This is a genomic window from Pseudomonas sp. PS1(2021), assembly GCF_020405165.1.
Taxonomy (GTDB): Bacteria; Pseudomonadota; Gammaproteobacteria; order Pseudomonadales; family Pseudomonadaceae; genus Pseudomonas; species Pseudomonas aeruginosa.
The window spans coordinates 3,152,599-3,599,520 of record NZ_CP084484.1 but is presented as its reverse complement, the minus strand read 5'-3'; the positions used below and the strand labels follow the sequence as shown (position 1 = coordinate 3,599,520).

General features: G+C 66.4%; 425 protein-coding genes, 2 tRNA genes, 13 pseudogenes and 1 riboswitch (2 of these 441 cut by a window edge). Of the genes and pseudogenes, 262 read left to right on the top strand and 178 right to left on the bottom strand.

The window, feature by feature from the left end:
- The 8 genes and pseudogenes from dnaB to LE197_RS17190 all read right to left on the bottom strand — a co-directional run.
- A pseudogene (dnaB, locus tag LE197_RS17220) lies at positions 1 to 770 on the bottom strand (replicative DNA helicase); it reaches 573 nt to the left of the window's first position.
- A complete protein-coding gene (locus LE197_RS36895; RefSeq protein WP_003117026.1) occupies positions 767 to 892 on the bottom strand; it encodes a hypothetical protein in 126 nt (41 codons plus the stop codon). Before LE197_RS36895 ends, dnaB begins: the two are co-directional and overlap by 4 nt.
- Positions 889 to 1,590 carry a DUF2786 domain-containing protein gene (locus LE197_RS17215; protein ID WP_003117025.1) on the bottom strand — a complete coding sequence of 234 codons (702 nt, stop codon included), beginning with the start codon at positions 1,588 to 1,590 and terminating at the stop codon, positions 889 to 891. Before LE197_RS17215 ends, LE197_RS36895 begins: the two co-directional genes overlap by 4 nt.
- On the bottom strand, positions 1,590 to 2,273 hold the full coding sequence (locus tag LE197_RS17210; RefSeq protein WP_016852970.1) for a hypothetical protein: 684 nt from the start codon (positions 2,271 to 2,273) through the stop codon (positions 1,590 to 1,592). Before LE197_RS17210 ends, LE197_RS17215 begins: the two co-directional genes overlap by 1 nt.
- Positions 2,270 to 2,932, bottom strand: a complete 663-nt coding sequence (locus LE197_RS17205) for a hypothetical protein (protein WP_023082646.1) — start codon at positions 2,930 to 2,932, stop codon at positions 2,270 to 2,272. The genes LE197_RS17210 and LE197_RS17205 overlap by 4 nt, the downstream gene beginning before the upstream one ends.
- On the bottom strand, positions 2,929 to 3,420 hold the full coding sequence (locus LE197_RS17200) for a hypothetical protein (RefSeq protein WP_016852972.1): 492 nt from the start codon (positions 3,418 to 3,420) through the stop codon (positions 2,929 to 2,931). The genes LE197_RS17205 and LE197_RS17200 overlap by 4 nt, the downstream gene beginning before the upstream one ends.
- Positions 3,417 to 4,154 (bottom strand): hypothetical protein, encoded by a 738-nt coding sequence (locus LE197_RS17195; RefSeq protein WP_016852973.1) that lies wholly within the window; start codon positions 4,152 to 4,154, stop codon positions 3,417 to 3,419. Before LE197_RS17195 ends, LE197_RS17200 begins: the two co-directional genes overlap by 4 nt.
- Position 4,155: 1 nt before the next feature.
- Positions 4,156 to 5,022 (bottom strand): ParA family protein, encoded by an 867-nt coding sequence (locus LE197_RS17190; RefSeq protein ID WP_003120956.1) that lies wholly within the window; start codon positions 5,020 to 5,022, stop codon positions 4,156 to 4,158.
- 19 nt (positions 5,023 to 5,041) lie between these two features.
- Here LE197_RS17190 and LE197_RS17185 point away from each other — a divergent pair.
- Positions 5,042 to 5,158, top strand: a tRNA-Lys gene (locus tag LE197_RS17185).
- 387 nt (positions 5,159 to 5,545) lie between these two features.
- Positions 5,546 to 5,950: an acyl-CoA thioesterase gene (locus LE197_RS17180; RefSeq protein WP_003112559.1), complete on the top strand. Its 405-nt coding sequence runs from the start codon at positions 5,546 to 5,548 to the stop codon at positions 5,948 to 5,950.
- A gap of 120 nt (positions 5,951 to 6,070) precedes the next feature.
- On the opposite strand, the gene LE197_RS17175 is transcribed toward LE197_RS17180, so the two are convergent.
- Both LE197_RS17175 and LE197_RS17170 read right to left on the bottom strand, forming a co-directional pair.
- Positions 6,071 to 6,631, bottom strand: coding sequence for a hypothetical protein (locus tag LE197_RS17175; RefSeq protein WP_226034085.1), 561 nt, complete (start codon positions 6,629 to 6,631; stop codon positions 6,071 to 6,073).
- 384 nt (positions 6,632 to 7,015) lie between these two features.
- Positions 7,016 to 7,654: an NUDIX hydrolase gene (locus LE197_RS17170; protein WP_003120654.1), complete on the bottom strand. Its 639-nt coding sequence runs from the start codon at positions 7,652 to 7,654 to the stop codon at positions 7,016 to 7,018.
- A 583-nt stretch (positions 7,655 to 8,237) separates the two neighbouring features.
- On the opposite strand from LE197_RS17170, the gene LE197_RS17165 reads away from it, so the two are divergent.
- Entirely contained in the window at positions 8,238 to 8,615 is a 378-nt protein-coding gene (locus LE197_RS17165; protein WP_003117019.1) for an Hpt domain-containing protein, read from the top strand.
- Between the two features lie 442 nt (positions 8,616 to 9,057).
- A pseudogene (locus LE197_RS17160) lies at positions 9,058 to 9,666 on the top strand (fimbrial protein); the annotation flags it as partial.
- A 58-nt stretch (positions 9,667 to 9,724) separates the two neighbouring features.
- Here the strand turns inward: LE197_RS17160 and LE197_RS17155 are convergent.
- Positions 9,725 to 11,002 carry an ISL3 family transposase gene (locus tag LE197_RS17155; RefSeq protein ID WP_000610830.1) on the bottom strand — a complete coding sequence of 426 codons (1,278 nt, stop codon included), beginning with the start codon at positions 11,000 to 11,002 and terminating at the stop codon, positions 9,725 to 9,727.
- A gap of 12 nt (positions 11,003 to 11,014) precedes the next feature.
- A complete protein-coding gene (locus LE197_RS17150; RefSeq protein ID WP_000098298.1) occupies positions 11,015 to 12,049 on the bottom strand; it encodes a permease in 1,035 nt (344 codons plus the stop codon).
- 111 nt (positions 12,050 to 12,160) lie between these two features.
- Between LE197_RS17150 and LE197_RS17145 the strand changes: the two genes are divergently transcribed.
- The 3 genes from LE197_RS17145 to LE197_RS17135 all read left to right on the top strand — a co-directional run bounded on the left by LE197_RS17145 (position 12,161) and on the right by LE197_RS17135 (position 16,053).
- Positions 12,161 to 12,475 (top strand): ArsR/SmtB family transcription factor, encoded by a 315-nt coding sequence (locus LE197_RS17145; protein WP_008294929.1) that lies wholly within the window; start codon positions 12,161 to 12,163, stop codon positions 12,473 to 12,475.
- Positions 12,476 to 12,719: 244 nt separating this feature from the next.
- On the top strand, positions 12,720 to 13,433 hold the full coding sequence (locus LE197_RS17140) for a molecular chaperone (protein ID WP_003120653.1): 714 nt from the start codon (positions 12,720 to 12,722) through the stop codon (positions 13,431 to 13,433).
- Positions 13,434 to 13,533: 100 nt separating this feature from the next.
- Positions 13,534 to 16,053, top strand: a complete 2,520-nt coding sequence (locus LE197_RS17135) for a fimbria/pilus outer membrane usher protein (RefSeq protein ID WP_012614420.1) — start codon at positions 13,534 to 13,536, stop codon at positions 16,051 to 16,053.
- Between the two features lie 79 nt (positions 16,054 to 16,132).
- On the opposite strand, the gene LE197_RS17130 is transcribed toward LE197_RS17135, so the two are convergent.
- Entirely contained in the window at positions 16,133 to 16,654 is a 522-nt protein-coding gene (locus tag LE197_RS17130; protein ID WP_003086236.1) for a methylated-DNA--[protein]-cysteine S-methyltransferase, read from the bottom strand.
- A 557-nt stretch (positions 16,655 to 17,211) separates the two neighbouring features.
- On the opposite strand from LE197_RS17130, the gene pqsA reads away from it, so the two are divergent.
- The 7 genes from pqsA to phnB all read left to right on the top strand — a co-directional run bounded on the left by pqsA (position 17,212) and on the right by phnB (position 24,894).
- Positions 17,212 to 18,765: an anthranilate--CoA ligase gene (gene pqsA / locus LE197_RS17125; protein WP_003108610.1), complete on the top strand. Its 1,554-nt coding sequence runs from the start codon at positions 17,212 to 17,214 to the stop codon at positions 18,763 to 18,765.
- Positions 18,759 to 19,610, top strand: a complete 852-nt coding sequence (gene pqsB, locus LE197_RS17120; RefSeq protein ID WP_003108611.1) for a 2-heptyl-4(1H)-quinolone synthase subunit PqsB — start codon at positions 18,759 to 18,761, stop codon at positions 19,608 to 19,610. The genes pqsA and pqsB overlap by 7 nt, the downstream gene beginning before the upstream one ends.
- Complete coding sequence (pqsC, locus tag LE197_RS17115) at positions 19,603 to 20,649, top strand: 2-heptyl-4(1H)-quinolone synthase subunit PqsC (RefSeq protein ID WP_003108612.1); 1,047 nt, start codon at positions 19,603 to 19,605, stop codon at positions 20,647 to 20,649. The genes pqsB and pqsC overlap by 8 nt, the downstream gene beginning before the upstream one ends.
- Before the next feature lie 42 nt (positions 20,650 to 20,691).
- On the top strand, positions 20,692 to 21,705 hold the full coding sequence (gene pqsD / locus LE197_RS17110; protein WP_003117014.1) for an anthraniloyl-CoA anthraniloyltransferase: 1,014 nt from the start codon (positions 20,692 to 20,694) through the stop codon (positions 21,703 to 21,705).
- Positions 21,699 to 22,604, top strand: coding sequence for a 2-aminobenzoylacetyl-CoA thioesterase PqsE (gene pqsE, locus LE197_RS17105; protein WP_003086247.1), 906 nt, complete (start codon positions 21,699 to 21,701; stop codon positions 22,602 to 22,604). The genes pqsD and pqsE overlap by 7 nt, the downstream gene beginning before the upstream one ends.
- A 117-nt stretch (positions 22,605 to 22,721) precedes the next feature.
- Positions 22,722 to 24,314 carry an anthranilate synthase component 1 gene (locus tag LE197_RS17100; protein WP_003123211.1) on the top strand — a complete coding sequence of 531 codons (1,593 nt, stop codon included), beginning with the start codon at positions 22,722 to 22,724 and terminating at the stop codon, positions 24,312 to 24,314.
- Complete coding sequence (gene phnB / locus LE197_RS17095) at positions 24,292 to 24,894, top strand: anthranilate synthase component II (RefSeq protein WP_023109093.1); 603 nt, start codon at positions 24,292 to 24,294, stop codon at positions 24,892 to 24,894. Before LE197_RS17100 ends, phnB begins: the two co-directional genes overlap by 23 nt.
- Here the strand turns inward: phnB and mvfR are convergent.
- Entirely contained in the window at positions 24,847 to 25,845 is a 999-nt protein-coding gene (mvfR, locus tag LE197_RS17090; protein ID WP_023109092.1) for a multiple virulence factor transcriptional regulator MvfR, read from the bottom strand. The two genes, phnB and mvfR, sit on opposite strands and share 48 nt — an antisense overlap.
- Positions 25,846 to 26,592: 747 nt before the next feature.
- Here mvfR and nadA point away from each other — a divergent pair.
- Positions 26,593 to 27,651 carry a quinolinate synthase NadA gene (nadA, locus tag LE197_RS17085; RefSeq protein ID WP_003112547.1) on the top strand — a complete coding sequence of 353 codons (1,059 nt, stop codon included), beginning with the start codon at positions 26,593 to 26,595 and terminating at the stop codon, positions 27,649 to 27,651.
- A gap of 108 nt (positions 27,652 to 27,759) precedes the next feature.
- Here the strand turns inward: nadA and LE197_RS17080 are convergent, their stop codons facing one another.
- Positions 27,760 to 29,193, bottom strand: a complete 1,434-nt coding sequence (locus LE197_RS17080; RefSeq protein WP_003112546.1) for a tetratricopeptide repeat protein — start codon at positions 29,191 to 29,193, stop codon at positions 27,760 to 27,762.
- Between the two features lie 162 nt (positions 29,194 to 29,355).
- Here LE197_RS17080 and LE197_RS17075 point away from each other — a divergent pair, with 162 nt between their 5' ends.
- Both LE197_RS17075 and LE197_RS17070 read left to right on the top strand, forming a co-directional pair.
- On the top strand, positions 29,356 to 29,607 hold the full coding sequence (locus tag LE197_RS17075) for a sulfurtransferase TusA family protein (RefSeq protein ID WP_003086258.1): 252 nt from the start codon (positions 29,356 to 29,358) through the stop codon (positions 29,605 to 29,607).
- A gap of 33 nt (positions 29,608 to 29,640) precedes the next feature.
- Positions 29,641 to 30,714 carry an AI-2E family transporter gene (locus tag LE197_RS17070; protein ID WP_003108615.1) on the top strand — a complete coding sequence of 358 codons (1,074 nt, stop codon included), beginning with the start codon at positions 29,641 to 29,643 and terminating at the stop codon, positions 30,712 to 30,714.
- A gap of 59 nt (positions 30,715 to 30,773) precedes the next feature.
- Here LE197_RS17070 and LE197_RS17065 read toward each other — a convergent pair whose 3' ends face one another.
- Together LE197_RS17065 and LE197_RS17060 are read right to left on the bottom strand one after the other, a co-directional pair.
- On the bottom strand, positions 30,774 to 31,247 hold the full coding sequence (locus LE197_RS17065) for a peroxiredoxin (RefSeq protein ID WP_003086262.1): 474 nt from the start codon (positions 31,245 to 31,247) through the stop codon (positions 30,774 to 30,776).
- 11 nt (positions 31,248 to 31,258) lie between these two features.
- Positions 31,259 to 31,816: a glycine cleavage system protein R gene (locus LE197_RS17060; protein ID WP_003086267.1), complete on the bottom strand. Its 558-nt coding sequence runs from the start codon at positions 31,814 to 31,816 to the stop codon at positions 31,259 to 31,261.
- A gap of 183 nt (positions 31,817 to 31,999) precedes the next feature.
- Here LE197_RS17060 and dapA point away from each other — a divergent pair, with 183 nt between their 5' ends.
- The 9 genes and pseudogenes from dapA to wapB (LE197_RS17015) all read left to right on the top strand — a co-directional run.
- A complete protein-coding gene (gene dapA, locus LE197_RS17055; protein WP_003086270.1) occupies positions 32,000 to 32,878 on the top strand; it encodes a 4-hydroxy-tetrahydrodipicolinate synthase in 879 nt (292 codons plus the stop codon).
- A gap of 17 nt (positions 32,879 to 32,895) precedes the next feature.
- Entirely contained in the window at positions 32,896 to 34,086 is a 1,191-nt protein-coding gene (gene bamC / locus LE197_RS17050; RefSeq protein ID WP_003086271.1) for an outer membrane protein assembly factor BamC, read from the top strand.
- On the top strand, positions 34,025 to 34,783 hold the full coding sequence (locus LE197_RS17045; protein WP_012614416.1) for an MBL fold metallo-hydrolase: 759 nt from the start codon (positions 34,025 to 34,027) through the stop codon (positions 34,781 to 34,783). Before bamC ends, LE197_RS17045 begins: the two co-directional genes overlap by 62 nt.
- Positions 34,784 to 34,811: 28 nt before the next feature.
- Positions 34,812 to 35,522 carry a phosphoribosylaminoimidazolesuccinocarboxamide synthase gene (purC, locus tag LE197_RS17040; RefSeq protein ID WP_023109091.1) on the top strand — a complete coding sequence of 237 codons (711 nt, stop codon included), beginning with the start codon at positions 34,812 to 34,814 and terminating at the stop codon, positions 35,520 to 35,522.
- Between the two features lie 93 nt (positions 35,523 to 35,615).
- Positions 35,616 to 35,705 (top strand) — tRNA-Ser (locus LE197_RS17035).
- 350 nt (positions 35,706 to 36,055) lie between these two features.
- Positions 36,056 to 36,640: pseudogene (gene wapB, locus LE197_RS17030) on the top strand (1,2-glucosyltransferase WapB); the annotation flags it as partial.
- A 226-nt stretch (positions 36,641 to 36,866) separates the two neighbouring features.
- Positions 36,867 to 38,417 (top strand): annotated as a pseudogene (istA, locus tag LE197_RS17025) (IS21 family transposase); the annotation flags it as partial.
- Between the two features lie 21 nt (positions 38,418 to 38,438).
- The gene (gene istB / locus LE197_RS17020; protein WP_126621874.1) at positions 38,439 to 39,188 is read left to right on the top strand and encodes an IS21-like element IS1474 family helper ATPase IstB; all 750 of its coding nucleotides are present in this window, start codon (positions 38,439 to 38,441) and stop codon (positions 39,186 to 39,188) included.
- Between the two features lie 89 nt (positions 39,189 to 39,277).
- Positions 39,278 to 39,694, top strand: a pseudogene (wapB, locus tag LE197_RS17015) (1,2-glucosyltransferase WapB); the annotation flags it as partial.
- 39 nt (positions 39,695 to 39,733) lie between these two features.
- On the opposite strand, the gene LE197_RS17010 reads toward wapB (LE197_RS17015), so the two are convergent.
- Positions 39,734 to 40,534, bottom strand: a complete 801-nt coding sequence (locus LE197_RS17010) for an IclR family transcriptional regulator (protein WP_003120643.1) — start codon at positions 40,532 to 40,534, stop codon at positions 39,734 to 39,736.
- A gap of 157 nt (positions 40,535 to 40,691) precedes the next feature.
- Here LE197_RS17010 and LE197_RS17005 point away from each other — a divergent pair, with 157 nt between their 5' ends.
- The 13 genes from LE197_RS17005 to LE197_RS16945 all read left to right on the top strand — a co-directional run bounded on the left by LE197_RS17005 (position 40,692) and on the right by LE197_RS16945 (position 53,977).
- Positions 40,692 to 41,078, top strand: a complete 387-nt coding sequence (locus LE197_RS17005) for a Zn-ribbon domain-containing OB-fold protein (protein ID WP_003086280.1) — start codon at positions 40,692 to 40,694, stop codon at positions 41,076 to 41,078.
- Positions 41,075 to 42,226, top strand: coding sequence for a thiolase (locus LE197_RS17000; RefSeq protein ID WP_023109090.1), 1,152 nt, complete (start codon positions 41,075 to 41,077; stop codon positions 42,224 to 42,226). Before LE197_RS17005 ends, LE197_RS17000 begins: the two co-directional genes overlap by 4 nt.
- 109 nt (positions 42,227 to 42,335) lie before the next feature.
- A complete protein-coding gene (locus LE197_RS16995; protein WP_012614414.1) occupies positions 42,336 to 44,483 on the top strand; it encodes an acetate--CoA ligase family protein in 2,148 nt (715 codons plus the stop codon).
- Entirely contained in the window at positions 44,467 to 45,333 is an 867-nt protein-coding gene (locus LE197_RS16990) for a MaoC/PaaZ C-terminal domain-containing protein (protein ID WP_012614413.1), read from the top strand. Before LE197_RS16995 ends, LE197_RS16990 begins: the two co-directional genes overlap by 17 nt.
- A gap of 81 nt (positions 45,334 to 45,414) precedes the next feature.
- Positions 45,415 to 46,770, top strand: coding sequence for an MFS transporter (locus LE197_RS16985; protein ID WP_003108631.1), 1,356 nt, complete (start codon positions 45,415 to 45,417; stop codon positions 46,768 to 46,770).
- A 23-nt stretch (positions 46,771 to 46,793) separates the two neighbouring features.
- Positions 46,794 to 47,201 carry a PaaI family thioesterase gene (locus tag LE197_RS16980; RefSeq protein WP_003158192.1) on the top strand — a complete coding sequence of 136 codons (408 nt, stop codon included), beginning with the start codon at positions 46,794 to 46,796 and terminating at the stop codon, positions 47,199 to 47,201.
- Positions 47,202 to 47,341: 140 nt separating this feature from the next.
- Positions 47,342 to 48,406: an acyl-CoA dehydrogenase family protein gene (locus tag LE197_RS16975; RefSeq protein WP_023109089.1), complete on the top strand. Its 1,065-nt coding sequence runs from the start codon at positions 47,342 to 47,344 to the stop codon at positions 48,404 to 48,406.
- Complete coding sequence (locus LE197_RS16970) at positions 48,406 to 49,167, top strand: enoyl-CoA hydratase/isomerase family protein (protein ID WP_003086299.1); 762 nt, start codon at positions 48,406 to 48,408, stop codon at positions 49,165 to 49,167. The genes LE197_RS16975 and LE197_RS16970 overlap by 1 nt, the downstream gene beginning before the upstream one ends.
- 1 nt (position 49,168) lies before the next feature.
- A complete protein-coding gene (locus LE197_RS16965) occupies positions 49,169 to 50,314 on the top strand; it encodes an acyl-CoA dehydrogenase family protein (RefSeq protein WP_003158194.1) in 1,146 nt (381 codons plus the stop codon).
- A gap of 40 nt (positions 50,315 to 50,354) precedes the next feature.
- On the top strand, positions 50,355 to 51,272 hold the full coding sequence (locus tag LE197_RS16960) for an SDR family NAD(P)-dependent oxidoreductase (protein WP_003123194.1): 918 nt from the start codon (positions 50,355 to 50,357) through the stop codon (positions 51,270 to 51,272).
- 15 nt (positions 51,273 to 51,287) lie between these two features.
- The gene (locus LE197_RS16955) at positions 51,288 to 52,274 is read left to right on the top strand and encodes an NADH:ubiquinone reductase (RefSeq protein WP_012614410.1); all 987 of its coding nucleotides are present in this window, start codon (positions 51,288 to 51,290) and stop codon (positions 52,272 to 52,274) included.
- Positions 52,275 to 52,352: 78 nt separating this feature from the next.
- Positions 52,353 to 53,603: an OprD family porin gene (locus tag LE197_RS16950; RefSeq protein WP_012614409.1), complete on the top strand. Its 1,251-nt coding sequence runs from the start codon at positions 52,353 to 52,355 to the stop codon at positions 53,601 to 53,603.
- A gap of 98 nt (positions 53,604 to 53,701) precedes the next feature.
- Positions 53,702 to 53,977 carry a zinc ribbon domain-containing protein gene (locus tag LE197_RS16945; RefSeq protein WP_169057979.1) on the top strand — a complete coding sequence of 92 codons (276 nt, stop codon included), beginning with the start codon at positions 53,702 to 53,704 and terminating at the stop codon, positions 53,975 to 53,977.
- A 2-nt stretch (positions 53,978 to 53,979) separates the two neighbouring features.
- Here the strand turns inward: LE197_RS16945 and LE197_RS16940 are convergent, their stop codons facing one another.
- Positions 53,980 to 54,456 (bottom strand): hypothetical protein, encoded by a 477-nt coding sequence (locus LE197_RS16940; RefSeq protein ID WP_023109088.1) that lies wholly within the window; start codon positions 54,454 to 54,456, stop codon positions 53,980 to 53,982.
- Between the two features lie 174 nt (positions 54,457 to 54,630).
- Here LE197_RS16940 and LE197_RS16935 point away from each other — a divergent pair, with 174 nt between their 5' ends.
- From LE197_RS16935 to rmuC, 5 genes are all read left to right on the top strand, one after another.
- Complete coding sequence (locus LE197_RS16935) at positions 54,631 to 56,124, top strand: aldehyde dehydrogenase family protein (RefSeq protein ID WP_003086325.1); 1,494 nt, start codon at positions 54,631 to 54,633, stop codon at positions 56,122 to 56,124.
- A gap of 55 nt (positions 56,125 to 56,179) precedes the next feature.
- Positions 56,180 to 57,466: an NAD(P)/FAD-dependent oxidoreductase gene (locus LE197_RS16930; RefSeq protein ID WP_003163134.1), complete on the top strand. Its 1,287-nt coding sequence runs from the start codon at positions 56,180 to 56,182 to the stop codon at positions 57,464 to 57,466.
- 72 nt (positions 57,467 to 57,538) lie between these two features.
- Positions 57,539 to 57,907, top strand: coding sequence for an antitoxin Xre/MbcA/ParS toxin-binding domain-containing protein (locus LE197_RS16925; protein WP_003086329.1), 369 nt, complete (start codon positions 57,539 to 57,541; stop codon positions 57,905 to 57,907).
- A gap of 134 nt (positions 57,908 to 58,041) precedes the next feature.
- Positions 58,042 to 58,797 (top strand): RES family NAD+ phosphorylase, encoded by a 756-nt coding sequence (locus LE197_RS16920; protein ID WP_023109087.1) that lies wholly within the window; start codon positions 58,042 to 58,044, stop codon positions 58,795 to 58,797.
- A 768-nt stretch (positions 58,798 to 59,565) separates the two neighbouring features.
- Entirely contained in the window at positions 59,566 to 60,927 is a 1,362-nt protein-coding gene (gene rmuC, locus LE197_RS16915) for a DNA recombination protein RmuC (protein WP_003081943.1), read from the top strand.
- 154 nt (positions 60,928 to 61,081) lie between these two features.
- Here rmuC and quiP read toward each other — a convergent pair whose 3' ends face one another.
- From quiP to LE197_RS16895, 4 genes are all read right to left on the bottom strand, one after another.
- Complete coding sequence (quiP, locus tag LE197_RS16910; RefSeq protein WP_003123188.1) at positions 61,082 to 63,625, bottom strand: acyl-homoserine-lactone acylase QuiP; 2,544 nt, start codon at positions 63,623 to 63,625, stop codon at positions 61,082 to 61,084.
- A gap of 122 nt (positions 63,626 to 63,747) precedes the next feature.
- The gene (locus LE197_RS16905; RefSeq protein ID WP_003112525.1) at positions 63,748 to 64,389 is read right to left on the bottom strand and encodes a glutathione binding-like protein; all 642 of its coding nucleotides are present in this window, start codon (positions 64,387 to 64,389) and stop codon (positions 63,748 to 63,750) included.
- 166 nt (positions 64,390 to 64,555) lie between these two features.
- Positions 64,556 to 64,756, bottom strand: coding sequence for an SEC-C metal-binding domain-containing protein (locus tag LE197_RS16900; RefSeq protein WP_003081984.1), 201 nt, complete (start codon positions 64,754 to 64,756; stop codon positions 64,556 to 64,558).
- A gap of 7 nt (positions 64,757 to 64,763) precedes the next feature.
- Positions 64,764 to 65,258, bottom strand: coding sequence for an LEA type 2 family protein (locus LE197_RS16895; protein ID WP_003081986.1), 495 nt, complete (start codon positions 65,256 to 65,258; stop codon positions 64,764 to 64,766).
- A 314-nt stretch (positions 65,259 to 65,572) separates the two neighbouring features.
- Between LE197_RS16895 and LE197_RS16890 the strand changes: the two genes are divergently transcribed.
- The gene (locus LE197_RS16890; protein ID WP_226034084.1) at positions 65,573 to 66,133 is read left to right on the top strand and encodes a hypothetical protein; all 561 of its coding nucleotides are present in this window, start codon (positions 65,573 to 65,575) and stop codon (positions 66,131 to 66,133) included.
- Between the two features lie 119 nt (positions 66,134 to 66,252).
- On the opposite strand, the gene LE197_RS16885 is transcribed toward LE197_RS16890, so the two are convergent.
- The 4 genes from LE197_RS16885 to LE197_RS16870 all read right to left on the bottom strand — a co-directional run bounded on the left by LE197_RS16885 (position 66,253) and on the right by LE197_RS16870 (position 68,246).
- Positions 66,253 to 66,873 (bottom strand): trimeric intracellular cation channel family protein, encoded by a 621-nt coding sequence (locus LE197_RS16885; protein WP_003081997.1) that lies wholly within the window; start codon positions 66,871 to 66,873, stop codon positions 66,253 to 66,255.
- Between the two features lie 82 nt (positions 66,874 to 66,955).
- Complete coding sequence (locus LE197_RS16880; protein ID WP_003086341.1) at positions 66,956 to 67,273, bottom strand: hypothetical protein; 318 nt, start codon at positions 67,271 to 67,273, stop codon at positions 66,956 to 66,958.
- A complete protein-coding gene (locus LE197_RS16875) occupies positions 67,273 to 67,746 on the bottom strand; it encodes a YchJ family protein (protein WP_003082003.1) in 474 nt (157 codons plus the stop codon). The genes LE197_RS16880 and LE197_RS16875 overlap by 1 nt, the downstream gene beginning before the upstream one ends.
- Positions 67,747 to 67,748: 2 nt before the next feature.
- Positions 67,749 to 68,246, bottom strand: coding sequence for a DUF6231 family protein (locus LE197_RS16870; protein WP_003086343.1), 498 nt, complete (start codon positions 68,244 to 68,246; stop codon positions 67,749 to 67,751).
- Between the two features lie 130 nt (positions 68,247 to 68,376).
- On the opposite strand from LE197_RS16870, the gene LE197_RS16865 reads away from it, so the two are divergent.
- From LE197_RS16865 to LE197_RS16855, 3 genes are all read left to right on the top strand, one after another.
- A complete protein-coding gene (locus tag LE197_RS16865; protein WP_003082015.1) occupies positions 68,377 to 69,009 on the top strand; it encodes an OmpA family protein in 633 nt (210 codons plus the stop codon).
- A gap of 115 nt (positions 69,010 to 69,124) precedes the next feature.
- Positions 69,125 to 69,424, top strand: a complete 300-nt coding sequence (locus LE197_RS16860) for a DUF1145 domain-containing protein (protein WP_003082018.1) — start codon at positions 69,125 to 69,127, stop codon at positions 69,422 to 69,424.
- Complete coding sequence (locus LE197_RS16855; RefSeq protein WP_003082021.1) at positions 69,417 to 70,226, top strand: hypothetical protein; 810 nt, start codon at positions 69,417 to 69,419, stop codon at positions 70,224 to 70,226. Before LE197_RS16860 ends, LE197_RS16855 begins: the two co-directional genes overlap by 8 nt.
- 38 nt (positions 70,227 to 70,264) lie before the next feature.
- Here the strand turns inward: LE197_RS16855 and LE197_RS16850 are convergent, their stop codons facing one another.
- The gene (locus tag LE197_RS16850; protein ID WP_004348547.1) at positions 70,265 to 70,729 is read right to left on the bottom strand and encodes a CopD family protein; all 465 of its coding nucleotides are present in this window, start codon (positions 70,727 to 70,729) and stop codon (positions 70,265 to 70,267) included.
- A 129-nt stretch (positions 70,730 to 70,858) separates the two neighbouring features.
- On the opposite strand from LE197_RS16850, the gene dinG reads away from it, so the two are divergent.
- The 8 genes from dinG to LE197_RS16810 all read left to right on the top strand — a co-directional run bounded on the left by dinG (position 70,859) and on the right by LE197_RS16810 (position 82,268).
- The gene (gene dinG, locus LE197_RS16845) at positions 70,859 to 73,003 is read left to right on the top strand and encodes an ATP-dependent DNA helicase DinG (RefSeq protein WP_003449010.1); all 2,145 of its coding nucleotides are present in this window, start codon (positions 70,859 to 70,861) and stop codon (positions 73,001 to 73,003) included.
- A gap of 78 nt (positions 73,004 to 73,081) precedes the next feature.
- Positions 73,082 to 75,355, top strand: a complete 2,274-nt coding sequence (locus LE197_RS16840; protein WP_073666633.1) for a beta-agarase — start codon at positions 73,082 to 73,084, stop codon at positions 75,353 to 75,355.
- Positions 75,356 to 75,464: 109 nt separating this feature from the next.
- Positions 75,465 to 76,610 (top strand): EstA family serine hydrolase, encoded by a 1,146-nt coding sequence (locus LE197_RS16835; RefSeq protein WP_003159740.1) that lies wholly within the window; start codon positions 75,465 to 75,467, stop codon positions 76,608 to 76,610.
- Between the two features lie 205 nt (positions 76,611 to 76,815).
- A complete protein-coding gene (locus LE197_RS16830; protein ID WP_003082037.1) occupies positions 76,816 to 77,697 on the top strand; it encodes an OmpA family protein in 882 nt (293 codons plus the stop codon).
- Between the two features lie 98 nt (positions 77,698 to 77,795).
- Positions 77,796 to 78,443, top strand: a complete 648-nt coding sequence (pdxH, locus tag LE197_RS16825; protein WP_003086357.1) for a pyridoxamine 5'-phosphate oxidase — start codon at positions 77,796 to 77,798, stop codon at positions 78,441 to 78,443.
- Between the two features lie 7 nt (positions 78,444 to 78,450).
- The gene (locus LE197_RS16820; RefSeq protein WP_003123179.1) at positions 78,451 to 79,563 is read left to right on the top strand and encodes a CdaR family transcriptional regulator; all 1,113 of its coding nucleotides are present in this window, start codon (positions 78,451 to 78,453) and stop codon (positions 79,561 to 79,563) included.
- A gap of 159 nt (positions 79,564 to 79,722) precedes the next feature.
- Positions 79,723 to 81,081 (top strand): GntP family permease, encoded by a 1,359-nt coding sequence (locus LE197_RS16815; RefSeq protein WP_003086363.1) that lies wholly within the window; start codon positions 79,723 to 79,725, stop codon positions 81,079 to 81,081.
- Positions 81,082 to 81,122: 41 nt separating this feature from the next.
- Complete coding sequence (locus tag LE197_RS16810) at positions 81,123 to 82,268, top strand: glycerate kinase (protein ID WP_003082051.1); 1,146 nt, start codon at positions 81,123 to 81,125, stop codon at positions 82,266 to 82,268.
- Here LE197_RS16810 and LE197_RS16805 read toward each other — a convergent pair.
- Entirely contained in the window at positions 82,247 to 82,489 is a 243-nt protein-coding gene (locus tag LE197_RS16805; protein ID WP_003082053.1) for a hypothetical protein, read from the bottom strand. The two genes, LE197_RS16810 and LE197_RS16805, sit on opposite strands and share 22 nt — an antisense overlap.
- A gap of 187 nt (positions 82,490 to 82,676) precedes the next feature.
- Between LE197_RS16805 and LE197_RS16800 the strand changes: the two genes are divergently transcribed.
- From LE197_RS16800 to LE197_RS16750, 11 genes are all read left to right on the top strand, one after another.
- Entirely contained in the window at positions 82,677 to 83,141 is a 465-nt protein-coding gene (locus LE197_RS16800; protein WP_003082056.1) for a glycine zipper 2TM domain-containing protein, read from the top strand.
- Positions 83,142 to 83,469: 328 nt separating this feature from the next.
- Positions 83,470 to 86,271 (top strand): monovalent cation/H+ antiporter subunit A, encoded by a 2,802-nt coding sequence (locus tag LE197_RS16795; protein WP_003082059.1) that lies wholly within the window; start codon positions 83,470 to 83,472, stop codon positions 86,269 to 86,271.
- Positions 86,271 to 86,609, top strand: a complete 339-nt coding sequence (locus LE197_RS16790; RefSeq protein WP_003082068.1) for a Na+/H+ antiporter subunit C — start codon at positions 86,271 to 86,273, stop codon at positions 86,607 to 86,609. Before LE197_RS16795 ends, LE197_RS16790 begins: the two co-directional genes overlap by 1 nt.
- Positions 86,606 to 88,105, top strand: coding sequence for a monovalent cation/H+ antiporter subunit D (locus LE197_RS16785; protein ID WP_023109084.1), 1,500 nt, complete (start codon positions 86,606 to 86,608; stop codon positions 88,103 to 88,105). The genes LE197_RS16790 and LE197_RS16785 overlap by 4 nt, the downstream gene beginning before the upstream one ends.
- Entirely contained in the window at positions 88,102 to 88,626 is a 525-nt protein-coding gene (locus LE197_RS16780) for a Na+/H+ antiporter subunit E (RefSeq protein WP_003082074.1), read from the top strand. The genes LE197_RS16785 and LE197_RS16780 overlap by 4 nt, the downstream gene beginning before the upstream one ends.
- The gene (locus LE197_RS16775; protein ID WP_003082079.1) at positions 88,611 to 88,880 is read left to right on the top strand and encodes a K+/H+ antiporter subunit F; all 270 of its coding nucleotides are present in this window, start codon (positions 88,611 to 88,613) and stop codon (positions 88,878 to 88,880) included. Before LE197_RS16780 ends, LE197_RS16775 begins: the two co-directional genes overlap by 16 nt.
- Positions 88,877 to 89,224, top strand: a complete 348-nt coding sequence (locus tag LE197_RS16770) for a Na+/H+ antiporter subunit G (RefSeq protein WP_003082083.1) — start codon at positions 88,877 to 88,879, stop codon at positions 89,222 to 89,224. Before LE197_RS16775 ends, LE197_RS16770 begins: the two co-directional genes overlap by 4 nt.
- Positions 89,225 to 89,336: 112 nt before the next feature.
- Complete coding sequence (locus LE197_RS16765) at positions 89,337 to 90,242, top strand: DMT family transporter (protein WP_003082086.1); 906 nt, start codon at positions 89,337 to 89,339, stop codon at positions 90,240 to 90,242.
- Positions 90,243 to 90,252: 10 nt separating this feature from the next.
- Entirely contained in the window at positions 90,253 to 91,350 is a 1,098-nt protein-coding gene (locus LE197_RS16760) for a PLP-dependent cysteine synthase family protein (RefSeq protein ID WP_023109083.1), read from the top strand.
- Positions 91,351 to 91,360: 10 nt separating this feature from the next.
- A complete protein-coding gene (locus tag LE197_RS16755) occupies positions 91,361 to 91,882 on the top strand; it encodes a GNAT family N-acetyltransferase (RefSeq protein ID WP_003082093.1) in 522 nt (173 codons plus the stop codon).
- Entirely contained in the window at positions 91,879 to 92,130 is a 252-nt protein-coding gene (locus LE197_RS16750) for a hypothetical protein (RefSeq protein ID WP_003082096.1), read from the top strand. The genes LE197_RS16755 and LE197_RS16750 overlap by 4 nt, the downstream gene beginning before the upstream one ends.
- Positions 92,131 to 92,160: 30 nt before the next feature.
- Here LE197_RS16750 and LE197_RS16745 read toward each other — a convergent pair whose 3' ends face one another.
- Positions 92,161 to 92,826 (bottom strand): COG3650 family protein, encoded by a 666-nt coding sequence (locus LE197_RS16745; RefSeq protein WP_003082099.1) that lies wholly within the window; start codon positions 92,824 to 92,826, stop codon positions 92,161 to 92,163.
- 94 nt (positions 92,827 to 92,920) lie between these two features.
- On the opposite strand from LE197_RS16745, the gene LE197_RS16740 reads away from it, so the two are divergent.
- The gene (locus LE197_RS16740) at positions 92,921 to 93,319 is read left to right on the top strand and encodes a DUF488 domain-containing protein (RefSeq protein WP_003116310.1); all 399 of its coding nucleotides are present in this window, start codon (positions 92,921 to 92,923) and stop codon (positions 93,317 to 93,319) included.
- A 10-nt stretch (positions 93,320 to 93,329) separates the two neighbouring features.
- On the opposite strand, the gene LE197_RS16735 is transcribed toward LE197_RS16740, so the two are convergent.
- On the bottom strand, positions 93,330 to 93,929 hold the full coding sequence (locus LE197_RS16735; RefSeq protein ID WP_010792069.1) for a short chain dehydrogenase: 600 nt from the start codon (positions 93,927 to 93,929) through the stop codon (positions 93,330 to 93,332).
- Between the two features lie 105 nt (positions 93,930 to 94,034).
- On the opposite strand from LE197_RS16735, the gene LE197_RS16730 reads away from it, so the two are divergent.
- The 3 genes from LE197_RS16730 to LE197_RS16720 all read left to right on the top strand — a co-directional run bounded on the left by LE197_RS16730 (position 94,035) and on the right by LE197_RS16720 (position 99,289).
- A complete protein-coding gene (locus LE197_RS16730; protein ID WP_003082110.1) occupies positions 94,035 to 94,949 on the top strand; it encodes a LysR family transcriptional regulator in 915 nt (304 codons plus the stop codon).
- A gap of 98 nt (positions 94,950 to 95,047) precedes the next feature.
- Positions 95,048 to 96,958 carry an ATP-binding protein gene (locus LE197_RS16725; protein WP_073666631.1) on the top strand — a complete coding sequence of 637 codons (1,911 nt, stop codon included), beginning with the start codon at positions 95,048 to 95,050 and terminating at the stop codon, positions 96,956 to 96,958.
- A 36-nt stretch (positions 96,959 to 96,994) separates the two neighbouring features.
- Positions 96,995 to 99,289: a hypothetical protein gene (locus LE197_RS16720; protein ID WP_023109081.1), complete on the top strand. Its 2,295-nt coding sequence runs from the start codon at positions 96,995 to 96,997 to the stop codon at positions 99,287 to 99,289.
- Positions 99,290 to 99,365: 76 nt separating this feature from the next.
- Here LE197_RS16720 and LE197_RS16715 read toward each other — a convergent pair whose 3' ends face one another.
- The 5 genes from LE197_RS16715 to LE197_RS16695 all read right to left on the bottom strand — a co-directional run bounded on the left by LE197_RS16715 (position 99,366) and on the right by LE197_RS16695 (position 104,389).
- Positions 99,366 to 100,067 carry an ABC transporter ATP-binding protein gene (locus LE197_RS16715; protein ID WP_003086389.1) on the bottom strand — a complete coding sequence of 234 codons (702 nt, stop codon included), beginning with the start codon at positions 100,065 to 100,067 and terminating at the stop codon, positions 99,366 to 99,368.
- 2 nt (positions 100,068 to 100,069) lie between these two features.
- Complete coding sequence (gene livG, locus LE197_RS16710; protein ID WP_003082125.1) at positions 100,070 to 100,837, bottom strand: high-affinity branched-chain amino acid ABC transporter ATP-binding protein LivG; 768 nt, start codon at positions 100,835 to 100,837, stop codon at positions 100,070 to 100,072.
- Positions 100,834 to 102,087: a high-affinity branched-chain amino acid ABC transporter permease LivM gene (locus LE197_RS16705; protein ID WP_003082131.1), complete on the bottom strand. Its 1,254-nt coding sequence runs from the start codon at positions 102,085 to 102,087 to the stop codon at positions 100,834 to 100,836. The genes livG and LE197_RS16705 overlap by 4 nt, the downstream gene beginning before the upstream one ends.
- Positions 102,084 to 103,007: a high-affinity branched-chain amino acid ABC transporter permease LivH gene (gene livH / locus LE197_RS16700; RefSeq protein WP_003086391.1), complete on the bottom strand. Its 924-nt coding sequence runs from the start codon at positions 103,005 to 103,007 to the stop codon at positions 102,084 to 102,086. The genes LE197_RS16705 and livH overlap by 4 nt, the downstream gene beginning before the upstream one ends.
- A gap of 260 nt (positions 103,008 to 103,267) precedes the next feature.
- The gene (locus tag LE197_RS16695) at positions 103,268 to 104,389 is read right to left on the bottom strand and encodes a branched-chain amino acid ABC transporter substrate-binding protein (RefSeq protein WP_003082136.1); all 1,122 of its coding nucleotides are present in this window, start codon (positions 104,387 to 104,389) and stop codon (positions 103,268 to 103,270) included.
- Positions 104,390 to 104,687: 298 nt separating this feature from the next.
- Here LE197_RS16695 and LE197_RS16690 point away from each other — a divergent pair, with 298 nt between their 5' ends.
- From LE197_RS16690 to fliJ, 42 genes and pseudogenes are all read left to right on the top strand, one after another.
- Positions 104,688 to 105,005, top strand: coding sequence for a DUF2288 domain-containing protein (locus LE197_RS16690; protein ID WP_003086400.1), 318 nt, complete (start codon positions 104,688 to 104,690; stop codon positions 105,003 to 105,005).
- Positions 105,006 to 105,071: 66 nt separating this feature from the next.
- Positions 105,072 to 105,434, top strand: a complete 363-nt coding sequence (locus LE197_RS16685; protein ID WP_003082140.1) for a DUF5064 family protein — start codon at positions 105,072 to 105,074, stop codon at positions 105,432 to 105,434.
- A gap of 252 nt (positions 105,435 to 105,686) precedes the next feature.
- Positions 105,687 to 106,094: a flagellar basal body rod protein FlgB gene (gene flgB / locus LE197_RS16680; RefSeq protein ID WP_003082144.1), complete on the top strand. Its 408-nt coding sequence runs from the start codon at positions 105,687 to 105,689 to the stop codon at positions 106,092 to 106,094.
- 5 nt (positions 106,095 to 106,099) lie between these two features.
- Positions 106,100 to 106,540, top strand: a complete 441-nt coding sequence (gene flgC, locus LE197_RS16675) for a flagellar basal body rod protein FlgC (protein ID WP_003082150.1) — start codon at positions 106,100 to 106,102, stop codon at positions 106,538 to 106,540.
- Between the two features lie 12 nt (positions 106,541 to 106,552).
- Entirely contained in the window at positions 106,553 to 107,266 is a 714-nt protein-coding gene (flgD, locus tag LE197_RS16670) for a flagellar hook assembly protein FlgD (RefSeq protein ID WP_003082153.1), read from the top strand.
- Between the two features lie 27 nt (positions 107,267 to 107,293).
- A complete protein-coding gene (gene flgE, locus LE197_RS16665) occupies positions 107,294 to 108,682 on the top strand; it encodes a flagellar hook protein FlgE (protein WP_023109080.1) in 1,389 nt (462 codons plus the stop codon).
- Between the two features lie 217 nt (positions 108,683 to 108,899).
- Complete coding sequence (flgF, locus tag LE197_RS16660; RefSeq protein WP_003082159.1) at positions 108,900 to 109,649, top strand: flagellar basal-body rod protein FlgF; 750 nt, start codon at positions 108,900 to 108,902, stop codon at positions 109,647 to 109,649.
- Positions 109,650 to 109,695: 46 nt separating this feature from the next.
- Positions 109,696 to 110,481 (top strand): flagellar basal-body rod protein FlgG, encoded by a 786-nt coding sequence (gene flgG, locus LE197_RS16655; protein ID WP_003082164.1) that lies wholly within the window; start codon positions 109,696 to 109,698, stop codon positions 110,479 to 110,481.
- Between the two features lie 45 nt (positions 110,482 to 110,526).
- Positions 110,527 to 111,222 (top strand): flagellar basal body L-ring protein FlgH, encoded by a 696-nt coding sequence (gene flgH / locus LE197_RS16650; RefSeq protein WP_003082166.1) that lies wholly within the window; start codon positions 110,527 to 110,529, stop codon positions 111,220 to 111,222.
- 11 nt (positions 111,223 to 111,233) lie between these two features.
- Positions 111,234 to 112,343 (top strand): flagellar basal body P-ring protein FlgI, encoded by a 1,110-nt coding sequence (locus tag LE197_RS16645; protein WP_003082169.1) that lies wholly within the window; start codon positions 111,234 to 111,236, stop codon positions 112,341 to 112,343.
- 10 nt (positions 112,344 to 112,353) lie between these two features.
- Positions 112,354 to 113,556, top strand: coding sequence for a flagellar assembly peptidoglycan hydrolase FlgJ (flgJ, locus tag LE197_RS16640; protein WP_003116316.1), 1,203 nt, complete (start codon positions 112,354 to 112,356; stop codon positions 113,554 to 113,556).
- An 18-nt stretch (positions 113,557 to 113,574) separates the two neighbouring features.
- Positions 113,575 to 115,623, top strand: a complete 2,049-nt coding sequence (gene flgK / locus LE197_RS16635) for a flagellar hook-associated protein FlgK (protein ID WP_003449030.1) — start codon at positions 113,575 to 113,577, stop codon at positions 115,621 to 115,623.
- A gap of 38 nt (positions 115,624 to 115,661) precedes the next feature.
- A complete protein-coding gene (flgL, locus tag LE197_RS16630) occupies positions 115,662 to 116,963 on the top strand; it encodes a flagellar hook-associated protein FlgL (RefSeq protein WP_003086414.1) in 1,302 nt (433 codons plus the stop codon).
- 288 nt (positions 116,964 to 117,251) lie between these two features.
- Positions 117,252 to 118,388, top strand: a pseudogene (locus LE197_RS16625) (DegT/DnrJ/EryC1/StrS family aminotransferase).
- Positions 118,389 to 118,442: 54 nt separating this feature from the next.
- Positions 118,443 to 118,667 carry an acyl carrier protein gene (locus tag LE197_RS16620; RefSeq protein ID WP_003086419.1) on the top strand — a complete coding sequence of 75 codons (225 nt, stop codon included), beginning with the start codon at positions 118,443 to 118,445 and terminating at the stop codon, positions 118,665 to 118,667.
- 2 nt (positions 118,668 to 118,669) lie between these two features.
- Complete coding sequence (locus LE197_RS16615) at positions 118,670 to 119,710, top strand: ketoacyl-ACP synthase III (RefSeq protein WP_003086420.1); 1,041 nt, start codon at positions 118,670 to 118,672, stop codon at positions 119,708 to 119,710.
- Between the two features lie 25 nt (positions 119,711 to 119,735).
- Positions 119,736 to 120,503, top strand: a complete 768-nt coding sequence (locus LE197_RS16610; protein WP_021205055.1) for an SDR family NAD(P)-dependent oxidoreductase — start codon at positions 119,736 to 119,738, stop codon at positions 120,501 to 120,503.
- A 10-nt stretch (positions 120,504 to 120,513) separates the two neighbouring features.
- Positions 120,514 to 121,146: an acetyltransferase gene (locus tag LE197_RS16605; protein WP_003120609.1), complete on the top strand. Its 633-nt coding sequence runs from the start codon at positions 120,514 to 120,516 to the stop codon at positions 121,144 to 121,146.
- A gap of 17 nt (positions 121,147 to 121,163) precedes the next feature.
- Entirely contained in the window at positions 121,164 to 122,294 is a 1,131-nt protein-coding gene (locus LE197_RS16600) for an aromatic ring-hydroxylating oxygenase subunit alpha (protein WP_003158206.1), read from the top strand.
- Entirely contained in the window at positions 122,291 to 122,911 is a 621-nt protein-coding gene (locus LE197_RS16595; protein ID WP_003125042.1) for an acetyltransferase, read from the top strand. The genes LE197_RS16600 and LE197_RS16595 overlap by 4 nt, the downstream gene beginning before the upstream one ends.
- Before the next feature lie 76 nt (positions 122,912 to 122,987).
- Positions 122,988 to 124,061, top strand: a complete 1,074-nt coding sequence (locus LE197_RS16590) for an FkbM family methyltransferase (protein ID WP_014603180.1) — start codon at positions 122,988 to 122,990, stop codon at positions 124,059 to 124,061.
- 127 nt (positions 124,062 to 124,188) lie between these two features.
- Complete coding sequence (locus LE197_RS16585) at positions 124,189 to 125,463, top strand: hypothetical protein (RefSeq protein WP_003120605.1); 1,275 nt, start codon at positions 124,189 to 124,191, stop codon at positions 125,461 to 125,463.
- A gap of 44 nt (positions 125,464 to 125,507) precedes the next feature.
- Positions 125,508 to 126,275 (top strand): 3-deoxy-manno-octulosonate cytidylyltransferase, encoded by a 768-nt coding sequence (locus tag LE197_RS16580; RefSeq protein ID WP_003120604.1) that lies wholly within the window; start codon positions 125,508 to 125,510, stop codon positions 126,273 to 126,275.
- Positions 126,265 to 126,765 (top strand): hypothetical protein, encoded by a 501-nt coding sequence (locus tag LE197_RS16575; protein WP_004348583.1) that lies wholly within the window; start codon positions 126,265 to 126,267, stop codon positions 126,763 to 126,765. The genes LE197_RS16580 and LE197_RS16575 overlap by 11 nt, the downstream gene beginning before the upstream one ends.
- Entirely contained in the window at positions 126,762 to 127,865 is a 1,104-nt protein-coding gene (locus tag LE197_RS16570) for a class I SAM-dependent methyltransferase (protein WP_004348584.1), read from the top strand. The genes LE197_RS16575 and LE197_RS16570 overlap by 4 nt, the downstream gene beginning before the upstream one ends.
- Before the next feature lie 3 nt (positions 127,866 to 127,868).
- Positions 127,869 to 129,485 (top strand): aldolase catalytic domain-containing protein, encoded by a 1,617-nt coding sequence (locus LE197_RS16565; protein ID WP_003120602.1) that lies wholly within the window; start codon positions 127,869 to 127,871, stop codon positions 129,483 to 129,485.
- Positions 129,486 to 129,599: 114 nt separating this feature from the next.
- Positions 129,600 to 133,106, top strand: coding sequence for a glycosyltransferase (locus LE197_RS16560; protein ID WP_031638063.1), 3,507 nt, complete (start codon positions 129,600 to 129,602; stop codon positions 133,104 to 133,106).
- Between the two features lie 226 nt (positions 133,107 to 133,332).
- Positions 133,333 to 134,496 (top strand): flagellin, encoded by a 1,164-nt coding sequence (locus LE197_RS16555; RefSeq protein ID WP_003123162.1) that lies wholly within the window; start codon positions 133,333 to 133,335, stop codon positions 134,494 to 134,496.
- A 79-nt stretch (positions 134,497 to 134,575) separates the two neighbouring features.
- Positions 134,576 to 134,962, top strand: a complete 387-nt coding sequence (locus LE197_RS16550) for a flagellar protein FlaG (protein ID WP_003086436.1) — start codon at positions 134,576 to 134,578, stop codon at positions 134,960 to 134,962.
- 77 nt (positions 134,963 to 135,039) lie between these two features.
- Positions 135,040 to 136,476, top strand: a complete 1,437-nt coding sequence (gene fliD, locus LE197_RS16545) for a flagellar filament capping protein FliD (RefSeq protein WP_003123161.1) — start codon at positions 135,040 to 135,042, stop codon at positions 136,474 to 136,476.
- Complete coding sequence (gene fliS / locus LE197_RS16540) at positions 136,476 to 136,874, top strand: flagellar export chaperone FliS (protein ID WP_003086441.1); 399 nt, start codon at positions 136,476 to 136,478, stop codon at positions 136,872 to 136,874. Before fliD ends, fliS (LE197_RS16540) begins: the two co-directional genes overlap by 1 nt.
- Before the next feature lie 58 nt (positions 136,875 to 136,932).
- Positions 136,933 to 137,313: a flagellar export chaperone FliS gene (gene fliS, locus LE197_RS16535; protein ID WP_003158217.1), complete on the top strand. Its 381-nt coding sequence runs from the start codon at positions 136,933 to 136,935 to the stop codon at positions 137,311 to 137,313.
- Between the two features lie 25 nt (positions 137,314 to 137,338).
- The gene (locus tag LE197_RS16530; protein WP_003086445.1) at positions 137,339 to 137,632 is read left to right on the top strand and encodes a flagellar protein FliT; all 294 of its coding nucleotides are present in this window, start codon (positions 137,339 to 137,341) and stop codon (positions 137,630 to 137,632) included.
- A 281-nt stretch (positions 137,633 to 137,913) separates the two neighbouring features.
- Positions 137,914 to 139,386 (top strand): transcriptional regulator FleQ, encoded by a 1,473-nt coding sequence (gene fleQ / locus LE197_RS16525; RefSeq protein WP_003086448.1) that lies wholly within the window; start codon positions 137,914 to 137,916, stop codon positions 139,384 to 139,386.
- Between the two features lie 112 nt (positions 139,387 to 139,498).
- Positions 139,499 to 140,707: a sensor histidine kinase FleS gene (fleS, locus tag LE197_RS16520; RefSeq protein ID WP_003109120.1), complete on the top strand. Its 1,209-nt coding sequence runs from the start codon at positions 139,499 to 139,501 to the stop codon at positions 140,705 to 140,707.
- 4 nt (positions 140,708 to 140,711) lie between these two features.
- On the top strand, positions 140,712 to 142,133 hold the full coding sequence (gene fleR / locus LE197_RS16515; RefSeq protein ID WP_023109076.1) for a sigma-54-dependent response regulator transcription factor FleR: 1,422 nt from the start codon (positions 140,712 to 140,714) through the stop codon (positions 142,131 to 142,133).
- A 246-nt stretch (positions 142,134 to 142,379) separates the two neighbouring features.
- Positions 142,380 to 142,709: a flagellar hook-basal body complex protein FliE gene (fliE, locus tag LE197_RS16510; RefSeq protein WP_003082207.1), complete on the top strand. Its 330-nt coding sequence runs from the start codon at positions 142,380 to 142,382 to the stop codon at positions 142,707 to 142,709.
- Positions 142,710 to 142,731: 22 nt separating this feature from the next.
- Positions 142,732 to 144,528 (top strand): flagellar basal-body MS-ring/collar protein FliF, encoded by a 1,797-nt coding sequence (gene fliF, locus LE197_RS16505; RefSeq protein WP_003109118.1) that lies wholly within the window; start codon positions 142,732 to 142,734, stop codon positions 144,526 to 144,528.
- Between the two features lie 5 nt (positions 144,529 to 144,533).
- Positions 144,534 to 145,550 carry a flagellar motor switch protein FliG gene (fliG, locus tag LE197_RS16500; RefSeq protein ID WP_003082212.1) on the top strand — a complete coding sequence of 339 codons (1,017 nt, stop codon included), beginning with the start codon at positions 144,534 to 144,536 and terminating at the stop codon, positions 145,548 to 145,550.
- A 1-nt stretch (position 145,551) separates the two neighbouring features.
- Positions 145,552 to 146,358: a flagellar assembly protein FliH gene (gene fliH, locus LE197_RS16495; protein ID WP_003082217.1), complete on the top strand. Its 807-nt coding sequence runs from the start codon at positions 145,552 to 145,554 to the stop codon at positions 146,356 to 146,358.
- Entirely contained in the window at positions 146,348 to 147,703 is a 1,356-nt protein-coding gene (gene fliI, locus LE197_RS16490) for a flagellar protein export ATPase FliI (protein ID WP_003086458.1), read from the top strand. The genes fliH and fliI overlap by 11 nt, the downstream gene beginning before the upstream one ends.
- A gap of 13 nt (positions 147,704 to 147,716) precedes the next feature.
- Positions 147,717 to 148,160, top strand: coding sequence for a flagellar export protein FliJ (gene fliJ, locus LE197_RS16485; RefSeq protein ID WP_023109075.1), 444 nt, complete (start codon positions 147,717 to 147,719; stop codon positions 148,158 to 148,160).
- A gap of 4 nt (positions 148,161 to 148,164) precedes the next feature.
- Here fliJ and LE197_RS16480 read toward each other — a convergent pair whose 3' ends face one another.
- The 3 genes from LE197_RS16480 to LE197_RS16470 form a co-directional block, all read right to left on the bottom strand.
- Positions 148,165 to 148,878: a TorF family putative porin gene (locus tag LE197_RS16480; protein WP_003086461.1), complete on the bottom strand. Its 714-nt coding sequence runs from the start codon at positions 148,876 to 148,878 to the stop codon at positions 148,165 to 148,167.
- A gap of 198 nt (positions 148,879 to 149,076) precedes the next feature.
- Positions 149,077 to 150,273: a diguanylate cyclase RoeA gene (gene roeA, locus LE197_RS16475; RefSeq protein WP_003082226.1), complete on the bottom strand. Its 1,197-nt coding sequence runs from the start codon at positions 150,271 to 150,273 to the stop codon at positions 149,077 to 149,079.
- A gap of 116 nt (positions 150,274 to 150,389) precedes the next feature.
- Positions 150,390 to 151,547 (bottom strand): multidrug effflux MFS transporter, encoded by a 1,158-nt coding sequence (locus LE197_RS16470; protein WP_003082230.1) that lies wholly within the window; start codon positions 151,545 to 151,547, stop codon positions 150,390 to 150,392.
- A gap of 89 nt (positions 151,548 to 151,636) precedes the next feature.
- Between LE197_RS16470 and LE197_RS16465 the strand changes: the two genes are divergently transcribed.
- A complete protein-coding gene (locus tag LE197_RS16465; protein ID WP_003082235.1) occupies positions 151,637 to 152,416 on the top strand; it encodes an AraC family transcriptional regulator in 780 nt (259 codons plus the stop codon).
- A gap of 4 nt (positions 152,417 to 152,420) precedes the next feature.
- On the opposite strand, the gene LE197_RS16460 is transcribed toward LE197_RS16465, so the two are convergent.
- The gene (locus LE197_RS16460) at positions 152,421 to 153,134 is read right to left on the bottom strand and encodes an rRNA pseudouridine synthase (RefSeq protein WP_226034083.1); all 714 of its coding nucleotides are present in this window, start codon (positions 153,132 to 153,134) and stop codon (positions 152,421 to 152,423) included.
- A gap of 112 nt (positions 153,135 to 153,246) precedes the next feature.
- Here LE197_RS16460 and hcuA point away from each other — a divergent pair, with 112 nt between their 5' ends.
- On the top strand, positions 153,247 to 153,870 hold the full coding sequence (gene hcuA, locus LE197_RS16455; RefSeq protein ID WP_023109073.1) for a hydrophobic compound transporter HcuA: 624 nt from the start codon (positions 153,247 to 153,249) through the stop codon (positions 153,868 to 153,870).
- A 92-nt stretch (positions 153,871 to 153,962) separates the two neighbouring features.
- A complete protein-coding gene (gene hcuB / locus LE197_RS16450; RefSeq protein ID WP_003159764.1) occupies positions 153,963 to 155,111 on the top strand; it encodes a hydrophobic compound transporter HcuB in 1,149 nt (382 codons plus the stop codon).
- A gap of 3 nt (positions 155,112 to 155,114) precedes the next feature.
- Here hcuB and LE197_RS16445 read toward each other — a convergent pair whose 3' ends face one another.
- Positions 155,115 to 155,336, bottom strand: coding sequence for a VF530 family DNA-binding protein (locus LE197_RS16445; protein WP_003082243.1), 222 nt, complete (start codon positions 155,334 to 155,336; stop codon positions 155,115 to 155,117).
- Between the two features lie 100 nt (positions 155,337 to 155,436).
- Complete coding sequence (locus tag LE197_RS16440) at positions 155,437 to 155,628, bottom strand: hypothetical protein (protein WP_003109112.1); 192 nt, start codon at positions 155,626 to 155,628, stop codon at positions 155,437 to 155,439.
- Positions 155,629 to 156,100: 472 nt separating this feature from the next.
- On the opposite strand from LE197_RS16440, the gene hcuC reads away from it, so the two are divergent.
- Positions 156,101 to 157,867 (top strand): hydrophobic compound transporter HcuC, encoded by a 1,767-nt coding sequence (hcuC, locus tag LE197_RS16435; RefSeq protein WP_023109072.1) that lies wholly within the window; start codon positions 156,101 to 156,103, stop codon positions 157,865 to 157,867.
- A gap of 2 nt (positions 157,868 to 157,869) precedes the next feature.
- Here hcuC and LE197_RS16430 read toward each other — a convergent pair whose 3' ends face one another.
- Positions 157,870 to 158,205: a lysozyme inhibitor LprI family protein gene (locus LE197_RS16430; RefSeq protein WP_003082246.1), complete on the bottom strand. Its 336-nt coding sequence runs from the start codon at positions 158,203 to 158,205 to the stop codon at positions 157,870 to 157,872.
- 103 nt (positions 158,206 to 158,308) lie between these two features.
- Positions 158,309 to 160,633 carry an LTA synthase family protein gene (locus LE197_RS16425; RefSeq protein ID WP_023109071.1) on the bottom strand — a complete coding sequence of 775 codons (2,325 nt, stop codon included), beginning with the start codon at positions 160,631 to 160,633 and terminating at the stop codon, positions 158,309 to 158,311.
- Between the two features lie 254 nt (positions 160,634 to 160,887).
- Here LE197_RS16425 and LE197_RS16420 point away from each other — a divergent pair, with 254 nt between their 5' ends.
- Positions 160,888 to 161,727 (top strand): S1 RNA-binding domain-containing protein, encoded by an 840-nt coding sequence (locus tag LE197_RS16420; RefSeq protein WP_003082250.1) that lies wholly within the window; start codon positions 160,888 to 160,890, stop codon positions 161,725 to 161,727.
- A gap of 9 nt (positions 161,728 to 161,736) precedes the next feature.
- On the opposite strand, the gene LE197_RS16415 is transcribed toward LE197_RS16420, so the two are convergent.
- The 5 genes from LE197_RS16415 to yfiR all read right to left on the bottom strand — a co-directional run bounded on the left by LE197_RS16415 (position 161,737) and on the right by yfiR (position 165,404).
- Positions 161,737 to 162,111 (bottom strand): hypothetical protein, encoded by a 375-nt coding sequence (locus LE197_RS16415; RefSeq protein ID WP_003082252.1) that lies wholly within the window; start codon positions 162,109 to 162,111, stop codon positions 161,737 to 161,739.
- A gap of 106 nt (positions 162,112 to 162,217) precedes the next feature.
- Positions 162,218 to 162,772, bottom strand: a complete 555-nt coding sequence (locus tag LE197_RS16410; protein WP_003112496.1) for a magnesium transporter — start codon at positions 162,770 to 162,772, stop codon at positions 162,218 to 162,220.
- Between the two features lie 274 nt (positions 162,773 to 163,046).
- Positions 163,047 to 163,553 (bottom strand): OmpA family protein, encoded by a 507-nt coding sequence (locus LE197_RS16405; protein WP_003082254.1) that lies wholly within the window; start codon positions 163,551 to 163,553, stop codon positions 163,047 to 163,049.
- On the bottom strand, positions 163,525 to 164,832 hold the full coding sequence (gene tpbB / locus LE197_RS16400; protein WP_226034082.1) for a diguanylate cyclase TpbB: 1,308 nt from the start codon (positions 164,830 to 164,832) through the stop codon (positions 163,525 to 163,527). Before tpbB ends, LE197_RS16405 begins: the two co-directional genes overlap by 29 nt.
- Positions 164,832 to 165,404 (bottom strand): diguanylate cyclase inhibitor YfiR, encoded by a 573-nt coding sequence (gene yfiR, locus LE197_RS16395; protein WP_003082257.1) that lies wholly within the window; start codon positions 165,402 to 165,404, stop codon positions 164,832 to 164,834. Before yfiR ends, tpbB begins: the two co-directional genes overlap by 1 nt.
- 209 nt (positions 165,405 to 165,613) lie before the next feature.
- Between yfiR and def the strand changes: the two genes are divergently transcribed.
- Positions 165,614 to 166,153 carry a peptide deformylase gene (def, locus tag LE197_RS16390; protein WP_003082260.1) on the top strand — a complete coding sequence of 180 codons (540 nt, stop codon included), beginning with the start codon at positions 165,614 to 165,616 and terminating at the stop codon, positions 166,151 to 166,153.
- A 33-nt stretch (positions 166,154 to 166,186) separates the two neighbouring features.
- On the opposite strand, the gene LE197_RS36890 is transcribed toward def, so the two are convergent.
- Together LE197_RS36890 and LE197_RS16385 are read right to left on the bottom strand one after the other, a co-directional pair.
- Entirely contained in the window at positions 166,187 to 166,318 is a 132-nt protein-coding gene (locus LE197_RS36890) for a hypothetical protein (RefSeq protein WP_003086493.1), read from the bottom strand.
- A gap of 132 nt (positions 166,319 to 166,450) precedes the next feature.
- Positions 166,451 to 166,771, bottom strand: coding sequence for a DUF2025 family protein (locus LE197_RS16385; RefSeq protein WP_003082265.1), 321 nt, complete (start codon positions 166,769 to 166,771; stop codon positions 166,451 to 166,453).
- Positions 166,772 to 167,001: 230 nt separating this feature from the next.
- Here LE197_RS16385 and dgt point away from each other — a divergent pair, with 230 nt between their 5' ends.
- Positions 167,002 to 168,498, top strand: a complete 1,497-nt coding sequence (gene dgt, locus LE197_RS16380) for a dGTPase (protein WP_003109104.1) — start codon at positions 167,002 to 167,004, stop codon at positions 168,496 to 168,498.
- 13 nt (positions 168,499 to 168,511) lie between these two features.
- Positions 168,512 to 169,264, top strand: a complete 753-nt coding sequence (locus tag LE197_RS16375) for an SIR2 family NAD-dependent protein deacylase (protein ID WP_003086499.1) — start codon at positions 168,512 to 168,514, stop codon at positions 169,262 to 169,264.
- 6 nt (positions 169,265 to 169,270) lie between these two features.
- Here LE197_RS16375 and LE197_RS16370 read toward each other — a convergent pair whose 3' ends face one another.
- Both LE197_RS16370 and LE197_RS16365 read right to left on the bottom strand, forming a co-directional pair.
- Positions 169,271 to 169,858: a DUF4234 domain-containing protein gene (locus LE197_RS16370; RefSeq protein ID WP_010793913.1), complete on the bottom strand. Its 588-nt coding sequence runs from the start codon at positions 169,856 to 169,858 to the stop codon at positions 169,271 to 169,273.
- Between the two features lie 94 nt (positions 169,859 to 169,952).
- Positions 169,953 to 170,942 (bottom strand): aldo/keto reductase, encoded by a 990-nt coding sequence (locus LE197_RS16365; protein ID WP_003082273.1) that lies wholly within the window; start codon positions 170,940 to 170,942, stop codon positions 169,953 to 169,955.
- 134 nt (positions 170,943 to 171,076) lie between these two features.
- Here LE197_RS16365 and LE197_RS16360 point away from each other — a divergent pair, with 134 nt between their 5' ends.
- Entirely contained in the window at positions 171,077 to 171,988 is a 912-nt protein-coding gene (locus LE197_RS16360; RefSeq protein WP_019725950.1) for a LysR family transcriptional regulator, read from the top strand.
- Between the two features lie 35 nt (positions 171,989 to 172,023).
- Positions 172,024 to 172,431, top strand: coding sequence for a FosA family fosfomycin resistance glutathione transferase (locus tag LE197_RS16355; RefSeq protein ID WP_003082280.1), 408 nt, complete (start codon positions 172,024 to 172,026; stop codon positions 172,429 to 172,431).
- Here LE197_RS16355 and LE197_RS16350 read toward each other — a convergent pair.
- Together LE197_RS16350 and LE197_RS16345 are read right to left on the bottom strand one after the other, a co-directional pair.
- A complete protein-coding gene (locus LE197_RS16350; protein ID WP_019725951.1) occupies positions 172,428 to 173,405 on the bottom strand; it encodes a rhamnosyltransferase in 978 nt (325 codons plus the stop codon). The two genes, LE197_RS16355 and LE197_RS16350, sit on opposite strands and share 4 nt — an antisense overlap.
- A complete protein-coding gene (locus tag LE197_RS16345; protein ID WP_003082286.1) occupies positions 173,393 to 174,661 on the bottom strand; it encodes an MFS transporter in 1,269 nt (422 codons plus the stop codon). Before LE197_RS16345 ends, LE197_RS16350 begins: the two co-directional genes overlap by 13 nt.
- A 312-nt stretch (positions 174,662 to 174,973) precedes the next feature.
- Between LE197_RS16345 and LE197_RS16340 the strand changes: the two genes are divergently transcribed.
- Entirely contained in the window at positions 174,974 to 175,663 is a 690-nt protein-coding gene (locus tag LE197_RS16340; protein WP_003120584.1) for a hypothetical protein, read from the top strand.
- Positions 175,664 to 175,672: 9 nt separating this feature from the next.
- Here the strand turns inward: LE197_RS16340 and LE197_RS16335 are convergent, their stop codons facing one another.
- From LE197_RS16335 to hchA, 3 genes are all read right to left on the bottom strand, one after another.
- Positions 175,673 to 176,023, bottom strand: coding sequence for a hypothetical protein (locus LE197_RS16335; protein ID WP_003082290.1), 351 nt, complete (start codon positions 176,021 to 176,023; stop codon positions 175,673 to 175,675).
- Positions 176,024 to 176,089: 66 nt separating this feature from the next.
- A complete protein-coding gene (locus LE197_RS16330; RefSeq protein ID WP_003116330.1) occupies positions 176,090 to 176,503 on the bottom strand; it encodes a thiol-disulfide oxidoreductase DCC family protein in 414 nt (137 codons plus the stop codon).
- 255 nt (positions 176,504 to 176,758) lie between these two features.
- On the bottom strand, positions 176,759 to 177,634 hold the full coding sequence (hchA, locus tag LE197_RS16325; RefSeq protein WP_003082292.1) for a glyoxalase III HchA: 876 nt from the start codon (positions 177,632 to 177,634) through the stop codon (positions 176,759 to 176,761).
- 171 nt (positions 177,635 to 177,805) lie between these two features.
- On the opposite strand from hchA, the gene LE197_RS16320 reads away from it, so the two are divergent.
- On the top strand, positions 177,806 to 178,537 hold the full coding sequence (locus LE197_RS16320) for a PA1136 family autoinducer-binding transcriptional regulator (RefSeq protein ID WP_003112485.1): 732 nt from the start codon (positions 177,806 to 177,808) through the stop codon (positions 178,535 to 178,537).
- Positions 178,538 to 178,543: 6 nt separating this feature from the next.
- Here LE197_RS16320 and LE197_RS16315 read toward each other — a convergent pair whose 3' ends face one another.
- Complete coding sequence (locus tag LE197_RS16315; RefSeq protein ID WP_003112484.1) at positions 178,544 to 179,530, bottom strand: NAD(P)H-quinone oxidoreductase; 987 nt, start codon at positions 179,528 to 179,530, stop codon at positions 178,544 to 178,546.
- Between the two features lie 145 nt (positions 179,531 to 179,675).
- On the opposite strand from LE197_RS16315, the gene LE197_RS16310 reads away from it, so the two are divergent.
- Together LE197_RS16310 and LE197_RS16305 are read left to right on the top strand one after the other, a co-directional pair.
- Positions 179,676 to 180,551 (top strand): LysR family transcriptional regulator, encoded by an 876-nt coding sequence (locus LE197_RS16310; RefSeq protein WP_003082301.1) that lies wholly within the window; start codon positions 179,676 to 179,678, stop codon positions 180,549 to 180,551.
- 90 nt (positions 180,552 to 180,641) lie between these two features.
- Positions 180,642 to 181,490, top strand: coding sequence for a CAP domain-containing protein (locus tag LE197_RS16305; protein ID WP_023109070.1), 849 nt, complete (start codon positions 180,642 to 180,644; stop codon positions 181,488 to 181,490).
- A 97-nt stretch (positions 181,491 to 181,587) separates the two neighbouring features.
- Here LE197_RS16305 and LE197_RS16300 read toward each other — a convergent pair whose 3' ends face one another.
- The 5 genes from LE197_RS16300 to LE197_RS16280 all read right to left on the bottom strand — a co-directional run bounded on the left by LE197_RS16300 (position 181,588) and on the right by LE197_RS16280 (position 186,483).
- Positions 181,588 to 182,424: a bifunctional allantoicase/(S)-ureidoglycine aminohydrolase gene (locus LE197_RS16300; RefSeq protein WP_003086528.1), complete on the bottom strand. Its 837-nt coding sequence runs from the start codon at positions 182,422 to 182,424 to the stop codon at positions 181,588 to 181,590.
- A 136-nt stretch (positions 182,425 to 182,560) separates the two neighbouring features.
- The gene (locus tag LE197_RS16295) at positions 182,561 to 183,463 is read right to left on the bottom strand and encodes a LysR family transcriptional regulator (RefSeq protein WP_003112482.1); all 903 of its coding nucleotides are present in this window, start codon (positions 183,461 to 183,463) and stop codon (positions 182,561 to 182,563) included.
- A gap of 165 nt (positions 183,464 to 183,628) precedes the next feature.
- Entirely contained in the window at positions 183,629 to 184,345 is a 717-nt protein-coding gene (locus tag LE197_RS16290; protein WP_003082314.1) for a UTRA domain-containing protein, read from the bottom strand.
- 82 nt (positions 184,346 to 184,427) lie between these two features.
- On the bottom strand, positions 184,428 to 185,081 hold the full coding sequence (locus LE197_RS16285) for an HAD family hydrolase (protein WP_003082318.1): 654 nt from the start codon (positions 185,079 to 185,081) through the stop codon (positions 184,428 to 184,430).
- A gap of 67 nt (positions 185,082 to 185,148) precedes the next feature.
- Complete coding sequence (locus LE197_RS16280; protein WP_004348658.1) at positions 185,149 to 186,483, bottom strand: MFS transporter; 1,335 nt, start codon at positions 186,481 to 186,483, stop codon at positions 185,149 to 185,151.
- A 493-nt stretch (positions 186,484 to 186,976) separates the two neighbouring features.
- On the opposite strand from LE197_RS16280, the gene LE197_RS16275 reads away from it, so the two are divergent.
- Complete coding sequence (locus tag LE197_RS16275) at positions 186,977 to 187,879, top strand: LysR family transcriptional regulator (RefSeq protein WP_003086538.1); 903 nt, start codon at positions 186,977 to 186,979, stop codon at positions 187,877 to 187,879.
- A 4-nt stretch (positions 187,880 to 187,883) separates the two neighbouring features.
- On the opposite strand, the gene LE197_RS16270 is transcribed toward LE197_RS16275, so the two are convergent.
- The 5 genes from LE197_RS16270 to LE197_RS16250 all read right to left on the bottom strand — a co-directional run bounded on the left by LE197_RS16270 (position 187,884) and on the right by LE197_RS16250 (position 194,320).
- Positions 187,884 to 189,065: an iron-containing alcohol dehydrogenase gene (locus LE197_RS16270; protein ID WP_003145457.1), complete on the bottom strand. Its 1,182-nt coding sequence runs from the start codon at positions 189,063 to 189,065 to the stop codon at positions 187,884 to 187,886.
- 101 nt (positions 189,066 to 189,166) lie between these two features.
- Positions 189,167 to 190,657 (bottom strand): APC family permease, encoded by a 1,491-nt coding sequence (locus tag LE197_RS16265; protein ID WP_023109069.1) that lies wholly within the window; start codon positions 190,655 to 190,657, stop codon positions 189,167 to 189,169.
- Between the two features lie 259 nt (positions 190,658 to 190,916).
- Entirely contained in the window at positions 190,917 to 192,833 is a 1,917-nt protein-coding gene (toxA, locus tag LE197_RS16260) for an exotoxin A (RefSeq protein WP_023109068.1), read from the bottom strand.
- A 311-nt stretch (positions 192,834 to 193,144) separates the two neighbouring features.
- A complete protein-coding gene (locus LE197_RS16255; RefSeq protein ID WP_003101828.1) occupies positions 193,145 to 193,924 on the bottom strand; it encodes an ATP-grasp domain-containing protein in 780 nt (259 codons plus the stop codon).
- Positions 193,925 to 193,951: 27 nt separating this feature from the next.
- Positions 193,952 to 194,320, bottom strand: coding sequence for a DUF2195 family protein (locus LE197_RS16250; protein WP_003082340.1), 369 nt, complete (start codon positions 194,318 to 194,320; stop codon positions 193,952 to 193,954).
- Between the two features lie 233 nt (positions 194,321 to 194,553).
- On the opposite strand from LE197_RS16250, the gene LE197_RS37315 reads away from it, so the two are divergent.
- The 7 genes and pseudogenes from LE197_RS37315 (at position 194,554) to LE197_RS16220 (ending at position 196,749) form a co-directional block, all read left to right on the top strand.
- Positions 194,554 to 194,688, top strand: a complete 135-nt coding sequence (locus LE197_RS37315; protein WP_323300530.1) for a hypothetical protein — start codon at positions 194,554 to 194,556, stop codon at positions 194,686 to 194,688.
- A gap of 1 nt (position 194,689) precedes the next feature.
- A complete protein-coding gene (locus tag LE197_RS16245) occupies positions 194,690 to 194,950 on the top strand; it encodes a bacteriocin immunity protein (protein WP_003082343.1) in 261 nt (86 codons plus the stop codon).
- 167 nt (positions 194,951 to 195,117) lie between these two features.
- A pseudogene (locus LE197_RS16240) lies at positions 195,118 to 195,308 on the top strand (hypothetical protein); the annotation flags it as partial.
- Positions 195,305 to 195,660 (top strand): annotated as a pseudogene (locus LE197_RS37145) (hypothetical protein); the annotation flags it as partial. The pseudogenes LE197_RS16240 and LE197_RS37145, both read left to right, overlap by 4 nt.
- A gap of 166 nt (positions 195,661 to 195,826) precedes the next feature.
- The gene (locus tag LE197_RS16230) at positions 195,827 to 196,099 is read left to right on the top strand and encodes a colicin immunity domain-containing protein (RefSeq protein WP_031638247.1); all 273 of its coding nucleotides are present in this window, start codon (positions 195,827 to 195,829) and stop codon (positions 196,097 to 196,099) included.
- A 166-nt stretch (positions 196,100 to 196,265) separates the two neighbouring features.
- A pseudogene (locus tag LE197_RS37310) lies at positions 196,266 to 196,519 on the top strand (colicin E3/pyocin S6 family cytotoxin).
- Positions 196,516 to 196,749, top strand: a complete 234-nt coding sequence (locus tag LE197_RS16220) for a pyocin S6 family toxin immunity protein (protein ID WP_071533957.1) — start codon at positions 196,516 to 196,518, stop codon at positions 196,747 to 196,749. The pseudogene LE197_RS37310 and the gene LE197_RS16220 overlap by 4 nt, the downstream one beginning before the upstream one ends.
- 191 nt (positions 196,750 to 196,940) lie before the next feature.
- Here the strand turns inward: LE197_RS16220 and LE197_RS16215 are convergent, their stop codons facing one another.
- Complete coding sequence (locus LE197_RS16215; RefSeq protein ID WP_023090737.1) at positions 196,941 to 197,495, bottom strand: Bro-N domain-containing protein; 555 nt, start codon at positions 197,493 to 197,495, stop codon at positions 196,941 to 196,943.
- A gap of 179 nt (positions 197,496 to 197,674) precedes the next feature.
- Between LE197_RS16215 and tnpA the strand changes: the two genes are divergently transcribed.
- From tnpA to LE197_RS16195, 4 genes are read left to right on the top strand one after another with little or no spacing between them, the layout of a single operon-like run.
- Positions 197,675 to 197,965: an IS66 family insertion sequence element accessory protein TnpA gene (tnpA, locus tag LE197_RS16210; RefSeq protein ID WP_004423344.1), complete on the top strand. Its 291-nt coding sequence runs from the start codon at positions 197,675 to 197,677 to the stop codon at positions 197,963 to 197,965.
- Positions 197,962 to 198,306 (top strand): IS66 family insertion sequence element accessory protein TnpB, encoded by a 345-nt coding sequence (tnpB, locus tag LE197_RS16205; protein ID WP_004423345.1) that lies wholly within the window; start codon positions 197,962 to 197,964, stop codon positions 198,304 to 198,306. Before tnpA ends, tnpB begins: the two co-directional genes overlap by 4 nt.
- A gap of 28 nt (positions 198,307 to 198,334) precedes the next feature.
- Positions 198,335 to 199,966, top strand: a complete 1,632-nt coding sequence (gene tnpC / locus LE197_RS16200) for an IS66 family transposase (protein WP_004423346.1) — start codon at positions 198,335 to 198,337, stop codon at positions 199,964 to 199,966.
- Positions 199,956 to 200,225 carry a hypothetical protein gene (locus LE197_RS16195; protein WP_003458515.1) on the top strand — a complete coding sequence of 90 codons (270 nt, stop codon included), beginning with the start codon at positions 199,956 to 199,958 and terminating at the stop codon, positions 200,223 to 200,225. Before tnpC ends, LE197_RS16195 begins: the two co-directional genes overlap by 11 nt.
- A gap of 767 nt (positions 200,226 to 200,992) precedes the next feature.
- Here LE197_RS16195 and LE197_RS16190 read toward each other — a convergent pair.
- The 3 genes from LE197_RS16190 to LE197_RS16180 all read right to left on the bottom strand — a co-directional run bounded on the left by LE197_RS16190 (position 200,993) and on the right by LE197_RS16180 (position 206,446).
- Positions 200,993 to 201,931, bottom strand: a complete 939-nt coding sequence (locus LE197_RS16190) for a 5'-nucleotidase (protein ID WP_023090736.1) — start codon at positions 201,929 to 201,931, stop codon at positions 200,993 to 200,995.
- Between the two features lie 112 nt (positions 201,932 to 202,043).
- Positions 202,044 to 203,291 (bottom strand): ribonucleotide-diphosphate reductase subunit beta, encoded by a 1,248-nt coding sequence (locus LE197_RS16185; protein ID WP_003086547.1) that lies wholly within the window; start codon positions 203,289 to 203,291, stop codon positions 202,044 to 202,046.
- 263 nt (positions 203,292 to 203,554) lie between these two features.
- Positions 203,555 to 206,446, bottom strand: coding sequence for a ribonucleoside-diphosphate reductase subunit alpha (locus LE197_RS16180; RefSeq protein ID WP_003082358.1), 2,892 nt, complete (start codon positions 206,444 to 206,446; stop codon positions 203,555 to 203,557).
- A gap of 732 nt (positions 206,447 to 207,178) precedes the next feature.
- Between LE197_RS16180 and LE197_RS16175 the strand changes: the two genes are divergently transcribed.
- The 3 genes from LE197_RS16175 (at position 207,179) to LE197_RS16165 (ending at position 210,118) form a co-directional block, all read left to right on the top strand.
- A complete protein-coding gene (locus tag LE197_RS16175) occupies positions 207,179 to 207,889 on the top strand; it encodes a winged helix-turn-helix domain-containing protein (RefSeq protein ID WP_003082360.1) in 711 nt (236 codons plus the stop codon).
- 83 nt (positions 207,890 to 207,972) lie between these two features.
- A complete protein-coding gene (locus LE197_RS16170; RefSeq protein WP_003086549.1) occupies positions 207,973 to 209,589 on the top strand; it encodes an ATP-binding protein in 1,617 nt (538 codons plus the stop codon).
- 319 nt (positions 209,590 to 209,908) lie between these two features.
- Positions 209,909 to 210,118, top strand: a complete 210-nt coding sequence (locus LE197_RS16165) for a cold-shock protein (RefSeq protein ID WP_003082372.1) — start codon at positions 209,909 to 209,911, stop codon at positions 210,116 to 210,118.
- A 105-nt stretch (positions 210,119 to 210,223) separates the two neighbouring features.
- On the opposite strand, the gene LE197_RS16160 is transcribed toward LE197_RS16165, so the two are convergent.
- The 4 genes from LE197_RS16160 to ndvB all read right to left on the bottom strand — a co-directional run bounded on the left by LE197_RS16160 (position 210,224) and on the right by ndvB (position 215,303).
- Positions 210,224 to 210,607 (bottom strand): hypothetical protein, encoded by a 384-nt coding sequence (locus tag LE197_RS16160; protein WP_003082373.1) that lies wholly within the window; start codon positions 210,605 to 210,607, stop codon positions 210,224 to 210,226.
- A gap of 17 nt (positions 210,608 to 210,624) precedes the next feature.
- Positions 210,625 to 211,428, bottom strand: coding sequence for a putative RNA methyltransferase (locus tag LE197_RS16155; RefSeq protein WP_003101808.1), 804 nt, complete (start codon positions 211,426 to 211,428; stop codon positions 210,625 to 210,627).
- Positions 211,428 to 212,579, bottom strand: coding sequence for a succinyl-diaminopimelate desuccinylase (gene dapE / locus LE197_RS16150; RefSeq protein WP_003082377.1), 1,152 nt, complete (start codon positions 212,577 to 212,579; stop codon positions 211,428 to 211,430). The genes LE197_RS16155 and dapE overlap by 1 nt, the downstream gene beginning before the upstream one ends.
- A 114-nt stretch (positions 212,580 to 212,693) precedes the next feature.
- Positions 212,694 to 215,303 carry a glycosyltransferase NdvB gene (ndvB, locus tag LE197_RS16145; protein WP_023109067.1) on the bottom strand — a complete coding sequence of 870 codons (2,610 nt, stop codon included), beginning with the start codon at positions 215,301 to 215,303 and terminating at the stop codon, positions 212,694 to 212,696.
- 211 nt (positions 215,304 to 215,514) lie between these two features.
- Here ndvB and tcdA point away from each other — a divergent pair, with 211 nt between their 5' ends.
- Positions 215,515 to 216,327 (top strand): tRNA cyclic N6-threonylcarbamoyladenosine(37) synthase TcdA, encoded by an 813-nt coding sequence (gene tcdA, locus LE197_RS16140; RefSeq protein ID WP_003086553.1) that lies wholly within the window; start codon positions 215,515 to 215,517, stop codon positions 216,325 to 216,327.
- Here tcdA and LE197_RS16135 read toward each other — a convergent pair whose 3' ends face one another.
- Both LE197_RS16135 and LE197_RS16130 read right to left on the bottom strand, forming a co-directional pair.
- A complete protein-coding gene (locus LE197_RS16135) occupies positions 216,328 to 217,056 on the bottom strand; it encodes a 4'-phosphopantetheinyl transferase family protein (protein ID WP_003082383.1) in 729 nt (242 codons plus the stop codon).
- Between the two features lie 227 nt (positions 217,057 to 217,283).
- Complete coding sequence (locus LE197_RS16130; protein ID WP_015648384.1) at positions 217,284 to 218,072, bottom strand: dienelactone hydrolase family protein; 789 nt, start codon at positions 218,070 to 218,072, stop codon at positions 217,284 to 217,286.
- A 175-nt stretch (positions 218,073 to 218,247) separates the two neighbouring features.
- On the opposite strand from LE197_RS16130, the gene LE197_RS16125 reads away from it, so the two are divergent.
- The 3 genes from LE197_RS16125 to LE197_RS16115 all read left to right on the top strand — a co-directional run bounded on the left by LE197_RS16125 (position 218,248) and on the right by LE197_RS16115 (position 221,874).
- Positions 218,248 to 218,919 carry a polysaccharide lyase family 7 protein gene (locus tag LE197_RS16125; protein ID WP_003082396.1) on the top strand — a complete coding sequence of 224 codons (672 nt, stop codon included), beginning with the start codon at positions 218,248 to 218,250 and terminating at the stop codon, positions 218,917 to 218,919.
- A 499-nt stretch (positions 218,920 to 219,418) separates the two neighbouring features.
- Positions 219,419 to 219,739 carry a hypothetical protein gene (locus LE197_RS16120; protein ID WP_003082401.1) on the top strand — a complete coding sequence of 107 codons (321 nt, stop codon included), beginning with the start codon at positions 219,419 to 219,421 and terminating at the stop codon, positions 219,737 to 219,739.
- Between the two features lie 77 nt (positions 219,740 to 219,816).
- Positions 219,817 to 221,874 carry a lipoxygenase family protein gene (locus LE197_RS16115; RefSeq protein WP_003123135.1) on the top strand — a complete coding sequence of 686 codons (2,058 nt, stop codon included), beginning with the start codon at positions 219,817 to 219,819 and terminating at the stop codon, positions 221,872 to 221,874.
- Between the two features lie 43 nt (positions 221,875 to 221,917).
- On the opposite strand, the gene LE197_RS16110 is transcribed toward LE197_RS16115, so the two are convergent.
- Positions 221,918 to 222,652: a TerC family protein gene (locus LE197_RS16110; RefSeq protein ID WP_003106697.1), complete on the bottom strand. Its 735-nt coding sequence runs from the start codon at positions 222,650 to 222,652 to the stop codon at positions 221,918 to 221,920.
- A gap of 456 nt (positions 222,653 to 223,108) precedes the next feature.
- Here LE197_RS16110 and LE197_RS16105 point away from each other — a divergent pair, with 456 nt between their 5' ends.
- On the top strand, positions 223,109 to 224,305 hold the full coding sequence (locus tag LE197_RS16105; protein WP_003082409.1) for a lytic murein transglycosylase: 1,197 nt from the start codon (positions 223,109 to 223,111) through the stop codon (positions 224,303 to 224,305).
- 31 nt (positions 224,306 to 224,336) lie between these two features.
- Here LE197_RS16105 and LE197_RS16100 read toward each other — a convergent pair whose 3' ends face one another.
- Genes LE197_RS16100 through napE form a run of 6 tightly spaced genes read right to left on the bottom strand, consistent with a single transcriptional unit; the run spans position 224,337 to position 228,920 of the window.
- Complete coding sequence (locus LE197_RS16100; protein WP_003082412.1) at positions 224,337 to 224,933, bottom strand: cytochrome c3 family protein; 597 nt, start codon at positions 224,931 to 224,933, stop codon at positions 224,337 to 224,339.
- 10 nt (positions 224,934 to 224,943) lie between these two features.
- Positions 224,944 to 225,435 carry a nitrate reductase cytochrome c-type subunit gene (locus LE197_RS16095; protein WP_003082414.1) on the bottom strand — a complete coding sequence of 164 codons (492 nt, stop codon included), beginning with the start codon at positions 225,433 to 225,435 and terminating at the stop codon, positions 224,944 to 224,946.
- A 10-nt stretch (positions 225,436 to 225,445) separates the two neighbouring features.
- Positions 225,446 to 227,950 carry a nitrate reductase catalytic subunit NapA gene (gene napA / locus LE197_RS16090; protein ID WP_023109066.1) on the bottom strand — a complete coding sequence of 835 codons (2,505 nt, stop codon included), beginning with the start codon at positions 227,948 to 227,950 and terminating at the stop codon, positions 225,446 to 225,448.
- Complete coding sequence (locus LE197_RS16085; protein WP_003082422.1) at positions 227,931 to 228,260, bottom strand: chaperone NapD; 330 nt, start codon at positions 228,258 to 228,260, stop codon at positions 227,931 to 227,933. The genes napA and LE197_RS16085 overlap by 20 nt, the downstream gene beginning before the upstream one ends.
- Positions 228,253 to 228,744: a ferredoxin-type protein NapF gene (gene napF, locus LE197_RS16080; protein WP_023109065.1), complete on the bottom strand. Its 492-nt coding sequence runs from the start codon at positions 228,742 to 228,744 to the stop codon at positions 228,253 to 228,255. Before napF ends, LE197_RS16085 begins: the two co-directional genes overlap by 8 nt.
- 8 nt (positions 228,745 to 228,752) lie before the next feature.
- Positions 228,753 to 228,920 (bottom strand): periplasmic nitrate reductase, NapE protein, encoded by a 168-nt coding sequence (gene napE / locus LE197_RS16075; protein WP_003082429.1) that lies wholly within the window; start codon positions 228,918 to 228,920, stop codon positions 228,753 to 228,755.
- A 221-nt stretch (positions 228,921 to 229,141) separates the two neighbouring features.
- Here napE and LE197_RS16070 point away from each other — a divergent pair, with 221 nt between their 5' ends.
- From LE197_RS16070 to LE197_RS16055, 4 genes are all read left to right on the top strand, one after another.
- Positions 229,142 to 229,744: an outer membrane protein gene (locus tag LE197_RS16070; RefSeq protein WP_003082431.1), complete on the top strand. Its 603-nt coding sequence runs from the start codon at positions 229,142 to 229,144 to the stop codon at positions 229,742 to 229,744.
- 79 nt (positions 229,745 to 229,823) lie between these two features.
- Positions 229,824 to 230,501 carry a two-component system response regulator PhoP gene (gene phoP, locus LE197_RS16065; protein WP_003082436.1) on the top strand — a complete coding sequence of 226 codons (678 nt, stop codon included), beginning with the start codon at positions 229,824 to 229,826 and terminating at the stop codon, positions 230,499 to 230,501.
- Positions 230,498 to 231,844: a two-component system sensor histidine kinase PhoQ gene (gene phoQ, locus LE197_RS16060; protein ID WP_003082438.1), complete on the top strand. Its 1,347-nt coding sequence runs from the start codon at positions 230,498 to 230,500 to the stop codon at positions 231,842 to 231,844. Before phoP ends, phoQ begins: the two co-directional genes overlap by 4 nt.
- Before the next feature lie 101 nt (positions 231,845 to 231,945).
- Entirely contained in the window at positions 231,946 to 235,308 is a 3,363-nt protein-coding gene (locus tag LE197_RS16055) for a diguanylate cyclase (protein ID WP_003086577.1), read from the top strand.
- Positions 235,309 to 235,311: 3 nt separating this feature from the next.
- On the opposite strand, the gene LE197_RS16050 is transcribed toward LE197_RS16055, so the two are convergent.
- Positions 235,312 to 236,313 carry an AraC family transcriptional regulator gene (locus LE197_RS16050; protein ID WP_003106595.1) on the bottom strand — a complete coding sequence of 334 codons (1,002 nt, stop codon included), beginning with the start codon at positions 236,311 to 236,313 and terminating at the stop codon, positions 235,312 to 235,314.
- A gap of 335 nt (positions 236,314 to 236,648) precedes the next feature.
- Between LE197_RS16050 and dctA the strand changes: the two genes are divergently transcribed.
- Positions 236,649 to 237,959: a C4-dicarboxylate transporter DctC gene (gene dctA, locus LE197_RS16045; protein ID WP_003082442.1), complete on the top strand. Its 1,311-nt coding sequence runs from the start codon at positions 236,649 to 236,651 to the stop codon at positions 237,957 to 237,959.
- Between the two features lie 74 nt (positions 237,960 to 238,033).
- Here the strand turns inward: dctA and LE197_RS16040 are convergent, their stop codons facing one another.
- On the bottom strand, positions 238,034 to 238,924 hold the full coding sequence (locus tag LE197_RS16040) for a LysR substrate-binding domain-containing protein (protein ID WP_023109064.1): 891 nt from the start codon (positions 238,922 to 238,924) through the stop codon (positions 238,034 to 238,036).
- Between the two features lie 201 nt (positions 238,925 to 239,125).
- Between LE197_RS16040 and LE197_RS16035 the strand changes: the two genes are divergently transcribed.
- From LE197_RS16035 to LE197_RS16020, 4 genes are all read left to right on the top strand, one after another.
- Entirely contained in the window at positions 239,126 to 239,755 is a 630-nt protein-coding gene (locus tag LE197_RS16035) for a glutathione S-transferase family protein (RefSeq protein ID WP_003112463.1), read from the top strand.
- The gene (locus tag LE197_RS16030) at positions 239,752 to 240,771 is read left to right on the top strand and encodes an LLM class oxidoreductase (protein WP_003120555.1); all 1,020 of its coding nucleotides are present in this window, start codon (positions 239,752 to 239,754) and stop codon (positions 240,769 to 240,771) included. The genes LE197_RS16035 and LE197_RS16030 overlap by 4 nt, the downstream gene beginning before the upstream one ends.
- 101 nt (positions 240,772 to 240,872) lie before the next feature.
- Entirely contained in the window at positions 240,873 to 242,012 is a 1,140-nt protein-coding gene (locus LE197_RS16025) for an acyl-CoA dehydrogenase family protein (RefSeq protein ID WP_003082447.1), read from the top strand.
- 88 nt (positions 242,013 to 242,100) lie between these two features.
- On the top strand, positions 242,101 to 243,282 hold the full coding sequence (locus tag LE197_RS16020) for a CaiB/BaiF CoA transferase family protein (RefSeq protein ID WP_003082450.1): 1,182 nt from the start codon (positions 242,101 to 242,103) through the stop codon (positions 243,280 to 243,282).
- Between the two features lies 1 nt (position 243,283).
- Here LE197_RS16020 and LE197_RS16015 read toward each other — a convergent pair whose 3' ends face one another.
- From LE197_RS16015 to LE197_RS16005, 3 genes are all read right to left on the bottom strand, one after another.
- On the bottom strand, positions 243,284 to 243,781 hold the full coding sequence (locus LE197_RS16015; RefSeq protein ID WP_003116346.1) for a SprT family zinc-dependent metalloprotease: 498 nt from the start codon (positions 243,779 to 243,781) through the stop codon (positions 243,284 to 243,286).
- A 167-nt stretch (positions 243,782 to 243,948) separates the two neighbouring features.
- Positions 243,949 to 244,548 carry a Yip1 family protein gene (locus LE197_RS16010; RefSeq protein ID WP_003082455.1) on the bottom strand — a complete coding sequence of 200 codons (600 nt, stop codon included), beginning with the start codon at positions 244,546 to 244,548 and terminating at the stop codon, positions 243,949 to 243,951.
- 158 nt (positions 244,549 to 244,706) lie between these two features.
- Complete coding sequence (locus LE197_RS16005; protein WP_003082458.1) at positions 244,707 to 245,300, bottom strand: DNA-J related domain-containing protein; 594 nt, start codon at positions 245,298 to 245,300, stop codon at positions 244,707 to 244,709.
- A gap of 102 nt (positions 245,301 to 245,402) precedes the next feature.
- Here LE197_RS16005 and ttcA point away from each other — a divergent pair, with 102 nt between their 5' ends.
- Positions 245,403 to 246,227, top strand: coding sequence for a tRNA 2-thiocytidine(32) synthetase TtcA (gene ttcA, locus LE197_RS16000; RefSeq protein ID WP_003082462.1), 825 nt, complete (start codon positions 245,403 to 245,405; stop codon positions 246,225 to 246,227).
- Between the two features lie 46 nt (positions 246,228 to 246,273).
- A complete protein-coding gene (locus tag LE197_RS15995) occupies positions 246,274 to 246,945 on the top strand; it encodes a DNA-3-methyladenine glycosylase I (RefSeq protein WP_003086605.1) in 672 nt (223 codons plus the stop codon).
- A gap of 1 nt (position 246,946) precedes the next feature.
- On the opposite strand, the gene LE197_RS15990 is transcribed toward LE197_RS15995, so the two are convergent.
- Together LE197_RS15990 and ddaH are read right to left on the bottom strand one after the other, a co-directional pair.
- A complete protein-coding gene (locus LE197_RS15990) occupies positions 246,947 to 248,365 on the bottom strand; it encodes a basic amino acid/polyamine antiporter (RefSeq protein WP_023109063.1) in 1,419 nt (472 codons plus the stop codon).
- A gap of 104 nt (positions 248,366 to 248,469) precedes the next feature.
- Positions 248,470 to 249,234, bottom strand: a complete 765-nt coding sequence (gene ddaH / locus LE197_RS15985; RefSeq protein ID WP_003086612.1) for a dimethylargininase — start codon at positions 249,232 to 249,234, stop codon at positions 248,470 to 248,472.
- A gap of 210 nt (positions 249,235 to 249,444) precedes the next feature.
- Between ddaH and ddaR the strand changes: the two genes are divergently transcribed.
- The 5 genes from ddaR (at position 249,445) to LE197_RS15960 (ending at position 253,612) form a co-directional block, all read left to right on the top strand.
- On the top strand, positions 249,445 to 250,845 hold the full coding sequence (gene ddaR / locus LE197_RS15980; RefSeq protein ID WP_023109062.1) for a transcriptional regulator DdaR: 1,401 nt from the start codon (positions 249,445 to 249,447) through the stop codon (positions 250,843 to 250,845).
- A gap of 12 nt (positions 250,846 to 250,857) precedes the next feature.
- Positions 250,858 to 251,628: an NAD-dependent deacylase gene (locus LE197_RS15975; protein WP_003112457.1), complete on the top strand. Its 771-nt coding sequence runs from the start codon at positions 250,858 to 250,860 to the stop codon at positions 251,626 to 251,628.
- A gap of 65 nt (positions 251,629 to 251,693) precedes the next feature.
- Positions 251,694 to 252,311, top strand: coding sequence for a C40 family peptidase (locus tag LE197_RS15970; RefSeq protein ID WP_003082470.1), 618 nt, complete (start codon positions 251,694 to 251,696; stop codon positions 252,309 to 252,311).
- Between the two features lie 82 nt (positions 252,312 to 252,393).
- Positions 252,394 to 252,927 carry a C40 family peptidase gene (locus LE197_RS15965; protein ID WP_003082473.1) on the top strand — a complete coding sequence of 178 codons (534 nt, stop codon included), beginning with the start codon at positions 252,394 to 252,396 and terminating at the stop codon, positions 252,925 to 252,927.
- Positions 252,928 to 252,949: 22 nt separating this feature from the next.
- A complete protein-coding gene (locus LE197_RS15960) occupies positions 252,950 to 253,612 on the top strand; it encodes an O-methyltransferase (RefSeq protein ID WP_003086626.1) in 663 nt (220 codons plus the stop codon).
- 7 nt (positions 253,613 to 253,619) lie between these two features.
- Here LE197_RS15960 and LE197_RS15955 read toward each other — a convergent pair whose 3' ends face one another.
- Positions 253,620 to 254,534: a LysR family transcriptional regulator gene (locus LE197_RS15955; RefSeq protein ID WP_003082475.1), complete on the bottom strand. Its 915-nt coding sequence runs from the start codon at positions 254,532 to 254,534 to the stop codon at positions 253,620 to 253,622.
- 300 nt (positions 254,535 to 254,834) lie between these two features.
- Here LE197_RS15955 and ycaC point away from each other — a divergent pair, with 300 nt between their 5' ends.
- From ycaC to LE197_RS15920, 7 genes are all read left to right on the top strand, one after another.
- The gene (ycaC, locus tag LE197_RS15950; RefSeq protein ID WP_003082476.1) at positions 254,835 to 255,452 is read left to right on the top strand and encodes an isochorismate family cysteine hydrolase YcaC; all 618 of its coding nucleotides are present in this window, start codon (positions 254,835 to 254,837) and stop codon (positions 255,450 to 255,452) included.
- Between the two features lie 142 nt (positions 255,453 to 255,594).
- Positions 255,595 to 256,002 carry an OsmC family protein gene (locus tag LE197_RS15945; protein WP_003082478.1) on the top strand — a complete coding sequence of 136 codons (408 nt, stop codon included), beginning with the start codon at positions 255,595 to 255,597 and terminating at the stop codon, positions 256,000 to 256,002.
- A gap of 27 nt (positions 256,003 to 256,029) precedes the next feature.
- Entirely contained in the window at positions 256,030 to 256,587 is a 558-nt protein-coding gene (locus LE197_RS15940) for an NAD(P)H-dependent FMN reductase (protein WP_003082483.1), read from the top strand.
- Between the two features lie 26 nt (positions 256,588 to 256,613).
- Complete coding sequence (locus LE197_RS15935) at positions 256,614 to 257,561, top strand: pirin family protein (RefSeq protein ID WP_003145400.1); 948 nt, start codon at positions 256,614 to 256,616, stop codon at positions 257,559 to 257,561.
- Between the two features lie 159 nt (positions 257,562 to 257,720).
- Positions 257,721 to 258,194 carry an SRPBCC family protein gene (locus LE197_RS15930; protein ID WP_003082488.1) on the top strand — a complete coding sequence of 158 codons (474 nt, stop codon included), beginning with the start codon at positions 257,721 to 257,723 and terminating at the stop codon, positions 258,192 to 258,194.
- Positions 258,195 to 258,196: 2 nt separating this feature from the next.
- The gene (gene kefB / locus LE197_RS15925; RefSeq protein ID WP_003112454.1) at positions 258,197 to 260,038 is read left to right on the top strand and encodes a glutathione-regulated potassium-efflux system protein KefB; all 1,842 of its coding nucleotides are present in this window, start codon (positions 258,197 to 258,199) and stop codon (positions 260,036 to 260,038) included.
- Positions 260,039 to 260,204: 166 nt separating this feature from the next.
- Positions 260,205 to 261,704, top strand: coding sequence for a flavin-containing monooxygenase (locus tag LE197_RS15920; protein ID WP_003082495.1), 1,500 nt, complete (start codon positions 260,205 to 260,207; stop codon positions 261,702 to 261,704).
- Positions 261,705 to 261,720: 16 nt separating this feature from the next.
- On the opposite strand, the gene LE197_RS15915 is transcribed toward LE197_RS15920, so the two are convergent.
- The 16 genes and pseudogenes from LE197_RS15915 to LE197_RS15845 form a co-directional block, all read right to left on the bottom strand.
- Positions 261,721 to 262,656: a DedA family protein/thiosulfate sulfurtransferase GlpE gene (locus tag LE197_RS15915; RefSeq protein ID WP_003112452.1), complete on the bottom strand. Its 936-nt coding sequence runs from the start codon at positions 262,654 to 262,656 to the stop codon at positions 261,721 to 261,723.
- A 169-nt stretch (positions 262,657 to 262,825) separates the two neighbouring features.
- Positions 262,826 to 263,524 carry a pirin family protein gene (locus tag LE197_RS15910; RefSeq protein WP_003086661.1) on the bottom strand — a complete coding sequence of 233 codons (699 nt, stop codon included), beginning with the start codon at positions 263,522 to 263,524 and terminating at the stop codon, positions 262,826 to 262,828.
- Positions 263,525 to 263,641: 117 nt separating this feature from the next.
- Positions 263,642 to 264,277 (bottom strand): alpha/beta fold hydrolase, encoded by a 636-nt coding sequence (locus LE197_RS15905; protein ID WP_003120549.1) that lies wholly within the window; start codon positions 264,275 to 264,277, stop codon positions 263,642 to 263,644.
- The gene (locus tag LE197_RS15900) at positions 264,274 to 265,503 is read right to left on the bottom strand and encodes an MDR family MFS transporter (RefSeq protein WP_003082502.1); all 1,230 of its coding nucleotides are present in this window, start codon (positions 265,501 to 265,503) and stop codon (positions 264,274 to 264,276) included. The genes LE197_RS15905 and LE197_RS15900 overlap by 4 nt, the downstream gene beginning before the upstream one ends.
- On the bottom strand, positions 265,500 to 266,459 hold the full coding sequence (locus LE197_RS15895) for a clavaminate synthase family protein (RefSeq protein ID WP_003082503.1): 960 nt from the start codon (positions 266,457 to 266,459) through the stop codon (positions 265,500 to 265,502). Before LE197_RS15895 ends, LE197_RS15900 begins: the two co-directional genes overlap by 4 nt.
- The gene (locus LE197_RS36885; protein WP_264086483.1) at positions 266,456 to 267,094 is read right to left on the bottom strand and encodes an asparagine synthase C-terminal domain-containing protein; all 639 of its coding nucleotides are present in this window, start codon (positions 267,092 to 267,094) and stop codon (positions 266,456 to 266,458) included. The genes LE197_RS15895 and LE197_RS36885 overlap by 4 nt, the downstream gene beginning before the upstream one ends.
- 587 nt (positions 267,095 to 267,681) lie before the next feature.
- A pseudogene (locus tag LE197_RS37305) lies at positions 267,682 to 267,762 on the bottom strand (hypothetical protein); the annotation flags it as partial.
- A gap of 293 nt (positions 267,763 to 268,055) precedes the next feature.
- Positions 268,056 to 269,534: an ANL family adenylate-forming protein gene (locus LE197_RS15885; protein WP_023109060.1), complete on the bottom strand. Its 1,479-nt coding sequence runs from the start codon at positions 269,532 to 269,534 to the stop codon at positions 268,056 to 268,058.
- 9 nt (positions 269,535 to 269,543) lie between these two features.
- Entirely contained in the window at positions 269,544 to 270,290 is a 747-nt protein-coding gene (locus tag LE197_RS15880) for a class I SAM-dependent methyltransferase (protein WP_003112447.1), read from the bottom strand.
- Positions 270,287 to 271,654 (bottom strand): 2-isopropylmalate synthase, encoded by a 1,368-nt coding sequence (locus LE197_RS15875; protein WP_003082506.1) that lies wholly within the window; start codon positions 271,652 to 271,654, stop codon positions 270,287 to 270,289. Before LE197_RS15875 ends, LE197_RS15880 begins: the two co-directional genes overlap by 4 nt.
- A complete protein-coding gene (locus LE197_RS15870) occupies positions 271,651 to 272,529 on the bottom strand; it encodes a phytanoyl-CoA dioxygenase family protein (RefSeq protein ID WP_003082507.1) in 879 nt (292 codons plus the stop codon). Before LE197_RS15870 ends, LE197_RS15875 begins: the two co-directional genes overlap by 4 nt.
- Positions 272,526 to 273,140 (bottom strand): alpha/beta fold hydrolase, encoded by a 615-nt coding sequence (locus LE197_RS15865; RefSeq protein WP_003109228.1) that lies wholly within the window; start codon positions 273,138 to 273,140, stop codon positions 272,526 to 272,528. The genes LE197_RS15870 and LE197_RS15865 overlap by 4 nt, the downstream gene beginning before the upstream one ends.
- Entirely contained in the window at positions 273,134 to 274,396 is a 1,263-nt protein-coding gene (locus tag LE197_RS15860) for a hypothetical protein (protein WP_014603160.1), read from the bottom strand. Before LE197_RS15860 ends, LE197_RS15865 begins: the two co-directional genes overlap by 7 nt.
- Entirely contained in the window at positions 274,393 to 276,213 is a 1,821-nt protein-coding gene (locus LE197_RS15855) for a non-ribosomal peptide synthetase (RefSeq protein ID WP_023109059.1), read from the bottom strand. The genes LE197_RS15860 and LE197_RS15855 overlap by 4 nt, the downstream gene beginning before the upstream one ends.
- Before the next feature lie 719 nt (positions 276,214 to 276,932).
- Positions 276,933 to 278,090: a murein transglycosylase A gene (locus LE197_RS15850; RefSeq protein WP_003082509.1), complete on the bottom strand. Its 1,158-nt coding sequence runs from the start codon at positions 278,088 to 278,090 to the stop codon at positions 276,933 to 276,935.
- A gap of 95 nt (positions 278,091 to 278,185) precedes the next feature.
- Complete coding sequence (locus LE197_RS15845; protein ID WP_003116363.1) at positions 278,186 to 279,079, bottom strand: LysR family transcriptional regulator; 894 nt, start codon at positions 279,077 to 279,079, stop codon at positions 278,186 to 278,188.
- A gap of 84 nt (positions 279,080 to 279,163) precedes the next feature.
- Here LE197_RS15845 and LE197_RS15840 point away from each other — a divergent pair, with 84 nt between their 5' ends.
- Entirely contained in the window at positions 279,164 to 279,943 is a 780-nt protein-coding gene (locus LE197_RS15840) for an NAD(P)H-dependent oxidoreductase (protein ID WP_003112444.1), read from the top strand.
- Between the two features lie 7 nt (positions 279,944 to 279,950).
- Here LE197_RS15840 and LE197_RS15835 read toward each other — a convergent pair whose 3' ends face one another.
- Complete coding sequence (locus tag LE197_RS15835) at positions 279,951 to 280,577, bottom strand: NAD(P)H-dependent oxidoreductase (RefSeq protein ID WP_023109058.1); 627 nt, start codon at positions 280,575 to 280,577, stop codon at positions 279,951 to 279,953.
- Positions 280,578 to 280,682: 105 nt separating this feature from the next.
- Between LE197_RS15835 and LE197_RS15830 the strand changes: the two genes are divergently transcribed.
- Entirely contained in the window at positions 280,683 to 281,291 is a 609-nt protein-coding gene (locus LE197_RS15830) for a TetR/AcrR family transcriptional regulator (RefSeq protein ID WP_023090730.1), read from the top strand.
- Positions 281,292 to 281,329: 38 nt separating this feature from the next.
- The gene (locus LE197_RS15825) at positions 281,330 to 282,178 is read left to right on the top strand and encodes an aminoglycoside phosphotransferase family protein (RefSeq protein ID WP_073647858.1); all 849 of its coding nucleotides are present in this window, start codon (positions 281,330 to 281,332) and stop codon (positions 282,176 to 282,178) included.
- Positions 282,179 to 282,254: 76 nt separating this feature from the next.
- On the opposite strand, the gene LE197_RS15820 is transcribed toward LE197_RS15825, so the two are convergent.
- Together LE197_RS15820 and LE197_RS15815 are read right to left on the bottom strand one after the other, a co-directional pair.
- Positions 282,255 to 282,605 carry a hypothetical protein gene (locus LE197_RS15820; protein ID WP_023109057.1) on the bottom strand — a complete coding sequence of 117 codons (351 nt, stop codon included), beginning with the start codon at positions 282,603 to 282,605 and terminating at the stop codon, positions 282,255 to 282,257.
- Positions 282,606 to 282,714: 109 nt separating this feature from the next.
- Entirely contained in the window at positions 282,715 to 283,521 is an 807-nt protein-coding gene (locus LE197_RS15815; RefSeq protein ID WP_003082516.1) for an AraC family transcriptional regulator, read from the bottom strand.
- Between the two features lie 133 nt (positions 283,522 to 283,654).
- Between LE197_RS15815 and LE197_RS15810 the strand changes: the two genes are divergently transcribed.
- From LE197_RS15810 to LE197_RS15795, 4 genes and pseudogenes are all read left to right on the top strand, one after another.
- A complete protein-coding gene (locus tag LE197_RS15810; RefSeq protein WP_003082517.1) occupies positions 283,655 to 283,852 on the top strand; it encodes a DUF1656 domain-containing protein in 198 nt (65 codons plus the stop codon).
- Between the two features lie 12 nt (positions 283,853 to 283,864).
- Positions 283,865 to 284,773 carry an HlyD family secretion protein gene (locus LE197_RS15805; protein WP_023109056.1) on the top strand — a complete coding sequence of 303 codons (909 nt, stop codon included), beginning with the start codon at positions 283,865 to 283,867 and terminating at the stop codon, positions 284,771 to 284,773.
- A pseudogene (locus LE197_RS15800) lies at positions 284,773 to 286,812 on the top strand (FUSC family protein). Before LE197_RS15805 ends, LE197_RS15800 begins: the two are co-directional and overlap by 1 nt.
- Complete coding sequence (locus LE197_RS15795; protein ID WP_003107483.1) at positions 286,809 to 287,066, top strand: DUF2790 domain-containing protein; 258 nt, start codon at positions 286,809 to 286,811, stop codon at positions 287,064 to 287,066. Before LE197_RS15800 ends, LE197_RS15795 begins: the two are co-directional and overlap by 4 nt.
- A 21-nt stretch (positions 287,067 to 287,087) precedes the next feature.
- Here the strand turns inward: LE197_RS15795 and LE197_RS15790 are convergent, their stop codons facing one another.
- The gene (locus tag LE197_RS15790; RefSeq protein WP_003086710.1) at positions 287,088 to 287,591 is read right to left on the bottom strand and encodes a thioredoxin family protein; all 504 of its coding nucleotides are present in this window, start codon (positions 287,589 to 287,591) and stop codon (positions 287,088 to 287,090) included.
- 191 nt (positions 287,592 to 287,782) lie between these two features.
- On the opposite strand from LE197_RS15790, the gene LE197_RS15785 reads away from it, so the two are divergent.
- The gene (locus LE197_RS15785; protein ID WP_003082522.1) at positions 287,783 to 288,565 is read left to right on the top strand and encodes an AraC family transcriptional regulator; all 783 of its coding nucleotides are present in this window, start codon (positions 287,783 to 287,785) and stop codon (positions 288,563 to 288,565) included.
- Between the two features lie 2 nt (positions 288,566 to 288,567).
- Here LE197_RS15785 and LE197_RS15780 read toward each other — a convergent pair whose 3' ends face one another.
- The 3 genes from LE197_RS15780 to LE197_RS15770 are packed head-to-tail and all read right to left on the bottom strand — an operon-like array spanning position 288,568 to position 292,665.
- Positions 288,568 to 290,079, bottom strand: coding sequence for an MDR family MFS transporter (locus tag LE197_RS15780; RefSeq protein WP_016253699.1), 1,512 nt, complete (start codon positions 290,077 to 290,079; stop codon positions 288,568 to 288,570).
- Positions 290,069 to 291,220, bottom strand: coding sequence for an HlyD family secretion protein (locus LE197_RS15775; RefSeq protein ID WP_023109053.1), 1,152 nt, complete (start codon positions 291,218 to 291,220; stop codon positions 290,069 to 290,071). Before LE197_RS15775 ends, LE197_RS15780 begins: the two co-directional genes overlap by 11 nt.
- Complete coding sequence (locus tag LE197_RS15770) at positions 291,217 to 292,665, bottom strand: efflux transporter outer membrane subunit (RefSeq protein WP_012614365.1); 1,449 nt, start codon at positions 292,663 to 292,665, stop codon at positions 291,217 to 291,219. The genes LE197_RS15775 and LE197_RS15770 overlap by 4 nt, the downstream gene beginning before the upstream one ends.
- A gap of 338 nt (positions 292,666 to 293,003) precedes the next feature.
- On the opposite strand from LE197_RS15770, the gene LE197_RS15765 reads away from it, so the two are divergent.
- Entirely contained in the window at positions 293,004 to 294,776 is a 1,773-nt protein-coding gene (locus LE197_RS15765; RefSeq protein ID WP_003082530.1) for a S8/S53 family peptidase, read from the top strand.
- Positions 294,777 to 294,798: 22 nt separating this feature from the next.
- On the opposite strand, the gene LE197_RS15760 is transcribed toward LE197_RS15765, so the two are convergent.
- Positions 294,799 to 297,375, bottom strand: coding sequence for a PAS domain-containing protein (locus LE197_RS15760; RefSeq protein ID WP_023109052.1), 2,577 nt, complete (start codon positions 297,373 to 297,375; stop codon positions 294,799 to 294,801).
- 235 nt (positions 297,376 to 297,610) lie between these two features.
- The gene (locus LE197_RS15755) at positions 297,611 to 297,925 is read right to left on the bottom strand and encodes a LasR-specific antiactivator QslA (RefSeq protein WP_023109051.1); all 315 of its coding nucleotides are present in this window, start codon (positions 297,923 to 297,925) and stop codon (positions 297,611 to 297,613) included.
- A gap of 1,040 nt (positions 297,926 to 298,965) precedes the next feature.
- Here LE197_RS15755 and aprX point away from each other — a divergent pair.
- The 6 genes from aprX to aprI all read left to right on the top strand — a co-directional run bounded on the left by aprX (position 298,966) and on the right by aprI (position 307,263).
- A complete protein-coding gene (aprX, locus tag LE197_RS15750; RefSeq protein ID WP_003122213.1) occupies positions 298,966 to 300,210 on the top strand; it encodes a type I secretion system-dependent protein AprX in 1,245 nt (414 codons plus the stop codon).
- Positions 300,211 to 300,296: 86 nt separating this feature from the next.
- Positions 300,297 to 302,078, top strand: coding sequence for an alkaline protease secretion ATP-binding protein AprD (gene aprD, locus LE197_RS15745; protein ID WP_003082539.1), 1,782 nt, complete (start codon positions 300,297 to 300,299; stop codon positions 302,076 to 302,078).
- Positions 302,075 to 303,373 carry an alkaline protease secretion protein AprE gene (gene aprE, locus LE197_RS15740; RefSeq protein ID WP_003082540.1) on the top strand — a complete coding sequence of 433 codons (1,299 nt, stop codon included), beginning with the start codon at positions 302,075 to 302,077 and terminating at the stop codon, positions 303,371 to 303,373. Before aprD ends, aprE begins: the two co-directional genes overlap by 4 nt.
- A 3-nt stretch (positions 303,374 to 303,376) precedes the next feature.
- A complete protein-coding gene (gene aprF / locus LE197_RS15735; protein WP_023109050.1) occupies positions 303,377 to 304,822 on the top strand; it encodes an alkaline protease secretion protein AprF in 1,446 nt (481 codons plus the stop codon).
- Positions 304,823 to 305,181: 359 nt separating this feature from the next.
- Positions 305,182 to 306,621, top strand: coding sequence for a serralysin family metalloprotease AprA (gene aprA / locus LE197_RS15730; protein ID WP_003082542.1), 1,440 nt, complete (start codon positions 305,182 to 305,184; stop codon positions 306,619 to 306,621).
- A 246-nt stretch (positions 306,622 to 306,867) separates the two neighbouring features.
- A complete protein-coding gene (gene aprI / locus LE197_RS15725) occupies positions 306,868 to 307,263 on the top strand; it encodes an alkaline proteinase inhibitor AprI (RefSeq protein ID WP_003082543.1) in 396 nt (131 codons plus the stop codon).
- A 12-nt stretch (positions 307,264 to 307,275) separates the two neighbouring features.
- On the opposite strand, the gene LE197_RS15720 is transcribed toward aprI, so the two are convergent.
- Entirely contained in the window at positions 307,276 to 308,901 is a 1,626-nt protein-coding gene (locus LE197_RS15720) for a methyl-accepting chemotaxis protein (RefSeq protein WP_023109049.1), read from the bottom strand.
- Between the two features lie 239 nt (positions 308,902 to 309,140).
- Here LE197_RS15720 and lhpD point away from each other — a divergent pair, with 239 nt between their 5' ends.
- Positions 309,141 to 310,145, top strand: a complete 1,005-nt coding sequence (gene lhpD, locus LE197_RS15715; RefSeq protein WP_003082545.1) for a bifunctional delta(1)-pyrroline-2-carboxylate/delta(1)-piperideine-2-carboxylate reductase — start codon at positions 309,141 to 309,143, stop codon at positions 310,143 to 310,145.
- Positions 310,146 to 310,248: 103 nt separating this feature from the next.
- Here lhpD and LE197_RS15710 read toward each other — a convergent pair whose 3' ends face one another.
- From LE197_RS15710 to LE197_RS15665, 10 genes are all read right to left on the bottom strand, one after another.
- Positions 310,249 to 311,829, bottom strand: a complete 1,581-nt coding sequence (locus LE197_RS15710; RefSeq protein WP_003105054.1) for an aldehyde dehydrogenase (NADP(+)) — start codon at positions 311,827 to 311,829, stop codon at positions 310,249 to 310,251.
- Between the two features lie 92 nt (positions 311,830 to 311,921).
- Complete coding sequence (locus LE197_RS15705) at positions 311,922 to 312,839, bottom strand: dihydrodipicolinate synthase family protein (protein WP_003105052.1); 918 nt, start codon at positions 312,837 to 312,839, stop codon at positions 311,922 to 311,924.
- Between the two features lie 150 nt (positions 312,840 to 312,989).
- Positions 312,990 to 314,024, bottom strand: a complete 1,035-nt coding sequence (locus LE197_RS15700) for a trans-3-hydroxy-L-proline dehydratase (protein WP_023109048.1) — start codon at positions 314,022 to 314,024, stop codon at positions 312,990 to 312,992.
- A gap of 25 nt (positions 314,025 to 314,049) precedes the next feature.
- Positions 314,050 to 314,772, bottom strand: coding sequence for an amino acid ABC transporter ATP-binding protein (locus LE197_RS15695; protein ID WP_021205235.1), 723 nt, complete (start codon positions 314,770 to 314,772; stop codon positions 314,050 to 314,052).
- The gene (locus LE197_RS15690; protein WP_003082557.1) at positions 314,769 to 315,413 is read right to left on the bottom strand and encodes an amino acid ABC transporter permease; all 645 of its coding nucleotides are present in this window, start codon (positions 315,411 to 315,413) and stop codon (positions 314,769 to 314,771) included. Before LE197_RS15690 ends, LE197_RS15695 begins: the two co-directional genes overlap by 4 nt.
- 10 nt (positions 315,414 to 315,423) lie before the next feature.
- Positions 315,424 to 316,089: an amino acid ABC transporter permease gene (locus LE197_RS15685; RefSeq protein ID WP_023109047.1), complete on the bottom strand. Its 666-nt coding sequence runs from the start codon at positions 316,087 to 316,089 to the stop codon at positions 315,424 to 315,426.
- Complete coding sequence (locus LE197_RS15680) at positions 316,089 to 317,831, bottom strand: aconitase family protein (RefSeq protein WP_023109046.1); 1,743 nt, start codon at positions 317,829 to 317,831, stop codon at positions 316,089 to 316,091. Before LE197_RS15680 ends, LE197_RS15685 begins: the two co-directional genes overlap by 1 nt.
- Before the next feature lie 58 nt (positions 317,832 to 317,889).
- On the bottom strand, positions 317,890 to 318,711 hold the full coding sequence (locus tag LE197_RS15675) for a transporter substrate-binding domain-containing protein (protein WP_003082561.1): 822 nt from the start codon (positions 318,709 to 318,711) through the stop codon (positions 317,890 to 317,892).
- 257 nt (positions 318,712 to 318,968) lie between these two features.
- Positions 318,969 to 319,766 carry an AraC family transcriptional regulator gene (locus LE197_RS15670; RefSeq protein WP_003110834.1) on the bottom strand — a complete coding sequence of 266 codons (798 nt, stop codon included), beginning with the start codon at positions 319,764 to 319,766 and terminating at the stop codon, positions 318,969 to 318,971.
- A 41-nt stretch (positions 319,767 to 319,807) separates the two neighbouring features.
- The gene (locus tag LE197_RS15665; RefSeq protein WP_226034081.1) at positions 319,808 to 321,247 is read right to left on the bottom strand and encodes an MFS transporter; all 1,440 of its coding nucleotides are present in this window, start codon (positions 321,245 to 321,247) and stop codon (positions 319,808 to 319,810) included.
- A gap of 38 nt (positions 321,248 to 321,285) precedes the next feature.
- Between LE197_RS15665 and LE197_RS15660 the strand changes: the two genes are divergently transcribed.
- Positions 321,286 to 322,230: a helix-turn-helix transcriptional regulator gene (locus LE197_RS15660; RefSeq protein ID WP_003133531.1), complete on the top strand. Its 945-nt coding sequence runs from the start codon at positions 321,286 to 321,288 to the stop codon at positions 322,228 to 322,230.
- A gap of 296 nt (positions 322,231 to 322,526) precedes the next feature.
- Here LE197_RS15660 and LE197_RS15650 read toward each other — a convergent pair whose 3' ends face one another.
- A complete protein-coding gene (locus LE197_RS15650; protein WP_023109045.1) occupies positions 322,527 to 323,393 on the bottom strand; it encodes a LysR family transcriptional regulator in 867 nt (288 codons plus the stop codon).
- A 99-nt stretch (positions 323,394 to 323,492) separates the two neighbouring features.
- Here LE197_RS15650 and LE197_RS15645 point away from each other — a divergent pair, with 99 nt between their 5' ends.
- Positions 323,493 to 324,395, top strand: a complete 903-nt coding sequence (locus tag LE197_RS15645; RefSeq protein ID WP_003114958.1) for a DMT family transporter — start codon at positions 323,493 to 323,495, stop codon at positions 324,393 to 324,395.
- On the opposite strand, the gene LE197_RS15640 is transcribed toward LE197_RS15645, so the two are convergent.
- The 5 genes from LE197_RS15640 to LE197_RS15620 form a co-directional block, all read right to left on the bottom strand.
- On the bottom strand, positions 324,392 to 325,645 hold the full coding sequence (locus tag LE197_RS15640; RefSeq protein WP_023109044.1) for an FAD/NAD(P)-binding oxidoreductase: 1,254 nt from the start codon (positions 325,643 to 325,645) through the stop codon (positions 324,392 to 324,394). The two genes, LE197_RS15645 and LE197_RS15640, sit on opposite strands and share 4 nt — an antisense overlap.
- A complete protein-coding gene (locus LE197_RS15635; RefSeq protein WP_003114956.1) occupies positions 325,642 to 325,878 on the bottom strand; it encodes a (2Fe-2S)-binding protein in 237 nt (78 codons plus the stop codon). Before LE197_RS15635 ends, LE197_RS15640 begins: the two co-directional genes overlap by 4 nt.
- Positions 325,875 to 326,990: a D-hydroxyproline dehydrogenase subunit beta LhpB gene (gene lhpB / locus LE197_RS15630; RefSeq protein ID WP_023109043.1), complete on the bottom strand. Its 1,116-nt coding sequence runs from the start codon at positions 326,988 to 326,990 to the stop codon at positions 325,875 to 325,877. Before lhpB ends, LE197_RS15635 begins: the two co-directional genes overlap by 4 nt.
- Entirely contained in the window at positions 326,987 to 327,931 is a 945-nt protein-coding gene (locus tag LE197_RS15625) for a 4-hydroxyproline epimerase (RefSeq protein ID WP_003161795.1), read from the bottom strand. Before LE197_RS15625 ends, lhpB begins: the two co-directional genes overlap by 4 nt.
- Before the next feature lie 116 nt (positions 327,932 to 328,047).
- Positions 328,048 to 328,716, bottom strand: a complete 669-nt coding sequence (locus tag LE197_RS15620) for a GntR family transcriptional regulator (protein WP_023109042.1) — start codon at positions 328,714 to 328,716, stop codon at positions 328,048 to 328,050.
- A gap of 244 nt (positions 328,717 to 328,960) precedes the next feature.
- Between LE197_RS15620 and LE197_RS15615 the strand changes: the two genes are divergently transcribed.
- From LE197_RS15615 to LE197_RS15560, 12 genes are all read left to right on the top strand, one after another.
- Positions 328,961 to 331,000 carry an FUSC family protein gene (locus LE197_RS15615; RefSeq protein ID WP_004348771.1) on the top strand — a complete coding sequence of 680 codons (2,040 nt, stop codon included), beginning with the start codon at positions 328,961 to 328,963 and terminating at the stop codon, positions 330,998 to 331,000.
- Between the two features lie 47 nt (positions 331,001 to 331,047).
- A riboswitch (cobalamin riboswitch) is annotated at positions 331,048 to 331,256 on the top strand.
- A gap of 95 nt (positions 331,257 to 331,351) precedes the next feature.
- The gene (btuB, locus tag LE197_RS15610) at positions 331,352 to 333,190 is read left to right on the top strand and encodes a TonB-dependent vitamin B12 receptor (protein WP_003107028.1); all 1,839 of its coding nucleotides are present in this window, start codon (positions 331,352 to 331,354) and stop codon (positions 333,188 to 333,190) included.
- 63 nt (positions 333,191 to 333,253) lie between these two features.
- The gene (cobO, locus tag LE197_RS15605) at positions 333,254 to 333,865 is read left to right on the top strand and encodes a cob(I)yrinic acid a,c-diamide adenosyltransferase (RefSeq protein ID WP_003082589.1); all 612 of its coding nucleotides are present in this window, start codon (positions 333,254 to 333,256) and stop codon (positions 333,863 to 333,865) included.
- Between the two features lie 31 nt (positions 333,866 to 333,896).
- The gene (locus tag LE197_RS15600) at positions 333,897 to 335,204 is read left to right on the top strand and encodes a cobyrinate a,c-diamide synthase (protein ID WP_003082590.1); all 1,308 of its coding nucleotides are present in this window, start codon (positions 333,897 to 333,899) and stop codon (positions 335,202 to 335,204) included.
- Between the two features lies 1 nt (position 335,205).
- Positions 335,206 to 335,862 carry a 5,6-dimethylbenzimidazole synthase gene (bluB, locus tag LE197_RS15595; protein ID WP_003082592.1) on the top strand — a complete coding sequence of 219 codons (657 nt, stop codon included), beginning with the start codon at positions 335,206 to 335,208 and terminating at the stop codon, positions 335,860 to 335,862.
- Positions 335,859 to 336,797 carry an adenosylcobinamide-phosphate synthase CbiB gene (gene cbiB, locus LE197_RS15590; protein WP_003145326.1) on the top strand — a complete coding sequence of 313 codons (939 nt, stop codon included), beginning with the start codon at positions 335,859 to 335,861 and terminating at the stop codon, positions 336,795 to 336,797. Before bluB ends, cbiB begins: the two co-directional genes overlap by 4 nt.
- Positions 336,790 to 337,785: a threonine-phosphate decarboxylase CobD gene (cobD, locus tag LE197_RS15585; protein WP_003112352.1), complete on the top strand. Its 996-nt coding sequence runs from the start codon at positions 336,790 to 336,792 to the stop codon at positions 337,783 to 337,785. The genes cbiB and cobD overlap by 8 nt, the downstream gene beginning before the upstream one ends.
- Complete coding sequence (locus tag LE197_RS15580; RefSeq protein ID WP_003123097.1) at positions 337,778 to 339,250, top strand: cobyric acid synthase; 1,473 nt, start codon at positions 337,778 to 337,780, stop codon at positions 339,248 to 339,250. Before cobD ends, LE197_RS15580 begins: the two co-directional genes overlap by 8 nt.
- Entirely contained in the window at positions 339,243 to 339,764 is a 522-nt protein-coding gene (gene cobU / locus LE197_RS15575; protein ID WP_003082599.1) for a bifunctional adenosylcobinamide kinase/adenosylcobinamide-phosphate guanylyltransferase, read from the top strand. The genes LE197_RS15580 and cobU overlap by 8 nt, the downstream gene beginning before the upstream one ends.
- The gene (gene cobT, locus LE197_RS15570; RefSeq protein WP_023085026.1) at positions 339,761 to 340,816 is read left to right on the top strand and encodes a nicotinate-nucleotide--dimethylbenzimidazole phosphoribosyltransferase; all 1,056 of its coding nucleotides are present in this window, start codon (positions 339,761 to 339,763) and stop codon (positions 340,814 to 340,816) included. The genes cobU and cobT overlap by 4 nt, the downstream gene beginning before the upstream one ends.
- The gene (cobC, locus tag LE197_RS15565) at positions 340,813 to 341,397 is read left to right on the top strand and encodes an alpha-ribazole phosphatase family protein (RefSeq protein ID WP_003112355.1); all 585 of its coding nucleotides are present in this window, start codon (positions 340,813 to 340,815) and stop codon (positions 341,395 to 341,397) included. Before cobT ends, cobC begins: the two co-directional genes overlap by 4 nt.
- Before the next feature lie 2 nt (positions 341,398 to 341,399).
- Positions 341,400 to 342,137, top strand: coding sequence for an adenosylcobinamide-GDP ribazoletransferase (locus LE197_RS15560; protein ID WP_023085027.1), 738 nt, complete (start codon positions 341,400 to 341,402; stop codon positions 342,135 to 342,137).
- On the opposite strand, the gene LE197_RS15555 is transcribed toward LE197_RS15560, so the two are convergent.
- Positions 342,100 to 343,605: an MFS transporter gene (locus LE197_RS15555; RefSeq protein ID WP_003109280.1), complete on the bottom strand. Its 1,506-nt coding sequence runs from the start codon at positions 343,603 to 343,605 to the stop codon at positions 342,100 to 342,102. The two genes, LE197_RS15560 and LE197_RS15555, sit on opposite strands and share 38 nt — an antisense overlap.
- Positions 343,606 to 343,723: 118 nt before the next feature.
- Here LE197_RS15555 and LE197_RS15550 point away from each other — a divergent pair, with 118 nt between their 5' ends.
- Positions 343,724 to 344,284, top strand: coding sequence for a TetR/AcrR family transcriptional regulator (locus tag LE197_RS15550; RefSeq protein WP_023109041.1), 561 nt, complete (start codon positions 343,724 to 343,726; stop codon positions 344,282 to 344,284).
- Positions 344,285 to 344,316: 32 nt separating this feature from the next.
- Here the strand turns inward: LE197_RS15550 and LE197_RS15545 are convergent, their stop codons facing one another.
- Positions 344,317 to 346,137, bottom strand: coding sequence for an acyl-CoA dehydrogenase C-terminal domain-containing protein (locus LE197_RS15545; RefSeq protein WP_003109278.1), 1,821 nt, complete (start codon positions 346,135 to 346,137; stop codon positions 344,317 to 344,319).
- A 130-nt stretch (positions 346,138 to 346,267) separates the two neighbouring features.
- On the opposite strand from LE197_RS15545, the gene LE197_RS15540 reads away from it, so the two are divergent.
- The 3 genes from LE197_RS15540 to LE197_RS15530 all read left to right on the top strand — a co-directional run bounded on the left by LE197_RS15540 (position 346,268) and on the right by LE197_RS15530 (position 348,709).
- Positions 346,268 to 346,717 carry a MarR family winged helix-turn-helix transcriptional regulator gene (locus tag LE197_RS15540; protein WP_003123092.1) on the top strand — a complete coding sequence of 150 codons (450 nt, stop codon included), beginning with the start codon at positions 346,268 to 346,270 and terminating at the stop codon, positions 346,715 to 346,717.
- A 73-nt stretch (positions 346,718 to 346,790) separates the two neighbouring features.
- On the top strand, positions 346,791 to 347,990 hold the full coding sequence (locus tag LE197_RS15535) for an MFS transporter (RefSeq protein ID WP_003449467.1): 1,200 nt from the start codon (positions 346,791 to 346,793) through the stop codon (positions 347,988 to 347,990).
- 164 nt (positions 347,991 to 348,154) lie between these two features.
- Positions 348,155 to 348,709, top strand: a complete 555-nt coding sequence (locus LE197_RS15530; RefSeq protein ID WP_003086801.1) for a glutathione peroxidase — start codon at positions 348,155 to 348,157, stop codon at positions 348,707 to 348,709.
- Positions 348,710 to 348,767: 58 nt separating this feature from the next.
- Here LE197_RS15530 and LE197_RS15525 read toward each other — a convergent pair whose 3' ends face one another.
- The 3 genes from LE197_RS15525 to LE197_RS15515 form a co-directional block, all read right to left on the bottom strand.
- A complete protein-coding gene (locus tag LE197_RS15525; RefSeq protein WP_003082638.1) occupies positions 348,768 to 350,042 on the bottom strand; it encodes an outer membrane protein transport protein in 1,275 nt (424 codons plus the stop codon).
- A 205-nt stretch (positions 350,043 to 350,247) separates the two neighbouring features.
- Positions 350,248 to 350,727, bottom strand: coding sequence for a hypothetical protein (locus LE197_RS15520; RefSeq protein WP_003082640.1), 480 nt, complete (start codon positions 350,725 to 350,727; stop codon positions 350,248 to 350,250).
- Between the two features lie 221 nt (positions 350,728 to 350,948).
- On the bottom strand, positions 350,949 to 351,542 hold the full coding sequence (locus LE197_RS15515) for a TetR family transcriptional regulator (protein WP_023109039.1): 594 nt from the start codon (positions 351,540 to 351,542) through the stop codon (positions 350,949 to 350,951).
- Positions 351,543 to 351,653: 111 nt separating this feature from the next.
- Between LE197_RS15515 and LE197_RS15510 the strand changes: the two genes are divergently transcribed.
- Entirely contained in the window at positions 351,654 to 352,493 is an 840-nt protein-coding gene (locus tag LE197_RS15510; RefSeq protein ID WP_003158261.1) for an alpha/beta fold hydrolase, read from the top strand.
- Positions 352,494 to 352,517: 24 nt separating this feature from the next.
- On the opposite strand, the gene LE197_RS15505 is transcribed toward LE197_RS15510, so the two are convergent.
- A complete protein-coding gene (locus LE197_RS15505; RefSeq protein WP_003109274.1) occupies positions 352,518 to 353,372 on the bottom strand; it encodes a sulfurtransferase in 855 nt (284 codons plus the stop codon).
- A 300-nt stretch (positions 353,373 to 353,672) separates the two neighbouring features.
- Positions 353,673 to 354,734, bottom strand: coding sequence for an SMP-30/gluconolactonase/LRE family protein (locus LE197_RS15500; protein ID WP_003082649.1), 1,062 nt, complete (start codon positions 354,732 to 354,734; stop codon positions 353,673 to 353,675).
- Positions 354,735 to 354,874: 140 nt separating this feature from the next.
- Between LE197_RS15500 and rnd the strand changes: the two genes are divergently transcribed.
- From rnd to LE197_RS15485, 3 genes are all read left to right on the top strand, one after another.
- Entirely contained in the window at positions 354,875 to 355,999 is a 1,125-nt protein-coding gene (gene rnd, locus LE197_RS15495; protein WP_003145300.1) for a ribonuclease D, read from the top strand.
- On the top strand, positions 355,996 to 356,289 hold the full coding sequence (locus LE197_RS15490) for a YcgL domain-containing protein (protein WP_003082651.1): 294 nt from the start codon (positions 355,996 to 355,998) through the stop codon (positions 356,287 to 356,289). The genes rnd and LE197_RS15490 overlap by 4 nt, the downstream gene beginning before the upstream one ends.
- A gap of 254 nt (positions 356,290 to 356,543) precedes the next feature.
- Complete coding sequence (locus LE197_RS15485) at positions 356,544 to 357,476, top strand: D-2-hydroxyacid dehydrogenase (RefSeq protein WP_003082652.1); 933 nt, start codon at positions 356,544 to 356,546, stop codon at positions 357,474 to 357,476.
- Positions 357,477 to 357,487: 11 nt separating this feature from the next.
- Here the strand turns inward: LE197_RS15485 and aitP are convergent, their stop codons facing one another.
- The gene (gene aitP, locus LE197_RS15480) at positions 357,488 to 358,459 is read right to left on the bottom strand and encodes a CDF family iron/cobalt efflux transporter AitP (RefSeq protein WP_003082653.1); all 972 of its coding nucleotides are present in this window, start codon (positions 358,457 to 358,459) and stop codon (positions 357,488 to 357,490) included.
- A gap of 67 nt (positions 358,460 to 358,526) precedes the next feature.
- Between aitP and LE197_RS15475 the strand changes: the two genes are divergently transcribed.
- From LE197_RS15475 to hxuC, 5 genes are all read left to right on the top strand, one after another.
- Positions 358,527 to 358,802, top strand: a complete 276-nt coding sequence (locus tag LE197_RS15475) for a metal/formaldehyde-sensitive transcriptional repressor (RefSeq protein ID WP_003082658.1) — start codon at positions 358,527 to 358,529, stop codon at positions 358,800 to 358,802.
- A gap of 76 nt (positions 358,803 to 358,878) precedes the next feature.
- On the top strand, positions 358,879 to 359,328 hold the full coding sequence (locus tag LE197_RS15470) for a YcgN family cysteine cluster protein (RefSeq protein WP_003082662.1): 450 nt from the start codon (positions 358,879 to 358,881) through the stop codon (positions 359,326 to 359,328).
- Positions 359,329 to 359,476: 148 nt separating this feature from the next.
- Positions 359,477 to 360,004, top strand: coding sequence for an RNA polymerase sigma factor (locus LE197_RS15465; protein ID WP_003082669.1), 528 nt, complete (start codon positions 359,477 to 359,479; stop codon positions 360,002 to 360,004).
- The gene (locus LE197_RS15460) at positions 360,001 to 360,984 is read left to right on the top strand and encodes a FecR family protein (protein ID WP_003082671.1); all 984 of its coding nucleotides are present in this window, start codon (positions 360,001 to 360,003) and stop codon (positions 360,982 to 360,984) included. Before LE197_RS15465 ends, LE197_RS15460 begins: the two co-directional genes overlap by 4 nt.
- Positions 360,985 to 361,112: 128 nt before the next feature.
- Positions 361,113 to 363,668, top strand: coding sequence for a heme receptor HxuC (hxuC, locus tag LE197_RS15455; protein WP_003112363.1), 2,556 nt, complete (start codon positions 361,113 to 361,115; stop codon positions 363,666 to 363,668).
- A 6-nt stretch (positions 363,669 to 363,674) separates the two neighbouring features.
- On the opposite strand, the gene lepB is transcribed toward hxuC, so the two are convergent.
- Positions 363,675 to 364,214 carry a signal peptidase I gene (gene lepB, locus LE197_RS15450; RefSeq protein ID WP_003112364.1) on the bottom strand — a complete coding sequence of 180 codons (540 nt, stop codon included), beginning with the start codon at positions 364,212 to 364,214 and terminating at the stop codon, positions 363,675 to 363,677.
- Between the two features lie 76 nt (positions 364,215 to 364,290).
- Entirely contained in the window at positions 364,291 to 366,342 is a 2,052-nt protein-coding gene (locus LE197_RS15445; protein WP_003112365.1) for a S9 family peptidase, read from the bottom strand.
- 148 nt (positions 366,343 to 366,490) lie between these two features.
- On the opposite strand from LE197_RS15445, the gene LE197_RS15440 reads away from it, so the two are divergent.
- From LE197_RS15440 to LE197_RS15425, 4 genes are all read left to right on the top strand, one after another.
- On the top strand, positions 366,491 to 366,964 hold the full coding sequence (locus LE197_RS15440) for a hypothetical protein (protein WP_003086834.1): 474 nt from the start codon (positions 366,491 to 366,493) through the stop codon (positions 366,962 to 366,964).
- 63 nt (positions 366,965 to 367,027) lie between these two features.
- A complete protein-coding gene (locus LE197_RS15435; protein ID WP_003163458.1) occupies positions 367,028 to 367,489 on the top strand; it encodes an HIT family protein in 462 nt (153 codons plus the stop codon).
- 3 nt (positions 367,490 to 367,492) lie between these two features.
- Positions 367,493 to 368,266: a class II glutamine amidotransferase gene (locus tag LE197_RS15430; RefSeq protein WP_003082680.1), complete on the top strand. Its 774-nt coding sequence runs from the start codon at positions 367,493 to 367,495 to the stop codon at positions 368,264 to 368,266.
- 26 nt (positions 368,267 to 368,292) lie between these two features.
- The gene (locus tag LE197_RS15425) at positions 368,293 to 368,817 is read left to right on the top strand and encodes a DUF2937 family protein (protein WP_003082681.1); all 525 of its coding nucleotides are present in this window, start codon (positions 368,293 to 368,295) and stop codon (positions 368,815 to 368,817) included.
- Between the two features lie 8 nt (positions 368,818 to 368,825).
- Here the strand turns inward: LE197_RS15425 and LE197_RS15420 are convergent, their stop codons facing one another.
- Positions 368,826 to 369,686, bottom strand: coding sequence for a LysR substrate-binding domain-containing protein (locus tag LE197_RS15420; protein WP_023109038.1), 861 nt, complete (start codon positions 369,684 to 369,686; stop codon positions 368,826 to 368,828).
- A gap of 167 nt (positions 369,687 to 369,853) precedes the next feature.
- On the opposite strand from LE197_RS15420, the gene phnW reads away from it, so the two are divergent.
- Together phnW and phnX are read left to right on the top strand one after the other, a co-directional pair.
- On the top strand, positions 369,854 to 370,969 hold the full coding sequence (gene phnW / locus LE197_RS15415) for a 2-aminoethylphosphonate--pyruvate transaminase (RefSeq protein WP_015503246.1): 1,116 nt from the start codon (positions 369,854 to 369,856) through the stop codon (positions 370,967 to 370,969).
- 35 nt (positions 370,970 to 371,004) lie between these two features.
- Entirely contained in the window at positions 371,005 to 371,832 is an 828-nt protein-coding gene (phnX, locus tag LE197_RS15410) for a phosphonoacetaldehyde hydrolase (protein WP_016263745.1), read from the top strand.
- A 50-nt stretch (positions 371,833 to 371,882) separates the two neighbouring features.
- On the opposite strand, the gene LE197_RS15405 is transcribed toward phnX, so the two are convergent.
- Complete coding sequence (locus LE197_RS15405) at positions 371,883 to 372,794, bottom strand: LysR family transcriptional regulator (RefSeq protein ID WP_003082689.1); 912 nt, start codon at positions 372,792 to 372,794, stop codon at positions 371,883 to 371,885.
- A 107-nt stretch (positions 372,795 to 372,901) separates the two neighbouring features.
- Between LE197_RS15405 and LE197_RS15400 the strand changes: the two genes are divergently transcribed.
- On the top strand, positions 372,902 to 374,260 hold the full coding sequence (locus tag LE197_RS15400; protein ID WP_016263744.1) for an MDR family MFS transporter: 1,359 nt from the start codon (positions 372,902 to 372,904) through the stop codon (positions 374,258 to 374,260).
- A 13-nt stretch (positions 374,261 to 374,273) separates the two neighbouring features.
- The gene (locus tag LE197_RS15395; protein WP_003082694.1) at positions 374,274 to 374,660 is read left to right on the top strand and encodes a DUF4440 domain-containing protein; all 387 of its coding nucleotides are present in this window, start codon (positions 374,274 to 374,276) and stop codon (positions 374,658 to 374,660) included.
- A gap of 7 nt (positions 374,661 to 374,667) precedes the next feature.
- Here LE197_RS15395 and LE197_RS15390 read toward each other — a convergent pair whose 3' ends face one another.
- Positions 374,668 to 375,282: a TetR/AcrR family transcriptional regulator gene (locus LE197_RS15390; RefSeq protein WP_003082696.1), complete on the bottom strand. Its 615-nt coding sequence runs from the start codon at positions 375,280 to 375,282 to the stop codon at positions 374,668 to 374,670.
- Positions 375,283 to 375,439: 157 nt separating this feature from the next.
- Between LE197_RS15390 and LE197_RS15385 the strand changes: the two genes are divergently transcribed.
- The 12 genes from LE197_RS15385 (at position 375,440) to LE197_RS15330 (ending at position 390,162) form a co-directional block, all read left to right on the top strand.
- Positions 375,440 to 376,981, top strand: a complete 1,542-nt coding sequence (locus tag LE197_RS15385; RefSeq protein ID WP_003082699.1) for an MFS transporter — start codon at positions 375,440 to 375,442, stop codon at positions 376,979 to 376,981.
- Positions 376,982 to 377,607: 626 nt separating this feature from the next.
- The gene (gene cyoA / locus LE197_RS15380; RefSeq protein WP_003082702.1) at positions 377,608 to 378,603 is read left to right on the top strand and encodes a ubiquinol oxidase subunit II; all 996 of its coding nucleotides are present in this window, start codon (positions 377,608 to 377,610) and stop codon (positions 378,601 to 378,603) included.
- Positions 378,604 to 378,609: 6 nt separating this feature from the next.
- Complete coding sequence (gene cyoB, locus LE197_RS15375) at positions 378,610 to 380,586, top strand: cytochrome o ubiquinol oxidase subunit I (protein ID WP_003082705.1); 1,977 nt, start codon at positions 378,610 to 378,612, stop codon at positions 380,584 to 380,586.
- 3 nt (positions 380,587 to 380,589) lie between these two features.
- Complete coding sequence (gene cyoC / locus LE197_RS15370) at positions 380,590 to 381,219, top strand: cytochrome o ubiquinol oxidase subunit III (protein WP_003086858.1); 630 nt, start codon at positions 380,590 to 380,592, stop codon at positions 381,217 to 381,219.
- On the top strand, positions 381,219 to 381,554 hold the full coding sequence (cyoD, locus tag LE197_RS15365; protein WP_003109258.1) for a cytochrome o ubiquinol oxidase subunit IV: 336 nt from the start codon (positions 381,219 to 381,221) through the stop codon (positions 381,552 to 381,554). Before cyoC ends, cyoD begins: the two co-directional genes overlap by 1 nt.
- Positions 381,555 to 381,564: 10 nt before the next feature.
- Complete coding sequence (gene cyoE / locus LE197_RS15360) at positions 381,565 to 382,455, top strand: heme o synthase (RefSeq protein WP_003082726.1); 891 nt, start codon at positions 381,565 to 381,567, stop codon at positions 382,453 to 382,455.
- Positions 382,456 to 382,693: 238 nt separating this feature from the next.
- Positions 382,694 to 384,892 carry a TonB-dependent receptor gene (locus LE197_RS15355; RefSeq protein WP_003145267.1) on the top strand — a complete coding sequence of 733 codons (2,199 nt, stop codon included), beginning with the start codon at positions 382,694 to 382,696 and terminating at the stop codon, positions 384,890 to 384,892.
- 128 nt (positions 384,893 to 385,020) lie between these two features.
- Positions 385,021 to 385,353, top strand: a complete 333-nt coding sequence (locus tag LE197_RS15350) for a DUF883 family protein (protein ID WP_023109037.1) — start codon at positions 385,021 to 385,023, stop codon at positions 385,351 to 385,353.
- Positions 385,354 to 385,412: 59 nt separating this feature from the next.
- A complete protein-coding gene (locus LE197_RS15345; RefSeq protein WP_003082734.1) occupies positions 385,413 to 385,925 on the top strand; it encodes a prealbumin-like fold domain-containing protein in 513 nt (170 codons plus the stop codon).
- A 265-nt stretch (positions 385,926 to 386,190) separates the two neighbouring features.
- Positions 386,191 to 386,598 carry a YybH family protein gene (locus tag LE197_RS15340; protein WP_003082737.1) on the top strand — a complete coding sequence of 136 codons (408 nt, stop codon included), beginning with the start codon at positions 386,191 to 386,193 and terminating at the stop codon, positions 386,596 to 386,598.
- Positions 386,595 to 388,142, top strand: coding sequence for a threonine ammonia-lyase, biosynthetic (ilvA, locus tag LE197_RS15335; protein WP_023085061.1), 1,548 nt, complete (start codon positions 386,595 to 386,597; stop codon positions 388,140 to 388,142). Before LE197_RS15340 ends, ilvA begins: the two co-directional genes overlap by 4 nt.
- Positions 388,143 to 388,233: 91 nt before the next feature.
- Entirely contained in the window at positions 388,234 to 390,162 is a 1,929-nt protein-coding gene (locus LE197_RS15330; RefSeq protein ID WP_009314862.1) for a DNA/RNA non-specific endonuclease, read from the top strand.
- Between the two features lie 3 nt (positions 390,163 to 390,165).
- Here LE197_RS15330 and LE197_RS15325 read toward each other — a convergent pair whose 3' ends face one another.
- Positions 390,166 to 391,074, bottom strand: a complete 909-nt coding sequence (locus LE197_RS15325; RefSeq protein ID WP_009876130.1) for a LysR family transcriptional regulator — start codon at positions 391,072 to 391,074, stop codon at positions 390,166 to 390,168.
- An 84-nt stretch (positions 391,075 to 391,158) separates the two neighbouring features.
- Here LE197_RS15325 and LE197_RS15320 point away from each other — a divergent pair, with 84 nt between their 5' ends.
- Both LE197_RS15320 and LE197_RS15315 read left to right on the top strand, forming a co-directional pair.
- Positions 391,159 to 391,590, top strand: a complete 432-nt coding sequence (locus LE197_RS15320; RefSeq protein WP_003082743.1) for a GlcG/HbpS family heme-binding protein — start codon at positions 391,159 to 391,161, stop codon at positions 391,588 to 391,590.
- A 5-nt stretch (positions 391,591 to 391,595) separates the two neighbouring features.
- Positions 391,596 to 392,375, top strand: a complete 780-nt coding sequence (locus LE197_RS15315; RefSeq protein WP_003145264.1) for an SDR family oxidoreductase — start codon at positions 391,596 to 391,598, stop codon at positions 392,373 to 392,375.
- A gap of 55 nt (positions 392,376 to 392,430) precedes the next feature.
- Here the strand turns inward: LE197_RS15315 and LE197_RS15310 are convergent, their stop codons facing one another.
- Positions 392,431 to 393,978: a TerC family protein gene (locus LE197_RS15310; protein WP_016263740.1), complete on the bottom strand. Its 1,548-nt coding sequence runs from the start codon at positions 393,976 to 393,978 to the stop codon at positions 392,431 to 392,433.
- A gap of 325 nt (positions 393,979 to 394,303) precedes the next feature.
- On the opposite strand from LE197_RS15310, the gene LE197_RS15305 reads away from it, so the two are divergent.
- A complete protein-coding gene (locus LE197_RS15305) occupies positions 394,304 to 394,927 on the top strand; it encodes a class I SAM-dependent DNA methyltransferase (RefSeq protein WP_003086873.1) in 624 nt (207 codons plus the stop codon).
- A 5-nt stretch (positions 394,928 to 394,932) separates the two neighbouring features.
- Here LE197_RS15305 and LE197_RS15300 read toward each other — a convergent pair whose 3' ends face one another.
- The 10 genes from LE197_RS15300 to LE197_RS15255 all read right to left on the bottom strand — a co-directional run bounded on the left by LE197_RS15300 (position 394,933) and on the right by LE197_RS15255 (position 406,249).
- Entirely contained in the window at positions 394,933 to 395,139 is a 207-nt protein-coding gene (locus LE197_RS15300; protein ID WP_003082754.1) for a hypothetical protein, read from the bottom strand.
- A gap of 194 nt (positions 395,140 to 395,333) precedes the next feature.
- Positions 395,334 to 396,443, bottom strand: a complete 1,110-nt coding sequence (locus LE197_RS15295; protein WP_023109036.1) for an alkene reductase — start codon at positions 396,441 to 396,443, stop codon at positions 395,334 to 395,336.
- A 308-nt stretch (positions 396,444 to 396,751) separates the two neighbouring features.
- Positions 396,752 to 398,029, bottom strand: a complete 1,278-nt coding sequence (locus LE197_RS15290) for a sigma-54-dependent transcriptional regulator (RefSeq protein WP_003082756.1) — start codon at positions 398,027 to 398,029, stop codon at positions 396,752 to 396,754.
- A 44-nt stretch (positions 398,030 to 398,073) separates the two neighbouring features.
- Positions 398,074 to 399,975 (bottom strand): sensor histidine kinase, encoded by a 1,902-nt coding sequence (locus LE197_RS15285; RefSeq protein WP_003115580.1) that lies wholly within the window; start codon positions 399,973 to 399,975, stop codon positions 398,074 to 398,076.
- A gap of 95 nt (positions 399,976 to 400,070) precedes the next feature.
- Entirely contained in the window at positions 400,071 to 401,159 is a 1,089-nt protein-coding gene (locus LE197_RS15280) for an asparaginase (protein ID WP_003104093.1), read from the bottom strand.
- Positions 401,160 to 401,244: 85 nt separating this feature from the next.
- Positions 401,245 to 402,918, bottom strand: coding sequence for a gamma-glutamyltransferase (gene ggt / locus LE197_RS15275; protein ID WP_003082758.1), 1,674 nt, complete (start codon positions 402,916 to 402,918; stop codon positions 401,245 to 401,247).
- Positions 402,919 to 402,995: 77 nt separating this feature from the next.
- The gene (locus LE197_RS15270; RefSeq protein ID WP_003082761.1) at positions 402,996 to 403,730 is read right to left on the bottom strand and encodes an amino acid ABC transporter ATP-binding protein; all 735 of its coding nucleotides are present in this window, start codon (positions 403,728 to 403,730) and stop codon (positions 402,996 to 402,998) included.
- Entirely contained in the window at positions 403,727 to 404,395 is a 669-nt protein-coding gene (locus LE197_RS15265; protein WP_003082765.1) for an amino acid ABC transporter permease, read from the bottom strand. Before LE197_RS15265 ends, LE197_RS15270 begins: the two co-directional genes overlap by 4 nt.
- Positions 404,392 to 405,138, bottom strand: coding sequence for an amino acid ABC transporter permease (locus LE197_RS15260; RefSeq protein WP_003082767.1), 747 nt, complete (start codon positions 405,136 to 405,138; stop codon positions 404,392 to 404,394). Before LE197_RS15260 ends, LE197_RS15265 begins: the two co-directional genes overlap by 4 nt.
- Positions 405,139 to 405,340: 202 nt before the next feature.
- Positions 405,341 to 406,249, bottom strand: a complete 909-nt coding sequence (locus LE197_RS15255) for a glutamate/aspartate ABC transporter substrate-binding protein (RefSeq protein ID WP_003124984.1) — start codon at positions 406,247 to 406,249, stop codon at positions 405,341 to 405,343.
- 451 nt (positions 406,250 to 406,700) lie between these two features.
- On the opposite strand from LE197_RS15255, the gene pagP reads away from it, so the two are divergent.
- The 3 genes from pagP to LE197_RS15240 all read left to right on the top strand — a co-directional run bounded on the left by pagP (position 406,701) and on the right by LE197_RS15240 (position 409,822).
- The gene (gene pagP, locus LE197_RS15250) at positions 406,701 to 407,159 is read left to right on the top strand and encodes a palmitoyltransferase PagP (RefSeq protein WP_003082771.1); all 459 of its coding nucleotides are present in this window, start codon (positions 406,701 to 406,703) and stop codon (positions 407,157 to 407,159) included.
- A gap of 95 nt (positions 407,160 to 407,254) precedes the next feature.
- A complete protein-coding gene (locus tag LE197_RS15245; protein ID WP_023109035.1) occupies positions 407,255 to 408,049 on the top strand; it encodes an SDR family NAD(P)-dependent oxidoreductase in 795 nt (264 codons plus the stop codon).
- Positions 408,050 to 408,232: 183 nt separating this feature from the next.
- A complete protein-coding gene (locus LE197_RS15240; RefSeq protein ID WP_016263738.1) occupies positions 408,233 to 409,822 on the top strand; it encodes a RimK family protein in 1,590 nt (529 codons plus the stop codon).
- 10 nt (positions 409,823 to 409,832) lie between these two features.
- Here LE197_RS15240 and LE197_RS15235 read toward each other — a convergent pair whose 3' ends face one another.
- Positions 409,833 to 411,398, bottom strand: a complete 1,566-nt coding sequence (locus tag LE197_RS15235) for an Orn/Lys/Arg decarboxylase N-terminal domain-containing protein (protein ID WP_010792047.1) — start codon at positions 411,396 to 411,398, stop codon at positions 409,833 to 409,835.
- 65 nt (positions 411,399 to 411,463) lie between these two features.
- Positions 411,464 to 412,156, bottom strand: a complete 693-nt coding sequence (locus tag LE197_RS15230; protein WP_003082787.1) for a helix-turn-helix transcriptional regulator — start codon at positions 412,154 to 412,156, stop codon at positions 411,464 to 411,466.
- A gap of 434 nt (positions 412,157 to 412,590) precedes the next feature.
- On the opposite strand from LE197_RS15230, the gene LE197_RS15225 reads away from it, so the two are divergent.
- From LE197_RS15225 to LE197_RS15210, 4 genes are all read left to right on the top strand, one after another.
- The gene (locus LE197_RS15225; RefSeq protein WP_003112384.1) at positions 412,591 to 412,929 is read left to right on the top strand and encodes a hypothetical protein; all 339 of its coding nucleotides are present in this window, start codon (positions 412,591 to 412,593) and stop codon (positions 412,927 to 412,929) included.
- Between the two features lie 182 nt (positions 412,930 to 413,111).
- Positions 413,112 to 413,462, top strand: a complete 351-nt coding sequence (locus LE197_RS15220; RefSeq protein ID WP_003082795.1) for a YciI family protein — start codon at positions 413,112 to 413,114, stop codon at positions 413,460 to 413,462.
- Between the two features lie 174 nt (positions 413,463 to 413,636).
- Positions 413,637 to 414,386 carry a DUF899 domain-containing protein gene (locus tag LE197_RS15215; RefSeq protein ID WP_016263737.1) on the top strand — a complete coding sequence of 250 codons (750 nt, stop codon included), beginning with the start codon at positions 413,637 to 413,639 and terminating at the stop codon, positions 414,384 to 414,386.
- Positions 414,387 to 414,403: 17 nt separating this feature from the next.
- Positions 414,404 to 415,627: an RNA polymerase sigma factor gene (locus LE197_RS15210; RefSeq protein ID WP_031638047.1), complete on the top strand. Its 1,224-nt coding sequence runs from the start codon at positions 414,404 to 414,406 to the stop codon at positions 415,625 to 415,627.
- 7 nt (positions 415,628 to 415,634) lie between these two features.
- Here LE197_RS15210 and LE197_RS15205 read toward each other — a convergent pair whose 3' ends face one another.
- The 3 genes from LE197_RS15205 to LE197_RS15195 all read right to left on the bottom strand — a co-directional run bounded on the left by LE197_RS15205 (position 415,635) and on the right by LE197_RS15195 (position 417,882).
- Positions 415,635 to 416,837: an MFS transporter gene (locus LE197_RS15205; RefSeq protein ID WP_023109034.1), complete on the bottom strand. Its 1,203-nt coding sequence runs from the start codon at positions 416,835 to 416,837 to the stop codon at positions 415,635 to 415,637.
- Positions 416,838 to 417,006: 169 nt separating this feature from the next.
- Positions 417,007 to 417,420, bottom strand: a complete 414-nt coding sequence (locus LE197_RS15200) for a VOC family protein (protein ID WP_003082839.1) — start codon at positions 417,418 to 417,420, stop codon at positions 417,007 to 417,009.
- Positions 417,421 to 417,456: 36 nt separating this feature from the next.
- Positions 417,457 to 417,882, bottom strand: a complete 426-nt coding sequence (locus LE197_RS15195; RefSeq protein WP_003086910.1) for a YciI family protein — start codon at positions 417,880 to 417,882, stop codon at positions 417,457 to 417,459.
- 257 nt (positions 417,883 to 418,139) lie between these two features.
- Here LE197_RS15195 and LE197_RS15190 point away from each other — a divergent pair, with 257 nt between their 5' ends.
- The 3 genes from LE197_RS15190 to LE197_RS15180 all read left to right on the top strand — a co-directional run bounded on the left by LE197_RS15190 (position 418,140) and on the right by LE197_RS15180 (position 420,081).
- On the top strand, positions 418,140 to 418,409 hold the full coding sequence (locus tag LE197_RS15190; protein ID WP_003086912.1) for a MoaD/ThiS family protein: 270 nt from the start codon (positions 418,140 to 418,142) through the stop codon (positions 418,407 to 418,409).
- 20 nt (positions 418,410 to 418,429) lie between these two features.
- Positions 418,430 to 419,536 (top strand): WD40/YVTN/BNR-like repeat-containing protein, encoded by a 1,107-nt coding sequence (locus tag LE197_RS15185; protein ID WP_016263735.1) that lies wholly within the window; start codon positions 418,430 to 418,432, stop codon positions 419,534 to 419,536.
- Positions 419,537 to 419,604: 68 nt separating this feature from the next.
- Positions 419,605 to 420,081 carry a YbaK/EbsC family protein gene (locus LE197_RS15180; RefSeq protein WP_016263734.1) on the top strand — a complete coding sequence of 159 codons (477 nt, stop codon included), beginning with the start codon at positions 419,605 to 419,607 and terminating at the stop codon, positions 420,079 to 420,081.
- 15 nt (positions 420,082 to 420,096) lie between these two features.
- Here the strand turns inward: LE197_RS15180 and LE197_RS15175 are convergent, their stop codons facing one another.
- On the bottom strand, positions 420,097 to 420,495 hold the full coding sequence (locus LE197_RS15175) for a VOC family protein (protein WP_003106807.1): 399 nt from the start codon (positions 420,493 to 420,495) through the stop codon (positions 420,097 to 420,099).
- A gap of 37 nt (positions 420,496 to 420,532) precedes the next feature.
- Positions 420,533 to 421,183, bottom strand: coding sequence for a helix-turn-helix domain-containing protein (locus tag LE197_RS15170; protein ID WP_003082844.1), 651 nt, complete (start codon positions 421,181 to 421,183; stop codon positions 420,533 to 420,535).
- Between LE197_RS15170 and rhtA the strand changes: the two genes are divergently transcribed.
- On the top strand, positions 421,182 to 422,075 hold the full coding sequence (gene rhtA / locus LE197_RS15165) for a threonine/homoserine exporter RhtA (RefSeq protein WP_016263733.1): 894 nt from the start codon (positions 421,182 to 421,184) through the stop codon (positions 422,073 to 422,075). The genes LE197_RS15170 and rhtA overlap by 2 nt on opposite strands.
- On the opposite strand, the gene pmpM is transcribed toward rhtA, so the two are convergent.
- Complete coding sequence (pmpM, locus tag LE197_RS15160) at positions 422,058 to 423,491, bottom strand: proton-coupled multidrug efflux MATE transporter PmpM (RefSeq protein ID WP_023109033.1); 1,434 nt, start codon at positions 423,489 to 423,491, stop codon at positions 422,058 to 422,060. The two genes, rhtA and pmpM, sit on opposite strands and share 18 nt — an antisense overlap.
- A 412-nt stretch (positions 423,492 to 423,903) precedes the next feature.
- Between pmpM and LE197_RS15155 the strand changes: the two genes are divergently transcribed.
- The 4 genes from LE197_RS15155 (at position 423,904) to LE197_RS15140 (ending at position 428,338) form a co-directional block, all read left to right on the top strand.
- On the top strand, positions 423,904 to 424,227 hold the full coding sequence (locus LE197_RS15155) for a hypothetical protein (RefSeq protein ID WP_023109032.1): 324 nt from the start codon (positions 423,904 to 423,906) through the stop codon (positions 424,225 to 424,227).
- A 228-nt stretch (positions 424,228 to 424,455) separates the two neighbouring features.
- Entirely contained in the window at positions 424,456 to 424,980 is a 525-nt protein-coding gene (locus tag LE197_RS15150) for an RNA polymerase sigma factor (protein ID WP_003086922.1), read from the top strand.
- Positions 424,977 to 425,819, top strand: coding sequence for a FecR family protein (locus LE197_RS15145; protein WP_003118651.1), 843 nt, complete (start codon positions 424,977 to 424,979; stop codon positions 425,817 to 425,819). The genes LE197_RS15150 and LE197_RS15145 overlap by 4 nt, the downstream gene beginning before the upstream one ends.
- Positions 425,820 to 425,896: 77 nt before the next feature.
- Positions 425,897 to 428,338: a TonB-dependent siderophore receptor gene (locus tag LE197_RS15140; protein WP_023109031.1), complete on the top strand. Its 2,442-nt coding sequence runs from the start codon at positions 425,897 to 425,899 to the stop codon at positions 428,336 to 428,338.
- A 161-nt stretch (positions 428,339 to 428,499) separates the two neighbouring features.
- On the opposite strand, the gene LE197_RS15135 is transcribed toward LE197_RS15140, so the two are convergent.
- From LE197_RS15135 to LE197_RS15115, 5 genes and pseudogenes are all read right to left on the bottom strand, one after another.
- Positions 428,500 to 429,336: a PhzF family phenazine biosynthesis protein gene (locus LE197_RS15135; protein ID WP_003109588.1), complete on the bottom strand. Its 837-nt coding sequence runs from the start codon at positions 429,334 to 429,336 to the stop codon at positions 428,500 to 428,502.
- Between the two features lie 270 nt (positions 429,337 to 429,606).
- Positions 429,607 to 431,036, bottom strand: a pseudogene (locus tag LE197_RS15130) (IS1182-like element ISPmo1 family transposase).
- A 154-nt stretch (positions 431,037 to 431,190) separates the two neighbouring features.
- Entirely contained in the window at positions 431,191 to 431,868 is a 678-nt protein-coding gene (locus LE197_RS15125; RefSeq protein WP_264086482.1) for an ImmA/IrrE family metallo-endopeptidase, read from the bottom strand.
- Positions 431,869 to 432,211: 343 nt separating this feature from the next.
- Positions 432,212 to 433,192: an IS5-like element ISPpu21 family transposase gene (locus tag LE197_RS15120; RefSeq protein ID WP_019437692.1), complete on the bottom strand. Its 981-nt coding sequence runs from the start codon at positions 433,190 to 433,192 to the stop codon at positions 432,212 to 432,214.
- Between the two features lie 185 nt (positions 433,193 to 433,377).
- Positions 433,378 to 433,542 carry a helix-turn-helix domain-containing protein gene (locus LE197_RS15115; RefSeq protein ID WP_264086481.1) on the bottom strand — a complete coding sequence of 55 codons (165 nt, stop codon included), beginning with the start codon at positions 433,540 to 433,542 and terminating at the stop codon, positions 433,378 to 433,380.
- Between the two features lie 196 nt (positions 433,543 to 433,738).
- On the opposite strand from LE197_RS15115, the gene LE197_RS15110 reads away from it, so the two are divergent.
- Genes LE197_RS15110 through LE197_RS15095 form a run of 4 tightly spaced genes read left to right on the top strand, consistent with a single transcriptional unit; the run spans position 433,739 to position 437,081 of the window.
- Complete coding sequence (locus tag LE197_RS15110; protein ID WP_015648459.1) at positions 433,739 to 434,842, top strand: multiubiquitin domain-containing protein; 1,104 nt, start codon at positions 433,739 to 433,741, stop codon at positions 434,840 to 434,842.
- A complete protein-coding gene (locus tag LE197_RS15105) occupies positions 434,839 to 436,239 on the top strand; it encodes a ThiF family adenylyltransferase (RefSeq protein WP_023095891.1) in 1,401 nt (466 codons plus the stop codon). Before LE197_RS15110 ends, LE197_RS15105 begins: the two co-directional genes overlap by 4 nt.
- Positions 436,236 to 436,592: a DUF6527 family protein gene (locus tag LE197_RS37300; RefSeq protein ID WP_071533907.1), complete on the top strand. Its 357-nt coding sequence runs from the start codon at positions 436,236 to 436,238 to the stop codon at positions 436,590 to 436,592. Before LE197_RS15105 ends, LE197_RS37300 begins: the two co-directional genes overlap by 4 nt.
- A 15-nt stretch (positions 436,593 to 436,607) precedes the next feature.
- Positions 436,608 to 437,081 (top strand): hypothetical protein, encoded by a 474-nt coding sequence (locus LE197_RS15095; protein ID WP_015648461.1) that lies wholly within the window; start codon positions 436,608 to 436,610, stop codon positions 437,079 to 437,081.
- Positions 437,082 to 437,325: 244 nt separating this feature from the next.
- Here LE197_RS15095 and fabF read toward each other — a convergent pair.
- A pseudogene (fabF, locus tag LE197_RS15090) lies at positions 437,326 to 438,593 on the bottom strand (beta-ketoacyl-ACP synthase II).
- Between the two features lie 108 nt (positions 438,594 to 438,701).
- On the opposite strand from fabF, the gene LE197_RS15085 reads away from it, so the two are divergent.
- Both LE197_RS15085 and pdxB read left to right on the top strand, forming a co-directional pair.
- A complete protein-coding gene (locus LE197_RS15085) occupies positions 438,702 to 439,208 on the top strand; it encodes a winged helix-turn-helix transcriptional regulator (protein WP_003086962.1) in 507 nt (168 codons plus the stop codon).
- Between the two features lie 213 nt (positions 439,209 to 439,421).
- Entirely contained in the window at positions 439,422 to 440,564 is a 1,143-nt protein-coding gene (gene pdxB / locus LE197_RS15080) for a 4-phosphoerythronate dehydrogenase PdxB (RefSeq protein WP_023095889.1), read from the top strand.
- Positions 440,565 to 440,598: 34 nt separating this feature from the next.
- Here the strand turns inward: pdxB and aceK are convergent, their stop codons facing one another.
- A complete protein-coding gene (aceK, locus tag LE197_RS15075) occupies positions 440,599 to 442,332 on the bottom strand; it encodes a bifunctional isocitrate dehydrogenase kinase/phosphatase (protein ID WP_226034079.1) in 1,734 nt (577 codons plus the stop codon).
- A 135-nt stretch (positions 442,333 to 442,467) separates the two neighbouring features.
- Here aceK and LE197_RS15070 point away from each other — a divergent pair, with 135 nt between their 5' ends.
- Both LE197_RS15070 and LE197_RS15065 read left to right on the top strand, forming a co-directional pair.
- The gene (locus LE197_RS15070; RefSeq protein ID WP_003082887.1) at positions 442,468 to 443,001 is read left to right on the top strand and encodes a GNAT family N-acetyltransferase; all 534 of its coding nucleotides are present in this window, start codon (positions 442,468 to 442,470) and stop codon (positions 442,999 to 443,001) included.
- A 144-nt stretch (positions 443,002 to 443,145) separates the two neighbouring features.
- Complete coding sequence (locus LE197_RS15065) at positions 443,146 to 443,508, top strand: hypothetical protein (protein WP_003082890.1); 363 nt, start codon at positions 443,146 to 443,148, stop codon at positions 443,506 to 443,508.
- An 89-nt stretch (positions 443,509 to 443,597) separates the two neighbouring features.
- On the opposite strand, the gene LE197_RS15060 is transcribed toward LE197_RS15065, so the two are convergent.
- Positions 443,598 to 444,431 carry an oxidoreductase gene (locus tag LE197_RS15060; protein ID WP_023109028.1) on the bottom strand — a complete coding sequence of 278 codons (834 nt, stop codon included), beginning with the start codon at positions 444,429 to 444,431 and terminating at the stop codon, positions 443,598 to 443,600.
- 92 nt (positions 444,432 to 444,523) lie between these two features.
- Between LE197_RS15060 and LE197_RS15055 the strand changes: the two genes are divergently transcribed.
- The 3 genes from LE197_RS15055 to LE197_RS15045 all read left to right on the top strand — a co-directional run bounded on the left by LE197_RS15055 (position 444,524) and on the right by LE197_RS15045 (position 446,519).
- Positions 444,524 to 445,489: an AraC family transcriptional regulator gene (locus tag LE197_RS15055; protein WP_031638044.1), complete on the top strand. Its 966-nt coding sequence runs from the start codon at positions 444,524 to 444,526 to the stop codon at positions 445,487 to 445,489.
- 343 nt (positions 445,490 to 445,832) lie between these two features.
- Positions 445,833 to 446,087 carry a hypothetical protein gene (locus LE197_RS15050; RefSeq protein ID WP_023109026.1) on the top strand — a complete coding sequence of 85 codons (255 nt, stop codon included), beginning with the start codon at positions 445,833 to 445,835 and terminating at the stop codon, positions 446,085 to 446,087.
- 15 nt (positions 446,088 to 446,102) lie between these two features.
- Positions 446,103 to 446,519: a hypothetical protein gene (locus tag LE197_RS15045; RefSeq protein ID WP_003082897.1), complete on the top strand. Its 417-nt coding sequence runs from the start codon at positions 446,103 to 446,105 to the stop codon at positions 446,517 to 446,519.
- A 26-nt stretch (positions 446,520 to 446,545) separates the two neighbouring features.
- On the opposite strand, the gene LE197_RS15040 is transcribed toward LE197_RS15045, so the two are convergent.
- On the bottom strand, positions 446,546 to 446,922 hold the 3' portion of the coding sequence (locus tag LE197_RS15040) for a two-component system sensor histidine kinase (protein WP_003124950.1). 1,246 nt of this gene lie beyond the right edge of the window; the window shows 377 of its 1,623 coding nt (coding positions 1,247-1,623); the start codon falls outside the window, past its right edge — the gene reads right to left on this strand; its stop codon occupies positions 446,546 to 446,548.

The window sequence follows — 446,922 nt, the reverse complement described above, 5'->3', positions numbered from 1 at the left end:
GCCAAGGTCCAGGTGGCCGAGCAGGGCAGCAAGCCTGAACAGCAGCTGCTCTGCTGGCATTTCCATGCTGTAAACCTGGACAGACTTCTGTTGGTCGCTCTGCAGCGCGGCGTCGATCAAGTTGAGGGCAAACGACGTTTTGCCCATCGAGGACGGGCACCGACGATGATGAGATCCGACTTCTGTAGTCCGCCGGAGAGCTCGTCGAGATCCTTCAGGCCTGTCGGGACCCCCGTTACCGTCACGTTGTTGTTGAAGCGGTAATCGATGGTGTCGACGATCTTCGCGAGGCCCTTGTTGATATCGACAAAGTCGGACTTGTGCTGATCTTGGCCGAGGGCGAACAGCTTCTGCTCGATCTCCTCCTGAACCTCACAGGGATTCGCCTGGTGGTTCGAGGCGGTTCTGGTGCAGTGATGCCCGAGAGACATCAACTGCCGCAGGTGCGCCCGATCGCGAACGATCTGCGCGTAAGCCTCGATATTGGCCACGGAGGGCGTGTTGTCAGCGAGCTGGCCGAGGTAGGCCAGCCCGCCGGCTTCTGGAAGGTCTTCGATCGCTTCCGACACCGTCACGACGTCAAACGGGGCGTCCTTCGCGGCCAACTCGCTGATGGCGGTGAAGATCAGCCGATGTTCATGCCGGAAGAAGTCCTCCTTCTGCAGGTGATCGCCGACAATGTCCCATGCCGCGTTGTCCAGCATCAGGCCACCGAGTACCCCTTGCTCCGCCTCGACGGAGTGCGGCGGCGTGAGTTCCAGAACACTCACTTCGAGTCCTCCCGGCCGATCTGCATGAACGTGCTTCCGCCCGGGGCGCCGATGATCTCCAGCGCTTTCACCTCCACCTTGGCGGACTCGATGGCGATGTTCGAGAGAGCAGAGCGAGTCATCGGGAACCTCCCTGCTCGAGCGCGCCCTGAACTCGCCGGCTGACGCCGCGGTGCAGGCGAGTGTTTTTGCCGTGCTCCCAGCCTGCGTGCAGCGAAGCCTGGTCATAGGCCAGGGGCTTCGTCGGCGCTGCCGGCTGCAGGAGTTTCAGCTCCGGATGGTGTAGTTCGAGGTAGGCCTTGATGGCTGCTTGAGTCGACTCGTCCGGCCTGCCGGCAAAGTCACGTACCAACGAACGCACTGCGAGAAGCCAGCCTTCGACGAAGAGCTTGCTGCGACGGCGCTTGGTCGACAGCTTGCAGCGCTTCTGTTGGGCGACATGACCCGAGCGCGCCGCCACCAGTTGGTGGTGGAGCGTAGAGTAGGCGTGAGCGGCCAGCTCAGGGCCGATTCCTCGGCCCATGAACTTGAACGTCCAGCCCGCTGGCATCGCGTATGCCGCCAGGTAGTCGCAGCCGAAGGAACTGGCGCAGATCCCGGCCAGTTCATGCAGCCATGGGGCAGGAGAGCGCCTGGTTCGAGTGGGAACGCACGCGGTTTCCACCGTGTGGGCCGAGATCTCCGCATCGCTGAGGTCGAACTGGCGCTTCAGGATCGCGGCCTGGCGCAATGCGGTTTCCGCCTCGTTCGGTGTGGCCCCCTTGGCATTCGCCAGGGCCATCAGCTTCTCGACCTTGGCGAGGACTTTTTGCTTGTCCATTACGCGTCCCCCTTGCAGCAGGTTGAGCCCTGCACGGGCGCGGTGCGGTCCAGGCGCTCGATCTCAGCCAGCGCCAGGGCGCAGGCCTTGACCATATCTCGTCGCACCGTGGTTGGCTTCCACCACTGCTCATCCCAAGGCCATGCCAGCGACACCAGCAGGGCGGCGGTTCCATCGTTCGGAGCGCTGGAGCCGGCCAGGGCGTAGCAGGCGGCGGCTCGGGCCATCTGGCCGTGGCTGTGCTCGTCGTCGTGCTCTGGCGTCCAGCCTTCGGCCTCGATCTGCCGGCGGCGCTCGGCTTGGACATCGAGCCATGCTTGGGGAACAGGGGATAGGCTCGAGGTGGGGTAAATTCGGTCTGCGACCTGCCTTACCCGGTCGACAATAGCCAGGGCTGCTACGTCGCCCAGTGCGACCTCCAGGGCGGCGAGCAGGTTGGCCATCAAGAACTGCTCACGCTCGTCCGCGTGGCTTTTTGCGTTTGGGCGCCTGTTCCAGTCGACCTGTGCTGAATACCTCGCTGTTACCGGGTCTGGCTCGCAGTAGGACGGCCCGATGTGAACCTGGCAGTCCTGGCATTCAATGGCAGAGTTCCAGGCATCGGTGTCGAGCAGCTCGGGTTCCAGCATTCGAATGTTCGTGCTGCCGCAGAGCGGGCAGGGCTTGAGCTTGGGGTCACTCATGGCCTGCCTCCCTGCCCGTCGTCGGTGCTGGGCTTAGCTTGGGAAGGGGCGGCGGCGAGCATGGCACGTGCTTTATCAATCCCGTGCAGGACGGTTGTCGGCCAAGAACCGTGTTCTGCAGCGTCAACGATCACCTTTAGAGCGCGATGCAACCCCGCAACCCTGGCTTGGACGGCCTCCAGATCTGCGGCGAGTTTCGCGTGCACCTCGTTCATGGCCGCGATGGTGAGCTTGTTGCGCTTGATTTCGGCCAGGGCGGCGTCGCGCTGATTCAAGGCCTTGGCACAAGCCTCGCTGAGCAGGCGCTCATGCTGTTCTGCTGCCGCATCGAGATCGATTGGACTCAGGTGTTCTCCGAGCGGTCGCACGTACTGGCACACCGGGCCGTTATCGGTATCGTGGATCGACAGCACGAACCAACCGGCGCCTTCGGGCCGCGTTGGGATCCACTCGCTGTATCGTTGGTCCGAACGGGCAGAGTCGTAGAGGCGAGGCGCATCCGACTCCATGAAGACGGTCTGCAACTCAAGGCCAAGCCGACGCAGCGTTTCCTGCGCTTCGTTGGAAGAGCAGTTGTCGGCCAGATCCGGATAGTTCGGATGGGTCCAGAAGCCGAACTGGTCGCGCTCGACCAGGTGGGCTTGAATCATAGGCTTCATGCCAGGCCCCCCTCGCTAATGCCAAGCACCGCACTTGCCTCTGCGGCCAGTTGCTGACCTTCCGGGCTACTGCCGACGAAGAGCATCAGCCGCTCGATGACCTTCACAGTGTCCTGGGAGGGTTGGGCGAACTCGGCCAGGTGATCGATGGCAGTCGCGATATTCCAGATAGCCCTGTTCATGTCCCGCTGGATCACGTGGATCGAGCTGGCATTGGCCGCGATGGCCAGTTGCGACTTCGTCTGCAACAGTAGGTCGTGGGCGATTTGGAGCAGGGCGTTCTGCAGGGGCTGTCCACAGGCACGCTGCTGAGCGCGAACCGGAGCGACAAGGCCCTGCAGCATCGCAGCACCTTCAGCCTCGACCAGCAGATTGTCGGAAGCACCGGCGGCGGCGCCTGCTTTGGCCATGTAGCCTTGCACGTAGGCGTCGAACTGGGTCTCGGCGATCAAGCTCAGGATGAGGTTGTTGCGGTTCTGGAGGTTCATATGAGGCCCTCCGGAGCCGATTGCAGAGCGTCTTTCCAGAGCCGAAGGGTTTCCTGCTCCTCGCTGGTCAGAGCGATCTGTGCGGTGCAGTCAGCGACCGTCTGCTTGATGACGCGCAGGCGCTCCTCGACTTCACTGCCATCGTCGTAGGCGATTTCGTTAGTCAGGTGGCTAATGAAGTCACATCGCAGGCTCCCCACCTGACTAGCGAAATACTCGGCTTCACTGCGCCACCCGATGAGCTGCTTGGGACGCTCCAGCCAGCGTTTGAGTTTTGAGTGGAGCTGGTGCGTGGAGTACAGGGGATCGAACACCTTGGCCCGGTTGTAGATCAACGCGATCTGCAGGATTTCCAGCCGCTCTTCGAGCGTATTTCCCGGAAGCGGGTAGTTCGAGGCGACCAGTTGCTTGGCCAGGCGCCCGCGCAGCTCACGCCGCTTCTTGGCCTGTTTCTCGTCGCGATCACGCTTTTCCTTCGCATGCTCGACCTGCTGGTTCACCGAGTCGAGCAAGCGCGCAGCGTCTTGTAGGAGCTGCTTTTGCTCGAAGCTCAAGTAGCAACCCAGCTTCCCGAACAGGTCAGTACCGCCACCAGTCAGCTTGCGTATTTCTCGCGCAGCGCCGGTCAACTTGGCCTGTTGGCTCCGAAGGTCGGCGGCGCTGCCGAACTTGTTCAGTTGCAGCACAAGTTCTGCGTCGACGTCGCGGGCTTGGGTGATTGGAGGCTTCGCCATGTCAGCGCCCTCCCTTGACCAGTGCTGCTACCGCCTCCGGCGTCAGCGCGAGGAAGCGGTCAGTCCACTCGGGAAAGACCTCGATGGCCAGGTTACGGATGATTTCCAGCGCGGGCGCGGATGTGCGATTCGAGGGTTGCCGCGTTTCGAGGCGGTGCGCTGGTAGCCCGCGCGATGCTGCGTTGCGAAACACGACGGCATCCGGGACAGTCGTTTCGAGCACAGAAATGTCCTGATGCTCATCGAAGATGGCACGCACATTCTCGTGAATCGCCCGGGAGTCATTGGTCTGGTCCAGGCAGTTGATGACGATCTGAACATTGGGGATCCGCATGCCGAGGCGCTCGTAGGGACGTAGTCCATCGAGCATTTGCATTGTGCCGCGGTTGAACTCGCGGGCAGTGAGCATGTTGGGCTGCAGGGGGGAAACAACCAGATCCGATGCGAGCACGACCATTTCGAGTAAAGCGGAGCGCGCACCTTGGGTGTCGATCAGCACCAGGTCGTAGCCCTGCTTCAGGGACGGCATGAGGTTTGCCAGCCGAAGCCGGCCATCGGGCGCCTGGAGCAGTAGGTTGTTGAGCTGGTTGTTCTGGTCGTTGGAAATCACGACGTCCAGGTTGGGGATAATCGTCCTGGAGATGATCCTCGCTGGGTCAGTTATGTTGGCGGCGAGCAGGTCGTAGATGCCGCCCTGGGCGACTTCAGGAAGCTCGTAGTACGAGGATAGGGAGGGCTGGACGGGGTCCAGGTCGATGAGGAGGGTTTTCAGGCCAGCATCGGCGCAAAATGCACCGAGGTTGGCGGCGGTGGTGGATTTCCCTACACCACCCTTGGTGGATACAACCGAAGTCGCTTTCGCATTCATGTCTACAGCCTCTAATGTGGGGTCATTAGAGGCTGCTGGTGTGAAAGGTGGCTGGGTAGAAACCCTTCCTAGAGAAACCTAGGCCAATTGTCTTTTAACCAATTGGTCGTAGGTTCGAATCCTACACGACCCACCATATTAGAAAGGAGTTTCTGTAGCTCTCCGTAGAGCTCGCAAATTTAGCTTCGGAGCTGCAGTATGCCTTGGCCAGGAAACTGGCCAGAATCGACCGAGTCGATATGAAAAGCCCGCCCAACAAGGCGGGCTTTTCTGTTTCCGCAGTCCGGATATCTCATCCCCAGCGCACCGCAACTCTTATCCTTATCGACATCGGGAAGAAGGCCGGTTTCGCGCTTCCGCCAGTCATATCGGTACTGGCAGCCGCTTTCCCGTTCGTTCTGGCGTGTTCCTGTCAGACCCCGCGCAGCCTGGTGAACTGGTGCACGGCTATCCGAGGATTTGTCAGCGGACCGGGACTCCCATAGAGTGAGGTTCCTTTCCTGGCGACCGGATGAGTGACCCGATGCCGACCCCGGTTTTCATAAAGAGAACGGTACTGTTTGGCGACTGTGATCCCGAAGGGATCGTCTATACGCCACGTTTTTCATACTTTGTGCTGGAAGCGGTGCAGGAGGCGCTCGGGGTCTGGCTGGGCGGCCCGGGGCTCAGAACCCTCCTGGGGTTCAGGATTCTTCCCCCGGCGAGAGCGTTCTCCCTGGAATTCCTGCATCCGGTCACCTGGGACGACGAGCTCACGATGCAGGTGGGCGTGTCGAACGTGGGGACGCATTCTTTCTCGTTTTCAGTCGAAGGACGTCTTTCGCCGGACGTGGTGGCGTTCACTGCGAGCCTGACGCAGGTCTGTGTCTCCCCGGATACCCGCGAAGTCATGGAGGTCCCCGCGCAGCTCCGCGCGCTCCTCGCATAGAGAAACATTCTGGCTATTCGTCGCGGCGCTGGCTACGGCCGGCAGGACGCTGCGAGCGGCATGCCGCTGACCTGCTCCGTGGGGCTCCGGAGGAGGGCGGCAAGCCGCCTTCCTTCATTTCTACTCGTTGCCGAGCATCGCATCCAGATCGCGCATGGTCTGTTTCTTGGCCTGGACGCCCTGCAGTTCGACGAACATTGCCTGGACGGTCTGCACCATGCGTGCAATGGGCATCTTGCCCAGCGGCAACATCTGGTTGTTGTCGCGGATGGCCGGGGCGCAGACGAAAGCGAACGAGCGTTGCAGCCAGTAATCGTATTTCCCCGGGTCGATCCAGCCGTCGACGGTTTTCACGTTGGTGATGACGTTGTCGATGCGGCGCATGGCGCGTGCGTTGTCGAAGCGGACCCTGCGCTCCTTGCACTTGAACTGGACCTCGTAGGCCGTCAGCGTCGGCATCGACCGGTCTTCGAATAGCTGGATGATCTGCGCCGACTGGATACCTTTGGGTTGCTGCAAGATGCCGGTGGCGTTGGCGACGAATACCTCGTTGTTGTAGCGTTCGCCCTTGCCGTAGACGATCCAGTAGTCGCCGGTGCTTTCGGCGACCGCAGTCGTTGCCGTGCAGATGAAGGTGAGCGGCAGCAGCCAGCGCCGAGCGTGACGGAATGGTTTGCCCATGAGTTCGTCCTTGAATGTCTTGTTCCCGACCGCGGAGGGTCATCCAAGGGACGAATCATAGGTGCAGCCCAAGGTGAGGGTCGACTAGCACAGATGAGCTATGGACGAAGCGGGGGAACTCGCTCGGAGTTCGCTCCATCGGCACGTTCGGGATGGTCGATGGCTGGCGCCTCGGGTGCGCTCCGCCACGCATTCGAACGAGAACGACGGGCCGGCTTTACTGCTCGGAAGGCACGCTGCGCCGCTGTTGGCGGCATCAAGCTGCCGGCGATGGGGGAGGGCGGCAGGCGCTCGTCGACTGGCCGGTCGATCTGCCGGGTACGCCTGCTGGACGTCGTTAGGGTCAGGCCGTCTGCCGCGCGATGACTCCATGAGGTCGGGGGGCTAGTCGAAAAGCGCCTCTGGCGTTTCCGCGTGGATTCGCTGCCATAACGTCTGGATCTGCGAGGCCAGTACCCGGTGCTCGGAAAGCGGCGGCAAGGCGTCCACCGGGAAGTACTCGGCCGCCGACGTTTCGTCCGTTTGTTGTTGAAGACTGCCTCCGGTGACGTGGCAGAAGAAGAAGGCTTTCAACGCATGCGGCAGTTGGGGAGGGTGGGGATGCTTGTGCTTGTCCAGCAATGCCAACAGGCGTATCGCTCGAACTTCCAGTCCGCTTTCTTCCTGGGTTTCGCGAACTACCGCATCTGCCGGCGACTCGTTTACGTCGCACCAGCCGCCTGGTAGGGTCCAGCGACTATCCGAGGCCTCCCGAACCAGCAGAACCCGCTGTTGCGAGTCGAGGATCAACGCACGGACGTCCAGTTTCGGGGTCGGGTAGTGGCTGTCCAGAGCGATCCAGTTCTCGACCCGTTCGTACGCTACCCCCTGGTCGCTGGCGATGAATTCGGCGACGGCATGCTGGAGCGCGCGAAAGCGTCCGATGTCGAAGCGGTCCTTGGAGAAGGCGAGACCGGCCTGGGCGGTGGACAGTATCAATTCCAGAAGACGGGCAAGCGCCCTGGGATCGCTGACCGATGGCATCCTTCCTTCCGTTTTTTCGGCCTTCGCGTGGTCCGCGTCGTGCAAGCCGTCCAATGGATTTGCCATAGATAGAACCCTCGCCGCTCGATGATCTGTAGAGCTGGTTTTCAACCAGGTGTTCCCTGCGTCTTCCTCGTATGCCTGTGTGCGCCAATAGTGGCTTATGCCGCTGTTTCATCGCGACCTGCGCGTAACCCAGACTCGCCTGTCGCAGCGATGGCTCCTCCGCCAGGTTCGCTTCGAACCGTCAGGCGGTCGCAACCGATGACGCCTCTTCGCACAGACTTACCGTAGGAGTTTCCCTCCCCGAAACGAGCGGTCGGGCCGGCTGCGGTCGGCTGGCAAAGGTAGACTCCGTGCCGGCCATGAGCGTTTCCAGGGCCGTTTGGGTCCGTTCGAGGAGACGCAACAAGCGATGCTCCCCTGTTTGGACGGCAGAGGCGGAGGCAATTCCCTTATGCTGCTTGCGGATAACTGGCCCGGACGGCATGTACGGCCTTGTCGTTCTACGGATGCCTGGAGTCCGCAGGCGGGATAGCGCAACGCGCAGTGACCTTCCTTTAAGCATATCGATGGAGTCTGTATGAAAGAGCTTGGTTCGGAATCGCCGATGGAAAGTCTTTTCGACATTCGTTCGCTGGAGGCCATTACCGGCGGCGAGCCGGCTGCATTGCAGCGGTTGCTGGAAACTTTATTGGCCAGCAGTCGGGATGATCGTACTCGGTTGGCGGAATTGCTTGAACTCGCAGACCTGCAAGGAGTGGCCGAACTTGCGCACAGGATAAAAGGGGCTGCGAGGGTGGTGGGCAGCAGCCTATTGGTCGAGTCTTGTTCCTGCCTTGAAAAGGCTTGCCAGAACCCATCGGAGTCTTCCGAGCGGATAGCCAATCTGGCCTCTTCATTGGAAGGCAAACTAAGTGCGTTCGAAATCAGTATCTCAACCGAATTGGCAAAGCTCTAGAGATCGGACCAGATAGAGGTTTCAGAAGCTGTTCAGGTTTCTCCATAACCTGAATCGCATCTATTCACCAGCATGGATTTCCCGTTCCCGTAAGCTCCGCGCCTGCTGCTGGGTAATGGGATAATTGGGAGCCTGCTGGGTTTGCTTTGGTTTGTCTTGGTTTTTCATTTTTCTATATAAGAGGCGCTATCGAAGCTGATGCGCTTCTTTCGGATCGTTCATTTTGTTTGGCTATTAGTGGTAGCGGGCTTATGGTGTCGGAGGGTTTTTAACTACGAGGTTTTTTCCGCTTGTAGGAAACTTCATACAAGCACTGGGGAGATTTCACACGATTGCCTGGGAAGTGCTTCGTTGTCGTTCTATTCGGCTTTTCGGAGAATGTTGCTGGCTCTTATAGAGTTCAAAAATCGCAACACTTTCACTGTCAAAAGGAAGCTCAATCGTGTCCATTTCCATGAAAAGCATTTTGGCTGCCGCAGTAGCCAGCCTGGTCGTCGGCAATGCCATGGCGGCAGACGGCACCATCAATTTCAAAGGTGAAATCACCGCGGCCGCTTGCAGCATCACTGGTGGTGCCGGCACCACCGTTGGCGGTGCTGCGGGCAACCAGACCATCGACGTAAACCTTGGCAAGATCAGCATCGACTCGCTGGGCGGCACCGCGGGCGGCAGCATCGCTGGTGGTACCAGCCTGAACCTGAACCTGGACTGTGGCAAGACCGGTACCGGCCTGACCACCGTCAAGCTGAAGTTCAACCCGATGTCTGGGAGCACTATTGACCCGAACAATGAGAGCCTTCTGAAAACCGTCGGCACCGCCACCGGTGTCGGCATCGGTATCTATGGATCCGATGGCAAGCTGCTGAACCTGTCGGCGAACGAGACCATCGATGCGCCCCTGGATTCCAAGGTACAAAAAGATGGCGAAGGCAATGACATCACTGTCTACAGTGCCAAGCTGAATCTGCGTGCCGCTTATGTCAAATCCGGCTCCGTAGCTCCTACGGCTGGTAGTGCCGACGGCTCCCTGCCGTTCACCCTGGAATACAACGGGTATACGGATTTAATGGTTGATGGGGCACCTTTACCCCACCAACCTGATACCATTATCAGATGGTTGATAGATCGACTCCGTAGTTGAGTTCCTCTGCGAAGTCCGGCAGTCCGTAACCGATGGTTTTCTTGTAGAAAGGAGAGACCTTCGCAGTCGGTGCCTTCTTCTTGTGCTTCGTGGTGTAGAGCATTCGTGCCCGCATCACCTCGAAGGAGTAACCGCGCCCTTCACGGTTCTTGTCCTTGGCCAGTCGGTTGATGGACTCCGTGTAAGCGTTGGTGACGGGCATGTCCGTCTCGAAGTAGGTCATGGTCTCTTCGCGCCAGTTTCCCACTGCCCTGACCAGATCGCTCCAGACTTCCTTTTGGCCCTTCGGGATGGTGGCTATCCACTCGTCCAGGGCGGCTTCTGCCTGGAGCCGTGTGGTGGCGTCCCAGATGCCGTAGAAGCGCTCCTTGTGCTCGTAGGCGGCCAGCAGTTGCGGGAACGCGCCTGTCCAGGTCTCCATGATGAGGCGCTCCCGGTCTGAGACTTCGTGAGCGCGTTTCAGCAGGATTTTCCGGTCTCCCTTGAGAGTCCGGCTCTGGGACGGTTTCAGCTCCTTTCTGAGGCCCTTGCGCACTCTCTCTAGGGCATCGTTGGCCATGCGCACCACATGGAACTTATCGACCACGATACGGGCCTGGGGCAGCACAGCCTTGACCGCTGCCCGGTAGGGGTTCCACATGTCCATGCTGACGATCTCGACCTTCTGCCGGTCTTTCAGCTTCATCAGGTAGTTGGTCACCACGTCCTGGCGGCGGGTGGCCAGCAGGTCGAGCAGGGTTCGCTCCTCAATGTTGGTCAGAATGCAGCGGTAGCGCTTGTTCAGGTATAGCTCGTCAATGCCCAGGATGCGGGGCGTCTCGAAGCGGTGCCAGCGCCCCAGGAACTCGGCGCGGGCGTTGAAGATGTCGCGCACCGTCTTCTCGTCCAGGCCGGTCTGTGCCGCCACAAAGGTGTAGGGGTGGTTGAAGGATTCCTTCTCCACGTACTCATGCAGCCGCAGTGTCATACGGAATCCGTCCACCATCTCCGGTAGCTGGGGCCTGAATGTTGTCTTGCAGGCCCGGCAGGTGTATCGGCGGCGGACCACCCAGAGAGTGACCCGCTTGCCGTGGATGGGCAGATCACGATAGGGAACGTCACGCTTGCCGAACCGCACGAACTCACCCTGCACGCCGCACCCCTCGCAGGCTACTGGTGTAGGTGCTTCAAGCCGAAAATGTATGTCTTCATTCTGCTCATCAGAATCCACCAACTGGTACCCAGGAAGGCTTAACGAATTAATCATCTCCCGCCTTGATCAGAAAAACAGGTAGGTGGCGTAACCGGCAATCATCGCCATAGCAAAAATGACTGCTAAAAACGCCGCTAAAAGCTTCAGCGTGAACAAAGAGCGCAACAGAATGAGCTCAGTCAGGCTGGCTCCGGCACTGCCGATGATCAACGCTAGCACCGTCCCGGCACCCACGCCTTTGGCCATCAGAGCCGCTGCCAGAGGTATGACGGCTTCAGCGCGAATATACAACGGCACGCCGATGACAGCGGCAACTGGAATGGCAAAGGGATTATCTGGGCCTGCATACTGCTCCAATAAGTCAGTGGGCATGAAACCATAGATCACGCTGCCAATCGCAATACCGATGAGCAGGTAAGGCAACACATCGATAAAGTCCGACCAAGCTTCCCGCCACACACCACTGTACTTCCCTTCTTTCTTAACCGTGACAGTGGGTTGACTGTCACAGCATTCGCTAGACGTAGAGACTGTTGTCTTCCTATCAGCCCCGCAAGAAGCCGTCTTCGGAGTGGTGTCGCAGCTGTTGGTGCCGCAACTCGATGCGGTCGATGTAGCACTGCACGGGCTTGCTGATGAACTACATCCACTGCTCTCTTGTGTCGCCGTCCGGCGCACATAACGCTCGAAGCCAAGCGTGTGAAGCAGCCATCCGGCACCTACCGCGACCACCAAAGCGGCGAGCACATAGATAGCAGTAAGTGTCCATCCAAACGTGGCAACCAGCAGGCCGACGACGATAGGATTCAGCAACGGAGATGAGAAAAGAAACACCATCATCGGCCCAAAACCGGCCCGTGCCCGAATCAACCCTTTCAACATGGGGATAGTCGAGCAACTACAGAAGGGCGTTATAGCTCCTAAACCAGCAGCAAGAAAATAGCCTCGCTTCCCACTGGAAGTCAGTAACGCTTCCACCTTGGATGGTGGGATGTGACGTTGAAGAACTCCGACCAGCAAGCTAATGCCAATGAATAAAACCGATAGCTCGATAGCGAGAAAGGCGAACATGCCTAGAGCGTCTTGGAGTTGAGATGACATTCAATATTACTCCTATATTTCTAGTATTGTCGAAATGATGTACGCAGCCTACTTGCGTTTATCCGACCTGTCAACTATAATTCTAGAAACATCGAATTATTGGGGCGTGCTATGGATCACGAAAAGGTTGCAGCCAGCTTAGCTGAGCTAGGGAATAGTCACCGACTGTCCGTGTTCCGCTTTCTGGTCAAAGCTGGCCATGATGGGGCTTCGGTCGGAGATATCCAGAAGGGGCTGGGTATTCCTGCTTCGACGCTATCACATCACCTTGCGCGCATGGCCAAGGTAGGGCTGATCCGGCAGGAGAAACATAGCCGCACGATTGTCTGTATATCCGAGTATGGGCACCTAGAGAATTTGATCGGTTTCTTACAAGAGGAATGTTGTGCAGGTGTCCGGATTGCGCATGAACCAGAACCGCTTTGACGCTTGCCCAGCTCTCGCTGTCCTCCCTAGTCAGCATCGCTATGAAGACTCAGGCGAAGGTGGAAACAGAAAATTGGCAGTAGAGTAGGCTGAAGAGGATCAATCAGATAATCCGCTGAGAAAGATTTTCTTCTTTACATCTTTGGCATTTTATCAACCAGAAATTCCGGATACCCAATACAACTAAGTTCTGCTACGTGGGCGGGGTATGTATATACCCCGTTCCATGAGGTGCGAGTTCATCATGAAATATCCATTTTCTTCCAGAGTTATCTGGGGTGGCATCCTTTTGCTTTTTTCCACCCTGGCCAATGCGGGAATCACACTGGGAGGAACCCGGGTCGTTCTGCAGGCGCCTGCCAAGGAGGCTGCGATCCTGGTCAGGAACCAGGCTTCCAAGGACGTGATGATTCAATCCTGGGTAGAGGCTGATAATGGGGCAGATAAACGTGAGGTTCCGTTTGTCATCACGCCTGCCCTCAGTCGTTTGGGAGGCAACAAGCAGCAAACCCTGCGTATCCTGTTTCAAGGGGAAGGCTTGCCGAGCGACAGGGAATCCGTATTCCGCCTGAACGTCCAGGAAATTCCGCAAAAATCTGCCTCGGCTAATACGTTGCAGATAGCTTTGCGCCAGCGTATCAAGGTCTTCTACCGCCCCGATAACTTGTCGGGAACTTCCGCCGAAGCGCCTGGAAAGTTGAACTGGCGTCTTGTCCGTCAGGGTGGAAAGTCGGTTGTCGAAGTTTCCAACGATACTGCGTTTCATGTCTCTTTGGCCAGCGTGAAATTAAAAGCTGGCAATGCCTACTATGTTGTTGATGCCGACATGGTCGCGCCGAAGTCGAGTCGCCGATTCGAAATCAAGGGAACTCCATCCGGCGTTTCTGGAAATGTCGAGTTCCAGAGCGTAAATGACTATGGCGGACTCGATAAACATTCCAGCTCCTTATCCGACTGAAGCTCAGAAGAGCAGAGTAGAAGAGCAGAAGAACTGCTCTTAACTTCCCCTATGGATGGGTGTTTCCGTTTTGTCGGAAATTAGTCCAAGGAATATTCGCGTGGCCATATTTAGGAAAAAGTTCGACTTCGAGTTGTCCGTCTATTCCAGGTCTTCCTGTCTCATGGCCTTGGGATTGGCTTTGCCTGCCGTAACTTTCGCGGTGGAATTCAACGCCGAGTTCCTGAACAACGAGGGCGGGGCGCCTGTTGAACTGAAGTATTTCGAGAACGGCAACTCGGTGTCGCCCGGCACTTACAGCGTCGACATTCATTTGAACCAGATCATGATCCGGCGCGAAGATGTCGTGTTCAGTGCCGATCCCGAAACCGGAAGCGTTCGTCCGGTCGTCCGGATAGGGCTGCTCAAGGAGATCGGGGTCGATATCGCCCGGCTGACGCGAGACAAACTCATTCCGGATAATCTGGAAAACAATACGCCCCTGAATGTCGCCGAACTCATCCCCGGTGCATCCATCGAGTTCGACGTCAACAGCCTTTCCCTGCTGGTCAGCATTCCACAGCTGTATGTACAGCGGCACTCGCGTGGCTATGTGGATCCCTCTCTTTGGGATGACGGTGTCACCGCGTTGTTTTCCAACTACCAGGCCAACTTCACGCGCAACACCAACTTTGGCCAGAACAGCGATTATCGCTACCTGGGCCTGCGCAACGGCTTCAACCTGTTTGGCTGGCGTCTGCGCAACGACTCCTCCCTGAGCGGAGGTACCGGCATGCGCAACAAGTTCAGTAGCAACCGTACCTATGTGGAACGTGACATTCGTGCCCTGAAGGGGACCTTGTCCCTCGGCGAGTTGTATACCTCCGCTCAGGGGGATGCTTTCGAGAGCGTGCGTATGCGCGGCGTGCAACTGCAATCCGATATCGGCATGCTGCCCGACAACGAGATCAGCTATACCCCGGTGGTGCGCGGTATCGCTGAAACCAATGCGACGGTCGAGGTGAGCCAGAATGGCTTCGTGATCTATTCCACCAACGTACCGCCCGGTGCGTTCGAGATCACCGACATCTATCCCAGCGGCTCCAATGGCGACCTGGAGGTCAAGATCATCGAGGCGGACGGACGCCAGCGGTCCTTCAAGCAGTCCTATTCCTACCTGCCGGTCATGACCCGCAAGGGGAACCTGCGCTATGGCCTGGCCGCCGGTGAGTACCATAATGATGGCCAGCCGTCGGTCAACCTGCTCCAGGGGTCGGCTGTGTATGGCTTGTCCGACAGGGTTACCGGCTTTGGCGGCCTGCTCGCTGCGGAGAAGTACAATGCCACCAACCTGGGCCTCGGCTTCAACACGCCCCTGGGCGGTTTTTCTGCGGACGTGACCCATAGCCAGTCCCGCACGCGGCGGGGTGGGCGCAACCAGGGACAGAGTCTGCGGCTTCTCTATTCCAAGACCATCAACGCCACCGAAACCAGCTTTACCGTGGTGGGCTATCGCTATTCCACGGAAGGCTACCGTACTCTCAGCCAGCATATCGACGACATGTCCGAAGAGAGCTACCTCTATGGCTCAAGTTCCAGTCGGCAGAAGAGCCGCATAGACCTGACGGTGAACCAGACGCTGTTCCGACGCAGTTCGCTCTATCTCACGGCGGGCGAAACCACATATTGGAATCGCCCCGGCAGCAGCCGTCGCGTGCAGTTCGGCTTCAGTAGCGGCATCAAGCGCGCGAGCTATAGCCTGGCGGTTTCCCGTACCCAGGAGACGGGTTCGTTCGGGCGCTCCGATACCCAGTTCACGGCCTCCGTCAGCATCCCCTTGGGCGGTAGCGCACGCTCCAGTCAGGTATATGCCAATGCCGTGAGTTCACAGCATGGTGATTCGAGTCTGAACACCGGTATCTCCGGATACCTGGATGAAGCCAATGCGTTCAACTACAGCGCACAGGCCAACTACAGCAAGGACGGCGGCAACTCCGGCAGCGTCGGCCTGGGTTGGGACACGTCCAAGGCCAAGTTGTCCGCCAATTACAGCCAGGGGCGCGACAACAAGCAGATCAACCTGGGAGCAAGCGGTTCGGTAGTGGTGCATTCGGGGGGAGTGACCTTCGGCCAGCCGGTGGGGGAAACGTTCGGCCTGGTGGAGGTTCCGGAGGTCGGCGGCGTCGGCCTCGACGGCTACTCTTCGGTTCGCACCGACGGCCGTGGCTATGCCGTGCTCCCCTACATGCAACCCTATCGTTACAACTGGGTGAACCTGGATACCAATACCCTTGGAAGCGATACCGAGATCAGCGACAGCACGCAAATGGCCGTGCCGACCCGGGGCGCCGTGATCGCCAAGCGTTTCTCCGCGGAGTCCGGTCGGCGGGTGCAGTTCGACCTGAGCATGGACTCTGGAGGAAAGATTCCCTTCGGTGCACAGGCATACGACAAGGAAGAGCGGGTCGTGGGAATGGTCGACAACCTGTCCCGTTTGCTGGTGTTCGGTATCGAGGACCAGGGGCGCCTGTCCATTCGCTGGAGCGATGGCTCCTGTTCCGTCGACTATCAGTTGCCGCCCAGGAACAAGGACCTGACTTACGAACGAGTTGCGCTCAGTTGCCGTCGGTCCTCGATCTGAAATGTCACCGCTGCAGTCGGGTCAAGTCAAAAGGCGAGGATTTTTCCGGTGAACACCGGGCGCGAGGGCAAGCGGCAGCTCACTCGTCCTCGATCATGCTCAACAGGTCTGGTGTCCTGCCTCGGGTTTCCAAACGCAGCAACCACTGCTTGGCGGCCAACCCACCGGCGAAACCGGTGAGGCCGCCAGAGGCTCCGATCACCCTATGGCAAGGTGCAACAATGGACAGTGGGTTCCGTCCGTTGGCGGCTCCAACCGCCCGTACTGCGTTGGGGCTGCCGATCTGCACGGCTATTTCCGTATAGCTGCGGGTCTCGCCGAATGGAATGGTGAGCAGGGCGGACCACACCTTTTTCTGAAATTCGGTACCTTGGAAGTCGAGCGGGAGTTCGAACCGGGAACGTTTGCCGGAAAAATATTCCCGCAACTGGCGTTCGGTTTCCGCCAGGAGGGAGCTGTCCTCGGAGAGTCGCATCTCGTCCAGCGGTACTCGGTTGGGACGCTCATGCTGCCAAAGAATCGCGACCAGAAAGGCATCGTCCCTGGCTACCAGGGTCAGTGTCCCGACCGGCGATTCCATTTTCCTGTAGCTATGGGGCATGTAGGTGTCCTCTTCGGCAGGCTCGCCCAGTGTACTACGCAATGGGATTTCAACAGGGAAGCCTGCAAATGGCAGGCGAGGCGGGGCGGAGCGCTATCGGCCCGATGGATGGCCGCCTGCTTCCAGGCATGCCGTCGCCCCCTTGGAGCCCAGGCCGAGCGCCTCGAACTGTGAGATCTGGGAGGCGATTTGCCGAGCAAAGTGGGTTGTCATTGGTTTGCCATCTCATGGGTTCGGACGAGGCCTCGAGCAAGGGTTGTAACGGTTTTTGTCTGGCCAATGGGCTCCTGCGTAAAAAGGCTGCCGCCCTTCTTGCTTGGTTGCCGTTCTCGGATCCCGCGCAGCCCGGTGGGTGTGCCAAATTTCTCGCGGTTTGGATCGCGCCGATTGCCGCGGCCTACGAAGCCCGTGGTTCTTCTCCCCGAAACTTTTTCGTTCGGACTCCGAATATCGCGCTTCGCCCAGCGCCGCTAGTTTCCCGTTCCTGACAAAGCAAGCGCTCTGGCTCAGGTATCTCCTGATCCGGATGCATATCGCTGAAGAGGGAACGTTCTGTCATGTCCACATTGGCCAACCTGACCGAGGTTCTGTTCCGCCTCGATTTCGATCCCGATACCGCCGTTTATCACTATCGGGGCCAGACTCTCAGCCGGCTGCAATGCCGGACCTACATTCTCTCCCAGGCCAGCCAACTGGCCCGCCTGCTCAAGCCCGGCGATCGCGTGGTGCTGGCGTTGAACGACTCGCCTTCGCTGGCCTGCCTGTTCCTGGCCTGCATCGCGGTCGGCGCCATTCCCGCCGTGATCAATCCCAAGTCCCGCGAGCAGGCCCTGGCCGATATCGCTGCCGACTGCCAGGCCAGCCTGGTGGTGCGTGAAGCCGATGCACCGTCGCTGAGCGGTCCTTTGGCGCCGTTGACCCTGCGTGCGGCCGCCGGACGCCCTTTGCTCGACGATTTCTCGCTGGACGCGCTGGTCGGTCCTGCGGACCTCGATTGGAGTGCCTTCCATCGCCAGGACCCGGCGGCAGCCTGTTTCCTGCAATACACCTCGGGTTCCACCGGGGCGCCCAAGGGGGTGATGCACAGCCTGCGCAACACGCTCGGATTCTGTCGGGCGTTCGCTACGGAGTTGCTGGCATTGCAGGCGGGAGACCGGCTGTATTCGATTCCCAAGATGTTCTTTGGCTATGGCATGGGCAACAGCCTGTTCTTTCCCTGGTTCAGCGGAGCCTCGGCGCTGCTCGACGATACCTGGCCGAGCCCGGAGCGGGTCCTGGAGAACCTGGTCGCCTTCCGCCCCCGGGTCCTGTTTGGGGTGCCAGCCATCTATGCCTCGCTGCGTGCGCAGGCCAGGGCGCTGTTGAGCAGCGTGCGCCTGGCGTTTTCCGCCGGCTCGCCGCTGCCGCGCGGCGAGTTCGAATTCTGGGCCGCGCACGGGCTGGAGATCTGCGACGGCATCGGGGCTACCGAGGTCGGCCATGTGTTCCTCGCCAACCGCCCGGGGCAGGCGCGTGCCGACAGCACCGGGCTGCCGTTGCCTGGCTATGAGTGCCGGCTGGTGGACCGCGAAGGACACACTATCGAGGAAGCGGGCCAGCAAGGCGTGCTATTGGTGCGTGGCCCTGGGCTGAGTCCGGGTTACTGGCGGGCCAGCGAAGAGCAGCAGGCGCGCTTCGCAGGTGGCTGGTATCGCACCGGCGACCTGTTCGAGCGCGACGAGTCGGGTGCCTACCGCCACTGTGGGCGGGAAGACGATCTGTTCAAGGTGAATGGCCGCTGGGTGGTGCCGACCCAGGTCGAGCAGGCGATCTGCCGTCATCTGCCGGAAGTGAGCGAGGCGGTTCTGGTTCCTACCTGCCGGCTGCACGACGGCTTGCGTCCGACCCTGTTCGTCACCCTGGCCACTCCGCTGGACGACAACCAGATCCTGCTGGCGCAGCGCATCGACCAGCATCTCGCCGAACAGATTCCCTCACACATGCTGCCTAGCCAATTGCATGTGCTGCCGGCTTTGCCGCGCAACGACAACGGCAAGTTGGCGCGCGCCGAGCTGCGCCACCTGGCCGACACCCTTTATCACGACAACCTTCCGGAGGAACGGGCATGTTGATTCAGGCTGTGGGGGTGAACCTGCCCCCATCCTATGTGTGTCTGGAGGGGCCGCTGGGAGGCGAACGCCCTCGCGCCCAGGGCGACGAGATGCTGATGCAGCGCTTGCTGCCGGCGGTTCGCGAAGCCCTGGACGAGGCGGCGGTCAAGCCCGAGGAGATCGACCTGATCGTCGGCCTCGCCCTGTCTCCCGACCATCTGATCGAGAACCGCGACATCATGGCGCCGAAGATCGGCCATCCGTTGCAGAAGGTCCTCGGCGCGAATCGCGCGCATGTCTTCGACCTCACCGACTCGAGCCTGGCCCGCGCCCTCTACGTGGTCGATACCCTCGCCAGCGACCAGGGCTATCGCAACGTCCTGGTCGTGCGCGGCGAATCCAGCCAGGGATTGGAAGTGGACAGCGAGTCCGGCTTCGCCCTTGCCGACGGCGCCCTGGCGCTGCTCTGCCGGCCGACCGGCAAGGCCGCGTTCCGTCGCGGTGCGCTGGGCGGTGATCCGGCGCAGGAATGGCTGCCGCTGAGCATTCCGCTGAATACCGATATTCGCCAGGTAGGCGACGTCAAGGGACACCTCAACCTGCCGGCCCAACCTGGATTGCCCGAAGCGGTACGCGCCGGATTCACCCGTCTGGCCGGGGACTTCCCGCAACTGAACTGGGTGCGCGAGGAATGGTTCGGCCAGGGACGGCCCGATGGTCGTTGCCTGGGGCCGTTCGAACTGGCGTCGCAACTGCGCGCGGCACAGCGCGACCGTCTGGATGAACTGCTGCTGATCAGCTTCGATCCGTTCGGCATGGTGGTGGAGGGCGTGACCCTGGAACTGGCGGGAGAAGCTCATGCATAAGGTCAAACTGGCAGCGATCACCTGTGAACTTCCGGCTCGCAGCTACGAAAACGACGATCCGGTGTTCGCTGCGGTACCGGACCTCAGCGAGTCCTGGTGGCAATTCTGGGGCGTCAATCGGCGGGGCTATTTCGACCCGCGGAACGGCGAGAACGAGTTCAGCCTGGTGGTCCGGGCCGCCGAGCGCCTGCTGCGCAGCAGCGATACCGCGCCGGATAGCGTGGACATGCTGATCTGTTCGGCTTCCTCGCCGATCATGACCGACGCCGGCGATGTCCTGCCGGACCTGCGCGGACGTCTCTACCCGCGCATGGCCAACGTGCTGTCCAAGCAGCTCGGCCTGAGTCGGGCGCTGCCATTGGATTCGCAGATGGAGTGCGCCAGCTTCCTGCTCAACCTGCGCCTGGCAGCGAGCATGATCCGCCAGGGTAAGGCCGAGAAAGTGCTGGTGGTGTGCAGCGAGTACATCTCCAACCTGCTCGACTTCACCTCGCGTACCTCGACCCTGTTCGCCGATGGCTGCGCGGTGGCCCTGCTGACCCGCGGCGACGATGACAGCTGCGACCTGCTGGCTTCGGCCGAACACAGCGACGCTACGTTCTATGAAGTGGCCACCGGTCGCTGGCGCCTGCCGGAAAACCCGACCGGCGAGGCCAAGCCGCGACTGTATTTCTCGTTGTTCAGCGACGGCCAGAACAAGATGGCCAGCTTCGTCCCGACCAACGTGCCGATCGCGATGCGCCGGGCGTTGGAAAAGGCCGGCCTGGGCAGCGATGACATCGATTATTTCGTCTTCCACCAGCCAGCGCCGTTCCTGGTCAAGGCCTGGGCCGAGGGCATCGGTGCCCGTCCTGAGCAGTACCAACTGACGATGGGCGATACCGGCGTGATGATCTCCGTTTCCATCCCGTACACCCTGATGACCGGCCTGCGCGAGGGCAAGATCCGCCCCGGCGATCGTATCGTCATGGCCGGCGCAGCCACTGGCTGGGGGTTCGCCGCCCAGGTCTGGCAATTGGGCGAGGTGCTGGTGTGCTGAGGCATCGCCATGTTGAACCACGGTGTCCGAGGAGGGCTGCACATGGGTAATCCGATCCTGGCCGGGCTGGGTTTCAGCCTGCCGAAACGCCAGGTCAGCAATCATGACCTGGTAGGGCGCATCAATACGTCGGACGAGTTCATCGTCGAACGTACCGGCGTGCGCACCCGCTATCACGTCGAGCCGGAACAGGCGGTCAGCGCGCTGATGGTGCCGGCGGCGCGCCAGGCCATCGAGGCTGCCGGGCTGCTGCCGGAGGACATCGACCTGTTGCTGGTGAACACCCTGTCGCCGGACCACCACGACCCGTCCCAGGCCTGCCTGATCCAGCCGCTGCTGGGCCTGCGGCACATCCCGGTGCTGGATATCCGGGCACAGTGCAGCGGGTTGCTGTACGGCTTGCAGATGGCTCGCGGGCAGATCCTCGCCGGGCTGGCACGGCATGTCCTGGTGGTCTGCGGCGAGGTGCTGTCCAAGCGGATGGACTGTTCGGACCGCGGCCGCAACCTGTCGATCCTGCTCGGCGACGGTGCCGGCGCAGTGGTGGTCAGCGCCGGCGAGAGCCTCGACGACGGCCTGCTGGACTTGCGCCTGGGCGCCGACGGCAACTACTTCGACCTGCTGATGACTGCGGCGCCGGGCAGTGCCTCGCCGACCTTCCTCGACGAGAATGTCCTGCGCGAGGGCGGGGGCGAGTTCCTCATGCGCGGCCGGCCGATGTTCGAGCATGCCAGCCAGACCCTGGTACGGATCGCCGGCGAAATGCTCGCGGCCCATGAGCTGACCCTGGACGACATCGACCATGTGATCTGCCATCAACCGAACCTGCGCATCCTCGATGCGGTGCAGGAGCAACTGGGCATTCCCCAGCACAAGTTCGCGGTGACCGTGGATCGTCTGGGCAACATGGCTTCGGCCTCGACCCCGGTCACGCTGGCGATGTTCTGGCCGGACATCCAGCCGGGACAGCGAGTGCTGGTCCTGACCTACGGCTCCGGCGCGACCTGGGGCGCGGCGCTGTACCGCAAACCTGAGGAGGTGAACCGGCCATGTTGAGGCTTTCGGCTCCCGGTCAACTGGATGATGACCTGTGCCTGTTGGGGGACGTCCAGGTGCCGGTGTTCCTGCTGCGTCTCGGTGAGGCGAGCTGGGCGCTGGTTGAAGGAGGGATCAGCCGGGATGCCGAATTGGTTTGGGCGGACCTGTGCCGCTGGGTCGCCGACCCGTCCCAGGTGCACTACTGGCTGATCACCCACAAGCACTACGACCACTGCGGCCTGCTGCCCTACCTGTGTCCGCGGCTGCCGAACGTACAGGTCCTGGCGTCCGAGCGGACCTGCCAGGCCTGGAAGTCGGAAAGCGCGGTGCGGGTGGTCGAGCGCTTGAACCGGCAACTGTTGCGTGCGGAGCAGCGGTTGCCCGAGGCCTGTGCCTGGGACGCTCTGCCGGTTCGCGCGGTGGCCGACGGCGAGTGGCTGGAGCTGGGACCGCGGCATCGCCTGCAGGTCATAGAGGCCCACGGCCACAGCGACGATCACGTGGTTTTCTACGACGTGCGACGCCGACGCCTGTTCTGCGGCGATGCCCTGGGCGAGTTCGACGAGGCAGAGGGGGTGTGGCGGCCGCTGGTGTTCGACGACATGGAGGCTTACCTGGAGTCCCTGGAACGTCTGCAGCGTCTGCCGACCCTGCTGCAACTGATCCCGGGACACGGCGGCCTGCTGCGGGGGCGGCTGGCCGCGGATGGGGCCGAGTCGGCCTATACCGAGTGTCTGCGCCTGTGCCGGCGGTTGCTCTGGCGCCAGTCCATGGGCGAATCCCTCGACGAACTGAGCGAGGAGCTGCACCGCGCCTGGGGTGGGCAGAGCGTCGACTTCCTGCCCGGCGAACTGCACCTGGGGAGCATGCGCCGGATGCTGGAGATTCTCTCCCGCCAGGCGCTGCCTCTGGACTGAGACGGGACATCCATTGCGGCGATCGCCGCCGACGGCAGCGGTCGCAATTGGGGGAAAAGGGGGGTTACCGATGATGAACATGCCGTTGCGCGCTAGCGTCGCGCAGGCCAGTCGCCCATGGGCGCGAGGAGGTGGCTCGTGAGCGGGGTTGGCTATCGACTGGAAGAAAGTCTGGAGTACCGCACGCTGGTGCCGGAGGCGCTGTCGATCTGGCGCATGGCCGGCGCCAACCGGATGCTGTTCGACTGCTTCGACGTGGACAGCAAGGCTGCGCGGCGTAGCGTGGCGATCCTTTCCAGCTGCCTGCGCATCGAGTGCTGGGGGCGCGATGTGGTGCTGCGGGCGTTGAACTCCAACGGACGCGCCTTGCTGGCGCCGTTGAGCGAGGCCTGTCCGGCCCAGGTCACCTGCTTGCGTGACGGCGACACCCTGCACTGGCGCTTCCCCCAGGAAGAGTCGCATGCGGACGAGTGGCGACGCCTGCATGGCCTGTCCAGCCTGGAGGCGCTGCGCCGCGTGCTCGGAACGCTGGGCGACGCGGAGGGGCCCGCGCTGCTGGGCGGCCTGTTCAGCTTCGACCTGGCCGAGCAGTTCGAACCCTTGCCGGCGCCGGCCGAACCTGCGCGGCATTGCCCGGACTACCTGTTCCTGGTGCCGGAGTTGCTGCTGGATATCGATCACCTGGCGCGCCGGACTTCGCTGCAGGCGTTCGTCCACGATCCGGCCGGGCACGACCGGTTGGCCGCCAGCCTGCGCCAGTGTGCCGACGAATTCCATGGCGCCGTGGAGGAGGCTTCCGAGTCGCCGGTGGCAGGCGTACGGGCCGGCAACTACCAGGTCGACCTGGACGATGCGAGCTTTGCCCGCCAGGTAGAGCGCCTGCAGGCCCACGTGAGGGCCGGCGACGTGTTCCAGATCGTACCGTCGCGCAGCTTCAGCATGCCGTGTGCGGACCCCTGGCGGGCCTATCGCCAGTTGTGCCTGCGCAACCCCAGCCCGTACCGCTTCTTCCTCGATGCGGGGGACTTCTGCCTGTTCGGCGCTTCGCCGGAGTCGGCATTGAAGTACGACGCGGAGAGTCGCGAGGTGGAACTCTATCCCATCGCCGGCACCCGCCCGCGCGGACGCGATGCCCGGGGCGCCATCGATGCGGAACTGGACAATCGCCTGGAAGCGGAGTTGCGCCTGGACGCCAAGGAGATCGCCGAGCACATGATGCTGGTCGACCTGGCGCGCAACGATCTGGCGCGGGTCTGCCGCAGCGGTACGCGGCAGGTGCGCGACATGCTCAAGGTCGATCGCTACAGCCACGTGATGCACCTGGTCTCGCGCGTGGCTGGCGAACTGCATGGCGAACTGGATGCGCTGCATGCCTACCGTGCCTGCCTGAACATGGGCACCCTGGTCGGTGCGCCGAAGGTCCGTGCCATGCAGTTGCTGCGGCAGTACGAGGATGGCTATCGCGGCAGCTACGGTGGCGCGATCGGCATTCTCGACAGCGCCGGCAACCTCGATACCAGCATCGTCATCCGCTCCGCCGAGGTCCGCGAAGGTATCGCCCGGGTCCGGGCAGGCGCCGGCGTGGTGCTGGATTCGGATCCACGGCTGGAGGCCGAGGAAACCCGCAACAAGGCGCTGGCGGTGCTGACCGCCGTGGCCGCTGCCGAACGCGAAAGGGGAGAGCGCGATGCGCATCACGCTGTTGGATAACTTCGATTCCTTCACCTACAACCTGGTCGAGCAGTTCTGCCTGCTCGGCGCGGAGGTCCGGGTGATGCGCAACGATACGCCGTTGCCGACGATCCAGGCGGCATTGCTGGCCGACGGTTGCGAACTGCTGGTGCTGTCGCCGGGGCCCGGTCGGCCAGAAGACGCCGGCTGCATGCTGGAATTGCTCGCCTGGGCCCGCGGGCGCTTGCCGGTGCTCGGCGTCTGCCTCGGCCACCAGGCGCTGGCGCTGGCCGCCGGTGGCGCGGTGGGCGAGGCGGGGAAGCCGCTGCACGGCAAGAGCACGTCCCTGCGTTTCGATCAGCGTCACCCGCTGTTCGACGGCATCGCTGACCTGCGCGTCGCGCGCTACCACTCGCTGGTGGTCAGTCGCCTGCCGGAAGGTTTCGACTGCCTGGCCGATGCCGATGGCGAGATCATGGCGATGGCCGATCCGCGCAATCGACAGCTGGGCTTGCAGTTCCATCCCGAGTCGATTCTCACCACCCACGGCCAGCGTCTGCTGGAGAACGCTCTACTCTGGTGCGGCGCGCTGGCGGTACGCGAGCGCCTTCGGGCCTGAGCGGCGCTGCGCCGTTTCGACGATGCTCGGTTGCCAGGCCGGCGCATCGTCGAAACGCTGGCGGCCGAGTTCGCGCAGGCGCTGGCGGGCGCTTTCGAGAAAGCGCAGGAAGCTGCGCTCGGATTCCAGCGCGGTGTTGTAGTAGCAATACACCTTGGTGTCGATGCCGCCCGGTTCGTAGAGTTCGCTGAGGACTGCCAGGGTACCGTTGCGCAGGCGTTCCTCGACGAAATAATGCGGCGCGATGCCCCATCCGACGCCGGCTTCCACCAGACGCAGCATGTCGTCGAAGTTTTCCACGAAGAGCACCTTGTCGCTGACCGGCCGCAGCAGGTTCGAATGCTGCCCGGAGCGGCTGCCGAGGCTGATCTGCCGGTAATTGGCCAGGCTCGCGATGCTGTGCAGGGAGGCATTGCACAAGGGGTGCTGCGGATGGGCGACGACGAACGCCTTGGTGTAGCCGAGCACGCACTGGTTGAAGCGGGAGATCTTCAGTTCCTCGTCGATGGTGATGGCGATATCGATTTCCGCGTTGTCCTGCTTGATCGTCGCCAGGCTATCGGCGGGCGAGGTGCGTATCAGGCTGACCATGTTGAAATCGTCGAGCAGTACGCTGCTCACCGTATCGCAGAACGACGGCGGGATGGCGGTGTCCAGCAACACCCGGAGATTGCGCGGACCCTTGTTGAGATTGAAGGCGATGTCGCCGATCAGCTGCTGGTAGTTCAGCAGGCTGCGCATGTAAGGGATCAGGCGAAGCGCCTGCTCGGTGAGTTCGACCTTGTAGCCGTCCCGACGGACCAGCTCCACGCACAGGTCGATTTCCAGGTTGCTGACCGCCGAGCTGACCGCGGTGTGCGACTTGCGCAGGATCCGCGCAGCGGAGGAAATCGAACCGGAGGCGATGACCTGGAGGAACATGTTCACGTGATTCAGGTTATGAATAGGCATCCCTTATTCCTTTTATTGGGTGGCGCGTGCCGCTTCCCTTGATCGGGTCAGGTTGCCGCTACTGTGGAAGAAGCGTCGAGGACTCGATAGATAGCGCCCGAGTGTTTCAACTTGTCTTCTGGATGACGTTTTCATCGGGGAAACCTCCCGTCGGTCAGTGAAGCGCAAGGGCTGGCGTGCGAGGGTGGAATCGGCCGCCGGCTCGCTTCTGCGCGGCGGGCGCACGGCACGGGGAGTCGTCGTTTTGGAGGTGAGGGATGACGGCTCTGTTTCAGGATATTTTTATAATTATGTGAAAGAAGAGCTTATTTCAACGAAATATGTTTCATATTGCTCGTAAATTCGACGAAAAGAAAATCCGGATATTTACCGGTTATTTAACGTTAATACCAAGGGCCTAATACCAAAGTATTAACGCTGGCATGCCGGCATGTCGTGTTCGGTCGTGGAGCGAGCCGAGTCAGGGACGGTTCTAAGAAACGAAAAAATTATGTCGCGTAGGTCTAACGACCGAAACCTATGTCTTTTGTTAGCGGAGCCACCGGCCAGGCCGGTACGGATGCCGGGATGGCCCTGGCGCGACCTATGCGGTTAGAATCCGCGGCCTTGCAGGCGGATCCCCGGGGTTTGCTCAAGGGGGACACGGGTGCCGTGCCCGAAACCTGCAATCGTCAGTTCCCTGCGGTCCAGCCTGCCGCCGGGTATAAAATCGAGAGACGCGCTGTTGCGCCTTCAGGTGTAGCGACTATGACGCACATTTCCGAACGACTCCTGGTACAGGCCCACCTGGCCGCCAAGCAACCCCGTGTGTTGAGCGAGCAGGAGAGCGCCGAGCATCGCGCGGCGATCGCGGCCGAACTGAAGGCGCAAAATGCTGTACTGGTGGCGCATTACTACTGCGACCCGGTGATCCAGGCGTTGGCCGAGGAGACCGGCGGTTGCGTATCCGATTCGCTGGAGATGGCCCGTTTCGGCAACCAGCATCCGGCGCAGACGGTGGTCGTGGCCGGGGTGCGCTTCATGGGCGAGACGGCGAAGATCCTCAACCCTGAGAAGCGTGTGCTGATGCCGACCCTCGAAGCGACCTGCTCGCTCGACCTGGGCTGCCCGGTGGATGAATTCTCGGCATTCTGCGACCAGCACCCGGAACGGACCGTGGTGGTCTATGCGAACACCTCCGCGGCGGTGAAGGCACGCGCCGACTGGGTCGTGACCTCCAGTTGCGCGGTGGAGATCGTCGAACACCTGATGGACAACGGCGAGCCCATCCTCTGGGCGCCGGACCAGCACCTGGGACGCTACATCCAGCGCGAGACGGGGGCCGACATGCTGCTCTGGGATGGCGCCTGCATCGTCCACGAGGAGTTCAAGGCCAAGCAGCTGGAAGACATGAAGGCGCTCTACCCGGACGCCGCCATCCTGGTCCACCCCGAATCGCCGGAAAGCGTGGTCGCGCTGGCCGATGCCGTGGGCTCGACCAGCCAGTTGATCAAGGCCGCGCAGACCCTGCCGAACAAGACCTTCATCGTCGCCACCGATCGCGGCATCTTCTACAAGATGCAGCAGTTGTGCCCGGACAAGGATTTCATCGAGGCCCCCACTGCCGGCAACGGCGCCGCCTGCCGCAGCTGCGCGCACTGCCCGTGGATGGCGATGAACACGCTCGAGCGGACCCTGGCCTGCCTGCGCGAGGGCAGCGGGGAAATCTTCGTCGACCCGGCGTTGATCCCGAGGGCGGTCCGTCCGCTGAAGCGCATGCTCGACTTCACCCAGGCCGCGCGCCTGCGCCAGGCCGGGAACGCCTGATCCTGGCGAGGGCGTGCCGCTGCGTAGGGCGAGTAAGCGCGGTGCGGTTGTTCGCCCAACCCCCTGTTTCGATGAGCTTCGCCGGGTGTTTTTCCTCGGATATGCCGCTCAGCGGAACATTTCCTTGACCATCTTTTCCTGCTGGCGAATTTCCTGCTGACGAGCGTCGAGTCGCGCAGCCAGTTGGAAGTTGCCGCCAGCGCGGCGCTTGGCGAAATCGAGCTGCTCGATGGCGGCCTGGTAGTCGCCGGTCAGAGACAGGTACTCGGCACGGGCCTGGTGCACGCCGATGGCGTTGTTGGTCAGGCTGCGCACCTCGGCCAGACGGTTCCAGACATCCGGGTCCAGCGGCCGCGCCTTGCTCAGGTCGTCGAGGATCTTCTCCGATTCCTGCGGCTTGCCCATCTTCAGCATCAGGTCGGCGCGCACCTGTTTCAGCGGGTAGCTGCTGGGGAACTGGGCGAGCATCTTCTTCAACCGCTGATCGGCATCCGGAAGGCGGTTGGCGGTGATGTCCAGCTCGACCTGGGCCAGGTTGTAGGCCACGTCGTTGGGTGCCTTCGCCAGCAATTGCCTGAGGTTGTCACGGGCATCGTTGAGCTGGCCGATGCGCGTCTGCGAGATGGCCAGTCCGTAGCGCGCGGCATCCAGCTTGGGATTGTCGTTGAGCATGGCGCGGAAGCGCTTGCCGGCCATCCCCGGGGTTTCCTCGAAGAGCAACTGGGTGCGCGCGCGCATCTGCTGGTAGCGCAGGCTGTCTTCCTTGCCGCCCTGGGGATACTGTTCGGCGCGGTTGCGGGTGTCGGCGATACGCGATTCGGTGACCGGGTGGGTGAGGAGGAACTCCGGCGGCTTGCCGTCGTAGCGGTACTGCCGCGCCAGGCGCTCGAACATGTTCGGCATCGAGCGCGGATCGTAACCGGCGCGAACCATGTTGGTGACGCCGACGCGGTCGGCTTCCTGCTCGTTCTGCCGGGAAAAGCGCAACTGGTTCTGGATCGCCGCCGCCTGGGTCCCGGCGATCGCCGCGATACCCGCATCCCCTGCGCCGGCGGCCGCGGCGACGATGCCGGCGAGCATCGCTGCCATCACCGGCAGTTGCATGCGCTGCTGTGCCTCGATGCCGCGGGCGAAGTGGCGCTGGATCAGGTGGCCGAGTTCGTGGGCCAGCACCGCGGCATACTCGCCTTCGGTCTGGGCGTTGAGCAGTAGCCCGCCGTTGACCCCGATCACGCCGCCGGGCGCGGCGAAGGCGTTGATCTGTGCGTCGCGGATGAGGATGAAGGCCAGCCGGTGGTCCTGCAGGTCGCTGGTTTCGGCCAGCCGGTAGACACTGCTTTCGACGAAGTCCTTGAGCTGCGGGTCGGAGATCGCATCGACCTGGTTGCGCAGCATGCTCAGCCAGGCGCGGCCCAGCTGGAACTCCTGCTCCGGCGAAACGATCGAGGAAGATGCGTCGCCCAGGGAGGGCAGATCGTCCGACATGACCGGCGAAGCGAGCATGCAGGCGAGCGTCAACAGGGCAGGGCGCAGTACATTCATGCAGGAGGCTCAGGTTGGCAAAGGCCTTACTTTAGCCGTTGGTTATCGGCACTGCCTAGGTATCTGCCCGAGACCCGAAGCTGTTGGACTTCGAGCGCCGTTTCAACTGGCCAGCGGCGGATAGGCTTGGGTATGCTTGTCGGCCCTTCGGGAGAGGCTGTCATGACGGATAACGATTCATCCCCCCTGGTATGTGACGCGGAGCTGGATGCCAGTGGTCTCAATTGTCCGCTGCCCCTGCTAAAGGCCAAGCTGGAGCTGAACCGCCTGCCCAGCGGCGGGGTGCTCAAGGTGATCGCCACCGATGCCGGGTCGCAGCGAGACTTCCGGGCCTTCGCCCAGCTCGCCGGCCATGAACTGCTGCGCGAAGAGGCCGCCGAAGGCGTCTATCGATACTGGCTGCGCAAGCGTTAGCGGAGCCTTCGCCGTTCCGATTCAGGATTTCCGATGATCAAGGTGTTACGCGACTGGATGCAGCGCTACTTCTCCGACGAGGAGGCAGTGGTGCTGGCGATCATGCTGGTGCTCGGCTTCAGCGTCATCCTCGCCTTCGGCGGGATGCTCGCGCCGGTACTGGCGGCGATGGTGATCGCCTTCCTGATCCAGGGCGTGGTCGGCATGCTGGAACGCTTCCGGGTGCCGCACCTGTTCGCCGTGTGGCTGGTCTACAGCCTGTTCCTCGGCTTGCTGGCGCTGTTCCTGGTGGTCCTGCTGCCGCTGCTCTGGCAGCAATTGTTCACCCTGTTCAACGAACTGCCGCGGATGCTCGGCGAATGGCAGAGCGTGCTGCTGATGCTGCCCGAGCGCTATCCCAGCCTGATCAGCGAGGAGCAGGTGCTCAAGGCCATCGAGACCGCGCGCGGCGAATTCGGCCAGATCGGCCAGTGGGCGCTGACCTCGTCGCTGGCCAGCCTGCCGGTGGTGGTGAACGTCATGATCTACCTGGTGCTGGTGCCGATCCTGGTGTTCTTCTTCCTCAAGGACAAGAAGCGCTTCCATACCTGGTTCCACCGCTACCTGCCGCGCGAGCGCGGGCTGATGAAACAGGTCTGGGCCGAGATGAACCAGCAGATCGCCAATTACATTCGCGGCAAGGTCATCGAGATCGTCATTACCGGCGCGGTGACCTACATCGCCTTCGCCTACCTGGGGCTCAACTACGCAGCGCTGCTGGCCCTGCTGGTCGGCCTGTCGGTGGTGGTGCCGTACATCGGCGCGGTGGTGGTGAGCGTACCGGTGGCGATGATCGCCTTCTTCCAGTGGGGCTGGAGCGACCAGTTCATCTACCTGATGGTGGCCCACGCGATCATCCAGGCGCTGGATGGCAACGTGCTGGTGCCGCTGCTGTTCTCCGAGGCGGTGAACCTGCACCCGGTGGCGATCATCTGCGCGGTGTTGCTGTTCGGCGGGCTCTGGGGCTTCTGGGGCGTGTTCTTCGCGATCCCCCTGGCGACCCTGGTGAAAGCGGTGCTGGATGCCTGGCCCAAGGACCTTCCCGAGACTCCGGCAGCCACGCGATAGCATCGGCCGCATGAAAAATGCAAAAGGCCGCGGATGCGGCCTTTTTTTCGGGGCGGGGCTCAGGCGCCGTTGAGCGCTTGGGCGGCGGCGAGAACCGCGTCGACATGCCCGGGCACCTTCACGCCGCGCCACTCCTGGCGCAGTACGCCGTCCCTGTCGATCAGGAAGGTGCTGCGGTCGACGCCCATGTATTCCTTGCCGTAGAGCTTCTTCAGCTTGATCACGTCGAACAGCTGGCAGACCGCTTCATCCTTGTCGCTGATCAGCTCGAAGGGGAATTCCTGTTTGCACTTGAAGTTCTCGTGGGACTTCAGGCCGTCGCGGGAGATGCCGAAGACCTCGGTATTGGCCTTCTGGAACGCCGCGTACTGGTCGCGGAAGCCCTGGCCCTCGGTGGTGCAACCGGGGGTGCTGTCCTTCGGGTAGAAATACAGGACGACCTGCTTGCCCTTCAGCGCGGACAGGGTCACCTCCTTGCCGCTGGTTGCGGGGGCGGTGAAGTCGGGTACGGGTTTGTCGATTGCGACCGGCATGGCTCGGCTCCTCAGGGGTGTTGGGGGCGCCAGGGTTCGATCAGGGCATCCAGGTTCAGGGCGTCGGCGAAGTCCAGGAACTGGTCGCGCAGCCAACTGATCTGGGTGCCGGCGGGCAGCGTCACGGTAATCGTGGCGTTGAGCATGGTGGTGTTGGTGTGCGGCGCCTGATAGGTGTCGCAGGTCAGGTTCTCCAGCTCGATGTTGTGGTCGATGAAGAACTGGCAGAGTTCGTTGAGGATGTCCGGGCGATACACCGCGCTGACATAGGCCACGTAAGGCAACGCCTGGGCGCGGGTCACGTGGGCGTTGCTGCGGGTCATGCTGAGGGTGATGTCGCCGCGCTTGGTGAGGGCCGGCAGGCTGCCCTCGAGGCGGGCGAGGGCATCCCAGCTTCCGGAGATCTGCAGCACCAGGGCGCTGAACTCTCCGTGGCGGGTCAGGCGGCTGCTGACCACGGCGCAGCGGCTCTCGACGCAGGCGCGGCAGAGCAGGGTGGTCAGCTCCATCGGATTGGGGCCGAGGGCGCTGATCAGAAGGAATTGTTCGCGGGGTTGGCTGGTGGACATTCAACTTTCCTGGAATACGCTGGCGGCACGGGCCGTACCTAAAGCGGGAAGGGTAGCGAAAAGCGCCGCCGAGGGAAACGTCTGCCGCCTGTCAGCGGCTTCCGACGAGGTGGCGCTCGTCTTGTGCAAGGCCTGCCGCCGACAGTACCATTACCGCTTTAATTTCGCGGCAGGAGCGGTTGCATGATTGCGGGCAGTATGGTGGCACTGGTCACCCCCTTCGATGCTCAGGGTCGACTGGACTGGGACAGCCTCGCCAAGCTGGTGGACTTCCACTTGCAGGAAGGCACCAACGCCATCGTCGCCGTCGGCACCACCGGTGAATCGGCCACGCTGGACGTGGAAGAGCACATCCAGGTGATCCGTCGCGTGGTCGACCAGGTCAAGGGCCGCATCCCGGTGATCGCCGGCACCGGCGCCAACTCCACCCGCGAGGCGGTGGCGCTGACCGAGGCCGCGAAAAGCGGCGGCGCCGACGCCTGCCTGCTGGTGACGCCGTACTACAACAAGCCGACCCAGGAAGGCATGTACCAGCACTTCCGCCATATCGCCGAAGCCGTTGCGATCCCGCAGATCCTCTACAACGTACCGGGCCGCACCTCCTGCGACATGCTTCCGGAGACCGTCGAGCGCCTGTCCAAGGTGCCGAACATCATCGGCATCAAGGAGGCCACCGGCGACCTGCAACGCGCCAAGGAAGTCATCGAGCGCGTCGGCAAGGACTTCCTCGTCTATTCCGGCGACGACGCCACGGCCGTCGAGCTGATGCTGCTGGGTGGCAAGGGCAACATCTCCGTGACCGCCAACGTCGCGCCGCGCGCCATGAGCGACCTGTGCGCCGCCGCCATGCGCGGCGACGCCGCAGCCGCGCGCGCCATCAACGATCGCCTGATGCCGCTGCACAAGGCGCTGTTCATCGAATCCAACCCCATTCCGGTGAAGTGGGCCCTGCATGAGATGGGTCTGATCCCCGAGGGCATCCGCCTGCCCCTGACCTGGCTCAGCCCGCGTTGCCACGAGCCGCTGCGTCAGGCCATGCGCCAGACCGGCGTATTGGCTTGATCAAGGAGCTCCACGCAATGAAGCGACTGGCTGGACTGACCGCCCTCGCCCTGGTTATCGGCAACACTTCCGGCTGCGGCTGGCTGTGGGGGCCGGAGGGCTATTTCCGCGACCGCGGTGACGACTACCTCGGCGCCCGCGAAACGCCTCCCATGCAATTGCCCGAAGGGGTGCACAGCAAGCCGCTCGATCCGCTGCTGCCGATTCCGCTGAACGTCGCCACCACCCACGAAAAAGAGGGTGAGTACGAGGTTCCGCGTCCGCAGCCGCTGGCCAACGCCGGCGACATCAGCGACTACAGCCTGCAGCGCAGCGGTGATAGCCGCTGGGTCGTGGCCCAGCGTCCGCCGGCGGAAGTCTGGCCGGTGGCCCGGCAGTTCTTCGAGGAGAACGGTTTCCGCATCGCCGACGAGCGCCCGCAGACCGGCGAGTTCAGTTCCGACTGGCAATCGCTGTCGCAGCTTTCCGCGCCGCTGGCACGCCGCCTTAGCAGCCGCGTGAGCGGTGTCGAGCCGGACGGCCAGGCACGGGTTCGGGTGCGTATCGAGCCCGGCGTGCAAAGCAATACCAGCGAGGTCTACGTGCTCAGCCAGACCCGCGCCGCCGGTGACACCAGCAGCCCGAGCTGGCCGAGCAAGTCGGTGGCGCCGAGCCTCGACGCGGCGCTGCTCGACGAGATGGTCGCGAGCATGGCGCGCAGCGCCGAGCAGGGCGGCTCGGTCTCGCTGCTGGCAGCCAACTCGATCTACGACACGCCCGGCACCTTCGAGTTGAGCAAGGACGGCAGCGGCAACCCGGTGCTGACCTTGCAATCCGACTTCGACCGCTCCTGGGTCAGTGTCGGGCGTGCCCTGGATAACGCCGATATCCGCGTCGACGACCTCAACCGCAGCCTTGGCGTGTACTACGTGAACATCGCCGAAGGGGCGAAGAAGCCCGACGAAGACAAGCCCGGGTTCTTCAGTCGCCTGTTCGGCGGCGGCGAGAAGACCAAGGAAGAGGAAGACGCCAAGGCGCAGCGCTACCAGGTCCGCCTGACCACCGTCAGCGACGCCGTGCAGGTCACCGTCGACAAGGACATCAACACCTCTGCGCCGGCCGATGTCGCGCAAAACGTACTGGAAAAACTCCAGGAGAGCATGCGCAATGCGGTTCGCGGTTCTGGGCAGCGGAAGCCGGGGCAATTCGGCCTTGGTGAGCAGTTCTGACACCCGGATACTGATCGATTGCGGCTTCCCGCTGCGTGAAATCATCAAGCGTCTGGCGCGCCTGGGGCTGAGCCCCGCGCAGCTGGACGCGATCCTGGTCACGCACGAACACGCCGATCACATCCATGGCGTCGAACTGCTGGCGCGGCATTACCAAATCCCGGTCTATCTCAGTGCGGGTACCTTGAGCGGCATGCGCCGCCCGGTGCACCCCGCCGAGCTGTTGAGGGCCGGCCAGCGCCTGGCGATCCGCGGGCTGGAAGTACAGGTGGTTGGCGTCTCGCACGACGCCCGCGAGCCTACCCAGTTCGTGCTGTCCGATGGGCAGCGGCGCTTCGGCATGCTCACCGATCTGGGAATGGCCACGGCCGAGGTGCTGGAGTGCTATCGTGCGGTGGATGCTCTGGTGGTCGAGGCCAACCACGACAGCACGATGCTTGCCGGTGGCCCGTATCCCTATTTTCTCAAGGCCCGCGTAGGCGGTTCGCGAGGGCACTTGAACAACCATCAGTCCGCAGAACTGGTGAAGCAGCTGGATTGGGGCGGCATGCAGCACCTGGTGCTGGCCCATCTCAGCGAAAAGAACAACTCGCCGCAGCTGGCCCGGCAAACCTTCGTCGACACTCTCGGGTGCGATCCGGACTGGCTGCAGGTGGCCGATCAGCATTCAGGCCTGGATTGGCGCGAGATCGCCTAGGCCCTATTACCCGTAAGCGGAGCCCATCATGGAAAAACGCGAAGAACTCTACCGCGGCAAAGCCAAGTCGGTTTACCAGACCGACGATGCCGATCGTCTCATCCTGCTGTTCCGCAACGACACCTCCGCCTTCGACGGCAAGCGCATCGAACAGCTCGATCGCAAGGGCGCGGTGAACAACAAGTTCAACGCCTTCATCATGCAGAAGCTGGAAGCTGCCGGCATTCCGACCCAGTTCGACAAGCTGCTGTCGGATACCGAGTGCCTGGTGAAGAAGCTCGACATGATCCCGGTCGAGTGCGTGGTGCGCAATTTCGCCGCCGGCAGCCTGGTGCGTCGCCTCGGCGTGGAAGAGGGCATCGCCCTGACTCCTCCCACCTTCGAGTTGTTCCTGAAGAACGACGCCCTGGGCGATCCGTTCATCAACGAATCCCACGTCCAGGCCTTCGGCTGGGCCGCTCCCGAGCAACTGGCGCAGATGAAGACCTATTCCTTCAAGGTCAATGAAGTGCTGAACAAGCTGTTCGACGACGCCGGCCTGCTGCTGGTGGACTTCAAGCTGGAGTTCGGCCTGTTCCATGGCCAGATCGTCCTCGGCGACGAGTTCAGCCCGGACGGCTGCCGTCTGTGGGACAAGGAAACCCGCAAGAAGATGGACAAGGACCGCTTCCGCCAGGGCCTCGGCGATGTGATCGAAGCCTACGAAGAGGTAGCCAAGCGCCTGGGCGTGCCGCTTTAACCTCAAAATGCGCGCAACCATCTGAAAGAACGCGAAAAAATCTTCAAGAAAGCTTCGCGTTCTTCGTACAAGCTGGTATCATGCGCGCCGCACGGAGAGATGCCGGAGTGGTCGAACGGGACGGATTCGAAATCCGTTGAGTCAGCAATGGCTCCTAGGGTTCAAATCCCTATCTCTCCGCCATTACATATGAGCAAAGCCCCTGGAATGCCTGGCGTTCCAGGGGCTTTGTCTTTTCTGGCGAGCGTTCGGGCGTCCCCTCTGCGGGGCGGGCGAGAAAGCCGTGCCATGGTTTCGGGTATTGGCCAGGTCGTGCAGTTCTCCTAGGAATGCTGCGGGCCCTTCCTTCGTTCTGTCCTTCCTTCTCCTCTGGGCGGTCGTCCCGCTCTGTCTGGGTTTCGTGGGTGCGCTGAGCGCGCATTTCTCCATTGCTTCCGATTTTCTGTCCTTCGAGCGCCGGGTCGGGCGACCTGCCGGTTTCGATGGTCGGGGCGGTTCTTCTTAGTATCCCGGCGCTTGAAGGCGCCGCGGATGTGTGGCCGAGCTGCATGGCACGGTTTCCTTCCAGCGGACAGCCAGGTTATCGGTTTGTGCCGAGTCCCGGAGCCGGGGCTGGGGAGGAAGAAATGCGACCGCTCGTTTCCGTCGTTTGCGCCTGTTTCAATATCTCGAAGTATCTGGACGAGGCGATTGCCAGCATCTACGCGCAGGGCTATCCCAATCTCGAGTTGATCGTGGTGGATGACGGATCCACGGACGACACCTATGAGCGTCTCGCCATGCTCCGCGAGCGTCACGGTTTCCAGCTCTACCGCCAGGCTAACCGAGGGGTGAGCGATGCGCTCAATCACGGTTTGCGTCATGCGCGGGGGGAGTTCGTGATGACTCCCGACCTCGACGACATTGTCCTGCCTGGAGCGCTCGACACGCGCGTCGACTACTTGCTTGCGCACCCCGAGGTCGGGTGCGTGGGCGGTTTCAATATCTGTATCGACAGTGCCGGTAACGAAGTGGCGCGAGACGGTTTCAGCGAGGGTTGTGTGGAGCGTTGGGGGTTCGATGCAGCATTGGCCGAGACCCTGGTGGTCATGCCGCTTACGGCGCTCTACCGCATGGACGTGCGGATTTCGGAGCATCGTGACCGGCCGTTTCGGTAGATCGTGACCGGTCATTTCGCTAACGCGTGACCGCTCATTTCGGTAGCAACGTGACCGATTTTCCGCCCGTTCCGAAACCGGCGGTCACGGCTTACCGAAATCGCCGGTCACGGCTTAGCGAAAGCCTTCCCTCTCGTTGCGCATGACCTGATGCGCCGTCACCCTCGCCCGATTTCGGGAGGGGAAGATGGCGGCGCCGCGAGTAGCCATGCGAAACATCAAAGAATGTCTGCGCCTCAAGTTCGAGGCCGGTTTGTCCCACGAGAAGATCGCCCGCGCCTTGCAGTTGTCCAAAGGCGTGGTCAGCAAATACGTCACGGCGGCGCGCGTGGCCGGACTGGACTGGCCGGCGCTGGCGGCCATGGACGAGGCCGCACTGGCGGCCGCCTTGTTTGCGTCGGCGCCGACAAACAAGCCGCGCGGTGAGCGGGTGCCACCCGACGTGCTGAGCATCCACCGCGAGCTGCGGCGCAAGGGCGTGACCTTGCAGCTGCTGTGGGAGGAATATCTCGCCGCGCATGCGGGCCAGCCGACCTACCGCTACACCCAGTTCGTCGAGCACTACCGGCGCTACGCCCAGACGCTCAAACGTTCGATGCGCCAGGTGCACCGCGCGGGCGAGAAGCTGTTCATCGACTATGCAGGGCCGACGCTGCCGGTGGTCGACCCGGCCACCGGCGAAGTCCGCCGGGCGCATATCTTCGTCGCCGCCCTGGGCGCCTCGAATTACACCTATGCCTGCGCGACGCCGGGCGAAACCCAGGTGGACTGGCTGACTTCGCTGGGCCAGGCACTGACCTACTTTGGCGGTGTGCCGGAGATGGTTGTGCCGGACAATCCGCGCGCCCTGGTCGCCCAGCCAGATCGCTACGAGCCGGGTCTGAACCGGGCAACGCTGGAGTGTGCGCGGCATTACCAGACGGTGATCCTGCCGGCCCGGCCACGCAAACCCCAGGACAAGGCCAAGGCCGAGGTGGCGGTGCAGGTGGTCGAGCGCTGGATCATGGCGCGACTGCGCCACCGGCAGTTCTTCAGCCTGCATGCGCTTAACCAGGCCATCGCCGAGCTGCTGGAGGAGCTGAATCGACGCCCGTTCAAGCGCCTCGATGGCTGCCGGCGCGACTGGTTCGAGCGCCTGGATCGCCCGGCCTTGCGAGCGCTGCCGGTACATCCCTACGAGGTCGCCAGCTTCAAGCGCTGCAAGGTCAACATCGACTACCACATCGAGGTCAATGGCAGCTTCTACAGCGTGCCCTCCGCCCTGGCCCGGCAGAGCGTCGAGGTGCGGCTGACAGCGCACACCCTGGAAGTGCTGCATGGCAACCGGCGCGTGGCCAGCCATGTGCTGCTGGGCCGTCGCGGCGCCTACAGCACCCAGCGCGAACACATGCCCGCCGCACACCAGGCCCATCGCGAATGGACGCCGCAACGCCTGCTCGACTGGGGCGCGCGGATCGGCCCCTACACGCGCCAACTGATCGATCACCAGCTGACCCACAAGCCGCATCCGGAGATGGGCTACCGCGCCTGTCTCGGCCTGCTCTCGCTGGCTCGTCGCTACGGCAATGCACGCTTGGAAGCCGCCGCCGAACGGGCCGTCCAGCTGCGCGCCTTCACCGGGCGCAGCGTGCGCAACCTGCTCCAGCAAGGCCTGGATCAGCAGCCGCTGCCCACGCGCACCGCCGAAACGAGCTTACCCAGCGACCACGAGAACGTCCGTGGCGCCGACTACTACCACCCCCGCAACAGGAGCTGTTCGATGATGCTGCAACACACCCTGAATCAACTGCACCAGCTACGCCTGGACGGCATGGCCCGCGCCCTGGAAGAGCAATGGACGCTGCCGGCCAGCCACAGCCTGAGCTTCGATGAGCGCCTCGGCCTGCTGCTCGACCGCGAACTGGCCTGGCGTGACAACCAGCGCCTGGTACGGCTGCGCAAGAAGGCCAAGCTCAAATATGCCAACGCCTGCCTGGAAGACCTCGACCGCCGCCCTGGCCGCGGCCTGGATGAGCGCCTGATCGCCAGCCTGGCAGGCGGCGACTGGATCCGCCAGCAGCACAACCTGCTGCTGACCGGCGCGACCGGCGCCGGCAAGACCTGGCTGGCCTGCGCCCTGGGCAACCAGGCCTGCCGCCAGGGCTACAGCACTCTGTACCTGCGCACCCCGCGCCTGTTGGAGCAACTGCGCATCGCTCATGGCGACGGCAGCTTCGGCCGTACCCTGCAACAGCTGGCCAAGGTCGATGTCTTGGTGCTGGACGATTGGGCGCTGGCCCCGCTGGAAGAAGGTGCCCGGCACGACCTGCTGGAAGTGATCGACGACCGTGCCGGCAACCGCTCCACCATCCTGGCCAGCCAGTTACCAATCGAACACTGGCATGGCTGGATCAACGACCCGACCCTGGCCGACGCCATCCTTGACCGCCTGGTGCACAGCGCTTACCGACTGACGTTGAAGGGCGAGTCACTGCGCCGGAAAAAAGCTGAGGAGCAAACCGCATCGTGACCGATGCGATTACAATCCACAACCCGCGCAACCGGGGCGGAAGCACCGGTCACGTATTAGCGAAACGCTCGGTCACGTTCACCGAAATCCGCATGGACGCGATGAAGCGGGCGGATTTCTTCGACCCGTCGATTCGCGTGCAGGATTTCCAGATCACCCTCAGGATCGCGGCGCAGGGCTATGAAATTCATCGACTACCGGCCTACATGGGGCGTTATCGTCGGCATGGAAGCGGTCTGTCCGGCAGGTACAAGCTCAATTACGAGGCGGATATGCAAGCCATCGAGCCTTATCGGGCTCACCCGAATTATCGCCGGGCCCGGCAACTGATCCTGAACAAGGCGCTGAAGAAGGCTGTTGTCCAGGATGGGCGATATGCCTGGCAGCTGTTCCGCTCGGTGCCGCTGCGGGCGTGGGACCGGGTGACGCTGAAGCGATTCTGGCGCTTCCTCCGTTATCTGCCGGTCCTCGGGTTGAAAGGTGGTACCGACGTCGCGGGTCGATAACGGCGGGCCGGCTAATCGTTCAGTGGGTTGAATGTCATTTCAGGATTTCCCCTTCAGTGCCTCGCCCTGGGGAAATAGCGCGCGGCTCACGAAGCGCGCGGTATCCCGCAGGCTGGTGCCGATCCGTTCCAGGTCGTCGGGCTGGTGCTGGGCGCTGATGCCGATCGCGGAGATGGCGAAGCGCGGTTGTCCGTCGCGGTCGGTGATGGCGCTGGCGACCATGCTCACGCCGCGGTAAAGGTGTTCCTGGTCGATAGCCCAGCCGCGCTCGACGGCCTCGGTCGCTTCGGCCTGGTAGCGCTCGAAGCTCGGCGGATTTTCCCAGCGCACGCGGGTCAGTCGGCGGCGCAGTTCGTCCTCCGGCAGTTCGCGCAGGCCGGCAATGCAACGCCCGGCGGCGCCGACCAGTTCCGGCAGGCGCGTGCCGACGGCGACGTTGACGTGGGCGACGGGCGGCGCGGCAAGGGCGATGACGCGGATGTGCGCATCGTCGGTGACTTGCCACAGGGCGATGAGGATGTGGTGGGCAAGGCTTAGTCGCTCCAGCTCTGGCTGGATCAGGTCGGCATAGCTGCGTCCGACGAATCCTACGGCTAGTTCCGACAGGCCAAGGCCCAGTTGGTAGGTCTTGCCCGCATCGTCGAAGGAGGTCAGTCGTTCGTTGCTCAGGGTGCGCAGGATATTGAAGGCGCTGCTCGGGCTGATACCGGTGGCGCGAGCGATGGCGGCCACGCCTTGCGGTCCGTCGGCGTGGGCCAGGTGGCGAAGTATCTGAATGGCGTTCACTACCGCGCCGACATCTTTGCTGCTGGTGCCTTTGGTTGTGGCGTCCTTGGTCATTTTTCCTCTTTTCATTCAGTAGTGTGATTGACATTCACGATAGTGAATATATTCTGGCCTTCCGGAACGTACAACCGGGGGCGGAAGCAGTATCCGGTTCGGCGTCCAGCGCGATGCACTTTGCAGCAAAGGTCGACAAGAACAAAGGAGAAACCTCGTGGCAGATCTTCCCGATGGCAGTACTCCGGGACCTGAGGCGCAGTACCTTGCGTTTCTCGCCCAGGGCCGTTTCATGTTGCAGCGCAGCCGTTCCAGCGGTCGCCATGTGTTCTACCCGCGACAGTTGGTGCCGGGTAGCGGCGAGACTGATCTCGAGTGGGTTCCCGCCAGCGGCCTGGGTACGCTCTACGCGATCACTGTCAATCGCTCCCGCGGCGGCAATCACAATGTCGCGCTGGTCGACCTGGACGAGGGCGTGCGCATGATGTCGCGGATCGACGGGCACCAGAGCCTGCCGATCGGCACCCGTGTGCAGGCGCGCATCGTCGAGCAGGATGGTGCCAATGTCGTGGTGTTCGTTCCCCACCAGGAGGGACGACCATGAGCGCGGCCATCCGTGGCAAGACCGCCATCGTCGGCATCGGTAGCGCCGGCGTCGGCGAGGCGCCGGGCTACAGCGCCATCGAACTGCTCGGCCAGGCGTCGCTCAAGGCCATTGCCGATGCCGGCCTGAAGCTTTCCGACATCGACGCGATCTTCGCCGCCACCAGCTCCCATGCCTTTCCCACCTTGTCGGTCGCCGAATACCTCGGCATCCGCTCAAAATTCGTGGATGGCACCAATATTGGCGGCTCCAGTTTCGAGCTGCACCTGCTGCAGGCCACTTTGGCACTGGAGGCCGGTCTCTGCGACGCTGCGCTGATCTGCTACGGCTCCAACCAGCGAACCGCCGGCGGCCGCCTGGTATCGATGAGCGAGCCACAATGGCACGAGACGCCCTACAAGCCGCGCCACCCGATCACCGCCTATGCCCTGGCGGCCAGCCGGCACATGCACCAGTACGGCACCACACGCGAGCAGCTCGCCGAGGTGGCGGTCTCTGCCCGGCAATGGGCCAACCTGAATCCCGAGGCGTTCGCCCGCGGACCGTTGAGCGTCGATGACGTCCTTGCCGCGCGGATGGTCAGCGACCCGCTGAGCGCCGCCGACTGCTGCCTGGTCACCGACGGCGGCGGCGCCTGCGTGGTAGTGCGCGCCGAGCGCGCCCGCGACTTGCCCAATGCGCCGGTGTACTTCCTTGGCGCGGCCGGAGCGCAGTGGCATCGCTCGATCGTGTCGATGCCCGACCTCACCGTGACGGCGGCCTCGGAAAGCGCTCCGCGAGCCATGCAGATGGCCGGTGTGCGGCACGCCGACATCGACCTGGTGATGCTCTACGACGCCTTTACCATCAACACCCTGCTGTTCCTCGAGGACCTGGGATTCTGCGCCAAGGGCGAGGGCGGCCCATTCGTCCAGGGCGGACGCATCGCGCCCGGCGGCGAGTTGGCGGTGAACACCAACGGTGGCGGGCTGTCCTGCGTGCATCCGGGGATGTACGGGATGTTCCTGATCATCGAGGCGGTGACCCAGCTCCGCCGCCAGGCCGGCGAGCGGCAGTTGGCCAAGGCCGACGTGGCGTTGCTGCACGGCAACGGCGGCACGCTGTCCAGCCAGGTAACCGCGTTGCTCGGTACCGGCGACACGCTCTAGACCCCTGGCCGACAGGCCTTCCGGGCGCTGCCGTGGCGGCGTCCCGCGGGCGCGCTCGCCCGCGAGAAGGTTGTCGTGCCGGCCACAGACAAACGGATCAGGTGAACCCATGTCAGCGAACCACTCGCAACAGCTCATCGACGCTCCCCGTTTCGCCAGTCTTACTCCATTGATCGAACCACGCTCGGTCGCGGTGATCGGCGCTTCCAGCGACCCGACCCGCATCGGTGGCCGACCCATCGCCTACATGCTGCGCCATGGCTATGCCGGGCAAATCCTCCCGGTCAATCCGAACCGTGCTGAAATCCAGGGGCTACCGGCCTTCGCCAGCGTCGCGGAGCTGCCGCAGGCACCGGACGCGGCCATTGTCGCGGTGCCTGCGCCTCAGGTGCTGGAGACCGTCCGGGCACTGGGCCGCCAGGGGGCGCGCAGTGCCATCGTGTTCTCTTCCGGATTCAGCGAGGTCGGCGAGGCCGGCGCGGCGATGCAGGATGCGGTGGTAGCCGCTGCCCGCGAGTACGGTATGCGTCTGCTCGGTCCGAATGCGCTGGGCGCGTTCAACAGTAACCTCGGTTACTACGCGTTCTTCTCCACCAGCCTGGAACGTGGCGTACCGCTGCCCGGCCGGGTAGGCATCGCCACCCAGTCCGGCGCCTACGGCGCGCACCTGCTCGGCATGGCGCGCCAGTGCCGCCTGGGAACCCCTATCTGCGTGGCCACCGGTAACGAGGCCGACGTCACCCTGGGCGACAGCATCGGCTGGCTGGTGGAGTCGCCGGAGATCGACGTGGTGATGGCCTACGCCGAATCCATCCGCAACGTCGACAGCTTCCTCGCCGCCCTGGAGGCCGCGCATCGCGCCGGCAAGCCGGTGATCCTGCACAAGGTCGGGCGCAGCGCCCTGGGTAGCCGCGCGGCGCTGTCCCACACCGCTTCGCTGGCCGGCGACGACAAGGTGCTGGACGCCGTGCTGGGCGACTATGCGGTGATCCGCGCCAGGACCACCGAGGAACTGATGGACATCGCCTACCTCGCCACCCGGCGTATCTATCCGGTGGGCAACAGCCTCGGCATGATCACCGTCAGCGGCGGCGCCGGGATCATCGTCAGCGATGTCGCCGAGGAAGTCGGCCTGCCGATGCCGCCGATGCCGGACATGGCCCAGGAGCGGCTGAAGGCACGGCTGTCCTTCGCTTCGCCGATCAACCCGGTGGACTGCACCGCGCAGGCCCTGAACGACCTGACGCTGGTGCGCGACTTTACCGAGTCGATGGTGGTCGACGGTGGCTACCGTTCGCTGCTCGCCTTCTTCACCCAGGCCGGCACCGCCGCCTCCATCGGCGCGCGTCTGGCCGAGCAGTTCCGGCGGATCAAGGAGGCTCATCCCGAGCGTCTGTTCGTGGTCTCGGTGATGGGCGAGGGGGAGGAGCTGGCACCCTACGAGGAGGCCGGCTTCGCACTGTTCGAAGACCCCACCCGGGCGGTAGTGGCGATCCAGGCCATGGGGCGGCTCGGCGAAGCCTTCGCCCGGCCGTTGCGCCTGCGCCGGCCTGCCGGCGGGCTACAGTTGCCCGCCTCCACGCCCGGCGAAGCCGAGGCCAAGCGCCTGCTGGCGCGCGCCGGTATCGAGTCCGCCGCCGAGGCGGTGCTGGGCAGTGCCGAAGAGGCGGTTGCCTTCGCCGAGGGCATCGGATACCCGGTGGTGCTGAAGCTCGCCTCGGCGGACATCCAGCACAAGTCGGAAATCGGCGGCGTGCTGCTTGGCGTAAGCGATGCGGACGCGGTACGCGCCGGTTTCCAACTGCTCCTGCGCCGGGCCGCCGAGAAGGCGCCGCAGGCGCGTCTCGATGGCGTCCTGGTGGCGCGCCAACTGCAGGGCGGGGTGGAGTGCTTCATGGGGATCCAGCGCGATCCGCTGTTCGGCCCGGTGGCGTTGTTCGGCCTGGGCGGGATCTTCGTCGAAGTGCTGCAGGACGTGGTGTTCCGCCGCTGCCCGTTCGAGGTCGACGAAGCCGAGGCGATGATCCGTAGCATCAGAGGCGCGCCGCTCCTGTTCGGCGCGCGTGGCCGGCCGCGGGCCGACGTCGCGGCGCTGGCACGGCTGCTGTCGAATCTCTCGCGGTTCGCCTGGGAGGCGGGAGAGCGCTTGCGCTCGGTGGACCTCAACCCGGTCATCGCCTTGCCGGAGGGCCAGGGCGCCTGGGCGGTGGATGCGGTGTTGGAAGTCGAGGAGGTGGCCGATGGCGCTCGATCCTGAGGTACTCCTGAACTACCCGATCCCCGAAGTACGCCAGCGCTACAGCCGGCGCGACAGCGCCTTCTACGCATTGACCCTCGGTCTGGGCGGCGACCCGCTGGACGAGCGCCAACTGGTCTACGTCGATCCGTGCCGCGATCTCCAGGCATTGCCGTGCATGGCCCTGGTGCTCGGTCATCCGGGCTTCTGGCTGGGCAATCCGGCGACTGGCGTGGACGCGCTGCGCCTGGTTCACGGCGAGCAGCGCCTGGAGTGGCGGCGGCCGTTGCCGGCGGAAGGCGAGGTGATCGGTCGGACCCGGGTCACCGGTCTGGTAGACAAGGGCGCCGACAAGGGCGCGCTGCTCTACAGCGAGAAGGTGCTCAGCGACGCGCTCAGCGGCGAGGTGCTGGCTGTCGCCCGCAGCACCACCTTCCTTCGTGGCGACGGCGGCTTCGGTGGTTCCCGGCAGGTGCCGGAAATGCCGCATCGCTTGCCTGAACGGACGCCCGACCTGCGACTCGACCTGCAGACCCGTCCGGAGCAGGCCCTGTACTACCGCCTCAACGGCGACGACAACCCGCTCCACGCGGAGCCCGCGGCAGCGCTGCGGGCCGGCTTCCCGCGGCCGATCCTGCATGGCCTGTGCACCCTCGGCGTGGCATTCCACGCGGTGTTGCGCGGGCTCGCCGACTACCGCGCGGAGCAACTGGGACATCTGCAGGTGCGTTTCTCGGCTCCGGTGTTTCCCGGCGAGACCTTGCGTACCGAGATGTGGAGCGACGGCTCGTTCCGCACTCGCGTCGTCGAGCGCGATGTGGTGGTGCTGGACAACGGCCGGGTAGGTCCGCCGCCAGAGCGGCCGGACTGAAGCGAAGGGCGGTGGCGCGAGGGAACGACCGTCGGGCTGCCGTGAAGATCAACCGAAATCCTGCTTGCGAGAACAAGAATAATGAATGCAACCGCGCTTTCCCCGAACCCGGCGCCGGCCATCTCCCGGCGCACCATGCTGATCGCCTTCGTCTTCTGCTTCCTCGGCCTGCTCGCCGACGGCGTCGACCTGATGTTCCTGGCCTACAGCCTCAACAGCCTGAAGGCCGAATTCGGCCTGAGCAACTTCGAAGCCGGCTCCCTCGGCAGCCTGACTCTCGCCGGCATGGCCGTCGGCGGTATCTATGGCGGCTGGTGCTGCGACCGCTTCGGCCGGGTGCGAGTGGTGACCTGGACCATCGTGCTGTTCTCCATCGGTACCGCGTTGCTGGGGCTGACCCAGAACTACTGGCAGTTCGCGCTGATCCGCTTCGTCGCCTCGCTCGGCCTCGGCTCGCTGTTCGTCGCCTGCAACATCCTGATGTCCGAGTGCGTCGGAACCAAGTACCGCACCACCATCCTCGCCGCCATGCAGGCCGGCTGGACCGTGGGCTACCTGGTGGCGACCCTGCTGGCGGGGCAGATCATCCCCGAGTTCGGCTGGCGCACCTTGTTCTTCACCGCCGTGGCGCCGGCGCTGGTCTGCCTGGCCCTGCGGCCCTGGGTGCCGGAGTCGCCGTCCTGGCTCGCGGCCCAGGCCGGGCGCCAGCGTCCCGGCGCGGCTCCGCAGAGCCACGCCGAGGCTGGCGGCGCCGGCCCGCTGGGACGGATGCTGGGCGATCCGGAAACGCGCGGCATGTTCCTGCTCTGGAGCCTCACCTCCTGCTTCCTGCTGTTCGGCTACTACGGCACCAACAACTGGATGCCGTCCTACCTGGAGAGCGAGTTGGGGATGAACTTCAAGTCGATGACCGGCTACATGGTCGGCACCTACAGTGCGATGATCCTCGGCAAGGTCGCCGCCGGCGTCTGCGCCGATCTCTTCGGTCGGCGCCTGACCTTCGCCGCCGGGGCCATCGGCAGTGCCGCTTTCATGCCGTTGATCGTGTTCTACCACTCGCCCTCCAACATCCTCTGGATCCTCATCACCTTCGGCTTCATCTACGGCGTTCCGGTCGGGGTGCTGGCCACCTACATGACCGAGAGCTTCTCCACCCGCGTCCGCGGCTCGGCAGTGGGCACCGCCTACAACCTGGGGCGTATCGGCGCGGCGGTGGCGCCCGCCGGCATCGGCCTGCTGGCCACCCACGTGTCGATCGGCGCGGGTTTCCTGGTGATGGGCATCACCTACGTGCTCACCGGACTGATCCCGGCGCTGTTCATTGCGGACCGGCTCTACGACCCGAACCGCGAGTCCCGCGATGCCGAGAGCGCTTCCCGACGGCAAGCGCCGGGCAGTGCCGTGGATACCGCCGAGCGGCGCGCGGCCAAGGCCTGATCCTGCGGAAGGAGTGCACATCCATGAGTTCTTTTCCACGACAGCCAGCGGCGGAGCAGCGGCCCGCCAGCTTCCAGGAGTTCATCGGCCTCGAGCGCTGGACCGATGCCGACGGGGTGGCGCGGGTGCGCCTGGGGCATCGCCCGGAACTGATGAACTACCTGCAACAGTTCCACGGCGGGGTGTTGATGTCGGTGCTGGACGCCGCCATGGCCCAGGCGATCCGTGCCTGCCTGCCGGACTGCTCGATGGTGACCATCGACATGGCTACCCACTTCATGGGTAGCGCCCGCGGCGAGCTTCGTGCGGTTGGCAGGGTGGTGCGACGGACCCGCACGATCTGCTTCTGCACGGCGGAAATCTGCAACGAGGACGGCGAGGTCATCGCCATGGCCTCGGGCAGCTTCAGGTACCGCGCGGCTAAGCCGTAGCGGAGTTCCGGCGGCGCGGCAGCGGAGCCATCCGTCGCGCGTCCGGACCACGGCCTGCGCGGTCGCTCCGCGCGGACAAGCCGGCGCCTCCCGTGCAGATGACGGACGGGCGGACGGCGTATCGACAGGAGGGCGAACAGATGAGTGAGCAAGACGAGTGGGCCGGCGAGCGCGAGCAGCGTCTGCGGATGATCCGCGACAGCGCGGCTTCGCTGGTGCCGCGCGACGGCGACCTGAGCCGCGTGCGCCGCGGTCGTTTCACCGGTAGCGGGGTGGACCGCCAGGCCTGGCGCGAGGTCTGCGCCATGGGCTGGCCGGCGCTGCGCCTGGATGAAGCGTTGGGCGGCAGCGGCCTGGGCATGAGCGAATACGCGGCGTTGCTGGAGGCGCTGGGGCGCGGCCTGCTGCCCGAGCCGCTGATCGAGGCCGGGCTGGTGGCGCCGTTGCTGCCGGAAGACGAGCGCGTTGCGTTGCTGGCCGCTGAGCGGCTGGTCCTGCCGGCGGGCATCGCCTACCGCGATGGGCGGCGGCGCCCTCGTATGCAGGAAGGGCGGCTGCACGGCGAAGTCGCTCACGTACATCTGGCTGGCGCCGCCGATGCCTGGCTGGTGGCCTGCGAGCAGGGCCTGGCGCTGGTCGAGCGCGATGCCGGTGGCGTGGAACTGCTCTGCGAGGCGACCCAGGATGGCGCTCACCTGGCGCGCCTGCGTTTCCGCGATGCGCCGGCACGGTGGTTGTCCGGCGAGGTGGCGGAACAGGTTCTGGACGAGGCAGCGCTGGCCTGCGCGGCCTATCTGGTCGGACTGATGGATGGCGCCTTCGAGCGAACCCTGGAGTACCTCAAGGTACGTCGCCAGTTCGGCCGCGAGATCGGCAGTTTCCAGGCGCTGCAGCACCGCATGGTCGACCTGAGGATCCAGATCGAACTGTCGCGCGCCATGGTCGAGCAGGCCGCCGCCGCGATCGATGCCGGGGCGTCGGAAAGCGAGCGCCAGCGGCAGGTTTCCAGCGCACGGGTACGGGCCTCGGAAGCGGCTCTGCTGGTGACCCGCCAGGCCATCCAGTTGCACGGCGGCATCGGCTACACCGACGAGGCGGACATCGGCCTGTTCCTGCGCCGCGCCATGGTACTGCTCAATGCCCACGGCTCGCTGGCGTTCCACAAGGCGCGCTACGCCGCGCTGCTACAGCGGGAGGTGGCCTGATGAGCGGTTTGTTGCAGGAAACGCGCGGCACGGTGCGCCTGCTGCGCTTCGACAACCCGGCCCGGCGCAACGCACTGTCGCCGGCGCTGCGCATGGAATTGCTGCGTGCCCTGGAGGCGGCCGAATGCGACCCATCGATCCGCAGCGTGCTGCTGACCGGTGGCGAAGAGGTGTTCTGCGCCGGCGGCGACCTGGGCGACATGCGGGTGACCGAGTTGGCCGCCGGCAGGGCGCGAATGCAGGACAACGCGCGGCTGGTGCGGCAGATGGTGCGCATGGGCAAGCCGCTGATCGCCGCGGTCGAGGGCTGGGCGGTGGGAGCCGGGCTGTCCGTGGCGCTGGCCTGCGACAGCATCGTTTGCGGCGCCGGCGCCCGCTTCGCCGCCGGCTTCGGCAAGGTCGGGCTGCTCGCCGACCTTGGCCAGTTGCATACCTTGCCGGCGCGCATCGGTTGGGGGCGGGCACGGCAGATCCTGATGTTCGGCCAGGTGGTAGAGGCCGAGGAGGCACTGCGCATCGGCCTGGCCGACCGCCTCTGCGCCGCTGGCGGCGCCTTGGCGATGGCGCTGGAACTGGCCGGGCGGGTGGAGCAGCAGGCGCCGTTGCCCCTGGCGATGACCAAGGCGTTGCTCGCCGAGGGCCTTGACCTATTGCTGGAGCGGGAGGGCGAGTTGCAGAGCCAGTTGTTCCTCAGCGCCGACCACGCCGAGGGCAAGGCGGCCTTTCTCGCCAAGCGTCCCCCCGTATTCAGAGGAAACTGAGATGACCGACTACGACAGTCTCGACGACAACGCCTTTCGCCTGATGGTCCGTGAGTGGATCGCCGCCAACTATCCGCAGCGCATCCGCAATCCGCCCCGTCGCCTGGGGCGCGAGGAAACCCGCGAGTGGTACCTGCTGTTGTCGCGCCAGGGCTGGCTGTGTCCCGGCTGGCCCAGGGAGTACGGCGGCATGGGGCTGAGCGCCGGCAAGCAACTGATCATGATGGAGGAAATGGAGGAGTACGGCTGCGCGCGCCTGCCCGACAGCGGCGTGACCATGCTCGGCCCATTGTTGATCCGCTATGGCGACGAGGCGCAACGGGCGCGCTTCCTGCCGCGCATTCTCAGCGGCGAAGACATCTGGTGCCAGGGCTACAGCGAGCCCAACGCCGGCTCCGACCTGGCCAGCCTGCGCACCGAGGCGCGCCTGGAAAACGGCGAGTGGGTGATCAACGGACAGAAGACCTGGACCACCATGGGCTCGGAGGCCAACTGGATCTTCCTGCTGGTCCGCACCGAGCGCAGCGCCAAGGCGCAGCACGGCATCAGCTTCCTGCTGGTGCCGATGGACAGCCCGGGCATCGAGGTGCGGCCGATCCTCAACCTGGAGCTGCACGGCGAGTTCTGCGAAGTGTTTTTCAACGACGTGCGGGTGCCCTACGACAGCCTGGTCGGCGGAATCAACCAGGGTTGGAGCATGGCCAAGGCGCTGCTCGGTTTCGAGCGGATCTTCCTCGGTTCGCCCAAGCAGTCCACCTTCGCTCTCCAGCGCCTGGAGCGCCTGGCCCGGCACCTGGGACTGTGGCACGACCCTCTGTTCGTGCGCCGCTTCGCCGCGCTGAGCATGGACCTGGACAGCCACAAGGCGCTCTACGAGCGTTTCGCCGAACGCCTGCGGCGTGGGGAGAGCCTCGGCCCGGAGGTATCCATGCTGAAGATCTTCCAGTCCGAACTGTTCCAGCGCATCAGCGAGCTGGGCCTGGAGGTCGCCGGGGAGGATTCGGCCCTGCTGCAGCCCTTCGCCGAAGACCCCGAGTTGCATCCGGCGGGGATCTTCATCCAGTCGCGGCCGACCACCATCTACGGCGGCAGCAACGAAATCCAGCGCAACATCCTGGCCAAGAGCGTCCTCGGCCTGCCGGGCTGAGCGCAACCGAACGACATCCACGGGACGAAGAGGATTACCCATGAGCAGCAGACTCAATGAAGGCAAGGTCGCGATCGTTACCGGCGCGGGCGGCGGCATCGGCCGCGAGATCGCCCTGGCCCTGGCCGATTCCGGGGCACGGGTGGTGATCAACGATATCGGCGTATCGCTACAGGGCGAGGGCGGGTCGGCCTCGCCGGCCGAAGAGACCCTTGGCCTGATCCGCCAGCGAGGCGGCGAAGGTCTGATCAACACCGACAGCGTCGCCGACTGGGACAGCGCGCGGCGTATCGTCGAATGCGCCATGGACGGTTTCGGGCGTCTGGATATCGTGGTGAACAACGCTGGCATCCTGCGCGATGCGATCTTCCACAAGATGAGCGCCGACGACTGGCTGTCGGTGATCAATGTCCATCTCAACGGCAGCTTCTTCGTCAGCCGGGCCGCCGCCGAACGCTTCCGTACCCAGCAGGCCGGCGCCTTCGTACACATGACCAGCACTTCCGGGCTGATCGGCAACTTCGGCCAGGCCAATTATTCCGCGGCCAAGCTGGGCATCGTCGCCTTGAGCAAATCCATCGCCCTCGATATGCAGCGCTACAACGTGCGTTCGAATTGCATCGCGCCGTTCGCCTGGAGCCGGATGACCGACTCGATCCCGGCCGCAACCCCGGAGCAGAAGGCCCGCGTCGACAAGCTGCAGCGCATGACCCCCGAGAAGAACGCGCCGCTGGCCGTCTACCTGGCGTCCGACGCCGCCCGCGAGGTCACCGGCCAGGTGTTCGCCGCGCGTCACCACGAACTCTTCCTGATGAGCCAGAGCCGGCCGCTGCGCAGTGTGCATAGCGAGCACGGCTGGACCCCGCAGAGCATCGCCGAGCACGGCATGCCGGCGTTGCGCGGCAGCTTCATGGACCTGGCGCGCAGCCCGGACGTGTTCTCCTGGGACCCGATCTGACCGAGGAGGCAATCCATGGGCGTGTTCAGGACCCGTTTCACCGAGACCTTCGGCGTCGAACACCCGATCATGCAGGGCGGCATGCAGTGGGTCGGCCGTGCCGAGATGGCTGCGGCGGTGGCCAACGCCGGTGGCCTGGCGACGCTGTCGGCGTTGACCCAGCCGAGCCCGGAGGCACTGGCTGCGGAGATTGCCCGCTGCCGCGAGCTGACCGATCGGCCGTTCGGGGTCAACCTGACCTTGCTGCCGACGCAGAAGCCGGTGCCCTATGCCGAATATCGCGCAGCCATCATCGAGACGAGAATCCCCGTCGTCGAAACCGCCGGCAACGACCCCGGCGAGCACATCGCCGAATTCCGTCGACACGGCGTCAAGGTGATCCACAAGTGCACCGCCGTGCGCCATGCGCTCAAGGCCGAGCGACTGGGCGTGGACGCCGTCTCCATCGACGGCTTCGAGTGTGCCGGCCACCCGGGCGAGGACGACATCCCCGGCCTGGTGTTGCTGCCGGCCGCGGCCAACCGGCTACGCGTGCCGATCATCGCCTCCGGCGGTTTCGCCGATGGACGTGGCCTGGTCGCGGCGCTGGCGCTGGGCGCCGACGCGATCAACATGGGCACGCGCTTCCTGGCCACTCGCGAATGTCCGATACACCCTGCGGTGAAGGCGGCGATCCGTGCGGCCGACGAGCGTTCCACCGACCTGATCATGCGTTCCCTGCGCAATACCGCGCGGGTGGCGCGCAACGCGATCAGCCAGGAAGTACTGGCGATCGAGGCACGCGGCGGCGCCGGCTACGCCGATATCGCCGCGCTGGTCAGCGGCCAGCGCGGTCGCCAGGTGTACCAGCAGGGCGATGCCGACCTGGGGATCTGGTCGGCCGGCATGGTCCAGGGCCTGATCGACGACGAACCGGCCTGCGCCGAGTTGCTCAGGGACATCGTCGAGCAGGCGCGCCAACTGGTGCGTCAACGCCTGGAGGGCATGCTCGCCGGGGTCTGATCCGCTCCGCCACGGCGGTCGCGGCAGGGAGTGGTCGCGGCGCCGTGTCTATCCACTGACGACGAAGAGACAACAACAATGAAAATTCTTCCCGTTCCGATGCTGGCCGCGGGGCTGGCGTTGCTGCCGTCGTTCGCCCAGGCGGAGTTTTTCGCCGACGGCAAGGCCGGCCTCGAACTGCGCAATTTCTATTTCAATCGCGACTATCGCCAGCCCGGCGCCAGCCAGTCCTATTCGGAGGAGTGGGCGCAGGGTTTCCTGTTGCGCTACGAGTCCGGCTACACCGAGGGGCTCTTCGGCCTGGGCGTCGATGCGCTGGGCCTGCTGGGCGTCAGGCTGGACTCCTCGCCAGAGCGATCCGGTAGTGGTCTGTTGCCGTATTCGACGAGCGACCGGCGCGCCGCCCACGACTATTCCAGCCTGGGCCTGACCGCCAAGCTACGGGTCTCGCACAGTACGCTGAAGATCGGCAGCCTGATGCCCAGGCTGCCGGTGGTGCAGTTCAACGACACGCGCCTGCACCCGCAAACCTTCCAGGGTGGACTGCTGGAAGTGAACGAGATCGACGGGCTGGCGCTGCAGTTCGGCCAGTTGCGCCAGGTCAAGCAGCGCGACTCGACCACCGCCGAAGACCTCGGCATCACCCGCGGCAACAAGCGCAACGTACTGGCGGGCCGGCACCCCGGCAGCGACCGCTTCGACTTCGCCGGCGGTACCTACCGCTGGAGCGAGCGCTTGAGCAGCAGCTACCACTACGCCAACCTGGAGGATTTCTACCGTCAGCATTATCTCGGCGTGCAGCACCTCTTGCCGCTCGCCGATGACCAGTCGCTGAAGTCCGACATCCGCTGGGCGCGTTCCACCGACGAGGGCGGCAGCCGCGTCGACAATCGCGCGCTGAATGCGCTGTTCACCTATCGCCTGGGTGGCCACGCCTTCGGCCTCGGCTACCAGCGCATGTCCGGCGACAGCGGCTTCGCCTACCTGGCCGGGACCGATCCGTATCTGGTCAACTTCGTGCAGATCGGCGATTTCGCCAACAAGGACGAGCGCTCCTGGCAGTTGCGCTACGACTACGACTTCGCCGCCATCGGCCTGCCCGGCCTGACATTCATGAGCCGCTACCTGCGTGGCGAACACATCGACCTTCTGGACGGCGGTGGGCGCGGCAAGGAATGGGAGCGGGACACCGATATCGCCTACCTGGTGCAATCGGGGCCGCTGAAGAACCTGGGGATCAAGTTGCGCAACGGCACCTTCCGCAGCGATTTCGGCAACGACATCGACGAGACCCGGCTGATCGTCAGCTACGCGTTGCCGCTGTGGTGACGCGGACTTGAGTTTCCCGATGTTTCCGCGCCATTGACCCTGTAGTGGCTACAGCCTTTTCACTGGGAGCCGTCAGATCCAGACGAGAGGGTTGTGCCATGGGGTTCTTCGAACGGTTGTTGATGGGTGGGCGTCATCATGGACAGGGCGGTGGTCATCACGGCGGCGGTCATCACCGCGGTCAGGGCGGCTATCCGCCGGCGCCAGTCGCGGCGGGAATGGCCTGTCCCGCCTGCCGCACCGCGAATGCGGCGACGGCACGATTCTGCCAGGGCTGCGGCGGCGCCCTGGCGCCGCTGCGCTGTATCGCCTGCAGCGCCGATCTCGCGGCGGGCGCGAAGTTCTGCGGCGCCTGCGGTGCGCCGCAGCAGTAGCCTCAGTCGACGGCGAGGATTTCCACCGCAAGGGGGGAGTCCTTCGCCCCGGTCTCGTCGCCCGGGTGCCTGCCGATCAGGCTCTGGCCCAGTGGCGAGCGAGGCGTGATGACCAACACCTCGCGACCTTCGCAATCGATCTTCAGCCCGGCCGCCTCGGGGCCGAGGAACACTGTTCGCCGGCTGCCGTCGGCGTTCAGCAGGGTGACCAGCGCGGTGAGCTGGATGCCCTGTTCCTCGTCGAAATCGCGCAGCACCAGGTTGCGGTACAGGCCCAGCGCCTGGCGGATCTCCTCGACCCGGCGCGACTGCCCGGCGGCCAGGTAGGCCGCTTCCAGGCCGAGGGTGTCGTACTTGTTCTCGGCGACGTTCTCTTCGTGGGTTGCCGTCTCATGGGCGGTCTGCGCGGCGCAGACGGCGACTTCCAGGTCCGCGGCGAGCTTTTCCGTGATCAGGCGCAACAGCTTTTTCTTGTCCATGTCGGGTAGGCGGGGGCTGGCCGGCGAAGGCGTGCATGGTACGGGAAACACGGCGGATCGCGACAGCTCGGAGCCAGTATGAAAACTCGGAATGACGTGGCGAATAAAGGTCGTTTGTTGCTACCGGGCAAACCGACTAAAACGAGCGGAAACGAACAGCCAGGAGAACCTCACATGATCGACGGATTGCTGCGCAGTCTCGGCCTCGACCCCAATGCCTTTCGCGATGGCGAGCTTGCCGTGCATACCCCCATCGACGGCAGTCGCCTGGCTGCGGTGCGACTGGAGGGGCGCGCCGCCGTTGCCGCCAAGGTCGAGCGCGCCGAACAGGCGTTCCGCGCCTGGCGCCAGGTGCCGGCGCCGCGCCGTGGTGAACTGGTGCGGCTGTTCGGCGAGGAATTGCGTCGGCACAAGGCCGAACTCGGCGAACTGGTGTCCTGGGAGGCGGGCAAGATCACCCAGGAAGGCCTCGGCGAAGTCCAGGAAATGATCGATATCTGCGACTTCGCGGTGGGCCTCTCGCGCCAGTTGTACGGTCTTACCATCGCATCCGAGCGTCCCGGCCACCACATGCGCGAGACCTGGCACCCGCTGGGCGTGGTAGGCGTGATCAGCGCGTTCAACTTCCCAGTCGCGGTGTGGTCGTGGAATACCGCGCTGGCGCTGGTCTGCGGTAATTCCGTGGTCTGGAAGCCTTCGGAGAAGACCCCCCTCACCGCACTGGCCTGCCAGGCACTGTTCGAGCGTGCCGCGCGGGCCTTCGGCGGCGATGCGCCGGCGCACCTGAGCCAATTGCTGATCGGCGACCGCGAGGCCGGCGAAGCGCTGGTGGACGACCGTCGCGTCGCCCTGGTCAGCGCCACCGGCAGCACTCGCATGGGGCGCGAAGTGGCGCCGCGGGTGGCGGCGCGTTTCGCTCGCTGCATCCTCGAACTGGGCGGCAACAACGCGATGATCCTGGCGCCAAGCGCCGACCTCGACCTGGCGGTGCGCGGCATCCTGTTCGGCGCGGTGGGCACCGCCGGGCAGCGCTGCACCACCTTGCGCCGGTTGATTGCCCATGAGTCGGTGAAGGACGAGATAGTCGAGCGCCTCAAGGCAGCCTATTCCAGGGTCCGTATCGGTCATCCGCTGGAGGGCAACCTGGTCGGGCCGCTGATCGACGAACGCAGCTACCTGGCCATGCAGGACGCCCTGGCGCGAGCCCGCGAGCAGGGGGGGCGGGTGTTCGGCGGCGAGCGGCAATTGCAGGAGCGCTATCCGGATGCCTACTACGTGTCGCCGGCCATCGTCGAGATGCCGGGACAGACCGAAGTGGTGCGCACGGAGACCTTCGCACCGATCCTGTACGTGGTCGGCTACCGCGATTTCGACGAGGCCCTGCGCCTGAACAACGAGGTTCCCCAGGGACTGTCGTCGTGCATCTTCACCACCGACCTGCGCGAGGCGGAACTGTTCCAGGGCGCGGCGGGCAGTGACTGCGGGATCGCCAACGTCAACATCGGCACCAGCGGGGCGGAAATCGGCGGGGCGTTCGGCGGCGAGAAAGAGACCGGCGGCGGCCGCGAGTCCGGCTCGGACGCCTGGAAGGCCTACATGCGACGGCAGACCAACACCGTCAACTATTCCCGCGAGCTGCCGCTGGCACAGGGCATCACCTTCGATTGAACGGGGCGCGGCGGGCTCCCGCCGCATGGCAATGAGGCTGGCAGCGGAGTCGCGCATGGGCGGTTTGCAGCAACGGTGTCTGTGGGAAGTGGTTACGCCTCGCCTGTCCGGAGCGGCGAGCCTGAACGGCGAGCAGCGCGCCGACGTATGTGTGATCGGCGCCGGTTTCACCGGGCTTTCGGCGGCGCTCCACCTGCTGGAGGCCGGCCGTTCGGTGTGCGTGCTGGAAGCGTACGAGGTCGGCCACGGCGGGTCGGGACGTAATGTCGGATTGATCAACGCCGGCACCTGGATTCCCCCGGACGAGGTGGTCGCCACCCTCGGCGCCGAGCAGGGAGAAAAGCTCAACGCCGTGCTGGGGCGGGCGCCGGCGCTGGTGATGGAGACCATCGAACGCCTCGGCATCGATTGCCAGTTGCGCCGCGAGGGCACCCTGCACATGTCGCACAACGCCAGCGGCGTGGCCGATCTGCAACGCCGTCACGCGCAGTGGACGCGCCGCGGCGCTCCGCTGGAGTTGCTGACCGGCGCGGCTTGCCACGAGGCCTGCGGCACCCGGCGAATCAGCGCGGCGTTGCTCGACCGACGCGCCGGCACTCTCAATCCCATGGCCTATTCGCGTGGACTGGCTACCGCCGTCGTACAGCGGGGTGGGCAACTGTACCAGCGCTCGCCGGTGCTCGCCCTGGAGCGGCAGGGCGCGCTGTGGGCGGTGCGCAGCGCCGCGGGGGCAGTACTGGCGGAACAGGTGGTGATCGCCTCCAACGCCTATACCGAGGGCGAGTGGACCAACCTGAGGCGGCACTTCTTTCCCGGCTACTACTACCAGGTGGCTTCGGCGCCGCTGCACGGCGCCGCGGCCGAGCGCATCCTGCCTCACGGCCAGGGTTCCTGGGATACCAGGACGGTGCTCAGCAGCATTCGTCGCGATGCCCAGGGTCGCCTGTTGCTGGGAAGCCTCGGCAATGGCGCGAACAAGCCCGCCTGGTTCCTGCGGCAATGGGCCGATCGAATCCAGAGCCATTACTTTCCCGACCTGGGCCAGGTCAACTGGGAGTACAGCTGGACGGGTTGCATCGCCTTCACCCCCGATCATCTGATGCGCCTGTTCGAGCCTGCGGAAGGCTTGCTGGCGGTGACCGGCTACAACGGACGCGGCGTGACCACCGGTACGGTAGTGGGCAAGGCGTTCGCCGACTACTTGCTGAGCGGCGAGCGAGCGACATTGCCGTTGCCGTTCAGTGACATGAAGCCCGTCCCCGCGGCCAGGCTGCGCAGTTGCGCCTACGAGATGGGTTTTTCTCTCTATCACGCCGGTCAATGCTTGCGCGTGGTTCTCTAGGCTCGACCGAATCAAGGTGTGTTTTCAGCAAAATAATGATAGTTTGTTGTAAACACACATGAGGAGGTCGTCATGAGCGCTCTCATCAAGGAACGTCCCAGCGCCGATGCCGTCCTGGCCAAGGCCGTCCTGGCCGCGCGCGAGCAATTGGGGCTGACGCAGCTCGAACTGGCCGGCATCGTCGGCGTCGATCGCAGCGCCATCAGCCGCTGGAAGACCCAGGGCCTGCGGGTGGACAGCAAGACCGGCGAGCTGGCTCTGCTGCTGGTGCGAGTCTATCGCGCACTGTATGCCCTGTTCGGCGGGCAGCAGGAGGACATGCGCCACTTCCTGCGCACTCCCAACCATCACCTGGCGGGCGAGCCGCTGGCACTGATGGGACAGGTGCAGGGCCTGGTTCATGTGCTGGAATACCTCGATGCGATCCGCGGCAAGGTCTGATACCCGGCGCGCCTGTACGGGGGCCTACGCCTGTCACGGAAAAGGCTGGCAGCCAGAGGCGACAAGCCTGGCTGAATGGAGACTGCGGTGCCGCTACGCTGGCATCCGACACCACAGGAAGCGAGGGGCGGAAGGTGAGCGAGATCTGGCGACAGTGCAAGGGTGAGCGGCATATCCGACCGCTCCAGGGGCGCCTGGTGCGGTTGGTGGAGAGCCAGGAGCAGGTGGCGACCCTGCAATTGGTCGACACCCTGGAAGAACAGGCGTTGCTCGAGGAACTGCTCGAGTCGAGCAAGCCGCCGGTGCCGGCGGATGCCGAGCCATTGCATTACCTGTTGAAGACCCCGTTCCGTTATCCGCCCTTGCGCTGGGGGTCGCGGTTTGGCCGTCGCCACGAGCCAAGCCTGTTCTACGCCGCGTTGAAGCTGGAAACGGCCATGGCCGAAAGCGCGTATTACCGTTGCGTCCTGTGGAGTGGCATGGCGGTGCCGCCACCGAGCGGGAGGATTCTGTCCGAGCACGCTTCGTTCGAGGCGGGCTGGAAGGTGGAGCGGGGAATCCGTCTGCAGGCGCCGCCTTTCTCCGATCACGAGGCTGCGCTGACCGACATCGCCGACTACCGCGCTCCCCAGGAACTGGGAACTGCCATGCGCAGCGCCGGGGTGCAGGCATTCGAATACCGTTCGGCGCGTTGCCCGGAGCGCGGCTGCAATGTCGCCCTGTTCACGCCCGCGGCCTTCACCGAAAAGCGTCCTCGCAACCTGACGCCCTGGCTGTGCGAAACCACGGCCGGTTACGTGGCCTTCAAGCCGGCGCATGTGCCGGGGTCGCCGAAAATCTTCTCCTGGGAGCTGTTCCTGGTGGACGGAAAGTTGCCGCATCCGGCGTGAGTGGAGGGGGGCACGGTTGCCAGCGATCCGGGGGCGCCGTCTGAAGGCCGCCACCTGCCGGTTGGGCAGGGCTGGCCTGCATGCGCCGAGGGAAAGAGTGGCTGAGGATTTCGAACGGCATTGCCCTGCAATGGGGCGGCAAGAGGCTTCGGCGAAAATTTGTGCACAAATGGAAAGCAGCTTGTCAAGGGTTGAGAGCGTTAGGCTCTAAACGCTTGATTTTTCATGTTTGAAACGTAACTTATTGAAAAATAACGATAAAAATAGTTGGTGAAAAAATCGTCAATCTGTCCCATAGCCCCACTCCATCGGGGGTTCGGCAGTTTTTTAGGGGCTTTTCCACTGGGTTATCCACAGGATCTGTGGATTTCCCAAGCACTTGCTCGACAGCACATCGCACGCTCCAAGGCAAGCCCTGTAGCCGCGACAAAAATGCCGTGGAAGCAGAAATGTCCCGGCGGCGAAGGGCGCAGGGCGATGGCTTCCGTTATGGAAGTATCTGAAATGTCCTGCGCATGGGGTACGCACAGCTCGGAAGCGGAGTGCTCGTTCGGCGCGGCGCTATTCGCTCGACGGTCTTTTCCCAAGAACCTAGAATCCGCTGCACGCGCGCCTGCCAGGCGGGTGTTGCGTCGTTTTCCGCTGGAGTGCCCCATGCCCGTCGATCTACCGAACCTGTTGCTTGGCCTGCTGGCTGCCGCGATTCCCCTGGCCGGCCTGGCATGGCAGCTACAGAGAAGGGCCAGCCTGGCGGAGCGCGAGATGGCGTTGCTCGGCGAGCGACTGGCGACCGCGCAACTGGCCCAGGACGGGCTGAATGCGCAGTTGGAGACCAGTAGGGAGGCTTACCAGCAACTCGGCGAGCGCCATGCCAGGCTCTCCGGCGAGGTCGCCGCGCTGCGTCGGGAAGCCGAGTTGATGGGGGAGGAGCGGCAACGGGCGTCCCAGGCGGAGGCACGTTGGGCCAGCGAGCGCCAGGGCCGGGAAGAGGAAGTGCGTCGCCTGGCTTCCGAACGGGCTGCGCTGGCTGCGGAACTTCGCGAGCAGCAGGAAAGCCACCAGCAGCGCCTGACCGACCTGCAGTCGGCCCGCGACGAGTTGCGGGCACAGTTCGCCGAACTGGCGGGAAAGATCTTCGACGAGCGCGAACAGCGTTTCGCCGAGACCAGCCAGCAGCGCCTGGGGCAGATGCTCGATCCACTGAAGGAGCGCATCCAGGCGTTCGAGAAGCGGGTGGAGGAAAGCTACCAGCAGGAAGCGCGCGAGCGTTTCTCCCTGAGCAAGGAACTGGAGCGTCTGCAGCAGCTCAACCTGCGCCTGGGCGAGGAAGCGACCAACCTGACCCGCGCGCTCAAGGGCCAGAAGACCCAGGGCAACTGGGGCGAACTGGTGCTGGAGCGGGTGCTCGAGCATGCAGGCCTGGAAAAAGGTCGGGAATACGAGACCCAGGTCAGCCTGAAGGGTGCCGAGGGCGAACGCTTCCAGCCGGACGTGCTGATCCGCCTGCCCGGCGACAAGCAGGTGGTGGTGGATGCCAAGGTCAGTCTCACGGCCTACCAGCAGTACATCGCCGCTGACGACGATCTGCTGCGCCAGCAGGCGCTGAAGCAGCACGTAACGTCGTTGCGCAACCATGTGAAAGGCCTCTCCGGCAAGGACTATCGACGCCTGGAAGGGTTGCACAGCCTCGACTTCGTCCTGCTGTTCATGCCGATCGAGGCGGCTTTCTCGACGGCCCTGCAGGCCGAGCCGAACCTGTTCCAGGACGCCTTCGCGCAGAATATCGTGATCGTCAGCCCGACCACCCTGCTGGCCACCCTGCGGGTAATCGACAGCCTCTGGCGCCAGGAGCGGCAGAACCAGAATGCGCGGGAAATCGCCGAACGTGCCGGTTCGCTGTATGACAAGTTCGTGCTCTTCGTCCAGGACCTCGATGAGGTTGGTTCGCGCCTGCAGCAACTGGACAAGGCTTATGCCGCGGCGCGCAACAAGCTCACCGAGGGACGTGGCAACCTGATCAGTCGCAGCGAGCAACTCAAGCTGCTCGGTGCCCGCGCCAGCAAGAGCCTGCCGACGGACTGGCTGGACCGGGCGCTGGTGGCGCCCGTGGAAGAGGCCGGAGAGGAGTGAGATCGGTTCGATCCCGTGCCCGGGCTTTCGAGAAAACGGAGGCTTTCCGGGAGGGGGATAAAAGAAGGGCGTCCGGAAGGACGCCCTGAAGATGATCATGGAGTAAGTCGGCTGTTCAGAGCCACGGCGCGGAGGAAAGTTCCGCGCCGTCCGTTCAGCGAGCGGGAGTGAGCGTCAGCCGCTTGTTGCCGTAAACGCGATCGAGGTTCTGTGGCTGGAACGGGAAGCTGACGTAGCGCCCCTTGAGCCAGGCGTCGATACCGTCGGCGTAGTGCGGGCTGGCCGGATTGCCGGATTGGCCGCTGCTGTTCACGCCGATCATCGGTTCGCTCTGGCCGAAGTCGACGATCAGCCGCATCGCCGGGATCAGCCAAGTGTCGAAGTCCTGGCCCCAGCCGTAGGCCGATACGTCCAGCGTGGTGTGGTCGCCGCCGGCCGGATAGGGTCCGCGATCGAGATAGCCCTTGATCGCGCCGAGTCCGGCGCGCTCGCCGGCGCCCAGGTAGGGGGCCATTTTCGAGCTGTCGCTCTGCCATTCGTAGGTGTGCAGCTTGCCCCATTGCCAGGCCTTGCGCTCGCTCCCCAGTCGCTGTTCGCAGAACTCCACGGCGGCGGCGAGGCTGCGCGCGAGGATTGCCGGCTTGTCCTCCTTCTGCGGAGTGCGGGTATCGTCCCAGAACGGACTGTCGTCGCGCCCGAGCAGGTGGTCGGCTTGCGCCGAGTAGGAGAGGTTGGCGGTCTCGACGAAGGCTTTCCAGGCAGGGCCGTCCTCCGGTCCTAGCTCGTCGAGGAATATCTGCCTGGCGCTCTCGTGGAGGAAGGCGCCGTACAGCGCGGCGTCGCTGGAGCTGGCTGTCAGCTTGCCGTCGAATGCCATCAGCCGGTCGTAGGCCTCCCGCGCCCGGCTGCGTTGCGCCTCCGGCAAGGCGTCGATGGCCTGGCGCAGCGGCAGCGCCATGCCGGGATTGTCGAACATGGCTTGCAGCTTGGCGACGAACAGCGAGGTCTGGTCGTACTGCATGCGGATCATGCTCTGGGTGTCGTGGCTCTTGCTGGCACCGGCGAGCTGGGCGATGCGCTCGGCGCGCTCCGGGTAGTACCAGGAATTGGACAACTGGGCGCCGTAGCCGGGCTGCACGGTGCGGTGGTTGGCGGTACCCAGCCAGCCCTGCTGCGGGTCCTGGTCGGACGGGTGGAGGATCGGGTCGGCATAGCCATCCCAGTCGTAGCGGCTGTCCCAGCCAGGGGAGGGCAGCAGGCCACGACCTTCCTTGCGGTTCGGATAGCGTCCGGTGACCTGCCAGCCGATGTGCTTTTCGTCGGCGAACACGATGTTCAGCGGCATCGCGCGAATCTCGCGGGTGGCGTCGAAGGCCTGCTCGATGGTCTTGGCCCGCGACAGGTCGAAGAAGCCGTCCAGGGTCTTGTCGGCTTCCTGCTGGATGCTCCGGTAGGCCAGTCCGTAGCCGCTCTTCAGCGGCAGCGGCTGGAGGATGTTCTTGCGCTCGCCCAGGGCGCTGTTGAGCAGCGGGCCATGGCGGGTTTCGTGGATGACCTCGCGGATCGGCCGCTGGCCCTTGATGAAGAAGGTTTCCTGGCGTTCGCGGGTTGGCTGCCACTTGCCGTCGGCCAGGTAATAGAGCCGGTTGCCCTGGCGTCGCAGCTGTTCCAGGTAGAGATCCTGGTTGTCGCCCAGGACCATGGTCATGCCCCAGGCCAGCTTGCCGTTGAAGCCCGCCACCACGCCCGGCAGACCGGCGATGGAAACGCCCGCGGCCTGGTACTTGGGCGAGCGGATCTGCACGTAGTTCCACACCGACGGCATGCTCAGCGGCAGGTGGGTGTCGTTGGCCATCAGGCTCTTGCCGCTGCGGCTGCGTTGCGGCGCGATAGCCCAGTTGTTCGAGGCGGCGACCCCGAGCATGCTCAGCGCTGCGACCTGCCGCGCCGCGCCCTCGACGCCCGCGAGGCCGGGAACCTGCCCGTCCAGGCGCAGGCCCTTGAGCTTTTCCGCCTCGTCGAACGGCAGGTTTTCGTCGGGATAGGTCGGCGTCAGCCAGGCCAGCTTGTCGCTGCCGACCTTCTGCGCGAGCGTCAGCGAGGCGATTTCTTCCTGCAGGTTCACCGCCAGGCCGAAGTTGAGCAGGGCGAAGACCAGCGCCGAGTCCTCGGGCTTCCAGTATTCCGGACGGTAGCCGGACTGGGCCAGGTCCATCGGCAGCTTGTCGCGATAGCGATACAGGTAGGCGTTGACCCCGCGCGCGTAGACCTCGAAGAAGCGTTGCAGGCGCGGCGAGGCGTTCCTGTACTGGATCTCCGCAGCCTGGCGCAGGTTCACGGTACGCATGAAACGGTCGATCTCCAGCGCGCCGGGGCCGACCATCTCGGCCAGCCGTCCCTGGGCCAGCAGGCGCAGGCTGACCATCTGGCTCAGGCGGTCGGAGGCGTGTACGTAGCCCAGGGCGAACAGCGCGTCATGGAAGGTGCCGGTTTCGATCAGTGGCATGCCCAGCGCGTTGCGCCGGATCGATACGTTTTGCGCCAGGCCCTTGATCGGTTGTACGCCGGAGGTCGGCGGCAGGCTGTCGGCGTAGCGATCGTCGAGCCAGGACTGGCAACCGGCCAGGCCCAGGAGGGTGCCGAAGGCCGCGGCGGCGCCGCAACGGGGAAGAAAACGCATGAAGGCTGGCGAGGCCATGGGGTGGGGGCTCCTGCGGGAGTGGTCGCGTCGAGAGGCGCTACGTTAGTGAGGAGCGCAGGGCTGCGCAAGCTCCGCCTGCGGTCGTCCGCGAGGACGTCCGCAGGCCGGCTCGGGACTCGCTACTTCGGCGGATTGATGCGCTCCACCAAAGCATAGGCGCGTTGCGTCGCCGGACGCTGGCGAATGCTCTCGAACCAGCGCTGCAGGTGCGGGAAGTCGGCGAGATCCTGCTCCTGCCACTGGTGCGGGACGATCCACGGATAGATGGCCATGTCGGCGATGCTGTAGTCGTCGCCGGCGACGAAGGCGCGGTCCGCCAGGCGCTGGTCGAGAACGCCGTACAGGCGCGCGGTTTCCTTGACGTACCGGTCGATGGCGTAGGGAATCTTCTCCGGGGCGAAGCGGTTGAAATGGTGGTTCTGCCCGGCCATCGGCCCCAGCCCGCCCATCTGCCAGAACAGCCACTGCAGGGTTTCCTGGCGCGCGCGCAGGTCCTTGGCGAGAAAGCGTCCGGTCTTTTCCGCGAGATAGAGCAGGATGGCGCCGGACTCGAACAGCGACAGGGGAGCGCCGCCGTCGGCTGGTTGGCGATCGACGATGGCGGGAATCTTGTTGTTCGGCGACACCTTCAGGAAATCCGCCTGGAACTGGTCGCCCTGGCTGATGTTGATCGGATGGATGGCGTAGGGCAGGCCGGTTTCTTCCAGGAAAAGAGTAATCTTGTGGCCGTTCGGGGTGGTCCAGTAGTACAGGTCGATCATCGGTGCGTCTCCGGCTCGTCGATGGGCTACGAACGGAAGACTCTACGCCAGGAACCTAGGTTCGATGCAAACCGCTGTCGCGCATGACGCCCCGGCGGGGCTGGTGGCGCGCCAACGAAAAGGCCCGCTGCTCAGCGGGCCTTCGGATGCCGGCGCGTGCGAAGGGTCAGGCGCCGTGGCACTTCTTGAATTTCTTCTCGCTGCCGCAGGGGCAGGGATCGTTGCGGCCTACGGCCTTGAGCGGATTGCGCACCGGCTCGTGGCTGTGGTTGCAGTGCGGACCATGGACATGACCATGGCCATGATCGTGATGATGATCGTGGTCGTGGTTGCAGTTCGGGCCGTGTACGTGGGGTTCCTGACTCATGGTGGACCTATTCTGGGATGAAATCGCCGGGAATTATCTCGCCATTTCGTCTCAGGTGCACGCTGCGGCCGAACATCAGTCCGGTCTTCACTTCGCCTTGCAGGCGGTAGCGGATCGGCTCCTCGGGACGCTCGAGGAGCTTGACGATGTATTTCATGTGGCGCCAGAGATTGGTTCGCACCGGCACGTCGAATACCTCGTGGCCGTGGGCGGGAACCGTGAACCACTGGCCGGACTCGCCTTCTGCGAGCTGGATGTCGTTCAGTTGCACGGCGTACTGCAGGCCGCGTACCGGCAGGCTGAAATCGTTGGGGTTGTCGATGCGGAAGCGCATCACGAACTCCTGTTCCAGCAAGCGTGCCTTGACCACTTCCACCTTCAGCAGCTTGACGTCGGGGTCTTCGAAGCTGCCGGTCATCCAGCTGCAGCCCGAGAGATGGGAGAGAACTCCCCACGCCATTATTAGGCTGATAATTCTTATCATTTGCGCCTGGTAATTCATGCTATTCCCCCCGAGACGCCCCAGTTTAACAAGCAGTGATTGTGCTGCAACTTATTGTTGTATAGAGGAAAGATGTTTCAGGTACAGGCCTGTGTCCATATGTTTCCCATAGCGCAGTCGGGGGAGCATGGAGAAGCGCGTACGCCCGTGCAAGTCTTCCCGTCGGCTGGCGTGACCGGCTCGGCTAACCTGAACGGACCCGCCGGCCGATTTGCCGGACCCAGTCACTCCACGCGTGGCTGTCGATGGGTACAATCGCTCGACGAAACGCCAGGGCCGCCATGCCGAGCGGCCCTTCACTCGGAGAGATGCCAATGAGCCGCTTTGAAATCGCCTTTTCCGGCCAGTTGGTCGCCGGCGCCCGTCCCGAGGTGGTCAAGGCCAACCTGGCCAAGCTGTTCCAGGCCGACGCGCAGCGTATCGAACTGCTGTTCTCCGGCCGCCGGGTGGTGATCAAGAACAACCTCGATGCCGCCTCCGCGGAAAAATACCGCAGCGTGCTGGAGCGAGCGGGAGCGATCGCCGTGGTCGCCGAGCTGGAGGTCGAGGAGGTGGTCATGGCGCCGCCGCCTGCGCAGACGACTCCCGTGGAGGCCCCGCAGACCCGCGCCGCTACTGGTACCAGCGCGCCCGCCGGACGCTTGCAGGTAGCGCCGCGGGACGGCTACATGGCGGCGTTCGCCGAGGTCGATGCGCCGGATTTCGGCCTGGCTCCGGTAGGCGCCGACCTACAGGACGCCAAGGCCGAAGCCGAGGCGCCGAAACTCGACCTGAGCCGCTTCAGCGTCGCCCCGGTCGGTAGCGACATGGGCCAGGCACGCTCCGAGCCAGCGGCTCCGGCTCCGGACACCAGCCACCTGCGCCTGCAGGACTGAGGCGGGCAGTGGCCTGCGACAAGCCAGGGCGTGGGGCGGATAACCGCGTCGCGAGGCCGTGGCATCGGGGACTGGCGAGGGGTTGGAGGAACGCGTCGGCCAGGGGGCAGGCGCTTGCTTCAGTGGTCGAAATCGTCCTGGTAGACGAACTTGGGCATTTCCCAGTGGAAGCGGATGGCCAGCAGGCGGAACAGGAAGCCGCTGAACAGGGTGATCAGCATCGCCTGCTCGGAAGGCAGTTCCAGCTCCACGCAGATCAGGTAGCACCAGGCGCTGGCGAAGGACACGCTGGCATAGAGTTCGCGGCGGAATATCAAGGGTACGTCGTTGCACAGGATGTCGCGGAGAATGCCGCCGAACACCCCGGTGATCACCCCGCTGATCGCCGCGATCAGCAGGCTGTGGCCCATTTCCAGGCTGACCTGGCAGCCGATCAGGGTGAAGGCCACCAGGCCAACCGCGTCGAGTACCAGGAACAGCGAGCGCAGGTGGCGCATCAGCGGCGCGATGAACACTGTCACCAGCGCGGCGACTGCGGTCAGCGCCAGGTATTCCGGGTGACGGACCCAGGTCAGCGGGTAATGGCCCAGCAGCATGTCGCGTACCGAGCCGCCGCCCAGGGCGGTGACGCAGGCGATCAGCACCACGCCGAACAGGTCCATGCTGCGCCGGCCGGCCGACAGCGCACCGGTCATGGCTTCGGCGGTGATGGCGATGATGTAGAGCACGGTCAGCAGCATGGGGATGGGGCCCGGATGAAAAGGCTGCGCATTCTACCCGAGCGCTCGTCAACGCCCAAACCGCGCAGCCTGGCGCAGCATCTCAGGCGTGCATGCGCAACCAGAAGCGTTCCTGGCAGGCGTTGACGAAGTGCTTGTAGCGTGGGCTGATTTCCCGCCCGGCGGAATCCAGCACTTCGTAGCCGATCCAGCATTCCTCGCAGGCCCCGCTGCTCGGCAGGAGGTCGCGCTCGCAGTGTTGGCGCAGGCGCACGCCGTTGTCGAAACGGTAGAGCGCTTCGCAGCTGTGGATCTCGACGCCGTCCTCGCAGCGCTGTTGCTCTTCGACCTGCGCATCGCTTATCGAGACCGGCGAGGGCAGGGCATGGATGGCGCGGATATAGCTGGCGAGCGAATGCATCAGGTGATCCACGGACCGCAGCATTTCTTCAGCTTGCCGCCGGCGCCGCAGGGGCAGGGATCGTTGCGGCCGAGTTTCAGGGCCACGGTCGGATCGAGGAAGTACCAGCGACCGTTGCGCTGGACGAAGCCGGAACATTCGCGATGGGCATGTTCCCCGTCGGCGTCGTGCCAGCGCGCGACGAAGGTGACTCGCGCATGCTCCGGCTGGCCGCCGAGCACCTCGTGGTTTTCCACCTCCAGACCGAGCCAGGTGCTGCCGTGGCTCCAGGCGCGGATGCCGTCGAGATCGAGGCCGGCCTGTTGCGCCGGCAGCGTGGTGTCGCGCAGATAGTCCACCAGTCCGAGGGCGTAGGCGCTGTAGCGCGAGCGCATCAGGGCTTCCGCGGTAGGCGCGGGATGTCCCTGGTGATAGCGGCCGCAGCAATCGTCGAGCGGGTCGCCGCTGCCGCAGGGGCAGGAGGGTTGGGTCATGGTTACCACCAGTACTTGCCGAAGTTTTCCGGGTTGGCCCAGAACTTGGCGTTCAGCCAATCGGGGACCTGCTTGTATTCGTACAGGTCGTAGGTGTACAGGGTCAGCGTCTGGCCTTCGCGCTGGAAGCGTTCGCTGTTCTGCATGGCGAGGGCGAAGAAGTCGGTTTCCTGCCAGTCGCTGGCCTCGAGGTCGACCAGTACGGCGACCCGGCTGGCGTTCAGGTTGCGCACGCCCGCGAGCAACTGCAGACCGGTGCGCTGCGGCAGGTGTTCCAGGCAATCGACGAACAGCGCCAGGTCGAAGCGCTGGCCGGCCAGTTCGGCGGGCAATGCCGCCGCCGGGCTGTGCGCCAGTTGGCACTGGGGATGGTTGTGGATGAAGGCCTCCACCGCCGGCAGCCGGCTGGCGCCGACCAGCAGCAAGCGCTTCGGCGCGTAGCGGGCGAGCAACGCGGCCAGGGCCTGCTGCGGGGTGCGGGGAGAAATCGGTTCGCTCATGGGAAAACACTCTCCTGGGATTCGCCAAGACTAGCCTGAAGCGCCTGCATGGCCTAGTGCTGGCGCTTTTTTCGGCTGGGGTCTTTACTCCCTATTTGTCGGTTACAACCGATCCACGAGGAGAGTTCCAATGAGCATCACGAGGACCGCTTTACCCCTGATTCTGGTCAGCGGCTTGCTGACCGGTTGCGCAGGGTTGCAGAAAAGCGACTGGCCGACCTGTGCGGCGGTCGGTGGTGTTACCGGCGCCGGCCTGGGCGCGATCGAAAGCAGCAGCTGGGCCGGCTGGGGCGCCCTGATCGGCGGTGGCGTCGGTGCCGCCTATTGCTGGGTGCACGGTGCCGGCGAACAGGTCGCGCCGCCGCCTCCGCAGCCGGTCGAGGAAGTCGCGCCGCCGCCTCCCGTCGTCAAGGAAGAAACCATTGTCGTGCGCGACCTGCACTTCGCCTTCGATTCGTCGAAGGTGGACGCCGCCGACAGCGAGAAGCTCAACGGCATCGCCGAACGCCTGAAAGGCGAGGCGGCCAGTACGCGCCTGAGTATCACCGGGCATACCGACAGCGTCGGTTCCGATGCCTACAACCAGAAGCTGTCGGAACGGCGCGCGAATGCCGTTGCGAACTATCTGATTGATGCCGGGGTGCCTTCGAGCATCATCGTCGGCGTGCAGGGATTGGGCGAAAGCCAGCCGGTCGCCGACAACAAGACTCGCGAAGGGCGGGCCGAGAATCGCCGGGTGGAAATCCTCATCAAGCGCGAATGACGCAGGCGGCGCGGAGCAGAACGGGGGCGTCGAAGCCCCCGTTTTCGTTCATGGCTGGCGCCGCGGCGGGCTGGCGAGTATGTTCCCCCGCACACGATGTCTTGGGGGGAGTTCCATGAAAGCGTTTCTCGGGCTGGGCAAGCTCGTGACCCTGGTGTTCTGGGGCGCGGTGCTGGTCAATCTGCTGCATCCGTTCGCCTATCCGCTGAACTGGCTGTTGTCGATAGCCGGCGGCCTGATCCTGTTGATCCACCTGATCGAGATTCTCGTCCTCGGAGGACGCCTGAAAGCGCGCGCGCATCCCTGGCTGGATCGTCTCCAGGTCTTGCTGTTCGGGGTCTTCCACATGCTTGCGTTGCCGGCGTTGAGCCCGGCCAGCGAGTTACCGCAGGACAAGGAGGACGATCATGCGTAAGGCCATGCTCGGATTGTTCCTGGTCGTTCCCCTGGCCTGGGCTGGCGCCGCGTTTTCGGCCGAGGCGCCGCCGGCACGCCAGCAGGGTATCGGCGGAACCGTGAAGGTGCAGGCGAACTCGGTGATGCGCCTGCCCAAGCGGGCCCAGGAGCTGCGCCTGCGCAGAGTGGAGATCGGCGAGGATGCCGCCCTGCTGATTCCGCTGGAGGTCAGCGTCCTGCGCATCGAGGAACTGCACATGGCGAAGAACGCCCGGATCGGCGTGGCGCCAGGCGAGGAGCGAATCAGCATCGAAGTCGTCAGCGGCCGCCTGGCCGATGGCAGCATCATTTCCGCGCCCGGCGCGACCGGCACCTTCCGGCAAAGCGCCGGTAACGGCCGCGACCTGACCTTGCGCCTGCAGGCGGTGGAGGTGGAAAGCCTGCTGCTGGACGCCCGCGGTGGCGTCGGCGCTCCAGGCTACGATGGCCTGGACGGGGCTTCCGGCAAGGCCTCCGGCTGCCTCTGGGGCAGCGCGCTGAAAGGTGGCGACGGCCAATCCGGAAGCGACGGCGGTCCGGGCGGGGCGGGCGGTCGGATTCGTCTGGAAGTGCCGGGCGATTTTCCTCTGGAGCGCTTGCAAACCCGTCTGCAAGGCGGCGTCGGCGGCGCTGGAGGCAAGGCCGGCAAACCGGGTGCGGCGGATAACGCCACCGGTTGCTGGATCTACTCGGTGGATGCCGGTCGTGCGGGGCGCAGCGGAGAGGACGGCGCGAACGGCACCAACGGCAGCGACGGCAGCCTGGACGTCGTGCGCTTCTGAGGAGAGGCCGGCAGCACGGCTTCCGGCGCATCGCCGGTTCAGAGGCTCGGGCGTGCCGCTACCAGGGCTATCAGCAACAGGCCGAGGAGCAGGTTGAAGCCGACGGTGCGGCGGATCTTCCCCAGCGCCTGCCCGCCTGCCGGCCAGTCCTGGGCCTGCACCGCGCGGCGCAGTTCCGGCACTTGCAGCGCCTGCACCCGCAGGAACAGTGCCAGCATGGCGACGTAGAGCCCCATCATTACCTGTACGTAGCGCGGCGCGCCGGCGAAACCGTTGAAGCTCAGGTGCAGCATGCCGACGCCGCTGATCGGCAGCAGGATCACCGCAGCCCAGACCCAATGGAAGAAACGGCGGAACACCTCCAGCCACAGGCCCAGGCGGGCTGGGGCCTCCAGCGCGGCGACGGCCGCCGGACGAAGAATCGTCCAGGCGAAGAACATGCCTCCGACCCAGACCAGGGCGGCCAGGACATGCAGGGCGTAGACGAGGGCGTAGGGGGGCATTCGGCGATCTCCGCTGGCGGTTGTGACGAAGCGCGTTATCATAGCCGCCCTGTCGAACCACTGAAAATTTATCCAGCTATGGCGCGCCGGCGGATTCGTCTTCCGCTGCGCGCCGGGCCCAGGAATTCCATGCTCAGCGCCGAACTCAAGTCCCAGATCCAGGGTGCCTACACCCGCTTTCTCGAAGCCAAGGAGCTGAAGCCTCGCTATGGCCAGCGCCTGATGATCGCCGAAGTGGCCAAGGCCCTCGGCGCGATCAAGGAGGACGAGGAGGGGCACCGCGAGGGCGAGCCGGCGGTGGTCGCGGTGGAGGCCGGAACCGGTACCGGCAAGACCGTGGCCTACAGCCTGGCGGCGATCGCCTGCGCCAAGGCCAGTGGCAAGCGCCTTGTGATAGCCACCGCGACCGTCGCCCTGCAGGAGCAGATCGTCCACAAGGATCTTCCCGACCTGCTGCGCAACAGCGGGCTGGCCTTCAGCTTCGCCCTGGCCAAGGGCCGCGGGCGCTACCTGTGCCTGTCCAAGCTCGACGTGCTGCTGCAGGAAGGCCAGGCGCAGAGCGCGACGGCGCAACTGTTCGCCGACGACGGTTTCAACATCGATGTCGACGAGACCAGCAGCAAGCTGTTCAACCAGATGATCGAACGCCTGGCCGGCAACCGCTGGGACGGCGACCGCGACAGCTGGCCGGAGGCGATCGACGACGCGCATTGGGCGCAGCTCACCACCGATCACAGCCAGTGCACCAACCGACATTGCCCGAACTTCCAGCAGTGCGCCTTCTACAAGGCGCGCGAAGGGATGACCAAGGTCGACGTGATCGTCACCAACCACGACCTGGTCCTGGCTGACCTGGCCCTGGGCGGCGGCGCCATCCTGCCCGATCCGCGCGAGACCCTCTACGTGTTCGACGAGGGCCATCACCTGCCGGACAAGGCGATTGGCCATTTCGCCCATTTCACCCGCCTGCGCGCTACCGCCGACTGGCTGGAGCAGGTCGCCAAGAACCTCACCAAGCTGCTCGCCCAGCACCCGCTGCCGGGCGACCTCGGCCGCCTGATCGAACAGGTGCCGGAGCTGGCCCGGGAGATCAAGACCCAGCAGCAGTTCATGTTCACCGCCTGCGAAGAGATCGGCGATTTCCGCGCCGGCGAGGACATGGAAGGTCGCGAGCGGCCGCGTCACCGTTTCGTCGGCGGGGTGGTCCCCGAGCATATCCGCGAGATGGGCATCGAGCTGAAGAAAGGCTTCTCCAAGCTGACCGACCTGTTCACCCGCCTCACCGATATCCTCAAGGAGGCGATGGACGGCGAAGGCGCCGGCGGCATCGCCAGCCACCAGGCGGAGGAGTGGTACCCGCTGTTCGGTAGTCTTTTGGCGCGCGCCCAGGGCAACTGGGAACTGTGGACCGCCTTCACCTGCGAGGACCCGCAGGACAGCCCGCCGATGGCGCGCTGGCTGACCCTCGCCGAGAGCGGCAGCTTCTACGACATCGAAGCCAACGCCAGCCCGATCCTCGCCGCCGAGACCCTGCGCCGCAACCTGTGGAACGTCGCCTATGGCGTGCTGGTGACCTCGGCGACCCTGACCGCGTTGGGCACCTTCGACCGCTACCGCATGCGCGCGGGCCTGCCGCGCAACGCGGTCACCGCGGTGGTGCCGAGCCCCTTCCACCATGCCGAGGCCGGGGTATTGCGGGTCCCCGACCTCAAGGCGGATCCGCGCAACGCCGCCGAGCACACCGCGGCGATCATTCGCGAGCTGCCGGAACTGGTGAAGGGCGCGCGCGGCAGCCTGGTGCTGTTCTCCTCGCGCAAGCAGATGCAGGAAGTCTTCGACGGTCTCGACCGCGACTGGCGCAAGCGGGTGTTCATCCAGGGCAACCTGTCCAAGCAGGAAACCCTGAACAAGCACAAGTCGCGAGTCGACGACGGCGAGGACAGCGTGCTCTTCGGCCTCGCCAGTTTCGCCGAAGGCGTGGACCTGCCGGGGGCCTATTGCGAACACGTGGTGATCGCCAAGATTCCCTTCGCGGTACCCGACGACCCGGTGGAGGCGGCGCTGGCCGAGTGGATCGAGGCGCGCGGCGGCAATCCGTTCATGGAGATCGCCGTGCCAGACGCCTCGCTGCGGTTGGTCCAGGCCTGCGGGCGGCTGCTGCGCACCGAGCAGGACCGCGGCACCATCACCCTGCTGGACCGCCGCGTGGTCACCCAGCGCTACGGCAAGGCTATCCTCAATGCATTGCCGCCGTTCCGCCGGGAAATCGCCTGACGCGCTGGCCTGCGCGGGAGGGCGCCAGCCTTCACGTCCGAGCCGCATCAGGAATTCCCGGCATTTGCCCAGGCCGGGATGGAGTTAAGGAAAACAGGCTTCATGATCCGTTCGCGTTGGCATCTTCCCCTGCTTCTCGGCCTGCTCGCGGTGGCCACGCCGCTGGCGGCGAGCGACATCCAGCAGGTACTGTTCAACTTCGTCAAGCCAATGGCCGTGGTCGGCATCACCCTTGAGGATGCCGACCTGCCCAGCGCGACGGCGGAGGCCACCCCGGAGGGCGACATTCTCCGTCGCGTCACCTTCAGCCCGGCGCAACGGCCCACCTTGCGCATGAGTCCGGCGCTGGGCCGTTGGGACTGGTCCGCAGCGGACTACGTGAGCCTGCGCATCCAGAACGCGATGAGCTGGGACATGACCCTGGAGGTCGCGATCGAGGGCGAGCAGGGCGCGCCGGGGCTGCAGGCATCCATCGAGCTACCGGCAGGCCCGCCGCAGACCCTGCTGGTGCCGTTGCGGGCGGTTTCGCCAGAGGCTCTGGGCATGCGTGCGGGGCCGCCGATGCCACAGATGGTCGAAGGCCAGCGGGTGCTGCTGGCGCCACGCGTGGAGGGCTCGCTGGACCGCGCCAGGGTCGGAGCGCTGAGCCTGTCCCTGCGCTCGCCGCAAGCTCCCCAGAGTATCCTGCTCGGACGTTTCGGCATACGCACAGGGAGGGCGGTGGAGCGGAGCATCCTGACCGGCCTGATCGATTGCTATGGCCAGTACAGCCGCGCCGACTGGCCGGAAAAGATTCGTTCCGACGAACAGTTGCGCAGCGCCTATGCGGCCGAGGCCGCACAGCTCCGCGACTGGGAACGGCAGACACCGGCGCGCGACCGTTTCGGCGGCCTGCTGGGTGGGCCGGTGTTCGAAGCCAGCGGTTTCTTCCGCACGGAAAAACGTGGCGGGCGCTGGTGGCTGGTTACTCCGGAAGGACATCCGTTCTGGTCGCTGGGCGTTAATGCGGTGACCGCCGACGGCAGCCGGACCTACGTCGAAGGACGCGAGCCGATGTTCGCCGAACTGCCGGCGGAGGGTGAGCCGCTGGCCGCATTCTTCGGTGAGGGCGACGACCGCCGCGGCGTCGCCGCGCAGGCCGGGCGGCGCTTCGGGCATGGTCGCTGGTTCGATTTCCTCGGTGCCAATCGCCAGCGCATCGCTCCCCAGGCGAGTGCTGACCAGCTCGCCGGCGAATGGCGCCAGCGCACCCTGGAGCGCCTCTCGGCATGGGGTTTCAACAGCCTCGGCAACTGGAGCGATCCGGCGCTCGCCGCACAGACGCGGATGCCCTACAGCCTGCCGCTGTCGATCGCCGGCGACTACGCCACGGTCAGCAGCGGTTTCGACTGGTGGGGAGCCATGCCCGATCCCTTCGACCCGCGCTTCGCCATGGCCGCCGAGCGCGTCATCGCCATCGCTGCTCGCGACCACCGCGACGATCCCTGGCTGCTCGGCTACTACGCCGACAACGAACTGGCCTGGGCCGGGCGCGACGGCTCGGCCCAGGCGCGCTACGGCCTCGCTTTCGGAGCCTTGACGCTGTCCATGGACAGTCCGGCGAAGCGCGCCTTCGTCAAGCAATTGAAAGCCAAGTACCTGGGCCATGAGGCATTGGCCGAGGCCTGGGGCATCGAGCTGGCCGCCTGGGAGGCCCTGGAGGCGCCGGGCTACGCGGCTCCGCTGCCGGGCGAGGGGCATCCGGCCATCGCCGAGGACTACAGCGCCTTCCTCCGGCTGTATGCCGACGCTTACTTCAAGACCCTGCGCGACGCCCTGCAATGGCACGCACCGAACCACCTCCTGCTCGGCGGCCGCTTCGCCGTCAGCACTCCCGAGGCGATCACCTCCTGCGCCCGGTATTGCGACCTCCTCAGTTTCAACCTCTATACGCCGTTGCCCGGGCAGGGCCTGGACGACTCCCTGCTGGCGCGGCTGGACAAGCCGGTGCTGATCAGCGAGTTCCACTTCGGCTCGCGGGATCGCGGTCCGTTCTGGGGTGGTGTCAGCGAGGCGGCCAATGAGCGGGCGCGCGGCGACTCCTACCGAACGTTCCTGGAGGCGGCGCTGAAGAGTCCGTATATCGTCGGCGCCCACTGGTTCCAGTACCTCGACCAACCGGCCAGCGGGCGTCTGCTGGACGGCGAGAACGGCCATATAGGCCTGGTCGGGATCACGGGCTTGCCGTTCGCCGGCTTCGTCGACACGGTGCGCCGAAGCAACCTTGCCGCCCTGTCGCGACTGTCGGCGATGGCCAGGTCCATGCCTGCCGTCGAGCCTCTGCCGCCGCGCGAGGATTCAGCCGGTTCATGAGCGCGCATTCACCGCCGCCCGCTTGCGGCGAACCCCTCTTATGTCAGGGTTCACAAGGCCGCCGAGGGCTGGAAGAATGCCCCGACCACTTTCCCACCGGAACTTGCCCATGACGCCCCAAGGCCACTGTGACAGCCGTTTCGCCCCGCTTGCCGAGGCCTTCGCCCGGCTTTTCGACAATCCGCAGGAGCGCGGCGCGGCGTTGTGCCTGGAGGTCGGTGGCGAGACGGTGGTCGACCTCTGGGGCGGCGTCGCGGACAAGGACGGCGAGCAGCCCTGGCAGCGCGACACCATCCTCAATCTGTTCTCCTGCACCAAGACCTTCACCGCCGTTGCCGTGCTGCAACTGGTGGCCGAGGGCAAGCTCGAACTGGACGCGCCGGTGGCACGCTACTGGCCCGAGTTCGCCGCGGCCGGCAAGGCAGCGATCAGCGTGCGCCAGTTGCTCTGCCATCGCGCCGGCCTGCCGGCGCTGCGCGAGCAGATGCCGGCCGAGGCACTCTACGACTGGCAGGCGATGACCACGGCACTGGCCGCCGAGGAGCCCTGGTGGACGCCTGGTGAAGCGCACGGCTATGCACCGATTACCTATGGCTGGCTGCTCGGCGAGGTGATCCGCCGGGTCGACGGCCGCGAGCCGGGCGAGGCCATCGTGGCGCGCACCGCGGCACCGCTGGGCCTGGATTTCCATGTCGGCCTGGACGACAGCCAGTTCGGCCGCGTCGCCCACATGGCACGGAGCAAGGGCAGCCTCGGCGACGCTGCCGCCCAGCGCATGCTGAAGACCATGATGAGCGAGCCATTGGCGCTGACCACCCGTGCCTTCACCAATCCGCCGTCGATCCTCACCAGCACCAACAAGCCGGAATGGCGACGCATGCAGCAGCCGGCCGCCAATGGCCATGGCAACGCGCGCGCGCTCGCCGGCTTCTATAGCGGCCTGTTGCGGGGACGTTTGCTGGAAGATGAACTGCTGGGCCAGTTGGCCCACGAACACGCGGTAGGCGAGGATCGGACCTTGCTGACCCGGACCCGCTTCGGCCTCGGCACCATGCTCGACCAACCGGGCGTGGCCAATGCGACCTACGGACTCGGCTCCAAGGCCTTCGGCCACCCTGGGGCGGGTGGCTCGATCGGCTTCGCCGATCCCGAGCGCGACCTGGCTTTTTCCTTTGTCAGCAACGCCTTGGGGCCGTATGTGCTGATGGATCCGCGGGCGCAGCAGCTGGCGCGTGTCGCGGGGGAGTGTCTGTAATCCGTTGGTTAACTTTTAACCGCTTGTCGGCTCGACGCTAAATTTCATTGCCAAATAATGGCTTAGCGACACAATCTAAAGCGTCGTATGAGATAGGGCGTTGCCGGGGCAGTGGATCGACTCCGGCATCGCTGCGATGTGACCGGCGGTTGAGCCGAATGTTCCATCGGGCTCGCCTTCTTTCACTTCCAACGGACCCCGACGTATGAAACTGCTTAAGACCTCGACGCTTCTTCTCTGCATGACCGCCTCCGGCTGCAGCTATTTCCAGACCCAGGACGCTTCCTCGCAGCCAGCCAAGGCTCCGGCCGAGCAGGCTTCCAGCCATTCATGGTGGCCGTTCGGCAAGGACGACGGACAGACCGTCGCCAAGCAGGCCACGGAACAGAAGGCCGAAGCCGAGCATGTCGGCTCCAGCCACTGGTGGTGGCCGTTCGGCAAGGACGAAGGCGGTCGGGACGTAGCCGCCAAGGCTGCGGAGCAGAAGGCCGAGATCGCCGCGGCGAAGAAAGAAGTCGCCGCCGCAGCCGAGCCGAAGGCCGCCAACCCCTGGTGGTGGCCGTTCGGCGCCAGCTCGGCGAGCAAGGCGTCGGGCAAGCCGGCACTGGTCCAGCAGAAGGTCACCAAGGAGTGGCTGGATGCCCATGAGAAAGCCCTGCGCGAAGCGATCGCCGGTAGCGAGTTCACCCTCGAACGCCGCGACAACGCATTGATCGTCATCGCCCCCGCCGACTACTCGTTCAATCCCAAGCGCCATACCATGCTGATGCCGATCACCCTCAACCCGCTGGGCAAGGTCGCCAAGATGGCCCAGGCCGATCCGCAGAGCGGTATTCTGGTACTCGGCCATACCGACAGCACCGGCAGCAAGGCGGTCAACGACAAGCTGAGCTTCGAGCGTGCCCAGTCGGTGGCGGCGATCTTCCGCCTCAGCGGCCTGAAAGGCGACCAGCTGCGCCTGAAGGGGGTCGGTTCCGACATGCCCCGCGCGGACAATGCCAGCGCCGCCGGCCGTGCCCAGAACCGTCGCGTCGAAGTGCTCTATACCCAGCGCGCCAGCCTGCTGTCCCTGGCCCAGGGCAACTGAGCCGAACCGGGGCAGGGCGCTTGGCGCCATTGTCCCGGATCAAGCGCGAGGCGGAGTCTGCGGTTAAGCTATGGCGCATTTCCCCCTGGAGATGCGCCATGACCCAGTCCCTGGCCGATATGCGCCGCGAGTACACCCGCGATGGCCTCAGCGAGGCCAACGCCCCTAGCGATCCCTTCAGCCTGTTCCGCCAGTGGTTCGACGACGCGGTGAAGACCGAGCGCCTGCCGGTCGAACCCAACGCCATGACCCTGGCCACCGTCGACGCCGACGGCTATCCGCATTGCCGTATCCTCCTGCTCAAGGGCCTCGACGAGCGCGGCTTCACCTTCTTCACCAACTACGAAAGCGCCAAGGGCCGGCAACTGGCGGCCAATCCGCGGGCGGCCATGACCTTCTTCTGGCCGGCGCTGGAGCGTCAGGTGCGCATCGAAGGCAGCGTCGAGAAGGTCACTCCCGAGGAATCCGACGCCTACTACCAGGTGCGTCCGCTGGGCAGTCGCCTGGGCGCCTGGGCCTCGCCGCAGAGCCGGGTCATCGCCGATCGCGCCGAGCTGGAACGGCTGCTCGCGGACACCGAGCGGCGTTTCGCCGACCAGCCGCCGAGCTGTCCCGAGCACTGGGGCGGCTACCGTCTCCTGCCGCAGCGCATCGAGTTCTGGCAGGGGCGGCCGAGCCGCCTGCACGACCGTCTCGACTATCGACGCCAGGACGGCGGCTGGTCGCGCGAACGCCTGGCGCCCTGAGTCCTCCATGTTCGAACTGGATTCGACGCTGGCGCAGCACATCGTCGATCGGGCGATGGCGATCCTGCCGCACAACATCAATGTGATGGATGCCCAGGGCATGATCATCGGCAGCGGCGATCCATCGCGCCTGCATACCCGCCACGAAGGGGCGCAACTGGTGCTGGCCAACCGGCGGGTGGTGGAAATCGACGAGCAGGCCGCCGCCTGCCTGCGCGGGGTGCGGCCAGGGGTGAACCTGCCGTTGCTGCACGCCGAGCGGCTGGTCGGCGTGCTCGGCATCACCGGCGCGCCGGAGGTGGTCCGGCCCTATGCCGAGCTGGTGCGGATGGCAGCGGAAATGCTCATGGAACAGCGCCAGATGCAGGACGAGCGACACTGGCAACGCCAGCGTCACGAAGCCTGGCTGCGCCAGTTGCTCGATCCCGGCCACGGCCTCGGGGCGCTGGCGGCCGATGCCGAACACCTGGGGCTGGCCATGCACTGGCCGCGCCAGGCGGTCTTCCTGGAGCTGCCCGAGCATGCCGATCCGCTGCCTTGCCAGGCTCGCCTGCTGGCGGCACTCGGCGGCCGGGCGGAGCACTGGAGCGCGGCGCTGGGCGAGCGCCTGGTGTTCTGGTGCCGGCCGGTAGCCCATGCAGATGCGCTCGAGCACTGGCTGGAGCGCGCCGACGCGCGCGGCTGGGGCGTGGCGCGCCTGTGTGCCGGCGACCCGGCGCACGACCTGGCCGAGCTGCGCGCCTCGGCCTGCGCCGCACGCGACCTGCTGGACTATGCGCGCAGCCGGTTGCCCGGTCGGCGGGTCGTGACCCTGGACGGACACCGCCTCGCCAGCCTGCTGTTCAGCCAGCGCGACAGTTGGCAGGTGCGGCAGCTGCTGGCGCCCTTGCAGCGGTTGCTCGACCACGATCCGCAAGGTTCGCTGGCCGCTACCCTGGAGTCCTGGTGCGCCCATGACGGGCACGCCCAGGCCTGTGCCCAGGCGCTGGGAATCCATCGCAACAGCCTGCGCTACCGACTGGAGCGCATCGCTTCGATCAGCGGGCTCGATCTCGCTCGCCTGGAGCACCGCCAGCAATTGTTGCTGGGGCTGCAATTGCTCGTTCCGCGCCGCGGGTAACGGGCGGATCAATCGATTCACTGTGCAGTCGCACAAAATGTTCCCCTTCCAGCGCCGTCTTCCTCTGGCCGTTGCACAAGGCGTGTCCGGTCCCGACGGAGCGAAAATGACCCGCCCCTGGGCGCCCATCCCACACCCATAACAACAAGGAGGCGGCTCATGACCCTGGTCCTGATCCTGCTGGCGTTGATCGCCTTTATCGTCCTGTCCACCACGCGACTCAAGCTGCACCCGTTCCTCGCCCTGCTGGCGGCCGCGCTGATCGCCGGCTTCGCCTACCAGGTACCCACGGCGGAAATCGTCAAGACCGTTACCGGCGGCTTCGGCAGCATCCTCGGCTACATCGGCATCGTCATCGTGCTCGGCACCATCATCGGGGTGATCCTCGAGCGCAGCGGTGCGGCGATCACCATGGCGGAAAGCGTGATCCGCCTGCTCGGCGAACGCTTCCCGACCCTGACCATGTCGATCATCGGCTACCTGGTGTCGATCCCGGTGTTCTGCGATTCCGGCTTCGTCATCCTCAACTCGCTGAAGAACGCCCTGGCGGCGCGGATGAAGATATCCACCATCGCCATGAGCGTGGCCCTGGCCACCGGTCTCTACGCCACCCACACCTTCGTGCCGCCGACCCCGGGACCGATCGCCGCGGCCGGCAACCTCGGCCTGGACGCCAGCCTTGGCCTGGTGATCGTGGTCGGCCTGGTGGTCGCCTTCGTCACCGCGATGGCCGGCATGTGGTGGGCCAATCGCTTCGTCGGCAAGGACATTCCCCTGGTCGACGACGGCCAGGTCGTCCAGACCGAAGAGGATTTCAGCGAGCTGCGTGCCCGCTACGGCAAGCTGCCCAGCGCGACCCAGGCGTTCGCGCCGATCTTCGTACCGATCCTGTTGATCTGCCTTGGCTCGGTCGCGGTATTCCCGAGCAAGCCGCTGGGCGAGGGCGTACTGTTCGCCTGCCTGAACTTCCTCGGTCAACCGGTGATCGCCCTGCTGGTCGGCCTGGCGCTGGCCTGCACCCTGCTCAAGGGCCAGAGCAAGCGCGAGGAATTCCATGAGCGCGTGGTGGAAGGCATCCAGTCGGCCGCGCCGATCCTGCTGATCACCGGCGCCGGCGGCGCCTTCGGTGCGATGCTGAAGATCACTCCGCTCGGCGACTACCTGGGCAGCACCCTGTCCGCGTTGGGCATCGGCCTGTTCATGCCGTTCGTGGTGGCGGCCGCGCTGAAGACCGCACAGGGCTCGACCACCGTGGCGCTGGTCACCACCTCGGCGCTGGTCGCTCCGCTGCTGCCGCAGCTCGGCCTGGACAGCGAGATGGGCCGGGTGCTGACGGTCATGGCGATCGGTGCCGGAGCGATGACGGTGTCCCACGCCAATGACAGCTTCTTCTGGGTGGTCACACAGTTCAGCCGCATGACCGTATCCACTGCCTATCGCGCCCAGACCCTGGCGACCCTGGTCCAGGGTATCGCCGGTATGCTCGCGGTATGGCTGCTCAGCCTTGTGCTGCTCTGATTGAAGCGGGGCCGGGGACTCCCGGCCCTGCGAGGTGACTGATGAAAATCGTGATTGCTCCTGATTCGTTCAAGGAAAGCCTGTCCGCGCCCGACGTCGCCGAGGCTATCGCCCGCGGCTGGCGGCGAGTCTTCCCGCAGGCCGAGGTGTTGCTGCGGCCACTGGCGGACGGCGGCGAAGGCACGGTCGATGCGGTACTCGCCGCCACCGCCGGCGAACGTCGCGAATGCCGTGTCGAAGGCCCGCTCGGTGAGCCGACCCTGGCGCACTGGGGCTGGCTGGACGACGCCACCGCAGTGATCGAAATGGCTTCCGCCAGCGGCTTGCACCTGGTCCCGCGCGACCGCCGCGACGCCACGCGCAGCAGCAGCCGTGGCACTGGCGAGCTGATCCGTGCGGCGCTGGACGCCGGGGCGCGGAAGATTATCCTCGGCCTCGGCGGCAGCGCTACCAACGATGCCGGCGCCGGCCTGCTGGGCGCGCTCGGCGTGCGTTTCCTGGCTGCCGACGGCGAGGAACTGGCGCCCGGCGGCGCCGCGCTGGCTGGCCTGCACAGTCTCGACCTGGGCGGGCTGGATCCGCGCCTGGTGGATGTCGCGGTGGAAGTCGCCGCAGACGTCGACAACCCGCTATGCGGGCCGCGCGGCGCGTCGGCGGTGTTCGGTCCGCAGAAGGGCGCCAGCGCCGAACAGGTGGCGCAACTGGATGCCGCCCTGGCGCACTTCGCCAAGGTGGTCGCGGCGACCCTTGGCGAGGACTTCAGCCGGGTGCCGGGCGTCGGCGCCGCCGGCGGCCTGGGTTTCGCCGCGAGGGCATTCCTCCGCGCGCGTTTCCGCCCAGGCATCGAACTGGTGGCGGAGCTGGCCGGGCTGGCCGATGCGCTGGTCGGTGCCGACCTGGTGCTGACCGGCGAGGGCCGCCTGGATGCGCAGAGCCTGCACGGCAAGACCCCGGTGGGCGTGGCGCGGATCGCGCGCCAGGCCGGCGTTCCCGTGGTAGCCCTGGCCGGCAGCCTGGGCGACGGCTACCAGCGCCTGCACGACGCCGGCATCGATGCGGCGTTCAGCCTGGCGCCGGGACCGATCAGCCTGGAGCAGGCCTGTGCCGGAGCGGCGGCGGAACTGGAGGCGCGCGCCGAGCAGATCGCCCGGCTCTGGCGCCTGGCTCAGGCTTCGCGGGAAGGGTAGTCGGCGGCGGCGCGCTCCAGCCAGGCCGGCAGGTCGCGCCGCTTCACCTTGCTGGCCTTGGCCTCGGCCAGTCGCTGTAACAGATAGTCACGCTTTTGCGGGTCGTCGCCGGCGAATGACAGCGCCAGGTCGCGGTCCATCCAGCGGCGGATGCGCCAGTAGATCCACCAGTGGAAATACAGGCCGGCGGCGGTGGTGACGACGATGATGAAATAGTCCATGGCTGTTCCTTCTGCGGGCGCTCACCCTAGCCGATCGGTCCCGCCGATGAAAGCGGGAGGGTTCGGTCGAAACTGAACGAACCTGTACCATTGCTGAATCGATTCGATTATCTCGCGCCGGCCAGGTGACAGGAGCGGCTGCGGGAGAGTCTAATATTCGTCAGTTATCCCTTTCGGAGATGCCGTTATGCGCAAGTCTGCCTTGATCGTTGCTTCCTTCACCGCCATGGCCCTGGCTCTTGGCGGCTGCCAATCCAGCCTCACCGGCGATACCTACAGCCGTGAGGAAGCCCGTACCGTGCAGACTGTACGCATGGGCACCATCCAGGCCTTGCGCCCGGTCAAGATCGAAGGCACCAAGACCCCGATCGGTTCCATCGCCGGTGCCGGCGTCGGCGGTGTCGCCGGCAGCGCGGTGGGCGGCGGCAAGGGCAGCTACGTCGCGGCCATCATCGGCGCGGTCGCTGGCGGCCTGCTGGGCGCGGCTACCGAAGAAGGCCTGACGCGCACCCAGGGCGTCGAGATCACCGTGCGCGAAGACGACGGCAGCACCCGCGCCTATGTCCAGCAGGTCGACCAGGGCCAGATCTTCCGCGTCGGCGAGCGCGTGCGCATCCTGACCGTCAACGGCACCAGCCGCGTCGCCCACTGATTCTTCCCACGTTATCCCGCGGCCGGCATTTCGCCGGCCGTTTTCGTTGTAGCGCCGAACCACTGCCGGCGTTGTCTTGCTAAGCTTCAAGTCGTTGCCGTTGCAGAGTTTTTTTCGGCTTTCCGGCAGTCGGAACGCCTGAATTTTGTAATAATTCAATCCATGACGTTCGTTCGATAGATTGCGATAATCGTAGTTCCGTCGCGCCGCGCCTGCCGGTGGCCGATGGGGCTTCGAGCTGCTGGCGATCCGGCCGCGCACCGACAACCGCGGGGAAGCACCGCCGGCCAGGCATGCCGGGGGCTCCGCCATCGAAGAGGAGTAGCCCATGATTCTGGCGCTGATCATCGCGCTGCCGTTCATGGGGGCGTTGTTGCCCCTGCTTGCCGAGCGTGGCGGCCGCACCTTGTGCGCGGCGTCCGCCGGCGTGGCGCCGCTGATCGGCCTGATCCTGTTGCTCGGACAGCGCGGCACGGTGTTCGCCGGGCAGACCCTGACCGCCAGCTATTCCTGGCTGCCGGAAATCGGCATCAACCTCAGCCTGCGCCTGGACGGCCTCGGTTTCCTCTTCGCCCTGCTGATCCTCGGCATCGGCCTGCTGGTGATCCTCTACGCCCGCTACTACCTCTCCGAACAGGAGCCGATGGGGCGTTTCTTCGCTTTCCTGCTGCTGTTCATGGGCTCCATGCTCGGCGTGGTGCTCGCGGAAAATCTCTTGCTGATGATGCTCTTCTGGGAGCTGACCAGCCTGTCCTCGTTCCTGCTCATCGGCTTCTGGGGCAGCCGTTCCGACGCCCGCAAGGGTGCGAGGATGGCCCTGACCGTTACCGGAGGGGGCGGCCTGGCGTTGCTGGCCGGGGTGCTGCTGCTCGGCCACATCGCCGGCAGCTTCGAACTCACCGAGGTCCTCGCGGCTGGCGAGCTGATCCGCGCCCACGCTCTGTATCCGCTGGTGCTGATACTGATCCTGCTCGGCGTGTTCACCAAGTCGGCGCAGTTTCCCTTCCATTTCTGGCTGCCCCACGCGATGGCGGCGCCGACCCCGGTTTCCGCGTACCTGCACTCGGCGACCATGGTCAAGGCCGGCGTATTCCTGCTGGCCCGGCTGTATCCGGCGCTGGCCGGCACCGAGTGGTTCTTCTACCTGGTCAGCCTGAGCGGCCTGGTGACGCTGTTGCTGGGGGCCGGCATGGCACTGTTCCAGCATGACCTGAAGGGGCTGCTGGCCTACTCGACGATCAGCCACCTGGGCCTGATCACCCTGCTGTTCGGCCTCGACTCCCCGCTGTCGAACGTCGCCGCGGTGTTCCACATCATCAACCACGCGACCTTCAAGGCCTCGCTGTTCATGGCCGCCGGGATCATCGACCACGAGACCGGCAGCCGCGACATGCGCCTGATCAACGGGATGTGGAAGTACCTGCCGCATACCGCGGTGCTGGCCATCGTCGCCTCCCTGGCGATGGCCGGGGTGCCGCTGCTGAACGGCTTCCTCAGCAAGGAGATGTTCTTCGGCGAAACCCTCAGCCAGAACCTGCTGGGCAGCTTCAACTGGCTGGTGCCGGCGGTGGCGACCCTGGCCGGCGTGTTCTCGGTGGCCTATTCGCTGCGTTTCATCCACGACGTGTTCTTCAACGGCGAGCCGGCCCGGTTGCCGAAGTTCCCGCCCCACGAGCCGCCGCGCTACATGAAGGTACCGGTGGAGATCCTGGTGTTCCTCTGCCTGTTGGTCGGCATGCTGCCGGCCTACACCGTGGCGCCGCTGCTGGCCGCCGCCGCCAGTGCCAGCCTTGGCGGGCAACTGCCGGAATACAGCCTGGCGATCTGGCACGGTTTCAACCTGCCATTGCTGATGAGCGTGGTGGCGCTGGTTGGCGGTGTGCTGGTCTATGTCCTGCGCAAGCCGCTGTTCAACTGGTACGCCGGGTTACCGGAGGTGGACGCCAAGCTGGTCTTCGAGCAGCAGGTGCAACGTGTGGTGGCCCTGGCCGCGCGCCTGACCGCCTGGCTGGAGAACGGGTCACTGCAGCGCTACCTGGCCTGGCTGCTGGGCGCGGCGCTGGTCGTGGTGGCGGTCGAGCTGGCACCGCTGGCGAGGCTGACCGGCTCGCGCGGCCTGACCCCGCTGGACGGTATCACCGCCCTGGGCATGCTGGTGCTGGCCTTCAGCGGCCTGGCCACGGCGCTGTTCCATCGCATGCGCCTGGTCGCGCTATTGATCCTCAGCGTCGCCGGCCTGCTGGTGGCCCTGGCCTTCGCTCGCTTCTCGGCCCCGGACCTGGCGCTGACCCAGTTGTCGGTGGAAGTGGTGACCATGGTCCTGCTGATGCTGGCGCTGTATTTCCTGCCCTCGCGCACTCCGGCGGAGTCCTCCAGCCTGCGCGGCTTGCGCGACGTGGCGCTGGCCGGCGGGGTCGGCATGCTGGTGGCGCTGCTGGCCTACGCGGTGCTGACCCGGCCCTACGAGAGCATCGCCGGATTCTTCGTCGAGAACAGCGTCTCCGGGGGCGGCGGCTACAACGTGGTCAACGTCATCCTGGTGGACTTCCGTGGTTTCGATACCCTCGGCGAGATCAGCGTGCTGGCGATCGCCGGCGTCGGCATCTACGCGATGCTCGCCGGTTTCGCCCTGCACAAGCCGACCTGCGACCCGCAGGGTCGCAACTGGGCCCACGCCAAGCACCCGCTGATCCTGGAAACCCTGTCGCGGGTGCTGCTGCCGCTGGCGTTGCTGATCTCGGTGTTCATCTTCCTGCGCGGCCACAACCTGCCGGGCGGAGGTTTCATCGCCGGCCTGGTGACTGCCATCGCCCTGGTGCTGCAGTACATCGCCAGCGGCTCGCAGTGGGTCGAGCAGCGCCTGCCGCTGAACTATGCGGCCATGGCTGGCGCCGGAGTGCTGATCGCCGGGCTCACCGGGCTCGGCAGCTGGCTGTTCGGCTATCCGTTCCTGACTTCCGCGTTCGGCCACTTCGAGTTGCCGCTGATCGGCGAGATCGAGCTGGCCACGGCGATGCTGTTCGACCTCGGCGTGTACCTCACCGTGGTCGGTGCCGCGCTGCTGATCCTGTCCTACCTCGGCAAGCTCAGCCTGATGCCTGAACCCGTCGCACAAGAGGAGGCGCTCTGATGGAAGCCCTGTTCGCCATCACCCTCGGCCTGCTCACCGCCAGCGGCGTCTACCTGCTGCTGCGGGCGAGGACTTTCCCGGTGGTGCTCGGTCTCACGCTGATCTCCTACGCGGTCAACCTGTTCCTGTTCGCCATGGGCCGGCTCGGCGGCAGCGTCGCGGTGATCGGCACTCCCGGGGAGTATGGTGATCCGTTGCCGCAGGCGCTGGTGCTGACCGCCATCGTCATCGGCTTCGCCATGACCGCCTTTGTCGTGGTCCTGGCCCTGCGTGGCCTCGGTGACCTCGGCAGCGACCACGTAGATGGACGCCCGGACGAGGAGGAGCCGCGCCCATGAGCCATTGGCTGATCCTGCCGATCCTGCTCCCCCTGTTTGCCGGCAGCCTGCTGCTGTTGCCGCTGGCCGAGCGCTGGCAGCGCGGCCTGTCGTTGCTCGCGGCGCTGGCACTGATCCCCCTGAGCCTGCTGCTGATACGTACGGCCGCCAGCGGCGACCTGAGCGTCTATGCCCTGGGCAACTGGGCCGCGCCGTTCGGCATCGTGCTCATGCTCGATCGTCTCGCCGCCCTGATGCTGCTGGCCACCGCGGTGCTCGGCAGCGCCGCGCTGATCTACGCGCTGCGTGGCGACGACCGCCTGGGCAAGCATTTCCACGCATTGTTCCAGTTCCAGCTGCTCGGTATCAACGGCGCCTTCCTGACCGGCGACCTGTTCAACCTGTTCGTGTTCTTCGAGATACTCCTGATCGCCTCCTACGCGTTGCTCCTGCATGGCGGCGGCGCGGAGCGGGTGCGCTCGGGCTTGCACTACGTGATCCTAAACCTGGTCGGCTCGGCGTTCTTCCTGATCGCCGTGGGTACCCTGTATGGCCTCACCGGCACCCTGAACATGGCCGACATGGCGCAGAAGATCGCCATGGCAGATGCCGAGCGCGCGCCGCTGCTGGCGGCAGCCGGGCTCCTGCTGCTGGTGGTGTTCGCCCTGAAGGCGGCGCTGTTGCCGCTGTACTTCTGGCTGCCGCGCGCCTATGCCGCGGCCAGCGCGCCGGTGGCGGCGCTGTTCGCGATCATGACCAAGGTCGGCATCTACTCGATCCTGCGGGTCTACACGCTGGTCTTCGGCGATGCCGCCGGCGAGCTGGCCAACCTGGCGCAGGCCTGGCTCTGGCCGCTGGCCCTGGCGACCCTCGGCCTGGGCGCGATCGGTGCCTTGGCGGCGCGGACCCTGCAAGGCCTGCTGGCCTACCTGGTGGTGGTCTCCGCCGGAACCCTCCTGGCTGGCGTGGCGTTGGGCAGCGAGCGGGCGCTGGCGGCGTCGCTGTACTACCTGCTGCACAGTACCTGGATCGCCGGTGGCCTGTTCCTGCTCGCCGACCTGGTCGCCCGCCAGCGCGGCGACAAGGCCGGCGACCTGGTCCAGGGCCCGGCGTTGCAGAATCCTCGGTTGCTCGGCGGGGCTTTCTTCATCGGCGCCATCGCCGTTGCCGGTCTGCCGCCATTGTCGGGGTTCTTCGGCAAGGTCATGCTTTTGCAGTCGGTCGCTCCCGGCAGCCAGGCGCTGGCCCTATGGAGCGTGGTACTGGGCAGCGGCCTGGTGGCGCTGGTGGCGTTGAGCCGGGCCGGCAGCACGCTGTTCTGGCGCACCGGGCATACCGTGCTCGGTAGCGCCGAACTGGACCACGGCCGCTTGTTCGCCTGCATCCTGTTGCTCTCCGCCGGCCCGTTGCTGGTGTTCGCCGCGAAGCCGCTGCTGGCCTACGTCCATGCCACCGCGGCGCAGTTGCACGACCTCGACCTGTATCGCCAGATCATCACCCGCGGAGGTGCCGCATGATCAGCCGCTCGTTGCCGCGTCCGCTTCTTCGCGTACTGCCTCATCCCGTGCTTAGTGTCCTGCTGTTGCTGGTCTGGTTGCTGCTGGTGGATTCCTTCGCCATTGGCCACTGGCTGCTCGGCGCCTTCCTCGGCGTGTGCATTCCGCTGCTGACCAACCGCCTGCTGGTCGGGCGCAGCCAGGAGTGGCATCCGTTGCTGCTGCTGAAGCTGCTGGCGCTGGTGATGTGGGACATCCTCGTCGCCAACATCCAGGTCGCCCGCCTGACCCTCGGACCGATCGAGCGCTTGCGTCCGGCCTTCGTCGAGGTGCCGATCGAGCTGGAGAACGACCTCGCCATCAGCGTGCTGGTGAGCATCGTCTCGCTGACCCCGGGGTCGGTGTCGTCGGACCTCAGCGACGACCGCAAGACCTTGCTGGTGCACGGCCTCGACGTGCCGGACAAGGCGGCGCTGATCGCCGAGATCAAGCAACGCTACGAAGCGCCGCTGAAGGAGATCTTCCCATGCTCGCTTACGTGATCCCGCTGTGCCTGGCGCTGCTCGGCCTGGCCCTGTTGCTGACCCTGGCGCGCCTGGTCAAGGGGCCGTGCCTGCCGGACCGGGCGCTGGCGCTGGACACCCTCTACGTGAACGCCATCGCCCTGCTGGTGCTGTACGGCATCTGGCGCGACAGCGACCTGTTCTTCGAGGCGGCGCTGCTGATCGCGGTGCTCGGCTTCGTCGGTACGGTGGCGGTGGCCAAATACATGCTGCGCGGAGACATCATCGAATGACTGGCGAACCCCTGAGCCTGTGGCTGGAAATCATCGTCTCGGCGTTCCTCCTGCTGGGCAGCGCCTTCGTCCTGATCGGCGCGATCGGCCTGTACCGCCTGCCGGACTTCTTCATGCGCCTGCACGGGCCGACCAAGGCCACCACCCTCGGGGTCGGCGGGGTGATCGTCGCCTCGCTGATCTATTTCTCCAACCGCCAGGCGGGCATCAGCCTGCACGAATTGCTGATCAGCCTGTTCCTCTTCATCAGCGCCCCGGTCAGCGCCTACATGCTGGCCAAGGCCGCGGTGCTGCAGCAGTTGCCGCTGGAGAAGAAGACTCGCGGCAAGCCCTGGGAGCAGTGAGGCCCGGCGCAACAGTTTTGCCCGCTTTCTGTGCCTGTCGGCGCAGCTAGCCGGCCGCCTATACTGGGAGTCCTTTTTCCGGCGCCGCGCGGCGCCCGTGGTGGAGATTCCCTTGACTCGGACGCGCTGGTTCGCCCTGGCCTGCCTGATCCTGGCGATGGCGCTGTGGGGCAGTTCGTACGTGGTGCTGAAGGTCGCTTTCCGCGAACTGCCGCCGCTCTGGGTGATCTTCGGCCGCATGGCCCTCGGTAGCCTGGTGTTCCTCGTTGCCTGGCGCTGGCGCGGACGCATCGACTACCGCCCGGGCGACTGGAAGTACCTGCTCGGCCTGGCCGTCTGCGAACCCTGCCTGTACTTCCTCTGCGAATCCTTCGCCCTGCAATACACCAGCGCGGCCCAGGCCGGGATGATCACCGCGCTGCTGCCGTTGCTGGTGGCGGTGGGGGCCTGGTTGCTGCTGCACGAACGGATCGGCCGGATGACCTGGATCGGCTTTGGCCTGGCGGTGCTCGGTTCGATCTGGCTGAGCCTCGCCGGCGAGCCCGACCTGCACGCGCCGCAGCCGCTGCTGGGCAACTTCTTCGAACTTCTCGCGATGCTCTGCGCCACCGGCTATACCCTGTTGCTGAAGCACCTTTCGGCGCGCTACTCGGCATTCGCCCTGACCGCCATGCAGGCCTTCGTCGGCACGCTGTTCTTCCTGCCGCTGGCGCTGGCCAGCGCCGACCTGCCGAGCCAGCCCAGCGCGCTGGGGATCCAGGCGGTGGTGTATCTCGGCGTGGTGGTCACGGTGGGCGCCTACGGCCTGTACAACTTCGGCGTCGGTCGACTGCCGGCCAGCCAGGCCTCGGGCTTCATCAACCTGATCCCGGTCTTCACCCTGGTATTCGCCGCGCTGTTCCTCGGCGAAACCCTCAACGGCCCGCAGATGCTCGCTGCCGGCCTGGTCTTCATCGGCGTCGCCATCAGCCAGTGGCGCAGCGCTCCGCCGCCGCCTCCGGCCGGCGTCCTGAACTGAAGGAGTTTCCATGACCGTCGACCACCGCCAATGGGCCCGCGAGGCGATCCGCATCATCGAAGCGGATTTCCAGCGCAGCGCCGATACCCATTTGATCCCCCTGGAGACTCCCGGCCTGCCTGGCGTCGAACTGTACTTCAAGGACGAGTCCAGCCACCCCACCGGCAGCCTCAAGCATCGCCTGGCGCGCTCGCTGTTCCTCTATGCGCTGTGCAACGGCTGGCTCAGGCCGGCCGCGCCGGTGATCGAGGCATCGAGCGGTTCCACGGCGATTTCCGAAGCCTATTTCGCACGCCTGCTGGGCCTGCCCTTCATCGCCGTGATGCCGGCCAGCACCTCGAAGGAAAAGATCGCCCAGATCGCCTTCTACGGCGGCCAGAGCCACCTGGTGGAGGACCCCACCCAGATCTACGCCGAGTCCGAACGCCTGGCGCGGGAGAGCGGTGGCCATTTCATGGACCAGTTCACCTATGCCGAGCGCGCCACCGACTGGCGGGCGAACAACAACATCGCCGAATCGATCTTCCAGCAGATGCGCCACGAGCCGTACCCGACCCCGACCTGGCTGATCTCCAGCCCCGGTACCGGCGGCACCCTGGCGACCCTCGGCCGCTACGTGCGCTATCGCCAGCACTGCACCCGGGTACTCTGCGCCGACGCCGAGCGTTCGGTGTTCTTCGACGCCTATGTCAGCGGCGACCGTGGCCTAACCCTGGATTGCGGTTCGCGGATCGAGGGCATCGGCCGGCCGCGGGTCGAGGCGTCCTTCCTGCCGGAAGTGATCGACGCGATGGTCAAGGTGCCGGACGCCTGGTCGCTGGCGGCCATGCATTACCTGGCCCGACGCCTGGGGCGGCGGGTCGGCGGCTCCAGCGGAACCAACCTGATCGGCGCCCTGGTGGCCGCACGGCAAATGGTCGCGGCCGGCGAGAAGGGTTCGCTGGTGGCGATTCTCTGCGACGGCGGCGAACGCTATGCGACCACCTATTACGATCCGGTCTGGCTGGCCAGGCAGGGCTATGCGCTGGAACCCCTGGTCGAGGCGCTGGCTGCCTGCATCGAGCGGAGCGTGGCGTTGCCCGACGGGCTGCTGGTGGCTGGACTTTGAAGGAGTGGATATGCACCGTTTGCGAGCTGCCGAAACCGGCGATATCGAGGCCATGACCGACCTGTTGCTGCGCCACGGGCCGAATCCCTGGAACCATTTGCCGGAGGAGGGGGTGCGTGCGCATCTGCGAGCCATCGCCGACGGCGAGGTACGTGCCGTCCTGGCCGAGCGCGACGATCGGCTGCTGGGGTTCGCCAGCTTCCGTCGCACCGAGGATTTCGCCCATTACCAGCCGCAGCGTGCCGATGCGCCGCGGGCCTACATCTGCGAGGCGGTAGTGCATCCGGCGGCGGCCGGCCAGGGGCTCGGCAGCGCGTTGCTGGAGGCGGTGCTGGCCCAACTGGCCGACGAAGGCATCGAGGACGTCTATATCGATCGTCACGAAGAGAACCTGGCGTCGGCGGGAATGATGCGCAAGGCCGGCTTCGTCGAGCTGGAAACCTACGCCGATCCGGCGCGGCGACCGAACGGCTCGGGGCGCTCGACAGTGTGCCATCGCAATCTTTCCCTCCAGCGCAGAGCCGTGCGATGAGTTTCATCCGCCTCAAGGTGCGCGCCGCCTTCATGGTCCACGGCTACGACGCGGACAACCGGGAAATCGTCGAGCAGATCGGCGAGGAACGCTTCGTCGAGAAACTGCTGCGCATCGAACGGATCCAGTCGATCAGCGAGAAATACCTGCTGGTCAGCGCCTCCCACGGGCGCGTCGCCTACTGGGAATACGAGGGCGGCCTGACGGCGCTGCGGCGGCGCCTGGAGCAGGCCGGACTGCTCTTGTAGGGAAGGGCCGCCGCTGCGCGGCCCCTCGCTTCACTTGCCCAGTGCGCCCGGATAGGCGCAGCCGCGCAGCGTCTCGCCATCGATGCGCAGTTCGGCGGAGTAGCTGCTGAAGGCGCCGCTCATGCTGTCGGTGCAGGACGACGGGGCGATCCACAATTCGACCTTCTTGCCGTTCGCCTCGCTGGAATAGCTGGTGCTGCCGTTCGGCAGTTCCTCGGCGACGTAAGGCAAGGCCAGGGTCTCGTGTTCGGGGCGGTCCAGGCGCAGGCCCTGATTGTTCACCCTGGCGCTCCAGAAGGGTTCGTTGCCGTTGGCGGCGAAGGTCAGCAGCTTGAAGTTCGGGTCGTCGCAGCCGGGGCCCTCGTTCTGCACGCGGTACAGTCGGCTGACCTCCAGCTTGCCGTCGGTACCGCGGACCTTGGCCGGTCCCATGGTGCCGCGCAGGTCGACGAACAGGCCCTGGGCGCCGTCGTCGAACAGGCTGTCGGCTTCGCGGCGCAGGCCGGTATTGGCCACGTCCTCGATGCTGAACAGGCGCTTCTCGGTACAGGGGCGGAATTGCAGCGCGCCGTTGATCTTCACCAGTTCGCCCTGGAAGCGGGTGTCTACACTGGTGCTCGGCGATTCGGGCTTCCACACCTGGCAGGCGGCGAACAAGGGGAGCAGGCTGTAGACCAGCAGACGGGCAGGGCGCATAGGGAAGACTCCATCGAAAATGCGCCCACGTTACCGAGCGTCCGGGCCTAGCTCAAGTCCGGATCGGACTTCATCGCAACCAGGGAGTCGATCGATGATCCAATGCAAGCGTGTATACGAACCGGCGTCGCCCGCCGATGGCCGGCGCGTACTGGTGGACCGGCTGTGGCCGCGCGGCATCCGCAAGGAAGCCCTGGCCATGGACGACTGGCTGAAGGACGTGGCGCCCTCCAACGAGGTGCGCAAGCAGTTCTGCCACGATCCGGCACTCTTCGACAGCTTCCGCGAACACTACCGCGCCGAGTTGCAGGCGCACCCGGAACATTGGTGGGGCCTGCTCGACAGCGCTCGGGAGGGCACCCTGACGCTGCTCTACGGCGCCCACGACCAGCAGCACAACAATGCCGTGGTGCTGGCCGAGTTCCTCGAGGAGGAGCTGGACCGCCAGCAGCCGGGCAGTTCGCCGACCTGCTACGCCGACCGCCTCTCCTGAGAAATATCGCTTACCAGATGCGGTACACCTGGCCGGTCTGCGCGCCTTCCACGCTGCGTGCGTAACCCAGCGCGGCGTCCGCCGCCGGAACCGGCTTGAAGCCACGGAAGTAGGGCGCGTAGCCGGGCAGCGCCTCGCTGACCACGGTCGGGCTGACGGCGTTGATGCGCAGGCCGCGCGGCAACTCCAGGGCTGCGCCGCGGACGAAGCCCTCGACGGCGCAGTTGACCATGCTCGCCGAACTGCCGAAGCGGATCGGCTGCTCGGCGAGCACGCCGCTGGTGAGGGTGAAGGAGCCCCCGTCGTTGGCGTACTCGCGGCCGAGCAGTACCAGGTTGACCTGGCCCATCAGCTTGTCGCGCAGGCCGAGCTGGTATTGCGCCTCGCCCATTTCCTCCAGGGCGCCGAAGTGCACCTTGCCGACCGCGGCGACCAGCGCGTCGAAGCGACCGGTTTTCTCGAACAGGGCGCGAATGGAGTCTGAGTCGCTGATGTCGACCTGGAAATCGCCGCTGCTGTTGCCTACCCGGACGATCTCGTGGCGCTCGCAGAGTTCTTTGTCGATACCCTTGCCAAGGGTGCCGCTGGCGCCGATCAGGATGATTTTCATACAGGCCTCTCGTTGAGTGAAGGTGAGTGGTTTCCAGTGTAGAGTCGCTTTTGCCATGGATAATCCTGTCAATCGACAACCTACCGTTTTCATAGGGAAACAATCGTGAAGGACCTGGACGATCTCGCCGCCTTCGCCGTACTCCACGACCTGGGCAGTTTCACCCGCGCCGCCGAGCGTCTCGGTTGCAGCAAGGGCCAACTGTCGAAGCGCATTGGCGTCCTCGAGCAGAAGCTCGGCGTGACCCTCTTGCACCGCACCACCCGCCGTCTTTCGCTGACCGCCGCCGGCGCCGCGCTGCTGCCCGAGGCGCAGGCCTTGCTGGTGCAGGCCGAGCGCGCGCGGCAGGCGGTGGCGCGCTTGCAGGAGCGAGCGGAAGGACGGGTGCGGGTGACCCTCCCGGTCTCGCTGGGCGAGACCCTGTTCGATGCACTGCTGGAGGACTTCCAGGAACGCCATCCGCTGCTGCGCGTCGAGCTGGACCTGTACAACGGCCTGCGCGACCTGGTTGGTGAGGGCTTCGACCTGGCGATTCGCTCTGGGGTCGAGCAGGACGCCCGGCTGGTGGCGCGGCCGCTGTTCGTCCTGCAGGAAATCACCTGCGCCAGTCCTGCCTACCTGGCGCGACACGGCGAGCCGCAACGCCCGGCCGAGCTGGCCGAGCGCGAGTGCCTGCTGAACTCGCACTACAGCGGCCACGAGGAGTGGCTCTATCACCGCCACCATCGGCTGGAGCGGGTACGGGTTGCCGGCTTTCTCGCCAGCAACCACTACAGCCTGTTGAAGAAAGCCGCGCTGGCCGGCACCGGCATCGCCCGGCTGCCGTCATACATGGTCCACGACGAACTGGGCGACGGCCGCCTGGCCTGGTTGCTGCGCGACTACCAGACGCGCAGCACGCCGATGTTCCTCGTCCATCCGTTCCAGGGCGGCCTGCCGCGGCGCACCCAGGTACTCGCCGATTACCTGCTCGACTGGTTCGAGCGCAGCCGGCGACAATTGATCGGCCTGGAGGGTTGAACATTTCGCCGCGACGCGGCTCTATTGCACTCCGGGCCGCTTCCATGCGGCCTGAAGCTCATCGCGGGCACGTCGTTGCACAAGGAACGTGACGGAACGTGGCAGAATCCCGCACCGGACCGCTCGCGTGCGAGCGGACGCCATTCATCGAACGCTTGGATAGGGACATGCAAAGCAGCTTTCCGCAATCGAACACTCCCCAGATCCGTCGCGCCGGAGTCGACCTCAACGGCGTGATGTCGGTGCTCAGCAAGCACCTCTATTCCACGCCCACCGTGGCGTTGCGCGAGCTGGTGCAGAACGCCCACGACTCGATCCTCCGTCGCCGCCTGGAGCAGCCCGACTGGCAAGGGCCGTCGCGAATCGAGGTGATCGGCGACAGTGCCAGCAACACCGTGCGCATCGTCGACACCGGCGCCGGGCTCACCGAGCACGAAATCCACGCCTACCTGGCCACCGTCGGCGTCGGCTACACCCGTGGACTGCGCCAGTCCGGCCACGAGGACAGCGGGCTGATCGGCATGTTCGGCCTGGGCTTCCTCTCCGCTTTCGTCCTGGCCCGCCGGGTCAGCGTGCGGACCACGTCCTACCAGCAGCCGGAACTGGGCTTCTGCTACGTCTCCAGCAACGCCGAGCAATACAGCGTGACGCCGATGCCGGCGCGCCTGGTGGGTACCGAGATCACCCTCGAACTGCAGGACGAATACAGTGCGCTGACCCAGGCCGCGCGCCTGCGCGAGATCCTCGAACGCTACTGCGTGCTGCTGCGCGAGCCGATCCACGTCGGCGGCGACGCCCAGTCGATCAACCCGGAGCCGCCGCCGTGGCGGCTGGCCGCCGACGCCGCGCTGCACCCGCTGCAACGGCAGCGCCGCGACCTGGAGTTCGCCGCGCGTTTCGAACATGACTTCGAACCGATCTGCTGCCTGCCGGTGCGCCCGGACGAGCGGGTCGACGTGCAGGGCCTGCTGTGGATCCAGGACGGCGGCACCTATGGCACCAGCGACAACCGCAATCTCTCGGTATTCCTTCGCGGCATGCTGCTCGACGATGACGCCCGCGACCTGCTGCCGTCCTGGGCCGGGTTCGTCGGCGGGGTGATCGAGTCGAACCGCCTGACGCCCACCGCCAGCCGCGAGGACCTGCAGCGTGACGACCATTACGCGGCGATCCAGCATGCGCTGGCCGAGGCGCTGATCGCCGGGCTCGGCGAGGTGGCGCGGCAGCAGCCGGAGGCCTGGCGGCGGGTCCTGCTGCGGCACAACGAGGCCCTGCTGGGAGCGGCGTTGTGCGACGAGCGTCTGTTCGCGCTGATGATGGACAGCCTGCGCGTACCCACCTCCCAGGGCGACCTCCCGGCTTCCGAACTCCTTTCGCGCGGAGCGGTGCATGTGCTGCTGGACAACGACAGCGGCTTCGAGGAAATGCTGTTCCGTGCCATGGGCGTACCGGTGGCCCATGGCAATCGCTATGCGGTAGTACCCTTCCTCCGTCGCTGGGCGCAGGCCAAGGGGATGCGCTTGGTGGAGCTGGGCACCGAGCAGGGCAACCGCCAGTTGTTCCGCCTCGACCGACTGCCCGAGCGCGAGACCGGCTGGCTGGCCGAACACCTGGGCGGCGCCGAGGAGCAACTGGTGATCGCCCGCTTCAGCCCCGAGGAATTGCCGCTTGTGGTGGTGCCCGACCGCGACGCCGAACTCAAGCGGCGACTGGAGGACGACGAGGCCGACAAGCGTATTTCCACCGCGGCGTTGCGCCTGGCTCGGCAGTTCACCCGCAAGCTCGACAATCGCCAGCCGAGCCGGCTCTACGTCAACCTCGACAATCCGGCGGTGCAGGCGCTGCTCGCGGCCGTCGGCGAGGAACGCGACGAAGCGGCCCATGCGGCGTTGCTGCTGCGCTCGTTCAAAGTGATCATCGCCGGACAGGGACGCGGCCAGCCCGCGACCTCGCTGAACCAGGCCCTGGCCGGACTCGCCGATTCGGTGAAGCGCCTGCTGGGGCAATAAGAAAATTCGCAACACGCCTGATGGAGACTGAAGCATATGGATATCTGGAACTGGGTGGAGAAGCTCCGCGCCGACCTGCGTGAGGCCGGCCAGGAGCAGAGTGCGCGGCTGATCGACGAACTCACCGCGTACGTCTGCGACCTCGAGGTGGAGCGCGCCGAGGCGCTGTTGCCGGAGGTCAAGGCGCTGAGCCGGACGTTGAACAACCCGTGGCTGGAAATCTTCGTCCGCCACTGGGAAATGCGTAACCGGGTCGGCAACCAACTGGAGGGTGAGACCGCCCTGGCCGACGCCGTTTCCCTGTTCGAACTGGCCAACCGCGACGACACCCAGGCCTGCCCGCAGTCGGTCTGCGTGACCCAGGACCTGGCGTCGTGCTACGCCAACGTCGACGGCCCGGGCTGGGTGGAGGAACGCATCGAGGTGTGCGACGAGACCCTGGCGCGGATCGACCCGACCTGGGCCTGCTTCCACTGTCTGAGCAACGAGAAGGCCGAGGCGCTGCTCGACGACGGGCGCGGCGAAGATGCCCTGGCCTTCCTGGCCGAACAGGAGAAGAAGATCCTCGCCGCCGGCGAGGAGGTATTCGACAGCCTCCTGGAGATGCGCGTGGCGATCCTGCTGAACCTGGGGCGCGCGGAACAGGCGCTGGCCCTGATCGGCGAGATGGAGGAGAAGGTCGAGGGCGCGGAGTGGAACAACATCAGCCAGCCGCGGCGTCTGTACAAGGCCCACGGCCTGGCGTTGCTGGGGCGCGACGAGGAGGCCCTGGAGGTGCTGCTGCCGTTCTCCGAGATTGCCCCGCGCTATCGTACGATCTGGCTGCGCGCCGTCTACCTGCTGCTGCAACGGACCCCTGAGCGCAACACCTGGGACTTCGGCGGGCGCCTGCAGCAGATGCTCGAACACTACTCGCAGAAGGGCGCGCACCGGGTGGTCATCGATGTTGCCAGCCAGGCCATCCGCCTCGCGTTGCAACGCGGTTCGGTATGGAGCGCCAGGCGCCACCTGGCGCTGGCCGAACAGCATGCTCAACAGTTGCAGCGCGATCGGGGCGCCAGCCAGTTGCTAGCCGGGTTGAGGGAGGAGATCGATGCCGCGCCGCAGCAGCAGGAGCTGCCGGTGCCGGCTGCGGAGTTGCTCGACTGGCTGGCTGCGCAGGGCAGCGAAGACGCGCCGCGCAACCCGGAGAAAGAAGTGCAGTGGCTGCTCCAGGCGCTGGCCGAGCGGCCCGACGACACCGCCTTGCGCGAAGTGGCCGCCTCGGCGCTACAGGCCTGCTCCGCCGACGACGAGGCCATCGACCTGCTCTGGGAGTACGTCGAGCGCCACACCGACGAGGAGCAGCAACTGGCCTACTACCTGCTCAATGCCTTGCTGGCCCGCGGCGAGTACGACCAGGTCAAGCGCCTCGGCCGGCTCTACGCCGACAGCGTGCCGCTGATCGCGCTGTGGAGCGAAGTCAAGCTGGCCGAGAAACTCAACGACTGGCCGGAGCTGGAGCGCGCCTGCCAATCGGTGCTGGAAATTTCTCCCGGCTCGCTGGGAGCCCACAGCCTGCTGGGTAAGGCGCTGATGGAGCAGGATCGCTTCGCCGAGGCGGCGCTGGCCTACCAGCGTCTGGCCGGCAAGCTGGAGGAGCCGCAGTCGGTGCAGTGGGACCAGATGACCGCCGCCAGCGCCGCGCGCGACTGGACGATGCTGCGCGAGGTCGCTGCCGGCATGGGCATGGAGTTCGCCGCCGGCGACGGACCGATCGAGGAAGACTGGGGCTGGGTGATCGTCCGCTACATCGAGGATGGCGAAGCGCTCGACTACTACGCCCGGCGCACCGGCCCGGTGACCGCGCGGGTCCTCGAGAACGCGCCGGGCAATCGCAGCCAGCGGGTCGGTGACTGGGTGGTGTTCGACGCCGGCCTGATCTATCCGGCTCCGGAAGACGAGGAGGAGCGCAAGCGTTTCGTTCCCACCTATGCGGTGGTGCACGTCCTCGAGAGCGGTGGTTACTCGCCGAGCTGGCTGGTGGACGGCGTCTATCCGGGCGACGAGGCCTTCGACGCCTTCCGCGAAACGCTCGACGCGCGCGGCTGGAAGGTCTGGGTGCACAGCAACCGCGACTACCAGGTCACCGATGCCAGCAGCGGCGAGGAACTGCGGGCGATCTACTTCACCGTCGCGACACCCGCGCAGCAGGCGCCGCGCGACCTGCACCAGGCGTTGCAGGAGGCCACCGGGCAATGGCCGCACCGCATGTGCTGGCTGCGCCTGGCGGAAGCGGCGGAGGTCGACACCCAGCCGCACCTGGACGCTATCGAGCGCTACGGCCTGTAGCCGGTACGCCTCGGCATAAAAAAACGGCCCGTGAGGGCCGTTTTCGTATGCGCTGAAGTCTCCGGCGGGACGGTGCTCAGCCGCCGAGGTAGGCGTCGCGCACCTTCGGGTTGGTCAGCAGGGCGGCGCCGGTGTCGTGCATGACGATCCGGCCGTTCTCCAGCACGTAGGCGCGATCGGCGAGCTTCAACGCCTGGTTGGCGTTCTGCTCGACGAGGAACACGGTGACGCCTTCGCGACGCAACTGCTCGATGATCTCGAAGATCTGCTGGATGATGATCGGCGCCAGGCCGAGCGAAGGTTCGTCCAACAGCAACAGCTTTGGCTTGCTCATCAGCGCGCGGCCGATGGCGAGCATCTGCTGTTCGCCGCCGGACATGGTCCCGGCGCGCTGTTCGTAGCGTTCCTTCAGGCGCGGGAAGAGTTCCAGCACCTTGTCCATCTGCACCTGGTAGTCGTCCTTGTCGGTGAAGAAGCCGCCCATCGCCAGGTTTTCTTCCACCGTCAGGCGGGAGAAGACCCGGCGGCCTTCCGGGACCACCGCGATGCTCTTGCGCATGATGGTGGAGGAGGGCAGGCCGACCAGTTCCTCGCCTTCGTAGCGGATGCTGCCGCTGGCCGCCTGCGGCGAGCCGCAGAGCGTCATCAGCAGGGTCGACTTGCCGGCGCCGTTGGCGCCGATCAGGGTGACGATCTCGCCCTTCTTCACTTCCACGCTGACGTCGTGCAGCGCCTGGATCTTGCCGTAGTAGGTGGAAACCTTGTCGAAACTCAGCATGCTCACGCTTCCCCCAGATAAGCCTTGATCACGTCCGGGTTGTCGCGGATCTGCTCCGGCGTCCCGTCGGCCAGGGGGGCGCCCTGGTTGATCACCACGATATGGTCGGAAATGCTCATCACCAGCTTCATGTCGTGCTCGATCAGCAATACCGTCACGTTGTGCTCGCTGCGCAGCTTGGCGATCAGCGCCTTGAGGTCGTCGGTCTCCTTCGGGTTGAGGCCGGCGGCCGGCTCGTCGAGCATGAGGATCCGCGGGCGGGTCATCATGCAGCGGGCGATCTCCAGGCGTCGCTGCTGGCCATAGGCGAGGGTGCCGGCGCTGCGGTTGGCGAACTCGGTAAGGTTGACTTCCTCCAGCCAGTGCGCGGCGTACTCCATGGCCTCGCGCTCGCTGCGGCGGAATGCCGGGGTCTTGAACAGGCCGGCGAGGAAGTTGGTGTTGAGGTGGCGGTGCTGGGCGACCAGCAGGTTCTCCACCGCGGTCATTTCCTTGAACAGGCGGACGTTCTGGAAGGTCCGCACCACGCCCTTGCGAGCGATCTTGTGACCGGGCAGGCCCTGGATCTCCTCGCCGTCGAGGCGGATCAGGCCGCCGGTGGGCTGGTAGAAGCCGGTCAGGCAGTTGAACACGGTGGTCTTGCCGGCGCCGTTCGGGCCGATCATCGAGACCACCTGCTTTTCCTCGACCTTCAGGTTGACGCCGTTGACGGCCAGCAGGCCGCCGAAGCGCATGGTCAGGCCGCTCACTTCGAGAATCGGTCGGCTCATGGCTTCAGCTCCAGGTGCGGGCGTTGCATCGGCAGCAGTCCCTGGGGACGCCAGATCATCATCACGATCATGGTCAGGCCGAAGATCAGCATGCGGTATTCGTTGAACCCGCGCATTTCCTGGAGCAGCACCATCACCACCGCGGCGAGTATCACGCCGAGCTGCGAACCCATGCCGCCGAGCACGACGATCGCAAGGATCATCGCCGACTCGATGAAGGTGAAGGACTCAGGCGTCACCAGGCCCTGGCGGGCGGCGAAGAAGCTGCCGGCGAAACCGGCGAAGCTGGCGCCGATGGTGAAGGCGGAGAGCTTGACGATGGTCGGGTTGAGACCGAGAGCGCGGCAGGCCACTTCGTCCTCGCGCAGCGCTTCCCAGGCGCGACCGATCGGCATGCGCATCAGCCGGTTGATCACGAACAGGGCCAGCAGCACCAGCAGCAGGGCCACCACGTAGAGCAGGATGACCTTGTAGTTGGTGTTGTAGGCGATGCCGAAGAACTCGTGGAAGGTCTGCATGCCTTCCGGCGCGCGGCGTTCGAAGGTCAGGCCGAACAGGGTCGGCTTGGGGATCGAGCCGATGCCGTTGGGGCCGCCGGTGATCTCGGTCATGTTGCGCAGCAGGATGCGGATGATCTCGCCGAAGCCGAGGGTCACGATCGCCAGGTAGTCGCCGCGCAGGCGCAGCACCGGGAAGCCGAGGAGGAAGCCGAACAGCGCGGCCATCATCCCGGCGATCGGCAGGGCGGTCCAGAAGCCGAACCCGGCGTACTCGGCGAGCAGCGCGTAGGTGTAGGCACCTACCGCGTAGAAGCCGACGTAGCCGAGATCGAGCAGGCCGGCCAGGCCGACCACGATGTTCAGGCCGATGCCGAGCATCACGTAGATCAGGATCAGGGTGGCGATGTCCACCGCCCCGCGCGAGGCGAAGAACGGCCAGACGAAAGCCACCACGACCAGGGCGAGGACCGCCCAGCGCTGGGTCGATGGCAGGCTGAGGAAGTTCTTCAGGCCGCTGCCGTTGACCTTGTAGCCGACGCCGCGACCCAGCTTGAGCGGGATGCGGTCGCGGAACAGCTGCCAGACGAACATGGCCAGGGCGGCCGCGGCGATGGTCCAGAGGGTCTGCGCATCGGCGCCGAGGACCTCGAGCTTGATGCCGACGGTGCGCAGCTTCAGGCCGAGGATCGGATAGGACACCAGGATCACGAGGAGGGCGCTGAACAGCGCGCGCTTGAGGGACTGGCTCATACTTTTTCCACCTCCGGACGACCGAGGATGCCGGTAGGTCGGAACAGCAGCACCAGGATCAGCAGGCCGAAGGCCACCACGTCCTTGTACTGGTCGCCGAACACGTCGGCGCCGAAGGCTTCGGCGACGCCCAGCAGCAGGCCGCCGAGCATGGCGCCGGGGATGCTGCCGATGCCGCCGAGCACCGCGGCGGTGAACGCCTTGATCCCGGCGAGGAAGCCGATCCCGGGGTTGATCACGCCGTACTGCATGCCCAGCAGCACCGCGGCGACGGCGGCCAGGGCGGCGCCGATGACGAAGGTGAGGGCGATGATGTTGTTGCTGTTGATACCCAGCAGGTTGGTCATCTTCAGGTCCTCGGCGCAGGCGCGGCAGGCGCGGCCCAGGCGGGAGCGGGAGATGAACAGGGTGAGGCCGAACATCACCAGGAAGGTGACGACGAAGATCAGGATCTGCATATAGGAGATCACCACGCCGTTCATGCTGCTTTCGCCGAACACGAAGTTGCCGGGCAGCAGGGTCGGGATGGCCTTTTCCTTGGAGTCCTGCGAGAGCATCACGGCGTTCTGCAGGAAGATCGACATGCCGATCGCGGAGATCAGCGGGATCAGGCGGTTGCCGCCGCGCAACGGGCGGTAGGCGACCCGCTCGATGCTGTAGCCGAAAGCACTGGTGACGATGATGCTGGCGGCGAATGCGGCGAGCATCATCAGCGGAACGCTGTCCAGCCCCATCATCGCCAGCAGGGTGATAGCGATGAAGGCGATGTACGAGCCGATCATGTACACCTCGCCGTGGGCGAAGTTGATCATGCCGATGATGCCGTAGACCATGGTGTAGCCGATCGCGATCAGCGCATAGGTGCTGCCGACGGTCAGGCCGTTAACCAATTGTTGTAGGTAATGATAAATCTCGGGCATGGGACTCTCTCGCTAAACGCCCGCCGTTGTACGGCAGGTAGACGTTCGGCTCGCGGGTGTGGGGCCGGAACGCTGCTGAGACCCGTCACGATCCGGCGCGCGGCGGGCCGGCGGGAGGCAGGGGAAAGCCGCGCTCCCGTCCACCAGGAGTGAACGCTGCCGGTCTTCGCCTGCCCTTGCCGGGCCGCCGCTCGCGGAATCATGCGGGTACTAAAACAAAGCCCACGGTGGGTGACGTGGGCTCCGTACTGCAACGATGCTTACTTGACCTCGGTCCGGGTGGCGTCCTTGTGCCACTCGTAGACGGTGAAGTCGAAGTTCTTCAGGTCGCCCTTCTCGTCGAACCCGAGGTTCCCGGTGGGAGTCTCGAAGGTGTTGGCGCGCAGGGCCTCGGCGACCTTCTCCGGATCGGCCTCGCCGGCTTTCTCGATGCCCTTGGCGATCACGGTGACCGCGGAGTAGGCGGGCAGGACGAAGATGCCGCTCGGATCCTGGTTCTTCGCCTTGAAGGCGTCGATCAGGGCCTTGTTCTTCGGATCCTGCTCGAAGGCGCGCGGCAGGGTCGCCAGCATGCCTTCCGAAGCGTCGCCGGCGATCGCGGTGATTTCGCTGTTGCCGACCCCTTCCGGGCCCATGAAGCGCGCGTCCAGCCCGGCCTGCTTGGCCTGGCGCAGCAGCAGGCCCATTTCCGGGTGGTAGCCGCCGAAGTAGACGAACTGCACGCCGGCTTTCTTCAGCTTGCTGATCAGCGCGTTGAAGTCCTTGTCGCCGGCGTTCAGGCCTTCGAAGACGGCAACCTTGATGCCGGCGTCTTCCACGGTCTTCTTCACCTCGGTGGCGATGCCTTCGCCGTACTGCTGCTTGTCGTGCAGTACCGCGATGGTCTTGTCCTTGTAGCGTTCGGCGATGAACTTGCCGGCCACCGGGCCCTGCATGTTGTCCAGGCCGATCGTGCGGAAGATCAGCTTGTAGCCGCGCGAGGTGATTTCCGGGGCGGTGGCCGACGGGGTGATCATCAGCACGCCTTCGTCTTCGTAGATGTCGGTGGCGGGTTGGGTGGAGCTGGAGCAGACATGGCCGACCACGAACTTGACGCCGTCGTTGACCACCTTGTTGGCGACCGCCACGGCCTGCTTGGGATCGCAGGCGTCGTCGTAGATCACGCCTTCGAGTTGCGCGCCGTTCACGCCGCCTGCCTTGTTGATCTGTTCGATTGCCATCAGCGCACCGGCGCGCTGCATGTCGCCGTACTGGGCTACCGGACCGGTGACCGGGCCAGCCAGGGCGATCTTGATGGTGTCGGCGGCCATGGAGTAGCTGGCGAACCCGGCAATGGCCATCGCGGCGAACAGGCGGGATAGACGCTGAGTACCCTTCTTCATAGTGCTCCACTCTTCTTGTGTGTTGTCATTGTTGTAGTCTCGCGGCCGCGGGGGCCGGAGGAGACCGGGTGATCGTCATGGACGGACCCCGGGAACTGTACCGGTACAGTGTAGAGCGGCGCTTCGTCGCTTGAAAAGCACGGCACGGCGAGCTCCCGTGAGTCGTGTCGCCTGGTTGACATAAACGTATAGAAAAACGGCGCGGACCTGCCTCACCTCCTTGGGCCCGGTTTCCCTTCGGCTGTCGTGGGCTACCGGCGGGCGTTATCATGGCGCCCATGCAATCCAGGTAGATCCCATGACAGAACAAACTAGCACCCTCTATGCCAAGCTGCTCGGCGAGACCGCGGTCATTTCCTGGGCCGAGCTGCAACCGTTTTTCGCCCGTGGCGCCTTGCTCCAGGTCGATGCCGCGCTGGACCTGGTGGAAGTCGCCGAGGCCCTGGCCGGGGACGACCGCGAGAAGGTCGCCGCCTGGCTTTCCGGCGGCGGCCTGAGCAAGGTCGGGGAGGATGCGGCCAAGGACTTCCTCGAACGCGACCCGACCCTCTGGGCGGTGGTGGTGGCGCCCTGGGTGGTCATTCAGGAACGCGCGGAAAAAGCGACGTTGCACTGATCCAGGGCGGTTTTCTTTCGCTCGACCCTGGCTAGACTGATTCCGATTCCCACCAGGAGATTCGTCATGTTCGAACCAGGCCACCTCCATCTGGTCAGCCTGCCCGGCCTCGACCAGCAGGACATCAATATCCATATCCGCTACGAGGTGCGGCAGAACGCCGAATCCGGCGCCTATGTGCACTTCGACATGGACGGCGAGATCGACGGCAAGCCGTTCAGCGACTCCTTCGAGCTGCCGCGCGATACCGCCTTCAACTTCGCCAGCGATGCCACGCGGGTCGCCCAGAAGCACGGCCTGCACCCGAAGTTCGGCGCGATCACCCGGGTGCACAAGGAATACGATGCGATGTTCGAGGACATTCGCGCCAAGCTGCATGCCCATCCCGGCGAACCGGTGGATCTCGAGCGGATCATTCGCCACGAGTGAGCCGTGTTCCCGGCGGCCGGAAGCATGGGAAAGGCCCGATATCGACGATATCGGGCCTTTTTTCGTTTGCCGGAGAAGCCGTTCCAGGGGCTTGCCACCCTTGCCGGCAAGCGGAAGCGGCTTGCCGCTTGCCGCTTCCGGGTTACCCTTAAATAAACTTAAGTTATTGAATATAAAGGTTTTTAATAATTTGGCATGGGCCTTGCTGAAGTGTTGGCGACGAAAGCCACACCGGCAAACAGGTTCGCAGCCATGAGCATCAGTTTCGACAGAGCACTCGGTATCCACCAGCAGGCCCTCAGCTTCCGCGCCCAGCGCGCCGAAGTGCTGGCCAACAACCTGGCCAACGCCGATACCCCGAACTACAAGGCTCGCGACCTGGACTTCGCCGCGGTTCTCGCCGAGCAGAAGGACAAGGCCGCCAAGGGTACCTTCGCCACCCGCACCACCAACGAGCGGCATATCGCCGCCGAAGGTTTCGGCATGGGCGAGGGCAGCCTGCAGTACCGCATCCCGGTCCAGCCGTCGATCGACCAGAACACTGTCGACGCCCAGATCGAGCAGGCCAACTACGCCGAGAACGCCATGCACTTCCAGGCGTCCTTCACCTTCCTCAACAGCAAATTCAAAGGGCTGGTCAGCGCCCTGCGTGGAGAGTAACCGCCATGTCCCTCGCCAGTGTCTTCAACATTGCCGGTAGCGGCATGAGCGCCCAGAGCACCCGCCTGAACACCGTGGCCAGCAACATCGCCAACGCCGAGACGGTTTCCTCCAGCGTCGACAAGACCTACCGCGCCCGCCATCCGGTGTTCTCCACCATGTTCCAGCAGGCCCAGGGCGACAGCGGCTCGCTGTTCGCCGACCAGGACAGCTCCGGCGCCGGCGTGCAGGTGCTGGGCATCGTCGAGGACCAGAGTTCGCTGATGCCGCGCTACGAGCCGAACCATCCGGCCGCGGATGCCAACGGCTACGTGTATTACCCCAATGTGAACGTGGTCGAGGAAATGGCCGACATGATTTCCGCCAGCCGTGCCTTCCAGACCAACGCGGAAATGATGAATACCGCCAAACAGATGATGCAGAAGGTCCTGACCCTGGGTCAGTGAGCGGAGTAGAGCATGAGCATCGATAACGTCAGCGGCACCAGCAGCAACACCGGCAACGTCAACGGCAGCAAGCGCGCCGCCGGCAGCGGCGCCACCGAGACCGGGCAGAGCGTCAAGGGCAGCAGCAACCTTGGCAAGGACGAATTCCTCAAGCTGCTGGTGGCCCAGTTGAAGAACCAGGACCCGATGTCGCCGCAGCAGAACGGCGAGTTCATCGCCCAACTGGCCCAGTTCAGCACCGTGGAAGGCGTGCAGTCGCTGAACAAGAGCATGGAGAGCATTCTCTCCAACTACCAGTCGTCGCAGGCCCTGCAAGCCTCGTCGCTGGTGGGGCGCAAGGTCATCGTGGCGACCGACAAGTCGGTGGTGGACACCAAGGACACCTTCAAGGCGTCCCTCAACCTGCCGGTCTCCAGCAGCAACGTATGGGTCAACGTCTACGACGACAAGGGCACCGTGGTCAATCGCATCAACCTCGGCCAGCAGGCTGCCGGCAGCGTCAGCTTCATGTGGGACGGCAAGGACAGCAGCGGCAACATCATGCCGCCGGGCACCTACAAGTTCGAGGCGCAGACCTCGATCGACGGCAAGACCTACGGGCTCCAGACCTACCTGCCGGCCAACGTCGACAGCGTCACCCTGGGGCAGAACGGCGGCGAGCTGATGCTCAACCTCGCAGGCCTGGGCAGCATCGCGCTGTCCAAAGTACAGATCATCGGCCAGTAAGCCGGCGTTTCCGGCAAGGAGCTATCCATGAGTTTCAACATCGGCCTGAGCGGCATCCAGGCGGCCTCCAGCGGCCTGAACGTCACCGGCAACAACATCGCCAACGCCGGCACCGTAGGCTTCAAGCAATCCCGCGCGGAGTTCGCCGACGTCTACGCCGCCTCGGTGCTGGGTTCGGGCAGCAACCCGCAGGGCAGCGGCGTGCTGCTCTCGGACGTCTCGCAGATGTTCAAGCAGGGCAACATCGACTCGACCAACAGCGTGCTGGACCTGGCCATCAACGGCAACGGCTTCTTCGTCACCAGCAACAACGGGGCGATCAGCTACACCCGCGCCGGCTACTTCAATACCGACAAGCAGGATTTCATCGTCGACAACAACGGCTACCGCCTGCAAGGCTATGCCGTCGGGCCGAACGGCCAGTTGCAGAACGGCGTGGTCACCGACCTCAAGGTCGAGCGCGCCAATCAGGCGCCGCAGGCCACCTCGAGCATCCAGCAGTCGTACAACCTCAACTCGACGCTGAAGCCGCCGACCGTGACGCCGTTCGATCCGTCCGACGCCGCTACCTACAACTCGTCCTCTTCGCTGGGCATCTATGACAGCCAGGGCAACTCCCACACCATGAGCCAGTTCTTCATCAAGAACGAGCCGGACCCGAATGCGACCCCGCCGATTCCGGAGAACAGCTGGACCATGAAAGTGCTGATCGACGGCGTCAATCCGCTCGATCCGTCGAACAAGACGCCGATGAGCTTCAACGTCACCTTCGACGCCAGCGGCCAGATGACCTCGGTTCGGGCGCCGGACGGCAGCACCAGCGGGCCGGGCTTCAGCATCGACGCGACCACCAACGTGATCCAGTTCAGTCCGGCCACCGGCAATCCGCCGACTCCCGGCACCGGCTGGATTCCGGCGGCCTCGGACGGCAAGACCCCGCCGACCTACGCCTGGAACGGCGCGACCGGTGCCGCCAGCGGCATCTCCTTCGACATGCGCAAGACCACCCAGTACTCCACCGCGTTCGCCCAGAGCAACCCGATCCAGGACGGCTACACCACCGGTCAGCTGGCAGGCCTGGAAATCGACGACACCGGGGTGATCTTCGCCCGCTACACCAACGGCCAGTCCACGGTGCAGGGCCAGGTGGTGCTGGCCAACTTCGCCAACATCCAGGGCCTGACGCCGATCGGCAAGACCTCCTGGGTGCAGTCCTCGGAGTCCGGCGAGCCGGCGGTCGGCGCGCCGCGCTCGGGCACCCTGGGGGCGTTGCAATCCGGCGCGCTGGAAGCGTCCAACGTGGACATCTCCAACGAACTGGTGAACCTCATCGTCCACCAGCGCAACTACCAGGCCAATGCCAAGACCATCCAGACCGAGGATGCGGTGACCCAGACCATCATCAACCTGCGCTGATGACGGCGTGCCGGTGCCGTCCGGGCATCGGCAAGGCCCTTGCCGCCAGCGGCAACCCCTGGCCAGGGGTTGCCCCCGAAGCCTCCGAAAGGAGGCTTTCTGTTTTATAAAGTCCTTTTAAATCAATGTATTAATTGTTTTTTCGAATTCTGGCACGGCGCTTGCTGGATAACCTGCAAGAAAGCCCGGCGGATTGTGCCGGTGCCTGGAGGATTCGATGGACAAGATGCTGTACGTCTCCATGAGCGGGGCCAGCCAGAACACCCTGGCGATGCGTGCTCATGCCAACAACCTGGCGAACATTTCGACCAGCGGCTTTCGTCGCGACTTCGAGCAGGCGCGTTCGATGCAGGTGTTCGGCGACAGCTTCCCGGCGCGGGTATTCGCCATGAGCGAGCGGCCCGGTACCGATTTCAGCCATGGCAGCCTCCAGGAAACCGGCAACGAGCTGGACATCGCCATCGACGGCGACGGCTTCGTCGCGGTCCAGGCGCCGGATGGCAGCGAGGCCTACGTGCGTACCGCCGGCATGCATATCGACGCCCTCGGCATGCTGCGCACCGGCGACGGCTTGCCGGTGCTCGGCAACGGTGGGCCGATCGCCGTGCCGCCGGAGGAAAAGGTGGAGATCGGCCAGGACGGCACCATCAGCATCCGCGCCCTTGGCGAGAACCCCAACGTGGTCGCCGTGGTGGACCGGATCAAGCTGGTCAACCCGAACCTGAAGCAGATGGAGAAGGGTACCGACGGCCTGCTGCACTACAAGCCGCAGCCGGGCGAGCAGGCGCCGCTGGCCGACGCCAACGTGAAGGTAGTCTCCGGTTTCCTGGAAAGCAGCAACGTGAACGCGGTGGAAGAGATGACCGCGATCCTCTCGCTGTCCCGTCAATTCGAGCTGCACGTGAAGATGATGCGCACCGCCGAGGACGATTCGGCGGCCATGGCGCGGGTTTTGCAAATCAGCTAATCACTTGAGCGTGGTGCCATAAAACCGGCACCCGAGGAGCACGACGATGTTATCGGCACTGTGGGTCAGCAAGACCGGTCTGTCCGCCCAGGACATGAACCTGACCACCATTTCCAACAACCTGGCCAACGTATCCACCACCGGCTTCAAGCGCGACCGCGCGGAGTTCCAGGACCTGCTGTACCAGATCCGGCGCCAGCCGGGCGGCCAGTCGACCCAGGACAGCGAGCTGCCTTCGGGCCTGCAACTGGGTACCGGTGTGCGCGTCGTCGGCACCCAGAAGATCTTCACCCCGGGCAGCCTGCAGACCACCGAGCAGCCGCTGGACATGGCGGTCAACGGGCGCGGCTTCTTCCAGGTCCTGCTGCCGGACGGCACCGTGTCCTACACCCGCGACGGCAGCTTCCACCTGAACTCCGACGGGCAGATCGTCACCTCCAACGGCTTCGCCCTGGAGCCAGCGATCGTGGTGCCCAACGAGACCCAGACCTTCACCGTCGGCCAGGACGGCACCGTCTCGGTGACCACCACCGGCAACGCCCAGCCGCAGGTGATCGGCAACATCCAGACCGCCGACTTCATCAACCCGGCCGGCCTGCAGGCCATCGGCAACAACCTGTTCCTGGAAACCGGCTCCAGCGGCGCGCCCCAGGTCGGTACGCCGGGTCTCAACGGCCTCGGCACGGTTGCCCAGAACACCCTGGAAAACTCCAACGTCAACGTGGTCGAGGAACTGGTGAACATGATCACCACCCAGCGCGCCTACGAGATGAACTCCAAGGTCATCTCCACCGCCGACCAGATGTTGTCCTTCGTCACCCAGAATCTTTGACGGGCCCTGACCGGGCCCTGGCTGTACGCCGCGAGGTAGCTTGATATGAACCGGCTGATGATCGTCTCCCTGCTTGGCATCGCCACCGCCCTGGGCGGTTGCGTCAATCCACCGCCGAAGCCGAACGATCCGTACTACGCGCCGGTGCTGCCGCGCACCCCGCTGCCCGCCGCGCAGAACAACGGCGCGATCTACCAGGCCGGCTTCGAGCAGAACCTCTACGACGACCGCAAGGCCTTCCGCGTGGGCGACATCATTACCATCACCCTCAACGAGAAGACCCAGGCGAGCAAGAAAGCCAACTCCGATATCCAGAAGGACAGCAAGACCAAGATGGGGCTGACCTCGCTGTTCGGTAGCGGCATGACCACCAACAACCCGATCGGCGGCGGCGACCTCAGCCTCAGCGCCGAATACGGCGGCTCGCGCGACGCCAAGGGCGATAGCCAGGCGGGGCAGAGCAACAGCCTGACCGGCTCGATCACCGTGACCGTGGCCGAGGTGCTGCCCAACGGCATCCTCTCCGTGCGCGGCGAGAAGTGGATGACCCTGAACACCGGCAACGAGCTGGTGCGCATCGCCGGCCTGGTCCGCGCCGACGATATCGCCACCGACAACACCGTGTCCTCGACCCGCGTGGCCGACGCCCGGATCACCTACTCCGGCACCGGCGCCTTCGCCGATGCCAGTCAGCCGGGCTGGCTGGACCGCTTCTTCCTCAGCCCGCTGTGGCCGTTCTGAGGACGCTCGCGATGACCAAGTTCAAGCACCTGCTGGCCCTCGCCGCGCTGCTCCTGGCCGCCGGCGCGGCCCAGGCCGAGCGGTTGAAGGATATCGCCAGCATCCAGGGCGTGCGGACCAACCAGTTGATCGGCTATGGCCTGGTGGTCGGCCTGAGCGGCAGTGGCGACCAGACCACGCAGACGCCGTTCACCCTGCAGACCTTCAACAACATGCTGGCGCAGTTCGGCATCAAGGTGCCGGCCAACGTCGGCAACGTGCAGTTGAAGAACGTCGCCGCGGTATCGGTGCATGCCGACCTGCCGCCGTTCGCCAAGCCGGGCCAGCCGATCGACGTCACCGTGTCGTCCATCGGCAACGCCAAGAGCCTGCGCGGCGGCAGCCTGCTGATGACTCCGCTGAAAGGTATCGACGGCCAGGTCTACGCGGTCGCCCAGGGCAACCTGGTGGTCGGCGGCTTCGACGCCGAAGGCCGCGACGGCTCGAAGATCACCGTCAACGTACCGTCCGCCGGACGTATCCCGGCCGGCGCCACCGTCGAACGCGCGGTGCCGAGCGGCTTCGACCAGGGCAACAGCCTGACGCTGAACCTCAACCGCCCGGACTTCACCACTGCCAAGCGCATCGTCGACCGCATCAACGAACTGCTCGGTCCGGGCGTCGCCCATGCGGTGGACGGCGGCTCGGTGCGGGTCAGCGCGCCGCTCGACCCGAACCAGCGGGTCGACTACCTGTCGATCCTGGAGAACCTCGACGTGCAGCCGGGCGAGGCGGTGGCCAAGGTCATCATCAATTCGCGCACCGGCACCATCGTCATCGGCCAGAACGTCAAGGTATCGCCGGCCGCCGTCACCCACGGCAGCCTGACCGTGAGCATCACCGAGGACCCGATCGTCAGCCAGCCCGGTGCCTTCTCCAACGGCCAGACCGCGGTGGTGCCGCGCTCGCGGGTGAACGCCGAGGAGGAGACCAAGCCGATGTTCAAGTTCGGTCCCGGCACCACCCTGGACGACATCGTCCGCGCGGTGAACCAGGTCGGCGCCGCGCCGAGCGACCTGATGGCGATCCTCGAAGCCCTGAAGCAGGCCGGCGCGTTGCAGGCCGACCTGATCGTGATCTGAGGACGACGCCATGGATTCCCGTTTGCTCAGCGGTATCGGCGCAGGCCCCGACAGCGGCTCCTATACCGATCTCAACCGCCTCAACCAGCTCAAGGTCGGCAAGGACCGCGACGGCGAGGCGAACATCCGCAAGGTCGCCCAGGAATTCGAATCGCTGTTCCTCAACGAGATGCTCAAGTCCATGCGTTCGGCCAACGAAGCGCTGGGCGACGGCAATTTCATGAACAGCCAGACCACCAAGCAGTACCAGGACATGTACGACCAGCAACTGTCGGTGAGCCTGTCGAAGAATGCCGGCGGCATCGGCCTGGCCGACGTGCTGGTGCGCCAGTTGTCGAAGATGAAGCAAGGCTCCAGGGGCAACGGCGAAAACCCGTTCGCCCGGGTCGCCGAGAACGGCGCCGGTCGCTGGCCGAGCAACCCCAGCGCGCAGGCCGGCAAGGCCCTGCCGATGCCGGAAGCCGGCCGCGACGACTCGAAGCTGCTCAACCAGAGGCGCCTGGCGCTGCCGGGCAAGCTGGCCGAGCGCATGCTCGCCGGCATCGTTCCCTCCGCCTCGCCGGCCGCCAGCCAGATGCAGAGCCTGGGCCAGGACAGCTACCTGCCGGCGCAGAGCTACCCGGCGGCGAGCCGCCGCGGTTTCTCCACCGATGGCGTCGACAGCCAGGGCAGCCGGCGCATCGCCCAGCCGCCGCTGGCCAGGGGCAAGTCGATGTTCGCCTCGGCCGACGAGTTCATCGCCACCATGCTGCCGATGGCCCAGAAGGCCGCCGAGCGGATCGGCGTCGATGCCCGCTACCTGGTGGCCCAGGCCGCGCTGGAGACCGGCTGGGGCAAATCGATCATCCGCCAGCAGGATGGCGGCAGCAGCCACAACCTGTTCGGCATCAAGACCGGCAGCCGCTGGGATGGTGCCTCGGCGCGCGCTCTCACCACCGAATACGAAGGCGGCAAGGCGGTCAAGGAAGTCGCGGCGTTCCGCTCCTACTCGTCGTTCGAGCAGAGCTTCCACGACTACGTCAGCTTCCTCCAGGGCAACGACCGCTACCAGAACGCCCTGGACAGCGCCGCCAACCCCGAGCGCTTCATGCAGGAACTGCAGCGCGCCGGCTACGCCACCGATCCGCAGTACGCCCGCAAGGTGGCGCAGATCGCCAGACAGATGCAGACCTACCAGGCCGTCGCCGCCGCCGGCACGCCGCCTCTGGGTTGAGCAAGGAGGAACTGACCCATGTCCGACCTACTCTCGATAGGCCTGTCCGGCCTCGGCACCAGCCAGACCTGGCTGACCATCACCGGGCACAACATCACCAACGTCAAGACGCCGGGCTACAGCCGCCAGGATGCCATCCAGCAGACCCAGGTCCCGCAGTTCAGCGGTGCCGGCTACATGGGCTCGGGCAGCCAGATCGTCGACGTGCGCCGCCTGGCCAGTGACTTCCTCACCGGCCAGTTGCGCAACGCCACCAGCCAGAACAGCGAGTTGAGCGCATTCCGTAGCCAGATCGAGCAGCTCGACGGCCTGTTGTCCAACACCACCACCGGCGTCAGCCCGGCCATGCAGCGCTTCTTCGCCGCACTGCAGGCCGCCGCCAACAATCCCTCCTCGACCGAAGCGCGCGAGGCTGTGCTTGCCCAGGCCGAGGGGCTGGGCAAGACCTTCAATACCCTCTACGACCAGTTGGACAAGCAGAACAGCCTGATCAACCAGCAACTGGGCGCGCTGGCTTCGCAGGTCAACCATCTGTCGCAGAGCGTGGCCAGCTACAACGATGCCATCGCCAAGGCCAAGTCGGCGGGCGCGGTGCCCAACGACCTGATGGATGCGCGCGACGAAGCCGTGCGCAAGCTGTCCGAGATGATCGGGGTGACCGCGGTCACCCAGGACGACAACAGCGTCAGCCTGTTCATCGGTAGCGGCCAGCCGCTGGTGGTGGGCAATACTGTGTCGACCCTGAGCGTGGTGCCCGGGCTGGATGACCCGACCCGCTACCAGGTGCAACTGAGCAACGGCAACTCCATACAGAACGTCACCGGCCTGGTGTCCGGCGGCGAGATGGGTGGCTTGCTGGCCTACCGCAACAGCGCCCTGGACAGCAGCTACAACAAGCTCGGGCAGTTGGCGATCACCCTCGCCGATACCATCAACAAGCAGTTGGGGCAGGGCCTCGACCTGGCCGGCAAGGCCGGCGCCAACCTGTTCGGCGACATCAACGATCCGGACATCACCGCGCTGCGGGTCCTGGCGAAGAACGGCAACACCGGCAATGTCCACGCCAACCTGAACATCACCGATACCAGCAAGCTGAATTCCAGCGATTTCCGCCTGGACTTCGACGGCACCAATTTCACCGCGCGGCGCCTGGGCGACGACGCAAGCATGCAGGTCACGGTCAGCGGTACCGGTCCCTACACCCTCTCGTTCAAGGATGCCAACGGCGTCGACCAGGGCTTCAACCTGACCCTCGACCAGCTCCCGGCTGCCGGCGACCGCTTCACCCTGCAGCCGACCCGGCGTGGCGCGGCGGATATCGAGGCGACGCTGAAGAATGCCTCGCAACTGGCGTTCGCCGGTACCGCGCGTACCGAATCGACCACCGAAAACCGCGGCACCGGCAAGATCGGCGCGCCGACCCTCACCAGCGGTCCGTCGCCGGTGGACCCGGCGGTGCTACAGGGCGCGTTCGGGCCCAACGGGATCAGCCTGGGCGCGACGCTCAGCGCCGACGGCAAGACCTATACCCTGTCCTCGCCGTTGCCGGCCGGCTGGAACTACGTCGACAAGGACGGTAACGCCCTGAGCGGCAGCCCGACGCTGACCAGCGGCAATACCAATACCGTGCGCATGGCGTTCACCGACCCGAGCGGGCAGAAATACAGCTACGAATTCGAGCTCAGCGGCGTACCGCAGAACTCCGACAGCTTCAAGCTGGGCTTCAACGACAAGGGCATTTCCGACAACCGCAACGCTCTCAACCTGCTGGCCCTGCAGACCAAGCCGACCGTCGGCGGCACCGACAACACCGGTTCCACCTACAACGAGGCCTATGGTGGCCTGGTCGAGCGGGTCGGCACCCTGACCGCCCAGGTGCGTGCCAGCAGCGAGGCCAGCGCCACGGTGCTGAAGCAGGCCCAGGACAGCCGCGATTCGTTGTCCGGGGTGAGCCTCGACGAAGAGGCGGCCAACCTGATCCAGTTCCAGCAGTACTACGGTGCCTCGGCCCAGGTGATTCAAGTTGCCCGCACTTTGTTCGATACCCTGATTGGAGCGTTCCGTTGAGTTCTCTCGACGGGGCCTAAGCCAGCGAGACCGCCACCATGCGCATTTCCACCATCCAGGCCTTCAACAACTCGGTCAACGGGATTTCCCGCAACTACGCGGACCTGAACCGTACCTTCGAGCAGATCAGCACCGGCAAGCGCATCCTGACCCCGGCGGACGACCCGGTCGGTTCGGTACGCCTGTTGCGCCTGGACCAGGAACAGGGATTGAACGAGCAGTACAAGACCGGCATGACCGAGGCGAAGAACAGCCTGAGCCAGGAGGAAACCATCCTCCGTTCGGTCGGCAACGTCCTCCAGCGCATCCGCGAGATCGCCGGCCAGGCCGGCGACGGCGCACTGGACTCCAACGACAAGAAGTCGCTGGCCAGCGAGTTGCGCCAGCGCGAGGACGAGTTGCTGAACCTGCTCAACAGCCGCGACGCGAGTGGCAAATACCTGTTTTCCGGGTCCCAGGGCTCGGTGCAGCCGTTCGTGCGCAACGAGGACGGCACCTACAGCTACATGGGCGACGAGAGCCAGCGCGAGGTGCAGATCGCCAGCAGCACGCGGATTCCGGTCAGCGACAGCGGCAAGGTGCTGTTCGAGGACATCGTCAATGCCGCTCGTCTCGATACCAAGGCGGCGGCTGGCAATACCGGCGACGGTCGCATCTCGGTCGGCCTGGTCGAGGACGAGCTGGCCTTCGACAGCCAGTTCCCGGCGAGCAATCCGCCTGCGGCAACCGACGGCTTCAACATCCACTTCGTCAGCGACAAGGAGTATGTGGTCTACGATCCGAAGAGCCTGCCTCCGGGCTATGACTGGACCACCTACGATCCGAATTCGCCGCCGGCCTGGCAATTGTCCAAGGGCGCCATCGACGACGACCCGAAGACCATCGACAAGGTGCTCTACGCCGGTGTCAGCGTGACGATCGACGGCACGCCGAAGGCGGGCGACGAGTTCAACGTCAACTACAAGCCGGGCAGCGAGAAGCGCAGCCTGCTGAACGTGGTGTCGGACCTGCGCAAGGCCCTGGAAAGCTCCACCGACAACCAGGCCGGCAACGACGCCATCCGCGATGCGACGGCGGTGGCCCTGACCAACCTCTCCGCCGTGGCTGCCGCCGTGGATGGCGGCCAGGGCAAGATCGGCGCGCGCCTGAATACCGTGGAAAGCACCGAGACCTTCATCGACGATGTGAAGCTGGTGAATGCGTCGGTGATGTCGCAGATCCAGGACCTGGACTACGCCGAGGCGTTGTCGCGGCTGTCGTTGCAGTCCACTATCATGGATGCCGCGCAGCAGAGCTACGTGAAGATCCAGGGGTTGAGCCTGTTCAACTACCTGAAGTGACAGTCCCTCTGTGGAACAGGGCCCATGACTCCGTCATGGGCCTTTTCGTTCGCAGGGACTGTACCTGTGTCGCTGGAGGGTATGTTCCGCAAGGTCTACGGAAACACGGGAGAATTTGTCAGAAGTTTGACTGCCGATTCGCGCCGCAGCGCCTGTGGAACAGCCAGGGGCCGCGCGACCAGGGGCTTTGACCTGCATCAAGCTCTTTGGGTACGGGCCTTGCATAGAGTGGCGTGCTCGGGTTTTTCGCCCTTTACTCGCCTGAGTATCCATTCATCAGGGCCCTACATGAACAACAAGACGATCCCGGTCACCAGCCCGCTGCTGCCGCCCCTGGAAGAGTTCATCCCCTACCTGGAAAAGATCTGGGAGAGCCGTTTCCTGACCAACGGGGGCGACATGCACCATGCGTTGGAAGAGGCCCTGTGCGAGTACCTGGGGGTGAAGCACATCGTGCTCTTCGCCAACGCCACTCTGGCGCTCATCACCGCGCTGCAGGCATTGCGGGTGACCGGCGAGGTGATCACCACGCCGTACTCCTTCGTCGCCACCAGCCACGCGCTGCTGTGGAACGGGCTCAAGCCGATCTTCGTGGACATCGACCAGGACTCCATGAATCTCGACCCGTCGCGGATCGAGGCGGCGATCACCCCGCAGACCACCGCGATCCTGCCGGTGCATTGCTACGGCAACCCCTGCGATGTCGAGGCGATCCAGCGGATCGCCGATATCCACCACCTGAAGGTCATCTACGATGCCGCGCATGCCTTCGCCGTGCGCGACGCCGGCGGCAGCGTGCTGCGCCACGGCGACCTGAGCATCCTCAGCTTCCATGCCACCAAGGTGTTCAACACCTTCGAGGGCGGTGCGATCATCTGCTCGGACGAAAACACCCGGCAACGCCTCAACCACCTTAAGAATTTCGGCTTCGTCGACGAGGTCACGGTGGTCATGCCCGGCATCAACGGCAAGCTCAACGAGGTCGGCGCTGCCTTCGGGCTGCTGCAACTCAAGCACGTCGACCAGGCCCTGGAGCAGCGCAGGGAGATCGCCGAGCGCTATCGGCGCCTGCTGGCCGGCGTCCCTGGCATCCAGTGCCTCCGGCCTGGTACCCAGACCTTCGCCAACAACGCCTATTTCCCGATCCTGGTGGAAGACGATTTTCCGCTTTCGCGCGACGAGCTGTACCAGCGCCTGCGCGACAGGGATGTGCTGGTGCGGCGCTACTTCTACCCACTCATCAGCGACTTCCCCATGTACCATTCGCTGCCCTCGGCGGCGCCCGCCAATCTTCCGGTGGCGCGGTCGATTTCCTAGCGGGTGCTGTGCCTGCCGATCTATCCCGGGCTGGCCGCCGCAGACGTCGAGTTCGTCGCCGGCCTGATCGCTTCCGCCGCCATGCCGCGGCGGCGAGCATCAAGTTGAGCCCGTCGCGACCGATAACAGAATGAACAACCGCCTCACTCAGGTAGACAAGAAATGAGCCAAGCAAAATTCATCGAAGACTTCCTTTCCGCCACCGATTTCCAGAATCCCGTCGAGGTCAGCATGGACACCCAGCTCGAAGACCTGCCGGAATGGGACTCGCTGGCCGCGCTCGGGGTCATCGTCATGTTCGACATGGAATACGGCAAGACCATCACCGGTGAAGACCTGATCAAGGCTCGCACGGTGGGCGACCTCTACCAGATGCTCGGACTCTGACCATGGCCACCTCCACGCTGAAGAACGTCCGTTTCGCCGGGATGGCGACCTGCGTCCCCAAGCGCGTTATCTCCAACCTGACCGACTGCAAGCCGCAGTTGCGCGCCGAGCGCGAACGCCTGGTGCGCAACATCGGCATCGAGACGCGGCGCATGGCGCAGGAGTGGCAGTGCTTCTCCGACCTGGCCTTCGACGCCGCCGAGCGCCTGCTGGAAAGCCTGGAGTGGAAGCGCGAGGAGGTCGATGCGCTGATCGTCGTGACCCAGTCTCCCGACTACCTGGCGCCGGCTACCGCGATCATCCTCCAGGACCGCCTGGGGCTGCCGCATTCCACCGTGGCCTTCGACGTCAACCTGGGTTGCTCGGCCTATCCGTTCGCCCTCAACCTGCTGGGTTCGCTGATCGCCGCCGGCGGGGTGAAGAAGGGCCTTGTGCTGGTCGGCGACCGCGGCGCCAGTGTCAACGATCCGATCTTCTCCGACGCGGGCACCGCGACGGCGCTGGAGTTCTGCGAAGGCGCGCCGCCGATGCACTTCGACCTGAACAGCGACGGCAGCGGCTACAAGGCCATCATCCTGCCGGTGGGCGGCCATCGCGAACCGGTCGGCGTGCAGCACCTGATGCCGTTCCGCGAGGACGAGAACGACCATTGGCACCGTGCCATCGACCTGCAGCTCGACGGCACCGCCGTACTCAGCTTCTCCACCCAGCGCGTACCGCCGGCGGTGGAAAAGCTGCTCGACTATGCCGGTGCGAGCAAGGACGAAGTGGACTACTTCGTTTTCCACCAGGCCAACCGGATGATCAACGAGACCATCCGCAAGAAGCTCGGCCTGCCGGTAGAGAAGGTGCCTTCGACCCTGCGCGACTTCGGCAACACAAGCGGCGCCTCGCTGCCGGTGACCATGACCGCGCGGATCAACCGGGAACTCGAGGCCGGCCGCAATCGCGTGTTGCTCTGCGGCTTCGGTATCGGCCTGTCCTGGGGTACCTGCCTGGTGGATATCGAAGGGGCGAAGTTCCCCGATCTGATCGAATCCTGAGTGCCTTGAACGCGGAATCAGCCAAGTGAACGACGAGACTTCCTTCAATCCCTTCAGCCTGTCGGGCAGGCGCATCCTGGTCACCGGCGCCAGTTCCGGCCTGGGCCTGGCCATCGCGCAGAGCTGCGCGCGGATGGGCGCCGAATTGATCGTCAGCGGTCGCGACCCACAGCGCCTGGGCGCCAGCCTGGAAGCGTTGCAGGCGATTTCCGATTTGTCGCACCAGGCGATCCAGGTCGATCTCACGGTCGCCGAGCAGCGTGCCGCCTTGGTCGCGGCGCTCGATGGCGAAATCCATGGGGTAGTGCATAGCGCGGGGATCTCCCGTCTATGTCCGGTCCGTATGATGAGCGAAGCGCACCTGCACGAGGTTCAGTCGATCAATGTCGACTCGCCGATGCTGCTTACCCAGGCGCTGCTGAAGCGCAACCTGATCGCGGCCGGCGGCTCGATCCTGTTCATCGCTTCCATCGCCGCCCACATCGGGGTTGCCGGAGTGGGCGCATACTCGGGAACCAAGGCTGCTCTGATCGCCATGTCCCGCTGCCTGGCCATGGAAGTGGTGAAACGGCGGATCCGGGTCAATTGCCTGTCGCCGGCGCTGGTGGAAACACCGCTGCTGGAAGCTACGGCCCAGGTCGTGGGTTCCATGGACACCGAGCGCAACAATTATCCGCTGGGCTTCGGCAAGCCCGAGGATATCGCCAACGCCGCTATCTTCATGCTTTCCGATGCCAGCCGCTGGGTGACCGGCACGACCCTGGTGATGGACGGCGGCCTGACCATCAGTTGAGGACGATGCAATGAAGAGGATCATCATCCTCGGCGCCGGTGGGTTGGGGCGTCAGGTGTTGGCCCAGCTGCAGGTCGACTACAGTCACGGCATCGACTGGGTGATCGGCGGGTTTCTCGACGAACGCGGCCCCGAAGCGGTCGCGGAGTCGCTCTACTATCCGTGGCTCGGGTATCCGGAGAGCTTCGTCGCCGAGCCTGACCAACTGTTCGTCGCCGCGGTCGGCGATCCGCTCAGTCGCCAGAAGCAGGTCGCATGCCTGCTGGCGAAGGGCGCCGAGTTCGTCGCTATCCGCACCCGCTGCACCCTTGGCGTGCGGACCAGCTACGGCCCGACCTTCTTCGGCTACGACGTGAGCAGCGGCGTGGACTGCCGTATCGGCGCCTACGGTTTCATCGACCAGCAAACCATGCTCGGCCACGACGTGGTCATCGGCGACTATGTACACATCGGCCCGCGCTGCCTGCTGGCTGGCTACGTGAAGGTGGGCGATCGCGCGGTGATCAACTCCGGGGCGATGATCGCCCGCGACGTCAGTATCGGCGAAGACGCCGTGGTGGGCATGGGCGCGGTGGTGTTCAAGGACGTGGCGGCCGGACAGACCGTGGTCGGCAATCCGGCCCGGGTTATTTTCAGCAAGTGAAGGTTGTGGATGTGGACATGACTCGCCATGCGCTGGACGCAGCGCACTACACCGAGCCGCAGACGCTCGCGCTGGAGCGCGAAAGGCTGTTCGGCAGGCTCTGGATCTTCGTCGGCTTCAGTTCGATGGTGCGCGAGCGCAACCAGTTCTTCACCCGCAAGATCGCCGGCGTGCCGGTCGTGGTGCAGCGTACCGAGTCCGGCATTCGGGCCTTTCTCAACCAGTGTCCGCATCGTCTGTCGGCGATCCAGACCGAATGCACCGGCCAGCGACCGCTGGTCTGCCCGTACCATGCCTGGTCGTTCGGTGCCGAGGGGCAGCTACAGGGCATTCCGAACTCCAGCCTGTACCAGTTCAGCGCCGAGGAGCGGGCGCGGATCGGCTTGCGCAAGCTGCACCTGGAAGAGGTGGGGCAACTGCTGTTCGTCAACCTGGCGGACGACCCGTTGCCGCTGCGCGAGCAGTTCGACGATGGATTCCTGGAAACCTTGCGGGAGGTCTCCTCGCACCTGGATACGCGGCTGATCTACAGCTGCCACAAGGTGCGCTACAACTGGAAGCTGAACATGGAGAACGTGAAAGACTACAACCACGTTCCTTTCGTCCATCCGAAGACCTTCCTCCCGGTGATGACCGCTCCGGTGCGCGGTTTGGCACGCGAGGCTGCGGTGCCGTCCGAGGTGCTGCGCCTGCTGCAGGAAGGCGAAACGCCGGAGCTGCGTTCGCTGAGCTTCCCCACCAAGGCGCCGATCCAGCCTTACAAGAGCTGGTTCTCCGACCTCTGCGAGGGCTACGGCGACGAGCACGCCTACTACAACTGGTTCATCTACCCGAACGTGAACTTCTGCAGCGTCCGTGGCGAGCACTTCCTGCTCCAGCAGTACGATCCGGTGGCACCCGGCGAGACCGACTACCACCTGTGGATGATGACTGCCCGGCGCAAGGATCCGAAGACCGATTTCAGCGCTTTGCTGAGCACCCTGATTCGCGGCGAGCGTAACGTGATCGGCGAGGACACCCTGGTTCTGGAACGCCTCCAGGAGGGGCTGGGCGCACATTCGCCGCCGTTCATGCACGGCGACTACGAGGTGCAGCTGGTGCGCCAGCACCTGTGGTATCGCGCGCAGGTACTGGGGGAGAGGGCATGAAGCAGACGATCATCGTCGGGGAAGGGCGCGCGCTCGAACGGGCGGACAGTACCGCGCGGGAACGGGGACTGGAACACCGGGTCCTGGAGCTGAATGCTGCGGATCGACACAACTTCGATATTGCGCCTCTGCTCGAACGCTACCCCGCTGCGGAAAGCGAAGTATTCGTGGCGCTGGACGAGCGGGCGGTGAACTACGCCCGCCACAAGCTCATCGCGGACATCCGCCTGGCGGGCTACCGGCTATTCGATATCGTCTCGCCTCAGGCCATCGTCGGCGAAGGCGTGCGACTGCTGGGCAACGTGTTCGTCGGCGCCGGTTGCGTGCTCGCCGGTCGTGCCCGCATCGGCACTGGCAGTTGGCTGGAGCTGCAGGTCCTGGTGGAGGAGGACTGCCGGGTCGGAACCTGTAGCACGCTGCTCGCTGGCGTGCAGTTGGGACGGCGAGTGGAGATCGGCCAGGGCAGCACGCTGGGTGCGGGCAGCGTCGCGCTCGCCGACACCCGGGTGGGGCGACACTGCGAATGGTTGTTGCCGGGCAGGATTCCCCGGGAGCTGCCCAATTACTCCTTTTACGATGAACTCATGCCCGATGGGGCGCGCATCCTGAACAATTGAGGGGTGGTCGATGGTGGATGGTGGCAGCATTGCACAAGCGGATTTTCTAGCGCGTTGCGAACAGAGTGGATATCTCATGTTGCTGGTGCCTAGCTCCTATCTCGGGCGTATCTATCGACCCCATATCGCGTCCGGCCTGGCCAGGCGCCTGCCTGATGTGCGCCTGGTCGCCGTCGATGATGTGCTCTTCAGGGAAGGCACTACTGTCGATGGCTTCGACGAAGTGATCCCCACTGCTCACCTGAGCGATCCCCGTCATGCCGGGAGGCCGGCGGTGAACTGCGCCTATTCGCTGTCTGCATGGCTGACGCTGGACCGTCTCTCAAGCGCCGCGAAATGCGCCACCCTCGACTTACCTGAACTCCTCTATCTGCTGGATATTCCGCTGGTCTACCAGACCGGTGCGCTGACTCGCGAACTGGCCGTGAAATATCATGCCGAGTTCGTCTCGCTGCGCGAGCGTCTGGCCGACGAGCCAAGCCGCAAGACCCTGGATGCCATCATGCGCTTGCGCCTGGATGGAAACCGTTCCGCTCTGCTGGATGTCGTGTGTCCGGGAGAGCAGGAATACTTTTCCCTATACCGCGGCGCCGGACATCCGATCGACCTGCGAACCGACGAGCACTACGTGGATATCGGCGCCTTCGACGGTGATACGGTGAAGAAATTCATGCTGGCAGCCCGTCATCGATACGCCTCGATCCACGCCTTCGAGCCCGACCCAGCGAACTACCAGCGCATGCACGCGGCCCTAAACGGACATGCCAGGCTGAAGCTGCACAACCTGGCCGTGTCCGACGATGAGGGCTATCTTGCGTTCGCTGCGCACGGCACCATGGGCAGTCGGGTCCAGGCGGATGGTGCGGTTCAAGTGCGTTGTGTGCGCCTGGACGACGTCCTGGACCGTATGAGCCTGCTCAAAATGGATGTGGAGGGCCACGAAGCGCGGGTCCTCCGCGGCGCAGCGCGCCTGATCGGCGAATGCCGGCCGCGCATGGCCATTACCTGTTATCACCACGTGGCGGACCTGCTGGAGATTGTCGCTGCGATCGATGAGATCGCCCCGGGGGCTCGGTTGCGGCTACGGCACTATTCGATGTTTTTCTACGACACCATTCTGTATGTCGACTGGCCGGAGTATTCCGCATGAAAGGCCGTCTCCCTATCGACACCTATGGCTTCCGTTCCATGGCCCGGAGGGTAAGACATGACCTTCCAGCGGATGAATGTCGTCGTGGACGTCGAATGCTCGTCTCGTAATCTGAAGAGTCTTGAACATGTCTATCGTTACCGGAACCTTGCTGCGCGCACGCCTCAAGTACCCTGACCTGGACCTCTCCAAGGTTCGCCTAGTCGGATGGGGGGCGGGGCAGTTTTTCCAGGATTTCTACCCGTGTGTGAGCGAGTACCTGAACCTGCAATACACTATCTGTCCCTATCCCGAAAATCAGGGGAAGCGCATCCACGGCGTGGAAGTTCGGGCGCCGTCTGCACTCGAACAGGAATCGCTGGAGCACACCTTGATCGTGGTCATGGCCAACCACTTCCCCGAAGTGATGAACCAGATCAGTCAGTTTCATGGCAGGTTCCGCACGGTACGCGCTATCGATTTCGATCCGGGCAACGTGGCGCTGCTCGATGAAATGCAGGACGTCGCCGAGCTGCTCCCAAGTCTGACGATGAGGCGCGATCTGCCTTCCAGTCGGATGGGTATTTTCGTCCAGGGCCTGGCGTTCGACTTCACGCCGCTGGTGCTGGCCTGGAACCGCTCGCATTTCCCGTCCGCCTACCAGTGCATGGTGACCTGGGACCATCAGTCCAGCGAATTGCTCGAGCGCTGTCGCCCCTGGCTGGATGAGTTGATATTGGTTCCACAGCCGGAGAATCTCGGCTTGATGAACCGCAATGTGATCCTGCGTTCGGCACGCTTGGGTGTACAGCGCCTGGCGGACAAGGGGATCGAGTTCGCTGTTCGTTGCCGCAGCGACAACATTCTTCATGGTTCGCTTCACCAGGCGCTCAACGGACTCTTCTCGCATGGCCGCAATGCCGGGAAGATCGCGGTTTCGCTGGGTGCTTCCTGGCAGTACATGCCGTTCCACTTCTCGGAGAAAGCGATGATTGCAAGAACCGAGGATATGCTGGCGCTCTGGTCCCTGCCCGAGGATCCGCGTCCGGCAGACTGGGCCGCCGACGAGCTGTCCGATCGGCTGGAACTGTCGCCGGAGCGGCATTACCAGGAGCTGTCTCAGTACACCTTCGAATCTGCGCTCTGGCGAGATTATGCCCGGCGTCTGGGCTTTCCTGTGGAATCCCTGGCCGACTCTTACCGTTTTGCACAGGCGCGCCTCCTGGCCCTTGAGCCGTATATGAGCTGGTACTCGTTGAAGTTCACCGCGCTGTTCAACCTGGAGCGTGACACGTTCTATTCGTTTTCCGCTGAAAGCTGGAACCGCCTGTTTTCCGATAGCGATGGAGCTCTGCTGCGGGCGGAGGCCGCCAGCCGACTTGCCATGAACTCGCGGGATTTCTGGCGGGGTAGGGTCGGTTAAATGTCGCGGAAAACGCAGTTTCCGCCCATCGGATGAGGGACTCCATGAAGTACGCCGTTGTCATTCCCGCACGCCATGCGTCGACACGCTTGCCAGGCAAGCCCTTGCTCGACTTATGCGGCGTGCCGATGATCGTCAGGACCTACAGGCAATGCATCCAGGCGGTGGACGCCGAGCATGTGCTGGTTGCCACCGACGACGAACGCATCCGCGCAGTCTGCGAAGGCGAGGGGATTCGCACGCTCATGACCTCGAGCCGTTGCCTGACCGGAACCGACCGGGTCGCCGAAGTGGCCGGACAGGTCTCAGCGGAAATCTTCATCAATGTCCAGGGCGATGAGCCGCTGTTCAATCCTGACGATCTGCGCAAGCTGATCGATGCAGCCCAGGCGAGCCCGGAAGCGATTATCAATGGCTACTGTGGCATCGCCGACGAAACGACGTTTCGCAACCCATCGGTCCCTAAGGTGGTCTTTCGTCCGGATGGACGCTTGCTCTACATGTCGCGGGCAGCCATTCCGACGACCAAACAAGGCGAGTTTAGTCGGGCCTGGCGTCAGGTGTGTGCCTACGCCTTTCCGCGTGAGGCGCTGCGAGCGTTCGCAGCCAGGCCGACGAAAACTTCACTGGAGGAGGTCGAGGACATCGAGATTCTGCGCTTTCTCGAATTGGGTTGGGAAGTCAAGATGATCGAAATGAGCGACCAGTCCATCTCAGTGGATAACCTCGAGGATGTGGAGCGGGTGTTGGACGCAATCCTCCAGCGCAAGCCGCGAACCGCTAGCGTTGGAGGTGACCAGCATGCCCCGTGACGACTCGGCGGCCTACTCGTCTCGCTGCGGTACTTTCGAGTGGTGCGATGCCGACTATGCTCGGTCCTATTTGCCTCGGCGCTTCTGTGAGCAATTGGCGTCCTCGATTGCTCCGACCATACTTGGCATCGACGCACAGCCTGGCGAGTCGTTGTGGTTTTCCAAGCTTGTTGACCTGGGGTGCAGACTGGATTCTCTCGAGTCAGGTCTCGATAGCGTTGAGGATTGCGAGTGTCTGCGTAACGCCCACATCGACATGCACGGCTACGAGTGCCAGGAGATGGAGGCTGTCTCCCCTGGGCAAGTCGATTACATAGCCATCGAAGCGTCTCTCTTCGGTTTCTGCGGCAGGAGTGATATCTCCGCGAAGGCCTTCCAGCAGATGGATGATATCGGCTTCGCGTTGTGGGATATCGCCAATCTATCGAAAAGTCCCAAGAGGCTGCCTACCGATTGGGACGAGTTGGTCTATAGGCGGAGCGACTCATGAGCGAATCTCCTTACGTCCACTCGGCTGCAGAGGGGGTAGTTGAAAGCAGCATGGGGCTCTATTCCGTGCCCGCCTATGTCAGCTTCCTGCAGCAGAACCGGACCCGGGAACAGGCGTTGGCGATCTATGAGCAGCGTATCGCCGATGCGTTGGCGATTTACACGGAGTTTTCTCATGCATTCGTGGAAAGGTGCTGTCCTTGTTGCGGAGCGCAGGAGCGCGCCGACCTCGAACCTTTCCAGGGTATCTATCGTGTCGCCAAATGCATGCGCTGCACCACCGCGTATGTAACGCCTTGCCCGCCGCCGGCGGTACTTGGTCATTATTACAGCCAGTGCCGCTGCAACGGCATGCTCGGCGACCTGTTGAAGGCGCGTCAGCGCTCAGGCGACCGGATAATTTCCGATCGGGTGCGCTTTCTCCTCACTCTGATCGATGAGTATCTGCTGGGCCGGGCGCGGATACGCATCCTTGAGGTCGGCTGCAATTCGGGCGGCTTGTTATCCGAGTTGAAGGCTGCCCTTCACGCCAGCGATCTCCTGCACCGATGCGAATTGACCGGCATTGATATCGACGCTTCGGCCATCGCTAGGAACGAAGACCGCGACCTCACGCTCCATGCTGCCAGTGCCGAGGAGTTTGCTGCCGGTAGTGGCGGGGTCTTCGACCTGATCATCCATTTCGAGCTGATCGAGCATCTGTTCGATCCTCACGGTTTTATGGTCGCCACGAAGAAGCTCATGAGCGATGGAGGGCTCCATCATTTCCATACACCTAACGCGCTCGGTATGGACAACCAGGCACTGGGTTACAACAGCTTTCGTGCGCTGGCCCATGGTATTTTTCCGCCGATGCATTTGCAGGCTTTCACTCCGCAAAATATCGGGCATTTCGCCATGCGTTCGGGCTACAGCATCGTTCAGATGGACACTCCTGGAAATTTCGATGTCGACATGGTTGCCAACTGGTTGCCGAAGGACGCCATGGACTCTCCTTTTATACACATCCACCAGTTGCCCAGGGAGCACCTGGCTATATTCCAACAATGGCTGAAAGTGCTAGGTGCGAGCAGCCACATGCGTTGCACGCTCAGGAGCTGATGGATGGTCCAGCCATTGTCGGCGATCACCAGCAAGGTGCTCGACTGTACCCTCCGTGATGGTGGCTACTACACCGCCTGGGACTTCCCCACCACGATCATCGAGCGTTATCTCGATGCAATGCGTGCGGCGCGGGTCGACGTCGTGGAGCTGGGTTTCCGGTTTCTGCGCAACGAAGGGTTCAAGGGAGCCTGTGCCTACACCACCGACCACTTCATCCGCAGCCTTGCTATTCCCGAAGGGTTGGCCCTGGCGGTGATGCTCAACGGCGCCGACCTTTTGGGCGAGATGGGCCTGGAGGCAGCGTTGCAACAACTGGTTCCAGAGAGCGCGGAAACCAGCGCGCTGAAGATGGTGCGCATCGCCTGCCACTTCCACGAGTTCGAGCGTGTATTGCCCGCGTGCGACTGGCTGAAGCGCCGAGGCTATGCCGTTGGCTTCAACCTGATGCAAATGGCCGGCCATACCCGTGAGGAGGTGAGTCGCCTTGCGTCATCGGCCAGTGACTGGCCCGTCGACGTGCTGTACTTCGCCGATAGCACGGGCAGCATGAAGCCCGCGGATGTCTGCGAGACCGTGGCCTGGCTGCGGGAAGGCTGGTCGGGGGCGCTGGGTTTTCATGCGCACGACAACATGGGCCTGGCGTTACAGAACACCCTGACCGCGCGGACCGAGGGCGTCGAATGGTTGGATGCCACCATCACCGGAATGGGACGCGGCCCCGGCAATGTGCGCATCGAGGAACTGTTGATCGAGCTTGCCGAGCCGCGGGCCAACCTGGTCCCCTTGCTGGCCCTGATCGGAGAATACTTCGCCCCTTTGAAGGTGCGGCATGGCTGGGGGACCAACGCGTTCTACTACCTTTCCGGGAAGCATGCCATCCACCCGACCTATGTCCAGGAAATGCTGGGCGACCCGCGCTATGGCGAAGAGGACGTGCTTGCCGCTATCGACTATCTACGTCGGCAAGGTGGACAGAGCTTCCGTCGCGACATGCTCGTCAGTGCCCGTCATCTCTATGATGAAACGCCGAAAGGGATTTGGTCCCCATGCGACTGGCTGGAAGGCAGGGAAGTATTGCTGCTGGGGGCTGGCACAGGCGTGGTCAGGCACCGCCAGGCCCTCGAGTCCTATATCCGGCGTACCCGGCCAGTGGTAGTCGCGTTGAATACCCAGTCGGATCTCGACGCCAGCCTGATTGATCTCCGCGTAGCCTGCCATCCAGTACGCCTGCTTGCGGATTGCGAAACCCATGCGCGCCTGCCGCAGCCTCTCATAACCCCTGTCTCGAGCCTGCCTACCGAATTACTGATGTCGTTGCACGATAAGCAACTTCTGGATTTCGGGTTGGGAGTGAGGTCCGGCAGGTTCGAAGTGTTCCCTCAGGGCTGCGTCGCTCCGAACTCACTGGTCATCGGTTATGCCTTGGCGGTGGCCGCCAGCGGCAGAGCGCGACGAATTCTCCTGGCCGGTTTCGATGGCTATCCGCCGGGAGACTCGCGCAACCAGGATATGCAGGAACTGTTCAATCTGTTCTGTGCGCGGCAAAGCGTGCCCGGCATGGTTTCCGTCACGGAGACGGCTTATGACATTCCTTGCACGAGTATTTACGGCATGTAGCGACACACGCACCCGGACAGCAGCCCGCGGCTATGGATGATTCCCAAAGGCAAGGCCCGTCAGAGACTAGCCTGGCGAATCGATGCTCTTCAATTTCGACAACGGTCAATGAATATGGGTGAACAGGCTCTCGTCAGCATCGTCATGCCGACCTACAAGCTGGAGTACTTCGAGGACGCCCTCGACAGCGTGCTCGGGCAGACCTATCCGGCCCTGGAGCTGATCATCTGCGACGACAGCAGCGACGAGCGGGTCGCCACGCTGGTCGAGCAGAAGCGCGCCTCCGCGGCGTTCCCGATCCGCTACTTCCGTAACGAGACGCGCCTCGGCGAGCTGGGCAGCACGGCGAAAGGCATCCGCCTGGCGGAGGGCGAGTACGTCAAGTTTCTCCACGACGACGACGTGTTGCTTCCCGAATGCGTCGAGGCGTTGGTGGGAGCGATGGAGCGCGAGCCGAACGTGGTCCTGGCCTCGTCGCGGCGGTTGCGTATCGACGAGGAAGGGCAGCCGCTGCCGGACATCCTGGCGACCTGCTTCCCGTTCGCCGGCGACGTCCTGATCGACGGTCGCGAGCTGGTCTCGTTCCTCGCCGACCACACCATCAACTTCATCGGCGAACCCAGTTGCCTGATGGCCCGGCGCGATGCGCTGCTGCAGATCTGCGAGCGCCTGATGATGCTCAACGGCCGGGCCATCGACTGGATCGGCGACCTGGCCATGTGTGCGCAGTTGCTACAGCGTGGCGACCTGGCGTTCCTGTCGCGGCCGCTGACCCGTTTCCGCGTCTCCCGCCAGCAGTTCAGCCAGATCGGGCGCGACCAGCCCGGTATCGGCGAGCAGGGCCATGCCGACTTCCGCCTGGCTATCCGCGAACTGGGTTGGTATCGCCAGGCCGGCGACAACCGCTTCGTCCGGGTGGCACCGATCACCCGCCTGGACGCCCGTGTCTTCAAGCCGGTCAACCTGCTCGCCGCGCTGAGGCGGGCGGCGGGCTTCGGTAGCGTCACGCTGTCGACCTGGCTGGAGGCGCGGCGGCCGGATGCGGTGCAGAAGGTGCTGATCGATCGATTCCTGCAGGAGCAGGGTGGTGGGCCGCGCTTCGCGGTGCTGGTGCTCGATGCCCACGGCGATACCGAGGCCGTGGAGCGTACCCTGCAGAGCCTGGAGCACGTCAATTCGTATCCACGTGTCGAGAGCCACCTGTTCGCGCCGCTGGGCACGAGTCCGCGGAACGGAGCGATGCTCTTCGATCCTGCCGCGGGGCCGATACCGACGATCAACCAGGCGCTTGCCCGGCTTGATACCGACTGGTTGCTCCTGGTCGAAGCGGGCGTCGAATTCACTGTCAGCGGCCTGCTGGTGGCGGCGCTGGACCTGCTGGCGGCACCGGAGAGCTGCCAGGCGGTGTACGCCGACGAACTCATGCGCCTGGATGACGGCGAGCTGGGCGCGGCGTTGCGCCCGGACCTGAATCTCGACCTTCTGCTCAGTTTCCCCGCCGGCCTGTCCCGGCACTGGTTGTTCCGCCGCGAGCCGCTGCTTGCCACGGGCGGATTCGACGAGACCGCCGGCGAGGCTTTCGAGCTGGCCTACCAGTTGCGTCTCGTCGAGCAGCGGGGCCTGGGCTGTATCGGACACATCAGCGAGCCACTGCTGTCTGGCCCAGCGCTGCGCCTGCAGGACAGCACCGCCGAGCGTGCGGCGATCGAAGGCCACCTGCGTGCCCGTGGCTACGCGCAGGCGACAGTCGGAAGCCGGCTGCCGGGGCGCTACGAGCTGGACTACGGCCACGCCGGGCAACCGCCGGTCAGCATCCTGGTGCTGGCCGGGGAGCGCCTGGCGCAGCTCCAGCGTTGCGTAGAAACCGTGCTGGAGAATACCGCCTACCCCAACTACGAGATCCTTCTGCTGGAACAGGGTGGCGAAGCGGCCGACGTTCGCGAATGGCTGCTCGCCGTCGAAGGCATGGGTGTCGAGCAGGTGCGGGTGCTGCGAGGCGATAGGCAGTTATCCCGTGGGGCTCTGCGCAACCTGGCGGCGTCCCGGGCGCGTGGCGAATTCCTGCTCTGGCTCGATGCCGGCAGCGGCATCCTCGACAAGGACTGGCTGCAGCAGTTGCTCAACCATGGCCAGCGTCCGGAAGTCGGCGCGGTAGGCGCCAAGCTCCTGGCGGCGGACGGACGGGTCTGCCACGCCGGCTGGCTGCTCGGTTTGTGCGGACCGGCCGGGCGGGCCTTCGAAGGGCGTTCGCACGAGGACGCCGGTTACCTGCAGCGCCTGCAGGTGGACCAGAACTACTCGGCGGTGGCTGGCGAATGCCTGTTGATGCGCCGCGAGTTGTTCCTCGAATTGGGCGGTTTCGACGAGGCGCTGACGCGCTGGGACGATGTCGACATCTGCCTGCGGGCGGTCCAGGCGGGCTACCTGAACGTATGGACGCCGCGTGCGCGGCTGTTGCTCGATGCGCCTGCCACGACGGCGGCGAGCGTCGAGGAAGAAGATGCGCTGTACGCGCGCTGGCTACCGTTGTTGGCACGCGATCCCGCCTATAACCCGGGCTTTTCGTTGCAGGCCGAAGGCGGTTTCAAGCTGGCCGACCCGCAGCTGGCCTGGCGCCCGTTGCAGGGGTGGCGGCCCTTGCCCACTGTCCTGGCGCACCCCGCCGACCTATTCGGCTGCGGCCATTACCGGGTGATCCAGCCGTTCAGCGCGTTGCGCGAGTCGGCATCCATCGATGGCGCGCTGTCGATCGGCCTGATGCACGTGGCCGATCTGGAGCGCTACGACCCGGACGTACTGGTGCTGCAGCGCCAGGTCGGCGAGGAGCGTCTCGAGGCCATGCGGCGGATGCAGGCGTTCTCGCGGGCCTTCAAGGTCTACGAGCTGGACGACTATCTGCCCAACGTGCCCCTCAAGAGCGCCCATCGCCAGCACCTGCCGAAGGACATTTTGCGCACGTTGCGTCGCGGGCTGGGTTACGTCGACCGCTTCGTGGTGTCGACGCCGGCCCTGGCAGAGGCCTTCGCCGGTCTCCACCCGGATATCCGGGTGATCGAGAACCGCCTGCCGGTGGGGTGGTGGCAGGGGCTGCGGGCGCAGCGGCGGCGCGGCGAGCGGCCACGTGTCGGTTGGGCGGGCGGCTCGAGCCATACCGGCGATCTGGAACTGATCGCCGATGTGGTCCGGGAACTGGCCGACGAAGTCGACTGGGTGTTCTTCGGCATGTGCCCGCCGTCCATCCGTCCCTTCGTCAGGGAAGTGCATGCGGGGGTGCCTATCGAACGCTATCCGCGGGCATTGGCGGCTCTCGATCTCGACCTGGCGCTGGCGCCGGTGGAGCAGAACCTGTTCAACGAGTGCAAGAGCAATCTGCGCCTGCTGGAATACGGCGCCTGCGGTTTCCCGGTGGTTTGCAGCGACGTGCGCTGCTACCAGGACGATCTGCCGGTGACGCGGGTGAAGAACCGTTTCCGCGACTGGGTGGACGCGATCCGCATGCATACCCGCGACCTGGATGCCGCGGCCAGGGCAGGGGATCACCTGCGCGAACGGGTGCTGGCGGATTGGATGCTCGACGGCGAGCGTTTGCGCGCCTGGTATCGTGCCTGGATGCCGGACTGAGCGGCCGGCGGGGCTTTCCGTCGCGCTGTCCGCAGCGCTTGGGAGGCCTTGCGCGAACCCCTCCGACGGGGACGATGCATGAAAAACGAGGATGGTCAAAAAAAAACCTAAAGCTCCCCAGGGAAGCGCCGATAAAGATCACGAATGCGAACTTTAGGGGTGCCTGGGCGATGCCCACCCGAGGTCGCAAGCTCAGGCAAACATATCGTCCTTGGAGGGCATCAAGATGGCCTTGACCGTCAACACCAACATCGCTTCGCTGAACACTCAGCGGAACCTGAACAACTCTTCCGCGTCGCTGAACACTTCGCTGCAGCGTCTGTCCACCGGTTCGCGCATCAACAGCGCCAAGGACGACGCCGCCGGCCTGCAGATCGCCAACCGTCTGACCAGCCAGGTCAACGGCCTGAACGTGGCTACCAAGAACGCCAACGATGGTATCTCCCTGGCGCAGACCGCTGAAGGCGCCCTGCAGCAGTCGACCAACATCCTGCAGCGTATGCGTGACCTGTCCCTGCAGTCGGCCAACGGCTCCAACAGCGACTCCGAGCGTACCGCTCTGAATGGCGAAGTGAAGCAACTGCAGAAAGAACTGGATCGTATCAGCAACACCACCACCTTCGGTGGCCGCAAGCTGCTCGACGGTTCCTTCGGCGTCGCCAGCTTCCAGGTGGGTTCGGCCGCCAACGAAATCATCAGCGTCGGCATCGACGAGATGAGCGCAGAGTCGCTGAACGGCACCTACTTCAAGGCTGACGGCGGCGGCGCGGTCACTGCTGCAACCGCTTCGGGCACCGTCGACATCGCGATCGGCATCACCGGCGGCAGCGCCGTGAACGTCAAGGTCGACATGAAGGGCAACGAAACCGCCGAGCAGGCGGCTGCCAAGATCGCCGCTGCGGTCAACGACGCCAACGTCGGCATCGGTGCCTTCACCGACGGCGCGCAGATCAGCTACGTGTCCAAGGCTAGTGCGGATGGTACTACCAGTGCGGTTTCCGGCGTAGCCATCACCGACACCGGCAGCACCGGCGCAGGCACCGCGGCAGGCACCACGACGTTCACCGAGGCTAACGACACCGTCGCCAAGATCGACATCTCCACCGCGAAGGGCGCTCAGTCCGCCGTGCTGGTGATCGACGAGGCGATCAAGCAGATCGACGCCCAGCGTGCCGACCTCGGTGCGGTGCAGAACCGCTTCGACAACACCATAAACAACCTGAAGAACATCGGTGAGAACGTATCGGCTGCTCGCGGCCGGATCGAAGACACCGACTTCGCAGCCGAAACCGCCAACCTGACCAAGAACCAAGTGCTGCAACAAGCCGGCACCGCGATCCTGGCCCAGGCCAACCAGCTGCCGCAGTCGGTTCTGAGCCTGCTGCGCTAAGCTTCGGCGAGGTCAAGGTGAAGTCACGAGGGGGAGCGCTGGCGCGCTTCCCCTCGTATCTCATTGAGAGGTAGCGACGATGGACGTCAGCAATGTCAACAATTCGACGGCTGCTCCGGTAATCCGGCTGTTCGGCTCGGCGTCTTCTTCCGATGGCGCACGCCCGGCCGGCCAGGCCGGCGAGGCGGCCGCCAGCGCAAGCGCGCAACGGACGGGCGACGTCAGGATGGGCGACAAGGAGCAACGCGCTGCGGTCGAGGAGGCGGTTTCCTCCATCGAGAAGTTCACCCAGAGCATCCGTCGTGATCTGAGTTTCAGCCTGGACGACTCCACGGGGCGGGTAGTGGTCAAGGTGACCGATTCGACTTCCGGAGAAGTCATCCGGCAAATCCCTTCCGAAGAGGCCCTGCGCCTGGCAGAGCGACTGGACGAAGCGCGCAGCCTGCTGTTCAAGGCGGAAGCCTGAGCGGAATTGGCACGTCTTTTGAGTGTCTGTTGGAATTGGAAGGACAAAGCGTCAATGAGCTGACGAGGTGAAGCAAGATGGCGAACAGTACGACGATCAACGGCTACAACTCGGGCCTTGATATCAAGAACATCGTTTCCACCCTGGTGGCGGCCGAGAAGGCGCCGAAGGAGGCGCAGCTCAAGCGCCTGGAAAGCGACACCACCGCCAAGTTCACCGGCATCGGCCAGCTCAAGAGCGCGATCTCCGACCTGCAGACCATCCTCAAGGAGCTGAACAAGCCCGAGCTGTTCCAGAAGCGCTCGGCGAGCACCAGCGACGAGAAGTTCGCCACCGCCACCGCCACCAAGGACGCCCTGCCGGGTATCTACAAGCTCGAAGTGACCCAGCTGGCCAGCGTCAGCAAGGTGGCCACCGCGTCGTTTGCCGATGGCTACAAGACCACTTCCGGCGGAACCCTGACCATCAAGCAGGGTGCCGACGATGCCGGTGTCACGGTAAACGTCGCGGCGGGCGCGACCCTCGCCGAAGTGCGCGACTCGCTCAACGCGCAGCTGAAGGACAAGGGCATCACCGCCAACATCGTCAACAACCCTGGAGACGGAACCTCGCGACTGGTCTTCACCGGCAAGGATTCCGGCGCCGGCAAGGACGTGTTCGTCCAGGGCAGTTCCGGCCTGGAGAACTTCAACATCGGCAGCGTCGGCGCAGATGGCAAGCTGACCCTGTCCCAGTTGGACGGTACCTCCTCCAGCAGCAGCGGCTATATCACCCAGGCGAAGAATGCCAAGTTCAGCATCGACGGCCTGACCCTGGAAAGTCCGACCAATACGGTCGACAAGGTCATCAACGGCGTCACCTTCGAGCTGAAGACGGTCACCGACACCAACAAGCCGATCACCATCTCGGTCGAGCAGGACCGTGGCGGCGTCAAGGACAACATCAAGAAGTTCGTCGAGGCCTACAACAAGCTGGTCGGCGTGACTTCGGAACTGACCGGCGTGACCAAGGTGGGCGACGACAAGGCTCCCGTGGTCGGTGCCTTGGTCGGTGACAGCAGCGTGCGCAACCTGCTCACCACCATGCGCAACGAGATGGTCCAGCCGGGGCAAGGTACCGATGTTCGCATGCTCGCCGACATGGGTATCACCACCAAGAAAGACGGCACCCTGGAGATCGACGACAAGAAACTCGACAAGGTTCTGAAGGACAAGTTCGAGTCGGTTTCCGCTCTGTTCACCGGCGATACCGGCCTGATGAAGCGTCTCGACGACAAGCTCACGCCTTACACCCAGACCGGCGGTGTGCTCCAGCAGCGCCTGGATGGATTGCAGGACACCATCAAGTCGGTGGATACCCAGCGCGAAGCGCTCAATCGCCGGGTCGAGCAGTTGCAGGATCGTTTGCTCAAGCAGTTCACCGCCATGGACCAGTTGATCGGCCAGCTCAACCAGACCAGCGGACGCATGGCCCAGGCTCTTAGCAGCCTGCCTGGCCTTGTGAAGAAAAGCTGATGTCGCGTCCTATCGATACCTACCGGCAGGTAGGCAGCGCACAGGACGTCCCGCCCTACCAGGTGGTCAAGCTGCTGCTGGACGGCGCGCTCGAACGCATCGCCCTGGCCCGGCGCGCGGTGCTGGAGCGCAACCCGGCGCTGCGCGGCGAAGCGGTAGGCACCACGTTGTCGATCATCGGCGCCTTGCAGGCTGGCCTCGATCACCAGCAGGGCGGCGAGATAGCCGGCAATCTGGATGCGTTGTACGACTACATGACCCGCCGCCTGGCTGGTGTCGCGCTGGACGACACACCGCGTCCGCTGGACGAGGTCGAGGCGCTGCTGGGCCAGATCAAGCAGGCCTGGGATGCCATTGGCAGCGCCGAAGCGCAGGGCGAAGACAGCGAACGGCGCTAAAGAATCGCGGTAGCCGACCGATATAGAGCGTATCAGTCACCGAACAAGGCAACCGTCGATGAACGCAATGGCAGCCATGCGGCAATACCAGAATGTCAGTACCCAGGCTCAGGCTATCGATGCCAGCCCGCATCGCCTGATCCAGATGCTGATGGAAGGCGGCCTGACCCGGATGGCGCAGGCCCGCGGAGCCCTGGAGCGCGGCGAAGTGGCGCTGAAGGGCGAGCTGATCGGCAAGGCCATCGCCATCGTCGGTGGCCTGCGCGAAGGGCTCGACTTCGAGGCGGGCGGCGAGCTGGCAGCCAACCTCGACCGCCTTTACGCCTACATGTCGATGCGACTGACGGAAGCCAACTTGAAGAACGACGCGGGCAAGCTCGAGGAAGTTTCCGAGCTGTTGCGCAACATCAAATCCGGTTGGGATGCGATTGCCCCCTGAGAGGCATCCCCAGAGGGACCAAGCAATGAGTGCAGCTGTACAGATCCTTGAAGAAACCGGTAGCGCCCTGCGCGTTGCCCTGGCCAGCCAGAACTGGGAGGCCATCGGTGAACTCGACCAGCGTTGCCGCCAGGCCGTCGACGAGGCGATGCTCGATGTACAGGACGAAGCCACCTTGCGGGCGCGGATGGAAGAGCTGCTGGCGCTGTATCGCGAGCTGATCGATGTCTGCCAGGGCGAGCAGCGCAAGCTGGCCACCGATCTGATCCAGCTGAACCAGTCGAAGCAAGGCGCCAAGGTCTACCAGATGTTCGGATAAGTTTTTCATGGCTTTGTGCCGTTACTTTGGCGCAAGGCTTTTCGGAAAAATTTACATATCCCCCAAAACCCCTGCCAGTACTGCTTTCCATGCGGTCTGTAGGGGTTTTTTATTGCCTCTCCCTGTCGGAAACAGCAAAAAAAACACGCCATAAAATTGACTAATCGTTCACATTTGACTTAACTAGTGGCCAAATGCTGGCTGCTTATTAGAAATAGGCATTAGTCCCAGCCCTCTTTCGGGTCGAGCGAGACCCATTCGATGCAAGGCAGCTGATCAAAATGTGGCGCGAAACCAAACTCTTGCTGATTGACGACAATCTCGATCGCAGTCGCGACCTGGCAGTCATTCTCAACTTCCTCGGCGAAGATCAGCTGACCTGCAACAGCGAGGATTGGCGAGAGGTAGCGGCGGGCCTGAGCAACAGTCGCGAAGCCCTGTGCGTGCTGCTCGGCAGCGTCGAGTCGAAGGGCGGGGCGGTAGAGCTGCTGAAGCAGCTGGCCAGTTGGGACGAGTACCTGCCGATCCTGCTGATCGGCGAGCCGGCCCCGGCCGACTGGCCGGAAGAGCTGCGCCGCCGGGTGCTCGCCAGCCTGGAGATGCCGCCCAGCTACAACAAGCTGCTCGACTCCCTGCATCGCGCCCAGGTCTACCGCGAGATGTACGACCAGGCCCGCGAGCGCGGCCGTTCCCGCGAGCCGAACCTGTTCCGCAGCCTGGTCGGCACCAGCCGGGCGATCCAGCAGGTGCGGCAGATGATGCAGCAGGTCGCCGATACCGATGCCAGCGTGCTGATCCTCGGCGAGTCCGGCACCGGCAAGGAAGTGGTGGCGCGCAACCTGCATTACCATTCCAAGCGCCGCGAGGGGCCCTTCGTCCCGGTGAACTGCGGGGCGATCCCGGCGGAACTGCTGGAAAGCGAATTGTTCGGCCACGAGAAGGGCGCCTTCACCGGTGCCATCACCAGCCGTGCCGGACGTTTTGAGCTGGCCAACGGCGGCACCCTGTTCCTCGACGAGATCGGCGACATGCCGCTGCCGATGCAGGTCAAGCTGCTGCGCGTGCTGCAGGAGCGCACCTTCGAAAGGGTCGGCAGCAACAAGACGCAGAACGTCGACGTGCGGATCATCGCCGCGACCCACAAGAACCTCGAGAAGATGATCGAGGACGGCACTTTCCGCGAAGACCTCTACTACCGCCTCAACGTATTCCCCATCGAGATGGCGCCGCTGCGCGAGCGGGTGGAAGACATCGCCCTGCTGCTCAACGAACTGATCTCGCGGATGGAGCATGAGAAGCGCGGGTCGATCCGCTTCAACTCGGCAGCGATCATGTCGCTCTGCCGCCACGACTGGCCGGGCAACGTCCGCGAACTGGCGAACCTGGTGGAGCGCCTGGCGATCATGCATCCCTACGGGGTGATCGGGGTCGGCGAACTGCCGAAGAAATTCCGCCATGTCGACGACGAGGACGAGCAACTCGCCAGCAGCCTGCGCGAAGAGCTGGAAGAGCGCGCGGCGATCAACGCCGGGCTGCCGGGAATGGACGCGCCGGCGATGCTGCCGGCCGAAGGCCTGGACCTCAAGGACTACCTGGCCAACCTCGAGCAGGGCCTGATCCAGCAGGCCCTCGACGACGCCGGCGGAGTGGTCGCGCGGGCCGCCGAACGCCTGCGCATCCGTCGCACCACGCTGGTGGAGAAGATGCGCAAGTACGGCATGAGCCGGCGCGACGACGACCTGTCGGATGATTGACAGGTCGTTTCGCAACGCTTTGATTTTCAAATGAAAAAAATTTAGGCACGGGTATTGCTATATCTCCGTCGACCGACAGAACCATGACGTCGCGCCGACCGAGAGAAACGCAATGCAACCAGCCCTCAACGCCTTCCCCGAGCAGCCAGCCGATACGGCCGAGGCCACCAGCCGCGCCGGCCTCGAGCAGGCCTTCGCGCTGTTCAACCAGATGTCCAGCCAGCTCAGCGAGTCCTACAGCCTGCTGGAGGAGCGCGTTACCGAGCTGAAAGGGCAACTGGCCCTGGTCAGCGCGCAGCGCATGGAGGAGCTGGCGGAAAAGGAGCGCCTGGCGAACCGCTTGCAGAGCCTGCTCGACCTGCTTCCCGGCGGCGTCATCGTCATCGATGCCCATGGCGTGGTCCGCGAGGCCAACCCGGCGGCCCTGGGCCTGCTTGGCGAGCCGTTGGTGGGCATGCTCTGGCGTGAGGTGATCGCCCGCTGCTTCGCTCCGCGCGAGGATGACGGTCACGAGATTTCCCTGCGCGACGGGCGACGCCTGTCCATCGCCACCCGCTCGCTGAACGGCGAACCGGGTCAACTGATCCTGCTCAACGACCTTACCGATACCCGCCGTCTCCAGGAGCAACTGGCGCGCCACGAGCGCCTGTCGGCGCTGGGGCGGATGGTCGCCTCGCTGGCCCACCAGATCCGCACGCCGTTGTCAGCGGCGTTGCTCTATGCCGGGCACCTCAGCGAGCAGGCGCTGCCGACCGACCAGCAGCAACGCTTCGCCGGGCGCCTGAAGGAGCGCCTGCACGAACTGGAGCATCAGGTACGCGACATGCTGGTGTTCGCCCGCGGCGAGCTGCCGCTGACCGACCGGGTGGCGCCGAAGGCGCTGTTCGACAGCCTGCGCGCGGCGGCCGAAGTCCATGTCCAGGGGCTTCAGGTGCGTTGGCAGTGCGAGGCGCGCGGCGGCGAGCTGCTGTGCAATCGCGACACCCTGGTGGGCACCGTGCTCAACCTGGTGGAGAACGCGATCCAGGCCTGCGGGCCCGAACTGCGCCTGAAGGTGCATCTCTATGCCCGCGCCGACAGCCTGCGCCTCAGCGTCAGCGACAACGGACCGGGCATGGACCCGGCGACCCTGGCGCGCCTGGGCGAACCCTTCTTCACCACCAAGACCACCGGTACCGGGCTCGGCCTGGCGGTGGTCAAGGCCGTGGCGCGCGCCCACCAGGGGCAATTGCAGTTGCGCTCTCGGCCGGGGCGCGGCACCTGCGCCACCTTGATCCTGCCGCTGATTCCGGCGGCGCCTCTTTCTGCGATTCAGGAGTAACCCCATGGCAGCCAAAGTCCTGCTGGTCGAAGACGACCGCGCACTACGCGAAGCCCTCAGCGACACCCTGCTGCTGGGCGGTCACGAGTTCGTCGCCGTGGACTCGGCGGAGGCGGCGCTGCCGGTCCTGGCCCGCGAAGCCTTCAGCCTGGTGATCAGCGACGTGAACATGCCGGGCATGGACGGACACCAGTTGCTCGGCCTGATCCGTACACGCTACCCGCACCTGCCGGTGTTGCTGATGACCGCCTACGGCGCGGTCGATCGCGCCGTCGAGGCGATGCGCCAGGGCGCCGCCGACTACCTGGTCAAGCCGTTCGAGGCGCGGGCGCTGCTCGACCTGGTGGCGCGCCATGCGCTGGGCCAGTTGCCGGGCAGCGAGGAGGATGGTCCGGTGGCCCTGGAGCCGGCCAGCCGGCAGTTGCTGGAACTGGCCGCGCGGGTCGCGCGCAGCGATTCCACCGTGCTGATCTCCGGCGAGTCCGGGACCGGCAAGGAAGTCCTGGCCAACTATATCCACCAGCAATCGCCGCGTGCCGGCAAGCCGTTCATCGCGATCAACTGCGCGGCGATCCCGGACAACATGCTCGAGGCCACCCTGTTCGGCCACGAGAAAGGTTCCTTCACCGGCGCCATTGCCGCCCAGCCCGGCAAGTTCGAGCTGGCCGACGGCGGCACCATTCTTCTCGACGAGATATCGGAAATGCCCCTCGGCCTGCAGGCCAAGCTGTTGCGCGTATTGCAGGAGCGCGAGGTGGAGCGGGTCGGTGCGCGCAAACCGATCAACCTGGATATCCGCGTGCTTGCCACGACCAACCGCGACCTCGCGGCGGAAGTCGCGGCGGGGCGTTTCCGCGAGGACCTCTACTATCGCCTGTCGGTCTTCCCGCTGGCCTGGCGGCCGCTGCGCGAACGCCCTGCGGACATCCTGCCGCTGGCCGAGCGTCTGCTGCGCAAGCACAGCCGCAAGATGAACCTCGGCGCGGTGGCGCTCGGCCCCGAGGCCGCCCAGTGCCTGGTCCGGCATGCCTGGCCGGGCAACGTACGGGAACTCGACAACGCCATCCAGCGTGCGTTGATCCTGCAACAGGGCGGCCTGATCCAGCCCGCCGACCTGTGCCTCACCGCGCCGATCGGCATGCCGCTCGCGGCCCCGGCCCCGGTGCCCATGCCGGCAATACCGCCGGCCACTCCGCCGAGCGTCGAGATTCCGTCGTCGGCCGCAGGCCAGGACGCTAGCGGCGCGCTGGGCGACGACCTGCGCCGCCGCGAATTCCAGGTGATCATCGATACCCTGCGCACCGAGCGCGGCCGCCGCAAGGAGGCCGCCGAGCGCCTTGGCATCAGCCCGCGGACCCTGCGCTACAAGCTCGCCCAGATGCGCGACGCCGGGATGGACGTGGAGGCCTATCTCTACGCCATCTGAGGGCTCGCCATGTTCCCCAGGCCCGCCTCGTGCGGGCCTTTTGCGTCCGCCGCCGGTCGTCGCCCGGGGCTGTTCGAGCGTGCGCGCCTGCCGATAACCGGAGCAGGGACGGACCCTGCTGCGGTCGCGGGCATTGGCGGCGAACGCCGATGCCGGGCCTTGGGGGCGACTTGGCACCCTTGTTGCTAACTCCTCTGCAAAGTGCCGGGCGGCGTCAAAAAAGCCGCGGCTGTTGGAGGAAGAGTCATGAGTCAGGGTGTCGAGTTCAATCGTCTGATGCTGGAAATGCGTTCCATGCAAATGGAAGCCATGGCCAAGGCCAAACCGGCTCAGGCGCCGGCCGAAGCGGGGGCGCCGAGCTTTTCGGAAATGCTCTCCCAGGCCGTGGACAAGGTGAACGAGACCCAGCAGGCCTCCACCGCGATGGCCAACGCCTTCGAGGTCGGCCAGAGCGGCGTCGACCTGACCGACGTGATGATCGCCAGCCAGAAGGCCAGCGTGTCGTTCCAGGCCATGACCCAGGTGCGCAACAAGCTGGTCCAGGCCTACCAAGACATCATGCAGATGCCGGTCTGAGCGGCGCGAGGATAACTAGTTCATGGCCGATGCACTGATCGACAGCCAGGTTCCCGCCAAGAGCGGCGGTGCCGGGATGCTGAAGAAATCCTTCCCGGGACTGTCGTTCCTCGACAACCTTTCCGAGATGACCATGCTGCGCCAGATCGGCCTGCTGGTCGGTCTCGCCGCCAGCGTGGCGATCGGCTTCGCCGTCGTGCTCTGGTCCCAGCAGCCGGACTACAAGCCGCTCTATGGCAGCCTCAACGGGGTCGACGCGAACCGTGTGGTGGAAGCGCTGACCGCGGCGGACATTCCCTACAAGGTCGAACCCAACTCCGGCGCGCTGCTGGTCAAGGCCGACGACCTCGGCCGGGCACGCATGAAGGTGGCCTCCGCCGGCGTGGCGCCGACCGACAACAACGTCGGTTTCGAGATCCTCGACAAGGAACAGGCGCTGGGCACCAGCCAGTTCATGGAAGCCACCAACTACCGCCGCGGCCTGGAAGGCGAGCTGGCGCGCACCGTGTCGAGCCTGAACAACGTCAAGGCCGCCCGCGTGCACCTGGCGATCCCGAAGAGTTCGGTGTTCGTCCGCGACGACCGCAAGCCCAGCGCCTCGGTGCTGGTCGAGCTGTATCCGGGGCGCAGCCTGGAGCCGAGCCAGGTGATGGCGATCGTCAACCTGGTCGCCACCAGTGTGCCGGAGCTGGACAAGTCGCAGGTCACCGTGGTCGACCAGAAGGGCAACCTGCTCTCCGACCAGCAGGAACTCTCCGAGCTGACCATGGCCGGCAAGCAGTTCGACTTCACCCGGCGCATGGAAGGCCTGCTCACCCAGCGCGTGCACAATATCCTGCAACCGGTGCTGGGCAACGGTCGCTACAAGGCCGAGGTGTCCGCCGACGTTGACTTCAGCGCGGTCGAGTCGACCTCGGAGATGTACAACCCGGACCAGCCGGCCCTGCGCAGCGAGCAACGCAACAACGAGGAACGGCAGAATTCGTCCGGCCCGCAGGGCGTGCCGGGGGCGCTGTCGAACCAGCCGCCGGGCCCGGCCAGCGCGCCGCAGCAGGCCACCGCCAGCGCGCCGGCCGACTACGTCGCGCCGGGCCAGCCGCTGAAGGACGCCAACGGCCAGACCATCATCGATCCGAAGACCGGCAAGCCGGAGCTGGCGCCGTACCCGACCGACAAGCGCGACCAGACCACCCGCAACTACGAACTGGACCGCTCGATCAGCTACACCAAGCAGCAGCAGGGGCGCTTGCGCCGACTGTCGGTGGCGGTGGTGCTGGACGACCAGATGAAGGTCGACGCGAAGACCGGCGAGGTCAGCCACCAGCCCTGGAGCGCCGACGAACTGGCGCGCTTCACCCGCCTGGTACAGGATTCGGTGGGCTACGACGCCAGCCGCGGCGACAGCGTCAGCGTGATCAACGCGCCGTTCGCCCCGGCCCAGGCCGAAGAGATCGACAGCATTCCGTTCTACTCGCAGCCGTGGTTCTGGGACATCGTCAAGCAGGTGCTCGGCGTGCTGTTCATCCTGGTCCTGGTGTTCGGCGTACTGCGTCCGGTGCTGAGCAACATCACCGGCGGCGGCAAGGGCAAGTCGCTGGCCGGCGGCGGCGGTCGCGACGGCGACCTGGCGCTGGGCGAGAGTGGCCTGGAAGGCTCGCTGGCCGACGACCGGGTGAGCATCGGCGGGCCGTCGAGCATCCTCCTGCCGAGCCCCACGGAGGGGTATGATGCGCAATTGAACGCGATCAAGAACCTGGTCGCACAGGACCCGGGCCGCGTCGCCCAGGTCGTGAAAGAGTGGATCAACGCCGATGAGTAAGCGCCATGAGTGAGAATCGTCTCGCCGCCAAACTGACCAAGGTCGACAAGGCCGCCATCCTGCTCCTGTCGCTCGGCGAGACCGACGCGGCGCAGGTGCTGCGGCACATGGGACCGAAAGAGGTGCAGCGGGTCGGCGTGGCCATGGCGTCGATGCGCAACGTGCACCGCGAACAGGTCGAGCAGGTGATGGGCGAGTTCGTCGAAGTGGTCGGCGACCAGACCAGCCTCGGCGTCGGTGCCGACGGCTACATCCGCAAGATGCTCACCCAGGCCCTCGGCGAGGACAAGGCCAACAACCTGATCGACCGCATCCTCCTCGGCGGCAGCACCAGCGGCCTGGACAGCCTGAAGTGGATGGAGCCGCGTGCCGTGGCCGACGTGATCCGTTACGAACACCCGCAGATCCAGGCCATCGTGGTCGCCTACCTCGATCCCGACCAGGCCGCCGAGGTGCTCAGCCATTTCGACCACAAGGTGCGCCTGGATATCGTCCTGCGCGTCTCCTCGCTGAACACCGTGCAGCCCTCGGCGCTGAAGGAACTCAACCTGATCCTGGAGAAGCAGTTCGCCGGCAATTCCAACGCCACCCGCACCACCATGGGCGGGGTCAAGCGTGCGGCGGACATCATGAACTACCTCGACAGCTCCATCGAAGGCCAATTGATGGATTCGATCCGTGAGGTCGACGAAGACCTGTCCGGACAGATCGAGGACCTGATGTTCGTCTTCGACAACCTCGCCGACGTCGACGACCGCGGCATCCAGGCGCTGCTCCGGGAAGTCTCCTCGGACGTACTGGTGCTGGCGCTCAAGGGCTCCGACGAGGCGATCCGCGAGAAGGTCTTCAAGAACATGTCCAAGCGTGCCGCCGAGCTGCTGCGCGACGACCTGGAGGCCAAGGGGCCGGTACGGGTCAGCGAAGTGGAAGGTGCGCAGAAGGAAATCCTCACCATTGCCCGGCGCATGGCCGAGTCCGGCGATATCGTGCTGGGCGGCAAGGGTGGCGAGGAGATGATCTGAGGTGGTCCCCCACGACAAGGACAAAGACAATCCCAGCGAACTGATCCGCGGCAAGGACGTGGCGGCCTTCGGCCTCTGGTCGTTGCCGAGCTTCGACGAGCCGCGCGACGAGCCGGCCGTTGCCGCGCCGCAGGTGCCCGCGGTCGCCGAACCCGCGCCGGCGCCGCCGGCGGTGGAAGAGGTCGAGCTGGAGACCGTCAAGCCGCCGACGCTGGAGGAAATCGAGGCGATCCGCCAGGACGCCTACAACGAAGGCTTCGCCACTGGCGAGCGCGACGGTTTCCACGCCGGCCAGTTGAAGGCGCGGCAGGAAGCCGAGGAGGCGCTGAAGGAGCGCCTGCAAAGTCTCGAGCGCCTGATGACGCAGCTCCTGGAACCCATCGCCGAGCAGGACGCCCTGATCGAGCAGGGCATGGTCAACCTGGTCAACCACGTTGCCCGCCAGGTGATCCAGCGCGAACTGCACATGGACTCCAGCCATGTCCGCCAGGTCCTGCGCGAGGCTCTGAAGCTGCTGCCGATGGGCGCGGCGAACATCCGTATCCATGTCAACCCGCAGGACTTCGAGCGGGTCAAGGCGCTGCGCGAGCGCCACGAAGAGAGCTGGCGGATTCTCGAGGACGATTCGTTGCTGCCCGGCGGCTGCCGCATCGAGACCGAGCACAGTCGCATCGACGCGACCATCGAGACGCGCCTGGCGCAGGCAGTGAAGCAACTGTTCGAGCAACAGCGCGAACAGGCGACCCATCCGCTGGCCAGCGACATCCGGATCGACCTCGACGCCCCCGGAGACGTCGATGCGCCTTGAGCGAACCAGTTTCGCCAGGCGCCTGGAGGGCTACACCGAGGCTGTCTCGCTGCCGGCGCAGCCGGTGGTCGAGGGCCGCCTGCTGCGCATGGTCGGCCTGACCCTCGAAGCCGAAGGCTTGCAGGCCGCGGTCGGCAGCCGCTGCAACGTGATCAACGAAAGCGGCTACCACCCGGTGCAGGTGGAGGCCGAAGTGATGGGCTTTTCCGGTAGCAAGGTGTACCTGATGCCGGTCGGCAGCCTCGCCGGCATCGCGCCTGGCGCGCGGGTCGTGCCGCTGCCGGACACCGGGCGCCTGCCGATGGGCATGTCGATGCTCGGCCGGGTGCTCGATGGCGCCGGCCGCGCCCTCGACGGCAAGGGCGGAATGCGCGCCGAAGACTGGGTGCCGATGGACGGCCCGACGATCAACCCGCTCAAGCGCCACCCGATCAGCGAACCTCTCGACGTCGGCATCCGCTCGATCAATGGCCTGCTCACGGTCGGCCGCGGCCAGCGCCTCGGCCTGTTCGCCGGTACCGGGGTGGGCAAGTCGGTGCTGCTGGGGATGATGACCCGCTTCACCAGGGCCGACATCATCGTCGTCGGTCTGATCGGCGAGCGGGGCCGCGAGGTGAAGGAGTTCATCGACGAGATCCTCGGCGAGGAAGGCCTCAAGCGCTCCGTGGTGGTCGCCTCGCCGGCCGACGACGCGCCGCTGATGCGCCTGCGTGCCGCGCAGTACTGCACGCGGATCGCCGAGTACTTCCGCGACAAGGGCAAGAACGTATTGCTGCTGATGGACTCGCTGACCCGCTACGCCCAGGCCCAGCGCGAGATCGCCCTGGCCATCGGCGAGCCACCGGCGACCAAGGGGTATCCGCCATCGGTGTTCGCCAAGCTGCCGAAGCTGGTGGAACGCGCCGGCAATGCCGAAGCCGGTGGCGGCTCGATCACCGCGTTCTACACCGTGCTCTCCGAGGGCGACGACCAGCAGGACCCGATCGCCGACGCCGCTCGCGGCGTGCTCGACGGGCACTTCGTATTGTCCCGGCGGCTGGCCGAGGAAGGCCACTATCCGGCCATCGATATCGAAGCTTCGATCAGCCGGGTGATGCCGCAGGTGGTCGAGGCCGAGCACCTGCGCGACGCCCAGCGCTTCAAGCAGCTCTGGTCGCGCTACCAGCAGAGTCGCGATCTGATCAGCGTCGGTGCCTACGTGGCCGGCGGCGATCCCGAGACCGACCTGGCCATCGCTCGCTTCCCGGTCATGCGCCAGTTCCTGCGCCAGGGCCTCGACGAAAGCGAAAGCCTGGCGGAAAGCCGTGCGCGGCTGGCGAGCCTGCTCGCCGGCGGGCAGGCCTGAGGCGCGCTGAGGCATGGAGAAGCGCGCGGCGCGGCTGGCGCCGGTGGTGGACATGGCCAGCAAGGCCGAGCGGGATGCCGCGACCCAGCTGGGCAGGTGCCAGCAGCAATTGCTCGCGGCACAGCAGAAGCTGGCGGAGCTGGAACGCTACCGCAACGACTACCAGCAGCAATGGATCAGCCAGGGCCAGAAGGGCGTCAGCGGCCAGTGGCTGATGAACTACCAGCGCTTCCTCTCGCAACTGGAGACCGCCGTCGCCCAGCAGGCCAACAGCGTGACCTGGCACCGCGAGGCGGTGGACAAGGCGCGGCTCAACTGGCAGGAGAGATACGCCCGCCTGGAAGGGCTGCGCAAGCTGGTCGAGCGCTACCTGGAAGAGGCGCGCCAGGCCGAGGACAAGCGCGAGCAGAAACTGCTCGACGAACTCGCCCAGCGTACCCGCCGCCAGGACGACTGACGACTCAGAAGAACGGACGCGACGCCTTCAGCATGAATGTGGTGTCGCAGTAGCTGTTGTGTCCCGAGTAGGCGCTGCAATCGCTGCCGGTCAGGCTGGTGCCGCTGTAGGACAGGTTCAGGTCGATGCCCAGCCAGGGCCGCGAGAGGTTCACCGACCAGTCGTTGAAGACGCTCACGTAGCCCCCGCCGCTGAGGCTCGCCGGGTTGTCCAGGCGATGGTTGCCGTACTTCAGGGTGACGTCGAAACCGAACGGCGGGTTGACCCCGAGGTCGGCGAACAGGGTGGTGTCGTTGCGCCCCGGGTCGCTGCTCAGGGCCGCGCCGAGCCGGCTGCCGAAGATCGACAGGCCGCCGTAGAGTTCGGCTGCGTCGTTGGCCGGCTGCTCCGGGCGGCTGTAGCGGATCAGGCCCATTTCGTAGCCCAGGCGGTTGTTCAGCGGGCGCTTGAAGCCGGCGTAGGAGTCGATCTCGGTGGGCTTGCCGGGGTCGAGGTTGGAGGTCCAGTTGCCGATGTACCAGCCACTTTCGTGGCTTAGGTCGAGGCCGCCGTGGAAACTGCCGGAGCTGCCCGGGGTGACCAGGCCCTGGGCCATGCTGCGGGTCGGACTGGTGGCCAGCTTGAGTTCGAAATCGCCCAGGTCGCGGGCCATCACCTGGGCCAGGGCCGAGGAACTGGCGAGCAGGGCACAGGTGAGCACGAGCAGGTGCTTGAGCATGGTTCTCCCCTGGTAATGCGGACAACGGCGCTGCGCCGGTCTTCCCGCACGACGCCAACGGCAAGGCCGCGGCATGGGGCCGGGCGAGGTCGGGCAGGTCGGAAGGGCAGGAAGAGCGGCGAGCTAGAGCGCCACGGACCATCTTAACCAAGGTTCGGGCGGCTGACCGACCGCTCGTCAGGGCCGGCCGATCAATTGTTACCGCAGGCTTTCCGCGAGGCTGGCCAGGCGAATCACTTCCACCCGGTTGCGACCGCTGCTCTTGGCCCGGTAGAGAGCCTGGTCGGCGGCGCTGTAGAGCTGCTCGTAGCTGGCCTGGCCGCCTCCGTCGAGGCTGGCCACGCCGAAGCTGGCGGTCAGGCAGAGCACGCCGTCCTGCGTCGCCAGCGGGGTACCTTCGAGGCGTTCGCGGAGTTTTTCCGCAAGGCTGCGAGCCTGCTGCTCGGCGGTGTCGGGCAGGAGCAGGAGGAATTCTTCCCCGCCCAGGCGCGCCACGCTGTCGCTGCTACGGGTATTGCCGCGCAGCAGGTTGGCGGCATGGCGGATGACCTCGTCGCCGAAGGGGTGCCCATAGCGGTCGTTGATGTACTTGAAGTGATCCAGGTCGACCATCAGCAGGCTCAGCGGCTGCGGTTGGCGAGCGATGCGCGCGAGCTCCATGAGCACCAACTGGTCGAACTCGCGACGATTGAACAGGCCGGTCAGGGGGTCGTGACCGGCCAGGTACTCCAACTGGCGATTCTTCTCCTCCAGCTCCTGCCGCTGCAACTCCAGCTTGCGTTGCTGGCGCAGGTTGCGCACGTGGCCGTGCCAGAGGATCAGCGACAGCAGCAGGCCGAGGCCGAACGCGGTGAGGCCGTTGGCCTGGTTCGACAGGCGCAGTTGCGGGTCGGCCTGGGCGTGGTCCATCGCCACCTCGAAGGCCAGCATCGCCAGACCGTAGAAGGGCACCGCGTAGGCCGGGCGGATCAGGATGAACATGGCGCAGGCGAAACAGGCCAGCAGCAGCGGCGTGATGTTGCTGGTGATGCGCTGGTCGATGCAGGCGATGGCGACGCCGAAGCCTATGATCCCTGCGCCGCCCAGCAGGATCAGCAGGCGCATGCGCCACAGCTTGGGCGGCTGGCGGCGCAGCCATAGCGCGAGCAGGCCGATGCCGCCGAAGAGCAGGGCCATGGCGCCATGGGCGTACATGATTTCCTGGCGCCAGAGCTGATGGCCGAGGTCCGGGCGGAAGTCCTTGAGGGAAAACACCAGGATGTGGATCAGGTTGAAGGGGACGGTCAGCAGCGCGAGGTGGGTCAGACGCGAGAGATTCTCCAGGGCGATGGGAAGGGCCAGGGACGAATTCACCTCGATGGCGTGCTGGATCGATTCGAGCGTCGTTCTGGCCACGTTCTGCGGGTCCGCATGGGCGCTGTGCCATCACAGCATAGCAGCGTCGCGACGGCCGCCCTATCCGGCTTTCCGGGCCGGTCGTCCGGTTTGCACGGGCGTACCTGGCGCCGCTTTCATTCCGGCAGCCGCCTGGCCAGCAGCAGTGCGACCAGGCCCAGCAGGCTCCAGTACGCGGCCAGCGGCCAGGGACGGTCGAACGGTAGCAGGGTGGACGCGCCCAGTCCGAGGCCGATCAGCAGGTAGTAGGCGAGCCCGAACAGGGCTCCGGCGCGTCCCCGGCAATCGTCGTAGGCGTGCAGCGCCGGACCCAGCAGGTTGGGAATCGCCACGCCGAAGCCGATGAAGATCGGCAGGGCTGGCAGCGCCCAGTACAGGCCTTCGGCGTATCCGACGGCGGCCAACAGCGTCTGCGCTGTCGCGCCGGCGGCCGCCAGCGCTAGGCCCAGGCGTACCCGGCGAGCGCTGTTCCAGGTGCGCGGCAGGCGTCGGTTGAGCAAGGCGCCGAGACTCCCGGCAATGGCGATGGCCAGGCCGATCCAGCCGAAGCCCAGGCCGGGCAGGTCGCCGACCATGAACGGCCCGGCGGCGTAGAAGGAGAACACCAGCACATTGAGCACCGCCACCAGCAGTGCGCGCGTTTGTAGCGGGCGGTCGGCCAGGACCCGTCGGAAGATCGCCAGGGTCGCGGGCTCGGGCGTGCCCGCCAGCAGCGGACGGGTTTCCGGCCAGGCCGGGACGACCAGCGCCGCCAGCGAGGCGAGCAGCACCGCCAGGGTGGCGAACACCGCCGGGTGCCCGCCGAGGTCGGCCAGCCACTGGCCGCCGAGGGGGCCGACTGCCGGCGACCAGGCCAGCACCGCGCCGAGCGTGACGAAATAGCTCATCAACGCCGGGCCTTGCAGCACATCGCGCAGGCTGGCCTGCACCGTCACCGAGCAGGTCGCCAGGCCGAGGCCCTGGACCAGGCGACAGGCAAGCAGGTAGGAATAGTCGGTACTGGCCCAGGCACCGAAGGTCGCCAGGGCCGCCAGGCCGAGCCCGCCGAGCAGAGCCGGGCGCCGGCCGAGGCGGTCGGCCAGCCAGCCCCAGAGCCAGATGCCGGGGGCGAAACCGACGAAGAACAGCGCCATGGTCCACTGGCTGGTAGCGTCGTCCAGTCGCCAGTGGCTGGCCAGGGCCGGCAGCGCGGGGGAAAGGATGGTTTCGGCGACTTGCGGCAGGGCTAGCAGGGCGAGCACCAGCAGCAGGGGAGGGCGAGGACGGTCAGGCATGATGGCTCCGGAAAAAAGAGCCAAGCCTAGGCCGCCTGCGCCTGGCAGAATGCTGCGGTCAGGACGGAAAACATCGCGAAGAGGACAAGGTGCCGCGCTATCCCTACGAACGGGTCGAGGATCCCGATCTCGCCCGCTGCCCGGTGGTCGGCCTCGAGGTCGACAGCACCGGCCACCGCAGCGACTGGCATTGCCACCGGCGCGCGCAGTTGCTGTACATGGCGGCCGGTAGCGTCACGCTGTATTTCGCCGAGCGCATTTGCCAATTGACGCCGCTCCAGGCCGCCTGGCTGCCGGCCGGCGTGCCGCATCGCACGGTCCTGCACGGGCGCTTCGCCTACCGTAGCCTGTACTTCGAACCCTCGGCGTTCGCCGAGCTGCCGGACAGCGTCCAGGTCCTCGAAGTCGGGCCGCTAATGCGCGAACTGATCCTGCGCATGACCGGCTGGGCAGCCGACTTGCAATTGGAAGGGCCGCACCTGACGCTGTTGCGCGCACTGTTCGATGAACTGGCGAGCGCGCCGGCACACGCCGCGAGCCTGCCGATGCCGCGCGATGCGCGGGCGCTGAAGGTGGCCGAGGCGCTGCTGGCGCAACCCGCGCTGGACTGGAGCATCGAGGCGTGGGGACGTGAGGTCGGCGCCAGCGGGCGGACCCTGGCGCGTCTGTTCACCGAGCAGACCGGCCTGGGTTTCTCCCGCTGGCGAACCCAGGCGCGCTTGTTCGAAGCGCGGAGGCGCCTGGCCGAAGGCCGCTCGGTGACCGAGGTCGCCCACGCCCTGGGCTACGCCAGCGACAGCGCGTTCATCGCCATGTACCGGCGGGTCTGCGGGCAGTCGCCGGGGCGCGCCCTGCGTGGCCTCGAATGAGCGCTCAGAAGCGTTCGTGGAGGCCGAGGTAGCGCCATTCGCCGAGCGGTAGCCTGGCCAGCGACAGCGCGCCGATGCGCAGGCGGCGGATGCTCCGCACTTCCAGCCCCTCGCTTTCGCACATGAAGCGCAACTGGCCGGGCAGCACGTCTTTGAGGGCGAAGCGCAGGTGGCTTTCGTTCTGCCAACTGACCTTGCACGGCGATAGCCTGCGGCCCTGGTAGGCGAGGCCGTGGCGCAGGCGCTCGAGGCCGCCGGCGGCCAGGTCGCCGGCGACCTCGACCAGGTATTCCTGCTCCAGCCGTGCACCGTCATCCACCAGCTTGCGCAGTACGCCGTGCTGCTGGCTGAACACCACCAGCCCCGAAGCCTCGCTGTCCAGCGCAAGGGTGGGACGCTGGCGGGCGAAGTGTTTTTTCAGCGCTCGCAAGGGACTGGGGTCATCGCTCCAGCGCCGCCCCGCAGCGAGCAGGCCTTCGAAATCGTCGTGGCGCCAGCCGGCCGGCTTGTGCAACAGCAGCAGGGTGGCCGGTTCAATCGTTTCCGCGCGGGCGCCCGGCAGCAGCTTCACGCGCTGGTCGAGCACCTTGAACTGTGGCTCCTCGATCACTTCGCCGTCGACGCTGACCCAGCCGCCCTCGATGTACAGCTCGGCTTCGCGGCGCGAGCAGGCGGTGAGTTCGGCGAGGCGTTTGGACAGGCGGATCGGGTCGGTCATGGCGAGGCTACTGGAATGAAAGACCGCCAGTTTACTCGTTGTGGCGATGGGCGCCGAGGAATGATTCGGCGCCCGCTCGGTCCCAACTTAAGGAACCGGAGAGGAGACCCTCATGCAGTCACGCCTGATCGATGGCCTGGAATGGGACCTGGACGAGGATGGCAGCGGCGGCCTGTGCAACGCCAATGGCGACAAGGTCCATCTGCGCCAGGGCGACATGGACGGCGCCTGCGGGCCCTACTGCCTGGTCATGGCGATGCTGGTCCGCGGCCAACTGCGCCGGCGCCAGGCCAAGGGCCTGGAGCGGGTCGACAGTCGCAGTCGCTACGGGCGCCTGATGAAGGCGCTGGACCAGCACGGCCCGCTGCTGCGCGTCGGCACCACCGGCGTCGACCTGCTGGAGCTGCTGGCCGAGATCAACGATACCGAGCATTTCGCCCTCAAGGGCGAGGGGCGCAGGTTGGTCCGGCACACCCGCGAATACCTGGAGGCCGGCTTTCCGGTAGTGCTCGGTTTCCACGGTCGCAAGGGCAGCGATATCCGCCACTGGGGCCTGGCCATCGGCATGAGCGAGCGCGCCTTCCTGCTCCTCGACCCGGCCCACGACCTGCCGCGCGGGCAGGCCTGGAACGCGCTGATCACCAGCGAGGCGCACGGTTCCCGGTTCGGCTATCGCTATATCAATGCCAAGGGCACCTGGGCGGTGACCCTCAAGGAAATGGTCGCCTTGCTTTGAGGGGCGGGTTTGTTACAGCCCGTGTGCGGACCGCCAGGCGCGGCGGATCTGCGACTAGAGTGGTGTTTTTCGCTTGGGGAAGGAGAGAACGCATGCCGGGCCTGTCTTTGAATGCCATCCTGCTGAGCGCCGTCGCGCTGCTCGCTCCGTCGGTCGAGGCGGTGGACGCCGGTCGCCACGACAGCGAGCTGGGCGCCGTCGAGGTCACCCCGGTGGTTGGCGGTCTGGCCTATCCCTGGGCCGTCGCCTTCCTGCCGGACAACCAGGGCATATTGGTCACCGAGCGGCCCGGCAGCTTGCGTTTCGTCAGTCCCGAGGGACAGTTGTCGGCGCCGCTGGAAGGCGTACCCAGGGTCTTCGCCAGCGGCCAGGGGGGACTGCTCGACGTCGCCTTGTCGCCGGGGTTCGCCGAGGACCGGCTGGTCTACCTGACCTATGCCGAGGCCGGCGAGGACGGCCGCGCCGGAACGGCGGCGGGACGTGGCCGGTTATCGGCGGACAAGCGACGGCTGGAGGGCTTCCACGTGATCTTCCGGCAGTTGCCGAAGCTTTCCAGCGGCCATCACTTCGGCTCGCGCCTGGTCTTCGACGGCAAGGGCCACCTGTTCATCGCCCTCGGCGAGAACAACCAGCGCAGCACCTCGCAGGACCTGGACAAGTTGCAGGGCAAGGTCGTCCGCCTGTATCCGGACGGCGGCGTTCCCAAGGACAATCCCTTCGTCGGCCGTACCGACGCGCGGCCGGAGATCTGGAGCTATGGCCACCGCAACCAGCAGGGCGCCGCGCTGAATCCCTGGACCGGCCGGCTCTGGACCCACGAGCACGGCCCGCGCGGCGGCGACGAGATCAACATACCCCAGGCCGGCGGGAACTACGGCTGGCCGCTGGCGACCCATGGAATCAACTACACCCTGCTGCCGATCCCCGAAGCCAGGGGCAAGGCCGTCGAAGGTACCGAGGCGCCGCACCATGTCTGGGAGAAGTCGCCGGCGATCAGCGGCATGGCGTTCTACGATGCGCAGCGCTTCCCGGCCTGGCAGCATAATTTGTTCATCGGCGCGCTGGCGACGCAGGAACTGATCCGCCTGCAACTGGATGGCGACCGGATCGTCCACGAAGAGCGCCTGCTGGGCGATCTCGGGGTGCGCATCCGCGACGTGCGGCAGGGCCCGGACGGCTATCTCTACCTGCTCACCGACCAGAAGGACGGGCAATTGCTGCGCCTGGGGTTGGCGCGCTAGCCTTCAGCCTTGGTTGCGCTTGAGCTGGACGTAGAGCGCCTCGACCTTTTCCCGGGCCCAGGGCGTCTTGCGCAGGAAGGCGAGGCTGGACTTGATGCTCGGGTCGTTCCTGAAACAACGAATGTCGACCCGTTTGCCAAGCTCCGCCCAGCCGTGGTGGGCGACCAGTTCGGTGAGCAGTTTTTCCAGGGTGACGCCGTGCAATGGATCGGGATGGCCAGGCATGAAGGGCTCGGGATTCAGGCAATGAAAAAGGGGATGGAGCGTGGCACATCTGCGTGCCGGCCTGCCATCCCCTTCGTAGTCCCCGGCGAGGGGCGGGCGTTCAGCGCTTCTTGCTGATGGTGATCTGCCGCGACGGGCCGTAGACCTGGCCGCTGACGCCCTTGGCGATCTTCTGGATCTCGCCGCCGGCCTGGAGGAAGGCGGCGACCTGCGCTTCGATGGACTCGCGGGTTTCGACCGCGGGAGCCGGCTTGGCGGCTTTCGGCGCGACGGTTTTCTTCATGATGGCCATATCCGGGGACCTGTCTCTGCATTAAATATGGCCGTTCATTATAACCGAAGCGGCGTTTTATTTCATCTTGAATATTGTCGATCAGATTTCGGACGTAACCTGCTGTTTTCTATAAAGTCCGTTAGGCAATACCCGAGCGAGGCGCTGCGGCATTGGCGATCCGGCGGTGAACTGCTCGAGGTCTCCGCGGCTGGATGTTCCGCCGACCCCGGGCGACGCAGGATACCGCCAGGTGGATAACTCCCTTCGCGCATCCCGGCATGAATTCCAATGTTTGCATTAGTTGATGCGAGAAAGTTCTCCGGGCCTCTATCTCACCTATATCGAGAATAATGAAAAGTTCACGATTAGTTATCGGCTAAGTTGCCCGGATATATACGTCGATATCATCGCGCTGCCGGCCGGGGCATGCATCGCCTCGCTGCGTTCCCGGTGCTAACCTGCGGAACCCCAGCCGCCGAGCGAGCGCCGCATGCCAGCCATTCTCTCCTCCCGCCAACGTATCGCCCTGCGCCTGGCCTGGCGCTTCATGGCGCCTTACCGCTGGCGCATGCTCGGGGCCCTGGTGGCGTTGCTGTTCACCGCGGCGATCACCCTGTCCCTGGGCCAGGGCATCCGCCTGCTGGTGGACCAGGGGTTCCTCACCGCCTCGCCCGAATTGCTCAATCGCTACATCCTGCTGTTCTTCGTGCTGGTGCTCGGCCTGGCCGTGGGCACCTTCGTGCGCTTCTACCTGGTGTCCTGGATCGGCGAGCGCTTCGTCGCCGATATCCGCAAGCGCGTGTTCGACCACCTGATCGAGTTGCATCCCGGTTTCTACGAAACCAACCGTAGCTCCGAGATCCAGTCGCGCCTGACCGCCGACACTACGCTGCTGCAGACGGTGATCGGTTCCTCGCTGTCGATGGCCCTGCGCAATGCCCTGATGCTGGTCGGCGGGGTGCTGCTGATGTTCGTCACCAACGCCAAGCTGACCAGCATCGTGGTGCTGGCGTTGCCGCTGGTGATCGCCCCGATCCTGCTGTTCGGCCACCGCGTGCGCAGCCTGTCGCGGGAAAGCCAGGACCGGGTGGCCGACGTCGGCAGCTACGTCGGTGAAACCCTCGGTCAGATCAAGACCGTGCAGGCCTACAACCACCAGGCGCAGGATCGCCAGCGCTTCGCCGGCACCGTCGAACGCGCCTTCGACACCGCGCGCAAGCGCATCGCCCAGCGCGCCTGGCTGATCACCGTGGTGATCGTGCTGGTGCTCGGCGCGGTCGGCGTCATGCTCTGGGTCGGCGGCCGCGACGTGATCGCCGGCAGCATCTCGGCCGGCGAACTGGCCGCGTTCGTCTTCTACAGCCTGATCGTCGGCATGGCCTTCGGCACCCTCAGCGAGGTGATCGGCGAATTGCAGCGCGCCGCCGGCGCCGCAGAGCGCATCGCCGAGCTGCTCAGGGCGCGCAGCGAGATCCGCCCGCCAGCGCAACCACGCAAGCTGGCGGCACGGGTGAGCGGGAGGATCGAATTGCAGGCGGTGCGCTTCGCCTATCCGACCCGTCCCGAACACTGGGCCATCGACGACATCAGCCTGGCCGTCGAACCGGGGGAAACCCTGGCCCTGGTCGGACCTTCCGGCGCCGGCAAGTCGACCCTGTTCGATCTGCTCCTGCGTTTCTTCGATCCGCAGCAGGGACGGCTGCTGCTGGACGGACAGCCGATCGTCGAACTGGACCCGGCCGACTTGCGCCGCAGCTTTGCCCTGGTGTCGCAGAACCCCGCGCTGTTCTTCGGCAGCGTCGAGGAAAACATCCGCTACGGCCGTCCGCATGCCAGCGCCGCCGAGGTCGAGGCCGCAGCGCGTGCCGCGCATGCCCACGAGTTCATCCTGGGTCTGCCGCAGGGCTACGCCACCCACCTGGGCGAGGGCGGCATCGGCCTGTCCGGCGGCCAGCGCCAGCGCCTGGCGATCGCCCGGGCGTTGCTGGTAGACGCGCCGGTGCTGCTGCTCGACGAGGCGACCAGCGCCCTGGATGCGGAAAGCGAGCACCTGATCCAGCAGGCCCTGCCAGGCCTGATGAGCGGACGTACCACCCTGGTGATCGCCCATCGCCTGGCCACGGTACAGAGCGCCGACCGCATCGCGGTGATCGACCAGGGGCGGCTGGTGGCCATTGGTAGCCATGCCCGGCTGATCGCCGAGAACCCGCTCTATGCGCGCCTGGCGGAACTGCAGTTCGCTGCCGGCGGACGCTAGCTTCAGAGCGGCTTGTCGATGCCCGCGTACTGCTTGTCCAGCTCGTCGATACGCTGCGCGTAGGCACGGGAGAGGCAGTCGGTGTCGCCACCGCAGCGCCGGCGCTGGCGCAGCCAGTCCTGCTGCCGGTCCTGCATGGCGCCGCGGCCGCCCATGGCGAACAGGCCGCGGAGGAAGTGGTACTTGACGCTCATCTCGACGTCCTTGTCGTTCAGCGCCCGGTTCGCGCAGATGGCCTTTTCGTCCGCTCGCTCAGCCTTTTCGCAATCGAAGCTGGCCGCTTCGGCCAGGGGCGCCAGCAGGAGTCCGCCGAGGGCGAGGAATGCCAGGTGCTTCATGCCGTTCTCCGTTTCGCCTGGTTGCTTGCGAATCTTCGACGCCCGCGACGGCGCTGGGTTCAGCGGGGAGCGCGCGGCGGCCGGGCGGGCCGCTCCGGCGCGGTCAGTGCGAAAGGATCAGGGCCTTCTGCTCGGGGATGACGGTGCGTTCCCGAGGGGCGTCCGCGCGTTCCGCTTCCTCGGTTTCGGGGCGGTTGGCGAACAGGCTTTTCAGGGTGCTCAGCAGCGGCTGTTCCTTCGCCGCTTCGGCGACCTGGCTGCGGCTTTCCACGGGTTCCGGGTTGGCCGCCGTGACCACGTGGAAGTCGCTGATCTCGATGATCCCGCGGCCCTCGGCGAGCAAGTGGAAGGAGAAGGCCTTGCGCGCTTCCGGGTTGTCGAAGGTGAAGCTCATGTCCAGCGGCTTGCCTTTGAGCAGGCGCGGGATGTCCGGTACCGGTATGGGAACGTCGCGTTCGAACTCCTTGGTCTTCAGCGTCACCCGGGCGCCGTTGCGGTCCATCTGCAAGGCGCGGATCTTCAGGGTGACCGTGGTCCTGCTGTTCTTCGGCATCTCCAGGTATTGCGCGCCGATCAGGTTGTCGGTCCAGTCGTTGTGGGTTTCCGGCTTCAGGCGGATGCGTTCGTGGGTGGCGAACTGGAACTCCTGGCCCAACTGGCCGGCCTGTTGCACGGAGTGGTCGAGGACGGCGGCGCGCTGGCTGACCAGGCGTGCCTGGCGACCGCTGAAGCGACCGAGGAACTCGGCTTCGTCGGCGATGAAGCCCTCGCTGCGGTAGCGCCGGCAGACCTGCTGGAAATCGCATTCGACGAAGGTGTCCTTGCCGTCGTGGTGGCGCAGCATGCCGTTGGTGTAGGACATCATTTCGCGGCCGCTGGCGTAGTCGCGGAACAGCGAGCGCCCGGAAATCCCCGCCGGCACGCGGTAGCCGAAATAGTCGAGGACGGACGCGGCGAGGTCGACGTGGCCGTAGACGCCGCTCTTGATCGGCGGCAGCGCCGCCTGTTCCGGTGCCAGTACCAGGTTGAAGCCCCAGGCCGAGGCGAGGCGCACCTGGTCGACACCGTGGGATTCGTCGGAAGTGAGCACCACCAGGGTGTCGCGCAACACGCCCTGTTTCTCCAGGTCGGCGAGGAAGGCGTCGATCGCGTCGTCGAGATAGGCCACCGCGGCCTGCTTGGCGCTCGGGTAGCGGGCCAGGTAGTCGGCAGGCGCCGAGTAGGGCTGGTGGGTGCCGACGGTGAGCAGGGTCAGCATCCAGGGTTTCTTCTGCTGGCGCAGCTGCTTCACGTAGGTCGCGGCGCCCTCGAAGAAGGCCTTGTCGTCCATGCCCCAGGGAAACTCCAGGTAGGACGTGTTGCGGAACCAGTCGCGCCCGAGGGTCTTGTCGAAGCCCATCTGTGGCATGACCTTGTCCTTGGCCATGAAGCGCAGGCCGGCACCCTGCAGGAAGTGCGTGCTGAAACCGTGCTGGCGCAGCTGGGCGGGCAGGCACTCCCTGGCCCGGGCCGGGTTGTTGAGCAGCTCGACGCCCTTCGGCGTGCCCGAGTCGAGCTTGCTGTAGTCGCCGCAGAGCATGGCGTAGAGGCCGCGGATGGTCTGGTGGCTGTGCAGCACGTAGTCCGGGGTGGTCATCGCCCGTTCGGCCCAGCCACTCAGCCGGGGCATCGGCGCTTCGTGGTAGCTGCTGTTGATGGCGGCGCGGTTGGCGGCGATATATACGCCGGGGATTCCCTCCATGGCCACGATCAGGACGTTGCGCGCGCGTCCTCCGCCGGCCAGCAGCGGCGTTCCGGAAAGGTCGAGCTGGTTGAGCCCGGCGACGTCCGGCGGGGTGTCCGGACGGTCGCCGGCGAGCCAGTCTTCGACCGCCAGTTGGCCACTGCTGAGCGCGCTGGCCAGCAACTTGTGCGGCAGGTTGTACTGCTGCCACTGATCGGCATCGCTCGGACGCAGGTATTGCAGGCCGACATGCGCCGCCAGGAACGCCGCCGGCAGCGCGTAGGCATAGCGCGGCAGGCGCGGACCGCGGCGGCGCCAGAGCAGCACGCAAAGCAATGTCGCGCCGCCGAGGCCGAGCGCCAGTGGCAGGTGGGCGAGGCCGCCGCCCTGGGTGGAGCTGCTGACGAACTGCGGATCCAGCAGGTACTTGAGGTCGGAAGGCTCCGGCATGCGCCCAACCGCGCCGACCAGTTCGGCATTGCCGATCAGGAACAGGCACCAGAGCAGCATGACCGGGAGCGCGAACCACAGGGAGCGTCGATGCAGGAGCAGCACCAGCAGGCTGCCGAGGGCCAGGTCCGAGAGATAGCCGAACGGCGTCGACCAGCCGAGCCAGTAGCGGCCGGCGAGGGGAACGACCAGGAACAGCGCGGCCAGCGCCAGAAGCGAGCCGCAAGATGAGAGCCAACGGCTGAGTGGACGCACAGGAACTCCTGATGAGCGGCAGCGAGAATCCTTGATAAGGATGTTCCAAAAAAGTCTTTAGGGTTCACGATTTTGAAACATCGTTGTGCTTACTGCCAGTAGACAGTCGGCATTTGGGAAATGTCCGCGTGGTTCAGGATGTTTCGGCGCGAATGGCCGGCAAGGCGATGAGCGGCGTCGGCGTACCGGCAAAAACTTCCGCCCGCATGCGTGGCGCCCGGTAGAATGCCGCCCCTTCGACAGGGGGAGACAACATGGCGGTCATCGGGCGTTTCAATTCACTGCAGGTGGTCAAGCACACGGAGTTCGGGCTCTATCTCGACGGTACCCAGCACGGCGAGATCCTCCTGCCCAAGCGCTATGTGCCGAAGGACCAGCCCAGCGAAGTGGGCGACTGGCTCAACGTGTTCATCTACCTGGACAGCGACGACCGCCTGATCGCCACCACTCAGACGCCCAAGGTCCAGGTCGGCGGTTTCGCCAGCCTGAAGGTCGTGGAGATCAACCGGATCGGCCTGTTCCTCGACTGGGGCCTGCCCAAGGACCTGCTGCTGCCGCATTCGGAAGAAAAGCGTCCGTTGCAGGTCGGCGACTACTGCGTGGTCTACGTCTACCTGGACAAGCGCACCAACCGCATCACCGCCACCGCACGCCTGGACCGCCAGTTGGACAACCTGCCGCCACGCTACAGCGTCGGCCAGGCGGTCGACCTGCTGGTGGTGGAGCGTACCGAGATGGGCTTCAAGGCGATCATCGAGGGCAAGCACTGGGGCCTGATCCACAAGAACGAGGCGTTCAAGTTCCTCCGCAGCGGCATGCGCGAACAGGGCTACATCAAGGAATTGCGCGCGGACGGCAAGATCGCCCTTAGCCTGCAGCCGGTCGGCGCCGAGGCCGCCGTCGAGCTGAGCCAGCAGATTCTCGCCCGGCTGCTGGAGGCCGGCGGCAGCCTGCCGCTCAGCGACAAGAGTTCGCCGGAAGATATCCACCGGCTCTTCGGGGTCAGCAAGGGGACCTTCAAGAAGGCCATCGGCGGCCTCTACAAGAAAGGCCTGATCCTGATCCACCCGGAACGCATCGAACTGCCGCGCTGAGGTTTCCGCTCAGGGCTGGAGGAACGGGGCGAAGTCCAGGCCAGCGCCGCCGGGGCGGACGTCGCGCAGGCGCTTGCCGGGGTCCGCGCTCAGCTCCAGGCTGAGGGTCGGCCGGCGGGCGTTCTTGTCGCGCAGTTCCAGGCTGTCCTGCTGCTGGCGAAGGAAACCGGTGGGCACCTTCAGGTGCTCCACTGCATCGCCGGCCGGGTTCGCCAGCAGCAGGTTGAGGAACTTGCCGGCCTTCAGTTGGCTGAGCGGAATATCGAACCACCAGACGTTCTTGCTCTTGTTGAAGCGGGCGAGCAGGGTGTTGCCGGCATCCAGCACGGACATGCCCAAGGCCTGGTTGAGCTGTGCGATGGCTGCCGCTTTATCGAGTTTCATGGAGTTTCCTGACGGGCCGCGCCGGCCGGGATGGCGGGCGGGTAGCCGGATATTCTAGCAGCCGGAGGGACGCCGCAGGACCTGCGCGGAGCGCAGGCCCCGCCGCTCAGACCATCCGCCGGAACTGCCGCCAGCGTTGCTGCCAGCCCAGCAGCAGCGGAGAGACCGCGGGGCCGGTGCCGGCGTCCTGCAGGCGCGGGTGGTGGCTGACCACGTTGACCAGGATCGGCTCCTGGGCGTTCTTCACATCGACGAAGAACAGGTGCTGCCCCTGGTGCAGGCGTTCTTCGAAGGGACGGAAGGCGCGGTTGGTGCGCTGCAGGCCGAAGAAGCTGCCTTCCCACAGGCAGAACGCGCAGAGCATGGCGCCGAGGAAGATCACCGGAATCCAGCCGGCGGCGGTTTCCGTCCAGCCGCTGGCATAGGCGAAGGCCACGGCGACGATGGCCAGGACGAGGCCGACCAGCAGGCCGACACGGCCGGAGCGGACCACATCCTTCTTCATGAACGGAGAGACTTCGTGCAGATGGCGCTGGCCGGTCTCCGCGTCCTTTTCGCTGAGGACGTGGATCTGCTCGGTGGCGATGCCGCTGGCTTCCAGTTCGGCTTCGAGCCGTTCCAGCTCGTCGAGGTTGTCGCTGATGTAGTAATGCCGGTTCATGGCATGCCTCCCATCGTCTGACGGCCTGTTCCTTGGGCGAACAGGCAAAGGTCGATACCCCCTGTCGGTGAATCCCGGAGCACCCGCAAGCGGCAGGTCGGCCGGGATTGTCGGTTTCTTGCGCAGCATTCAGTCTAGCATCCGCGGCAGCGGCGGCCGGTACGCCGGTCTGCTGGCTTCTTCCTTCAACATAGGCCGGAAGCGGGGTAGTGGCGGGGCCGGGCGATGGACGGGCCAGGTACGGGTGGGCCGTACGCAGCCCGCGAGCGCAGGATTACTCGGCGGGAACGATGATGGCGACGCGGCGGTTCTCGCTGCGGCCGGCGCGGGTCTTGTTATCGGCCACCGGCTTGCTCATGCCAAGGCCGCGGACCTCGATGTTGGCCGCCGGCATGCCGGCTTCGCGGAATACCGCGGCCACCGATTCGGCGCGCCGTTCGGAGAGCTTTTGATTGTAGCCTTCGTCGCCGTAGTTGTCGGTGTGGCCTTCCAGGCGGACCTTGTCGATGTCTACCGCGAGCAGGGCGCGGGCGATCTTGGTCAGGGTGTTGCGGCTGTCGGGATTGAGACGGTCTAGATTGTTGCCGAACAGCACCTTGCTCGACATGCCGAACTCCCAGCCTTCGTCGCGGAGTTCGAAGCCCTGCTCCTGGAGCACGGCGATCTGCTCGGCGCTCAGGCCGGTCTGCGGCGGCTTGGTCTGGCAACCGGCCAGGCCCAGCACAAGGCTGAACAGGGCGAGGGCAAGCAATCTACTTGGGTGGAGCCTCTGGGGTAGCACTGTCTATCTCCTTTTCTTCCTGAAGGATGCGGGGGTCGTTGAGTTCCGCCAGGCGCCGGCTGCCGCGGGCCTGGCGCTTGGCGATGTACATCGCCATGTCGGCGTCGTGGAGCAGCGCCGCCGGGGTATCCGCATGCTCGGGATAGAGGGCGATGCCGATGGTCAGCGAGGTACTCACCGTGCTGCCGTCGCTGAGCCGGATCGGCGCCTGCATGCTGGCGATGATGTTGTCGGCGATGCGCAGGGCGTCGGCGCCGGACGCCAGCGGTGCGAGCAGGACGGCGAATTCGTCGCCGCCCAGGCGCGCCACTAGGTCGCTTTCGCGCAACTGCCCACGGATGCGCATGGCGATGTTGACCAGCACGGTGTCGCCGGCGGCATGGCCGAGGCGGTCGTTGATCTCCTTGAAGCGGTCGCTGTCGATGAACAGCACCGCCAATTGCTCGCGATGCTCGTTGGCATCGCGCAGCGCCCGGCTCAGGCGGCCTTCGAAGAAGGCGCGGTTGGGCAGGCTGGTCAGGCTGTCGTGGTGGGCCTGGTGCGCCAGCGAGGCGTTCTCGTCCTGCAGGCGCGCCTGCCAGGATTCGAGTTCGTCGAGCAGGGCGTTGAAGTCCTCGCCCAGTTGGCTCAGCTCGGCGATGCCGGCTTCCGGTACGCGCTTCTCGAAATCTCGTTCGCGGCGCACGGTATGCGCGACCTTCGCCAGTTGGTCGAGCGGGCCGACGATACCGCGTACCAGCCGCCGCGACAGGTAGAAGGCGCCCAGGGCGGTAAGCAGCAGGCACAGGACCATGCCGGCGAAACCGGTGAGCAGGAAGCGCAGCAGGCTGCCGCCGGAGCCCTTCACCTCCACCGAACCGATCTTCTGGCCGTCGTGCAGGATCGGTTGTTCGGTCGGCGCGCTGAGCAGCCAGTGCGCCAGTTGCTGTTCCAGCAGGTGCAGCGGCCCGGTGCTTTCCCGATGCCAACTGGCCAGGGTCTGTCCCTGGCGGTCGTAGACGATGGCGCTGGAGACCTCTTCGCTGGAGGCGATCAGCGCCAGGGACTCCTCGGCGGCCTGGGCATCGCCGAAGACCACTGCGGCTTCGACGGTATAGCTGATGGAACGGGCGATCAGTTGCTGGTTGGGGTCGGCATAGGCGCGCAGGGTCAGCAGGCCGACCAGGGTCACCGCCAGCCCGGCGGTGAATACCGCGACCAGCGCCACGCCCAGGTGTGCGTGATAGAGCACCCGGCGCAGCGATGGATTGGAACCCGTATAGCGACGACGACGGTTCATCACGGAGTGGCCTGCCGCCTTGCCAGTTTCAATACGCTCGGGTGCACGCGTACGCCGCTGCGGGCGATGGAGTCGAGATTGGCCTCGAAGGTGATGCGCGGACCGCCGACGTTGAGGCAGAACATGCTGCCGACGCTGCATTCGGTGCCACGCTCGCTGATGGACAGGACCGGATGCCCGGCCAGGCTGCGGAACACCTGCTGGCGCTCGCGCTCGTCGACCACTCCGAGGTAGATCACGTTGCAGAGCGTGCCGAGGTCCGGGTTGTCCACCGCGCGGCGTTCCGCATGCACGCGCCTGCCATTGGCCTGCACCATGCCGCGGAGCAGGCCGTCGGCGTACTCGGTCGGTCCGACCACGCAGAGTTGCAGGACCGCCGGCTCCTTCGGCCAGCGCACGTAGCTGAATATGCCCAGCAGAACCTGGCTGACCGCGTTGCTGCGTTGCTCGACCGACGTCCGTGCGTCGTCCGCCCACAGGCCTCCGCCGCCCAGGCAGGAAACCGCCAGGACCAGGCAGGCCAGGGTGCGCCTGTAGAGGTCGAGGGGCTGCAAGGTGGGCAACGAAGGCAAAAAGGTTTCCTCCAGGAAAACGTAGCGGGGTGGCACGACTGGCCAGTGTAGTCGGTGTGCGGCGAATATTACCGGATGTGCCGGGAAAGAAAGCCGTTCGGTGTCAAATCAATGGCGCAATTGCCGGAGATGGAAGCGCTTTGCGTCTTGTCCTGTCTGGTTTTCTGGCTGAGCATGTAGGGCGTTACTGACCTTTATCAGGGGGCGGCATGATCCGGGAAATCCTCAAGATGGGTGACGAGCGCCTGTTGCGCATCGCGCAGCCGGTGCCGTCCGAACTGTTCGGCAGCGAGGAGCTGCAACGGCTGATCGACGACATGTTCGAAACCATGCATCACGTCGGCGGGGTAGGGCTGGCCGCGCCGCAGATCGGCGTCGACCTGCAGCTGGTGATCTTCGGTTTCGAGCGCAGCGAGCGCTATCCGGACGCCCCGGCCGTGCCGCCGACCATCCTGCTGAACCCGCGGATCACCCCGCTGGACGACGAGATGGAAGAGGGCTGGGAGGGCTGCCTGTCGGTGCCGGGGTTGCGCGGCGCGGTATCGCGCCATCGGCGCATCCGCTACCAGGGCCTGGACCCGCAGGGACAGCCGATCGACCGCAGCGTCGAAGGGTTCCATGCGCGGGTGGTGCAGCACGAGTGCGACCACCTGATCGGCCGCCTGTATCCCTCGCGAATCACCGACTTCAGCAAGTTCGGCTTCACCGAGGTGCTGTTCCCCGACCTGGACCCCGCCGCGGACGATTGAGCGGTTGCGCCTGCGGCTCTGCTCCGGCCTGGCTCAGCTCCGCGATGGGGTGCCGAGCGGTGCCGCCGGAGCGTGTTTTTTCGCTCGTTTCGCCAGGCGTTTCTCCTGGGCGGTTTTCAGCGGTTTCCTACGAGTTTCCTTCTTCGCGTTCAGTCCCTTGCTCATGGCGTTCACCTCCCCGCGCAGCACCTGCGTGGCGCGCCGGATGGCCGATGGCGTCCGCGGCGCCGGACGGCGGCGGACGCTTCCAGCATAATGCGTGGCGCAGCGCCCGGCGCGGGCGGCGATCGACGGCGCTCAGCGCAACTGGCGTTGTGCGGTGATTTCCGGCAGGTCCTGGCGGCGCAGATAGACCAGTAGCGGCTCGCCGATGTTCAGTCGTTCGTTGATGTTCTGTTCCAGCAGGATCTGCAACTGCTCGCGGCCCAGGCGCATGACGTCGTCGCGTACCGAACTCCAGACGAACTCGCTGGTGGGCGTGATGCTGTCGTCGGCGACGTCCATGCCGAAGGAGTCTTCGCTGAAACGCACGATGTAGCGGCCGGTCTTGCGGTTGAAACCGACGAACCCCTTGAGGGCATCGGCGGCCTGGCAGATGTCGGTGGATGTGATGCTCATGCGGAACCTCCCTGAACGTTCCTGTTTCTCTGGGCGCACGCATGATCGGCGGCGCCCCCGTTCTGCGGCGGGGGTCGCTGGTGCCGAGCGGGGTATTCTGCCAGTTGCCGCCGCCCGGGGAAGAGGACGGATCGCGAACGGTAGTGGGACGGATTGTCGCGACCTTGGTTAAACCGCCGCCACGCGCTAGGCTCGGGGTTCGCAGCCGACCGAGTGGAGAACAGCGCCAGATGCCAGGGGCCGTGGATTTCAAGGAGCGGATATCCCGCCAGCGTCCGCACGACAGGGAAACCTACGGACATGCCGGGAACACCGATCTGCAAGACATCGTCTACCAGTTGGAAAGCGACCGCGGGCGCATCGTCAATTCCGCCGCCGTGCGTCGCTTGCAGCAGAAGACCCAGGTCTTCCCGCTGGAGCGCAACGCGGCGGTGCGCAGCCGCCTGACCCATTCCCTGGAAGTGCAGCAGACCGGGCGTTTCATCGTCCGCACGCTGTTCCGCCAACTGGGCCCGCGTGCCGCGGAGGTCGGCCTGGACGGGCTGGAAGGCGCGCTGGAAAGCCTGGTGGAAATGGCCTGCCTGATGCACGACGTCGGCAATCCGCCGTTCGGTCATTTCGGCGAGTACGCCATCAACGACTGGTTCGAACGCAACCTCGACGCCCTGTTCGAGCGCCGCGTACCGCCGGGCCAGGGCGACGGCCTGTTGCAGCAGCGCATGCTCACCGACCTCAAGCATTTCGAAGGCAACGCCCAGGCCATCCGCCTGGTGGTGAAGCTGCTGCGCCTGAACCTCACCTACACCCAGACCGCCGGCCTGCTCAAGTACGTGCGTCCGGCCTACGAGCCGAAGCCGGACAAGGCGGCGGCGAACCACTACCTGAACAAGAAGCCGGGCTTCTATCTTTCCGAGGAAGCCTTCGTCGACGAACTGCGCCAAGTCCTCGGCATGCGCCCGGGCACTCGCCACCCTGTGGCCTACATCATGGAAGCGGCCGACGATATCTCCTATTGCCTGGCCGATATCGAAGACTCGGTGGAAAAAGGCATCCTCGACATCCGTCAATTGGCGGATCTGCTGGTGAAGAAGTTTGCCGTCCACCATTCGCCGGACGCGCCGATTCCCGGCGACGCGGACAACATGAGCTTCCAGCGGATGGTCGACTACTCACTGGAAAAGGCCGAGCGGGAGCCGATCAACAAGGTCAGCGAATTCTTCATCCGCCTGCGGGTGAAAATGATCCACCCGCTGGTCCAGCACGCCGCCCAGCAGTTCATCGACAACCTCGAAGCGGTTCATGCCGGCACCCTCGGCCGCGCGCTGATGGAGGACGGCAGCCTGCCGCACGCCATCGTCCAGACGTTCAAGGACGTGGCCATGGAATGGGTGTTCTGCCATCCGGAGGTGGAAACCCTGGAATTGCAGGGCTACCGCATCATCCAGGGCCTGCTGGATTTCTACGCGCCGCTGCTGCGCCTGCCGGCCGAGGAGTTCCAGGCCCTCGCCGAAGGTCGCCAGGCCGCCGCGCCGCATCCGCAACTGCTGGTTCGGCGCCTGCCGAGCCAGCAGATCAAGGCTTACCTGGAGGCCATGAAAGGTGTGGCGGAGGACCCGTTGCAGCGGCAGTGGGAGTTCTACCACCGCTGCCGTATGCTCCAGGATTTCGTCAGCGGCATGACCGACCAGCATGCCCAGGACGAATACCGCGCGTTGTCCGCGCTGTAAGCGGAGGAGCGAGATGCGCGCTGTCGTCGAACTGCTCGCCGGCGCCCGCCGCCTGGTGATCTTCACGGGCGCCGGGGTGTCGGCGGAAAGCGGGATTCCCACCTTCCGCGATGCCCTTGGCGGTCTCTGGGCGCGCTACGATCCGGCGGCCCTGGCTACGCCCGCGGCCTTCGCCGACGATCCCGCGCTGGTCTGGGGCTGGTACGAGTGGCGCCGCCTGAAGGTGCTGGGTGTCCAGCCGAATCCCGCGCACCGGGCGATTGCCGCATTGAGCGGACGGATCGCCGACACCCGGTTGGTCACCCAGAACGTCGACGACCTGCATGAACGCGCCGGCAGCCGCGACGTCCTTCACCTGCATGGCAGCCTGCACGCGCCGCGTTGCGCGACCTGCGCGGCAGCCTACCGGGACGCCTTGCCCGATTCGGTCGAGCCGGAAGAGGGACGACGGATCGAGCCGCCGCGTTGTCCGGCCTGCGGCGGACAGGTCCGGCCGGGCGTGGTCTGGTTCGGCGAGGCGCTGCCCGAGGCGGCGCTGCGCGAGGCTTTCGCCGCGGCCTGCGAGTGCGACCTGTTGCTCAGCGTCGGCACTTCCGGCGTGGTGCAGCCGGCGGCGCGGATACCCGGACTGGCGCTGGAGCACGGTGCCAGCGTCGTGCATGTGAACCCGCAACCGGTGCGCACCCGCCATCCGCGCGAGCACTGTCTCGTCGGTCCGGCTGGCGAGGTGCTGCCCGAACTGTTGCGCCGGGCGTTTCCCGGCTGAGGCGGCTCAGCCCTGGGACGAGCCGAAGAGGATCACCGCGGAACCGATCAGGATCAGCAGCCAGTAGAGCGCGCCGAGCACGATGAACAGCAGGTTGTAGCCCGAATAGCCGGCGTTGCCCGTGCCCTGCGGGTCGCCGCTGGCGAGGTTGGCCTGGCGCTGGATGTTGCGCATCGGGATAAGCGGCGTGAGCAGCAGCAGGAGCGAGGGCAGCGAGTAGGGCTCCAGCGCGGGGACCACATCGGTGAGGTGGCTGATCAGGTTCGCCGCGACCGTCAGCAGCACCGCCCAGGTCGCATCCTTGCTCGGGCTCCATAGTGCCTGGCGCTCTTCCGGCAGGGCCTGGTGGATCCGCCGGGCGAGGGCATGGAAAAAGAAGATGCCGAAGATCGCCCGCCATACCGGGCTGATCCGCCGCTCCATCTGCGGTTGCTGGGCCTTCCAGTGCTTGTACATCCAGTACACGCCGTACAGCCCCAGGGTGAGGAGGAAGAGCACGCTCATCTTGCCCAGCGAGGTGACGAAGAAATGCGCCCGCTTCGCGCCGCGGGTTTCCACCAGGGGAGCTTCCGGGGTCTTGTAGACGTTTTCCATAACTGATCCGGCAGTCCTTGAGAAAAACCGCCATTTTGCCTTCCGCCGCTCCGTCAGGCCAGCGGCCAGGGGCGTTGCCGCCCCGGCCGTCCGATCAGGCGTTGCGGCTGGGCGGCGCCATGAACTCGGGACCGACCGGATCCTGGATGGTCTCGGCGAGGATCCGCTCGATGCGGGCCATGGCCTCGTCGTCCAGGCGCCAGCCGAAGGCGTCGGCGATGCCGTTCAACTGCTCCGGCTTGCGCGCCCCCCACAGCGCCACCGTAGGGCCGCGATCGAGAATCCAGCGGATGGCCAGGGCCAGCACCGACTTGCCATAGCGCTCGCGAGCCAGTTCCTCCAGTTGCGCGACCGCTGCCAGGTACTGGGCGAAGCGGGGCTGCTGGAACTTCGGGTCGGACTTGCGCAGGTCGTCGCCATCGAAGCGGGTCTCGGCGTTCATCCGTCCGGAAAGCAGGCCGCGGCACAGCGCTCCGTAGGCCAGCACGACGATGCCGTTACGCTCGGCGTAGGGCAGCACGTCGGCGTCGATGGCGCGCTCGAACAGGTTGTAGGGTGGCTGCACGCTGGCCAGCGGAGCGAACTGGCGGAACCCGTCCATCTGTTCCGGCGAATAGTTGCTCACGCCGATGGCGAGGATCTTGCCGTCGCGGCGCAGGCGCTCCAGTTCGCCGGCGGTTTCCTCGTGCGCCACCAGCGGGTCCGGCCAGTGAATCTGGTACAGGTCGATACGATCGGTCTTCAGCCGCCGCAGCGAGTCCTCGACCTCCCGGCGGATGCGTGCGGCGGAGGCGTTGCGGTGGATGCCCGCGTCGCTCCACTCCAGCGCCGCCTTGGTGGCGATCACCGCCTTGTCGCGCAGCCCCTGCAAGGCCTTGCCGACGACCTCTTCGGAATGGCCGAAGCCATAGACCGGCGCGGTGTCGATCAGGTTGATCCCGGATTCCACCGCACGCCGGATGGTTTCCACCGACGTCGCGTCGTCAGCGCCGCCCCACATCCAGCCGCCGATGGCCCAGGTGCCGAGGCCGATGCGCGAGACCGGCGTGTCGATACCCTCGATGCGAATGCTTTCAACGCTCATGGAAATACTCCTGCAGATCGGGAAAACGCTTGCCGGCAATGCGCTCGGCGGCACGGAGCGATTACTCTAGATCACCCGAGATTGAATGTGGCTCAATGCTGCATTGACCTCCGAGAACTGCCAGGAGCCCTGGAATGCCGGCTTTCACCCGTTCCGAACTCGCCGACCTGAACGTCTTCATGACCATCGTCCGGCGCCGCAGCTTCCGTCACTCAGCCCAGGAGCTGGGTGTCAGTACCTCGGCGCTGAGCCACAGCATGCGCAACCTCGAGGCGCGGCTCGGGGTGAAGCTGCTTAACCGTACCAGCCGTTCGGTGGTGCCGACCGATGCCGGTAGCGCGCTGGCGGCCAAGCTGGAGGATGGTTTCCAGGTGATCGGCGAGGCGCTCGGCGAGCTCGATGCCTATCGCACCTCGCCGGTGGGCCGGCTGCGCCTGAACGTGCCGCGCGATGCCTCGCGGCTGCTGCTGGGGCCGGTCCTCAGGCGCTTCACCGAGGCGTATCCGGACCTGCAACTGGAACTTTCGGTGGAGGACCGCATGGTCGACATCGTCGCCGACGGCTACGACGCCGGCATCCGTTACGGCGGCACGGTGCCCCAGGACATGGTCGCGGTGCCATTGACCGGGGAGCTGCGCTGGGTGGTGGCCGCGTCGCCCGATTACCTGGCGCGCCACGGCGTGCCCCAGCGGCCGGACGACCTGTTGCGGCACGCCTGCATCCGCATGCGCCTGGGCGACAACTCGTTCTACAAATGGGAACTGGGCGACGGCGAGCGGATGGTCGAGGTCGACGTGCCCGGCCCTTTCAGCGTCAACGAAAGCAATACGGCGGTCGCCGCGGCCCTGGACGGCATTGGCCTGGCCTACTGCCTGGAAGTGGGAATCGCCGAGGAGCTGCGTAGCGGCCGGCTGCAACTGGTATTGCCCGACTGGAGCTCGATGGGCGCGCCGTTCTGCCTCTATTATCCGAGCCGACGCCAGCCGCAACCCGGCTTGCGCCAACTGATGGAAATGATCCGCGGCGACTGGCTGGGGCGTGCCTGAATCGTCCTCCCGCCAAACCTTGCAAGGAGCCCCCCATGCTCACCGGTCTCAATCACCTGACCCTGGCGGTCGCCGACCTGCCGGCCAGCATCGCCTTCTACCGCGATCTTCTCGGCTTTCGCCTGGAAGCGCGCTGGGACCAGGGCGCCTATCTCGAACTGGGTTCGCTGTGGCTGTGCCTGTCCCGGGAGCCGCAGTACGGCGGGCCGGCCGCGGACTACACGCACTACGCCTTCGGCATCGCCGCCGCGGATTTCGCCCGCTTCGCCGCGCAGCTGCGCGCGCATGGCGTGCGCGAATGGAAGCAGAACCGCAGCGAGGGCGATTCGTTCTACTTCCTCGACCCGGACGGCCATCGCCTGGAGGCCCACGTCGGCGACCTGCGCAGCCGGCTCGCGGCGTGCCGGCAAGCGCCCTATGCGGGAATGCGTTTCGCCGACTAGGCCTTGGCCTTGCCGGAAGCTACGGACGCCACGGCCGGGCCGGCGAGGCGCTTCAGCAGGCGCGGGCGGTTGGTCTCCAGCGCGCCGCCGCGTCCCCGCAGGCCGTCCCACAGACCCCAGCCCAGGCAGCGCAGCTTGAGCAGCTTGTCGCGTTCGAGCAGGAGCACCGCGAGGCCCTGGGTCAGGGTCGGCAGGTTCGCCAGCAGGGCCAGCGGCGAGGACCGGGCGTAGCGGCGCAGGACCAGCAGGCCGTTGCGCGCCAGGTAGTAGCGGCGCAGCGGGGCGTGGTTCATCGCGCTGAGGCTGAGACCGCCGAGGCGGCGGGTCTTGCGCGTGCCGATGCGGTGCTCGAGGACCAGCCGTGGGTCGACGTACAGGGGCACGTCCAGCGCCTGGGCGCGCAGGCTGTATTCGGTGTCCACGTGGTCGATGAACAGTTCCTCGTCGAAGTGGCCGAGGCGCTGGTAGGCCTCGCGGGTCAGCAGGCAGCCGGAGGAGATCAGGAACGAGGTGCGCTGCGGGGTCGTCAGGCCGTCCAGAGACAATTGCCTGAGCGTCAGTCCGTCGAGATGGATGGCCGGCAGGAAGCGCCGGTCACCCCGGTCGAAGATCCGTGGGCCGAGCAGGCAGGCCTGACCGTTGCGCGCCTGCAGGTTGCGCCACTGGGCGGCGAGGAAGGCGCCGCCGGGACGGGAGTCCTGGTCGAGCAGCAGCACACCCTGCACGCCACGCCGGAACAGCGCGTCGAGCCCCTGGTTGAAGGCGCCGGCGATGCCCTGCCGGTTGCCGTGGTGCAGCACGGCGATGCCTTGCCCGCGCAGCCGGGCATTGCGCTGCGGATCGCTGTGCGGTGAGTTGTCGACGGCGAGGAAGCGCAGTTGCGGAAACGCCGCCGCCAGTTCGCCAAGGTGTTTCAGGTCGTCGTCGCCAGGATTGAACAGTACCACCAGCACGCCCATGTCTATCCGGTCCATGATCGTTCTTCTCCCGTAGGTCGAAGTTGCCAGGCCAGGACCAGCCCGGCCAGAACGAGAAGGGCGCCGGCGAGGAATGGCGCGCCGGCCAGGGGCAGCGGCGCGAGCGGACCGCTGCCCCAGTGGAACAGGCCGCTCATCAGCGGCGGACCGACGATCGCGGCGAGGCTCATCAGGCTGCTCAGCACGCCCTGCAACTCGCCCTGGCGGTCGACCGGCACGCGGGCCGAGAGCAGCCCCTGCATGGCCGGGGTGGCGAGGCTGCCGAGCGCGAAGGGCAGCAGCGCGCAGACCAGCCAGAATGACGAGTCGACCAGGGCGAACAGCAGCAGGCCGCAGCCTTGCAGGGCGAGGCCCAGGCGCAGCAGGCGGGCGTCGTCCAGGCGCCGCTTGCAGAGGTTCACGCCGAGGGTCTGGGCGAGCACCGCGAGCACGCCGTAGAGGGCCAGCGAGTAGCCGATCCAGGCGCTGCTCCAGTGAAACTTCTCGATCACGAAGAACGGCCAGACCACCATCACCGCCTGCAAGCCGAGGAATACCAGGGCAAGCACCGCCAGCAGGCGTCCGACCCCCGGTTGCCGAGCCAGGCCGCTGATCGAGCGCAAGGCATTCATCCGCCTCGGGTCCAGGCGGCGGCGTCGCGTCGGGGGCAGGGTTTCCTCGAGGAACAGGCCGGCGAGCAGGGCGTTGAGCAGGCACAGGCCGGCGGCCAGCAACAGCGGCAGCGTCGTGCCGTGCACCGCCAGCAGCCCACCGAGGGCGGGGCCGAGGATCATGCCCAGAGCGAGGCCGGCGTACAGCCAGCCGAAGTGCCGGGTGCGCTGCCCGTGCGTGCCGAGGTCAGCCGCGCAGGCCATCGCGGTGGCCACGCTGGCGCCGGTGAGCCCGGCCAGCGCGCGACCGAGGAACAGCATCCAGAGGCTGTCGGCCAGCGCCAGCAGCAGATAGCTGAGGGCGAAGCCGAGCATCGCCAGGACCAGGACGGGGCGGCGTCCGAAGCGGTCGCTGAGGCTGCCGAGGACCGGCGAAAAGAACAATTGCAGCAGCGCGAAGGTCATCACCAGGGCGGCGCCCCAGGTGGCCGCGTCGCGGACCGCCAGCGGCGCCACGCTGCCGATCAGCGTCGGCAGCAGGGGCACGATCAGGCCGACGCCAGCGGCATCCAGCAGGCAGGTGAGGAACAGCAGAGGCAGGACGCGTTTCGCGCCGGGACCGTGTTCCCGCGTGGCGGAGGGGCAGAGGCTGGTCGTGGACACGCCAGGATCCTCCCGGCGAACACAGGAAATCCTGATCTTGGGACGCCAGCGAGGGCAAGGGAAACTACCGGAATTCACAGGTTCGACGAACGGTCGCGGCAACGCCGGCGGGCGGCGTGATGTCATAATGATGCGACCCGTGCGCCAGTCGGGTATCCTTGCCGGCCTCTCAACGTTGTTTCCTAACGATATTTTCCTCCTGTCGCGAGCAAAGGGATTTCAATGACGCCCAGAAAAGGAAAGCTACCTGCCGTGCTCGCCTGCATGGCATCGCTGGCGGGCTGCAACATCAACCCGGCGAACCAGGGCTCGGTGTCGTCCTGGTTCTCCATGCGCGCCGGCGATCCGCCCAGTTTCGTCACCGGCGTGGTCGGCTTCGAGAACACCGGCAGCAACGACCCGTCCACCCGCCTGACCCTGCGTTTCCGCGATCCCGCCTCCAAGACCCATGCGGCCCACGTCACCACCTCGTCGTACTCCGAGCTGTTCAGCCTCGCACTGACGCCGCGCTACTACGAGCTTTACGAGTTCGAGGTGAGGTACCTGTCCTATACCGTCACCCGCGAGACCGGTGCGTACGAGGAGCGCTGCGAGGCCAACGGCGAGGCGCTGGAGAAGACGGTCCAGAAAAGGAAGCGCAGCGTCACCCACACGGCGGTGAACGTGGAGTCCAACTGTCGTTCTACGCCGCTGACCAAGACCGACTACTACTACGAGACCTATACCTCCAAGCCGTTCTCCGCGCCGTTCCGTGCCGAGAGCTTCGCCACCAACTACATCGGCGACTTCCGCGTGCAGTGCAGCTACAAGGAGAAGAAGGGCAAGACCCTCGTCGATAGCTGCCATCTCAACTACGGCGCCGTCAGCCGCGATCGGGTGGATGCCTGGGTGGCGCAGATGAACGAGGCAGACAAGGACAAGCGCGAGCCGCTGCCGCCGGTACGCCAGCAGGCGGTCGACACGAAGAAGGCCGGCAAGCTCATCCATTCGGTATTTCGCTGAGGCGCTCGCTCAAAGAGCGCCGGCGATCGCGCGCCAGGTGTCGGCGTATCGCCATCGCAGCCAGGCGACCAGGCAGCGCTCGTGCCAGCGTCGCAGGGCGCAGCTCCTTTGCCGCGCCAGGCGTCGCTCGATGGCCTCTTCCAGCCAGGCCTCGTCGAAGGCGGTCCATACCGCCGGAGCGGGGCTGAGCAGGTTGCCGTGGCAGACCGGCGCCACTTCCTCGAAGAACAACCGCTCCAGCAACGCCGGGTCGACGCCCTTTATCCGCCGGGCGATATCCTCGGGCTCCAGGAGAGTGTCGACGAAGGCGTCGGATAGCGCGTGGCGCAGTCGTCGGCGTTGGCTCGGGTCAAGGGCCATGGCAAGTATGGGTCCGCAGGCTGGTGCGCAGGCAGCATAACCCGCCACGGCCAGCGCGGAGAGGCGTCAGGCTCGACGGGGACGCCAGGAGCGACGACGAAGGGGTGGGCGCTGGCGGCCGAACCAGCGCCAGCGGTTGCGCCGTAGCGCCTCGTGGCACTCGTCGCGCAGCCAGGCTGGCAGCAGGCGCAGCCAGCGCAGGTGACGCCAGGGGCCCGGCAACAGGCGCAGCACCTCGAGCAGGGCATCGTTGTCGTCGCAGGCGTAGGCGCCGTCGACGAACAGCCAGGTGTTGAAATGATCGGGTGCCAGCCCGAACCAATCGAGAATCGCCAGGCCTTCGGCGGACTGCGCGGCAAGCAGCTTCAGCCGGTGGTCGGCGCGGCGTGCCAGGAAACCGCTCCAGAGCGTGCAGAAGCGGCAGTGCTGGTCGTACAACACGACCTTGTCGCCGGGCTTGAGGTACGGCGGCAGTGACATGAGGGGCCCCCTTGGGTTCGGCTTTGTGCGCAAGCCCGGAACCGTAACGGCGGGAAGGGAGGACGACTAGTCGGTGTGCTGTCAGAGTTTTCTTTCTGTGCGGTCATCGATTCGTCTTTCGCCGGACGGCGTCGGGCAACGCGCCATTCCTCTTCCTGAAGGACGATGCTGCGCCAGGCCGGTTTAAGTTCGATGACGCCGGGACGAACGGGAGATGTCCCCGTCCGTGGGGCACGGACGGGGCGCGGCGGGGAATCAGCGGGCGAACGCTTCGAGAAGGGTCTTGGCGGCCAGCTTGCCAAGGTTGTTGGAGGCCAGCGGGCTGTCGCCGGTGAGCAGCTTGCGGTCGCGGTGGACCTGGCCGGTGATGCCCTTGTTGAGGATCTTCACCCCGAGCTTCTGCAGGTTCTCGCCCACCAGCCAGGGCAGGGGACCGGGCATGTAGCCGATCTCCAGGTTGGCGCCGGTGTCCAGGGCGTCGGGGAACACGCAGATCTCGTAGCCCTTGAACGGGTAGTCCTCCGGCTTCTCGTCGACCGCCGGTGCCAGCAGGCAGGCCGGACCGTGGCAAAGGGTGATGATGTAGCGGTCCTTGGCGAGGAAGGCATTGAGCAGCCGTTTCACCTCCCGGCTGTGCGGAATGCCCGCCAGCACGCCGTGGCCGCCGGGAACGAACACCGCGGCGTACGGCGAGTCGTCGGCGACGGCCTGCTCCAGGAGGTCGGCGAGCTTCCGCGGCGCTTTCAGCTTGGGCAGGTACTTCGCGTAGATGCTCTTCACCGCCTCGTCCTCACCGGGCATCGCCCACATCTCCAGCTTCACCGGGTTGCCGGAGAGCGTGGCGACATCGAACTCGAAGCCGGCCTTGTCCAGGTGGTACATCGGCAGGAGCATTTCCACCGGGTGGTTGCCGGTGGAGAACATGCTGCCGTTCTGCATCAGGATGTAGCGTTCGTCGGTACCGATCATCAGCACCTTCTTGCCGCCCTTGTACGGGGTCGGGTAGTCGGCGCCGTCGAAGTCGGTCTTTGCCGAGGTGTACTGGCTCAGGGAATAGGGCGAGGGAAAGAACGCGTTGTGCTCGGCGTGGTCGGGCGTCGGGGTTCTGCTGGTATCGCGCTCGTTGCTCATGGCTCGTTCCTTTCTGCGTGATGGAGGTCGTACCAAGACGATAGGCGGGGTCGCCGGCCGGCGAAATAGGGGAAATCCCCTAACCCACGATCGGTCGCCTGAGGGTTTTCCCCTATGGGCTTTTGCCGGCAAGCCGGGGATCATGCGGAAAAAGCCAGGAACGTCCGCTCCATGACCGACTACGCCAGCCTTCTCTTCGACAGCGTCGCCCGGCTGCGCAAGGCCGCTACCACCGAGGCGGTCTGCCGCGAGATGGTGGAGTTCGCCGCACGCCTGGGCTTCGACCGGGTGATCGTCTGCAGCCTTTTCCCCCGCCCCGACGAGGACGAACTGATCGACGAGCTGTTCTTCGTCCATGGCGACTGGGCCGAAGGGCGCAGCGCCCAGGAGCGCGACGCCTATCTTCTGCACTGTCCGGTCACCCGGCACATCCTCGAACTGGACGAGCCGTTCTTCTGGTCGAAGAGCCCCTCGGAGGATCCCGAGCGCATGACCTACCGCATCGTCCGTGGGGTCCGCGACCTCGGCCAGGTCAATGGCATGCAGGTGCCGGTGTTCGGCCGCAACGGCCTGGAGGGCGCGGTGTCTTTCGCCGGCGAGCGGCTGGACCTGAATGCCGGTTGCAAGCTCGCCGCCCAGGCCTTCTGCCCGATCCTGTTCTTCGCCCTGAAGCGCCTGCGCGGCCCTGTGTCGGCGGGCGATGCGCAAGCGCTCAGCGAGCGCGAGCGGGAAGTCCTGCAATGGATCGCCCTGGGCAAGCAGCAGGCGGAGGTGGCGGCGATCCTGATGATTTCCGAGCGCACCGTGGAGAATCACCTGCGTGCCGCCCGCCGCCGTCTCGGCGCGGCGTCCACCGCCCAGGCGGTGGCGCGGGCGCTGCGCCTGGGCGATATCGAGGTCTGAGCGGCCTCAGGGAGCTGACGTGAGGACGATCTTGCCGATGTGCTGGCCGGAGTCCATCAGTTCGTGGGCCTGGCGCGCCTGTTCCAGGGGGAAGGTGCGGAACACCTGCGGCCGGACAGTGCCGGCGCGCACGTGCGGCCAGACCTGGCGCTCCAGCTCGGCGATGATCGCGCCTTTCTCGTCGTGGCTTCGCGAGCGCAGGGTCGAGCCAAGATGGACCAGGCGCTTGCTCAGCATCGGGAACAGGTCGACTTCGGCGGCCTTGCCCTTGATCACGCCGATCTGCACGATCCGTCCGTTCATCGCCGCCGCCTGATAGTTCCGCGTCACATAGTCGCCGGCGACGATATCGACGATCACATCGACCCCGCGTCCTTCGGTGCCGCGCAGCACTTCCTCGACGAAATCCTGCTCGGTGTAGTCGATCGCCACGTCGGCGCCGAGGCGCAGGCTGGCCTCGCGCTGGGCCTCGCTGGAGATCGTGGTGAAGATTTTCGCCGCGCCGAAGGCCTTGCCCAGCATGGTCGCGGCGGTGCCGATGCCGGAGGCGCCACCGTGGACCAGCAGCGTCTCTCCGGCCTTGAAGCCACCGCGCTGGAACAGGTTGACCCAGACGGTCATGAAGGTTTCCGGCAGCGCCGCCGCTTCCTCCATGCCCAGGCCGTCGGGCAGGTGCAGGGTGGTGCGCTCGTCGGCCACCGCGAACTGCGCGTAGCCGCCGCCGGGAATCAACGCCATCACCGCCTCGCCGACGGCGAAGCGGCTGACCTCGCTGCCGACCGCCCGCACCGTGCCGGCGATCTCCAGGCCGGGAATGTCCGAGGCGCCGGGTGGCGGGTCGTACACGCCCTTGCGCTGAAGCACGTCGGGACCGTTGACGCCGGCGGCGCGGACTTCGACCAGGACCTCGCGCGGGCCGGGCGTCGGCAGCGGCCGGCTGGTCGCCACCAGTACCTCGGGGCCGCCGGGCCGGGCGATCTCGATGGCGGTCATTCGTTCGGGAAATCGGTTCGTGCTGCTCATCGCATGCTCCTGGGAAAGTGGTTCGGACCTGGTTCGCATGGTAAGCAGCGCGGATGCCGTGGTCGCGCAGCGCTTTTTCATTAGACTGATGCGAAAATGCATCAGGAAAACCGCCATGAATTGGGACGACACCCGCGTCTTCCTCGCGCTCTGCCGCGAGCACACCCTGCGCGGCGCCGCCCGCGCGCTTCACGTCGACCAGGCCACGGTGGGCCGGCGGCTGGCGTCGCTGGAGGCGGCGCTGGGCTCGACCCTGTTCCTGCGCACCTCGTCCGGCTACCTGCTGACCCCGGCCGGCGAGGCGGCCTTCGAACTGGCCGAGAAGATGGAGCGCTCGGCCCTGGAGCTGCTGCGGCGGACCCGCGGGATGGACCACCGACTGTCCGGCGAGGTGCGGTTGTCCACCACCGACTCCCTGGCCGTCGACTTCGTGCTACCCGCCCTGGCCCGCCTGCACCTTGAACACCCGGATATCCGCGTGCTGCTCGACAGCGCTTCGGCCGTGGTCGACCTGCCCAAGCGCGAGACCGACATCGCGATTCGCACCCTGCGGCCGGAAAATCCCGATTTGATCCTGAGAAAACTCGCCAGTTGGCCCATGGGCCTGTTCGCTTCCGCGGACTACCTGCGGCGCAACGGCGTACCGGTGCCCGGCGAGCGTTTCCGCGGCCACGACCTGGTGATGTACGAACCCTATTGGCACAGCCAGCGCGAACTGACCCTGGGCGGCGAGCCGATCCGCGACGGCCGGGTGGTCATCGCGGTGAATTCCAACATGATGGTGCGCCAGGCCCTGGCGCGTGGCCTGGGGCTCTGCGAGCTGCCGCTGTACATGGGCGAGCGCGACGGACTGGTGCGGGTCTGGCCGCAGCGTGAGCGACGCCGGCCATACGAGGTGTGGATGGTTACCCACAAGGACCTGCGCCACACCGCGCGGGTCCGCGCGGTGATCGAGCGGCTGGTGGAGGCGTTCGCCGAAGCGCCGGCCTGAGCCTGCAACGCCGGCGCCGGGTTCCGGTCGAATGCGGCGGCGCGCCGCGGAATCGCGCATCATAGGCGCCATCAGATCGAGGAGATTTCCATGGCAATCCCAAGCATCCCGCGTTTGGCCGTACTGACGCTCGGGCTGGCGCTCGCAGCGGCCGCCAGTGCCGCCGACGAGGCGCAACTGGTCGAGGCGATCAACGCCTACCGTGGCCAGGTGCAGTCCTGCGGCGGGCAGGCCAGCGGCGAACTGCCGCCGCTGGCCGCCGACCCGCGCCTGGCCTTGCCGGTGAATGCCGCCGGCGACCTGCAGCAGGCGATGGCACAGGCCGCCTACCCGATGGTCAACGTGCAGTCGATCAGCCTTTCCGGGCCGCGCGATGCCGGCGCGGCGATGAAGGCGCTGGAGGAAAGCTTCTGCCGCGTGGTGCTCGACCCGCAGTTCGTCGACGTCGGCGTCAGCCGCCAGGACCGCGACTGGCGCATCGTCCTCGCCCGGCCATTGCTGCGCGGCGGCATGGGCGATTGGCAGGCGGAAGGGCAGAAGCTCCTGGAACGGATCAATGCCGCCCGCGGGCAAGCCCGCCAGTGCGGTGGCAAACCTTACGCAGCGACCCAGCCGCTGGCCTGGAACGCCACCCTTGGCGGCGCCGCCGAAGCGCATTCGCGGGCGATGGCCAACGGCAATTTCTTCGACCACCTCGACCGCGACGGCCGCACCCCCGGCGACCGCGCCGAGCTGGCCGGCTACAGCGGCGGGCTGGTCGGCGAAAACATCGCCGCCGGCCAGGACGGGGTGGACAAGGTGGTCGACGGCTGGCTGGCCAGCCCGGGCCACTGCGCCAACCTGATGAATCCCGGCTACCGCGAGCTGGGCGCGGCCTACGCCACCGATCCGAAGAGCGACGCGGGAATCTACTGGACGGCCATGTTCGGTTCGCCCTGAAGTCCTCCGCGCCCGGAGCTGACGACGGGCTGGGCGCCTTCCGCAAACGAAAAACCCGGCGCCATGGCGCCGGGTTCCCTTTCAGCCTGTCCCGCCCTCAATGCGGCGCATTGAGGGTCAGGCGCATGTGCCGGTTGACATCCTTGTACAGCAGGTAGCGGAAGCGCCCCGGGCCGCCCGAATAGCAGGCCTGCGGGCAGAAGGCGCGCAGCCACATGAAGTCGCCGGCCTCCACCTCGACCCAGTCCTGGTTCAGGCGGTACACCGCCTTGCCTTCCAGCACGTACAGGCCGTGCTCCATCACGTGGGTCTCGGCGAAGGGGATCACGCCGCCCGGCTCGAAGTTGACGATGTTGACGTGCATGTCGTGGCGCATGTCGCTCATGTCGACGAAGCGGGTGGTGCTCCAGCGGCCTTCGGTGTCCGGCATCACCAGCGGCTGGATGTCCTGCTCGTTGGTGACGAAGGCTTCCGGCAGCGGTACGCCGTCGACCTTCTGGTAGTGCTTGCGGATCCAGTGGAAGCGGGTGTGCTGGCCGGTGGTATTGCGCACCTTGTAGTCGGCGCCCGGCGGAATGAAGGCGTAGCCGCCCGGCTGCATGGCGTGGACCTGGCCCTGCAGGGTCAGGCTCAGCTCGCCTTCGACGACGAACAGCACGGCCTCGGCGTTGGGATCCTGCTCCGGTTTGTCGCTGCCACCGTTGGGCGCCAGTTCGACGATGTACTGCGAGAAGGTCTCGGCGAAGCCGGACAGCGGGCGGGCGATCACCCACATGCGCATGTTGTCCCAGAACGGCAGGTGGCTGGTGACGATATCGCGCATCACCCCCTTGGGAATCACGGCATAGGCTTCGGTGAACATCGCCCGGTCGGTGAGCAGCTCGGTCTGTGCCGGGTGCCCGCCGTGCGGCGCGTAGTAGCTGGACTTGGACATGGAGCGTTTCCTCGTTGTTGTCTTGCTGCCGGCGCACGCGCCGCCGGAGCGAAATGGGCGGGCGCGAGCCGTTGCTGACGGCAACGATATCCAGCGCCTTGCGCATGCACAAATTAAATGTTGGAATCCAGCATATTCATTTTTCGAATGCGGGACGGCTCCGGGTATCTTCCGCCAGCACCCGCGACAGCACGCGCGCCAGCGCCTTCACCATCGGATCCGCCGCCGGCCGGTGCAGCAGCGCCACTTCGAACACGTCCACCGCCGGCAGCCCGACGTTCTTCGGCAGCACCGCGTGGCCTGCGCTCACCGCGCGCAGCGGCAGCAGGCCGATGCCCATGCCGTCGGCGATGGCCGATTGCAGACCGCTGAGGCTGGAACTGGTGAAGCTGATGTGCCAGCGCCGGCCGACCGCTTCCAGGGCGGCGATCATCTCGTCGCGGTAGACCCCGCGCGGCGGGAAGGTGACGATGGGCAGCGGGTCGAGGTCGATGCAGGGGTTCCTGGCGCTGTCCACCCAGCATGTCTTTTCCGGCCAGCAGGCCAGTGCCTCGCGGCTGGCGCGTCGCTGCTTGAGCAGCACCAGGTCCAGTTCGCCGCGGTCGTAGCTGGCGCTGAGGTCGCGGCTCATGCCGCTGGTGACTTCCAGCTTGACCTGTGGATAACGCCGGTTGAAGGCCGCCAGTCGCTCGGTGGTACGGCCGGCGGCGAAGTCGTCCGGCACGCCGATACGTACCGTCAGCGCCACCGTGGCGCCGGATAGCGCCTCGGCCAGTTCGTCGTTCAGTGCCAGCAGGCGGCGGGCATAGCCGAGCAGCGTATCGCCGGCGTCGGTCGGCAACACGTCGCGGTTGCCGCGCTCCAGCAGGCGGTGTCCGGCCATTTCCTCCAAGCGGCGAACCTTCTGGCTGACGGTCGACTGGGTCGAGTGCAGGCGCGCGGCGGCAGTGGTGAAGCTGCCGCAGTCGGCCACCGTGACGATGGCGCGGAGCAGGTCGAGGTCGAACAGGCGGCTATTCGATTTTTCACTGTCGCTCATGGTCGTATCGCATTTTCGAATGTCGTCGCCGCTTTTAGCAGGCCGTGCCGTCAGCGGCAACCGCTCAGCGTCGACGCAGCGTGCCCAGCGGTCGACCAATGCGCTGGAAGCGGCGGGAAACCCGCCAGGCGGTCATGCATGCGCCAGGAACAGGACCGCGGAGCGCTACTCGGGCACCTCGACGTTGACCTGCAGCGCGTCGTGGCGCCAGTACTCCAGGTCGCAGTCGATCAGGCGGCCCGCCTGGTCGCGGTTGATCCGCACGATCTGTAGCGCCGGGCTGCCCACCGAGACCCGCAGCGGTCCCGCGGCCTCCGCCGGGAGGATGGTCGGGACCATTTCGAAGCGCACCCGGCCGTAGCGGATGCCGTAGTGGTTGGCGTAGAGATCGGTCAGCGAGCGAGTCAGGTCGAAGCGCTCGATGCCGGGAAAGTAGGCGGGATTCAGGTAGTGCTCGACGTACAGCACCAGCCGCCCGTCGACCCGCCGCGCCCGGCGGATCTGGAACACCCGCGACAGCGCCGGCAGCTCCAGGCGCTGGCAGATGTCGACGCTGGCCGGGATCATCGCCGCGCCGAGCACCTCGGTCTCCGGCACCCGGCCCTGGTCGGCGACCATCGCGTGGAAGTGGCTGCGCACCAGCGGGTTGTACAGCAGCCGCTGCGGCGAGACGAACCAGCCGCGGCGTTCCTCGCGGTAGATCAGGCCCTGGTCCTCCAACTGGCCGAGCGCCTCGCGCAGGGTGATGCGGGTGGTCGAGAACAGCTCGCTCAATTGCCGTTCGCTGGGCAGCTTGCTGCCGCGCGCGAGCAGGCCGCGCTCGATCTGCTCGCGCAGGGACTGGTAGATCACCGTCAGGGGGCGGGACGGCTCGTCGCGCATATCGACGCTTCTCCGCTGGGGCTCCGGGGGGGCTACAGGGTAATGCTTCCGGGCCGCCGGCGGTATAGCGCGGCGCGCCTTCTCAGCGCCATTCCAGCACTGGCCAGCCGGCCTCGCGGGCGTGCCCGAGCAGCGCCGGGTCGGGGTTCACCGTGTGCGGCCGGTCGACCCGCGAGAGCAGCGGCAGGTCGTTGCGCGAGTCGGAATAGAAGGTCGCGCCGGCCAGCGTCTCGCCCTCCTGGGCCAGCCAGGCGTCGAGGCGACGGACCTTGCCCTCGCGGTAGGTGAGGGTGCCGCGGGTGCGCCCGGTGTAGAGGCCGTCGCGCTCCTCGATGTCGATCGCCAGCACCTCGTCCACCCCCAGCCGGCGGCCGATGGCGCTGACCAGGAAGTGCGCCGAGGCGGAGATGATCAGCAGGCGGTCGCCGGCCTGGCGGTGGCGTTCCAGGCAGCGCAGGGCGTCGGCGTGGATGCGCGGCGCTATGATCCGCGCGACGAAATCCTCGACGGCGCCGGCGATCTCCGCCGGGGTGCGGCCGGCGATGGGCGCCAGGCTGAAGTCCATGTAGTCCTCCATGGCCAGCCGGCCCTCGGCATAGAGTTCCATGAGGCGGCGTTCCTGGTGCAGGAAGGCGGTCTTCTCGACCCAGCCCAGTTCGGTCATGTAGCGCCCCCAGAGGGTCGCGCAGTCGCCGTCGATCAGGGTGTCGTCGAGGTCGAAGAGGGCAAGTGGCATAGGCGGTTCCTTGTTCGCTAGGGATTGGCCCGGCACGCCTGGCGCCGGGCGGTGGTTCGGCGAGGTTTCAACGCGGCTTGCCGGCCGCCAGCAGCGGCCCGCCGGCATGCGCCTTCGGTTCGACGCGGCACGCGCCTGGCCGGCTGTTCCAGAACGGCACCAGCAGCAGGCTGGCGAGCAGCGCGGTGGCGGTGAACACGAAGAACACCGTGAGGGTGTCGAAGTAGCCCGGCAGCAGGCCGCCGAGGATCGCCCCGACCGAGCCGCAGCCGTTGACGAAGCCGGTGGCGGTACCGGCTGCTTCGCTGGTACCGAAGTCGATGGCGGCGGCGCCGCTGATCATCGAGTCCGGCCCGTAGAGGGTGACGCCCATCATGAACAGCAGGCCGACCACCAGGTACAGGCTGCCGCTCTGCATCGCCGGGACGAACAGCGCCAGGCTCACGGTCAGCGCCGCCAGGCTGAGCACGCAGGCCGGCATGCGGCGGGCGCCGAACAGCTTGTCCGAGGCCAGGCCGATGAGGATCGGCCCGGCCAGCCCGGCGACCTCGAAGGCCGAAGGCACGATGGCCGAGGCGACTTTGCCGATCTCCGGCATGCGTTCGTAGATGATCACCGGGCCCCAGAGCAGGATCGCGTAGCGCGCCGGCTTGAGCAGGAAGTAGGCGAGGCCGAGGACCAGCACGTGGGGATTCCTGAGCGCCTTCAGCAGGGCGCCGGAATGGCTCGGCCGGGGCGCGTTGGCGGGGGGCGCGGCCTCGGCCTCCACGGGCGGCAGGCCGACGTCCTGCGGACGGTTGCGCTGGAGGAAGAAGAACAGCACGGCCACCGCCAGCACCACTCCCGCCGAGGACAGGAAGGCCATGCGCCAGTCATGCGTCAACCGGTAGGCGCACCAGCCGGCGAACGGCGTCGCCACCAGCCCGCCGAAGGCGTAGCAGGTACTCCACAGGCCGAGCACGCGGCCTCGCTCGTAGGTGGCGAAGAAGGCGCCGATGTTCTTGCACAGCCCCGACCAGCCGGTGGACTGCGCCAGGCCCTGGACCACCATGCAGGCGGCGAAGATCGGCAGGGTGGCGAAGGTACCCATCACCAGCGCCGCCAGCGCCGAGGTGAGCAAACCGCCGAGCACCACCACGCGGGTGCCGAAGCGGTCGGCGAACACCCCCCACATGAACTGGCCCACGGCGTAGGCGGCCAGGTAGAGGGCATCGAGATCGGCCATGGCGCTCTTGTCGAGCTCGAAGGAGGGGTCTTCGGCGATGCCGAGCTTGGCCACCGAGAAGGCCTTGCGGGTGAAGTAGAAGGCGGCGTAGGCCAGCCAGGTGATGACGAAGATCTGGATGCGCCAGCGCTGGAGCGATTGCCAGCCACGGTGCAGGGTACCGTTGTGGTTGTTCATGTGGGTCCCTATGGGTCTAGACAGTGCGGGGAGGTTGTTCTTGTTGTGCTGCTGCAAAGCTGTCCGGATGCATGGTCTAGGCCAGATGCCTTTCCCATGACTTTTTTCGTGCGCAAGGTTGGCTGTCGACGCGCTCCTGCTCGGTCCTGCCGAGGCTGAGATGGATTGTGAAGGCTTGGTGGCGGTGCGTGGCGCCGATCCGGTCAGGCTGGGCCGGCTGGCGAAGGTCAATCTAGCACCGGGTATTTTTGTGGTCTAGACCAAAAGCAGGGCGAAACGATTCGATTTTTTCGAGGGATTGCCTGGGATTGGTGCATTTTCTTGTCCTGGCGGCACCTTTGGGCGGGACTTTTCTACGTATTTTCAAGAAATTGGAATAGACCAGATTTTCGATGATACGCCAGCGCCTCTGGTGCGCCGTGCGCCGCCGCTGGATGGCCGCGTGTCGCGGCGCTCGGCTAGACTGCGGGACCTCGCGCCGGATCGGACCGCCATGCTGAGAAACGTTACCGACCTAGACCTGCGTCTGTTGCGCATCTTCGCCTGCGTGGTGAAGTGCGGCGGTTTCACCGCGGCCCAGGCCGAGCTGAACATGAGCCAGTCGAACATCAGCATGCACATCGCCAGCCTGGAGAAGCGCCTCGGCTACCGGCTCTGCGAGCGCGGCAAGGGCGGCTTCCGACTGACCGCCAAGGGTCGCCGGGTGCTGGAGGCTTCGCGAACGATGTTCGACGCCATCGGCCTGTTTCGCGACCAGGCGCAGGCGTTATCCGGACGTTTGGTCGGGGAGCTGTACCTGGGCCTGGCGGACAATCTCGCGACCTTGCCCCAGGCCCGTTTCGGCGATGCGCTGGCGCGCTTCCAGCGGCGCGACCAGGATGTCCAGCTGAACCTTTTCGTCAATTCGCCCACCGAGCTGGAACTGGCGGTGATCGAAGGCGAGCTGGACCTGGCGATCTCCTATTTCAGCCGTTCGCGGCCGAGCCTCGAATACCGCCCGCTGTATCGCGAAGAGATCGGCGTGTTCTGTGGCGATCGCCATCCGCTGTTCGCCGAGGCGCAGCCGACCCTGGAGCGGATCGCCGCCTGCGACTGGGTGATGCATGGCTTCCTGCCGGAAAACCTGGTCCTGCCGCTACGCCCGTCGCGCAGCCGCGCCACCGCCTACCACATGGAAGCGGTCGCCCATGCCGTGCTGGCCGGCACCCACCTGGGCTACCTGCCGACCCATTACGCCGAAGCCTGGATCGAGCGCGGGCGGATGCGCGCGCTGTTGCCGGAGCGGCTGAGCTATCCGGTGGAGCACAGCATGATCGTCTATGCCGGGCGCCCCCTCAGCGAAGCCGCCCGCGCCTTCATCGACGACCTGCTGCAGGTCCACGGCCTGGCGTCCTGAGCGCTCAGGCGAGAGTCCCGGCCACCGCCTGGCGGTAGATGCGCGCATAATCCCGGGCATCGAGCGGCAGGGCGTTGGTCGCCGAGGACGACAGGTCGGCCAGCGCCTGCTCGCCCACCCATTGCGCGTCCTCGCCATCCAGGCCGAGGGCGGCGAGGTTCGCCGGGATGCCGATGCGCGCGCGCAGTTCGAGGATCCACGCCAGCAGGCCGTCGAAGCTCGCTTCGTCGAGTTCCAGGTAGCGCGCCAGGCGCGCGGCGTCGGCTTCTATCGCCGGGCGGTTGGCCAGCAGAACGTAGGGCAGCAGCACGGCGTTCAGCAGGCCGTGGTGCAGGTGATGGCGAGCGCCCAGCGGGTGGGCCAGGGCGTGGACCCCGCCAAGCCCCTTCTGGAATGCCACTGCGGCGCTGGCCGAGGCTACCAGCATGCCTTCCCGGGCGGCGAGGTCGTTGCCGTCGCGCACGGCGTTTTCCAGGTGCTGCCTGACCAGGCGCACGCCTTCCAGGGCGATGCCCGCCGACATCGGATGGTAGAGCGGCGAGAACAGCGCCTCCAGGTGATGGGTGAGGGCGTCCATGCCGGTGGCGGCGCTCAGCGCCGGCGGCAACCCGCGGGTCAGGCGCGGGTCGAGGAATACGCAGGCGGCCAGCAGCTCGCGATGGCCGACGACCCGCTTGATGCCCAGTTGCGTATCGGTCAGCACCGCCTCGCGTCCCAGTTCCGAGCCGGTGCCGGCGGTCGTGGGCAGCGCCAGCAGCGGCGGCAGGCCGAGCGGCGGGTAGTCGGCGAGGGTCGGATAGCTGCGCAGCGTCTGTGTCCATTCGAAGCGTTCGAGGCCGTGCGGATCGCGGCTTAGCAGGGCGATTCCCTTGGCCGCGTCGAGGGCGCTGCCGCCGCCGAGAGCGATCAGCGCGTCATGCCCGCCAGCCTCGAAGCGCCTGGCGCCGCCGTGGACTTCAGCGAGGCTGGGGTTGCTCGACAGTTCGTGGAACAGGTCATGGTCGATGCCGGCGCGTTCCAGGCACTCGCGCACCAGGCGCAGGGGCTCCAGGGCGAGCATGCCGGGATCGGTGACCAGCAGGGGCCGGCGTGCGCCCGCCAGCGCGCAACGCCTCGGCAGTTGTTCCAGGGCGCCGACGCCGCAGAGGATATCGGTGGGGTAGTTCCAGTAATGCAGGTCGCTCATGGCGATGCTCCGTGAAAGCAGGATGAGCCGGGCCCCGCCGGGCGCGAAGCCAGCGTGCGGGAACAACCGGAGGAGGCGCCGGAACGGCCGGCGCGTGCGGGTCAGTCCGCCGGCGGAGCGGCGAAGCTGAGGCTGGTGGCGATGCGCCGATGCGGCTTGGCGATGACCATGTAGAGCAGGCCGAACGCGGCCAGTGCGGAGAACACCACGACCACCGCCCAGACCTGGAACCAGGGCGCGTCGGGCGGGGCGAGGCTGGCCCGCGGCCAGGCGACGTTGAGCGCCTCGAAAGACAGCCAGGCGACTGCCAGGACGTTCACCGCCAGCCCCGCGCGCCCCAGGCGCAAGGCGCCCTTGTCCGGGTCCCAGCGGCCGACGAGGCGGGCCCAGAGAGCGCAGGCGGCGACGATCAGGAAGACCACGAAGAAACCGCCGCTGCCGAACGCGATCAGCGTGCCGACCGCCGTGGCGTTCAGCCCCAGGGCCAGGCCGAGGCTGGCCAGCAGCGTGCTGCAGATCATCGCCGCCATCGGCACCTTGCGCCGGTCGACCCGGCGCAGCAGGGCGGAGCCGGGCAGGATGGCGTCGCGCGCCATGCCGAAGATCGCCCGGCCGATGTAGGTCTGCACCGACACCACGCAGGCGACGAAGGCGATCAGCACCACTGCGACGAAGGGCCGCTCGGCCCAGGCGCCGAAGGCGTCCACCACCGCCGGGGTGACCGGGTCGACCACCTGGCCGCTGACCACCGCGCCGATGTCCTGGTAGGACAGGGTCACGGCGAAGGCGGTGAGCATCACGGTGAATCCCACCACCAGCATCGAGCGCAGGATCGCCCGGGGAGTGGAGACGCGGGCATCGGTGGTTTCCTCGGAAATCTGCGAGCAGGCGTCGAAGCCGAGGAAAGCCCAGCCGCCCACCGCCAGCGCGGTCAGTACGCCGTCCAGGTAGGAACCGTCCGCATCGCCTGTGCCGCCCGGGCCGCTGAACAGCAGATCGAGCGGATGGTTGCGGAAGAACAGCAGCAACAGCACGCCGATACCGATGGAGGCGATGGCCTCGGCGACGATCCCGGCATTGACGAAGTACTTCAGCGGGTTGATCCCCAGCAGGTTCACCGCCAGGCCCAGCGCCAGCAGCAGCGCGCCGCAGAGCACCTGGCCGTTGGCCGACGGCGGCGCGCCGGTCGCCAGCAGGCCAAGCCAGAAGCCACCGAGGTAGGCCACGGTAGTCAGCGAGGCCAGCGCCGAAGCCAGGTAGAGGAAGCCGGTGAACCAGGCCAGGCGGTCGCCCACCAGGCGCCGCACCCACTGGTAGCAGCCGCCGGCCAGCGGAAACTGCGAGGACAGCTCGGCGTAGACCAGCGCCACGCCGAACTGCAGCAGCAGGCACAGCGGCACCACCCAGACCCAGGAGGGGCCCATGCTCATGGCGCCGAGGGACATCACCGAGTAGATGCCCACCACCGGCGAGATGGTGGCGAAGCCGACGGAAAAGGACGACCACAGGCTCAGCCCGCGCTCCAGTTCCTGGCGATAGCCGTGGGCCGCCAGCAGGCGTTCGTCGCGGGAGGTATCGCGGAGATCAGTCATGGCGGTCTCCGGGCGAGCGCTGCGGGGAAGGGGAAAGGCGGATGCCACCGATGCGATGGGTGAGCATGGAGAGTCCTCGTCGGCTATTGGAATTGTTATGGCCGCTTCCGGGACGAGCGAAAGCGTGGCAGACGCAGGTTAGGCGGATTACCTATCAGGATGAATTCATATTCGATTGGGCTGGCATCAGGAAAACCTGATGTATGGCCAGGCCCCGAGAAGGCCGGCTCCTGCGAAGGGAGCCGGCCGGTCGCGGCAGTTACTTCAGGTCCTCGCGCGGCGGTTTGCCGGGCTGGCTGGCGTAGTCCGGCAGGGCGCTGATCGCCTGTTCCTTGTCGGGGATGCTGGACGGGTCGAGGTCGCCGCCGACGTTGCGCTGGTCGGTGGGGATCGCCGAGGGAATCACCACGGTGCGCTCGGCCAGCGGCCAGCCGAGGATGGTCTCCAGGCGCCCGCCTTCCTCCTCGGGGCCGGTGATGGCGTCCAGGCGCAGCGGCAGCGGATGGCCGATCAGCCGTTCGACCTCGCCCGCCGCCTCCGGCGCGGCCAGGGTCAGGCCGGTGCGGTAGAAGCCCGGCAGGCTCGAGCGCGGCACATAGACCCGCAGCAGGGCACCGTTGCGGATCCGGCCGCGCGCGTCGGGTTCCTGGTCCTGGGCGTAGCCGTAGGCCAGCGCCGGATCGCCGGCGATATAGAAACCGCGCCAGATCGCGTCGAGGTCCTGGCTGCGCGCGCGCACCCCGCCGAAGACAATGCTTTGCGCCGCTTCGAGGAAGGTGCCGTGGTAGCCGACGAACACATAGCCGCGCTCCTCCAGTTGGCGGTGCGCCTGGAGCAGCCGCTCCACCGTCCAGTTCTGCGTGCCGCGGGTGCTGAAGCTGACGTCGCCGCCGTCGCCGAGGAACTCCGCGCCAGTGGGATAGTTGCGCTCCAGCAGGGCGTCGCCGCTGTCCGCCGGGCCCGCGCATTCACCGGCGGCGACCGGGCAGGTCAGGCTCACCACGTCGGCGCTGGCCGCGCCGGCCTCGTCGTTGCCTGTGCCCTGCCGGACGAAGCGCTCGCTCTCGGCGGCGGCCAGGGTCAGGGCCAGACGGGCCTGCTCCGGCTGCTCGCGGATCGCTTCGCCCAGGTCGCCGCCGCTGCCGGGGCTGGCCAGGGCGTTGCGGATCACTTGGTCGACCTGGTTCCACGACAGTCGCGCCGCCAGGTAGAGGGCGACCAGCCGCTGCACCGGATAGCCGCACTGCTCAAGTTGTTCCCAGCCGCGCGGCTGGCGATGACGGGTGAAAGTCTCCAGCGGCAGGTGGCAGGCCTGGTGCGCGGTCAGCGCGGCCAGGCTGCCGCCTTCGGGGAAGTGCAGGCGATGACTGATGACCGTGGGCTTGATGTCCAGGTCATGCTTCGCCGGGTTGCCGGCGAGCACCCGGTAGATCTTGCCTTCCCAGGTATCGTCGAGGTTGCAGCGCTGCTGGGCGAGGTAGTTGTAGACCCCGTCCAGCGGGTCGAGCAGGCACAACACCTTGCCGCTGGCCCATTCGCTCCAGCGCTTTTCCCGGCGCGGCTGGGCCTGGGCCATGACCACGCTGACCCCGGCATGGCTGATGGCGAGCGTCGGCTGCATCTCGTTGCTCTCGTGCGCCCTGACGAAGAAGGTGGCATCGCGCGCCAGCTTCGCCAGCAACTCGTCGCCCATCTCGATGGTGTAGATCGGCGACATGTGGCTGAGCTGGTTACCGGCGTTCAGTTCGTGGATGAACACCTTGATGTTCGAAGGCTTCTCGTGGCCGATCGGCACCAGCCAGTTCAGCGACCAACTGCCGCGCGCCTGGCGCGTGTAGCTGTAGCGCACCGGCTTGTTCGGCTCGACGCCGCCTTCGAGGCGGATGGTCAGGCCGTCGCTGGTGATGCTGAGGGCGTTGTCGATGGCCAGCTTGAGCGCGTCGTTGCCGCCCTCCAGGACCATGGAGTAGTGCAGCACGCCCTGGCCGTTGGTGTCGGCGATGGCCGGGTCGACGCTCATGCGGCTGGAACGCACGCCGTCCTTGAGGTCGAGCACGCAGGCCTTGGCGCATTCGTTCCAGAGGTCGAAGGCTTCCTCGGCGGCGGACGCGGACGAGCCGCCGGCGAGCAGGCCGAGGCTGGCGACCAGGGGGATCCAATGGGGTATCAGGTGCATCGCGATGGCTCCTGTGATGGGTGAAGGATGAGGCTGATCGAGCGGTTGGTTTTTCTTGTCGGGCGGGCCGGCGGAGAGCGGCGGGGCGTCTAGGGTGCGGGATGCGGGGAGGCTGGCGGGGAGCGGAAGAGGGCTTTTATGGGATTTATGAACTGGATTGCAGAGTGGAAGAAATATCCATGGGCGAGGGGACGGACAACCGTTCCTGGGCTTTGGATGAGAGTAAGTGGTCGAGGCACTGGGCGAGTGACGAGCCCCCCTCAGGATCGATCAAGGGGAGCTTGGTCGGGTTGGGATTGCAGCGGTTCCGACTATGCCTGTGCCAGCATCGCCGCGAAGCGTGCGGCGGGCCATTGCTTGCGGTCGGAGACCTGGCCATCGCCGAGTTCCATCAGGCGCAACTCGCCACTGGTCGACTCGACCACGTCGACGGAAAAGAACGGGCAATCGATACGTTGTGCCACCTGTTCCACTAGCGGCGGGACGGCATCGAGACGCCCGTGAGCGCGGCCGTGAAGAACGAAGTAGCGTTCCTCGGTTTCCGCACGCAGCGCCTCGAACTCCCGAAGGCATACACCGCCTTCGATGGTGCCTCGATAACGCTCGATCGAATCGAGGACTTCCCGCACTTCCGCAGCATTGGTGGCCTTCGAGCCGCGCTGGGTGGTCAGGGATTTCACATGGTCCTTGACGAACCAGGCGCGCCACGGGCTTTGCGCCAACACTGCCTCGAAGTCGGCGTTCCTGGACAGGAACAGGGTCGCCGGCGTGAGGTCCTCACAGAGCGGATACCACTCCGGCAAGTAATGGCAGTGCCGATATTGCTGTGGACTGGTCAGGGGCCGTCCGCCAGCGACGAGGATCGCGCCGTGCAGGCGAGCGTAGTTTTCCGGTGTGAGCATCCAGCCGCGATACAGCACCTGGGTGTTTGCCGGAAACTCCGGGCGGGCGCGGAAGCGTCCACTTTCCAGTTCCTCGTCGCAGAACAGCGAACAGGCCAAGCCTGCCGAACGGGCCGCGTCATATTCCTCGGCGAAGAGTTCATCGACCGCGTTGCTGCGGTCGGGGGCGGAGGGGTAAAGCAGGTGCATCGCGAACCTCGCTGGGTCGGTGGATGGTCATTCGGCGACGGCGCAACCAAGACGTACCACGAGCGTGCTGTCGGCCGCCAGTTGCGCATCCGCTGCCAGCGTTAGGGTACGGGCGCCTTCGTAGCGACCGTCGAGCAGACCTTCCTGAAGGACCTGTGCCTTCGCATTGGCATGCATGGCCAGCAGCCGATATCGCACCAGCGCTGAGGTACAGCCGCATTCGCCGGTGGAGCGCCGGGCCTCAAGGGTGAGTGGCAGGTGCAACTGGCCCTCCGCCGTGTGCGGTGCACCGAGCCGGGCGGCGAGGCAGGCGGAGAGGGCATTGTCGAGCGTCGCCGCGTCGGCGAATGGGGCGGCCAGGCAGAGGCTGCCGAGGAGCAGGGCTTTGGCGTCCATGTCGGGGTTCCGCTGGGGATGGAAAGGGCATCATGGCTGAGGTGGCTTTATTCGTCGAACGATGGCTGGCCCTGCCGGTAGATCGGCCAGGACTTCATGCGCTGCGGAAACGGCCTGACCAGCTGCAGCGGCTTGCAATCAAAAACGCTGGGCTCGCAATCAGGGTGGTTTTGTCCGGAAGCTCGCGAAGGGGCGGCATGGATGAATTTTGAAAGTGGGAGTTCGTTAATGAACTGATCAGAGGAAGAACTAGGTATGAACTTTACCATGTTAAGCCAATTAGTGAAGGCGGCGCGGTTTATAACATTGACGGGATTCGTGTGACCAACCCAAAACGTCATATTGAACTTCACAAGAAGGGGGAGTGAGATGGAGAAGAAAACAATCTCCGATTATACCGAGACTGAGTTTTTAGAGTTTGTTAGAAAAATCTGCCTAGCGTCAGGGTATAAGACTGAAGGCGAACATACTAATGCGGTTTTGAAATTCGAAACTTTATCTGAACACCCTGATGGCTCCGACCTTATTTATTACCCGAAAGAAGGTCAGGATGACAGCCCGGAGGGTATCGTAAAAGAGGTTAAGAAGTGGCGCGCCGCCAAAGGCCTTCCTGGCTTTAAGGCCGGCTAGTTGGCCATCAACAAGCCCCGTTTCGACGGGGCTTGTTCCATGTTGACGCTGCTCTATCTTGACAGTCTGTCCTGAATATTCTTGAAGACAATCACATTATGAACCGCAACCACCGCAAATACCCATCGTCGGGCGCACGAGCTGCCGTAGCGAGCGCTCCACGTTGGCCAGCAGCCCACCTCTCCCTACTGGAAAGTCAGGTCAATAACACGTGGTGCCACGTAAGGATGGGCGTTCCTACTGGCCCCTCATACGCCAGGCTGCTACGGCAGATCGTGTCGCTAACCTCAAGGGACACAATCCGCAAGAACGCGCGTCCCTGAAAAAGCGCCTGCTGCGCAAGTGGATGAGCAGATGAGTACATCCAACATCCAGGCATTGGCCAGCACTGGGCACAGCTCGCCAAAGAAGCGGGATTCCGAGCCGACTATGACAGCACATCAACGCCAGAAACACATCTGGCCTGCGGAGTAACCCAAGAGTGGATTCGAGAACACATCGTTGCCACCAACGATATGCGCCTGTTCGGCCTGCTGCATTTGTTGGGTCAGGCATCGTTGCGCATGGAGCAAGCGTTGTGGCCGGAAGATTACGAGCGAATGACTCGTAAGGTCAAGGGAGTCCAGCGGGAAGCTGAAGGCGACAACGCCAAATCGTACATTTATGAAGAAGTCATGCAGATAAGGCAGGAGCGCTTCGATAAAGCACGACATAATTTACAAGGGGTTTGTCATAGGTATCAAGGATCCAATTATTTTACAGTCCTGATACTAGTATTGTGGTTGTTCTCAAAGAGGATGGAATGTTTTTGTCAGGGTGGTATCTTGAGCCAGGAAGCAGACAGGAAAAAACTATTTTGAGAATGAGGTGGTTTAAATGAGCATGGCACTTATTGATCTTGCAAGAAATTTTTTGGATGGATCGTTAAGCGGAAAGAGTTTCACAAAAAAATTCTTTGAAATGTGGCGTAGCGAAGGTGCGTCAGGCATGCTGAAAAAGGATGATGATAATCTTGGCGCTTGCCTCAGGCTTATGTTTGGAATGGCAGATTGCTTCACGGATGGACCGAAGGATAATGATGGTGAGATAAATGAAGAGGAGCTAAAGCAGGAAGTTAGAGAGCTTTTGAAGAAATATAAATATATCTAGCTGATGATCCTTTATATCCGAAGATATAGATCAGGCGAAGTCAGTTTATGGGCTTCGCCTGTTTCTTAGCCAATCCATGCTTCGAGAGCAGATGTAAATCGCCGGATTGTCAGTTAGTGCGTCAGTCGCAAAGTGCGTGAGTCTGCGATGTTGAATTGAATGCCTTGTGCATTACTATCCTGCTCCGGCAACACTACCTGCCTTCCCCGACGCCTTGAGAGCTAAGCCAAAAACTTCTATTCAAGGTGGTGGTGGGTTGCGGAAGCGCTGGAAGGATAAAAAGGGAATATCTATAAATGGGATTCTCAGCATGGCAGTTTTGAGATGTATGACAAGAGAGGGCGGCACTTGGGAGGGTTTGACTCTAATACTGGTGCTCGCACGAAGTCTGCTGATCAAAAAAGGAGTGTAGAAGCATGACTGTATTGATTTCTGGGTACCTACCATCGGGAAATGATGAGTCCTTGAAATATGAAAAAACTGTTCCTTTCGAATATATTTCGCAAGTTATGGAGGTGATGCGCTGGAAGAAAGGGGGGAATATTGAAGGTGAATATCCTGTTAAGAATGATGATGTTGTAAGGATTGAGGAAATTCTAGGCGAAAAGCTTCCGGTTGGATTGGAGTATTTTATTGGGGTTTACGCCTAGCTACAGGTTATAGAGGAAGGCCCAACTGCATGGACCTTCTTTTTAAGCTAGACAGCTATTAGAGTTTTCCTTGGTCTGATAGTTGTAAAGAAAGAGAGCGTTTCTGGAAAGACCTAGATTTTTAGTAGTCATAGAGAAAAAGATCACTCTGCTGCTTTAAGCCCTGACTCCTTTCAGGGCGTATGACGGGGTCAGGTCCGGATCAGCGGGCGTGGGCTGTCGAGGAGTTGGGGGCAGTCGGAGAGGGGGATCCAGGTCTTGCCTTGCCAGTGCAGGGTGTCGATCTCGGCGGTTTTCCAGTGCAGCACGGCGCGCTGGGGCGTGGCGTTGGGGTGGGACTGGCTGCGCAGGCGTGGCAGCACCGAGCCGCTGACCCAACGGCGCAAGCCTCGCGCCGCGCCAGGCACTGCGAGCCAGAGCAGAGCGTAGAGCCCGGACTCGCTGACCAGGCAATCCTGGCGTGGCCCGTGGCGTTCGTCATGGAGCCAGGCGAGCCGCCACTGATCGGTGTCCAGATGCCGCTCCAGCGCATGGCAGAGGGCGAACAAGCGCTCGCGCTGTTCCGCCGTCGCCAGCGGACACGGCGCCTCGTCACACAACGCCGCCGGCGCCCGACCGCCCAGGTAACGGCCCAGCAGCCGTACCAGGTCGGAGAGTACGAACCAGCCTTCCTCATCCAGCAGCACGGCGCGCAGGACCCGATGGTGGTGGGTGAAACAACTGGGGTGGAGGAGGGCGTCAGACATGGCGCACCTCCGGGGAGGTGGTGGGGTGAAGCAGTGTGGGTGGAGATATGAAGGTGGTGATAGGCATTTCCGTTACCTCTGCTGATGGCAAAACGTAAGCGTTCATTCCAAGACATCCTGCCATCCCGCTGACTTCCGCCCTAGAGTGACCTCGCATTCAACAACGCGAGGTTATTTCCATGAGAAAACACCGCACCGCAGAACAGTGGCAAGTCCTAATCGGTCAGCAGCGTGACAGCGGCCTGTCGGCCACGCAGTTCTGCAAGGAGCACAAACTCGGTTATGCCAGCTTCTGTAGTTGGCGCAAGCGCCTGTTGAGTCAGCCGGTCGGTGAGGCTGCGGATTCTGGTTATGCCAGCTTCCTGGATCTGTCATCGCTGATGGATGACTCGGCCTCTCCCGGAAGCGGCTGGAATATCGTGCTGAGCCTGGGTAATGGTGTTGAGCTAAGGCTGAGCCAGATCAGATGATCGGTCTGGATAGCCAGGCCCGGATCTGGCTGTGCACCGAGCCCACGGATATGCGTAAATCCTTCCGGGGGCTGAGCGCTCTGGTCCGCAATCAACTCAAGCAAGATCCGCTCAGCGGGCAGTATTTTGTCTTCGTTAACCGTCGCAAGACCCAAATGAAGATGTTGTATTTCACGCCCACGGGCTACTGCCTGTGGGCCAAGCGACTGGAGCAGGGGCAGTTCCGGGTACGGCCGTCTTCTTCGGGACAGCGCCCCTTAAACCTGACTGATCTCCAGTTGCTGATTGACGGTATCGAGGTGCAAAAGTACCGTCAGTTCAAGCGTTTTCGGGGCACGTAGCGGGTTGTGTTCCGGTATAATATCGGCCATGAATTCAATGGCTTCCGCGTCCTATTCCAACGCCCCTTCCTACTCGGTACTGGCCGAGGAGAATGCCCTGTTGCGTGAGCAGCTACAGGTCATGCAGCGGCAGTTGGACTGGTTCAAGAAGCAGCTGTTCGGCCCCAAGTCCGAGAAGCAGGTGTATGACCTCCCGGAGCAGGGCGGCCTGTTCCAATCGAATGATGCGGCTAGCCCGGAGAAGCCTCTCGATGCGGAGAAACGCCCGGTTCGGGCTTATCAGCGAGGCACCGGAAAGAAACAGCGGGACGACGACTGCCTGAACGATACGGGTCTGCGTTTTACAGCGGACGTGCCAGTGGAAGTTGTTGAACACCTGCCGCCGGAGCTAAGCGGCCCCGACGCCGACCAGTACGACATCCTTGGCACCAAAACGACCTATCGGCTGGCCCAGCGGACGTCCAGTTACGTGGTGTTGCAAGTGGAACGCCCCGTATTTCGGCGCAAGGGCAGCGACAAGCCCGTGACCACGCCGGCCCCGTCCAACGTACTGGACAACAGCCTGGCCGACGTCAGCTTGTTGGCGGGTCTGATGGTCGACAAGTTCCAGTTTCACCTACCGCTGTATCGCCAACACCAACGCATCCAGCAAGCGGGTATTACCCTCAGCCGCAGCACCCTCACCAATCTGATCAAGCGATCTATTGATCTGCTGCGGCCGATCGTGGATGCCCAGACCGACAATGTTCTGCGCAGCCGGGTGTTGGCGATGGATGAGACGCCGATTAAAGCTGGCCACCAGGGTCGGGCAGGCCCACAAAAAGGCAAGATGAAATCCGGCTGGTTCTGGCCGTTATACGGCGATGCCGATGAAGTGGTGTTCACTTACTCGAACAGTCGAGGCCGAGCCCATATCGAGCAGGTACTGAACGAACAGTTCAGCGGAACTCTGATCAGTGACGGCTATGCTGCTTATGCCCGCTATGCCGCCGCACAGCAGAACATCATCCACGCGCAGTGCTGGGTGCACAGTCGTCGTTACTTCATTGAGGCGCAGAAGGACCACCCGATAACTGCCACCGAAGCCCTTCAGCAGATTGCCAAGCTATACACCAACGAAGAAGAGATCCGCGTCCAGCAACTGACCGGCGAAAAGAAACGCCAGTACCGGCTGCTCCACTCAAAGCCGGTGGTCAGCGACTTCTTCCAATGGTGCCGGGATCAACTGGCACAGGGCGGTCTGCTGCCCAGTGATTTATTGACCAAAGCACTGAACTACGTGCTCAGCCGTGAAGCCAGCCTGACCGTCTTCCTGGAAGACCCAGACGTCCAGCCAGACACCAACCACCTGGAACGGGCCCTGCGCCCCATTCCCATGGGACGCAAGAACTGGCTGTTCTGCTGGACTGAACTCGGCGCGGAACACGTGGGCATCATCCAGAGCCTGATCACTACGTGCAAACTGCACGACATCAACCCGTACACCTATCTGGTGGACGTGCTGCAGCGCATCAGTCAGCACCCGGCCAGCAAGGTCGCTGACCTGACGCCTCGGCTCTGGAAGACCCGGTTCGCCGATAATCCGTTACGCTCGCTGATCGATCCGCGCCATTCTGATCGACAGACCGCACAGCCAAAGGGCACCCTCCATGCGCATTGAAGACATGAGCATCGATCAGCTATTGGAGCTGAACCGAATGATCTGCCGGCGCATTGATGAACTGCAAGATCAAGAAAACCTGCAGGCGCTGAGTCGGCTGCACGTGGGGCTGAAGGTGACCTTCGAAAGCCGAACTGGCTTGACTATGGGGATCGTCACCAAGATCAACCGCAAGAGCGTGATCGTCCTGGCCGAGAACGGCACGAAACAGTACAAGGTCTCACCGGAATTGCTAAGGCCCCTTCGGGACGTAAAGTAAGTCCAGTACGTCGTGGAATGAACGCTTACGGCAAAACAGCGTTGAAAGCTGGGCGCCGGGAGCTAAGAAACCCTACTACCTAGCTAGAGGGCCGGACATATTTCCCTTTCGGGTTTTTTATTAGTCCACTCCCGGCATTACAGAGGTTTTTGAGGGCGAGAGAGTACCGCAGACTCAAAAAAGCCGCTTGCTTGTCGGGAGCGGCTTGGCCGCTAGGTAGTTGGGCGTTTCTTAGGCGCCGGTGGCAGATTATTGCGGCAAGAGGGACGAAACAACCGAGCTGAACGAGCGAAGTTGAAAGACTTTCTCTATCAAAGGAACCCTGTGAAACAGGGTATTTGGGCCAATTCCGCGTCGTCCGGTGCTTAGCCGCTTTGCCCCATCTTGCGAATCACGCTTTGCGTGATTTGCCCTACGTCTTCCAGAGAAATATCCGACGCTCCGGCCCGCCCCATCAGGAGGCCGAGCGGAATCGTCGTGTAGGGGGTTGAGCGGCAGGAGGCCGCGAAAGTCGCCTCGGTCCACGAAGGACCGTGGCGGCGTGCCCCCGGAACGGCGATGGAGGGAGGGAACCCCAGTCGCAAAGCGACTGGGGCCGGATGCAGGGGCAAGCGCTTTGGTTACTTTCTCGCGACTGAGAAAGTGACTCGCCTGGGAAGGCGAAACAAAGACTTGCAGCGAACTGCGGGTTTGGGGAAACAACTGGGAAGCTGGGAGCAGGTAATACGGTATCTACGGAAGTTTCAGAATTTTGTAGAGAGATACGTTCACTCTTTGGCTATGTTGTTAGCCACGCCAAAGGGAATATGGACTGACGGTAGTACAGATGAGGCAGGGTCTAGATGTAGTCTTTGGTCATCAAAAAATATGTGAGGGCTCAATACTTCTAATACGGATTTTTTTTCGATTCCGCCCAAGAAAAATGCGGAATTTACTCTTATGTTCCAGTGGCGCATTGTATTAATTACGCGCTCATGTGAAGGGGCATTTCTAGCAGTAACAATGCTGATGTTAAGTACTGGAGAGTATGTGGGGTCGTTTTCTTGTTGTTCCTGCTCTAATTTTTGTATGGTTGATATTTTTTTAAGGAACTCTGCAAGTGGACCTGGGTTGTGTGGTGTATTGACAAGACTTTGCTCATGATCGTGGAAGTCAGATAAATTTCTCGTTTCTTGATAAATTGACTCCGCTTCATCATCAGCAATTACACCGTCAAAGTCGAAAGCTATTCTTAGCTCTTTATCTTCAGGGTCGTCATATGCGGCAGTCTTTAGTACTTGTCCAGCAGGGTAGCCAGCAATCATTGCTTGTTTTACATCTGTTTCATTTGCTGAAAGGAATAGGCTGATTTTTAAGGCAGGTATATAGTTTTGTGGTGACCTTCCTTGTAGAAATACTGCTCTAGTCATAGGTAAGCCATGGTGCTCAATTGATTTCATGACTCTTAAGCCTGTATCTGGATCGTTTCGCGAAAGTAAGATGACTTCGACTGGTGGGTCTTTAGGGGAAAGTTTGTTTAGGGAAAGTAGTCTTCTAATAAAGGAGAATGCTACCCCATGGGGGAGTGGTTTGTTTTGATTTTCCCTTTGATATTTCCTGTAGGCATCCTCTCCTTCTGATCTAAAGACACTATCTGACTCTTCAAGATTAAAGAGGGCGCTTGAGGCTAAACCTATTACTAATCTCTTTTCTAAATCGTACGGCATAGTGCTTCCTTAAAGAAAACCCCGCACAAGGCGGGGTTTTCATCTTCTACCACTGCCCCAAAAGTCCCTTTCCGGCTACAGCGTCTAACGGTCTTGACCTAAATCGAGAATCTCAATCCCAGCTCAGTGCTCCGCCCGTCTGGTACTCGATAACCCGCGTCTCGAAGAAGTTCTTCTCCTTCTTCAGGTCCATGATCTCCGACATCCACGGGAACGGGTTGGTGGTCCCCGGATACTCCTCCTTCAGGCCGATCTGGGTCAGGCGCCGGTTGGCGATGAACTTCAGGTAGTCCTCCATCATCGCCGCGTTCATCCCCAACACCCCGCGCGGCATGGTGTCGCGCGCGTATTCGATCTCCAGCTGGGTGCCCTGGAGGATCATCTGGGTCGCCTCGTCCTTCATCTGGGCGTCCCACAGGTGCGGGTTCTCGATCTTGATCTGGTTGATCACGTCGATACCGAAGTTCAGGTGCATCGACTCGTCGCGGAGGATGTACTGGAACTGCTCGGCGGTGCCGGTCATCTTGTTGCGGCGGCCCATGGAGAGGATCTGGGTGAAGCCGCAGTAGAAGAAGATGCCTTCCAGCACGCAGTAGTAGGCGATCAGGTTGCGCAGGAACTGGCGGTCGGTTTCCGGGGTGCCGGTCTGGAACATCGGGTCGGAGATCGAGCGGGTGTACTTCAGGCCCCACGAGGCCTTCTTCGCCACGCTGGGGATCTCGTGGTACATGTTGAAGATCTCGCCCTCGTCCATGCCCAGCGACTCGATGCAGTACTGGTAGGCGTGGGTGTGGATCGCCTCTTCGAAGGCCTGGCGCAGGATGTACTGGCGGCACTCGGGGTTGGTGATCAGGCGGTACACGGCCAGCACCAGGTTGTTGGCGACCAGGGAGTCGGCGGTGGAGAAGAAGCCGAGGTTGCGCATGACGATGCGCCGCTCGTCTTCGCTGAGGCCGTCCTTGCTCTTCCACAGGGCGATGTCGGCGTTCATGTTGACTTCCTGCGGCATCCAGTGGTTGGCGCAACCATCCAGATACTTCTGCCAGGCCCAGTCGTACTTGAAGGGGACGAGCTGGTTGAGGTCGGCGCGGGCGTTGATCATCTGCTTGTCGCCGACCTGCACGCGCGCGGCGGAGCCTTCGAGATCGTCCAGGCCTTCCTGGATGTCGAGGTCGTTCAGGGCCTTCTTGGCGCGGGCGACGGCGTCGGAGTCGTCGGCGGAAACGGCGCGCGCTTCTTCCACCGAGCCGGCGGCTTCGTCGTCCAGCTTGTCATGGCCCTGGGCAACGGCCTGGGCGGCGGCGGGCGCGGCCTTGGCTTCGGTCGGGTCTTCTTTGTCGAATTCGTCCCAGCTCAGCATCTTGCTCTCTCCTGGTCTGGCGGCCGTCTCGGCGGCCTGGATATGGGGCGTGAGGTGCACGCGAAAGCGGTGGTCCGGCACGGTCTGGCCGGGCCGTTCTTCTCCCCCGGAGGGAAGAAGGGGATTGTTCCTGGCCCTGGCGAGGGGCCTTGCGCTGCCAGCGTGGCGCTGGACGAGCGACCGTCAGGCGCCGGGCAGGCCGGACTCACGGGAGGAGTCCGGCTTACCCGGCCACGACACGGACGCCGTTCAGCGACGCGCGATCACTGGCAGGCTTCGCAGTCGGGGTTGTCGATGCTGCATGCCTGCGGCACCGGCGCCGGCTTCGGCTCGGCGGCCGGGGCGGCTTGCAGGCCGTCGTTGCCACCGGCCGACACGGCGTTGAGCTTGCCGGTGTTGATGGTGGACTTCTCGGTGCTGGTGGCGGCCAGGGCACGGAGGTAGTAGGTGGTCTTCAGGCCGCGGAACCAGGCCATGCGGTAGGTCACGTCGAGCTTCTTGCCCGAGGCGCCGGCGATGTACAGGTTCAGCGACTGGGCCTGGTCGATCCACTTCTGGCGACGGCTGGCGGCTTCGACGATCCAGCGGGTCTCGACTTCGAACGCGGTGGCGTAGAGGTCCTTGAGGTCCTGCGGGATGCGCTCGATCTGCTGCACGGAACCGTCGTAGTACTTCAGGTCGTTGACCATGACCGGGTCCCACAGGCCGCGGGCCTTGAGGTCGCGCACCAGGTAGGGGTTGATCACGGTGAACTCGCCGGAGAGGTTCGACTTCACGTACAGGTTCTGGTAGGTCGGCTCGATCGACTGCGAGACGCCGGTGATGTTGGCGATGGTCGCGGTCGGCGCGATGGCCATGATGTTCGAGTTGCGGATGCCTTTCTGTACGCGCTCGCGCAGCGGCGCCCAGTCGAGGGTTTCCGACAGGTCGACTTCGATGTACTTGGCGCCGCGCTCTTCGATCAGCTTCTTCTCCGAGTCGATCGGCAGGATGCCTTGCGACCACAGCGAGCCCTGGAAGGTCTGGTAGGCGCCGCGCTCATCGGCCAGGTCGCAGGAAGCCTGGATCGCGTAGTAGCTGATGGCTTCCATGGACTGGTCGGCGAAGGCGATGGCCGCGTCCGAACCGTAGGGGATGTGCTGCAGGTACAGGGCGTCCTGGAAGCCCATGATGCCCAGGCCGACCGGACGGTGCTTGAAGTTGGAGTTCTGCGCCTGCGGGACCGAGTAGTAGTTGATGTCGATGACGTTATCGAGCATGCGTACCGCGGTCTTGACGGTCTTCTCCAGCTTGGCGGTGTCCAGCTTGCCGTCGACGATGTGGTTGACCAGGTTGATCGAGCCCAGGTTGCAGACGGCGATCTCGTCCTTGTTGGTGTTCAGGGTGATCTCGGTGCAGAGGTTCGAGCTGTGCACCACGCCCACGTGCTGCTGCGGGCTGCGCAGGTTGCACGGGTCCTTGAAGGTCAGCCACGGGTGGCCGGTCTCGAACAGCATGGAGAGCATCTTGCGCCACAGGTCCTTGGCCTGGACGACCTTGTGCAGCTTCAGCTTGCCGTAGCTGGCCAGGGCCTCGTAGTACTCGTAGCGCTCCTCGAAGGCCTTGCCGTAGAGGTCGTGCAGGTCGGGGACGTCGGACGGCGAGAAGAGGGTCCAGGAGCCGTCGTCGAAGACGCGCTTCATGAACAGGTCGGGGATCCAGTTGGCGGTGTTCATGTCGTGGGTACGACGACGGTCGTCACCGGTGTTCTTGCGCAGCTCGAGGAATTCCTCGATGTCCAGGTGCCAGGTCTCCAGGTAGGCGCAGACCGCGCCCTTGCGCTTGCCGCCCTGGTTGACCGCGACCGCGGTGTCATTGACCACTTTCAGGAAGGGCACGACGCCCTGGGACTTGCCGTTGGTGCCCTTGATGTAGGAGCCCAGCGCGCGCACCGGGGTCCAGTCGTTGCCCAGGCCGCCGGCGAATTTCGACAGCATGGCGTTGTCGTGGATGGCGCCGTAGATGCCCGACAGGTCGTCCGGCACGGTGGTCAGGTAGCAGCTGGAGAGCTGCGGACGCAGGGTGCCGGCGTTGAACAGGGTGGGGGTGGAACTCATGTAGTCGAAGGACGACAGCAGGTTGTAGAACTCGATGGCGCGTGCCTCGCGGTCCTTCTCCTCGATGGCCAGGCCCATGGCCACGCGCATGAAGAAGATCTGCGGCAGTTCGAAGCGGATGCCGTCCTTGTGGATGAAGTAGCGGTCGTACAGGGTCTGCAGGCCGAGGTAGGTGAACTGCTGGTCGCGCTCGTGATCGATGGCCTTGCCCAGTTTCTCCAGGTCGAATTCCTTCAGCTTGGCATCGACCAGCTCGAACTCGGCGCCTTTCTCGATGTAGGCCGGCAGGGCCTTGGCGTACAGCTCGGCCATCTCGTGATGGGTGGCGCTCTCGGCCACGCCGAGGAAGCCCAGGGCTTCGGCGCGCAGGGTGTCCATCAGCAGGCGGGCGGTGACGTAGGAGTAGTTCGGCTCGCGCTCGACCAGGGTGCGCGCGGTCATCACCAGGGCGGTGTTGACGTCCTTCTCGGCGACGCCGTCGTAGAGGTTCTTCAGGGTCTCGCGCTCGATCAGCGCGCCGTCCACCTCGGCCAGGCCTTCGCAGGCTTCGCTGATGATGGTGTTCAGGCGGCCCATGTCCAGCGGCGACAGGCTGCCGTCGGCGCGGGTGATGCGGATGCTCGGGTGCGGCTGGGCGACGTCGCTGGCGGCGCCGGCGTTCTTGCGCTCGGCGGCGCGGGCTTCGCGGTAGATCACGTAGTCGCGGGCGACCTTCTGCTCGCCGGCGCGCATCAGGGCCAGTTCGACCTGGTCCTGGATCTCTTCGATGTGGATGGTGCCGCCGGACGGCATGCGGCGCTTGAAGGTGGCGGTGACCTGCTCGGTCAGGCGGCGCACGGTGTCATGGATACGCGACGAGGCGGCGGCGGTGCCGCCTTCCACGGCGAGGAACGCCTTGGTGATGGCGACGGTGATCTTGTCATCGGTGTAGGGGACTACGGTGCCGTTGCGCTTGATCACGCGTAGCTGGCCCGGCGCGGTGGCGGCCAGATCCTGCGACGAATCGGCGGCCTGCGGCGCGCTGGCCTGCGGGTTCTCGCGTGTGGTGTCGGTATGCATGGGTGGGTATCTCCACGTTCTCGTAATGGTTTTGCTAGCGGGCGCCGGGGCGCCCATTCCCTTGAATCGATAAAGAGCCGGGCAGCCGGCCTCGCGGCGGCTGTTTCATTCGAATGCTGAGGGTGGGGACTGTGAGTGCCTCCCTGGCCCTGGCGGGTTCGTGGCGTTTTGCCGTCGAACACAATACCTAGTGGTGTTGACTGTCTGTTTACAGCGTCCGTTGCAACACCCGTACCGCTTTTCCAACGTCATGAAGGGCTCCTTGCGATGAGCGCCGTCGATGCTTTCAGTACGTCTGGAAAATGCTTTTTTGCGGAGCCGCCGGAGCCATCAGAGTGGTCCGTGCGCGGTTGGTTCCGTTGTAGCCGTTCGTGCGCTCGAAACCCAAGATATAGGGGGTGGCGACGATGGGGATACAAGATAATGCGCTAATGGGGTGTTTGCAAGGTGACAGTCTGGGGGAAACCTGTGGATAAAGTGTGGGTCTTCTGTGCGTGAGTCCTAGGAAGCGTCCGTAGGCCGCGGCAGCGCTGGAGAATGCCATTCGTCGCCCTCGGAAAGCACCGGCGCAGACCTACTCCCCAACCTTTCGGGGCGCGCACCCTACCCACAATATGTAGTGTTTGCAAGATGTTCCTCGCGTGCTGCCGCGCGGCCCCCGTATTGGCTACAATGCGGGCCGCTCTGAGGGGGCCGCACGGCGGCTCCGGGACCGCGATACGAGGAGGCTGTGTGGAGCAAGAAGCCTGGCGCATCCTGATCGTCGAGGACGATCGACGCCTGGCCGAGCTGACCCGGGAATACCTGGAAGGCAACGGCCTGAAGGTCGACATCGAAGCCAACGGCGCACTGGCGGCGGCGCGTATCCTCGCCGAACGCCCGGACCTGGTGGTGCTCGACCTGATGCTGCCGGGCGAGGACGGCCTGTCCATCTGCCGCCAGGTGCGCCCGCAGTTCGACGGTCCGATCCTGATGCTCACCGCGCGCACCGACGATATGGACGAGGTACTCGGCCTGGAGATGGGCGCCGACGACTACGTGTGCAAGCCGGTGCGCCCGCGTGTGCTGCTGGCGCGCATCCGTGCCCTGTTGCGGCGCAGCGAGGCGCCGGAAGCGGGCGCCCCGGCGGCGGACAGCAAACGCCTGGCGTTCGGTCGCCTGGTGATCGACAACGCGATGCGCGAGGCCTGGCTGGACGGGACCACCATCGAGCTGACCAGCGCCGAATTCGACCTGCTCTGGCTGCTGGCGGCGAACGCCGGGCGCATTCTCTCCCGCGAGGAGATCTTCAACGCCCTGCGCGGCATCGAGTACGACGGCCAGGACCGCTCCATCGACGTGCGCATCTCGCGGATCCGCCCGAAGATCGGCGACGACCCGATGCACCCGCGGCTGATCAAGACCGTACGCAGCAAGGGCTACCTGTTCGTCGGCGAGGGCTGAGGCGCTTTTTTCCTGCGGGCCGGGGCGCGGGCGTCCCGGTCGGCCAGAATCAACAGCAGCGGACAGCGGCCGGGGGCTCGCCGATGAAATCCATCTTCCTGCGCATCTATGGCGGCATGCTCCTGGCCCTGCTGCTGGTCAGCGGCCTGGGCCTGCTCGGCCTGCACTGGATCAACGAGGTGCGCGGCGAGCACTACCGCGAGGAGCTGGCGCGCGGCACCTTCCGCCTGATGGCCGACAACCTGCAACCGATGACCGCCACCGAGCGCAAGCGCGCCCTGGCGCAGTGGAGCCGCTTGCTGGGGATTCCCCTGCAACTGCGCGGGCTGGATGAGCTGCGGATGGACGGACGCAGCCGCGCGCGCCTGATGAACGGCCAGGTGCTGGTGAAGCAGACCGCCGAGCACGCCGTCACCGTCTATACCCAGGCCAGCGCCGCCGAGAACCTGGTGCTCAGCGGCGAGGTGCAGCAGGTCAGCGAGCAACTGGCGCGGGCCACGGTTTACCTGCTGATGGACGAACTGGTGCGCTACCCAGCCAGCGAACAGCCTTACCACCTTGCGCGGATCGTCCGCGACAAGCGCTTCGGCTTCCCGGTGCACTTGCTCCAGGTCAAGGAACTGGACCTCGACGACGACCAGCGCCGGCGAGTGGTGGAGGGCGACACGGTGATGGCGCTGGGCAAGGACGGCGACTCGATCCGCATCTTCGCCGGCATCCTCGACACGCCCTGGGTGCTGGAGCTGGGCCCGCTGTTCCAGATGAACCCCTATCCGCCGCAGCTGCTGTTGCTGCTCGGCGCGCTGTGCCTGAGCTTCATCGGCCTGATCACCTACCTGCTGGTGCGTCGTCTGGAGCAGCGCCTGCGCAGCCTGGAGGCGGCCGCCACGCGGATCGCCCGCGGCAGCCTGGATACCCGCGTCGAGGTGCGCGGTGGCGACTCGGTGGGACGCCTGGGCGCGGCCTTCAACCATATGGCCGAGCACATCCACCGGCTGCTGACGGTGCAGCGCGAGATGGTTCGCGCGGTGTCCCACGAGCTGCGCACGCCGGTGGCGCGGTTGCGCTTCGGCCTGGAGATGATCGAGACCGCCGAGACCGACGGCGCCCGCCTGAAGTACCTGGAAGGCATGGACAACGATATCCAGGACCTCGACAAGCTGGTCGACGAGATGCTCACCTACGCGCGCCTGGAACAGGGCTCGCCGCCGCTGACCTACCAGCGCCTGGAGCTGGGCGTGCTGGTGCGCCAGGTGGTGGAGGAGATCGCCCCGCTGCGCCGCGAGGTGCTGGTCAGTTGCGAGGAGGGCGCGCTGGTGCCTGAGGAGCTGGGCAGTTGGATCGAGGCCGAGCCGCGCTACCTGCATCGGGCCTTGCAGAACCTGCTGACCAATGCGCTGCGGCATGCCGATCGTCGGGTCAGGATCAGCTACCGGGTCAGCCTGGAGCGTTGCCGGGTGGATGTCGAGGACGACGGGCCGGGGGTGCCGGAGGCGCAATGGGAGCGGCTCTTTACGCCATTCCTACGCCTGGACGATAGCCGGACCCGTGCTTCCGGCGGGCATGGCCTGGGACTGTCCATCGTCCGGCGGATCGTCTACTGGCATGGCGGCCGGGCCTCCATCGGCCGCAGCGAGACTCTGGGCGGTGCCTGCTTCACCCTGGCCTGGCCGCGCAAGGCGGGTCTGCGCGACCGCTGAAAAGCCGACGGAAATATGGCGGCTAGCTATCTGCAAGTGCATGCGCAGACGTATTCCAGGCGTAGCGAAAACATATCGAAAGGCCAGTCCCGCCGGGCGTGGCGAGTATTCCGCCAGGGGCTAAAAAAGTCCTTTTCAGTTGGACTCGTTTGTTTATACTCCGGGACGCGGTGGCTAGTGGAACGCCATTCGAAATGCCCGCTCCAACGGCATTTTGCCGGGGTCGGATAACAAGAACAGCGTTGCGCAGCCGAACCGTCGAAGTCTTCCCGGATTGGGAAGGCCACTTATAAAAAATTGCAAGTTGGAGAGTGTGGTAATGGCTGATCGTGAGGTCGGAACCGTCAAGTGGTTCAATGACGCCAAAGGTTATGGATTCATTCAACGCGATAGCGGTCCGGACGTGTTCGTTCACTACCGCGCCATCCGCGGCGAGGGTCACCGCTCCCTGGTGGAAGGCCAGAAAGTGGAATTCTCGGTGATCCAGGGCCAGAAAGGCCTGCAAGCGGAAGACGTCTCCAAGGTCTGATTCCCGCAAGCAAAAGCCCGTCGCGAGACGGGCTTTTGTCATCCAGCGCATCCACCCCGCCAGGCCCCCGTTGGGTGGCCCCTCGCAGCGCGGGGTTTTCGTCGTTCAGGCGGTGCGCCAGGTAATTTCCTCGACGCCACCGGCGTCGACCCGCAGCCAGCGGTCGGCGTCCTCTTCGCCCTGGTTTTCCTCCCAGCCGCCCGGCGCGCAGCGGATCTCCACGCCGAGCGCGGCATGCGCGGCCCTGGCGCAGGCGAGGTCGTCGTCCCAGGGCGTGCTGTCGCTCTCCAAGAACAGGCTGTGCCACTTGCCCACCGCCTTCGGCAGCCAGGTGACGCGCACCGCGCCGTGCTCGCCGCGGGCGGTGCACTTGAGGGTCTGGCCGTGCTCCTGCCATGGGCCGCAGGGCCCCAGCGCCTGTTCCAGCCAGGCGGCGACGGCCGCGTGCTCGGCGTCTTTCAGGTAGATCTCGATATCCGGTTGGCGCATGGGGTCCTCGGGGACGGTCAGTCGCGTTGCAGCCAATCGTAGCGCACCGCCACGCTGACTTCGAAGGGTTCGGCCAGGATTCGCGCGCGGCGCTCGGGGTTGACCCGCCAGCCGTGCGGGGTCATGGCCAGGAGGTTTTCCCGCGCGTCGTAGCTGTCCAGCGCCAGGCGGAACTCGAGGGTCTCGGTGTGGCGCAGGCGCAGTTGCGCGGGCAGGCCGGCGAGGTGCTTGTCGTCGGCGTAGTCGCGCACGTCGTCATAGAGCCGCTGGCGCAGTTCCAGCAGGTGCGCGCTGGCCGGGCCCAGGCGCAGTACGCCGCCGCCGGGGGCGAGGACGCGCACGGCTTCGTTCCAGTCGATGGGGCTGAACACGCTGGCGATCAGCTCGCAACTGGCGTCGGCCAGCGGCAGCCGGGCCATGCTCGCCACCAGCCAGGACAACTGCGGCGCGCGGCGGCAGGCGCGTTTCACTGCCTCGCGGGAGATGTCCAGGGCATAGCCTTCGGCGCCTGCCAGGGCTTCGCCGAGCCGGGCGCTGTAGTAGCCCTCGCCGCAACCGATATCCAGCCAGCGTCGTGGCGCGCGTTCGGCGGCCAGTTCGGCCAGGCGCCGGGCCAGCGGCGCGTAGTGGCCGGCGCCGAGGAACTGGCGACGGGCCTCGACCATGGCGGCGTTGTCGCCCGGATCGAGGCTTTTCTTGTGCTGCACCGGCAGCAGGTTCAGGTAGCCCTGGCGGGCGCGGTCGAAGCGGTGCCCGGCGGGGCAGGCGACGCCGTTGTCGACCTCGCCCAGGGCGGCGGAGCAGAGCGGGCAGATCAGCATCAGGCGAGCAGCCTCACCAGGGTCTGGTAGTAGATTTCGGTGAGCAGCTCCAGGTCGCTGGCCAGGACCCGCTCGTTGACCTGGTGGATGGTGGCGTTGACCGGGCCGAGTTCGACCACCTGGGTGCCCATGGTGGCGATGAAGCGTCCGTCGGAGGTGCCGCCGCTGGTCGAGGGCTGGGTCTCGCGGCCGGTGACCGCCCTGATGCTGGCGGCCACCGCATCGAGCAGTTCGCCCGGCTCGGTGAGGAACGGCAGGCCGGACAGCGCCCATTCGACGTGCCAGTCCAGGCCGTGCTTGTCGAGGATCGCCTCGACGCGTTTCTGCAGGCCTTCGACGGTGGATTCGGTGGAGAAGCGGAAGTTGAACAGCGCGGTCAGTTCGCCGGGGATGACGTTGGTGGCGCCGGTGCCGGAGTTCAGGTTGGAAACCTGGAAGCTGGTCGGCGGGAAGAAGGCATTGCCGTCGTCCCAGTGTTCCGCCGCCAGTTCGGCCAGCGCCGGGGCGGCCAGGTGGATCGGGTTCTTCGCCAGGTGCGGGTAGGCCACATGGCCCTGTACGCCGCGGATGGTCAGCTTGGCGCCGAGGGAGCCGCGGCGGCCGTTCTTCACCACGTCGCCGACCAGGCTGGTGCTCGACGGTTCGCCGACGATGCACCAGTCCAGGCGCTCGCCGCGTGCGGCGAGGCGCTCGACCACCGCCTTGGTGCCGTGGTGGGCCGGGCCTTCCTCGTCGCTGGTGATGAGGAAGGCGATGGCACCCTTGTGCTCCGGGTGGTCGGCGACGAAGCGCTCGACGGCGACGATCATCGACGCCAGGCTGCCTTTCATGTCCGCCGCGCCGCGCCCGCAGAGCATGCCCTGGTCGTCGATCAGGGCGTCGAAGGGTTGGTGCTGCCAGGCCTGCAGCGGGCCGGTGGGGACCACGTCGGTGTGCCCGGCGAAGCACAGCACCGGGCCGTCGCCGCCGCGCCGTGCCCAGAAGTTGTCCACCTCCTCGATGCGCATCGGCTCCAGGGCGAAGCCGGCGGCTTCCAGGCGGCGCATCATCAGGGCCTGGCAGTCGGCGTCGAGCGGCGTGACGGAGGGGCGGCGGATCAACTCGCAGGCGAGTTCGAGGGTCGGCGAGAGACTCGGCGAAGAGGCGGTCATGGGGAGGGCATCCTGAGCGGGTCGAGCGGAAAGGGGGAATCTTAAAGCATAAACGTGGGCGAAGGGACGCCGTTTAGGCGAGCGGGGCCGGCTGTCCCGACGCCTCGCCCGACCTCAACCGCCGATCTGCTCGGCGCCGCCGGCCAGTTCCTCGCGCGGTTTCGGCAGCGACGAGAGCAGGGCCATGACCAGCGCCGCCAGGTAGGGCAGCGATTGCACCAGGAGCATGGCGACCCAGATCAGCAGGTCGCGGCTCGGCACGCCCTGAACCGCCACGATGCCGGCCGCCGCGCCCCACAGCAGGAGCATCACGAAGACTTCCTCGCGGGCCTCCGCCAGGGCCACCAGCAGGCCGTGGCTGGAGCGCATCTTCGGCGTGCGGAAGAACGGGATGCCGCGGGTGACGAAGCCGTACAGCACCGCCTTGGCGATGGTGTGCGAGAGCGACAGGCCGGCGAGGGCGGCGAAGAACGAGTCGCGCAGGTCGACGCCGACGGTGCGCCGGTAGAGGAAGAGGATCTTGCCGACCTTGAAGGCGAACAGGGCCAGCGGCAGGATAGCGAAGATCAGCAGCGGCGGGTCGACGCGCTTGGGCACGATGATCATCGCCGCCGACCAGAGCAGCGCGCCGAGGGTGAAGAAGATGTTCAGGCCGTCGGCGATCCACGGCAGCCAGCCGGCCACGAAGTGGTAGCGCTGGCCGCGGGTCAGGCGGCTGCCGTCGGGACCGCGGCCGCGCAGCAGGGCGTCGGTATGCCGCTTCATGATCTGGATCGCGCCGTAGGCCCAGCGGAAGCGCTGCTTCTTGAAGTCGATGAAGGTATCGGGCATCACCCCCTTGCCGTAGCTGCGCTCGAAGTAGGCGGCCGACAGGCCCTTCTCGAACACCCGCAGGCCCAGCTCGGCGTCCTCGGTGATGCACCATTCCGGCCATCTCAGCTCGTCCAGCACGCTGCGCCGGATCATGGTCATGGTGCCGTGCTCGATGATCGCGTCGCGGTCGTTGCGGGTGACCATGCCGATGTGGAAGAAGCCCTTGTACTCGGCGTAGCAGAGCCGCTTGAAGGCGCTCTCGTGCTGGTCGCGGTAGTCCTGCGGCGACTGCACCACGGCGATCCGCGGGTCGCCGAAGTGCGGCACCATGTGCCTGAGCCAGTCGGGGTCGACGCAGTAGTCGGCGTCGATCACCGCGACCACCTCGACGTCCGCCGCCACGTGGCCCAGGGCGAAGTTCAGCGCGCCGGCCTTGAAGCCTTCCAGCGGGGCAACGTGGAAGAAGCGGAAGCGCTCGCCCAGGCGCGCGCAGTGCGCCTCGACCGGCTGCCAGACGGCCGGGTCGCGGGTGTTGTTGTCGATCACCAGGACTTCGTAGTCCGGGTAGTCGAGGCGGGCAAGGGCGTCGAGGGTCTGCTTCAGCAGTTCCGGCGGCTCGTTGTAGCAGGGCACGTGGATCGACACCTTGGGCCGATAGGCCCGCGCGGCGGTGATCGGCAGGAATGGCCGGCGCCGCTTGCGCGTCCAGACCGCCTCGGCCAGCTCGTGGGCCTCGGTGAACAGCACGATGACCACCCCCAGCGCGCCGGCGCCCAGCAACGCGCCGACGGTCAGGCTGAACCAGGTGCTGTACTGCTGGCTGTAGTCGTAGGCGATCCACACCAGCACCGAGGCGCAGGCGAACGAGACCACGGCGAGGAAGGTCCTCCCGCGCTGGCGCAGCGAGGAACTGTCGATCAGCAGCAGGGTGAAGGCGAGTACCGCGAGTACCGCCGAGGCGATGGCCAGGGCGCGCCACTTGGGAATCGGCACCACCGGCCCGGTGAAGTTGAACTTGGCCTTGCGGTCGGCGTTGTAGACGCCCCAGTAGGCGCCCACCGAGCCTTCGGCGCTGACCTTCCAGGGCTGGTCGAAGGCTTCGATGACGAAGTAGCTGTAGCCTTCGCCGTTGAGCGCGTTGGTCAGGCGCCGCAGGTAGATGGCCTGGTCCGCGGGTGTCGCCTCGGCGCTGCCGCGCATGCGCCCGTTGCTCGGCCAGCCGACCTCGGCGAGCAGCAGCGGCTTCCTCGGGAAGGCGGCCTTGAGTTCGCGCGCGCGTTCGAGCACGAAGTCCACCGCGTCGGCCACCGGCGTGGCCTCCCAGTAGGGCAGGACGTGGGCGGCGATCAGGTCGACGTGTTGCGCCAGTTCCGGGTGTTCGCGGTAGACGTGCCACTGTTCGGCGGTGGTCACCGGAACCTTGACCGCCGCGCGGACCCGGTCGAGGTAGGCGATCAACTGTTCCGCCGTCACCTCGCGGCGGAACAGCGCCTCGTTGCCGACTATCACTCGCACCACGCTCGGCGACTCGTTGGCGATGCGGATGGCGCGGGCGATCTCGGCCTCGTTGCTGGCCAGGTCCGGGCCGAGCCAGATGCCCAGGCTGACGCGCAGGCCGAACGCCTCGGCCAGCGCCGGGATGTCGCCGAGCGCGCCCTGGACCGAATAGGTGCGGATGCTGTGGGTGTGCCGGGCGACCAGTTCCAGGTCGGTGCGCATCTGTTCGGCGCTGGGGTAGCGGCCGCTCTGCGGGTTCTGGTTGAGGCGGAACGGCGAGAAGGAGAGGCCGGAGATGCGTTCCGGCCAGTCCGGTACGCTGACCGGACGGTTGTACAGGGCCCAGATGCCGGTGAAGAGGGCGGCCAGGGCGACGATGACCACCAGGTTGAGCCCGATCTTGCGTGAAGACATAGAGATGAAACCAGGTTCCGGATGTTTCGCTGAACACGGGGCGGCGCATGCTACCCCGCACCCCCCGGGGTGTACAGGCGCTGAGCCGGCGGGTCTGTTGCAAGTCTAGTCCGGCCTGCGCGACGAGCCGTAAGAACGCAGGCGACGCGGCGGCCGCGGCTTTTTATAATGCGCGCGGCAATCCGCGATTCGGTTTCAGAGGTGGTTGGTGATGCAGGTGGATGAACAGCGCTTCGGCGGTATCGGCCGGTTGTACGGTCGCGAGGGGCTGCAACGCCTGGCCGATAGCCACGTCGCGGTGGTCGGCATCGGCGGGGTCGGTTCCTGGGCGGCGGAAGCGCTGGCCCGCAGCGGCGTCGGCGAGATTTCCCTGTTCGACCTCGACGATGTCTGCGTGACCAACACCAACCGCCAGGTGCATGCCATCGAAGGCTCGGTGGGCAAGGCCAAGGTCGAGGTGATGGCGGCGCGCATCCGGGCCATCAACCCGGCCTGCCGGGTCCACGCGGTGGCCGATTTCGTCACCCGCGAGACCATGGCCGAGTACATCGTCGACTTCGACTACCTGATCGACTGCATCGATAGCGTGGCCGCCAAGGCCGCGCTGATCGCCTGGTGCAAGCGGCGCAAGATCCCGGTGATCACCACCGGCGGCGCCGGTGGCCAGGTCGACCCGACGCAGATTCAGGTCGCCGACCTGAACAAGACCTTCAACGACCCGCTGGCGGCCAAGGTGCGTTCCACCCTGCGCCGCGACTACAACTTCTCGCGCACGCCGGGGCGCACCTACAGCGTGCCCTGCGTGTTCTCCAGCGAACAACTGCGCTACCCGAAGCCGGACGGCACGGTGTGCCAGTCGAAGAGTTTCGTCGGCGAAGGGGTGAAGCTGGACTGCGCCGGCGGCTTCGGCGCGGTGATGATGGTCACCGCCACCTTCGGCATGGTCGCCGCCGCCCGCGCCGTCGAGCGCCTGGCGGAAGGCCGCGCGCTGCGGCCGTCGCGGCGCACGCCGGGGAACGCCTGATCAGGCGCCGACCGCCACCAGGCTGAGCAGGCGTTCGTCGAGCACGGCGAACTGGGCGTCCAGCTCGCTGCCGTGGCGCCACTCCGGCGACAGGTCGGTGAGCAGGCGCAGCCGGGCCTGGCCGTCGGCGCGCCATTCCAGCAGTTCCGCATGTTCGAAATAGAAGCGCTTGCCCACCAGCGGATAGAGCGCCTTGAACAGGCTTTCCTTCAGCGAGAACGCCAGGGTCACCAGCAGGCCGGTGCGTCGCTCCAGGTCGTCGGCGAAGCGCAGGCGTTCGCCTTCGGTGAGGATCTCGCCATGCAGGTAGCGCGCCCGTTCGGCTTCGAGCAGGGTTTCCACGTCCAGGCCGAGCCCGCGCCAGTCACCGCGCGCCGCCACCAGGGCGGCGGCCCAGCGGTCGCCATGGGTGATCGAGCCGCTGATCGCGGCCGGCCAGACCGGTGCGCGGTCCTCGCCGACGGCCGGCGTCTGGGCGCGGCCATCGAGGGCGAACAGGGCGGCGCGTGCGCAGAGGCGCCCGGCGAGAAACTCGGCCTGGCGCTTGGCCACCGCGCGGAGGATGTTCGCCGGCGGCTGGATGCCGGCCAGGGCGAAGTCGCCGGGTTGCAGCAGCGCCGGGTCGAAGCGGGTGCTGCGCAGTTGCACGCCGGGCAGCGCGACGGGCAGCGGCCAGCGGTCGTCCAGCGGGGTGCAGAAGGAGGGGAGACGGTCGTTCATGGCGCGCATTGTGCCGGTTCCCGACGTGGCCCACCAGTCACGCGGCGCTTACACAAGATTGCAAAAGCGCAACAAAGGAAAACGGACCGCGAGGCCCGGTTTTGACAGACTGCGCCGCGCATTCCTGTGGAATGCAGGTGAGGTTGTTTGTTGATGACGGGATACTGTCCTGTCTCGACCTTTCAAGACGGGAGTCCCTCCGGGGACTCCCGTTTTTTTATGCGTCGGCGCAGGGTTCAACCCTGCCCGAAGATGTCCTTGAGGAACGCCTGCAGGTCTGCCCAGGAGCGCTGGTCGGCCTGGCGGTCGTAGCCGATGTCCAGGCCGTGGCCTTTGTGCGCGTCGGCGTCGGGGTTGGTGAAGCCGTGTTTGGCGTCGTCCTGGATCACCACCCGGTAGTCGGCGCCGGCGGCGTTCAGTTCCTGTTTCAGGGCGTCGAGGTCCTTGGCCGGGACCAGGCTGTCGGCGCTGCCGTGCTCCACCAGGATCTTCGCCTTGACGCTGCCCTTGCTGGCCGGGGTGGCGGTGCCGAGGGCGCCGTGGAAGCTCGCCACGCCGGCCAGCGGCAGGCCCTGGCGGGCCATGTCGAGGACGATCTTGCCGCCGAAGCAGTAGCCGACCGCGGCGATCTGGCTGGGATCGGTCTGCGGTTGCCGCTTCAGCAGTTCCAGGCCGGCGAGGAAGCGCGCCTTGGCGGCGTCGGCATCCCGGGTCGCGGCCTGCATGAAGGCCATCGCGTCCTGCGGGTGCTCGGTGTGCTTGCCTTCGCCGTACATGTCGATGGCCAGGGCGCTGTAGCCGAGTTCGGCGAGGTCGCGGGCGCGGCGTTTGGCATAGTCGTTGAGCCCCCACCATTCGTGGACCACGATGACCCCAGGGCGGATCCCCGGCTTGCTGTCGTCGTAGGCGAAATAGCCGACCATGCGCGTGCCGTCTGCGCTCCGGTAAGGCATCTCGCGGGTCTGGATAGCGGCCTGGGCGCTGGCGGCGCAGGCGATGAACAGCAGGGCGCAGAGCAGGCGCATGGCATCTCTCCGTGAAAGGGTCCCCGATCAAGATAGACGCTTGTGCGCGGGACGCGGGGAAAACCCTCGGTGCCGGCCTTGCGCCGCTCAAACGCGGGCCATTCGGCCAGGCAAAGCGTGCGCCGCTCATCTACCCTATGGGCGAGTCCCTTCCCCTCGCTAGGACACCGTCTGGATGCCTGACCTGAGTACCTGGAACCTGACCATTCCCCAGGGCCGCCCGGCCATCACCATCTCCACCAGCCAATTGCAGCGCGACTACCGCAGCGACTATTTCCAGCGCACCGCCGACGGCATTCGCTTCTGGGTGCCGGTCAACGGCAGCCACACGCGCAACAGCGAGTTCCCGCGCAGCGAGTTGCGCGAGACCCTGTCCAGCGGCAGGCCCTACAACTGGCGTTACGCCAGGGCCGACAACTGGCTGGAGGCGACCCTGCGCATCGAGGCGGTGCCCTCGACCCGGCGCATGATCATCGGCCAGATCCACAGCGATGGCAGCAATAGCGGCCAGGCCGCGCCGCTGGTGAAGCTGCTCTACCAGTTGCGGCTCGACCAGGGGCGGGTCCAGGCGCTGGTCCGCGAGCGGCCGGACGATGGCGGGACCAGGGCCTATACGCTGATGGACGGGATTCCTCTCGGCCAGTCGTTCAGCTACCGCATCGGCGTGTCTCGCAGCGGATTGCTCAGCGTGTCGGTGAATGGTAGCGCCCTGGAGCAGCAACTGGACCCGCAGTGGGCCTACCAGGGCCTTTATTTCAAGGCCGGACTCTACCTGCAGGACAACCGCGGACCGTCCAGCGAGGGCGGGCGGGCGACATTCAGCGAGCTGCGCGTTAGCCATCAATGAGCGGTCGAGGCGTCTGCGCCGCGGACTTCGCGTTGTCGTGGCGTTTTGCAACTGCCAGATCTGGCAGGCGCGGAAGAGGGGAAACCGGGCACGGGAAAAAATATCCGTATCTTTCCAAGGGGAAATAGGTCTCACGATCCGCTGATTCTGGTACTTCAGTACATGAAATCGCCTTGGCGGATCGCCCCGAATAAATGCCACGTTCTGCGCAACGCCCTGCCGGGTTTGCACAATGGGTCGAGGCCTGGCTGGATGAAATTCACTCTTGCTGCTGGCCAGCGTAGTTCTTTGCAAGTCAAAAGTTCGCCGTCAATAATTATTGTGGATAACTATTGTTTCAGGCTTTTCCTGTCAACTGTGCGAAGCGTCAGCTTATTGCCGATTTTTCCTCTCGCTATTGCTTTCTCCACGTTCCGAAGAAGTTCGGACGTACAGGTTTCTTTGCTGTTTTCAGCGAGAACCATTCGTTTCGATCATTTGAATACGTGGAGATTCAGACATGAAAAATCAGGTGAATGCCCTGGCGGTTCTAAGTGTGGGTGAAATCGAACAAGTTTCTGGCGCCGGGACTTTCCTGGGCGATGCCATCATCAATGGCGTCTACGCGGCCAACTCCTTCCTGAACTCGCCGCTGTTCTCCAGCATCGGCAACGCGGCCAGCGCCATCGGCCTCAACCGTACCCACGAGCTGGTCGACCTGCTGGCCTTCCAGGTGCCTTCGGTGGCGGCGATCACCGTCGGCAAGATTCTCGGCGGGACCGACAACCACAATGTTCCGTTGCATTACAACAAGGAAAGCGGCGAAGGGCTTTACAGCTGATCGCAACCTGTTGAAAGAGCGATTCGATGCTCAGGCATCGAGTCGTTCCTGGTTAATGCATTGATGGAGTCGATGATATGAAACGCAGGAGTGTGCTCTTGTCGGGTGTCGCCCTGAGTGGAACCGCACTGGCCAATGACTCGATATTCTTTTCGCCCTTGAAATACCTCGGGGCGGAACAACAGCGATCTATCGATGCCTCGCGAAGTTTGCTGGACAACCTGATTCCGCCGAGTTTGCCGCAATATGACAACCTGGCCGGAAAGTTGGCGCGGCGTGCGGTATTGACCAGCAAGAAACTGGTATATGTCTGGACCGAGAACTTCGCCAATGTCAAAGGCGTGCCGATGGCCCGCTCGGTGCCGCTGGGCGAGTTGCCGAATGTCGACTGGCTGTTGAAGACCGCCGGGGTGATCGTCGAGTTGATCGTCAATTTCGTCGCCTCGTTGCCGGCGTCGGCCGCCGCGCAGTTCGAGCGGATCGCCGCCGGGCTCAGCGGTGACCTGGAAGCGGCGCGCCAGGTCCACGAGGCGTTGCTGGAGGAGGCGAAGAACGATCCGGCCGCGGCCGGCAGCCTGCTGCTGCGCTTCACGGAATTGCAGACGCGGGTGATCGCCTTGCTGACGCGGGTCGGCCTGCTGGTCGACGACATCCTCAAGAGCGCCAGCAACCTGGTTACCCAGGGTGGACAGGGCGACGGCCTGAATCGCTTCCGCGCGGTGTTCGGCACCCTACGCCTGCCGGAGGTCGCCGACAGCTTCCGTGACGACGAAGCGTTCGCCTACTGGCGGGTGGCCGGGCCTAATCCGCTGCTGATCCGCCGCGTCGATGCGCTGCCGGCCAACTTTCCGCTGGGCGAAGAGCAGTTCCGCCGGGTGATGGGCGCCGACGACAGCTTGCTGGAGGCCGCCGCCAGCCGCCGCCTGTACCTGCTGGACTACGCCGAGCTGGGCAAGCTGGCGCCGTCGGGAGCGGTGGACAAACTGCTCACCGGGACGGGCTTCGCCTATGCGCCGATCGCCCTGTTCGCCCTTGGCAAGGATCGGGCGAGGCTGTTGCCGGTGGCCATCCAGTGCGGCCAGGACCCCGCTACCCATCCGATGTTCGTGCGTCCCGCGGAGTCGGAGAGTGATCTGTACTGGGGTTGGCAGATGGCCAAGACGGTGGTCCAGGTCGCCGAGGAGAACTACCACGAGATGTTCGTCCACCTGGCCCAGACCCACCTGGTGAGCGAGGCGTTCTGCCTGGCCACCCAGCGCACCCTGGCGCCCAGCCATCCGCTGCACGTCCTGCTCGCCCCGCACTTCGAGGGCACCCTGTTCATCAACGAGGGGGCGGCGCGGATCCTGTTGCCCAGCGCGGGCTTCATCGACGTGATGTTCGCCGCGCCGATCCAGGACACCCAGGCCACCGCCGGCGGCAACCGGCTGGGGTTCGACTTCTACCGCGGCATGTTGCCGGAGAGCCTGAAGGCGCGGAACGTCGACGACCCGGCCGCGTTACCGGACTACCCCTACCGCGACGACGGCCTGCTGGTGTGGAATGCGATCCGCCAGTGGGCGGCCGACTACGTGGCGGTGTACTACGCCAGCGACGGCGACGTCACCGGTGACGTCGAACTGGCGGCCTGGGTCGGCGAAGTGATCGGCAGCGGCAAGGTGGCCGGGTTCCGCCCGATCACCGGTCGCAGCCAACTGGTCGAGGTGCTGACCATGGTGATCTTCACTGCCTCCGCGCAGCATGCGGCGGTCAATTTTCCCCAGCCTTCGATGATGACCTACGCACCAGCCATCTGTGCCATGAGCGCGGCGCCGGCACCGGACTCGCCAAGCGGCAAGAGCGAGGCCGATTGGTTGAAGATGATGCCGCCGACCCTGGTGGCGCTGGAGAAGGTGAACATCTATCACCTGCTCGGTTCGGTCTACCACGGTCGCCTGGGCGACTACCGGCAGACCGGGTTCCCCTACGCGCCGGTGTTTTCGGACAGGCGGGTGACCGCCAGCGGCGGCCCGCTGGAGCGCTTCCAGGCACGCCTGAAGGAGGTCGAGGCGACCATTCGCACGCGCAACCAGGCGCGCCGCAGGCCCTACGAGTACCTGTTGCCGAGCCGGATCCCGGCGAGCACCAATATCTGAGCCGGAGAAAGAGGACGGGGCGCCCCTGGGCGCCCCGTTGCTCTTAGCGGCCTTCGCTTTCGGCGGCGTCCGCCGGCGCGGCATGCCGCTGCTTCAACTGGCGGCGCGCCAGGAGGCTGCCGAGGAGGATCACGAACAGCGCGCCGAAGGCCGCCGCACCGTAGTGCAGGTAGGAATCCCATTGCGCGTAGGGCGCCAGCCAGGGCTTCAGGGCGCTGTCGGTGAGCAGCATGCCGCCGGCGATCCAGCCGAGCAGGCCGCCGCCGAAGAGGATGATCAGCGGGAAGCGGTCGATCAGGCGCAGGATCAGCTGGCTGCCCCAGACGATGATCGGGATGCTGATCAGCACGCCCAGGGAGACCAGGAAGAAATCCCCGGCCGAGGCGGCGGACAGGGCGATGACGTTGTCCAGGCTCATCACCGCGTCGGCGATGATGATGGTCTTGATCGCGCCGAGCAGGTGGGTGCTGCCCTTGATGTCGTCGCCGTTCTCCTCCTCCGGCAGCAGCAGCTTGATGCCGATCCACAGCAGCAGGAGCGCGCCGATTACCTTGAGGTAGGGCAGGTCGAGCAGGTGCAGGGCGAAGAACAGCAGCAGGATGCGGATCAGGATGGCGCCGGCGACGCCTCCGAAGATCGCCTGCTTGCGCCGGTGCGCCGGCAGGTGCCGGCAGGCGAGGGCGATGACTACGGCGTTGTCGCCGCCCAGGAGGATATCGATGGCGACGATCTGCAGCAGGGCTGTCCAGAACGTCGGGTCGCTCAACCAGTGGATCAAGGTTGTACTCCGAAACGTGTAGTGAGGGTGGAAAGCCCGGGGCGGTGGCGGGTGGCGGCCGCCCGGCTTTCCTGCGGTGGTCTGGGACCGTCGGGGCCGGCTCCGGCTTGTGGACGGAGGCGGGGAACACTGCTTGGACCGGCGAACGCCCGGCCAGTGCCCGGAAAACGGACGCGCGGGTGGCGCAGCGCGTTCGGGCACGGATGTGACGCGGCGGATCGGCCGCGAGACACCCGGCATGCGTATTCCGCCGCCAGTCTGCCCGAGCAAGGTTTCACCCGCCTTTCAGGGCGGAGATGGCGCCGCACCCGGCGGGACGGTAGGCTAGTGGCCCGTGTGGCTGACTCGACCAGTCGAACGCCGATCACCGAGTCAACCGTACAGGCCACCAGGCCTTCGGCGCCGGGGGAAGCCCGCCGGTGCCATGGATGACCGTTCACCGTACAAGGAAACCCCATGCGCAGTCTTCTTCTCTCCTCGCTGGCCCTGCTACCCGCCCTGGCCCTGGCGCAACCCGACGCCTCGAGCTTCCCTTCCTGCCTCGCCGGCCTGCAGAAGAAGGCCCAGGCGCAGGGCATTTCCGCCGACAGTTATGAGCGCTTCACCAGCGGCCTGCAGGCCGACCTCAGCGTGCTCGACCTGCTCGACGCGCAGCCGGAGTTCACCACCCCGCTGTGGGACTACCTGGCCGGTCTGGTGGACGAGCAGCGGGTCAGCGATGGCAAGGCGATGCTCGCCCAGCACGACAAGCTGCTCGACCAGGTGGCCGCGCGCTACGGCGTGGACAAGTACACGGTGGTGGCGGTGTGGGGCGTGGAAAGCGACTACGGGCGGATCTTCGGCAAGCGTCCGCTGCTGACCTCGCTGTCGACCCTGTCCTGCTACGGGCGCCGCCAGTCGTTCTTCCAGGGCGAGTTCCTCGCCACCCTGAAGCTGTTGCAGGCCGGCGACATCCGCGACGCCGGCATCACCGGCTCCTGGGCCGGGGCCTTCGGCCATACCCAGTTCATGCCATCGACCTACGCGCGGATCGCCGTGGACTTCGACGGCGACGGTCGCCGCGACCTGGTGGGCAGCGTGCCGGATGCCCTCGGTTCCACCGCCAACTACCTGAAGAAGGCTGGCTGGCGCACGGGACAGCCGTGGGGCTATGAAGTGAAGGTGCCGGCCGACTTCCCCGCCAGCCTGGCCGGGCGCGGCAAGCGCCAGCCGCTGTCGGCCTGGGTCGCCCGTGGGGTGAGGCGGGTCGACGGCCAGCCGCTGCCGGGCGGCGACGAGAAGGCCGCGATCCTCCTGCCGGCCGGGGCCCAGGGCCCGGCCTTCCTGGTCTATCGCAACTACGATGCGATCTATTCCTACAACGCCGCGGAAAGCTACGCGCTGGCCATCGCCCTGCTTTCCGACCGCCTGCGCGGCGGCAGCGGCCTGGTGGCGTCCTGGCCGACCGACGACCCGGGCATCAGCCGGCTCGAGCGCAAGCAATTGCAGAAGGCGTTGCTGGCGCGCGGCTACGACATCGGCGAGGCCGACGGGCTGATCGGCACCAGCACGCGCAAGGCGATCCAGGCCGAGCAGAAGCGCCTCGGCCTGACCCCGGCCGACGGTCGCGCCGGGCGCAAGATCCTCGAGGCGCTGAAGGGCGCCCAGCCCTGATTGCGCCGCGCCGCCCGGTCCGCGGGCGGCGCTACCAGCCCTTCACCCCGGTCATGTCCGGCAGGTGGTGGGCGATCCCCTTGTGGCAGTCGATGCAGGTGGCTTCGCCGCTGGCCAGGGCGGTGGAGTGCATCTGCCGCGCGCGCACGCTCTGCCGGGTGAAGTCCATGAACTCGAAGTTGTGGCAGTTGCGGCATTCCAGCGAATCGTTGGCCTTGAGTCGTGCCCATTCGTGCTCGGCCAGCTCGCGGCGGTGATCGAGGAATTTCTCGCGGGTGTTGATGGTGCCGAAGATCTTGCCCCAGACCTCCTTGGAGGCCTGCATCTTGCGCGCGATCTTGTCGGTCCACTTGTGCGGCACGTGGCAGTCGGGACAGGTGGCGCGGACTCCGGAACGGTTGCTGTAGTGGATGGTGTCCTTGAGTTCGACGAACACGTTGTCGCGCATCTCGTGGCAGGAAATGCAGAAGGTCTCGGTGTTGGTCGCCTCCAGGGCGGTGTTGAAGCCGCCCCAGAAGACGATCCCGGCGATGAAGCCGCCGAGGGTGAGGAAGCCCAGGCTGAAATGCACGCTGGGACGACGCAGGACCCGCCAGTAACCGGCCAGCCAGGCGATGAGTGCTTTCATGCGGCCTCCCTCAGGGTTTGCGCGCCGCATTGGCGGCTTCTTTCTCGAGGATCTGGTCGATGTTCTCGAAGCGGTTGTCGACCAGCGGCTTTACGTCCTGTTGCGGCACATGGCACTGCACGCAGAAGTAGCGGCGCGGCGAGACGGCGGCCAGCGGCTGGCCGTCGCGGTCCATGTAGTGGGTGATGCTGATCATCACCGCCTGGGTTCGCGCGCTGTTGGCGCGGCTGTGGCAGGACAGGCACTTGTTGCTGTCCTTGTCGATGCGATAGCCGACGATGCTGTGGGGAATGGTCGGCGGCTGCTCGGGGTAGTTGCGCTCGCGTTTCAGGTCCTTGTTTTCCTCGGCCGCCAGCGGCGGCGCGGGGCGGCTTTCGGCCAGCGTGCCGCCGGGGCGGCGGCCGTCGGGGGCGGGCGCGTCCAGCGGGTAGCCGAGGTCGGCGGCGAAGGCCGCGGGGGCGCCGAGCAGGACGAGGAGCAGGGCAGTCAGCAGAGGTTTCATGGCGCGCTCCTCAGGCCAGGTTGAGCAGTTCGATGCGAACGGCGCACTTCTTGTAGTCGGTCTGCTTGGAAATCGGGTCGGTGGCGTCCAGGGTGACCTTGTTGATCAGCTTGTTGGCGTCGAAGAACGGCACGAACACCAGCCCCTGGGGCGGCTTGTTGCGCCCGCGGGTCTCGACCCGCGCGCGGATCTCGCCGCGCCGGCTCACCACCTTGACCTCGCTGCCGCGGCGCAGCTTGAGCTGGCGCGCATCCTCCGGGTGCATGTAGACCAGCGCGTCGGGCACCGCCTTGTACAGCTCCGGGACCCGCGCGGTCATGCTCCCGGTGTGCCAGTGTTCGAGCACCCGGCCGGTGGCGAGCCAGAACGGGTAGTCCTGGTCCGGCGCCTCGGCCGGCGGCTCGTAGGGCAGGGCGAAGACAATCGCCTTCTTGTCCGGATAGCCATAGAACTGCACGCCACTGCCCTTGCTCACGTAGGGGTCGTAGCCCTCGCGGTAGCGCCAGCGGGTCTCCTTGCCGTCCACCACCGGCCAGCGCAGGCCGCGCGCCTCGTGGTAGGCGTCGAAGGGGGCGAGGTCGTGGCCGTGGCCGCGACCGAAGGCGGCGTATTCCTCGAACAGACCCTTCTGGATATAGAAGCCGAATGCGTCGACCTCGTCGTTGGCGTAGCCCTTGGCCAGGTCGCTGGCCGGGAAGCGGTCGACCTGGCCGTTGCGGAACAGCACGTCGTAGAGGGTCTTGCCCTTCAGCTCGGGGGCCTTCGCCAGCAGTTCCGCGGGCCAGACCTCGTCGGTGGTGAAGCGCTTGGAGAATTCCACCAGCTGCCAGAGGTCGGACTTCGCCTCGCCCGGTGCCTTCACCAACTGGTGCCAGAACTGCGTGCGGCGCTCGGCATTGCCGAAGGCGCCTTCCTTCTCCACCCACATGGCGCTGGGCAGGATCAGGTCGGCGGCCTGGGCCGAGACGGTGGGGTAGACGTCGGAGACGATCACGAAGTTGTCCGGGTTGCGCCAGCCGGGCAGCACTTCCTGCATCACGTTGGGACTGGCCTGCATGTTGTTGCTGACCTGGGTCCAGTAGACGTTGAGCACGCCGTCCTTGAGCATCCGGCTCTGCTGCACGGCGTGGAAGCCGACCTTCTCCTGGATGGTGCCGGCCGGCACCTTCCAGATCTTCTCCGCGGTTTCCCGGTGCTTCGGGTTGGTCACCACCAGGTCGGCGGGGAGCCGGTGGGAGAAGGTGCCGACCTCGCGCGCGGTGCCGCAGGCCGAGGGCTGGCCGGTGAGCGAGAAGGGGCTGTTGCCCGGTTCGCTGATCTTCCCGGTGAGCAGGTGGATGTTGTAGATCAGGTTGTTCGCCCAGACCCCGCGGGTGTGCTGGTTGAAGCCCATGGTCCAGAACGACACCACCTTGCGCTTGGGGTCGGCGTAGAGTTCGGCGAGGGCCTTCAGCCGCTCGGCCGGCACGCCGCTTTCGCGCGCGGTGCGCTCCAGGGTATAGGGCTTGACGAACTCGGCGAAGGCCTTGAAGTCGATGTCGCTCCAGGTGTTGGCCTTGTCGGCGTTCTTCGCCTTCTTCTCCAGCGGGTCGTCCGGGCGCAGGCCGTAGCCGATGTCCTCGGCGCCATGGGCGAAGCGCACGTGGCGCTCGACGAAGTCGCGGTTCACCGCGCCGCTCTCGATGATGTGGTTGGCGATGTAGTTGAGGATGATCAGGTCGGTCTGCGGCTTGAACACCATGGGCAGGTCGGCCAGCTCGAAGCTGCGGTGCTCGAAGGTGGACAGCACCGCGACCTTGACCTGCGGCGCGCTGAGCCGGCGGTCGGTGACCCGCGACCAGAGCACCGGGTGCATCTCGGCCATGTTCGAGCCCCAGAGGACGAAGCTGTCGGTGGCCTCGATGTCGTCGTAGCAGCCCATCGGCTCGTCCATGCCGAAGCTGCGCATGAAGCCCATCACCGCCGAGGCCATGCAGTGGCGGGCGTTGGGGTCGATGTTGTTGCTGCGCAGGCCGGCCTTGAACAGCTTGTTCGCCGCATAGCCTTCCCAGACCGTCCACTGGCCGGAGCCGAACATGCCGACCGACTCCGGTCCCTTGGCCTTGAGCGCGGCCTTGAACTTCTCGGCCATGATGTCGAAGGCCTGTTCCCAACTGATCGGCTGGAACTCGCCCTGCTTGTCGAACTTGCCGTCCTTCATGCGCAGCAGCGGGCGGGTCAGGCGGTCGCTGCCGTACATGATCTTCGACAGGAAGTAGCCCTTCACGCAGTTGATCCCGCGGTTGACCTCGGCCTTGATGTCGCCATGGGTGGCCACCACCTGGCCGTCGCGGGTGGCGACCATCACGCTGCAACCGGTGCCGCAGAAGCGGCAGGGGGCCTTGTTCCAGACCAGGCTGGTGACGTCCGCCTCGGTCACCAGGTTGCTGGCGCGGACCAGGATCGGCAGGCCGGCCGCCGCCGCGGCGATGGCGGCGGCGTTGGCCTTGGCGAATTCACGACGGGTGAGGTTCATCGATTGTCTCCTCGGGCGAGCACGGTATCGCGCGGTCGGTCATGGCCGCCGCGTCGTTGCTATCGTCGTCGTGCAGGATCTCGTGGTAGACCAGCACGGCGTTGAGCACTCCTGGCAGGTTCTGCAACTGGCCCAGGGTGTCGAGAATCTGTTCTTCGCGTTCGGCTTCCAGCACCAGGATCAGCTTGCCCTGCGGGCTTTCCTGGTAGATCTCCAGGCCGTCGAGCAGCGCCAGGTTGGCCTTCACCGCCGGCAGTCGCTCGGGTCGGCAATGCAGGATGAGGCTGGCGATCTGCAGGGCTTCAGGCATGTCGTGGAGACTCCTTGGTGGATAGCGCGCGCAGTTGGATGGCCTGGCTCGGACAGGGCGCCAGGCAGGCGCCGCAGCCGTTGCAGCGCTGGCTGTCCAGCTCGGCCAGGGCGACGCCGCCGGGGGCCGGGCGGAAGCGGATCGCGGCGGGTTCGCAGGCGTCCTGGCAACTGCGGCAGTGGATCCCGGCCAGGGCCAGGCAGGCTTCGCCGATCGTGGCGATCCAGGGGAAGGCCGGGCGCGCGCCATCGAACAGGCCGGCCTCGCAGCGGCTGGCGCATTCCCCGCACAGCGTGCAGCCGGCGCTGGAGAGGTCGAGTTCGACGAGCCGACCGGCGCCGAGCTTCAGCACGCCTTCCGGGCAGGCCTCGACGCAGCCGGCGCAGCCTGTGCAGCCTGCGGCGAAGTCGGCGGCGGTCCACGGCGGGCGACGCGTCGGCGGGTGCCCGCCGAGGCGGCGGAACAGCTCTCGGCGACTGCTCATACCCGACCTCAGGCCGGCGGCCCGGGCGGGCCGGCCAGTAGCTGGTACATCCAGACGCAGAAACCGAAGCCGCCGACCAGTGCGACGGACAGCAGCGGGAACAGGCAGATCACGAGAAACAGGAAGAGCCTGGCTTCCATGCCCTTGACGCGTCCCTGGTCGGGTTGTTCGTTCATTGGCCCAGCCTCTGTGCAGGCGACTGTAGAAAGCCTAGACCCTACTTGCAGTACGGGCAAAAACCTCGCCGAGCCGGCGCGCGGCAGCCTGGAAACAGAGCGTTCGCCGGCAAACGCGAGTCGTTCAGCCCGGGTTCAGCAAGCGTTCAGGGGCGGTTCAGTACCCTGTCCGTACTCTGCAAGCCGTGAACGACACGACTCTCGCAGAACGGAGAAACACCATGAAAGCACTCAAGACTCTCTTCATCGCCACCGCCCTGCTGGGTTCCGCCGCCGGCGTCCAGGCCGCCGACAACTTCGTCGGCCTGACCTGGGGCGAGACCAGCAACAACATCCAGAAATCCAAGTCGCTGAACCGCAACCTGAACAGCCCGAACCTCGACAAGGTGATCGACAACACCGGCACCTGGGGCATCCGCGCCGGCCAGCAGTTCGAGCAGGGCCGCTACTACGCGACCTACGAGAACATCTCCGACACCAGCAGCGGCAACAAGCTGCGCCAGCAGAACCTGCTCGGCAGCTACGACGCCTTCCTGCCGATCGGCGACAACAACACCAAGCTGTTCGGCGGTGCCACCCTCGGCCTGGTCAAGCTGGAACAGGACGGCAAGGGCTTCAAGCGCGACAGCGATGTCGGCTACGCTGCCGGGCTGCAGGCCGGTATCCTGCAGGAGCTGAGCAAGAATGCCTCGATCGAAGGCGGCTATCGTTACCTGCGCACCAACGCCAGCACCGAGATGACCCCGCATGGCGGCAACAAGCTGGGCTCCCTGGACCTGCACAGCAGCTCGCAATTCTACCTGGGCGCCAACTACAAGTTCTAAATGACCGCGCAGCGCCCGCGAGGGCATGCTTCGATGGCCGGGCCGGAAGGTCCGGCCGCATCTCATCCGGAGGAACCTCATGAAACTGCTGGTAGTGGAAGACGAGGCGCTGTTGCGCCACCACCTCTATACCCGCCTGGGTGAACAGGGGCACGTGGTGGACGCGGTACCGGATGCCGAGGAAGCCCTCTACCGGGTCAGCGAATACCACCACGACCTGGCGGTGATCGACCTCGGCCTGCCGGGCATGAGCGGCCTGGACCTGATCCGCGAGCTGCGTTCGCAGGGCAAGTCCTTCCCGATCCTGATCCTCACCGCCCGCGGCAACTGGCAGGACAAGGTCGAAGGCCTGGCCGCCGGGGCCGACGACTACGTGGTCAAGCCGTTCCAGTTCGAGGAACTGGAAGCGCGCCTGAACGCGTTGCTGCGACGCTCCTCGGGGTTCGTCCAGTCGACCATCGAGGCCGGCCCCCTGGTCCTCGACCTGAACCGCAAGCAGGCGCTGGTCGAGGAGCAACCGGTGGCGCTGACCGCCTACGAATACCGCATCCTCGAATACCTCATGCGGCATCACCAGCAGGTGGTGGCCAAGGAACGCCTGATGGAACAGCTCTATCCCGACGACGAGGAGCGCGACGCCAACGTCATCGAGGTGCTGGTCGGCCGCCTGCGGCGCAAGCTGGAGGCCTGCGGCGGCTTCAAGCCGATCGATACGGTGCGCGGCCAGGGCTACCTGTTCACCGAGCGCTGCCGGTGATCCGTTCCCTGCGCATCCGTCTGATGCTCGGCGCCGCCGCCCTGGCGGTGCTGTTCATGCTGGCGCTGCTGCCGGCCCTGCAGCGGGCCTTCGGCATCGCCCTGGAGAACACCATCGAGCAGCGCCTGGCCGCCGACGTGGCGACCCTGGTCTCGGCGGCGCGGGTGGAGAAGGGCCGCCTGGTGATGCCCGAGCACCTGCCGGTGGAGGAGTTCAACCTGCCGGAGGCCAAGGTCCTCGGCTATATCTACGACCAGAATGGCGATCTGCTCTGGCGCTCCACCTCGGCGGCCGACGAGTCGATCAACTACACGCCGCGCTACGACGGCCGCGGCAACGAATTCCACACCACCCGCGATGCGAAGGGCGAGGAGTTCTTCGTGTTCGACGTCGAGATCGACCTGCTGCGCGGCAAGCAGGCGGCCTACAGCATCGTCACCATGCAATCGGTCAGCGAGTTCGAGAGCCTGCTCAAGGGGTTCCGCGAGCAGCTCTACCTGTGGCTCGGCGGCGCCCTGCTGGTCTTGCTCGGGCTGCTCTGGCTGGGTCTGACCTGGGGCTTCCGGGCGATGCGCGGGTTGAGTTCCGAGCTGGACCAGATCGAATCCGGCGAGCGCGAGAGCCTGAGCGAGGAGCATCCGCGCGAGCTGCTGCGCCTGACCCACTCGCTGAACCGCCTGTTGCGCAGCGAGCACAAGCAGCGCGAGCGCTACCGCCACTCCCTCGGCGACCTGGCGCACAGTCTGAAGACGCCGCTGGCGGTCTTGCAGGGGGTCGGCGACCAGCTCGCCGAGGAGCCCGGCAACCGCGAGCAGGTGCGGGTGCTACAGGGCCAGATCGAGCGCATGAGCCAGCAGATAGGCTATCAGTTGCAGCGCGCCAGCCTGCGCAAGAGCGGCCTGGTACGCCATCGCGAGCAACTGGCGCCGCTGGTGGAGACCCTGTGCGACGCGCTGGACAAGGTCTATCGCGACAAGCGGGTAAGCCTGCAGCGGGACTTCTCGCCGTCCTTCAGCGTGCCGGTGGAGCGCGGCGCGCTGCTGGAACTGCTCGGCAACCTGCTGGAGAACGCCTATCGCCTGTGCCTGGGCCGGGTCCGCGTGGGCGCCCGGCTGGGGCCGGGTTACTCGGAGCTGTGGGTCGAGGACGACGGTCCCGGAGTGCCTGCCGAACAGCGCGCACGAATCATCCGCCGCGGCGAGCGCGCCGATACCCAGCACCCGGGGCAGGGCATCGGCCTGGCCGTGGCGCTGGACATCATCGAGAGCTACGACGGCGAACTGAGCCTGGACGATTCCGAGCTGGGCGGCGCCTGCTTCCGCATACGTTTCGCTACAGTCTGAGACTTGGCGGCCGTTACCTACGTCTGAGGTGTTTCCGCGCTACGCTGAAGTCTGTTCGGCTGGCGCAGTTCCTTTGACGCAGGTACCGGGGATTCGAGCGGATGTTCAGTGGCAAAACCGACGACAGGGGCTTGTGGGCGGGCATCCAGGCCGGTGTGCTGTTCTTTCTCGCCGCCCTGGCCTGCATCTACCTGTCGCGCCAGCCCGCCACCATCGCTGCGATCTGGCTGCCCAACGCGATCCTCACCGCCGCCCTGCTGCGCGCGCCGCTGCGCCAGTGGCCGGCGATCCTGCTCTGCTCCGCCGTGGCCAACCTGGCGGCCAACCGCCTGTATGGCGACAGCCTGTGGATGAGCGCGGCGTTCCTGCCGGCCAACCTGAGCGAAGCGATCTTCGCCGCGATGCTGTTACGCATCAACCGGGTGCGCGAGGACTTCGAATTCAACCTGCATTCGGCGGTTCGCGTGCTCTGGGCCGGCGCGCTGATTCCGCCCTTGCTCGGCGCCTCGGTGGGCGCGGTGCTGGTCAGCGTCTTCGGCATGGGGCGTTTCCCGGAAATGTGGGCGCGCTGGTACGTGGGCGATGCGATGGGCATGCTCGCGCTGCTGCCGTTATGCATGGCCAGCAACCTGGCGGCCTGGCGTCACGCTCTGTCGGGGCGGGCGGGAGTGGACAACGCGATGCTCCTGCTGGTGACCCTGGTGATCAGCTTCGTGGCCCTGACGCGCCTGCCCTACGCCTTCATCTACGTGCTCCTGCCGCTGCTGGTGGCCGCCGCCAGCACCAGCGTGTTCGGTACCGCGCTGATCGGTTGCCTGAACACCTGTTTCATCGCCGTGCTGATCGCCCTCGGCGTGTTCGTCCCCGAGTCGTCCCAGCAACGTTTCGGCGAGCCGCTGCTGTACCTGCCGATGGCCTTGACCCTCATTCCCGCCTTCCTGGTCTCGGTGATCATGGAGCGCAGCCGCCGCGAGCAGCATCAGGTGGCCATCGGCGAGGCGCAGTTCCGCGGCGCCATGGAATTCTCGGCGATCGGCATGGCCCTGGTGTCGCTGGAGGGGCGGCTGTTCAAGGTCAACGAGGCGCTGTGCCGGATGCTCGGCTATTCCGCCGAACGCCTGGGCGAGCTGTCGTTCCAGGAGATCACCTATGTGGACGACCTGGAACTGGACCTCGACCTGGTGCGCGACCTGCTCGCCGGGCGTATCAACTCCTACCAGATGGAGAAGCGCTACCTGCGCCAGGACGGCGAAACCTTCTGGGCGCGCATCAGCGTGTCGCTGGTGCGCGACGAGGAGGGAGTCGCCCAGTACTTCGTCACCCAGGTGGAGGATATCGACAGTCGCAAGCGTGCCGAGCTGGAGCGCGAGCGCCTCGCCGAACGGATCAAGCTGGCCACCGACGCCGGGCAGATCGGCATCTGGGAGTGGGACCTGGCGCGCAACCGCCTGCACTGGGATTTCCGCATGTTCGACCTGTACGGCATCCGCAGCGGTCCCGGGGAGACCACGGTGGAGCAGTGGAAGGCGAGCCTGCATGCCGAGGATCACGACCGCGTGCTGCGCGAGCTGGAGCGCGCCGTCAGCGGGTTGCAGAAATTCGACTGCGAGTTCCGTATCGTCCGCCCCAACCGCGAGGTTCGCCACCTGCGGGCGATCGCCACGCTGACGCGCGACGAGGACAACCGTCCGGTGCGGATGATCGGCATCAACAGCGACATCACCGAGATCCGCACCCTGGCGGAAACCCTGCACGAGGAAAAGGAACGCCTGCAGGTGACCCTGTATTCCATCGGCGATGCCGTCTTGACCACCGACGCCGGCGGCCGCGTGACCTTCATGAACCCGGTGGCCGAGGCGATGACCGGCTGGACCTTGCAGGACGCCATCGGCGCGCCCCACGAACTGGTCTTCAACGTGCTCGACAGCGACACCGGCGAGGCCCTGGAAAGCCCGGTGCGACGCTGCCTGCAGAACACCCGGGTGTTCTACCTGGAGGACGGCGCCACGCTGATCAGCCGCAAGGGCGAGCAGCACGATATCCAGAATTGCGCGGCGCCGGTGCGCACCCGCGATGGCGAGATCATCGGCACCGTGCTGGTGTTCCAGAACGTCACCAAGGCCCGGGCGATGCAGCGCGAGCTGAGCTATCACGCCTCCCACGATGCCCTCACCGGGCTGTTCAACCGCACCAAGTTCGAGGAGGAGCTGCAACGCGCCCTGGCCAACGCCCAGGAGCGGGCGACCCAGCATGCGCTGTGCTTCATCGACCTCGACCGCTTCAAGGTGGTCAACGATTCCGCCGGGCACGCGGCGGGCGACATGCTGCTGCGCGAGCTGAGCCGGATTCTCGCCGACCGCACCCGCGCCTCCGACACCCTGGCGCGGCTGGGCGGCGATGAGTTCGGCCTGCTGCTGTTCGATTGCGACCTGGCGGAGGCGGAGCAGGTGGCGAGCAAGCTCATCGAGCAGATCTGCTCGGTGCGCTTCCCCTGGGAAGGGCGGCTCTACGACGTGGGCGCGAGCATCGGTATCACCGCCCTTACCGCCACCTCGCGCAGCACCAGCGAACTGATGAGCCAGGCCGACGTGGCCTGCTACGCGGCCAAGCATGCCGGGCGCAACCGGGTTTCGGTGTACCAGTTCGGCCATGAGGAAGTGGAGCGCCAGCACCGCGACATACTCCTCGCCAGCGGGCTGCGCGAGGCCCTGGAGAACGACCGCTTCCAGTTGCAGGCGCAGGAGATCGTCCCGGTCGGCCCCCGCCGCGACGGCGACCGGCACTACGAGCTGCTGCTGCGACTGTACGATCCGGATGGCCAGATGACTCCGCCGGGCGCCTTCATCCCGGCCGCCGAGCGCTTCAACCTGATGGCCAGCATCGACCGCTGGGTGATCAACGAGGCGCTGATCAACTTCGGCGCGCGGATCGCCGCGGTGGAGGGCCTGAGCATCGGCATCAACCTGTCCGGCAACTCGCTCAACGACCCGCTGTTCCTGCCTTACCTGCTGGATCGCATCGAACACTCGCCGCTGAGGCCGGAGCGCCTGTACTTCGAGCTGACCGAGACGGCGTTGATGAACCAGTTGTCGGTGGCTTCGCGGATCGTCGCCAAGCTGCGCGACCTCGGCTGCAAGGTGGCGCTGGACGACTTCGGCTCCGGCCTGAGTTCCTTCAATTACCTGAAGAATTTTGTCGTCGACGTGATCAAGATCGACGGCAGCTTCGTCCGCAACCTGGACAAGAGCCCGGTGGACCAGGCCATCGTCGACTCCATCAACCAGATCGCCCACCGCCTGGGCGCGGTGACCGTGGCCGAGTTCGTCGAGAGCCGGGAAATCCTCGATCACCTGGCGCGCCTCGGGGTGGATTTCGCCCAGGGCTACGCGGTCGGTCGGCCGCAGCCGTTCGCCACGGTGCTCGACCAACTGCGCAGCGGGCTTCGTCGCCAGGAGCTGGGCTGAGCTTCAGGCTTCCGCCTGGTGCCGGTACGCGCCGGGGGTGAGGCCGGTCCACTTCTTGAACGCGCGATGGAAGGCCGAGGGCTCGGAAAAGCCGAGCTGCTCGGCGATGTCCTGGATCGATAGCTCGTCCCGACCCAGGTGGTAGATCGCCAGGTCGCGGCGCAGGTGGTCCTTGAGTTGCTGGAAGCTGCCGCCTTCCTCGCGCAGGTGGCGTCGCAGGGTCTGCGAACTCATGTGCAGTTGGCGGGCGACCTGGTCGAGGTCTGGCCAGCGCCGGCAGTCGCGGCCGAGCAGGCGGCGGATCTGGCTGGTCAGGCTGTCGCCGCCGTCCGGGCGCGCCAGCAGGTCGGCGGGAGAGTGCTGGAGGAACTGCTTGAGGGTGCGTTCGTCCTGCAGCAGCGGCATGCCCAGGTAGCGGGCGGCGAACAGCAGGCTGGTGCAGCCGGCGGAAAACCGCCGGGGGCAGGGAAACAGCAGGTCGTACTCGGCCTGGTGGTCCGGCGCCGGGTAGCTGAAGGTGGCTTCCTCCAGGCGGATGCGCTGGCCGATCAGCCAACTGGCGAGGCGGTGCCAGATCACCAGCAGGCTTTCGGCGAGGAAGTGATCCGGGTCCGACAGGTGGCGTTCCTCGAGGCTCAGGCGCACCAGGTCGCCGTCGCGCCGCAGGTGGATCAGCGGCGCCTGGGGGAACAGGCCGTAGAACAGTTCGCCGCGCTGCAGGGCCTTTTCCAGGGTCCGGCAATGAATCAGGGTGTGGCACATCATGGCGAAGGTGCCGCGCTTGCTGCGGACTTCGCCGAAGCCCATGTATTCGTCGTCCAGCACTTCCCAGAGCAACTGCATCAGGCGGGTGAACTGCTCCGGCGCGATGCGTGCCCGCGGTTCGTCCAGCAGGGCCGGCTGGATGCCGGCGCGACGCAGCAGGGCGGGGCCGTCCAGGCCTTGGCGCGTGGCCCCGCGCAACGCGGCGCGGACGAAATGGCTGGCGATGGTGCGCTCACGCATGGCGGCGTCCTTGTTGTTGGAACGGCGATGGTAGGGCGCCACCCGGAAGACGACAAGGGTGGTGGCGGACTCCCGCCATGCTCGCGCGGCACAGCCGGCCCGCCGGGCGGTAATCCGCCACGCTTAGCCCGCTATGCAATTTTCATTTATTATTTAACTTGTTGATATATAAGGATTTTATTTAGATAAAGAGCATCCTGGCACAGCCTCTGCAATGCCTGGGCAAGGTTCCGCCGCGGCGGTTCACGACAAAAAATCTCCCCAGCAAGGGGGGTAACGCTACCGGTGAGCGCGTTCCAGGGAACTGGCGAAGCGCCCCCGTGAGGACTCTGCCCATGACCAAACAACCCTTCTACAAGAGCCTGTACGTGCAGGTTCTGGTCGCCATCGCCATCGGTATCGCGCTCGGCCACTGGTACCCGGAAACGGCGGTGGCGATGAAGCCGTTCGGCGACGGCTTCGTCAAGCTGATCAAGATGGCCATCGCGCCGATCATCTTCTGCACCGTGGTCACCGGCATCGCCGGCATGCAGAGCATGAAGTCGGTCGGCAAGACCGGCGGCATGGCGCTGCTGTACTTCGAGGTCGTCTCCACCGTGGCCCTGATCATCGGCCTGGTAGTGGTCAACGTGGTCCAGCCGGGCGCCGGCATGCACGTCGACCCGAACACCCTCGACACCAGCAAGATCGCTGCCTACGCCGCTGCCGGCGAGAAGCAGAGCACCGTCGACTTCCTGATGAACGTGATCCCCGGCACCGTGGTCGGCGCGTTCGCCAACGGCGACATCCTCCAGGTCCTGTTCTTCTCCGTGCTCTTCGGCTACGCCCTGCATCGCCTGGGCAGCTACGGCAAGCCGGTGTTCGAGTTCATCGAGCGCGTCTCCCACGTGATGTTCAACATCATCAACGTGATCATGAAGGTCGCCCCGATCGGCGCGTTCGGCGCCATGGCCTTCACCATCGGCGCCTACGGCGTGGGTTCGCTGGTGCAGCTCGGCCAACTGATGCTGTGCTTCTACATCACCTGCATCCTGTTCGTGCTCATCGTCCTCGGCGGCATCGCCCGCGCCCACGGCTTCAGCATCCTGCGCTTCATCAGGTACATCCGCGAGGAGCTGCTGATCGTGCTGGGCACCTCGTCTTCCGAGTCGGCCCTGCCGCGGATGATCGACAAGATGGAGAAGCTCGGCTGCAACAAGTCGGTGGTCGGCCTGGTGATTCCCACCGGTTACTCCTTCAACCTCGACGGCACCTCGATCTACCTGACCATGGCCGCGGTGTTCATCGCCCAGGCCACCGATACGCCAATGGACATCACCCACCAGATCACCCTGCTGCTGGTGCTGCTGATCGCTTCCAAGGGCGCCGCCGGCGTCACCGGCAGCGGCTTCATCGTGCTCGCCGCGACCCTTTCCGCCGTCGGCCACCTGCCGGTCGCCGGCCTGGCGCTGATCCTCGGCATCGACCGCTTCATGTCCGAAGCCCGCGCGCTGACCAACCTGGTCGGCAACGGCGTGGCCACGGTAGTGGTTTCCAAGTGGTGCAAGCAGCTCGACGAGGGCACCTTGCAGCGCGAACTGGCCGGCGAGGGCAACGCTTCGTCGCCTGCCAGCGATATTCCGGTGGGCGGCCGCGAAGCGGTCTAAGCTCAAACCTGTTCGGCAGGGGGAAGTGAAGAGCTCCCTGCCGCCCTTCGAACCCGCCCTCGTGGCGGGTTTTTTTATGCCTCGGCGGAGGCCTGCTCGCGCAGCCAGGCGAGGAACAGCGAGAGGGGCGCTCGTTGCGCCGCTCCTGGCAGGCTCACCGCGTAATAGGCGAAGCGGCTCGGCCAGGGCCGCTCGAGGGCGACCGCCAGGCGGCCGCTGGCGATCTCGGCGCGGGCATGGATCTCCCGTACCAGCGCGATACCCTGGCCGGCCTCGGCGGCGCGAACCAGCAGCAGGTCGTCGGCGAAAGCCGGACCTCTCTCGCTGCGCGGGTCGTCCTCCACCCCCATCGCCCGCAGCCACAGGCGCCAGTCATTGCGCTCCGACTCCTGCAACAGCGGGTAGGCCAGGCAATCGATCGCTTCGCGGATCTCAGGGCCTTCCGCCAGCAGACGCGGGCTGGCCACCGGGATCAGCGGCGGGGCCATCAGCGCCTGCACGTCGAGTCCGGGGTAGTCGCCGAGCCCGTGGCGGATGGCGACGTCGATTCGTTCCCGGCGCAGGTCGGCGAGCAGTGCCGTAGCCTCCACGCGGACTTCCACCTGCGGGTGCGACGCGCTGAATTGACCGAGGCGCGGCACCAGCCATGTGGCGGCGAAGGAGGGCTCGGTGCTGACCGTGAGGGTCTGGCGGGCATTGATCGCCTCCAGCTGGGCAAGGCTCGCGGTGATCTGCTCGAAGGCCTGGCGGAGGCCGGGATAGACCTGCTCGCCCTCCGGCGTCAGGCGCATGCCATGGCTGAAGCGCTGGAACAGGACGACGCCGGTGCGCGCCTGCAGAGCCCTGAGCTGCTGGCTTACCGCGCCGGGAGTGACGCCCATGGCCGCGGCCGCGCGGGTGAGATTGCCATGGCGGGCGGTTTCGACGAAAGCACGTAGCGCGAGGAGCGGGAGGACGGCACCCATGAATTCAGTTTTTCTATAAACAGGTTGTAGAAAGGATCGTTTTTCATCCGCCGACCCGGGCTTCAGCATGTGTGGCGAAACGAGAGACTTTAGCCTAGCTGCTTTCTTCGGTGTGCGGGAAGCGGCCGAGGCGGTTTCCCCGGTCGGCGCCGCCCCCATCGCCCAGGCGCCGGATAGTCCAGCGCTGCAAGGATACTTGCCATGCCTTCCCTCCAGCTCTACAGCGACAGTTCACCCAACGGATTCAAGATCACCATCGCCCTCGAGGAACTGGGGCTGCCCTACGCACTGCACCACGTTCGCATCGACCATGGCGAGCAACGCCGCCCGGAATTCCTGCGCCTGAATCCACATGGCCGGATACCGGTGCTGGTAGACCGGGCCGCCGGCATCACCCTGTTCGAGTCGGCGGCGATCCTGCAGTACCTGGCGGAGACCAGCGGGCGGTTGCTTCCCGACGCCCCCCGGGAACGCTGGGAGGCCCTGACCTGGCTGACTTTCCATGCTTCCAGCATGGGCCCCATCCTCGGCCAGCGCGTGCATTTCGAGATCTTCGCCGAAGAGCGGTACCCGCCGGCCATCGAACGCTATCGGCGGCTCTCCGAGGAGGTTTTCGCCACCCTCGACCAGCGCCTGGCCGGACGGCCCTGGCTGGCCGGTGAGCAATACTCCATCGCCGATATCGCCACCTTCGGCTGGACCCATACGGCGCGGATCGTCGACTTCGACTTCAGCCATTATCGCCACCTGGACGACTGGCACCGGCGCATGGCCCTGCGGCCTGCGGTGCAGCGCGGGATCCTCCTGCCGGAACCGGCGGTGGGTCCATGAGCGCCCTGCTGCAAGGCGCCTCGGCGCCGGCCTTCGTCGGGCACCCTGGCTATCGGCGCATGTTCGCCGCAGACGCGCTGACCCTGGGCCTGTTCCTGCCGTTGCGTTTCTACCAGGGCGACATGCGGGTGCTGCTGGGCCAGGCGCGGTTGGTCGAAGAAATCGATCGACTGGGATTCGCCGCCGTCTGGGTACGCGACGTACCGCTGTTCGACCCACGCTTCGGCGATGCCGGACAAGTGTTCGACCCGTTCACCTACCTTGGCTATCTGGCCGCGCGGACCCGCCGTATCGCCCTGGCCACCGGCAGCGCGGTGCTTGCCCTGCGCCAACCGGTCGACCTGGCCAAGGCCGCGGCGAGCGTCGACCGGTTGTCCGGCGGACGCCTGGTGCTGGGCCTCGCCTCCGGCGACCGGCCGGTGGAGTTCCCCGCCTACGGGTTGGAGCATGCGCAGCGCGGCGAGCGGTTCGCCCAGGGCCTGGACTACCTGCGCCAACTGCTGCACGGCTGCCGGCACGTCGCCTCGCCGCTCGGTACGCTGGACGACGCCGAACTGTTGCCGCGTCCGCCGGCCGGCGCCATCCCGCTGGTCGTCACCGGCTCCGCGCGGCAGCCGGCGGACTGGCTGGCACGCCAGGCGGATGGCTGGCTGACCTATCCGGAGTCGACTGTCGATGCGTCCGGGCCACGTCGCCTGGCCGGGAAGATCCGCGCCTGGAGGATGTCCATCGCGGACGGCGGGTTCCGCCCGCACATGACCAACGAATGGCTGGACCTGGTGGACGACCCGGCGTATCCGCGTACGCCGTTGCACGGCGGCTACGTCCTGCGCACCGGGCGCAACGGCCTGATCGAGCTGCTCGGCGAATGGCGTGCGGCGGGCGTCAACCATGCCGCCCTGGGCATCCAGTTCTCCGCCAGGCCGGCAGCGGAAGTCATCCAGGAACTGGCCGAGGAGGTGCTGCCGCTGTTCCCGTCCCACCCGGGCGTGCAGCCGGCGAGCATGGACTGGTAGCTGACCGATTCGGTCAACCGAGCCTGAGCGCTCGCGTCATTGAGGGCGCCGGCCGGCGCCGCCTACCCTGCGGAACCACTGACCGCAGGGAGTCCCCGTACATGCAACGGCAGATCTTCGAGACCGAACACAACCTGTTCCGCGATGCCTTCCGCGCCTTTCTCGACAAAGAGGTGGTGCCGCACCAGGACGCCTGGGAAGAGGCCGGGGTGGTCGACCGCGCTGTCTGGAGGAAGGCGGGGGAGATGGGCTTCCTGCTGCCCTGGGCGGACGAGGAGTACGGTGGCGCCGGGCTCAAGGACTTCCGCTACGAGCAGATCATGTGCGAGGAGCTGGCGCGGATCAACGAGCCGGGCTTCATGATCCCGCTGCACTCGGCGTTGTGCGGGCCGTACATCGCCGAATACGGTAGCGCCGAGCAGAAGGCCCGCCTGTTGCCGGGGATCGTCCGTGGCGAGACCATCCTCGCCGTGGCCATGACCGAGCCGTCCGCCGGCTCCGACCTGGCCGGCATGCGCAGCACCGCGGTGGACAAGGGCGACCACTGGCTGCTCAACGGCTCCAAGGTGTTCATCTCCAACGGCCTCCTGGCCGACCTGGTGATCGTCGCGGCGAAGACCGATCCGGCGAACAAGCACGCCATGGGCCTGTTCCTGGTGGAGCGCGGCATGCAAGGCTTCGAGCGCGGGCGCAACCTGAAGAAGCTCGGCATGAAGAGCCAGGACACCGCCGAGCTGTTCTTCAACAATGTGCGGGTGCCGAAGGAAAACCTGCTGGGCGACGCCAAGGGCGGCTTCTTCTACCTGATGAACATGCTCGCCCAGGAGCGCCTGACCAACGCCTGCGGCGCGGTGGCCGGGGCCGAGGCGGCGTTGCAGGCGACCATCGACTACGTGAAGGAGCGCCAGGCCTTCGGCCGGCCGGTCGCGCACTTCCAGAACACCCGCTTCAAGCTCGCCGAAATGCGTACCCAGATCGACGTGGCGCAGGTCTTCACCGACCGCTGCGTGATGGACCACAACCAGAAGAAGCTGTCCCCCGAGGTCGCCGCCGAAGCCAAGCTGTTCACCACCGAGCTGCTGGGCAAGGTGGTCGACGAAGGCGTGCAACTGCATGGCGGCTGGGGCTACATGTGGGAGTATCCGATCTGCAGGATGTACGCCAACGCCCGCATCCAGCGGATCTTCGCCGGTACCTCGGAGATCATGAAAGAGATCATCAGCCGCGGCATGAAGCTCTGACGCCACGGCCATGTCGCGCCGCGCGGCGGGTGGATAGGCTGCTCGGCAGGCGATCCCGACCAATGCCCGGCGACCCAGAGGAGGGAGCATGAAAGGCCCGTTGTCATCGTTGAAAGTGCTGGATTTCTCGACCCTGTTGCCGGGGCCGTTCGCCTCGCTGCTGCTGGCCGACATGGGGGCGGACGTGCTGCGCGTGGAGTCGCCCGGGCGCATGGACCTGGTGCGGGTGCTGCCGCCGCACGTCGACGGCACCTCGGCCAGCCATGCCTACCTGAACCGCAACAAGCGTTCCATCGGCCTCGACCTGAAGCGGCAGGGCGCGCGCGAGGTGGTGCTGGAGCTGGTACGCGAATACGACATCGTCCTCGAACAGTTCCGTCCGGGGGTGATGGACAAGCTCGGCGTCGGCTACGAGGCGCTGAAGGCGGCGAACCCGCGGCTGATCTACGTGGCCATCACCGGCTACGGCCAGACCGGGCCGTACCGCGAGCGCGCCGGGCATGACATCAACTACCTGGCGCTGGCCGGCGTCGCCAGCTACACCGGGCGCCGCGAGCGTGGCCCGTTGCCGCTGGGGGTGCAACTGGCGGACCTCGCCGGTGGTTCGCTGCATGGCGTGATGGGCCTGCTGGCGGCGGTCATCCACCGACAGCAGACCGGCGAGGGGCAGTTCGTCGACATCAGCATGACCGACTGCGCCTTCAGCCTGAACGGCATGGCCGGTGCAGGCTATCTCGCGGCCGGGGTCGAGCCGGAGATGGAGGCGCTGGCGCTGAACGGCGGCAGCTTCTACGACTACTACCGCACCCGCGATGGCCGCTGGTTCTCGGTGGGCAGCCTGGAACCGCAGTTCATGCAGCAGTTCTGCGCCGCCATCGGCCGCCCGGAACTGGCCGCCCGCGGCCTGTCGCCGAAGCCGGAAGAGCAGCGGGCGCTGAAGCGCGAGATCGAGATGGAGTTCGAGAAACGCGACTTCGCCGAATGGCAGGCGGTGTTCGCCGCCCTGGATGCCTGCGTGGAGCCGCTGCTGCCGCTCTCCGAGGCGCTGGAACACCCGCAGTTGCAGGCGCGCGGGCTGGTCGCCCGGGTGCCGCTGGCGGACGGCGGCAGCCAGGCGCAGATGGCCTGTCCGATCAAGTTTTCCGCCGGCCTGCCGGCGCCTCGCCACATCGGCGCGGCGCTCGGCGCCGACACCGTGGCGGTGCTCGAAGGCCTGGGCTACTCCGCCGAACGGATCGCCGAGCTGAAGGCGGCCGGGGCCATCGCCTGAATCACTCGCGGAGCACTTCGCCGGTGAACACCAGGGTCGCCTTACAGCGCCGGCAGTAGTAGCGGCGCCCCTTGGCCACCAGGGTGTGGCGTTGCGGGGAGAACGGGAAGTCGTTGTGCTCCGGGCAATGGCAGCGGTACAGGTAGCGGGTGGTGACGCGGCGCTTGACCGCGTAGGTGTGGCAGCGGTCCGGCGGCAGGCCGTAGATGCCGCGCATGATCAACTGCCACTCCTCGCCGTGGGGGCGGATGCGTGGGCCGAACAACTGGTGCGCGATCAGGTGCGCGACTTCGTGGGCCACGGTCTGTTCCAGGAAGTGCTCGCGGTTCTCGCGGTACAGCTGGGGATTGAAGCGCAGCAGGTTCTCGTCGAGATGGGCGACCCCGGCTTTCTGGCCGCGCAGGCGGAAGCTGACGGTCGGGCGGGGGAAGCTGCGTTGGAAGAAGTGTTCGGCCTGCCGATAGCAGGCCTCGACGCGGGCGTTGAGGTGTTCGGGCATTCGGGAAGACTCCAGCAGCGGGCGATTATGCCGGAGACAGGAGGGCGGGCGCAGGCGTCGGGACGACCGCTCGTCCGGGGTGCAGGATCAGGCAAGCGCGGCGGCGGGCAAGAAAAAACCGGGCGGCGGTTGCCCGCGGCCCGGTCGTACGATGCGTTCGCTGGACGTCAGCTGGTGTATTCCGGGCCGACCCCGCTGCCCCAGAGGATCACCGACAGGGCGATCATCGCCACCAGCACCACCAGGCCCACCGCCAGCACCGAGCTGGAGAACAGGAAGCCTTCGTCCTTGTGGATGTTCATGAAGGTGGGAATCCCCACGTAGAGCAGGTAGACCGTGTAGCTGATCGCCGCCACCCCGACGATCATTCCCAGCCAGAGGTGCGGATACAGCGCCGCCAGCCCGGCGATGAACAGCGGCGTGGCGTTGTAGGCGGCGAACACGATGCACTGGGTCAGGCTCGGGTTGGCGTCGTAGGTCCGCGCCATCCAGTGGATGAACGCGCCCATCACCGCCACCCCGGCGAGCATCGCCAGGTAGGTGAGGACCGTCATCTGCAACGCGCTGGCCTGGGTCAGCTTGACCGGATCGCCGCCGCCGACCACCCAGCCGACCTGGGTCGTGCCGATATAGGCGGAAATCGCCGGAATGGCAGCCAGGATCAGGATGTGGGTCAGGTACATGTGGCTGATGCTTTCTTCTTCGCCACGGATTTCCTGCCATTCCTGATCGGGATGGGTGAAGAGCCCCCATACATGATGGATCATGCCGTTTCCTCCTCGTTCTTATGTGGTCGCCCCCCAGCGAAGCGCCGGGCGCGCATGGACAGCGCCACCCGGTGCTCGGCCGACCTATGCGACCTTATGTCGCAGTATAGGAACGGCCCGAGCCCGCGTCGCTCGCGGGTTTAGAGCAAATCGAAGCTTCACGGCCGGCTGTAATAGCGTTGCAGTATTTCCATCGCCTTGTTGATCGATTGCAGGCGCGCAGTGCTGCCGCCGCGGTCGGGATGGTGCTGGCTGACCAGTTGCCGGTAGCGCAGCTTGATGGCGGGATAGTCGACCGCGCCTTCCAGCTCGAACAGGGCGAGGGCGGCAGCCTTCTCCTCGCTGCCCTGCATGCGCGTCCAGAAACTCTGCAGCAGCCGCTCGACGTCGGCCTCGCTGGTCTCCCCCAGGTGACGCAGGTCGAGGTAGTAGTCGCGCAGCGGATCGCCCTGTTCCAGCGCCTGCGTGCCATCCACGTAAGGATGCAGGCGCAGGCTCAGCGGGCTGATCTCCAGGTGCGCCTCGCGCTCGGCCCAGAGGTGGTCGCGCAGGTGGTAGAGCGCGTTGAACAGGAGGAAATGGGTGCGGAACAGCACCAGCTTGTCGGCCAGTTCGCGATGGGGGATATGCGTCGAATGGCGGGCCTTCAGCAGCTGGATCAACTGGTATTCGGAAAGCCCCTCGGGATGCTCGCGCAGCAGGCAGAGGATCTGCCCGGCGAGGTCGAGGCGGTGGTCGAGGTCGGGAGTCATGGGGCAAGACTAGCATCGGGCGTCGGGAGGGGCTGGGGTCGGCGTCGCTTTGTGCGTAAAATAGCCAGCTTTTCTCCTCGAACACCCGGATTCCAGAGCACCATGGGCACCCTTTCGGTCAATCAGAACAAACTGCAGAAGCGCCTGCGCCGCCTGGCCGGCGAGGCCATCACCGACTTCAACATGATCGAGGATGGCGACAAGGTCATGGTCTGCCTGTCCGGCGGCAAGGACAGCTACACCATGCTCGACATCCTGCTCTACCTGCAGAAGGTCGCGCCGATCCGCTTCGAGATCGTCGCGGTGAACATGGACCAGAAGCAGCCCGGTTTTCCCGAGCATGTCCTGCCGGAGTACCTGAAGTCGATCGGCGTCGAGTACCACATCGTCGAGAAGGACACCTACTCGGTGGTCAAGGAGAAGATCCCGGAAGGCAAGACCACCTGCTCGCTGTGCTCGCGCCTGCGCCGTGGCACGCTGTACACCTTCGCCGACGAGATCGGCGCGACCAAGATGGCCCTCGGTCACCATCGCGACGACATCCTCGAGACCTTCTTCCTCAACATGTTCTACGGCGGCACCCTGAAGGCCATGCCGCCGAAGCTGCTGGCCGACGACGGGCGCAACGTGGTGATCCGGCCGCTGGCCTATTGCAGCGAGAAGGACATCGAGGCCTATTCCCAGCTCAAGGAGTTCCCGATCATCCCCTGCAACCTCTGCGGTTCGCAGGAGAACCTGCAGCGCCAGGTGGTCAAGGAAATGCTGCTGGAATGGGAACGCAAATCGCCGGGGCGTACCGAGATCATGTTCCGCGCCCTGCAGAACGTGGTGCCGTCGCAACTGGCCGACCGCAACCTGTTCGACTTCGCCAACCTGCGCATCGACGAGAACGCCACGCCGCGCTTCCTCGACGTGATGAACCTCTGAGCCGCGCCGCGAGTCAGTTCTTCTCTCCGGTCTGCAAGGATTCCCGATGCGCGACTACGCCTGGATGTACGAATACTGCCTGAACCGCTTCGGCTCCAGGGAGGCGCTGGAAGCGCGCCTGCCGCAGCCGAAGAGCGCCGCCGAGCTGCGCGCGGTGGGTGACGACCGCTACCTGTCGCTGATCAGCCTGCGGATCTTCCGCGCCGGCCTCAAGCACAGCCTGGTGGACGCCAAGTGGCCGGCCTTCGAGGAAGTGTTCTTCGGCTTCGATCCGCAGAAGGTCGTGCTCATGAGCGCCGAGCATCTCGAGCGGCTGATGCAGGACGCCCGCCTGATCCGCCACCTGGGCAAGCTCAAGAGCGTGCCGCGCAATGCGCAGATGGTGCTCGACCTGGCCCGCGAGCATGGCAGCTTCGGCAACTTCCTCGCGGATTGGCCGGAAACCGACATCGTCGGCCTGTGGAAGCTGCTGAGCAAGCGCGGCAACCAGCTCGGCGGCTTGTCGGCGCCGCGTTTCCTGCGGATGGCCGGCAAGGACACCTTCATTCCCAGCGACGACATGGTCGCCGCGCTGAAGGCCCAGGAGATCATCGACAAACCGCCCACCAGCCTCAAGGACCTGGCGGCCGTCCAGGGAGCCTTCAACCAGTGGCGCGAGGAGAGTGGCCGGCCGCTGTGCCAGCTGTCGGTGATGCTGGCACATACGGTCAATCATTGAGCTAGAGGCTCAGCCGACCGCTGCCGATCATCCACAGCGCCGCCAGCGCGAGGACCAGCACCAGCGCCGCGCCGCTGCCTTCGGCGCGATTGCCGAACGCCGGCAGGCCGCGCTGGCGACGGGCATGCAGGAAGAAGCCCAGGCCTGGCGCGTAGAGGATCATCGACAGCAGCAGGTATTTCAGCCCGGCGGCGTAGATCAGCCAGACCCCGTAGAGCGTCCCCAACAGCGCCAGCGCCAGCATCGCGCCCGAGTGCGGGCGGCGCGCCACCAGCTTCAGGCAGAAGCCGGCGCAGAGCAGGTAGGGGATCAGCGCCATCGAGGTGGCCAACTGGATCAGCGCGTTGTAGCCCGAGGCGTTGAGGAAGGCCACCAGCAGCAGCGCAGAGATCAGCGTGCTGGTCAGCCACAGTGCCGGCGCCGGGGTTTCCACCGCATTGGTGCGGCCGAACAGTGCCGGCGCGGTGTGCGTTGGGCCACGGCTGGCCAGGTAGAGCATTTCCACCGCGAGCATGGTCCAGGCCAGCAGCGCGCCGCCGACCGAGACGATCAGCCCGACGTTGATCAGCGTGGCGCCCCAGGGGCCCACCGCCGCGGCCAACACCTGGGCCATCGAGGGGTTCTTCATCTGCGCCAGTTCGTGCTGCGGCACCACGCCCAGCGACAGCACCGAGACGCAGACCAGCAACAGCAGGGTGACCACGAAGCCGAGCAGGGTTGCGCGGCTGACATCGGCCGCGTGCCGCGCGTGGCTGGCATAGACCGTGGCGCTCTCGATGCCGAGGAATACCCAGACGGTGTAGAGCATGGTGGTTTCCACCTGGCGGGTGACGCTGCCCAGGGCCGGGCTGCCCCAGAAGTCCAGGTGAAAGGTCTCGATGCGGAAGGCCAGGGCTACGCAGAGGATGAACAGGGCGATCGGCACCACCTTGGCGAGGGTCACGATGGCGTTGGTGATCGCCGCGTTGTGCACGCCGTGGAGGACGAAGGCATGCATCAGCCAGAGCACCGTCAATTCGCCGAGCAGCGCCGGCCAGGTGGTTCCGTCGCCGAAGAAGGCCAGCGCGCCGAACGAGCCGAGGGCGCTGAACAGCACCACCAGGTAGCCGGCGTTGCCGACCCAGGCGGAAATCCAGTAGCCCCAGGCGGCATTGAACCCCAGGTATTCGCCGAAGCCTTCGCGGGCGTAGCCGTAGACGCCGTCGTCCAGTTCGGGGCGGGTGGTCGACAGCCACTGGAATATCCGCGTCAGGGTCAGCATGCCGACGAAGGTGATCGCCCAGGCGATCAGGATCGCGCCGGCGCCTGCGCCTTCGGCCATGTTCTGCGGCAGGCTGAAGATGCCGCTGCCGATGATGCCGCCCACCACCAGCGCGGTCAGCGCCGGCAGCCCCAGTTTTCCCTTTTCCGAATCGGCCATGTGGCACCTCCGAAACTGCATCCGGTATGTCGCGCCAGGCGCAGGCGGAGCCTGCGCCGGGGTGCGACGGCGGGAGGCGGCGGGTCGGTCCGCCGCGGCATGGTTCAGAAGCGCAGCGACATGCAACTGACGCCGCCGTCGATCTTGCGATATTCGGAGGTGTCCACCTCGATCACCCGGTAGCCGAGGCGGGCGATCTTCTCGCGGGTCCGGGGATAGCCGGCGGGCATGATCACCCTTTCGTTGACCCAGATGCAGTTGGCGGCGTAGGACTCCTCTTCGGGGATCTCGATGATGTTGAAGTCCTGGAACTCCGGCTTGCTGACGAACTCGCCGGCGGCCAGCAGGTTGTTGTGTTCCAGGTAGGCGAGCCCGGTCTTCAGGTGCAGGACCTTTTCCAGGCGCACCACCGAGCCGCTGAGGCCATGTTTCTCCAGGATCGCGATCATCTGCCGGGCGCCCTCGGCGTTGGTGCGGGCCGATTCGCCGATGTAGAAGTGGTCGCCGACCATCATGATGTCGCCGGCTTCCACCGTGCCGGGTGCCTCGATGCGCTCGACCTTGCCCGGATAGAAGCGCTGCACGGTTTCCTCGATGATCTCGGTCTCGCCGCGCCGCGATTCGGCGCCGGGGCGGGTGATGATGGCGCAGCGCGAGGTGCAGAGCACCGGGTCCTCGACGAACACCGAGTCGGGGAAGCGTTCGTCCGGCGGCAGCAGGGTGATGTCCACGTCGCAGGTCTGCAAGGCGCGGATGTAGGCGTTGTGCTGCTCCAGGGCCTTGGCGTAGTCCGGCTTGCCGAGGTGGCTGGAGGTCAGGCCGTCGACCAGGCTGCGGGCGGGCGTGCGAGCGATGATGTGCTTGAACATGACGATTTTCCTCGTGTGGGGACGACGAGGTCGTTGCAAGCCACGCGCCAGCCAACGCCCGGGAATTGCCTTGGAAATCCTTGATAAATCGGAGGATTTTCCTGGTTTTCCGAGGGCTTGGTTGATCCACGCCAAGGATGCTCGGTCGCGCTGCGTCGAAGATGGGACAACTGACGAGATTTCGACATCCGGGAAACCGAGGGGGAGAGCATGGCGCTTGTCGAGGAGCCGACGATTTCCACGCTAAGCGGTGAACTGGCCTGGTTGGTGGACTGCCTGGCGCCGATTTTCGACGGCCTGCGGCAACCGGTCACGGTGGTCGACCCCTCCGGTCGCTTCGTCTACTACAACCGTGCCAGCGGCCTGCTCGATGGTCTCGACCCGCAGCGGGCGTTGGGTATGCACCTGTTGCAGAGCGCTCCCTGGCTGGCGGCCGAGCAAAGCACGCTGTTGCGTTGCCTGGCCGAAGGGCGGCCGTCGATCGATACGCTGCAGGCCTACGTGGGGGCCGGCGGCGAGCTGTTGCAGTATCGCCACCGGGCGATCCCGCTGCGCGGGCGCGACGGTTGCCTGCTCGGCGCGATGGAGCTCGGCGAAGTCGTCGCCGAGACCGAAGAGGCCGCAGGCCTGGCGGATTGCCCGAACATCCTGAGCGTGGCGCCGAGCCTGCTGCGGCAGTTGCAGCGCCTGGACGTTTTCGCGGCCACCGACCTGCCGCTGCTGATCCATGGCGAGACCGGCACCGGCAAGGAACTGTTCGCCCGTCGCGCCCATGCCCTGAGCCCGCGACGCAGCGGTCCGATGATCAGCCTGAACTGCGCAGCGATTCCCGAGACGCTGCTGGAAAGTACCCTGTTCGGCACCACCCGCGGCGCTTTCACCGGCGCCGAGAACCGCAAGGGCATGTTCGCCCTGGCGCAGGGCGGCAGCTTGTTCCTCGACGAGATCAATTCCATGCCGATGGCCATGCAGAGCAAGCTGCTGCGGGTCCTGCAGGACGGCAGCTACCTGCCTCTGGGCAGCCTGAGCCCGCAGCGGGCCGATGTACGCCTGATCGCGGCGAGCAACCAGCCGCCGCGCCAGGCGATCGCCGAGGGACGCCTGCGCGAGGACCTGTACTACCGTCTGGACGTGGGCAGCCTGTGCATCCCGCCGCTGCGCGAGCGCCCCGGCGATGTGGAACTGCTGGCACGGGCGTTCGTCCGTCGCGATGCGCGCAGCCTCAACCCGCGTGTCACCGCTCTTGGCGAGCGGGCGCTGGCGCAGTTGCTGGCCTGCGACTGGCCGGGCAACGTCCGGCAACTGGAAAACGTGATCCGGCGCAGCCTGTTGCTGCACGGGGAGGGCGGCGCACTGCTGGATGAGGTGGCGTTCGCCGACGACGGCGCCGAGGCCGTGGGCGGCGAGGCCGCGCTCTCGATGAACAGCGCGGCGGTCGGAGGCCTGCGCGAGGCGCTGGCGCAACAGGAGCGCAACCTGATAGAAGACGCCTTGCGCCAGGCGCGCGGCAATCTCTCCCGGGCCGCCGCCCGGTTGCGGATTCCGCGCACGACCCTGCTCGGGCGCATGCGCCGGCTCGGCTTGCCGGCTTCCCTCGATCCGCCAGCCTGACAGGAGCCAACCATGGACAGCCACAGCCCGATCGCCACCGTCGCCCAGGCCCTGCGGCGCGCCGAACGCATCCTGGTCATCACCGGCGCCGGCCTCTCCGCGGACTCCGGTATGCCCACCTATCGCGGCCTCGGCGGTCTCTACAACGGTCGCACGGAAGAGGGCCTGCCGATCGAGGCGGCACTTTCCGGACCGATGCTGCGGCGCGATCCGGCGCTGTGCTGGAAGTACCTCGCGGAACTTGGCAAGGCTTGCCTGGCGGCCCGACCCAACGCCGGCCACGAAGCCATCGCCGAGTTGCAGAAGCACAAGCCGGAATGCTGGGTGCTGACCCAGAACATCGACGGCTTCCATCGCCAGGCCGGCTCGCCGGCCGAGCGGCTGATCGAGATCCATGGCGAACTGGCGCCGCTCTACTGCCAGTCCTGCGGTGCCGAGAGCGGCGGCCTGGAGGAGCATCTGCACGGCCAGTTGCCGCCGCGCTGCGCCGCTTGCGGTGGGGTGCTGCGGCCGCCGGTGGTGCTGTTCGAGGAAATGTTGCCGGAAGAGGCGATCGATACCCTGTACCGCGAATTGCGCAAAGGCTTCGATGCGGTGCTGGTGGTGGGAACCACCGCGAGCTTCCCCTATATCGTCGAACCGGTGCTGCGCACGCGGCAGGCGGGAGGCTTCACCGCGGAGGTGAATCCTGGCGTGACCGACCTCAGCGAGCGGGTCGATGTGAAAATGACAGGACGAGCCTTAGACATCATGCCGCAGGTGGTAAGTCACATTTATCGATAAAAAACTTGCATAGGATTGATCGAGAAGGCAAATTAGCCCGCTAGTAAAACTAATGAGACACGGTCGTGCCCATGCTTAAACGCTTAGCACCCCTCGTGCCCATGAGTTTCGTTCTGCTGCTGGCCGCTTGCGCCAGCCATTCGCCGGAGCCGCAGGTCGCCAAAGAGCCGACCGCAGCCAAGAGCAGCATCGACGTCGAACGCGACGCGATCGCTTGGCAGGATGTTGAGGACGAAGGGGCGGACAATTCATCGGCTGGTACGCCTGCGCTGGCGTCCAGCATCCTCGAGCGCGCTTTCGAACTGATCGGTACGCCGTACCGTTTCGGCGGTACGACGGCGAAAGGCTTCGATTGCAGCGGCTTCGTCGGCTACCTGTTCCGCGAGGAGGCCGGCATCAAGCTGCCGCGCTCCACCCGCGAACTCATCGATATGGACGTACCGCTGGTCTCCAAGGACGAGCTGCAGCCCGGCGACCTGCTGTTCTTCAACAACCGTGGCCGTGGCCGCGTCAGCCACGCCGGCATCTACATCGGCGATGGCCAGTTCATCCATTCCGCCAGCCGTCGCGGCGGCGGGGTGCGGGTGGACAGCCTGGACTCCAGCTACTGGAGCCTGAGCTACATGGAAGCCAAGCGGGTGCTCGAACCCGGCTACAAGGATGCCCTGACGAGCAAGCGCTAAACTTAAAGTTTTACTTTAAGTATTGCGTTTAACTCCTTGTCGTAGCAAAGTGGAAGCATTCCTCACCAGGAAGGCTTCCACTATGCATGCACTGGCCCGATTCTCGATCCTCGCCTTTGCTGCGCTGCTTACCGCCTGCGCCAGCAAAGCGCCGCCCCCCGCGCCCGCCAAACAGGTCGTATTCCGTCCGGCGACGAATTTCTCGCCCGCCGCCGACGATGTGCTGTTCCGTGCCCTCGGCCTGGTCGGCACGCCCTACCGCTGGGGCGGCAACACGCCCGATTCGGGCTTCGATTGCAGCGGCCTGATCAACTTCGTCTACCGCGACATGACCGGCATCAAGCTGCCGCGCTCGACCCGCGAGATGATTTCCATGCGCGCGCCCAGCGTGCCGGTGCAGGCCCTGCAGACCGGCGACCTGGTGTTCTTCGCCACCTCCGGTGGTCGCACCGTGAGCCATGCCGGCATCTACGTCGGCGAGGGTCGCTTCGTGCATGCGCCGCGCACCGGCGGCACGGTGCGCCTGGACAGCCTGCAGAACAGCTACTGGCAACGCGCGTACCTGGACGCCAAGCGCGTGCTGGTCGCGCCGTCGCCGTTGGCGCGGGTGCCCTGAGGCGGGGAGGTCCGGGGCCATCATGACCACCCGCACCCTCAATCTCGACGACAACCTCTATCGCTACCTGCTGGACGTTTCGCTGCGGGAAACCCCGCTGATGACCCGCCTGCGCGAGGAAACCGCGAAGCTGCCCAACGCACGCTGGCAGATCGCCCCCGAGCAGGGCCAGTTCATCGCCTTGCTGCTGACCCTGATCGGCGCGCGGCGGGCGCTGGAGGTCGGCACCTTCACCGGCTACAGCGCCCTGTGCATGGCTACCGCCCTTGGCGAGCAGGGGCGTCTTACCTGTTGCGACCTGCCCGGCGACTACCACCTGACTGCGCGCCGCTACTGGCGCGAAGCCGCTGTCGAGGAGCGCATCGAGCTACGCCTCGGGCCCGCCCTGGAAACCCTGCGTGCGTTGCTCGACGAAGGCCTGGCCGGGCAATTCGACCTGGCCTTCATCGACGCCGACAAGGCCAACTACCCCGAATACCTGGAGGCCGCGCTGGCGCTGGTGCGCCAGGGTGGGCTGGTGCTTTTCGACAACGTGCTGTGGAGCGGCCGGGTGCTCGAAGCGCAGCCGAAGAGTGCGGATACCCGCGGCATCCAGCAGCTCAACCTGGCGCTGAAGAACGACGCGCGGGTGGACTACTCGCTGCTGCCGATCGGCGACGGGCTGAGCGTCTGTCGCAAGCGCTGAGCGAGGCTCAGCGCACGCCCCACGGCGGGCTGCCCAGGGCCTGCTGGAGAAACTGGACGAACAGCTTCACCTTCGGCGAGAGGGTTGCCGCTCGCGAATACATGGCGTAGATCAGGTCGTCCAGCGGCCGCTCCTGGGGCAGGGCCTCGACCAGCCGGCCGGCGGCCAGGTCCTCGGCGGCGATGAACAGCGGCAGCATCGCCAGGCCCAGGCCACGCACCGCGGCGTCGCGCATGGTCTGGCCGTTGTTGGTGTTGAAGCGTCCGCGCGGGGTGATCATCCGCGCCGGCTCGCCGGCCACCCGCGGCTCGAAGCTCCATAGCTGCGACGGGGTGTTGTGGCTGTAGCCGATGCAGGGATGGCAGAGGATGTCTTCGATGCGTTGCAGCGGGCCGTGCCGTTCCAGGTATTCCGGGCTGCAACACACTACCCGGCGGCTGGTGCCCAGTTGGCGGGCGATCAGCGAGCTGTCCTGCAGGCGGGTGATGCGGATCGCCAGGTCGTAGCCTTCCTTCTCGAAGTCGACGATCCGGTCGTCCAGTTGCAGGACCACTTCCAGGCGCGGGTTGCGCGCCATGAATTCCATCACCAGCGGCCCCAGCCAGAGCGTGCCGAAGCTCATCGGCGCCATCACCCGCAATTCCCCGCACAGGTCATTCTCGCGCAGGGCCACGCTTTCCGCGGCGTTGTTCAGGTCCTGCAGCGAGGCCTTGGCCGACTTGTAGAAGAAGCCGCCGGCCTCGGTCGGCTCGACGTTGCGCGTCGAGCGGTAGAGCAGGCGCACGCCGAGGTGGCGCTCCAGGTCGCTGACGCGTTTGCTGATCACGGACTTGGACAGGCTCATGCGTTCGGCGGCGGCGCTGATGCTGCCCAGCTCGACCACGTTGAGGAAGGCCTGTATGTCTTCAAGGCGCAGGCTCATGGCGAATCTCGAAACAATCGGGAGGCAGACTGTCGCATGCGGGAGAACTCCTGGTAAGGGGATGCGCGCGTCGCACGTACGGGAAAGACAATGGCAGGGCAAGCGTAGCGCGCCCGGGGAATGGCATTGTTCTGGTATCGAGAACACCGTTTTCGCATTTTACCGGGCGGTAAATCGCTGTCGCTGTCACTACTCTTGATGGGCGGCGTGCGCTCCCGAGACCGCCCATGCTTGCCTCCCAGGAGGCGCTTCGTTTCACACCGCGCGGCGACGGACGCCGCCCGAGACCGGAGAAACACCATGTCCTTCACCTACAAGCGACTCGACAAGAACGATGCGGCGGTGCTGTTCGTCGACCACCAGGCAGGCCTGCTCTCCCTGGTCCGCGATTTCAGCCCGGACGAGTTCAAGAACAACGTCCTGGCATTGGCCGACATCGCCAGGTTCTTCAACCTGCCGACCATCCTCACCACCAGCTTCGAGGATGGCCCCAACGGCCCGCTGGTGCCGGAACTCAAGGAAATGTTTCCGCAGGCCCCGTACATCGCCCGCCCCGGCAACATCAACGCCTGGGACAACGAGGACTTCGTCAAGGCAGTCAAGGCCACCGGCAAGAAGCAACTGATCATCGCCGGCGTGGTGACCGATGTCTGCGTAGCCTTCCCGACCCTCTCGGCACTGGAGGAGGGGTTTGACGTATTCGTCGTCACCGACGCCTCCGGCACCTTCAACCCGGTGGTGCGCGACGCCGCCTGGGCGCGCATGACCGCCGCCGGCGCGCAACTGATGAACTGGTTCAGCGTCGGCTGCGAACTGCACCGCGACTGGCGCAACGACATCGAAGGCTTCGGTGCCATCCTCGGCGGCCACCTGCCGGCGTACGCCAACCTGATCCAGAGCTTCGGCACGAAGAAGTAAGCCGGCTTCGCCGCTGTCCCGGACACAAGGCACTCCGACCATCGGGTGCCTTGTGTCGTTTTCCGTCCAGGTGTTTTCATCGGAACGCCGCTTCGCCGGAACCCGAGGTTCCGGCACGCCCCCCATGCACAGGAGAAACCCCATGGCTACCCAGGTCGTCAACGCTTCCCTCGGCACCACCCCTTATCGCGTGACCCTCGGCGACGACAGCCACCAGTGGCTGAGCGACGTGCCGGCCGCCCTCGGCGGCGCCGACAGCGGTCCCTCGCCGCACGAGATCCTGCTCTCGGCGCTGGGCGCCTGCACGGCGATCACCGTGGCGATGTACGCGCAGCGCAAGGAGTGGCCGCTGGAGGGTATCGACGTGCAACTGAACATCGTCGAGGAACGCACCAAGCCGGAGCCCTTCACCCATATCCGCCGCGACATCCGCCTGGCCGGCGATCTCGACGCCGAGCAGCGCCAGCGTCTGCTGGAGATCGCCAATGCCTGCCCGATCCATCGTGTACTCTCCGGAGAGGTCAGCGTCAGCAGCCAGCTACGCGACTGAACCCGCACGCACAACGAGGAGCACGGCATGAGCGACGACATCAAGGTATTGGGCATTTCCGGCAGCCTGCGCAGCGGCTCCTACAACAGCGCGGCGCTGCAGGAGGCGATTGGCCTGGTCCCGCCGGGCATGAGCATCGAGCTGGCGGACATCTCCGGCATCCCGCTGTACAACGAGGACGTCTACGCCCTCGGCTTCCCGCCCGCGGTGGAACGCTTCCGCGAGCAGATCCGCGCGGCGGACGCGCTGCTGTTCGCCACCCCGGAATACAACTATTCGATGGCCGGGGTGCTGAAGAATGCCATCGACTGGGCCTCGCGGCCGCCGGAGCAGCCGTTCTCCGGCAAGCCGGCGGCGATCCTCGGTGCCAGTGCCGGGCGTTTCGGCACCGCGCGGGCGCAGTATCACTTGCGCCAGACGCTGGTGTTCCTCGACGTTCATCCGCTGAACAAGCCGGAAGTGATGATCTCCAGCGCGCAGAACGCCTTCGACGCCCAGGGCCGGCTGCTCGACGACAAGGCGCGCGAGCTGATCCAGCAGCAGTTGCAGGCCCTGCAGCTATGGGTGCGCCGCCTGCGCGGTTGAATGCCTCGTCACCGGAGAGCCTGAACATGAGCAATACCGAAGAGCGTTGCGACCTGTCCTCCTCGCGGGACTGTCCGGAGCGCCGCGAACACCTGCTGCAACGGGTCACCGCGCGTGCCGCGGAAATCGGCGGCGGTATCACCGTCAGTCGGCTGATGCCGTCGCGCCAGCGGCGGATGATCGGTGCCTGGTGCTTCCTCGACCATGCCGGTCCCGCCGAATTCGAACCTGGCGGCGGACTGGCCGTGGGCCCGCACCCGCACATCGGCCTGCAGACCTTTACCTGGATGATCCAGGGCGAGGCGTTGCACCGCGACAGCCTGGGCAACGTCCAGGTGATCCGCCCCGGCCAGGTCAACCTGATGACCGCCGGTCATGGCATCGCCCACACCGAGGAGTCGCTGCCCGACGAGCGCCACGCCCACGCCGCGCAGTTGTGGATCGCGCTGCCCTACGAGCAGCGCGACATCGCCCCGGCCTTCGACCATCATCCCGACCTGCCGCGCTGGCAGGAGCAGGGGGTCACCTTCACCCTGCTGGCCGGTGCGCTGGCCGGGCGACAGGCGCCGTGCCGGCTCTACTCGCCGCTGCTCGGTGCCGACCTGGCCTGCCACGACGCCTCGACCCTGCAACTGACGCTCGACCCGCACTTCGAGTACGGCCTGCTGCCGCTGGAAGGCGGGTTGGAAGTGGGCGGCGAGCATTTCGCGGTGAACGAACTGGCCTACCTGGGCGACGGCCGCGACGGCCTGCAACTGCAACTCGACCCTGGCGCGCGGGTGCTGTTGCTGGGTGGCGCACCGTTCGGTGCGGAGATCTTCATGTGGTGGAACTTCGTCGGCCACAGCAAGGGCGAGATCGCCCGGGCGCAGAAGGCCTGGGAGGAGGGGGATGCCCGCTTCGGCCGGCTCGACGCCCTGGAAGGGCCGCGCTTGAGCGCTCCGCCGATTCCCTGGAAGATCGACGCCGAGTGAGGTCGATGTGCCGCCGGGTGCCCCGGCGGCGTCCTCGAATGCCTGTCGGCGATCGTTGTGGACCTGCGGCCTGGCGATTCGCCGGCAGCGGGAAAACTTTCTGCACCCATCGCCGGTCAGAACTCGCCTATCGCATGCACCGAACAGGAAGTGAGCCACATGCAATTCGAACACCTGGTCCAGGTCAACGACCGGACACTTGTCGACCTGCCGGTCCTCGACCGGCTGCAACTCTGGGAAGGCCTGGTCTGCCGTGCGCGCGAGCCACAGTATTTCGTCGTCGGCCTGGAGCGTTTCGAGATCCTCGTCGATGACGGCGACCGCCTGCACCGGCGCCTGTACCTGCCGGGTCTGGTGGTCGAGGACGAAGTCGTGCTGAAGGCGCCGGACAGTGCCCACTACAGTATCAAGCCGAGCGCCGAGGTGGCCGGCGGCAGCCTCGACATGACCATCGAGGAGCCGGAACCCGGCTCGCTGTTCGTGCGTTTCGCCTACTGCACCCGCTACCTGCAGCCGCTGGGCGACGAACTACCCTACGACGCCTTCGTCAAGCAGGCCTATATCGCCATGGATGTGGAGACCATCGCCACCATCCGCGACCGGTTCGGCGCCAGCGCCGCCAGCGGGAGTTGAGCGTGGAACACGGAAGCAGTTTTCTCCAGTCCGGCGTGGTCTTCCTGATCGCGGCGGTGTTCATGGTGCCGCTGGCCAAGCGCCTGCAACTGGGCGCGGTGCTCGGCTACCTGCTGGCCGGCGTGCTGATCGGTCCCAGCGTGCTGGGCCTGGTGGACAACCCGGAAAGCGTCGCGCAGATCTCCGAGATGGGCGTGGTATTGCTGCTGTTCATCATCGGCCTGGAGCTGTCGCCGCGGCGCCTGTGGGTGATGCGCAAGTCGGTGTTCGGCGTCGGCCTGCTGCAGGTGCTGCTGACCGGCCTGGTGATCGGCACCGTGGCCCTGGTCGGCTTCGACCAGCCGGTGAACAGCGCGGTGGTGCTCGGCCTGGGCCTGGCGCTGTCGTCCACCGCCTTCGGCCTGCAGATCCTCGCCGAGCGCAAGGAACTGACCCAGCCCCATGGCCGCCTGGCCTTCGCCATCCTGCTGTTCCAGGATATCGCGGCGATCCCGCTGATCGCCATGATCCCGCTGCTCAGCGGTGCGCACAGCGACGCCGGCGGTAGCGAACTGACCCAGACCCTCAAGGTGGTCGGCAGCATCGCCGCGGTGGTGGTCGGTGGCCGCTACCTGCTGCGCCCGGTGTTCCGCATCGTCGCCCAGACCAAGCTGCAGGACATGTCCACCGCCACTGCGCTGCTGGTGGTGATGGGTACCGCGCTGCTGATGGAGCTGGCCGGCGTGTCCATGGCCCTCGGTGCCTTCCTCGCCGGCCTGCTGCTGGCCGACTCGGAGTACCGCCACGAACTGGAGGCGCAGATCGAGCCGTTCAAGGGCCTGTTGCTCGGCCTGTTCTTCATCAGCGTGGGGATGAGCGCGGACATCAGCCTGCTGCTCAAGTCGCCGTGGATGGTGCTCGGCCTGACCGTGCTGCTGATCGCCCTGAAGGCGCCGGTGCTGTACTTCGTCGGACGCATTTCCGGCGGCCTCGACAAGGCCTCGGCGCTGCGCCTGGGCGTGGTCCTGGCGGCCGGCGGCGAGTTCGCCTTCGTCGTGTTCAAGATGGCCCGCGACCAGGGCCTGTTCCAGAACGACCTGCACAACCTGCTGGTGCTTTCCATCACCCTGTCGATGGCCCTGACCCCGTTGCTGGTACTCGGCCTCGCGCGCCTGCTGGCGAAGGAGCCGGAGGCGACGAAGCCGCCGCCGGAAATGGAACGCATCGACAACGACGACACCCCGCGCGTGGTGATCGCCGGGGTCGGCCGCATGGGCCAGATCGTCGCTCGCGTGCTGCGCGCCCAGCGCGTGCCGTTCATCGCCCTGGACACCTCGGTGGAGACCATCGAGCTGACCCGTACCCTCGGCGCGATCCCGATCTTCTACGGCGACCCGATGCGCCCGGAGATCCTTCGCGCGGCCCAGGTAGAGAAGGCCGAGTTCTTCGTCATCGCCACCGATGACCCGGAGACCAACATCGAGACGGCCAAGCGCGTGCGCAAGCTGTATCCGCACCTGAAGATCATCGCTCGCGCGCGTAACCGCCAGCACGTCCACCTGTTGCTCGACGCCGGGGTCGAGCCGGTGCGCGAGACCTTCTTCTCCAGCCTGGAGATGAGCCGCATGGTGCTCTGCGGCCTGGGTCTGAGCGAGGAACAGGCGGACGCGCGGATCCGTCGTTTCCGCCGGCACGACGAAGAGGTCCTGGCCTCCCAGCACCTGTTCTACAACGACCGCGACGCGCTGATCAAAAGCGCTCGCGAGGCGCGGGTCGAGCTGGAGACGCTGTTCCAGACCGACCAGTTGGAAGACCGTGGCGCGGTAGCGGCGGAGACCCCGGAGAAACCTTCCCGCGCCTCCTAGCGCCCGACCCATGCCGGTACGCCGGCATGGGTGATTCCCACGCCTGGGTCCATACTTTGCGGATATCGCAGTACGAAGGTTGGGATACCCGCGCGGCATCCCCTCTGTAGGGTGGAGGGCATCAGCCCAGCAGACGGCTGGACGCTTCCGCCGATCGAGGAACCTTATGCCTGTCGAACACCTGGACGTACTCATCGTCGGCGCCGGATTGTCCGGCGTCGGCGCCGCCTACCACCTGATGAAGCATTGCCCCGGCAAGAGCTTCGCCCTGCTCGAAGGGCGCGCGGCGATGGGCGGTACCTGGGACCTGTTCCGCTACCCCGGCATCCGTTCCGACTCGGACATGTTCACCCTCGGCTACAACTTCAAGCCATGGAGCGATCCCAAGGCCATCGCCGACGGTCCGTCGATCCGCCGCTACATCGAGGAGACCGCGCGGGAGAACGGCATCGACCGGAAGATCCGCTACCGCCACCGGGTGCTCAGGGCCGACTGGGATTCCGCCAATGCGCGCTGGAACCTCGACGTGCAGCGCGGCGACGAGCCCGAGCCGCTGCGCATGACCGCGCAGTTCCTGCTGATGTGCACCGGCTACTACCGCTACGAGGCCGGCTATACCCCGGAATTCGTCGGTCGCGAGGACTTCGCCGGGCAGGTCGTCCATCCGCAGCTGTGGCCCGAGGACCTCGACTACAGCGGCAAGAAGGTGGTGGTGATCGGTAGCGGCGCGACCGCCGTGACCCTGGTGCCGTCGCTGACCGACAAGGCCGCCCACGTCACCATGTTGCAGCGCTCGCCATCCTACGTGATCACCCTGCCGCAGAAGGACGCGATCTCCAATTTCCTCCGCCGCTTCCTTCCGGAAACCTGGATCTACCGCCAGGCGCGGGCGCGCAACGTGGCCATGCAGATGGTCTTCTTCATGCTCGCCAGGACCTTCCCCGGCCTGGTCCGCAAGGCCCTGCTCAAGCTGGCCAGCCTGCAACTGGGCAAACGCTTCGACATGCGTCACTTCAGCCCGCGCTACAAGCCGTGGGACGAGCGGGTCTGCGCGGTGCCGGACGGCGACCTGTTCAAGGTGCTGCGCAAGGGCAAGGCGTCGGTGGTCACCGAGCACATCGACCGCTTCGTCGAGCGGGGCATTCGCCTGAAGACCGGCGAGGTGCTGGAGGCGGACATCATCGTCACCGCCACCGGCCTCGACCTGGTGATGTTCGGCGGCGCCGAGCTGGCGGTCGACGGCAAGCCGTTCCAGGTCAACCAGAGCATGGGCTATCGCGGCATCATGCTGCGCGACCTGCCAAACCTGGCGGCGGTGGTCGGCTATACCAACGCCAGCTGGACGCTCAAGGCGGACCTCTCCAGCGAATACTTCTGCCGCCTGATCAATCACATGGATGCCACCGGCATGCGCCAGGTGACCGCCCGCGACAGCACCGGCGACGTGCGCGAGGAGCCCTTCCTCAACCTCGACTCCGGCTACATCCAGCGCGCCGCCGAGCGCATGCCCAAGCAGGGCGACCGGATGCCCTGGAAGCTTTACCAGAACTACGTCCTCGACCTGGCGCTGCTGCGCTACGGCAAGGTCGAGGACGGCTACCTGGTGTTCTCCTCGCCGGCGCCGCAGCGGCAAGCCGGCGGCGCGGCGGTGCAGGCCCTGGGCTGAACCCGGTGGGCGTCGCTCAGGCGTTCGCCACGACCTGCCCGTAGGCCTTGCGCCAGGCGTCCAGGCCGCCGGCCAGCGCCCAGGTGCGGGTGAAGCCGGAGGCGTTGAGGCGCTGGGCGAGCATCGCGGCGGAAAGTTCGTGGGGACAGGCGCAATAGATGACGATGCTGGCGTCCCTGAGGTCGCCGGGGAGGTCCTTCAGCGACACGTTCAGCTCCACCGGGATGGCTCCCGGAATGCCGCTCGGCTCGTCTTCGTGATGGGCGCGGACATCGAGGATCACCGGCAATTGCCCCTGTTCGCGAAGGTTTTCCAGTTCCTCCACGCTGATTCGCGGAATCCGCCGGCTGCGCGACAGCAGGCGCTGGCGCTGCCAGAGCTTCCAGGCGATGAAGGCGGCGAAGGCGCCGGCGATCAGCAGCGCGCCGATGGCCGCGTAGTCGCTGAGCAGGGCCAGCAGGTGGTCTACCGCATCGCTGAAGATCACCCCCAGCAGCAGCGCGGAACCGGCCCAGAGTGCCGAGCCGGCGGCGTCGTAGGCGAGGAAGCGGCGCAGGTGGGTGCGGGTCATGCCGGCCAGGGTGGTGGACAACGCACTGGCGCCGGGCAGGAACTTCGACATCAGCAGCGCCCTCGGACCGACCCGCAGGTACATGTTCTGGCTCTGGCGGATGCAACTGTCCTGGGACAGCGAGACCTTGCAGATGCTGCGCAGGAGGAAGCCGCCGTAGCGGCGTCCGGCCAGGTACCAGGCGACGTCCGCCAGCAGGCAGGCGAGCACCACCACCAGCAGGACCACGCCCAGCGGCGCGCCGACGCCCTGCATGGCCAGCGCGCCGGCGACGATCAGCGCCGGGTAGGCGGGGATCGGCAGCCCGGCCTGCTCGCAGAGCACGTTGAGGAACAGCAGGAGCAGCCCGTGGTTCTCCAGCAGGGGTTGCAGTTCACGCATGGCGGAGCCTCTCGAATTCTTCTGCGGGTAGTGTGAGCGCGAAGCGTGAAGCTGGGAAGAACCCAGTCGGCAGGGCCGGAGGCGTTGCGGCGGATAACGCCGCTGCGTCGAGAGAGGCTGGGGCGCAACGAAAGCAGCCCCTCGCCCGTGGGGGCGAGGGGCTGTCGGGTCAGGCCACTTCCACCAGCAGCACTTCGCTGTCTTCCAGGGCGGTGACCTTCAGGGTCGGTTCGTCGCGTACCGCCAGGCCATCGCGGGCCTCGGCGCGCACGCCGTTGACCTCGATGCTGCCGGTGGCCGGCACCAGGTAGGCGCGGCGACCGTTTTCCAGGGCGTACTCGGCGCTCTGGCCGGCCTTCAGGGTCACCGCGGCGACCTCGGCGTCGGCGCGGATGTGCAGCGCTTCGCTGTCCTGCTCGTCGCCGCTGGCGAGAGTGACGAAACGACCGTCGCGCTCGGCCTTCGGGAACGGTTTGGAGCCCCAGCGCGGCTGGTCGCCGCGGCGGTCCGGGATGATCCAGATCTGGAAGATCCGGGTGGTCTCGGCTTCCAGGTTGTACTCCGAATGGACGATGCCGGTACCGGCGCTCATCACCTGCACGTCGCCGGCCTCGGTGCGGCCCTTGTTGCCCAGGCTGTCCTGGTGGGTGATCGCGCCTTCGCGGACATAGGTAATGATCTCCATGTCGCGGTGCGGGTGCGGCGGGAAGCCGCTGCCGGCGGCGATCTCGTCATCGTTCCAGACCCGCAGGCGGCCCCAGTCCTCGCGCTCCGGGTCATAGTAGTCGGCGAAGGAAAAATGATGACGCGCGTTCAGCCAGCCGTGGTTGGCATGGCCCAGACGGTCGAAGGGACGACGTTCGATCATGATCGGATCTCCATTGGGCCCGTCGCCGCTCGTTTGCGCGAGGGTGCGGGCGGTTGATGGGGTCATCATCCGTCAGATCATTGCGATAAAAAAGCGCGTATTTTCGGCTTTATCTATCTAATTATTAGATTCGATCAGGGCGCGAAGGAAGCGCGGGTCCGCCAGTGCGGCGAGGTGCCCGCCCGGGTATTCCCGCACTCGCGCGTCCAGGCGGTGGGCGAAGGTACGTTGCAGCGGCGGCGGGCTGAGCCGGTCGGCGGCCGCCACCACGTAGGTGACCGGGCAGGCTGGACGAACCTGCGGCGGCGGGTCGATCAGCAATTGCGCGGGTTCGCTGGCGCTGGTCGGCACCTCGGCGCCGAGCAGTTCGAGGAAGCCGGCGCGGTCTTCCAGGCGGACCCGCCCTCCGAGCGGGTCGAGGCGGCATAGCCCGAGGAGATTGTCCTGGCCGCTGTCCTGGTAGCTTTCCAGCGCGCCGCCGCCCTCGCTGACCAGCGCGCTGAACAGGTACAGGTGCGCGGCGCGCTCGCCCAGGCGGGCCGCCAGGCATTGCGCCAGGTAGCCGCCGAAGCTGTGGCCGCAGAGTATCACCCGCTCCTCGCCGGCCAGCGTGGCGGCGGCCTGGTCCAGCCAATGCGCCAGGTCGCATCCGGGCGCGTCGCGCAGATGGTCGCAGCTTCGCCAGCCGGCGCCTTCCACGGACCAGGCGGAGCGGCGCAGGAAAAATCCCGAGACCAGCAGCGCGCCGCTCATCCGCCGGCCCGCTCGGCCTGGCGCAGGCCGACCGCGCCGACCTGCAGCAGCATGATCACCCCGCACAGCGCGGCCAGGCCGAGGTACAGCGCCTGGCTGCCGGCATGGTCGAGCATGATCCCGCCGTACAGCGGTGCCAGCGCGGTGCCGAGGCTGTAGAGATTGGCCGCGCCGAAATAGCTGCCGCGCAAGTCGTCGGGGGTCAGTTGGTCGACCTCCACGCTGAAGGTCGGGAACACGATCAGTTCGCCGAGGCTGAGTACCACCGTGGCCAGCGCCAGGCCGGCGAACAGGGTCACCGGGGTCCAGGCGAAGCCTAGCTGGGCCAGGAGCATGAGCAGCATGCCGAGCATCAGGCGGCCGCCGGTGCCGGTGTTTTCCAGCAGGCGGAGGAGGGGAAACTGGGCGACCACTATGGTCAGCGCGTTGATGGTCACCAGCAGGGCGATGCTGTTGACCACGTCGGGCAGACCGCTGCGGGTGAGGTACTGCACGAGGGTCGAATCGAAGGTGGCGTAGATCAGCGCGGCCAGCATGTTGCACAGCAACAGCAGGGTGAAGGCGCGATGCCGGGCCATGCTCAGGCAGGCTTCGAGGAACCCCGTCGAGGATCGCGGGGCAAGGCTGCGCCGCTTAAGTTCGAGGTGGTGCAGCAGGCGCCAGAGCAGCAGGCCGTAGCAGAAGTAGACCAGCGCGGTGACCAGGAAGGTGCCGGCCTGGGCGGCGACGCCGAGAGTCAGGCCGATCAGCGGGCCGAGGGCGGCGCCGAGGTTGATCAGGAAGTACCGGCAGTAGAGCGCCAGTTCCCGCGAGCGGCGATCCTCGACGCGGTCGCCGATCAGCGCCTTGCAACTGGATTCGAGCAGGGCGCAGCCGATGCTCACCCCGGAGATCGCCAGTCCGTAGGACAGCGGCTGGCCGCTGAAGCCCAGCAACACGAAGGAAAGCCCGCTGAGGCTGGTGCCGAAGAAGATCAGGCGCTTGCGCCCGAAACGGTCCGACAGCCAGCCGGTGTAGATGCCGCTGAGCGCGCCGCAGACGGTCGCCAGCGCCAGCAGCAGGCCGATGGCGCTGGCGGACAGCCGGAACTCGCGCCACAGCAGCAATGCCAGGAACGGCCAGACCATGAAGTAGGCGCCGCGGGTCAGCAGCGTACCGACGAGCATCACGTGGATTTCCGTCGGCAGGGCGCGGAAGCGTTGCACGCTGAAGGTGTTGTCGCTCACGGGCGGGGCTCCTGGGCGAGGGGACGGATGCCGCCGCGCAGGCTGCCGGCGGCTACCTGGTGGAACAGCGGCAGGAAGCTTTCCGGCAGTTCGCGGGTGAACTCGCTGCTCAGCCAGCAGCGCAGCAGGCAGCGGCGCTGCCGCTCGTCGTCGCTGAACTCGGTGCGCGCGTGCAGGGTGGTGTGGTTGTTCACCAGCACCAGCATGCCCTTGCTGAAGTCCAGTTCGGCATAGCCGTCGGCGCGTTCGATCGCCTCGTCCAGGCCGTCGAGCATGCTTCGCACCTGCGGGGCGAGGCTTAGCCCGTGGCGCGTCACCGATTCGTTGAACTTGCGGATATAGCGCAAGACGAAGGTCCGCGGGGTTTCCGTGAGCAGCGGCACCAGCGCGTAGTCGGCGTCGCCTTCGTCGCGCAGGTCGTGGGGGATCGGCTGGCCGAGCAGGGGCAGCCAGGCCGGATTGGCGGCTTCCAGGGTGGCGAGGACGTCGGCCGAGGAACGGATGCGGAAGGCGCCGCCCCGGCGTGCCGGCGACCAGCAGGCGAGCACCGTGAGGTCGGCGCGATCGGAGTGGAAGGCCAGTTCCTGGCTGGTCAGGTGGCCGCGCTGCGGCGCGTCGCGGGCGTCGCGCAGGCCGAGGTCGCGCACTTCCTTGAGGTACTCGCCGTTGCGGTTGATCGCCACGGTGCGTCCCAGCCATTGGCAGAATGCGCGGAACACCCGCTGGAATTCGTCCTCGGCGAGTCCGCGCAGCAGCGCGGAATCGTGCAGCAGCACGCCGCTTCCATGCTCCAGTTCGTGATGCAGGCGCTGGCGCAGGAGAGCCTCCGCGCTATCCGCGGGACGCCGCTCCAGCAGGCGCGCGAACAGCGTTTCCAGGCCGGCGGCGAAAGCGGCCGAAGCGCAGAACACCGCGTTGCCCCGCCAGGGCGCGGGGCGACGATGGATGGTTGTCATAGCGAGGCTCCGTATTCCTGCTGCCAGAGCGACAGGGTGGTGAGGGTGAACAACTGGTCGCCGGGCAGCGCCGCGACGCTCGGTGCATCCAGGCCTTCCAGGCCTAGATCGTGGAGCGCCGGCAGGCGTTCGGCGAGGTGCCGGCGCATTTCCCCGAGGGCCTGCGGCCAACGTTCGAACGGCAGGCGGAAATGCCGTTTCGGCTGTGCCTGCCAGCGTTTCTCGCGCTGCTCCAGGAGCGCCACCAGCGGTGCCTTGGCGGTGTCGCCGACGATCCGCTGGAGGCGCCCGGCGCGCTGCGCCAGGGCGCCATGCAGGTAGGGGGTGCGCGCTTCGATGGTGCGCGACATCAGCAGATGGTCGGCGCGGCGCAGCAGCGGCTCCAGCGAGTAGTGCAGGTCGAACTGGCCGATCGCCGCCTCGAGGCCCTGGTCGAGGGCCTCGTGGGCGAGTTCCTCGATCCGCTCGGCGACCCGTCGGCCCGCCGGTTCCGCCAGCAGCGCGGCCTTGCGCCGGTACTCGCCGAACCAGGCGGCGGCGAAGCGCCGCGGTTCCGGTGCGTCGCGCCGGCGCCAGAGTTCGAGATGGCGCGGGTAGCCCCAGAACAGTTCGTCGGCGCCTTCGCCGAGAAGCACGCGCAGTGATAGCCCTGCTCGCCGATACCGTCGGCCAGGCGCTGGTACATCAGCAGGCTGGACATCCGTGTCGCCCCGCCGAAGTTGCCGACCGCGCGACGCAGCAGCGGCATGAAGGCTTCCTGGCGCAGCTCGAAGCGTTGCAGCCGAGGGTGTGGCAGCAGGCTTTCCTCGTCGCCTTCCAGGCACAGGTGAAAGCGTTGCAACTGCGGGTCCAGGTAGCTGCCGAGCAGGTTGGAATCGACCCCGCCGCTGACCAGCAGGGCGCAGGGGCGGAAGGTCTGGCGGCAGCGTTCGAGGGTTTCGCCGAGCTGCTCGTCGAGGCTGTCCACCTCGCTGGCCGGGGCGGTGGCCAGCCGCTGGCGCTGGCAGAGGCGCGGACGCTCCTGGGAGAGATCGAAGCGCAACACCTCGCCGGGCAGCAGCAGACGGACCTGCTGGAACAGGGTCTGGCCTTCCAGCGGCACGCCGGCGGCGACCACCTGGGCGATCGCCTCGGCGTCGGCGCGGGCGCCGCCGAGCAGGTGCAGCAGCGCCCGCGGCTCGGAGGCGAAGGCCAGCAGGCCGCGCTCGGGCTGGTAGCTGTAGTACAGCGGCTTGATGCCGAACTCGTCGCGCAGCAGGGTCAATTGCCGGGTCTGCGGGTCCCAGCTGGCGAGGGCGTACATGCCGTCCGGCAGTACCCCGCGCTGCAAGCCGTCGAGCAGCAGGCGGATCTCGCCATGGATTTCGCAGCCGGCCTGGTAGACCTCGCCGTTGTAGGCGACCCGCCGCTGGCCCTCCTGCGGCGGCAGCGGTACCGCCGCGGCGCCGGACATCGGCAGGCGGGTCATGCCGATGGCGCCGTTCGGCAGGGCCGCGATGCCCTCGCCGAACGGGCCGCGATGGGCCAGCAGGCGTAGCGCTCCGGCGAAGCGCGAGACACTGAAACCGGTGCCGACGTAACCGAGGATGCCGCACATCACGAGGCTTCCCGTTGCAGCAGGGCGGCGAGCGCACGGCGGTCGTGCTTGCCGGCGCCGTTCAGCGGCAGGGCCTGGTGCGACAGCACCACGCGCTGTGGCGCGCGGAGGGTGCCGAGCTGCTGCTGGAGCCAGGGCAGGAAGGCGAACTCGACCTGCGGCGCGGTGTGGATCACGGCGACATAGTCTTCGCCATAGAGCGGGCAGTCGACCTTCAGGCAGCAGACGTCGATCACCTCGTCCAGGCCGTTGAGCGCCCGTTCGCATTCATTCAGGTGGAACAGGTTGCCGCCCTTGTTGATGGTGCCGTCGCAACGGCCGAGGACGTGCACGCAGCGGTCCTCGTCGAAGTAGGCGAGGTCCTGGGTGTTCAGCCAGCCGTCCTCGAGCACCTGGGCGGTCAGGTCGGGGCGGTTGACGTAGCCGGAGAACAGGCTCGGCGTGCGCACCCACAGGCGCCCGCGTTCGCCGCTGCCCTCCAGCGGGCGGCCGTCGGGGTCGGTCAGCTTGAGTTCCAGGCCGACGGCAGGTCCCACCGAGTTGTCGAACGCATCGCCGCGACGCTTGCCGAAGAGGAAGGCGAAGCCGCACTCGCTGAGGCCGTAGATGTTCGCCAGCGCCGCATAGTCGCGCTGGAAGGCCGCCTGCAGGTCGGCGTCCAGGCGCGCCGAGCCGGCGACGCAGAGCAGGCGCTGCAACGGCAAGCGGCGCGGCGGCGGGGAGCCTTCCTTGACCATGTGGTTGACCACCGGCGGCACCAGGTAGAGGAAACTGATGCCGAAGCGTTCCACGCATTCCCAGAAGCCTTCGCTGTCGGCCCAGCAGTGCAGCGGCAGGAGCACCGCGCTGCCGCCGTACAGCAGCGGGAAGAGGAAATTGATGCCGAGGATGCCCAGGCCGCTGATCCGGTAGAAGCAACCGGAGCGCGTGTGCTCGCCGATGCCCAGGCAGTCGCGGCCGATGCGGTAGGCATGGAGCATGGCCTGCTGGCTGAGTTCGATGCCTTTCGGCTGGCCGGTGGTGCCCGAGGTGAACAGGATCATGTGGCTGTGCGCGGCGCGGTCGAGCCGGCGCGTCGCGCGGCGCTCGAAGTCCAGCGCCAGGCGCAGCCCGGCCAGCGCGCCCTCGAGCGGATGTTCGCTGGCCAGCGCGTCCAGGCGCATCTCGTCGACGATGGCCTGCTTCGCGGCCTCCCCCCACTCGGGATCGATCAGCACCAGATGCTTGCCCGCGCGCATGACCGCATAGATCAGGCAGAGGTTGCGGTAGCTGTTGTCGAGCAGCACGCCGACACTGCGGCAGGCATGCGCGGCGATCTGCTCGGCGAGGGCATCGACCTGGCGGTCGGCGTCGCCCCAGGTGTATTCCAGCGGTCGCTCCGGCTCGCGGGCGTCGATCAGGAACGGCCGCCGCGGGTCGGCGCTGCCGAGATGGCGGAGGGTGCTGTCGAGCGATACGGGTACGGGGAGGCTGCTCATGCCGGCTCCTCAGCGATTCAGCGCGGTGAAGGCGTGGATGTCGAAGTTCACCGCCACCTGCGGCGCGCTCTCGATCTCGCGCACCGCGGCGATGAAGCGGTCGGCGTAGTCTTCGCCGCCTTCCTGCTCGATGTAGCGGGTCACGTAGCTGGTGGAGAGGAAGAACAGCGCGACCTCCTCCGGGCTGAGGAAGATGATGTTGGCGAACACTTCGCGGCGGCAGTCGCGCAGGTGCGGGCAACTGCCCATGATCTCCAGGGTGTCGTCATAGCGGGTCAGGCGCGGATCACGGTGTTTGGCCCACTTGTTCACCAGTTCGTGCTCGATGAAGTCGCGCAGCGGCCCGTAGGCGATCGGGAAGTCGTACTTGTAGGCGCAGAACAGCCCGCCGGGGGTCAGCCAGTCGGCCATGCGCGTCAGCACCTGCTTGCGGTCCATCCAGTAGAAGGAGGTGGCGCTGGTGACCAGGTCGAAGCGGCGTTGCGGCGCGAAGGTTTCCGCCGGCGACACGCTGAAGCGGATCTCCGGGTAGTTCTCGCGGGCCTTGGCGATCAGCGCCTCGCCCAGGTCGCTGCCTTCCACGTAGCGGAACCAGGGTTGCAGGCGGACGGTCGAGACGCCGTTGCCGCAGCCGATGTCCAGCGCCGCTTCGCGTGCCGGGGCGCGTTCGGCGAGGTTGCGGTAGAGCGAATCCGGATAGGCGATCTTGCCGCGGACCACGTTGTAGGCGTCTGCGTGCTTGTCGAACTGCTTCATTGGGTAATCTCCAGTAGGCTCTCGTGGTAATCGCCCTTGTGGACGAAATTGATGTAGGTGCCGCTGCCGCCGAGGTAGCGGTAGCTGTGCTCGACGCCGGCGGGGATGAACACGCTGGCCGGGCTCTGCAAACGGCGCAGTTGGCCGCCGAGCAGGACTTCCACCTCCAGGCCGCGGTAGTCCTCGTCGCTGCCGAGGAACAGGAACACCGAGTCGCAGTTGTGCACGTGGCTGTCGACGTGGCCCGGCCCGCCGTCGCCGACGTCGTGGAACTGGCGGGCGATGAAGTAGAACGGCGAGCCGTCGAGCAGGCGCCGGTCGAGCATGACGAAGCGCTTGCCGGGGCCGTGGCGGTGGTACTTCAGTTCGCTGGCGGATTTCTCGAAAGGCGTGAGGAACAGGGATTGGCGGTGCATCGGCGTGTAGCGTTGCAGCGAGACGCGGCCGTTGATCAGTTCCGGATCGAAGGCGCTGTAGGCGTCCTGGTTTTCCTGCATGGCCAACTGGTGCAGGCGGGCGACATGGACGAAGGCGTTCTCGCCGACCACCGGGTGCATCGGTGAACGCTTGATCCGGCTGTGCGCCTCGACCAGCTCGGAGACCGCGAGGACGTTCTTAAGGTTGAAGCGGTCGGCGGCGAACTTGGTGTGCAGCAGGGTCAGCAACTGGAAGGTGTCGGTGATCCCGGCGCGTTCGCCGATCCCGTTGCAGCTCGCCGAGTGCCACTGGACCCCGGCCTGGATCGCCGCCAGGGTATTGCCCAGGGCCAGGCCGCGGTCGTTGTGCACGTGGTACTCGAAGACCACGTCGGGGAACTCGTGACGCAGCAGCGAGAGCACGTCGAAGGTCTCGTCCGGCAGCAGGATGCCGACGCTGTCGGCGAAGCAGATGCGATCGGCGCCGGCGTCGCGCGCGGTGGCGATCATGCTGACCAGGTCGCTGACCGAGGTGCGCGCGGCGTCTTCCACCGTGGCCCGGACCCGCAGGCCGCGTTCGCGGGCGTAGCGGATCGCGTCGTGGAACAGTTCGAGCACCTCCTCGCGGCTCATGCCCTTGAACTTGGTTTCCAGCGAGATCGCGTTGATCGAGGCGAACAGCCCGACCCACTGCGCACCGGTTTCCAGCACCGCGTCGATATCCTCCCGGCGCGCCCGGGCGTGGGCCAGCACCGGCGTGGAAACCGCCGCCACCACGGCGCGTACCCGCTCGCGTTCGTCCGCGGAAATCCGCGGGTGGCCGCACTCGATCATATCCACCCCCAGCGCCGCGATTTCCCTCGCCAGCTGGACCGACTGCGCGCTGTCGAAGCTGCACTGGCGGGCCTGGCACCCCTCGCGCAGGGTGCAGTCGATGACCCGGATCATCGTCTCGCTCCCGCGTCCGAGGCCGACAGCGTCGCCAGCCGCGGCTCCCTGATGAAGTCGTGGATCTTCGGCGCATGGCCGAACTGGCGGGAGAAACGGGCGAGGAAGGTGACCATCTTCAGCGAGTAGTCGCACAGCTGCGGAAGATAGTGGTCGAGGTTGTCCTCGGTGATTGCCTCGTCCGGGAACACGCTTTTCAGGTTGGAAGCGATCCAGGTTTTCATGCTGTCCTCTCGATTCAGTTGGTGGAATTCGTCGTCCTCGACGAAGACGATCGGCATGCCGATGCGCAGCTGGCCGCTGCGGTTGTTGTGGCTGCCATGTGCGGTGCGGGCGGGCCAGACCAGGACGTCGCCGGCGTCCAGCTCGGCATCCACCAGTTGCTCGCGGGAAATGCCGTTGGCCTGGAGGTCGATGCACTTGAACATCGGGTAGGCGAGGTCGAACTCGTGGGGGAAGATCGTGCGGTCGTCGGGGTAATAGAACATCCCACCGTTGTCGTTCCGCGACGGGGTCAGGGCGACCCAGAAGGTCTGCGCGCTTTCGTAGCGCTTCTCCCATAGCGCGATGTCCTGGTGCAGCGGGATGTAGGACTCGTCGGCGTGGCGCTTGATGAACGCCGCGTGGCGCAGCAGGCGCGGCTTGCGCAGATGGTCGCGGACCAGCGCGTCGAGCCCGGAGCGGGCGAACCAGTCGTCCCAGAAGAGCGGGTCGTGGCGGTGCAGGTTGCGCACCTTCTTCGCCTCGCGGCGCTCGTCGTCGGCGATGTCGAATTCCGGTTCCAGCGCCGGGTCCGGCCGCTGCGCCGCGGCGAGGATCCAGTCCAGCGCCTGTTGGCGCAATTGCGGGGATACCACCTGCCGATAGTGTTTCATTGGACGGACTCCTTGCTGACGGTGTGGACGATGAAATCGATCACCGCCGGGTCCTGCAGGGCCAGGTGGTGCGGACGCTCGCAGGGGAAGGTGTCGAGCCGCTCGATCAGGTCGCACCAGCGTTCGGCGGCCGGGTCGCGGCCGGCGTCGTCCCGGCAGCGCACCCAGCTGGCGCGGGCGAGGCGATGGCGGGGCTGCCAGCGGCCGAACAGCTCGACATTGCGCAGCAGGACCTCTTCGCGCAGTTCGCCAAGCTCGCTCATCAGGGCGATCCATTCGCGCATCTCGGCGCTCAGCCAGCGCTGGTATTGCTCGCTCGGCGGCATTCGCCGCAGGGCCGGCCAGGGCAGGTGGCTGTCGATCATCAGCAGGCGGCTGGCCGGCAACTGGCGGGCCATCTCGTAGCCGACCAGGCCGCCGAAGGAATAGCCGATCAGCCAGTCCGGTTCTTCCGCCAGGCCGTCGAGTACCTGGCTGGCGAGGGCTTCGATGCTGGCGTAGGCATCCAGCCGGTGGTAGTCGACCAGCCGGCAGTCCGTTGCGCCGAGGCGTGCCAGCAGCCCGCGGAAGCAGCTCGGGTGGCCGATGAAGTCAGGCAGCAGGATCAGCATGGGCGTAGCGCCTCGGCCATGGCCGCCGCCAGCGCCAGGGTCCGTTCGCGGCCGAAGCGGCTGGCCAGGCTGGCGTCCCAGCCGCCGTCGTCGCGCCGGACCAGGGTCAGGGTCAGCGGCAGGCGGCTCTTCAGTGTCGGCCGGTGGATGAACCCGGCGCTGCGGAATGGCTGGTCGATGACATTGATCATCACCTGGGCGTCGGCATAGCGCAGCCCGGCCCGTTCGGCGATGGCCTCCGCCGGCAGCAGGCTGTGCTCGAAGGCCTCGAGCCTGTGTCGTTCGAAGGTGTCCTCGGCGGTCGCGGCGTCCAGCAACAGCGGCACCAGGTTCAGCCAGCAACCGGAAACCGCCGTGCCTCGGCGACTGCGCAGGCTGACCGGGGTCAGCGCCAGGACCTTGCCGGTGGCGCCCTGGCTGGCCAGGGCGAGAGCCAGGGCGCAGGCGAGCCGGGTCAGCAGGGCGGCTTCGCCGCCTCCTGGCGTGGCAGCCAAGCGGAAATCCTCGCAATGGCTGGCGCGCTCCGCCCAGGGCAGGCTCGCCAGTTCACGGAACGCCTCGCCGCGCTCGCTCCAGTAGTCTTCCAGCCTGGTCCTGCGCTCGCGCAGCTGGCGCTCCAGGCGCCATTGCTGCTGGAGGAAGCCGAACTCGGGGGCCGCCGCTTCGGTCGTGGGGTCGGCGTTGAGCACGGCCAGGCGGGCCAGCAGCACGCTGGCGAAGTCGGCGTCGGCGACCAGGTGATGCAGCCAGACGCCCCAGCGCGCACGTCCTCCGCAGCGCCCGTGGAACAGTCGCAGCAGGCCGCGCTCGAACAGGGAATGCGGGCGTTGCAGCAGCGCTGCGATGAGCGCGTTTTCGTCGGCGAAGGGGCCGACTTCCAGCGCCGGGCTCTCCTCGGGCTGCCCGTGGACGACCAGTTCGAAACCTTCCGCGCCGCTGTCCACCTGGCTGTCGAGCAACGGGAACTCTTCGCGCAGGCGCCGTCCCAGGCGCGTCAGGTCGGATGCCGGCACCTCGGCCGGAGCCAGGTAGCAGAGGCCGAAGCGGGTCAGGTCGGCGCCGAGCAGCTCGCTGAAGACCATCCCGCAGGACCAGGGCGACAGGTCGACGCGCAAGGACTGCGCGGCCTCATCCGGCATCGGTTGGTGCCGCAGGCGGTCGCGCTCGGAGGGGGACAGGCGGTGCCAATCGCCGACCACCACCAGGTGCTCGCGGAACCAGTGGTAGCGCACCTCCGCGGAGAGACCGACGTTCATGCCGCGCTCCTCGACAGCACCAGCGGCTGCTCCGGCGTCGCCGCCCGTTCCAGCAGACGCTCCGGCGCCAGGCCGTGGCTGCGCAGGAGACGGCTGAACTGGTCGAGGCGCGAGTTTGCCTGCAAGTCGGCGAGTCCCAGGTTTGCTCCCGCACCCGCCGATTGACAGAGGGCGACCAGTTGCAGGGCGAGCAACGAGTTGCCGCCGCAGAGGAAGAAATCCTGGTCGGCGGCGCCGACCTCGCAACCCAGCAATTCGCTCCACAGCTGCGCGCAGCCGCGTTGGTCGGGATCGAGCGCGCTGGCGCAGCGCTCCAGCGGTTCTTCCAGGCGGCGCAGCAGGGCGGCGCGGTCCAGCTTGCCGTGCGCCGTCAAGGGCAAGGCCTCGACCCGGACGCAGGCATGCGGGCGCTGCCAGGTGGGCAGTTGGCGGAGCAGGGCCTGCGGGCTGGTGTCGGCTTTTCCCGTCCAGGCGCAGAGCAGTTGCTTGACGCCGTTGCGCTCGCGGACCAGCAGGGCGCAGTCGAGGATGCCCGGCTGGCGGCGGAAGCGCTGTTCCAGGGCGGGGAGGTCGAGGCGATAGCCGTTCAGCTTGACCTGGCCATCGCCGCGGCCGATGAAGCGCAGCCGGCCCTGCTCGTCGTAGCGAGCGCGGTCGCCGGTACGGTAGGCACGCAGGAGGCGGCCGCGATAGGGCAACTCGACGAAGCTGGCGCGGGTGCGCGCCGCATCGTTCCGATAACCCTGCGCCAGGCCGGCGCCGAAGGCGACGATCTCCCCGGCCCGGTCGGGCTCGGCGATCTCCTGTCCGTGCTCGTCGAGCAGGAGCACCGCGGTGCCGGCGATGGCCTTGCCGATGGGGATGTCGTCTTCCTCGAGGTCGTCGTCGGTGACGACATGGCAGCAGGTGAAGGTGGTGTTCTCCGTCGGTCCGTAGCCATTCACCAAGTGCAGTCGCGGATGCCGCAGCAGCGCCCGGCGCACGTGCGGCACCGAGAGGATGTCGCCGCCGGTGAGCAACTGGCGAAGGCCGCCGAGACAGTCCGGGTCGAGGTCCACCAGGGTGTTGAACAGCGAGGCGGTGAGCCAGGCGCTGTCGGCTCCGCGCTCGCCGATCAACTGGCGCAGTACGCCCGGGTCGAGGGGGCCGAGGTCGTTCAGCACGCAGCAGCCGCCGTTGAGCAGCGCACCCCAGATCTCCAGGGTCGCCGCATCGAAGGACAGCGGCGAGTTCACCAGGAAGCGCATCTGCGGAGCGAACGCGAGGAACGACTGGCCCAGGCACAGGCGGGTAATGCCGGCGTGGGTGCAGGCGATGGCTTTCGGGCGGCCGGTGGTGCCCGAGGAGAAGTTGATGTAGGCGATCTGGTCCGCCGCGAAGCATGGCCGGGCGACCGAGGCTGGAGCGGCAGGCAGGTGCCTGACCGGGACGCAGGGAAGACCGTTGGCCGGCGTCGGCGTGGTCGAGCAGTCGAGGATCAGGCGGCAGTCGACCTGCCGGCACAACTCTGCATTCCAGGCCGCCGGTTGTTTCAGGTCTATATATAAGTAGTGATGGCCGGATAACAGTATGGCGAGCAGGCAGGTAATGCTTTCCCGAGAATATTCGCCGTACACTCCAAGACAAACTCCCGGCTGCGGATAATGCTCGAGAAGATAGTCTGAAAGTTGTTCGGCGCTATCCAGGAGTTGCCGATAGTCGACACTTCCGAAACGGTCCCTGATGGCTTCGCGATGGGGATGAAGCGCTGCCATTTCGCTGAAGCGGGCCACCACCGTCGGGTGCGCGTACAGGTCGAGCAGGGAGTTCTGGGACATTCTGGCAATCGCCTTTTTTCGAAAAAATGAGTCCATCTGCCGGCTTCTTCGGCTAAATGAAGGATTTTTGGTTTTTCGCGAAGACGGCGACCGAGTCTTCCCGGGCTCTGCCAGTCGTCCGCCGCCCACCGGCTCGCTCACGCGAGCGGCAAGCGTCGAGGCGCCTTGCCCGGAAAAACCGTTATGGAAATACGGAGTGCCGTCGACTCAAGGGCAGTCAACTGCTGCCATGCAGTCTTATCGTCAGGAAAGAGAGAAAAGCGATGAGAATGGATTCACGGTCACGCATTGCACTTCCACCTTGCGTTGGTTTTCCGAAGTGTTTCGCTGTGTGTGTTTTTATATGTTTCGTGGGTATTTAAAATAAGATACAAATTTCCCCTCACAACTATGAGAATTGGTAGTTGGCGAAAGGGCGCCATGAGGGGCGTCGAAGCGTGCCGGCTGATGGCTTTTTGCCGAGGCAGGCGGCCGCGGCTACGCCTGCCGGGGGTAGCACGGACAAGTGGTGTCGGGGGGCCTGGCCGCTGCGGCGAGGCGCGGAGGTCCGGCTGGCGCGGCGATCATCACAGAAGATTCTGCGGCGTCATTCATCGTTTGAATGGTTGCTGCCGCAAGCGCGCCCGGCGCCGTCGATGCTGGTCGGCGGTGTCGGGCGCTCGCTGGCGTTGCGTTGGCCAGCCGTCCCGGCCGGGTGCGTAGGCACCGGCCGGAGGTTTTCAGGAGGCGGGCAGCGGCGCCCCCTTGGGCCATAGCAGCCAGAGCCGGCCCGGCTGCTTCATGTGTCCGGCGAGTTCGCCGGCGGCGTCGCCGGTGCCCCAGAACAGATCGGCGCGGACCTCGCCGACGATGGCCCCGCCGGTATCCTGGGCCGCCACCGGACGGACCACCGCGCTGCCGTCGTCAGGGCGGGTGGTGGACAGCCACATCAGGCTGCCCAGCGGAATCACCTTGCGGTCGATGGCCACGCTGTAGCCGTCGGTCAGCGGTACGTTCAGCGAGCCGCGCGGACCTTCGTCGCTGTCCGGGCGCAGGCTGAAGAACACGAAGCTGGGATTGCTCGCCAGCAGTTCGGAGACCCGCTGCGGATTGGCCTCGGCCCAGTCGCGGATGCGCTTCATGCTGATCTCTTCCTTCGGCACCAGGCCCTGCTCGACCAGCCAGCGGCCGACCGGCTTGTACGGGTGGCCATTCTGGTCGCCGTAGCCGATCCGCAGTTGCCGGCCGTCTTCCAGCTGGATGCGCCCGGAACCCTGGATCTGCAGGAACTGCAGGTCCATCGGGTCGCCCAGCCAGGCGAGCACCGGCGCGCTGGAGCCGTTGTCGCGGATCGTCGCGGCGTCGTCGTAGGGTTTCAGCACCCGGCCTTCCAGGCGTCCGCGCAGGCGCTTGCCCTTGAGTTCCGGGTAGACGCTTTCCAGCGCGACCACCACCAGGTCGTCCGGTACGCCGTAGACCGGCACCGGGGTTTTTTCGCCCTGGCTCAGGCTGCCGTGGTAGACCGGTTCGTAGTAGCCGGTGATCAGGCCCTGGTCGCCGTTGCTGGAGGAACGCAGGCTATAGACCTGCATCCGCTCCTGGAGGAACGCGCGCACAGCCGTCGGATCGGCGGCGACCGTCGTGGCGCTCGCACAGGGCTCGCCCCATACCGGGTCCTTGGCCAGCCGCGCGCAGGCCGAGCGCCAGGCATTGAAGCCGGCGAGCAGGTCGGCGTCGCTGGTGGCCGGCAGGGCGTCCCAGGGCACGCTGTTGTAGGTGGTGACTTCGGCGGGTTTGGGCGGGGGCTCTTTCTTGCCGTCGTCGCATGCGGTCAGCAGGGCGGCGAAAGGGAGCGCGCAGAGCAGCAGGCGGCGCCAGGGATGGAACGGAAACTTCACGCCAAGTACTTCCTGGTGGTGGATCGAAGCCCGCTAGCTTGGGCAAAGCGCGACGGTGCGTCAAACCGCGGCGACGACCGAAGCGTATCGCCGCGTTACACCGAGGCGGCGATGAGTTCGCGCAGCCAGCGATGGGCCGGATCGCGGTGCGAGCGCTCGTGCCAGAGCATGGCCAGGTCGTAGCCGGGCACCTCCAGGGGCGCCTCGACCACCCGCAACCTGTCGCGCTCGCGTACCAGTCGCGACGGCAGCAGCGCCACCAGGTCGGTGCTTTCCAGCACCGCGCGGAGGAACAGGAAGTGCGGCACCGACAACGCCACCCGGCGTTCCGCGCCGAGTTCGGCGAGCGCCTGGTCGGTGGGACCTAGGAAGCCGCCGCCGTCGGGCGAGACGATCGCCTGCTCGAGGCGGCAGAACTGCTTCAGCGTCGGTCGCCGACGCAGCCCCGGATGCCCGGCGCGCCCGGCCAGCACATAGCGCTCGCTGAACAGCCGGCGACAGCGCAGTCCCGGCGGCGCTTCTTCGAGGGTGTGGAAGGCCAGGTCGATCTCGCCGCGTTCCGCCTGCCTGACGATTCGCGTCGGCGCCAGCTCCAGCACCGCCAGGCGGCTGCCCGGCGCCTGGCGGCGAAGACTGGCGAGGATCGGCAGGAGGATCGCCGACTCGGCGTAGTCGGTGGCGGCGACGCGCCAGGTATGCCGTGACTGCGTCGGATCGAACGGCGCGGCCGGCGCCACCGCCTGCTCCAGGGCTTCCAGGGCCAGGCGTAACGGCTCGCGCAGCTCCTCCGCCCGCGCCGTCGGGCGCATCCCGCGCGGGCCGGGAAGCAGCAAGGGATCGTCGAAGATCGCCCGCAGCTTGGCCAGGTGCACGCTCACCGAGGGTTGGGAAAAATTCAGGCGTTCCGCCGCGCGCGTCACATTGTGTTCGGTGAGCAGCACGTCGAGGGTCACCAGCAGGTTCAGGTCCAGTCGCCGGAGATTAATCATCCATATACCTGGAATTGCAGATATTCATTTCAACTATATCCGGCGATGGCCGATCCTGCGCCCACCTTTTGCCGGAGACCCGCCATGAACGTACTCATCGTCTATGCCCATCCCGAGCCGCGCTCCCTCAACGGTGCGCTCAAGGACTTCGCGGTCGCCCGCCTCGAGGCGGCCGGCCATGCGGTGCAGGTTTCGGACCTCTACGCGATGGGCTGGAAGGCCGTGCTCGATGCCGGCGACAGCCTCGAGCGCGAGGCCAGCGAACGCTTCGATCCTTCCGCAACTTCCCTGCGCGCCTTCGAGAACGGTTGGCAGAGCGTCGACATCGCCGGTGAGCAGGACAAGCTGCGCTGGGCCGATACGCTGATCCTGCAATTCCCGCTCTGGTGGTTCAGCATGCCGGCGATCCTCAAGGGTTGGATCGATCGCGTCTATGCCTGCGGCTTCGCCTACGGGGTCGGCGAACATTCCGACAGCCACTGGGGCGACCGCTACGGCGAGGGCCGGATGCAGGGCAAGCGGGCGATGCTGGTAGTCACCGCCGGCGGCTGGGAGTCGCACTACGCCGCGCGCGGTATCAACGGACCGATGGACGACCTGCTGTTCCCCATCCACCACGGCATCCTGCATTACCCCGGCTTCGAGGTATTGCCGCCGTTCGTCGTCTATCGCAGCGGCCGGATCGACGCGGAGCGTTTCGCCGCGCTGAGCGAGCAGTTGGGCCGGCGCCTCGATGACCTGCAGCGCGCTGCGCCGATCCCCTTCCGCCGGCAGAACGGCGGCGACTACCTGATCCCGGCGCTGACCCTGCGCGACGAACTTGCCCCGCAGCGGGCCGGTTTCGCCATGCACCTGGCCGAATGACCTGGGGTCAGGCCTCCAGCGGCTGCGCCTGGGCGGCCCCCTGCGCGCCGCGTGCGGCGAAGAGCTGGCTGCTGATGTGCAGGGCCTGGTCCAGATGCCGGATCGGATCGGCGCTCTCCGACTCCAGCAACAGTTCGGAACGGACCACCCGTGCGCCGCAGTAATCGAAGATGCCATGGTCGATCTGGGTGCGCATCGCCCCGGCGTAGCCATGCCGCTCGAAGGTGCCGGCATCGGCGCCGCCGACACCGACCAGCACCACGCGCAGGCGCTGCAGCTTTTTCCGCAGGTCGCCGCCGATGCTGTAGTCGAAGGCCCAGCCATTGGAGAACACGCGATCGATCCAGCCCTTGAGCAGGGCCGGCATCGACCACCAGTAGATCGGGTAGACCAGCACCAGGGTATCGGCGCGATCGATGCGCGCCTGCTCGGCGAGGACGTCGGCGGGAGGCGACGCCTGGCCGCGATGCACGGCGTGGTCGGCCAGGCCGAAGCGCGGCTCGAAGCCTTCCGCCGCCAGGTCGGCGGTTTCCGCGGAATGACCGGCGCGGACCACGCCTTCGGCGATGCGCGCGGCGAGGGCGTGGGTGAGAGAGCGAGGATGGTGATGGGCGACGACGATCAGGGCATGCATGGGCGAATTCCTCCGGGAATTGCGGGAAGGGGGGCAAGTCGATAGTCTGGGTAAAACCTACTTTCCGTAGGTTACCTTTAGTAAGTTACTTTTAGTAGGTTATCTATGTCAACGCACTTCCCAGACGACCCGTCGCCACGCCGCCGCCTGTCCCGCGACGAGCGCCAGCGCCAGTTGCTCGAGGTGGCCTGGCGGCTGGTCCGCGAAGAAGGTACCGAGGCGCTGACCCTCGGACGCCTGGCCGAGCAGGCCGGGGTGACCAAGCCGGTGGTCTATGACCACTTCGGCACCCGCGCCGGCCTGCTGGCGGCGCTCTACCAGGATTACGACCTGCGCCAGACGGCGCTGATGGAGGCTGCCCTGGAAGCGAGCGAGGCGACCCTGGAGGGGCGCGCCGACGTCATCGCCCGCGCCTATGTCGACTGCGTGATGCAACAAGGCCGGGAGATTCCCGGGGTGGTCGCGGCCCTCGCCAGCTCGCCGGAGCTGGAGCGGATCAAGCGCGACTACGAGGTTCTCTTCATGGACAAGTGCCGCGCCGTGCTGGAGCCCTTCGCCGGCGGCGGACGGCTGACCGTCGCCGCTCTGCGCGCAATGATCGGCGCCGCCGAAGCGCTGTCGCACGCGGCCGCCACCGAAGAGATCGCCCCGGAAGAGGCGCGGCGGGAACTGTACGAGGCGATCGTGGCGATGGTCGCGCGGAGTCGTCGGTGAAGGAACCGCGTGCCCTGGAGGAATATCGCCGGGCGATAGTGGCGGCCTGTCCGGAGCTGGCGGACGCCACTTTCGCCATCCTGGCCTCGGGCTGGCATTCCACGGCGGTGGAGGTCGGAGGGCGCTGGGTGTTCAAGTTTCCGCGCGGCGCGGAGGCCGAGGCGGCGCTGCTGCGCGAGGCCGCCGTGCTACGCCTGGTGCGTCCGGCGGTGAGCCTGCCGGTGCCGGCGCCGCAGGTGTTTGCGGGACCGCCGCTGTTTTCCCGCCACGAGAAACTGCCTGGCGGTTACCTCCTGGGCGAGGACTACCGGCGCCTGGACGAACCCGCACGGCAGGCGGTCGGCGATGCGTTGGGGCGCTTCTACGCCGAGCTGCATCGACTGCCACCGGCGCGCATGCGGGCGGTTGGAGCCTTGCCGGTGCGTCCCTGGGAGTCGCCTGCGGCGATGCGCAGGCGCGCCTTGCCGCTGCTGCCTGCGGCCTGGCGCGAACGCGCGGAACGCTTGGTGCGGGAATATGCCAAGCTGCCTGCCGATCCGCTGGGTTCGATCTTCGGCTTCTTCGACGGCCATGGCTGGAACATGGCATTCGATAGCGAGGCCGGGCGGCTGAACGGTGTGTACGACTTCGCCGACGCGGGCATCGGTCCGCTGCACCAGGAATTCATCTATTCCGCGTTCATCGATGCCGACCTCACCGAGCGCATCGTCGCCGCCTACGAGCGCTTCAGCGGTCGGCGCCTGGAGCGTCGGCGGATCGCCTTGCTGACGGCGGCGCATCGGTTGTCGGAGCTGGCCGAGCTGGCCGACGAGCCGCGCCATCTGCCGGACATGCTCGCCGGCGCCCTCGACGGCCTGGCCCTGGTGGAGGCGCAGGGCCTGGCCTGATGAGGGGACGCGCGGTTGTGCTGGGCAGGACGGATATGACCGCGTGCGGACATCCGCCGCGAAGTACCGCTACCGCTCAGAGATAGGCTTGCGCGCGGCGCCGCGAGCGCGGCATGCGGTTCTTCCCGGACAATTCGTTGAGACGCGCCTGCCAGGCCTTGCGGGCGGCATCGCGGTCCTGGCGCTGCGCGGCGGCGAGCCTGGCCTCGGCTTTCGGCCGCGGCGCGGCCTTGTCGATCACTGGCGCAGCGGCGGTGGGGGTGACAGGGGCACTGGCCGGAGCGGCGTTTTCCTGGGCCTGGGCGAAGGCGTTGGTGCGCTGGCAGGTCTTGCAACTGACCTGGCCGACGTCGCTCGAGCCGTTCACGTTGCTGTCGCCGCGCCCGCAGGCTGCCTGGCCGGATTCGCTCAAGAAGTGCGTAACCATCTGATCCTCCTGGAGAAAAAAGGGCGGCATTATTCCCAGAAGTGTCTTCGAGTGCCAGCCTCGGGGGAGAACAGCTGACGAACTGCAAGACCTTTCCGTCGACCTCCGTTCAGTCGGCTGGCCGCCGCATGCTGTCGCGCACGTAGCGGGCCGGGGGGCTGCCGAGCGCCTTGCGGAACATGCCGATGAACGAGCTGACCGACTCGTAGCCGAGGATCTCGGCGGTGCGTTGCACCGAAACGCCGGCGGACAGTTGCTGCAGGGCGATGATGATCTGCAATTGCTGGCGCCACTGGCCGAAGGTCATGCCGGTCTCCCGGCGCACCATCCGCGCCAGGGACCGCTCGCTCATCGCCACTCGCCTGGCCCATTCGGCCATGCTGGCGCGGTCGCCGGGGGCGCGGGTCAGTTCGTCGGCGATGCGGCGCAGGCCGCGGTTGTCCGGCAGCGGCAGGTAGAGCTGTTCGGTCGGCGCCTGTTCCAGGAGTTCCAGCAGCACCCCGGCGAGACGTGCGAGCGGGCCGTCGTGCGGATAGTCCTGCGGTTGCGCGCTCAGGTGCAGGATCAGTTCGAGGACCAGCGGCGACAGGGCCAGGGTGCAGCAGTCGCTCGGCAGGCGTGCCGCCCCCGGCTCGACGAAGAGGAAGCAGACCTTGCCGTTGGCGGTGACCCGGTTGCTATGGGCGATGCCGCCGGGAATCCACACACCGAACCCGGCCGGCACCATCCACAGGCCATCGGGCACCGTGCAGGTGATGCCGCCGCGGCAGGCCACCACCAGCTGGCCCTTGCGATGCCGGTGCACCGGCACTTCGGTGTCGTTGTGCCGGGCCTCCAGCTGCAGGGCCAGGGCCGGCTGGCCGAGCGCGTCGGGATCGAAGCGTTGGGCGAGGTAGGTCTGCGGTTCACGGCTCACGGCAGGTCCTGTGGTTGTCCGAATTCGATTATTTTCTGGCTGAGTAGTCGATATTTGCAAATCGCTACGACCCGTAGCCTGTGCTCGTCAACCCGACAGGAGCGGCCGACCGCTCCGCGCCCTCGATACCCTGGTGCCCTGCATGCTGAGCGAAGTCTCCGTTTCCGGCCTCTACGTGCCGCCATTGTTCCTCTACCTGTGCCTGGCGATGCCGCTCTACCTGCTGCTGGAGCGCCTCGCCTGGCGCTGGCTGGAATGCGCCTGGCATCCCGGCCTGCTGCGTTTCTTCCTGTCGTTCATCGTGCTGTCCGTGCTGGTGCTGAAGTTCTGAGCCGAGGTCCCCATGTCCATCGTTCGTCTTTCCAAGGTGGCTGCGACCTTCGCCTGCGGCCTGCTCGCCCTGTGCCTGGCGTTGCAGTTGTGGCAAGCCTACGTGCTGGCGCCCTGGACCCGCGACGGGCGGGTCAGCGCGCAGGTGATCCGCATCGCGCCGGAAGTCTCCGGCAGCGTCGAGGCGGTGTTCGTCGCAGATAACCAGCGGGTGGCCCGCGGCGATCCGCTGTACCGCATCGATCCGCGCAGCTATTGCCTGGCCGTGCGCCAGCGCGAGGCGGAGCTGGAGCAGGCGCGGGAAACCCTGCGCCAACGTGACGAGCAATGGCGCCGACGCATGCAGTTGGCCGGCGCGGTTTCGCGCGAGGAGGTCGCCAACGCCGGTCGCGCCCTGCGTATCGCCCGCGCCCGCGCCGAGGCCGCCGGGGCGGCGCTCGACCAGGCGCGGCTGGACCTGCGGCGCAGCGAGTTGCGCTCGCCGGTGGACGGCTATGTGACGCAGTTGCGCGTGCAGCCCGGCGATTACGCGGCGGCGGGCCGGACCAACATCTTCATCGTCGATCGGCGAAGCTTCTGGGTCACCGGCTATTTCGAGGAAACCAAGCTGCGCAATGTACAGGTCGGCGCGCCGGCGACGATCAAGCTGATGGGGTTCGATCCGCTGCTCGACGGCCATGTCGCGAGCATCGGTCGCGGTGTCGCCGACCTCAACGAAAGCCGTGCCGACAGCGGCCTGCCGCAGGTCAGCCCGAACTTCAGCTGGATACGCCTGGCGCAGCGCGTGCCGGTGCGCATCGAACTCGACCGGGTACCGGCGGGCGTGGTGCTTGCCGCCGGCATGACCGGCAGTGTCGAGGTGCTGCAGGCGGGGACCGCGCGGCACTGGCGGCTGACCCGCTGGTTGCAGGAGTACCTTTGATGGCGGCGTCGGCGTCCGGCGGGCGCGATTGGTACGCGGCGTTGCCGTTGCCCTGGCGGACCGACAGCCTGGACTACGTGCTGCGCAGCATCGGCGCTGCCGCTCTGGCGCTCGGCCTGGGGCTCTACCTGCAACTGGATTCGCCGTTTTCCGCCGCGTCCACTGTGCTGTTGCTGATCAATCCGGTGCAGGGAGCGGTGGTCGGCAAGGGCTGGTGGCGCGCCGTGGGTACCCTGGTCGGCACGCTCGCTGCCTTCGTCCTGACCGCGCTGTTCGCCCAGAAGATGCTGCTGTTCGTCGTCGCCCTGGGTTTCTGGCTGGGTCTCTGCGTCGGCGTCATGAGCCTGGTCCGGCACTTCTAGGCCACCGCCGCGGTGGTCGCCGGCTACACCGTGTGCCTGGCGCTGGGATCGGCCATGGTCGAGCCCGAGGCGGCCTTCGAGCACATCGTCACCCGCGCCTCGGCGGTAATCGTCGGGGTCTGCTGCCTGAGCCTGGTGACCGTGCTCTTCAGCCGCAGGACCGTGTCCGGGCGGGTGCGCCAGCGTCTCGTCTCGCTCTGCGCGGCGACGCTGGCGCTGGTCGCTGCGCGGCATGCCGGTGCGGCTGACGGGGAACTGGAGCGCCGTCGCCGGACGCTGGCCGGCGAGGTCTACGCGGTAGACGACCTGCTGGGCGTCGGTCGCGCCGAGTCGCGGGCGCTGAGCGCTGCGCTCCCGGCGATCCGCGGTGGCCTGGCGGCGCTGTTTTCCACGCTGATGGAGTTCCGCTTCGCCGGCGAGACGCATTGGGCCCGGCGCTTGGCGGAGCGTGGACTGGCGCTGCCGATGGCCGACGACCTGCGCCTGCTGGGCGGCCAACTGGAGCGCGGCGAGCTCGACTTCGCCGGCGCCGCGCGACGGCTCGCGAGCTTGCGCGGTCGCCTGGCGGCGATTCGGCGCGGACTTCCGACAGACCAAGCGGATGCCTGTCGCGAAGGGCTGTTCATGGAGCGTCTCGACGAGCAACTGGATGACCTGCAGGCCGCCCTGCGGGGGTTCGCCCGGCTCGACGGCCGGGCCCGCGCCGACGTCCGCCCAGCGGCCTTCCATCGACATTACCGCGAGGCCTTGCGCAACGGCGCGCGAGCCTGGCTGGCGATGCTGGTCGGCGGCGCCCTGTGGTTCCTCAGCGGGTGGGACCAGGGGCCGACCCTGCTGGCGGTGCTCGGCCCCTACTGCACGCTGCTGGCAGCCTCGCCCTTTCCCGCCGAGGGCACGCGCAATTTCATTCGCGGCACGCTCTACGCGATACCTGCCGCATTGCTCTGCAAATTCCTTCTGCTACCGCTGATCAACGGCTTTCCATTGCTGCTGCTGTGCCTCGCCTTCTTCTGGTCGTTCGGTATCCAGGCCACCACAGTGCCCAGGCGGGCGTTGCAGGGAATCGCCTACCTGATCGCCTTCAACACCCTGGTCGCCACCGGCAATCTCGCCCGCTTCGATTTCGGCGACTTCGCCAACCAGTCCTGCGCCTGGGTGCTGGCGCTCTGCATCAGCCTGCTGGTCTACCGCCTGCTGCCGAAGGACCTGGAACGGCATTCGGCGTCGCTGCTCGACCATCTGCGCCGCGAGACCCTCGCCTTGCTGCGTCGTCGCGCCGGTTTCGACGCGCATGCCTGGCAGGCCCGCCAGCAGCATCGCATCGCCCAACTGGGCGCGCTGCATGGCATGGAACATCCGCGCAGCGCGCTGGCCCTGCGCCTCGGCTTCGTATCCCTGCAACTCGGCCGCGAGTCGCGGCGCCTGTGGCGCGCCCTGGCCGGGCTCGACCCGGCCGCCGCGGAGGCGCGGTGGATCGAGCGCGCACTGCGAGCCATCGCCGTCCGCCATCGCGATCCGCCGCTCGCCGCGCGGCACGCACGCCGTGCCGGCGCCCGCCTGGCGGCCGCCGGCGAGTGGCGCCTGGCCGCGATCCTCACCGACCTCGCCTGGTTGCTCCGGGCCTATTCGCAAAGCGTCTCGTCCGACGGGGCGCAGCATGGAGAAAAGACCTCATGAAAACCTCGTTCTTGCTGGCCTTGCTGCTGTCCTGCTGGTCCCAGGTCCAGGCGGCGGACGACGACGGGAAAGAGTTGCCGCCGATCGAGCGCTACGACTACGGCATGCCGCTGGACATCGAGCGGGTGCTTTCCGTCACGCCGGTGCCGGCCACCTGTGGCGTGGTGCCGCTGGTGATGCTCTACCGCGACAGCGCCGGACGCCTACATCGCTTGCAGTACCGAGGCCTTGGCGCGGGCTGTTCGCGGCACTGAGAAGCGGGCGCAGGCGCTGTCTCAGCGCGCCGCGCCTTCGATGATCGCCAGGACGTCGCCGATGGCGTGCTCCAGGTAGTCGCCCGCCTTGTACGCCGCAAGCGCCTGCGGACCGCCGTCGAGCACCGCCTGCGGCCGTTCGACGAAGCGTCCGAGCAGGTTGAACTCCTCGTCCAGCACCAGTACCAGCGGAATCGGGATTCGCTCCAGCGCCAGGCGCTGGCGCAGGTCGTCCTCGGCGCGGCCCTTGGAAATGATCGCCAGCTCGATGTTCGGTTGCAGGCGCTGCGCGAAGTCCAGCGCGGCCAGGTTGATCTGGCAGTCCGGGCACCACATTTCCCCGGCGACCAGCAGGCGATAGCGCCGTTCGATGCGTTGCAGGCGTTCCGTCAGCGCGCTCGGCAGCCCGTTGCTTTCCAGCTTCTGCCGGAACCGCGCGACCGCGCCCTGTTCCGTGGCCAGGCCATGGCCGACGAAGGCGGCGAAGTCTTCTCCGATATCGAACAGTTCCGCGTAAGAGGCCATGCTGGTTTCGCTCCTGTACTTGGGGAGGGATGGCGCGGCGGATACGCCAGGTAGTCGCGCCACGCCGGGGCGGCCAGGGTAGCGCGCTCGCCGCGTCGCGGCGAGCGCCGGCGTGCTTCGCCGGGACTGGTCGTTAGCATGGCGCGGCTGGTAAAAAGACAGCGCCCCCACTGCCCGCCAAGGCCCGCCCGATGCTGATCGACCTGCCTTCCACCCGTCCGGTCTTCGCCTATGCCCAGGATTATCTCCACGGCGAGCGCGTCGAGCTGCACCGGCATTCGCGCGCGCAATTGATCCATGCGCTCAGCGGGGTGGTCACGGTCGGCACTGCCGAGGGCACCTGGGTGGTGCCGCCGGGACGCGGTGTCTGGTTGCCGGCCGGTATCGAGCATGCCCTGCGTTTCGCCGGCCAGGTGCGCATGCGCACCTTGTTCATCGCCCCGCAGGCGCGCCACGACCTACCGCGGGACTGCCGGGTGGTGGACGTGCCGCCGTTGCTGCGGCAATTGATCGTCGCGGCGATGCGGATCGCCCCGGACTACCCGCCGGGCGGCCGCGACGAGCGGGTGATGGAGCTGATCCTCGATGAACTGCGGGTGCTGCCGATCCTCGCCCTGCACGTGCCACAGCCGGTCGATCCGCGACTGGCGGCGCTGTGCCGCAGCCTGCGCGCCGAGCCGGCCGCCGACTGGAGCCTGGGCGATGCCGCGCGTCGCCTGGGCGTCAGCCCGCGGACCCTGACCCGCGCCTTCCAGCGCGAAACCGGTCTCAGCTTCGTCCAGTGGCTGCGGCGCATGCGCCTGCTCGCCAGCCTCGATGCGCTGGCGGCAGGGCACTCGATCCTCGAGGTCGCACTGGACCTCGGCTACGACAGCCAGAGCGCCTTCAGCGCCATGTTTCGCCGGACCCTGGGCGTTTCGCCGAGCCTCTATTTCGGCCGCGGCGCCGCCTACGGGGTGGCCGAGGGCGACTGAGTTCAGTCCTTCTGGCGCAGCATCAGCGAGGCCAGGGCGCAGGCCAGGAGCGCCACGCAGGAAAGGTAGAAGGCGTCGGAGTAGGCCATCAGGTAGGCCTGCTGGCGCACCCCGTGGTCGAGCAGGGCCAGCGCCTGCTGCTGCTCCGGCAGTTGTATCCGCACCTGGCCACCGCCCAGGCGCTGCTGCAGGGCGCCGTCGAAGATCGTCAGGGTCTCGCCGATCCGCTCGGAGTGGAAGCGCTCGCGCAGCGAGACCAGTTGCGTCAGCAGCGCGGTGCCGATCGCGCCGCCGAGGTTGCGCAGCATCGAGATCAGCGCCGAGGCCGAGCCGGCCTGGGCCTTGTCCAGGCCCTTCACCGCCAGTACCGAGAGCGCGACCATGATCAGCGGCTGGCCGATGCCGCGCACGACGATGGAGGGGATGATCACGTTGCGTCCCGCGTCGGCGTTCAGGTGCGCGCCCATCCAGCAGCCCAGGGCCATGATCGCGAAGCCGCCGGCCACCAGCAGCTTGGGGTTCAGCCAGCGCATCAGGCGCGGCAGCAGCGGCGCCAGGAGCAGTTGCACGAGGCCGTAGAGGATCAGGCTGTCGCCGATCTGCCGGGCGTTGAAACCCTGCAACTGGGACAGGTAGTTGGGCACCAGGAACACCAGGCCGAAGGTCGCCGCGCCGAACACCGCCATCGCCAGGCTGGACACGCCGAAGTTGTAGCTGCCCAGCAGGCGCAGGTTGATGAACGGCCGCGCGCCCCACAGTTGGCGCTGTACGAAGAGCAGCAGGGCGAGCACGGCGAGGACGGCGAAGGTGCGGATGAAGCCGGACTCGAACCAGTCGCGGCGGCCACCTTCCTCCAGCACTATCTGCAGAGCGCCGAGGCCGGCGACCATCGCGCCGATGCCGAGCCAGTCGGCCTGGCGCAGGCGTTCGCGGTCGCCGTCGCGGGGGCGGATCGACCAGGCCACCGCGGCCAGCAGGGCGATCCCCGGCAACAGTTGCAGGAGAAAGATCCAGCGCCAGGAATAGGCATCCGCCAGCCAGCCGCCGATCGACGGGCCGGCGGCCTGGGCCACACTGTTGGAAAGGCTGAACAGCGCCATGCCGAGGGGTACCCGGCTGGACGGCAGCTCGGTGAGGATCAGTTGCATCGACAGCGGGATCAGCACCGCCCCCGAAGCCCCCTGGATCACCCGGATCAGGATCAGCGTCGACAGGTTCGGCGCCAGCGCGCAGCTCAGCGAACTGAGCAGGAACACCAGCGAGCCGAGGAGCATCACCCGGCGCAAGGAGAACACTTCCACCAGCCAGGCGGTAAGCGGGATCATGCTGATTTCCGCGACCAGATAGGCGGTGGAGATCCACGAGCCCTCCTCGAAGGTGGCTCCCAGCGCGCCTTCTATCTCCGGCAGCGCCGCGCTGGTGACGTGCACGTTCATGCCGGCCATGAAGCAGCCGAACAGGCCGCCGGTGACGGCGACCCAGGCACGCAGCGATACCTTGTCGTCAGCGCTCATCGGCGGAGGCTCCGTCCGGTTCGCGAGTGTCCACGGTGGCGATCACCGACATCCCCGGAAGCAGCCGGGCCCGCTCGGCGGCGTCGGCGTCCAGGCGGATACGCACCGGGAAGCGCTGGACGATCTTGGTGAAGTTGCCGGTGGCGTTGTCCGGCGGCAGCAGCGCGAATACCGCGCCGGAGGCCGGCGCCACGCTGTCGACGCGGCCGCGCCAGCGGCGGCCGAACGTGTCCACCTCCAGCTCTACCGGTTGCCCGGGGCGGATGCGTTCGAGCTGGGTCTCCTTGTAGTTGGCCACCACGTAGGCCTGCTCCAGCGGCACCACCGCCAGCAGCGGCAGCCCCGGCGTGACGTACTGGCGCAGGCGCACCTTGCGCTGGCCGACGCGGCCGGCGAATGGGGCGCGGATTTCGGTATCGTCCAGGGCGTGGCGCGCCAGTTCGCGCGCCGCCGCGGCTTCCTGCAGCTCCGCCTGGCGCTGGGCGAGCGCCGCCTCCGCCTCGCGTCGCCGGCTCTTCAGTACGTCCCTGGCGGCGCGCTGGCGGCCTTCCTCGGCGCTTGCCCGCCGCGCCGCCGCCCGCGCTCGCTGGTGCGCCGCGTCGGCGTTCTCCAGGCGCTGGCGACTGGTGGCATGCTCGTCGGCCAATTGCCGGTAGCGTCGCCAGTCGGTCTCGGCGCGGCGCCATTCGGCTCGCGCCGCTTCGCCATCGGCGCGGGCGCGGCTGATCGTCTGCGCCTGCTCCAGCAGTTGCCGATCGAGGGTCTCCAGCTTCGCGCGCTGGGCTTCCAGCGCCGCCTGCGCCGCCGCTTCGCGGGCCTCGGCGGCGCGCAGGCGCTGGCGGAAGTCGCGCGGGTCCAGGCGCAGCAGCAGGTCGCCGGCCTGGACGTCGGCGTCGTCGGCCACCAGCACCTCGGCGACGTAACCGGAGACCTGCGCGCTGACCGCCACCCAGTCGGCGCGTACATAGGCATCGTCGGTGCCCTCCAGGAAGCGTCCGCTGCTCCACCACCAGGCCAGCAGGGCGGCGAGCGCGATGGCGCCGGCGAGGCCGCCCAGCAGCCAGGTTCGGCGCCGGCGCGTGGCTGCTGGCATGGTTTCGCCAGTGGTGTGTTCGATGGGTTCCCTGATTGCCTGGTTCATTGTCCGTTTTCCTGATGGGAGGGGCTGGGAGCGGCTTGCCAGCCGCCGCCGAGAGCCCGGAACAGTTCGACCTGGCGCTCGGCGACGCGCATCTCGGCGTCGACCAGGCGCGCCCGGTCGGCGACCAGGCTGCGTTGGCTGTCGAGCAGCTCGAGGGCATCGAGGGCGCCGGCGCGATAGTTGCTGCGCGCCAACCGGTAGGCGTGGCGCTGCTCGTCGAGGGCACGCTGGAGGTCGGCACGCCGCTGGCGCTCGCCGGCATACAGCGCCAGGGCACGCTCGACCTCGCGCAGGGCGCCGAGCACCGCTCCGTCGAAGCGCGCCAGGGCGGCGTCGCGCTCTGCCGCTGCGCTGTCCAGGCGGCCTCGCGCGCTTTCCCGGTTGGGGAAGCGCCAGCTCAGCAGCGGGCCGGCCGCGTAGGCCAGCGCGCCGCTGCCGCCGAGGCCGGCGAGGGTCACTGCGGAGGTCTCGGCGCCGACGGCGAAGCTGATGCGCGGGTACAGCTCGGCTTCGGCCAGCGCGCGCCGGGCGTCGGCGGCGGCGAGCCGGCGCTCGGCCGCGCGGACGTCCGGGCGGCGCGCCAGCAGGCTCCAGCCGTCGCCGGTGGGCAGGGCACGGCGCAGTTGCGGTATGCCGGCGCAGGTCGCGGCAGGAGCGTCCAACTGGCGCGGCGAGCGCCCGCTGAGCAGCGCCAGTTCGTAGAGTGCCGCGCGCCGCCGCGCCTCGAGCATCGGCAGCGCGGCGCGGGTCCGCTCGCGCAAGGCCAGCAGCCGGCGTCGCTGCAGCTCGCTGGAAAGGCCGGCGGCGAGCTGGCGTTCGCTCAGCGCCAGGCTCGCGTCGAGCAGGCCGACCGATCGGCGTTGTACCTCTGCCCGTCGCGCCAGGGCGCAGGCGCGGACGTAGGCGAGGGTGGTCTGGCTGGCCACGCTGACCCTGAGCAGGTCGCGCGCCGCTTGCGCCGCTTCGGCATCCGCCTTCGCCGCGGCGATGCGGGCGCGGACTTCGCCCCACAGGTCCAACTGGTAGGACAGGTCGAGGCGGGCGGTGTGTTTCCACTGGCTGTGCAGGTCCTCGTCGGTGGCTTCGGCGAGGGTCTGGTCGTCGCCGTCGCGCCCATACTGGTAGCCATAGCCGACCTCGGTCCGTGGCCAGCGTTCGCCCTGTGCGCCGCGCAGATGGCCGAGGAGCGCGCGGGCATGGGCATCGGCTGCGGCCAGGTCGCGGTTGTGGCGCAGCGCGGCGGCCACCAGGTGGTTCAGCCCAGGGTCCTGGTAGAGCGTCCACCACTGGGCGGGCAGCGCGTCGCCGCGGGTTCCCGCCACCCTCGACAGGCCAGGGTCGAGGCTTTCCGCGCGTGGCGCGGGTTGGTTGCGGTTCGCGCAGCCCAGCGCGGTGGAGATCCCCAGCGCCAGCGCCACGCAACGCAGATGACTGGCAAGCGGCATTGCCCTGCTCCCGTGTCTGAAAGAGCGGGGAACGGTAAGGCAGGCGCAGGCGGCCTGCGCCGGCAAAAGCGCCAGTCATCGTCGCGAAATGGACAGTCGGCGGATTTTTCAGCGTTGCCGCATCAGGTACGGGCCGCAGCCCGGCCGGGATGGCCAGCAGGGAGATGCGGTGGATCTGCCGGGAGCAGCGGTTCACCCCGCCTTCGACGAGGCGCAGGCGCTGGAACAACTGGTGGGCTAGCCTGCGCCTTGGCGTGGCCGGGGGCCCGCCTTCAACCTGAACGAAGCGTTTCGCCAGGTGGTCGGAACAACAGGTCCCCGTTCCGGAAGCCGAGTCCATGCCGCTGCGCCGTGCCGTTTTCGCCATCCTTTTCGCGTCCCTGGGCAGTCCTTTGGTAGCCGCCGAAACACCCCTGCGCCTGGAGCGCCTGGAGCGCTGCGGCGATCTCCTGGCCAGCGAGCGGCAGGAGTGGTGCCTGCGCGTGCGCGGCCTGGGCTCCGGCCTGCCGCGCCTGTTGCTGGACGGCCGCGAACTGCCGGCCACCGCCCTGCGGCGCGAGGGCGACGGCCTGCGGCTCCGCCTGGACCGCCGTGGCCACGCCAGCGGTCCGCTTTGGCTGGAGCAGGGCGGGCGCAGCAGCAATCCGGTATGGCTGACCCTGAACGGCAGCCATGTGCTCGCCGCCGGTCCCGACGAGGTGGCGAAGAACATGGATGGCCTGACCACCTACGTCGACCTGGTCAGCCTGTTGATCGAGGAGAACCACGACGGTCGCCGGGAGGCCGAACGCCTGGCCGATAAATATGGCGCGCGGGTGGTCGGCGCGATCCCGCCGTTGAACCTCTACCAGTTGCGCCTGCCGGCGCGCGACCTCGTCCAGCGCGACGCGCTGGTCCTCCGCATCGGCAGCGAGACCAGCGTGGACGCCGTGGTGGTGGAGGAGTCCGCGCCGGAGAAGGGCGAGGAAACCGAGGCGGCGCGCCGGCCCGTGGACAAGCCGGACAGCGACTCCGACGAGTGGGCGGCCAATCGTTTCATGGACGCGGTGAACTATTACCAGCGTCGGGTCCGCGCCCGCCAGGCGCCGCTGGAGACCCGCCCGGTGCGCATCGGGGTGATCGAGCGCGACGTCGACTTCGACGCTCCCGACTTCGCCGACTACCTCGGCCCCTGCAAGGCGCCCGCACCGCGTACCTGCCTTTACGCGCGCGATGCCGAACGTCCCGACAACCACGGTTCGACGGTCGCCGGCATCCTCGCCGCGCGCTGGGACCAGGGCGGCAACAGTGGTTTCCTGCGTGGGTTGGACCGCGCCAGCCAGGGTTTCGAAGTGATCGTCGAGCGCAATTCGGATGCTGGCATCACGGCCAACGTCGCCGCCTCGGTGAACCTGGTGGAGGATGGCGTGCGGGTGCTCAACTGGAGCTGGGGCATCCACCGCGTCGGCGCTCGCGACGTCGATGGCGACGAGGTGGATTCGCTGGTGCGCTCGGGGATCGCCATGAGCGGCTACGAGGAGTTGCTCGAGGAGTTCTTCCTCTGGCTGCGCAAGGAGCATCCGGACGTGCTGGTGGTCAACTCCGCCGGCAACGGCTCGTCCTACTCCGGTACCGACGAATACCGCCTGCCGTCCTCCTTCGTTACCGAGCAGTTGCTGGTGGTGGGCGGCCACCAGCGCAGCGAGCGCCAAGGCCTGGCGGTGGACGACCCGGCCTACGCGGTCAAGCGCAGCACCTCGAACGTCGACATGCGGGTGGATGTCACCGCCGCCGCCTGTACCCATGCCTCGACCCTGGAGCGGGACGCGCGGGGCGAGGTGCACTGCGGCACCTCCTATGCCACGCCGATGGTCGCCGGCACGGTCGCCGCCATGCTTTCCCTTAACCCGCGGCTGCGACCCGAGGAGATCCGCATGCTGCTCCGGCGCAGCGCCATGACCATCGGCGGCGACTACGATTTCGAGCCGGCCGATGCCGAGGACCTCACCGCACCGATCCTGCCCTCGGAGCGCGGCTACCGCCTGGACCACCGCGACGTCGGCCGCTCGGCGCGGCTGGACATGCAGAAAGCCCTGGACCTGGCGGTGAAGAGCCGCGAGCGCGTGCGCTGAGGCGTTCCGACGGCCCGGGGCCTCACGGCGAGGCTTCCAGCAGCCGGGCGAGGCGTTCGGCGAGTTCGTTGTGGCGGAACGGCTTGGTCAACACCTCGAAGCCGTTGAGTTGCTCGGGCCTGAGGTTGGCGTAGCCGGTGATGACCAGCACCGGCAATTGCGGGAAGCGCTGGCGCAGTTCCTCGGCAAGCTGCACGCCGGTCTTGTCGGCCATGAGATGGTCGGTGACCAGCAGGTCGGGCGCCAGGCCGCGCTCGACCTCGCCCAGGGCTTCCTCCGCCGACGCCGCCTCGCTGACCTGGTAGCCGAGATCGCCGAGCAGCAGCGCGGTGGTGTAGCGCACCATCCTGTCGTCGTCGACCAGCAGCACGTGGGTCGGCCGCAACGCTTCCGGTGCGTCCGGGCAGCTTTCTGCGGTGGATTGCGTCTGCTCCGCGGTGATCGGCAGCCAGATGCTCACCCGGGTCCCCTTGCCGATCTCCGAGTGGATGCCCAGGCCGCCGCCGGACTGGGCGACCAGGCCCTGGACCATCGACAGGCCGAGGCCGGTGCCCTTGCCCACGCCCTTGGTGGAAAAGAACGGCTCCATGCAGCGGGCCAGCACCTCGGCGGGCATGCCTCCGCCGTTGTCGGCGACTTCCAGGCACACGTAGCGGCCGGCGCCGAGACCGTCCACCGCGCCGTCGATCACCAGGTCGGTCCGCGCGCCTATTTCCAGGCGGCCGCCTTCGCCCATGGCGTCGCGGGCGTTCACCGCGAGGTTGAGGATGGCCAGTTCGAACTGGTGCGGATCCACCACCACCGCAGGCAGGCGTTCCGGGATCTCGATGCGGACCTCGATGGTCGGGCCGAGCGAGCGCTCGATCAGGTCGTGCATGCCTTCGACCAGCTCGCGCAGGGCCACCGCCTGCGGCTTGAGGGTTTGCCGGCGGGCGAAGGTGAGCAGGCGACCGACGAGGTTCCGCGCCCGTTCGGCGGACTGTAGCGCGCCGTCGATGAGGTCGGTGGAGCGGGCGTCGTCGAGCCGCCGGCGGATCAGTTCCAGCGAGGCCATGATCGGCGTCAGCAGGTTGTTGAAGTCATGGGCGATGCCGCCGGTCAACTGGCCGACCATCTCCATCTTGCGTGCCTCGTGAAGCTGCGCCAGGGCGCTTTCGCGCTGGGCGAGCATGGTCGCGACACGTTCTTCCAGGCTTTCGTTGAGTTCGCGCAGCTCGTTCTCGGCGCGTACCCGCGCGCTGATGTCCATGCACACGCAGAGCAGGCCGCTGGCGGCATGCTGCTCGTCCACCAGCGGCGTGACCTGGTTCTGCACCCACACCGTATCGCCGTCGGGGCGAACGTAGCGGCCGCTCATCTCGAACGCCGCGCCGGTCGCTCCGCCTGGCGCCGCGGGGAGGGCGAAGTCGGCGGGGTCGAGGATGTCCTGCATGCGCAGGCCGAGCAGGGTCTCGCGCGAACGGCCGGCGATCTCGCAGTAGCGATCGTTGACCCGGGTGAAGCGCCAGTTCCGGTCGCATACCGCGATGCCCGCGCTGGCCTGGTCGAACATCGCCGCCAGTTGCGCGGAACTGGTGCGCAGCGCCAGCTCCGCGCGGGCATGGGTGAGCGAGGTCCAGGCCAGCTTGGCGGCTTCCTCCGCCAGGCGGCGCGAATCTTCGCCGAGCGCCTGCGGATGGGCGAAGTGGATCGCCAGCAGCGCCTCCAGCCGGCCGTGGCGCAGCACCGGGACGTGCAGCGTGGCGCCCAGCCCCAGGCGCGCGCGGCTCGCCGCCTCGTCGAGACTCATGCCGCGCTCCCCGGCGAGGTCTTCCCGCGCCACGCTGCGTCCGGCATGCAGTTCGCCGGACAGGGTGGCGCCGAACGCCAGGTAGCGATGCCGACCGACCGCCGAGCGGCCGTCGTGGAGATAGTCGCGATGGACCTGGAAGGTCATGCCGTCGCCGTTGTCCTCGCCGAAGAATATCCGCGACGCGCCCAGCTCCTCGCCGAGCCGGCGCAGGGCGGTGGCTTCGATCTCCAGGGGATCGGCCAGGGACGGCAGGGTCTGGCCCAGTTCCAGGAGGAACGCCTGGCGGCGTTCGAAACGCACCCGCTCGGTGGTCTCGGTGACGATGCACAGCACGCCGCCGACGGAACCGTCGGTTTCCCGCACCGCCGAATAGGACACGTCGAAATAGACCGTCTCGCCGCGTCCATGGCGTTCGATGTAGAAGGGCCGATCCTTTGCCGCGAAGGTTTCACCGGTCTCGTACACCCCGCGCAGCAGCGGTTCGAGGTCATCCCACAGCTCCCGCCAGTTCTCTATCGCCGGCCGGCCGAGGGCGCGCGGATGCTTGTCGCCGATGCTCGGCGCGTAGGCATCGTTGTACAGGGCGACGAATTCCGCGCCCCAGAACAGCACGATCTGCGCCTTGGCCGGCAGCAGCGTGGCCATCGTCGTCTTCAGGCTCGCCGACCAGGCGTCCGGCGGGCCGAGGGGCGAACTGGCCGCGTCGAGGCTGAGCAACAGTTTCCCGACCGCTCCTCCGTTGGCCAGGAAGGCCGGTGGATGGTCAAGGGTGTTCGGGTCCGGTTCGATGGTGAAAGGCTGTGCCATGTCTGCGGAGTCTTGCTCGGTTCCGGTTGAGGTGGTGGGTCGTATGGAATATAGGAGGGCGGTGGGTGCGCTTGCGTTCAATCCGGCTGGGCGGGATGGCGCACCGGGGCGCTCCAGACGCTCGGCGCGTTGCCAGGCGGAGTCTGGCGATGATTTCGTACGCGGTGCCCGAGACCGCGATGGAGACTTGGCGTAGGGGCGAACGACGCCACCGGCGTCATTCGCCATGGCCGGGTCAACCGGAACGTCGAGCGGCTACCAGGCGCTGCTGCAGGCGCGTCAGGAAGGCCACTTCGAAGGCGGTCTTCTGCATCGGTGTGGGCAGGCTGTCGCGGCCGAAGGCGAAGGCGGTCCAGAGCTGGCCTTCGATCTGGTCGGCAAGCCAGTTCTCGGCCTGGCGGACGCCCTTGTCGATGGCGGGCTGGGCGGGAACCGGCCAGAGCAGGGAGAGACCGGGTTGCCGGTCGGCGGGGGGAATCTCGACCATCAGGTTCTTGTAGCGTTCGATGATTGCGTCGACGTGGGTCTTTTCCTTTTCATCCTTCGTCATGCTGGGTACTCCGTTTCTGAGAGTCACATGACCTGCCGCCTTCGCTGTCAATCGATGGAGGCAGGATCGCGCAGGGTTGACAGACCGGGAAACGGAACCGGCAGACCACGAGGGTCTCCCCACGCGATCCGCCATGAAGGCCCGCAGTTGGAAAACTGCGGTCGAGCCGATGCCTGCAAAAGCATTCGCTGCTTTCGCATGCACCGCTCGGCGCATCGCGCCGTCTCTTCGGGCTGTCAAACCCGGTCACGGATTTGGCCGTGACGGGCGCAGGATAGGGGCAGGCAAGGCGGGGAGCAAGGGCGGGAACGGGTGACGGCAGAGGCTATCGGCAGGCAAGGCGTTGGCTGAAGCGATTCATGGAAATAACCCGGCCTTGGAGCGCGCCGTTAATCATCGTTTACCAGGAGAAAACAATCCGCCTGGACTGTTCGATTCAATATTTTGTGATGCGCTTCACGTAATAAGAGTATTCCTTATGAGCCACGCAAAAGTGTCATTCGCTTCTTCGAAGAGGGCGCTGCCGAAGTTGCACGCTAGTTGGGCACGCCGCGAGGGCGGCTCGGCACTTTGGTGCATAAGGATATAACCCTTTCTTCATTTCTGATTTTCGTCAGAGTTCGTGCCGGGGCGACCGTCCGTCATTCGATATTAATTAAAAGCGTCAATAATCCGTTTAGGAATCAGGGGCTTGGAAATCCACCTGGCAGAACTGACAGGTCGGTATGCCCAACCAAAGTATTGAACTGATTTAAGTGGTGGTACAAATTTGCCTTTCCCATGTTAGTCCTACTTAACAGGCGAAGCGGTGGAGAGCGCTCTGTTGCGGGCTGCTCGGGATTAAATGGGTTTCGCCCTCGGGGGCTCCTGTCTTCCAATAAAAACAAGTTGTCGCCAGGCCTGATGAACTTTCAGGTACCCGCGTTCCGTTTTCTCGCGGAACTCACTGACTGCGCTTAACCGCGTGACCGGTTCGGTCGGTAAACAGCGACCTGCGCCGGAAACGCGATAACCGAGACAACTCAATCGAGGAACAGAAGATGGGATTATTCAATGCAGCCGCGAACCTGTTCGGCCAGGTCTACGAGCGCGCGACGCAGGTGGCCGCCACCGCCGTCACGGCGGTGGCGGACGTGGCCAGGACATTGGTGGGCTCCACCGTCGACGCCGTGGAGCAGCAGGTGCACGAAGCGCTGACATCGGTGCATGACGCCGTTGCCAGCGTGGAGCAGGCGCTGGAGGGTACGGTCGGCGCGGTGGCCGGCACGCTCGGCGAGATCGCCGGCGACGCCCTCGACACCGTAGGCTCCGCGGTCGGCACGCTGGGCGGGCTGGCCGGCAACTCGCTGGCGATCGCCGACGACTTGTTGCACGGGCGCGTCGAGCCGGAGGATTACCTGAAGCTGGTCGGTGACCTGGGGCAGGGCGTCGGTGCCACCGTCGGCCATGCCTGGGAATTCGGCAGCGACAGCCTGAAGGCCGCCAACGATCTCTACCACGCCGCCTACCAGGGTGGCTCGCTAAGCCTCGGCAATAGCGACGGCCTGCTCGGGGTCAATGTGATCGGCTCGCTGCTCGGCGGCAATCACGACCAGGGCGTGATTCCCGATAGCCGCGGCATCCTCGGCCCGCTGCCGATCAACGTCTCCCTCACCGAGCAAGGCCTGACCTTCGGCGGCGAGACGCCGCTGACTCCGCTGGTCACCGCAGCCCTGGCGCTGAATCCGATCACCGCGCCGCTGGTGCCGGTGCTGGCGCCGCTCAACCTCGGCGGCCTGGGAGTGGTCGGCTCGGTCGACAAGGAAGGCTTCAGCGCCAAGTTCTACGGTATCGCCGGACCCAGCTACAACCTCGGCGTGGCCAATCTCGGCGGCACCCTGGAGCTGGGTAGCTACAACGAGGTCAAGCTGCTGAGCTGGAACGAGGTGACCCTCAAGGACCTGCCCATCGTCGGCGGCATCCTCGGCTACGTGCCGGTGGTCAAGGACATCGGTGTCTCGCTGCCGACGCTGGACCTGCACTTCGACAGCAAGCTGTATGCGCAAACGATTGCCGGTGTCGATGTCGCCGGGGTCGGGCCGAAGGGCCAGATCGAGCTGGTGCATGACCTCGACAATGACCTGTCGATCGTCGCCGGTATCGCCGGGGATACCGCGCACAGCGCACTGGACGGGGCCGGCAAGGTGCTCGCGGCGCTGCTCGGCCACGGCGGCGAAGCGGCGCCGCCGACAATCCAGCTGATCGGCGCCGACCCGGCGCCGGAGCATCAGGCCCTGGCCGCCTGACGGCGAGGGAACGCCCGGCACAGGGAGGTGCCATCCGGGCTCATTCGGGATTCCAGCGGCAGTCGTGGCAGAAGTGAGCGCGCTCGATGGCAAGGCTCGGTTCCAGCGTTACCAACGAAATCAAACAGGCCCTGGCGGCCAGCCGCGGCGCATTGCGCAGCGTGGCGGCGTTCTCCGGGGTGATCAACCTGCTGATGCTGGTGCCCTCGCTGTACATGCTGCAGGTGTACGACCGCGTGCTGTCCTCGGCCAACGAAGTCACCCTGTTGATGCTGACCCTGATGGCGCTTGGCGTGTTCGTCTTCATGGGCGCGCTGGAGGCGCTGCGCAGCTTCGTCCTGGTGCGGGTCAGCGAACGCTTCGACGGCCAGTTGCACGGGCGGATCTACGCCGCCGCCTTCGAACGCAACCTGCGCGCCGGCGGCCAGGAGGCCAGCCAGGCGCTGCACGACCTGACCACCCTGCGCCAGTTCATCACCGGCCAGGCGCTGTTCGCCTTCTTCGACGCACCCTGGTTCCCGGTCTACCTGCTGGTGATCTTCCTCTTCGACCCCTGGCTCGGCCTGCTCTCGCTGGTCGGCGCGCTGGCCCTGATGGCCCTCGCCTGGTTCAACGAACGCGCCACCCGTGCGCCGCTGGCCAAGGCCGGCGAGTTGTCGATCAAGTCCGGCCAACTGGCCAGCAACAACCTGCGCAACGCCGAGGTGATCGAGGCGATGGGCATGCTCGGCAGCATGCGCGGGCGCTGGGAACGGCTGCACCAGGCGTTCCTCGACCAGCAGAGCCTGGCCAGCGAGCGCGCGGCGCGGATCAACGCGCTGAGCAAATACCTGCGCATCGCCCTGCAATCCCTGGTGCTCGGCCTCGGCGCCTGGCTGGCGGTGGAGGGACGCATCACCCCGGGGATGATGATCGCCGGCTCGATCCTGATGGGCCGTGCGCTGGGGCCCATCGACCAACTGATCGGCGTGTGGAAGCAGTGGGGCGCAGCGCGCGATGCCTATCGCCGGCTGAGCGGCCTGCTCGACGAATTCCCCGCCCGCGAGCGGCGCATGGAATTGCCCGAGCCGCGTGGCCACCTGCTGCTGGAATCGCTGGACGCGGCGCCGCCCGGCAGCGAGGCGCGCACCCTGCGTGGTCTGACCCTGGCGATCCCGGCCGGCTCGGTGGTCGGCGTGATCGGTCCGTCCGGCTCCGGCAAGTCGAGCCTGGCGCGGGTTGTGCTGGGCATCTGGCCGACCCTGCACGGCAGCGTGCGCCTGGACGGCGCCGAGATCCGCCAGTACGAGCGCGAGACCCTCGGCCCGCGCATCGGCTACCTGCCGCAGGACATCGAACTGTTCGCCGGCACGGTGGCGGAAAACATCGCCCGCTTCGGCGAGGTGCAGGCCGACAAGGTGGTGGAGGCGGCGCGCCTGGCCGGGGTCCATGAACTGGTCCTGCGCCTGCCTCAGGGCTACGACACCGTGCTCGGCGTCGGCGGCGCCGGGCTTTCCGGCGGCCAGCGCCAGCGCATCGCCCTGGCCCGGGCGCTGTACGGTGCGCCGACCCTGGTGGTGCTCGACGAACCCAACTCGAACCTCGACGACAGCGGCGAGCAGGCGCTGCTGGCGGCGATCCAGGCGCTCAAGGCGCGTGGCTGCACGGTGCTGCTGATCACCCACCGGGCCGGCGTGCTGGGTTGCGCCGACCGCCTGCTGGCGCTGAACGCCGGCCAGTTGCACTTGTACGGCGAGCGCGACCAGGTGCTCGCCGCCTTGAACAACCAGCGCGCCGCGTCGGCGTCGCAGCAGCGCGCGGACTACCGGGTGGCCGGCTACGGCGCGCCGCAGGTGGTGGCCGCGCCGCGCCAGGGAGGTGTGGAATGACCCGCACGGTGAAACGCGACGAGAACGCCTATGCGCGACTGGGCTGGCTGCTGGTCCTGTTCGGCTTCGGCGGCGCGCTGCTCTGGGCCGCCTTCGCGCCGCTCGACCAGGGCGTGGCGGTGCCGGCCACGGTGATCATCTCCGGCCAGCGCAAGTCGGTGCAGCATCCGCTGGGCGGGGTGGTCAAGCACATCCTGGTGCGCGACGGCCAGCATGTGGAGGCGGGCGAGCCGCTGATCCGCATGGAACCGACCCAGGCCCGGGCCAACGTCGATTCGCTGCTCAACCGGTACGCCAACGCGCGGCTCAACCAGGCGCGCCTGCAGGCCGAATACGACGGCCGGCGGACCCTGGAGATGCCCGCGGGGCTGGCCGAGCAGGCCCCGCTGCCGACCCTCGGCGAGCGCCTGGAGTTGCAGCGGCAGTTGCTGCACAGCCGCCAGACCGCGCTGGCCAACGAACTCTCCGCATTGCGGGCGAACATCGAGGGGCTGCGCGCCCAGCTCGAAGGGTTGCGCCAGACCGAGGGCAACCAGCGCCTGCAACAACGCCTGTTGAACAGCCAGTTGAGCGGTGCGCGCGACCTCGCCGAGGAAGGCTACATGCCGCGCAACCAGTTGCTCGAACAGGAGCGCCAACTGGCCGAGGTGAACGCCCGGCTATCGGAGAGCAGCGGTCGCTTCGGGCAGATCCGCCAGAGCATCGCCGAGGCGCAGATGCGCATCGCCCAACGCGAGGAGGAGTACCGCAAGGAAGTCAACGGGCAACTGGCGGAAACCCAGGTCAATGCGCGGACGCTCTGGGAGGAGCTGTCCTCGGCGCGCTACGAACTGCGCCACGCCGAGATCCGCGCGCCGGTCAGCGGCTACGTGGCCGGCTTGAAGGTGTTCACCGATGGCGGGGTGATCGGCCCCGGCGAATTGCTGATGTACATCGTGCCCAACAGCGACAGCCTGGAAGTGGAGGGCCAGCTCGCGGTGAACCTGGTCGACCGGATCCACAGCGGGCTGCCGGTGGAGATGCTGTTCACCGCCTTCAACCAGAGCAAGACCCCGCGGGTCACCGGCGAGGTGACCATGGTCAGCGCCGACCGCCTGCTCGACGAGCAGAACAAGCAGCCCTACTACGCGCTGCGCGCCCAGGTCGACGCGGCCGCGATGGGTAAGCTGAAGGGCCTGCAGATCCGCCCGGGGATGGCGGTGCAGGTGTTCGTCCGCACCGGCGAGCGCTCGCTGCTCAATTACCTGTTCAAGCCCCTGTTCGACCGCGCCCACGTGGCGCTGGCGGAGAACTGACCGATGACCATGCGCCGCCTGATGACCTGGCTGTTCGGCGCCTTCCTGTTGCTGCTGCGCGAGGACGCCTTCGCCCTCGGCCTGCTGGACGGCTATCACCTGGCCCTGGAGAACGACCCGCAGTTCCAGGCCGCGATCCAGGAGCACGAGGCCGGCAGGCAATACCGTGCGCTCGGCCGCGCGGCGCTGCTGCCGCGCCTGGTGTACAGCTACAACCGTGGGCGCAGCTGGTCCGATGTGACCCAGACCACCACCCGCGGCGATTTCAAGGAAGACCGCGACTACGACAGCTACGTCTCCACCCTCAGCCTGCAACAGCCGTTGTTCGACTACGAGGCCTTCAGCCGCTACCGCAAGGGCGTGGCCCAGGCGCTGCTGTCCGACGAGCGCTTCCGCAGCCAGAGCCAGGAACTGCTGGTCCGGGTCCTGGAAGCCTATACCGGCGCGCTGCTGGCCCAGGACCAGATCGAACTGGCGCGGGCGCAGAAACGCTCCTACCGCGAGCAGTTCCAGCTCAACCAGCGCCAGTTCGAGCGCGGCAACGGCACCCGCACCGACACCCTGGAGACCCAGGCCCGCTTCAACCTGGCCCAGGCCCAGGAAATCGAGGCGCGGGACAGCCAGGATGCCGCCCTGCGCGAGCTGGAGCGGCTGGTCGGGGCGCCGCTGGAGATCGCCGACCTGGCGCCGCTCGGCGAACGCTTCCAGGTGCGCCCGCTGAGCCCCGCCAGCTACACCGCCTGGCGCGACCTGGCGCTGGCCGAGAATCCCGAGCTGGCCTCGCTGCGCCACGCGGTGGACGTGGCCCGCTACGAGGTCGAGCAGAACCGCGCCGACTTCCTGCCGCGCCTGGGCCTGTACGCCAGCACCGGCAAGTCCAAGTCCGGTTCGGAGAACACCTACAACCAGCGCTACGAGACCGACAGCGTCGGCATCCAGTTGAGCGTTCCGCTGTTCTCCGGCGGCGAGACCCTGGCGGCGACGCGCCAGGCCACGCATCGCATGGAGAAGAGCCATTACGACCTGGACGACAAGGTCCGCGAGACCCTCAACCAGGTGCGCAAGATGTACAACCAGAGCAGCAGCAGCGCGGCGAAGATCCGCGCCTACGAGATGACCGTGGATTCGGCGCGGACGCTGGTGATGGCCACGCGCAAGAGCATCGCCGCCGGGGTGCGGGTCAACCTCGACCTGCTGAACGCCGAGCAGGCGCTGTACAGCGCGATGAACGAGCTGTCCAAGGCCAAGTACGACTACCTCACGGCCTGGGCACGCCTGCGTTTCTACGCCGGGGTGCTGGACGAAGGCGACCTGGAACTGGTGGCGGCGAACTTCGTTTCCGGCGCGCCGCCGGCGCGCCGCCGCGACTGCGCGACGACGGATTGCCCGGCACCGCTGCACACCCTGTCGAAGACCGATACGGAGGAAAACCGGGGCGCGCTCAATTGAGACCGCGAAGGACGTGCAGGCAATTGTTCGCCTGGCGTGAAGTCGATGTCCCGGGCGGGTCGACAGAAGTGGAACAATATGCACGGAATTGTTTTTCCAATAAGGCGCTATTTATATGAAACGGTTTTTATAATATTCCAGTGTCTTCGGTGGTTTTATCTTTCCTGCATGATTTCATATATGCGGAATTCGTTCGTGCATATGCTTTAAGTGCAGCTTAATTTTTTTCATGAAACCTGTGGACATTGGAAAATGAGCTGTGTCAGTTTGGACTTCGGCCTGATCTGGCCGATAACTGCAATTATCCATCCGATAATTGTATCCGAGTTATTTCCTTTACAACTTAAAGGGATATGACAATGTCCAGCAATTCTCTTGCATTGAAAGGTCGTAGCGATGCGTATACCCAGGTAGACAACTTCCTGCATGCCTATGCGCGGGGCGGGGACGAATTGGTCAATGGCCATCCGTCCTATACCGTCGACCAGGCGGCGGAGCAGATCCTTCGCGAACAGGCGTCTTGGCAGAAAGCGCCGGGCGACTCGGTGCTGACCCTGTCCTATTCGTTCCTGACCAAACCGAACGACTTCTTCAATACGCCGTGGAAGTATGTCAGCGATATCTACTCGCTGGGCAAGTTCAGCGCCTTCTCCGCGCAGCAGCAGGCCCAGGCCAAGTTGTCGCTGCAATCCTGGTCGGACGTCACCAATATCCACTTCGTCGACGCCGGCCAGGGCGATCAGGGCGACCTGACCTTCGGCAACTTCAGCAGTAGTGTCGGCGGTGCGGCGTTCGCCTTCCTGCCGGATGTACCGGATGCGCTCAAGGGGCAATCCTGGTACCTGATCAACAGCAGCTACAGCGCCAACGTCAATCCGGCCAACGGCAACTACGGACGCCAGACCCTGACCCACGAGATCGGCCATACCCTGGGCCTGAGCCACCCCGGCGACTACAACGCCGGCGAGGGCGATCCCACCTACGCCGACGCTACCTACGCCGAGGACACCCGCGCCTATTCGGTGATGAGCTACTGGGAAGAGCAGAACACCGGCCAGGACTTCAAGGGCGCCTATTCCTCGGCACCGCTGCTGGACGACATCGCGGCGATCCAGAAGCTCTACGGGGCCAACCTGACCACCCGCACCGGCGACACGGTGTACGGCTTCAACTCCAACACCGAGCGCGACTTCTACAGCGCCACCTCGTCCAGTTCCAAGCTGGTGTTCTCGGTGTGGGACGCCGGCGGCAACGACACCCTGGACTTCTCCGGCTTCAGCCAGAACCAGAAGATCAACCTCAACGAGAAGGCGCTGTCCGATGTCGGCGGGTTGAAGGGCAATGTGTCGATCGCTGCCGGGGTCACCGTGGAAAACGCCATCGGCGGCTCGGGTAGCGACCTGTTGATCGGCAACGACGTGGCCAACGTGCTCAAGGGCGGCGCCGGCAACGACATCCTCTACGGCGGCCTCGGCGCGGACCAGTTGTGGGGCGGCGCGGGGGCCGACACCTTCGTCTACGGCGATATCGCCGAGTCCTCCGCGGCGGCGCCGGATACCCTGCGCGACTTCGTCAGCGGCCAGGACAAGATCGACCTGTCCGGGCTGGATGCCTTCGTCAACGGCGGGCTGGTGCTGCAATACGTCGACGCCTTCGCCGGCAAGGCCGGCCAGGCGATCCTGTCCTACGACGCGGCGAGCAAGGCCGGCAGCCTGGCGATCGACTTCAGCGGGGACGCCCATGCCGATTTCGCGATCAATCTGATCGGCCAGGCGACCCAGGCCGACATCGTCGTCTGACGCGCTGACACGGGCGCGGTTCGGTGCGGCGGTACGAACCGCGGCCCTTCGGCCGGCCGGGCACTGTTCGAATTGATAGGTGTCTTCCACAGGAGCGAAGTTGTGAACTGTGGCGCGCCCGTGGGCCGGCGGCCCGGCGGACGAACGGAGGCCCGCGGCGCCTGGCGCGCGCTGGCGTTCGAAGCGAGGATGGCGGGCGGCGTTCGCCGTGTTATCCGATGTTCCAGGCTTGAAGGAGATCTCTCGATGTCGGCAAGCGCGAAGCTCTCCAGGATGGTTTGCTTGCTCTGCGGTTTTTTCAGCACAGGTATCAGTATGGCCAGCAGTCTGATTCTTCTCAGCGCTTCCGATCTCGCCGGGCAATGGACCCTGCAGCAGGACGAGGCGCCCGCGATCTGCCACCTGGAGCTGCGCGACAGCGAAGTGGCGGAAGCCAGTGGCTACGACCTGGGCGGCGATACCGCCTGCCTCACGCGCTGGCTGCCCAGCGAGCCGCGCGCCTGGAGGCCTACCCCGGCCGGGATCGCGCTGCTCGAACGCGGCGGCCTGACCCTGATGCTCCTCGGTCGCCAGGGCGAGGGCGACTACCGGGTGCAGAAGGGCGACGGCGGGCAGTTGGTGCTGCGCCGCGCGACGCCCTAGCTCGCCTGCGGGTCAGATCACGAAGCGACCGATCATGCCCTTGAGGTCGTTGGCCAGGCGCGACAGCTCGTGGCTGGCGCCGCGGGTCTGCTCGGCGCCCTGGGTGGTCTGCACGGCAACGTCGCGGATGTTCACCAGGTTGCGGTCGACCTCGCGGGCGACGTGGGCCTGCTCTTCGGCAGCGCTGGCGATCACCAGGGTGCGCTCGTTGATCCGCGTGGCGTGCTCGGCGATCTCGCCCAAGGCGTGGTCGGCGGCCTCGGCCTCGTCGAGCATCTGCCGGGCGCGCTGGTCGTTCTCGCGCATCGCGGACACCGCGGTGTCGGTGCCCTCGCGGACGCTGGCGATCATGCCTTCGATCTCATGGGTCGATTGCTGGGTGCGGTGGGCGAGGGCGCGCACCTCGTCGGCGACCACCGCGAATCCGCGGCCCTGCTCGCCGGCGCGGGCGGCCTCGATGGCGGCATTGAGGGCGAGGAGGTTGGTCTGCTCGGCGATGGCGCGGATCACGTCGAGCACCTTGCCGATATCCTGCGCCTGGCTGGCCAGGCCTTCCACCAGGCGCGCGGTCTGGCCGATCTCGGCGTTCATCTGGCGGATCGAGCGGACGGTCTGTCCGACCCGTGCGCGGCCGTTGCCGGCGGCCCGTTCCGAGAGACTGGAGGCCTCGGCGGTGGAGCTGGCGTTGCGCGCGACCTCCTCGACCGCCGCGCTCATTTCGTTGACCGCGGTGGCGGCCATCTCGATCTCATCGTTCTGCCGGGCCAGCGACCGGTTGCCTTCCTCGGTCACCGCGTTCAGTTGCTCGGCAGCGGCGGCCAGCAGCGCGGCGGAATCGCCGATCTGCTCGATGGTGTCGTGCAGGCTGGCCTGCATGCTGCGCATGGCCTTCATCAGTTGCGCCGGCTCGTCGTCGCCGTCGCTGGCGATCTCGCCGGTCAGGTCGCGGGCCGCGATGCGGTCGGCGCAGGACACCGCCTGGCGGATCGGCACGACGATGCTGCGGGTCAGCAGCCAGGCGATCGTCACGCTGGCCGCCAGGGCCACCAGCAGCACCGCGAGGATCGCGGTGGAGGCCCGGGAGTAGACATCGGCGGCTTCGGCGGTGGAGGCGCGGGCGGCCTCGCGGTCGAGGGCGATGAGTTGCTTCAGGGTCCGCTGCACCTGCTCGTAGCGCTGCAACTGGGCCCCGCCCATCAGCACGCTGGCTTCGTCGGTACGGTTGTCACGGGACAGCGCGAGCAGGGCGGCGTGTCCTTCGAGGTATTCCTGCTGGCGCTGGACGAACTGGTCGAGCAACGCGCGCTCCTCGTCCAGGACCAGCAAGGGGCGGTATTCCCTTTCCACCCTGGCGAGGGTAGCGATGACCTCGTCCATCCGTTGTTCCTGCTGGCGCATGCGCGTGGAGTCGTGCAGCAGCACGTGGTTCATCTCGCCGAGGCGCAGTTCGCTCATCAGGCCGCTGAGCTGGGCCGAGGCTTCGACGCTGGGCAGCCAGACCTCGCCGATATCCTTGGCGGCGCGGTTCAGCGAACCCATGCGGTTGTGCGCGAAGAGGCCGAGCGCCACCAGCAGCGAGGCGAGGATGGCGAAGCCGATGACGGCGCGTGGGGTGATGGCGATACGACGAAGAAGCATGGGGTGGTCTCCGACCGGGCTGTGGGAAGGTGCTTGGTCCTGTAGCGGGGCGCGGAAGGGTTTCTTGAGGGGCTGCGGGGCTATTTGGAATTGCCTTACATGATTGCTAGGAATTTTCTGTAAGTTTTCGATGTGCTCGAGCCGGTTGTGCCGTTTTCGGCATGCTCCGGGTCGATTGAGGTCAAGAGAAGGCTGTCGCGGCAGGCCACCCTAGGGATTGGTCGAACAAGGAGAAGCCCGTGATCCGAATGACGCTGGACGAGGTCCGTGAGCTGGCCGTGCGCATCCTGCGCCGGCACGCTTTCAGCGAAGCCCATGTACAGGCGGTGGCCGATACCCTGGTGGCGGGGGAGCGTGACGAATGTGCGTCCCACGGTATCTGGCGGTTGCTCGGCTGCATCGCCACCCTGAAGGCTGGCAAGGTATCCGCCGACGCCGAGCCGGAACTGCACGACATCGCTCCCGGCCTGCTGCGGGTCGACGCCCATGGCGGGTTCTCCCAGTGCGCATTCCGGCTGGGGCTGCCGCATCTGCTGGAGAAGGCCCGCAGCCAGGGTATCGCGGCGATGGCGGTGAACCGCTGTGTGCATTTCTCCGCGCTATGGGTTGAGGTCGAGGCACTCACCGAGGCGGGCCTGGTGGCCCTGGCGACCACGCCGAGTCATGCCTGGGTGGCGCCGGCGGGCGGACGCAAGCCGATCTTCGGCACCAACCCGATCGCCTTTGGCTGGCCGCGTCCGGACGGCCCGCCGTTCGTCTTCGACTTCGCCACCAGCGCCGTGGCGCGTGGCGAGATCCAGTTGCACGAACGCGCCGGCAAGCCGATCCCGCTGGGCTGGGGGGTGGACGAGCAGGGCGAGCCGACCACCGATGCCAGCGCCGCGTTGCGAGGCGCCATGCTCACTTTCGGCGGGCACAAGGGCTCGGCCCTGGCGGCGATGGTCGAACTGCTCGCCGGTCCGCTGATCGGCGACCTGACCAGTGCCGAGTCGCTGGCCTACGACGAGGGCAGCCGTTCTTCTCCCTACGGTGGCGAACTGCTGATCGCCATCGATCCGCGGCGCATGCTCGGCGCCTCGGCGGAGGAGCACCTGGCGCGCGCCGAGACGCTGTTCGAAGGCATCGTCGAACAGGGCGCGCGCTTGCCCTCGCAGCGACGCTTCGAAGCGCGCGAACGCAGCGCCAGGGACGGTGTGACGATTCCCGAGGCGTTGCACCGGGAGCTGCTGGCGTTGCTGGAGTGAGCGCAAGGCGAGGGGCCGACCGGACAGCGTGGCGCAACGAGGACGACTGCGTAGGGCGGATAGCGCCAACGGCGCTATCCGCCATCCAGGCTCCCAGGCGTGCTCAATCCAGCGCCTCGCGCGTGCTCCGGCCATCGACCAGGCGCAGCAGGCCCAGCGGGTTGGCGTTCTTCAGGGCGTCCGGGAGCAGGCTGTCGGGGTAGTCCTGGTAGCACAGCGGGCGCAGGAAACGCTCGATGGCCAGGGTTCCCACCGAGGTGCCGCGAGCGTCGGAGGTGGCCGGGTAGGGGCCGCCGTGGACCATGGCGTCGCACACCTCGACGCCGGTCGGATAGCCGTTGAATAGCAGGCGCCCGGCCTTGCGTTCGAGCAGCGGGACCAGCCCGGCGAACGCCGCGAGGTCGTCCGCTTCGCCGATCAGGGTCGCCGACAACTGGCCGTGCAGGTTGTCCAGCGCGCGGGCAAGCTGTTCCTCGTCGGCCGCCTCGACGACCACGGTGGCCGGGCCGAACACCTCTTCCTGGAGCAGTTCGTCGCCTTCCAGCAACAGGCCCACGTCGGCCTTGAACAACTGCGGATGGGCCTGCCGCCCTTCCTGTGGCGCGCCGGCCAGGCGCCGGATGCCGGGGTGGCGCTCCAGGCGTTGCAGTCCTTCGACATAGCTGCGCAAGGTGCCGGCGTTGAGCATGCTCTGTGCCGGCCTGGCGGCCAGTGCCTCGCCCAGGGCCGCGACGAAGGCGTCGAAGCCGGGGGAGCGCAGGCCAAGCACCAGGCCCGGCTTGGTGCAGAACTGGCCGCAGCCGAGCGTCACCGAGGCGGCCAGCTCCTCTGCCACCTGCCGGCCGCGCCGGCGCAGGGCTTCGGGGAGCACCACCAGCGGATTGATGCTGCTCATCTCGGCGAACACCGGGATCGGCTGCGGCCGCGCCGCTGCCAGGTCGCACAGTGCGCGCCCGCCCTTGAGCGAACCGGTGAAGCCGACCGCGCGGATGGCCGGATGGCGCACCAGCGCCTCGCCGACGCCGCTGCCGTAGACCATGTTGAATACCCCGGCCGGCATGCCGCTGTCGGCCGCCGCCTGGAGGATCGCGTCGGCCACGCATTCGGCTGTGGCCATGTGTCCGCCGTGGGCCTTGACCACCACCGGGCAGCCGGCGGCCAGGGCGGCGGCGCTGTCGCCGCCGGCGGTGGAAAAGGCCAGCGGGAAGTTGCTGGCACCGAACACCGCCACCGGGCCGAGACCGATTCGCCACTGGCGCAGGTCGGGGCGCGGCGGGGTACGCCCGGGTTGTCCACGGTCGATGCGCGCGCCGTGGAAGTCGCCACGCCGCAGGACTTCGGCGAACAGCCGCAACTGGTTGGCGGTACGTGTTCGTTCGCCCTGGATGCGTGCGGCGGGCAGCGCGGTCTCGCGACGGACCAGGGCGACGAAGTCGTCGCCCAGGGCGTCGAGGCGCGAGGCGATCGCCTCGAGGAATCCGGCGCGGCGCGTGGCGGATAGTTGCCGGTAGTGTGGATAGGCGCGTTCGGCGGCGCGGGCGGCGGCGTCGACCTCCGCCTCGGTGGCCTGGACGAAGGCGTAGGGCAGCGCTTCGCCGCTGTCGGCGTCGAGGCTGCGCAGGATGAGGTTGCCGGCGGCGCTGCGAGCGCCGCCGACGTAGTTGTGACCGAGGATGCTGGGCATGGGGCCTCCCTGGGGACGGTGGACGGAATGCTCTGCCGCTGGCCCTCGCCGGCCGCTCCCCGGGGAGCGAGGCGGCGAGGGCGGGGCGTCGGCTACAAGCCGACGTCCGGCAGCGCCGGCCGGCTGGCCAGGGCCTTGGCCATGATCCGCTCGACGTGCTCGCGATCGGCGCCGCGCAGGGCCAGGCGCGGTGGACGGGTGAGGGCGCTGCCGCGACCGGCGAGTTGCTCGCAGAGCTTGATGCACTGCACCAGGTCGGGACGGGCGTCGAGATGGAGGATCGGCATCAGCCACTCGTAGATCGGCATCGCCTCGGCGAAGCGCCCGGCCCTGGCCAGGCGGAAGATGGTCTCGCCTTCCTTCGGGAACACGTTGGACATTCCCGAGATCCAGCCCTGGGCACCCACCGCCACGCTTTCCAGGACCACGTCGTCGAGCCCGGCGAAGAGGATGAAGCGCTCGCCCACCTGGTTGCGTACGTCGATGAAGCGGCGGGTGTCGCCGGAGCTGTCCTTGAAGCAGACGATGTTCTCGCAGTCGGCCAGGGAAACCAGGATGTCCGGGGTGACGTCGTTCCGGTAGATCGGCGGGTTGTTGTAGACCATCACCGGCAGGTCGGTGCCGCTGGCCACGCTGCGGAAATGCTCGGCGGTCTCGTGCGGCTTGGAGGAATAGACCAGCGCCGGCATCACCATGATGCCGTCGACGCCGACCCGCTCCACCGCCTTGGCCACCTTCGCCGCGCCGGCGCTGGTGAACTCGGCGATCCCGCAGATCACCGGCACGCGGCCGCCGGAGGCATCCTTGGCGACCTCGGTGACGGCCATCTTCTCCTCGATGGTCAGCGAGGTGTTCTCGCCGACGCTGCCGCATACCACCAGCCCGGACACGCCGTCGCGCACCAGGTTGGAGATGACCGTGTGGGTTTCCTCCAGGTTCACCGAGAAATCGGCGTTGAATTGGGTGGTGACCGCGGGGAATACGCCGCTCCAGTTGACGTGCTTGCTCATGGTTTCTCCTTTTTTCGTATTTCGTATACGAATTCAATCGGACCGCTGCGGTCCGAGTCACAGGGCGACGGCAGCGTTCGCCGTCGTGGGCGATCCGGTACGCGCCGGATCGGTTTCCGCCCGGCCGCTGCCTGCGGTCGGGCGGGGTGGTCAGCAGTGGCCGCCGGGCCAGGTGTCGGACAGCCGATAGCCTTGCGGCCAGGGATCGTCCGGGTCGAGCAGGTACTGGTGGATGCCGGTGATCCAGGCCCGCCCGGACAGGCACGGGAGGATCGCCGGACGGCCGCCGAGTTCGGTCAGCGACTCGATGTGGCAGTGGAATTCCGAACCGATGATGGAGCGCCCGACGAAGCGTTCGCCGACCCGCAGCTGGCCTTTCGCCTGGAGCACCGCCATCCGCGCCGAGCAGCCGGTGCCGCAGGGCGAGCGGTCGATCTTGCCGGGGCGGATGACCACCGCGTTGCTCGCGCCGAGGACACCGTCGCGGCGCTCCGGCGGCGCGGCCAGCTGGCAGAAGGACAGATGGTCCCAGTCCGGGTTGGTCGGGTGGCGGAAGCCCAGTTGTTCGTTGGCCGCGTGGGTGATCTTCAAGCCGGTGGCGACCAGCCCGGCGGCCTCGTCGGCGCGCAGGGCGAAGCCCAGGCACCGGGCGTCGGCGATGACGAAGCTGTCGCCGCCGTAGGCGGTGTCGACCTGTAGCGAGCCGAGGCCCTCGACTTCGATCCAGGCGTCGAGGCGGTCGGCGAACGACGGCACGTTGCGGATTTCCACCCGCTCGGCCTTGCCGTCGCGGCATTCCGCGCGGGCCTCGATCAGCCCGCCCGGCGCTTCCAGCAGCAGCCGGGTCAGCGGTTCGCGCATCGGCAGGATGCCGCTGTCGAGCAGTACGGTGGCCACGCACAGCGAATTGGAACCGGACATCGGCGGGGTGTCGGCCGGCTCCATGATGATCCAGCCCATCTGCGCGCGCGGGTCCTTGGCCGGCACCAGCAGATTGGCGTGGCGGAACACTCCGCCGCGCGGTTCGTTGAGGACGAAGTTGCGCAGGTCCTGGTCTCTGGCGATCCAGCGCGACTGTTCCCAGAGGGTGGCGCCGGGCGGTGCAGCGACGCCGCCGACGATCACGTCGCCGACCTCGCCTTCGGCATGGCAACTGACGATGTGGACGATCCGCTGCGAACGCATGGCTATCTCCTGTGCGGGGGCGGGCTCAGAGCACCGAGCGGAGGAATTCCACCGTCTCCGGCCGCTGCGGGTTGCCGATCACCTGGTCGGGGGTGCCGATCTCGTGGACCAGGCCATTGCGGAAGAACGCCACCCGGTCGGACACGTCGCGGGCGAAGCGGATCTCGTGGGTGACCAGGACCATGGTCATGCCTTCCTCGGCGAGCAGGCGCATGGTGTCCAGCACCTCGCCGACCAACTGCGGGTCGAGCGCCGAGGTGGCTTCGTCGAACAGCATGTAGTCCGGCGACATCGCCAGCGCCCGGGCGATCGCCATGCGCTGTTGCTGGCCGCCGGAAAGGCGCTGGGGGAAGACCTTGAGCTTGTCGCCGAGACCGACGTGGATGAGTTGCTTCAGCGCCATCGCCTCGGCTTCGGCGCGGCTCTTGCCGAGCACCTTGCGCGGCGCGAGCATGACGTTTTCCAGCACGGTCAGGTGGGGGAAGGCGTTCCACTGCTGGAAGACGATGCCGATCTTCCGCCGCAGGCGGTTGAGGTCGGTACCGCGGGCATGCACGTCGATGCCGTCGACGCGGATGCTGCCGCGCTGGATCGGCTCCAGGCCGTTGATGCACATCAGCAGGGTTGACTTGCCGGAACCGGAGCCGCCGATGATCGACAGCACCTCGCCCTTGTCCACCCTCAGGTCGACACCCTTGACCACCTCGAACTGGCCGTAGGCCTTGTGCACGTCGCTGATCTCGATCATTGCTGCCATCTCCGTTCCAGCCGGGCGCCGAGTCGCGCGACCACCCAGCTCATGAGGTAATAGACGAGCCCCGCGATGCAGAGCACGAAGAGCGGTTCCTGGATGCGCGTGACGATGGTCTGCGAGGCGCGCAGCAGTTCGACGATGCCGATCCAGAGCACCAGCGAGGTGTCCTTCATCACCGACAGGGTCAGGTTGACCCAACCGGGGAAGGCCACCCGGGCGGCCATCGGCAGGACAATGTGGAACAGGTCCTGGCGATAGCTCAGGCCCAGGGAACGCGCCGCCCGGCGCACGCTCGGCGGTACCGAGAGGACGCCGCCGCGGACCACCTCGGTGCAGTAGGCGGCGGCGTACACGCCGAGCACCAGGCAGGCCACGGCGAAGGCGCTCCAGTCGAGGCCGAGGATGCTCTTGAAGGAATTGAGCAGGACGAACTGGATCAGCAGCGGCACGCTGCGGAATACGTCGAGCAGCGCCGCCAGCGGCAGGCTGGCGCGTGGCAGCAGGGCGCGGAGCAGGCCGAAGACGACACCCAGCAGGGTGCCGATCAGCATCGCCATGGCGGTGATGGCGAGGGTGGTCCAGGCGCCTTGCAGGAGGAACAGCAGGTCGTTGGCGGTGAGGCTGGTGGTGAACACGGCATTCCCCTCAGTAACGGAACAGGCGCCAGCCCAGCAGGCGGGCGGCCAGCACCAGCAGCTTGGCCATGGCGAAGTAGAGGACGGCGGCCAGGGCGAAGTATTCGAAGGTGCGGAAGGTCTTGACGTTGAGTGCCTGGGTGACGCCGGTGAGGTCGTCGGTCAGGCCCACCACCACGCCGAGGGAGGTCATCAGCATGGCCCAGACCAACTGGTTGGTCAGCGGGTAGAACACCACCCGCAGCAGCTGCGGGATCACCACCAGGCGATAGGCCTGCGGCGCGCTCATGCCCAGCGAGCGGGCCGCCCGCAACTGGGTCTCGGGCACCGCCTGGAGGCCGCCGCGGAAGGACTCGGCGAGGTAGCCGGCGTTGTTGAAGGTGACCCCGGCGAGCAGGGCGAACCAGGAACTGACGTGCAGGCCGAAGGAGCCCAGGCCGAAGTAGAGGATGTAGATCTGGAACAGCGCCGGGGTATTCCGCGCGATGGAGATCCAGGCTCCGGCGGCGGCGCGCAGCGGGCGGTTGCCGCCGAGCCGGGCGAAGGCCAGGAGCAGGGCGATGAGGATGCCGAAGAGCATCGACAGCGCGGTGACCTGGAGCGTCACCAGGCTGCCGGCGAGCATCTCCGGCAGGGCGTTGAACGCCGAGCGCCAGTGGAAGGTGTAGTCGAACATCAGCAGTCCTCGCTCAACCAGGCGGGCAGCCCGGCGGGGGCCCGCCCGCCGACGGCGGCCTCGACGCAGCCGGCGAGGCCGGCGAAGCGCACCTGGCGGCCGACCAGTCCGGGGGCGTAGTGGGCATACTTGGCGGAGTTGGTCATCAGGGTGCGCGCGCCCGGCGGCACCAGCGGTTCGTCGAGCATGCACCAGCAGGTGTCGGTGACCAGCCGCGCGCCGAACGCCTGCAGCGTCGCCAGGTGCCCGGCCGCTTCGGCCTGGGCGACGACCTGCCGGCTGCTGGTGATCACCAGCGCTACCTCCGGGTGTCTGCGGCGGCCGTGGCAGAGCGCGGCGAGCTGGGCGAATTCGCTGGCGGAGAAGTGCGGGTTGCCCAGCGCCACCAGGTCGATCCGCGTCTCGCCGGCGCTGTCCAGCTCGCGCCAGGCGTCGCGCAGGCGCTCGCGTCCGACCCGCAGGGTCCGCCGCGGCGCGCGGCCGCCGAAGGCGCTGGCCAGGTCAGGGGCTTCCGGGGTGACGCCGATGACGTGGAACATCGGCACCGAGGAACTGGTGCCCAGCGCCGCGCCGAAGGCCTTGAGCGCGTCGTGGTCCGGCTGCCGCTGCCGCAGGCCGTCGATCGCCGGGGTCTGCCCGTCGCAGAGCAGGCCGCAGAGGTAGCCGAGGGTCGGGTAGAAGGCATCGTCGACGCTGCCGAGGTCTTCCACTTCGATCAGTACCCGCGCCTGGCGCTGCTCGTCGAGGTGACAGCCGGCCAGCGGCGCGCGACCGGTGAGGGCGCAGCAGATATCCATGAAGTCGGCGTACTTGTTGGTGCGTGCGCCGAGCACGCTGTTGGCGAAGAGCACCGCGTTGGACTCGGCCCAGACGATCTGTTCGCCGGCCCGCGCGCTGTCGTCGAGCAGGTAGGGCGCGCAGGTGAAGCTGGGCTGCGCGCCCATGTCGAGATAGGCCCGGGCCAGGGCCGCGGCTGGCTCGCCGAGGGCGGCGGGTACGCCCTGTTCGCGCCAACGGCGCTGGTCCACGGAGATGGCGTTGAGGGTGGTCGGTACCCGCACCCGGGCACCGAGGTCGCGCAGGGTCTCGGCGAAACGCAGGCCGGCCGGGCCGGTGTAGATGCAAGCGTCGATGTGCGCGCGCTGGATGTCGATCAGCCGTTGCGCGCCCTGCAACGCCGCCATGCGCAGGACGATGCGCATCGCCAGGCGTGCGGCTTCGCCGTGTTCGCCGGCGAGCAGGGCCTGGTCGAAGGCGTCCAGTCGCGGGCCGGCATCGGTCGCCAGCGCTTCGGCGGGTCGGGCCTCCAGCGGCGGCGGGGCATCGCGGTGGAGTTCCAGGCGTCCGTCGGCCAGGCGCGCCCAGGGATAGGCGGCGAGTTCGTCGAAGCGCTCGCCGAGACAGGCGATGGGTAGCGAGCGGCCGAACAGTTCCTCGGCGACGATCGCGCCGAGGGCGAGGATTTCGTCCGGTTCGCGCAGGAGGATCGCCGCCGGCGCACGTCCGCCGAGGATCAGTTCCAGCAGTACGCTGCTGCCGGTACAGGAGCCGCGCCCACCGGGAATCGCCAGCAGCCTGCCGTGTAGATGGCGGCCGCTGAGCGGGTGGTGACGGTCGATCACTTCCGCGCTGCGCGGGTCGACGCCGCCCCAGAAGCTCAGGCCGGTCGGTGCGTACAGCAGTTCGCCGGACGCGCTGCCGGCGACCAGGGTACGGGGAACGATGAGGTGTGCGTGCTTCATCGGCGCATCCAGGACGGGGGGAAACGGCGCGGCCCGGCGGCGGACCGCGCCCTCGGCTTCAGCGGTAGACCGCGCTGGTGGTCAGCTCCGGCGCCGTGCCGCCGACCCATTTCTGCGCCAGCTCGGCGTAGCGGCCGGTGCGCACCTGCTGGTTGATGAACAGGTTCAGGTAGTTGAGCAGGCCGTATTCGTTGCGCTTGGCGCCGAGGGCCACGTAGTCGATGTCATAGGGCGCGTCGCCGGCGATCTTCAGGCCCTTGTACTTGCCCGACTTGATCCACGAGGCGGCGACGGTGGAAGAGACGACCGTGGCGTCGATATGCCCCTGGCTGATCGCCAGGGCGGTGTCGGCCTCGGACTGGTAGGCGCGGAAGCTGCCCTTGGCGTCGCCCCAGGCCTTGCTGTCCTTCTCCAGGGCCAGCGCCTCGAAGGTGCCGGCGGTGCCGCCGACCGGGCGGCCCTTGAGGTCCTCGTAGCTGGCGATGCCGGTGTCCTCGCGGGTCAGTACCACCTTGACGAAGGCGAAGTAGGGGATGCTCATGCCGATGGTCTTGGCCCGCTCCAGGGTGTCCGAGGTGGATGCGACGATCACGTCGGCGCGACCCGACACCAGCGCCGGGATGCGGTCGGGAAAGGGCGTCTCGACGATCTCCGCCTTGACGTCCAGGGCCTTCGCCAGGTCGTTGCAGTAATCGACGTCGAAGCCCACCGGGTTGTTCTGTGCATCGCGCGAGCCCATCGGCGGAAAGTCCAGGGTGACGGCGCAGCGCAGCTTGCCGGACTCGATGATGTCGTCGAGCTTGTCGGCCTGGGCGAGACCGGCGAGGGAACAGCCCAGGGCAGCGGTGAGGGCTAGGGCAAGGGTCTTCTTGGTATTCATGGGGGCCTCTGGCGATGCGGTTGAGTGGGAGGGCGGCAAATCCCGTATTTGTGATTTCGTATACGATATTTTAAGTGAGCAATGGCTGTGCCAGAACCTCGTCCGACGGCGATAAAAAACCTTTCGCTGGAGCGCGACCGCTTTGGCTGGCGCGTCGCTGTGCCATGCCGCGCCGGACTGCGCCCCGCTCGGGCGCGGCCGGCGGTGTTACAAAAGGGAGCAGGATTGCTACCGCCGCCCCGTGGCGGGGCGAGGCGTTACGCTTTTCGGGGCTGGCGATGGGTCTCGCGGTACTGGCTCGGCGAGAGTCCGGTGAGCGCCTTGAACTGGCGGCTGAAGGCGCTGTGGTCGGTGTAGCCGCAGCGCAGGGCGATCTCGGTGATCGGCGCGTCGCCGGCGAGCAGTTGCGAGGCGGCGCCGAGCCGCGCCTTGTGGATCATCTGCCGTGGGGTGAGCTGGAAGATGCGCTTGCAGTGACGCTCCAGTTGCGCCACCGAGAGCCCGGCGATGGCAGTGAGATCGGCGAGGCTGAGCGGCTGGTCGTAGTGCTCGCGGATATGCGCATCCACCGCCGCCAGCCGGCCGTAGGCCGGGTGCGCCGACTGCGCCGCCGGCAGGTCGTGGGAGATGCCGGCCATGCCGATGATCGCCCCGTCGGCATCGCGCAGCGCCTGCTTGTGGGTCAGGCACCAGCCCGGCTGGCGACCGGGATAGAGGTGCAGCTCCAACTGGTTCTCCAGCGTCGCGCCGCCGCGCAGCACGCGCCGATCCTGCTCGGCATAGAGCGGACCGAGGCTGGAAGGGAAGACCTCGTCGGCGCTGCGGCCGAGCAGTTCGGCCTTGTCCTTCACGCCGCAGCGGCGTGCCAGGGTGCGGTTGACCAGGACGTAGCGGGCGCGCTCGTCCTTGACGAAGAACACCACGCCGGGCATGGCGTCGAGCAGCGCCTCGACCTGGCGCAGGCTGGCCAGCAGGCTGGCGAGGTCGGCGGGGGGCGGGGCGGCGAGCAGGTCGTGCATCGGGGCGAAGGCCTGGCTGGGGGACCGCGCCAGCATACGGGGCGCCGGCGGCCGGGAACAGGGCCCGGCCGCGCGCCTCAGTTGCCCGGCGAGTCGCAGCGCAATGGCACCGTGCGCACGCGGCGCAGGTAGAAGAGGCAGGTGGCGCCGAGCAGCAGCGTCATCAGGACGAACTCGACGGCCAGGGTCGTCTGCGTCGCTTCCAGGTAGTCGCCATGGCGCTCCAGCCTGTGCGCGAACACCGCGCCGAGCAGCGCCGAGCCGAGGCCGAGGGAGGCCTGCTGGACGGTGGCGAGCATGGCGCTGCCGGCGCCGGCCTGGGCGGCCGGCACCTCCGAGAGGCCGATGCGGAAGAAGCTGCTGACGATGAACGCCTGGCCGAAGCCGATCACCAGGGTCGCCGGCGCCAGGTTGAGGATGCCCGGCTGCGGCCAGACCCGTTGCAGGGTCAGCATCAGGCCGAGCAGGCCGCACATCTGGATGACGCAGCCGAGCAGCAGGCGTACCGGGCCGATCCGCGCCGCCACCCGGGCGGTGAGCAGCGCCGAGACGAAGTAGGAGGCGCCGAGGGCGATGAAGGCATTGCCGGCCTGTACCGGCGAGAGACCGGCGCCGGCCTGCAGGGCCAGGGCGAGGGCGAACATGAAGCCGCTCCAGCAGGCGAAGAACAGGATCGCCAGTAACAGGCCGAAGCGGATGCTCGGCAGGCGCAGCAGCGACGGCGGCAGCAACGGCCAGGCCTGGCGGCGTTCCTGGCGCAGCTCGGTGCGCCACAGCCAGGCCAGCAGCGGCACCGCCGCCGCCAGCAGCAGGGCGCAGGGCCAGGACCAGTGCAGCGATGGGCCGAGAGCCAGCGGCAGCAGCAGGCAGAGGATCAGCGCGGCGAGCAGCAGGGTGCCCGGCGCGTCGACGCGGGCGGCATGCTCGGCGCGGGTCTCCGGTACCCAGCGGCGGCTGCAAAGGAGAATGCCGAGGCAGATCGGCAGGTTGATCAGGAACACGCTGCGCCAGCCGAGGCCGCCGATGTCGGCGGAGACCAGGAAGCCGCCGAGCACCTGGCCGACGACGAAGGCCAGGCCGCCGATGGCGCCGTAGGCGGCCAGCGCGCGGGAATGCGCGTGGCCGCTGAGGCTGACATGCAGGGTGGCGAGAATCTGCGGCACGATCAGCGCCGCGCCGACGCCCTGCAGGGCGCGCGCCACCAGCAGCAGCCAGACCGAACCGGCCAGCCCGCAAAGCAACGAGGCGACGGCGAACAGGGCGACGCCGAGATCGAACAGGCGGCGACGGCCGTAGTTGTCGCCAAGCCGGCCGCCCATCGCCAGGCACACGGCGAAGGCCACGCCGTAGACGGCGACGATCAGTTCCAGTTCGGTTTCGCTGGCGCCGAGGGAATGGGCGAGGGCGTCGAGGGCGACGTTGACGATGGAGAAATCGATCATCGGCAACAGTTGCCCCGCCAGCAGGATGCAGAGCCCGGCGAGGCCGAGCCGCGACGACGAGACGGTGCTGGGCATGGGCGGAGTCCTTGTGCGGAAGGGAGTGGGCTGGCAGCATGCGCTTCTGGCTAACCCGGTACCAGTTCTTGCTTATCCTGGTATTGGCGCTACCCGTCTGCCCTCCGGAGGACTTCGCCATGCCCCTCGACGCCCCTGCCAGCCACGCTGCGGAAAGCCCCGCGCAGCCGTCCCGCGCCGAACAGCTGGGGGCCTTCCTGCGCCGCCGGCGGGAAAGCATCGAGCCGCAGCGGGTCGGCATTTCCCGCCTCGGCCGCCGACGCACGCCGGGCCTGCGTCGCGAGGAGGTGGCGCAGCTCGCCGGGGTCGGCGTGACCTGGTACACCTGGCTGGAGCAGGGCCGCGCGGTACGCGCCTCGGAGCAGGTGATCGGAGCCATCGCCCGGGCCCTGCTGTGCAACGAGACGGAAACCCACCACCTGTTCAACCTCGCCGGGCTGGCCGCGCCGACCTCGGCGCGGCGGGTGGTCTGCGAGAAGCCTTCGGCCGCCACCCAGGCCATCCTCGATGCCCTCGACCCGTTGCCGGCCATGGTGCAGAACGCCCGTTTCGACATCCGCGGCTACAACCGCGCCTATTGCCGGCTGGTGGGCATCGACCTGGCGGAGATCCCCGAGGAAGACCGCAACTGCATCTACCTGGCGCTGACCCACGAGCGCTGGCGCTACTGCATGGCCAACCGCGAGGAGGCGTTGCCGCGGATGGTCGGCTTCTTCCGCGCGGCAATGGTCGAGCGCATGGGCGATCCGCTGTGGGAGCGGCAGTTGCAGCGCTGCCTGGAGGTTTCGGCGGAGTTCCGCGAGATCTGGCGGCGCAATGAGGTGATGGGTATCGAAAACCAGCTCAAGCGCTTCCGTCATGCGCGCTGCGGCGAATTCGAACTGCAGCAGACCAACTGGTGGTCGGCGCCGAAGAACGGCGATCGCCTGCTGGTCTTCGTCCCCCTCGACGACCACGCCCGCGACTGCCTGGAGCAACTGTGAGTCGGCGCCCTGTCCCGTAGCCAGCGCCTGCTCGACCTGCTGCAGATTCTGCGCCGGCATCGTTACCCGGTGGCCGGGCATGTGCTCGCCGGCGAACTGGGGATCAGCCTGCGCACGCTCTACCGCGATATCGCCACCCTGCGACAGCAGGGCGCGCACATCGAGGGCGGCGCCGGCGCCAGGCGTTGCTGCGCGAGTGGCGTGAACGGGAAAGCATCGCCGCGCAGTGAGCGACTGCTGCCGGAAACTGACAGACGGCCACCGCCTGCGGGTCTAGCGCCCGGCGCTGTAGCGGCTCAGAGCCGGAACTCCTCGGCGATCAGTTCGCCGAGGCGCTCCAGCGCCGGCGGCCGCTCTCCCGGGGCGAAGGCCAGGCGAATGCGGTGGGCGGGCAGTTCGGCGAAGCCCTCCGCCGGCCCCAGCACGCGCATCGTCGGGCCGACCCGCGCACGGTCGATCACGCCGATCGCCAGGCCGCCTTCGATGGCCGCTTCCAGCGCCGCCGCGCCGGGACTGCTGACCACCGTGCGCCAGCGCCGGCCCGTCGCGCCGAGGGCTTCCAGCAGCGCCTGCCGATAGGGACAACCCTGGCCGTGCAGGGCCAGCGGCAGCGGGCGTTGCGGATCGATCCGCAGGCCGTGGCCGGCGACCCACACCGGCTGGGTGCCGCCGATCTCGCGGGAGTGCCCGTCGTACGGGGTTTCGTCTTGCGCTTGCACCAGCAGGGCGAGGTCCAGCTGGCCGCGCCGCAGGCGTCCGGCCAGCCTGCCGCTGGCGTCGGTGAGCACCTCCAGCTCCAGCGCCGGCAGTTCCGCGCCCAGGCGTGGCAGGAGGCAGCCGAGCAGCTTGCCGGCGTATTCCTCGGAAATGCCGAAGCGCACGCGCAGCGGCTCTTCCCGTCTGCGCAACCCGGCGAGCACGCGGTCGTGGGTCTCCAGCAGCTCGGCGGTCTGGCGCTGGAACCGCTGCCCCAGCGGGGTCAGCCGCACCGACTGGTTGTCGCGCTCGAACAGCCGGCCGCCGGCCAGTTCCTCCAGGCGCCGGACGTGGGTGCTCACCGCCGAGGGGCTGCGGTTGAGGTGGCTGGCCGCGGCGAGGAAACGGCCGAAGCGCAGGATGGCATGGAAGGTACGCAGCAGCTCGATATCCAGGTTGGCGCTCATGGTTCCGATTTCCTGCATGACTGGTGCAGATAGTTTCGTTTGATAGTAGCGGCGGAGGCCGCCTAGCCTCGACTCGAACCTGACCGACGGAGGCGAGCGATGCGCGCGACCACCTGCACCCCGCGAGCGATGCCCGGGGCGACCCGCCTGCTGGCCGTGCAACTGGGCATGGTACTGGCCTGGAGTTCCGGCTTCGTCGGCTACCGCTATGCCATGGAACAGGCGCCGGTGTTCCTCACCAGCTTCTGGCGCTTCGCCGTCTGCCTGGCGCTGCTGCTGCCCTTCGCCTGGGCCGGGCTGCGTCGGTTGTCGGCGCGCCAGTGGCGGCGCCAGGCGCTGATCGGGGCGTTGGCCTACGCGGGCTACATCGCGCCGATCGCCAAGGCCATCGAACTCGGCGTCTCACCGGGCGTGGCGGCGCTGATGGCCGACCTGTTGCCGCTGCTGGTGGCCTTGCTGGCGCTGGTCCTGCCGGGGCAGCGAACGCGGCCGGGGCAGTGGCCGGGGATCGCCCTGGGCGTCGCCGGGGTGCTCTGGGCCGGGCATGCGGCGCTGGCGCTGGGGCGGGCGCCGGGCTGGGCCTACGGCCTGCCGCTGCTGGGCATGCTGGCGCTGGCCCTGGCCACCCTGTTGCAGAAGCGCTGGGACGATGCGCCGGGATCGCTGGCCGTGGTGCTGTTCGTGCAGATCGGCGCCGCGCTGCCGGCGTTCGCCGGCCTGGCGCTGGCGGAGGGTAGCCTGCGGCCGCCGCTGTCCGGCGGATTCCTGTTCGGGCTCGCCTGGCTGGTGCTGCTGCCCACCTTCGGCGGCTACGGCCTGTACTGGCTGGGCCTGCGCCATCTTTCCGCACAGGGTGGCAGCGCGGCGCTGTACCTGAGCCCGGCGCTGACCCTGCTATGGGCGCACTGGATGTTCGCCGAGCCGCTGACACCCATGCTGCTGGGTGGTCTGCTGCTGTCGCTGGCCGGCCTCGGCTGGCTGTATCGCGCCGAGCGTCGCTAGCCGGCGTCGCCCTGCCAGCGGGCCAGGGTCTCCAGGCGCGCCGGGCTGAACGGCGGACGCGGCGCCGGAGGCGTCCAGCCGAACAGGAATTGCGCGGCGCTGCCGCATATCCGCCCCTGGCAGGCGCCCATGCCGCAACGGCTGTGCAGCTTGGCCTCGGTCCAGCCGGCATGCCCGGCCAGCGCGGCCAAGGGGACGTCTTCGCAACGGCAGACCAGGGTATCCGCCTCCGCCAGTTGACGCAGTTCGGCACGCAGGGCGAAGTGTCGCGCCAGGGTGTCGGCGAAGCCCTGCCAGCGTCGCCGTCGTGGCCACAGGCGGCGAGCCGCGTCGCGCTCGTCGACGGCGGCATGGCCGGCGATGGCGCCTTCCACCAGGGCCAGTTCGCTGCCGCCGAAGCCGGTGCATTCGCCGGCGGCGTAGTGGTCGGGCAGGCTGCCGGCCTGCCATTCGTCGACGGCGAGCGCCTGGCCGTCGAGGCGATAGCCGAGGGCCTGGCCGAGTTGCACGTTGGGCACCAGGCCGAAGCCGCAGGCCAGGCGGTCGCAGGCGATCTCGCGGACCCGACCGCCTTCGCGCAGGCGCACGGCTTCCAGGCGCTCCTCGCCGAGGGCGGCGAGCACGTAGCTGTCGGCGCGGTAGCTACGGGCGAACAGGCCGGCGGCCTGCCACAGCTTGCCGGGCCAGCGCGGGAGGCGTACGGCGAAGGCGGCCAGGGTTCTCGCCGGCGCCTGTTCGGCGACGCGCAGCAGGCGCGCCCCGCACTGGCTGGCGCTGGCGGCGCTGGCCAGCAGCAGCGGGCCGGAGCCAGCCACCACCAGGCGCTGGCCGGCCAGTGGCAGGCCGCCCTTGGCCAACGCCTGCAGGCCGCCGGCGCCGGTGACGCCGGGGAGGGTCCAGCCGGGAAAAGGCAGCAGCAGTTCGCGGGCGCCGGTGCAGAGGACCAGGCGTCGGTAGCCGACCTGCCAGCCACGTTGCGGGTCTTCCAGCAACAGGCGCCTGCCGGGACCGCAGGCGACCACCCGGGTCGCCGGGAAGTGCTCGACATTGGCCTGCCCGGCCAGGCGTTGGCGCATCTGATGGGCACGCGGCGGCAGGCTGGCACGCGGGCCGTCGCGCCAGATCTGTCCGCCGGCGGCCGGGTTGTCGTCGACCAGGGCGATGCGCGCGCCGCTCGGCGCGGCGGCCAGCGCTGCGGCCAGGCCGGCGGGGCCGGCACCGACGATCAGCAGGTCGTAGTCGGCGCTCATGCCTGGGTCTCCACGCGCATGCCGGATTGGCAGACGGTCTGGCAGGCCAGGCGTCGCCGACCGTCGATCAATACCCGGCATTCCTGGCACGCGCCCATGCCGCAGAACGGCGCGCGCCGCCCGCCGCCGACCGCGCTGCGGGAGCAGCCGTCGCCGCCGAGGGCGAGGGCGGCCGCCACGCTGGTACCGACGGCGACCCGCAGCGGACGCCGGTCGATGAACAGTTCGATCATGGCCGGGCACTCCCGGAGCTGGAGAGGAAGCGTTGCGGCAGATAAGGCGTGGCATCCAGCGGCGGCGTTTCGCCGAACAACTGGGCGGCGAGCAGGCGCGCGCTGCCCGGCGCGGTGGTCACGCCCAGGCCCTCGTGGCCGACCGCCAGCCACAGGCCCGGCTGCGCCGGGTGCTCGCCAAGCAGCGGCAGGCCGTCCGGAGTGGCAGCGCGGAAGCCGGTCCAGGCACGGATCGCATTGAGGCCGGCGAGCCCCGGCAGGTAGTCCAGGGCACGCCGCAGCATGCGCGCCAGCACCGGGCCTTCCACCTGCGGGTCGAGCGTGTCGAACTGCCGCGAGGAGCCGAGGAAGACCTGCCCGGTGGGGCGCGGCTGGGCGTTGAAGGCTACCGAGGTACCGCTGCTGGCGTGGGCGCTGCTGACATAGCCGAGTTCCACCAGTTGATGGCGGAGGGTGCCGGGATAGCGGTCGGTGATCAGCAGGTGGCCTTTCTTCGGGCGGATCGGCAGCTCCGCGCACAGCTCGCCGGCATGGATGCCGTTGGCCAGCACCAGCGCCTCGGCGCTCAGCCAGCGGCCGTCGGCCAGGCGCAGGCGGCTGCCGTCCACTTCGCTGACTTCGGCGTACAGCCGGCGCAGGCGCGGCCCGGCCTGGTCGAGCAGCCAGCGCGCGGCGGCGGGCGCGTAGAGGATGCCGTCGCCGGACACCTCCAGGGCGCCGGCCAGGCCCGGCCGCAGGGCCGGTTCGAGGGCGTACAGGCGCGCGGCGCCAAGCATCCGGCAGGCAACGCCGGCGGCTTGCAGCGCCTGGCGCTTGCGTTCGGCCTCGGCGAGTTCGCTGGCGTCGGCGGCCAGCCAGAGGGTGCCGCAATTGCGGTACGCGCAGTCTTCCGGCAGATCCGCCGCCCAGGCGCGCCAGGCCTGGATCGAGTAGTCGCTGAGGGCCAGTTCGGCCGGGTTGTCGTCCATCGCCACCAGATGGCCCATGCCCACCGCGGTGGCACCGCCGCGGCGGCTGTCCAGCACCAGTACGTCGAGGCCGCGACGCGCCAGTTCATGGGCGCAGGCGCTGCCGACGATGCCGGCGCCGACCACGATGACCTCGGCGTTCACCGGCGGATGCCCCAGGCGAACGGATCGTCGTCCGCCAGCAGCAGGGTGGCTTCCGCGCTGACGTGGGCGCGGCCGCGGATGGTCGGCACGATGGGCCCGCCGGGCTGGCCGTCGAGCCATTCGTAACGCCCCTCGAACTGGCTGCCGATCACGCTCGCCTGGCGCCAGGGCTGGCCGGGCAGCAGCTTGCCGTCGGCGGCCAGGCAGGCCAGCTTGGCGCTGGTGCCGGTGCCGCAGGGCGAGCGGTCGTAGGCCTTGCCGGGACAGAGCACGAAGTTGCGGCTGTCGGCGTGGGGATCGTCGGCGAACAGTTCGATGTGATCGATGGCGCCGCCGTCCTCGCCGCGGATGCCCTGGTCTTCCAGCGCCTGCTGGACGGCGACAGTGTAGGCGGTGAGGGCGTCGAGGTTGTCGCCGGCGATGCGCTGGCCGTGTCCGGCGACCAGGAAGAACCAGTTGCCGCCCCAGGCGATGTCGCCGCTGACCCGGCCGATGCCGGGCACTTCGACGCTGACCTGGCGACGGTAGCGGTAGGCCGGCACGTTGCGCACGCTGACCGAGCCGTCCTCGTGGAGGGTCGCCTCGACCTCGCCGACCGGCGTCTCGATGCGGTGCACGCCGGGACCGATCCGCCCGAGGTGTGCCAGCGAGGCGACCAGGCCGATGGTGCCGTGGCCGCACATGCCGAGGTAGCCACTGTTGTTGAAGAAGATCACTCCGGCACAGGCTTCGGGATCGACCGGTGCGCAGAGCAGGGCGCCGACCAGTACGTCGCTGCCGCGCGGTTCGAGGATGCAGGCGGCGCGCCAGGCGTCATGGCGCTCGCCGAGCAGGCGCCGGCGCTCGGCCATGTCGCCCTGGCCGAGATCGGGAAAGCCGCCGATGACCAGGCGAGTGGGCTCGCCGCCGGTATGCGAATCGATGATGCGGATGCGTTGCATGGTGGCCCTCGCCTGTGCCGGGGTATGCGCCACAGGGTGGCGTTTCGGCGGGGCGGGGCGCTTGAGGGTTTTCGCTCAGGCGAGTGACGAAAGCGGCATAGCCGGGATGGCCCGGCTCAGGTGCTGGCCGGGCGGTTCGGCAGGTGTTCGTAGAGGGTCCGGCAGACCCCGACGATATGTGCCTCGATCAGTGTCGCGGCCCGTTCGGCATCGCCGGCGCGACAGGCGGCGACGATCTCGCGGTGTTCCTGGTCGGCGCGCTGCTTGCCTTCGGACAGGCTCATCTGCATGCGCAGGTAACGTTCCAGCTTGTCGTGGATGGAGCGGATCAGGTTGACCAGGAACGGCCGCTGCGCCGGTTCGTAGAGGCAGGCGTGCAGTTGCCAGTTGAGTTCGGCCCAGCGTCCGACGTTGTCTTCGCCGACGAAGTCGGCGCAGATCGCCTCGGCGCGGGCGAAGGTGGTCTCGTCCATGTTCGGCACCGCCAGGCGGATCGCCTGCGCCTCGAGCAGCACCCGCACTTCGAACATCTGCGCCAGTTCCGGTTCGGAAATACGCGTCACCACCGCGCCCTTGTTGCGCTGGAACAGCACCAGGCCTTCCGCCTCCAGGCGCTTGAGGGCCTCGCGGACGGGAATCTTGCTGACATTGAAGAGTTGCGCGATGTCGTCCTGGCGGATCGGTTCGTCCTCGGCGAAATGCCCGGCGATGATCGCTTCGCGCAGGTGCTTGGCGATGATCTCGGAGGCCGAAGGGGCGATGCCCAGGTTAGGGGCGTTGAGCATGGAGAGAGGCAAGCGGGACAACCTGCATGGCGTTGGGAACGTGCGGGATATTGTATACGAACGCTTGGCGCGTGCCGCTGCCGGTTGGCGCCTTCTGCGCAGGCGTGTTGGTCGGCTCCAGTGGGCCTCCGTGGCGCATGTTTCGCAGGGCGAAACGCTCTTCCGGAAAGTTCGCGGAGAGGCTGGACAATAGAAAATTAGCTTGCTAATAATTCGCTCGCTCATGTATTTCGGGGCGTCCGCGATGGCCAAGCCTTCCTTCTTTTCCTCCGACCTGGTGCAGGTGCTGCTGTGCCCGCGTCTGCACGAACTGCAGTTCGCCGTGAAGGCCCTGCTGGCCGGCGGGTTGGCCCTGTACCTGGCCTTCGGCCTGGAGCTGGAGCAGCCGCAATGGGCATTGATGACGGTGTTCGTGGTCAGCCAGCCCTATAGCGGCATGGTCCTGGCCAAGGGCATGTTCCGCCTGATCGGCACCTGCGCCGGTGCGCTGGTGTCCATCGGCATGGTCGCGCTCTATGGCCAGGCATCGCTGCCCTTCCTCCTGCTGATGGCCCTCTGGCTGGCGTTCTGCACCGCCGGCGCGTCGCTGCTGCACAATCATGCGTCCTACGGTTTCGTCCTGGCCGGCTACACCGCGGCCATCGTCGCCCTGCCGGCCAGCGCCGATCCGGCGACGGTGTTCGACCAGGCGGTGGCCCGCTGCTCGGAGATCGGCCTGGGCATCCTCTGCGCGGCGCTGGTGAATGTGCTGCTCTGGCCGCGGCGCCTGGAACGCCAGTTGGCGAACCAGGGCAAGGCGGCCTGGGAGGCCGGCTTGCAGGCGGCCGCGGCGGAACTGCGCGGCGCCGACGAACGCGGCGAGCTGCTCGCGGCGCTGGGGCGGATCGCCGCGGCGGACGCCCAGCGCGACCACGCCTGGTTCGAGGGCGCGCTCGGCCGCGCCCGTTCCCAGGCCTTGCGCGTGCTAGGCCTCGACCTGCTCGGCCTGCTGCGCGCGGCGCGCAAGGTGGCTCGCGAGCGGAGGCTGCTCGATCCGGCCAGCGCGCACGCCTTGCAGCCCTGGCTGGAAGAACTCGAGGCACTGTTGCGCGAGGGCCGCCAGGCCGAGTTCGAGGCCTGCCGGCAGCGCTTGCGCCTGGCGCTGGACGCGGCGCATGGACAGTTGCACCTGTGCCTGGTCTGCCTCGAACGCCTGCTCGGCGAGGCGAGGGCGGCCGGGCGCAGCGTCGAGGCGCTGGTCTATGGCGCGCCCACCCGCCAGGCGCCGGGCGCCATCGCCTGGCACCGGGACATCGAGCGCGGCGTGCTGTTCGGCCTGCGCAGCGCCCTGGCGTTCCTCTGCGTGGCCGCGTTCTGGCTGGCCAGCGCCTGGCCGAGCGGGTTGGGCGCGGTGTCGATCACCGGGGTGGTGCTGAGTCTCTTCGCCAGCCGCGACAACCCGGCCCAGGCCGGCCTGAACTTCCTTCGCGGGATCCTCCTGTCGATCCCGCTGGCCGGCTTCGTCGCACTGTTCTACCTGCCCGGCGTGGACGGCTTCCCGCTGCTCTGCCTGGGCCTGGGCGTACCGCTGTTCTTCGCCGCGCTGTGCGTGAACCGGGCGAGCCTGGCCGGGATCGCCTCGCCGTTCTGCATCTTCTTCGTGAAGAACGTCGCGCCGAGCAACAGCATGAGCTACGACCTCGCGCACTTCCTCAACAACGCCCTGTCGACGGTGCTCGGGGTGGCCTTCGCCGTGCTGGTGTTCAACCTGGTCAGCCTGCGGCCGGGCGAACGCCATTACCGGCGCATGCTGCAGGCCACCCTCGGCGACCTGGCGCGGCTCACCCTGCGCTCGCCGGCGCAGGCCGAGGCCTGGTTCGGCGGGCGCACCGCGGATCGCCTGATCCGCCTGGCGCAGCGCTACGACCGTTTGCCGGAGGGGCGCCGCCAGCCCTGGTCGGACGGCCTGATGGGACTCGACTTCGGCGACGAGCTGCTCTACCTGCGGCAGTGCCTGGAGGAGGTCCCGGCGTCCCTGGCGCAGGCCCGCGACCGCTACCTGCGGCGCCTGCGCCTGGCGCTGCTGGGCGATGGCCCGCGGGCTGAGCGTGAACACGCCCTCGACCCGCCGACCGCGCGCCTGCTCAAGGCCCTGGCCGCCAGCCCGCTGGCCGGCAGCGAACGCGGCGAGCTGGCCGGCGCCGCGCTGGTGCAGTTGCAGGCCACCTGGCGGCAGTGGTGCCGCAGCCATGCTCCGGCCGGGACGGCGCTGCGCGCGGACCCGCTCCCCGGAGCCGGGCGCTAGTTCTGCGGTGGCCGGCCACATTGACCGCGCAAGCCCCGAACCACTAAGCTGCGCGCCTTGCGACAGGTGCCCCGCAAGGGGTGAAACAGGGAAGCTGGTGCGTTCCGTCGGAACCAGGCCAGCGCTGCCCCCGCAACGGTAGGCGAATCAGACAGCCGCTCGATGACCACTGTGCTCCGGCATGGGAAGGCGCGGCTGGAAGCGTCCAGCGCTTCGCTCGCGAGCCCGGAGACCGGCCTGACGCACCCACGGCATCGCGGAGGGCGCTGTCGGACGTCTCCTGCCGTCGCTTCGTCCTCCGTCTGCCTCAACCCAGGTCGCGCGGGTGAGAGCGACGGAGCAGCGCAGAGCATGAACAGAGTTTTCCTGACCCCGGCAGCCGTGGCGCTGTGCGGCGCGTCTTCCCTGAGCCTGGCCGAACCGGTCAGCCTTGCCGACCAGGTGGTGACCGCCACCCGTACCGCCCAGACCGCTTCCCAGAGCCTGGCGGCGGTGAGCGTCATCGACCGCGAGGATATCGAGCGCAGCCAGGCGCGCAGCGTGCCGGAGCTGTTGCGCCAGGTACCCGGCGTGTCGCTGGCGAACAACGGCGGTTTCGGCAAGAACACCACGCTGTTCCTGCGCGGCACCGAGTCCGACCATGTGCTGGTGCTGATCGACGGCATCAAGGTCGGCTCGGCCAGCGCTGGCCTCACCGCGTTCCAGGACTTGCCGGTGGAGCTGATCGAGCGCATCGAGGTGGTCCGCGGGCCGCGTTCCAGCCTGTACGGCTCGGAGGCCATCGGCGGGGTGATCCAGATCTTCACCCGGCGCGGCGACGGCCAGGGCGCCAAGCCGTTCTTCTCCGCCGGTTACGGCACCCATCAGACCCTGGAGGGCAGCGCCGGGGTCAGCGGCGGCGCCGGCAACGGCTGGTACAGCCTCGGGGTGAGCAGCTTCGATACGGCGGGGATCAACACCAAGCGCGCCGGTACTGCGGGCTATGAGCCAGACCGAGACGGCTACCGCAACCTGTCCGGCAACCTGCGCGGCGGCTATCGCTTCGACAATGGCCTGGAACTCGACGGCACCCTGGTCAGGGCCAAGTCGCACAACGACTATGACCAGGTCCTCGGCAACTCTGGTTTCAATACCAACGCCGACGGCGAGCAGAACCTGGTCGGCGGCCGTGCCCGCTTCACTCCGCTCGATCCCTGGCTGGTGACCCTCCAGGCAGGGCGCAGCGAGGACAAGGCCGATGCCTATCAGGATGGCCGTTTCTACTCGCGCTTCGATACCCGTCGCGACAGCCTGTCCTGGCAGAACGACCTGACCCTGGCCGAAGGCCATGTGCTGACCCTCGGCTACGACTGGCAGAAGGACGAGATCAGCAGCAGCGAAGCCTTCAGCGTCGACTCGCGGCTGAACAAAGGCTGGTTCGCCCAGTACCTCGGCCGGTACGGTCGCCAGGATTGGCAACTGAGCCTGCGCCGCGACGACAACCAGCAGTTCGGCGTGCACGACACCGGCAGCGCCGCCTGGGGCTACGCGCTGAGCGACGCGCTGCGCTTCACCGTCAGCTACGGGACGGCGTTCAAGGCGCCGACCTTCAACGAACTCTACCTCCCCGACTACGGCAATCCCGACCTGGACGCCGAGACTTCGCGCAGCCTGGAGGTCGGTCTCAGCGGTACGCACGACTGGGGGCACTGGGCGGTGAATGCCTATCGTACGGACATCGACTCGCTGATCACCTATACAACCCGTCAGGGGCTTTATGTGCCGTTCAACATCGACGAAGCGCGCATCCGTGGCGTCGAACTGGTCCTCGGCAGCCAGTGGCTGGGCTGGGACTGGAACGCCAACGCGACCTTCCTCGACCCGCAAAACCGTTCCGGCGGCGTCAACGACGGCAACGAACTGCCGCGCCGGGCGCAGCGGATGTTCAACCTGGAACTGGACCGGCGCTTCGAGCGTCTTTCGCTGGGCGCCAGCGTGCACGCCGAAGGCCGACGCTATGATGACCCGGCCAACGAGGTGCGCCTGGGCGGCTACGCCACCCTCGACCTGCGCAGCGAGTACCGGCTGAACGACGAATGGCGCCTGCAGGGCCGGATCGCCAACCTGTTCGGTGCCGACTACGAAACCGCGTATGGCTACAACCAGCCTGGCCAGGCGGTCTACCTCAGCGTGCGCTACCAGGCCCTGTGAGGCCGGGTATTTCGAATGAACGAGGCGACGGCGCGGCCGCGTCGCCGCAAGGAGTGATCGACGATGAACGAATCCCCCGAGAAGGACCAGCGCCACCGCGAGCGGATGGAGCGCAAGAAGGCCGTGGTCGACGAGAAGATCGCCCAGGCCCGCGACGAACGCGGCGTGCTCCTGGTGCATAGCGGCAACGGCAAGGGCAAGAGCAGCTCGGCCTTCGGCATGGTCGCGCGGGCCCTGGGCCATGGCATGAAGGTCGGTGTCGTGCAGTTCATCAAGGGCGCCGCCAGCACCGGCGAGGAAGCCTTCTTCCGGCGCTTCCCCGAGGAAGTCAGCTACCACGTGATGGGCGAGGGCTTCACCTGGGAGACCCAGGACCGCCAGCGCGACATCGCCAAGGCCGAGGCAGCCTGGAAGGTCGCCGCGCAATTGCTGGCCGACCCGGACGTGGGCCTGGTGGTGCTGGACGAATTGAACATCGCCCTCAAGCACGGCTACCTGGAACTGGACAGGGTCCTCGCCGACATCCAGGCGCGCCCGGCCATGCAGCATGTGGTGGTGACCGGCCGCGGCGCGCAGCCGGGGATGGTCGAGGCCGCCGACACGGTGACCGAGATGAGCCTGGTCAAGCACGCGTTCAAGGCCGGGATCAAGGCGCAGAAAGGAGTGGAATTCTGATGCCGGCGCCATGCGCGGAGACGCTTCGCCTATGACCCAGGCACGCTGTCCGGCCCTGCTGATCGCCGCCCCGGCCTCCGGCCAGGGCAAGACCACCGTCACCGCCGCCCTGGCCCGCCTGCATGCGCGCCAGGGGCGGCGGGTACGGGTGTTCAAGTGCGGGCCGGATTTCCTCGACCCGATGATCCTCGCCCGCGCCTCCGGCGCGCCGGTCTACCAGCTCGACCTGTGGATGGTCGGCGAGGCCGAAGCGCGACGCCTGCTGGCGCGGGCCGCCGGCGAGGCCGACCTGATCCTCATCGAAGGGGTGATGGGCCTGTTCGATGGCAACCCCTCGGCGGCAGACCTGGCGCGGCGTTTCGGCGTGCCGGTGCTGGGGGTGATCAACGGCGCGGCGATGGCCCAGACCTTCGGCGCGCTGGCCTACGGCCTGGCGCATTTCCAGCCGGACCTGCCGTTTTCCGGAGTGCTCGGCAACCGCGTCGGCAGCCAACGCCACAGCGACATCCTGCGTGATTGCCTGCCGCCCGGCATGCGCTGGTTCGGCGGCCTGCCGCGCTCGGCCGAGTTCGAACTGCCGAGCCGCCACCTGGGCCTGGTCCAGGCCGAGGAACTGGCCGATCTCGATGCGCGCCTGGACGCCGCCGCCGACGCCTTGCGGGCCAGCGCCGAGACCGACCTGCCGGAGCCGGTGACCTTCGAGGTGCCCGCTCCGGCGCCGCTGCAACGCAGCCTGGAAGGCGTGCGCATCGGCGTGGCCCGCGATGCCTCGTTCGCCTTCCTCTACCAGGCCAATCTCGACCTGCTGCGCGAACTCGGCGCCGAACTGGCGTTCTTCTCGCCGCTGCAGGACCAGGCGTTGCCCGCCGTGGACAGCCTGTACCTGCCGGGCGGCTACCCCGAACTGCACCTGGGGCGCCTGCAGGGCAATCGCGCCATGGCCGAGGCGATCCGAGCCCACCATGCCGCCGGCAAGCCGCTGCTGGCCGAGTGCGGCGGCATGCTCTACCTGCTCGACTGCCTGGAAGACGCCGACGGCGAGCGCGGCGAACTGCTCGGCCTGCTGCCGGGCCGGGCGCGCCTGCAGAAGCGCCTGACCGCCCTGGCCTTGCAGGAGGTCGAGCTGCCGGAAGGGCGGCTGCGCGGGCATACCTTCCATCACTCGACCCTCGACTGCGCCGTCGAGCCTCTGGCCCGTGGCGTCTGCCCGAACGGCCGGAACACGGCGGAGGCGGTGTTCCGTCTTGGCCGGCTGACGGCTTCCTATATCCATTTCTACCTGCCTTCCAACCCGCAGGCCGCCGCTGCGTTGCTGGCGCCCGCGCGAGACGCCGACTGACATGTCCGATTCTTCCCACGCCTTCAGCGCCACGGAGCGCGCCGCCGTCTACCGGGCCATCGCCGAGCGCCGCGACATGCGCCACTTCAGCGGTGGCAGCGTGGCGCCGGAGCTGCTCGCGCGGCTGCTGGAGGCCGCACACCAGGCGCCCAGCGTCGGCCTGATGCAACCCTGGCGCTTCATCCGTATCACCGAGCCGGCGTTGCGGCGGGCCATCCACGGGCTGGTCGAGGAGGAACGCGGACGCACCGCCGAAGCCCTCGGCGAGCGCTCCGACGAGTTCATGCGGCTCAAGGTCGAGGGCGTGCTGGATTGCGCCGAACTGCTGGTCGCCGCCCTGATGGACGACCGCGAACGCCATGTGTTCGGTCGCCGGACCCTGCCGCAGATGGACCTGGCGTCGCTCGCCTGCGCGATCCAGAACCTCTGGCTGGCCAGTCGCGCCGAGGGCCTGGGGATGGGCTGGGTATCGCTGTTCGATCCGGCCGCGCTGGGCGAGTTGCTCGGCCTGCCGCCCGGCAGCGAGGCGGTGGCGGTGCTCTGCCTGGGCCCGGTGGCGGAGTTCTACCCGGCGCCGATGCTGGCGCTGGAGGGTTGGAGCGAACCGCGTCCGCTGGCCGAGCTGGTCTACCAGAACCGTTGGGGCGAGCGAGCATGAGCGCACTGCTGGGTATCCTCGGCGTGGTGCTGGATGCGCGCTTCGGCGAGCCGCAGGGCTGGCACCCGTTGGTCGCCTTCGGCCGCCTGGCCGACCGCCTGGAGCGCCGTTTCAACCGCTCGCGCCTGGCCGGCGAGGCCGATCCCGGGGTCGGCTGGCGCAGCCACGGGGTGACCGCCTGGGTCCTCGCGGTACTGCCGCTGACCCTGCTGGCCTGGGCGCTCGCTGAACTTCCCTACCTCGGCTGGCTGGTCCAGGCCCTGGCGCTGTACGCCGCGCTCGGCCTGCGTAGCCTCGGCGAGCACGCCGAACCGGTGGCGCTGGCCTTGCGCGCCGGCGACCTGGACGAGGCGCGGCGACGTGTCGGCTACCTGGTCAGCCGCGATACCCGCGAGCTGGACCAGGCCGGGGTCGCCCGCGCGGCCACCGAATCGGTACTGGAGAACGGCAGCGACGCGGTCTACGCCGCGCTGTTCTGGTTCGCCGTGGCCGGCGCGCCGGGGGTGGTGCTGTATCGCCTGAGCAATACCCTGGACGCGATGTGGGGCTACCGCAACGCGCGCTTCGAGCGCTTCGGCTGGGCCGCGGCGAAGATCGACGACATCCTCAACTACCTGCCGGCGCGGCTGGTGGCGCTGACCTACGCGCTGCTCGGCGACACCCGCCAGGCCCTGCGCTGCTGGCGCGAGCAGGCGCCGCAATGGGACAGCCCCAACGCCGGCCCGGTGATGGCCGCCGGCGCCGGTGCGCTGGGGGTTTCCCTGGGCGGCGCGGCGATCTACCACGGCGAGCTGCACCAGCGACCGCTCCTCGGCAGCGGCCCGCAGCCGCAGGGCCGCGACATCTATCGGGCCCTGGCGCTGGTGCGCCAGGGCGTGCTGCTCTGGCTGCTGGTGCTGGCCGGACTCTGGGCCATGGGGTGGCTGCATGCTTGAACACGGAGGGCGGTTGCGCGAGGCGGCGCGCCGTTACGACATTCCGCTGGCGGACTGGCTGGACCTGTCCACCGGCATCGCGCCCTGGCCGTTTTCGCTGCCGGCGATCCCCGAGCAGGCCTGGACCCGCCTGCCGGAGAGCGACGACGGCCTGGAAGCCGCCGCCTGCCTCTACTACGGCGCCGAACGGGTATTGCCGCTGGCTGGCAGCCAGGCGGCGATCCAGGCCCTGCCGAGGATGCGGCGGGGCGGGCGGGTCGGCGTCCTGTCGCCGTGCTACGCCGAGCACGCCCACGCCTGGCGCCAGGCCGGGCACCTGGTGCGGGAGATCGGCGAGGCCGAGGTCGAGCCCTATCTCGACAGCCTCGACGTGCTGCTGGTGGTCAACCCGAACAACCCCACCGGGCGGGTCTTCGAGCCCGCCGAGCTACTGGCCTGGCATGCCCGCCTGCAACGTCGCGGCGGCTGGCTGCTGGTCGACGAGGCGTTCATGGACTGCACCCCGCAGTCGAGCCTGGCGGCCTGCAGCAACCGGCCCGGATTGATCGTGCTGCGCTCGTTCGGCAAGTTCTTCGGCCTGGCCGGCGCGCGGCTCGGCTTCGCCCTCGGCGAACGGCCGCTGTTGCAGGCGCTGGCCGAGCAGCTCGGTCCGTGGACGGTCAATGGCCCGGTGCGCCATGTGGCCCAGAGTGCCTTGCGCGACCGCCAGCAACAGCGCCAGCAGCGCGAGCGCCTGCTGGCCGCCAGCCAGCGCCTGGAGGAACTGCTGCGCCGCCACGGCTGGCCGCCGGCGGGCGGCAGCGCGCTGTTCCAGCGCCTGGTCGATCCACGCTGCGCGGCGTTGCACGACTACCTGGCGCGGCGCGGCATCCTCACCCGCCAATTCGAGCAGCCGGCCAGCCTGCGCCTCGGCCTGCCCGCCGACGAGGCCGCCTGGGCCCGGCTGGATGCCGCGCTGCTCGGCTTCAAGGAGCCTGCTCATGAGTGATCGCGGACGGACCCTGATGGTCCAGGGCACCACCTCGGACGCCGGCAAGAGCACCCTGGTGACCGCGCTGTGCCGCTGGCTGGCCCGGCGCGGCGTCGCGGTGGTGCCGTTCAAGCCGCAGAACATGGCGCTGAACAGCGCGGTCACCGCCGACGGCGGCGAGATCGGCCGCGCCCAGGCGGTCCAGGCCCAGGCCTGTCGGCTGGCGCCGCACACCGACATGAACCCGGTGCTGCTCAAGCCGAACACCGACATCGGCGCCCAGGTGATCATCCATGGCCGCGCGGTGACCAGCATGGACGCCGCCGCCTACCACGACTACAAGCGCGTGGCGATGGAAGCGGTGCTGGCTTCCCATGGGCGGCTCGCCGCCGCCTACCGGGTGGTGATGGTGGAGGGCGCCGGCTCGCCGGCGGAGATCAACCTGCGCGCCAACGACATCGCCAACATGGGCTTCGCCGAAGCGGTGGACTGTCCGGTGATCCTGGTCGCCGATATCGACCGCGGCGGGGTCTTCGCCCACCTGGTCGGCACCCTGGAACTGCTCTCCGACTCGGAGCGGGAGCGGGTCAGGGGCTTCGTCATCAATCGTTTCCGCGGCGACATCGCCCTGCTGCAACCTGGCCTCGACTGGCTGGAGGCGCGCACCGGCAAGCCGGTGCTCGGCGTGCTGCCCTATGTCAGCGACCTGCACCTGGAGGCGGAGGACGCCATCGACACGCGCCAGGCGGCCAAGGTCGGGCCGCGCCTGAAGGTGGTGGTGCCGGTGCTGCCGAGGATCAGCAACCACACCGATTTCGATCCGCTGCGCCTGCACCCCCAGGTCGAGTTGAGCTTCGTCGGCCCCGGCCAGGCGCTGCCGTCGGCGGACCTGATCGTCCTGCCCGGCTCGAAGAGCGTGCGCGCCGACCTCGCGGCGCTGCGCGAGCGTGGCTGGGACGAGGCGATCCTCCGTCACCTGCGCTACGGCGGTCGCCTGCTGGGGATCTGCGGCGGCCTGCAGATGCTCGGCGAGCGCCTGCACGATCCGCTCGGCCTGGAAGGCGCGGCCGGCAGCAGCGCTGGCCTCGGCCTGCTGGCGTTGGAAACGACCCTGGAGGCGGACAAGCAATTGCGCAACGTACAGGGCCGCCTGAGCCTGGAGGATGCGCCGCTGTCGGGCTACGAGATCCATGCCGGAGTCACCCGTGGCGAAGCCCTGGCGCGGCCGGCGGTGGTGCTCGACGATGGCCGCGCGGATGGTGCCCGCAGCGTCGACGGGAACGTCATGGGCACCTACCTGCACGGCCTGTTCGAATCCACCGCGGCCTGTTCGGCGCTGCTGCGCTGGGCCGGCCTGCGCGAGGTCCAGGCGGTGGACTACCAGGCCTTGCGCGAACGCGACATCGAGCGGCTCGCCGACCTGGTCGAGCGCCACCTGGATACCGGGCGATTGCTCGCCCTCTGCGGAGAACCCCATGCGTGACCTGATCCTTGGCGGCGCCCGTTCCGGCAAGAGCCGCCTGGCCGAGCGCCTGGCCGCCGAGAGCGGGCTGGCGGTGAGCTACATCGCCACCGCCCAGGCCGGCGACGGCGAAATGGGCCGGCGCATCGCCGAGCACCGCGCGCGCCGCCCGGCCCACTGGCGAACCCTGGAGGAGCCTCTGGCGCTGGCGGCGACGCTGCGCAGCGAGGCCGAGGCCGGACGCTGCCTGCTGGTCGACTGCCTGACCCTGTGGCTGACCAACCTGCTGCTCTGCGACGATCCCCAGCGTCTCGACGGCGAGCGCGAGGCGCTGCTGGAATGTCTCGGCGAGCTGCCGGGACGGATCATCCTGGTCAGCAACGAAACCGGGCTCGGCGTGGTGCCGCTGGGCGAACTCAGCCGGCGCTACGTCGACGAGGCCGGCTGGCTGCACCAGGCCATCGCCGAACGCTGCGAACGGGTGACCTTCACCGTCGCCGGCCTGCCCATGCCGTTGAAAGGAGAACCGCTATGAGTCTGCAATGGTGGCGCGACACCTGCCGCGAGGCGGACCCGCAGATGCGCCGGCGCGCGGCCGAACGCCAGGACCGGTTGACCAAGCCGCGCGGCTCGCTGGGCCGCCTGGAGCAAGTGGCGATCGACCTGGCGGCGTTGCAGGGGCGCGAACGACCGAGCCTGGAGAGGATCTGGGTGACGGTCTTCGCCGGCGACCACGGGGTAGTCGCCGAGGGCATCTCGGCCTATCCGCAGGCGGTCACCGGCGAGATGCTGCGCAACTTCGTCCGCGGCGGCGCGGCGATCAGCGTGCTGGCGCGCGAACTCGGCGCCGGCCTGGAGGTGGTCGACCTGGGCACCGCGTTCCCCCTGGAAGCCTTGCCCGGCGTGCGTCACCTGCGCCTGGCGGCGGGCACCGCGAACTTCGTCGAGGCCCCGGCGATGGGCGCCGAACAGTGCCTGCTGGCGCTCGAGGCTGGGCACGAAAGCGTGCGCCGCGCCGAGCAGGCCGGCAGCCAGCTGTTCATCGGCGGCGAGATGGGCATCGGCAATACCACCGCGGCGGCGGCCATGGCCTGCGCGCTGCTGGATGCGCCGGCGAGCGCGCTGGTCGGGCCGGGAACCGGGCTGGACGCCAGCGGCGTGGCGCACAAGGCCGCGGTGATCGAGCGTGCCCTGGCCCTGCACGGCGCCCATCGCGCCGACCCCTTCGAAACCCTCCGCCGTCTCGGTGGCCTGGAGATCGCCGCGCTGGCCGGCGCCTACCTGGCCTGCGCGCAGAAAGGCATGGTCGCCCTGGTCGACGGCTACATCTGCAGCGTCGCGGCGCTCTGCGCGGTGCGCCTGAACCCGGCCTGCCGCGACTGGCTGCTGTTCGCCCACAGCGGTGCCGAGCCGGGCCATCGCCATGTGCTCGAAGCCCTGGCGGCGCAACCGCTGCTCGACCTCGGCCTGCGCCTGGGCGAGGGCAGCGGCGCGGCGCTGGCGGTGCCGCTGCTGCGCCAGGCCTGCGCGCTGCACGCGGGGATGGCGACCTTCGCCGAAGCGGCGGTCTCGGACCGCCCGGCATGAGCCTGCGCCTGGACCTCCTGCGGCATGGCGAAACCGAGTCCGGCGGCGGTTTCCGCGGCAGCCTCGACGACGCCTTGACCGCGCGTGGCTGGGCGCAGATGCGCACGGCGGTGGAAGGCGGACGCTGGGACCTGCTGGTCAGCTCGCCATTGCAACGTTGCCGCGCCTTCGCCGAGGAACTGGCGCAGCGCCAGGGGATCGAGCTGGAACTGGAAAACGATCTGCGCGAACTGCATTTCGGCGCTTGGGAGGGGCGCTCGGCGGCCGCCCTGATGGACGGCCACAGCGAGGCGCTCGGCCGCTTCTGGGCCGATCCCTACGCCTTTACCCCGCCGGGCGGCGAGCCGCTGTCCGAGTTCGAGGCGCGGGTGCTGGCCGCCCAGCGACGCCTGCGCCAGCGTCATGCCGGCCGTCGTGTGCTGCTGGTGACCCATGGCGGCGTCATCCGTCTGTTGCTCGCTCGCGCCCGTGGCCTGCCGCGCGAGCACTTGCTGCAGGTGGACGTCGGTCATGGCGCACTGTTCGGCCTGCGCGCCGGAGAGGGCGATGATCGCTGGCACGAATGCCGGGAAGGGGAATAGTCATGCGCGAAGCCTTGCGCTCACTGCTGGTCGCCTTGCAGTTCCTCACCCGCCTGCCGGTGCGCCTGTCGGCGATGCCGACGCCGGAACAGTTCGGCCGCGCGGTGCTCTGCTATCCACTGGTCGGGGTGCTGATCGGCGTCGTGCTGTACGCCGCGGCGCGGTCGCTCGACGGTACGCCGCCGCTGTTGCAGGCAGCCTTGCTGCTGAGCCTGTGGGTGGCGCTGAGCGGCGCGCTGCACCTGGACGGCCTGGCCGACATGGCGGACGCCTGGGTCGGCGGGCTGGGCGACCGCGAGCGGACCCTGGCGATCATGAAGGACCCGCGCAGCGGCCCGGTGGCGGTGGTTGTCCTGGTACTGGTCCTGTTGTTGAAGTTCTCCGCCCTGGCGGCGCTGCTCGGCCAGGGCGAGGCCGGGTTGTTGCCGCTGGCCCCGTGGCTGGCGCGCAGCAGCCTGCCGCTGCTGTTCCTGACCACGCCCTACGCGCGCCCCGGCGGCCTCGGCCAGGCCATCGCCGAGCACCTGCCGGGGCGCAGCCTGCCGTGGGTGCTGGGGGGGAGTTTCGGCCTGGCCCTGGCGTTCGGCCTGGCCGGCCTGCTGGCGTTGCTGGTGACGCTGATGCTCTTCGCCTGGCTGCGCAGCCGTTTCCTCGCGCGCCTCGGCGGCACCACCGGGGACACCGCCGGCGCGCTGGTCGAACTTACCGAGTGTGCGGTGCTGGTGGCGCTGGCTCTGTAGCCGGACGCGGCTGGCGCAGGACCGCCATGGCGCTGAGGAAGAGCAGCGCGGCGGCGGCCAGTAGCACGGCGACGAAGGCCTGGTCGAAAGCCTGCCGGGCAAGCTCGACGAGCCGCGACGCGACCTCCGGCGCCAGGCCCTCGGCGACCAACAGGGCGTCGTCGAGGCTGTCGCGGACCCGCGCCGGCAGCTCGGCCGAGGGCAGCCTCAGCGACATCCCGTAGACGAAACTCATCAGGCTGCCGAGCAGGGTCACGCCGATCACCCCGCCCAGTTCGTAGGATACGTCTTCGATGGCGGCCGCCATTCCGGAACTCTGTTCGTCCACGTTGAGCATCACCGCGGTGGAGGCGGCGGTCATCGCGCCGCCGAAGCCGACGCCGAGCAGCACCAGGCTGGCCAGTTGCGCTCCGGTGGCGGACTGGTAGGACAGGGCCAGGCCGAGCAATCCGGCGCTGCCGAGCAGCAGGGAGGCGCACATCACCCGGTTCTCGCCCCAGCGCGGCACCAGCCAGCCGGCCAGCGGCCCGACCACCAGCGAGGCCAGCGGGATCGGCAGGACGAACAGGCCGGCCTTCAGCGGCGTCAGGCCCTGCACCAGTTGCAGGTGCTGGCTGAACACCAGTTCCATGCCGACCAGCGCCATGGTCGCCACCAGGGCCACCGCGACGCCGCGGGCGAAGCGCCGGTTGCGGAACAGCGCGAAGTCGATCATCGGTTCGCGGGCGCGGCGCTGGCGGCGGACGAACAGGTACAGGCAGAGCATGCCGCCGAGCGCGGCGAGGACGGCCAGCCCGAAGTCCGGGGCGCGTGTGCTGAGTTCCTTGATCGCATACACCACCCCGACCAGGCCGAACATCACCTGCAGCGAGCCGAGGGCGTCCCATGGGCGCCGCGACTGGCCGCCGCAGGCCGGGATGGCCGGCAGCGCCAGCAACAAAGCGACGACCACCACCGGGACGTTGATGAGGAACACCGAGCCCCACCAGAAGAACTCCAGCAGCACGCCGCCGACCACCGGCCCCAGCGCCGCGCCGGCAGAGGCGACGGAGGCCCAGATGCCGATGGCCAGGGCGCGTTCGCGTTCGTCCTGGAAGACATGGCGGACGATCGACAGGGTCGCCGGCATCATCAGTGCCGCGCCCACCGCCAACCCGGCGCGGGCGGCGATCAGCGCCGCGGCGCTGGGGGCGAAGGCGGCGCACAGCGAGGCCAGGCCGAACAGCGGCAGGCCGGCGAGGAACAGCCGCTTGTGGCCAAGGCGGTCGCTGAGCAAGCCGGCGCCGGGCAGCAGGCCGGCGACCACCAGCGGATAGGCGTTGACGATCCAGAGTTTCTCCGCGGCCGTCGCGCCGAGGTCGTGGGTCAGGCGCGGCAGGGCCGTGTAGAGCACGGTCATGTCGATGATGATGAGGAACAGGGCGCTGGAGACGATGGCCAGGACCAGCCAGCGGTTCTGCCGGAACATGGGATAACCTCTGTGGCGAATGGTTCATCGCTCGCCGTGGATAACGGGAATTGCGCGCCACGGGCGGACGCGTGAAAATATAAATACATACGTACGGATTTAAACTCAAGAGGTAACCATGGGACGCCGACGAACGATCGACCGCGACCAGTTGCTCGATGCCGCCGAGGCGGTGATCGCCCGCGAGGGCGCGGCCGGCCTGACCATCGATGCGGTGGCGAAGGAAATGGGCATCACCAAGGGCGGCGTGCAGTACTGCTTCGGTACCAAGGACGCGCTGATCGACGCGATCTTCGAGCGCTGGGGCAAGGCCTACGACAGCCTGTTCGAAGCGGTGGCAGGGAAGCAGCCGACGCCACTGACGCGGGTTCGCGCACATGCCGAGGCGACCCAGCGTTCGGACGAGCTGTCCAGCAGCAAGGCGGCGGCGCTGATGGCGGCGCTGATCCAGACGCCCGAGCATCTGGAGGGCAGCAACCAGTGGTATCGCAGCCGGTTGGAAGGCCTGGACCTGTCCGCACCTGAGGGGCGCCGTGCGCGCCTGGCGTTCCTGGCGGTGGAGGGCGCTTTCATGTTGCGCTACTTCCGCCTGATGGACATTGGCCAGGAGGAGTGGGACTCGATGCTCGACGACGTTCGTGCGTTGTTGCTGAACCCGGCTGGCGCCAGCGGAGACTGAGGCTCCGCTGGCGCGCGCTGCGGGTGGTCGCCTCAGTCGAAGGCGAAGTGCTCGCTCTTCAGGTCCATGATCGAACCCGTCGGCTTCGCCATTGCCGCCGCGTGGCCCTTGGCGCGCGGAAGCAGGCGGGCGAAGTAGAACTCGCTGGTGGCGATCTTGGCCTTGTAGAAGTCCGCCGACTCGCTGCCGCCCTGGCGCAGTCGCCGGCGCGCAGCGGCTTCCTGGAGGGCCCAGGAATAGGCCAGCGTGGCGTAGCCGGAGAACATCAGATAGTCGTGGCTGGCGGTGCTCACCAGATCGCGTTGCTTGCGCGCGGTGAGGGCAATGCGCAGGGTCAGCAGGTTCCATTGGGCGCAGAGCTTGAGCAGCACCAGGGCGCGGCCGCGCATGCGCGGCTCGTTCTTCAGCAGGTCGACGGCGAACCGGGCCACGCCCCTGGTGAAGTCGCGCACGGCCTTGCCCTGGGTCATCAGCAGGACCTTGCGGCCGAGCAGGTCGAGGGCCTGGATGCCGGTGGTGCCTTCGTAGAGGGTGGCGATCCGCGCGTCGCGGACGATCTGCTCCATGCCGTGTTCGCGGATATAGCCGTGGCCGCCGAACACCTGCATGCCGAGGTTGGCGCTTTCCAGGCCGAGTTCGGTCAGGCAGCCCTTGAGGATCGGCGTGAGGAAGCCGAGCTTGTCGTCCCAGCGTTCGTACTCGGCGTCGTCGTTGCTGAGGATGCCCTGGATCATCCGGTCGGCGTACTGGGTGGCCAGGTAGACCAGCGCCCGGCCGCCTTCGGCGATGGCTTTCTGGGTCAGCAGCATGCGCCGCACGTCACCGTGGTGCATCAGGCTGTCGGCGACCTGGTCGGGTTCCTTGGTCCCGGAGAGCGCGCGCATGGAGCGGCGTTCGCGGGCGTAGGCGAGGGCGCCCTGGTAGGCCAGCTCGGCGGTGGCCACGCCCTGGATGGCGGTGCCGATGCGGGCGCTGTTCATGAAGGTGAACATGCATTCCAGGCCCTTGTTCGGCGGTCCGATGAGGAAGCCGGTGGCGCCGTCGAAGTTCATCACGCAGGTGGCCGAGGCCTTGATCCCCATCTTCTTCTCCAGCGCGCCGCAACTCACGCCGTTGCGCGGGCCGAGCGCGCCGCCTTCGCCGGGAAGGAACTTGGGCACGATGAACAGGGAAATGCCGCGGGTGCCCTTCGGTGCGTCCGGCAGGCGGGCGAGGACGATGTGGACGATGTTCTCGGTCAGGTCGTGTTCGCCGGAAGAGATGAATATCTTCGTCCCGCTGATGGCGTAGCTACCGTCGGGGTTGGCCTCGGCGCGGGTCTTCACCTGGCCGAGATCGGTGCCGCACTGCGGCTCGGTGAGGCACATGGTGCCGCCCCAGCGGCCCTCGGTGAGCGGAACCAGGTAGGTCTGCTTCTGTTCCTCGGTGCCGTGCTGCATCAGGGTGTTCATCGCGCCGAGGGAGAGGCCGGGATACATGGAGAACGGCCAGTTGGCGGTGCCCATCATCTCCTGCTTGAGCGCGCCGAGGCTCATCGGCAGGCCCTGGCCACCGTACTCCACCGGGTGCGAGAGGCCCTGCCAGCCGCCGGCGACGTAGGCCTCGTAGGCTTCCTTGTAGCCCTTCGGCGTCCGTACTTCGCCGTTCTCCAGGTGGCAGCCTTCCTCGTCGCCGCTGTGGTAGAGCGGGGCGATCACTTCCTCGCAGAGCTTCGCGCATTCGCCGAGGATCGCATCGACCATGTCCGGCGTGGCTTCGGCTCCGTTGACCAGGTTGCGGTAATGCTCGGGGAAATCGAAGACTTCGTTGAGCAGGAAGCGCGTGTCGCGCAGCGGGGCTTTGTAAACGGGCATGGCTACCTCGGCGATGGATGGAGGGCGCCGGGTGCTCCCGGTCGCCGCTGACAGCGCGAGTTATAGGCCAGCGCCCGGCGTCCGGCCTTGGCAGGGGCAACAGACGGCGTTGGCAGTTCGGACAATCCGCTTGACCGTCGAGAAGTACGGGTATATACACGCATCCATGCTACCGACCCAATGCCTCTGTACCAAACTGCGTCGCGCCGCCCGCAGCGTTTCCCGCTTCTACGACGAGGCGCTGGCCGATACCGGCCTCAAGGTGGCGCAGTTTTCCCTGCTGCGGCACCTGCGGCGCCTGGACCGGCCGAGCATTTCCGAACTCGCCGAAGCCATGGGACTCGACCGCAGCACCCTCGGTCGCAACCTGCGGGTGCTGGAAGGCGACGGCCTGCTGCGCCTGACCGGTGGCGAGGACCAGCGCAACCGCCTGGTCGAGCTGACGCCTGCCGGGCTGGATGCCCTGGAGCGCGGAACGCCGGCCTGGGAAGATGCGCAGCGGCGTCTCGCCGGGCGCCTTGGCGAGGAGCGCAGCGGCGCCTTGGCGGCGTTGCTGGCGGAACTGGAGCGACTGGACTGACAACCGACGAAGCCTCTCGCCGAGGCGCTTCGTTCACGATAAAGCGGGTATATACCCGTAGATGGAGCGACCCATGCCGCGTGCCGCCTTCTGGATCCTGCTGTCCGGAGCCCTGATCCTTGCCCTGTCCCTCGGCGTGCGACATGGCTTCGGCCTGTTCCTCGCGCCGATGAGCGCCGACTTCGGCTGGGGCCGCGAAGTCTTCGCCTTCGCCATCGCCTTGCAGAACCTGGTCTGGGGCCTGGCCCAGCCGTTCACCGGGGCGCTCGCCGACCGCTACGGCGCGGCGCGGGCGGTGCTGGTGGGGGGCCTGCTGTACGCCCTCGGCCTGGTCCTGATGGGACTCTCGCAGTCGGCCACCGGGCTGTCGCTGAGCGCCGGCCTGCTGATCGGCCTGGGCCTTTCCGGCACCTCGTTCTCGGTGATCCTCGGCGCCGTCGGCCGCGCAGTGCCGGCGGAGCAGCGCAGCATGGCGATGGGTATCTCCAGCGCGGCCGGCTCCTTCGGCCAGTTCGCCATGCTGCCCGGTACCCTCGGCCTGATCGGCTGGCTGGGCTGGTCCTCGGCCCTGCTCGCCCTGGGCCTGCTGGTGGCGCTGATCGTGCCGCTGGCCGGGCTGATGAAGGATCGCCCGTTGCCGCCGCAGGGCCATGAACAGAGCCTCGGCGAAGCGCTGCGCGAGGCCTGCGCGCATTCCGGGTTCTGGCTGCTGGCGCTGGGCTTCTTCGTCTGCGGCTTCCAGGTGGTGTTCATCGGCGTACACCTGCCGGCCTACCTGGTCGACCAGCACCTGCCGGCGCAGGTCGGCACCACGGTGCTGGCGCTGGTCGGGCTGTTCAACGTGTTCGGCACCTACATCGCCGGCTGGCTCGGCGGGCGCTGGTCGAAGCCGCGCCTGCTGACCGCGCTGTACCTGGTGCGCGGGGTAGTGATCGTGCTGTTCCTCTGGCTGCCTCTGAGCGTCTACAGCGCCTACGCCTTCGGCGTGGCCATGGGGCTGCTGTGGCTGTCCACGGTGCCCCTGACCAACGGCACCGTGGCGACCCTGTTCGGCGTGCGCAACCTGTCGATGCTCGGCGGCATCGTGTTCCTCTTCCACCAGTTGGGCGCCTTCCTCGGCGGCTGGCTGGGCGGGGTGGTCTACGACCGCACCGGCAGCTACGACCTGGTCTGGCAGTTGTCGATCCTGCTAAGCCTGCTCGCGGCGCTGCTCAACTGGCCGGTGCGCGAGCGTCCGGTGGCGCGCCTGCAGGTGGCCGGAGGCGCGGCGTGAAGCTGGCCTGGCTGCTCGCCGCCGGGGCGCTGCTGGGACTCGCCTGGTGGGGCTGGCAGCGTGGCGGACTGGCGCTGCTGGAACTGGGCATGGGCGCATGCTGATAGGTGGCGATAGGCGCGGGGAAGGGTAAGCTGGGACATTCGTCGCCAAGGAGCCATTCCATGAAACCTCGCGTGCTGTTGTCCGCCCTGGCGCTCGCCGGGCTGCCGCTGAGCGGCTGGGCCGCCGATTGCCCGGAACTGTTGCAGGGCCAGTTGACCAAGCTGCGTTCCAAGGAAAGCATCGATCTTTGCCAGCGTTACGCCGGCAAGCCGCTGGTGGTGGTCAACACTGCCAGCCACTGTGGCTTCACCCCGCAGTTCAAGGGGCTCGAGGCGCTCTACCAGCGCTACAAGGGGCAGGGCCTGGAAGTGCTCGGGGTACCCTCCGACGACTTCAAGCAGGAAGCCGCGGATACCGCCGAGACCGCGAAGATCTGCTATGGCAACTACGGCGTGACCTTCGCCATGACCCAGCCGCAGCACGTGCGCGGCGACGAGGCGATCCCGCTGTTCCGCCAGTTGGCCGAGCAGAGCGGCCAGGCGCCGCGCTGGAATTTCTACAAGTACGTGGTGGATCGCCAGGGCAGGGTGGTCGCGCAGTTCTCCAGCAAGACCACCCCGGACGATCCGCAGCTCCAGGCCGCCATCGAGAAGGCCATCGCCAGCCAGCCCTGAGGGTCGGCCAGGCATGAAAAAGCCGGGCATTGCCCGGCTTCTTCGTTGGCGCGTGTGATCAGAAACGATAGGTGACCTGGGCGGTCAGGCCATGCGCGCTGTTGTCGTACTTGGCGCTGTAGGCCGGCTGCAGGGCGCTGCCTTCCTGGTTGACGCCGGCGGTGGTTTCCCACAGGTAGGCGTAGGCCACGTCGACGGTCAGGTCCTGGTTCGGCGACCAGCCGGCACCGACGGTGAAGACCTTGCGGTCGCCCACCGGGATGCGCACGTTGCGGTCCTCGTTGGAGGTCGGCGACGGCTCGTAGGCAAAGCCGGTGCGCAGCACCCACTCCGGGGTGGCCTGGTAGGAGGTACCTACCGAGAAGGACCAGGTGTCGCGCCAGTTCAGGTCTTCGCCGATGGTGTTGAAGCCCAGGGCCTGGCCGAGCGCCGGTACGCCGCTGTTGCGCACCTCGATCTTCTCCAGGCGGCTCCAGCGGGTCCAGACGGCGCCCAGGTAGCCCGTCCACTTGTCGTCGAACTTGTGGGTGATGGAGGTATCCACCGATTCCGGCAGGGTGATGTCCAGCTTGGCATCGTACTTGCCGTTCAGGCCCAGGGCACCCGGAGCGTTCTTCACTTCGGTGTTGCCGCCCAGGTGGTACTTGACCTTGGAGTGGTAGGTCAGGCCCCAGGTGGTGTCGTCGGTCAGGTCGACCATCACGCCGACGTTGTAGCCGATGGCGGTGTCGTCGCCCTTGATGTTGATCTTGGTATCGCCGTTGCTGCCGAGCAGGCCATTGGTGGCCAGGGTGTTCTTCAACTGGCCGTCGATGCGGTTGAAGGTCGGACCGAAGCCGACGGAAACCTTGTCGTTGATCTTCCAGGCGATGGTCGGCTGCACGGTGATCACCTGCACCTTGCTATAGGAGCCGTGGGAGCTGCCCATGAAGCCGTTTTCGTAATCGTTGATGATGCCGTAGGGCACGTAGATGCCCAGGCCGAAAGTGAAATCTTCGTTGATCGGCGTGGAGAAGTAGCCGAACGGTACGGCGGCCAGCGGTACCGAGTCGCCCTTGTTGCTGCCCTGGGCGGTGCTGTGGGCCTGGCTGATGTCGTCCTTGGCCTTGACGATGGCCAGACCGCCGCTGACTTCGGTGCGTTTCAGCTTGGACAGGCCGGCCGGGTTGCCGTAGATGGTGCTGGCATCGAGCGCGGACGAGGCGCGGCCGGCGTAGGCGGTGCCGGCGCCGCTGGCGCTCTGTTCGTTGATGGCGATGCCGTTGGCGAGGGTGTAGGTGGAGACAGCGCTAATGGTCAGTGCGAGAGAGGTTTTAAACCATATTGTTTTCATTGTTGGAGCAACTCCTGTGTATAACGGCGCGCAAACTACCAAGATTCCCAGACCGGCGCCAGTGTTCCGAAGTTCCGCAGGGTGCGGAACAGAGCGGTTGGCTCCGGTGCCAGTGAAGCGAAGGTAGCGCAACCGTTCGTGTCTGTATGTAAAAAATTTTCTGACCGGTTGGTCTGTTTCGGACGCGGGATTTTTCCATTCGCCGTCAGGCGACCTGGCTGAGGCTGCCGATGCAGCGTTGCCAGGCGTCGATGAACTCGTGCAGGCGACCGTGCGGCTGGAATACCTGGCGCCACACGCGAGCCTGGGCGAGGTGGTCGTGCTGGTCGGGCAGTGGCAGTCGCGCGGCTTCCACCAGCGACCAGGCGATGGCCGTGCTGTAGCGCAGGTTCACCGTCAGTTCCAGGTGCGGCGCGGCGAGGAAGGCATGCTGGCTGGCCAGGCCGCGGACCCGGCTGGCGCGCTCCGGGTCCAGCGCCAGGTACTGGTCCCAGAGCTGCTGGTGGCGTTCGCTGGCGATCCGGTACAGGCCGTGGCCACGGCGGTCGTCGAGGGCGCTCCCCAGCGCCGACTGGCAGGCCGCCGCGCCCAGCAGCAGCGCTTCGGCGGCGGGGCTGTGGCAGGACAGGTAGTCCAGGGTCGGGCGTATCACGTGCTGGCAAAGATCGTTGGCGGAAATACCCATGACGGCCTCGCGCAAGGTGGATCGGCGGGGCCGGGCAGTTTGGCAGCTTCTATTCCGATGGCCCCGCCGATAGCGGACTTAGCCGCTTGATTTGAAGTGTAGTGAAACAAGTCAGCTGTAAAGGACTGTTTTTAAATTGTTTCCAGCTTTAGAGAACAGCTGATATGCCCGCTGGAAATTAAACCGGCGCGTCCTTGCTTCGCTTGTGCTGGGCGGCATTCTCAGCCCCTGCGCAGGCTGTAGAGGAAGTCGCGGATGATGGCTTTCACTTCATTGGCCGCTTGCCGCTTGCTGCGTGCATCGCGAAGACTCATCGTGGCCTGGGTAAGGAAGCCGTAGAGCTGGCCGACCAGGGTTTCCCGGCGGTAGTCCTTGAGTTCGCCACTGGCCGCCAGTTCGTCCACCAGGCGCCCGACGTAGCGCAGCGTGTGGCGCGAGTCGATGCGTTTCCATCGCTCCCAGCCGACGACCGTGATCACCTCCTGCAGCGACAGTTGCCGCTTGCCGCGCGCCATCACGCTGTCGATGAAGGCCTCGGCCAGTGCGGCGGCCTCCGCCCACTTGTCGACATGCGCCGGCACCCTGTCCAGGTCCTCGGCGATCGTCCGTACCTGGCGTTCGTAGCATTCGGCGAGCAGTTCCTGCTTGCTGCCGAAGTGGTGGTAGAACGCGCCCTTGGTCACGCGCGCCTCGCGGGCGATGGCGTCGATGGAGACGCCGCCATAGCCATGTTCGATGAAGGCGGAGAGGGCGCTTTCCAGCAGCGCCTCGCGGGTCGCCTCGGCATTTTCCTGCTGCCTGCTCTTGACATTCATACTGCTGCCTTCTTACATACCGTCGGTATGTTCATGCTAGCACGCCTGGCGATCCGTCGAGCATTGCGTCCGTCCCGGCTGCTCGAACCCGCACGGCAAAGGAGGGAGCGAATGAGTACCGCAGTGGAGATCGCCTGCCGTGACGGTGTGCGCCTGGCCGGCGACCACTTCCCGGCCGTCGGCGATGCGCAGGGGAGCATCGTGGTGGCCTGCGCGCTCGGCGTCAGGCGCGCCTTCTACCAGCGCTTCGCCGTCCTGGCCGTGGCTTCCGGCTATGAGGTGCTGTTGTTCAGCTACCGCGGCAGCGAAGGCGACGACCCTGCCGTGGCTAGCTATCGCCTGGCCGACTGGGGACGCGAGGACATCGATGCGGCGCTGGCCTGGTGCCGAGCGCGCGCGCCGGAGCTACCGCGCTATTTCGTCGGCCACAGCATCGGCGCGCAGTTGCTCGGTCTGGCTGGTCAGGCCAGCGGATTGAGCGGCGCCGCGTTCGTCGCCGGTTCGTTTCCGTACTGGAGGCGCTGGCGAGGCAGGCAACGCTGGCAGATGTTCGGCCTGTTCTGCGTGGCGGTGCCGCTACTGACCGGACTGCTCCGACGCTTTCCCAGTCGTTTCTTCGGCCTCGGCAGCCTGGATATGCCGAGTCATTTCATGCGCGACTGGGCGCGCTGGGTGCGGCAGCCGGACTACCTCCTGGCACCGCGCTTCGGATTGCAGCGGCAGGGTTACGAGGCGCTGGACATCCCCGTCGCCAGCTTCCTGTTCGAGGACGACGACTACGTGCCGTGGGCTGCGGCGGAAAAGCTTCACCAGGTCTATGCCGCGGCGCACCTGGAGTTGCGTCGCAAGGGACGGGCCGAGGGGGCAGTCGGGCATTTCGGGCTGTTCCGCAACGAGGCGTTGCAGAAGGAGTTGCTCGACTACTTCAGGAAGCTGCCCGACGCGGCGTAAGCCGCGTCCGAGCGTATGGCGTCGTCAGTCGCCGGTGGCGACCGGGCGGCGCGGGTCGGTGATCCACTCGCTCCACGAGCCGGCGTAGAGGCGCGGAAGCGGGAAGCCGGCGAGGCTCAGGGCGAACAGGTTGTGGCAGGCGGTGACGCCGGAGCCGCAGTAGGCGACCAGCTCGTCCACCGGGCGACCGCGCAACAGGGCGGAGAACCGCTGGTGCAATTGTTCCGGCGGAAGGAAGCGGCCGTCGCTGCCAAGGTTGTCGGTGAAGGCGGCGCACTGGGCACCGGGAATGTGCCCGGCGACCGGATCTATGGGCTCGACTTCGCCACGGAAGCGCGGCTGCGCGCGAGCATCGAGCAGCGCCAGTCCGGGTTGGCCCAGTTGGGCCTGGAGGGTGGCGGCGTCGATCAGCAGCGAGGCATCGGGCTGGCCCTGGAAATCGCCGGGTCGAAGGCTGCTTTCGCCATTGGTCAGTGCCAGTCCCGCAGCCTTCCAGGCCGCCAGGCCGCCATCGAGGAGGTAGACCCCATCGCGCTTGCCCAGCCAATGCAACAGCCACCAGGCGCGGGCGGCGAATGCGCCGGGGCCGTCGTCGTAGAGCACCACCTGGCTATCCTGGCGCAGGCCCCAGGCTTGTAGCTTGAGCGCTAGCTCGGCGGGATCCGGCAGCGGATGGCGACCGGTCACGCCCTTGCGCACGGGAGCGGAAAGATCCCGTTCGAGGTCGGCGAAATGCGCGCCGGGAATGTGGTTCTCCTGATAGACGCGGGCACCGTAGGACGGGTCTTCGAGGGCGAAACGGCAGTCGAGGACCAGCAGGTCGGGTTCGCTGAGGCGGGCGGCCAGTTGTTGCGCGGTCAGCAGTTGGGCGGACGACATCGCGGACTCCTTGGGTCGGGAAGCAAAGCCGGTGGCGAATGGGTGGATCATGCCCCTTGGACCGCGTCGCGTCATCCCGGCGTCGCGCGGCGAGGCGGAGAAATGGCGAAAGGAAAGGGCTGGCTCCAGGCGAGGAAGATTCCTACTCGGTCATCAGCCTCGCCCGGCAGCGGGGGATTTGTCCAGACATGCAGAATCGGCTCGTTCCGAGATACCCGCTCCTGTGTTCTATCCCTCGGGACGCTTGTCCGATTGGCTTGGCCCGACGCTTGCGCCGGGCTTTTTTTCGCCTCGGCCTTTTCAGGGGATCGCCAGGCGGCCGATCCGGTCGTTTTCCAGGCTGCCGAAGTAGAGCTGGTCGCCCACCGGCTTCGCCGAGGTGATCATGCGCAGGTGGTGGCCGCTGGTGTCGTGCAGGCTGCGGACGATCCTGCCCTGTTCGTCGATGGCGATGACCAGCCCGTAGGCGGTCGGCTTGGGCAGGAACATGCGCGGCAGCTTGGCCAGCTGCGCCTTCAGCCAGGGATGCCGGTGGAGGAAGTCGGCGTCGGCCTTGCGCGGGGTCGGCAGGGCCACCCAGAAGGTACCCTTGCGGTCGCCCTGGAGGTTGTCCGGCAAGCCCGGCAGGTTGTCGATGAACACCTCGTGCTGGCCAGCCTTCTCACCTTTCAGCCAGTAGCGGGTGATGCGATAGCGGTAGGTCTCGTTGACCAGTACGAAGTCCTCGTTTGCCGAGAGTGCCACGCCATTGGCGAAGTACAGGTCCTTGAGCAGCACCTCGGTCTTGCCGGTGGACGGGTCGTAGCGCAGCAGGCGGCCGTGCGGTCGGGCCTCGAGCAGGTCGAGGATGTAGTCGGGCTGGTGGAACTTGCTGGAAGCGTCGCTGAAGTAGATGCGGCCGTCGCTGGCGATGTCGAGGTCGTCGGTGAAGGCGAAGGGGACGCCGTCGGCCTCGGTGGCGAGGGTTTCCACCTTGCCCTGCGGATCGATGCGAAGCAGGCCTTTCCAGGCGTCGGCGAGGATCAGGTTGCCGGCGGCATCGAAGTCCATGCCCAGCGGGCGGCCGCCGGTGTCGACGAAGGTCTCGACCTTGCCGCTGGCGTCCAGGCGTACCACGCGGCCGTCGGCGAGACCGGCATAGACGCGGCCCTGGCTGTCCACGGCGGTGTCCTCGGGGCCGTGCAACTGGCCCTGGCCAAGCAGCTCGGCCTTCATCAGGGTGTCGTTGGGTTCGAGGACCCCGGTCATCTGCGGAGCGGCCGGAGCATCCCAGGCGAGCGGGTCGATCGGGCTGGTCTTCAGGGCCAGGTAAAGAGCCGCGCCAGCCAGCAGGAGGACGATTATTCCGCTGAGCTTCTTCATGCAGTTCCCTTGTTCGGATTGTCGGACAAAGGGCGGAGTATGGACATTCGCTACGCTCATCGGCAAGCGCGGTGCCGAGCGGAATGCTCGCATGGCGCCAGGCTCTATATAATGCGCCGCACTTGACCAAGGAGATGTTCGTGACCGCGCCCGAAATCCAGTGGATCCGCGATGATGCCAGCCTGGCGCAGCAATGCCGGGAATGGCGCACACAGCCGTACCTCGCGCTCGATACCGAGTTCATGCGCGTCGATACCTTCTATCCCGCGGCCGGTCTGGTGCAGGTGGGCGATGGCCGGCAGGAGTGGCTGATCGATCCGCTGCTGATCCAGGACTGGAGCCCCTTCGCCGAGCTGCTCGAAGACGAGCGGGTGGTGAAGGTGCTGCATGCCTGCAGCGAAGACCTCGAGGTGTTCCTGCGCCTCACCGGCAGCCTGCCGGTGCCGCTGTTCGATACGCAGTTGGCCGCCGCCTATCTCGGCATGGCCCATTCGATGGGCTACTCGAAGCTGGTGAAGGAGGTGCTGGACATCGACCTGCCCAAGGACGAGACCCGTTCCGACTGGTTGCAACGGCCGCTCACCGAGATGCAGATGCGCTACGCCGCCGACGACGTCCAGCACCTCGCCCAGGTCTACCTGGCCCTGGATGCGCGGCTGAGCGAGGAGAAACGCGCCTGGCTGCTGGAGGACGGCGCCGAACTGGTCGCCAACCTCTGCCGCGAGAGTGATCCGCGCGAGGCCTACCGCGAGGTCAAGCTGGGTTGGCGGCTGCGTCCGCAGCAACTGGCGGTGCTCCGCGAACTCTGCGCCTGGCGCGAGGAGCAGGCACGCCTGCGCAACCGGCCGCGCAACCACGTGCTGCGCGAACGTACCCTGTGGCCGCTGGCGCGCCTGCTGCCGAAGAACAAGACCGACCTGGCGGCGATCGAAGACATGCATCCGCGCACCGTGCGCCAGGACGGCGACTTCCTCATCGAACTGATCGCCCAGGCTTCGCGCCTGCCGCAGAGCGAATGGCCCGAGGCGCTGCCCGAGCCGCTGCCGCCGGAGGTCACCCCGCTGCTCAAGAGCCTGCGCGCCATCGGCCAGCGCGAAGCGGAGACCCTGGGCATGGCGCCTGAGCTGATGCTGCGCAAGAAGATCCTCGAGGCACTGCTCAAGAGCGGCTATCCCGACGGTCCCTACGAACTGCCCGATTCCCTCCGCGGCTGGCGCCGCGAACGCATGGGCCAGGCCCTGCTGGACGCCCTGGAGAGCGCATGAAACGAATCTGTTCCGTCTACAAGAGCCCGCGCAAGAACGAGATGTACCTCTACGTCGACAAGCGCGAGGCGTTGAGCCGCGTACCCGAGGCCCTGCTGGTGCCGTTCGGCGCGCCGCAACATGTCTTCGACCTGCTGCTCACCCCCGAGCGCCAACTGGCCCGCGAGGATGTCGCTAAGGTCCTGGAGAACATCGAGAAGCAGGGCTTCCACTTGCAGATGCCGCCGGGCGAAGAAGAGTACATCGAGCATCTCCCGGAAGAGTTGCTGCGCATGAACGACCCGCTCTGACGCGAGCCGTACCCCGCTGGCGCCGGCTTCCCGGCGCCACTTTCACGACGTGAAACCCGCTCTGTGCAAGGCTGCGCCTTCGGTGCATGATGTCCGCAAGATGTCGCACGATAGCGGAACCCCTGGCAGCGACCGTGGTCTACCAGCGCCAAACCTGCTGCTCTCGAGGGCTTCCCTCCAGGAGCCGTGATGCATGAAAGAACAATATTCTCCGGCCTGATCGCCAGCCCTTGTCCGGCTTGGCAGTGTGACCCATGCGCTTGCTGATTCTCGAACGTGACCACGCTCTCTATGCCGCGCTGCTGATGGCGGCCGACCCCAGCCTGAAGGTGGTGGCGGGGGACGATCCCCTGCAGCTCATCGACGCCGCCAGCGAGTGCTCGATCTGGCTCGGCCAGCCCGACCTGGTGGCGCAGATGCTGCGACAGGGCGTGCATCCGGTCTGGGTGCAGTCGACCTGGGCGGGCATCACGCCGCTGCTGGCCGCCGACCTGCCGAAGGACTACAGCCTGACACGCGCGGTAGGCATCTTCGGCCAGGTGATGAGCGAATACCTGCTGACCTACATGCTCGCCCACGAGCGCCAGTTCCTCGGTCGCCTGGCCAGCCAGGTCGGTTCGCAATGGGATAGCCGCACGCCTGGCGGGTTGCGTGGCCGGCAGGTGGTGATCGTGGGCACCGGGGAGATCGGCCAGGCGGTGGCGCATACCCTGTCCGGCTTCGGCATGGACCTGACCGGGGTGGCGAAGAATCCGCGTTCGCTGGTGCCGTTCAACCGCATGGGGTCGCTCGACGACCTCGGTCGCCTGGTGGAGACGGCCGACTACCTGATCAACCTGCTGCCCGACACCCCCGATACCCACGACATCTACGACCGTGCGCTGTTCGCCCGGCTCAAGCCCACGGCGCTGTTTATCAATGCCGGGCGTGGTGTCGCGGTGGTGGACGCCGACCTGGTGGCGGCACTGGAGAACAACCAACTGGCCGGCGCGGTGATCGACGTCTGCCGCGAAGAGCCGCTGCCGGCCAACCACCTGTTCTGGCATACCCCGCGCCTCTTGCTGACCGGGCACACCGCCGCGCCGACCCTGCCGGGGGCGATGGTCGAACTGTTCCGCGACAACCTCGCGCGCTTCTGGGCGGGTACCGCCATGCGCGGCGAGGTGGACTTCGCTCGCGGCTACTGAGCCGCGTTCCCTCAGGCGGCGAGCGGGAGCAGCGGGTTCACCTCGACGGTGATGTGCACCAGTTCCTCATGCTCGGCCAGGCGGCGCTTGAAATAGTCGGCGCTGCCTTCCTCGGTGGTCAGCAGACTCAGCAGGCAGGCGTACTTGCCCTGGCCGACCTGCCACAGGTGCAGGTCGAGCAGTTCCGCCGGCAGCGGGCTGCTGGCGATCGCCGCGCGGATTTCCGCAGCCACCGGCGCGTCCATCTGCGCATCCAGCAATACCCGGCTGCTCTGCCGGATCAGGCCGCATGCCCAGACACTGACCAGTACCGCGCCGACGATACCCATCAGCGGGTCCAGCCAGGCCGCGTTCCACAGCAGGCCGCCGGCCAGCGCGACGATCGCCAGCAGCGAGGTGGCGGCATCCGCCAGCACGTGCAGGTAGGCGGCGCGCAGATTCAGATCGTGCCGGTGGGCATGATGGTCGTGGTGGTGGTGGTGGTGGTGGTGGTGGTGGTGCGAGTGGCCGTGCCCGTGGTGGGCATGGCCGTCGCGCAGCAGCCAGGCGCAGGCGAGATTGACCAGCAGGCCGAGCGCGGCGACCAGCATCGCCTGCTGGTAGTGGATCGGGCTGGGGTCGAGCAGGCGTTCGACCGATTGGTAGAGCATCAGCCCGGCCACCAGCAGAAGCAGCAGGGCGCTGGTGTAGCTGCCGAGCACCTCGATCTTCCACGTACCGAAGCTGAAGCGCGGGTCGTTGGCATAGCGCCGCGCGGCGCCGTAGGCGAGTACCGCAAGACCCAGGGCCAGGGCATGGGAGCTCATGTGCCAGCCGTCGGCGAGCAGGGCCATGGAGTTGAACAGCCAGCCGCCGGCGATTTCCGCGACCATCATGCAGGCGGTGAGCAATACCGCCCAGCGCGTGTTGCGCTCGGCCAGCGGGTTGCCCTGGTCGAACCGATGGGAATGGCGCAGGGGCTGGGTAGTCGGGGTGCCGGGCATTTGCTACTGTCCTGTCGAGACGTCGAAAATATACTATACCCCAGTATATTACCTTGAGGAGAGAGCGGTGGCCCATACCATCCATGGGAAGAAGAAGCTCCTGGCGCGGGTGCGCCGCATCGCCGGGCAGACCCGGGCGCTGGAGCAGGCGCTGGAAGAGGGCAGCGAATGCGCGGCGGTGCTGCAACAGATCGCGGCGATCCGCGGTGCGGTGAACGGCCTGATGAACGAAGTGCTGGAGGGGCACATCCGCGAACACCTCGGCGCCGAGCAGGCGAGCGCGGAGCAGCGTCGCGAAGACCTGGAACTGGTGGTGACCGCGCTGCGTTCCTACCTGAAGTAGCCATGTGCCGGCCGGTGCTTGGCCTGGAGGGGGCGGGGGACTAGACTATCGCGCCTTTTCACCAGCCCCCGATGCCATGGCCGCCAAAGTCGAACCCTTCTGGAAACGCAAGACCCTCGCCCAACTCGACCAGGACGAGTGGGAGTCGCTGTGCGACGGTTGCGGCCTGTGCTGCCTGCAGAAGCTCGAGGACGAGGACGACGGCAGCGTCTACTACACGCGTATCGCCTGCAAGCTGCTCGACCTGCAAAGCTGCCGCTGCACCAACTACGCCGAGCGCATCCGTTTCGTCCCCGACTGTATCCAGCTCACCCCGGCGCAGGCCGACGAGTTCCAGTGGTTGCCGCCGACCTGCGGCTATCGCCTGGTTGCCGAAGGCAAGGACCTGCCGCTCTGGCACCACCTGGTCTGCGGCGACCCGGAGCGGGTCCACAAGGAACGCATTTCCCAGTCCGGGCGCATGCTCAGCGAGACCCAGGTGGCCGAGGACGACTGGGAGGACTACCTGATCTTCCGCGCCGGCTGAGCTCGCGTCCGTCGCACTTCCTTACCTTGTGAAATGATATGTATTATCATTCGCATATTTGCAAGGGACTTCCGTATCCGACGGAAGCGGGGAGGCGAGGTGTTGCAGCGGGTCAACGGCGCGGGGGGCGCCGCCGGAGGATGCACGGATGGATGAGCGCTTCCGTGGTTCCGTCTCGCATGCCTATCAGGCGTTCCATGGCGAGTTGCTGCGCTTCCTGCGCAAGCACCTGGGCAGTTCGGCGGACGCCGCCGACCTCGCCCAGGATACTTTCGCCCAGTGGCTGAAATGGCCGGGCCGGCAATCGGTCGAGCAGCCGCGCGCATTTCTTTTCCAGATCGCCCGCAACCTGTTGCGCGACCATTGGCGCCGGCAGCAGAGCCGCGGCCAGGATCTCGACCGGCCGGCGGCGAACGACGAACCCGCCGCGCTGGAAGGCGAGGCGGCCGGGCCGGGCGAGCGTTTCGAACAGCAGCAGCGTCTCAGCCACCTGGCGGCCGCGCTGGCCGAGCTGCCGCCGCGGCGGCGCGAAGCGTTCGTCCTGCACAAGTTCGACGGCCTGTCCCAGGTCGAAGTGGCCGAGCGCATGGGAATCTCCCTGAGCATGGTGGAAAAGCACATCGCCAGCGCCTTGCTGCACTGCAAGCGGCGGCTTGGCCAGGGAGGCGAAGGATGAAGCCGCTGGAACGACTGGAACCGCTGTTCGCAGACGAAACCGAAGAGGACATCGATCACCGCGCCGCCTACTGGTTCAGCCGGCGTCGTTCCGGGCATTTCAGCGCTGCCTGCCGGGCCGAGCTGGAGGATTGGCTACGCGCCGATCCGCGCCATCGCGAAGCGCTCGAGGGCATGGAGCGGCTCTGGCGCGAATTCGACGGCCTGCCGCGCCCGGCGCTGGACGATATTCCCGAGCCGGTGCCGGCCTGGCGCCTGCCCCGGGCGCTGGCGGCGGCGTTCTTCGTGTTCTGCGCGCTGCTCGTCGCCACCCTGTTCTGGCGCGACCAGTCGCTCGGACCGAACCTCGCCTACGGCACGGCACCTGGCGAGCAGCGCGAGGTGGTCCTGGCGGACGGATCGAAGCTGTTCCTCGACGTCGATACCCAGGTGCAGGTGCGTTACGCCGAGCGCACCCGCGACGTGCTGTTGAAGAAAGGCGAGGTGTTCTTCGTGGTCAGCCACGATCCGGCCCGGCCTTTCCGGGTCGGCAGCGGCGACAGCCGGGTCACCGTACTCGGTACCCAGTTCAGCGTCCGGCGCAACGCGCAGGCCCTCGCCGTGGCGGTGAAACAGGGGCGCGTGGCGTTGCAGCCGTCCCTGGAGAAGGATGCCGAACATGTGCTGCTGGCTGGCGACAGCGCGCGCCTGGACCTCGCCGAGCAGCGCCTGGAACTCGGCCATGTGGCGCCGGAGCAGGTCGCCAGTTGGCGCGATGGGCAACTGGTGTTCCGCGACAAGCCGCTGGGCGAACTGGTGGAGGAACTGTCGCGCTATCGCGCCGCGCCGATCCGCCTGGGAGATCCCCGGCTTGCCGGCAAGCGGGTCTCCGGTACGGTGCGGATCGCCCGCCCCGACGATTTTCTCCTCGCCCTGCCGGCGCTATTGCCGGTGCGGGTGCAGCCGCAGGCTGGTGGCGAGGTGCTGATCCTGGCGCGCTGAGGCGCGTCGTCAGCATTAATGAAAATATTTTTCATTCGCATATGTGGGTTTTTCTCCCTGCTGCGTCTTCTCTGCTGTCCGTCGCCGCTGCCGGCGACATCCAGCAGTCACTTGGGGAGAGTTCCAGCATGACCTTGCCTTTCACCCGCGCCGCCTGGCGCCCGCTGTGTTCCGCCGCCGTGCTCGGCGCCGCGTTGTGGGCCGCCGGCGCCAGCGCTGCCGAACGACGCTTCGACCTGCCGGCGCAGCCGCTGGCCGCCTCGCTGTCGCGCCTGGCGCAGCAGGCGCAGGTCCAGGTGCTGTTCGACGAGTCGCTCCTGCGGGGCCTGCGCGCTCCGGCGCTGAGCGGCAGCTACGGGGTGCGCGAGGCGCTGGAGCGGTTGCTGGTCGGTTCCGAGCTGGAGCTGGTGGAGGCGGGCGGCGGCTACGTGGTGCGCCGGCGCCAGGTCGACGCCTACAGCGACAACGCGCTGCAACTGGACGCGCAGACCATCGTCGGCAACGGTCGCGAAGTGGACGCCAGCAACGTCGGCCGTTCGACCCTGACCCGGCGGGATATCGAACGCCAGCAGGCGGACAACATCCCCAGCCTGCTGCAGACCCTGCCCGGAGTGACCATGGGCGGCTCGCCCAAGCCGGGCGGACAGACCACCAACATCTGGGGCCTGGGCGACGCCGAGGACGTGCCCTATACCCTGGACGGCGCGCAGAAGAGCGGCTTCGAGCGCTACCAGCAGGGCACCGTGTTCATCGAACCGGAAATGATCAAGCGCATCGAGGTGGAGAAGGGACCGCACTCGGTGTTCACCGGCAATGGCGGCTTCGGCGGCACCGTGCACATGGAGACCAAGGACGCGCCGGACCTGCTGCGCGAAGGCCGCGACGTCGGCGCCATGCTCAAGTACGGCTATCACTCCAACGACCAGCAGAAGATCTACTCCGGCGCCGTGTTCGGTCGCAGCGAAGACCGCCGCGTCGATGCCCTGCTCTATCTCAACGGTCGCGACGGCCGCGACATGAAGCTGGCCGACAACCTGCCGCTGTCGCCCACCGACTACCCGATCAACCCCAAGCGCCTGCCCAACAGCGCCCAGGACGAGAAGACCGGCCTGTTCAAGCTCAACCTGCACCCCACCGAGGAGCACGACCTGGGTTTCACCTACCTGCGCTCGAAAAGCTCGCGCTGGACGCCGTTCTCCGCCAGCAGCTACCCGACCCCGCCGAGCCAGTGGACCATCGACCGCTACGGCTACGAGCTGGGCCTGACCCGCCTGCTGGCCCACCGCGATACCACCGACACCACCTGGACCGGCAAGTACAACTACCATCCGCTGGACAACCCCTGGATCGACCTGCAACTGAGCTATTCCGACGCCCGCACCGAGCAACTCGACCGTCGCGAGGACACCGCCTTCTACCAGCTCGCCACCGGTGGCAAGCGGATGCGTACCGAGTACCAGGACAAGGTCCTGGAACTGCGCAACACCAGCCGTTTCGATACCGGAGCGCTACAGCACGAGCTGACCCTGGGCGCGGCGCTGCACAAGCACAAGCGCGACATCCTCATGCACATGCCGGGCAAGACCTACGAGACCCCGCGCTACAATTACGGCTGGCTGCAACCGGCATTCATGCCGGCCGGCAAGCAGGACACGCAGAGCTTCTACATCCAGGACGCGATCACCTACGGCAGCCTGACCGTCACCCCATCGATGCGCTTCGACAGCGTGCGCAACGACGGCCAGGCCAACCTGGCGCCGATCTACGACAATCCCAAGCTCGGCCATGACTATCGCGCCCAGACCTACTCCGGCTGGTCGCCGCGGCTGTCGGTGTTCTGGACCGCGACGCCGAACCTGGCGTTCTTCGCCGACTACACCGAGACCTGGCGAGCGCCGGTGATCGACGAGCAGTACGAAGTGCAGAACAGTTCGACCATCGGTGGCAGCAGCCGCGACCTGGACGCCGAGCGCATCCATGCGATCCGTGGCGGCAGCGTGATCAACCTGCCGGACCTGCTGGTCGCCGGCGACAGCCTGCAGATCCGCACCACGTTGTTCCAGAACCGCATCAAGGACGAGATATTCCGCACTCGCAGCGTCGGCTGCCGCCAGCAGTCGATCGACAACGGCAGTATCGGTGGTAGCTGCGGCGACATGCTGCCGCTGAGCAACTACCGCAACCTGCCGGGCCTGACCATCAAGGGCTTCGAGATCGAGAGCTTCTACGACAGCCAGCGGCTGTTCGGCAGCCTGTCCTACTCGTGGATGACCGGCAAGCACGATGGGGCCTACAGCAATCCCTGGGGACCGAACGTGTGGGCGCGCGACATTCCGCCGCCGAAGTGGGTGGCCATGCTCGGCCTGAAGGTTCCGGAATGGGATGCCAAGCTCGGCTGGCAGGGCGAGTTCGTGCGCAAGACCGACCGCCTGCCCAGCGATCGCTACAGCGGCGGGATGGGTACCGGTTCCGGCGATATCTACTGGGATCACGCGGCCAACGACAGCTACGACACTCATCGGCTGTTCGCCGAGTGGGTCCCGGCCAAGCTGGGCCTGAAGGACACCCGCATCGACTTCACCGTGGACAACCTGTTCAACCGCTCCTATCGCCAGCCGCTGGGCGGCGACCTGGTCTACAGCCAGGGACGCAACGCCAAGATCAGCGTCACCCAGTTCTTCTGAGGGGCGTCAGCGCACCGAACCGATGCGCCGGGTGTCCTCGGCATACCAGACGGCGAACACCCGGCCGACCAGGTCGGCGCGCGGTACGTAGCCCCAGTAGCGGCTGTCGTTGGAGTTGTCGCGGTTGTCGCCGAGCATGAAGTATTGGCCGGCGGGGACGGTCCGCTCGGCCATGCGCAGGGATTCCGGCTGGCGCAGCGCCTGTTGCGCCAGGTAGGGCTCCGTCACCGGGCGCTCATTGACGTAGAGCCGGCCGCCATCGATCCGCACGCGATCGCCGGGTATCCCGGCGATGCGCTTCACATAGGCGATGCTGCGCTGCGGCGGGAAGCGGAACACCACCAGGTCGCCGACCTGCGGGTCGGCGAAGGCGTAGCGCGCGGCGTTGGCGAGGATGAAGTCGCCCTGTTGCAAGGTCGGTTCCATCGAGCGCGAAGGGATCTTGTACAGCGCCACGCCGAGGAGCCGTGCGCGCGGGTCGAGACTGGCGGTGCCGAACGGATTCGCCAGGTAGACGGCCAGCATGATCGCGGCGAGCAGGCCCATGGCGGGCCAGAAGCGTCGTTTCACGAAGGTTCCCTTTTTCGTGGCGGAAGGCCGGCGTCGCCGGCCCCCGCGGTGGTCATACCAGGCCGAGGACCTTGAGCAGGAAGGCGTATTCCAGCGCCACGTCCTTCAGCCCCTGGTAGCGGCCGCTCATGCCGCCGTGGCCGGCGCCGAGGTCGGTCTTGAGCAGCAGCAGGTTGGCGTCGGTCCTGGTCGCCCGCAGTTTCGCCACCCACTTGGCGGCTTCCCAGTACTGCACGCGGCTGTCGTTGTAGCCGGCGACCACCAGCAGGTGCGGGTAGTCCTGGGCCCTGACGTTCTCGTAGGGCGCGTAGGCGGCGATCCGCGCATGCACCTCGGGCTCCTGCGGGTTGCCCCACTCATCGTATTCGGTGACGGTCAGCGGCAGGTCCGGATTGAGCATGCTGTTCAGCACGTCGACGAACGGCACCTCGGCGATGGCCGCGCCGAACAGTTGCGGGCGCTGGTTGAGCACCGCGCCGATCAACAGCCCGCCGGCGCTGCCGCCGCTGATGGCGAGGCCCTCGGGACGGCAGTAGCCCTCGGCGAGCAGGTGCTCGGCGCAGGCGATGAAGTCGTCGAAGCTGTTCTGCTTGTGTTCCAGCTTGCCGGCCCGGTACCAGGCTTCGCCCAGTTCGCCGCCGCCACGGACATGGGCGATGGCGAAGACGAAGCCGCGTTCGAGCAGGCTCAGGCGGGCGTGGGAGAACCAGGGATCGAGGCTATGCCCGTAGGCGCCGTAGCCATAGAGATAGAGCGGCGCGGGGCGCCCGGCGGCGATGCCGTCGAGGACTTCCTTGCGCGCCACCAGGCTGACCGGCACCTGCGTGCCGTCGCCGCTGCTGGCCCAGATGCGCCGGCTGGCGTAGGCGTCGGCGTCGAATGGGCCTTCCACCGGGGTCTGCTTGAGGACGGTCTGCGTGCCATCGGCGAGGTTCAGCTGGCGTACCTGCGCCGGACGATTCAGGGCCTCGTAGCGCAGTCGCACGCAGGGGCTGTCGAATTCCAGGCTGTCCTGCACGTAGAGGCTGTAGGCGGCGTCCGGCAACTGCACGCGGTAGGCCGGCAGGCCCTGCGGTTGCACCTCGATCACCGGCAGGCCGCCGTCGCGCAGGCCGAGGATCACCGCCTCGGCGTTCAGGCTGACATCTTCCAGGGTCCGCTGCGGGTCGTGGGCCACGCGCAGTTGCCAGTGCTCGCGAGTCGGCCGCGACTCCTCGGCCTGGTAGAGGGCGAAGTTGATCCCCGCCTGGTTGCTGCGGATCAGCCACAGGCCCCGGCCGTCGAGGCGACCGTGGTCGGGGTAGTACTCGTGGCCTTCCTCGCGCGGCGCCAGGCAACGGAACGTTCCCTGCGGCTGGTCGGCGTCGAGCACCCAGGCCTCGCTGGTGGTCTTGCTGTTGAGCAGGAGGATCAGCTGGCGTTCCGAGCTGGAGCGGTAGCAGTGCAGGAAGAAGCGCCCGTCGCCTTCCTCGAACACCAGCTCGGCGCCGGCCTCGCCCAGGCGGTGGCGATAGAGCTTGTGCGGGCGGTGGGTGTCATCCAGTTCACCGAAGAACAGCGTGCGGTTGTCGTTGGCCCAGGTCAGGCTGCCGTCGCAGTCGTCGAAGGGCAGGGCCTGCACCGCGCCGCTGGCGAGGTCCTTGACGAACAGGCGGTAGATCTCGTCGCCGCTGGTGTCCAGGCTGTAGGCCAGCAGGCTCTGGTCGGGGCTGATGCTGAAGGCGCCGAGGGAGAGGAAGCCGCCGTCGGCCAACTGGTTGGGATCGAGCAACAGTTGCTCGGCGCCTTCGTCGACCGCCAGGCTGCCGTCCGCCGGACGCGGGCAGCGGTAGTGGCGCGGGTATTCGTCGCCGGCGGTGGTGCGCTGGTAGTACAGCCACGGACCCCACGGACTGGGCAACGACAGGTCGGTCTCGCGGATGCGTCCCCTGATCTCCTCGAACAGGGTCTCGCGCAACCCGGCCTGGTCGGCCAGTTCGCTATCCAGGTAGGCGTTCTCGGCCTTCAGGTAGTCGAGCACCTCCGGGGCGTCGCGCTCCTCCAGCCAGGCGTAGGGGTCGCTTCCGGCGTCGCGGCGGGCGATGGGGGGCTGCGGATGGGGCATCGGGAATCCTCGTCGATCCGGCCATGCGCGAGGCCGGGAAATCTGAATAAAACTGGCGGCGCGGCGCCCGCCATCGGTGGGTAGGCGCGTCGGCATGCAAAAGCGGCTATCATAAGCCCCCCATCACCGCTATCGCCACGCACGCCGCATGAATGAACAAGACTATCTGATCGCCTGGGGCGCCTACGCCATCGCCGGACTCGGCCTGATGCTGGTGTTCTGGCTGATGACCGGCTGGATGTGGCGCTGGCTGCGCGAACCCCTGCGGCTGATCGTCTTCATCCTGCTGTTCACGCCGACTCCGGTGGACCCGCAGAACGACCTCTACGCCCCGGCCATCGCCATCACCGCGCTGGATGTCGTGTTCAAGGTCGGCAACAACGCCTGGCGCGCGGTCTCTGACCTGGCCCTGGTGGCGCTGCTCGGTTTCGGCCTGTACCTGCTGATCGCCGCCATCCGCTGGCCGCTGGAGCGGGCCTGGAAGAATCGTCGGCATCCGTCGCAGGACGCCGAGGACGAGCCGACCCTGCGGCAGATGATGCAGCCCGAGTTGATGCCGGACGTCGACACCCGCACCGACGAGCACGGCGACCGGCGCATGCGCATCGAGCCGCGCCTGTAGCCTTTCGCGACGAAATCCATTCTTGCGCTACGCCCGGCAGGCGTTCAGCATGAGGCGAGGCCTATGTCGGGATTTCCCATGGATTGCGTGTTCTGCGCCATAGCGGGTGGCCGCGAGCCGGCGCACAGACTCTTCGAGGACGAGCATTTCATCGTCCTGCTGGACATCTTTCCGCTGCGACCGGCGCACGTGCTGATCGTAGCCCGCGAGCACGCCCCGCACCTGAGCGATCTTTCCGCCGCCGCCCGCGACGCCCTCCTGGCGCTCGCCGAGCGTATCGGTCGCGCATTGCGCCGGGCCGGTTTCGGCGTGGAAGGCATCAACCTGTTGCTCAACGATGGCGTGGCGGCCGACCAGCACGTGGCGCACCTGCATCTGCACCTGATTCCCCGGCGTCGCGGCGACCTGCCGCGACTGCTCTGGCGCGCCCTGACCCGTTTCCTGCCGGTCGGTCGCGCGAGCCTGCAGGCGCGTCTGCAGCGGGAACGAGAACTACTACGTACAGCCTTGCTCAGGGAGGTTTGAGCCATGTGTGAACTATTGGGCATGAGCGCCAACGTCCCGACGGACATCGTCTTCAGCTTCACCGGACTGATGCAGCGCGGCGGCGGTACCGGCCCGCACCGCGACGGTTGGGGCATCGCCTTCTACGAAGGACGCGGCGTGCGGCTGTTCCAGGACCCGCTGGCGAGCGTCGATTCGGAGGTGGCGCGGCTGGTGCAGCGCTTCCCGATCAAGAGCGAGACGGTCATCGGGCACATCCGCCAGGCCAACGTCGGCAAGGTCGGGCTGAGCAACACCCACCCCTTCATCCGCGAACTCGGTGGGCGCTACTGGACCTTCGCACACAATGGCCAACTGGCCGACTTCCAGCCCAAGCCCGGTTTCTACCGCCCGGTCGGCGAGACCGACAGCGAGGCGGCCTTCTGCGACCTGCTGAACCGCGTGCGCCGGGCTTTCCCCGAGCCGGTGCCGGTGGAGGTGCTGTTGCCGGTGCTGATCTCGGCCTGTGACGAATATCGCAAGAAAGGTGTGTTCAATGCCCTGATCAGCGACGGCGACTGGCTGTTCACCTTCTGCTCCAGCAAACTCGCCTACATTACCCGCCGTGCGCCATTCGGCCCGGCGCGGTTGAAGGATGCCGACCTGACCGTGGACTTCCATGCGGAAACCACGCCGGACGATGTGGTCACGGTGATCGCCACCGAGCCGCTCACCGACAACGAGAACTGGACCTTGCAGCAGAGCGGCGAGTGGGTCCTCTGGTGGGGCGGCGAGGTGTTGGCCAAGGGGCGGGTCTGAATCGCCGCCGTGAACGAGGAGAGCGCATGTTCCGCAGTTACCTGAGACTGCTGCTGTTCACCCTGGGCCTGCTGCTCGGGGTGCAGGTGCCCGGTTTCATCGACGACTACGCCAAGCGCGTCGACGCCCATCGCCTGGAGGCCGCGCAGAACATCCAGGGCTTCCAGCAGACCGCCGGGCAGTTCTTCAACGGTAGCCTGGAGGAACTGGTCAGGCATTACCGCAGCAACAGCGATCCGGTGTTCCAGCGCGACGGCGAGAACCTCGACCGCCTGATGCGTCGCGCGCGCATGCTCGACGCTGAGTGGCAGGCCATGCAGGGTCCCTGGTACGCCCGCGCCTGGCACATGCTGCGCGCACCGAACCATGAGTTGCTGATGGAAACCTATGCCAGCTACAGCTACCAGGTCCTGCTCAAGCCCGAGGTGATCGCCTGGGGCCTGGGCTGCGCCTTGCTGGTCGCCTGGATCGCCGAGCTGATCGTGTATTCGCTGGCCTCGCTGTTCGGCTTCGGCGAAGACCGCCGCACCCGCGAGCGTCACTGGAGCTGAGGCGCGACTCAGGCCGCCGCCAGTTCCAGGAATGCCCTGATCACCCGTAGGCCGCGGCGCTTCTCCAGGCAGCCGATCAGGTGGCGGTTGGTCAGCTCGGGACCGACCAGCGGCACCGCGCGAACCCGCGGATCGTTGCCGACCTCCAGGGAAGACACCACGCCGACGCCCAGTTCGGCGGCCACCGCTTCGGTCACCGCTTCCCGGCTGTCCAGCTCCAGCAGCACCCGCGGCTGCACGCCCTGCTCGGCACAGGCGCGGTCGAAGGTGCGGCGGGTGATCGAACCGGGTTCGCGCAGCACCATGATCTGCTGGTCGAGCTCTTCCAGCGGTACGCCTTCGTTGCGTTCGCACCAGGGATGCTGGCGAGGCAACAGGGCGCAGATGCGCGAATTCACCAACTCCTCCAGGAACAGCCCGGGACGCGCCTCGACCTCGGTCAGCACGGCGACGTCGACGTGTTCGCTGAGCAGCGCCGCGAGGGTCTCCTGGGCGTTGCCCAGACGCAGGTTGACGGTGATTCCCGGATAGCTCGCGCGCAGCCGGGCGAGCATCGGCATCACCAGGTGCGGGCCGTCGGCGGCGACTTCGAGGCGGCCGGAGACCAATTGTCGATTGGCGTCGAGCAGGGCCTCGGCTTCTTCCTCCAGGGCGAACAGGGTGCGCGTGATCGCCACCAGGCGCGAGCCCTCCTCGGTCAGTTCGATGCGCCGGGCGGTGCGCCGGAACAGGGTGACCTGGTAGTGCTCCTCGAGTGCCTTGATGTGTCCGGTCACCGCCGGTTGGCTGATGCACAGGCGCTCGGCGGCGCGGGTGAAACTGCCTTCGCGGGCGACGGCGTCGAAGGCGCGGAGCTGGAAGAGATTCATGGTATCGGCGTGGCTTATGGCTGGCATCGGAACAAACAATTTGAACGATAGTAGCGCGGCGCTCACCTTATGTCTCCAGGCTTCCCTGGAACCCCGGCGCGGAACGACCGCCCGGACCGCGAAGCCCGATCCGGTTTCTTTGGCCGATTCCCGCAGAGGAAATGAGCATGAGCACTGCCGAACGCGCACCCATCCTGCTGACCCCCGGTCCGCTGACCACCTCCTACCGTACCCGTCGGGCGATGATGGTCGACTGGGGCTCCTGGGACAGCGATTTCAACGAACTCACCGCCAGCGTCTGCCAGCGCCTGCTGAAGATCGTAGGCGGCGAAGGCAGCCACACCTGCGTACCGTTGCAGGGCAGCGGCACCTTCGCCGTGGAAGCGGCGATCGGCACCCTGGTGCCGCGCGACGGCAAGGTCCTGGTGTTGATCAACGGTGCCTACGGCAAGCGCCTGGCGAAGATCTGCGAGGTCCTGCAACGGCCCTTCAGCACCTTCGAGACCGAAGAGAACGTGCCGACCACCGCCGCTGATGTCGAGCGCCTGCTGGCCGCCGATCCGGCGATCAGCCATGTGGCGCTGATCCACTGCGAGACCAGTACCGGCATCCTCAATCCGCTGGAGGCCATCGCCAAGGTCGTCGAGCGTCACGGCAAGCGCCTGATCGTCGATGCCATGAGTTCCTTCGGGGCGATCGGGATCGATGCCCGGACAGTCCCGTTCGACGCCCTGATCGCCGCCTCCGGCAAGTGCCTGGAGGGCGTCCCGGGGATGGGCTTCGTCTTCGCCCGCAGCGCCGCCCTGGAAGCCAGCGCCGGCAACTGCCACTCCCTGGCCATGGACCTGCAGGACCAGCACGCCTACATGCGCAAGACCGGGCAATGGCGCTTCACCCCGCCGACCCATGTGGTCGCCGCCTTGCACGAAGCGCTCAGCCAGTACGAAGAGGAGGGCGGCCTGCCGGCGCGCCAGCGGCGCTACGCGAGCAATTGCGAAACGCTGCTCGGCGAGATGGCCCGGCTCGGTTTCCGCAGCTTCCTGCCGGCGGAAATCCAAGCGCCGATCATCGTTACCTTCCACGCGCCGCGCGATCCGCGCTACCGCTTCGCCGACTTCTACCAACGCGTGCGGGAGAAGGGCTTCATCCTCTATCCGGGCAAGTTGACCCAGGTGGAAACCTTCCGCGTCGGCTGCATCGGCCACGTCGACGCCGCGGAGATGCGGCAGGCGGTCGCCGCCATCGGCGAGGCGCTGCGCGAACTGGAAGTCCTCGAGATCTGAACTGAACGACAACGAGCAGAAAAGGGTTCACGACAATGAATTACAACCAGCCAGCCACCCTCCAGGCCGTCATCCTCGACTGGGCGGGAACCGTGGTCGATTTCGGCTCCTTCGCGCCGACCCAGATCTTCGTCGAGGCCTTCGCCGAATTCGGCGTCCAGGTCAGCCTGGAGGAAGCGCGCGGTCCGATGGGAATGGGCAAGTGGGACCACATCCGCACCCTCTGCGACATCCCGGCGATCGCCGAGCGCTACCGCGCCGTCTTCGGCCGCCTGCCCAGCGACGACGATGTCACCGCCATCTACGAGCGCTTCATGCCGCTGCAGATCGAAAAGATCGCCGAACATTCGGCGCTGATCCCCGGCGCCCTGCAGGCGATCGCCGAACTCCGCGGGATGGGCCTGAAGATCGGTTCCTGTTCCGGCTACCCGGCGGTGGTGATGGAGAAGGTGGTAGCCCTGGCCGAGACCAACGGCTACGTCGCCGACCACGTGGTGGCCACCGACGAAGTGCCCAACGGCCGGCCATGGCCGGCCCAGGCGCTGGCCAACGTGATCGCCCTGGGGATCGACGATGTGGCGGCCTGCGTGAAGGTCGACGACACCTGGCCGGGTATCCTCGAAGGGCGCCGCGCCGGGATGTGGACGGTGGCGCTGACCTGCTCGGGCAATGCCCTGGGCCTCACCTACGAGCAGTACAAGGCGCTGCCGGCGGCCGAACTGGAGCGCGAGCGGACGCGTATCGAACAGATGTTCGAAGGTTCGCGTCCGCACTACCTGATCGAGACCATCGCCGAGCTGCCAGCGGTGGTCCGCGACATCAATGCGCGCCTGGCGCGCGGCGAGATGCCGCAGGGTAACTGAGCCACGTCTGTGCCGAGGCCGCCGCGGGCAATCGCGGCGGCCTCGGTTTTCTAACCGGCGTCCGGGTGCCCCAGGCGAGTCTTGAGGAAGTCGATGAACGCGCGGACCTTCGACGGCAGGTGGCGGGTCGGCGGATAAACGGCATGCACGCCCTGGAGCGGAAACCCGTGGTCCGCCAGCAGGCGTTGCAGTGCGCCGCAGCGCAAGTCGGCCTGCACCAGCCAGTCCGGCAGCACGGCGATACCCAGGCCGTCGAGGGCAAAGGCGCGCAGGGCCGCGGCGTTGTCGGCCAGCAGCATGGGATGGCGCGGTCCGCGGTAGCTGCGCAGGGCGCCGTCGGGGGCGCGTACTTGCCAGGGCAGGGAGTCCGCCAGCCGGCTGTGACCGAGATTCTGCAGGCGCTCCAGACTCTCCAGGTCGGTCGGCGGCGGTTCGCCGAGCGCCGCCAGGCAGGCCGGGCTGGCCACCGCCAGGACCTCGAAGCTGGCCAGTTGCACCGCATGGTGGGTGGAGTCCTCCAGGCGCCCCAGGCGGATGGCGACGTCGAAGCGTTCGCCAATCAGGTCGGCATGCAGCGATGAGGTCGACAATTGTACCTGCAACGCCGGGTGCAGCCGGGCGAATGCCTGCAGGGCCGGCACCAGTTGGCGCAGGCCGTATTCCTGGGTGGTGGTGACGCGCAGGCTGCCACGCAGTTCGCCATGCTCGGCGCGGGCGTCGTCGATGGCCAGGCGCGCCTCGTCGAGCACCTTCACGCAGCGCTGGTAGAAGCGTTCGCCAGCATCGGTCAGGGCCATCCGCCGGGTGCTGCGGCTGAGCAGAGAAACGCCCAGCTCGGCCTCCAGCCGCTTGAGGTTGAAGCTGACTACCGCACGCGTCTGGCCGAGGGTGTCGGCGGCGGCGCTGAGGGAACCGCAGTCGACCACGGCGCGAAAGGTTTCGAAGCGGTCGAGGCTGACCATGGAAGGCGACCCTATTGTCAAATTCGATTTGACAGTCTATGCGCGATTAGCCTCTCCAGATAGCGCGAGCGCCTCGCTATGCTCCCCGGCAAACCTCCGGAGCGCCCATGAATCAACCGTCCCGCCTGGCCACTTTGTACCTGCTGGGGTTCGCCCTGGACCTGGTGAACATCTTCATCGCCAGCGTCGCCTACCCGGACATCGGGCGTTCCCTTGGCGCTTCGGTGGCGACCCTGGCGTGGATCGGCAACACCTACCTGCTCGGCTTGACCCTGGTGATTCCGTTGAGCGTCTGGCTCGCTTCGCGCCTGGGAGAACGGCGACTGATGCTGCTGGCACTGGCCGGTTTCGCCAGCGCTTCGCTGGGTTGCGGCCTGGCTGGATCGGCGGCGACGTTGATCGTCTGGCGCCTGTGCCAGGGGTTGGCCGGCGGGTTACTGATCCCCCTCGGCCAGGCCATGGCCTATCGGAATGTCCCGGCGTCGGCACGGGCCGGCCTGACCGCACGGCTGATGCTGGTGGCGCTGATCGTTCCCGCCGTGGCGCCTGCCCTCGGCGGCTGGCTGGTGGACAGCCTGTCCTGGCGTGGGATCTTCTTCGCCAGCGTGGCGCCGGCGCTGCTGGTGCTGGCCCTGGCGATGCGCTGGCTGCCCAGGCACAAGCATGCGGCGCAGCGCCTGGACCTGCGCGGCCTGCTGCTCGGCTCGGCGGCGCTGGCCACGCTGCTGGTGGCGCTCGCCTGGCTGGGATCGCCCGGCGGCGGCGGGCGTGGCCTGCTCCTGGCGCTGCTGGCCTGCGTGCTGGGCTGCTGCTACTGGCGTGACGGGCGCGCTCGTACCGACGCGCTGCTCGACCTTGGCTTGCTGGAGGCGCCATTGCTGCGTACGGCGATGCTGGTCTATCTCTGCGTGCCGGGAGCCTTCATGGGCGCCAACCTGGTCGCCATGCTCTATCTGCAAGGCCCCCTCGGCCTCAGCGCGAGCCGTGCCGGTGCGCTGATGCTGCCCTGGGCGCTGGCGGCCGGCCTGGCCATCGGCCTGACCCGGCGACGCTTCAATCGCTGGGGGCCGAAATCCTTGCTGCTGGCGGGCATGGCGATACAGGCCGGCGGCCTGCTGTGGCTGGCTCGAAGCGGGGAGGGGAGCGGCTTCTGGCAACTGGCGGGGGCCTACGCGACCATGGGATTCGGCGGCAGCCTGTGTAGCAGCGCGGCACAGGGCATGGCCTTGCTCGACGTCCCGGCGGCGCGCATGGGCCATGCCAGCGCCTTGTGGAACATCAATCGGCAACTGGCGTTCTGCCTGGGCATGGCCGTGCTCGGTGGGTTGCTCAACCTGTTGCAGGCGCGGGCCGACCCCGCGGCCTTCGTCCACTGCTTCCTGTTCTCCGCCGCTTTCACGCTATTGCCTCTGCCGTGGGTGAGGCGTATCGATTCCGCCGGGGTTCGCGCCCTGGTCCAGACCTGAAAGGAGCTACACCATGACTTGTGCCTACCGCCGGGAAATCCACCATGCCCACGTGGCGATCCGCGACTGGCTGGCCGGCGACTCACGGGCTGACGCGCTGGATGCGTTGATGGCGCGTTTCGCCGAGGACTTCTCGATGGTCACGCCGCATGGCGTGGTCCTGGACAAGACTGCTCTGGGCGAGCTGTTCCGCAGCAAGGGCGGCACCCGTCCTGGGCTGCGCATCGAGATCGACGGCGAGAGTCTGCTGGCTTCAGGCGTGGATGGCGCGACCCTGGCCTATCGGGAAATCCAGTCCGACGCGGCGGGTCGCAGCGAGCGCCTGTCCACCGTAGTCCTGCACCGTGACGACGAAGGGCGGCTGTACTGGCGCCACCTGCAGGAAACCTTCTGCGGCTGAGCCTGCCTCAGTCGCTGGCACCGAGCAGGCGCAGGAAGGCATCGGCGAGTTCGCCGGCCAGCGGCTGGGTATCCAGGCGGCCGCCGGCGATGGCGTCGTCGGCGGCGCCATGCAGCCCGGAGTAGAGCAGCAGGGCGTTCAGCCGTGGGTTGCGCAGCGGCCAGGCGCCGGCCGCCGCGCCGTTCTCCAGTAGCTCCGCCAATTGCTCCAGCACGCGGTCGCGCTCCTGGTTGCCGCGCTGGTGGTGATGGTGTTCGCTGTAGACCACATCGTGCAGCCGGTAGCCCTCCAGGTAGCCCGCCAGGCCGCTCTCGGTCCAGGCGCGCAGGCGGCCGGGATGGTCGTTCGCCGGACAGGCCTCGACGGCATTCGCGATGCGTTGCTGGAAAGCCTGGGTGAAGCGCTCGCGCAGGGCCAGGAGGATGTCGGTCTTGGCTTGGAAGTAGTGATAGAAGGTACCCTTGGCGACCCCCGCGGCAGCGACGATGTCGCTGATGGTGGTGGCGTCCACACCCTTGTCTAGGAACAGTTGCTGCGCCGCCGCCATCAGTTCCTCGAGACGAACCTCCGCAGGCTTGGTGCGCGGTTGGCGGGCAGGCTGTTCGGCGTGGCGATCGGGCATGGAGCGCGGGTCCAGTGGTTGGGTTGGCCGCAGTGTAAAAGAGCGTGGAGGGGAAGACGAGGCATGACAGGAAGATGAGAATGTTTCGCGATATTTATTGACTGACCGTCGGTCAATGGATTATTCCTGGGCCAGCGCCCTCTCATCGGAGTACTCCATGAACCCTTCGCGTCGTGTCGCCCTGGTCGCCGCCATTTACCTGGGAACCTTCATCGCCTCGCTCGACATCAGCATCGTCAACCTCGCCCTGCCGACGCTGCAGTACGCCCTGGATACCGACCTGGCCGGCCTGCAGTGGGTGGTCGACGCCTATGCGCTGTGCCTGAGCGCCTTCATGCTGTCTTCCGGACCGCTGAGCGACCGCTACGGTCGCAAGCTGACCTGGCTGCTCGGGGTCGGCCTGTTCAGCTTCGGTTCGCTGCTCTGCGCGCTGGCCACCTCGCTGCCGCTGCTGCTGTTCGGACGCGCGGTCCAGGGCATCGCCGGGGCGCTGTTGATACCCGGCGCGCTGTCGATCCTTACCCAGGCTTTCCACGATCCCGGCCAGCGCGCCCAGGTGATCGGCGGCTGGACCTCCTTCAGCGCGCTGTCGCTGATCCTCGGCCCGCTGCTCGGCGGCCTGCTGGTGGAGCACGCCGGCTGGCAGAGCATCTTCCTGATCAACCTGCCGCTCGGCCTGCTGGCGCTCGCCCTGGGCCTGTGGGGCATCGAGGAAACCGCGCACCCCGAGCACGCCGCCTTCGATCCCCTGGGGCAGTTGCTCAGCGTGGTCTGGCTGGGAGCGTTGACCTACGCCCTGATCGCCGCGGGAGAGGGCGGCTGGTTGTCTCCCACGGCCTGGCCGGCGCTGCTCCTGGCCGGGGTCGGCTTGCTTGGCTTCCTCTTCGTCGAGCGGCGGACCGCCCGACCGCTGCTGCCCCTGGGGTTGTTCCGCCAGGCCGGGTTCGCCGTCTGCAACCTGGCCTCGTTCGTCCTCGGTTTTTCCGGCTACGCCAGCCTGTTCTTCCTCTCCCTGTTCTTCCAGCAGGTGCAGGGTGCCTCGGCGCAGCAGGCCGGCTTCTACCTGGCGCCGCAGTTCCTCGCCATGGGCGCACTGTCCATGCTGTTCGGCCGGTTGCAGCGGCACGTACCGCTGCGACGCCTGCTGGTGCTGGGCTACCTGGTGATCGGCCTGGCCATGCTGGCGCTGGCCGCTTGCGGTACGGGAACCGCGTATCCCTGGGTCGGCCTGTTGCTGGTGGCGCTCGGCCTGGGCATGGGCCTGGCCGTTCCCGGCACCGGTCTGGCGGTCATGGCGAGCGTGGCCCGCGAGCGTTCCGGGATGGCCTCGGCGACCATGAATACCCTGCGCCAGGCCGGCATGGCCGTCGGCATCGCGTTGCTGGGAGCGCTGCTGAGCGGGCGGGCGATCGTCGTCCTGGGCGATCGGCTGGAGGAGCTGGGGATTGCCGATGCGCAACGGCTCGCCACCCAGGCGATCACGGCCCATCGCTTGCCTGGTTCCCTGGCGGGGCTCGACGCCGAGCTGCCGGCCGCGCTGGCCGAGGGCTTCCGTCTGGCTATGCTGGTGGCCGGAGCCAGCGCCCTGCTGGCCGCCGCGCTGCTCTGGCGCCTGCGCGTTAGCGCCGGCCCGGCGGCGGATACAGTTGGCGCATCTGGACGAACGGCAGGGGTACAGTTGCAGGCCGATAGACGCTGACTCTCGGGTCACGATGCTGGCGCGGGGGCGATTTCCTTGCGTTATGCTGCTCGAAGCGAAGAATATTCGCGTATTCCAACTGTTGTGCTAGGGTATGGCCTGCGACAACCTGTCGCAGGCAGGTTAAAGCCCTACTTTATCTATGTTTGAGAAAGTCTATTGCAAGATGTGTCATAGGCTCCTCAGCTGAAATGAATTGTAATAACTGACGCTCAGTTTCGGTCCAACGAGCGTCGCGCGAGTCTCTGCTCCGCATCGCGATAAATGGGTTCCTGCCTTGCCTGTTGCACAACAAATAGCCGACCGATAACTGCGACCTGATCACCCGGCGGGAAGGGCAATCCTTCTCGCCCAGGCATGCACGTGCCTTGGCCGCCCTTGGCCTCTTCCGGCACAGCTTCGAAAACGCTGTTCATCAAGGAACGACTCAGCGCGTGGAACGAGTCCGCCACCGGAATCGGGAAAGGTATCCGCTTGCCTTCTCCCGTGGCCGGGCAATGGCCGTTCCGTACCCCGGCGGCGACTGCATGTCTGGAACTGGCTGAAGCCAGCGGTCTCCGCCACAAGCCTTGCAAGGAGACATCCATGAGCGACCACTCGCTCCTTCCATCGATTAAGGCCGGAAGATGACCAAAGCAAACCCGTTTGCCGCATTGAAATGGCTTTCCCTGGCGCCCGCGCTGCTGCTCGGCGGCTGCGACATGACCCTGTTCAACCCGAAAGGGCAGGTGGGCATGGACGAGCGCACCCTGATCATTACCGCGACCCTGCTGATGCTGATCGTGGTCATCCCGGTGATCGTGATGACCCTGGCGTTCGCCTGGAAGTACCGCGCCTCGAATACCCAGGCCGAGTACAAGCCGGACTGGCACCACTCCAACCGCATCGAGGCGGTGGTCTGGCTGGTGCCCTGCGTGATCATCGCGATCCTCGGCTGGATCACCTGGGAAAGCACCCACAAGCTCGACCCGTACCGTCCGCTGGACTCCGAGGTCAAGCCGGTCACCATCCAGGCCGTTTCGCTGGACTGGAAGTGGTTGTTCATCTACCCGGAGCAGGGTATCGCCACGGTCAACGAGATCGCCTTCCCGAAAGACACCCCGGTGAATTTCCAGATCACCTCGGATTCGGTGATGAACTCGTTCTTCATCCCGCAGCTGGGCAGCCAGATCTACTCGATGGCCGGGATGATGACCAAGCTGCACCTGATCGCCAACGAAGAAGGCGTATTCGACGGTATCTCCGCGAACTACAGCGGCGGCGGTTTCTCCGGCATGCGCTTCAAGGCCATCGCCACCTCCGAGCAGGGCTTCCAGGACTGGGTCGCCAAGGTCAAGGCGGCACCGGCCAGCCTGTCGATCGGCACCTATCCGGAACTGGTCAAGCCGAGCGAGAACGTTCCGCCGACCTACTTCTCTTCGGTCAGCCCGGAACTGTTTGGCCACATCCTCACCAAGTACGAGCACCACGGCGACGCCAAGGGTGCCGCGCACGGCGAGCACGCCGGGGCTGAGCACGAAGCCGCCATGACCGGTCACGACATGCAGGACATGGACATGCAAGCCATGCAGGGCATGAAAGACATGAAGGACATGCACATGCAACCGAGTACCCAGGAGTAAGCGCAGATGTTCGGGAAACTGACACTCTCGGCCGTGCCTTACCACGAGCCCATCGTCATGGTCACACTGGCCGTCGTCGCCCTGCTGGGCCTCGGCGTGGTCGGTGCGATCACCTACTACCGCAAGTGGACCTACCTGTGGACCGAGTGGCTGACCTCGGTCGACCACAAGAAGATCGGCGTGATGTACATCGTCGTCGCCCTGGTCATGCTGGTCCGCGGCTTCGCCGACGCGATCATGATGCGCGGCCAGTTGGCCCTGGCCGAAGGCGCCAACCACGGCTACCTGCCGCCGGAGCACTACGACCAGATCTTCACCGCGCATGGCGTGATCATGATCATCTTCATGGCCATGCCGTTCATGACCGGCCTGATGAACCTGGCCGTGCCGCTGCAGATCGGCGCGCGCGACGTGGCGTTCCCCTTCCTCAACTCGCTGAGCTTCTGGCTGCTCGTGGTCAGCGCCATGCTGGTCAACGTGTCGCTGGGCCTGGGCGAATTCGCCCGTACCGGCTGGGTGGCCTATCCGCCGCTGTCGGAGCTGGCCTATAGCCCCGGGGTAGGGGTGGACTACTACATCTGGGCGCTACAGATATCCGGGATGGGCACGTTGCTCACGGGGATCAACTTCCTGGTCACCGTGTTCAAGATGCGTGCCCCGGGCATGAAGCTGATGCAGATGCCGATCTTCACCTGGACCTGCACCTTCGCCAACATCCTGATCGTCGCCTCGTTCCCGATCCTCACCGCTGCGCTGGGCCTGCTGTCGCTCGACCGCTACCTGGACATGCACTTCTTCACCAACGAGCTCGGCGGCAACGCCATGATGTACATCAACCTCTTCTGGGCCTGGGGCCATCCCGAGGTGTACATCCTGATCCTGCCGGCCTTCGGTATCTTCTCCGAGGTCACCGCGACCTTCGCCGGCAAGCGCATGTTCGGCTACAAGTCGATGGTCTGGGCCAGCGCCGCGATCACCTTCCTCGGCTTCACCGTGTGGCTGCACCACTTCTTCACCATGGGTTCGGGCGGTGACGTCAACGGCTTCTTCGGCGTGGCCACCATGCTGATCTCGATCCCCACCGGGGTGAAGCTGTTCAACTGGCTGTTCACCATCTACAAGGGCCGCCTGCGCTTCAGCACGCCGATCCTGTGGACCCTGGGCTTCATGGTGACCTTCACCATCGGCGGCATGACCGGCGTCCTGCTGGCCATCCCGGGCGCGGACTTCCTGCTGCACAACAGCCTGTTCCTGATCGCCCACTTCCACAACACCATCATCGGCGGCGCGGTATTCGGCTACCTGGCCGGCTTCGCCTTCTGGTTCCCGAAAGCGTTCGGCTTCACCCTCGACGAGAAGTGGGGCAAGCGTTCCTTCTGGTGCTGGCTGGTGGGCTTCTACATGGCCTTCATGCCGCTCTACATCCTCGGCTTCATGGGCATGACCCGTCGCCTGAACCACTACGACAACCCGCTGTGGAAGCCCTACCTGGTGGTCGCGTTCTTCGGCGCCGTGCTGATCTTCTGCGGCATCGCCTGCCAACTGATCCAGCTGTTCGTCTCGGTCCGCAACCGCAAGCAACTGGCCGATGTCAATGGCGACCCGTGGGAAGGCCGCACCCTGGAATGGGCCACTTCCTCGCCGCCGCCGTTCTACAACTTCGCCGAGCTGCCGAAGGTACAGGACGTGGATGCCTTCCACGACATGAAGAAGGCCGGCACCGCCTACCGCAAGCTGCCGGCCTACCAGCCGATCCACATGCCGAAGAACACCGCCGCGGGCTTCTCCATCGCCGTGTTCGCCTTCGTCTTCGGCTTCGCCGCCATCTGGCATATCTGGTGGCTCATGGCGGTCGGCTTCGTCGGCATGATCGGCTCCTTCATCGTGCGCAGCTACAACCAGGACGTCGACTACTACGTCCAGCCCGAAGAGATCGAGAAGATCGAAAGCGCCCGTTTCCAGCAACTCGCCAAGCAGGTCTGAACCATGTCGACGGCAGTATTGAACAAGCATCTGGCCGACGCCCACGAAGTGGGCCACGACCACGATCATGCACACGATAGCGGCGGCAACACCGTATTCGGTTTCTGGCTCTACCTGATGACCGACTGCGTGCTGTTCGCCAGCGTCTTCGCCACCTACGCGGTGCTGGTTCACCACACCGCCGGCGGCCCCAGCGGCAAGGACATCTTCGAACTGCCCTACGTGCTGGTGGAAACCGCCATCCTGCTGGTTTCCAGCTGCACCTACGGCCTGGCCATGCTCTCTGCGCACAAGGGCGCCAAGGGCCAGGCGATCGCCTGGCTCGGGGTCACCTTCCTGCTCGGCGCCGCGTTCATTGGGATGGAGATCAACGAGTTCCACCACCTGATCGCCGAAGGTTTCGGCCCGAGCCGCAGCGCCTTCCTGTCGTCCTTCTTCACCCTGGTCGGCATGCACGGCCTGCACGTCAGCGCCGGTCTGCTGTGGATGCTGGTGCTGATGGCGCAGATCTGGACCCGCGGCCTCACCGCGCAGAACAACACCCGGATGATGTGCCTGAGCCTGTTCTGGCACTTCCTCGACATCGTCTGGATCTGCGTCTTCACCGTCGTCTACCTGATGGGGGCCCTGTAATGAGCAGCGCTGCACACGACAACCACGGCGCCGGCCACGGCAGCCTGGGTTCCTACGCGATCGGCTTCGTGCTCTCGGTGATCCTCACCGCGATCCCGTTCTACATGGTCATGGACGGCGGCTTCTCGCGCCACGCGACCATCCTCACCATGGTCGTCCTCGGCCTGGTGCAGGTGGTGGTGCACCTGATCTGCTTCCTGCACATGAACATGTCGTCGGAAGGGCGCTGGAACGTGATGGCGTTCATCTTCACGGTGATCGTCATCCTGCTGGTGGTCGGTCTCTCGCTGTGGATCATCTTCAGCGCCGACATGCTGATGATGCCGATGCCCTGAGGGCCATGACGTGAAGCTGAAACGCTATCTCCTGGTGGCCAAGCCGGGAATCATCTTCGGCAACCTGATCGCGGTGGCGGGGGGATACTTCCTCGCCGCCCGCGGCAGCGTCGAGCCGATGCTGTTGCTGGCCACGGTCATCGGCCTGTCGCTGGTGGTCGCCAGTGGGTGCGTGCTGAACAACTGCATCGACCGCGACATCGACCGGCACATGGAGCGGACCCGCGGGCGGGTCACCGTGACCGGGCAGATCTCGCTGAAGGCTGCCCTGGCCCACGGCCTGGTCCTCGGGGTCGCCGGCTTCGGCCTGCTGTGGTGGCGGACCAACCCGCTGACCACCGCGCTGGCCGGCTTCGGCTACTTCGTCTACGTCGGCCTGTACAGCCTGTGGTTCAAGCGTCGTTCGCAGTACGGCACGCTGGTCGGCAGCCTCTCCGGGGCGATGCCGCCGGTGGTCGGCTACTGCGCGGTGAGCGGCCAGTTCGACGCCGGCGCCGCCTCGCTGCTGGCGATCTTCTGCCTGTGGCAGATGCCGCACTCCTATGCCATCGCCATCTTCCGCCTGAAGGACTACGAGGCGGCTGGCATCCCGGTGCTGCCGGTGGCGCGCGGCATCGCGGTGACCAAGATCCACATCGTGCTCTACATCCTCGCCTTCATGGCGGCGACCCTCGCCTTGTGCCTGGGCGGCTACGCCGGCTACGGCTACCTGCTGGTGGCGGTGGCGGTGAGCCTGTGGTGGCTGGCCATCGCCCTGACCGGCTACTGGACCGCCGACGACCGGGTCTGGGCGCGCAAGCTGTTCGCCTTCTCCATCGTCGCCATCACCGCGCTGAGCGTGATGATGTCCATCGACTTCCAGGTGGCGCCCGCCACCCATCTGGTCGCCTCGCTGTTCTGAGGCGACACGCTTTAGGGAAAGCCCCGCCGGTCGATTGGCGGGGCTTTTTTTTGTCTGCGCGATGGCAGGGATGCGGTCGCCGCCTGGCAGAAGGGCCGCGCGGCGAGCCCTCTGTTCCGGGACTCTGCCGTTGGTTATCAGATTTTTCCGGGAGCTTTTTCGGAGCTGTCCGGCTTGTGAAAAAAACCCTTCATCAATCAAATGCCAATGATTCTCAATAACCAAGATGGAGTACTTCATGGATCGTCGCAACGAGCCGTCCCCCTTGCCCACCAAACGCCCGCTGGCGCCGCTGATGCTGTTGATGGCCGCCTGCTCCTCGCCGGCCCTGGCCGAGGACGCGGCGCGCAAGGACGATCCCCTGGAACTGGGAGCCGACACGGTCACCGGCGAGCAGGCGTCGTCCAGGGTCGAACGCTCGGCCTCGGCCAAGTACGCCGTGCCGCTGCTGGATACCCCGCAGACCGTCACGGTGGTGCCGCAAAAGGTGATCCAGGAGCAGAACGCCCTGAGCCTGCGCCAGGTGCTGTCCAACGTCTCCGGCATCACCTTCAACGCCGGCGAGGGCGGCGGCGGTTCCGGCGACAGCATCAACATCCGCGGCTTCAGCGCCAACGCCAACATGCAGGTGGACGGGCTGCGCGACAGCGCCCAGACCAGCCGCAGCGACCTGTTCAACCTGGAGGCGGTGGAAGTGATCAAGGGACCGAACTCGGTGTTCGGCGGCGCCGGCACCAGCGGCGGCAGCATCAACATGGTCAGCAAGCAGCCCAAGGCCGAAGCCTTCACCCACCTGGGCGCCGGGCTGGGCACGGACCGCTACCGGCGCCTGACCCTGGACACCAACCAGCCGCTGGAAGGGCTTGGCGAATCGACCGCCTTCCGCCTCAACCTCATGGCCCACCACAACGACGTCGCCGGGCGCGAACAGATCGACAAGCAGCGCTGGGGCATCGCGCCATCCCTGACCTTCGGCCTGGACACCCCGACCCGCCTGACCCTGAGCTACTTCCACCAGCGCGACGACAACCTTCCCGACTATGGCGTGCCGGCGCTGAACGGGCGCAAGCTGGACGGCGTCAGCCGCCACGATTATTTTGGCTGGCGCAACCTGGACGAGGAACGGATCGACAACGACGTCGCCACCCTCAAGCTCGAACACGATTTCAGCGACGACTTCCAGTTGCAGAACCTCATCCGCTATTCCCACCTGCATCGGGACACGGTGATCTCCGCCTCCCACGTCAACCAGAAGGGCCTGCCGCCGGGTCGCTACCTGCCGGCGGGACCGCAAGCCTACGGGCGCGATTCGAAGACGCGGATGTGGATCAACCAGACCAACCTCACCGGCCGCTTCGATACCTTCGGCCTGGCGCATACGCTGATCGGCGGCTTCGAGCTGTCCCGCGAGACCTACGACCGCACCACCTACTCCTACAACCTGGGCAAGTTCTACCCGGCCAACGGCTTCGACCTGCACAACCCGCCGGGCTACTGGAACGGCCCCACCGACAAGCGCGACAGCGCGCGCAACCGGACCGAACTGGAGGTCAAGGCGCTGTACGCCTTCGACACCATCGCCCTGGACGAGCGCTGGGACCTCAGCCTGGGCCTGCGCTACGACTGGATCGACGGCACCTCGCGGAGCACGCCCTCAGGCAAGCCGACGGTGCGCGCCGACAGTTCCGACGGCAAGCTGAGCACACGGGCGGGGCTGGTATTCAAGCCGCTGGAGAACGGGCGGGTGTACGTCTCCTACGGCACCTCCTTCAACCCCTCGGCGGAACACCTGGTCACTACCGGCTCGGGCGTGACCGAGGCGACCGGAGGCCTGGCGCCGGAGAAGAACAGTACCTACGAGCTGGGCACCAAGTGGGAGTTCCTCGGACGGCGCCTGGAGCTGGACGCGGCGCTGTTCCAGGTGAAGAAGGAGGACGCTCGCGAACGCCTGGCCGACGGCAGCTACGTGCTTGCCGGCGAACAGCGCGTGCGTGGCCTGGAGCTGAGCGCCAGCGGCAAGTTGAACGAGCACTGGGACCTCTTCGCCACCTACACCTACCTCGACAGCGAAACCCTGAAATCCAGCAACCCGCAGCGTGAGGGACAGGCCCTGGGCAATACCCCGCCGCGCTCGTTGAGCCTCTGGAGCACCTACGAACTGCCCGAGGGCGTGACCCTGGGCTATGGCGCACGCTACGTCAGCCAGCGCAACGTCACCTCGGTGGACAACGGCAAGCTGGATGCCTACTGGGTGCACAACATGATGCTCGGCTACCAGGCGACGCGCGACCTGAAACTGCAACTCAACCTCGACAACCTGTTCGACAAGGCCTACGTCGAGCGGGTGCGCCAGGTGTACGGCAACCAGTCGCGCTCCTCGGCCATCGAGTATGGCGACGGTCGCACGGCGATTCTTTCGGCGATCTACGCGTTCTGACGGCAGGCAGGCCATGGAAGCCGGCGCCCACTGCCTGGGCGCCGGTTCTTCCCGGCGATTTCCTCTGAACTTTTTCACTGCGGCGCCTATCAACTCCTTTGCAAGTCATTTTTCAGGGAGCCTCTTCGATGGCACGCAAAAACGCAGTGAAAGACAACCTCGAGCAGATCCAGCACCAGAGCTACAGCGAGCTGCAGGAACTGCTCTCCGAAGCCAACAGCATGCTCGCCGACAGCGCCGCCTTCGCCGGCGACAAGGCCGATAGCGCCCGTGCGCGGATCGGCGCGCTGCTGGAGAAGGCCAACGATGCCCTCGGCAAGGGCGGTAGCGCCGTGGCCGAACGCAGCCGCCACGCGGTGGATGCGACGGAAAGCTATATCGGCGCCAATCCCTGGCAGACCATGGCCATCACCACCGCGGTGGGCCTGCTCGCCGGCTTCCTGCTCGGGCGTCGCTCCTGAGCACGCGGTCGGTGCCGCACAACGGACTCGTTACCTTCGCTTGAAAAAAGGAATTGCCCATGCTTTCGATCAAGAAGAACCTCGGCCTCCTGGCCATGACCGTGGCCCTGGCGGCCTGCGCCTCCAATCCCAACGACCTGCCGGATTTCCCGGAGCATGAATACGCGGCGACCCAGCAGGTGGGCGAGGGCGTGATCAACGGCGACCTGTACCTGACCAGTGCGTCGGGTGCGATCCAGAAGGGGACCAACACCAAGGTCACCCTGGAGCCTGCGACCAGCTACATGAAGGCCTACTACGCGAAGTTCGGCAACCTCGATGCCGCCAAGCGCGATCCCGACGTGCAACCGCCGGTGCTCGACCCGCGACGCGCCACCTACGTGCGCGAGGCGACCACCGACCAGAACGGTCGCTTCGACTTCGACCACATCCCCAACGGCACCTACTACATTTCCAGCGAGCTGACCTGGAGCGCCCAGAGCGATGGCAAGACCATCACCGAGGGCGGCACCGTCACCAAGCTGGTCACCGTGAGCGGCTCGCAGCCGCAGAAGGTGCTGCTGACCCGCTGACCTCCGGCGGTGTTCGGCCAAAACGGCAAGCCCCTGCCATCGCGGCAGGGGCTTTTTCCTGCCGGCGCGACCGGACCGCTTGACAGCCAACGGGCCTGCGCCGTAGTTTCGATACCCATGACCTTCGCGACCCTGCTTACCCGCCGCAGCATTATTACCGCCATTCCAGCTATGGCGGGTTAGCCAGCGTCCACTCCGAACCCGCCCTCGAGGCGGGTTCTTCGTTCTGTCTCCTGGGCCAAAACCACCGAACCGGGAGAACAGCATGCAGCACCAGACCCTCCAGAACCTCGTTGGCCGGGCCGACGCCCTGATCAATGCCGGGCAGTTCGATGCCCTGATGGATTTCTACTGCGACGACGCCACCCTGGTGGTCAAGCCGGGCCTCAACGCCTGCGGCAAGGCGCAGATCCGCCAGGCGTTCGACGCCATCGCCCGGCACTTCGAGCACAGCCTGCGAGTGCGCCAGCACGACCTGCGGGTGATCGAGGCGGGAGATACGGCGCTGGTCATGGCCGAGGCGGTGATCGAGTCGAAGGCCGGACGCCTGCAACGTCGGGCCACCTACGTGTTCCGCCAGGAGGCCGATGGCCAGTGGCGCTGCGCGGTGGACAACTCCTACGGCACCGACCTGCTGGCCTCGGTGGCGGCGAGCGCGGAGGCCAGCCGATGAGCGCCTCGACCCTCAGCGCAAGCAAACCCCTGCTGGCCGGCTACGTGGAAAGCATCCTGGCCGCGCCGGTGTACGACGTCGCCGTGGAAACCCCCTTGCAGGTCGCGCCGCAGTTGTCCCAGCGCCTGGGCAACCGGGTGCTGCTCAAGCGCGAGGACCTGCAGCCGGTGTTCTCCTTCAAGATCCGCGGCGCCTACACCCGTGTCGCGCGCCTGAGCGACGAGCAGAAGGCCCGCGGGGTGATCACCGCCTCCGCCGGCAACCATGCCCAGGGCCTGGCCCTGGCGGCGCAGCGCCTGGGCGTGCGGGCGGTGATCGTGATGCCGCGCACCACTCCCGAACTCAAGGTCAAGGGCGTGCTGGCGCGCGGCGGCGAGGCGTTGCTGCACGGCGACGCCTTCCCCGATGCGCTGGCCCATGCCCTGCAACTGGCCGAGCGCGAAGGCATGACTTTCGTCCCACCCTACGACGATCCGGACGTGATCGCCGGACAGGGCACGGTGGCGATGGAGATCCTCCGCCAGCACAGCGGCCGCCTCGACGCGATCTTCGTGCCGGTCGGCGGCGGCAGCCTGATCGCCGGGATCGCCGCCTACGTCAAGCACCTGCGTCCGGATATTCGCGTGATCGGCGTCGAGCCGGAGGATTCCAACTGCCTGCAGGCGGCGCTGGCCGCCGGCGAACGGGTGGTGCTGGGCCAGGTCGGGCTGTTCGCCGACGGGGTGGCGGTGGCGCAGATCGGCGCTTGCAACTTCGAGGTCTGCAAGGACCATGTCGACGAGGTGATCACCGTCGGCAGCGACGAAATCTGCGCGGCGATCAAGGACATCTACGACGACACCCGTTCGATCACCGAGCCGGCCGGCGCCCTGGCCGTAGCGGGGATCAAGAAGTACGTGGCCCGCGAACGCACCGAGGGGCAGACCCTGGTGGCCATCGACTCCGGTGCCAACATCAACTTCGACCGCCTGCGCCACGTTGCCGAGCGCGCCGAACTGGGCGAACAGCGCGAAGCGATCATCGCCGTCACCGTGGCCGAGCGGCCGGGCAGCTTCAAGGCCTTCTGCGCGGCGCTGGGCCGGCGCCAGATCACCGAGTTCAACTACCGCTACCACAGCGACCGCCAGGCCCACCTGTTCGTCGGCGTGCAGACCCATCCGCTCACCGACAGCCGCGCCGACCTGCTCGCCGGCCTGTGCGAGCAGGGCTTCCCGGTACTCGACCTGACCGACAACGAGATGGCCAAGCTGCACATCCGCCACATGGTCGGCGGCCACGGTACCGAGGTGCGCCGCGAGCGGCTGTTCCGCTTCGAGTTTCCCGAACGCCCCGGGGCCTTGCTGAACTTCCTCGACAAGCTCGGCTCGCGCTGGAACATCAGCCTGTTCCACTACCGCAACCACGGCGCCGCCGACGGTCGGGTGCTGGCCGGATTGCAGGTGCCGGACGAGGAGCGCGGCGAGCTGGAGGCGGCGTTGCAAGCCATCGGCTATCCGTACTGGGAGGAAACCCACAACCCGGCCTACCGGCTGTTCGCCGGTTGAGCTGCGCGGCGGTGCGCCAGCGGGACATGGCCCTGTCATGTCCCTCGGCTAGACTCCTGCCAGGGATATCCGCCCAGCGAGGGACATGGCCATGCGCAAGCGCAACCCCCGGCGGGCCACGCCGGAAGAACTGCGGGTCTGCTCGGTACTGAAGGAAAAGGGCACCCGCGAGGAACTCGCCCACCTCGCCGCCCGCGGTGAGTGGAGCAACGTGCCGGCGTACAACGCCAGCCGCGAGCAGATCGCCGACCACCTGGGCAAGAGCGTGTCGCCGGAATCCGACGCCTCGTTCTTCGACTCGCGGCGCTTCAGCGAGGCGATCGTCCTGCTCAAGAGCCGGCCGGTGCTGCTGGTGAAGAACGGTATCTTCGACGAAGCGCCGCTGGCCGGCCTGGAGCAGCGCCTGAAGAAGCATCGCGCCGCGCTGGCCACGCCGATCCGCTCGGTCGGTCGGCTGGAACTGATCGACCACGACAGCATGGACTGGTGCGGTACCGGCTGGCGCATCGAGGACGACCTGATCGTCACCAACCGGCATGTCGCCAGCCTGTTCGCCGAGCGCCAGGGCAGCCTGTTCCGCTTCCGTCTCAACCAGGCCGGCAAGCAGGTGCGCACCCGCGTGGACTTCCGCGAGGAATACCGCCAACCGGAAAGCGACGAGCATGTGATCGCGCGGGTCCTGTGGATCGCCCCGGACGTCTCCGAGGCGCCGGACATGGCGATCCTCCAGGTAGTGAAGGGCGACCTGCTGCCGCCGCCGCTGGTCCTCGCGCGCCAGGATGCCGAGCCGCGCCAGGCGGTGGCGGTGGTCGGCTATCCGGCGCGCGACAGCCGCAACGACGCCGGGGCGATGGAAGATATCTTCGGCAACATCTACGACGTCAAGCGCTTCGCTCCCGGCGAAGTCGTGGGATTGCCCCATGACGCCTGGTACCTGACCCACGACTGCTCGACCCTGGGCGGCAATTCCGGCTCGGCGGTGCTTTCGATCGACGGCGGCGAGGTGGTCGGCCTGCACTTCGGCGGCCAGTTCCGCAAGACCAACTATGCGGTGAAGGCCAGCGTGATCCGCAGCCTGCTGGCGCGTCGCGCCTGGGTGCCGGTGGCCGGGGCGGAGCTGAAGCGCGGCGCGCCGCGCTTCCAGGAAAAGCAGCGCAGCGTCGCCGACCTGGCCGAGCGCAAGGGCTTCGACGAGGCCTTCCTCGGGCCGAAGGCGACCTTGCCCAAGCCGGGCAAGAGCCACCAGGTGCTGCCGGTGGGCAAGGGCACGCGCCTGGACTATCTGCATTTCTCGGTGGTGATGAGCGCCAGCCGGCGCTTGCCGATCCTCACCGCGGTGAATATCGACGGCGCGCTCAAGCGTTCGCTCAAGCGCAAGGATTCCTGGGGCTTCGACCCGCGCATCGAGGCGGCCGCGCAGGTCGGACACAAGGACTTCTACGGTCCGGCTTCGTTCGACAAGGGCCACATGGTGCGTCGCGAGGATCCCGGCTGGGGCGACAGCGATGCCATCGCCCGGCAGGCCGAGGACGACACCTTCGTCTATACCAACGCGGTGCCCCAGGTGGCGCAGCTCAACCAGCGCAGCTGGCTGTCGCTGGAGGACTACGTGCTGCAGAACGCCAGGAGCGAGGGCTTCCGCATCTCGGTGTTCACCGGCCCGGTGTTCCGCGACGACGATCCGCTCTACCAGGGCGTGCAGGTGCCGCTGGAGTTCTGGAAGGTGGTGGCGATGATCGACGCCGACAGCGGCGAACTGGGAGTGTCCGCCTACCTGCTGGGGCAGGAAGGGATGATGCCCAGCGAAGGCTTCCGCTACGGTGCGTTCAAGACCTACCAGGTGCCGTTGGCGAAGGTCGAGGCCAGCGCCGACCTGCGTTTCTCCAGCGCCCTGCGCAAGGCCGACGTGCTCGCCGGCACGCCGCTGGAGGAGGCGCTGGAAAGCGGTCGCTTCATCGAGATCGACGGACCGGACGACCTCCTGCTGAGCCGGCCGGGGCCGGCCGGCAAGGGCCGCTGAGGTTCAGGCCGGCTGCCGCCACTCGCGTAGCAGTTCGATGAAGGCGCGCAGCTTGGCCGGTACGTGGCGGCGGTTCAGGTAATACAGCCACATCGGCGGCAGCGGCAGGCAACTGCCAGGCAGCACTTCCACCAGGCGCCCGGCGGCGAGGTCCGCGGCGACCCGCTCGCGGATGAATGCCTGGGCGATCCCTGCGCCGGCGCGGGCCGCCTCGATGATCGCCTCGGTGTCGGTGCTGACGAAGCGTGCCGGCAGGTCCACTTCCAGTTCCCGCCCGTCTTCCCGCAAGCGCCACTTGTGCAGGCGGCCGCTGCGCGGGAAACGGAAGCGCACGGCGGCATGCCCATCGAGGTCGGCGACGCTGGCCGGCGTACCGTACTCGGCGAGGTAGGTCGGAGTGGCCACCAGCAGGCACGCCAGCGGCGCTGTCAGTTGCACCCCGACCATGCCCGGCTGCAGGGCGTCGGCCAGGCGGATGCCGGCATCCAGTCGTTCCCTGACGATATCCACCAACTGGTCCTCGTAGCGGATCTCCAGTTGTACCTTCGGGTAGCGTCGCACGAACTCGTTGAGCATCGGTGCGATCACCAGGTTCTTCGCCAGGTGCAGGGCGCTGATGCGCAGCTGCCCGGAGGGTTCCGCGAGGCTTTCGCCGAGCGCTTCGCGGGCGCGCACCAGGTCGCGGTAGGGCTGTTCGGTCTGTTCGTGGTAGCGCTGCCCGGCCTCGCTCAGGCTGACCCCGCGGGTGGTGCGGTGGAACAGCTTGAGACGCAGCTCGGCTTCCAGTTGGTTGATCGCCTGGCTCACCGCTGCCGGCGTCACCCCGAGCAGGGCGGCGGCGCGGGTGAAGCTGCCGGTGTCGGCGACCTGCCTGAAGACGTGCAGGCCGGCGAGGGGATCGCGTCGATTCATTGTTAGAAAAACTTGAAAGTCTACGTAGGAGAAGGCCGGTTCTGTTAAAGCTTCGACCTTTCTAGACTGGCCCGCAAGCACTCGATGAGGACGCCGGCCATGTCTACCCACCTGTCTCTGCAACATGCCCAACGCTGCATCGCGGCGGCCATTGCCGAAGCGCAGCGGCAGCGCCTGGCGGTCTGCGTCGCGGTGGTCGACGCCCATGCCAACCTGCTGGCGTTCGTACGGATGGACGACAGCGTTCCCGGTGCCATCGACCTGGCCCAGCGCAAGGCGCGCAGCGCCGCGCTGTTCCGCCTGCCCAGCGGCGAGCTGGGCCGACTCGCCGGGCCGGGCCAGCCGTTGTGGAGCATCGAGCAGAGCAACGGCGGGCTGGCCTGCTTCGCCGGCGGCATGCCGCTGGGCGATGCCGGCGGTTCCTGCCTGGGTGGCGTCGGCGTCTCCGGCGCCAGCGCGGCCCAGGACCAATCCATCGCCGAGGCCGCCGTGGCCATGGCAACAATCCAGAGGTAATCGAGATGAAGCAGAAGCGAATCCTGGTGACCGGGGCCGGCAGCGGCTTCGGTCGGGAAGTGGCGTTGCGCCTGGCCGCCCGCGGCCATCGGACGATCGCCGGCGTGCGCGGCGCCGGGCAGGCCGCCGACCTGCGCGAAGAGGCCGGGCGGCGTGGCGTCCCGCTGCGGGTGGAAACCCTCGACATCACCGTCGCCGCCGATCGCGAACGCGCCTGGGAATGGGATATCGACGTGCTGCTGAACAACGCCGGCAGCGCCGAGGCCGGGGCCAGCGCGGAGATCCCGCTGGAACTGGTGCGCGCGCTGTTCGAGACCAACGTGTTCGCCAACCTGGAACTGACCCAGGGTTTCGTCCGGCGCATGGTCGAGCAGAAGCGTGGCGGCAAGGTGCTCTTCGTGTCGTCCATCGCCGGCCTGATCACCGGTCCCTATACCGGCCCCTACTGCGCCTCCAAGCATGCCCTGGAGGCCTTCGCCGAGGCCCTGCATGCCGAGCTGAAGCCGTTCGGCATCCAGGTCGGCACCATCAATCCCGGCCCGTACCAGACCGGTTTCAACGATCGCATGATGGAAACCTGGAAACGCTGGTACGACCCGCAGCGTCACTTCACCGACCACAGCGGCGTGCGCTTTCCCTTCGAGCAGTACGATCCGGAGGAAATGATCGCGCGGATGGTCGAGCTGGCCGAGGCCGACGAAGGACCGTTCCGCACCCTGTTGCCGGAAGCTTTCGTCGAGGTGGTGAAGGACGAGCAGGTGCAGGCCTGGCAGCGCCGCCTGTAGCGGTCTGCCGCTGCGCCGGGGAGGGCGGCGGCCGGATCGGCGGCCGCCGCTTCACTCAGCCCCTGCGCAGCAGGACCCGGGTCACCCGGCGTTCTTCCACTTCCACCACCCGCAGTTCCCAGTCCTGCCACTGCAGGCGGTCGCCGATCACCGGCAGGCGGTCGAGCAGGCTCATCACCAGCCCGGCGAGGGTCTGGTAGTCCTCCGTGGCGCGCGCGTCGAACCCCACGCGTCGATGCACCTGGCTGAGGTTCATGGCACCGCTGACCAGATAGCCGTCGTTCTCCTCGACCACGTCCGGACCGTCGATCTCGCTGGCGTCGGGCAGCTCGCCGGCGATGGATTCGAGAATGTCGGTCAGGGTCAGCAGGCCGATGAATTCGCCGAACTCGTTGACCACGAAGGCCACGTGGGTCGAGGCCTCGCGCATCTGCTCCAGGGCGTTGAGGATCGAGCAGTCCTGCAACAGGTTGAGCGGCTGGCGGGCCAGGCTTTCCAGGTCCGGCTGGGCGCCGGCGAGCAGCTCCTTGAGCAGTTCCTTCTTGTGCACGTAGCCCAGCGGCTCCTCGACGCGCCCGTCGCGCACCAGCGGCAGGCGCGAGTAGGACGATTCGAGCAGCGCCGCGCGGATCGCCTCGCGGCCGCTGTCGAGGTCGATGCAGTCGACCTCGGCGCGTACCGTCATCAGGCTGCGGATGGGCTTCTCGGCCAATTGCAGCACGCCGCTGATCATCACCCGCTCGCGGCGGTCGAAGACCACCTGGTCGTCGCCCTCCTCGAACAGGTCGGCGACTTCCTCGCCGACCTCGTCGGCCTCCAGGCGCTGGCCGCCGAGCAGGCGCAGCACCGCATGGGCGGTACGCGCGCGCAGCGGGCGGTGGCCCTGCAGGCTCTTCTTGCGGCGCTTGCGGGCGACCTGGTTGAACACCTCGATGAGGATCGAGAAGCCGATGGCCGCGTACAGGTAGCCTTTCGGGATATGGAAGCCCAGGCCCTCGGCAGTCAGGCTGAAGCCGATCATCATCAGGAAGCCCAGGCACAGCATGATCACCGTCGGGTGACGATTGACGAAGCGGGTCAGCGGCTTGCTGGCGACGATCATCAGGCCGATGGAGACGATCACCGCGATCATCATCACTTCCAGGTGCTCGACCATGCCCACCGCGGTGATCACCGCGTCGAGCGAGAACACCGCGTCGAGCACCACGATCTGCGCGACGATCGGCCAGAACAGCGCGTAGGTCTTGTTGCCGGCGTGCTGGGCGACATGGCCTTCGAGGCGTTCGTGCAGCTCCATGGTGGCCTTGAACAGCAGGAACACGCCACCGAACAGCATGATCAGGTCGCGGCCGGAGAAGCTCTTGCCGAATACCTCGAACAGCGGCTCGGTGAGGGTCACCATCCACGAGATGCTCGCCAGCAGGCCCAGGCGCATCAGCAGCGCCAGCGACAGGCCGAGGACCCGGGCGCGGTCGCGCAGGTGCGGCGGCAGCTTGTCGGCGAGGATCGCGATGAACACCAGGTTGTCGATGCCGAGGACGATCTCCAGCACGATCAGGGTCGCCAGGCCGAGCCAGGCAGTCGGGTCAGCTATCCATTCCATGTGCGCTTACCTCCCGGTCCGGCTGGCCGTCGCGCTGGCGCGACGCTGCACGGCGCGGCTGCGGCAGCCGGCGGTGACGGAGGGGGACGAGGCGAGGGATTCGGCGTCGAGGGGCGGACGCAGGTGGCGAAGGCGAAGCGGGGAGGGTTGTCCGGAAGGACGACTGGGGGGCTCCGAAAGGGTGGTCATGATGGCCATTGAGAGTCAAAGGGAAGTCGATCCTACTGTGTCGCGGGCCCTCGCCACAGCGGGAAACTATTACAAAACCTTAGGCGAAACCCGTGCCGGCGCTAGACTGGGCGGAACCCCGCCACTGCGAGCAGACATGAGCACCGAGGATTTCGACGCGATCACCGCCACCACCCTGGCCGACTACCAGCGCAACGCCGAAGGCTTCCGCGAGGGCACCCGCGGCCACGACGTGAGCCAGAACGTCGAGGCGCTGCTGCGCCACATCGACGGGCCGCCGCCGTACCGGATCCTCGATTTCGGCTGCGGTCCCGGGCGCGACCTGGCCACCTTCCGTCGCCTCGGCCACCAGCCGGTCGGGCTCGAAGGCACGCCGCGCTTCGTCGAGATGGCCAGGGCCGACAGCGGTTGCGAGGTGTGGCAACAGAACTTCCTGGCGCTGCGACTGCCGGCCGGGCACTTCGACGGCATCTTCGCCAACGCCAGCCTGTTCCATGTGCCCGGCAGCGCCTTGCCGCGGGTGCTCGGCGAACTCTTCGAAGCGCTGCGACCGGGCGGCGTGCTGTTCAGCTCCAATCCGCGCGGCGACAACCGCGAGGGCTGGAATGGCCAACGCTACGGTGCCTACCACGATTACCCGGCCTGGAAACGCCTGCTGGAGGAAGCCGGTTTCGTCGAGCTGGAGCACTACTACCGGCCGCCGGGCCTGCCGCGCGAGCAGCAGCCCTGGCTAGCGAGCGTCTGGCGGCGCCCCGTCTGAAGGCGCTACAGGGTCTGCCGGTGCGGCGTGCCGAGCACGCTGCGGTACTGGTCGAGGCGCTTCGGCGAGAGGTCGCTGCGTTCCAGGCTGTCGAGGGCGTAGGACTTGATTTCGGCGTCGCTGTAGGGGCGTTCGACGCTGCGCGGCGGGTTGGCGCAACCGGTCAGGACGACCAGGCTGGCGGCCAGGGAGACGATCAGGGACTTGCTCATGGCGGATTCCTCGAAATGTTCCTCGATGCTATCGGTGGTCCCCCCTGTCCAGGAAATCAGGCCTATTAATAATGAATATCTGGCGAATTGAGTCTAGGTCCCGCCAGCCGTGGGTTCTAGTCGACCAAAGGCGAGGTTGTGGCGGCATGTTTCGCCAACCGGCCGCGCGCTCGCGGTCCGGTCGGCTAGGGGTTTCAACCGGCCGCCTGCGGTAGGCTCGGGTAGTCGGTGTAGCCGGCGGCGCCGCCACCGAAGTAGGTCGAGCGGTCGCCGTCGGCCAGCGCCAGGTCGTGCTCCAGGCGGTAGGGCAGGTCGGGGTTGGCGATGAACGGCCGGCCGAAGCCGACCAGGTCGGCCCAGCCCCTGGCCAGGGCTTCCTCGGCGCGCGCCTTGGTGTACATGCCGGAGTAGATCAGGCTGCCACGGTAGACGATGCGCAACGCTTCCTTGAACGCCGCCGGCATGGCCGGGGCGTCTTCCCAGTCGGCCTCGGCGATGTGGATGTAGGCCACGCCGATCTCGTCCAGTAGCCGCGCCGCGGCCAGGTAGGTGGCTTGCGGGGTGTCGTCGACCGCGCCCTGCAGGGTGGTCAGCGGCGCCAGGCGCACGCCGATGCGCTCCCTGCCGACCACCGCGGTGACCGCCTCGGCGACTTCGCGGAGGAAGCGCAGGCGGTTCTCCAGCGAGCCGCCGTATTGGTCGTTGCGCGCATTGGCCTGGGAGTCGATGAACTGGTTGATCAGGTAGCCGTTGGCGCCGTGCAGTTCGACCCCGTCGAAGCCGGCGTCGAGGGCGTTGCGTGCGGCCTGGGCATAGTCGGCGACGATCTCCCGGATTTCCTCCACTGCCAGTGCGCGCGGCGCCGAGTGCTGGACCATCTCGCCGCCGCCGGCCTGCGCTCGGCCCTGGGGATCGACGAAGACCTTCACGCCTTCGGCCACCAGCGCCGAGGAGGACACCGGGGCGGCGTTGCCCGGTTGCAGCGAGGTGTGCGAGACCCTGCCGACGTGCCAGAGCTGGGCGAAGATGCGCCCGCCGGCGGCGTGCACCGCGTCGGTGACCTGGCGCCAGCCGGCGACCTGCTCGGCGCTGTGGATGCCCGGCGTCCAGGCGTAGCCCTGGCCCTGCCGGCTGATCTGGGTGCCTTCGGAAACGATCAGGCCGGCGCCGGCGCGCTGGCTGTAGTACTCGGCCATCAGCGCGGTGGCGACTTCGCCACTGGCGGCGCGGGAACGGGTCATCGGCGGCATGACGATGCGATTGGGGAGGGTCAGGTGGCCAAGGGCATAGGGGCTGAACAGCATGATGGCGATCTCGCTCGTGAGGCCGGCCGCGGCGCGGCGTACTGGAAGAAGGTGGGCGCATTATTGGCGGAACGATTCGTGCGAAAAACAGCTGCCGGGGAAAATGACACTTGAGTTCAATTCATGAATGCCCGGATAGCGCGGGCGCACCGAGGGAGGAGGAATGGCCTATGACGCGCTGCGTCAGGCGGGTAGGGCGAATAACGCCCCCGGCGTTATCCGCCGAGCGGAATCGCAGGCGGGTGAGAAATGTCGGATGAAGCATCGCGCCCTGCGCCAGGCGGGCAGGGCGAAGAGGGCGCTCCGGCCTATTGCAGGCCGTACTTCTTCACCTTGTCGAACAGCGTGGTCTTGGCCATGCCCAGGTCCTGGCTGGCCTGGGTCAGGTTGCCGTGGTGGCGAGCCAGGGCGTCGCCGAGCAGGGCCTTCTCGAATGCCTCCACCGCTTCGGCGAAGCGCGGGCCGCCGGTCTGTACGGCCTGGCCGCCCTTGTTGAACACCGGCAGGCCGAGGGCGAAGCGTTCGGCGACGTTGCGCAGTTCGCGTACGTTGCCCGGCCAGTCGTGGGCCATCAGGCTGGCCACGGTGGCACGGTCGAGTTCCGGCGCGGGGCGGTCGAAGCGCAGCGAGGACTGCTGGAGGAAGTGTTCGAAGAGCAGCAGGATGTCCTCGCGGCGGTCGCGCAGCGCCGGCAGTTCCAGGCTCACCACGTTGAGCCGGTAGTAGAGGTCGCTGCGGAACTGGCCGCTCTTGCCCATGGCGGCGAGGTCTGCCTTGGTCGCCGCGATCACCCGGCAGTCCACCGGGATCGACTGGTTCGAGCCGAGGCGTTCCAGGGTGTGTTCCTGCAACACCCGCAGCAGCTTGATCTGCAGGTTGACCGGCATGCTCTCGATCTCGTCGAGGAACAGCGTGCCGCCGTTGGCATGCTCGATCTTGCCGATCCGCCGCTTGTTGGCACCGGTGAAGGCGTGCGCCTCGTGGCCGAATATCTCGCTGTCGAACAGGTTCTCCGGCAGGCCGCCGCAGTTCAGCGCGACGAAGGCATGCTGGTGGCGCCGGCTATAGTCGTGGAGGCAACGCGCCACCAGCTCCTTGCCGGTGCCGGTCTCGCCGAGGATCAGCACGTTGGCCGAGGTGTCGCCGACGTTGGCGATCAGCTCGCGCAACGCCTGGATCGCCGGCGAGCGGCCGATGATCCGTTGCGCCAGGTCCTGGCGGCCGGCCAACTGGCGACGCAGCGCGCTGACCTCGCGGGCCAGCCCGCGCTGCTCCAGGGCGCGGCGGGCGACCTCGACCAGGCGTTCCGGAGAGAAGGGCTTCTCCATGAAGTCGTAGGCGCCGGCGTGCATCGCCTGTACCGCCATGGAGATGTCGCCGTGACCGGTGATCAGCACCACCGGCAGGCTCGGGTCGAGGGCCTTGAGACGCTCCAGCAGGGTCAGGCCGTCGATGCCGGGCAGGCGGATGTCGCTGACGACGATGCCGGCGAAGTCGCGGTCGACCCGTTGCAGCGCCTCCTCGGCGCTGCCGACGCCGATGCAGGGGATGTCCTCCAGCTCCAGCGCCTGCTGGCAGCCGAGCAAGACATGCGGATCGTCTTCGACGATCAGGACGGAAAGCGGCTCGTTCATCGGGCGGGACTCGCAGTCGGGGAATCGGGAACCAGGGACAGGCTCAGCTCGAAGGCGGTTCCGCCGCTTTCGGGGTGCTGCACGCTGAGGCTGCCGCCGGCGGCGGTGGCCAGGCTGGCCGAGAGGGTCAGGCCGAGGCCCAGGCCATGTTCGCCGGGCTTGGTGGTGAAGAAGGGTTCGAACAGGTGGACGCGCGCCGCCGGCGGGATACCGGGGCCGTTGTCGCGCACGCGCAGGACGTAGCGCTCCTCCTCGCGCCGGCCTTCCAGCCAGAGCTGGCGGTCGGCCTGCCCGCTCATGGCGTCGAGGGCGTTGGCCAGCAGGTTGACCAGGATCTGTTCCAGGCGGGTCTGGTCGATGCCCAGGCGCACGTCGTCGAAATGCCGGTGCAGGGTCGGCGGGTCCTGCTCCAGGCGCCCGTGCAGGATCAGCAGCGCCGCGTCCACCGCCTTGGCCAGGCTGGCCTGGCCGGCGTCGTCGCTGCGCCGGGCGAAGGCACGCAGGCTGGCGGTGATGCGGCCCATGCGGTCGACCAGTTCGTTGATGGTGGCGAGGTTGGTGCTGGCGGTCTCCAGCTTGCCGCGCTGGAGGAAGCGCACGGTGTTGCCGGACAGCGTACGCAGCGCCGCCAGCGGTTGGTTGAGTTCGTGGGCGATGCTGGTGGACATCTGCCCGATCACCGCCAGCTTGCCGGCCTGGACCAGTTCGTCCTGGGCCTTGCGCAGGGTGTCCTCGGCCTGCTGGCGCTCGTGGATCTCGGCGGTCAGGCGTGCGTTGCTGGCCTGCAGGTCGGCGGTACGTTCGGCGATCTTCACTTCCAGCTCGCCGTTGGCCCGTTGCAGCGCCTCGCGCGCGGCGAGGCGGGTGGCGAGTACCTTGCGCCGCTCGTTCCAGGCGATCAGCAGGAATGCCAGGAGGGCGAAACCGATGGCGGCCAGCATGCCGTTGCGCACCGCGTCGCGGCGCAGGTCTTCCAGCGGGCTGAGCAGGGTCAGGTTCCACGGTGTGTCGTTCAGCGCGCGGGTCTGCGCCAGGTAGGTGACCGCTTCGCCGCGCGGATGCTGCTCATCGGCGGGGAAGCTGAGCTTCTCCACACCGGCGGCCAGCGGCTCGCGCTGCAGCGGTTGCCACTCGTTCAGCGCCCACCAGTAGTACTGCATGCTGCGCGCCAGGCGCTCCTTGTCGTCGGCGCTCAGGGAGCGCACCGCCTTCAGGCGCAGGGCGGGGTTGCTGGAGAGGATGATGATGCCGTTCTCGTCGCTGACGAAGGCTTCCAGGCGCGCCTTCTCCCAGCGTTCCTCGAGGGCGTCCATCTTCACCTTGACCACCGCCACGCCGATGATCCGGCCGCCGTGGACCAGGCCGTGGGCCAGGTAGTAGCCCGGCTCGCCGCGGGTGCTGCCGATGCCGTAGAAGCGGCCCGGCTTGCCCTTCATCGCGTCCTGCCAGTAGGCGCGGAACGACAGGTCCTCGCCGAGGTAGCTGTCCGGGTCGCTCCAGTTGCTGGTGGCCAGGACCCGGCCGTTGGTGTCCAGCAGGTACACCGCGCGGCTGCCGGCGCGGCGGTTGAGGCCTTCGAGGTAGGCGTTGACCTGGTTGCGCCGGTATGGCGTCGGGTCGGTGAGCAGGTGACTGACGCTGCGCTCCAGCTCCAGCAGGCTGGGCAGGTAGGTGTACTTGCTGATCTCGCTCTCGACCGTCCGTGCATGCAGCTCCAGCTGGCGTTCGCCATTCTCGGCGAGGGCACGGATGCCGGCGCTCTCGCTGATCCGGTAGCCGCCGTAGCCGAAGCCGAGCATCAGCAGGAGCAGGGGAATGGGGAGCAGCAACTGGCGGACGAGGCGGGGCTTCACGGTCAGTGACGGAGGTACGCTGCAGGGCGGGTCGGGGGATTCCATCACAGTCGTCGCGGCTAGGCCAGCCCGCCGCCACGATGGGCGGCGGAGCGGGCGGTTTTCCGGCACGGCCGGCAGGCGGCGCCGGAAGGGTTCACTCAGTATTCCCAGAAGATCCGTTGCAGCTCCTTGCTGTCCTGGGTCTTGGTCATCGCGACCGCGGCCAGGATGCGCGCCTTCTGCGGGTTCAGGTCGTGGGCGACGATCCAGTCGTTCTTGTCGTCCGGCTGCTCGGCGTTGCGCAGGACGAAGCCGCCGGCATTGACGTGCGAGGAGCGGATGATCTGCACGCCCTGCTTGCGCAGTTCCTGCAGGGTCGGCACCACGCGCGCGGGCACCGAGCCGTTGCCGGTGCCGGCATGGATGATCGCCTTGGCGCCGGCCTGGGCCAGGGCCTTGTAGGCGGTGTCGCTGACGTTGCCGTAGCTGTAGGCGATTTCCACCGGAGCCAGCGCGGAGATCTGCTTGATGTCGAACTCGGAGTTCACCGTGTGCCGCTTCACCGGTGCGCGGAACCAGTAGCTCTTGCCCTCGACCACCATGCCCAGCGGGCCCCACGGGCTCTTGAACGCTTCGGTCTTGATGTTGACCATCTTGCTCGCGTCGCGGCCGGAGAGGATCTCGTCGTTCATGGTGATCAGCACGCCCTTGCCGCGTGCCGACTTGTCGCCGGCCACCGCCACGGCGTTGTACAGGTTGAGCATGCCGTCGGCGGACATCGCGGTGCCCGGGCGCATCGAGCCGACCACCACGATAGGCTTCTCGGTGTGCTCGACCAGGGTCAGGAAGTAGGCGGTCTCTTCCAGGGTGTCGGTACCGTGGGTGATCACGATGCCGTCGACGTCGTCGCTATCGGCCAGCTTGGCGACGGTCTTGCCCAGTTCCAGCAGGTTCTCGTTGGTGAAGCTTTCCGAGGCGATCTGGAACACCTGTTCGCCGCGGACGTTGGCGATGTCCTTGAGCTGCGGCACGCTGGCCAGCAACTGGTCGACCGGCACCTTGGCGGCGGTGTAGGTGGCGCTGTTGGCGGCGCTGGCGCCGGCGCCGGCGATGGTGCCGCCGGTGGCCAGGATGACCACGTTGGACAGTTTCTGTTGCGGTGCGACTTCCTTGGCCTGGGCGGCCTGCGGCAGCAGGAGCATCAGGGCCATAACACCGGGGGCGAACGCGTGGAGCAATGGCTTCATGGCGATATCTCGTGTCGGTAGGTTGGTAGGGTTATCGTCGTTGCACGCAATCAGGCGCGGGCGGCGTCGGCCGCCCGCCGTCCTGTCAGGGTTTCACCACCAGGCCGACGCCGCGGCCACGGGGATCGGAGGCGGTCTCCAGGGCCTTGCCGTCGACGCGGATGGCCTGGATATCGCCCATGTTCCAGCCCTGGTCCTCCAGGGTGTAGCCCATCGCCTTCAGCTCCTCGGCGACCTTGCCGGCGAGCGGCGCGTAGGCGTCGTAGTAGATCGTGTCCTTGGGCAGCAACTGGTGGTGCACGCGCTGCGCGGCCACGGCCTTCTCCAGCGGCAGGTGGAAGTCGTAGATGTTGTTCAGCACCTGGAAGATCGAGGTGAAGATCCGCGAGCCGCCGGGAGTGCCGACCACCAGGCTGACCTTGCCGTCGCGGGTGACGATGCTCGGGCTCATCGAGGAGAGCATGCGCTTGCCCGGCTCGATGGCGTTGGCGTCGCTGCCGACCACGCCGAAGGCGTTGGCCACGCCCGGTTTGGCGCTGAAGTCGTCCATCTCGTCGTTGAGCAGGAAGCCAGCGCCCTTGACCACCACGCCGCTGCCGAAGTCCCAGTTGAGGGTGTAGGTGTTGCTCACCGCGTTGCCGTCGGCGTCGACGATGGAGAAGTGCGTGGTCTGGTGCGGCTCCAGGCCGGGACGGACCTTCTCGGTCGGCGAGATCGCCGTCGGATTGACCTCGGCGGCACGCTGCTTCAGGTATGCCGGATCGGTCAGGCGCGCCTCCGGGACCTTGGAGAAGTCCGGGTCGCCGAGGTAGTCGGCGCGGTCGGCGAACACGCGTTTCTCGATCTCCGCCAGCAGGTGGATGTAGCGCGCGGAGTTCAGCTCGACGCCCTTGAAGTCGGCGGCACGGTTTTCCTTGATGCCCAGCAACTGGGCCAGGGCGATCCCGCCGGAGCTTGGCAGCGGCGCGGTATAGAGCGTGTTGCCCTGCCAGTCGACGCGCATCGGTTCGCGCCACCTGACCTTGTAGTCGGCGAGGTCCTGGTGGGTGATCAGTCCCTTGTCCTGCTGCATCTGTGCCACCAGCAGGTCGGCGGTATGGCCTTTGTAGAACTCGTCCGGGCCCTTGTCGGCGATACGCTCCAGGGTCTTCGCCAGGTCCGGCTGGAGGAACGCCTCGCCGGCCTTCATGTGGCCGAAGTAGTCGCCGAAGTTGGTCTTGCCGTTGAACAGGGCGACGGCGTCCTGGCGGTACTGGAACTGCTTGTCGGCGACCTTGAAGCCCTTTTGCGCGTAGCCGATGGCCGGGGTCAGCAGCTCGCTCCAGGGCAGCTTGCCGAACCGCTTGTGGGCTTCCCAGAGGCCCATCACGGTGCCCGGCACGCCGGCGGCCTTGGCGCCGACCAGGCTGAGGTTCTCGATCACCTCGCCCTTGTCGTCCAGGTACATGGTCTTGCTCGCGGCCTTCGGCGCCACCTCGCGGTAGTCGAGGAAGTACGGCTTGCCGTCCATGTACAGGGTCATGAAGCCGCCGCCGCCGATGTTGCCGGCCTCGGGGTAGGTGACCGCCAGGGTGAAGGCGGTGGCCACCGCGGCGTCCACCGCGTTGCCGCCGGCCTTGAGGATCTGCGCGGCGACCTTGGCGCCGTACTCGTCGGGCGCGGCGACGGCGCCGCCGTCGAGCGTGGCGGCGAAGGCCGAGGAGGATGCGGCGGCAATGGCGACGCCGAGGGACAGGGTTCTGAAGAGCACAGGTTGCATGGGCTTTCCCTATTTATTGTTATCGCAGGCGAGGGTGGAGCAGGCCCCCGCCGGGCGGGCCGGCGAGGGCGGGTACATCAGTGCGGGAGGATCTTGGCGAGGAACTGCTGGGCACGTTCGGAGCGGGCGCTGACGTCGCCGAAGAACTCCTCCTTCTCGCAGTCTTCCACGATCTGCCCGCGGTCCATGAAGATCACCCGGTTGGCGACCTTGCGCGCGAAGCCCATCTCGTGGGTCACGCACATCATGGTCATGCCTTCGTGGGCCAGCTGGACCATCACGTCGAGCACTTCGTTGACCATTTCCGGGTCGAGCGCCGAGGTCGGCTCGTCGAACAGCATCACCACCGGGTCCATCGCCAGCGCGCGGGCGATCGCCACGCGCTGCTGCTGGCCGCCGGAGAGCTGGCCGGGGTGCTTGTGCGCGTGCTCCTTGAGACCGACGCGCTCGAGCAGGGCCAGGCCCTTCTTGGTGGCTTCTTCCTTGCTGCGGCCGAGTACCTTGATCTGCGCGATGGTCAGGTTCTCGGTGATGCTCAGGTGGGGAAACAGCTCGAAATGCTGGAACACCATGCCGACCCGCGAGCGCAGCTTGGGCAGGTTGGTCTTCGGATCGGCGATGGAGGTGCCGTCGACGACGATGTCGCCCTTCTGGAAGGGTTCCAGTGCGTTGACGCACTTGATCAGGGTCGACTTGCCCGAGCCCGACGGCCCGCAGACCACCACCACTTCGCCTTTCGCAACCTCGGTGGAGCAGTCGGTCAGGACCTGGAAGTCGCCATACCACTTGCTGACATTCTTGATGGAAATCATACGGTTAACCTTTTCTGCAGACGTTTGACGGCGAACGAGGCGGTGAAGCTTACGACGAAGTAGACCAGGCCGGCGAAAATCAGGAACTCGTTGGCCTGGCCGATGATGTCGCCGCGCGAACGGGCCGAATTGAGGAAGTCCATCAGGCCGACGGTATAGACCAGCGAGGTGTCCTGGAACAGGATGATGCTCTGTTGCAGCAGCAGCGGGGTCATCTTGCGGAACGCCTGCGGCAGGATCACCAGGCGCATGGTCTGCCCGTAGGTCATGCCCAGTGCCTGGGCGGCGCCCATCTGGCCTTTCGGGATGGCCTGGATGCCGGCGCGGACGATCTCGCAGTAGTAGGCCGCCTCGAACATCATGAAGGCCACCAGGCAGGAGGTGAACGCCCCCACCGGGGTGTCCTCGCCGGTGATCCAGCGCAGGATGAAGGGCACCGCGAAGTAGAACCAGGTGATCACCAGCAGCAGCGGGATTGAGCGGAAGTAGTTGACGTAGAAGCCGGCGATGTTCGACAGCAACTTGCTGTGCGACAGCCGCATCAGCGCCAGCACGGTACCCAGCGCGACGCCGCCGAGGACGCCGAGGACCATCAGCTTGAGGGTCATCAGCATGCCTTCCCAGAGGCTCGGCAGGGCGGGAACGATTCCACTGAAGTCCATCATTTACCTCCTACGGAGATCAGGCCCGGTACGGCGACCTTTCTCTCCACCAGGCGCATGATCAGCATCAGGCTCATGTTCAGCGTGAAGTAGATCAGCGTGGCCAGGGTGAAGGCCTCGAACAGGTTGGCGGAGAACTCGGCGGTCTGCTTGGTCTGCGCCAGCAGCTCCATCAGGCCGATCAGCGACGCCACCGAGGAGTTCTTGAAGATGTTGAGGAACTCCGAGGTCAGCGGCGGGATGATGATCCGGAAGGCCTGCGGCAGCAGCACGTGGCGGTAGATCTGCGGCAGGCGGAAGCCCATCGCGCGGGCCGCCGAGGTCTGCCCGTAGGGCAGCGCCTGGATGCCGGTGCGCACCTGCTCGCAGACCCGCGCGGCGGTGAACAGGCCGAGGCAGACGACCACGCTGAGGTAGGCCGAGGTAGTCGGGTTGAGGTCCTGCTTGAACCAGGTCTGCAGGCCCTCGGGCAGCAGGTCGGGTACCAGGAAGTACCATATGAACAGCTGCACCAGCAGCGGCACGTTGCGGAAGATTTCCACGTAGGCGGTGGCGATCCCCGATACCAGGCGGTTCGGCACGGTGCGCATGACGCCGAGCAGCGAGCCCAGCGCCAGGGCGATGATCCAGCCGACCAGGGCGATGGCGATGGTCCAGCCCAGACCGGCGATGTACCAGTCGAGGTAGGTTTCGCTGCCGATCCCGGTGGACTTGAAGAACACGCCCCAGTCCCAGTTGTAATTCATGTTGGGGTTTCCCCTCGGTTCAATCGGTTGCAGACACTGGCGGGGAAGGCAGGCGCCGGCGCGGCCGTGCGGGCCGGCGGCGCTGCTCTTCCGGGGGAGACGGCTGGGGAGGGGCAGGCCCCTCCCGCGTTCCCGAGGCCCCGCTGCGAGGCGGGGGCGACGCGCGAAGCGCTGGCGCTCCGGGAGGAACGCCAGGCGCTCGTTACATCTGCTCGGCGGCCTTGTCGGTCGGGCTGGCGATCAGCTTCTTCAGCTCTTCGCTCATGGGGAAGTTGAGGTTCAGGCCCTTCGGCGGGATCGGCTGGGTGAACCACTTGTCGTAGATCTTGTTGACCTCGCCGGAGGCGTAGGTATCGGTGATGGCCTTGTCGACCACTTTCTTGAACGCCGCGTCGCCCTTGCGCACCATGCAGCCGTAGATCTCGAAGGACTGCGGGGTGCCGCCGACGACCCAGTCGTCCGGCTTCTTGGCCTTGGCCATTTCGCCGTAGAGCAGCGCGTCGTCCATCATGAAGGCCACCGCGCGGCCGGATTCGAGCATCATGAAGGACTCGCCGTGGTCCTTGGCGGAGATGATGTTCATGCCCATCTTCTTGTCCGCGTTCATGGCCTTGAGCAGGCGCTCGGAGGTGGTGCCGGCGGTGGTCACCACGTTCTTGCCCTTGAGGTCGTCGAAGTCCTTGATGTTGGCGGTCTTCTTCGACAGCAGGCGGGTGCCGACCTCGAAGATGCCGACGGAGAAGTCGACCTGCTTCTGGCGCTCTTCGTTGTTGGTGGTGGAGCCGCACTCGATGTCCACGGTGCCGTTCTGCACCAGCGGGATGCGGGTCTGCGAGGTGACCAGGTTATAGCGGACCTTCAGCTCGGGGAGGTTGAGTTCCTTCTTCACCGCCTCGACCACTTTCAGTTGCAGGTCGTGGGAGTAGCCGATCGGCTTGCCCGGCTCGGTGCCGAGGTAGGAGAAGGGAATCGAAGCGTCACGGTGACCGAGGGTGATGGTGCCGGTGTCCTTGATCTTCTTCAGCGTGCCGGTGAGCTCGTCAGCGACGACCGGAGCGGACAACAGAGCGGCCACGATGGCGGTGCTCAGCAGACTGGGAGCGATACGCATGAATTTCTTCCTCGACTTGTTTTGATTTTTATTGAGCCGCGAGCGCCTGGCCTCTCCGGGACAGGGTGTTTCGCGGTTTTCCCCGGCGGGGGAAGCCACGAGAGTATCGTGCTTGCCGAACAGTGTAGTGGCAGGATGCATGCCAGCTTATGAAATCCGGCTTTTTTTAGCCTAAATATTTGAAAGTAAAAGAAATTAAATTTGGATGAAAATGCCCCGAAATGGCCTTTCGTCCGCTCTTCCGAATATTTTCGGGGCATGGCGTTCGGTTTTCCGAACGTTTCGCCGAGGTCCGTTCTTGAGCCATTCCGGGTTTTTCTGACGGTTCGTTCAGAAATTGTTCAGGCTTCGTTCAGGCCCGATTCAGGCCGGGTTCAGCAGAATTCACGCTGCGAGGCGCAAGCCGTCACGTCTTGCCTTCCTTACCTGGCGACGGCCGCCTGGAGTCCCCATGCGCTATCTCATCCTGAGCCTGCTGGCCGTGCTCGCCGCACCTGCCTGGGCTGCCGACGACGGCGACTTCTGGTACCTGCAGACCAGCGTCTACACCCGGCATTTCAACCCGGATCCGGAACACAACAATCACCAGGACCTGCTCGGCCTCGAATACAACCGCGCCGATGGCGTGCTGGCCGGCGGCGCGACCTTCCGCAACTCGTTCAGCCAGCGCTCCAACTACGCCTACCTGGGCAAGCGCTTCGACAGTGACAGCTACCCGGTCTACCTGAAGCTCACCGGCGGCCTGTTGCAGGGCTATCGCGGCGAATACCGCGACAAGATCCCGCTGAACCGCTTCGGCGTCGCGCCGGCGATCATCCCCTCGGTGGGCGTTCGCTTCGGCCCGCTGGGCAGCGAGCTGGTGCTGCTCGGCAATTCGGCGGCGATGATCAACCTCGGCCTGCGTCTCTGAGGCCCAGGGCGGGCACGGAACGCTGGCTGGTCTAGGCTGTCGTCTGTTCCCCGAGCCGCGTTCCTGAGCGGTTCGTCACTCGACAGGAGACTCCCATGCAGATCGATCTGAGCGACAAACTGGCAATCGTCAGCGGTTCCACCGCCGGCATCGGCTTCGCCATCGCCAGCGGCCTCGCCGCCGCCGGCGCCACCGTGGTGGTCAACGGACGCAGCCAGGCGGCGGTGGACCGTGCGATCGCGGCGATCCGGAACGGCCAGCCGGATGCCAGGATACGCGGCGTCGCCGGCGACCTGGGCGCGGCGGAAGGCTGCGCGGCCTTCGTCGCGGCCGAGCCGAAGGCGGACATCCTGGTCAACAACCTGGGCATCTTCGAGCTGAAGGACTTCTTCGACATCGAGGACGCCGAGTGGAGCCGCTTCTTCGAGGTCAACGTGATGTCCGGGGTACGCCTGGCCCGCGCCTACGTCCCGGGAATGGTCGAGCGGGGTTGGGGGCGAGTGGTGTTCCTGTCTTCGGAATCGGCGTTGAACATCCCGGCGGACATGATCCACTACGGCTTCAGCAAGACCGCCAACCTCTCGGTGTCGCGCGGCCTGGCCAAGCGCCTGGCCGGCACCGGGGTGACGGTGAATGCGGTGCTGCCCGGACCGACCCTCACCGAAGGCGTCGCCGAGATGCTCCGCGAGGATGCGCAGAAGGCCGGGCAGAGCATAGAAGAGGCCGGCACCGCCTTTGTCCGGCAGCACCGTTCCAGTTCGATCATCCAGCGCCTGGCGACGCCCGAGGAAGTCGCCAACCTGGTGGTCTACACCTGCTCGACCCAGGCCTCGGCGACCACCGGCGCGGCCCTGCGGGTCGACGGCGGGGTGCTCGACAGCCTGGCCTGACGAGCGCGCAACGCCAGCGTAAAAATGCTCCTCGGCACTCGCGGCGCGGTACCCGGCGGCCCTGGCCGGTTGCCGCGCCGGCGTCTGGCGGCGGCGCTCGTAAAGCTTGCGTAACGAGGCGCGACAGGAGGCGCCGGCAGGTCTAGAACGGCAGGTACCGTCATTCAGAGGATACCGCCACTCATGTCAGCTGCCTCGTTAGCCACCCTCGACGGGTCGCTCCGCATGACCCCCGTCGAGCAACCCCGACCGCCGGCTCTCGCCGACCTCGGCAGCCGCCTGATGATCGTCGTCGAGCGACGCGAGGACTGGGCCTCCTACCTGCCCAGCGAGGAAGTACTCACCGCCCAGGAATACCTCGAGCAATCGGCGCACGACCACGGCGGCCGCCGCGTGCAGGTGATCAACCTGTGCCGCGGCTACAAGTACCTCGGCCTCGGCTACTACTGTTCGCTGCTGGCCGAGGCCCGTGGCCACCGGGTGATCCCGTCGCTGCGCTGCATCAGCGAACTGGCTCGCAAGTCGGTGTACGGGCTGGCCCTGGGTGGCCTCGACAAGGCCCTGGACAAGGCGCTGTGCCGTACGCCCTATGGCGCCACCGACGGCTTCACCCTGACCCTGTATTTCGGCCATACCGAGTTCGAGCCGCTGGCCGACCTCGCGCGCCAGTTGTTCGAAGCCTTTCCCTGTCCGATCCTGCTGGTGGAGTTCCGTCGCCAGCAGGGCTGGCATATCGAGGGCGTGCGCCCTGGCGTGCTGAACCGCTTGCGCAGCGACCAGGAGGATGTCTTCGCCGATGCCCTCGACGGTTTCAGCCGGCGCGCCTGGCGCATGCCGCGTTCGCGGCGGGTGGCACGCTACGACATGGCGATCCTCCACGATCCCGACGAAGCGCTGCCGCCGTCCAACCCGCAGGCGCTGGCCAACTTCGTACGGGTCGGCGCCAGCCTCGGCATCGACGTCGAACTGATCGGACGCAAGGACTACGCGCGCCTGGCCGAGTTCGACGCCCTGCTGATCCGCGAGACCACCCGGGTCGACCACCATACCTATCGCTTCGCCGAGAAGGCCGAGCGCGAAGGCCTGGTGGTGATGGACGACCCGGCATCGATCCTGCGCTGCACCAACAAGGTCTACCTGGCCGACCTGCTTGGTTGCCGGCAACTGGGCATGCCGCTCACCGAGATCCTCTACAAGGAACGCCCGCAGGACTGGCAGCGGGTGGCCCGGCGCCTGGGCTTCCCGCTGGTGCTGAAGATTCCCGATGGCTGCTTCTCCCGTGGCGTGGTCAAGGTCAACGACGACAGCGAACTGCTGGCGGCGGCGAGCGAGCTGTTCGAGCGCTCGGTCCTGTTGCTGGCCCAGGAGTTCTTCTACACCGAGTACGACTGGCGCATCGGCGTGCTCGACCGCCAACCGCTGTACGCCTGCCAGTACTTCATGTCGCGCGGCCACTGGCAGATCTACAACCACAAGGCCGACGGCCAGGACGTCAACGGCGAGTGCCGCGCCGTGCCGCTGGAGCAGGTGCCGCCGGCGGTGCTGGAGCTGGCCCTGGAGGCCGCCGGGCTGATCGGCGACGGCCTCTACGGGGTGGACCTGAAGCAGGCCGGCGACAAGGTGCTGGTCATCGAGGTCAACGACAACCCGAATATCGATGCCGGCGTCGAGGACGGCCAGCTCGGCGACGAACTCTACCGGCGCATCCTCCAGGCCTTCGTCCAGCGCCTGGAACTCAAGCACCGTGGCCAGTTGAGCAAGGCGCTACGCTGAACGGCGCGCCTCAGTCCGGCCGGCGCGTGGCCAGGCGCAGGCCGGAGCCGCGGGCGAGGGCGGCCGGCCTGACGCAACGGACCCGGTAGCGGCCGCGCTCATCGATCTCGATGCCCTGCAACTCGGGAGCGAAACCGGGAAAGTGCTCGCCGAAGGCCTGCAAGGCCAGCAGGTAGTCGATCAGCGCCGGCGATTCATCGGCCACCCGTTCGCCGGGCAACAGCAGCGGCGCGGCCGCCGGATGGACGCCGACCAGGCTGGCGACCACACGGCCGCCGAGCCTGTCGATCGCCACCGCTTCGGTTTCGTCCCTGACCAGGTGCCCATAGACCGTGGCCGGCGCCAGCGCGGCGTGGCCGGCAGCCCTGGCGGCGGCGTCGGCGAGGGCGGTCAGGTGCAGCCGCAGGCTGGCTTCGTGGATCATCGCGCAGAGTTCGCGCAGGCCGATGTAGCGGTACAGCGGCGAGCTGTCGAGCAACTCCGGCAACACCTGCTTCAGCGGCGCATTGTCGTCGTGCCGGCGTTTGAATTCGCACAGCCTGTCCACCAGCGGCTGCGCGTGTTCCGCCCTGGCGCCCTGGGGAAACAGCAGCAGGAAGCGATAGTCGCCGGTGCGCAACGGGGCGATGCCGTGCCGGCGCAGGTAGCGGCAGACCACCGCGGCGGGTACTCCGAAGCTGGCCGGGCGACCGCGCGAATCGAGGCCGGGGGCGCTCAGGGCGACGCGCAGCGGGTCCAGCAGAGGACTGCTGTCGAGTGTCTCGGCGAGCCCGTGCCAGCGCTTCGCCGGCGTCTCCCGGCCGGCCTCGATGCCAGGCCCCGGGTTGCCCCGCAGTATCTCGAAGAACCACGTATCGCCATCCTCCCTGGCGAGCCGCGCGGCGGCTTCCCAGAGCGCCCGGCGAAAGGCCTCGGCGATGTCGCCGGCGTGCGCCGCCGGGGCTCCTGCGGACGTCTTGCGGTAGGCCGTGGAGAGGTCGTTCAGCGGCGTCGCCAGGTGCTCCGCGGTGCTCTCCGAGCCGATCCGCCACTGCTTGGCCGGCGCCAGATCGAGGCGTGCGCGGCCGTTGTAGCGGGCGCTCACCGGCGTGCGCGGGACCGGCGGGGCATAGTCGCGCAGCCGCCTGGGGCCCGCCGGGGCGCGCCATTCACGCAGGTCGCTGTCGATGCGCTCGGCGATGAAGCGTGCGGGGCCGGCGGCCAGGTTGAAGCATCCCTGGACCTCGTCCAGTAGCTGGCTGGACAACTGCTCGATGCGCAGTTGACGAAACAACAGGAACAGCGGGATGGACGGCGCGACCTGGCGGAAGTCATCGAGCGCCGCTAATTGTGCGGCTTCGTTCTCGCCTGTCGGCTCCGCGACGAGCAGGAGGATGCCGGCGGGGTGCGCGGCGTTGCCGAGAAAATCCAGGGCGACCTTGCGGCTTGGCGCCTGGAAGAGTCGATAGCCGCGTATTTCCAGTTGTCGACAAAGCTCGGAAAGACGATTCGCATCATTGGCCGCGTTTATGTTGGAAGTGACGAGTATTGAATGACGCGAAGGATTGTTTCGAGACATGCTGTTGTCCTTGTCCATTCGAACCGCTCGGTTTCGCCGGCAAAAGCGTCGCCCGGCACGCCGAAGGCTCTCGCGAGGCGCGACTAGTGATTGATGATGTACTTGGCGCTGGCGAAGGTCGGCGGGATATAGAAGTTCCACTTCTTTTGCCGGGCGAGTGCCTTGAAGGCGCCGATGCAACTGCAACCGACCTTCTGGAAGATGTTGCTCTTGTGAAACTTGACGGTACTCAGGGAGCGGCTGATCTGTTCGGCTATTTCTTTTTCCGAGAGACCGGAAAGCAGCAGGTAGATCACGTCCCATTCGCGCGAGGTGAACAACTCCGAGGGGGGCGTGAAGGTGAAGGTACCGATGCCGTCGGTGGCGATGAAGCCGCGCGGGGCGACCGAGGTCAGGGTCTTGGCATGGGCGATCACCCCGGTGCGATTGCCGCGCCGGTCATACAGCGGCATGCGTTCGAAATACAGGCAGCAGGGCGCCGGATGATCGTCCGGCCTGAGCAGCGCCAGGGCCTCGATGCGCTTGCCGGTCTGGATGACCAGCTTGTCGTGCTCTTCGATGCTGGCACTGAAGGGGGACAGCAGGGAGTTCTTCTGGCCGAACCGCGGGGTGATCAGTTCGGTATAGCGACGATTGACATAGACGAAGTTGAGACAGTTGTCTTTCACACTCCAGGCCTCTTCGCTCTGCTCCCAGGAAATGATCAGTTCGATGGGAATGTGCACCGACATGTGGTGAGTCATGTCCAGCAGCTTTTCGATATCCAATAGCGTCATTGGCTACTCCACTCATTTACATGTGGGCGGGTCTTTGAATGGAAGAAAGATGGCGAGGCGAGTGCGTGCCGGGATGTTCGTTGGGTCCTGCGGAAGTTTCTCTGGCAAGTGCTATCTTCTTTTCGGTGGCGTTCGACTCCTGCGTCTGCGAAGTGTTACCGGAGCAACTACGCCGGGGCGCAATTCGATTTCAGGTTATATCCGCGACCTCATGCTCAGGCTGTACTTTTGATCGAGTTTTTTTGCGCTGTTCTAATAGGGGGCGGGCGCGTTGTTCGAAAAGTCGATTGACAGCTGACGGAGGTGGCCAGGGTCCTATCGAACAATTCCAGGAGTTCCCTTTTTCCAATGCGCGATGCCACCGGTCCGTACTTCGCTCGCCGGGGCCGTTGCGCGGCTATGGTGGAAGTCCCGAGGCCTATCGAGGCTTTGTCATGTCGCGTGTGCTTTTCCTGCTCCTGGCCATGGTGCTCGCCGGCCTGGGCCAACCGACCCTCGCCGCGCCCCTGCCGGACGAGCTGCCGGCAGCGTTGCCCGCCGCGCCGCCGGTCGCGCCGTTGCCCATGGGCAGCGCGCCACAGCCGCAACCGGAGGCCGCCGAGCCGGACCTGCCGGGCAGCGACGCGGCCAGCGCCGACGGGGAGGCGACGACCAAGGACGGCTTGAAGATCGGCAACGGCAGTCTCCGCCTGCGCCAGGACGATCCCGGGCCGACCCGGGAAAGCCCGCTGCGCGATCCCCGCCTGAATCCCTACGCACCGCGTCAGCCCTGACCGACGGCCCGCGCCCGGTGGTCGGGCGGGTCTAGGCTTGTGCTGCGGTCGGCGGCGTTCCACGGCGAGCGCCGACCGTTCGTCCGCGCCGCGGGCTTTTTTCCCCGCCACTGTCGAAAGGCGCCCTCGCCGGGCGACTACCGAACGAACGGATCGTCGATCCGCACCAGGAGCCCACCGCCATGAAATACCTCTGCCTGATCTATTTCGACGAAGCGAAGCTGGCCGCCGTGCCGGCCGAGGAGCTTGCCGCCATCGTCGACGAGTGCATGACCTACTCCGACCAGTTGGGCAAGGCCGGCCACTACATCGCCTCGCACGCCCTGCAGTCGGTGCAAACCGCCACCACCCTGCGCCACCAGGGCGGGCGGCTGGCGATGACCGACGGGCCGTTCGCCGAGACCAAGGAGCAACTCGGCGGCTTCTACCTGATCGAGGCGCGCGACCTCAACCAGGCCCTGCAGATCGCCGCGAAGATTCCGCCGGGACGGCTCGGCTGCGTCGAGGTGCGACCGGTCAAGGAATGGGAGTGAGGGCGCCCGGCGCCGGAGGTGAAGCATGTGCCCCCTGTGCATCGCATCCCTGTCCCTGCTGTGCGCCGGCGGCGCTTCGCTGGCCGGCTTCGCCCTGGCGACCGGGCGCCGGCGCCGCTGGCGGAACGACCCCGGGCAGGCTGGAAAACCGAGAATTTCCGTGGAGAATCGGCAATGAATCCTTCTTTGCAGGACCACCCGGTGAGCAGCCGGGAACAATGGCTGGACGCCCGTCGCCGCCTGCTGGCGCGGGAAAAGCAACTCACCCGCCTGCGCGACCAGGTCGCCGCCGAACGACGCGAGCTGCCCTGGGTCAGGGTGGACAAGGACTACCGCTTCCAGGGCGAGCGCGGTGAGCGTTCGCTGGACGAGTTGTTCGGCGGCAATAGCCAGCTAATCGTCTACCACTTCATGTTCGCGCCGGGCTGGAGCGAAGGCTGCGTCGGCTGTTCGTTCCTCGCCGACCACATCGACGGCGCCAACCGGCACCTGGCGCACCACGACGTCAGCCTGGTGGCGGTATCGCGCGCGCCCCTGGAAGAGTTCCAGGCGTTCCGCCGGCGCATGGGCTGGCGTTTCGACTGGTACTCCTCGTACGGCAGCGATTTCAACCGTGACTTCGGGGTGTCCTTCGACAAGGCGCAACTGGCCGCCGGCAGCGTCGACTACAACTACCAGCCGACCCCCGACGCCGGCGAGGAAATGCCGGGTGCCAGCGTGTTCCTGCGCAATCCGGCGGGCGAGGTGTTCCACACCTATTCGGCCTATGCGCGCGGCCTCGACATCCTGCTCACCACCTACACCTTCCTCGACCTGACGCCCAAGGGGCGCAACGAGGACGCGATCATGGACTGGCTGCGTCACCACGACCGCTACGACGAGGCGCCGAAAAGCGCCTGCTGCCACGCGCAGGCCAGCCATTGAGGGAGCACGGCGAGCCGTTGCGCAGCCGCATCGAGGCGCTGTACCGCGAGGAGTCGCGGCGCGTGCTGGCGACCCTGATCCGCCTGCTCGGCGATTTCGAGCTGGCCGAGGAGGCCTTGCACGACGCCTTCATCGCCGCCGTCGAGCAGTGGCCGCGCGACGGTATCCCGCGCAACCCGCGCGCCTGGCTGGTTTCCGCTGGGCGCTTCAAGGCCATCGACAACCTGCGCCGGCGAGCGCGCTTCGACGCCTCGCAGCGACTGCTCGCCGAGCAACTGGAAGAGCAGGCCGAGGCGCCGGCGGAGGAGGGCGATGCGGTGGAAGACGACCGGCTACGCCTGATCTTCACCTGCTGCCACCCGGCGCTGACCCCCGAGGCACAGGTGGCGCTGACCCTGCGCGAGGTCTGCGACCTGCGCACCGAGGAGATCGCCCGCGCCTTCCTCGCCGCGCCCAGCGCCATCGCCCAACGCATCGTGCGGGCCAAGAACAAGATCCGCGAGGCCCGGATTCCCTACCAGGTACCGACCCTGGAGGAGCTCCCCGAGCGGCTGGGCAACGTCCTGCAAGTGATCTACCTGGTGTTCAACGAGGGCTACTCGGCCTCCACCGGCGCCAGCCTGACCCGCGCCGATCTCAGCGGCGAGGCGATCCGCGTCGGCCGCCTGCTGGTCGAGCTGCTGCCCGACCCCGAGGCCCTCGGCCTGCTCGCCCTGATGTTGCTGCACGACTCGCGGCGCCAGGCGCGGATCTCGGCCAGCGGCGAACTGGTGCGGCTCGACGAGCAGGACCGCGCTCTGTGGGATCGTGGACTGATCGTCGAGGGGCTCGGCCTGGTCGAGCGGGCCCTGGCCAGCCGCCGCGTCGGGCCCTACACCCTGCAGGCGGCGATCGTTGCGGTACATGCCCAGGCGCCGCGCGCCGAGGACACCGACTGGGCACGGATCGTCGCCCTCTACGACGCGCTGCTGTACCTGGTGCCGTCGCCGGTGGTCGAACTCAACCGCGCCGTGGCCTTGGCCATGCGCGATGGCGTCGAGGTCGGGCTGGCCGTGGTCGATGCGTTGCTGGCGCGAGGTGAACTGGCCGATTACCACCTGGCGCACTCGGCGCGTGCCGACTTCTGCCGCCGTCTCGGTCGCCGCCGCGAGGCCCGCGAGGCCTACCGCGCGGCGCTGGCCCTGGCGCGCCAGGAGCCGGAGCGGCGCTTCATCGAGCAGCGCCTGCGCGAACTCGATTGAAGCCGGCTCAGGCGCCGTTGGCGCAGGCCGTACGCGCTTCGCCGCCAACGCCACGGGTGAACCACCAGAACGCCAGGGCCGCCAGGCTGATCGCCGCGCCGAGCAGGCTCACCGCGTCCCAGCCGGCCCAGGCGTACATGGCGGTGCCGGCGCTGGCGCCGAGGCCGCTGCCGGCGGCGTAGAACAGCATGTAGCAACCCACCAGGCGGCTGTGGGCGCGCGGGTCGATGGCGAAGACCAGGCTCTGGTTGAGCACATGGATCGCCTGGCCGGCGAGATCGAGCAGCAGCACGCCGAGAATCAGCGCCGCCAGCGAATGCGCGCCGAGGGCGAGCGGCAGCCAGGACAGCAGCAGGGCGCCGCCGCTGAGCGCCTGGGCGTGGCCGCGATCGGCCAGGCTGCCGGCCCGCGCCGCGCCCAGCGCGCCGAGCGCGCCGACCAGGCCGAAGGCGCCGATGGCGCTGTGCGACAGCGAATGCGGCGGCGCGCCGAGCAGCAATACCAGGCTGCTCCAGAACACCCCGAAGGCGGCGAACATCAACAGCCCGAGCAGGCCGCGCACCTGCAGCACGCGCTGGCTCGCCAGCAGGTCGAACATCGAGCCGAGCAGTTGCCGGTAGGTCAGCCCCAGTTCGTTGCTCGGCGCCGCCGGCAGTACCCGCCAGAGCAGCAGGCCGAGCCCGCCCATGCTCGCTGCCGAGACCAGGTAGACGCTGCGCCAGCCGCCGAGGTCGGCGAGCAGCCCGGCCAGGCTGCGCGCCAGCAGCAGGCCGATCACCACGCCGCCCTGCGCCGCGCCGACCACCCGCCCGCGCTCGCCAGGCGCCGCCAGCGCCGCGGCGTAGGCCAGCAGTCCCTGGGTCATGGCGGTGCCGAGCAGGCCCAGTCCGAGCAGCCCCAGCGCCAGGCCGAGGGTATCGCCGGCGAAGCCCACCAGCAGCAGCGACAGCACCAGCAGCAGGAGCTGGACGAACATCAGCCGGCGCCGCTCCAGCAGGTCGCCCAGCGGCACCACCAGCAGCAGCGCCAGGGCGCAACCGGCCTGGGTCGCGCCGAACAGCAGGCCGACCCCGGCCTGGCCGATGGCGAACTCGGCACCGAGGACGTCCAGCAGCGGCTGGGCGTAATAGACGTTGGCCACGCTGAGACCGCAGGCGACGGCGAACAGCAGCACCAGCGCGGAGGGGAGGGAGGATGGCGAGGATGGCATGCGAAGCGCTCCGTAAGGTTTCAATATGAAACTAAAGCGGAGGCTAGGAATTTTGGTTTTAAAATGCAACCTAAATTATCGCAGCAGTGCGTCTATCGATCGCGACTCGCGCACAGTGGAACGCGGGCCCGCCGCCGATTCACCTGGCGGCGGGCCCGCGTAGCGGACGCTACCGGTCCTGCTCGCAGTTGACCATCCAGGCCACGCCGAAGCGGTCGGTGAACATGCCGAAGCTCGCCGCCCAGAAGGTCGGGCCCAGCGGCATCTGGACCGAGCCGCCCTCGGCGAGGGCGTTGAACAGGCGCTCGGCCTCGGCCTTGCTGTCGACGTTGAGGCTGATGGAACAGCCCTTGATGCCTTCGTAGGGATAGGCCGGGTGATTGTCCGAGGCCATCAGGGCGAAGCTGCCGACCACCAGCCGTGCGTGCATGATCTTGTCCTTCCAGTCGGCCGGGATGTCGCCGCACTCGGGGCTGTCGCCGAACGGCAGCATGGCCTCCAGGGTGCCGCCCAGGTGCTGGTGGTAGCAGCTGAAGGCCTCCCGGCAATTACCGTTGAAGATCAGGTAGGGGACGATTTGCATGGCGCTTTCCTCGTTCTTGGCGGAGTGCGGGGCGGTTCAGTTGCGTTTTTCCAGCTCGGCGCGCAGGCGCTCCTCGCGCTCGCGCAGTTCCGGGGTGAACTCCTCGCCGAAGTCCTCGGCCTCGAAGACCTGGCGGATCTCGATCTCGGATTCGCCGTCGAATGGGTTCGGGCATCGCTTGACCCACTCGATGGCCTCTTCCAGGGAGGCCACCTGGAACATCCAGAAACCGGCGATCAGCTCGCGGGTCTCGGCGAAGGGGCCGTCGATCACCGTCCGCGCGTTGCCGGAGAAACGCACCCGGGCGCCCTTGGCGCTGGGCTGTAGCCCTTCGCCGGCGAGCATCACCCCGGCCTTGACCAGTTCCTCGTTATAGCGGCCCATCGCCGCGAGCAGTTCCTCGCTGGGCATCTCGCCGGCTTCGGAAGCCTGAGTGGCCTTGACGATCACCATGAATCTCATCTGCGTTCTCCTTGTTGTTCTGCGCAATGACGGCCCGTTCTGGCCCGCCTCCCGAACTGGTCGAACGGCAGGCCGGCGGATCGACAGGCGACGGCGGTTTTTTCGCTGGCCGGGGCAGTATAGGAGGCCCGCGCCGAGCGGCCGGGATGGCCGACGAGCGTCGCTGCGGAGTGTGCCGACCGCTGGGCGGGCCGCGCCAGCCGTGGCCTGCAGGGCTTCTACACTGTTCCGGCAGAGCCATTTCCGCGAGCCTCGGCATGCCCCGTATCGTCTTCGCCCCGGCCATCCAGCGGCACGTCGCCATGCCCGCGCTGGACGTCGGCGCCGCCACCGTCGCCGCCGCCTTGCAGGCGGCCTTCGCCCGCGAGCCGCGCTTGCGCGGCTACCTGCTCGACGACCAGGGCAGTCTGCGCCGGCATGTGGCGCTGTTCGTCGATGGCGTGCAGGTCCGCGATCGCCGGGGATTGGGCGATCCGCTCCAAGACGATAGCGAGATCTACGTGGTGCAGGCGCTGAGCGGCGGTTGACCAACAGAGGAGGACATCCGGTGAACGAGCGACTCTATGTCGGCACCCGCAAGGGCCTGTTCGAGCTGCGGCGCAACGCGGCGGGCCAGTGGCTGCCGATGGCCAGCCACTTCCTCGGCGAGCCGCTGAGCATGCTCCTCGCCGACCCGCGCGACGGCGCGCTCTACGCGGCGCTGAACCTCGGCCATTTCGGCGTCAAGCTGTGGCGTCGCGACGCCGGCGCGACGGACTGGATGGAATGCGCGGTGCCGGTCTATCCGCCGCAGCCGCCAGCGGCCGAACCGCTGGAAGGCCAGGCGGCGGAGCCACCCTGGTCGCTACAGCAGTTGTGGATCCTCGAGCCAGGCGGCGCCGACCGGCCCGGCACGCTGTGGGCCGGAACCATCCCCGGCGGCCTGTTCCGTTCCGACGACCGTGGCGCCAGCTGGCGCCTCAACCGCGAACTCTGGGAACGACCCGAACGCGCCCAGTGGTTCGGCGGCGGCTACGACCATCCCGGCATCCATTCCATCTGCGTCGACCCACGCGACAGTCGCCACCTCACCGTCGCGGTGTCCTGCGGCGGCGTCTGGCAGAGCCACGACGACGGCCGCAGCTGGACCTGCACCACCAGAGGCATGCGCGCCGACTACATGCCGCCGGAGCAGAGCGAGGAGGCGGCGATCCAGGACCCGCACCGCCTGGTGCAGTGCCAGGCGCGCCCGGAGTTCCTCTGGGTGCAGCACCACAACGGCATCTTCCGTTCCAGCGACGGCGGCCTGCATTGGCAGGGCGTGGTCGCCGAGCCGTCCAGCTTCGGCTTCGCCGTCGCCGTGCATCCGCGGCAGCCGGACACGGCCTGGTTCGTCCCGGCGACCAAGGACGAATGCCGCATTCCCAGGGACGCCCGTTTCGTGGTCACCCGCACCCGGGACGGTGGCCACAGCTTCGAGACCCTCGAGCGCGGCCTGCCCGATGGCCCGGCCTACGACCTGGTCTACCGCCACGGCCTGGACATCGACCCCAGCGGCGAGCGCCTGGCCATGGGCTCGACCACCGGCGGCCTGTGGCTCAGCGAGAACGGCGGGGAGGACTGGCAGCAGCTCTCCGCCAACCTGCCGCCTATCTACTGCGTGCGCTTCGCCTGAGCGCGCGGTGCTGGACAGCCTCGGCGCGCTTGCATAGGTTCGTGGGTTTTCGCCAAGGAGCCCACCCCATGAGCCTCGAATCCGTCCGGCGGTTCTTCGCCGAGAAAGCCCCGGACCTGCGCATCATCGAGCTGGAAACCAGCACCGCCACCGTCGCCCTGGCCGCCGAGGCCCATGGCGTGGAGCCGGGGCGCATCGCCAAGACCCTGTCGCTGCGGGTCGGCGAGCGCACCGTACTGGTAGTGGCGCGCGGCGACGCGCGGCTGGACAACCGCAAGATCAAGGCCGCCTTCGGCGGCAAGGCGAAGATGCTCGGCGCCGAGGACGTGGTCGAGCTGACCGGGCACCCGGTCGGCGGAGTCTGCCCGTTCGGCCTGGCGACGCCGCTGGCGGTGTACTGCGATGTCTCGCTGCAAGCCTTCGACGAAGTGCTTCCGGCCGCCGGGGCGGTGCACAGCGCGGTCCGCATCGCCCCGCAACGGATGGCCGAGCTGGTGGATGCGCAGTGGATCGATGTGTGCCAGGAAGTCCTCCAGGAAGCCTGACGGCAACTGCCGGGCTCAGGCCAGATTGAGCTGCCAGGACACCCCGAAGCGGTCGGCCAGCCAGGCGAAACGCTGGCTGAAGCCGTAGTCGCCGAGCGGCATCAGGGCCTTGCCGCCGTCGCTCAGGGCCTCGGCCAGGCGCTCGATCTGCGCGTTGCTCTCGCAGTCGACGAAGAAGGAGAACGCCGGGGTGAAATCGAAGGCGTGCCGCACATGGCTGTCGATGCAATGCACGCTCTGGTCGCCGAGGCGGAACAGCGCCTTCAGCACCGAGCCCTCCGGGCCCGGCCCCTCGGCGCCGTAGCGCTGGATCTGGAGGATCTCGGCGTCGTCGAACAGCGACAGGTAGAAGTTCATGGCCGCCTCGGCCTGGACCCCCTGGAACATCAGGAAGGGTCGTACGCGTGCGCTCATCGCGGTCTCCTCTGGAAGGCTGGCTCGAGGCTAGAGCCTAGCTCACCACGTTGCGGGTGAAACGCACCACCTCGTCGCCGTCGTTGACGTAGGCGTACGGCTGGTCGCTGGCGAAGGCATGGAAGTCGCCGGCCTCGATGCGCCGTTCGCCGTCGGCCAGTTCCAGGCGCAGGCGACCTTCGATGACCAGAACCATCTCCCGCCAGCCGGCGGCGTCGGGTTCCGATACGTAGCGCTCGCCCGGTCCCAGCGACCAGGCCCAGAGTTCCACCTCGCGCCGCGCCGGTGCGCTGGCGAGGAGGGTGGCGCGGCTCTCGGGGTGGTGGCCGACCCAGGCCACCGCATTGATCCGCGAGCGGTCGGTGGCCGGTGCCTGGACCAGGTCGGGGAACAGCACGCCGAGGGCGGCGGCGATACGGTCGAGGGTCGACAGGCTGACATTGACGTCGCCGCTCTCGATGCCCACCAGCATCCGCCGGCTGACACTGGCCGCGCGGGCCAGCGCTTCCTGGCTGAGGCCGGCTTGCAGGCGCAGGCGGCGGACGTTGCCGGAGACATGTTCGAGGACGCTGGGGCGTTCGGTAGGGTTGGGCAATATATTGCTCACTGTCGCGGTTTTGCGCATTATAGTGCACATCCCGTTTCCCGCAGTCCATCGGGCTGCTTCCCACTGCCGGACCTCTTCCATGACCTCCACCTCCCGCGGCCTCGCCGGAACGCTGTTGCCGGTCGGCCTGCTATTGATCGCCATGGCCTCGATCCAGAGCGGCGCCTCCCTGGCGAAAAGCATGTTCCCCCTGGTCGGCGCCCAGGGCACCACGGCCCTAAGGCTGTTCTTCGCCGCGCTGATCCTGCTGCTGCTCCTGCGTCCCTGGCGCAAGCGCCTGAGCCTGCAATCGCTGCGCTCGGTGGTGGTCTACGGCATCGCCCTGGGCGGCATGAACCTGCTGTTCTATCTCTCGGTGCGCACCGTGCCGCTGGGCATCGCGGTGGCCCTGGAGTTCACCGGGCCGCTGCTGGTGGCGATCCTCTCCTCGCGGCGCCTGCTGGACTTCCTCTGGATCGGCCTGGCGGTGTTCGGCATCTGGCTGTTGCTGCCGCTGGGCAACAGCGCCGAGCCGCTCGACCTGGTCGGCGCCGCCTATGCCCTCGGTGCCGGCGTGTGCTGGGCGCTGTACATCCTCTTCGGCCAGCGCGCCGGCGCCGACCATGGCGCCCAGGGCGCCGCGCTGGGGGTGCTGGTGGCGGCGATCCTGGTTGTGCCGATCGGCGTCGCCCACGCCGGCGCCGACCTCCTCGACCCGGCGCTGATCCCGTTGGCGCTGGGCGTCGCGGTGCTCTCCACGGCCTTGCCCTACACCCTGGAAATGGTCGCGCTGACCCGCCTGCCGGCGCGCACCTTCGGCACCCTGATGAGCATCGAGCCGGCCTTCGGCGCGCTCTCCGGGCTGCTGTTCCTCGGCGAGCGGCTGAGCCCGACCCAATGGCTGGCCATCGGCGCGATCATCCTCGCCTCGGTCGGCACTACCCTCAGCGTCAAGTCGCGTGTCGCCGCCCCGGCGCTACCGGCCAAGGACTGAGGCGGCCTCCGCGTCCTCCCGCTGCAGGCGCTCGTGCTGGCGGATGAAGCGCCGCGTGCTGCGCGCCAGGCGGATGCAGAGCATGATCGCCGCGCCGGTCAGGCCCACCACCAGGCCTTGCCACAGGCCGCGCGGTCCGGTGGGTTCCTGGAACCAGTCGGTGAGGCCGAGGCTGTAGCCCACCGGCAGGCCGATGCCCCAGTAGGCGAACAGGGTCATGATCATCGTCACCCGGGTGTCCTGGTAGCCGCGCAGGGCCCCGGCGGCGGTGACCTGCAGGGCGTCAGAGAACTGGAACAGCGCGGAGAACACGATCAGCGAGGCGGCGATGGCGATCACCGCCGGGTCCGGCGAATACATCGCGGCGATCTGCTCGCGCAGCAACAACATCAGGCTCGCCGAGACGCAGGCGTAGCCCAGCGCCGCGGCCATCCCCACGCCGGCGGCGAAGCGCGCGTCGCGCGGCAGGCCGGCGCCGAGGTTGTGGCCGACCCGCACGGTCACCGCCATCCCCAGCGAATAGGGAATCATGAACACCAGCGCGCTGAAGTTCAGGGCGATCTGGTGGCCGGCCACCACGTTCTCGTCGAGCCCGCCGATCAGCAGGGCGATCACCGAGAAGATGCTCGACTCGGCGAACACCGCGATGCCGATCGGCAGGCCGACCGCCACCAGCGGGCCGATGGTCGCGCGATCCGGCCACTCCCAGCGCGAGAACAACTGGCTGGCGCGGTAGATCGAGGCCTTGTTCACCCAGAACAGCATGCCGAGGAACATGAACCACATCACCGAGCCGGTGGCCCAGCCGCAGCCGGGGCCACCCATCTTCGGCATGCCGAAGTGGCCGTAGATCAGCGCGTAGTTGATCGGGATGTTCAGCAGCAGCCCGCCGATCCCCAGCACCATGCTCGGCCGGGTCCGTCCCAGGCCGTTGGTGTAGCAGCGCAGTACGTGGTACAGCGCCGCCGCCGGGAAGCCCAGGGCGATGCCCTTGAGGTACAGCAGGCTCGGCCCGATCAGTTCCGGGCGCACTTTCATCAAGCCGAGGATCGGCTCCGACAACCACCACAGCACCGCCCCCGACAGCGGTCCGATCAGCAGCGCCAGCCACAGCGCCTGGCGCACCAGCGGCCCGGTGCCGGGCTGGTCGCCGGCGCCATGGCGCTGGGCGACCTTGGCCGTGGTGGCGAGCAGGGTGCCGGTCATCAGCAGGAACATCGGGATCCAGATGGAGTTGCCCAGCGCCACCGCTGCCAGGTCGTGCGGACTGGCGCGCCCGGCCATCACCGCATCGACGAAGCCCATGGCGGTGGTCGCCAGTTGCGCGATCATGATCGGCGCGGCGAGGGTCAGCAGTTCCTTGAGTTCGGCGCGGATGCGCAAGCCACGGGAAAGGGGCAGGGCGGGGCTGTTCACGGCAGTCCTTGTCTGGGCAGGGGAACCGCGTAGTTTACGGGTTGACGGGGTGGTCAGGAAGGGTCAACAGGGTCGTGCCGGTTGCCCAGCCCCCCACCGCGCTACGCGCAGACAAACGACCCCGCGCTGCCCGCTTGAGGCCCGACCCCGTAGGGCGAATAACCGCCTGGCGGTTATCCGCCACATACCCGTGACAGCGGCGGATGACATGCCCTGGAAACGCCGGACACCTCCCCCAGACTTTTCCGCAGCCTCTCTCAGACGCCCAGGAATTGGATAAAAAACCAGTAGGAGGAAGATGGAGGGGTCGCCAACTCCATCTGTTTTCTTGGGGGCAGAAAAGACGCGGGCCGCAGGTGCAGGAACACCTACGACCCGCTAACCAGAGACCAGCTAATCAAGGAGCTGACCCATGGCTAAGGCCGATGATACGTCGAATCCCGCAATAACCGCACAGTCCCCTTCCACCTTCATCCCCCTGCGACGCACCTCGCAATGCAACCAGCACCCCGGTTGCGCCACCCTCTACCTGGACAGCAGCGCAGCCAGCGAAGACCTGTTCTACACCGCCCGCCGCCGGCTGGAGTCGGCGATCGGAACGCTGAGCGTCCTCGACCTGTTCGACGAAACCGAAGAGCCCGGCGAAAGCATCTGCCGCATCACCGGTTCCCTGCTGTCGTTGCTCAGCGACGCCCTGTCACTGTTCGAGGCGGAATACGCACGCAGACACCGATAACCGACGGAGGCGGTGCCCCCCGGCAAGGCCGGGGGGTTGAGTAGCGGGGCGAAAAGGGGATCCCTCTCCGCCCTGGCTCGGCAGTTGCGCGGTCGGGCGAAAGCCACCTGCCCGCTACGCACGCCAACCCAGGCAATCCCTGACGATGACCGGTCTTTCATCTGCGACTGTTTCTCATTTACACTCGACCCCCATTCTTCGGAGCCAGGCTCCTTTCCTGGGTGCATCGTGCCGTTCGATCCCGCCAAGCCGACGCTGTTGTCCACACTGGTTCGTCACTACGAGGAACTGGTCGACCATGTTCGCCGGCGCTTCGGCGACCGGGGCATGGCGCGCGAAGTGGTGCACGACGTGTGCGTGCAGTTGCTCGAACGCGACGAGAAGGAGGACGTGCACACGCCCCTGGCCCTGCTGCGGAAAATCTCCCACGACGCCGCCGTGAGCCGCTATCGTAGCGACCGTCGTCGAACCGCCTGGGTGGAAGCCGTCGCCGAGCTTCCGGAAGTCGCCTGCATGGCGGCGACGCCCATGGGTCGCCATGAGGCCGAGCGCGAGTTCCAGGCACTGGTCGACGCCATCGCCACGCTTCCTCCTCGCTGCCAGGCCGTTTTCGTCATGCACAAGATCCACGAAGTTCCCCAGGCGCAAGTCGCCGACCGCCTCGGCATCTCCGTCAAGACCGTGGAAAAGCACCTGCGCCTCGGACTGGCGGCCTGCCGGGAACGGCTCGGCCGCGGCGAGGCACGGCCATGACCCAGCCCTCGAAACGGAATGGGCAGGTTCCGCTGGACGACGCCCTGGAGCGCCATCGCGACGCGCTGAAGGATCTGTTCCCGCTGCCGCCCTCCCGGCCGAAATCGCGCAAGGCAAGCAAGGCGGCCGGCGTCGCGCTATTGCTGGCGCTGGCCATCGGCGCCCTGGCCTGGCTGGACCCGGCCTACAAGCGCGAGCGCTTCGCCACCGCCATCGGTGAGCGGCGCGACGTAACCCTGGCCGACGGCAGCCAGCTCCTGCTCGACAGCGGCAGCCAGATCGAGGTCAGTTGGCACCCGCTCAGCCGCCGGGTCGCGTTGCGCGCGGGGCAGGTGCTTTTCGAGGTATCCCCGGCGCGCTATCGGCGCTTCGTGGTGTCCGTGGGTTCGACCGACATCCGCGTGCTCGGCACCCGGTTCAACGTGCGCCGCCTGGACGACGATGTCCGCGTGACCCTGGAGCGTGGCCGGGTGGAGGTCGGCACCTCGGCTACGGCGCAAGCGCCAGTCGTGCTCCTGCCGGGCCAGCAGGTCGATGCCATTGGCGGGCAACTGATGCCGCTGGCCAAGGTCGATGCCGCCACGGCGATGGCCTGGAAAGACGACCGCCTGGTCTTCGAGCGCACGCCCCTGGGCGAAGCCGTCGCGCTGCTGCGCCATTATCGCAAGGCGCCCATTCTCCTGGACGACCCCAGCCTGGCCTCCCTCCGGCTGACCGGCGTCTTCGCCGCGCACAACGCCGACCGGCTGCTCGACCTGCTGCCGAGCATCCTTCCCGTGGCCGTGTCGCGGCAGGAGGACGGCAGCGTCGAGATCCAACGCAAATCGACGCGAAAATAATTCTCGGACGCAGGTAGGGTTTCCCGCGCGCCGTGGCGGCTATCCAGGAAAAGCCAACCTGCATAGGAAATCGAGACGTGCATTTTTCCCTCCGCAGTCGCCACCTGCGTCCTTCATTGCTCGCCAGCAGCCTGCTCCTGGCGGTGTCGGCCCAGGGCCAGGAAAAGCTCGACGTGGATCTGCCCGCCGCGCCGCTCGGCCAGGCGATCAACGCCCTCGCGCAACAATCCTCGGTACAGATCCTTTTCGCCGGCGATCTCGGCGCCGGCCGCCAGGCGCCCGCGCTGAAGGGGCGTTTCACCCCCGAAGAGGCATTGCGCCAGTTGCTCAGGGATAGCGGCCTGAAGGCGCAGGCCAGGGACGAACATACCTTCATCGTCGTTCCGGCCAGCGAAGCCGCCGTGCCCGCTACGCAAGCCCGCAGCGAACCGCTGGACATGGAGCAGATGGAAATCACCGCCTCGCGCACCAGCAGCGACCTGGTCTCCGCCACGCGCCAGTCCACCGTCATCGAGCATGCCCAACTGGAGGAGCTGCGCCAGGGCTCCGACAGCCTGGCCACCGTGCTGGCCAAGGCGGTGCCGGGGATGTCCGATTCCAGCCGCACCATCACCGAATACGGCCAGACCCTGCGCGGGCGCAGCATGCTGGTGATGGTCGATGGCGTGCCGCTGAACACCAACCGCGACTCCTCGCGCAACCTGGCCAACATCGACCCGGCGCTGATCGAGCGGATCGAGGTCATCCGTGGCAGCAGCGCCATCTACGGCAGTGGCGCCACCGGCGGGATCATCTCCATCACCACCCGTCCGGCCGGCGGCGAGAACCGCGCGGAGACCCGTCTCAGCGCCACCTCGCCGCTGACCCGGCTGGGCAGCGATGGCCTCGGCGGTCAGTTCCAGCAATACTTCGCCGGCTCCCTGGGGGCGCTCGACTATTCGTTCGACTTCGGCACCCGCCACGTCGGCGCTTCCTACGACGCCCATGGCGACCGCATCGCCCCGGAACCCAGCCAGGGCGACCTGTTCGACTCGAACGTCTACAACATCGGCGGCAAGCTCGGCCTGCGCATCGACGAGAACCAGCGCGTGCAGCTCGCCCTCAGCCACTACGACGCCCGCCAGGACACCGACTACGCCACCGACCCGAGGGTCGCCAAGCTGCCGCCGGGCTCGGTCCCGGCCAACGCGATCAAGGGCCTGGAGCTGGACGAGCAGAACCGCATCCGCAACACCCTGGCGAACCTCGAGTACGAGAACCTCGACATCCTCGGCAGCCGGCTCTCCGCGCAGCTCTACTACCGCGACTATTTCACCCGCTTCACTCCGTTCGACGCCCGCGCCGTCTCCACCCGTGGCGGCAATGTCGACCAGATCATGCAGAACAGCGAAGTGTTCGGCAGCCGCCTGACCCTGCGCACGCCGCTGGGCGAAAGCGGCAATACCGAACTGGTCTGGGGCGGCGACTACAACCAGGAACGCAGCGACATGCCGCTCGACGTGTTCGACCCGGCGGCCTACGACGCCAGCGGCGGGCTGGTCTTCGACAAGATCGGCAAGCTCACCTACATGCCGCCGCTACGCACCCGCAGCGCCGGCGCGTTCGCCCAGTTGCAGCATCGCTTCGACGAACACTGGTCGATCGACGGCGGCCTGCGCTACGAATACTCCACCGCCGAATTCGACGACTTCGTCCCGCTCTCCGAGTCCAAGGCCGCCTCGCCGGTGACCGTCAAGGGCGGCGACCTCGACTACGACGCGGTGCTGTCGAACCTCGGCATCGTCTATTCGCCGGTGGCTGGCCAGGAAATCTATGCCTCCTTCAGCCAGGGCTTCCAGCTGCCCGATGTCGGCATCCAGCTGCGCAACGCCCACCGTGGCTTCGATATCGGCTCCTCGAACCTCGAACCGGTGAAGACCAACAACTACGAACTCGGCTGGCGTGGCGCCATCGGCGGCAACACCCTGGGCAGCCTGGCGCTGTTCTACACCACCTCCAAGCTGGGCGACGTGCAGAGCTTCAACAACGGCCTGATCCTCACCCGCACCAAGGAGCGCATCTACGGCGTCGAGGCCAGCGCCGACTGGCTCAGCGACGACGAAGTCTGGGGCGCGGGCGGCAGCGCCACCTGGATGCGCGGACGCGAGAAGCCGGACGGCAAGGACTGGCAGGACATGACCGGCTACCGCGTGCCGCCGCTGAAGCTGACCGCCTACCTGCAATACAAGCCGGATGCCGACTGGAACAACCGCCTGCAGGCCACCTTCTTCGACTCCAAGGACTACCGTCTCGACGGCGTGGAAAGCTTCGGCCGGCGCCAGGTCAGCACCTACACCACGGTCGACCTGGTCAGCCAGTACCGCATCACCCCCGACGACCAGTTGAGCCTGGGCATCCAGAACCTGTTCAACCGCGACTACTACCCGCTCTACAGCCAGTTGCTGCGCAACAACAACAACACCAGCCACCTGCCGGCGCCGGGCACGGTGCTGACGGCGAGCTATACGCACAACTGGTGAGGGGGAGGGCGGAGCCACCGGGCCTGGGCGGGCCCGGTGGGCAGGGAGGGTGCTTCCAGAGGGAAGGCGGCCCCGTTGTCATGGGCAGGCATTTCCGTCCAATGCCGGACGCCGATCCAGGTCGGCCAGGTAATGGGGAAGGACAGGGTACGCCGTCCCGCTCAGAACACGACCTGCCCCGACATGCCCGGCTGCACCTCACCGCCGATCCAGATATCGCCGCCGATCTGCTCGACGCTTATCCGCCCCCGGCGACCCAAGGCCGTGCCCTGGCTCGCCGTGTAGCGCCCGGGCATGACTCCCGTGCCGATCAGCCATTGCGCCAGGCTCGCGTTGAGGCTGCCGGTGACGGGGTCTTCATTGAGCTCCTCGCCCATGAAGGCGCGCACTTCCACATCCGCCTCCGCCTGGGGACCTTGCCAGGGCGCGACCACGCCCACGTTGAGCCCGTCGAGCTTCGCGTAGTCCGGGCGAATGGCCAGGACCTCGTCACGCGTGGCCAGCCGAACGGCGACCCAGCCGGGTCCGTTGTCCACCCATTGGCTGCCGAGTACCTGCCCCGGGGACAGGCCAAGCCCGCTCTCGATCCGTCGCAACACCTCGTCTTCGACTGCTCCGCCACGAAGCAGGGGAGGCGCCGCGAACGACAGCAAGGCGCCCTTGCGGCGGATGCGGATCAGGCCCGCCAGACATTCCTGGACGATCTCGTCAGCAGCATTGCCGCCCCCCTGGTTCAGCCAGACCTGGCAGCTCCCCAGCGTCGGATGCCCGGCAAAGGGCAACTCCCGCAACGGGGTGAAGATCCTCACGCGATAGTCGGCTTCGGCAACGGTCGGCCGCAGCAGGAAGGTCGTCTCGCTCAACTGGGTCCAGGCAGCGAACTCCAGCATCTGCTGGCTGCTCAGGCGGTCGGCACCAATCACCACGGCAACGGCGTTGCCTTTGAAGGGCTGTTCGGAGAAGACATCGACTTGCTCGAAGGGTAACGAAACCGGCATGGGGCCTCCTGGGGTTGTGGCGGGGGAGGATAGGGCAGGGGGCGGATGTCTGAAACCGGGGCTCGGATTTTCGGGGGGGAGGCTTGGGGTCTCTCGTAAGAGGCCGCAATCGGGCCAGAGTGTGTAAAAACACTTTCTTATCTTGCGTGCTTCAGCCCATTGCTCCTGGGCGTGGCGATTTCCCGATTATTTACCACGATCAGCGCCGGTAACGCTTCAGAGCGCGTATGAAGCGCTTTGGCACCTCTTGGGGCAGTAAAAGCTGGGCTTTTACGCCGCCATCGCCTTCAACAAGCCTTCGGTGCCGATGATTTTCATCACCCGCTTCAAGTTGTAGGCGAGCACATTCAAGCTCATTTCTGCGCTCACCCCATTCAGTTTTCGAGTCAGGAAGTGCGTTGCTCCCATCCATTGTTTGAGCGTCCCGAAGGGATGCTCAACAGTCCGTTTTCGAACCCGCATCATCTCCGGTGCTTGGTTCAGCCGGCGTTGCATTTCCTCCAGCACCGCTTCATGTTCCCAGCGCCTTACTCGACGATTTGTGCTTGGCGTGCACTGGGTTTTCAGCGCGCAACTCTGGCACTTTGAACTCCAGTAACAGTGCATATTCATGCCTTTCTCAACGCTGGAGAATCGCCAAATCAGTGCCTCTCAGCCGGGCATGTATATTCGTTTTTCGTCGCGTCATAAACGAAGGCATCTTTGTTGAACCGGCCATCAGCCTTGGCGCTTGAAGTCATCGGCTTTGGCACATAAGCGGTGATGTTTGCATCGTGACAGGCGAGGATTTCTTCACCCTTGAAGTAGCCTCGGTCGGCGACTACCGACAATGTTTCTGCGCCAATGGCTTCCCTAGCTTGCTTGGCCATCGAGCTGAGTTGGTCGCGGTCAGAACCTCTGTTGGTGACCTCATGAGCAACAATCAAATGGTGCTGCGTATCGACCGCCGTCTGCACGTTGTAGCCGACGATACCGCTGCCGCGCGTCATCATCGAACGGGCATCCGGGTCGGTCAGCGAAACCTGTTTGTCAGGGGAATCGTTGAGCTGAGTTTCGATCCCTTGAAGCTCTTTCATCTGCGATTTGAGCTTGGCGATTTTATCTTCCAGGCTGGCAATGTCTGGCGCGGAGGCGCTAGGAATCTGTCGATCAGCCGCATCGAGCGCAGCCAAATAACGGCCGATGCTCGCCTCGATTTCTTCCATGCGCCGCTTCAGTTTGGCGCTGGTGAAATTGCGGTCACGGTTGTTCACTGCCTTGAATTTGCTGCCGTCGATGGCAACCAGGTTTTCGTCAAACAACCCCAACTGCTGGCAGAGCAAAACGAACTGGCGGCAGACGCCGCGAATGGCCTTGCTGTTGTCTTTTCGGAAGTTGGCGATGGTCTTGAAATCGGGCATCAAACGCCCGGTTAGCCACATGAGTTCGACGTTGCGCTGGGCTTCTCGCTCCAGACGTCGGCTCGATTGAATTCGGTTTAGGTAACCGTAGATGTAGATCTTCAGCAGGATCGCCGGGTGGTAGGCAGGTCTGCCGGTTTCGGCTGGAATGACGCCATCAAAACCTAGATTGGCCAAATCGAGTTCATCGACGAAAACGTCAACCACCCGAACCGGATTGGTATCGCTGACGTAGTCGTCGAGGCTTTCGGGAAGTAAGGTGCTTTGACCTCGATGTTCACCCTGGATAAACCGTTTCATGGGCGTCCCTTGCGATGAGATTCTCGGAAATCATAGCAAGGGTTTACCGGGATGTTTTTACACACTCTGGGGCAATAGGAGCCATTCGCTGGTAACTAGCTGAACCGATGTAGATAGCTACCGCCGCAGCCATATTACTGCAGCGACGTTGGCTCTATCGGAATGACGGTACCCCAGTTAAAGGGGAAAGCAGCTCATCCTCGCCCACGAGATACCTTTCTACTTCAGGCAGGATCAAAACACCTAGCGTGTAGTTGTAGTCATGGCCCTCGATGACAAAGGCATGCTCTTCAATTTCAAACTCGGTATTTTCTCGCGGAAGCCAGACACTTGCAGGAACGACTCCGGACTGTCCACCCACTGATCGTGCTGCATGGTTCAGTATCGACTCAGCAGGCAGTTCAATGGGGGCTTTGCGAGTTGCGAAGTAAGCACCTGATCGAAATGCCCGCTCGTTTGAACAGGACCAGTCAAGGAAGCCATCTTTGGCTGAGAGAACGATCACTCGACCTGGTGCAACCTCCCGCCATTTCAAGGCTGCTGCCGTGACAGAAACACCGTATCGGTCTGCGCAGTGACGAAGCAGGTCCAATGAGAATGGCTGCCCATCTATCTGTGCTTTGAAGTCGTCGAGCGGCATCAGCAAATAGGATGCAAATGTATCGGCTTCGAGCTCTATCTCACGCCCATGGGGATCCCAGGTGTGCATGTCTTGATTCGAGCAATTGAAGTGAGACTGACGCTCGCGATGGAGTATGTAGTGGCCAAACTCGTGGGCAATGGTGAAGCGAATTCGACCTTCTGACTCAACATCCTCGTTAACGCCAATCATCCACCCATCGCCCTTTGGGCTCTTTGCTAGCATGCCTTCGAACGAAGGTAACGGCACCGGCTTGATTCCCAGAATTGGCTGATCTGGGCAAGTCTGCGACGACCATTCAAGCGCCAACTCTCTAACGTTGACCGGGAATCGATCGGGCCCCAAGACGTGCTGCAAAACTCGAGATATACGAATTGCTTCGCTCTTAGGGATGGTCTGAAGTAGCCACGTATTTCTGGCCGACTACAGACCTCGCTGTTTTTTGAAGCGATCCATCGATCAAAAAGCGCTCAGATCGTCGTCTTATGTAGGGTTTTTAGCCGCTACGCGTACCCCGTAGCGGCTATTCGCCGTGTTACAGGCGCACCTCTCCTGTGTTCGCGAGTAAATGCCGCCGCGCCATCCACAGATTCGACAGCGCAAACAGCGTAATCAGTTGTGCGGTGTTCTTGGCCAGGCCACGGAAGCGCACCTTGGTGTAACCAAACTGGCGCTTGATCACCCGGAATGGATGTTCGACCTTGGCACGTACCTGCGCCTTGGCCTTCTCGATTTTGCGCTTGGCCTTGTACAGCGGGCTGCGCTTGCTCAGTTGCTGGTAAGTGCTGCGCCGCGCCGCAATCTGCCAGATGACCGAGCGGCCTGCATGCTCGGCACGCTTCTCGACGCCGGTATAGCCGGCATCGCCGCTGACCAGGTTCTCTTCGCCGTGCAGCAGCTTGTCCACCTGGGTGACATCGGCCACGTTGGCCGCCGTGCCCACCACGCTGTGTACCAGGCCGGATTCGCTGTCGGCGCCGATGTGCGCCTTCATGCCGAAGTAGTACTGGTTGCCCTTCTTGGTCTGGTGCATCTCGGGATCGCGCTTGCCGTCCTTGTTCTTGGTCGAGCTCGGCGCATGGATCAGCGTGGCGTCGACGATGGTGCCCTGGCGCAGCGACAGGCCACGGTCGCCCAGGTAGCCATTGATCACCGCCAGAATCCCGGCCGCCAGCTCGTGGCGCTCCAGCAGGCGACGGAAGTTGAGGATGGTGGTTTCGTCGGGGATACGCTCCAGGCTCAGCCCGGCGAACTGGCGCAGGATGGTCGTCTCGTACAGCGCTTCCTCCATCGCCGGGTCGCTGTAGCCGAACCAGTTCTGCAACAGATGCACGCGCAGCATCGCCATCAGCGGATAGGCGGGACGACCGCCTTCACCCTTCGGGTAGTGCGGCTCGATCAGGGCGATCAGGCCCTGCCACGGCACCACCTGTTCCATTTCGATCAGGAACAGTTCCTTGCGGGTCTGCTTGCGCTTGCCGGCGTACTCGGCGTCGGCGAAGGTCATCTGCTTCATCGGAAAGCTCTGCGGGTGAAGTCGGCGGATTTTGCCAAATCAGGAAGTCTTTTTCAGAGTTTCCTTAGGGGTTAGAGTCATGTTGAGTCAGCTCCACCAATCGTCGACCATTTTCCTAAGCCGTTCCTTGTCCTTATCGTCCAGCTCTTGGTATTTGCGGAAAAACGCTTTGTCCGCTTCAGCTGCTAAATCGGGGACGCTGTTCCTAGCAGTGCCTCTGGTGTGAGATTTAGCGCCGTTGCGATTTTGGTCACCTTATCCAAGGACGGGTTCGGTTTATCGCGATTTTCTAGCTCCCATAGGTAGCTCTTGCTCGAGTCGGTAAGCACAGCCAGCTGCTCTAGCGACATGCCTAGCTCCCGCCTCCTGGTGCTGATTCTCTGTCCAAGGGGTGATGTCACAAGCGCCTCCTTCTTAGTGGGTCGACCACAATACCATTATAACGAACGAAATAGTACCTGTTGACAGGTACAGCTGAACGGGAGCATTGTGCTCTCGTCGTTCGGTGTCACCGAACAAAATTGTGTCTATACGGAGAACGTGGCAATGACTACCGACCTTCCTCTTACCCCATCTCATCAGCCGAACGCTGGCCACTCCGCTGTTGTGAAAATCAATGGCGAGATGGTAGATGTCCGTGACTGGGCTCCTACCGCACGCCAGATTCTGGCTGCCGCCGGCCTGCAACCAGTTACAGAGTACGTGCTTCTGAGCTGGCCTGAACACGGGCCGACCGAAGAGCTCGGCCTGGACGAAACTATTTCATTGCCTCGCAATGGTTCGGTTGCGGAATTCCTGGCGATGCAAGCGGATGCAGTCTTCTACTTCATGCTGAACGATCTGCGCTTTGCGTGGGCTGGCCTTCTGACCACAGAGGATGTTCGCAAAGTAGGACGTGTACCGAACACTATGGAGGTGTGGCTGGAGTACCGTGACGAGCCTGACATGGAGCTGGAAGAAGGAGCTGTTGTTAACCTTCTGGCCCCTGGAGTTGAGCGCATGTACAGCCGCCGGCGCAAATGGAAGCTGGATGTGCATGGGGTGCTCGTCGAGTCGCTTGAGCCAGAGATAGTCGTTCGCGATGCACTGCTCTTGGCAGGCATCGATCCAGATCAAGGCTGGATCATTCGCTTAAAGGTACGAGGCGAACCCAAACGCGAAGTTGGTTTGGCAGATAGCATCGACTTGACGAAACCGGGCATCGAGCGCCTTCAGCTCATTTCTGACACGATTAACAACGGCGAAATCCCCTGCTCCGTCCGGCGGGACTTTGCCTTGCTGGCAAAAGACGAGACCTACTTGGACGCTCGGGGGCTGTTCTGGGAAACCGTTGATGATGGCAGGCGTTGGCTGTTGATCCGGGACTACCCGGTACCAAAGGGATATCTCCAAACAAGCACCTGCTTAGCCATAGAAATCCCCCAGAACTACCCTGTCGCAGAAATCGACATGTTCTACTGCAACCCGCCGCTCGTCTTGGCAAGCGGCGTCCAGATTCCTCAAACCGAATACCGTCAGGTGGTAAACGGAATCGAGTTCCAGCGCTGGTCTCGCCACAGGAATCAAGGGCAGTGGTCGCCCACGCGAGACTCTGTGCTTTCGCACATCGGGCTGGTGGAAGAGTCGATTGCCCGGGAGCTAGGGCAATGAGCGCCGGCACAACCTTGGTGCTAACAGGCGCGCTGCATGCGCGCCTTCAACAACACCTTCTTCCACCAGATGGCCTTGAGGCGGTGGCAATCTTGCTCTGCAAGCGCATGCGAACAGAGAACAGACTGAAGCTGCTTTGCAAGGACGCTGTGTTGGTTCCTTATGGCGAGTGCACTCGAGTTCGTGATTACCTTGAGTGGCCTGGAAGAAGACTCTTGGAGGCAGTGGTTCTAGCGGAGCCTGATGAGCTATCGCTTGTGCTGATCCACTCCCACCCAGGAGGGCTCTACGATTTCTCCCAATCGGACTCGGAATCTGATGCCCAGGTCATTCCCCAAGTGTTTGCCAATCTCGAGTCAGCTGATCAATCGGATGTGGTTCATGGGAGCGCAATCATGGTGCCGGGCGGGGCAATCAGAGCCCGGGTTTATGACTACAAGCATCAGATGGCACCGATAAATCTGGTAGCGGTATACGGAGACGATATCCGTCTCTTCTGGAACGATGACAACCAACCCTTGCACCACGCAATTGCCTTTTCAGACGAGATGCGTTCGGAGTTAGGCAGGCTTACCGTGGCAGTAATTGGCTACTCAGGCACTGGCAGCATTGCTGCAGAGCAGCTCGCCCGTATTGGCTTCGGGGGCATGGTAGTCGTGGATTACGACCAGGTTGAAAACCGGAACCTGAATAGGATCATCAACTCCACCGTTGCTGATGCGGCTGAAAGTCAGTTGAAGGTGAATGTTTTCCGTAGAGCCGCGGCCGCCTTTCGCCCTGGAATATCTCTTAAATGCGTACCGACTTCGATCGCTACAAGGGAGGCGGTTCTTGCGGTAGCAGAGGCCGACATCCTTTTCTGCTGCGTAGATAGTGAAGAAGGCCGCTTCATCTGCGACGCAATAAGCGCTGCCTTCATGATGCCGCTCTTTGATGTCGGGGTAGTCATTCCGGTGCGCCGGGATAGAGACGACAGGCTCGCGATTCTCGATATCCACGGGCGAGTCGACTATGTGCAACCAGGTGGATCGACTCTCTTCGACCGCAAGGTCTACACCTCGGCTTCTCTGAGAGCTGAAGAGTTAGCCAAGCGGGATCCTGAGGCTTATGCAGAACAGGTGAAAGTTGGCTATATGCCTGGCAGTCTAGAGCAATCACCGTCCGTGATCACAGTGAATATGCATGCTGCCAGCATGGTCGTTCAGGAGCTAATTGCTAGACTCTACCCCTATCGTTTGGATGGAAACAGCAGCTGTGCTCGAACCATGTTTAGTCTGGCCGAAAAGGAGTACGAGTACCTCTCGGAAGCTGACTTTACCCCGCAAGAGTCGCCGAAGCTGGGAACAGGTTTGAACGAACCTCTACTTGGGCTGCCCTTGCTGAGGGCCAAGCAATGACCTGGATGATTCGAATCTGGGGAGTAGTCCGTGAAGCCGCATCCAGATGGTTTGGGCTGCGGCTCCGGACTTACCGAGTAGAGGGTGACATCCTGCCGGCACACATACGCCCAAACCAGCTTATCCATCTGGTTGATGATGGTGAGAGTTGGTCGGCAGGATTCCTGTGCCCATGTGGCTGCGGGGACGTCCTTGAGGTAGCTCTGATCAAAGGTGCAAGGCAGAGATGGAGCCTTTCTGTCGATGGTAAAGGTCGACCAACCTTGTACCCATCCATCTGGAGAACTACCGGGTGTCGCTCCCATTTCTGGGTTAGAAAAGGGCGGATTCATTGGTGCGGTAAAGCAGACTAGACGGGAGACGATGTGATGGACGGACACAATTTCGAAAGGTTAAAAGCACACATCTTGATGCATTCTGTTTCGGACGACTTCGAGGTAGCGCGTCGAGAATGGAGCCTGGTAGCTATCGAGGTAACCGAGGAATTCGATCAATGCCCCTGTGGCCAGGACATCAAAGAGCACTGCTATATCAGGAACAGCCTAAACGGCAATCAAACGTATGTCGGCAACGTTTGCATCAACCGCTTCCTCCAGATCAATACCGGCAATCTGTTTGAGGGCCTCAAGCGGATAGCTAGTGACCTCAAGGCAAATGCCAATCATGACTTGATCGAGCATGCGTGGAAGATGGGCTATCTATATGGAGAAAAGGAGTACAGCTTCCTCCTTCAAACCATGCGAAGCCGAAAGCTGTCGCCCAGCCAATTGGCATGGAAAGAGAAGATTAATCGCCGGATAGTCCAGCAAACGGTGGTCAAGAGTCGCACTCATCGCACATGAATCTCGAGCCTGGCCAATCAAAGCCTAAAGGCAGCGTGAGATACGGGAGTCGAGTGACCGTTATTGGCCGAAAGCGGCCATCGAACGCCCACTCCACAAGCAATTTCCTGCCCCACGAATCCAGATCGCGCCTACAGACCGTCACGACGCAGTTACAGCACCAGGAAAACCCACACGCGCTGCGACATGAGAGGCTTCCCCTCCGCCAGCGCGCTCAGGAGCGCCTGGCGGAGGGCCGGCCGCGCTACACCCAGTGCCGGAACAGCAGGCTGGCATTCACCCCGCCGAAGCCGAAGCCATTGGACAGCGCATGTTCCATCGGCCAGCGCCGGGCTTCGCCGCGAACCAGGTCGAGGCCCTCGGCGTCGGTGTCGGGCGTTTCCAGGTTGAGCGTGGCGGGGGCGAGCTGGTCGCGCAGTGCCAGGACCGTGAAGATCGCCTCGATGCCGCCGGCGGCGCCAGGAGGTGGCCGGTGGTGGATTTGGTCGCGCTGATGGCGAGCCCGCTGCCGGTGCCGAACACGGCCTTGATGGCGGCCAGTTCGCCCTTATCGCCTACCTGGGTGGAGGTGGCATGGGCATTCAGGTGCTGCACCGCGGTCGCTTCCACGCCGGCCTGGCGCAGCGCCTGCTGCATGGCCCGGCGGGCGCCGCTGCCATCTTCCGGCCCGGCGGTCATGTGGTAGGCGTCGGCGCTGGTGCCGTAGCCCACCAGCTCGGCGATGGGCTTGGCGCCGCGCGCCAGGGCGTGCTCCAATTCCTCGATGACCAGTAGGCCGGCGCCTTCGCCCATGACGAAGCCGTCGCGGGCCTGGTCGAAGGGGCGCGAGGCGCGCTCGGGGCTGTCGTTGAAATCGCTGGACAGGGCGCGCGCGGCGGCGAAGCCGGCCAGGCTGACCCGGTGGATGGTCGCTTCCGCACCGCCGCAGAGCGCCACGTCGACCTCTCCCGCGCGGATCATCCGCGCCGCGTCGCCGATGGACTGCACGCCCGCCGCGCAGGCGGTCACCGGGGCGCCCAGCGGTCCCTTGAAGCCATGGCGGATCGACACATGGGCGGCCGCCATGTTGCAGAGAAAGGACGGGATGGTGAAGGGCGACAGGCGTCGCGGCCCCTTGCCGTCTGTGGTCCGCACCGCTTCGGCGATGGCATGGAAGCCGCCCACCCCGGAGGCGATGACGGTCGCCGTGCGCTCCTGCGCCTCGGCGCTCTGCGGCGCCCAGCCGGCCTGCGCCAGGGCCTCTTGCGCGGCGGCCAGGGCGAAGAGGATGAAGCGGTCCATCTTGCGTTGTTCCTTGGCGGCCAGCAGCAGGTCGGGGTCGAAGCCGGCCTGCGGGTCCTGGACACGGTCGGGGACCTGGCCGCCGATGCTGATGGGCAGGTCGCCGATCAGCTCCGCCGGGAGCGTGGCGATGCCCGATTGCCCGGCCAGCAGGCGTTGCCATATGGGTTCGACTCCGCAGCCCAGCGGGCTGACCGCGCCCATGCCGGTGACGACGATACGTTTGCTCATGAGGGTCCGAGTCCTTCTGTTCCGTTGGAATAGCAGTCAGTGGACGTAACTATCATCATGAAAGTAACATGCGGACCAGCACTTTGTGAGCCTCGCCAAGGAAGAACCATGCAACGCAAGACCTTCGCCGATGCCGAATGCCCCATCGCCCGCAGCCTGGAACGGGTCGGCGAATGGTGGAGCATCCTGATCATGCGCGATGCACTACAGGGCCTGCGCCGCTTCGACGAATTTTCCCGCAGCCTGGATATCGCGCCGAACATGCTCACCCGGCGCCTGAACGCGCTGGTGGAGGCGGGCCTGCTCGAACGCCAGCCCTACAGCCAGCGTCCGCTGCGCTATCAGTACGTGCCCACGGCCAAGGGCGAGGATTTTCGCGTCGTGCTCATGGCTTTCGTCGCCTGGGGCAATCGCCACTACGCAGAGGAAGGGCAGAGCGTGCAGCTCGTCGAGCGAACAAGCGGGCGGCCGGTGCGCTCGTTCATGGCGGCTCTCGCCGATGGCCGAACGGTACCGCTGGAGCAATGCACCGTGCAGGCCGGGCCTGCCGCCAGCGAGGAAATGCGCCAGCGCCTGGCGGCCATGCCGGAGCGGAGCGAGCTACCGGCTCGATGAACGGGCTCCCTGGCGTCCGCCGCCTGGTCGAGGAGACGGACGAGGCGTTCGCGGTTCTGTTCCTTGTAGCTGGCCATCGTTCGCGGTCGTGGTTGGGAAAAACGCGATCGTCGAGGCTTGCGCATGGCGCTGGCAGGTCCGCCTCGCGAGCCTTCGGCAACACCGCGAGCCCTCGGCCTGCTAGAGTGTGCAGCCTCGTTCGCGGAGGTCTGCATGCGTATTCTCGCCGATGAAAACATTCCCGTGGTCGACGCCTTCTTCGCCGACCATGGCTCCATTCGCCGCTTGCCCGGGCGCGCCATCGACCGCGCGGCGCTGGCCGAGGTCGACGTGCTGCTGGTGCGCTCGGTCACCGAGGTCAGCCGCGCCGCGCTGGCCGGCTCGCCGGTGCGCTTCGTCGGCACCTGCACCATCGGCACCGACCACCTCGACCTCGACTACTTCGCCGAGGCCGGCATCGCCTGGTCCAGCGCACCCGGCTGCAACGCCCGCGGGGTGGTGGACTACGTGCTCGGCTGCCTGCTGGCGATGGCCGAGGTGCGCGGCGCCGACCTGGCCGAACGCACCTATGGGGTGGTCGGCGCCGGGCAGGTCGGCGGGCGGCTGGTGGAGGTGCTGCGCGGGCTGGGCTGGAAAGTGCTGGTCTGCGATCCGCCGCGCCAGGCGCGCGAGCCGGACGGCGAGTTCGTCTCGCTGGAACGGCTGCTGGCCGAGGCCGACGTGATCAGCCTGCACACTCCGCTGAACCGCGACGGCGAACACCCGACCCGCCACCTGCTGGATGAACCCCGCCTGGCCGCCCTGCGTCCCGGTACCTGGCTGGTCAACGCCAGCCGTGGCGCGGTGGTCGACAACCAGGCCCTGCGCCGCCTGCTCGAAGGCGGCGCCGACCTGGAAGTGGCGCTGGACGTCTGGGAAGGCGAACCGCAGGCCGACCCCGAGCTGGCCGCGCGCTGCCTGATCGCCACGCCGCACATCGCCGGCTACAGCCTGGAAGGCAAGCTGCGCGGCACCGCACAGATCTACCAGGCCTACTGCGCCTGGCGCGGCATCGCCGAACGCGTGAGCCTGCAAGACGTGCTGCCGGAAACCTGGCTCGCCGGCCTGCAACTCAACCCCGGCTGCGACCCGGCCTGGGCGCTGGCCACGCTGTGCCGCGCGGTATACGACCCGCGCAGCGACGACGCCGCCTTCCGCCGCAGCCTGACCGGCGACAGCGCCACCCGCCGCGCCGCCTTCGACGCCCTGCGCAAACACTACCCGCCGCGCCGCGAGATCACCGGCCTGCGCGTCGCCACCGGTGGACGGGCGGAGTTGCAGCGGGTGGTGCGGGCGCTGGGGGCGCAGTTGGTCTAGGAGCGTGCGGCTGGGTCGATTCCTGTCTCCGCACCTACCCGAGCAACTGCTCAGGCGTCTCCTGCCGCCGATAGGGAAACACGTCGATCACCTTGCCCTCGCGGATCTGCTCCTGGAGGCCCTGCCAGTATTTGGCGTCGTAGAGGTTGCCGTGCAGCTTGGCGAATAGCCGGCGCTGGTTGAGGTCGACGAACAGGAAGCGCGGGAATTCTTCCGGGAACACGTCGTTGGGCCCCACCGAATACCAGGGCTCGGACGACATCTCGTCCTCGGGGAAGCGCGGCTCGGGGATGTAGCGGAAGTTCACCTCGGTGAGGTAGCAGATCTCGTCGTAGTCGTAGAACACCACCCGGCCGTGGCGGGTCACGCCGAAGTTCTTCAGCAGCATGTCGCCGGGGAAGATGTTCGCCGCCGCCAGTTGCTTGATCGCCAGCCCGTAGTCGTTCAGCGCCTCGCGGGTCTGCGCCTCGCTGGCGTTCTCCAGGTAGATGTTCAGTGGGGTCATGCGCCGCTCCGTCCAGCAGTGGCGGATCAGCACCACGTCGCCTTCCATCACCACCGTCGACGGCGCCACTTCCAGCAGTTCGGCCAGGCACTCCGGCTCGAACTTGCTCACCGGGAAGCGGAAGTCGGCGAACTGCTGGGTGTCGGCCAGGCGTCCGACCCGGTCGTGGTTCTTCACCAACTGGTACTTCTGGATCACCGTGGCGTGGTCGACGCTCTTCGACGGGTTGAAGCGGTCCTTGATGATCTTGAACACCGTGTTGAAGCCGGGCAGGGTGAACACGCTCATCACCATGCCGCGCACCCCGGGGGCCATGACGAAGCGGTCGTCGGTGGTCGCCAGGTGGTTGATCAGGGCGCGGTAGAACTCGCTCTTGCCCTGCTTGTAGAAGCCGATCGAGGTGTACAGCTCGGCCAGGTGCTTGCCCGGCAGCAGGCGCTTGAGGAAGGCCACCAGCTCGGCCGGCACCGGCACGTCGACCATGAAGTAGGAGCGGGTGAAGGAGAAGATGATCGAGACTTCCGCCTCGTCGGTGATCACCGTGTCGAACTGGATGCCGTGGCCCTCGCGATGCAGCAGCGGGAACACCAGCGGCCACTGCTCGTCCGGGGTGAACAGGCGGCCCACCAGGTAGGCGCCCTTGTTGCGATAGAACACCGAGCCGATCAGCTCGATGGCCAGGTCCGGGTCCTTGCACACCCAGTCCGGCAGGTTGCTGTGCAGCAGTGCGTCGATCCGTTCGAGGTCGCGCTCGCGGTCGTCGTAGGGCACGTCGAAGCGGTAGTCGTCGAAGATCTTCTCCAGCGCCTGGCGCAGGTCGCCGCCCGGCCGGTAGGTGCGGGTGTAGGGCGCGCGGGCGTGGGCGCGCAGCGAGGGCCGGGTGGTGTGCACGAACATCGTGCCGTCGCTGATGTTGTCGTGGCTGAACAGCCCGCAGAAGATCGAGTTGAACCAGGTCTCGGCCAGCTCGTCGTCCAGCCGCAGGTCGATCTGCGCGATGTAGGCGCTCTTTATGATCGGCCAGCGCTCCACGTCCAGCAGCTCGCTGTCGGCCAGCCCCGCGCGCAGCCCGGCCACCGTCTCGGCGACCTTTTCCTCGTAGAGGTTGATCCGCTGCGCCGAGGCGCGCTGCGCTTTCTGCCACTGCGCCTGCTCGAAGCGGGCCCGGGCGCCGTCGGTGATCTCGCGGAACTGCTCTCGGTAATCGTCGAAACCGCGCAGGATGAGGGCAGCGATTTCGCTGGCTGGGGCGCTCTGGACCATGCTGGCGTCCTTTCGTTGTTCGAAGGTCGAGCTTAGCCAGAGCCGCGCGGCAGGGAAAGCGCGATCTCCGACCGGCTGGTCGGGCCCGGCGCAGACGCTTATGCTGGGTGGCCAGACAGCCCAGGGATGACCGCAATGACCGCCGAATCACCGACGATCCGCCTCGAACGCTACAGCGAACGCCACGTGGAAGGCCTCACCGCCCTGTACAACGACCCCGCCGTGGCCCGCCAGGTCCTGCAGATGCCCTACCAGTCGGTGGAGCAGCGCCGCAAGCGCCTGCACGACAGCGCGGACGACGACCGCCTGCTGATCCTCGTCGCCCTGCACCAGGGGGACGTCATCGGCAGCGCCAGCCTCGAACAGCACCCGCGCATCCGCCGCAGCCACAGCGGCAGCATCGGCATGGGCGTCGCCGTCGCCTGGCAGGGCAAGGGCGTCGGCAGCCGCCTGCTCGGCGAACTGCTGGACATCGCCGACAACTGGATGAACCTGCGCCGCGTCGAACTCACCGTCTACACCGACAACGCCCCGGCGCTGGCGCTGTATCGCAAGTTCGGCTTCGAGACCGAAGGAGAGATGCGCGACTACGCGGTGCGGGATGGGCGCTTCGTGGATGTTTACAGCATGGCGCGCTTGCGGAGGGTCGAGGGGCGGGTGGGGGAGTGAGGAGGACGGGCGCGACGAGAGGCTGCGGACCGGCGCGACCTCCTGGCTCGCCGGGCTTCCGTTCCACGACAGGTTCGTCCTGGGCTTCGGGCATACGGTGACAGTGGACAAGCAGCGCGGCTGTTATCTGGGAGGCGAGGGCGCGTGACGAAGGATCCTGCGACGGACAGCGGCCTGAACGTGCGTCTGGTCGCCGCGTTCGCCGGCTGGAAAGGCATTCCCTGGCTGTGCTGGGCCCACAGCGACCTGTCCCCGCGGCTGGTCCTGCATGCGGACCGTGTCGAATTCCGCGTCATCCGCACGCGCTCGAAGCCGTATTCCAGCATTTCCCGGGTGGACTACCGGAAATGGCACTACACCGAGAACATCGTGCTGGAGTTCACCGACTCGCTGACGACCTTCATCGGCAATACGATGAATCCCGCCACGGCACGGCAGGCGATTCGGTACTTGCAGGAAAAGGGCTGTCCGTTGTCGGAGCGGGCCAGCAACCTGGCCATGGCGTAGGGCGAATAACCGCAGCGCGGTTATCCGCCGGTTCGGCGCGGTATCGGCGGATAATGCCGTGGAATTATCCGTCTACGACTTTCCAAACCTCATCCATCCGTCGACCGCGTGACCTCTTCCCACGCCGCGATTTCCTCCTCCAGCGCCTTCAGCTTCTGCCGCACCAGCCCCAGTGCGTCGCTGCCCAGCAGCAGGTGCGCCGGCGGGTTTTCTGCGTCGATGGCCTGGAGCATGGCGTGCGCGGCCTTGCGCGGGTCGCCCGGTTGCTTGCCGCTCTTTTCCTGGCGCGCCTGGCGGACCGGGTCGAAGAGTGCGTCGTAGTCGGCGATGGTGCGCGGGCTGCGGACCATCGAGCGGCCGGCCCAGTCGGTGCGGAAGGAGCCGGGGGCCACGGCGGTGACGGCGATGCCGAGGCTGGCTACCTCCTTGCCCAAGGCTTCGGAAACCCCTTCCAGGGCGAACTTGCTGCCGCAGTAGTAGGCGATGCCGGGCATGGTGATGTAGCCGCCCATGGAGGTGATGTTGAGGATATGACCGCGGCGGCGCCGGCGCATGTAGGGCAGCACGGCCTGGATCATCGCGACCGCGCCGAACAGGTTGACCTCGAACTGCCGGCGCATCTCGGCCAGCGGCGACTCCTCGAGGATACCTTCATGACCATAGCCGGCACTGTTCACCAGCACGTCCAGCGGACCGATGTCGCGCTCGATGGCTGCGACCGTTGGCTCGATGGCGGCAAGGTCGGTGACGTCCAGCAGCCGGCCGAAGGCCTGGCCCGGCGCCACGGCTTCCAGTGTGCTCCTGGCCTCCTCGCTGCGCACCGTGCCCACCACGCGGTGACCGGCGTCCAGCGCCTCGCGGGCCAGGGCCTGGCCGAAGCCGCTGCTGGCGCCGGTGATCAACAGGGTTTTGCGAAACGACATGGCGATGACTCCGTTACGGGGGAATGAGTGCACAATACGCAGCAATCTCCCCGTTTAAGAGACCTGTATTTCTCGTTTTATTGCCTGATCCTATGAACACATCACCGCCTGATTCAGAAGCTATCCGCTCCGCCGACCGACAGCGCATGGTCGCGTTGCTCGAAAACCTGGCGCCCCGGGAGGGCTACAACCTCACCGGGCTCGACAGCGTCCGCCTGCTGCGTTCGGACCGACCGCTGGCGCGGACGCCGGTGCTCTACGATCCGGGGATCGTCATCGTTTGCCAGGGGCGAAAGCGCGGCTATTTCGGCGAGCAGGTCTACCTGTACGACGAGCAGCATTACCTGGCCGTGGCGGTGCCGGTGCCGTTCACCATGGAGACCGATGCCACGCCAGAGCGACCGCTGCTGGCGATCTACCTGCACCTGGATTTCCCGCTGGCGGCTGGGCTGGCGGTGGAGATCGACCGTCAGCGCGCGCTTGCGCAGGTCGAGGCACCGCGCAGCCTGCTGTCCAGCCCTATGGATGCGCCGCTGCGAGCATCAGTATTGCGCTTCCTGGAGGCGCTGGGCGATCCGCTGGAGACAGCGATCCTCGCGCCTGCGCTACTGCGCGAGCTGTACTTCCGCGTGCTCACCGGCCCTCAGGGTGGCGCCATGCGAGCGGCCCTGGCCATGCGCGGGCGCTTCGGCAACATTGCCCGGGCGCTGCGCCGCATCCACGCGCAATACGCCGAACCGCTCGAACTGGCGCAACTGGCGGGCGAGGCGGGGATGAGCGTGCCGTCGTTCCACAGCCACTTCAAGGCGATCACCCAGACCTCGCCGATGCAGTACCTGAAGTGCACGCGCCTGCACCAGGCGCGTCTGCTGATGGTGCGCCAGGGCATGAGCGCCCAGGCCGCCTGCCATGCGGTCGGTTACGCCAGCGCTTCGCAGTTCAACCGCGAATTCAAGCGTCTGTTCGGCCGTTCGCCACTGGTCGAGGCCCGGCGCCTGCGCGCGGGATTCTCGCTGCCGCCGGCGCAGGGGGAAGAGGAGTACGTGTCGTCGCATTAGTGGGGAGCGGACGCTGAGGTGGGCCCTTGCCATAGAAAATCGGCCTAGTGGCGCCCGGATGGGTTCGGACGAGGAAAAAGGAACGGATCCAACCGGTCATGCAACACTTTTCAGTTCCACTACAGGCAGATTGAGCTCGGACGACACGACCCCGTCGCGTTGCAAGGCCCGCCACAAGCTTCAACAGGGGCTGCTTTGAAGTGGCTGCGTGGTCAAGGGCCCGAACCGAAAATAGTACCTCTGTGCTATTCGAGCTTCTTCGCCGCGACGCTATAGTCCCGCCCTTGATCCCCGCGTTTCGCGGAAACCGGTTGTGCAGGACGCACGCGACTTGGAAGGAACCATGACTCGGCAATCCGCACTCGCCACCGGCCCGGACGCCGGTGATTGGTGGCGCTTCGGCAGCGGCGACGAGCCGGCGCGCGAGTCGTTCTCTGCCGGTGGGTGTTCGCTTGCGGCGTCGAGGAAACCCGTCGGCGCACAGAGCGGAATGGCCGTGGCCGAGCAGGCGAACCGCGCGCAAGCGTCCGGGCAGGACGCCGCGCCGGGCCTGCGAGCCTTCGACCTGCTGCCTGGCAACCCGCCGAAGAACCCCTAGACACGGAGTCAACCCATGCGCCGGATATTCATCGCGCCGTTACTGGCGTCGCTTTCCCTGGGCGGCTGTATCCAGATGGACACGCTGCCCGAGGTCTATGCCCGCAGCCAGTGGAAGGGCCGCTCAGCCGAGGAAGCGATAGCCTTCTTCGGTACGCCGCAGAACATGGAGCGCACCGCCGACGGCTCGCAGGTGGTGATGCAGTGGTACACCGACACCAGCTATTCCCGCTATGAAGTGGTGGGCTCCAGCTCGGAGATGCAGGGCAACGTGATGGTGAACACCAACTACTGGGATACCGTCAACCACCCCAATCGCTGCATCATTTCCGTCACCGTCGACAAGAGCAAGCGGATCACCCAGTTCGAGGCCGACGACGGCGAGTTGCTGCTGTCCCACGGCTGCGCCGGCATCAAGTACGGCCCGCCGTAGGCCTGCGCTTCTCGACCGGCCTTGTCTCAGGAAGCGTGGCTGGCGGCCGCCGGGCGCTCGCGCAGGGCGCGCAGGGTGGCGCGCAATTCCGTGGGGCGCACCGGCTTGGAGAGCAGGGCGATGTTGGTGTCTTCGACGCTAGCCTGGATACGCTCGATGTCGTGGCCGCTGATCACCAGCGCCGGTATCGCCTCTCCGCGTTGCCGCCGTACCCGCTCGATGCACTCGACGCCGGAGGCGTGGGGGCCGAGGTCGTAGTCGACGACGAGTATGTCGCAATCGGTTCGCCAGCCGTCCGCCTCGGTTTCCGCCTGGACCGTGCAGCCCCAGCGTTCGAGCAACGCCGAGGTGGCGCGCAGGACGTTGCGATCATCTTCCACCAGGCACACCCGCAAGCCGGTGA

Coding starts and splice junctions, on each gene's coding strand:
- LE197_RS36895 (WP_003117026.1), bottom strand. CDS start 892: ATGACTCGCTCTGCTCTCTCGAACATCGCCATCGAGTCCGCCAAGGTG.
- LE197_RS17215 (WP_003117025.1), bottom strand. CDS start 1,590: ATGGACAAGCAAAAAGTCCTCGCCAAGGTCGAGAAGCTGATGGCCCTG.
- LE197_RS17210 (WP_016852970.1), bottom strand. CDS start 2,273: ATGAGTGACCCCAAGCTCAAGCCCTGCCCGCTCTGCGGCAGCACGAAC.
- LE197_RS17205 (WP_023082646.1), bottom strand. CDS start 2,932: ATGAAGCCTATGATTCAAGCCCACCTGGTCGAGCGCGACCAGTTCGGC.
- LE197_RS17200 (WP_016852972.1), bottom strand. CDS start 3,420: ATGAACCTCCAGAACCGCAACAACCTCATCCTGAGCTTGATCGCCGAG.
- LE197_RS17195 (WP_016852973.1), bottom strand. CDS start 4,154: ATGGCGAAGCCTCCAATCACCCAAGCCCGCGACGTCGACGCAGAACTT.
- LE197_RS17190 (WP_003120956.1), bottom strand. CDS start 5,022: ATGAATGCGAAAGCGACTTCGGTTGTATCCACCAAGGGTGGTGTAGGG.
- LE197_RS17180 (WP_003112559.1), top strand. CDS start 5,546: ATGCCGACCCCGGTTTTCATAAAGAGAACGGTACTGTTTGGCGACTGT.
- LE197_RS17175 (WP_226034085.1), bottom strand. CDS start 6,631: ATGGGCAAACCATTCCGTCACGCTCGGCGCTGGCTGCTGCCGCTCACC.
- LE197_RS17170 (WP_003120654.1), bottom strand. CDS start 7,654: ATGCCATCGGTCAGCGATCCCAGGGCGCTTGCCCGTCTTCTGGAATTG.
- LE197_RS17165 (WP_003117019.1), top strand. CDS start 8,238: ATGAAAGAGCTTGGTTCGGAATCGCCGATGGAAAGTCTTTTCGACATT.
- LE197_RS17155 (WP_000610830.1), bottom strand. CDS start 11,002: ATGATTAATTCGTTAAGCCTTCCTGGGTACCAGTTGGTGGATTCTGAT.
- LE197_RS17150 (WP_000098298.1), bottom strand. CDS start 12,049: ATGTCATCTCAACTCCAAGACGCTCTAGGCATGTTCGCCTTTCTCGCT.
- LE197_RS17145 (WP_008294929.1), top strand. CDS start 12,161: ATGGATCACGAAAAGGTTGCAGCCAGCTTAGCTGAGCTAGGGAATAGT.
- LE197_RS17140 (WP_003120653.1), top strand. CDS start 12,720: ATGAAATATCCATTTTCTTCCAGAGTTATCTGGGGTGGCATCCTTTTG.
- LE197_RS17130 (WP_003086236.1), bottom strand. CDS start 16,654: ATGCCCCATAGCTACAGGAAAATGGAATCGCCGGTCGGGACACTGACC.
- pqsA (WP_003108610.1), top strand. CDS start 17,212: ATGTCCACATTGGCCAACCTGACCGAGGTTCTGTTCCGCCTCGATTTC.
- pqsB (WP_003108611.1), top strand. CDS start 18,759: ATGTTGATTCAGGCTGTGGGGGTGAACCTGCCCCCATCCTATGTGTGT.
- pqsC (WP_003108612.1), top strand. CDS start 19,603: ATGCATAAGGTCAAACTGGCAGCGATCACCTGTGAACTTCCGGCTCGC.
- pqsD (WP_003117014.1), top strand. CDS start 20,692: ATGGGTAATCCGATCCTGGCCGGGCTGGGTTTCAGCCTGCCGAAACGC.
- pqsE (WP_003086247.1), top strand. CDS start 21,699: ATGTTGAGGCTTTCGGCTCCCGGTCAACTGGATGATGACCTGTGCCTG.
- LE197_RS17100 (WP_003123211.1), top strand. CDS start 22,722: ATGGGCGCGAGGAGGTGGCTCGTGAGCGGGGTTGGCTATCGACTGGAA.
- phnB (WP_023109093.1), top strand. CDS start 24,292: ATGCGCATCACGCTGTTGGATAACTTCGATTCCTTCACCTACAACCTG.
- mvfR (WP_023109092.1), bottom strand. CDS start 25,845: ATGCCTATTCATAACCTGAATCACGTGAACATGTTCCTCCAGGTCATC.
- nadA (WP_003112547.1), top strand. CDS start 26,593: ATGACGCACATTTCCGAACGACTCCTGGTACAGGCCCACCTGGCCGCC.
- LE197_RS17080 (WP_003112546.1), bottom strand. CDS start 29,193: ATGAATGTACTGCGCCCTGCCCTGTTGACGCTCGCCTGCATGCTCGCT.
- LE197_RS17075 (WP_003086258.1), top strand. CDS start 29,356: ATGACGGATAACGATTCATCCCCCCTGGTATGTGACGCGGAGCTGGAT.
- LE197_RS17070 (WP_003108615.1), top strand. CDS start 29,641: ATGATCAAGGTGTTACGCGACTGGATGCAGCGCTACTTCTCCGACGAG.
- LE197_RS17065 (WP_003086262.1), bottom strand. CDS start 31,247: ATGCCGGTCGCAATCGACAAACCCGTACCCGACTTCACCGCCCCCGCA.
- LE197_RS17060 (WP_003086267.1), bottom strand. CDS start 31,816: ATGTCCACCAGCCAACCCCGCGAACAATTCCTTCTGATCAGCGCCCTC.
- dapA (WP_003086270.1), top strand. CDS start 32,000: ATGATTGCGGGCAGTATGGTGGCACTGGTCACCCCCTTCGATGCTCAG.
- bamC (WP_003086271.1), top strand. CDS start 32,896: ATGAAGCGACTGGCTGGACTGACCGCCCTCGCCCTGGTTATCGGCAAC.
- LE197_RS17045 (WP_012614416.1), top strand. CDS start 34,025: ATGCGGTTCGCGGTTCTGGGCAGCGGAAGCCGGGGCAATTCGGCCTTG.
- purC (WP_023109091.1), top strand. CDS start 34,812: ATGGAAAAACGCGAAGAACTCTACCGCGGCAAAGCCAAGTCGGTTTAC.
- istB (WP_126621874.1), top strand. CDS start 38,439: ATGATGCTGCAACACACCCTGAATCAACTGCACCAGCTACGCCTGGAC.
- LE197_RS17010 (WP_003120643.1), bottom strand. CDS start 40,534: ATGACCAAGGACGCCACAACCAAAGGCACCAGCAGCAAAGATGTCGGC.
- LE197_RS17000 (WP_023109090.1), top strand. CDS start 41,075: ATGAGCGCGGCCATCCGTGGCAAGACCGCCATCGTCGGCATCGGTAGC.
- LE197_RS16995 (WP_012614414.1), top strand. CDS start 42,336: ATGTCAGCGAACCACTCGCAACAGCTCATCGACGCTCCCCGTTTCGCC.
- LE197_RS16990 (WP_012614413.1), top strand. CDS start 44,467: ATGGCGCTCGATCCTGAGGTACTCCTGAACTACCCGATCCCCGAAGTA.
- LE197_RS16985 (WP_003108631.1), top strand. CDS start 45,415: ATGAATGCAACCGCGCTTTCCCCGAACCCGGCGCCGGCCATCTCCCGG.
- LE197_RS16980 (WP_003158192.1), top strand. CDS start 46,794: ATGAGTTCTTTTCCACGACAGCCAGCGGCGGAGCAGCGGCCCGCCAGC.
- LE197_RS16975 (WP_023109089.1), top strand. CDS start 47,342: ATGAGTGAGCAAGACGAGTGGGCCGGCGAGCGCGAGCAGCGTCTGCGG.
- LE197_RS16970 (WP_003086299.1), top strand. CDS start 48,406: ATGAGCGGTTTGTTGCAGGAAACGCGCGGCACGGTGCGCCTGCTGCGC.
- LE197_RS16965 (WP_003158194.1), top strand. CDS start 49,169: ATGACCGACTACGACAGTCTCGACGACAACGCCTTTCGCCTGATGGTC.
- LE197_RS16960 (WP_003123194.1), top strand. CDS start 50,355: ATGAGCAGCAGACTCAATGAAGGCAAGGTCGCGATCGTTACCGGCGCG.
- LE197_RS16955 (WP_012614410.1), top strand. CDS start 51,288: ATGGGCGTGTTCAGGACCCGTTTCACCGAGACCTTCGGCGTCGAACAC.
- LE197_RS16950 (WP_012614409.1), top strand. CDS start 52,353: ATGAAAATTCTTCCCGTTCCGATGCTGGCCGCGGGGCTGGCGTTGCTG.
- LE197_RS16945 (WP_169057979.1), top strand. CDS start 53,702: ATGGGGTTCTTCGAACGGTTGTTGATGGGTGGGCGTCATCATGGACAG.
- LE197_RS16940 (WP_023109088.1), bottom strand. CDS start 54,456: ATGGACAAGAAAAAGCTGTTGCGCCTGATCACGGAAAAGCTCGCCGCG.
- LE197_RS16935 (WP_003086325.1), top strand. CDS start 54,631: ATGATCGACGGATTGCTGCGCAGTCTCGGCCTCGACCCCAATGCCTTT.
- LE197_RS16930 (WP_003163134.1), top strand. CDS start 56,180: ATGGGCGGTTTGCAGCAACGGTGTCTGTGGGAAGTGGTTACGCCTCGC.
- LE197_RS16925 (WP_003086329.1), top strand. CDS start 57,539: ATGAGCGCTCTCATCAAGGAACGTCCCAGCGCCGATGCCGTCCTGGCC.
- quiP (WP_003123188.1), bottom strand. CDS start 63,625: ATGGCCTCGCCAGCCTTCATGCGTTTTCTTCCCCGTTGCGGCGCCGCC.
- LE197_RS16905 (WP_003112525.1), bottom strand. CDS start 64,389: ATGATCGACCTGTACTACTGGACCACCCCGAACGGCCACAAGATTACT.
- LE197_RS16900 (WP_003081984.1), bottom strand. CDS start 64,756: ATGAGTCAGGAACCCCACGTACACGGCCCGAACTGCAACCACGACCAC.
- LE197_RS16895 (WP_003081986.1), bottom strand. CDS start 65,258: ATGAATTACCAGGCGCAAATGATAAGAATTATCAGCCTAATAATGGCG.
- LE197_RS16890 (WP_226034084.1), top strand. CDS start 65,573: ATGAGCCGCTTTGAAATCGCCTTTTCCGGCCAGTTGGTCGCCGGCGCC.
- LE197_RS16885 (WP_003081997.1), bottom strand. CDS start 66,873: ATGCTGCTGACCGTGCTCTACATCATCGCCATCACCGCCGAAGCCATG.
- LE197_RS16880 (WP_003086341.1), bottom strand. CDS start 67,273: ATGCATTCGCTCGCCAGCTATATCCGCGCCATCCATGCCCTGCCCTCG.
- LE197_RS16875 (WP_003082003.1), bottom strand. CDS start 67,746: ATGACCCAACCCTCCTGCCCCTGCGGCAGCGGCGACCCGCTCGACGAT.
- LE197_RS16870 (WP_003086343.1), bottom strand. CDS start 68,246: ATGAGCGAACCGATTTCTCCCCGCACCCCGCAGCAGGCCCTGGCCGCG.
- LE197_RS16865 (WP_003082015.1), top strand. CDS start 68,377: ATGAGCATCACGAGGACCGCTTTACCCCTGATTCTGGTCAGCGGCTTG.
- LE197_RS16860 (WP_003082018.1), top strand. CDS start 69,125: ATGAAAGCGTTTCTCGGGCTGGGCAAGCTCGTGACCCTGGTGTTCTGG.
- LE197_RS16855 (WP_003082021.1), top strand. CDS start 69,417: ATGCGTAAGGCCATGCTCGGATTGTTCCTGGTCGTTCCCCTGGCCTGG.
- LE197_RS16850 (WP_004348547.1), bottom strand. CDS start 70,729: ATGCCCCCCTACGCCCTCGTCTACGCCCTGCATGTCCTGGCCGCCCTG.
- dinG (WP_003449010.1), top strand. CDS start 70,859: ATGCTCAGCGCCGAACTCAAGTCCCAGATCCAGGGTGCCTACACCCGC.
- LE197_RS16840 (WP_073666633.1), top strand. CDS start 73,082: ATGGAGTTAAGGAAAACAGGCTTCATGATCCGTTCGCGTTGGCATCTT.
- LE197_RS16835 (WP_003159740.1), top strand. CDS start 75,465: ATGACGCCCCAAGGCCACTGTGACAGCCGTTTCGCCCCGCTTGCCGAG.
- LE197_RS16830 (WP_003082037.1), top strand. CDS start 76,816: ATGAAACTGCTTAAGACCTCGACGCTTCTTCTCTGCATGACCGCCTCC.
- pdxH (WP_003086357.1), top strand. CDS start 77,796: ATGACCCAGTCCCTGGCCGATATGCGCCGCGAGTACACCCGCGATGGC.
- LE197_RS16820 (WP_003123179.1), top strand. CDS start 78,451: ATGTTCGAACTGGATTCGACGCTGGCGCAGCACATCGTCGATCGGGCG.
- LE197_RS16815 (WP_003086363.1), top strand. CDS start 79,723: ATGACCCTGGTCCTGATCCTGCTGGCGTTGATCGCCTTTATCGTCCTG.
- LE197_RS16810 (WP_003082051.1), top strand. CDS start 81,123: ATGAAAATCGTGATTGCTCCTGATTCGTTCAAGGAAAGCCTGTCCGCG.
- LE197_RS16805 (WP_003082053.1), bottom strand. CDS start 82,489: ATGGACTATTTCATCATCGTCGTCACCACCGCCGCCGGCCTGTATTTC.
- LE197_RS16800 (WP_003082056.1), top strand. CDS start 82,677: ATGCGCAAGTCTGCCTTGATCGTTGCTTCCTTCACCGCCATGGCCCTG.
- LE197_RS16795 (WP_003082059.1), top strand. CDS start 83,470: ATGATTCTGGCGCTGATCATCGCGCTGCCGTTCATGGGGGCGTTGTTG.
- LE197_RS16790 (WP_003082068.1), top strand. CDS start 86,271: ATGGAAGCCCTGTTCGCCATCACCCTCGGCCTGCTCACCGCCAGCGGC.
- LE197_RS16785 (WP_023109084.1), top strand. CDS start 86,606: ATGAGCCATTGGCTGATCCTGCCGATCCTGCTCCCCCTGTTTGCCGGC.
- LE197_RS16780 (WP_003082074.1), top strand. CDS start 88,102: ATGATCAGCCGCTCGTTGCCGCGTCCGCTTCTTCGCGTACTGCCTCAT.
- LE197_RS16775 (WP_003082079.1), top strand. CDS start 88,611: ATGCTCGCTTACGTGATCCCGCTGTGCCTGGCGCTGCTCGGCCTGGCC.
- LE197_RS16770 (WP_003082083.1), top strand. CDS start 88,877: ATGACTGGCGAACCCCTGAGCCTGTGGCTGGAAATCATCGTCTCGGCG.
- LE197_RS16760 (WP_023109083.1), top strand. CDS start 90,253: ATGACCGTCGACCACCGCCAATGGGCCCGCGAGGCGATCCGCATCATC.
- LE197_RS16755 (WP_003082093.1), top strand. CDS start 91,361: ATGCACCGTTTGCGAGCTGCCGAAACCGGCGATATCGAGGCCATGACC.
- LE197_RS16750 (WP_003082096.1), top strand. CDS start 91,879: ATGAGTTTCATCCGCCTCAAGGTGCGCGCCGCCTTCATGGTCCACGGC.
- LE197_RS16745 (WP_003082099.1), bottom strand. CDS start 92,826: ATGCGCCCTGCCCGTCTGCTGGTCTACAGCCTGCTCCCCTTGTTCGCC.
- LE197_RS16740 (WP_003116310.1), top strand. CDS start 92,921: ATGATCCAATGCAAGCGTGTATACGAACCGGCGTCGCCCGCCGATGGC.
- LE197_RS16735 (WP_010792069.1), bottom strand. CDS start 93,929: ATGAAAATCATCCTGATCGGCGCCAGCGGCACCCTTGGCAAGGGTATC.
- LE197_RS16720 (WP_023109081.1), top strand. CDS start 96,995: ATGGATATCTGGAACTGGGTGGAGAAGCTCCGCGCCGACCTGCGTGAG.
- LE197_RS16715 (WP_003086389.1), bottom strand. CDS start 100,067: ATGCTGAGTTTCGACAAGGTTTCCACCTACTACGGCAAGATCCAGGCG.
- livG (WP_003082125.1), bottom strand. CDS start 100,837: ATGAGCCGACCGATTCTCGAAGTGAGCGGCCTGACCATGCGCTTCGGC.
- LE197_RS16705 (WP_003082131.1), bottom strand. CDS start 102,087: ATGAGCCAGTCCCTCAAGCGCGCGCTGTTCAGCGCCCTCCTCGTGATC.
- livH (WP_003086391.1), bottom strand. CDS start 103,007: ATGCCCGAGATTTATCATTACCTACAACAATTGGTTAACGGCCTGACC.
- LE197_RS16695 (WP_003082136.1), bottom strand. CDS start 104,389: ATGAAGAAGGGTACTCAGCGTCTATCCCGCCTGTTCGCCGCGATGGCC.
- LE197_RS16690 (WP_003086400.1), top strand. CDS start 104,688: ATGACAGAACAAACTAGCACCCTCTATGCCAAGCTGCTCGGCGAGACC.
- LE197_RS16685 (WP_003082140.1), top strand. CDS start 105,072: ATGTTCGAACCAGGCCACCTCCATCTGGTCAGCCTGCCCGGCCTCGAC.
- flgB (WP_003082144.1), top strand. CDS start 105,687: ATGAGCATCAGTTTCGACAGAGCACTCGGTATCCACCAGCAGGCCCTC.
- flgC (WP_003082150.1), top strand. CDS start 106,100: ATGTCCCTCGCCAGTGTCTTCAACATTGCCGGTAGCGGCATGAGCGCC.
- flgD (WP_003082153.1), top strand. CDS start 106,553: ATGAGCATCGATAACGTCAGCGGCACCAGCAGCAACACCGGCAACGTC.
- flgE (WP_023109080.1), top strand. CDS start 107,294: ATGAGTTTCAACATCGGCCTGAGCGGCATCCAGGCGGCCTCCAGCGGC.
- flgF (WP_003082159.1), top strand. CDS start 108,900: ATGGACAAGATGCTGTACGTCTCCATGAGCGGGGCCAGCCAGAACACC.
- flgG (WP_003082164.1), top strand. CDS start 109,696: ATGTTATCGGCACTGTGGGTCAGCAAGACCGGTCTGTCCGCCCAGGAC.
- flgH (WP_003082166.1), top strand. CDS start 110,527: ATGAACCGGCTGATGATCGTCTCCCTGCTTGGCATCGCCACCGCCCTG.
- LE197_RS16645 (WP_003082169.1), top strand. CDS start 111,234: ATGACCAAGTTCAAGCACCTGCTGGCCCTCGCCGCGCTGCTCCTGGCC.
- flgJ (WP_003116316.1), top strand. CDS start 112,354: ATGGATTCCCGTTTGCTCAGCGGTATCGGCGCAGGCCCCGACAGCGGC.
- flgK (WP_003449030.1), top strand. CDS start 113,575: ATGTCCGACCTACTCTCGATAGGCCTGTCCGGCCTCGGCACCAGCCAG.
- flgL (WP_003086414.1), top strand. CDS start 115,662: ATGCGCATTTCCACCATCCAGGCCTTCAACAACTCGGTCAACGGGATT.
- LE197_RS16620 (WP_003086419.1), top strand. CDS start 118,443: ATGAGCCAAGCAAAATTCATCGAAGACTTCCTTTCCGCCACCGATTTC.
- LE197_RS16615 (WP_003086420.1), top strand. CDS start 118,670: ATGGCCACCTCCACGCTGAAGAACGTCCGTTTCGCCGGGATGGCGACC.
- LE197_RS16605 (WP_003120609.1), top strand. CDS start 120,514: ATGAAGAGGATCATCATCCTCGGCGCCGGTGGGTTGGGGCGTCAGGTG.
- LE197_RS16600 (WP_003158206.1), top strand. CDS start 121,164: ATGACTCGCCATGCGCTGGACGCAGCGCACTACACCGAGCCGCAGACG.
- LE197_RS16595 (WP_003125042.1), top strand. CDS start 122,291: ATGAAGCAGACGATCATCGTCGGGGAAGGGCGCGCGCTCGAACGGGCG.
- LE197_RS16590 (WP_014603180.1), top strand. CDS start 122,988: ATGTTGCTGGTGCCTAGCTCCTATCTCGGGCGTATCTATCGACCCCAT.
- LE197_RS16585 (WP_003120605.1), top strand. CDS start 124,189: ATGTCTATCGTTACCGGAACCTTGCTGCGCGCACGCCTCAAGTACCCT.
- LE197_RS16580 (WP_003120604.1), top strand. CDS start 125,508: ATGAAGTACGCCGTTGTCATTCCCGCACGCCATGCGTCGACACGCTTG.
- LE197_RS16575 (WP_004348583.1), top strand. CDS start 126,265: ATGCCCCGTGACGACTCGGCGGCCTACTCGTCTCGCTGCGGTACTTTC.
- LE197_RS16570 (WP_004348584.1), top strand. CDS start 126,762: ATGAGCGAATCTCCTTACGTCCACTCGGCTGCAGAGGGGGTAGTTGAA.
- LE197_RS16565 (WP_003120602.1), top strand. CDS start 127,869: ATGGTCCAGCCATTGTCGGCGATCACCAGCAAGGTGCTCGACTGTACC.
- LE197_RS16560 (WP_031638063.1), top strand. CDS start 129,600: ATGGGTGAACAGGCTCTCGTCAGCATCGTCATGCCGACCTACAAGCTG.
- LE197_RS16555 (WP_003123162.1), top strand. CDS start 133,333: ATGGCCTTGACCGTCAACACCAACATCGCTTCGCTGAACACTCAGCGG.
- LE197_RS16550 (WP_003086436.1), top strand. CDS start 134,576: ATGGACGTCAGCAATGTCAACAATTCGACGGCTGCTCCGGTAATCCGG.
- fliD (WP_003123161.1), top strand. CDS start 135,040: ATGGCGAACAGTACGACGATCAACGGCTACAACTCGGGCCTTGATATC.
- fliS (WP_003086441.1), top strand. CDS start 136,476: ATGTCGCGTCCTATCGATACCTACCGGCAGGTAGGCAGCGCACAGGAC.
- fliS (WP_003158217.1), top strand. CDS start 136,933: ATGAACGCAATGGCAGCCATGCGGCAATACCAGAATGTCAGTACCCAG.
- LE197_RS16530 (WP_003086445.1), top strand. CDS start 137,339: ATGAGTGCAGCTGTACAGATCCTTGAAGAAACCGGTAGCGCCCTGCGC.
- fleQ (WP_003086448.1), top strand. CDS start 137,914: ATGTGGCGCGAAACCAAACTCTTGCTGATTGACGACAATCTCGATCGC.
- fleS (WP_003109120.1), top strand. CDS start 139,499: ATGCAACCAGCCCTCAACGCCTTCCCCGAGCAGCCAGCCGATACGGCC.
- fleR (WP_023109076.1), top strand. CDS start 140,712: ATGGCAGCCAAAGTCCTGCTGGTCGAAGACGACCGCGCACTACGCGAA.
- fliE (WP_003082207.1), top strand. CDS start 142,380: ATGAGTCAGGGTGTCGAGTTCAATCGTCTGATGCTGGAAATGCGTTCC.
- fliF (WP_003109118.1), top strand. CDS start 142,732: ATGGCCGATGCACTGATCGACAGCCAGGTTCCCGCCAAGAGCGGCGGT.
- fliG (WP_003082212.1), top strand. CDS start 144,534: ATGAGTGAGAATCGTCTCGCCGCCAAACTGACCAAGGTCGACAAGGCC.
- fliI (WP_003086458.1), top strand. CDS start 146,348: ATGCGCCTTGAGCGAACCAGTTTCGCCAGGCGCCTGGAGGGCTACACC.
- fliJ (WP_023109075.1), top strand. CDS start 147,717: ATGGAGAAGCGCGCGGCGCGGCTGGCGCCGGTGGTGGACATGGCCAGC.
- LE197_RS16480 (WP_003086461.1), bottom strand. CDS start 148,878: ATGCTCAAGCACCTGCTCGTGCTCACCTGTGCCCTGCTCGCCAGTTCC.
- LE197_RS16470 (WP_003082230.1), bottom strand. CDS start 151,547: ATGCCTGACCGTCCTCGCCCTCCCCTGCTGCTGGTGCTCGCCCTGCTA.
- LE197_RS16460 (WP_226034083.1), bottom strand. CDS start 153,134: ATGACCGACCCGATCCGCCTGTCCAAACGCCTCGCCGAACTCACCGCC.
- hcuA (WP_023109073.1), top strand. CDS start 153,247: ATGCAGTCACGCCTGATCGATGGCCTGGAATGGGACCTGGACGAGGAT.
- hcuB (WP_003159764.1), top strand. CDS start 153,963: ATGCCGGGCCTGTCTTTGAATGCCATCCTGCTGAGCGCCGTCGCGCTG.
- LE197_RS16445 (WP_003082243.1), bottom strand. CDS start 155,336: ATGCCTGGCCATCCCGATCCATTGCACGGCGTCACCCTGGAAAAACTG.
- LE197_RS16440 (WP_003109112.1), bottom strand. CDS start 155,628: ATGGCCATCATGAAGAAAACCGTCGCGCCGAAAGCCGCCAAGCCGGCT.
- hcuC (WP_023109072.1), top strand. CDS start 156,101: ATGCCAGCCATTCTCTCCTCCCGCCAACGTATCGCCCTGCGCCTGGCC.
- LE197_RS16430 (WP_003082246.1), bottom strand. CDS start 158,205: ATGAAGCACCTGGCATTCCTCGCCCTCGGCGGACTCCTGCTGGCGCCC.
- LE197_RS16420 (WP_003082250.1), top strand. CDS start 160,888: ATGGCGGTCATCGGGCGTTTCAATTCACTGCAGGTGGTCAAGCACACG.
- LE197_RS16415 (WP_003082252.1), bottom strand. CDS start 162,111: ATGAAACTCGATAAAGCGGCAGCCATCGCACAGCTCAACCAGGCCTTG.
- LE197_RS16410 (WP_003112496.1), bottom strand. CDS start 162,772: ATGAACCGGCATTACTACATCAGCGACAACCTCGACGAGCTGGAACGG.
- tpbB (WP_226034082.1), bottom strand. CDS start 164,832: ATGAACCGTCGTCGTCGCTATACGGGTTCCAATCCATCGCTGCGCCGG.
- def (WP_003082260.1), top strand. CDS start 165,614: ATGATCCGGGAAATCCTCAAGATGGGTGACGAGCGCCTGTTGCGCATC.
- LE197_RS36890 (WP_003086493.1), bottom strand. CDS start 166,318: ATGAGCAAGGGACTGAACGCGAAGAAGGAAACTCGTAGGAAACCGCTG.
- LE197_RS16385 (WP_003082265.1), bottom strand. CDS start 166,771: ATGAGCATCACATCCACCGACATCTGCCAGGCCGCCGATGCCCTCAAG.
- dgt (WP_003109104.1), top strand. CDS start 167,002: ATGCCAGGGGCCGTGGATTTCAAGGAGCGGATATCCCGCCAGCGTCCG.
- LE197_RS16375 (WP_003086499.1), top strand. CDS start 168,512: ATGCGCGCTGTCGTCGAACTGCTCGCCGGCGCCCGCCGCCTGGTGATC.
- LE197_RS16370 (WP_010793913.1), bottom strand. CDS start 169,858: ATGGAAAACGTCTACAAGACCCCGGAAGCTCCCCTGGTGGAAACCCGC.
- LE197_RS16365 (WP_003082273.1), bottom strand. CDS start 170,942: ATGAGCGTTGAAAGCATTCGCATCGAGGGTATCGACACGCCGGTCTCG.
- LE197_RS16360 (WP_019725950.1), top strand. CDS start 171,077: ATGCCGGCTTTCACCCGTTCCGAACTCGCCGACCTGAACGTCTTCATG.
- LE197_RS16355 (WP_003082280.1), top strand. CDS start 172,024: ATGCTCACCGGTCTCAATCACCTGACCCTGGCGGTCGCCGACCTGCCG.
- LE197_RS16350 (WP_019725951.1), bottom strand. CDS start 173,405: ATGGACCGGATAGACATGGGCGTGCTGGTGGTACTGTTCAATCCTGGC.
- LE197_RS16335 (WP_003082290.1), bottom strand. CDS start 176,023: ATGGCCCTTGACCCGAGCCAACGCCGACGACTGCGCCACGCGCTATCC.
- LE197_RS16330 (WP_003116330.1), bottom strand. CDS start 176,503: ATGTCACTGCCGCCGTACCTCAAGCCCGGCGACAAGGTCGTGTTGTAC.
- hchA (WP_003082292.1), bottom strand. CDS start 177,634: ATGAGCAACGAGCGCGATACCAGCAGAACCCCGACGCCCGACCACGCC.
- LE197_RS16320 (WP_003112485.1), top strand. CDS start 177,806: ATGACCGACTACGCCAGCCTTCTCTTCGACAGCGTCGCCCGGCTGCGC.
- LE197_RS16315 (WP_003112484.1), bottom strand. CDS start 179,530: ATGACCGCCATCGAGATCGCCCGGCCCGGCGGCCCCGAGGTACTGGTG.
- LE197_RS16310 (WP_003082301.1), top strand. CDS start 179,676: ATGAATTGGGACGACACCCGCGTCTTCCTCGCGCTCTGCCGCGAGCAC.
- LE197_RS16305 (WP_023109070.1), top strand. CDS start 180,642: ATGGCAATCCCAAGCATCCCGCGTTTGGCCGTACTGACGCTCGGGCTG.
- LE197_RS16300 (WP_003086528.1), bottom strand. CDS start 182,424: ATGTCCAAGTCCAGCTACTACGCGCCGCACGGCGGGCACCCGGCACAG.
- LE197_RS16295 (WP_003112482.1), bottom strand. CDS start 183,463: ATGAGCGACAGTGAAAAATCGAATAGCCGCCTGTTCGACCTCGACCTG.
- LE197_RS16290 (WP_003082314.1), bottom strand. CDS start 184,345: ATGCGCGACGAGCCGTCCCGCCCCCTGACGGTGATCTACCAGTCCCTG.
- LE197_RS16285 (WP_003082318.1), bottom strand. CDS start 185,081: ATGCCACTTGCCCTCTTCGACCTCGACGACACCCTGATCGACGGCGAC.
- LE197_RS16280 (WP_004348658.1), bottom strand. CDS start 186,483: ATGAACAACCACAACGGTACCCTGCACCGTGGCTGGCAATCGCTCCAG.
- LE197_RS16275 (WP_003086538.1), top strand. CDS start 186,977: ATGCTGAGAAACGTTACCGACCTAGACCTGCGTCTGTTGCGCATCTTC.
- LE197_RS16270 (WP_003145457.1), bottom strand. CDS start 189,065: ATGAGCGACCTGCATTACTGGAACTACCCCACCGATATCCTCTGCGGC.
- LE197_RS16265 (WP_023109069.1), bottom strand. CDS start 190,657: ATGACTGATCTCCGCGATACCTCCCGCGACGAACGCCTGCTGGCGGCC.
- toxA (WP_023109068.1), bottom strand. CDS start 192,833: ATGCACCTGATACCCCATTGGATCCCCCTGGTCGCCAGCCTCGGCCTG.
- LE197_RS16255 (WP_003101828.1), bottom strand. CDS start 193,924: ATGCACCTGCTTTACCCCTCCGCCCCCGACCGCAGCAACGCGGTCGAT.
- LE197_RS16250 (WP_003082340.1), bottom strand. CDS start 194,320: ATGGACGCCAAAGCCCTGCTCCTCGGCAGCCTCTGCCTGGCCGCCCCA.
- LE197_RS16245 (WP_003082343.1), top strand. CDS start 194,690: ATGGAGAAGAAAACAATCTCCGATTATACCGAGACTGAGTTTTTAGAG.
- LE197_RS16230 (WP_031638247.1), top strand. CDS start 195,827: ATGAGCATGGCACTTATTGATCTTGCAAGAAATTTTTTGGATGGATCG.
- LE197_RS16220 (WP_071533957.1), top strand. CDS start 196,516: ATGACTGTATTGATTTCTGGGTACCTACCATCGGGAAATGATGAGTCC.
- LE197_RS16215 (WP_023090737.1), bottom strand. CDS start 197,495: ATGTCTGACGCCCTCCTCCACCCCAGTTGTTTCACCCACCACCATCGG.
- tnpA (WP_004423344.1), top strand. CDS start 197,675: ATGAGAAAACACCGCACCGCAGAACAGTGGCAAGTCCTAATCGGTCAG.
- tnpB (WP_004423345.1), top strand. CDS start 197,962: ATGATCGGTCTGGATAGCCAGGCCCGGATCTGGCTGTGCACCGAGCCC.
- tnpC (WP_004423346.1), top strand. CDS start 198,335: ATGAATTCAATGGCTTCCGCGTCCTATTCCAACGCCCCTTCCTACTCG.
- LE197_RS16195 (WP_003458515.1), top strand. CDS start 199,956: ATGCGCATTGAAGACATGAGCATCGATCAGCTATTGGAGCTGAACCGA.
- LE197_RS16190 (WP_023090736.1), bottom strand. CDS start 201,931: ATGCCGTACGATTTAGAAAAGAGATTAGTAATAGGTTTAGCCTCAAGC.
- LE197_RS16185 (WP_003086547.1), bottom strand. CDS start 203,291: ATGCTGAGCTGGGACGAATTCGACAAAGAAGACCCGACCGAAGCCAAG.
- LE197_RS16180 (WP_003082358.1), bottom strand. CDS start 206,446: ATGCATACCGACACCACACGCGAGAACCCGCAGGCCAGCGCGCCGCAG.
- LE197_RS16170 (WP_003086549.1), top strand. CDS start 207,973: ATGAAATCCATCTTCCTGCGCATCTATGGCGGCATGCTCCTGGCCCTG.
- LE197_RS16165 (WP_003082372.1), top strand. CDS start 209,909: ATGGCTGATCGTGAGGTCGGAACCGTCAAGTGGTTCAATGACGCCAAA.
- LE197_RS16160 (WP_003082373.1), bottom strand. CDS start 210,607: ATGCGCCAACCGGATATCGAGATCTACCTGAAAGACGCCGAGCACGCG.
- LE197_RS16155 (WP_003101808.1), bottom strand. CDS start 211,428: ATGCTGATCTGCCCGCTCTGCTCCGCCGCCCTGGGCGAGGTCGACAAC.
- dapE (WP_003082377.1), bottom strand. CDS start 212,579: ATGACCGCCTCTTCGCCGAGTCTCTCGCCGACCCTCGAACTCGCCTGC.
- ndvB (WP_023109067.1), bottom strand. CDS start 215,303: ATGTCTTCACGCAAGATCGGGCTCAACCTGGTGGTCATCGTCGCCCTG.
- tcdA (WP_003086553.1), top strand. CDS start 215,515: ATGCAGGTGGATGAACAGCGCTTCGGCGGTATCGGCCGGTTGTACGGT.
- LE197_RS16135 (WP_003082383.1), bottom strand. CDS start 217,056: ATGCGCGCCATGAACGACCGTCTCCCCTCCTTCTGCACCCCGCTGGAC.
- LE197_RS16130 (WP_015648384.1), bottom strand. CDS start 218,072: ATGCGCCTGCTCTGCGCCCTGCTGTTCATCGCCTGCGCCGCCAGCGCC.
- LE197_RS16125 (WP_003082396.1), top strand. CDS start 218,248: ATGCCTGACCTGAGTACCTGGAACCTGACCATTCCCCAGGGCCGCCCG.
- LE197_RS16120 (WP_003082401.1), top strand. CDS start 219,419: ATGAAAAATCAGGTGAATGCCCTGGCGGTTCTAAGTGTGGGTGAAATC.
- LE197_RS16115 (WP_003123135.1), top strand. CDS start 219,817: ATGAAACGCAGGAGTGTGCTCTTGTCGGGTGTCGCCCTGAGTGGAACC.
- LE197_RS16105 (WP_003082409.1), top strand. CDS start 223,109: ATGCGCAGTCTTCTTCTCTCCTCGCTGGCCCTGCTACCCGCCCTGGCC.
- LE197_RS16100 (WP_003082412.1), bottom strand. CDS start 224,933: ATGAAAGCACTCATCGCCTGGCTGGCCGGTTACTGGCGGGTCCTGCGT.
- LE197_RS16095 (WP_003082414.1), bottom strand. CDS start 225,435: ATGAAACCTCTGCTGACTGCCCTGCTCCTCGTCCTGCTCGGCGCCCCC.
- napA (WP_023109066.1), bottom strand. CDS start 227,950: ATGAACCTCACCCGTCGTGAATTCGCCAAGGCCAACGCCGCCGCCATC.
- LE197_RS16085 (WP_003082422.1), bottom strand. CDS start 228,260: ATGCCTGAAGCCCTGCAGATCGCCAGCCTCATCCTGCATTGCCGACCC.
- napF (WP_023109065.1), bottom strand. CDS start 228,744: ATGAGCAGTCGCCGAGAGCTGTTCCGCCGCCTCGGCGGGCACCCGCCG.
- napE (WP_003082429.1), bottom strand. CDS start 228,920: ATGAACGAACAACCCGACCAGGGACGCGTCAAGGGCATGGAAGCCAGG.
- LE197_RS16070 (WP_003082431.1), top strand. CDS start 229,142: ATGAAAGCACTCAAGACTCTCTTCATCGCCACCGCCCTGCTGGGTTCC.
- phoP (WP_003082436.1), top strand. CDS start 229,824: ATGAAACTGCTGGTAGTGGAAGACGAGGCGCTGTTGCGCCACCACCTC.
- LE197_RS16055 (WP_003086577.1), top strand. CDS start 231,946: ATGTTCAGTGGCAAAACCGACGACAGGGGCTTGTGGGCGGGCATCCAG.
- LE197_RS16050 (WP_003106595.1), bottom strand. CDS start 236,313: ATGCGTGAGCGCACCATCGCCAGCCATTTCGTCCGCGCCGCGTTGCGC.
- dctA (WP_003082442.1), top strand. CDS start 236,649: ATGACCAAACAACCCTTCTACAAGAGCCTGTACGTGCAGGTTCTGGTC.
- LE197_RS16040 (WP_023109064.1), bottom strand. CDS start 238,924: ATGGGTGCCGTCCTCCCGCTCCTCGCGCTACGTGCTTTCGTCGAAACC.
- LE197_RS16035 (WP_003112463.1), top strand. CDS start 239,126: ATGCCTTCCCTCCAGCTCTACAGCGACAGTTCACCCAACGGATTCAAG.
- LE197_RS16030 (WP_003120555.1), top strand. CDS start 239,752: ATGAGCGCCCTGCTGCAAGGCGCCTCGGCGCCGGCCTTCGTCGGGCAC.
- LE197_RS16025 (WP_003082447.1), top strand. CDS start 240,873: ATGCAACGGCAGATCTTCGAGACCGAACACAACCTGTTCCGCGATGCC.
- LE197_RS16020 (WP_003082450.1), top strand. CDS start 242,101: ATGAAAGGCCCGTTGTCATCGTTGAAAGTGCTGGATTTCTCGACCCTG.
- LE197_RS16015 (WP_003116346.1), bottom strand. CDS start 243,781: ATGCCCGAACACCTCAACGCCCGCGTCGAGGCCTGCTATCGGCAGGCC.
- LE197_RS16010 (WP_003082455.1), bottom strand. CDS start 244,548: ATGATCCATCATGTATGGGGGCTCTTCACCCATCCCGATCAGGAATGG.
- LE197_RS16005 (WP_003082458.1), bottom strand. CDS start 245,300: ATGACTCCCGACCTCGACCACCGCCTCGACCTCGCCGGGCAGATCCTC.
- ttcA (WP_003082462.1), top strand. CDS start 245,403: ATGGGCACCCTTTCGGTCAATCAGAACAAACTGCAGAAGCGCCTGCGC.
- LE197_RS15995 (WP_003086605.1), top strand. CDS start 246,274: ATGCGCGACTACGCCTGGATGTACGAATACTGCCTGAACCGCTTCGGC.
- LE197_RS15990 (WP_023109063.1), bottom strand. CDS start 248,365: ATGGCCGATTCGGAAAAGGGAAAACTGGGGCTGCCGGCGCTGACCGCG.
- ddaH (WP_003086612.1), bottom strand. CDS start 249,234: ATGTTCAAGCACATCATCGCTCGCACGCCCGCCCGCAGCCTGGTCGAC.
- ddaR (WP_023109062.1), top strand. CDS start 249,445: ATGGCGCTTGTCGAGGAGCCGACGATTTCCACGCTAAGCGGTGAACTG.
- LE197_RS15975 (WP_003112457.1), top strand. CDS start 250,858: ATGGACAGCCACAGCCCGATCGCCACCGTCGCCCAGGCCCTGCGGCGC.
- LE197_RS15965 (WP_003082473.1), top strand. CDS start 252,394: ATGCATGCACTGGCCCGATTCTCGATCCTCGCCTTTGCTGCGCTGCTT.
- LE197_RS15960 (WP_003086626.1), top strand. CDS start 252,950: ATGACCACCCGCACCCTCAATCTCGACGACAACCTCTATCGCTACCTG.
- LE197_RS15955 (WP_003082475.1), bottom strand. CDS start 254,534: ATGAGCCTGCGCCTTGAAGACATACAGGCCTTCCTCAACGTGGTCGAG.
- ycaC (WP_003082476.1), top strand. CDS start 254,835: ATGTCCTTCACCTACAAGCGACTCGACAAGAACGATGCGGCGGTGCTG.
- LE197_RS15945 (WP_003082478.1), top strand. CDS start 255,595: ATGGCTACCCAGGTCGTCAACGCTTCCCTCGGCACCACCCCTTATCGC.
- LE197_RS15940 (WP_003082483.1), top strand. CDS start 256,030: ATGAGCGACGACATCAAGGTATTGGGCATTTCCGGCAGCCTGCGCAGC.
- LE197_RS15935 (WP_003145400.1), top strand. CDS start 256,614: ATGAGCAATACCGAAGAGCGTTGCGACCTGTCCTCCTCGCGGGACTGT.
- LE197_RS15930 (WP_003082488.1), top strand. CDS start 257,721: ATGCAATTCGAACACCTGGTCCAGGTCAACGACCGGACACTTGTCGAC.
- LE197_RS15920 (WP_003082495.1), top strand. CDS start 260,205: ATGCCTGTCGAACACCTGGACGTACTCATCGTCGGCGCCGGATTGTCC.
- LE197_RS15915 (WP_003112452.1), bottom strand. CDS start 262,656: ATGCGTGAACTGCAACCCCTGCTGGAGAACCACGGGCTGCTCCTGCTG.
- LE197_RS15910 (WP_003086661.1), bottom strand. CDS start 263,524: ATGATCGAACGTCGTCCCTTCGACCGTCTGGGCCATGCCAACCACGGC.
- LE197_RS15905 (WP_003120549.1), bottom strand. CDS start 264,277: ATGAGCGGCGCGCTGCTGGTCTCGGGATTTTTCCTGCGCCGCTCCGCC.
- LE197_RS15895 (WP_003082503.1), bottom strand. CDS start 266,459: ATGACAACCATCCATCGTCGCCCCGCGCCCTGGCGGGGCAACGCGGTG.
- LE197_RS15885 (WP_023109060.1), bottom strand. CDS start 269,534: ATGAGCAGCCTCCCCGTACCCGTATCGCTCGACAGCACCCTCCGCCAT.
- LE197_RS15880 (WP_003112447.1), bottom strand. CDS start 270,290: ATGAAGCAGTTCGACAAGCACGCAGACGCCTACAACGTGGTCCGCGGC.
- LE197_RS15875 (WP_003082506.1), bottom strand. CDS start 271,654: ATGATCCGGGTCATCGACTGCACCCTGCGCGAGGGGTGCCAGGCCCGC.
- LE197_RS15870 (WP_003082507.1), bottom strand. CDS start 272,529: ATGAAACACTATCGGCAGGTGGTATCCCCGCAATTGCGCCAACAGGCG.
- LE197_RS15865 (WP_003109228.1), bottom strand. CDS start 273,140: ATGCTGATCCTGCTGCCTGACTTCATCGGCCACCCGAGCTGCTTCCGC.
- LE197_RS15860 (WP_014603160.1), bottom strand. CDS start 274,396: ATGAACGTCGGTCTCTCCGCGGAGGTGCGCTACCACTGGTTCCGCGAG.
- LE197_RS15855 (WP_023109059.1), bottom strand. CDS start 276,213: ATGTCCCAGAACTCCCTGCTCGACCTGTACGCGCACCCGACGGTGGTG.
- LE197_RS15845 (WP_003116363.1), bottom strand. CDS start 279,079: ATGATTAATCTCCGGCGACTGGACCTGAACCTGCTGGTGACCCTCGAC.
- LE197_RS15840 (WP_003112444.1), top strand. CDS start 279,164: ATGAACGTACTCATCGTCTATGCCCATCCCGAGCCGCGCTCCCTCAAC.
- LE197_RS15835 (WP_023109058.1), bottom strand. CDS start 280,577: ATGCATGCCCTGATCGTCGTCGCCCATCACCATCCTCGCTCTCTCACC.
- LE197_RS15830 (WP_023090730.1), top strand. CDS start 280,683: ATGTCAACGCACTTCCCAGACGACCCGTCGCCACGCCGCCGCCTGTCC.
- LE197_RS15820 (WP_023109057.1), bottom strand. CDS start 282,605: ATGGTTACGCACTTCTTGAGCGAATCCGGCCAGGCAGCCTGCGGGCGC.
- LE197_RS15805 (WP_023109056.1), top strand. CDS start 283,865: ATGTCCATCGTTCGTCTTTCCAAGGTGGCTGCGACCTTCGCCTGCGGC.
- LE197_RS15795 (WP_003107483.1), top strand. CDS start 286,809: ATGAAAACCTCGTTCTTGCTGGCCTTGCTGCTGTCCTGCTGGTCCCAG.
- LE197_RS15790 (WP_003086710.1), bottom strand. CDS start 287,591: ATGGCCTCTTACGCGGAACTGTTCGATATCGGAGAAGACTTCGCCGCC.
- LE197_RS15785 (WP_003082522.1), top strand. CDS start 287,783: ATGCTGATCGACCTGCCTTCCACCCGTCCGGTCTTCGCCTATGCCCAG.
- LE197_RS15780 (WP_016253699.1), bottom strand. CDS start 290,079: ATGAGCGCTGACGACAAGGTATCGCTGCGTGCCTGGGTCGCCGTCACC.
- LE197_RS15775 (WP_023109053.1), bottom strand. CDS start 291,220: ATGAACCAGGCAATCAGGGAACCCATCGAACACACCACTGGCGAAACC.
- LE197_RS15770 (WP_012614365.1), bottom strand. CDS start 292,665: ATGCCGCTTGCCAGTCATCTGCGTTGCGTGGCGCTGGCGCTGGGGATC.
- LE197_RS15765 (WP_003082530.1), top strand. CDS start 293,004: ATGCCGCTGCGCCGTGCCGTTTTCGCCATCCTTTTCGCGTCCCTGGGC.
- LE197_RS15760 (WP_023109052.1), bottom strand. CDS start 297,375: ATGGCACAGCCTTTCACCATCGAACCGGACCCGAACACCCTTGACCAT.
- LE197_RS15755 (WP_023109051.1), bottom strand. CDS start 297,925: ATGACGAAGGATGAAAAGGAAAAGACCCACGTCGACGCAATCATCGAA.
- aprX (WP_003122213.1), top strand. CDS start 298,966: ATGGGATTATTCAATGCAGCCGCGAACCTGTTCGGCCAGGTCTACGAG.
- aprD (WP_003082539.1), top strand. CDS start 300,297: ATGGCAAGGCTCGGTTCCAGCGTTACCAACGAAATCAAACAGGCCCTG.
- aprE (WP_003082540.1), top strand. CDS start 302,075: ATGACCCGCACGGTGAAACGCGACGAGAACGCCTATGCGCGACTGGGC.
- aprF (WP_023109050.1), top strand. CDS start 303,377: ATGACCATGCGCCGCCTGATGACCTGGCTGTTCGGCGCCTTCCTGTTG.
- aprA (WP_003082542.1), top strand. CDS start 305,182: ATGTCCAGCAATTCTCTTGCATTGAAAGGTCGTAGCGATGCGTATACC.
- aprI (WP_003082543.1), top strand. CDS start 306,868: ATGTCGGCAAGCGCGAAGCTCTCCAGGATGGTTTGCTTGCTCTGCGGT.
- LE197_RS15720 (WP_023109049.1), bottom strand. CDS start 308,901: ATGCTTCTTCGTCGTATCGCCATCACCCCACGCGCCGTCATCGGCTTC.
- LE197_RS15710 (WP_003105054.1), bottom strand. CDS start 311,829: ATGCCCAGCATCCTCGGTCACAACTACGTCGGCGGCGCTCGCAGCGCC.
- LE197_RS15705 (WP_003105052.1), bottom strand. CDS start 312,839: ATGAGCAAGCACGTCAACTGGAGCGGCGTATTCCCCGCGGTCACCACC.
- LE197_RS15700 (WP_023109048.1), bottom strand. CDS start 314,024: ATGCGTTCGCAGCGGATCGTCCACATCGTCAGTTGCCATGCCGAAGGC.
- LE197_RS15695 (WP_021205235.1), bottom strand. CDS start 314,772: ATGATCGAGATCAGCGACGTGCACAAGGCCTACGGCCAGTTCGAGGTG.
- LE197_RS15685 (WP_023109047.1), bottom strand. CDS start 316,089: ATGTTCGACTACACCTTCCACTGGCGCTCGGCGTTCAACGCCCTGCCG.
- LE197_RS15680 (WP_023109046.1), bottom strand. CDS start 317,831: ATGAAGCACGCACACCTCATCGTTCCCCGTACCCTGGTCGCCGGCAGC.
- LE197_RS15675 (WP_003082561.1), bottom strand. CDS start 318,711: ATGAATACCAAGAAGACCCTTGCCCTAGCCCTCACCGCTGCCCTGGGC.
- LE197_RS15670 (WP_003110834.1), bottom strand. CDS start 319,766: ATGCTGGCGCGGTCCCCCAGCCAGGCCTTCGCCCCGATGCACGACCTG.
- LE197_RS15665 (WP_226034081.1), bottom strand. CDS start 321,247: ATGCCCAGCACCGTCTCGTCGTCGCGGCTCGGCCTCGCCGGGCTCTGC.
- LE197_RS15660 (WP_003133531.1), top strand. CDS start 321,286: ATGCGCTTCTGGCTAACCCGGTACCAGTTCTTGCTTATCCTGGTATTG.
- LE197_RS15650 (WP_023109045.1), bottom strand. CDS start 323,393: ATGAGCGCCAACCTGGATATCGAGCTGCTGCGTACCTTCCATGCCATC.
- LE197_RS15645 (WP_003114958.1), top strand. CDS start 323,493: ATGCGCGCGACCACCTGCACCCCGCGAGCGATGCCCGGGGCGACCCGC.
- LE197_RS15640 (WP_023109044.1), bottom strand. CDS start 325,645: ATGAGCGCCGACTACGACCTGCTGATCGTCGGTGCCGGCCCCGCCGGC.
- LE197_RS15635 (WP_003114956.1), bottom strand. CDS start 325,878: ATGATCGAACTGTTCATCGACCGGCGTCCGCTGCGGGTCGCCGTCGGT.
- LE197_RS15625 (WP_003161795.1), bottom strand. CDS start 327,931: ATGCAACGCATCCGCATCATCGATTCGCATACCGGCGGCGAGCCCACT.
- LE197_RS15620 (WP_023109042.1), bottom strand. CDS start 328,716: ATGCTCAACGCCCCTAACCTGGGCATCGCCCCTTCGGCCTCCGAGATC.
- LE197_RS15615 (WP_004348771.1), top strand. CDS start 328,961: ATGGCCAAGCCTTCCTTCTTTTCCTCCGACCTGGTGCAGGTGCTGCTG.
- btuB (WP_003107028.1), top strand. CDS start 331,352: ATGAACAGAGTTTTCCTGACCCCGGCAGCCGTGGCGCTGTGCGGCGCG.
- cobO (WP_003082589.1), top strand. CDS start 333,254: ATGAACGAATCCCCCGAGAAGGACCAGCGCCACCGCGAGCGGATGGAG.
- LE197_RS15600 (WP_003082590.1), top strand. CDS start 333,897: ATGACCCAGGCACGCTGTCCGGCCCTGCTGATCGCCGCCCCGGCCTCC.
- bluB (WP_003082592.1), top strand. CDS start 335,206: ATGTCCGATTCTTCCCACGCCTTCAGCGCCACGGAGCGCGCCGCCGTC.
- cbiB (WP_003145326.1), top strand. CDS start 335,859: ATGAGCGCACTGCTGGGTATCCTCGGCGTGGTGCTGGATGCGCGCTTC.
- cobD (WP_003112352.1), top strand. CDS start 336,790: ATGCTTGAACACGGAGGGCGGTTGCGCGAGGCGGCGCGCCGTTACGAC.
- LE197_RS15580 (WP_003123097.1), top strand. CDS start 337,778: ATGAGTGATCGCGGACGGACCCTGATGGTCCAGGGCACCACCTCGGAC.
- cobU (WP_003082599.1), top strand. CDS start 339,243: ATGCGTGACCTGATCCTTGGCGGCGCCCGTTCCGGCAAGAGCCGCCTG.
- cobT (WP_023085026.1), top strand. CDS start 339,761: ATGAGTCTGCAATGGTGGCGCGACACCTGCCGCGAGGCGGACCCGCAG.
- cobC (WP_003112355.1), top strand. CDS start 340,813: ATGAGCCTGCGCCTGGACCTCCTGCGGCATGGCGAAACCGAGTCCGGC.
- LE197_RS15560 (WP_023085027.1), top strand. CDS start 341,400: ATGCGCGAAGCCTTGCGCTCACTGCTGGTCGCCTTGCAGTTCCTCACC.
- LE197_RS15555 (WP_003109280.1), bottom strand. CDS start 343,605: ATGTTCCGGCAGAACCGCTGGCTGGTCCTGGCCATCGTCTCCAGCGCC.
- LE197_RS15550 (WP_023109041.1), top strand. CDS start 343,724: ATGGGACGCCGACGAACGATCGACCGCGACCAGTTGCTCGATGCCGCC.
- LE197_RS15545 (WP_003109278.1), bottom strand. CDS start 346,137: ATGCCCGTTTACAAAGCCCCGCTGCGCGACACGCGCTTCCTGCTCAAC.
- LE197_RS15535 (WP_003449467.1), top strand. CDS start 346,791: ATGCCGCGTGCCGCCTTCTGGATCCTGCTGTCCGGAGCCCTGATCCTT.
- LE197_RS15530 (WP_003086801.1), top strand. CDS start 348,155: ATGAAACCTCGCGTGCTGTTGTCCGCCCTGGCGCTCGCCGGGCTGCCG.
- LE197_RS15525 (WP_003082638.1), bottom strand. CDS start 350,042: ATGAAAACAATATGGTTTAAAACCTCTCTCGCACTGACCATTAGCGCT.
- LE197_RS15520 (WP_003082640.1), bottom strand. CDS start 350,727: ATGGGTATTTCCGCCAACGATCTTTGCCAGCACGTGATACGCCCGACC.
- LE197_RS15515 (WP_023109039.1), bottom strand. CDS start 351,542: ATGAATGTCAAGAGCAGGCAGCAGGAAAATGCCGAGGCGACCCGCGAG.
- LE197_RS15510 (WP_003158261.1), top strand. CDS start 351,654: ATGAGTACCGCAGTGGAGATCGCCTGCCGTGACGGTGTGCGCCTGGCC.
- LE197_RS15505 (WP_003109274.1), bottom strand. CDS start 353,372: ATGTCGTCCGCCCAACTGCTGACCGCGCAACAACTGGCCGCCCGCCTC.
- LE197_RS15500 (WP_003082649.1), bottom strand. CDS start 354,734: ATGAAGAAGCTCAGCGGAATAATCGTCCTCCTGCTGGCTGGCGCGGCT.
- LE197_RS15490 (WP_003082651.1), top strand. CDS start 355,996: ATGAAACGAATCTGTTCCGTCTACAAGAGCCCGCGCAAGAACGAGATG.
- LE197_RS15485 (WP_003082652.1), top strand. CDS start 356,544: ATGCGCTTGCTGATTCTCGAACGTGACCACGCTCTCTATGCCGCGCTG.
- aitP (WP_003082653.1), bottom strand. CDS start 358,459: ATGCCCGGCACCCCGACTACCCAGCCCCTGCGCCATTCCCATCGGTTC.
- LE197_RS15470 (WP_003082662.1), top strand. CDS start 358,879: ATGGCCGCCAAAGTCGAACCCTTCTGGAAACGCAAGACCCTCGCCCAA.
- LE197_RS15465 (WP_003082669.1), top strand. CDS start 359,477: ATGGATGAGCGCTTCCGTGGTTCCGTCTCGCATGCCTATCAGGCGTTC.
- LE197_RS15460 (WP_003082671.1), top strand. CDS start 360,001: ATGAAGCCGCTGGAACGACTGGAACCGCTGTTCGCAGACGAAACCGAA.
- hxuC (WP_003112363.1), top strand. CDS start 361,113: ATGACCTTGCCTTTCACCCGCGCCGCCTGGCGCCCGCTGTGTTCCGCC.
- lepB (WP_003112364.1), bottom strand. CDS start 364,214: ATGGGCCTGCTCGCCGCGATCATGCTGGCCGTCTACCTGGCGAATCCG.
- LE197_RS15445 (WP_003112365.1), bottom strand. CDS start 366,342: ATGCCCCATCCGCAGCCCCCCATCGCCCGCCGCGACGCCGGAAGCGAC.
- LE197_RS15440 (WP_003086834.1), top strand. CDS start 366,491: ATGAATGAACAAGACTATCTGATCGCCTGGGGCGCCTACGCCATCGCC.
- LE197_RS15435 (WP_003163458.1), top strand. CDS start 367,028: ATGTCGGGATTTCCCATGGATTGCGTGTTCTGCGCCATAGCGGGTGGC.
- LE197_RS15430 (WP_003082680.1), top strand. CDS start 367,493: ATGTGTGAACTATTGGGCATGAGCGCCAACGTCCCGACGGACATCGTC.
- LE197_RS15425 (WP_003082681.1), top strand. CDS start 368,293: ATGTTCCGCAGTTACCTGAGACTGCTGCTGTTCACCCTGGGCCTGCTG.
- LE197_RS15420 (WP_023109038.1), bottom strand. CDS start 369,686: ATGAATCTCTTCCAGCTCCGCGCCTTCGACGCCGTCGCCCGCGAAGGC.
- phnW (WP_015503246.1), top strand. CDS start 369,854: ATGAGCACTGCCGAACGCGCACCCATCCTGCTGACCCCCGGTCCGCTG.
- phnX (WP_016263745.1), top strand. CDS start 371,005: ATGAATTACAACCAGCCAGCCACCCTCCAGGCCGTCATCCTCGACTGG.
- LE197_RS15405 (WP_003082689.1), bottom strand. CDS start 372,794: ATGGTCAGCCTCGACCGCTTCGAAACCTTTCGCGCCGTGGTCGACTGC.
- LE197_RS15400 (WP_016263744.1), top strand. CDS start 372,902: ATGAATCAACCGTCCCGCCTGGCCACTTTGTACCTGCTGGGGTTCGCC.
- LE197_RS15395 (WP_003082694.1), top strand. CDS start 374,274: ATGACTTGTGCCTACCGCCGGGAAATCCACCATGCCCACGTGGCGATC.
- LE197_RS15390 (WP_003082696.1), bottom strand. CDS start 375,282: ATGCCCGATCGCCACGCCGAACAGCCTGCCCGCCAACCGCGCACCAAG.
- LE197_RS15385 (WP_003082699.1), top strand. CDS start 375,440: ATGAACCCTTCGCGTCGTGTCGCCCTGGTCGCCGCCATTTACCTGGGA.
- cyoA (WP_003082702.1), top strand. CDS start 377,608: ATGACCAAAGCAAACCCGTTTGCCGCATTGAAATGGCTTTCCCTGGCG.
- cyoB (WP_003082705.1), top strand. CDS start 378,610: ATGTTCGGGAAACTGACACTCTCGGCCGTGCCTTACCACGAGCCCATC.
- cyoC (WP_003086858.1), top strand. CDS start 380,590: ATGTCGACGGCAGTATTGAACAAGCATCTGGCCGACGCCCACGAAGTG.
- cyoD (WP_003109258.1), top strand. CDS start 381,219: ATGAGCAGCGCTGCACACGACAACCACGGCGCCGGCCACGGCAGCCTG.
- LE197_RS15355 (WP_003145267.1), top strand. CDS start 382,694: ATGGATCGTCGCAACGAGCCGTCCCCCTTGCCCACCAAACGCCCGCTG.
- LE197_RS15350 (WP_023109037.1), top strand. CDS start 385,021: ATGGCACGCAAAAACGCAGTGAAAGACAACCTCGAGCAGATCCAGCAC.
- LE197_RS15345 (WP_003082734.1), top strand. CDS start 385,413: ATGCTTTCGATCAAGAAGAACCTCGGCCTCCTGGCCATGACCGTGGCC.
- LE197_RS15340 (WP_003082737.1), top strand. CDS start 386,191: ATGCAGCACCAGACCCTCCAGAACCTCGTTGGCCGGGCCGACGCCCTG.
- ilvA (WP_023085061.1), top strand. CDS start 386,595: ATGAGCGCCTCGACCCTCAGCGCAAGCAAACCCCTGCTGGCCGGCTAC.
- LE197_RS15330 (WP_009314862.1), top strand. CDS start 388,234: ATGCGCAAGCGCAACCCCCGGCGGGCCACGCCGGAAGAACTGCGGGTC.
- LE197_RS15325 (WP_009876130.1), bottom strand. CDS start 391,074: ATGAATCGACGCGATCCCCTCGCCGGCCTGCACGTCTTCAGGCAGGTC.
- LE197_RS15320 (WP_003082743.1), top strand. CDS start 391,159: ATGAGGACGCCGGCCATGTCTACCCACCTGTCTCTGCAACATGCCCAA.
- LE197_RS15315 (WP_003145264.1), top strand. CDS start 391,596: ATGAAGCAGAAGCGAATCCTGGTGACCGGGGCCGGCAGCGGCTTCGGT.
- LE197_RS15310 (WP_016263740.1), bottom strand. CDS start 393,978: ATGGAATGGATAGCTGACCCGACTGCCTGGCTCGGCCTGGCGACCCTG.
- LE197_RS15305 (WP_003086873.1), top strand. CDS start 394,304: ATGAGCACCGAGGATTTCGACGCGATCACCGCCACCACCCTGGCCGAC.
- LE197_RS15300 (WP_003082754.1), bottom strand. CDS start 395,139: ATGAGCAAGTCCCTGATCGTCTCCCTGGCCGCCAGCCTGGTCGTCCTG.
- LE197_RS15295 (WP_023109036.1), bottom strand. CDS start 396,443: ATGCTGTTCAGCCCCTATGCCCTTGGCCACCTGACCCTCCCCAATCGC.
- LE197_RS15285 (WP_003115580.1), bottom strand. CDS start 399,975: ATGGAATCCCCCGACCCGCCCTGCAGCGTACCTCCGTCACTGACCGTG.
- LE197_RS15280 (WP_003104093.1), bottom strand. CDS start 401,159: ATGAAGCCATTGCTCCACGCGTTCGCCCCCGGTGTTATGGCCCTGATG.
- ggt (WP_003082758.1), bottom strand. CDS start 402,918: ATGCAACCTGTGCTCTTCAGAACCCTGTCCCTCGGCGTCGCCATTGCC.
- LE197_RS15270 (WP_003082761.1), bottom strand. CDS start 403,730: ATGATTTCCATCAAGAATGTCAGCAAGTGGTATGGCGACTTCCAGGTC.
- LE197_RS15265 (WP_003082765.1), bottom strand. CDS start 404,395: ATGATGGACTTCAGTGGAATCGTTCCCGCCCTGCCGAGCCTCTGGGAA.
- LE197_RS15260 (WP_003082767.1), bottom strand. CDS start 405,138: ATGAATTACAACTGGGACTGGGGCGTGTTCTTCAAGTCCACCGGGATC.
- LE197_RS15255 (WP_003124984.1), bottom strand. CDS start 406,249: ATGCGTATCGCTCCCAGTCTGCTGAGCACCGCCATCGTGGCCGCTCTG.
- pagP (WP_003082771.1), top strand. CDS start 406,701: ATGCGCTATCTCATCCTGAGCCTGCTGGCCGTGCTCGCCGCACCTGCC.
- LE197_RS15245 (WP_023109035.1), top strand. CDS start 407,255: ATGCAGATCGATCTGAGCGACAAACTGGCAATCGTCAGCGGTTCCACC.
- LE197_RS15240 (WP_016263738.1), top strand. CDS start 408,233: ATGTCAGCTGCCTCGTTAGCCACCCTCGACGGGTCGCTCCGCATGACC.
- LE197_RS15235 (WP_010792047.1), bottom strand. CDS start 411,398: ATGGACAAGGACAACAGCATGTCTCGAAACAATCCTTCGCGTCATTCA.
- LE197_RS15230 (WP_003082787.1), bottom strand. CDS start 412,156: ATGACGCTATTGGATATCGAAAAGCTGCTGGACATGACTCACCACATG.
- LE197_RS15225 (WP_003112384.1), top strand. CDS start 412,591: ATGTCGCGTGTGCTTTTCCTGCTCCTGGCCATGGTGCTCGCCGGCCTG.
- LE197_RS15220 (WP_003082795.1), top strand. CDS start 413,112: ATGAAATACCTCTGCCTGATCTATTTCGACGAAGCGAAGCTGGCCGCC.
- LE197_RS15215 (WP_016263737.1), top strand. CDS start 413,637: ATGAATCCTTCTTTGCAGGACCACCCGGTGAGCAGCCGGGAACAATGG.
- LE197_RS15205 (WP_023109034.1), bottom strand. CDS start 416,837: ATGCCATCCTCGCCATCCTCCCTCCCCTCCGCGCTGGTGCTGCTGTTC.
- LE197_RS15200 (WP_003082839.1), bottom strand. CDS start 417,420: ATGCAAATCGTCCCCTACCTGATCTTCAACGGTAATTGCCGGGAGGCC.
- LE197_RS15195 (WP_003086910.1), bottom strand. CDS start 417,882: ATGAGATTCATGGTGATCGTCAAGGCCACTCAGGCTTCCGAAGCCGGC.
- LE197_RS15190 (WP_003086912.1), top strand. CDS start 418,140: ATGCCCCGTATCGTCTTCGCCCCGGCCATCCAGCGGCACGTCGCCATG.
- LE197_RS15180 (WP_016263734.1), top strand. CDS start 419,605: ATGAGCCTCGAATCCGTCCGGCGGTTCTTCGCCGAGAAAGCCCCGGAC.
- LE197_RS15175 (WP_003106807.1), bottom strand. CDS start 420,495: ATGAGCGCACGCGTACGACCCTTCCTGATGTTCCAGGGGGTCCAGGCC.
- rhtA (WP_016263733.1), top strand. CDS start 421,182: ATGACCTCCACCTCCCGCGGCCTCGCCGGAACGCTGTTGCCGGTCGGC.
- LE197_RS15170 (WP_003082844.1), bottom strand. CDS start 421,183: ATGGAAGAGGTCCGGCAGTGGGAAGCAGCCCGATGGACTGCGGGAAAC.
- LE197_RS15155 (WP_023109032.1), top strand. CDS start 423,904: ATGGCTAAGGCCGATGATACGTCGAATCCCGCAATAACCGCACAGTCC.
- LE197_RS15145 (WP_003118651.1), top strand. CDS start 424,977: ATGACCCAGCCCTCGAAACGGAATGGGCAGGTTCCGCTGGACGACGCC.
- LE197_RS15135 (WP_003109588.1), bottom strand. CDS start 429,336: ATGCCGGTTTCGTTACCCTTCGAGCAAGTCGATGTCTTCTCCGAACAG.
- LE197_RS15125 (WP_264086482.1), bottom strand. CDS start 431,868: ATGATTGGCGTTAACGAGGATGTTGAGTCAGAAGGTCGAATTCGCTTC.
- LE197_RS15120 (WP_019437692.1), bottom strand. CDS start 433,192: ATGAAGCAGATGACCTTCGCCGACGCCGAGTACGCCGGCAAGCGCAAG.
- LE197_RS15115 (WP_264086481.1), bottom strand. CDS start 433,542: ATGTCGCTAGAGCAGCTGGCTGTGCTTACCGACTCGAGCAAGAGCTAC.
- LE197_RS15110 (WP_015648459.1), top strand. CDS start 433,739: ATGACTACCGACCTTCCTCTTACCCCATCTCATCAGCCGAACGCTGGC.
- LE197_RS15105 (WP_023095891.1), top strand. CDS start 434,839: ATGAGCGCCGGCACAACCTTGGTGCTAACAGGCGCGCTGCATGCGCGC.
- LE197_RS37300 (WP_071533907.1), top strand. CDS start 436,236: ATGACCTGGATGATTCGAATCTGGGGAGTAGTCCGTGAAGCCGCATCC.
- LE197_RS15095 (WP_015648461.1), top strand. CDS start 436,608: ATGGACGGACACAATTTCGAAAGGTTAAAAGCACACATCTTGATGCAT.
- LE197_RS15085 (WP_003086962.1), top strand. CDS start 438,702: ATGCAACGCAAGACCTTCGCCGATGCCGAATGCCCCATCGCCCGCAGC.
- pdxB (WP_023095889.1), top strand. CDS start 439,422: ATGCGTATTCTCGCCGATGAAAACATTCCCGTGGTCGACGCCTTCTTC.
- aceK (WP_226034079.1), bottom strand. CDS start 442,332: ATGGTCCAGAGCGCCCCAGCCAGCGAAATCGCTGCCCTCATCCTGCGC.
- LE197_RS15070 (WP_003082887.1), top strand. CDS start 442,468: ATGACCGCCGAATCACCGACGATCCGCCTCGAACGCTACAGCGAACGC.
- LE197_RS15060 (WP_023109028.1), bottom strand. CDS start 444,431: ATGTCGTTTCGCAAAACCCTGTTGATCACCGGCGCCAGCAGCGGCTTC.
- LE197_RS15055 (WP_031638044.1), top strand. CDS start 444,524: ATGAACACATCACCGCCTGATTCAGAAGCTATCCGCTCCGCCGACCGA.
- LE197_RS15050 (WP_023109026.1), top strand. CDS start 445,833: ATGACTCGGCAATCCGCACTCGCCACCGGCCCGGACGCCGGTGATTGG.
- LE197_RS15045 (WP_003082897.1), top strand. CDS start 446,103: ATGCGCCGGATATTCATCGCGCCGTTACTGGCGTCGCTTTCCCTGGGC.